General features: G+C 71.6%; 386 protein-coding genes, 8 tRNA genes, 1 other RNA gene, 5 pseudogenes and 3 riboswitches (2 of these 403 running past the window's edge). Of the genes and pseudogenes, 212 read left to right on the top strand and 188 right to left on the bottom strand.

Translation table 11 applies throughout. From position 1 onward, the window contains the following. Positions 1-252: the 5' portion of a pyridoxamine 5'-phosphate oxidase family protein gene (locus tag ACRAKF_RS16405; protein WP_447037921.1), read on the bottom strand. 231 nt of this gene lie to the left of the window's left edge; 252 of the gene's 483 nt are visible here — the first part of the coding sequence; it begins with the start codon at positions 250-252; its stop codon lies beyond the left edge, outside the window. 295 nt (positions 253-547) lie between these two features. Between ACRAKF_RS16405 and ACRAKF_RS16400 the strand changes: the two genes are divergently transcribed. From ACRAKF_RS16400 to ACRAKF_RS16390, 3 genes are all read left to right on the top strand, one after another. Beyond that, positions 548-1,333: a class II aldolase/adducin family protein gene (locus tag ACRAKF_RS16400; RefSeq protein ID WP_447037920.1), complete on the top strand. Its 786-nt coding sequence runs from the start codon at positions 548-550 to the stop codon at positions 1,331-1,333. Positions 1,334-1,505: 172 nt separating this feature from the next. Further along, positions 1,506-2,771 (top strand): hypothetical protein, encoded by a 1,266-nt coding sequence (locus tag ACRAKF_RS16395; protein ID WP_447042014.1) that lies wholly within the window; start codon positions 1,506-1,508, stop codon positions 2,769-2,771. Between the two features lie 279 nt (positions 2,772-3,050). Next, a complete protein-coding gene (locus ACRAKF_RS16390) occupies positions 3,051-3,575 on the top strand; it encodes a DoxX family protein (RefSeq protein WP_447037918.1) in 525 nt (174 codons plus the stop codon). A gap of 13 nt (positions 3,576-3,588) precedes the next feature. Here ACRAKF_RS16390 and ACRAKF_RS16385 read toward each other — a convergent pair whose 3' ends face one another. Both ACRAKF_RS16385 and ACRAKF_RS16380 read right to left on the bottom strand, forming a co-directional pair. After that, positions 3,589-3,828 (bottom strand): hypothetical protein, encoded by a 240-nt coding sequence (locus ACRAKF_RS16385; RefSeq protein ID WP_447037917.1) that lies wholly within the window; start codon positions 3,826-3,828, stop codon positions 3,589-3,591. Continuing rightward, entirely contained in the window at positions 3,815-5,179 is a 1,365-nt protein-coding gene (locus ACRAKF_RS16380; protein ID WP_447037916.1) for a PspC domain-containing protein, read from the bottom strand. The genes ACRAKF_RS16385 and ACRAKF_RS16380 overlap by 14 nt, the downstream gene beginning before the upstream one ends. A gap of 183 nt (positions 5,180-5,362) precedes the next feature. Between ACRAKF_RS16380 and ACRAKF_RS16375 the strand changes: the two genes are divergently transcribed. After that, positions 5,363-6,652 (top strand): PspC domain-containing protein, encoded by a 1,290-nt coding sequence (locus ACRAKF_RS16375; RefSeq protein WP_447037915.1) that lies wholly within the window; start codon positions 5,363-5,365, stop codon positions 6,650-6,652. Further along, positions 6,649-7,380, top strand: a complete 732-nt coding sequence (locus ACRAKF_RS16370; protein WP_447037914.1) for a LuxR C-terminal-related transcriptional regulator — start codon at positions 6,649-6,651, stop codon at positions 7,378-7,380. Before ACRAKF_RS16375 ends, ACRAKF_RS16370 begins: the two co-directional genes overlap by 4 nt. Positions 7,381-7,414: 34 nt before the next feature. On the opposite strand, the gene ACRAKF_RS16365 is transcribed toward ACRAKF_RS16370, so the two are convergent. Further along, positions 7,415-8,071 (bottom strand): hypothetical protein, encoded by a 657-nt coding sequence (locus ACRAKF_RS16365; RefSeq protein ID WP_447037913.1) that lies wholly within the window; start codon positions 8,069-8,071, stop codon positions 7,415-7,417. 151 nt (positions 8,072-8,222) lie between these two features. Next, positions 8,223-9,296, bottom strand: a complete 1,074-nt coding sequence (locus ACRAKF_RS16360; RefSeq protein WP_447037912.1) for an NlpC/P60 family protein — start codon at positions 9,294-9,296, stop codon at positions 8,223-8,225. Between the two features lie 348 nt (positions 9,297-9,644). Here ACRAKF_RS16360 and ACRAKF_RS16355 point away from each other — a divergent pair, with 348 nt between their 5' ends. Next, entirely contained in the window at positions 9,645-9,998 is a 354-nt protein-coding gene (locus tag ACRAKF_RS16355; protein ID WP_447037911.1) for a hypothetical protein, read from the top strand. Positions 9,999-10,099: 101 nt separating this feature from the next. Here ACRAKF_RS16355 and ACRAKF_RS16350 read toward each other — a convergent pair whose 3' ends face one another. Then, the gene (locus tag ACRAKF_RS16350) at positions 10,100-11,344 is read right to left on the bottom strand and encodes an NlpC/P60 family protein (protein WP_447037910.1); all 1,245 of its coding nucleotides are present in this window, start codon (positions 11,342-11,344) and stop codon (positions 10,100-10,102) included. 7 nt (positions 11,345-11,351) lie between these two features. Beyond that, a riboswitch (cyclic di-AMP (ydaO/yuaA leader) is annotated at positions 11,352-11,508 on the bottom strand. A 246-nt stretch (positions 11,509-11,754) separates the two neighbouring features. Here ACRAKF_RS16350 and ACRAKF_RS16345 point away from each other — a divergent pair. Beyond that, positions 11,755-14,352: an ATP-dependent DNA helicase gene (locus ACRAKF_RS16345; protein WP_447037909.1), complete on the top strand. Its 2,598-nt coding sequence runs from the start codon at positions 11,755-11,757 to the stop codon at positions 14,350-14,352. Positions 14,353-14,440: 88 nt separating this feature from the next. On the opposite strand, the gene ACRAKF_RS16340 is transcribed toward ACRAKF_RS16345, so the two are convergent. Both ACRAKF_RS16340 and ACRAKF_RS16335 read right to left on the bottom strand, forming a co-directional pair. After that, complete coding sequence (locus ACRAKF_RS16340) at positions 14,441-16,015, bottom strand: M23 family metallopeptidase (protein WP_447037908.1); 1,575 nt, start codon at positions 16,013-16,015, stop codon at positions 14,441-14,443. A 301-nt stretch (positions 16,016-16,316) separates the two neighbouring features. Beyond that, positions 16,317-17,324, bottom strand: coding sequence for an esterase/lipase family protein (locus ACRAKF_RS16335; protein ID WP_447037906.1), 1,008 nt, complete (start codon positions 17,322-17,324; stop codon positions 16,317-16,319). Between the two features lie 435 nt (positions 17,325-17,759). Between ACRAKF_RS16335 and ACRAKF_RS16330 the strand changes: the two genes are divergently transcribed. Further along, positions 17,760-18,176 (top strand): cobalamin B12-binding domain-containing protein, encoded by a 417-nt coding sequence (locus ACRAKF_RS16330; RefSeq protein ID WP_447042012.1) that lies wholly within the window; start codon positions 17,760-17,762, stop codon positions 18,174-18,176. A 105-nt stretch (positions 18,177-18,281) separates the two neighbouring features. On the opposite strand, the gene ACRAKF_RS16325 is transcribed toward ACRAKF_RS16330, so the two are convergent. Both ACRAKF_RS16325 and ACRAKF_RS16320 read right to left on the bottom strand, forming a co-directional pair. Next, positions 18,282-19,928: a DUF5691 domain-containing protein gene (locus ACRAKF_RS16325; RefSeq protein WP_447037905.1), complete on the bottom strand. Its 1,647-nt coding sequence runs from the start codon at positions 19,926-19,928 to the stop codon at positions 18,282-18,284. A 41-nt stretch (positions 19,929-19,969) separates the two neighbouring features. Next, a complete protein-coding gene (locus ACRAKF_RS16320; RefSeq protein ID WP_447037904.1) occupies positions 19,970-21,316 on the bottom strand; it encodes an SWIM zinc finger family protein in 1,347 nt (448 codons plus the stop codon). A 153-nt stretch (positions 21,317-21,469) separates the two neighbouring features. Between ACRAKF_RS16320 and ACRAKF_RS16315 the strand changes: the two genes are divergently transcribed. The 5 genes from ACRAKF_RS16315 (at position 21,470) to sucD (ending at position 29,166) form a co-directional block, all read left to right on the top strand. After that, complete coding sequence (locus ACRAKF_RS16315) at positions 21,470-22,594, top strand: ATP-binding protein (protein ID WP_447037903.1); 1,125 nt, start codon at positions 21,470-21,472, stop codon at positions 22,592-22,594. Further along, a complete protein-coding gene (locus tag ACRAKF_RS16310; protein WP_447037902.1) occupies positions 22,591-25,044 on the top strand; it encodes a DUF5682 family protein in 2,454 nt (817 codons plus the stop codon). Before ACRAKF_RS16315 ends, ACRAKF_RS16310 begins: the two co-directional genes overlap by 4 nt. Before the next feature lie 507 nt (positions 25,045-25,551). Beyond that, complete coding sequence (locus ACRAKF_RS16305; protein WP_447037901.1) at positions 25,552-26,769, top strand: VWA domain-containing protein; 1,218 nt, start codon at positions 25,552-25,554, stop codon at positions 26,767-26,769. Between the two features lie 312 nt (positions 26,770-27,081). Further along, entirely contained in the window at positions 27,082-28,260 is a 1,179-nt protein-coding gene (gene sucC / locus ACRAKF_RS16300) for an ADP-forming succinate--CoA ligase subunit beta (protein ID WP_447037900.1), read from the top strand. Positions 28,261-28,281: 21 nt separating this feature from the next. Beyond that, positions 28,282-29,166 (top strand): succinate--CoA ligase subunit alpha, encoded by an 885-nt coding sequence (gene sucD, locus ACRAKF_RS16295; RefSeq protein WP_447037899.1) that lies wholly within the window; start codon positions 28,282-28,284, stop codon positions 29,164-29,166. 125 nt (positions 29,167-29,291) lie between these two features. Here the strand turns inward: sucD and ACRAKF_RS16290 are convergent, their stop codons facing one another. Beyond that, a complete protein-coding gene (locus ACRAKF_RS16290; protein ID WP_447037898.1) occupies positions 29,292-30,467 on the bottom strand; it encodes a sigma factor-like helix-turn-helix DNA-binding protein in 1,176 nt (391 codons plus the stop codon). A 243-nt stretch (positions 30,468-30,710) separates the two neighbouring features. Between ACRAKF_RS16290 and ACRAKF_RS16285 the strand changes: the two genes are divergently transcribed. Beyond that, a complete protein-coding gene (locus ACRAKF_RS16285; protein ID WP_447037897.1) occupies positions 30,711-32,573 on the top strand; it encodes a cell division protein PerM in 1,863 nt (620 codons plus the stop codon). Between the two features lie 72 nt (positions 32,574-32,645). Here ACRAKF_RS16285 and ACRAKF_RS16280 read toward each other — a convergent pair whose 3' ends face one another. Further along, positions 32,646-33,455: a hypothetical protein gene (locus ACRAKF_RS16280; RefSeq protein ID WP_447037896.1), complete on the bottom strand. Its 810-nt coding sequence runs from the start codon at positions 33,453-33,455 to the stop codon at positions 32,646-32,648. Between the two features lie 440 nt (positions 33,456-33,895). Between ACRAKF_RS16280 and purN the strand changes: the two genes are divergently transcribed. Then, a complete protein-coding gene (gene purN, locus ACRAKF_RS16275) occupies positions 33,896-34,498 on the top strand; it encodes a phosphoribosylglycinamide formyltransferase (RefSeq protein ID WP_447042010.1) in 603 nt (200 codons plus the stop codon). 32 nt (positions 34,499-34,530) lie between these two features. Beyond that, positions 34,531-36,087, top strand: a complete 1,557-nt coding sequence (purH, locus tag ACRAKF_RS16270; RefSeq protein ID WP_447042009.1) for a bifunctional phosphoribosylaminoimidazolecarboxamide formyltransferase/IMP cyclohydrolase — start codon at positions 34,531-34,533, stop codon at positions 36,085-36,087. Positions 36,088-36,194: 107 nt separating this feature from the next. On the opposite strand, the gene ACRAKF_RS16265 is transcribed toward purH, so the two are convergent. Continuing rightward, positions 36,195-36,935, bottom strand: a complete 741-nt coding sequence (locus ACRAKF_RS16265) for an RDD family protein (RefSeq protein ID WP_447037894.1) — start codon at positions 36,933-36,935, stop codon at positions 36,195-36,197. 245 nt (positions 36,936-37,180) lie between these two features. On the opposite strand from ACRAKF_RS16265, the gene ACRAKF_RS16260 reads away from it, so the two are divergent. Together ACRAKF_RS16260 and ACRAKF_RS16255 are read left to right on the top strand one after the other, a co-directional pair. Next, positions 37,181-38,041, top strand: coding sequence for a bifunctional methylenetetrahydrofolate dehydrogenase/methenyltetrahydrofolate cyclohydrolase (locus ACRAKF_RS16260; protein WP_447037893.1), 861 nt, complete (start codon positions 37,181-37,183; stop codon positions 38,039-38,041). A 20-nt stretch (positions 38,042-38,061) separates the two neighbouring features. Continuing rightward, the gene (locus ACRAKF_RS16255) at positions 38,062-38,775 is read left to right on the top strand and encodes a DUF3017 domain-containing protein (protein WP_447037892.1); all 714 of its coding nucleotides are present in this window, start codon (positions 38,062-38,064) and stop codon (positions 38,773-38,775) included. Between the two features lie 145 nt (positions 38,776-38,920). On the opposite strand, the gene ACRAKF_RS16250 is transcribed toward ACRAKF_RS16255, so the two are convergent. Beyond that, positions 38,921-39,307 (bottom strand): peptidoglycan-binding domain-containing protein, encoded by a 387-nt coding sequence (locus ACRAKF_RS16250; protein WP_447037891.1) that lies wholly within the window; start codon positions 39,305-39,307, stop codon positions 38,921-38,923. Positions 39,308-39,559: 252 nt separating this feature from the next. Here ACRAKF_RS16250 and ACRAKF_RS16245 point away from each other — a divergent pair, with 252 nt between their 5' ends. From ACRAKF_RS16245 to ACRAKF_RS16225, 5 genes and pseudogenes are all read left to right on the top strand, one after another. Beyond that, positions 39,560-40,723, top strand: a complete 1,164-nt coding sequence (locus tag ACRAKF_RS16245; protein WP_447037890.1) for a sensor histidine kinase — start codon at positions 39,560-39,562, stop codon at positions 40,721-40,723. Then, positions 40,720-41,400, top strand: a pseudogene (locus ACRAKF_RS16240) (response regulator); the annotation flags it as partial. The gene ACRAKF_RS16245 and the pseudogene ACRAKF_RS16240, both read left to right, overlap by 4 nt. Beyond that, a tRNA-Gly gene (locus tag ACRAKF_RS16235) sits at positions 41,359-41,454 on the top strand. The pseudogene ACRAKF_RS16240 and the gene ACRAKF_RS16235, both read left to right, overlap by 42 nt. Positions 41,455-41,706: 252 nt before the next feature. Beyond that, the gene (locus tag ACRAKF_RS16230) at positions 41,707-41,949 is read left to right on the top strand and encodes a hypothetical protein (RefSeq protein WP_447037889.1); all 243 of its coding nucleotides are present in this window, start codon (positions 41,707-41,709) and stop codon (positions 41,947-41,949) included. Further along, positions 41,946-42,347 carry a DNA-binding protein gene (locus ACRAKF_RS16225; RefSeq protein ID WP_447037888.1) on the top strand — a complete coding sequence of 134 codons (402 nt, stop codon included), beginning with the start codon at positions 41,946-41,948 and terminating at the stop codon, positions 42,345-42,347. Before ACRAKF_RS16230 ends, ACRAKF_RS16225 begins: the two co-directional genes overlap by 4 nt. Positions 42,348-42,550: 203 nt before the next feature. On the opposite strand, the gene ACRAKF_RS16220 is transcribed toward ACRAKF_RS16225, so the two are convergent. Together ACRAKF_RS16220 and ACRAKF_RS16215 are read right to left on the bottom strand one after the other, a co-directional pair. Beyond that, positions 42,551-42,988, bottom strand: a complete 438-nt coding sequence (locus tag ACRAKF_RS16220) for an NUDIX hydrolase (protein WP_447037887.1) — start codon at positions 42,986-42,988, stop codon at positions 42,551-42,553. 30 nt (positions 42,989-43,018) lie between these two features. Further along, positions 43,019-43,642: pseudogene (locus ACRAKF_RS16215) on the bottom strand (SDR family NAD(P)-dependent oxidoreductase); the annotation flags it as partial. Between the two features lie 282 nt (positions 43,643-43,924). On the opposite strand from ACRAKF_RS16215, the gene ACRAKF_RS16210 reads away from it, so the two are divergent. Together ACRAKF_RS16210 and ACRAKF_RS16205 are read left to right on the top strand one after the other, a co-directional pair. Beyond that, positions 43,925-45,244: a tetratricopeptide repeat protein gene (locus tag ACRAKF_RS16210; RefSeq protein ID WP_447037886.1), complete on the top strand. Its 1,320-nt coding sequence runs from the start codon at positions 43,925-43,927 to the stop codon at positions 45,242-45,244. Between the two features lie 433 nt (positions 45,245-45,677). Continuing rightward, entirely contained in the window at positions 45,678-46,061 is a 384-nt protein-coding gene (locus ACRAKF_RS16205; RefSeq protein WP_447042008.1) for a tautomerase family protein, read from the top strand. Between the two features lie 191 nt (positions 46,062-46,252). Here ACRAKF_RS16205 and ACRAKF_RS16200 read toward each other — a convergent pair whose 3' ends face one another. Then, a complete protein-coding gene (locus ACRAKF_RS16200; protein ID WP_447037885.1) occupies positions 46,253-46,552 on the bottom strand; it encodes an alpha-amylase in 300 nt (99 codons plus the stop codon). A 509-nt stretch (positions 46,553-47,061) separates the two neighbouring features. Here ACRAKF_RS16200 and ACRAKF_RS16195 point away from each other — a divergent pair. The 12 genes from ACRAKF_RS16195 to ACRAKF_RS16140 all read left to right on the top strand — a co-directional run bounded on the left by ACRAKF_RS16195 (position 47,062) and on the right by ACRAKF_RS16140 (position 61,243). Then, on the top strand, positions 47,062-48,240 hold the full coding sequence (locus ACRAKF_RS16195; protein WP_447037884.1) for an XRE family transcriptional regulator: 1,179 nt from the start codon (positions 47,062-47,064) through the stop codon (positions 48,238-48,240). Between the two features lie 426 nt (positions 48,241-48,666). Then, entirely contained in the window at positions 48,667-49,656 is a 990-nt protein-coding gene (locus ACRAKF_RS16190) for a malate dehydrogenase (protein WP_447037883.1), read from the top strand. A gap of 211 nt (positions 49,657-49,867) precedes the next feature. Further along, a complete protein-coding gene (locus ACRAKF_RS16185) occupies positions 49,868-51,790 on the top strand; it encodes a hypothetical protein (RefSeq protein WP_447037882.1) in 1,923 nt (640 codons plus the stop codon). Further along, positions 51,787-52,158 carry a hypothetical protein gene (locus ACRAKF_RS16180; RefSeq protein WP_447037881.1) on the top strand — a complete coding sequence of 124 codons (372 nt, stop codon included), beginning with the start codon at positions 51,787-51,789 and terminating at the stop codon, positions 52,156-52,158. Before ACRAKF_RS16185 ends, ACRAKF_RS16180 begins: the two co-directional genes overlap by 4 nt. Before the next feature lie 3 nt (positions 52,159-52,161). Next, positions 52,162-52,977, top strand: a complete 816-nt coding sequence (locus ACRAKF_RS16175; protein WP_447037880.1) for a hypothetical protein — start codon at positions 52,162-52,164, stop codon at positions 52,975-52,977. 84 nt (positions 52,978-53,061) lie between these two features. Further along, positions 53,062-53,307: a helix-turn-helix transcriptional regulator gene (locus ACRAKF_RS16170; RefSeq protein ID WP_447037879.1), complete on the top strand. Its 246-nt coding sequence runs from the start codon at positions 53,062-53,064 to the stop codon at positions 53,305-53,307. Beyond that, the gene (locus ACRAKF_RS16165) at positions 53,307-53,909 is read left to right on the top strand and encodes a hypothetical protein (protein ID WP_447037878.1); all 603 of its coding nucleotides are present in this window, start codon (positions 53,307-53,309) and stop codon (positions 53,907-53,909) included. The genes ACRAKF_RS16170 and ACRAKF_RS16165 overlap by 1 nt, the downstream gene beginning before the upstream one ends. A 112-nt stretch (positions 53,910-54,021) precedes the next feature. Beyond that, a complete protein-coding gene (locus ACRAKF_RS16160) occupies positions 54,022-55,524 on the top strand; it encodes an aldehyde dehydrogenase family protein (protein ID WP_447037877.1) in 1,503 nt (500 codons plus the stop codon). Positions 55,525-55,604: 80 nt separating this feature from the next. Beyond that, positions 55,605-57,170: a GMC family oxidoreductase gene (locus tag ACRAKF_RS16155; protein ID WP_447037876.1), complete on the top strand. Its 1,566-nt coding sequence runs from the start codon at positions 55,605-55,607 to the stop codon at positions 57,168-57,170. Continuing rightward, positions 57,167-58,309, top strand: a complete 1,143-nt coding sequence (locus tag ACRAKF_RS16150; protein WP_447037875.1) for a quaternary amine ABC transporter ATP-binding protein — start codon at positions 57,167-57,169, stop codon at positions 58,307-58,309. Before ACRAKF_RS16155 ends, ACRAKF_RS16150 begins: the two co-directional genes overlap by 4 nt. Further along, complete coding sequence (locus ACRAKF_RS16145; RefSeq protein ID WP_447037874.1) at positions 58,309-60,276, top strand: ABC transporter permease; 1,968 nt, start codon at positions 58,309-58,311, stop codon at positions 60,274-60,276. The genes ACRAKF_RS16150 and ACRAKF_RS16145 overlap by 1 nt, the downstream gene beginning before the upstream one ends. A 1-nt stretch (position 60,277) precedes the next feature. Continuing rightward, positions 60,278-61,243: a glycine betaine ABC transporter substrate-binding protein gene (locus ACRAKF_RS16140; RefSeq protein WP_447037873.1), complete on the top strand. Its 966-nt coding sequence runs from the start codon at positions 60,278-60,280 to the stop codon at positions 61,241-61,243. 25 nt (positions 61,244-61,268) lie between these two features. Here ACRAKF_RS16140 and ACRAKF_RS16135 read toward each other — a convergent pair whose 3' ends face one another. Continuing rightward, positions 61,269-61,985: an isocitrate lyase/PEP mutase family protein gene (locus tag ACRAKF_RS16135; RefSeq protein ID WP_447037871.1), complete on the bottom strand. Its 717-nt coding sequence runs from the start codon at positions 61,983-61,985 to the stop codon at positions 61,269-61,271. Between the two features lie 62 nt (positions 61,986-62,047). Continuing rightward, positions 62,048-62,599: a carboxymuconolactone decarboxylase family protein gene (locus ACRAKF_RS16130; protein ID WP_447037870.1), complete on the bottom strand. Its 552-nt coding sequence runs from the start codon at positions 62,597-62,599 to the stop codon at positions 62,048-62,050. 47 nt (positions 62,600-62,646) lie between these two features. On the opposite strand from ACRAKF_RS16130, the gene pdxR (ACRAKF_RS16125) reads away from it, so the two are divergent. From pdxR (ACRAKF_RS16125) to ACRAKF_RS16115, 3 genes are all read left to right on the top strand, one after another. Continuing rightward, positions 62,647-64,098 (top strand): MocR-like pyridoxine biosynthesis transcription factor PdxR, encoded by a 1,452-nt coding sequence (gene pdxR / locus ACRAKF_RS16125; protein ID WP_447037869.1) that lies wholly within the window; start codon positions 62,647-62,649, stop codon positions 64,096-64,098. Positions 64,099-64,292: 194 nt separating this feature from the next. Next, positions 64,293-64,676 (top strand): hypothetical protein, encoded by a 384-nt coding sequence (locus ACRAKF_RS16120; protein WP_447037868.1) that lies wholly within the window; start codon positions 64,293-64,295, stop codon positions 64,674-64,676. A 23-nt stretch (positions 64,677-64,699) separates the two neighbouring features. Beyond that, positions 64,700-65,893, top strand: a complete 1,194-nt coding sequence (locus ACRAKF_RS16115; RefSeq protein WP_447037867.1) for a glutathionylspermidine synthase family protein — start codon at positions 64,700-64,702, stop codon at positions 65,891-65,893. A gap of 35 nt (positions 65,894-65,928) precedes the next feature. Here the strand turns inward: ACRAKF_RS16115 and rocD are convergent, their stop codons facing one another. Further along, entirely contained in the window at positions 65,929-67,161 is a 1,233-nt protein-coding gene (gene rocD / locus ACRAKF_RS16110; RefSeq protein WP_447042007.1) for an ornithine--oxo-acid transaminase, read from the bottom strand. A gap of 117 nt (positions 67,162-67,278) precedes the next feature. Next, a riboswitch (ZMP/ZTP riboswitch) is annotated at positions 67,279-67,369 on the top strand. Between the two features lie 40 nt (positions 67,370-67,409). Here rocD and ACRAKF_RS16105 point away from each other — a divergent pair. From ACRAKF_RS16105 to ACRAKF_RS16095, 3 genes are all read left to right on the top strand, one after another. Next, positions 67,410-68,687: a serine hydroxymethyltransferase gene (locus ACRAKF_RS16105; protein WP_447037866.1), complete on the top strand. Its 1,278-nt coding sequence runs from the start codon at positions 67,410-67,412 to the stop codon at positions 68,685-68,687. Positions 68,688-68,761: 74 nt separating this feature from the next. Continuing rightward, positions 68,762-69,775 (top strand): tryptophan--tRNA ligase, encoded by a 1,014-nt coding sequence (gene trpS, locus ACRAKF_RS16100; RefSeq protein WP_447037865.1) that lies wholly within the window; start codon positions 68,762-68,764, stop codon positions 69,773-69,775. Between the two features lie 93 nt (positions 69,776-69,868). Beyond that, complete coding sequence (locus tag ACRAKF_RS16095) at positions 69,869-70,450, top strand: 2'-5' RNA ligase family protein (RefSeq protein WP_447037864.1); 582 nt, start codon at positions 69,869-69,871, stop codon at positions 70,448-70,450. On the opposite strand, the gene ACRAKF_RS16090 is transcribed toward ACRAKF_RS16095, so the two are convergent. After that, a complete protein-coding gene (locus tag ACRAKF_RS16090; RefSeq protein WP_447037862.1) occupies positions 70,447-71,202 on the bottom strand; it encodes a decaprenylphospho-beta-D-erythro-pentofuranosid-2-ulose 2-reductase in 756 nt (251 codons plus the stop codon). The two genes, ACRAKF_RS16095 and ACRAKF_RS16090, sit on opposite strands and share 4 nt — an antisense overlap. A 30-nt stretch (positions 71,203-71,232) precedes the next feature. Next, a complete protein-coding gene (locus tag ACRAKF_RS16085) occupies positions 71,233-72,612 on the bottom strand; it encodes an FAD-binding protein (protein ID WP_447037861.1) in 1,380 nt (459 codons plus the stop codon). 192 nt (positions 72,613-72,804) lie between these two features. On the opposite strand from ACRAKF_RS16085, the gene ACRAKF_RS16080 reads away from it, so the two are divergent. The 4 genes from ACRAKF_RS16080 (at position 72,805) to ACRAKF_RS16065 (ending at position 75,716) form a co-directional block, all read left to right on the top strand. After that, the gene (locus ACRAKF_RS16080) at positions 72,805-73,326 is read left to right on the top strand and encodes a phosphatase PAP2 family protein (RefSeq protein ID WP_447037859.1); all 522 of its coding nucleotides are present in this window, start codon (positions 72,805-72,807) and stop codon (positions 73,324-73,326) included. 34 nt (positions 73,327-73,360) lie between these two features. Continuing rightward, positions 73,361-74,302 (top strand): decaprenyl-phosphate phosphoribosyltransferase, encoded by a 942-nt coding sequence (locus ACRAKF_RS16075; protein ID WP_447042005.1) that lies wholly within the window; start codon positions 73,361-73,363, stop codon positions 74,300-74,302. Between the two features lie 71 nt (positions 74,303-74,373). Further along, entirely contained in the window at positions 74,374-74,829 is a 456-nt protein-coding gene (locus ACRAKF_RS16070) for a GtrA family protein (RefSeq protein WP_447042003.1), read from the top strand. Beyond that, entirely contained in the window at positions 74,817-75,716 is a 900-nt protein-coding gene (locus ACRAKF_RS16065; RefSeq protein WP_447037858.1) for a YihY/virulence factor BrkB family protein, read from the top strand. Before ACRAKF_RS16070 ends, ACRAKF_RS16065 begins: the two co-directional genes overlap by 13 nt. On the opposite strand, the gene ACRAKF_RS16060 is transcribed toward ACRAKF_RS16065, so the two are convergent. Then, a complete protein-coding gene (locus ACRAKF_RS16060) occupies positions 75,661-77,025 on the bottom strand; it encodes a D-alanyl-D-alanine carboxypeptidase family protein (RefSeq protein WP_447037857.1) in 1,365 nt (454 codons plus the stop codon). The two genes, ACRAKF_RS16065 and ACRAKF_RS16060, sit on opposite strands and share 56 nt — an antisense overlap. On the opposite strand from ACRAKF_RS16060, the gene ACRAKF_RS16055 reads away from it, so the two are divergent. Further along, on the top strand, positions 77,024-77,266 hold the full coding sequence (locus tag ACRAKF_RS16055) for an SCO4848 family membrane protein (protein WP_447037856.1): 243 nt from the start codon (positions 77,024-77,026) through the stop codon (positions 77,264-77,266). The two genes, ACRAKF_RS16060 and ACRAKF_RS16055, sit on opposite strands and share 2 nt — an antisense overlap. Positions 77,267-77,268: 2 nt before the next feature. Beyond that, positions 77,269-78,603, top strand: a complete 1,335-nt coding sequence (locus tag ACRAKF_RS16050) for a metallophosphoesterase (protein WP_447037855.1) — start codon at positions 77,269-77,271, stop codon at positions 78,601-78,603. Between the two features lie 20 nt (positions 78,604-78,623). On the opposite strand, the gene ACRAKF_RS16045 is transcribed toward ACRAKF_RS16050, so the two are convergent. The 8 genes from ACRAKF_RS16045 to ACRAKF_RS16010 form a co-directional block, all read right to left on the bottom strand. Continuing rightward, the gene (locus ACRAKF_RS16045) at positions 78,624-79,070 is read right to left on the bottom strand and encodes a VOC family protein (protein WP_447037854.1); all 447 of its coding nucleotides are present in this window, start codon (positions 79,068-79,070) and stop codon (positions 78,624-78,626) included. A 112-nt stretch (positions 79,071-79,182) separates the two neighbouring features. Then, on the bottom strand, positions 79,183-80,247 hold the full coding sequence (locus ACRAKF_RS16040; protein ID WP_447037853.1) for a hypothetical protein: 1,065 nt from the start codon (positions 80,245-80,247) through the stop codon (positions 79,183-79,185). Next, complete coding sequence (locus tag ACRAKF_RS16035) at positions 80,244-80,897, bottom strand: hypothetical protein (RefSeq protein ID WP_447037852.1); 654 nt, start codon at positions 80,895-80,897, stop codon at positions 80,244-80,246. Before ACRAKF_RS16035 ends, ACRAKF_RS16040 begins: the two co-directional genes overlap by 4 nt. Before the next feature lie 151 nt (positions 80,898-81,048). Then, on the bottom strand, positions 81,049-81,819 hold the full coding sequence (locus tag ACRAKF_RS16030) for a succinate dehydrogenase iron-sulfur subunit (protein ID WP_447037851.1): 771 nt from the start codon (positions 81,817-81,819) through the stop codon (positions 81,049-81,051). Further along, positions 81,819-83,573 (bottom strand): succinate dehydrogenase flavoprotein subunit, encoded by a 1,755-nt coding sequence (gene sdhA / locus ACRAKF_RS16025; RefSeq protein ID WP_447037850.1) that lies wholly within the window; start codon positions 83,571-83,573, stop codon positions 81,819-81,821. Before sdhA ends, ACRAKF_RS16030 begins: the two co-directional genes overlap by 1 nt. 16 nt (positions 83,574-83,589) lie before the next feature. Next, positions 83,590-84,093 (bottom strand): succinate dehydrogenase hydrophobic membrane anchor subunit, encoded by a 504-nt coding sequence (locus ACRAKF_RS16020; protein WP_447037849.1) that lies wholly within the window; start codon positions 84,091-84,093, stop codon positions 83,590-83,592. Between the two features lie 8 nt (positions 84,094-84,101). Continuing rightward, positions 84,102-84,482, bottom strand: coding sequence for a succinate dehydrogenase, cytochrome b556 subunit (gene sdhC, locus ACRAKF_RS16015; protein ID WP_076684883.1), 381 nt, complete (start codon positions 84,480-84,482; stop codon positions 84,102-84,104). Positions 84,483-84,652: 170 nt separating this feature from the next. Beyond that, on the bottom strand, positions 84,653-85,294 hold the full coding sequence (locus tag ACRAKF_RS16010; RefSeq protein WP_447042001.1) for a 2-oxo-4-hydroxy-4-carboxy-5-ureidoimidazoline decarboxylase: 642 nt from the start codon (positions 85,292-85,294) through the stop codon (positions 84,653-84,655). A gap of 488 nt (positions 85,295-85,782) precedes the next feature. Between ACRAKF_RS16010 and ACRAKF_RS16005 the strand changes: the two genes are divergently transcribed. Together ACRAKF_RS16005 and ACRAKF_RS16000 are read left to right on the top strand one after the other, a co-directional pair. Then, entirely contained in the window at positions 85,783-87,399 is a 1,617-nt protein-coding gene (locus ACRAKF_RS16005; RefSeq protein ID WP_447037847.1) for a family 20 glycosylhydrolase, read from the top strand. A 105-nt stretch (positions 87,400-87,504) separates the two neighbouring features. Next, positions 87,505-88,011 carry a hypothetical protein gene (locus tag ACRAKF_RS16000; RefSeq protein WP_447037846.1) on the top strand — a complete coding sequence of 169 codons (507 nt, stop codon included), beginning with the start codon at positions 87,505-87,507 and terminating at the stop codon, positions 88,009-88,011. Between the two features lie 9 nt (positions 88,012-88,020). Here the strand turns inward: ACRAKF_RS16000 and ACRAKF_RS15995 are convergent, their stop codons facing one another. After that, positions 88,021-89,457 (bottom strand): FG-GAP-like repeat-containing protein, encoded by a 1,437-nt coding sequence (locus ACRAKF_RS15995; RefSeq protein ID WP_447037845.1) that lies wholly within the window; start codon positions 89,455-89,457, stop codon positions 88,021-88,023. A gap of 266 nt (positions 89,458-89,723) precedes the next feature. Here ACRAKF_RS15995 and ACRAKF_RS15990 point away from each other — a divergent pair, with 266 nt between their 5' ends. The 3 genes from ACRAKF_RS15990 (at position 89,724) to ACRAKF_RS15980 (ending at position 92,120) form a co-directional block, all read left to right on the top strand. Continuing rightward, positions 89,724-90,635, top strand: coding sequence for a hypothetical protein (locus ACRAKF_RS15990; RefSeq protein ID WP_447037844.1), 912 nt, complete (start codon positions 89,724-89,726; stop codon positions 90,633-90,635). Positions 90,636-90,765: 130 nt separating this feature from the next. Next, positions 90,766-91,392: an RNA polymerase sigma factor gene (locus ACRAKF_RS15985; protein ID WP_447037842.1), complete on the top strand. Its 627-nt coding sequence runs from the start codon at positions 90,766-90,768 to the stop codon at positions 91,390-91,392. 62 nt (positions 91,393-91,454) lie between these two features. Then, entirely contained in the window at positions 91,455-92,120 is a 666-nt protein-coding gene (locus tag ACRAKF_RS15980; RefSeq protein ID WP_447037841.1) for a hypothetical protein, read from the top strand. A 312-nt stretch (positions 92,121-92,432) separates the two neighbouring features. Here the strand turns inward: ACRAKF_RS15980 and ACRAKF_RS15975 are convergent, their stop codons facing one another. Next, positions 92,433-93,221, bottom strand: coding sequence for a hypothetical protein (locus ACRAKF_RS15975; RefSeq protein ID WP_447037839.1), 789 nt, complete (start codon positions 93,219-93,221; stop codon positions 92,433-92,435). A 640-nt stretch (positions 93,222-93,861) separates the two neighbouring features. Between ACRAKF_RS15975 and ACRAKF_RS15970 the strand changes: the two genes are divergently transcribed. Then, positions 93,862-94,635, top strand: a complete 774-nt coding sequence (locus ACRAKF_RS15970; RefSeq protein ID WP_447037837.1) for a thioesterase II family protein — start codon at positions 93,862-93,864, stop codon at positions 94,633-94,635. A gap of 239 nt (positions 94,636-94,874) precedes the next feature. On the opposite strand, the gene ACRAKF_RS15965 is transcribed toward ACRAKF_RS15970, so the two are convergent. The 5 genes from ACRAKF_RS15965 to ACRAKF_RS15945 form a co-directional block, all read right to left on the bottom strand. Next, positions 94,875-97,034, bottom strand: a complete 2,160-nt coding sequence (locus ACRAKF_RS15965; RefSeq protein WP_447037836.1) for a DEAD/DEAH box helicase — start codon at positions 97,032-97,034, stop codon at positions 94,875-94,877. Next, the gene (gene brxD / locus ACRAKF_RS15960) at positions 97,031-98,362 is read right to left on the bottom strand and encodes a BREX system ATP-binding protein BrxD (protein WP_447037834.1); all 1,332 of its coding nucleotides are present in this window, start codon (positions 98,360-98,362) and stop codon (positions 97,031-97,033) included. Before brxD ends, ACRAKF_RS15965 begins: the two co-directional genes overlap by 4 nt. Then, positions 98,359-101,124 carry a BREX-2 system phosphatase PglZ gene (pglZ, locus tag ACRAKF_RS15955; protein WP_447037833.1) on the bottom strand — a complete coding sequence of 922 codons (2,766 nt, stop codon included), beginning with the start codon at positions 101,122-101,124 and terminating at the stop codon, positions 98,359-98,361. The genes brxD and pglZ overlap by 4 nt, the downstream gene beginning before the upstream one ends. Then, entirely contained in the window at positions 101,121-105,035 is a 3,915-nt protein-coding gene (locus tag ACRAKF_RS15950) for a hypothetical protein (RefSeq protein ID WP_447037832.1), read from the bottom strand. The genes pglZ and ACRAKF_RS15950 overlap by 4 nt, the downstream gene beginning before the upstream one ends. A 140-nt stretch (positions 105,036-105,175) precedes the next feature. Beyond that, on the bottom strand, positions 105,176-105,628 hold the full coding sequence (locus ACRAKF_RS15945) for an ATP-binding protein (protein ID WP_447037831.1): 453 nt from the start codon (positions 105,626-105,628) through the stop codon (positions 105,176-105,178). Between the two features lie 230 nt (positions 105,629-105,858). Between ACRAKF_RS15945 and ACRAKF_RS15940 the strand changes: the two genes are divergently transcribed. Together ACRAKF_RS15940 and ACRAKF_RS15935 are read left to right on the top strand one after the other, a co-directional pair. Further along, positions 105,859-106,707: a helix-turn-helix domain-containing protein gene (locus ACRAKF_RS15940; RefSeq protein ID WP_447037830.1), complete on the top strand. Its 849-nt coding sequence runs from the start codon at positions 105,859-105,861 to the stop codon at positions 106,705-106,707. Further along, the gene (locus tag ACRAKF_RS15935) at positions 106,704-106,913 is read left to right on the top strand and encodes a DUF397 domain-containing protein (RefSeq protein WP_447037829.1); all 210 of its coding nucleotides are present in this window, start codon (positions 106,704-106,706) and stop codon (positions 106,911-106,913) included. Before ACRAKF_RS15940 ends, ACRAKF_RS15935 begins: the two co-directional genes overlap by 4 nt. A gap of 76 nt (positions 106,914-106,989) precedes the next feature. Here ACRAKF_RS15935 and pglX read toward each other — a convergent pair whose 3' ends face one another. The 5 genes from pglX to pglW form a co-directional block, all read right to left on the bottom strand. After that, complete coding sequence (gene pglX, locus ACRAKF_RS15930; RefSeq protein WP_447037828.1) at positions 106,990-110,817, bottom strand: BREX-2 system adenine-specific DNA-methyltransferase PglX; 3,828 nt, start codon at positions 110,815-110,817, stop codon at positions 106,990-106,992. Between the two features lie 96 nt (positions 110,818-110,913). Next, positions 110,914-112,401: a hypothetical protein gene (locus ACRAKF_RS15925; RefSeq protein ID WP_447037827.1), complete on the bottom strand. Its 1,488-nt coding sequence runs from the start codon at positions 112,399-112,401 to the stop codon at positions 110,914-110,916. Beyond that, entirely contained in the window at positions 112,398-113,804 is a 1,407-nt protein-coding gene (locus ACRAKF_RS15920) for a KGGVGR-motif variant AAA ATPase (protein WP_447037826.1), read from the bottom strand. The genes ACRAKF_RS15925 and ACRAKF_RS15920 overlap by 4 nt, the downstream gene beginning before the upstream one ends. Beyond that, positions 113,801-114,310 (bottom strand): hypothetical protein, encoded by a 510-nt coding sequence (locus ACRAKF_RS15915; RefSeq protein WP_447037825.1) that lies wholly within the window; start codon positions 114,308-114,310, stop codon positions 113,801-113,803. Before ACRAKF_RS15915 ends, ACRAKF_RS15920 begins: the two co-directional genes overlap by 4 nt. 41 nt (positions 114,311-114,351) lie before the next feature. After that, positions 114,352-118,773, bottom strand: coding sequence for a BREX system serine/threonine kinase PglW (pglW, locus tag ACRAKF_RS15910; RefSeq protein WP_447037824.1), 4,422 nt, complete (start codon positions 118,771-118,773; stop codon positions 114,352-114,354). Positions 118,774-119,317: 544 nt separating this feature from the next. Between pglW and ACRAKF_RS15905 the strand changes: the two genes are divergently transcribed. Both ACRAKF_RS15905 and ACRAKF_RS15900 read left to right on the top strand, forming a co-directional pair. Further along, a complete protein-coding gene (locus ACRAKF_RS15905; protein WP_447037822.1) occupies positions 119,318-119,983 on the top strand; it encodes an RNA polymerase sigma factor in 666 nt (221 codons plus the stop codon). Further along, a complete protein-coding gene (locus tag ACRAKF_RS15900; protein WP_447037821.1) occupies positions 119,983-121,068 on the top strand; it encodes a hypothetical protein in 1,086 nt (361 codons plus the stop codon). The genes ACRAKF_RS15905 and ACRAKF_RS15900 overlap by 1 nt, the downstream gene beginning before the upstream one ends. A 241-nt stretch (positions 121,069-121,309) precedes the next feature. Here ACRAKF_RS15900 and ACRAKF_RS15895 read toward each other — a convergent pair whose 3' ends face one another. Continuing rightward, on the bottom strand, positions 121,310-122,260 hold the full coding sequence (locus tag ACRAKF_RS15895) for a L,D-transpeptidase family protein (protein WP_447037820.1): 951 nt from the start codon (positions 122,258-122,260) through the stop codon (positions 121,310-121,312). A 240-nt stretch (positions 122,261-122,500) separates the two neighbouring features. Between ACRAKF_RS15895 and ACRAKF_RS15890 the strand changes: the two genes are divergently transcribed. Further along, positions 122,501-123,079: a Uma2 family endonuclease gene (locus ACRAKF_RS15890; RefSeq protein WP_447037819.1), complete on the top strand. Its 579-nt coding sequence runs from the start codon at positions 122,501-122,503 to the stop codon at positions 123,077-123,079. A gap of 87 nt (positions 123,080-123,166) precedes the next feature. Further along, positions 123,167-123,820 (top strand): leucine efflux protein LeuE, encoded by a 654-nt coding sequence (gene leuE / locus ACRAKF_RS15885; protein WP_447037818.1) that lies wholly within the window; start codon positions 123,167-123,169, stop codon positions 123,818-123,820. Between the two features lie 45 nt (positions 123,821-123,865). On the opposite strand, the gene ACRAKF_RS15880 is transcribed toward leuE, so the two are convergent. Beyond that, the gene (locus tag ACRAKF_RS15880) at positions 123,866-124,333 is read right to left on the bottom strand and encodes a MarR family winged helix-turn-helix transcriptional regulator (protein ID WP_447037816.1); all 468 of its coding nucleotides are present in this window, start codon (positions 124,331-124,333) and stop codon (positions 123,866-123,868) included. Between the two features lie 18 nt (positions 124,334-124,351). Then, a complete protein-coding gene (locus ACRAKF_RS15875) occupies positions 124,352-125,848 on the bottom strand; it encodes an FAD-dependent monooxygenase (protein WP_447037815.1) in 1,497 nt (498 codons plus the stop codon). A 38-nt stretch (positions 125,849-125,886) separates the two neighbouring features. Here ACRAKF_RS15875 and ACRAKF_RS15870 point away from each other — a divergent pair, with 38 nt between their 5' ends. Next, positions 125,887-126,531 carry a TetR/AcrR family transcriptional regulator C-terminal domain-containing protein gene (locus ACRAKF_RS15870; protein ID WP_447037814.1) on the top strand — a complete coding sequence of 215 codons (645 nt, stop codon included), beginning with the start codon at positions 125,887-125,889 and terminating at the stop codon, positions 126,529-126,531. On the opposite strand, the gene ACRAKF_RS15865 is transcribed toward ACRAKF_RS15870, so the two are convergent. Genes ACRAKF_RS15865 through ACRAKF_RS15855 form a run of 3 tightly spaced genes read right to left on the bottom strand, consistent with a single transcriptional unit; the run spans position 126,528 to position 130,011 of the window. Beyond that, positions 126,528-127,682 carry an acyltransferase family protein gene (locus ACRAKF_RS15865; protein ID WP_447037813.1) on the bottom strand — a complete coding sequence of 385 codons (1,155 nt, stop codon included), beginning with the start codon at positions 127,680-127,682 and terminating at the stop codon, positions 126,528-126,530. The genes ACRAKF_RS15870 and ACRAKF_RS15865 overlap by 4 nt on opposite strands. After that, complete coding sequence (locus ACRAKF_RS15860) at positions 127,679-129,034, bottom strand: polysialyltransferase family glycosyltransferase (RefSeq protein WP_447037811.1); 1,356 nt, start codon at positions 129,032-129,034, stop codon at positions 127,679-127,681. The genes ACRAKF_RS15865 and ACRAKF_RS15860 overlap by 4 nt, the downstream gene beginning before the upstream one ends. After that, on the bottom strand, positions 129,034-130,011 hold the full coding sequence (locus tag ACRAKF_RS15855; RefSeq protein WP_447037809.1) for a glycosyltransferase family 2 protein: 978 nt from the start codon (positions 130,009-130,011) through the stop codon (positions 129,034-129,036). Before ACRAKF_RS15855 ends, ACRAKF_RS15860 begins: the two co-directional genes overlap by 1 nt. A gap of 198 nt (positions 130,012-130,209) precedes the next feature. Here ACRAKF_RS15855 and ACRAKF_RS15850 point away from each other — a divergent pair, with 198 nt between their 5' ends. Genes ACRAKF_RS15850 through ACRAKF_RS15835 form a run of 4 tightly spaced genes read left to right on the top strand, consistent with a single transcriptional unit; the run spans position 130,210 to position 135,072 of the window. Continuing rightward, positions 130,210-131,592: a DUF6716 putative glycosyltransferase gene (locus ACRAKF_RS15850; protein WP_447037808.1), complete on the top strand. Its 1,383-nt coding sequence runs from the start codon at positions 130,210-130,212 to the stop codon at positions 131,590-131,592. A 44-nt stretch (positions 131,593-131,636) separates the two neighbouring features. After that, on the top strand, positions 131,637-132,953 hold the full coding sequence (locus ACRAKF_RS15845) for a cytidylyltransferase domain-containing protein (protein WP_447037807.1): 1,317 nt from the start codon (positions 131,637-131,639) through the stop codon (positions 132,951-132,953). 14 nt (positions 132,954-132,967) lie between these two features. Further along, the gene (locus ACRAKF_RS15840; protein ID WP_447037805.1) at positions 132,968-133,921 is read left to right on the top strand and encodes an N-acetylneuraminate synthase family protein; all 954 of its coding nucleotides are present in this window, start codon (positions 132,968-132,970) and stop codon (positions 133,919-133,921) included. Between the two features lie 38 nt (positions 133,922-133,959). After that, the gene (locus tag ACRAKF_RS15835; protein ID WP_447037804.1) at positions 133,960-135,072 is read left to right on the top strand and encodes a hypothetical protein; all 1,113 of its coding nucleotides are present in this window, start codon (positions 133,960-133,962) and stop codon (positions 135,070-135,072) included. A gap of 40 nt (positions 135,073-135,112) precedes the next feature. Here ACRAKF_RS15835 and ACRAKF_RS15830 read toward each other — a convergent pair whose 3' ends face one another. From ACRAKF_RS15830 to ACRAKF_RS15820, 3 genes are all read right to left on the bottom strand, one after another. Beyond that, positions 135,113-135,508, bottom strand: coding sequence for a protein-tyrosine phosphatase family protein (locus tag ACRAKF_RS15830; RefSeq protein WP_447041999.1), 396 nt, complete (start codon positions 135,506-135,508; stop codon positions 135,113-135,115). Positions 135,509-135,600: 92 nt separating this feature from the next. Beyond that, positions 135,601-135,813, bottom strand: coding sequence for a DUF397 domain-containing protein (locus tag ACRAKF_RS15825; RefSeq protein WP_447037803.1), 213 nt, complete (start codon positions 135,811-135,813; stop codon positions 135,601-135,603). Between the two features lie 18 nt (positions 135,814-135,831). Further along, entirely contained in the window at positions 135,832-136,680 is an 849-nt protein-coding gene (locus ACRAKF_RS15820; protein WP_447037801.1) for a helix-turn-helix domain-containing protein, read from the bottom strand. A 184-nt stretch (positions 136,681-136,864) separates the two neighbouring features. Between ACRAKF_RS15820 and ACRAKF_RS15815 the strand changes: the two genes are divergently transcribed. Then, positions 136,865-137,341, top strand: a complete 477-nt coding sequence (locus tag ACRAKF_RS15815; RefSeq protein WP_447037800.1) for an ATP-binding protein — start codon at positions 136,865-136,867, stop codon at positions 137,339-137,341. Positions 137,342-138,012: 671 nt separating this feature from the next. Here ACRAKF_RS15815 and galE read toward each other — a convergent pair. The 4 genes from galE to ACRAKF_RS15795 form a co-directional block, all read right to left on the bottom strand. Next, positions 138,013-139,002: a UDP-glucose 4-epimerase GalE gene (gene galE / locus ACRAKF_RS15810; protein WP_447037799.1), complete on the bottom strand. Its 990-nt coding sequence runs from the start codon at positions 139,000-139,002 to the stop codon at positions 138,013-138,015. Positions 139,003-139,087: 85 nt separating this feature from the next. Next, positions 139,088-140,665 carry a glycosyltransferase family 2 protein gene (locus tag ACRAKF_RS15805; protein WP_447041997.1) on the bottom strand — a complete coding sequence of 526 codons (1,578 nt, stop codon included), beginning with the start codon at positions 140,663-140,665 and terminating at the stop codon, positions 139,088-139,090. 196 nt (positions 140,666-140,861) lie between these two features. After that, positions 140,862-142,373 carry a hypothetical protein gene (locus ACRAKF_RS15800; RefSeq protein ID WP_447037798.1) on the bottom strand — a complete coding sequence of 504 codons (1,512 nt, stop codon included), beginning with the start codon at positions 142,371-142,373 and terminating at the stop codon, positions 140,862-140,864. Beyond that, the gene (locus tag ACRAKF_RS15795) at positions 142,370-145,837 is read right to left on the bottom strand and encodes a bifunctional glycosyltransferase/CDP-glycerol:glycerophosphate glycerophosphotransferase (RefSeq protein ID WP_447037797.1); all 3,468 of its coding nucleotides are present in this window, start codon (positions 145,835-145,837) and stop codon (positions 142,370-142,372) included. The genes ACRAKF_RS15800 and ACRAKF_RS15795 overlap by 4 nt, the downstream gene beginning before the upstream one ends. 148 nt (positions 145,838-145,985) lie before the next feature. Between ACRAKF_RS15795 and ACRAKF_RS15790 the strand changes: the two genes are divergently transcribed. Continuing rightward, positions 145,986-148,109, top strand: coding sequence for a bifunctional glycosyltransferase/CDP-glycerol:glycerophosphate glycerophosphotransferase (locus tag ACRAKF_RS15790; RefSeq protein ID WP_447037796.1), 2,124 nt, complete (start codon positions 145,986-145,988; stop codon positions 148,107-148,109). Here ACRAKF_RS15790 and ACRAKF_RS15785 read toward each other — a convergent pair. The 6 genes from ACRAKF_RS15785 to ACRAKF_RS15760 form a co-directional block, all read right to left on the bottom strand. Beyond that, positions 148,093-150,948: a stealth conserved region 3 domain-containing protein gene (locus ACRAKF_RS15785; protein ID WP_447037794.1), complete on the bottom strand. Its 2,856-nt coding sequence runs from the start codon at positions 150,946-150,948 to the stop codon at positions 148,093-148,095. The two genes, ACRAKF_RS15790 and ACRAKF_RS15785, sit on opposite strands and share 17 nt — an antisense overlap. After that, positions 150,945-152,015 (bottom strand): hypothetical protein, encoded by a 1,071-nt coding sequence (locus ACRAKF_RS15780; RefSeq protein WP_447037792.1) that lies wholly within the window; start codon positions 152,013-152,015, stop codon positions 150,945-150,947. Before ACRAKF_RS15780 ends, ACRAKF_RS15785 begins: the two co-directional genes overlap by 4 nt. A gap of 107 nt (positions 152,016-152,122) precedes the next feature. Then, a complete protein-coding gene (locus ACRAKF_RS15775; RefSeq protein ID WP_447037791.1) occupies positions 152,123-153,004 on the bottom strand; it encodes a carbohydrate ABC transporter permease in 882 nt (293 codons plus the stop codon). Beyond that, a complete protein-coding gene (locus ACRAKF_RS15770) occupies positions 153,001-154,281 on the bottom strand; it encodes a carbohydrate ABC transporter permease (protein WP_447041996.1) in 1,281 nt (426 codons plus the stop codon). Before ACRAKF_RS15770 ends, ACRAKF_RS15775 begins: the two co-directional genes overlap by 4 nt. Positions 154,282-154,351: 70 nt before the next feature. Further along, positions 154,352-155,740, bottom strand: coding sequence for an ABC transporter substrate-binding protein (locus ACRAKF_RS15765; RefSeq protein WP_447037790.1), 1,389 nt, complete (start codon positions 155,738-155,740; stop codon positions 154,352-154,354). Positions 155,741-155,884: 144 nt separating this feature from the next. Continuing rightward, positions 155,885-159,391, bottom strand: a complete 3,507-nt coding sequence (locus ACRAKF_RS15760) for an FHA domain-containing protein (protein ID WP_447037789.1) — start codon at positions 159,389-159,391, stop codon at positions 155,885-155,887. Between the two features lie 461 nt (positions 159,392-159,852). Here ACRAKF_RS15760 and ACRAKF_RS15755 point away from each other — a divergent pair, with 461 nt between their 5' ends. The 4 genes from ACRAKF_RS15755 (at position 159,853) to ACRAKF_RS15740 (ending at position 165,112) form a co-directional block, all read left to right on the top strand. Further along, complete coding sequence (locus tag ACRAKF_RS15755; RefSeq protein WP_447037788.1) at positions 159,853-161,487, top strand: serine/threonine-protein kinase; 1,635 nt, start codon at positions 159,853-159,855, stop codon at positions 161,485-161,487. Positions 161,488-161,661: 174 nt separating this feature from the next. Then, positions 161,662-162,897 carry a serine/threonine-protein kinase gene (locus ACRAKF_RS15750; protein ID WP_447037787.1) on the top strand — a complete coding sequence of 412 codons (1,236 nt, stop codon included), beginning with the start codon at positions 161,662-161,664 and terminating at the stop codon, positions 162,895-162,897. Between the two features lie 98 nt (positions 162,898-162,995). Continuing rightward, entirely contained in the window at positions 162,996-164,102 is a 1,107-nt protein-coding gene (prfB, locus tag ACRAKF_RS15745) for a peptide chain release factor 2 (protein WP_447037785.1), read from the top strand. 278 nt (positions 164,103-164,380) lie between these two features. Then, positions 164,381-165,112, top strand: coding sequence for a hypothetical protein (locus ACRAKF_RS15740; RefSeq protein WP_447037784.1), 732 nt, complete (start codon positions 164,381-164,383; stop codon positions 165,110-165,112). A gap of 148 nt (positions 165,113-165,260) precedes the next feature. Here ACRAKF_RS15740 and ACRAKF_RS15735 read toward each other — a convergent pair whose 3' ends face one another. Further along, a complete protein-coding gene (locus tag ACRAKF_RS15735; RefSeq protein WP_447037783.1) occupies positions 165,261-165,452 on the bottom strand; it encodes a hypothetical protein in 192 nt (63 codons plus the stop codon). Positions 165,453-165,727: 275 nt separating this feature from the next. Here ACRAKF_RS15735 and ftsE point away from each other — a divergent pair, with 275 nt between their 5' ends. The 6 genes from ftsE (at position 165,728) to dacB (ending at position 171,499) form a co-directional block, all read left to right on the top strand. Further along, positions 165,728-166,417 (top strand): cell division ATP-binding protein FtsE, encoded by a 690-nt coding sequence (gene ftsE, locus ACRAKF_RS15730; protein WP_030788113.1) that lies wholly within the window; start codon positions 165,728-165,730, stop codon positions 166,415-166,417. A gap of 104 nt (positions 166,418-166,521) precedes the next feature. After that, a complete protein-coding gene (gene ftsX, locus ACRAKF_RS15725) occupies positions 166,522-167,439 on the top strand; it encodes a permease-like cell division protein FtsX (protein WP_369214949.1) in 918 nt (305 codons plus the stop codon). Between the two features lie 78 nt (positions 167,440-167,517). After that, positions 167,518-168,705 carry a S41 family peptidase gene (locus ACRAKF_RS15720; protein WP_447037782.1) on the top strand — a complete coding sequence of 396 codons (1,188 nt, stop codon included), beginning with the start codon at positions 167,518-167,520 and terminating at the stop codon, positions 168,703-168,705. Between the two features lie 18 nt (positions 168,706-168,723). After that, positions 168,724-169,245, top strand: coding sequence for an SsrA-binding protein SmpB (smpB, locus tag ACRAKF_RS15715; RefSeq protein ID WP_447037780.1), 522 nt, complete (start codon positions 168,724-168,726; stop codon positions 169,243-169,245). A 169-nt stretch (positions 169,246-169,414) separates the two neighbouring features. Further along, positions 169,415-169,784: a transfer-messenger RNA gene (gene ssrA / locus ACRAKF_RS15710) on the top strand. A gap of 122 nt (positions 169,785-169,906) precedes the next feature. After that, the gene (gene dacB, locus ACRAKF_RS15705) at positions 169,907-171,499 is read left to right on the top strand and encodes a D-alanyl-D-alanine carboxypeptidase/D-alanyl-D-alanine endopeptidase (protein WP_447037779.1); all 1,593 of its coding nucleotides are present in this window, start codon (positions 169,907-169,909) and stop codon (positions 171,497-171,499) included. Here the strand turns inward: dacB and ACRAKF_RS15700 are convergent. Further along, complete coding sequence (locus ACRAKF_RS15700; RefSeq protein WP_447037778.1) at positions 171,423-172,718, bottom strand: MFS transporter; 1,296 nt, start codon at positions 172,716-172,718, stop codon at positions 171,423-171,425. The two genes, dacB and ACRAKF_RS15700, sit on opposite strands and share 77 nt — an antisense overlap. Before the next feature lie 84 nt (positions 172,719-172,802). On the opposite strand from ACRAKF_RS15700, the gene ACRAKF_RS15695 reads away from it, so the two are divergent. After that, positions 172,803-173,819 carry a LysR family transcriptional regulator gene (locus ACRAKF_RS15695; RefSeq protein WP_447037776.1) on the top strand — a complete coding sequence of 339 codons (1,017 nt, stop codon included), beginning with the start codon at positions 172,803-172,805 and terminating at the stop codon, positions 173,817-173,819. A 366-nt stretch (positions 173,820-174,185) separates the two neighbouring features. Beyond that, positions 174,186-174,809, top strand: a complete 624-nt coding sequence (locus tag ACRAKF_RS15690) for a hypothetical protein (protein ID WP_447037774.1) — start codon at positions 174,186-174,188, stop codon at positions 174,807-174,809. Between the two features lie 106 nt (positions 174,810-174,915). Here the strand turns inward: ACRAKF_RS15690 and ACRAKF_RS15685 are convergent, their stop codons facing one another. Beyond that, positions 174,916-175,866 (bottom strand): EamA family transporter, encoded by a 951-nt coding sequence (locus ACRAKF_RS15685; protein ID WP_447037773.1) that lies wholly within the window; start codon positions 175,864-175,866, stop codon positions 174,916-174,918. A gap of 109 nt (positions 175,867-175,975) precedes the next feature. Here ACRAKF_RS15685 and ACRAKF_RS15680 point away from each other — a divergent pair, with 109 nt between their 5' ends. From ACRAKF_RS15680 to ACRAKF_RS15640, 9 genes are all read left to right on the top strand, one after another. After that, entirely contained in the window at positions 175,976-176,512 is a 537-nt protein-coding gene (locus ACRAKF_RS15680) for a MarR family winged helix-turn-helix transcriptional regulator (protein WP_447037772.1), read from the top strand. A gap of 141 nt (positions 176,513-176,653) precedes the next feature. After that, complete coding sequence (locus ACRAKF_RS15675; RefSeq protein WP_447037771.1) at positions 176,654-178,006, top strand: nitrate/nitrite transporter; 1,353 nt, start codon at positions 176,654-176,656, stop codon at positions 178,004-178,006. A gap of 144 nt (positions 178,007-178,150) precedes the next feature. After that, on the top strand, positions 178,151-179,320 hold the full coding sequence (locus ACRAKF_RS15670) for a uroporphyrinogen-III synthase (RefSeq protein WP_447037770.1): 1,170 nt from the start codon (positions 178,151-178,153) through the stop codon (positions 179,318-179,320). Positions 179,321-179,447: 127 nt separating this feature from the next. Further along, a complete protein-coding gene (locus tag ACRAKF_RS15665; protein ID WP_447037769.1) occupies positions 179,448-180,035 on the top strand; it encodes a CGNR zinc finger domain-containing protein in 588 nt (195 codons plus the stop codon). A gap of 105 nt (positions 180,036-180,140) precedes the next feature. Next, on the top strand, positions 180,141-180,716 hold the full coding sequence (locus ACRAKF_RS15660) for a sigma-70 family RNA polymerase sigma factor (RefSeq protein ID WP_447037767.1): 576 nt from the start codon (positions 180,141-180,143) through the stop codon (positions 180,714-180,716). Further along, entirely contained in the window at positions 180,713-181,510 is a 798-nt protein-coding gene (locus ACRAKF_RS15655) for an anti-sigma factor family protein (protein ID WP_447037766.1), read from the top strand. The genes ACRAKF_RS15660 and ACRAKF_RS15655 overlap by 4 nt, the downstream gene beginning before the upstream one ends. A gap of 109 nt (positions 181,511-181,619) precedes the next feature. Then, positions 181,620-184,016, top strand: a complete 2,397-nt coding sequence (locus ACRAKF_RS15650) for a HelD family protein (protein WP_447041995.1) — start codon at positions 181,620-181,622, stop codon at positions 184,014-184,016. Between the two features lie 397 nt (positions 184,017-184,413). Continuing rightward, positions 184,414-185,844 carry a malic enzyme-like NAD(P)-binding protein gene (locus ACRAKF_RS15645; RefSeq protein ID WP_447037765.1) on the top strand — a complete coding sequence of 477 codons (1,431 nt, stop codon included), beginning with the start codon at positions 184,414-184,416 and terminating at the stop codon, positions 185,842-185,844. Positions 185,845-186,141: 297 nt separating this feature from the next. Next, positions 186,142-186,423 (top strand): HU family DNA-binding protein, encoded by a 282-nt coding sequence (locus tag ACRAKF_RS15640; RefSeq protein ID WP_016645140.1) that lies wholly within the window; start codon positions 186,142-186,144, stop codon positions 186,421-186,423. An 80-nt stretch (positions 186,424-186,503) separates the two neighbouring features. Here the strand turns inward: ACRAKF_RS15640 and murA are convergent, their stop codons facing one another. Continuing rightward, the gene (murA, locus tag ACRAKF_RS15635) at positions 186,504-187,844 is read right to left on the bottom strand and encodes a UDP-N-acetylglucosamine 1-carboxyvinyltransferase (protein ID WP_447037764.1); all 1,341 of its coding nucleotides are present in this window, start codon (positions 187,842-187,844) and stop codon (positions 186,504-186,506) included. Positions 187,845-188,088: 244 nt separating this feature from the next. Here murA and ACRAKF_RS15630 point away from each other — a divergent pair, with 244 nt between their 5' ends. After that, complete coding sequence (locus ACRAKF_RS15630) at positions 188,089-188,697, top strand: YqgE/AlgH family protein (protein WP_447037763.1); 609 nt, start codon at positions 188,089-188,091, stop codon at positions 188,695-188,697. On the opposite strand, the gene ACRAKF_RS15625 is transcribed toward ACRAKF_RS15630, so the two are convergent. Next, positions 188,670-189,659, bottom strand: a complete 990-nt coding sequence (locus ACRAKF_RS15625) for a LysR family transcriptional regulator (protein ID WP_447037762.1) — start codon at positions 189,657-189,659, stop codon at positions 188,670-188,672. The genes ACRAKF_RS15630 and ACRAKF_RS15625 overlap by 28 nt on opposite strands. Before the next feature lie 110 nt (positions 189,660-189,769). Here ACRAKF_RS15625 and ACRAKF_RS15620 point away from each other — a divergent pair, with 110 nt between their 5' ends. The 7 genes from ACRAKF_RS15620 to ACRAKF_RS15590 all read left to right on the top strand — a co-directional run bounded on the left by ACRAKF_RS15620 (position 189,770) and on the right by ACRAKF_RS15590 (position 199,321). Then, the gene (locus ACRAKF_RS15620; RefSeq protein WP_447037761.1) at positions 189,770-190,969 is read left to right on the top strand and encodes an MFS transporter; all 1,200 of its coding nucleotides are present in this window, start codon (positions 189,770-189,772) and stop codon (positions 190,967-190,969) included. Next, entirely contained in the window at positions 190,956-191,252 is a 297-nt protein-coding gene (locus ACRAKF_RS15615) for a DUF3039 domain-containing protein (protein ID WP_447037760.1), read from the top strand. The genes ACRAKF_RS15620 and ACRAKF_RS15615 overlap by 14 nt, the downstream gene beginning before the upstream one ends. A 130-nt stretch (positions 191,253-191,382) precedes the next feature. Continuing rightward, positions 191,383-193,035 (top strand): beta-N-acetylhexosaminidase, encoded by a 1,653-nt coding sequence (locus ACRAKF_RS15610; protein WP_447037759.1) that lies wholly within the window; start codon positions 191,383-191,385, stop codon positions 193,033-193,035. Positions 193,036-193,396: 361 nt separating this feature from the next. After that, on the top strand, positions 193,397-194,302 hold the full coding sequence (locus ACRAKF_RS15605) for an FAD binding domain-containing protein (RefSeq protein WP_447037757.1): 906 nt from the start codon (positions 193,397-193,399) through the stop codon (positions 194,300-194,302). Beyond that, positions 194,299-196,395 carry a 2Fe-2S iron-sulfur cluster-binding protein gene (locus ACRAKF_RS15600; RefSeq protein WP_447037756.1) on the top strand — a complete coding sequence of 699 codons (2,097 nt, stop codon included), beginning with the start codon at positions 194,299-194,301 and terminating at the stop codon, positions 196,393-196,395. Before ACRAKF_RS15605 ends, ACRAKF_RS15600 begins: the two co-directional genes overlap by 4 nt. After that, entirely contained in the window at positions 196,392-198,689 is a 2,298-nt protein-coding gene (locus ACRAKF_RS15595; RefSeq protein WP_447037754.1) for a xanthine dehydrogenase family protein molybdopterin-binding subunit, read from the top strand. The genes ACRAKF_RS15600 and ACRAKF_RS15595 overlap by 4 nt, the downstream gene beginning before the upstream one ends. 41 nt (positions 198,690-198,730) lie before the next feature. Continuing rightward, entirely contained in the window at positions 198,731-199,321 is a 591-nt protein-coding gene (locus tag ACRAKF_RS15590; RefSeq protein ID WP_447037753.1) for an AAA family ATPase, read from the top strand. Positions 199,322-199,359: 38 nt separating this feature from the next. Here the strand turns inward: ACRAKF_RS15590 and ACRAKF_RS15585 are convergent, their stop codons facing one another. Both ACRAKF_RS15585 and ACRAKF_RS15580 read right to left on the bottom strand, forming a co-directional pair. Beyond that, the gene (locus tag ACRAKF_RS15585) at positions 199,360-200,175 is read right to left on the bottom strand and encodes a hypothetical protein (protein WP_447037752.1); all 816 of its coding nucleotides are present in this window, start codon (positions 200,173-200,175) and stop codon (positions 199,360-199,362) included. Positions 200,176-200,338: 163 nt separating this feature from the next. Further along, positions 200,339-200,410, bottom strand: a tRNA-Cys gene (locus tag ACRAKF_RS15580). Between the two features lie 200 nt (positions 200,411-200,610). Between ACRAKF_RS15580 and ACRAKF_RS15575 the strand changes: the two genes are divergently transcribed. Then, positions 200,611-201,153, top strand: coding sequence for a DinB family protein (locus ACRAKF_RS15575; RefSeq protein ID WP_447037750.1), 543 nt, complete (start codon positions 200,611-200,613; stop codon positions 201,151-201,153). Between the two features lies 1 nt (position 201,154). Here the strand turns inward: ACRAKF_RS15575 and ACRAKF_RS15570 are convergent, their stop codons facing one another. Next, complete coding sequence (locus ACRAKF_RS15570; RefSeq protein WP_447037749.1) at positions 201,155-201,601, bottom strand: ATP-binding protein; 447 nt, start codon at positions 201,599-201,601, stop codon at positions 201,155-201,157. A 155-nt stretch (positions 201,602-201,756) separates the two neighbouring features. Here ACRAKF_RS15570 and ACRAKF_RS15565 point away from each other — a divergent pair, with 155 nt between their 5' ends. The 6 genes from ACRAKF_RS15565 (at position 201,757) to ACRAKF_RS15540 (ending at position 208,590) form a co-directional block, all read left to right on the top strand. Further along, complete coding sequence (locus ACRAKF_RS15565; protein ID WP_447037747.1) at positions 201,757-202,608, top strand: helix-turn-helix domain-containing protein; 852 nt, start codon at positions 201,757-201,759, stop codon at positions 202,606-202,608. After that, positions 202,605-203,129: a DUF397 domain-containing protein gene (locus ACRAKF_RS15560; protein ID WP_447037746.1), complete on the top strand. Its 525-nt coding sequence runs from the start codon at positions 202,605-202,607 to the stop codon at positions 203,127-203,129. The genes ACRAKF_RS15565 and ACRAKF_RS15560 overlap by 4 nt, the downstream gene beginning before the upstream one ends. Positions 203,130-203,219: 90 nt before the next feature. After that, entirely contained in the window at positions 203,220-204,683 is a 1,464-nt protein-coding gene (locus tag ACRAKF_RS15555) for an MFS transporter (protein ID WP_447037745.1), read from the top strand. 192 nt (positions 204,684-204,875) lie between these two features. Further along, the gene (locus ACRAKF_RS15550; protein WP_447037744.1) at positions 204,876-206,675 is read left to right on the top strand and encodes a DEAD/DEAH box helicase; all 1,800 of its coding nucleotides are present in this window, start codon (positions 204,876-204,878) and stop codon (positions 206,673-206,675) included. A gap of 290 nt (positions 206,676-206,965) precedes the next feature. Next, entirely contained in the window at positions 206,966-207,607 is a 642-nt protein-coding gene (locus ACRAKF_RS15545) for an IclR family transcriptional regulator (RefSeq protein ID WP_062776326.1), read from the top strand. Positions 207,608-207,780: 173 nt separating this feature from the next. Beyond that, a complete protein-coding gene (locus tag ACRAKF_RS15540; protein ID WP_447037743.1) occupies positions 207,781-208,590 on the top strand; it encodes a S16 family serine protease in 810 nt (269 codons plus the stop codon). 148 nt (positions 208,591-208,738) lie between these two features. Here the strand turns inward: ACRAKF_RS15540 and ACRAKF_RS15535 are convergent, their stop codons facing one another. The 6 genes from ACRAKF_RS15535 to ACRAKF_RS15510 form a co-directional block, all read right to left on the bottom strand. Next, positions 208,739-209,329: an ArsR/SmtB family transcription factor gene (locus ACRAKF_RS15535; RefSeq protein ID WP_447037742.1), complete on the bottom strand. Its 591-nt coding sequence runs from the start codon at positions 209,327-209,329 to the stop codon at positions 208,739-208,741. A gap of 105 nt (positions 209,330-209,434) precedes the next feature. Further along, positions 209,435-210,403 (bottom strand): glycine betaine ABC transporter substrate-binding protein, encoded by a 969-nt coding sequence (locus ACRAKF_RS15530; RefSeq protein WP_447037741.1) that lies wholly within the window; start codon positions 210,401-210,403, stop codon positions 209,435-209,437. Continuing rightward, positions 210,400-211,254, bottom strand: coding sequence for an ABC transporter permease (locus ACRAKF_RS15525; protein ID WP_447037739.1), 855 nt, complete (start codon positions 211,252-211,254; stop codon positions 210,400-210,402). Before ACRAKF_RS15525 ends, ACRAKF_RS15530 begins: the two co-directional genes overlap by 4 nt. After that, positions 211,251-212,558, bottom strand: a complete 1,308-nt coding sequence (locus ACRAKF_RS15520) for a betaine/proline/choline family ABC transporter ATP-binding protein (protein ID WP_447037738.1) — start codon at positions 212,556-212,558, stop codon at positions 211,251-211,253. The genes ACRAKF_RS15525 and ACRAKF_RS15520 overlap by 4 nt, the downstream gene beginning before the upstream one ends. Then, entirely contained in the window at positions 212,551-213,198 is a 648-nt protein-coding gene (locus ACRAKF_RS15515; protein WP_447041994.1) for an ABC transporter permease, read from the bottom strand. The genes ACRAKF_RS15520 and ACRAKF_RS15515 overlap by 8 nt, the downstream gene beginning before the upstream one ends. Positions 213,199-213,230: 32 nt before the next feature. Beyond that, positions 213,231-213,701, bottom strand: coding sequence for an Lrp/AsnC family transcriptional regulator (locus tag ACRAKF_RS15510; protein WP_355816871.1), 471 nt, complete (start codon positions 213,699-213,701; stop codon positions 213,231-213,233). A 121-nt stretch (positions 213,702-213,822) separates the two neighbouring features. Between ACRAKF_RS15510 and hppD the strand changes: the two genes are divergently transcribed. Further along, positions 213,823-214,971: a 4-hydroxyphenylpyruvate dioxygenase gene (gene hppD / locus ACRAKF_RS15505; protein ID WP_447037737.1), complete on the top strand. Its 1,149-nt coding sequence runs from the start codon at positions 213,823-213,825 to the stop codon at positions 214,969-214,971. Here the strand turns inward: hppD and ACRAKF_RS15500 are convergent, their stop codons facing one another. Then, the gene (locus tag ACRAKF_RS15500; protein WP_447037736.1) at positions 214,972-215,532 is read right to left on the bottom strand and encodes a quercetin 2,3-dioxygenase; all 561 of its coding nucleotides are present in this window, start codon (positions 215,530-215,532) and stop codon (positions 214,972-214,974) included. Between the two features lie 100 nt (positions 215,533-215,632). Between ACRAKF_RS15500 and ACRAKF_RS15495 the strand changes: the two genes are divergently transcribed. Continuing rightward, positions 215,633-216,064, top strand: coding sequence for a MarR family winged helix-turn-helix transcriptional regulator (locus ACRAKF_RS15495; RefSeq protein WP_447037735.1), 432 nt, complete (start codon positions 215,633-215,635; stop codon positions 216,062-216,064). A gap of 19 nt (positions 216,065-216,083) precedes the next feature. On the opposite strand, the gene ACRAKF_RS15490 is transcribed toward ACRAKF_RS15495, so the two are convergent. Continuing rightward, entirely contained in the window at positions 216,084-217,535 is a 1,452-nt protein-coding gene (locus ACRAKF_RS15490; RefSeq protein WP_447037734.1) for a tetratricopeptide repeat protein, read from the bottom strand. Positions 217,536-217,632: 97 nt separating this feature from the next. On the opposite strand from ACRAKF_RS15490, the gene ACRAKF_RS15485 reads away from it, so the two are divergent. Continuing rightward, positions 217,633-219,003 (top strand): FAD-binding oxidoreductase, encoded by a 1,371-nt coding sequence (locus ACRAKF_RS15485; RefSeq protein WP_447037733.1) that lies wholly within the window; start codon positions 217,633-217,635, stop codon positions 219,001-219,003. 57 nt (positions 219,004-219,060) lie between these two features. Here the strand turns inward: ACRAKF_RS15485 and ACRAKF_RS15480 are convergent, their stop codons facing one another. Next, positions 219,061-219,540 carry an SsgA family sporulation/cell division regulator gene (locus tag ACRAKF_RS15480; protein ID WP_447037732.1) on the bottom strand — a complete coding sequence of 160 codons (480 nt, stop codon included), beginning with the start codon at positions 219,538-219,540 and terminating at the stop codon, positions 219,061-219,063. A gap of 268 nt (positions 219,541-219,808) precedes the next feature. Here ACRAKF_RS15480 and ACRAKF_RS15475 point away from each other — a divergent pair, with 268 nt between their 5' ends. Then, the gene (locus tag ACRAKF_RS15475; protein WP_447037731.1) at positions 219,809-221,284 is read left to right on the top strand and encodes an RDD family protein; all 1,476 of its coding nucleotides are present in this window, start codon (positions 219,809-219,811) and stop codon (positions 221,282-221,284) included. Positions 221,285-221,381: 97 nt separating this feature from the next. Further along, complete coding sequence (locus ACRAKF_RS15470) at positions 221,382-222,068, top strand: RDD family protein (RefSeq protein WP_447037730.1); 687 nt, start codon at positions 221,382-221,384, stop codon at positions 222,066-222,068. Between the two features lie 42 nt (positions 222,069-222,110). On the opposite strand, the gene ACRAKF_RS15465 is transcribed toward ACRAKF_RS15470, so the two are convergent. Further along, positions 222,111-222,392, bottom strand: a complete 282-nt coding sequence (locus ACRAKF_RS15465; protein ID WP_447037729.1) for a hypothetical protein — start codon at positions 222,390-222,392, stop codon at positions 222,111-222,113. 536 nt (positions 222,393-222,928) lie between these two features. On the opposite strand from ACRAKF_RS15465, the gene ACRAKF_RS15460 reads away from it, so the two are divergent. Further along, positions 222,929-225,301: an immune inhibitor A domain-containing protein gene (locus ACRAKF_RS15460; protein ID WP_447041992.1), complete on the top strand. Its 2,373-nt coding sequence runs from the start codon at positions 222,929-222,931 to the stop codon at positions 225,299-225,301. A 147-nt stretch (positions 225,302-225,448) separates the two neighbouring features. Next, positions 225,449-225,778 (top strand): hypothetical protein, encoded by a 330-nt coding sequence (locus tag ACRAKF_RS15455; protein ID WP_447037728.1) that lies wholly within the window; start codon positions 225,449-225,451, stop codon positions 225,776-225,778. A gap of 54 nt (positions 225,779-225,832) precedes the next feature. On the opposite strand, the gene ACRAKF_RS15450 is transcribed toward ACRAKF_RS15455, so the two are convergent. Together ACRAKF_RS15450 and ACRAKF_RS15445 are read right to left on the bottom strand one after the other, a co-directional pair. Further along, positions 225,833-226,417: an isochorismatase family protein gene (locus tag ACRAKF_RS15450; protein ID WP_447037727.1), complete on the bottom strand. Its 585-nt coding sequence runs from the start codon at positions 226,415-226,417 to the stop codon at positions 225,833-225,835. A 66-nt stretch (positions 226,418-226,483) separates the two neighbouring features. Further along, complete coding sequence (locus ACRAKF_RS15445; RefSeq protein WP_447037725.1) at positions 226,484-227,812, bottom strand: nicotinate phosphoribosyltransferase; 1,329 nt, start codon at positions 227,810-227,812, stop codon at positions 226,484-226,486. A gap of 79 nt (positions 227,813-227,891) precedes the next feature. On the opposite strand from ACRAKF_RS15445, the gene clpS reads away from it, so the two are divergent. The 7 genes from clpS to ACRAKF_RS15410 all read left to right on the top strand — a co-directional run bounded on the left by clpS (position 227,892) and on the right by ACRAKF_RS15410 (position 232,869). After that, the gene (gene clpS, locus ACRAKF_RS15440) at positions 227,892-228,206 is read left to right on the top strand and encodes an ATP-dependent Clp protease adapter ClpS (RefSeq protein WP_447037724.1); all 315 of its coding nucleotides are present in this window, start codon (positions 227,892-227,894) and stop codon (positions 228,204-228,206) included. Between the two features lie 73 nt (positions 228,207-228,279). Beyond that, entirely contained in the window at positions 228,280-228,876 is a 597-nt protein-coding gene (locus ACRAKF_RS15435) for a DUF2017 domain-containing protein (RefSeq protein ID WP_447037723.1), read from the top strand. A 371-nt stretch (positions 228,877-229,247) separates the two neighbouring features. Further along, positions 229,248-230,747 carry an amino acid permease gene (locus tag ACRAKF_RS15430; RefSeq protein ID WP_447037721.1) on the top strand — a complete coding sequence of 500 codons (1,500 nt, stop codon included), beginning with the start codon at positions 229,248-229,250 and terminating at the stop codon, positions 230,745-230,747. Between the two features lie 89 nt (positions 230,748-230,836). Then, a complete protein-coding gene (locus ACRAKF_RS15425) occupies positions 230,837-231,259 on the top strand; it encodes a Mov34/MPN/PAD-1 family protein (protein WP_447037720.1) in 423 nt (140 codons plus the stop codon). Positions 231,260-231,392: 133 nt separating this feature from the next. Next, positions 231,393-231,497: a putative leader peptide gene (locus ACRAKF_RS15420; protein ID WP_363251067.1), complete on the top strand. Its 105-nt coding sequence runs from the start codon at positions 231,393-231,395 to the stop codon at positions 231,495-231,497. Positions 231,498-231,624: 127 nt separating this feature from the next. Beyond that, the gene (locus ACRAKF_RS15415) at positions 231,625-231,903 is read left to right on the top strand and encodes a MoaD/ThiS family protein (RefSeq protein WP_447037719.1); all 279 of its coding nucleotides are present in this window, start codon (positions 231,625-231,627) and stop codon (positions 231,901-231,903) included. 12 nt (positions 231,904-231,915) lie between these two features. Continuing rightward, positions 231,916-232,869 carry a PLP-dependent cysteine synthase family protein gene (locus tag ACRAKF_RS15410; RefSeq protein ID WP_447037718.1) on the top strand — a complete coding sequence of 318 codons (954 nt, stop codon included), beginning with the start codon at positions 231,916-231,918 and terminating at the stop codon, positions 232,867-232,869. A 108-nt stretch (positions 232,870-232,977) separates the two neighbouring features. Here the strand turns inward: ACRAKF_RS15410 and ACRAKF_RS15405 are convergent, their stop codons facing one another. Beyond that, a complete protein-coding gene (locus ACRAKF_RS15405) occupies positions 232,978-233,448 on the bottom strand; it encodes a type II toxin-antitoxin system PemK/MazF family toxin (protein WP_447037717.1) in 471 nt (156 codons plus the stop codon). Positions 233,449-233,716: 268 nt separating this feature from the next. Here ACRAKF_RS15405 and ACRAKF_RS15400 point away from each other — a divergent pair, with 268 nt between their 5' ends. Next, on the top strand, positions 233,717-234,469 hold the full coding sequence (locus ACRAKF_RS15400; RefSeq protein WP_447037716.1) for an MBL fold metallo-hydrolase: 753 nt from the start codon (positions 233,717-233,719) through the stop codon (positions 234,467-234,469). A 78-nt stretch (positions 234,470-234,547) separates the two neighbouring features. Here the strand turns inward: ACRAKF_RS15400 and ACRAKF_RS15395 are convergent, their stop codons facing one another. Beyond that, the gene (locus tag ACRAKF_RS15395; protein ID WP_447037715.1) at positions 234,548-235,795 is read right to left on the bottom strand and encodes a PTS transporter subunit EIIC; all 1,248 of its coding nucleotides are present in this window, start codon (positions 235,793-235,795) and stop codon (positions 234,548-234,550) included. A 168-nt stretch (positions 235,796-235,963) separates the two neighbouring features. Continuing rightward, positions 235,964-237,277 carry a PTS transporter subunit EIIC gene (locus tag ACRAKF_RS15390; RefSeq protein WP_447037714.1) on the bottom strand — a complete coding sequence of 438 codons (1,314 nt, stop codon included), beginning with the start codon at positions 237,275-237,277 and terminating at the stop codon, positions 235,964-235,966. A 206-nt stretch (positions 237,278-237,483) separates the two neighbouring features. Here ACRAKF_RS15390 and ACRAKF_RS15385 point away from each other — a divergent pair, with 206 nt between their 5' ends. The 4 genes from ACRAKF_RS15385 to rdgB all read left to right on the top strand — a co-directional run bounded on the left by ACRAKF_RS15385 (position 237,484) and on the right by rdgB (position 240,065). Further along, complete coding sequence (locus tag ACRAKF_RS15385) at positions 237,484-237,774, top strand: glucose PTS transporter subunit EIIB (protein ID WP_447041991.1); 291 nt, start codon at positions 237,484-237,486, stop codon at positions 237,772-237,774. 145 nt (positions 237,775-237,919) lie between these two features. After that, positions 237,920-238,657, top strand: coding sequence for a ribonuclease PH (rph, locus tag ACRAKF_RS15380; protein WP_447037713.1), 738 nt, complete (start codon positions 237,920-237,922; stop codon positions 238,655-238,657). 151 nt (positions 238,658-238,808) lie between these two features. Further along, entirely contained in the window at positions 238,809-239,204 is a 396-nt protein-coding gene (locus ACRAKF_RS15375; protein ID WP_447037712.1) for a hypothetical protein, read from the top strand. A 258-nt stretch (positions 239,205-239,462) separates the two neighbouring features. Next, positions 239,463-240,065, top strand: coding sequence for an RdgB/HAM1 family non-canonical purine NTP pyrophosphatase (rdgB, locus tag ACRAKF_RS15370; RefSeq protein ID WP_447037711.1), 603 nt, complete (start codon positions 239,463-239,465; stop codon positions 240,063-240,065). Positions 240,066-240,127: 62 nt separating this feature from the next. Here rdgB and ACRAKF_RS15365 read toward each other — a convergent pair. The 5 genes from ACRAKF_RS15365 to bcp form a co-directional block, all read right to left on the bottom strand. Then, positions 240,128-240,201 (bottom strand) — tRNA-Leu (locus ACRAKF_RS15365). 51 nt (positions 240,202-240,252) lie between these two features. Then, on the bottom strand, positions 240,253-240,915 hold the full coding sequence (locus ACRAKF_RS15360) for an HNH endonuclease (RefSeq protein ID WP_447037710.1): 663 nt from the start codon (positions 240,913-240,915) through the stop codon (positions 240,253-240,255). Next, positions 240,912-241,556 carry an HNH endonuclease signature motif containing protein gene (locus ACRAKF_RS15355; RefSeq protein WP_447037709.1) on the bottom strand — a complete coding sequence of 215 codons (645 nt, stop codon included), beginning with the start codon at positions 241,554-241,556 and terminating at the stop codon, positions 240,912-240,914. The genes ACRAKF_RS15360 and ACRAKF_RS15355 overlap by 4 nt, the downstream gene beginning before the upstream one ends. A gap of 147 nt (positions 241,557-241,703) precedes the next feature. Beyond that, positions 241,704-243,200, bottom strand: a complete 1,497-nt coding sequence (gene proP, locus ACRAKF_RS15350; protein WP_447037708.1) for a glycine betaine/L-proline transporter ProP — start codon at positions 243,198-243,200, stop codon at positions 241,704-241,706. A 132-nt stretch (positions 243,201-243,332) separates the two neighbouring features. After that, the gene (gene bcp, locus ACRAKF_RS15345; RefSeq protein WP_447037707.1) at positions 243,333-243,800 is read right to left on the bottom strand and encodes a thioredoxin-dependent thiol peroxidase; all 468 of its coding nucleotides are present in this window, start codon (positions 243,798-243,800) and stop codon (positions 243,333-243,335) included. A 214-nt stretch (positions 243,801-244,014) separates the two neighbouring features. Here bcp and ACRAKF_RS15340 point away from each other — a divergent pair, with 214 nt between their 5' ends. The 3 genes from ACRAKF_RS15340 (at position 244,015) to ACRAKF_RS15330 (ending at position 245,224) form a co-directional block, all read left to right on the top strand. Next, positions 244,015-244,335, top strand: coding sequence for a DUF3618 domain-containing protein (locus tag ACRAKF_RS15340; RefSeq protein ID WP_447037706.1), 321 nt, complete (start codon positions 244,015-244,017; stop codon positions 244,333-244,335). 53 nt (positions 244,336-244,388) lie between these two features. After that, complete coding sequence (locus tag ACRAKF_RS15335) at positions 244,389-244,733, top strand: GroES family chaperonin (RefSeq protein WP_062776278.1); 345 nt, start codon at positions 244,389-244,391, stop codon at positions 244,731-244,733. A 57-nt stretch (positions 244,734-244,790) separates the two neighbouring features. Next, positions 244,791-244,855, top strand: a riboswitch (guanidine-III (ykkC-III) riboswitch). Positions 244,856-244,903: 48 nt separating this feature from the next. Further along, positions 244,904-245,224: a DMT family transporter gene (locus ACRAKF_RS15330; RefSeq protein ID WP_447037705.1), complete on the top strand. Its 321-nt coding sequence runs from the start codon at positions 244,904-244,906 to the stop codon at positions 245,222-245,224. Between the two features lie 3 nt (positions 245,225-245,227). On the opposite strand, the gene ACRAKF_RS15325 is transcribed toward ACRAKF_RS15330, so the two are convergent. Next, positions 245,228-247,816, bottom strand: a complete 2,589-nt coding sequence (locus ACRAKF_RS15325; protein ID WP_447037704.1) for a transglycosylase domain-containing protein — start codon at positions 247,814-247,816, stop codon at positions 245,228-245,230. Positions 247,817-248,005: 189 nt separating this feature from the next. Between ACRAKF_RS15325 and ACRAKF_RS15320 the strand changes: the two genes are divergently transcribed. Genes ACRAKF_RS15320 through ACRAKF_RS15305 form a run of 4 tightly spaced genes read left to right on the top strand, consistent with a single transcriptional unit; the run spans position 248,006 to position 251,550 of the window. Further along, a complete protein-coding gene (locus ACRAKF_RS15320) occupies positions 248,006-248,827 on the top strand; it encodes an ABC transporter permease (protein ID WP_447037703.1) in 822 nt (273 codons plus the stop codon). Further along, the gene (locus tag ACRAKF_RS15315; protein WP_447037702.1) at positions 248,820-249,695 is read left to right on the top strand and encodes an ABC transporter permease; all 876 of its coding nucleotides are present in this window, start codon (positions 248,820-248,822) and stop codon (positions 249,693-249,695) included. Before ACRAKF_RS15320 ends, ACRAKF_RS15315 begins: the two co-directional genes overlap by 8 nt. 6 nt (positions 249,696-249,701) lie before the next feature. Beyond that, positions 249,702-250,685, top strand: coding sequence for an ABC transporter ATP-binding protein (locus tag ACRAKF_RS15310; RefSeq protein WP_447037701.1), 984 nt, complete (start codon positions 249,702-249,704; stop codon positions 250,683-250,685). A 10-nt stretch (positions 250,686-250,695) separates the two neighbouring features. After that, positions 250,696-251,550 (top strand): DUF1707 SHOCT-like domain-containing protein, encoded by an 855-nt coding sequence (locus tag ACRAKF_RS15305; protein ID WP_447037700.1) that lies wholly within the window; start codon positions 250,696-250,698, stop codon positions 251,548-251,550. A 48-nt stretch (positions 251,551-251,598) separates the two neighbouring features. Here the strand turns inward: ACRAKF_RS15305 and ACRAKF_RS15300 are convergent, their stop codons facing one another. Further along, a complete protein-coding gene (locus tag ACRAKF_RS15300) occupies positions 251,599-252,921 on the bottom strand; it encodes an SGNH/GDSL hydrolase family protein (RefSeq protein WP_447037699.1) in 1,323 nt (440 codons plus the stop codon). 240 nt (positions 252,922-253,161) lie between these two features. On the opposite strand from ACRAKF_RS15300, the gene ACRAKF_RS15295 reads away from it, so the two are divergent. Then, positions 253,162-254,520 (top strand): DUF445 domain-containing protein, encoded by a 1,359-nt coding sequence (locus ACRAKF_RS15295; RefSeq protein ID WP_447037698.1) that lies wholly within the window; start codon positions 253,162-253,164, stop codon positions 254,518-254,520. A 14-nt stretch (positions 254,521-254,534) separates the two neighbouring features. Here ACRAKF_RS15295 and ACRAKF_RS15290 read toward each other — a convergent pair whose 3' ends face one another. Beyond that, the gene (locus ACRAKF_RS15290; protein WP_447037697.1) at positions 254,535-255,797 is read right to left on the bottom strand and encodes an MFS transporter; all 1,263 of its coding nucleotides are present in this window, start codon (positions 255,795-255,797) and stop codon (positions 254,535-254,537) included. 191 nt (positions 255,798-255,988) lie between these two features. Here ACRAKF_RS15290 and ACRAKF_RS15285 point away from each other — a divergent pair, with 191 nt between their 5' ends. Next, positions 255,989-256,951, top strand: coding sequence for a GlxA family transcriptional regulator (locus ACRAKF_RS15285; RefSeq protein WP_447041990.1), 963 nt, complete (start codon positions 255,989-255,991; stop codon positions 256,949-256,951). A gap of 101 nt (positions 256,952-257,052) precedes the next feature. Here the strand turns inward: ACRAKF_RS15285 and ACRAKF_RS15280 are convergent, their stop codons facing one another. The 7 genes from ACRAKF_RS15280 to ACRAKF_RS15250 form a co-directional block, all read right to left on the bottom strand. Beyond that, positions 257,053-257,358, bottom strand: coding sequence for a hypothetical protein (locus tag ACRAKF_RS15280; protein WP_447037696.1), 306 nt, complete (start codon positions 257,356-257,358; stop codon positions 257,053-257,055). Positions 257,359-257,509: 151 nt separating this feature from the next. Continuing rightward, the gene (locus ACRAKF_RS15275; RefSeq protein WP_447037695.1) at positions 257,510-258,025 is read right to left on the bottom strand and encodes a nucleoside deaminase; all 516 of its coding nucleotides are present in this window, start codon (positions 258,023-258,025) and stop codon (positions 257,510-257,512) included. Between the two features lie 28 nt (positions 258,026-258,053). Then, positions 258,054-258,566, bottom strand: a complete 513-nt coding sequence (locus ACRAKF_RS15270; RefSeq protein ID WP_447037694.1) for a nucleoside deaminase — start codon at positions 258,564-258,566, stop codon at positions 258,054-258,056. Positions 258,567-258,626: 60 nt separating this feature from the next. Next, a complete protein-coding gene (locus tag ACRAKF_RS15265) occupies positions 258,627-259,157 on the bottom strand; it encodes a hypothetical protein (protein ID WP_447037692.1) in 531 nt (176 codons plus the stop codon). Continuing rightward, positions 259,154-260,878: a hypothetical protein gene (locus ACRAKF_RS15260; protein ID WP_447037690.1), complete on the bottom strand. Its 1,725-nt coding sequence runs from the start codon at positions 260,876-260,878 to the stop codon at positions 259,154-259,156. Before ACRAKF_RS15260 ends, ACRAKF_RS15265 begins: the two co-directional genes overlap by 4 nt. Before the next feature lie 84 nt (positions 260,879-260,962). After that, positions 260,963-261,160, bottom strand: a complete 198-nt coding sequence (locus ACRAKF_RS15255; protein ID WP_447037688.1) for a DUF397 domain-containing protein — start codon at positions 261,158-261,160, stop codon at positions 260,963-260,965. Continuing rightward, entirely contained in the window at positions 261,160-262,005 is an 846-nt protein-coding gene (locus tag ACRAKF_RS15250; protein WP_447037687.1) for a helix-turn-helix domain-containing protein, read from the bottom strand. Before ACRAKF_RS15250 ends, ACRAKF_RS15255 begins: the two co-directional genes overlap by 1 nt. Before the next feature lie 226 nt (positions 262,006-262,231). Here ACRAKF_RS15250 and ACRAKF_RS15245 point away from each other — a divergent pair, with 226 nt between their 5' ends. Then, positions 262,232-262,672 (top strand): ATP-binding protein, encoded by a 441-nt coding sequence (locus ACRAKF_RS15245; RefSeq protein WP_447037685.1) that lies wholly within the window; start codon positions 262,232-262,234, stop codon positions 262,670-262,672. A 176-nt stretch (positions 262,673-262,848) separates the two neighbouring features. Here the strand turns inward: ACRAKF_RS15245 and ACRAKF_RS15240 are convergent, their stop codons facing one another. Beyond that, positions 262,849-263,766 (bottom strand): restriction endonuclease, encoded by a 918-nt coding sequence (locus ACRAKF_RS15240; protein ID WP_447037684.1) that lies wholly within the window; start codon positions 263,764-263,766, stop codon positions 262,849-262,851. 118 nt (positions 263,767-263,884) lie between these two features. Continuing rightward, on the bottom strand, positions 263,885-264,919 hold the full coding sequence (locus ACRAKF_RS15235; RefSeq protein WP_447037683.1) for an SEC-C metal-binding domain-containing protein: 1,035 nt from the start codon (positions 264,917-264,919) through the stop codon (positions 263,885-263,887). A gap of 255 nt (positions 264,920-265,174) precedes the next feature. Here ACRAKF_RS15235 and ACRAKF_RS15230 point away from each other — a divergent pair, with 255 nt between their 5' ends. The 5 genes from ACRAKF_RS15230 (at position 265,175) to ACRAKF_RS15210 (ending at position 269,469) form a co-directional block, all read left to right on the top strand. Continuing rightward, positions 265,175-265,456: a DUF3311 domain-containing protein gene (locus tag ACRAKF_RS15230; RefSeq protein WP_447037682.1), complete on the top strand. Its 282-nt coding sequence runs from the start codon at positions 265,175-265,177 to the stop codon at positions 265,454-265,456. Then, a complete protein-coding gene (locus ACRAKF_RS15225) occupies positions 265,453-266,982 on the top strand; it encodes a sodium:solute symporter family protein (RefSeq protein WP_447037681.1) in 1,530 nt (509 codons plus the stop codon). The genes ACRAKF_RS15230 and ACRAKF_RS15225 overlap by 4 nt, the downstream gene beginning before the upstream one ends. Before the next feature lie 130 nt (positions 266,983-267,112). Continuing rightward, positions 267,113-267,433: a DUF6412 domain-containing protein gene (locus ACRAKF_RS15220; RefSeq protein WP_447037680.1), complete on the top strand. Its 321-nt coding sequence runs from the start codon at positions 267,113-267,115 to the stop codon at positions 267,431-267,433. A 223-nt stretch (positions 267,434-267,656) separates the two neighbouring features. Then, complete coding sequence (locus tag ACRAKF_RS15215; RefSeq protein WP_447041989.1) at positions 267,657-268,433, top strand: YidC/Oxa1 family membrane protein insertase; 777 nt, start codon at positions 267,657-267,659, stop codon at positions 268,431-268,433. A gap of 178 nt (positions 268,434-268,611) precedes the next feature. Continuing rightward, complete coding sequence (locus tag ACRAKF_RS15210) at positions 268,612-269,469, top strand: fumarylacetoacetate hydrolase family protein (RefSeq protein ID WP_447037679.1); 858 nt, start codon at positions 268,612-268,614, stop codon at positions 269,467-269,469. Between the two features lie 84 nt (positions 269,470-269,553). Here ACRAKF_RS15210 and ACRAKF_RS15205 read toward each other — a convergent pair whose 3' ends face one another. After that, the gene (locus ACRAKF_RS15205) at positions 269,554-270,039 is read right to left on the bottom strand and encodes a heme-degrading domain-containing protein (RefSeq protein ID WP_447037678.1); all 486 of its coding nucleotides are present in this window, start codon (positions 270,037-270,039) and stop codon (positions 269,554-269,556) included. After that, positions 270,036-271,115, bottom strand: a complete 1,080-nt coding sequence (locus tag ACRAKF_RS15200; protein WP_447037677.1) for a Gfo/Idh/MocA family oxidoreductase — start codon at positions 271,113-271,115, stop codon at positions 270,036-270,038. Before ACRAKF_RS15200 ends, ACRAKF_RS15205 begins: the two co-directional genes overlap by 4 nt. Positions 271,116-271,171: 56 nt before the next feature. Between ACRAKF_RS15200 and ACRAKF_RS15195 the strand changes: the two genes are divergently transcribed. The 13 genes from ACRAKF_RS15195 to ACRAKF_RS15135 all read left to right on the top strand — a co-directional run bounded on the left by ACRAKF_RS15195 (position 271,172) and on the right by ACRAKF_RS15135 (position 283,388). Further along, on the top strand, positions 271,172-272,356 hold the full coding sequence (locus ACRAKF_RS15195) for an ROK family transcriptional regulator (RefSeq protein WP_447037675.1): 1,185 nt from the start codon (positions 271,172-271,174) through the stop codon (positions 272,354-272,356). 236 nt (positions 272,357-272,592) lie between these two features. Beyond that, on the top strand, positions 272,593-273,381 hold the full coding sequence (locus ACRAKF_RS15190) for a hypothetical protein (RefSeq protein ID WP_447037673.1): 789 nt from the start codon (positions 272,593-272,595) through the stop codon (positions 273,379-273,381). Between the two features lie 35 nt (positions 273,382-273,416). Continuing rightward, positions 273,417-274,196, top strand: a complete 780-nt coding sequence (locus tag ACRAKF_RS15185) for a GntR family transcriptional regulator (RefSeq protein WP_447037672.1) — start codon at positions 273,417-273,419, stop codon at positions 274,194-274,196. A 99-nt stretch (positions 274,197-274,295) separates the two neighbouring features. Beyond that, positions 274,296-275,420, top strand: coding sequence for a TIGR03364 family FAD-dependent oxidoreductase (locus ACRAKF_RS15180; RefSeq protein ID WP_447037670.1), 1,125 nt, complete (start codon positions 274,296-274,298; stop codon positions 275,418-275,420). Between the two features lie 17 nt (positions 275,421-275,437). Continuing rightward, entirely contained in the window at positions 275,438-276,157 is a 720-nt protein-coding gene (locus tag ACRAKF_RS15175; protein ID WP_447037669.1) for a phosphonatase-like hydrolase, read from the top strand. After that, complete coding sequence (locus ACRAKF_RS15170) at positions 276,154-277,209, top strand: ABC transporter ATP-binding protein (protein WP_447037667.1); 1,056 nt, start codon at positions 276,154-276,156, stop codon at positions 277,207-277,209. Before ACRAKF_RS15175 ends, ACRAKF_RS15170 begins: the two co-directional genes overlap by 4 nt. After that, entirely contained in the window at positions 277,202-278,071 is an 870-nt protein-coding gene (locus tag ACRAKF_RS15165) for a 2-aminoethylphosphonate ABC transporter permease subunit (protein ID WP_447037665.1), read from the top strand. The genes ACRAKF_RS15170 and ACRAKF_RS15165 overlap by 8 nt, the downstream gene beginning before the upstream one ends. After that, positions 278,058-278,873, top strand: coding sequence for an ABC transporter permease (locus ACRAKF_RS15160; RefSeq protein WP_447037663.1), 816 nt, complete (start codon positions 278,058-278,060; stop codon positions 278,871-278,873). Before ACRAKF_RS15165 ends, ACRAKF_RS15160 begins: the two co-directional genes overlap by 14 nt. Before the next feature lie 35 nt (positions 278,874-278,908). Further along, the gene (locus ACRAKF_RS15155) at positions 278,909-279,979 is read left to right on the top strand and encodes a 2-aminoethylphosphonate ABC transporter substrate-binding protein (protein WP_447037662.1); all 1,071 of its coding nucleotides are present in this window, start codon (positions 278,909-278,911) and stop codon (positions 279,977-279,979) included. Between the two features lie 149 nt (positions 279,980-280,128). Further along, entirely contained in the window at positions 280,129-280,908 is a 780-nt protein-coding gene (locus ACRAKF_RS15150) for an HAD-IIA family hydrolase (RefSeq protein ID WP_447037660.1), read from the top strand. A 75-nt stretch (positions 280,909-280,983) separates the two neighbouring features. Then, positions 280,984-281,553, top strand: coding sequence for a hypothetical protein (locus tag ACRAKF_RS15145; protein ID WP_447037659.1), 570 nt, complete (start codon positions 280,984-280,986; stop codon positions 281,551-281,553). A gap of 15 nt (positions 281,554-281,568) precedes the next feature. Further along, positions 281,569-282,234: a class F sortase gene (locus ACRAKF_RS15140; RefSeq protein WP_447037658.1), complete on the top strand. Its 666-nt coding sequence runs from the start codon at positions 281,569-281,571 to the stop codon at positions 282,232-282,234. Between the two features lie 125 nt (positions 282,235-282,359). Beyond that, positions 282,360-283,388 carry a glycoside hydrolase family 6 protein gene (locus ACRAKF_RS15135; RefSeq protein ID WP_447041987.1) on the top strand — a complete coding sequence of 343 codons (1,029 nt, stop codon included), beginning with the start codon at positions 282,360-282,362 and terminating at the stop codon, positions 283,386-283,388. Between the two features lie 68 nt (positions 283,389-283,456). On the opposite strand, the gene ACRAKF_RS15130 is transcribed toward ACRAKF_RS15135, so the two are convergent. The 4 genes from ACRAKF_RS15130 to ACRAKF_RS15115 form a co-directional block, all read right to left on the bottom strand. Further along, entirely contained in the window at positions 283,457-285,394 is a 1,938-nt protein-coding gene (locus tag ACRAKF_RS15130; protein WP_447037657.1) for a galactose oxidase-like domain-containing protein, read from the bottom strand. Continuing rightward, positions 285,391-287,391 carry a glycosyltransferase family 2 protein gene (locus ACRAKF_RS15125; RefSeq protein WP_447037656.1) on the bottom strand — a complete coding sequence of 667 codons (2,001 nt, stop codon included), beginning with the start codon at positions 287,389-287,391 and terminating at the stop codon, positions 285,391-285,393. The genes ACRAKF_RS15130 and ACRAKF_RS15125 overlap by 4 nt, the downstream gene beginning before the upstream one ends. A gap of 301 nt (positions 287,392-287,692) precedes the next feature. Continuing rightward, positions 287,693-288,406: a FadR/GntR family transcriptional regulator gene (locus ACRAKF_RS15120; protein WP_447037655.1), complete on the bottom strand. Its 714-nt coding sequence runs from the start codon at positions 288,404-288,406 to the stop codon at positions 287,693-287,695. A gap of 66 nt (positions 288,407-288,472) precedes the next feature. Continuing rightward, positions 288,473-288,546, bottom strand: a tRNA-Lys gene (locus ACRAKF_RS15115). Between the two features lie 193 nt (positions 288,547-288,739). On the opposite strand from ACRAKF_RS15115, the gene ACRAKF_RS15110 reads away from it, so the two are divergent. The 5 genes from ACRAKF_RS15110 (at position 288,740) to ACRAKF_RS15090 (ending at position 293,536) form a co-directional block, all read left to right on the top strand. After that, the gene (locus ACRAKF_RS15110; protein WP_447037654.1) at positions 288,740-289,342 is read left to right on the top strand and encodes a lytic polysaccharide monooxygenase auxiliary activity family 9 protein; all 603 of its coding nucleotides are present in this window, start codon (positions 288,740-288,742) and stop codon (positions 289,340-289,342) included. Positions 289,343-289,559: 217 nt separating this feature from the next. After that, a complete protein-coding gene (locus ACRAKF_RS15105; protein WP_447037653.1) occupies positions 289,560-291,209 on the top strand; it encodes an AMP-binding protein in 1,650 nt (549 codons plus the stop codon). Between the two features lie 41 nt (positions 291,210-291,250). Beyond that, positions 291,251-292,537, top strand: a complete 1,287-nt coding sequence (locus ACRAKF_RS15100) for a sensor histidine kinase (protein WP_447037652.1) — start codon at positions 291,251-291,253, stop codon at positions 292,535-292,537. Continuing rightward, complete coding sequence (locus ACRAKF_RS15095; RefSeq protein ID WP_447037651.1) at positions 292,519-293,175, top strand: LuxR C-terminal-related transcriptional regulator; 657 nt, start codon at positions 292,519-292,521, stop codon at positions 293,173-293,175. The genes ACRAKF_RS15100 and ACRAKF_RS15095 overlap by 19 nt, the downstream gene beginning before the upstream one ends. 19 nt (positions 293,176-293,194) lie before the next feature. Further along, entirely contained in the window at positions 293,195-293,536 is a 342-nt protein-coding gene (locus ACRAKF_RS15090; protein ID WP_447037650.1) for a hypothetical protein, read from the top strand. On the opposite strand, the gene ACRAKF_RS15085 is transcribed toward ACRAKF_RS15090, so the two are convergent. The 12 genes from ACRAKF_RS15085 to ehuB form a co-directional block, all read right to left on the bottom strand. After that, positions 293,511-295,631, bottom strand: coding sequence for an MMPL family transporter (locus tag ACRAKF_RS15085; protein WP_447037649.1), 2,121 nt, complete (start codon positions 295,629-295,631; stop codon positions 293,511-293,513). The genes ACRAKF_RS15090 and ACRAKF_RS15085 overlap by 26 nt on opposite strands. Positions 295,632-295,819: 188 nt before the next feature. After that, positions 295,820-296,503, bottom strand: coding sequence for a response regulator (locus ACRAKF_RS15080; RefSeq protein WP_447037648.1), 684 nt, complete (start codon positions 296,501-296,503; stop codon positions 295,820-295,822). Further along, positions 296,397-297,716, bottom strand: a complete 1,320-nt coding sequence (locus ACRAKF_RS15075) for a sensor histidine kinase (protein WP_447037646.1) — start codon at positions 297,714-297,716, stop codon at positions 296,397-296,399. Before ACRAKF_RS15075 ends, ACRAKF_RS15080 begins: the two co-directional genes overlap by 107 nt. Positions 297,717-297,818: 102 nt before the next feature. Continuing rightward, entirely contained in the window at positions 297,819-298,463 is a 645-nt protein-coding gene (locus ACRAKF_RS15070) for a response regulator transcription factor (protein WP_447037645.1), read from the bottom strand. Continuing rightward, positions 298,454-299,596 carry a sensor histidine kinase gene (locus ACRAKF_RS15065; RefSeq protein ID WP_447037643.1) on the bottom strand — a complete coding sequence of 381 codons (1,143 nt, stop codon included), beginning with the start codon at positions 299,594-299,596 and terminating at the stop codon, positions 298,454-298,456. The genes ACRAKF_RS15070 and ACRAKF_RS15065 overlap by 10 nt, the downstream gene beginning before the upstream one ends. Before the next feature lie 21 nt (positions 299,597-299,617). Then, on the bottom strand, positions 299,618-300,307 hold the full coding sequence (locus ACRAKF_RS15060) for a DedA family protein (protein ID WP_447037641.1): 690 nt from the start codon (positions 300,305-300,307) through the stop codon (positions 299,618-299,620). Positions 300,308-300,458: 151 nt separating this feature from the next. Further along, a tRNA-Lys gene (locus ACRAKF_RS15055) sits at positions 300,459-300,532 on the bottom strand. Positions 300,533-300,591: 59 nt separating this feature from the next. After that, positions 300,592-301,359 (bottom strand): IclR family transcriptional regulator, encoded by a 768-nt coding sequence (locus tag ACRAKF_RS15050; protein WP_447037639.1) that lies wholly within the window; start codon positions 301,357-301,359, stop codon positions 300,592-300,594. Positions 301,360-301,493: 134 nt separating this feature from the next. Next, entirely contained in the window at positions 301,494-302,309 is an 816-nt protein-coding gene (gene ehuA / locus ACRAKF_RS15045; protein ID WP_447037637.1) for an ectoine/hydroxyectoine ABC transporter ATP-binding protein EhuA, read from the bottom strand. Beyond that, on the bottom strand, positions 302,299-302,946 hold the full coding sequence (gene ehuD, locus ACRAKF_RS15040) for an ectoine/hydroxyectoine ABC transporter permease subunit EhuD (RefSeq protein WP_447037635.1): 648 nt from the start codon (positions 302,944-302,946) through the stop codon (positions 302,299-302,301). The genes ehuA and ehuD overlap by 11 nt, the downstream gene beginning before the upstream one ends. Continuing rightward, the gene (ehuC, locus tag ACRAKF_RS15035; RefSeq protein ID WP_447041985.1) at positions 302,943-303,674 is read right to left on the bottom strand and encodes an ectoine/hydroxyectoine ABC transporter permease subunit EhuC; all 732 of its coding nucleotides are present in this window, start codon (positions 303,672-303,674) and stop codon (positions 302,943-302,945) included. The genes ehuD and ehuC overlap by 4 nt, the downstream gene beginning before the upstream one ends. Next, positions 303,674-304,606: an ectoine/hydroxyectoine ABC transporter substrate-binding protein EhuB gene (ehuB, locus tag ACRAKF_RS15030; RefSeq protein ID WP_447037633.1), complete on the bottom strand. Its 933-nt coding sequence runs from the start codon at positions 304,604-304,606 to the stop codon at positions 303,674-303,676. The genes ehuC and ehuB overlap by 1 nt, the downstream gene beginning before the upstream one ends. 98 nt (positions 304,607-304,704) lie before the next feature. Between ehuB and ACRAKF_RS15025 the strand changes: the two genes are divergently transcribed. Further along, the gene (locus ACRAKF_RS15025) at positions 304,705-305,208 is read left to right on the top strand and encodes a DUF3830 family protein (RefSeq protein WP_447037631.1); all 504 of its coding nucleotides are present in this window, start codon (positions 304,705-304,707) and stop codon (positions 305,206-305,208) included. A 55-nt stretch (positions 305,209-305,263) separates the two neighbouring features. Here ACRAKF_RS15025 and ACRAKF_RS15020 read toward each other — a convergent pair whose 3' ends face one another. Further along, positions 305,264-306,667, bottom strand: a complete 1,404-nt coding sequence (locus tag ACRAKF_RS15020) for an amidase (RefSeq protein WP_447037629.1) — start codon at positions 306,665-306,667, stop codon at positions 305,264-305,266. A gap of 50 nt (positions 306,668-306,717) precedes the next feature. Further along, the gene (locus ACRAKF_RS15015; RefSeq protein ID WP_447037627.1) at positions 306,718-307,698 is read right to left on the bottom strand and encodes a D-2-hydroxyacid dehydrogenase; all 981 of its coding nucleotides are present in this window, start codon (positions 307,696-307,698) and stop codon (positions 306,718-306,720) included. 293 nt (positions 307,699-307,991) lie between these two features. Between ACRAKF_RS15015 and ACRAKF_RS15010 the strand changes: the two genes are divergently transcribed. Further along, complete coding sequence (locus ACRAKF_RS15010) at positions 307,992-308,810, top strand: maleate cis-trans isomerase family protein (protein WP_447037626.1); 819 nt, start codon at positions 307,992-307,994, stop codon at positions 308,808-308,810. Continuing rightward, complete coding sequence (locus tag ACRAKF_RS15005; RefSeq protein WP_447037625.1) at positions 308,807-309,544, top strand: maleate cis-trans isomerase family protein; 738 nt, start codon at positions 308,807-308,809, stop codon at positions 309,542-309,544. The genes ACRAKF_RS15010 and ACRAKF_RS15005 overlap by 4 nt, the downstream gene beginning before the upstream one ends. Here the strand turns inward: ACRAKF_RS15005 and ACRAKF_RS15000 are convergent. Further along, the gene (locus ACRAKF_RS15000; protein WP_447041984.1) at positions 309,534-309,725 is read right to left on the bottom strand and encodes a hypothetical protein; all 192 of its coding nucleotides are present in this window, start codon (positions 309,723-309,725) and stop codon (positions 309,534-309,536) included. The genes ACRAKF_RS15005 and ACRAKF_RS15000 overlap by 11 nt on opposite strands. Before the next feature lie 65 nt (positions 309,726-309,790). Continuing rightward, a complete protein-coding gene (locus tag ACRAKF_RS14995; RefSeq protein ID WP_447037623.1) occupies positions 309,791-310,063 on the bottom strand; it encodes a hypothetical protein in 273 nt (90 codons plus the stop codon). A gap of 150 nt (positions 310,064-310,213) precedes the next feature. On the opposite strand from ACRAKF_RS14995, the gene ACRAKF_RS14990 reads away from it, so the two are divergent. After that, entirely contained in the window at positions 310,214-311,314 is a 1,101-nt protein-coding gene (locus ACRAKF_RS14990; RefSeq protein ID WP_447037622.1) for an LLM class flavin-dependent oxidoreductase, read from the top strand. 33 nt (positions 311,315-311,347) lie between these two features. Here ACRAKF_RS14990 and ACRAKF_RS14985 read toward each other — a convergent pair whose 3' ends face one another. Further along, the gene (locus ACRAKF_RS14985) at positions 311,348-313,189 is read right to left on the bottom strand and encodes a putative bifunctional diguanylate cyclase/phosphodiesterase (protein ID WP_447037621.1); all 1,842 of its coding nucleotides are present in this window, start codon (positions 313,187-313,189) and stop codon (positions 311,348-311,350) included. A 326-nt stretch (positions 313,190-313,515) separates the two neighbouring features. Here ACRAKF_RS14985 and ACRAKF_RS14980 point away from each other — a divergent pair, with 326 nt between their 5' ends. Continuing rightward, positions 313,516-314,799, top strand: coding sequence for a M6 family metalloprotease domain-containing protein (locus ACRAKF_RS14980; RefSeq protein ID WP_447037620.1), 1,284 nt, complete (start codon positions 313,516-313,518; stop codon positions 314,797-314,799). Between the two features lie 115 nt (positions 314,800-314,914). Here ACRAKF_RS14980 and ACRAKF_RS14975 read toward each other — a convergent pair. The 7 genes from ACRAKF_RS14975 to ACRAKF_RS14945 form a co-directional block, all read right to left on the bottom strand. Next, a tRNA-Lys gene (locus tag ACRAKF_RS14975) sits at positions 314,915-314,988 on the bottom strand. Continuing rightward, positions 314,979-315,641 (bottom strand): bifunctional DNA primase/polymerase, encoded by a 663-nt coding sequence (locus tag ACRAKF_RS14970; RefSeq protein ID WP_447037619.1) that lies wholly within the window; start codon positions 315,639-315,641, stop codon positions 314,979-314,981. The genes ACRAKF_RS14975 and ACRAKF_RS14970 overlap by 10 nt, the downstream gene beginning before the upstream one ends. A gap of 168 nt (positions 315,642-315,809) precedes the next feature. Then, positions 315,810-316,163 carry a hypothetical protein gene (locus ACRAKF_RS14965; protein WP_447037618.1) on the bottom strand — a complete coding sequence of 118 codons (354 nt, stop codon included), beginning with the start codon at positions 316,161-316,163 and terminating at the stop codon, positions 315,810-315,812. Positions 316,164-316,290: 127 nt separating this feature from the next. Beyond that, positions 316,291-317,652, bottom strand: a complete 1,362-nt coding sequence (locus ACRAKF_RS14960; RefSeq protein ID WP_447037617.1) for an AAA domain-containing protein — start codon at positions 317,650-317,652, stop codon at positions 316,291-316,293. A gap of 22 nt (positions 317,653-317,674) precedes the next feature. Then, on the bottom strand, positions 317,675-319,261 hold the full coding sequence (locus ACRAKF_RS14955; protein WP_447037616.1) for a hypothetical protein: 1,587 nt from the start codon (positions 319,259-319,261) through the stop codon (positions 317,675-317,677). Then, positions 319,252-320,382, bottom strand: a complete 1,131-nt coding sequence (locus tag ACRAKF_RS14950; RefSeq protein ID WP_447037615.1) for a hypothetical protein — start codon at positions 320,380-320,382, stop codon at positions 319,252-319,254. Before ACRAKF_RS14950 ends, ACRAKF_RS14955 begins: the two co-directional genes overlap by 10 nt. Continuing rightward, positions 320,333-321,286, bottom strand: a complete 954-nt coding sequence (locus tag ACRAKF_RS14945; protein ID WP_447041982.1) for a phosphatase PAP2 family protein — start codon at positions 321,284-321,286, stop codon at positions 320,333-320,335. The genes ACRAKF_RS14950 and ACRAKF_RS14945 overlap by 50 nt, the downstream gene beginning before the upstream one ends. A gap of 298 nt (positions 321,287-321,584) precedes the next feature. Between ACRAKF_RS14945 and ACRAKF_RS14940 the strand changes: the two genes are divergently transcribed. Continuing rightward, the gene (locus ACRAKF_RS14940) at positions 321,585-322,178 is read left to right on the top strand and encodes a histidine phosphatase family protein (protein ID WP_447037613.1); all 594 of its coding nucleotides are present in this window, start codon (positions 321,585-321,587) and stop codon (positions 322,176-322,178) included. A 13-nt stretch (positions 322,179-322,191) separates the two neighbouring features. Here the strand turns inward: ACRAKF_RS14940 and ACRAKF_RS14935 are convergent, their stop codons facing one another. Continuing rightward, complete coding sequence (locus ACRAKF_RS14935; protein WP_447037612.1) at positions 322,192-323,592, bottom strand: tetratricopeptide repeat protein; 1,401 nt, start codon at positions 323,590-323,592, stop codon at positions 322,192-322,194. A gap of 295 nt (positions 323,593-323,887) precedes the next feature. On the opposite strand from ACRAKF_RS14935, the gene ACRAKF_RS14930 reads away from it, so the two are divergent. Continuing rightward, positions 323,888-324,394 (top strand): hypothetical protein, encoded by a 507-nt coding sequence (locus tag ACRAKF_RS14930; protein WP_447041980.1) that lies wholly within the window; start codon positions 323,888-323,890, stop codon positions 324,392-324,394. A 67-nt stretch (positions 324,395-324,461) separates the two neighbouring features. Then, the gene (locus tag ACRAKF_RS14925) at positions 324,462-325,322 is read left to right on the top strand and encodes a spermidine synthase (protein WP_447037611.1); all 861 of its coding nucleotides are present in this window, start codon (positions 324,462-324,464) and stop codon (positions 325,320-325,322) included. A 13-nt stretch (positions 325,323-325,335) separates the two neighbouring features. On the opposite strand, the gene ACRAKF_RS14920 is transcribed toward ACRAKF_RS14925, so the two are convergent. Next, entirely contained in the window at positions 325,336-325,941 is a 606-nt protein-coding gene (locus tag ACRAKF_RS14920) for a hypothetical protein (RefSeq protein ID WP_447037610.1), read from the bottom strand. 88 nt (positions 325,942-326,029) lie between these two features. On the opposite strand from ACRAKF_RS14920, the gene ACRAKF_RS14915 reads away from it, so the two are divergent. Together ACRAKF_RS14915 and ACRAKF_RS14910 are read left to right on the top strand one after the other, a co-directional pair. Then, a complete protein-coding gene (locus ACRAKF_RS14915) occupies positions 326,030-326,734 on the top strand; it encodes a response regulator transcription factor (RefSeq protein WP_447037609.1) in 705 nt (234 codons plus the stop codon). Continuing rightward, the gene (locus tag ACRAKF_RS14910) at positions 326,731-328,122 is read left to right on the top strand and encodes a sensor histidine kinase (protein WP_447037608.1); all 1,392 of its coding nucleotides are present in this window, start codon (positions 326,731-326,733) and stop codon (positions 328,120-328,122) included. Before ACRAKF_RS14915 ends, ACRAKF_RS14910 begins: the two co-directional genes overlap by 4 nt. 38 nt (positions 328,123-328,160) lie before the next feature. Here ACRAKF_RS14910 and ACRAKF_RS14905 read toward each other — a convergent pair whose 3' ends face one another. The 4 genes from ACRAKF_RS14905 to ACRAKF_RS14890 all read right to left on the bottom strand — a co-directional run bounded on the left by ACRAKF_RS14905 (position 328,161) and on the right by ACRAKF_RS14890 (position 332,930). Beyond that, entirely contained in the window at positions 328,161-329,579 is a 1,419-nt protein-coding gene (locus ACRAKF_RS14905) for a GH1 family beta-glucosidase (protein ID WP_447037606.1), read from the bottom strand. A gap of 104 nt (positions 329,580-329,683) precedes the next feature. Further along, the gene (locus tag ACRAKF_RS14900; RefSeq protein ID WP_447037605.1) at positions 329,684-330,610 is read right to left on the bottom strand and encodes a carbohydrate ABC transporter permease; all 927 of its coding nucleotides are present in this window, start codon (positions 330,608-330,610) and stop codon (positions 329,684-329,686) included. Beyond that, on the bottom strand, positions 330,607-331,611 hold the full coding sequence (locus ACRAKF_RS14895; RefSeq protein ID WP_447037603.1) for a carbohydrate ABC transporter permease: 1,005 nt from the start codon (positions 331,609-331,611) through the stop codon (positions 330,607-330,609). The genes ACRAKF_RS14900 and ACRAKF_RS14895 overlap by 4 nt, the downstream gene beginning before the upstream one ends. Positions 331,612-331,616: 5 nt before the next feature. After that, positions 331,617-332,930, bottom strand: coding sequence for an ABC transporter substrate-binding protein (locus ACRAKF_RS14890; protein WP_447037601.1), 1,314 nt, complete (start codon positions 332,928-332,930; stop codon positions 331,617-331,619). Between the two features lie 301 nt (positions 332,931-333,231). Between ACRAKF_RS14890 and ACRAKF_RS14885 the strand changes: the two genes are divergently transcribed. Beyond that, a complete protein-coding gene (locus ACRAKF_RS14885; RefSeq protein WP_447037599.1) occupies positions 333,232-334,287 on the top strand; it encodes a LacI family DNA-binding transcriptional regulator in 1,056 nt (351 codons plus the stop codon). A 250-nt stretch (positions 334,288-334,537) separates the two neighbouring features. Here ACRAKF_RS14885 and ACRAKF_RS14880 read toward each other — a convergent pair whose 3' ends face one another. Beyond that, a complete protein-coding gene (locus ACRAKF_RS14880) occupies positions 334,538-335,026 on the bottom strand; it encodes a hypothetical protein (protein WP_447037597.1) in 489 nt (162 codons plus the stop codon). Positions 335,027-335,155: 129 nt separating this feature from the next. Between ACRAKF_RS14880 and ACRAKF_RS14875 the strand changes: the two genes are divergently transcribed. Continuing rightward, positions 335,156-336,487 (top strand): transcriptional regulator, encoded by a 1,332-nt coding sequence (locus ACRAKF_RS14875; RefSeq protein WP_447037596.1) that lies wholly within the window; start codon positions 335,156-335,158, stop codon positions 336,485-336,487. 4 nt (positions 336,488-336,491) lie between these two features. Beyond that, positions 336,492-337,067 carry an NUDIX hydrolase gene (locus ACRAKF_RS14870; RefSeq protein ID WP_447037595.1) on the top strand — a complete coding sequence of 192 codons (576 nt, stop codon included), beginning with the start codon at positions 336,492-336,494 and terminating at the stop codon, positions 337,065-337,067. A gap of 146 nt (positions 337,068-337,213) precedes the next feature. On the opposite strand, the gene ACRAKF_RS14865 is transcribed toward ACRAKF_RS14870, so the two are convergent. The 4 genes and pseudogenes from ACRAKF_RS14865 to ACRAKF_RS14850 form a co-directional block, all read right to left on the bottom strand. Next, positions 337,214-337,286: transfer RNA gene (locus tag ACRAKF_RS14865), tRNA-His, on the bottom strand. Between the two features lie 111 nt (positions 337,287-337,397). Further along, the gene (gene orn / locus ACRAKF_RS14860; protein ID WP_447037593.1) at positions 337,398-338,000 is read right to left on the bottom strand and encodes an oligoribonuclease; all 603 of its coding nucleotides are present in this window, start codon (positions 337,998-338,000) and stop codon (positions 337,398-337,400) included. 10 nt (positions 338,001-338,010) lie between these two features. Further along, a pseudogene (locus ACRAKF_RS14855) lies at positions 338,011-339,235 on the bottom strand (helix-turn-helix domain-containing protein). A gap of 396 nt (positions 339,236-339,631) precedes the next feature. Continuing rightward, a complete protein-coding gene (locus ACRAKF_RS14850) occupies positions 339,632-340,021 on the bottom strand; it encodes a hypothetical protein (protein WP_447037591.1) in 390 nt (129 codons plus the stop codon). Between the two features lie 364 nt (positions 340,022-340,385). Between ACRAKF_RS14850 and ACRAKF_RS14845 the strand changes: the two genes are divergently transcribed. After that, entirely contained in the window at positions 340,386-340,910 is a 525-nt protein-coding gene (locus tag ACRAKF_RS14845; RefSeq protein ID WP_447037589.1) for a universal stress protein, read from the top strand. 258 nt (positions 340,911-341,168) lie between these two features. Here the strand turns inward: ACRAKF_RS14845 and glmS are convergent, their stop codons facing one another. The 3 genes from glmS to ACRAKF_RS14830 all read right to left on the bottom strand — a co-directional run bounded on the left by glmS (position 341,169) and on the right by ACRAKF_RS14830 (position 344,231). Beyond that, positions 341,169-342,986, bottom strand: a complete 1,818-nt coding sequence (gene glmS / locus ACRAKF_RS14840) for a glutamine--fructose-6-phosphate transaminase (isomerizing) (protein WP_447037587.1) — start codon at positions 342,984-342,986, stop codon at positions 341,169-341,171. A 10-nt stretch (positions 342,987-342,996) separates the two neighbouring features. Beyond that, on the bottom strand, positions 342,997-343,254 hold the full coding sequence (locus ACRAKF_RS14835) for a hypothetical protein (RefSeq protein WP_447037585.1): 258 nt from the start codon (positions 343,252-343,254) through the stop codon (positions 342,997-342,999). Positions 343,255-343,340: 86 nt separating this feature from the next. Next, a complete protein-coding gene (locus tag ACRAKF_RS14830) occupies positions 343,341-344,231 on the bottom strand; it encodes a DUF4429 domain-containing protein (RefSeq protein WP_447037583.1) in 891 nt (296 codons plus the stop codon). A 145-nt stretch (positions 344,232-344,376) separates the two neighbouring features. Between ACRAKF_RS14830 and ACRAKF_RS14825 the strand changes: the two genes are divergently transcribed. Beyond that, positions 344,377-345,987: a beta-N-acetylhexosaminidase gene (locus ACRAKF_RS14825; RefSeq protein ID WP_447037581.1), complete on the top strand. Its 1,611-nt coding sequence runs from the start codon at positions 344,377-344,379 to the stop codon at positions 345,985-345,987. Positions 345,988-346,062: 75 nt separating this feature from the next. Here ACRAKF_RS14825 and ACRAKF_RS14820 read toward each other — a convergent pair whose 3' ends face one another. From ACRAKF_RS14820 to ACRAKF_RS14800, 5 genes are all read right to left on the bottom strand, one after another. Continuing rightward, on the bottom strand, positions 346,063-347,124 hold the full coding sequence (locus ACRAKF_RS14820) for an ABC transporter substrate-binding protein (RefSeq protein ID WP_447037579.1): 1,062 nt from the start codon (positions 347,122-347,124) through the stop codon (positions 346,063-346,065). Between the two features lie 151 nt (positions 347,125-347,275). Next, complete coding sequence (locus ACRAKF_RS14815) at positions 347,276-348,430, bottom strand: acyl-CoA dehydrogenase family protein (protein ID WP_447037577.1); 1,155 nt, start codon at positions 348,428-348,430, stop codon at positions 347,276-347,278. A 7-nt stretch (positions 348,431-348,437) separates the two neighbouring features. Next, on the bottom strand, positions 348,438-349,394 hold the full coding sequence (locus ACRAKF_RS14810) for a hydroxymethylglutaryl-CoA lyase (RefSeq protein WP_447037576.1): 957 nt from the start codon (positions 349,392-349,394) through the stop codon (positions 348,438-348,440). Continuing rightward, on the bottom strand, positions 349,391-351,349 hold the full coding sequence (locus tag ACRAKF_RS14805; RefSeq protein WP_447037574.1) for an ATP-binding protein: 1,959 nt from the start codon (positions 351,347-351,349) through the stop codon (positions 349,391-349,393). Before ACRAKF_RS14805 ends, ACRAKF_RS14810 begins: the two co-directional genes overlap by 4 nt. A 73-nt stretch (positions 351,350-351,422) precedes the next feature. After that, positions 351,423-353,039 (bottom strand): carboxyl transferase domain-containing protein, encoded by a 1,617-nt coding sequence (locus tag ACRAKF_RS14800; RefSeq protein ID WP_447037573.1) that lies wholly within the window; start codon positions 353,037-353,039, stop codon positions 351,423-351,425. 87 nt (positions 353,040-353,126) lie between these two features. On the opposite strand from ACRAKF_RS14800, the gene ACRAKF_RS14795 reads away from it, so the two are divergent. The 4 genes from ACRAKF_RS14795 (at position 353,127) to ACRAKF_RS14780 (ending at position 356,894) form a co-directional block, all read left to right on the top strand. Further along, entirely contained in the window at positions 353,127-353,717 is a 591-nt protein-coding gene (locus ACRAKF_RS14795; RefSeq protein WP_447037572.1) for an SACE_7040 family transcriptional regulator, read from the top strand. A 96-nt stretch (positions 353,718-353,813) separates the two neighbouring features. Next, positions 353,814-354,971: an acyl-CoA dehydrogenase family protein gene (locus ACRAKF_RS14790; RefSeq protein ID WP_447037571.1), complete on the top strand. Its 1,158-nt coding sequence runs from the start codon at positions 353,814-353,816 to the stop codon at positions 354,969-354,971. Between the two features lie 10 nt (positions 354,972-354,981). Next, the gene (locus ACRAKF_RS14785) at positions 354,982-355,881 is read left to right on the top strand and encodes an acyl-CoA thioesterase (protein ID WP_447037570.1); all 900 of its coding nucleotides are present in this window, start codon (positions 354,982-354,984) and stop codon (positions 355,879-355,881) included. 20 nt (positions 355,882-355,901) lie between these two features. Continuing rightward, the gene (locus tag ACRAKF_RS14780) at positions 355,902-356,894 is read left to right on the top strand and encodes a cation diffusion facilitator family transporter (RefSeq protein ID WP_447037569.1); all 993 of its coding nucleotides are present in this window, start codon (positions 355,902-355,904) and stop codon (positions 356,892-356,894) included. Here ACRAKF_RS14780 and ACRAKF_RS14775 read toward each other — a convergent pair. Together ACRAKF_RS14775 and ACRAKF_RS14770 are read right to left on the bottom strand one after the other, a co-directional pair. Continuing rightward, entirely contained in the window at positions 356,855-357,652 is a 798-nt protein-coding gene (locus ACRAKF_RS14775) for a phosphatase (RefSeq protein WP_447037568.1), read from the bottom strand. The genes ACRAKF_RS14780 and ACRAKF_RS14775 overlap by 40 nt on opposite strands. Before the next feature lie 89 nt (positions 357,653-357,741). Beyond that, on the bottom strand, positions 357,742-359,298 hold the full coding sequence (locus ACRAKF_RS14770) for a PucR family transcriptional regulator (RefSeq protein ID WP_447037567.1): 1,557 nt from the start codon (positions 359,296-359,298) through the stop codon (positions 357,742-357,744). Positions 359,299-359,456: 158 nt separating this feature from the next. On the opposite strand from ACRAKF_RS14770, the gene ACRAKF_RS14765 reads away from it, so the two are divergent. The 3 genes from ACRAKF_RS14765 (at position 359,457) to ACRAKF_RS14755 (ending at position 363,734) form a co-directional block, all read left to right on the top strand. Continuing rightward, positions 359,457-360,938, top strand: a complete 1,482-nt coding sequence (locus ACRAKF_RS14765) for a sodium:solute symporter (RefSeq protein ID WP_447037566.1) — start codon at positions 359,457-359,459, stop codon at positions 360,936-360,938. 112 nt (positions 360,939-361,050) lie between these two features. Further along, entirely contained in the window at positions 361,051-362,052 is a 1,002-nt protein-coding gene (gene speB / locus ACRAKF_RS14760; RefSeq protein ID WP_447037565.1) for an agmatinase, read from the top strand. After that, positions 362,049-363,734 carry a thiamine pyrophosphate-binding protein gene (locus ACRAKF_RS14755; RefSeq protein ID WP_447037563.1) on the top strand — a complete coding sequence of 562 codons (1,686 nt, stop codon included), beginning with the start codon at positions 362,049-362,051 and terminating at the stop codon, positions 363,732-363,734. Before speB ends, ACRAKF_RS14755 begins: the two co-directional genes overlap by 4 nt. Before the next feature lie 75 nt (positions 363,735-363,809). On the opposite strand, the gene ACRAKF_RS14750 is transcribed toward ACRAKF_RS14755, so the two are convergent. Genes ACRAKF_RS14750 through ACRAKF_RS14740 form a run of 3 tightly spaced genes read right to left on the bottom strand, consistent with a single transcriptional unit; the run spans position 363,810 to position 365,171 of the window. Further along, positions 363,810-364,118, bottom strand: a complete 309-nt coding sequence (locus tag ACRAKF_RS14750) for a DUF397 domain-containing protein (protein WP_447037562.1) — start codon at positions 364,116-364,118, stop codon at positions 363,810-363,812. 44 nt (positions 364,119-364,162) lie between these two features. After that, positions 364,163-364,384, bottom strand: coding sequence for a DUF397 domain-containing protein (locus ACRAKF_RS14745; RefSeq protein WP_447037561.1), 222 nt, complete (start codon positions 364,382-364,384; stop codon positions 364,163-364,165). Beyond that, positions 364,377-365,171, bottom strand: coding sequence for a helix-turn-helix domain-containing protein (locus ACRAKF_RS14740; RefSeq protein ID WP_447037560.1), 795 nt, complete (start codon positions 365,169-365,171; stop codon positions 364,377-364,379). The genes ACRAKF_RS14745 and ACRAKF_RS14740 overlap by 8 nt, the downstream gene beginning before the upstream one ends. Positions 365,172-365,318: 147 nt before the next feature. On the opposite strand from ACRAKF_RS14740, the gene ACRAKF_RS14735 reads away from it, so the two are divergent. The 5 genes from ACRAKF_RS14735 to ACRAKF_RS14715 all read left to right on the top strand — a co-directional run bounded on the left by ACRAKF_RS14735 (position 365,319) and on the right by ACRAKF_RS14715 (position 372,623). Further along, entirely contained in the window at positions 365,319-365,672 is a 354-nt protein-coding gene (locus ACRAKF_RS14735; protein WP_447037559.1) for a hypothetical protein, read from the top strand. Positions 365,673-365,794: 122 nt separating this feature from the next. Beyond that, positions 365,795-366,700: a serine hydrolase gene (locus tag ACRAKF_RS14730; protein WP_447037558.1), complete on the top strand. Its 906-nt coding sequence runs from the start codon at positions 365,795-365,797 to the stop codon at positions 366,698-366,700. 122 nt (positions 366,701-366,822) lie between these two features. Continuing rightward, positions 366,823-370,560, top strand: coding sequence for an ABC transporter ATP-binding protein (locus ACRAKF_RS14725; RefSeq protein WP_447037557.1), 3,738 nt, complete (start codon positions 366,823-366,825; stop codon positions 370,558-370,560). A gap of 109 nt (positions 370,561-370,669) precedes the next feature. Beyond that, positions 370,670-371,077, top strand: coding sequence for a hypothetical protein (locus tag ACRAKF_RS14720; RefSeq protein WP_447037556.1), 408 nt, complete (start codon positions 370,670-370,672; stop codon positions 371,075-371,077). 103 nt (positions 371,078-371,180) lie between these two features. Continuing rightward, on the top strand, positions 371,181-372,623 hold the full coding sequence (locus tag ACRAKF_RS14715) for an aminopeptidase (RefSeq protein WP_447037554.1): 1,443 nt from the start codon (positions 371,181-371,183) through the stop codon (positions 372,621-372,623). 16 nt (positions 372,624-372,639) lie between these two features. Here ACRAKF_RS14715 and ACRAKF_RS14710 read toward each other — a convergent pair whose 3' ends face one another. The 5 genes from ACRAKF_RS14710 to ACRAKF_RS14690 all read right to left on the bottom strand — a co-directional run bounded on the left by ACRAKF_RS14710 (position 372,640) and on the right by ACRAKF_RS14690 (position 378,042). Next, positions 372,640-373,281 carry a hypothetical protein gene (locus tag ACRAKF_RS14710; RefSeq protein ID WP_447037553.1) on the bottom strand — a complete coding sequence of 214 codons (642 nt, stop codon included), beginning with the start codon at positions 373,279-373,281 and terminating at the stop codon, positions 372,640-372,642. A 114-nt stretch (positions 373,282-373,395) separates the two neighbouring features. Beyond that, positions 373,396-375,162 (bottom strand): glycoside hydrolase family 3 protein, encoded by a 1,767-nt coding sequence (locus tag ACRAKF_RS14705; protein ID WP_447041979.1) that lies wholly within the window; start codon positions 375,160-375,162, stop codon positions 373,396-373,398. A 390-nt stretch (positions 375,163-375,552) separates the two neighbouring features. Continuing rightward, the gene (locus ACRAKF_RS14700; RefSeq protein ID WP_447037552.1) at positions 375,553-376,353 is read right to left on the bottom strand and encodes a sugar phosphate isomerase/epimerase family protein; all 801 of its coding nucleotides are present in this window, start codon (positions 376,351-376,353) and stop codon (positions 375,553-375,555) included. A gap of 43 nt (positions 376,354-376,396) precedes the next feature. Further along, positions 376,397-377,311 (bottom strand): bifunctional helix-turn-helix transcriptional regulator/GNAT family N-acetyltransferase, encoded by a 915-nt coding sequence (locus tag ACRAKF_RS14695; RefSeq protein ID WP_447041977.1) that lies wholly within the window; start codon positions 377,309-377,311, stop codon positions 376,397-376,399. A gap of 131 nt (positions 377,312-377,442) precedes the next feature. Continuing rightward, positions 377,443-378,042 (bottom strand): LysE family translocator, encoded by a 600-nt coding sequence (locus ACRAKF_RS14690; protein WP_447037551.1) that lies wholly within the window; start codon positions 378,040-378,042, stop codon positions 377,443-377,445. 28 nt (positions 378,043-378,070) lie between these two features. On the opposite strand from ACRAKF_RS14690, the gene pdxR (ACRAKF_RS14685) reads away from it, so the two are divergent. Further along, a complete protein-coding gene (gene pdxR / locus ACRAKF_RS14685; protein ID WP_447037550.1) occupies positions 378,071-379,660 on the top strand; it encodes a MocR-like pyridoxine biosynthesis transcription factor PdxR in 1,590 nt (529 codons plus the stop codon). Between the two features lie 66 nt (positions 379,661-379,726). On the opposite strand, the gene ACRAKF_RS14680 is transcribed toward pdxR (ACRAKF_RS14685), so the two are convergent. Then, positions 379,727-380,770 (bottom strand): LacI family DNA-binding transcriptional regulator, encoded by a 1,044-nt coding sequence (locus ACRAKF_RS14680; RefSeq protein WP_447037548.1) that lies wholly within the window; start codon positions 380,768-380,770, stop codon positions 379,727-379,729. Between the two features lie 172 nt (positions 380,771-380,942). On the opposite strand from ACRAKF_RS14680, the gene ACRAKF_RS14675 reads away from it, so the two are divergent. The 5 genes from ACRAKF_RS14675 (at position 380,943) to ACRAKF_RS14655 (ending at position 388,077) form a co-directional block, all read left to right on the top strand. Continuing rightward, complete coding sequence (locus ACRAKF_RS14675; RefSeq protein WP_447037547.1) at positions 380,943-382,094, top strand: Gfo/Idh/MocA family protein; 1,152 nt, start codon at positions 380,943-380,945, stop codon at positions 382,092-382,094. Positions 382,095-382,099: 5 nt separating this feature from the next. Continuing rightward, a complete protein-coding gene (locus tag ACRAKF_RS14670; protein WP_447041976.1) occupies positions 382,100-383,260 on the top strand; it encodes a dihydrodipicolinate synthase family protein in 1,161 nt (386 codons plus the stop codon). Then, positions 383,257-384,093 carry a sugar phosphate isomerase/epimerase family protein gene (locus ACRAKF_RS14665; protein ID WP_447037545.1) on the top strand — a complete coding sequence of 279 codons (837 nt, stop codon included), beginning with the start codon at positions 383,257-383,259 and terminating at the stop codon, positions 384,091-384,093. The genes ACRAKF_RS14670 and ACRAKF_RS14665 overlap by 4 nt, the downstream gene beginning before the upstream one ends. Positions 384,094-384,347: 254 nt before the next feature. Continuing rightward, the gene (recD2, locus tag ACRAKF_RS14660) at positions 384,348-386,582 is read left to right on the top strand and encodes an SF1B family DNA helicase RecD2 (protein WP_447037544.1); all 2,235 of its coding nucleotides are present in this window, start codon (positions 384,348-384,350) and stop codon (positions 386,580-386,582) included. A 205-nt stretch (positions 386,583-386,787) separates the two neighbouring features. After that, positions 386,788-388,077, top strand: a complete 1,290-nt coding sequence (locus ACRAKF_RS14655; protein ID WP_447037543.1) for a citrate synthase — start codon at positions 386,788-386,790, stop codon at positions 388,075-388,077. 459 nt (positions 388,078-388,536) lie between these two features. Here the strand turns inward: ACRAKF_RS14655 and ACRAKF_RS14650 are convergent, their stop codons facing one another. The 4 genes from ACRAKF_RS14650 to ACRAKF_RS14635 form a co-directional block, all read right to left on the bottom strand. Next, positions 388,537-390,747, bottom strand: coding sequence for a heavy metal translocating P-type ATPase (locus ACRAKF_RS14650; protein ID WP_447041975.1), 2,211 nt, complete (start codon positions 390,745-390,747; stop codon positions 388,537-388,539). Between the two features lie 180 nt (positions 390,748-390,927). Further along, positions 390,928-391,251, bottom strand: a complete 324-nt coding sequence (locus ACRAKF_RS14645; protein WP_447037541.1) for a heavy-metal-associated domain-containing protein — start codon at positions 391,249-391,251, stop codon at positions 390,928-390,930. Between the two features lie 146 nt (positions 391,252-391,397). Further along, positions 391,398-391,595 carry a MerR family transcriptional regulator gene (locus ACRAKF_RS14640; protein ID WP_447037539.1) on the bottom strand — a complete coding sequence of 66 codons (198 nt, stop codon included), beginning with the start codon at positions 391,593-391,595 and terminating at the stop codon, positions 391,398-391,400. A 247-nt stretch (positions 391,596-391,842) separates the two neighbouring features. Then, positions 391,843-392,742, bottom strand: coding sequence for a sugar phosphate isomerase/epimerase family protein (locus tag ACRAKF_RS14635; RefSeq protein ID WP_447037538.1), 900 nt, complete (start codon positions 392,740-392,742; stop codon positions 391,843-391,845). A 137-nt stretch (positions 392,743-392,879) separates the two neighbouring features. Between ACRAKF_RS14635 and iolC the strand changes: the two genes are divergently transcribed. The 6 genes from iolC to ACRAKF_RS14605 all read left to right on the top strand — a co-directional run bounded on the left by iolC (position 392,880) and on the right by ACRAKF_RS14605 (position 400,979). Further along, positions 392,880-393,833, top strand: coding sequence for a 5-dehydro-2-deoxygluconokinase (gene iolC, locus ACRAKF_RS14630; RefSeq protein ID WP_447037537.1), 954 nt, complete (start codon positions 392,880-392,882; stop codon positions 393,831-393,833). A 122-nt stretch (positions 393,834-393,955) separates the two neighbouring features. Beyond that, positions 393,956-394,858, top strand: a complete 903-nt coding sequence (locus ACRAKF_RS14625) for a Cgl0159 family (beta/alpha)8-fold protein (RefSeq protein WP_447037536.1) — start codon at positions 393,956-393,958, stop codon at positions 394,856-394,858. A 28-nt stretch (positions 394,859-394,886) separates the two neighbouring features. Then, entirely contained in the window at positions 394,887-395,699 is an 813-nt protein-coding gene (gene iolB / locus ACRAKF_RS14620; RefSeq protein WP_447037535.1) for a 5-deoxy-glucuronate isomerase, read from the top strand. After that, entirely contained in the window at positions 395,696-397,594 is a 1,899-nt protein-coding gene (iolD, locus tag ACRAKF_RS14615; RefSeq protein WP_447037534.1) for a 3D-(3,5/4)-trihydroxycyclohexane-1,2-dione acylhydrolase (decyclizing), read from the top strand. The genes iolB and iolD overlap by 4 nt, the downstream gene beginning before the upstream one ends. Before the next feature lie 17 nt (positions 397,595-397,611). Further along, a complete protein-coding gene (gene mmsA, locus ACRAKF_RS14610) occupies positions 397,612-399,123 on the top strand; it encodes a CoA-acylating methylmalonate-semialdehyde dehydrogenase (RefSeq protein WP_447037533.1) in 1,512 nt (503 codons plus the stop codon). A gap of 383 nt (positions 399,124-399,506) precedes the next feature. Further along, positions 399,507-400,979, top strand: coding sequence for an APC family permease (locus ACRAKF_RS14605; protein ID WP_447037531.1), 1,473 nt, complete (start codon positions 399,507-399,509; stop codon positions 400,977-400,979). A 12-nt stretch (positions 400,980-400,991) separates the two neighbouring features. Here ACRAKF_RS14605 and ACRAKF_RS14600 read toward each other — a convergent pair whose 3' ends face one another. Next, on the bottom strand, positions 400,992-402,221 hold the full coding sequence (locus ACRAKF_RS14600; RefSeq protein WP_447037530.1) for a threonine synthase: 1,230 nt from the start codon (positions 402,219-402,221) through the stop codon (positions 400,992-400,994). Positions 402,222-402,370: 149 nt separating this feature from the next. On the opposite strand from ACRAKF_RS14600, the gene ACRAKF_RS14595 reads away from it, so the two are divergent. From ACRAKF_RS14595 to ACRAKF_RS14585, 3 genes are all read left to right on the top strand, one after another. After that, positions 402,371-405,064 carry an alpha/beta fold hydrolase gene (locus ACRAKF_RS14595; RefSeq protein ID WP_447037528.1) on the top strand — a complete coding sequence of 898 codons (2,694 nt, stop codon included), beginning with the start codon at positions 402,371-402,373 and terminating at the stop codon, positions 405,062-405,064. After that, complete coding sequence (locus tag ACRAKF_RS14590; RefSeq protein WP_447037527.1) at positions 405,061-405,927, top strand: ABC transporter permease; 867 nt, start codon at positions 405,061-405,063, stop codon at positions 405,925-405,927. Before ACRAKF_RS14595 ends, ACRAKF_RS14590 begins: the two co-directional genes overlap by 4 nt. Positions 405,928-406,056: 129 nt before the next feature. Next, positions 406,057-407,709: a YfbK domain-containing protein gene (locus tag ACRAKF_RS14585; protein ID WP_447037526.1), complete on the top strand. Its 1,653-nt coding sequence runs from the start codon at positions 406,057-406,059 to the stop codon at positions 407,707-407,709. Positions 407,710-407,791: 82 nt separating this feature from the next. On the opposite strand, the gene ACRAKF_RS14580 is transcribed toward ACRAKF_RS14585, so the two are convergent. Next, positions 407,792-411,016 (bottom strand): glycoside hydrolase family 2 TIM barrel-domain containing protein, encoded by a 3,225-nt coding sequence (locus tag ACRAKF_RS14580; RefSeq protein ID WP_447037525.1) that lies wholly within the window; start codon positions 411,014-411,016, stop codon positions 407,792-407,794. A gap of 152 nt (positions 411,017-411,168) precedes the next feature. Continuing rightward, complete coding sequence (locus ACRAKF_RS14575) at positions 411,169-412,914, bottom strand: hypothetical protein (protein ID WP_447037524.1); 1,746 nt, start codon at positions 412,912-412,914, stop codon at positions 411,169-411,171. A 222-nt stretch (positions 412,915-413,136) separates the two neighbouring features. Between ACRAKF_RS14575 and ACRAKF_RS14570 the strand changes: the two genes are divergently transcribed. Beyond that, entirely contained in the window at positions 413,137-415,059 is a 1,923-nt protein-coding gene (locus ACRAKF_RS14570; protein WP_447037523.1) for an AMP-dependent synthetase/ligase, read from the top strand. A gap of 28 nt (positions 415,060-415,087) precedes the next feature. On the opposite strand, the gene ACRAKF_RS14565 is transcribed toward ACRAKF_RS14570, so the two are convergent. The 4 genes from ACRAKF_RS14565 to ACRAKF_RS14550 form a co-directional block, all read right to left on the bottom strand. After that, positions 415,088-416,965, bottom strand: coding sequence for a TerD family protein (locus ACRAKF_RS14565; protein WP_447037522.1), 1,878 nt, complete (start codon positions 416,963-416,965; stop codon positions 415,088-415,090). A gap of 125 nt (positions 416,966-417,090) precedes the next feature. Beyond that, the gene (locus ACRAKF_RS14560; protein ID WP_447037521.1) at positions 417,091-419,628 is read right to left on the bottom strand and encodes an NB-ARC domain-containing protein; all 2,538 of its coding nucleotides are present in this window, start codon (positions 419,626-419,628) and stop codon (positions 417,091-417,093) included. Between the two features lie 121 nt (positions 419,629-419,749). Beyond that, complete coding sequence (locus ACRAKF_RS14555; RefSeq protein ID WP_447037520.1) at positions 419,750-421,492, bottom strand: hypothetical protein; 1,743 nt, start codon at positions 421,490-421,492, stop codon at positions 419,750-419,752. 268 nt (positions 421,493-421,760) lie between these two features. Continuing rightward, complete coding sequence (locus ACRAKF_RS14550) at positions 421,761-422,189, bottom strand: VOC family protein (RefSeq protein WP_447037519.1); 429 nt, start codon at positions 422,187-422,189, stop codon at positions 421,761-421,763. A gap of 251 nt (positions 422,190-422,440) precedes the next feature. Here ACRAKF_RS14550 and ACRAKF_RS14545 point away from each other — a divergent pair, with 251 nt between their 5' ends. Then, a complete protein-coding gene (locus ACRAKF_RS14545; RefSeq protein ID WP_447037518.1) occupies positions 422,441-422,989 on the top strand; it encodes a hypothetical protein in 549 nt (182 codons plus the stop codon). Positions 422,990-423,498: 509 nt separating this feature from the next. Here ACRAKF_RS14545 and ACRAKF_RS14540 read toward each other — a convergent pair. Further along, the gene (locus tag ACRAKF_RS14540; RefSeq protein WP_447037517.1) at positions 423,499-424,017 is read right to left on the bottom strand and encodes a hypothetical protein; all 519 of its coding nucleotides are present in this window, start codon (positions 424,015-424,017) and stop codon (positions 423,499-423,501) included. A 702-nt stretch (positions 424,018-424,719) separates the two neighbouring features. On the opposite strand from ACRAKF_RS14540, the gene ACRAKF_RS14535 reads away from it, so the two are divergent. Together ACRAKF_RS14535 and ACRAKF_RS14530 are read left to right on the top strand one after the other, a co-directional pair. Continuing rightward, complete coding sequence (locus ACRAKF_RS14535) at positions 424,720-425,274, top strand: AAA family ATPase (protein WP_447037516.1); 555 nt, start codon at positions 424,720-424,722, stop codon at positions 425,272-425,274. A gap of 129 nt (positions 425,275-425,403) precedes the next feature. Beyond that, positions 425,404-425,753: pseudogene (locus ACRAKF_RS14530) on the top strand (transposase); the annotation flags it as partial. Between the two features lie 292 nt (positions 425,754-426,045). On the opposite strand, the gene ACRAKF_RS14525 reads toward ACRAKF_RS14530, so the two are convergent. After that, a complete protein-coding gene (locus ACRAKF_RS14525; protein ID WP_447037515.1) occupies positions 426,046-427,374 on the bottom strand; it encodes a 7-cyano-7-deazaguanine synthase in 1,329 nt (442 codons plus the stop codon). Next, positions 427,371-428,066 carry a hypothetical protein gene (locus ACRAKF_RS14520; RefSeq protein WP_447037514.1) on the bottom strand — a complete coding sequence of 232 codons (696 nt, stop codon included), beginning with the start codon at positions 428,064-428,066 and terminating at the stop codon, positions 427,371-427,373. The genes ACRAKF_RS14525 and ACRAKF_RS14520 overlap by 4 nt, the downstream gene beginning before the upstream one ends. Before the next feature lie 602 nt (positions 428,067-428,668). Between ACRAKF_RS14520 and ACRAKF_RS14515 the strand changes: the two genes are divergently transcribed. Then, positions 428,669-429,103, top strand: a complete 435-nt coding sequence (locus ACRAKF_RS14515) for a hypothetical protein (protein ID WP_447037513.1) — start codon at positions 428,669-428,671, stop codon at positions 429,101-429,103. Between the two features lie 4 nt (positions 429,104-429,107). Here ACRAKF_RS14515 and ACRAKF_RS14510 read toward each other — a convergent pair. Further along, positions 429,108-429,525 (bottom strand): annotated as a pseudogene (locus ACRAKF_RS14510) (IS5/IS1182 family transposase); the annotation flags it as partial. Positions 429,526-429,721: 196 nt separating this feature from the next. After that, positions 429,722-429,797, bottom strand: a tRNA-Arg gene (locus tag ACRAKF_RS14505). Positions 429,798-430,068: 271 nt separating this feature from the next. Between ACRAKF_RS14505 and ACRAKF_RS14500 the strand changes: the two genes are divergently transcribed. From ACRAKF_RS14500 to ACRAKF_RS14470, 7 genes are all read left to right on the top strand, one after another. Beyond that, positions 430,069-431,763 carry a dynamin family protein gene (locus ACRAKF_RS14500; protein WP_447037512.1) on the top strand — a complete coding sequence of 565 codons (1,695 nt, stop codon included), beginning with the start codon at positions 430,069-430,071 and terminating at the stop codon, positions 431,761-431,763. 109 nt (positions 431,764-431,872) lie between these two features. Then, positions 431,873-433,684, top strand: a complete 1,812-nt coding sequence (locus ACRAKF_RS14495; RefSeq protein ID WP_447037510.1) for a YfjP family GTPase — start codon at positions 431,873-431,875, stop codon at positions 433,682-433,684. A gap of 168 nt (positions 433,685-433,852) precedes the next feature. Then, on the top strand, positions 433,853-434,311 hold the full coding sequence (locus ACRAKF_RS14490; protein WP_447037509.1) for a single-stranded DNA-binding protein: 459 nt from the start codon (positions 433,853-433,855) through the stop codon (positions 434,309-434,311). Between the two features lie 327 nt (positions 434,312-434,638). Then, positions 434,639-436,102 (top strand): Cys-Gln thioester bond-forming surface protein, encoded by a 1,464-nt coding sequence (locus ACRAKF_RS14485; protein WP_447037507.1) that lies wholly within the window; start codon positions 434,639-434,641, stop codon positions 436,100-436,102. Between the two features lie 121 nt (positions 436,103-436,223). Then, positions 436,224-437,888, top strand: a complete 1,665-nt coding sequence (gene ettA / locus ACRAKF_RS14480) for an energy-dependent translational throttle protein EttA (protein WP_447037505.1) — start codon at positions 436,224-436,226, stop codon at positions 437,886-437,888. A 7-nt stretch (positions 437,889-437,895) separates the two neighbouring features. Further along, complete coding sequence (locus ACRAKF_RS14475; protein ID WP_447037503.1) at positions 437,896-438,336, top strand: acyl-CoA thioesterase; 441 nt, start codon at positions 437,896-437,898, stop codon at positions 438,334-438,336. Beyond that, on the top strand, positions 438,333-439,019 hold the full coding sequence (locus ACRAKF_RS14470; protein WP_447037501.1) for a hypothetical protein: 687 nt from the start codon (positions 438,333-438,335) through the stop codon (positions 439,017-439,019). Before ACRAKF_RS14475 ends, ACRAKF_RS14470 begins: the two co-directional genes overlap by 4 nt. Before the next feature lie 28 nt (positions 439,020-439,047). On the opposite strand, the gene ACRAKF_RS14465 is transcribed toward ACRAKF_RS14470, so the two are convergent. Further along, positions 439,048-439,461 (bottom strand): globin, encoded by a 414-nt coding sequence (locus ACRAKF_RS14465; protein WP_447037499.1) that lies wholly within the window; start codon positions 439,459-439,461, stop codon positions 439,048-439,050. 101 nt (positions 439,462-439,562) lie between these two features. Here ACRAKF_RS14465 and ACRAKF_RS14460 point away from each other — a divergent pair, with 101 nt between their 5' ends. Then, positions 439,563-440,528: a methyltransferase domain-containing protein gene (locus ACRAKF_RS14460; protein WP_447037497.1), complete on the top strand. Its 966-nt coding sequence runs from the start codon at positions 439,563-439,565 to the stop codon at positions 440,526-440,528. A gap of 15 nt (positions 440,529-440,543) precedes the next feature. On the opposite strand, the gene ACRAKF_RS14455 is transcribed toward ACRAKF_RS14460, so the two are convergent. The 4 genes from ACRAKF_RS14455 to ACRAKF_RS14440 all read right to left on the bottom strand — a co-directional run bounded on the left by ACRAKF_RS14455 (position 440,544) and on the right by ACRAKF_RS14440 (position 447,296). Further along, positions 440,544-442,085 (bottom strand): FHA domain-containing protein, encoded by a 1,542-nt coding sequence (locus tag ACRAKF_RS14455; RefSeq protein WP_447037496.1) that lies wholly within the window; start codon positions 442,083-442,085, stop codon positions 440,544-440,546. A 124-nt stretch (positions 442,086-442,209) separates the two neighbouring features. Then, positions 442,210-443,556, bottom strand: a complete 1,347-nt coding sequence (locus tag ACRAKF_RS14450) for a vWA domain-containing protein (protein ID WP_447037494.1) — start codon at positions 443,554-443,556, stop codon at positions 442,210-442,212. Between the two features lie 287 nt (positions 443,557-443,843). Beyond that, on the bottom strand, positions 443,844-445,145 hold the full coding sequence (locus tag ACRAKF_RS14445) for a PP2C family serine/threonine-protein phosphatase (protein WP_447037493.1): 1,302 nt from the start codon (positions 445,143-445,145) through the stop codon (positions 443,844-443,846). A 3-nt stretch (positions 445,146-445,148) separates the two neighbouring features. Then, positions 445,149-447,296, bottom strand: a complete 2,148-nt coding sequence (locus ACRAKF_RS14440; protein ID WP_447037492.1) for a tetratricopeptide repeat protein — start codon at positions 447,294-447,296, stop codon at positions 445,149-445,151. Between the two features lie 10 nt (positions 447,297-447,306). Between ACRAKF_RS14440 and ACRAKF_RS14435 the strand changes: the two genes are divergently transcribed. Beyond that, the gene (locus tag ACRAKF_RS14435) at positions 447,307-447,666 is read left to right on the top strand and encodes a hypothetical protein (RefSeq protein ID WP_447037491.1); all 360 of its coding nucleotides are present in this window, start codon (positions 447,307-447,309) and stop codon (positions 447,664-447,666) included. 13 nt (positions 447,667-447,679) lie between these two features. Here the strand turns inward: ACRAKF_RS14435 and ACRAKF_RS14430 are convergent, their stop codons facing one another. The 5 genes from ACRAKF_RS14430 to ACRAKF_RS14410 all read right to left on the bottom strand — a co-directional run. Continuing rightward, entirely contained in the window at positions 447,680-449,002 is a 1,323-nt protein-coding gene (locus ACRAKF_RS14430; protein ID WP_447037490.1) for a hypothetical protein, read from the bottom strand. A 106-nt stretch (positions 449,003-449,108) separates the two neighbouring features. Continuing rightward, a complete protein-coding gene (locus ACRAKF_RS14425) occupies positions 449,109-450,119 on the bottom strand; it encodes a glutamate ABC transporter substrate-binding protein (RefSeq protein WP_447037489.1) in 1,011 nt (336 codons plus the stop codon). Between the two features lie 32 nt (positions 450,120-450,151). After that, positions 450,152-451,693: a hypothetical protein gene (locus ACRAKF_RS14420; RefSeq protein WP_447037488.1), complete on the bottom strand. Its 1,542-nt coding sequence runs from the start codon at positions 451,691-451,693 to the stop codon at positions 450,152-450,154. Positions 451,694-451,927: 234 nt separating this feature from the next. Further along, the gene (locus tag ACRAKF_RS14415) at positions 451,928-452,917 is read right to left on the bottom strand and encodes an N-acetylglucosamine kinase (protein ID WP_447037486.1); all 990 of its coding nucleotides are present in this window, start codon (positions 452,915-452,917) and stop codon (positions 451,928-451,930) included. Next, on the bottom strand, positions 452,908-453,978 hold the 3' portion of the coding sequence (locus tag ACRAKF_RS14410) for a 6-phospho-beta-glucosidase (RefSeq protein ID WP_447037485.1). The gene runs 195 nt beyond the window's last position; the window shows 1,071 of its 1,266 coding nt (coding positions 196-1,266); its start codon lies beyond the right edge, outside the window — the gene reads right to left on this strand; its stop codon occupies positions 452,908-452,910. Before ACRAKF_RS14410 ends, ACRAKF_RS14415 begins: the two co-directional genes overlap by 10 nt.

The following is a 453,978-nucleotide window of genomic DNA, read 5'->3' as shown; positions in this document are numbered from 1 at the left end:
GTCGGAACCCAGGTTCGCCTGGAGCGCGAACCGCGGATCGCGGCGCAGGTCCAGCGCCTTGAGGGAGCCCGGCATCATGCCGAGCCACAACTCGCCGTGCAGAAAACGCACTTCGAGCCCCGTCGTGCGCGGCGAACCGTCCTTGCGGAGTGTGGCGAGGGTGTGATGGACGAACGCGCCGAAGCGACTCTCGACCGTCGCCGCGAACTCCGGCTCCGCCGCGACGAAGGCCCCCCAGTCGGCCGGCTCCACTGTGTGAGCTGTGTGCGCTGCGTCTGGTGTGTCTGGTGTGTGCGCCGTGTCCGGTGTGTGCGCTGCGGCGGCTTGCGGCTGCGGCTGCGGCTGTGTCGGCTGCGGCGGCTGTGTCGGCTGTGTCGGCGTCTTTCGCGTCGAGTCTTTCCGGTTGAACGACATACGCCGAGTCTCCCGCCGATACCCGACACCCTGCGTCGTCTTTGGACGCCGGGAATCCTTGCTCATCGCCGCTCTGTTCACCTGCACTTACCATCGGTACCTTCCGCCTCGTACAGCCAGAGACGGAGGACACATGCAGGCGCCCACACCCATACCCGTCGAGCGGTTGCAGTTCGCGATGCCGCCCGTGCACGACTCCGTCGAGGACGAACGGCGGCACCGCAAGGAGCGGCTCGCCGGGGCGCTGCGGATCTTCGGGCGGCTCGGGTACGAGGACGGGGTCTCCGGGCACATCACCGCCCGGGACCCGGAGCACAGGGACTGCTTTTGGGTGAACCCGTTCGGTATGCCCTTCAAGCACATCACCGTCGGCGACCTCGTCCTCGCCAACGCCGACGGGCAGGTCGTCGAGGGGCGCCACCACGTCAACCAGGCCGCCTTCACCGTGCATGCCCAGGCCCACCTCGCGCGGCCCGACATCGTCGCCGTCGCGCACTGCCACTCCCTGCACGGCCGCGCGCTCTCCACGCTCGGCGAACTCCTTGCCCCCATCACGCAGGAAGCCTGCGCCTTCTACGAGAGCCACGCGCTGTACGACGGCTACACGGGAGTCGTCGTGGACGCCGAGGAAGGGCGCAGCATCGCGACCGCGCTCGGCGGCCACAAGGCGGTGATCCTGCGCAACCACGGCTTGCTCACCGTGGGGGACTCCGTCGACGCCGCGGCCTGGTGGTTCATCTCTTTGGAGCGCTCCTGCCAGGTGCAGCTCAGTGCGCGGGCCGCGGGCCGCCCGGTGCTCATCGGCCACAAACGGGCGGTGCAGACCCGAGAGCAGCTCGGCAGCGATCTGGTCGCGTGGATCAACTACCAGTCCCTGTGGCAGGACATCAGCCGCAGTGAGCCCGACCTGCTGGCCTGACCCCGCGGCCGGCCGACCTGCCCCCGCCGTCAATGCCACGCTCGCCCCTTCACCCCCGCTGACCTGATCCGTGGGGTGCGGACACCCCTCAGTGCGGCACAATTCCCTTGTTTCGCGCAGAAGTTCATAAGCGGCCAGAAGGGCCGCGAGGGTGGGGAAGGCGGTGTACGCGGTGGCGGTGCAGGAAGCGAGACAGGGCGCGCACGGAGGCGGCTGCACGTGCGGCGGCTGCCCGCACGGAGCACGCGAGGGACACCGGCTGGCCGTGGCCGCGTTCCTCGCCAAGCGTGACGAACTGGCGGCCGGCGAAGGCCTGCCCGCGGCCGTCGCCCACTCGGCGGGCGCTTCCCGGCAGTGGGTGTCGGACGAGCTGACACAGTCCGCGCGGGACGTCACCGAACGCGGCAGGGCCGAGGGCGAGGCCTGGCTGCGGCGCCTGTGGACGCGCACCCTTGGCGTCGTCTGGGGAGCCTTCGCTGTCCTCCTCCTGGTCCAGACGCTCACCGCGATCGGCACAGGCTGGACCGCCGCGCGCACGGCCGGACTCATCGCCGCCCTGCTGGTGGGCGGGCTGCTCACCGGCGCGGCATACGTCCACCGGCAGCGCGGCGGCGTCCTCGCACCGGTGATCGGCGAGGACAACCGGCTCTCCACCTCGCGTGCGGTAGCCGCCTGCTGGGTGCTCCTCGTCGTCTTCGCGGTGCTTGTCCTCGCGGGCCGGCTGGCCGTGGCTTCGGGGCACGGTGAGCGGGACGAGGTGATCGCCGGGCTCGGGCTGGAAAGGGCCGCCGCGATGGTGGCCGTCCTCGCCGTGGTGTGCGGGGTCGCCGTCCTCGTACGCAGGGTCGTCGGCCTGCGGGTCCTCGGCCAGCGGCTGCAGAAGGTGCGCGCCGACCGGCCGCGGGCCGCCGATCCGCTCACCGACGACGCGGGCCGCGGCAGCTTCACCGATACGCAGTACGTCCTGGTCAGCGCCGTCGCCGTGGTCTTCGCCGCCGTACGCCTCGCGCGTCGGCCCGACCAGCTGCCCGATCTGCCCTGGGGGCTCGGGCTACTCGTCCTCGTGTCGGCCGCGACGTATCTGGCGGGGAAGTACTCCGAGGGCGGCCGTCCTGTGATCCTCTCCGTGGTGCGGTCCCGTGAGGCCGGTGACCTCGACGCCCCGATCCGCACGGGCGACGACATCGAGATCCGCGGCGCCGGCTTCGTGCCTCCCGGCGCGGGGGACGCGGACCGGCTGGCCCGCATGGTCGTCCGCATCGGCGCGGTCCACGTCCATGTGCCCCTCGTGCCCGTGTCGGGCGGCTTCACCAACCCGACGGACGCCACGCTGACCGTGCCCGTCCCCGTCGACGTCGAGCCCGGCCGCGTCGACGTCCAGGTCATCACGGCCGCGGGTATCGAGACGAACCGCGTCACGATCGACGTCACGGACTGAACCACCCGGCCCACTCGACCCACCCGGCCCACCCGGCCCGCGCGATCCGCGCGATTCGATCGGCCTGTTCGGCCTGTTCGGCCCGCCCGGCCCGCTCGACTCAGCCATCGGCCGACTCCCCTCGGCTGAAGCATCACAGGTCCCTCCCCTCAAGTTTTCGATAGATGTCGTGCAAGACTCCGCGCAAGATGTCGTGCGATCCGTCGCACACGGGTGAGCAACGGCTCCTTCTTCTCCGTATGGTCAGGTGACGGGTCGACGGGAGAGGCGGCGAGAGCCATGGCTCACGGCATGCGGACGGACAGCCACACCCACTACGCCAGGCGCGAAGACTGGCGGACGACCGCCTCCCGCTACGCCCTGGTCCCCCTGCGGATCTTCCTCGGCGTCACCTTCATCTACGCCGGTCTGGACAAGCTCACCGACGGCGCCTTCCTGCGGGCGAGCGGCGTGGGATCGATCGGGCAGATGATGACCGACCTCCGCGACATCTCCGCGATTCCCGCCTTGGTCGACCTCTCCCTGAAGAGCCCCGTCGGCTTCGGCTACGCCATCGCCGTCGGTGAACTGGCCGTCGGCATCGGCACCTTGATCGGCCTCTTCACCCGCATCGCCGCCCTGGGTGGTGCGCTGATCTCACTCAGCCTGTGGCTGACCGTCAGCTGGTCCACCGAGCCCTACTACTACGGCAACGACCTGGCGTACCTGATGGCATGGCTGCCGCTGGTGCTCGCCGGGGCCTCCGTCCTCTCCGTCGACGCCATGCTCGCCGGTCGCCGCAGGGACGGCCTTGGCCCTCGTTAGCGGCGACGCCCGCTCAGCCGCGCGGCTCCCGGCCGGATCGGGGGCGGTCGCTCGGGCGGGCCGCGCCGCGCGGGCGTATGCCATGGAGCGCCGCCGCCGCGCCCGCGAGGAGCAGCCCCGCCATCACCATGGGCAGTGCGACGAACCACGGCGCCTCCCAGGCACCTCCGGCATCACCCACGTACACGACAGCGACCGCCAGCAGGGAGAGGCCCGCCACCAGCTTGCCCGGGTGTGATTCATGACGTAGCACGGGTCACCTTCGCTTGTCCGATGCCTACTTCGAGCCGCAAATCGAGCGTGCCGCCGTCCTTGCCGCCCGAGGGCGGCTCCAGCGTCACCTTCTTCTCCCTGCCCGGAGCGACGTCCAGGTCCGTGCCCTTGTCACCCGGCAACATGATCTCGCCGACGCCCACTTTGGCGTCGAGCCGCACAGTGACGTCCTTCGGCACGATCACCCTCAGGTCGCCCATGCCGACATCGGCGCTGGTCTTCAGCGTCTGGCCCTTACCGAGGTCGATCTTGCGCAGGTCGAGCTTGCCCGCCCCGAGGCCCACCTCGTACTGAGGGCGGACGTCCGCCGCCGTGCTCGGTATCCAGTCCGTGCGGGCATAGTGCGTGGTGATGTTCTTCGGCAGAGCCGCCGTGGCCGCGAGGAGCCCGGCGGTGAGGACCGCGAGCACGATCGAGCCCGCCCCCGTGCGCCCCAGGAAGGCGCTGGCGGCGATGCCCAGGCCGAACACCGCGAGCGCACAGGCCAGACCGGTCTGCAAGGTCGTGCCGAGCGGATGGTTTTCCCAGGTCAGCCCGGTGCCGAGGCCGCCGGCCAGCAGCGCGAGCAGGAACACCCAGCCGCCGATCCAGCGCGGCCCGCGGGGCTTGGGCGGCCGAGTGGGTGCGGTCCCTGCTCTGGGCACGCCCTGGTGGTGTCCCGTCGGCTCATAGTGGATCTCCAGGCCTTGCGGGCCCCAGAAGTAGGCCGAGACCCCGTCGTGCGTGCCGTCCTTCACTATGGGGTCGCGCCACCATGAGGGGCCGTACGTGACCGGGGGTGCCTTGGCCTCGGGTGGGGCGTCCGCCGCGGCCTGCGCCGCCACCGGGTCGGGAGCGAGGGCCCCGCGCTGCTGCGACCAGTACCCCGCGCCCGCGAGAAGCAGGGCGAGGACGGCGGCGAACGTCAGCGCCCCGCCGTTGTTCAACAGGGTGAGGAAGACTCCGCAGCCCACGAGCGCGAACAGCACGGCGGTCAGCGCCTGGCCGTCGACCCGGCCGGAGAGGAGCCTGCGGGCCTCGTTCTCCTCCTCGTCCTCGTACGGGACGAAGAGCCACGCGAAGCCGTAGAAGACCAGACCGAGCCCGCTCGTGATCGCGAGGACCGCGAGACCGATGCGGAAGATCACCGGGTCCATGTCACAGTGCCGGCCGAGCCCCGCGCACACACCGCCGAACTTTTTGTGCCGGCGGTCGCGGCGGAACTTCCGCTCCTCCGCGGCCGGCCCCGGCACATGACCGCCCGCGGGGTCGCCCAGTGCGCCATACGCGTCGCGCAGGGCGTCGTGGATGGCGGCCTCGGTCTCCGTCTCGGCGGGCTGCTGATCTGTCATGTGTCCATGGTGACGGCCGTGGGCCCGCCGCGGCAGTCGGGACAACCCTGGCCGAACCCTGATATTGCCCCTGAGGCGTTTCGGCACGGTTCCTGACAGGCGCGGGTCGGGGGCCGAGATCAGGGAAGTCTCGGGGATCGACCCTGATGCCCCCACTCGCGCCCGCGTGTGAATATCGATGACATGCCGGAAACCGCCGCACCGCCCATCGACGCCGTCCGACCGCTGCGCAAGCTTTACCGCAGCGGCGACGGGCGCTGGCTCGGCGGTGTCGCACGCGGCCTCGCCGGGCATCTCGGGCTGCCGGTGATCTGGGTGCGGCTGGTCTTCGTCGGTCTGACCACGGCGGACGGGCTCGGCGCTCTGCTGTACGCGGCGTTCTGGTTCTTCGTGCCGCTCGGCATCGGTGGTGTCGACGCCGAGCGTCCGCCCGCGGCCGTCACGACCGAGACCTCGCCCGACGGCCGGCGAAGACTCGTGGCGCGCAAGCCGGACAAGGGGCAGATCGTCGCGCTCCTCGCGATGGTCATCGTCGCCATGGTCTTCGTCGGCAACGTGAATCTGGACGGCTCGACCAAGGCGTACGTCGTCCCCACCCTGCTCGTCGCCGCCGGTGTCGCCCTCGTCTGGCGGCAGGCCGACAACGCCCGCAGGGCCCGTTGGATGGCGGTCGGCCGCCGTCGGCACATGCTGACGCTCGCGCGGTCGGCGGCCGGAGTCCTCCTGGTCGGTGCCGGTGTCTCCGGCATCTTCGTGCTCCAGGGCTCGGCCGCGCACCTGGGCGCCGTGCTGCAGGCCGCGCTGGCCGTGCTCGTCGGCATCGCCCTCCTCGCGGGCCCCTATCTCGTCCGCATGACGCAGGACCTCTCGGAGGAGCGGCTGATGCGCATCCGCGCCCAGGAGAGGGCCGAGGTCGCCGCGCATGTGCACGACTCCGTGCTGCACACGCTGACCTTGATCCAACGCAACGCGGAGAGCGCGAGCGAGGTGCGCCGCCTCGCCCGTGCCCAGGAGCGCGACCTGCGGGCCTGGCTCTACAACCCCGAGGGCACCGGAAAGGACGAGGACGAGGAGCCCGACACCCTCGCTGAGGCGGTCCGCCGCAGCGCGGCGGAGGTCGAGGACAAGCACGGCGTTCCCATCGAGGTCGTCGTGGTCGGTGACTGCCCGCTCGATGAGCGGCTGACCGCGCAGATGCAGGCCGCGAGGGAAGCGATGGTGAACGCCGCCAAGTACGGTGGCGAGGGCGGCGCGGTGCAGGTCTTCGCCGAAGTCGAGGGGAAGACGGTGTTCGTGTCCGTCCGGGACCGCGGTCCCGGCTTCGATCTGGAATCCGTGCCCGACGACCGCATGGGCGTACGAGAATCGATCATCGGCCGCATGCAGCGCAACGGCGGTACGGCGCGGCTGCGCGCGGTGCCCGGCGGCGGCACGGAAGTCGAGCTTGAAATGGAGAGGACGGCGACGACATGAGCGACGCGACCGAGGTGAACGAGCCGGTGGAGCCGACCGGTTCGGACGAGGGCGGCGGTGCGGGCGGACGTCGCGTGCGGGTCGTCCTCGTCGACGACCACAGGATGTTCCGCACCGGGGTGCAGGCGGAGATCGGCCGGACCGACAGCACCGGGGTCGAGGTCGTCGGTGAGGCGGCCGATGTCGACCAGGCGGTCACGACCATCACGGCCACGCGGCCCGAGGTCGTCCTTCTCGACGTGCATCTCCCCGGCGGCGGAGGCGTCGAAGTGCTGCGCCGCTGTGCGCCGTTGATGGGGAACGCGGAGAATCCTGTGCGCTTCCTCGCGCTCTCGGTCTCCGACGCCGCCGAGGACGTCATCGGTGTCATCCGCGGCGGCGCCCGTGGGTATGTCACCAAGACCATCACCGGTACCGATCTGGTGGATTCGATCTTCCGGGTGCAGGACGGCGACGCGGTGTTCTCGCCGCGTCTGGCCGGCTTCGTCCTGGACGCCTTCGCCTCCACCGACGCGCCGCCGGTCGACGAGGACCTGGACCGTCTCACTCAGCGCGAGCGGGAGGTCCTGCGGCTCATCGCACGTGGGTACGCGTACAAGGAGATCGCCAAGCAGCTCTTCATCTCCGTGAAGACCGTCGAGTCGCATGTGTCGGCGGTCCTGCGGAAGCTCCAGCTCTCCAACCGCCATGAGCTGACGCGGTGGGCGACGGCGCGGCGGCTGGTCTGAGGGGCGCGGAGCCGGGGGAGGGCCGGGCGCCCGGCTAGCGGTGGGCTTCGGCGGCGGCTGCCACTGGGGCCGGGGTCGGGGCCGGGGTCAACTTCCGTACGGCCCAGCGGTAGTGGCTCGCGGCCTTCGCGGTGCCCAGGAGGCCCGTGAGCCAGATGGCGAGGCCTGTGCCCATGCCGAAGGCGACATCGGCGTACGTCTCGCGGCCGGGCTCGGCGTAGGCGGCTGCCGCGAAGGACGCCCACAGGCCCAGCGCGCAGACGGCCAGGGACGACAGGAGCCAGAGGAGGCTGAGGCCTGGGGAGCGCAGCCGGGCGTCGGTCGGCGGATGGCTGTCCAGGGCGAGCCAGCTCTCGGTCAGTTCGCGCAGCCGCCGGTCGCGGCGGATGCCGAGGACGACGCCGATCACCGCCGGGGCCAGCGCCGCGAGGCCGAGGATCGCGAGGACCGGGCCGAGGAGGAAGACCGAGGGGTCCTTGTCCTCGATGAGCTGGAGCGGCTGGGACAGCAGTGCCCAGCCGATGGCGCCGCCGAGCCCGCACAGCCAGAGGAACAGCAGCCGGTGCACTCCGAGGTGCCGCCTGTGCAGCTCGGCCAGGGCCAGGCCCCGGTCCGTGAGCAGCGTCTGCCGGTCCGGCCAGGTGCGCAGATACACGGGAGGCGGGGGCGGCGGCAGCGTACGGCTAGGCATGCACTCGACAATACGTCGGTGCTTCGGAGCGTCGGCCGCACACTGCCGCCTCGCAGCGCACTCCGCTCGCCGCGGCCGGTTCAAAGCCACCCGCTCAGGCCGCCGGAGCAAGTCACGGGGTCAGCCCGCCGGCAGCGCCCAGCCCAGCCGGTCAAGCCACCCGTGTCGCCCCCGCGAACGGCATCTGGTCGATCGGCGCGAGCCGCACCGGGGCGTTCGGGTTGGGGGCGTGGATCATCTGGCCGTTGCCCACGTAGATGCCGACGTGGCTGATGCCGGAGTAGAAGAACACCAGGTCACCGGGGCGGAGCTCGGAGCGGGGGACGCGCTTGCCCGCGGCGATCTGCGCGTACGTGGTGCGGGGCAGCGAGACGCCCGCCGCGCGGTACGCGGCCTGGGTGAGTCCTGAGCAGTCGAAGGCGCTGGGGCCCGTGGCACCCCACACGTAGGGGCTGCCGATCGCCTTGTACGCGTAGGAGACGGCGGATGCCGCTCGGGCGTTGGGGGTGTTGGACGCGGCGCCCGTCGCGTCCCGGGCCTCGGTGCGGGAGCCCCGGGGGGCGTTGGTGTCGCCCGTGACGTCGGCACGATGTCCGCCCGAAAGCTGCGCGCGCTGCTCGGCGGTGAGCCGGGAGAGGAGCCGTTTGGCCTCGCCGAGCTTCCCGGTGACCGTGGCCTTGTGTTTGCGCAGCTCCGCCTGGCGGGCGCGGAGGGTGGCCAGGCGGCCGTCGGCCTCGCCGTGCAGCTGGTCGATGTCCCGTAGCTGCTTCCGCACGTCGCTGACCGTGGCGGCCTGGTGGCTGCCGGCCCGGTCGGCGAGCGAGGCGCGCTCCAGGAACTGCTCGGGGGCCGAGGCGAGCGCGAGCTGCAGGGAGGGATCGATGCCGCCGGTGCGGTACTGGGCGGTCGCGTAGGAGCCGAGGCTTTGGCGGGCGGCGTTGAGCTTCTGCGTCCTGCGGGCCGCCTCGTCGCGCAGTTCGCCGAGAGACTTCTCCGCCTTCGCGGCCTTCTCCTTGGCGCCGTTGTACTTCTCGGTGGCGATCTCCGCCTCGTGGTGGAGCGCGTCGACCTTCGACTTCACCTCCGCGGGGCTGAGCCGCGGTTCCGCGTGCCCCGTGCCGTCGAAGGCGGTCGCGGTCGCGGCTCCCGCGAGGGCGAGGGTGGCGGCGGTGCGGGCCGTGCTGCCGCTGAACGAGCGGTGCCGGGGCTTGCGGTGCGCTGCCACGAAGAGTGCTCCTCACGTGCCCGGCGGCGGCCCGCACAGGGGGGCGCGGACCGCCGCCGGACCTTTCTCGGCGGGGGTGTCCGACTGCCGCCCGTGTGCCGGACGGCATTGGGGAGCCGGTCACCTGGGGAAGGACGCTAAGCGCGGCCGTTACGGCTTGGCAGCGGATTGTCCGCAACTGTCGGAAGTGGGCGATACGGCGACCAGGTCTGTCCGCGCCGGACTCCGGGCGGGGCGGCCTTCGCGTACGGCCCTGACCGATGCGGCGGATACAGCTGCCGGGTGCCCGTGGAGGTGCTATGGGGCCGCCTGTGAGTGGTGTGACTGGCGGGGGCTAGGCTCCGGCTCATGGACGTACTCATCCATCTCTTCGTCGCCCTGCACATCATCGGCATCGCCTGCCTCCTGGGCGGCTTCCTGACCCAGATGAAGCAGATGGGCCAGGGCACGGCCCGCTTCATCCCCGCGATGCTGCATGGTGCGCTGACCATGCTCGTCACCGGTGTGGTCCTGGTGGGGCTCAACCAGGCGGACGACAACGCGGTCAACAACCTCAAGATCGGCATCAAGATGGCCGTGCTGATCGTGATCCTCGCGTTGGTCTACGTGAAGCGTGACGAGGAAAAGATCGACAAGGGTGTGTTCGGCGCGGTGGGCCTGCTGACCACGGCGAACATCTTCATCGCCGTGCTGTGGACCTGATGGGTCGCATTGACCCCGCCTACGCGCGCGTGGCCCGCATCCTCTCGGGGATGCGGGCCACGCGCGCGTAGGCGGCGATTTCCGTAGTCACTCCGGGTAGGTCACGCCGGGCGCACCACGCTGTGGATCGGCATGTAGTAGATCGACTCGACGCGGACGTTCGCGCCCGGCTTCGGGGCGTGGATCATCTTGCCGCCGCCGATGTAGATCCCTACGTGGCTGATGTCGTCGTAGAAGAAGACCAGGTCACCCGGTTTCGCGTCCGCCGTCTTCACCGTCGTGCCGACCTTGACCTGGTCCCACGTGGTGCGCGGCAGTGAGATCCCGGCGGCCTTCCAGGCGTCCTGGGTGAGCCCGGAGCAGTCGTAGGAGTCGGGGCCCGTGGCGCCCCATACGTAGGGCTTGCCTATCTGGGCCTCGGCGAAGTCGATGACCTTCGCGGCCTTGGTGGCGTAGCTGCCGTCCGTGTTCCCGGAGCCGGAGCCGGAGCCCGAGCTCGAACCGGTGCCGGAACCCGCATCCGAGCCGGTGCCGGAACCCGTGCCCGAGCCCTGGTCGTCCTCCTGCTCCCGCTCCTGCTCTCGCTCCTTCTCCTTCCGCGCCGCCTCCTCGGCCTCGGCCTCGCGCTTGCGCTCCGCCTCGGCGGCCTGCTCGCGGGCCAGCTCCTCGGCCTTGCGCTTGGCCGCCTGCTCCTTCTTGCGCTCGATCGCCGCGAGCCGCGCCTTCTCCTCGGAGGTCAGCTCCGAGAGCAGCTCGCGTGCCTCGCCCAGCTTCTTCTGGACGGTCCGCTTGCTGGTCCGCAGGTCGTCCCGCGAGTCGGTCAGCGTCTCCAGGCCCTTCGCCGCCTTCGTGCGCTGCTTCGTCGCCGCGGCTCGCTGCGTCTCGTAGTCGTCGACGGCCTTCTTCTGCCGCGTGGTCAGCCGGTCCGCCAGGTGGTTCTGGTCGAAATAGCCCTGCGGGTCGTCGGCCAGCAGCATGGTGGCCGTCTCCGAGACGCCTCCGGTGCGGTACTGCGCGGCGGCGAAGGAGCCGAGCTCCTGACGCGCTTCGTTCAGCTCGTCCGTGCGCTTGGCCACATCGTCCAGGACGCGGTCGACCTTCTTGCGCTGCTTCTCGGTCTTCTCCTTGGCCGAGTTGTACTTCTGGGTGGCCACGCCCGCCTGGTGGTAGAGGTCGTCGACCTTCTTCTGGATCTCTTCCAGGCTGGGCCTCGCGGGCGCCGACGGCGCCGCCTGGGCACTCTGGGAGAGGAGCGCCACGGAGGTGAGGGCGGCCGTGGTGATGCCGACGGCGGGGGCGGTGCGAATTCCGGCTGACCGGGTCCGCGGCTTGCGGTGCGACGCCAAGGGAGGCGACTCCTTCCGTAGGCCGCCTACCGGGTTAGCTGTCGGGTTCGGGCGGGTGGTCCGGAAGGTTGCCCTACGGTTCCGTACTGCGTACGGGACCGATTCACCCCAAGTTCTCGGTGGGTCCCCGGCTCCGAACATGTCGGACTCGGCGGGGGCCGCGCGTTCCCGGCGGGGTTCGCCGGTGGGAATACGAGTGGCCCGGGCAGCACGCTAGCCAACTTGTGTGACGCCTGTGAAGGTTGATGTTCGATATGCCCGATACATTTTCGTGACTTTACGAGGCCCCGAGCGTGGCCTCGCGGTGCGATGGCAGACGGTGATCGGTCGTGGACGCGCTGCGAGCGGAGAGGGCGGGTCGGCGGAACCCGGCGCGGGTTGTCAGTGGGTCCGCCTAGACTCGGGAGGCGATGAGCAGCCTCTTTGACGACAGCTTCCTGGCGGACCTGCAGCCCTCCCGGGCCACGGACGAAGAACCCCCGCCCCCGCCCGAGGACAGCGCTCCGGAGCCCGTTCCGGACGACTTGTTCGACGGGAAGTTCGACGTGCCCATGACCCGGGACACGCACTACCGGGACGGTGCCCCGCGCCCGGTGATCGACCCGGCGGCGCTGCTCGAGGGGCTGAACGAGAACCAGCGCGCGGCCGTCGTGCACGCGGGTTCCCCGCTGCTCATCGTCGCCGGCGCCGGTTCCGGCAAGACCCGTGTGCTGACCCACCGCATCGCGTACCTCCTCGCCGCGCGCGGTGTGCACCCCGGCCAGATCCTCGCGATCACCTTCACGAACAAGGCCGCGGGCGAGATGAAGGAGCGCGTCGAGCAGCTCGTGGGGCCCCGGGCCAACGCGATGTGGGTGTCGACGTTCCACAGCGCCTGCGTCCGCATCCTGCGTCGCGAGTACAAGAAGCTGGGCTTCACGTCCTCCTTCTCGATCTACGACGCGGCGGACTCCAAGCGCTTGATGGCCCTGGTCTGCCGCGACCTCGACCTCGACCCCAAGAAGTTCCCGCCGAAGTCGTTCAGCGCCAAGATCTCCAACCTCAAGAACGAGCTGATCGACGAGGACGACTTCGCGAGCAAGGCCGCCGACGGCTTCGAGAAGACCCTCGCCCAGGCCTATGCCATGTACCAGTCACGTCTGCGCGAGGCGAACGCGCTGGACTTCGACGACCTGATCATGACGACGGTCAACCTCCTGCGCGCCTTCCCGGACGTCGCCGAGCACTACCGCCGCCGCTTCCGCCACGTCATGGTCGACGAGTACCAGGACACGAACCACGCGCAGTACGCCCTCGTGCGTGAGCTGGTCGGCCCCTCCGGTGGCGAGGGGGACGACCCGGCCGAGCTGTGCGTGGTGGGTGACGCGGACCAGTCGATCTACGCCTTCCGCGGCGCGACCATCCGCAACATCCTCCAGTTCGAGGAGGACTACACCGACGCGACGACGATCCTCCTGGAGCAGAACTACCGCTCCACGCAAACGATCCTGACCGCCGCCAACGCGGTCATCGAGCGGAACGAGAGCCGCCGCCCGAAGAACCTCTGGACCAACCAGGGCGCGGGCGCGCGCATCACCGGTTACGTGGCGGACACCGAGCACGACGAGGCGCAGTTCGTCGCCGACGAGATCGACCGCCTCACGGACGCGGGTGACGCGAAGGCCGGCGACGTCGCGATCTTCTACCGGACGAACGCGCAGTCCCGTGTCTTCGAAGAGATCTTCATCCGCGTCGGCCTGCCCTACAAGGTCGTCGGCGGCGTCCGCTTCTACGAGCGCAAGGAGGTCCGCGATGTGCTGGCCTACCTGCGCGTTCTCGCCAATCCCGAGGACGCAGTCCCGCTGCGGCGCATCCTCAACGTACCCAAGAGGGGCATCGGCGACCGCGCCGAGGCGATGATCGACGCGCTCTCGCAGCGCGAGAAGATCTCGTTCCCGCAGGCGCTGCGCCGCGTCGACGAGGCGTACGGAATGGCGGCCCGCTCCACGAACGCCGTCAAGCGGTTCAACACGCTCATGGAGGAGCTGCGGACCGTGGTCGAGTCGGGCGCGGGCCCGGCCGTCATCCTGGAGGCCGTGCTCGAACGCACGGGCTATCTCGCCGAGTTGCAGGCCTCGACGGACCCGCAGGACGAGACCCGCATCGAGAACCTCCAGGAGCTCGCCGCCGTGGCGTTGGAGTTCGAGCAGGAGAACGCCCAGCGGGAAGAGGTACGGGCCGCCGATGCCGAGGCGGCGGAAGCCGTGGCGGGAGAAGGCGCGGCGGCGGAAGGCGCGGCGGCGGAAGGCCAGGCCGGACAGGGCGATGCCGGAGAAAGCGCTGCGGGAGAGGACGAGGCGGGGGCCGCGCCGGCCGGATCGCTCTCCGACTTCCTGGAGCGTGTCGCGCTCGTCGCCGACTCGGACCAGATTCCGGATGAGGAGGACGACGGCTCCGGAGTCATCACCTTGATGACGCTCCACACCGCCAAGGGCCTGGAGTTCCCCGTGGTGTTCCTGACCGGCATGGAGGACGGCGTCTTCCCGCACATGCGCTCCCTCGGCCAGGTCAAGGAGCTGGAGGAGGAGCGCCGACTGGCCTACGTGGGCATCACACGCGCGCGGGAGCGGCTGTACCTCACGCGCTCTTCGTTGCGCAGCGCCTGGGGCCAGCCCTCCTACAACCCGCCTTCGCGCTTCCTCGAAGAGATTCCGGAAGCGCATCTGGACTGGAAGCGGAAGGGTTCCGTCGGCGCCCCGGCATCGTCAGGCCCGGCTGCCGGCATCGCCTCGTCGCTGTCCTCGTCGCGCTCGCGCACGGGCGGCGCGCAGGGCTTCGCGACGCGCCGCGCCTCGGAGAAGCCGGTGGTCGCGCTGGCCGTCGGGGACCGGGTCACGCACGACCAGTTCGGCCTCGGGACTGTGGTCGGAGTCAAGGGCACGGGGGCGAACGCGGAGGCGACGGTGGACTTCGGCGAGCCCAAGCCGAAGCGGCTCCTGCTGCGGTACGCGCCGGTCGAGAAGCTGTGACGCCCGGAAATCCCTGACGTCCTGGCCGCCCTGGAGGTTCTGATCTCGGCGCGGCTCTGACCTCGGGGCGGCGGGGCGAGGCCGGAGTTTACGTGGGGTCGAGGTCGTGGCTGCGCAGCCACGGCAGCGGGTCAATCGCGGAGCCGCCGCCGGGACGTACCTCGAAGTGCAGGTGCGGGCCGGTGGAGTTGCCGGAGTTGCCGGAGAAGGCGATGACCTCGCCCGCCTTCACGGACCCGCTGGAGATCTTGTGCGTGGAGAGGTGGCAGTACCACGTCTCCGTGCCGTCCTTGGCGGTCACGATCGCCATGTTGCCGTAGGCGCTGTTCCACTTCGTGGAGACGGTCCCGTCGGTCGCCGCCAGGATCTCCGTGCCGTACGACACCGGGAAGTCGATGCCGGAGTGCGCCGACATCCAGTTGACGCCCGCCTGGCCGTAGTAGGCGCTGAGTCCGTGCTGCTTCACCGGCAGGCTGAACTTGGGGCGGAGCCGCTCCTTGCGCGCCGCGTCCGCCGCCGCCTTCTTCTGGGCGGCCACCTTCTCGGCCTTGAGGTCGATGCGCTCCTGCGTGCGGCTGGCGCGGTCAGCGAAGTCGCCCGCGTCGGCGGAGAGGTTCGCGAGCTGCGTGTCCAGCTTGTTGTTGGCGGTCGCGGGCTTCACGGACGTGACGTCCGGGGCCGAGGCCGTCGTCTCCTTCTGGTCGTCCCCGCCGAAGTCTCCCACCGAGGCGGCGGCCACACCGGCGACACCCATCACGCAGGCGGAGGGCACCGCGACGGTGAACAGGGCGGAACGCTTCGCGGGCGTACGACGCCGTGTCCGCGAACGGCCCTGCCCGGCTCCGCCGTTCTTCGCGCGGGAGGCGCGGGGTGCGGGGACCGGGACCGCGGCGACCTGCTCGTGCTCCGAGGTCTCGTACGGGGCGTCGGCGGAGATCTCGTACTGCTCGGTGAGCTCGTACGGCTGCTCGTCCGCGAGGTCGGCGGGGTCCGCGGGGTCCGAGAGTTCCGCGAGGTCGGCGGGGTGCCCGGGGTCTGCGGGGTGCTCGCGGTGCTCGGGGTGCGTGGGTTCGTACGGCTCGTGAGCGCCCTGAGGGGCGTGCGTGTCGTGCGCGTCGTGTGGGTCACCGGCGGAGTTCCACGCCGTGGCGTCGTACGCGCCCGTGTCGAAGGCCTGCGTCTCCCACGGGCCGGCCTGCGGCGTCTGATTCCAGCCGGTGGTGTCCCACTGGCCCGTGCCGTCGTGGACCGGCTGCGACGGGATGCCCGCGGGATGCCGCACGTCGGCGAGGTGCTGATGGCCGCCGGTCGCCCACGCGGAGGTGGTGTCGAAACCGCCGGTGTCGTACGTGTCGGTGTCGTACGTGGCGGTGTGGTGCTGCCCGGCGTAGGCGTCGTAGCCGAGGGTCTGCTGGGGGCCCGTGGTGGTCGCCCACTGGCCGGTGTCGTATTCACTGCCGGGCATGTCGCCGAAGAGAGGATCCGCCGCGAAGGTGCCGGTCGTGTCGAGAGCGCCGGTGTCGAAACCGCCGGTGGAGTAGGCGTCGTAGGCGTGGCCACCGTGCTGGGCGCTGTGCGTGTCGTACGTCGCGTAGTGGGCGTAGTCGGCGCCGGGTGCCGAGGGCTGGGGAGTCGAGCTCCCCGACGGGTGACGGTCGTTCACCAACTTCTCTTTCGCCTCGGCAGCAGGGGCGGAGCAGTGCGGCGACTGTACCCGGCGGTATACGGGCGCGACAATCTTCGGCAGGTTTCATGCCCTCAGGAAACGGGCATTCGGCCGCCTTTCGGCGGACTGCGGGCACAGCTTTGGCTTTGCGTTCGAGAGGCGTTCGATGTTTTGCGCCGAGCTCGTTGTCGCGGAGCCGAGCATTTTGCGTCCCGATGTCCGCTAGTTGGTGGTCAGTTCCTACTTCAGGCACCTTGACGGCGCGGGGGCGTCTGATGGCGGATTGTGAGCCTCCGTTTCAGGCGACCGTGAGCCCGGTCGGCGCCTCCTCGGCGTCTTCTCCCGGCTCGGTCAGATCGAGAGCCTGGCGTATGCCGTTCGCGACCGCCGGATGGACGGGCAGCGCGAGATGGCCGATCCCGGTCACGCGGACGTTCCGCGCGACCAGGTCGGGGTGATCCACGCACGCCGTCTGCAGCGGGACCATGATCTGGTCGAGGTCGCTCCAGAAGCTCACGAACTGGGTGCGGCAGCCTGGCGCCGGTTCCTTCAGCTCCTCGATCACGGCGGAGCCGGGCCGCATCTGCCGGACGATGGGGTGTGCGTCCGCCAAGGGGGCGACGCGGGTGCCCCCGTGCGGCGTCCCGAGCGTGACCAGCGTGCGTATACGCGCGTCGCCCCCGAGGCGCTGGACGTAGTAACGCGCGATCAGTCCGCCGAGGCTGTGCCCGACGATGTCGATGCGGGGGCGGCCCGTGCGCTCGCAGAGTTCCTCGACATGGCGGCCCAACAGCTGGGCGGCGGTGGGGATGTCGCAGGTCAGCGGGGAGTAGTTGAGGGACTCCACGCGGCGTCCGCCGTGCTGGGCGAGGGCGCGGCGGAGCAGGACGAAGACGGATCGGTTGTCGATGAAGCCGTGCAGGAGAAGGACCGGGGGCTTCTCGTCCGCCGGGAGGCGGGGTGCGTCGACCGGCGGCCGCACGGGAGACGCCCGGCGTTCCTGGGTCATGCCCGAGGGGTAGAGGAGGAGGTGTCCCGCGAGGATCGCCAGTTCGAGCGCGGTGGACTTGAGGAGGGCCGCGGACAAGCCCGCCACCCTGGCCGAGAGCGCGGGCAGACCCGGCAGTGCGGTCAGACCCGGCAGCGCGGTCAGGCCCGGTAGTGCGGTCAGGCCCGGTAGTGCGGTCAGGCCCGGCAGCGCGGCCAGGCCCGGCAGCGCGGCCAGGCCCGGCAGCGCCGTCAGAAAGGGCGGCGCGGGCAGCGGAAGACCCAGAAGGCGAAAGGGGCGGACCCCTGTGACCGGCATCGTCGACCTCCCGACCGGCGCACGGGAAGACGGCTCTGTACCCCGTGTGCCCTAGGGGGAGTCGTGGGCAAGAAGTCGGCGAGCGGCGGCGATGTCCTCCACCGTGCGGCGGCCCCGTGCCCCCGTTGCGTCGCCGATGTACCGCACCACCAGCCGTGCCCTGCCGGTGGTGGCCCGGCGATCCCGTCGCGGCTCCCCTCGCGCCTGGCCCGGATGCGGGGGTGGACCGGTGAGTGGCCGGTGAGCCCCTGAGTAGCGGACGGGCGCGCAGCGAACGTGTCCCAATGTGTGATTTCCCCCTCCCTGTCCACCGTGAAACTGCCGCTTGCGCGATGCTGGAGATAACGTTCGTTCACTTCCCCGGCCGTGTGGCTCGGGGTATCTGTGCTGGGTCAGACGGATGTCGGTACGGATATTCGGTACATGGAGGCAGTGATGGGTGTGGCAGCCGGGCCTATCCGCGTGGTGGTCGCCAAGCCGGGGCTCGACGGGCACGATCGCGGGGCCAAGGTGATCGCGCGGGCGCTGCGCGACGCGGGCATGGAGGTCATCTACACCGGGCTGCACCAGACGCCCGAGCAGGTGGTGGACACCGCGATCCAGGAGGACGCCGACGCGATCGGTCTCTCCATCCTTTCCGGGGCGCACAACACGCTGTTCGCGCGGGTGCTCGAGCTCCTCAAGGAGCGGGAGGCCGAGGACATCCTGGTGTTCGGTGGCGGCATCATCCCCGAGGCGGACATCGCGCCGCTGAAGGAGAAGGGCGTCGCGGAGATCTTCACGCCGGGCGCCACGACCACCGCGATCGTCGATTGGGTCCGCGCCAACGTGCAGCAGCCTGCCGGCGCCTGACCCGTCCGGGCCTCGCGGCGGACTCCGCCCGACTCCGGAGCGGGCGGTGCGGTGCCCTGGCATTCCATGCCCGGGGCGGCGAGGCCTCGCCCCGGGCATCACGCCCTACGTCACCGGCGGCAGCTCGTCCCGTATCGCCGCGCGCAGCCGCAACGTCGTGACCAGGCGCTGGAACGCCTCCGCCCAGTAGCCGCCGGCGCCGGGTGAGGCGTTCTCCGGTTCGTCCGGTATCGCGGTCAGCGCCTCCAGGCGGACGGCCTCCGAGGGGTCGAGGCAGCGCTCCGCCAGGCCCATGACGCCGCTGAAGCTCCAGGGATAACTGCCCGCGTCGCGTGCGATGTTCAAGGCGTCCACGACCGCGCGGCCCAGCGGACCCGCCCAGGGGACCGCGCAGACGCCGAGCAACTGGAAGGCCTCCGAGAGGCCGTGCGCCGCGATGAACCCCGCCACCCACTCGCACCGCTCGGCGGCCGGGAGCGCGGCGAGCAGCTTGGAGCGTTCGGCGAGCGACACGGCCCCGGGGCCCGCCGCGTCGGGTGACGAGGGCGTGCCGAGCAGCGCCCTCGACCAGACCGCGTCCCGCTGGCGCACGGCGGCACGGCACCAGGCGGCGTGCAGCTCGTCCCGCCAGTCGTCGGCCACCGGAAGCGCCACTATCTCGGCGGGGGTGCGGTTGCCGAGCCGGGCCGGCCAGGCGGCGAGCGGCGCCGCCTCCACCAGCTGACCGAGCCACCAGGAACGCTCGCCCCGGCCGGTGGGCGGCTTCGGGACGACACCGTCCCGCTCCATGCCCGCGTCGCATTCGTGGGGTGCCTCGACCATGAGGGTCGGGACGCTCGACACGTGGTCCACCGCCACGTAGGAGGCGGCTCGGGACGCCATCCGTCCGGCCAGTGCCGACACGGGGAGCGCGGAAAGCAGCTCCGCCGCCGTGGCGCGGACATTGCGGCTGCGGTCGGTGAGGGCCCGCTCGAGGAACGGCTCGTCCTCGGCGGACAGACCGGTCCGCAGGGAATCGAGGAACATCAGCCGGTCCTCGGCGCGCTCCGTCGACCATGTCGTCCCGAGCAGCTCGCGGGCCGCGTGGGCATCGTGCGCGCGGAGTGCGGTGAGGAGCGCGACCCGCTCGGCGAAGAGGCCCTCCTCCCAGAGGTGCCGGACCTTCGCCGTCTCTTCCGGGGGCGGCAGCGCCATGCCGCCCCCGGGAGTGGAACGGAGAGCGAACTTCCAGTCGGGGTTGAGACGGGCCAGCCACAACGCCCTGGGGCCCGCGAAGGCGAGGGCCTGCGGACGCAGGTCCGTGCGGCCACGCGCGGCGTTCAGCAGGTCGGGCAGCAGCTCCGGCGGTGCTCCGTACCCCCGCGCGTTGGCCAGAGCGAGCCACTGGGGCAGCAGCTCCATGAGGTCCGGCGCCGCGCCCCGCCGGCCGCTGCCGCCCGTGCCCGCCTGGTCGGTGAGCAGCGTCGCGAGTCTGCGCCGGGCCGCGGGCGGCACCGGTGGCCTGGGGTCGTCGGCAGCGGGCTCGGGCAGGACGGCGGCCGGTGCCGGGCACAGTCCGGCCCTGCGGCGCACGGTCTGCTCCGCCGCCGCGCCGAGAAGGGCGACCGGCGCCTCCTCGCCGAGGGTGCGGAGTGCATCGGGCAGCGCGCGGCGGTCGGTGCCGAGCAGGGCCGTCGTGACCAGCTCGTCCCAGGGCACCTGCGGGGCCACGGGGGCCACGGGGGCCACGAGCTGCGAAGGTGTGCCGGGCATCTGCTCCTCCTCGTATGTCTGTCCCTCCTGGCGTACGTCCGTCAGCAAAGCGACACCACCTCTCCCGGGCCCTTCGGCCAAGCGGCCAAGGGGGTGAAGCCCTGGTGGCCGCACTCGCCGAACACCGTCAGCGGGGCGCCGCCGGACAGGGCGACCATCCGCCAGAGACCCGCGCCCGCCGCCCGCGGTGCCACGGGCAGCGCCGAGACGCCGTCCGTGTCCGCCAGCTGCCAGGAGTCGCCGTCCAGAGTCGGTATCACCGCGGCGAGTGTCACCGGCCACGAATCCAGCCAGGGATCGTCGCGCAGCGCCTCGCCGTAACGGGCGGCTGCCTCGTCCGTACGCACGCCAGGTGGGCGCCGCGCCGTGGGTGCCGGAGCCGTGAACTGCTCGCCCAGCTCCACCCGGAGCTGCCGCGCCCCCGGATATCCGGTCAGCTCGGCGTCGAGCACCAGGCCCACCGGCAGCGCGAGCGCGGGAGCCCGGCCCGCCGCTCCGTAGGCGAGCAGGAGCGCGGTGCGGCCGGAGTCCGTCCCGGACAGCCATATGCGGCGCGTGGTGAGCTTGCCGTCCGAGGTGTCGTACTGCGCGAGGACCTGCCAGTGGTCCCGCAGCGGCGGTCCCTCCGGCTGCGTGGGCAGCCCGATGCGGGAACGGACCGTGACGGCGAGATCGGCCGGCAGCCCATCACGGTGCAGCCAGCCCCGGACGAGGAGGTGGAGCAGCGCGCACTCCTCCAGGAGCCGCACGGGCCAGCCGGGTCCCGAGGCCGGGATGGCCCCCAACTCCCGCACGCGCGCCGCGAGGCCCGGCGCCTGGGCGTCGACCATGCGGGCCGCCGTCTCCTCCCACATGCCGTACCCCGCCTGCTCCGCGGTGGCCGTGCCCCCGCGCAGCAGGTCACAGAGGCGCTGCTCCAGCTCCACCGCCCCCGCCGTGATCCGCTCGGCCCGCTTCTCCGCTCTCCTGCGCGCGGCCTCGGGATCGGCCGGAGCAGCGGCGTCCGGGGCCGAACTCCGCCTCTCTGCCCCTCTCTTGCGGCGGCCGGCCAGCCACTCCCCGGCCCAGGCCGGCGGCTCGCCGTCCGGCACGGTGCCGTCCGCGCCCGCCCAGAGCAACAGCAGCCCCAGCGCGTGTTTGCACGGGAACTTCCGGCTCGGACAACTGCACTTGTACGCCGGACCCGCCGTGTCCGCGATGTCCACGACCGTCTGATACGGCTTGCTGCCGCTTCCCTTGCACAGCCCCCACACCGTCCCCTCGCTCGAACTGCCCGCCTCCGACCACGGGCCCGCGACACCGAGTTTGCTGCCCGCCTTGCGTGACGGAGCGTCAGGCGCCAGTGCCAGCACCTGATCCGCCGTCCAGCGCACCCCCTGCTGAGTCATGTCTCGAAGGTAGGCGCCGCCACTGACAATCGACCTTGCCGTCCGTATTTCCACAGGTCAGCGGCGTGCGAGGGTCGATTGTCAGTGGCGTGGTGCACGGTGGAACCACATCCGGGCCAGACGTGTCCGGACGAGCTGGAGGGGGATCGCTCCATGTCCGTATCCGTCGACTCGACGACGTCCGCGACCGCGAATCCGGCCGAGGCCCTGCGGCCCCATGCCGAGCACGCGTTCGCCGCCGAACTGACCGCGCTCGCCGCGCAGGACGACCGGCCGCGGCCGCGGCGGTGGAATCTGTCGCCGTGGGCCGTCGCCACGTATCTGCTCGGCGGCACGCTGCCCGACGGCACGGTGATCACGCCTAAGTACGTGGGCCCCCGCCGTATCGTCGAGGTCGCCGTCACCACCCTCGCGACCGACCGCGCCCTGCTCCTGCTCGGTGTGCCCGGCACCGCCAAGACCTGGGTGTCGGAGCACCTCGCCGCGGCGGTCAGCGGTGACTCGACGCTGCTCGTGCAGGGCACGGCGGGCACACCGGAGGAAGCCATCCGGTACGGGTGGAACTACGCGCAGCTCCTCGCCCACGGCCCCAGCCGCGACGCGCTCGTGCCCAGCCCCGTCATGCGCGCGATGTCCGAGGGCATGACGGCACGCGTCGAGGAGCTGACCCGCATCCCGGCCGATATGCAGGACACGCTGATCACGATCCTGTCCGAGAAGACCCTGCCCATCCCGGAGCTGGGCCAGGAGGTCCAGGCGGTACGGGGGTTCAACGTCATCGCCACCGCCAACAACCGCGACCGCGGGGTCAACGACCTGTCGAGCGCGCTGCGCCGCCGCTTCAACACGGTCGTCCTGCCGCTGCCGGCGACCGCCGACGCCGAGGTCGACATCGTCTCGCGCCGCGTCGACCAGATCGGGCGCTCGCTCGACCTGCCCACGGGACCCGAGGGCATCGACGAGATACGGCGTGTCGTCACCGTCTTCCGCGAGCTGCGCGACGGCGTGACCGCCGACGGGCGTACGAAGGTGAAGTCGCCCAGCGGCACGCTGTCGACCGCCGAGGCCATCTCAGTCGTCACCAACGGCCTCGCCCTGGCCACCCACTTCGGGGACGGTGTCCTGCGCCCCGGCGACGTCGCCGCCGGCATCCTCGGCGCCGTCGTGCGTGATCCGGCGGCGGACCGCGTGATCTGGCAGGAGTATCTGGAGGCGGTCGTGCGCGAGCGCGACGGCTGGAAGGACTTCTACCGCGCCTGCCGGGAGGTGAGCGTATGACCAGGGCGGGGGAAGGCGTGGAGGCCGGGGCGCTGCTGCTCGGGGTGCGGCACCACGGGCCCGGGTCTGCGCGTGCCGTGCGGGCGGCGCTCGACGCGGTACGGCCCGACGCCGTCCTCGTCGAGGGGCCGCCGGAGGCCGACCCGCTGGTCGGGCTCGCCGCGGACGAGGGGATGCGGCCGCCCGTCGCGCTGCTCGCGCACGTGGTGGACGAGCCGGGCCGCTCGGCGTTCTGGCCGCTCGCCGAGTTCTCCCCGGAGTGGGTGGCCATCCGGTGGGCCGTCGGGCGGGGCGTGCCGGTGCGCTTCATCGACCTGCCGGCCGCGCACTCGCTGGCGCGGACCGAGGAGCTTCCGGGCTCCGACGGGGGCGGCCAGGCGGGCTCCGACGGGGGCGGGGTGGCAGCCTCCGACAGGGGTGGTGAGGCAGCCTCCGACAGGGGTGGTGAGGCTCCGGCGGAGGAGGACGCCCTGCGTGTCGATCCGCTGGCCGTGCTCGCCGAGACCGCCGGGTACGACGACCCCGAGCGGTGGTGGGAGGACGTGGTCGAACACCGCGCGGCGGAGGGCGACGCGTTGGCGCCGTTCGAGGCGCTCGGCGACGCCATGGGGGCCCTCCGCGAGACCTACGGGGACGGTGGGGACGGCCGTGACCTGGTCCGCGAGGCCTACATGCGACTCCAGACGCGGGCCGCCGTGCGGGAGTTCGGGGAGGGGCGCGTGGCCGTGGTGTGCGGGGCCTGGCATGTGCCTGCCCTGCGGCGCAGGACCACCGTGGCCGCCGACCGGGCGCTGCTCAAGGGGCTGCCCAAGGTGAAGGCCGAGATGACGTGGGTGCCGTGGACCCACCGCAGGCTCTCCCGCGCCAGTGGGTACGGGGCGGGAATCGTGTCGCCAGGCTGGTACGGACACCTGTTCAACGCCCCCGACCGGCCCGTCGAGCGCTGGATGACCAAGGTCGCGAGGCTGCTGCGCGACGAGGACCGGCTCGTCTCGTCCGCGCACGTCATCGAGGCGGTCAGGCTCGCCGACACGCTCGCCGCGATGCGGGGGCGGCCGCTGGCCGGGCTCACCGAGACGACCGACGCCGTGCGGGCGGTGATGTGCGAGGGCTCGGACGTGCCGCTCGCCCTGGTGCACGACAAGCTGGTCGTCGGCGATGTCCTGGGCGAGGTCCCCGAGGCGGCGCCCGCGGTGCCGCTGCAGCGCGACCTCACGCGGTTGCAGCGCAGACTGCGGCTCAAACCGGAGGCCCTGGACCGGGAACTGGAGCTGGACCTGCGCAAGGAGACGGACTCGGCGCGCAGCACACTGCTGCACCGGCTGCGGCTCCTCGGGGTCGGCTGGGGGGAGCCGGCGCGGTCCCGCGGGAGCACGGGGACGTTTCGGGAGACGTGGCGGCTGCGGTGGGAACCGGAGCTTTCCGTTCGGGTCGCGGAGGCGGGCGTATGGGGGACCACGGTGCTGGGCGCGGCCACCGGCAAGGCCTCTGCCGACGCGGTCGGGGCGGTGGCGCTGGCTGACGTCACGGCACTCGCCGAGCGGTGCCTGCTGGCGGAGCTGCCGGACGCGCTGCCGGTGGCGATGCGGGTCCTCGCCGACCGTGCGGCACTGGACGCGGACGTCGGCCACCTCGCGCAGGCGCTGCCCGCGCTGGTGCGGTCGCTGCGGTACGGGAACGTGCGGGGCACGGACACGGCAGCGCTCGGCGAGGTGGCCCTCGGCCTTGCCGAGCGGGTCTTCGTGGGGCTGCCGGGTGCGTGCGCGGGCCTCGACACGGACGCGGCGCTGGAGATGCGGGGCCATGTCGACGCGGTGCATCAGGCCGTGGGACTGCTCGGCGAGTTCGGGGCGGGGGGTGCCGGGAGTGACGCAACGGGCTCTGGGCCCGCGAGCACGCCGGCCGTGCGCACCCGGTGGTGGTCCGTGCTGCGGCTGCTGGCGCAGCGGGACGCCGTGGCCGGGGTCGTCCGGGGACGGAGTGTGCGGCTGCTGCTGGACAGCGGGGAACTGGCGGACGAGGAGGCCGCCCGCCTCATGGGCCTGGCACTGTCACGCGGCAGCGAACCCGCCGAGGGGGCCGCCTGGATCGAGGGCTTCGTCGGCGGCGGCTCCGGGGGCGGCATGCTCCTCGTCCACGACCAGCGCCTGCTCGGCCTGGTGGACGCCTGGCTGAGCGGGGTGTCGGGCGACGCCTTCGTCGACGTACTGCCGCTGCTGCGGCGCACGTTCTCGGCGTATGAGCCCGGAGTGCGGAGGACTCTGGGGGAGTTGGTGCGCCGAGGACCCGCCACAGCCGCCCCCGCGCCGGCCGGCCACGGCATATCCGGCTTCGCCGAGAAACTCGACGCCGACCGCGCGGCCGCCGTGGTGCCGACGGTGCGGTTGCTGCTCGGGTTGGCGGGGGCGGATGCGGGGGCGGATGCGGGCCGAGTGGGGGTGGCGAGGTGACCGGAGGCGTGGCGATGGGCGCCGCCGGGCTGTTGGAGGCGGGGCGGTGAGAACCCCGCGGCGGGGCGTGGCGCCTCGGTGGGGCTCACCTTGGCGGGGCATGGCGCCTCGGCGGGAAGCTGCGGGGTCCCAGGACCCGGCGGTCGGTGGTCGGCCGCCGGTGGTCGGTGGCCGGAGGTCCGTGGTTGGTGTTCGGTGATCGGCCGCCGGTGGCAGGTGGTCCGTGGTCGGCCGTCGGCGCTCGGTGGCCAGTGATCGGCGCCCGGCGGTCCGTGGTTGGTGGTGGTGTTCGGCCGCCGGTGCTCGGCCGCCGGCCGCCGGTGCTCGGCCGCCGGCCGCCGGTGCTCGGCCGCCGGCCGCCGGTGCTCGGCCGCCGGCCGCCGGTGCTCGGACGCCGGCGCTCGGTGGCAGGTGGCAGGTGGCAGGTGGCAGGTGGCAGGTGGCCGGCGGTCGATGGCAGGTGGTCGGCGGTCGATGGTCGGCGCTCGTGGGTGGGAGGAGTTTGACGTGGCTGGTGTGGCGGGGCAGGGCGGTTCGGGAGGGGTGGACGGCGTGGGGGATGAGCGGCTGCGGCGGTGGCGGTTGGTGCTGGGCGGGGGCGGGGCCGATGGCACCGGGTGCGCGCTCGGGAGCCGGGATTCCGCGATGGACGGGGCGCTTCAGGCGCTCTACGGGGCCGGGAGCGAGAAGGGGGGCCGGAAGCGGGAGCAGGGACGGGAGCGGGCCGCGGGGCTCGGGGGGTCCGCGCCGGCCGTGGCGCGGTGGCTCGGGGACATCCGGACGTACTTCCCCTCCTCCGTCGTCCAGGTGATGCAGCGCGACGCCATCGACCGGCTCGGGCTCTCCGCGCTGCTCCTGGAGCCCGAGATGCTGGAGGCCGTCGAGGCGGACGTCCACCTGGTGGGCACGCTGCTGTCACTCAACAAGGCCATGCCGGAGACGACCAAGGAGACCGCGCGCGCTGTCGTACGCAAGGTCGTCGAGGACCTGGAGAAGCGGCTCGCGACGCGGGCCCGCTCCACCCTCACCGGAGCGCTGGACCGCAGCGCGCGCGTCAGCAGGCCGCGCCACCACGACATCGACTGGAACCGCACGATCGCGGCCAACCTGAAGAACTACCTGCCGGAGTACCGGACGGTCGTCCCCGAGCGGCTCATCGGGTACGGGCGGGCCTCGCAGTCCGTGAAGAAGGAGGTCATCCTCTGCATCGACCAGTCGGGTTCGATGGCGGCGTCCGTCGTGTACGCCTCGGTGTTCGGGGCGGTGCTGGGCTCCATGCGCGCGCTCAACACGCGGCTCGTCGTCTTCGACACCAACGTCGTCGATCTGACCGAGCAGCTCGACGATCCGGTGGACGTCCTCTTCGGGACGCAGTTGGGTGGCGGTACCGACATCAACCGTGCCCTCGCCTACTGCCAGTCACAGATCAGCCGCCCCGCCGACACCGTCGTCGTGCTCATCAGCGACCTCTACGAAGGAGGCATCCGTGACGAGATGCTGAAGCGGGTCGCGGCCATGAAGGCGTCCGGAGTGCAGTTCGTGACGCTGCTCGCGCTCTCCGACGAGGGGACACCCGCGTACGACCGTGAGCACGCGGCGGCGCTCGCCGCGCTGGACGCGCCGGCCTTCGCCTGCACACCCGACCTCTTCCCGGAGGTGATGGCCGCCGCGATAGAGAAGCGCCCCCTCCCCATACCCGACACGGCCGCGGCCGTGGGAGCGTGACGTACGTCTCGTACAGCGGTCGATTGCCGGAGCAACGGGAGCAAACGGGCGGGCCTGGGCCGCGATCCGAGGCGTCCAGGTGCCCGGTGGCACACGATCTGTGACCGTCATCACCGCCCAAATGTGATCTGCGATTTAGGGAGGCACGGCCCACGGCGATAACCTGCGAGACGGACATGCCGCGTACTGGACTCCGTCCTACGCCTCCCTTGTGACAGCGCAGTCACGTTGCCCTCCGCGGCACGCCCACGCAGACAGCTGACACCAAAGCAGCGAGATCGCAGCGAGATCACGGATTAGGGACGGACGCGCGTGGACCTGTTCGAGTACCAGGCGAGGGACCTCTTCGCCAAGCACGGTGTACCGGTGCTGGCCGGTGAAGTCATCGACACGCCTGAGGCGGCGCGCGAGGCCACCGAGCGACTGGGCGGCAAGTCGGTCGTCAAGGCGCAGGTGAAGGTCGGCGGCCGCGGCAAGGCCGGCGGCGTGAAGCTGGCGGCGACGCCGGACGAGGCCGTCGCTCGCGCGACGGACATCCTCGGGATGGACATCAAGGGCCACACGGTCCACAAGGTGATGATCGCCGAGCTGTCCCCGGAGATCGAGGCGGAGTACTACGTCTCGTACCTCCTCGACCGCACCAACCGCACGTTCCTCGCCATGGCGTCGGTGCAGGGCGGCATGGACATCGAGGAGGTCGCGGAGAAGACCCCCGAGGCCCTCGCGAAGGTCCCGGTCAACGCCGTCGAGGGCGTGGACATCGAGAAGGCCCGCGAGATCGTGGCCCAGGCGAAGTTCCCGGCCGAGGTGGCCGAGGGTGTCGCCGAGGCCATGGTGACCCTGTGGGACACCTTCGTCGCCGAGGACGCGCTCCTCGTCGAGGTCAACCCGCTGGTGAAGACCAAGGACGGTCGCATCCTGGCCCTGGACGGCAAGGTCTCGCTCGACGAGAACGCCGACTTCCGCCAGCCCGACCACGAGGCGCTCGAGGACAAGGCCGCAGCCAACCCGCTCGAGGCTGCCGCCAAGGCCAAGAACCTCAACTACGTGAAGCTCGACGGCGAGGTCGGCATCATCGGCAACGGCGCGGGTCTCGTCATGAGCACCCTCGACGTCGTCGCGTACGCCGGTGAGGCGCACGGCGGCGTGAAGCCCGCCAACTTCCTCGACATCGGTGGTGGCGCCTCCGCCGAGGTCATGGCGAACGGCCTGGAGATCATCCTCGGCGACTCGGACGTCAAGTCCGTCTTCGTCAACGTGTTCGGTGGCATCACCGCGTGCGACGAGGTCGCCAACGGCATCGTGCAGGCCCTGGAGCTGCTCGCCTCCAAGGGCGAGAAGGTCGAGAAGCCGCTGGTCGTGCGCCTCGACGGCAACAACGCGGAGCTGGGTCGCAAGATCCTGAGCGACGCCAACCACCCGCTCGTGCAGCGCGTGGACACCATGGACGGCGCGGCCGACAAGGCCGCCGAGCTCGCGGCCGCGAAGTAAGGACGAGGGACAAAAACAGCCATGGCTATCTTCCTCAACAAGGACAGCAAGGTCATCGTCCAGGGCATGACCGGTGCCACGGGCATGAAGCACACCAAGCTCATGCTGGGTGACGGCACCAACATCGTCGGCGGCGTGAACCCGCGCAAGGCCGGCACCGAGGTCGACTTCGACGGCACGTCCGTCCCGGTCTTCGGCACGGTCAAGGAGGCCATGGAGAAGACGGGCGCCAACGTCTCCGTCCTCTTCGTGCCCCCGGCCTTCTCCAAGGCCGCCGTCGTCGAGGCGATCGACGCGGAGATCCCCCTCGCGGTCGTCATCACCGAGGGCATCGCCGTCCACGACTCCGCCGCCTTCTGGGCGTACGCGAAGTCGAAGGGCAACAAGACCCGCATCATCGGCCCGAACTGCCCCGGTCTCATCACCCCGGGCCAGTCCAACGCCGGCATCATCCCGGGCGACATCACGAAGCCGGGCCGCATCGGCCTGGTCTCGAAGTCCGGCACGCTGACGTACCAGATGATGTACGAGCTCCGTGACATCGGCTTCTCGTCGGCCGTCGGCATCGGTGGCGACCCGGTCATCGGCACGACGCACATCGACGCCCTCGAGGCGTTCGAGGCCGACCCCGAGACCGACCTGATCGTCATGATCGGTGAGATCGGCGGCGACGCCGAGGAGCGCGCGGCGGACTTCATCAAGGCCAACGTGACGAAGCCGGTCGTCGGCTACGTCGCGGGCTTCACGGCCCCCGAGGGCAAGACGATGGGCCACGCGGGCGCCATCGTCTCCGGCTCCTCCGGCACGGCCGCCGCGAAGAAGGAGGCCCTTGAGGCCGCCGGCGTCAAGGTCGGCAAGACGCCGACCGAGACCGCCAAGCTCGCGCGCGAGATCCTCGCCGGCTGAGCAGTTCCCTGGCCTCTGGCCCAGCGGTTCTTGGAGCGGGCCCGCATCTCACATGAGATGCGGGCCCGCTCTCGTCGTTCCCGCGCCGCTGCCGGGGGCGCGTCCGGGTGGGTGTGGGATGGGTGCTACCTGAGGTCCGGGGTCAGGTGGCCCGGGCCCTTCGAGAGCTGGGCGTCGAGGTAGGTGTGCAGGGCTCGGGACCTGTCCGTCAGGGGGGAGGGGCCCATGTGCGGGGGGACGCCGTTGATCGCCCTGCCGGGGGAGAGGGGGGCCTCGTAGTGGGTCGGGGCCGTGTGCAGCGTCAGGGTCGTCGCGCCGACGATCAGTGCCGTGAAGGCGATCGCCGTGCGGGTCCCGACGCGGGTGCGGTGCTCGCTGCGCACGCGGAGGCTCTCGGCCCCGGGGGGCCGGAGGCGCTCGGTGGCGCCCAGTTCGGCGAGGCGGCGGTGGAGCTCCTCGGGGTCCGCCAGTTCGGGCAGGGCCGCGGCCACCGCCTCGCGCGCGTGCGTCAGGCGGTACGCGGTGGCCGGAGTGCTTGCCTCCATCTCGGCGGCGGTGTCCGGCAGGTCGAGGCCCACGCCGTCGTAGAGCAGCAGGGCGCGGCGCTGGACGGGCGGCAGGCTCAGGAGCACGTGGAAGAGGGCGCGGTCGGCCGAGTCGGCGGGCGGGGCATCCGGGTGACGCAGGCCGGGGCGGAAGCGGTGCCAGGGGGACATCGCGTACTCGTGCACGGCGGCGCGTACCCAGCCCGCGGGGTCGCGGTCCACGGCCACCTCGGGCCACCGCTGCCACGCCTGCTGAAAGGCGCGCTCCACCGACTCCTGGGCCAGGCTCCGCCTGCCGGTGAGCAGAAACGCCTGGCGGACCAGGGTGGGAGCGGCGCGGTCACAGAGGGCGTCGAAGGCCTTGGAGGCTTCGGAGGCCTCGGAGGTCTCGGAGGTCTCGGAGGTCCTGGAGGGGCGGACGGGGGCGGTGGAGCCGGCGGGGTTGCTGTGGCCACCGGCGTAATGGGGACTGCTGGGGCCCAGGTGGGTACGCAGCTCCGACCTTGGCCCGGCTCGCTCGGCTCGCTCGGTAGGGCGGGCCGGTCTCTTCGGGGTGGTGGCCAAGGCGGTCAGGAGCTTTGCGTATGTTCTGCCTTCGTGGCCCTGGGGGTGCATGCGGCCGGACTCCCAGAGGCGGACCGTCTCGGGGGAGACGCCGAGCGTCGCGGCGAGCTCCGCCCGGGTCAGCGACTTCGCCTCGCGCAGCCTGCGACGTTCCTTGGGGGACGGCAGAGACGTGGCAGGGCTCTGGGTCATGTCGGACTCTCCGCAGCGTGGGCCGACGCACCACGGACTGCCGGGCGCGGCCGTCCGCAGTACGAATAGTTACATAAACGTATATTGGGCGACACATCCGATATTCGCCTGTTACGCAGAGAAAGCGCGTGTCGTTGGCAGCATGGCGGGGTGACCCTAACGACCGATCACAGCGCAGCGCCGCCGCCCGTGAAACCGTCGCGCGAACGGTTGCGCGACTGTCCCCCCGGCCTGGTCGCCTGCATGGCGCTGGGGGCCATCGCCGCATGCCTCGGTCTCGGCGCGCTCGCCGTCCTCGTGGTGATGCCGTGGATCGCTTCGCCCTACCCGGACAGCGGGCCCGGCGGGGTGCTGCGGGTCGTGGCGAGCCTCTGGTTCCTCGCGCACGGCACCGATCTGATCAGGGCGGACACCATCTCGGGCGTGCCGGCGCCGGTCGGGATCACGCCGCTGCTCCTCGTCGCCCTGCCGGGCTGGCTCGCGCACCGGGCGGCGTGGGGCGCGGCGGCTCGCGAGGCGCGCGGTCATCCCGTACGGACGGCGTGGTACGGGGTGGTGTCGGGGTATCTGCTGGTCGCCCTGTGCGCACTGCTGTACGCGTCGGGCGGCGAGCCGAGGCCCGACTGGTTCGGTGCGGTGGTGCACGTGCCGCTGCTGGTGGCGGTGGCCGCCGGGTTCGGGGTGTGGGCCGCGCACGGGCACCCCCGAGGTCCTGTGCCGGTGTCGATGTGGCCCGCCCTGAACACGCTGCCCGTCTGGGTACGGTCCTGTGTCATGCGGAGGCTCTTCGTGCGCCGCAGTGTGCTGGCCGTGGCGCGGGCGGGGCTGGCGGGCGCGCTGGCACTCGTCGGCGGCGGTGCGCTGCTCGTCGCGGTGGCCCTCGTACTGAACCTAGGGCCGGTCCAGGCGTCGTTCGGCGAGATCACGAGCGTGTGGTCGGGCAGCTTCGCGGTGGCCCTGCTGGCCTTGGCCCTGGTGCCGAATGCCGCGGTGTGGGGCGCGGCCTACGCCCTCGGTCCCGGCTTCGCCCTCGGCACGGGCACCCTGGTGGCCCCCGAGGCGGTGGAAGGGGGGCCGCGGTTGCCGCCGTTCCCCCTGCTCGAGGCGGTGCCCGCGGCGGGGCTCGGGGGGCTGCTCGGCACGGTGGTCCTCGTGGTGCCGGTGGCGGCGGGGTGCGTGGTGGCGTGGCTGGTCGTCCAGGCGGCGGCGCCCGCCTTCGGGGAGCGGACCGAGGTCTGGTCGGCGGTGCGTACCGCTGCGGGCGCGGCGGCGTCCGCGGTGCTGTGCGGGGTGTCCATGGCGGTGCTCGCGGCGCTGGCGGGCGGGCCGATGGGCGTGGCGGTCCTGGCCGACTTCGGTCCGGCGTGGTGGCTGGTGGGGACGGCGGCGCTGGGGTGGACGGCGGTGGTCGCGGTACCCGTGGCCCTCGCCGTACGGGCCTGGCGTCTGCTGGTGGCGGCCGGCAGGCGCCCCCAGTGGGCCACGCGGCTCGGCCTGCCGTTCTCCGGAGCCCTGCCGCGCCCCCGGCTGCCACGTCCGCCGCTGCCGCGCCCCCGCCTGTCCCTGTCCCGGCTGTGGCTCGCACGGGCAGGGCAGCCGACCCCACCGCTCCAGGACACCCCCGACCCGGCGACCACGGCTTCGCCTACGGCCGTGCCCTCGGGTTCGCCCCAGGCGGGCCAAGCGGGCCAGGCGGGCCAGGCGGGGGAGACCACGGCTTTGCCCCAGGCGGGTTCGGCAGCCGAGCCTTCACCCCAGGCGGGCACGGCGATCACGGTCTCGCCCCAGGCCGGGCCCGCGACCTCGGCTTCGCCACCGATCATGGCCATGGCTGGGGCCACGCCCATGGCTGCGGATTCCCCCGAGGCCACCATGCCTGCGCCTGCGGATTCCCCTGAGACCACCATGCCTGCGTCCGCGGAATCCCCCGAGGCCACGATGCCTGCGCCCACGGCTTCGCCGGAGGCCGGCCCTTCAGCCGCGGCCCCGGCGTCGCTCCACGAGCCCGAGCCCGAGCCCGAATCCGAGCCCGAGCCGGACCAGGCCGACCGGCGGTCCAAGCCAGGCCGAACCCGATCCCGATCCAGGCCCGGCCGACGCGGTTGACCCGAGCCCGGCCAACAGCCCGACGACTCCGAGCTCACCGAAGCGAGCCGCCGAACCGGCCAGGCCCGGGCCTTAGTCCTGCTCCCCCAGAAGCGGCCGTAGCTGCTCGGGCAGCAGGTCCTCGCAGGCCTGCTGCGACGTGTTCGTGAGGGCGTCGTCCACGCACGTGTAGTAGTCCTGGTAGACGAGCTGTGCCGTGAACGTTCCCGCCACCATGAGCAGCGCGAGCGCCCCCGTCACCAGGCCGCTGATCGCGGCCGTCGTCTGCGGCCTGGTCGTCGGGGCCGCGGCCCGCTGCCCCGCACCGCCCTGCGCGGGAGCCGGGGCCGTCGGGTCCGGTGTGCGCGGCTTCGCGCGCAGGGACTGGATGGCCCAGCTCGCGGCCAGCGCGCCGAGCAGCAGCGCGACGTACCGCCAGCCGAACAGCGCGAAGAAGAAGGCCCACATGCCGGAGAGCAGGGCGTAGCGTGCTCGCCGCTGCGCGGGGTCCGTCGGGTCCCAGCGCGGTCCGCCGCCGCTGCCGGACTTGGCGGCGTCGTCCTGCCCGGAATTGTCCCGTCGGCCGGGACGCTCGCCGAAGCCGCCCTGGGAGCGGCCCGGCTGGCGGTCGCTCCACTGACTGCCCCACGGCGAGTTCCGCCCGGAGCCGTCGGAGCCGTGGGAGCGGTCGGAATCGTCCCCTGCGGAGTTCCCCGAGGAGTCGCCCGACGAGTCTCCCGAGGGGCGGCGCGGCTGCCACGGCCGGTCCGGAGTCCCCTCCGGCGGCGGCGCGAAGGGGTTGTCGTCGTCCTTGCCCGTTCCCCGGGCACCCGCGTCCTGGGACTCCGGTCCCTGGGAGTCGGGGTCCTGCGGTGGAGACGAAGGGCGGCTACGGTCCGGCATCTGGTGTGCGTCTTCCCTTTGGTAGGGCCGCGGTGGAGCCCATGTGCGGCTCGGCAACTCGGCGTTCGTCGGTGTTGGGGCGCTTTCCCGCAGACGCTACCCTCCGCCCGCGCCCCCGTCCCGTGAGGGGCGGTTCCGTGTGCCGGTATCGTTGCTGGCGGTCGGCCGCTTCGTAGGGTTCCCCGTATCGAGGGAGGCGAAGCCTTCGTACGACCGTACAAAGCCGCGCGCGCCGAGTCGCACGTACCAAGACACGTAAGACACGCACGCCGGACGCACGACGCAAGCACAACGCACGACGCACGCACGACGCGCCTCCCGAGACGCACCTCCCGAGAAAGGGCCCCGCTGTGGCCGAGAACGCTGTGGCCGAGCGCGCCGAACCAGCCGGGGGCGCCGAACCTGCCGAGCGCCCCGAACCAGCCCAGCGCCCCAAGCGGATCGTCGTGCTGGTGTCCGGTTCGGGCACGAACCTCCAGGCCCTGCTCGACACGATCCGCGCCGAGGGTGCCGAGGGCTACGGCGCCGAGATCGTCGCCGTGGGCGCCGACCGCGACGGCATCGCGGGCCTGGAGCGCGCGGAGCGTGCCGGGATCCCGACCTTCGTCTGCCGGGTGAGGGACCACGAGACCCGCGAGGCGTGGGACGCGGCCCTGGCCGGGGCGACGGCCGCGTACGGCCCCGACCTGGTGGTCTCCGCCGGGTTCATGAAGATCGTGGGGAAGGAGTTCCTCGCGCGCTTCGGCGGGCGGTTCGTGAACACGCACCCCGCGCTGCTGCCCAGTTTTCCGGGGGCCCACGGTGCGCGCGACGCGCTCGCGTACGGCGTGAAGGTCACCGGTTGCACCGTCCACTTCGTCGACGACGGCGTCGACACCGGCCCGATCATCGCCCAGGGCGTGGTCGAGGTCCGGGACGAGGACGACGAGAGCGCTCTGCACGAGCGCATCAAGGAAGTCGAGCGCACGCTGCTCGTCGATGTCGTGGGGCGTCTGGCCCGGCACGGCTACCGCATTGAGGGACGAAAGGTTCTTATCCCGTGACCGCCGAACCCAAGAACGCCGCGAGCGCATCCGTGGACGCCGCGCAGCGCCCGATCAAGCGCGCGCTCGTCAGCGTCTACGACAAGACCGGCCTGGAAGAGCTCGCGCGCGGGCTGCACGAGGCGGGCGTCGAGCTGGTCTCCACCGGCTCGACCGCGGCAAAGATCGCCGCCGCCGGGGTGCCCGTCACCAAGGTCGAGGAGCTGACCGGCTTCCCCGAGTGCCTGGACGGCCGCGTCAAGACGCTGCACCCGAAGGTCCACGCGGGCATCCTCGCCGACCTGCGCCTGGAGGACCACCGCAACCAGCTCGCCGAGCTGGGCGTCGAGCCCTTCCAGCTCGTGGTCGTGAACCTCTACCCGTTCAAGGAGACCGTCGCCTCGGGCGCGTCGCCCGACGAGTGCGTCGAGCAGATCGACATCGGCGGCCCCTCGATGGTCCGCGCCGCCGCCAAGAACCACCCCTCGGTCGCGGTCGTCACCGACCCCGAGCGGTACGCCGACGTGCTCGCGGCCGTCCAGGCCGGCGGCTTCGACCTGCCCGCGCGCAAGCGGCTCGCGGGCGAGGCCTTCCAGCACACGGCCGCGTACGACGTGGCGGTCGCCGGCTGGTTCGCGGAGGGCTACGCGGCGGCCGACGAGTCCGGCTTCCCCGAGTTCATCGGCGCGACCTACGAGCGCAAGAACGTGCTCCGCTACGGCGAGAACCCCCACCAGGGCGCCGCTCTCTACGTCGACGGCACGGGCGGCCTCGCCGAGGCCGAGCAGCTCCACGGCAAGGAGATGTCGTACAACAACTTCACGGACACGGACGCCGCGCGCCGTGCCGCGTACGACCACGACGAGCCCTGCGTCGCGATCATCAAGCACGCCAACCCGTGCGGCATCGCGGTCGGCGCGGACGTCGCCGAGGCGCACCGCAAGGCACACGCCTGCGACCCGCTGTCCGCGTTCGGCGGTGTGATCGCGGTCAACCGCCCGGTCTCCAAGGAGATGGCCGAGCAGGTCGCCGAGATCTTCACCGAGGTCATCGTCGCGCCGGACTACGAGGACGGCGCCCTCGAAGCCCTCACCAAGAAGAAGAACATCCGCGTGCTGCGCGCCGACGGGGCGCCGTCCACCGCGGTCGAGGTCAAGCAGATCGACGGCGGCGCGCTGCTCCAGGTCACCGACCGTCTCCAGGCCGAGGGCGACGACCCCGCCCACTGGACGCTCGCCACGGGTGACGCCCTGAGCGAGAGCGAACTCGCCGAGCTGGCGTTCGCGTGGAAGGCGTCCCGCGCGGTGAAGTCCAACGCGATCCTGCTCGCCAAGGACGGCGCCTCGGTCGGCGTCGGCATGGGCCAGGTCAACCGCGTCGACTCCGCGAAGCTCGCCGTCGAGCGGGCGGGCGAGGAGCGGGCCCGAGGCTCGTACGCGGCCTCCGACGCGTTCTTCCCCTTCCCCGACGGTCTGGAGATCCTGACCGCGGCGGGCGTCAAGGCCGTGGTCCAGCCGGGCGGTTCGGTCCGCGACGAGCTGGTCGTGGAGGCGGCGAAGAAGGCAGGCGTCACGATGTACTTCACGGGGACGCGTCACTTCTTCCACTGAGCGCCGAGCGGTTGAGACCCCCAGCAGTCGGACATGCCGAAGGCCGCGCCTTTCCTTCCGGAAAGGCGCGGCCTTCGCGCGTACCGCTGCCGCGGTGCGGCGGCGCGCTAGTTGTTGGAGCGCTGGACCACCATCGTCTTGGCGGCCTTGTCGTGCCAGCCCTGCTGACGCCCGGTCTTGTCCCAGAAGGGGGACAGGTAGACGAGGAGCGCGCCGATGCCACAGGCCAGGGAGCCGACCATCGGGATGATGTAGCGGATGAAGGCCGCGCCGATGCCGGGCTTGCGGCCGGTCTCGGCGTCGATGACGCGGACGCCGACGGCGAGCTTGCCGAGCGTGCCGCCGACGAGGGCCGTCATCAGCCACTCGTAGAGCAGGCCGACGACCGCGAAGACGGCGATCGCGGCACCCATGCTGGACGCGATGTCGGAACCGGCGTCGTCCATGCAGCTCTGGTAGGTGGTCGAGCCGGGGTCGCAGTCCGAGGCCGCCCCCGCGATGCCGGCGATGCCTATGACGCCGAGGATGCCGTAGATGATGCCGAACGCCACGCCATCGATCACGCGGGCGCCGAAGCGGCGGCCCATGGACGCCACGGTGGGACCGCCGCCCGGGTAGCCGTAACCGCCGCCGGGCTGCTGCGGGTACGCGCCGTACGGGGACGCCGGGGGCTGCTGCTGGTAGCCGTAGCCCTGCTGCGGTACGCCCTGCGGGGCCTGCTGGGGGTAGCCGTAGCCGGGCTGGCCCGGCGCCTGGCCGTAACCGGGCTGCCCCTGGGGCTGCTGGCCGTAACCGGGCTGCCCCTGCGGCTGCTGGCCGTAGGGGTTGTTGGGGTCGCCGTAACTCATGGCGGTCTTCCTCCGTCGGGATGGTGCGGGGACGACGCGGCACATCACGGAGGAAGGCGTTACAGATGCGGTCCGTCCCCCCGACACTGCCCGCGGCACTGTGCCGCACATGGTTCTTTAGCCATGGCTTATTTGTCCAGCCGCGCAACGCATGTGTTGTGCAAGTGCAACCTCGCTGATCAGCGGGCGAGACGCGGTGGCGCCCTGATTGGAACCGGGCGGCCCTCATCCGGGAAGATGGGGTCATGACCGCCCAGATTCTCGATGGCAAGGCCACCGCAGCCGCGATCAAGTCCGAACTGACCGCCCGCGTGGCGGCTCTGAAGGAGAAGGGCGTTACGCCCGGACTCGGTACCGTCCTGGTCGGTGACGACCCGGGCAGCCAGAAGTACGTCGCGGGCAAGCACCGCGACTGCGCGCAGGTCGGCATCGCCTCCATCCAGCGCGAACTGCCCGCCACGGCCTCCCAGGAGGAGATCGAGGCGGTCGTGCGCGAACTCAACGACGACCCCGCCTGCACCGGCTACATCGTCCAACTCCCGCTGCCCAAGGGCATCGACGAGAACCGCGTCCTGGAGCTCATGGACCCGGACAAGGACGCCGACGGCCTGCACCCGATGAACCTCGGCCGCCTCGTCCTGAACGAGCCGGCCCCGCTGCCCTGCACCCCGTACGGCATCATCCGGCTGCTGCGGCAGCACGGCGTGGAGATCAAGGGTGCCGAGGTCGTGGTCGTCGGGCGCGGTGTCACCATCGGCCGGCCGATGCCGCTGCTGCTCACCCGCAAGTCCGAGAACGCCACGGTCACGCAGTGCCACACCGGCACCCGTGACCTCGCCGCGCACCTGAAGCGGGCCGACATCATCGTGGCCGCCGCGGGCGTCCCGCACCTCATCAAGCCCGAGGACGTGAAGCCGGGCGCCGCGATCCTGGACGTCGGCGTCTCGCGCGACGAGAGCGGCAAGATCGTCGGGGACGTCCACCCGGGCGTTGCCGAGGTCGCCGGGTGGATCTCCCCGAACCCGGGCGGTGTCGGCCCGATGACCCGCGCCCAGCTCCTGGTGAACGTGGTCGAGGCCGCCGAGCGCATCGCCGCCGCGAGCTGACCCGGGGAAGGGGCGCGCTCATGAACGCAGAATCCGAGCGGAAATCCGCGGGAGCCGCGCGGGCCGCGGGGTCCGCGCGGGCCGCGGGGTCCGCGGGGTCCGCGGGAGCAGCGGAGTCCGCCGAGGCGGAGCCGTCCGGGGCCTCCGGCGCGCACCCGGCCGGTGAGGCACAGGCACAGGCACCGGCACCGACGCCGACATCCGAGCCGGCACCGACGCCGGCATCCGAGCCGGCACCGACGCCGGCATCCGAGCCGGAAACGGAGCCGGAGCTGGAGCTGGAGCCGGAGAACGTCGAGGCCAAGGGCGCCGTCAGCGCGCCGGGGCCCGACGGCGAACCGCGGAAGGTCTCGCGCCGCTTCCCGCTGTTCACCCGTGACACCGCCCGCCCCGAGGGCGGCGGCCGCGCGGCCCCCGGCGACGCCCCCGCTCCCGCCCGCCAGTGGCCGCTGCTCGGCGTCATCGGCCTGGTCGGACTCGGACTGCTGCTCACCGCGCTCGACGTGTTCCGGATCGGCACGGTGCTGGTCGGCCTGGCGCTCATCGGCGGAGCCGTGCTGCGGTGGGCGCTGCCGGACGTCGGCATGCTGGCGGTGCGCTCGCGGTTCACGGACATGGTGACGTACGGGGTGCTCGGCGGGGCCATCGTCCTGCTGGCCCTGATGGCGCAGCCGAAGCCGGTCCTGGAGATCCCGTTCCTGGACGACACGCTGCACTTCACGATCGACAGCTGACCCGGCGCCGACGCCCGGCACCCGCACCCGGGCCCGCCGGCGCCCCGAGCAGAGCGTGACGGTGGCCCGTCCTCCCCCGGAGGGACGGGCCACCGTCGTTCTTGTCGGCTTCAGGAGCGGACTACTTGTCGGCTTCAGGCGCGGACTACCACCAGACGCCGCCGCGCAGCTTGGCCCAGGTGTTCTTGCCGACCTGACCGTCGACGGAGATCCTGGCCTTCTTCTGGACGGTCTTCACCGCGTTGTACGTCTTGGTGCCGAACTGCCCGTCCACGCCGAGGATCGTCGGGTAGCTGGTGTTCCGGTTGATCAGGCACTGCACTTCCTTGATCCGCTTCTTCGCGGCGGCGCCCGTCTGACCGGACTTGGTCAGCGCGGTCCCGGAGTAGTAGCCGCAGGAGTAGGCGGCGCGCGAGTCCTGGGCCGCCGGGGCGGTGGCCGACGGTGCGGCGGTGGCAGCCGGTGCGATGGCCAGGCCCGAACCGAGGGCGGCCGTCGCGACGGCCAGCCCGATGCGCTTGCGAGTGATCATGTCTCCCTTTCGTGGCCGCGGGCCGGGTCCCCCCGTTGGGTCCCCCGACAGCCCGCGGTCCGAGTCGGTACCGGTGGTCGGCCGGTGCCGTGCTGCTGGTGCAAAAAGCTACGGCGGAGCCCCCGGGGGCGTCGTCACACGCCGGGTTGACGTTCGGGCACGCCGAACGCGGTAGCCGCGCGGTTCCTCCAACTACCGCGGTACCGCAGGAGGTTGACGTGCCACCGCCCGGACGGGGGTTACGCTGCGGCGATGCGCATCCGCCCCGTCGTCGTCGACGCGCTCATCGCGGCAGCCCTGACCACGGTGGCCGTGCTGCTCGGCCAGGAGTCCGCACGGCAGGGCTGGCCGGAACTCGACCCCCTCGGTTATGCGCTCGTGGCCCTCGTCAACCTGCCCGCGGTCCTGCGCGGCAAGGCACCGCTCACCGTGCTCCTCTTCGTGCACGCGGTGTGGATCGTGTACGTCACCGCCGGGTACTGGCCCGTCCTGAACACCTTCGCGCCCATGCTCGCCGTCTACACCGTGGCGTCCGCGCGGCCCGCCCGCGTCTCCCTGCCCTGCGCGGCCCTCATGGGCACCGTATGGATCTACGCGGGCCTGTTCGCCGAGGGTGCGGCAATGCCCGCGGTCGTCGCCCAGGCGATCGGCTTCCCCCTGGTGATCTGGCGCTTCGGCAACGCCGCGCGCCGTACGGCCGAACTGGCCCGGCAGCTCAAACGGGAGCAGGACGAGCGGGCCAGGCGCGAGGTCCAGCAGGAGCGGGGACGCATCGCGCGGGAGCTGCACGACGTCGTGGCGCACCACATGTCGGTCATATCCGTGCAGGCGGGCCTCGCGACCTTCGTCTTCGGCTCGGACCCGCCCACGGCGCGCGCTGCGCTCGGCACCATCGCGGGCACCAGCGGTGAGGCGCTCGAAGAGCTGCGCCGCATGCTGCGGGTGCTGCGCGCCGAGGACGGCGACGACGAGGACGGCGCACCGGAGGCGCCCATGCCGGGCCTCGCCCGTCTCGACGAGATGGTCGACCGGGTACGGGCCGGGGGAATCCCGGTCGAGCTGCGCGTGACGGGAACCCCGCGGCCGCTCGCGCCCGGCGTGGAGCTGTGCGCGTACCGCGTGGTGCAGGAGGCGCTGACCAACGTACTGAAGCACGCGGGCGGCGCGGGCACCGCCGTGGAACTCGCCTACCGGCACCGCCACATCGAGGTCTCCGTCATCAACGACGGTGAGGGGGTGATTCCGGACAAGGTACGGACAGGCGCGGGGCACGGCTTGATTGGTATGCGGGAGCGGGCCAAGCTCTACGGCGGGACGATCAGCATCGGCCCGCTGAGCGAGGGGGGATTCGCCGTGCGCCTCACCCTGCCGACCTCGGCCCGGGCCGCGGCGCAGGGGGACGACACCACGGGATGACCGGCTCCGTCAAAGTACTTGTCGTGGACGACCAGTTCCTCATCCGCGCGGGACTGGTCGGACTGCTGCGTGCCGCGCCCGGCATGGAGGTCGTGGGCGAGGCGGGCGACGGCGACGAGGCCGTGGCGCTCGCCGCCCGGACGCGGCCCGACGTCATCCTCATGGACATCCGGATGCCCGGCATGAACGGCATCACGGCCACCGCGAAAATCCTCGCCCAGGCGTCCGAACCCGCGCCGCGGGTCCTGGTCCTGACCACGTTCGACCTCGACGAGTACGTGTACGGGGCGCTGCGCGCCGGGGCCTCGGGTTTCCTGCTCAAGGACTCGGGGCCGGAGCGGCTGCTCGCCGCGGTGGCGGCGGTCGGCGGCGGCGACGCGCTCTTCGCGCCCAGCGTGACGCGCCGCCTCGTCGAGGCGTTCGCGCGGCAGACGGCGGGGCCGGCCGGCGGCGACAAGGGCGACCCGCCACCCGACCTGGCGGCGCTGACCGGGCGCGAGGTGGAGGTCCTGAAGCTGATCGCGCGCGGCCTGACCAACGCGGACATCGCCGAGCGCCTCTACATCAGCGAGGCCACCGTCAAGACGCACCTCAACCGCACCATGAGCAAGCTCGACCTGGACAGCAGAGCCCAAGCGGTGGTCGTGGCCTACGAGTCGGGCCTCGTCACACCGGGAACACCGTGAGCTTCCCGAGCCCAGAGCGCGAGTTCGATCCTCGTCACCGTGCCACTCGCGTGCCATGACGTCCCTCGGATACGTCAGGCTGGATGCCAGGCAACACAGGACAGGGGGAGCCGGCCGAGGAGTAAGCCGGGAAGCCTCCTCTCCTGCTCACCCGCCCGGGCCGTACGTTCACCGATCACCTGATGAGCGGTGTTCAGTCGGGGGACGCGAAGGCCGGCTCGGTGCGCGCTATGACCCCTGCGATTCGTGCTGCCAGGCGTAAGGTCGACCTGGGTCCGGCGCCCTGGCAGACCCTCGATGTTCTGGTACCGGCGGTCCGGTGCTCCCAGCGACCAGGTGGCGGAGCTCCGCAAGCTCACGGACAACGTTTCCGGCTACGTGGCGGAAGCCGTGGCCCGCCAGATTCGGCACCAGCTGCTGGGCGATGACCTTCGCCGTCACGAGGAAGAACACGGACGCTTCAGTGACGAGGAACTCGCCGAGGCCCGTTCGAAGATCTTCGGTGCCGCCGGCTCCTCCAAGGACGCGGACGCCGCGTGAGCGAGCGCATCGAAACCGTTGTCCTGGACGCGGAGGGACTCTCCGCCTGGATCGCGCAGGACCGCAAGCTCCTCGCGATGTTGCAGGTCTTCCACGACATGGGAGCCGACCTGGTGATCGGGGCCAATACCGTCGTGGAAGCCAGCCACTCCCGCACCAACATGCCTCGCCTGAACTGGGCCCTCTCCCGCGTCAAAGTGGAGCCGGTCACCGAACAAGCGGCGAAAGCGGCAGCGGCACTGCTCAAGGGCGCTGGGCTGCACGGCCACAAGTACGCCATCGACGCCACGGTCGCCGAGGTCGCCCTACGTCAGCCGAAACCCGTCGCCATCCTGACCTCCGACGGCGACGGCATGACCAAGCTCTGTGGCAACCAGGTCCGCATCATCCCTCTCTGACCCTCCAGCCCACCCGGAGCATGAACCTCAGCAGCTTCTGGTGCACTGCCGCCACCCGTGCCCCATCCGCGCCCAGCGGAGCGGACAACAGCGGTCATGTCAGGGCGGAATCGATTCCCGGCACCCGCTCTTTTCGTACGGACGCGATCAGGGCCGAGTCATCTCAGAGTCGGCCCTGATCGCGTGCTGGCGCACTCGAAGGCTCAGAGCGATGCCTTGACTTCGAGGCTTCCGGCCCTGATGGCTCCCCGTAGGGCGTGGGCGATCTCCTCGGGCTTCAGGTCGATGCCGTCGAGCCCCTCCATGGTCAGCGGAATTTCCTCCAGCGCGTATTCACCGCGGCCTTCGGCGCTGAATTCGGGACCGGTGCGGTCATCGAAGGACCACGTCGCGATACGGGCGAAGTAGAAGAGCTGCCGCTCGTCGTCGGACTCCATCGTGTGGAGGAGGCGGATGATGTCGGCCTTCCCTGCGATCTCCTCGTGGATCTCGCGGTGGAGGGCCGCCTCCCGGGACTCGTCGCTGGGTTCGACGCCGCCGCCGGGCAGGACCCAGTATTCGGGGGTGCCGGGCCGGGTGCGGCGGATGACCAGCATCGTGTCGTCTGCGGTGACGAGGACGGCGCGGACTCGTTCCATCATTTCGGTTTGTCTCCTTGCTTGTCGGTGGTCTCAGTGCAGTAGCCAGCCGCCGTCGACGTGGACGGACTGCCCCGTGATGAACGAGGCTGAGGGGCCCGCGAGAAACGCCACCAGGGCCGCGACATCCTCGGGCCGACCACGGCGCGGGACACACTGGCGCTTGATCTGGTCCTCCGGCCGCGCGCGGTGCTGGGCGGGGAGGGTGTTCTCGGCCTCGACCTGGATGGCACCGGGCATGACCGTGTTGACGCAGATCCCGTACGGACCAAGTTCGCGGGCGAGGGAGCGGGTCAGTCCCAGCAGCCCTGCCTTCGCGGTGCTGTACGCGACGAGGTTCGTCCGGCCGGCGCGGGCGTTGACACTGCCGATGTTCACGATCCGGCCCCAGCGGCGTTCGATCATGCCGGGGGTGAGCACGTGGCAGGCGCGGTAGTGAGCGGTGAGGTTCACGTCGAGGGAGTAGGCCCAAGCAGTCTCGTCGGTGTCCTGCCAGGCGACGCGGGGGTAGGAGCCCGCGTTGTTCACCAGGATGTCGACGGGTCCGATTTCAGCGTGGACGAGGTCGGCCATGGTGTGGACGGAGCATGGATCGGTCAGGTCGGCGTTCACCGCGATCCCGGGGCTGCCCGCGCGTTCGAAGGCGGTGAGGAGGGCGTGGGCGTCGGGGTCCTGGCCGAGGTGACGGTGGAGCCTTGTGCCGCACTGGGCCGGTGCGAGAGCGGAATCGTGCGGGTCCGTGCGTTGTCAGTGGGCATCGCCGCCGTCGGCTCCTCTCAACGTGTCCAGGCAGGCTCCAACAGGCCCTGAACAGGGCCGATTCGAGCGATTCTGGGTTCTGCGGAGTGATGTTCAGTCAACGACGGGCCGCACTCCCGGGACAGGGCCCAGGATGTAGTCCCGCGTAACCCCGCGTAATCCAGGTGGGGAGGGGTGACGGTGCCGAAGAACCCGGCCATCGCTGAACTGATCAAGCGGGCCTGCCAGGAACGCGGCTGGGGACCCTCGGAGTTGGCGCGCGCCCTCGGCCTCGCTGAATGCGGTGACCCGCGTCGCCTGCAGCGCCAGCACGCCCGGCGGTGGATAGAAGGCGAACGAACCCCCGGCCACTGGTGGCCCTACATCGCGCAGGTGCTGGCCCTGGATCCCGAGGCGATCAACCTCCCGGAGCCCACGCCTGCGGCACCCCACACAGATACCGTTGCATCAGTCCTGCACCTGGGAAGGAGCGACGTGGAACGCCGGGAGTTCATCCTCGCCTCCAGCGGATACGCGCTGTCCGCACTCGGCCTGCCCGACATGGACAGCATCACCCGCCGAACCAAGACCGCCCTTCCCGGAGCGGTCCGCGTCGGCCAGGGCGAAGTGGCCGCCGTACGGCACATGGTCAAGGCCCTCGGCGACTCCGCCTCCGAACTCGGTGGCGGGCACGCCCGTCACCTGGCTGTCCGCTACCTCACCCAAGACGTCGCCCCCTGGCTGGAGGGCCACTTCACTGAAGCCACCGGCCGCGACCTGTTCGCCGCAACCTCCCAGCTCGTCCACCTCGCCGGCTGGATGGCGCAGGACGAAGGTGACACCCCCGAACTGCGCGGGCTCGCCCAGCGCTACTACGCGCATTCCTTCCGCCTGGCCGCCGAAGCCTGCGATCCCGAGCTGTCCGCCACGGCTCTTCGCGGCCTCGCCGTCCAGTGCGTCGACCTCGGCTACCGGGCCGAAGCCGTCCAGCTCGGCGAAGCCTGCGTGGAGTACGGCCGCCACCTCGACAACCCGCGTGCGGTCGCCTATTACGAGGCCACCCTCGCCAACGCCGCCGCCCAGGACGATGACCCCCGCATGGCGACCAGGCACCTCGCCCTGTCCGAGGCCGCCATCGGCAAGCCGACCGCCGCAGCCGGCGACTCCTGGGCCGCCCATTACTCCCCCGGCCGCTGGGCCCACGAGTCCGGCATGATCCTCTCCCGTCTCGGCGACCTCGACGCCGCCGAGGAACACCTCCACCTCGCCCTCGACATCCACGGTCTCGACCGCCGCCGCACCCGCGCCATCGTCCTCGCCGACCTCGGCGGCGTGCGCCTGCGCCAAGGCGACGTCGACGGCGCCATGGCCACCTGGAGCGAGTTCCTGGACTGCGCCGACGGCATCCGCTCGGTGAAGGTCCAGGCCGCCCTTCAGGACATGCGCGTCCGCTTGCGCCGGTACGGCGGCCTCCCGGAGGCGCAGGAGCTCGGAGAGCGGGCGGCCCGCGTCACGGGCTGAGGGCTGTCCCTCAAACGATCGCCTGGGCCAGGACCTGGGCTGCGGTCGCTCCTGGCGATCGAGCCCGCGGGAAGAGCTGGGGGAGGACCCGCTCAGCCAGGTCGGTGTTCGCCGCGAGAGGGCAGGGGGTCAGCCCTTGGCATGGCGATCAGTGTTCAGTTCCGGAGCGGCCTCCGTGACCCGCACGGCGAGCGGGTCGAGGGTGGCCGAGGCACGGTGCATATCCGCCGCGGAGTCTCCCGGACCTCGTGCCACAACGTGCCAGTAGGGGCAGTAAACAGCGGTCGACAAGGGGTCCGGAGAAGCAGTCACGACGCCGGGGCCCGAGACGGCCAACGCAGTTGCCTCAGGCGGGGCACTCGCACCTCGCGTGGATCTGTACCTACTGGTATGTACGCTCGGTGTGACGTTGCCGTTCTCCCTTGGAGGCTCCATGCCGCTCGTTCGCATTGATGTTCTGGGCTGTGACGGCCGGCGATTGAAGGCATTGGGGCGGGCCGTCCAGGAGGCGCTGGGCGAGACGATGGGAATCCCGGACGACGATCATTTCCAGATCCTGACCGGACACGACGGAGAGCGCGGCGTTGTACGTCACGGCACCTACCTCGGGGTGCGGCGGGACGACGGCATCGTGTACGTGGCGATCACCTTGCGGGGTGGACGGTCGGCCGCGCAGAAGCAGGCGCTGTACCGACGTATCGCCGAGCTCGCCCAGGAATACGCAGGGACGGAACCCCGCAACATGTTCGTCGTGCTGACTGAGAACACCAATGCTGACTGGTCGCTCGGCAATGGGGAGGCTCAGTACCTCGACTAGGACGGTGATGGGTTTGAGGGGGCAGGTGCTCGTCGGATCCGGAAGGTCGGACTGGGCCGTCCAAGGCAAGGAGCCGCAGCCCCCGCCACCACGCCCCGGGCGTCGCGAGGGCCCGGCTCCCCGGGATGCCGCTGGACGAAGTCACGAGCAGCCGCGCCGGCACAAGGCGGACTGCCCCCGGCGGTCGTCGTTCAGCAGGTGACGACCTTTCCGTAGGAGCCGCGGCCCCAGTTCCACTCCCACTGCTGGCCAGGCTGGTACGTGAGGCAGGGCGAGTCGTTGCCCCAGTCGATGACGACCTTCAGGTGCATGGTCTCGCGGCAGTTGTTCGTGACCTTGACGTACTTCCGGTGCTTGATCACGTCCCGCTTCACACAGGCCGGCGCGGTGCCCCGCACCGTGGCCTCGGCCGCGGGGGCCGTGGCGAGACAGGTGCCGAGGAGGGCGGAGGCGGCGACGAGGCCGCCCGCGAGACGCTTGCCGTACTTCATGTGCGGGTCCCTTCGTGAGTGCGTGTGTTGCCCCTGCACTCTGCCGATCTCCGGGGGGCCGGGGCCGCAGAATTGGCCGAAGTACGCCCTTTCGGGTCAATCCCCACCCGTACTCGTGGAACGCGATGAAGACGGTGCCCGTCCTCTCCCCCGTGGGAGGACGGGCACCGTCGTCGGGAGGAATGATTCCCGCGGGAATCACCCGATGTAAGCGGTGTGTTCCGCTCGTGATCCAGAGTCATGGACGCGCCAACATCGTTCAAGGCCTGCCTGGCCCCTGTGGCACGGAGGTGACCATTCCGCAATCGTGTTCGAAGGCGTGCAACGACCCTGGTCCGATGTACGTGACCGGCCGTCGCGCGGCGGTGGGACACTGTTGGGCGAACCGTGGGAACTGACATCCTGGCTCCGCGCATCCCTCTCGGTAGGGCGGCGGCCCGGCAGGCGCGGGCGCAGGACAGGTACGTACGGGGGCACGACAGGCACGTACGGGGGGAATAGGGGGAGTAATGCCTCGTTGGAAGGCGCTGCCGGATGAGCTCGACCCTGAGGTCAGGGAGTTCGCCGACCAGCTCCGCAGGCTCGTGGACCGCAGTGGTCTGAGCATCGCGGCGGTCTCGGACCGGACCGGCTACAGCAAGACGTCGTGGGAGCGCTATCTGAACGGGCGGCTGCTCGCGCCCAAGGGCGCGATCGTCGCGCTGGCCGAGGTGACGGGCACACCGCCCGTGCACCTCATCACCATGTGGGAGCTCGCGGAGCGCGCCTGGAGCCGCTCCGAGATGCGCCACGACATGACCATGCAGGCGATACGCATATCCCAGGCGCGGGCCGCGCTGAAGGAGGCGGAACAGCGCCAGGCGTCCTCCCCCGCCAAATCCAGGCCGAAGCCGGGCAAGTCGCCCGCCAAGGACGACGCGGCTCCGGCGCGCAACGGCTCCGCGGGCGTCGGCGGCATGACGGGCGTGGCGGGTCCCGCGGGCGTGTCGCCCACGGTGCCGCCGCGCACCCCGGCCTCCCACCCCGCCCCGGGCGCCCCGGGCCCCGACTCCTCGTACGGGGCCCCCTCCTCGTACGGCGACGCCTCCGCGTCGGCCTTCGGCGCGGGCGCCGTGGCCGGGGGAGAGGGACAGCCGCCGGGCGGCCCGCGGGCGGCCGGGCCGGGCGGTGACCCGTCCGACGGGCAGCAGCGCAAGCGGAAGCTGACGATGTTCCTCGCGGGGGTGGTCGGAGCCCTCGTCGTGATCGCGGCGGCGGTCTTCCTGACCGACCTCGGCGGCGGCGACAAGAAGAACGACAAGGCGGAGCCGTCCAAGTCCCCCACCTCCAGCGAGGCGAAGCTGCCCGCGGGCGTCAAGTGCAGCGGCGCGGACTGTGCGGGCAAGGACCCCGAGAACATGGGCTGCGGCGGCGAGCTGGCGAAGACCACCTCGCGGGCCACGGTCGGCAAGACGCTGGTCGAGGTGCGCTACAGCAAGACGTGCGGGGCGGCGTGGGCGCGGATCACCCAGGCCACGCCGGGCGACAAGGTCACGGTCACCGGCTCGGGCAAGGGCGCCGACGCCAAGCAGAACAGCACGGTCAACGCGGACTTCGACGCGTACACGCCGATGGTCGCGGTCAAGGCGGGCACCTCCGCGGAGGCCTGCGCGACACTGGCCTCGGGGCAGACGGGCTGCACGCAGTAGGGCCGGCCCGGGGCTGCATGCAGTAGGACCCTTTGGCTGCGCGCGGGAGGACCCGCGGAGCGGGCCGCGAAAAGAATTTCCCGCAATTTCCGATGGGACGTGCATGAGCCGTTCATCGCGGGGCAGGCGGACGGTACCCCCACGGGAGTGGTTCACACCCCCACAGCGGCCGCCACCCTCCCCCCCCCCGGTGGCGGCCGCCCCCTTTTCCCGGCATCACGGTGACGCTGTGGGCCGGGCCACAGGGGCCCGGGGGCCGGGGGTGGCCGGGGCGCGATAGCCTGGCGGCGGATCTCTCTTGATGCCAAGAGATCGATCATCGAGAGGCGATCGAGGACTCGAAGAGGCGTCGGCGGGGATCCAGGAATCAGGGGATCCAGTAGAGGGACACGGGACCCCACCGCCAGCTGTCTTACGGAGATCGCCATGACCCGCACTCCCGTGAATGTCACCGTCACCGGCGCGGCCGGCCAGATCGGCTACGCGCTGCTCTTCCGCATCGCCTCGGGCCACCTGCTCGGCGCGGACGTGCCGGTCAACCTGCGCCTTCTGGAGATCACGCCGGCCCTGAAGGCCGCCGAGGGCACCGCCATGGAGCTCGACGACTGTGCCTTCCCGCTGCTGAACTCGATCGAGATCAGCGACGACCCGAACGTCGCCTTCGACGGCGCCAACGTCGCCCTCCTCGTCGGCGCCCGCCCCCGCACCAAGGGCATGGAGCGCGGCGACCTGCTCTCCGCCAACGGCGGCATCTTCAAGCCGCAGGGCAAGGCCATCAACGACAACGCCGCGGACGACATCAAGGTCCTCGTCGTCGGCAACCCGGCCAACACCAACGCGCTCATCGCGCAGGCCGCCGCCCCGGACGTACCGGCCGAGCGCTTCACCGCGATGACCCGCCTCGACCACAACCGCGCGCTGTCGCAGCTGTCGAAGAAGACCGGCGCCCCGGTCTCCGACATCAAGCGCCTCACCATCTGGGGCAACCACTCGGCCACCCAGTACCCGGACATCTTCCACGCGGAGATCGCCGGCAAGAACGCCGCCGACGTCGTGAGCGACCAGGCCTGGCTCGCCGACGAGTTCATCCCGACCGTCGCCAAGCGCGGCGCCGCGATCATCGAGGCCCGCGGCGCGTCCTCGGCCGCCTCCGCCGCCAACGCCGCCATCGACCACGTCCACACGTGGGTCAACGGCACGGCCGCCGGTGACTGGACCTCCATGGGTGTCCCGTCCGACGGTTCGTACGGCGTTCCGGAGGGCCTCATCTCCTCCTTCCCCGTCACCACCCAGGACGGCAAGTACGAGATCGTCCAGGGCCTGGACATCAACGAGTTCTCGCGCACGCGCATCGACGCGTCCGTGCAGGAGCTCACCGAGGAGCGCGAGGCCGTCCGCGGTCTCGGCCTCATCTGAGCGACAGCGCATCTGAGCGACACCGCATCTGAACGACAGCGCACCTGAACGACACCGCCGGGCGCCCGCGCCCGTGAGGTGACCCGCCCCCGGCAGCCGCTCCCCGCGGCCGCCGGGGGCGGTTTCGTTCGTCCCTCCACTGTTCACCGGTTCGGGGGACCGGGGCACCCTTTGCCCGTCAGGGGCCCGCGCCCTGCCATAACTTGCCCGCATGCACGACGACCCGCCGCGGCGGCAGTACGCGAACACCGAGGCCACCCGGCTGCTCTGCGCAGGCGTATGGCTGAACCCGCCGTTCGGCAGGCGCGTGGTCGATGAACTCGTCGGGCACGCCGAGCGCCCCGTCGCCCCGGCCCTCGGCGCCGACGTCCTCCCGGTGCTCGCCCACGCGCTGCGCGCCCGCCGCGCCGAGGTGCGCACCGCCCTGCTGCTGCTCGCCGCCTGGGCCGGGTTCCTCGCCAGCGACTCGCTGATGATCTGGGACACCCTGGAGGACCGGGCGGGCGGCGAGACCGGACTCTCCGGCACAGACATCGCGCTGCTCGCCGTCGAACCCGGTGACTACGGCGAGCGCTCCGGGCCCTGGGACGAGTTCGGCGCCCTGCTGCCGGGCGGCTGGGCCGTCTCGTACGCCGTGGTCGTGCTGCTGCTCTGGCTGGCCAGGGTCGTCTCCGGGCGCCCCACGGACGGCGCACCGCCCCGGGAGCCGCGGCTCCCGCCCGTCCTCGCCTGGCTGCGGCGCCGCGTCGCCCTGCTGCTGAACCTGTTCGCCTGGTCGACGGCGGCCGCGTACGGGATCGAGGCGCTGGCCGGGATCGACGGCAGCCCCTACCCCGTGATCTTCCCGCTGCTCATGGGGGCCGTGGTGTGGCGGCACCAGTTCTCCGCCAGGCGGACGCTGCGCGCCGAGCTCGCCCGGCGGAACTTCGACGGGGCCGCCCAGTCGCGCCTGCCGCGCCGGTACGCGCGGATCGCCGAGTGCCTGCGCCGCGAGCAGGAAGCCCCGCTCACCCTGTACGACGCCAACCGCCCCTTCATCGGCTCAGGCACCCCCCGCAAGCCGTGGTCCGTCGTCCTGGAGCTGCGCCGCCGCGAGAGCGAGGAGCGGGAGAGCGAGGAGCGGGCGGGCGAGAAGCGCGGGAGCGAGGGCCCGGAGCAGCCGGGCGGCGGCGTGCCCCGGCAGGGTGCGCACCCGCGGGTACCGCTCGCCGCGCGTGACGTCATCGAGATGATCCGGCCTCGCCTGGAGGCCCTGCGCACGTCCGCCGCGGCCACCGGCAGGGACCGGCTGCGCGACCTGGAGATCGAGGAGTTCGTCTGCCTCCCCGCGGGCCCCGGCCGCGACGAGCCGCTGCACGCGGGGCCCGGCGAGGAGCCCGCGGCGGTCTACGACCCCGTCCAGGCCGGGCGCCACATCGCCGACGCGGCGGGCGAGGGCGGCGAGGCCAGGCGGCACTTCCTGCGCATCCGGGTCGGCGCCTGGGACGAACAGGTCGTCGTCTCGCTGCTTGTCAGGGTGCACACGCAGGGCGGCATGCTGGTCCTCGAAGTGGTGCCGCACGTGCTCGGGCCGATCATCCAGGAGTTCCGCGCGGTCGACCGGATCGTGGCGGGTGAACCGGGGGGCCCGCTGCGCGACGCCCTGCGCGCCTGCGTCGACGCCCCCGCGTCCGGCTTCGCGATCGGCGTGGCCGCGCTGCGCACGCTGCCGTCCCTCGGGGCCTCGCTCCGGTTCTGGCTGGCCGCCGACGACGCGGTCGCCCCCACGTGGCTGCGGCCGCGGGCCGCGGCCGCCCTGCGCGTGCTGCGGCGGCGCTGCTCGGCGCGCTGGCCCGCGCTGCCCGACGGCGTGCCGGCCGACGCCCCGCTCGTCTCGCTGCGCGAACTGGCCGCCACCGACAGCCTCTCCCTCTTCCAGGAGATGGACGTGGCGCGCTACACGAAGACCCTCCAGGACCGCATCGGCGAGGGCGTCCGCGAGGCGCTGCGCCTCGGCGGATACCGCACGGACCGCCTGGAGCAGCACATCACGCAGATCAACAACAGCGGGGTCTACATCGGGGAGATGTCCGGCGGCGCCCTCGCCACCGGCGACCACGGCCGGGCCGCGCACAACGAGAGGAGCACGGCATGAGCGGGGAGACGGGCACCGGCGGCGGGGCGCACGTGCAGATCGGGTCCATCAGCGGGGGCTCCCAGGCCTTCGGCGACCACGGCAGGGCCGAGTCCACCAACCAGACGATCGTGACCGGGCCGGGGTACGCACGCCTGCTCGCCTCGGTCCGCGCCCTGAGCGGCGAGCTGGAGCGGGCCGAGGGGCGCACGCCCGAGGACGAGGAGCTCGGCGCCGAACTCGCCGCCGTGGAGCGGGAGATCGGCCGCACCGGCCGCAGCGGGCCCCTCGCGAAGCTGCGCACCCTCCTTGAGCGGTACGGCGCCGCCACCGCGACGGCCGCCTCGGTGACGGCCGTCCTCCAGGCGATCGCCCAGATCCCGGGGTGAGCGGTGCCATCCACCGATCCGACGCGATCCACCGATCCGGCCCGCGCCTGCCGTGAGGTCCGCGCCTTCGACCCGGTCCGCCAGGAGTGGAACGACCCCGGGGAGGAGCGGCGGATCGCCGGGCTGCACGAGCGGGACGCCGCCCGCCAGCGCACGGCGCTGCACGGCGCCCTGGCCGTCCTCGCGGTCTGCTCGCTCTCCTTCGGCGTCTGGGCGCTCGGCTGGAAGGACGAACCGGAGCCCGTGGCCCATCGGGGCGACTGGGGGTCCTCGCGGAACGGGGACACGGGCGGCGGCTCCACCGCGTCCCCCGCTCCGACGGGCGCCCTGCCCGCCGCGTACGAGGAGGTGACGGACGAGCAGGGCTACCGGCTCGCCGTGCCGCGCGGCTGGGAGCGTGAGCAGATCTCCCCCGCAGGGGGCTACGACGTGGTCAACTACCGCAGCCCCGACAGGGCCCGGCGGCTCCAGGTGTACCGGGTGGGGGAGGCGACCCCGTACGACTCGCTGCGGCAGTATCTGAAGATCTCGACCGTGCGGGACGCCGAGGAGTACGAGCAGATCTCCCTGGAGCGCCTCGAACGCGACGGTCTGCCCGCCGCCCGCCTCGAACACGTCACCGACCGGATTCCCGGGGAGCCGGAGAACGGCCTCTGGCACGTCATCGACTACCGCTTCCAGGCCTTCGACGGCCGTCTGTACGCGGTGGCCGCCTACGGCGCGGACGCCGACGGCAGGGCCGACGAGGAGGAGCTCCTCACGACTGCCCTGACCTGGTTCTGCCCGCCGTTCCAGGAGTGCCCGACGCCGGGGACGTAGCCCCCCCCCGCCGCCGCGTGTGTCGTGGCGGACCTTCTGGCGGAACTGTTGCCTCCCTGCTCTCGAATGTAGTACTTCTTATACATGAGCGAGCAAGTGCACAACAGGTTGGCGATGGTGCGCGCCGAGCGGAAGGTGTCGCGTCAGCGCCTGGCCGAGGCGGTGGGGGTCCACTACCAGACCATCGGCTACATCGAGCGGGGGCAGTACAACCCGAGCCTCGACCTCGCACTGAAGGTCGCCAAGTTCTTCGAGCTGCCGGTCGAGGCGCTGTTCTCCCTCGAACCGTTCCGGCCGCTCACGGATCAGGTCTACGGGAGGAACCACTGATGACGGCCACCGAAGAGCGCCCCATGACCGGCTACGACCGGCGGATGTACCGGTTGATGAACCGCCGCGAGGCGGCCCCCTTCCACGCCACCGCCGCCCGCAGGCGTGCCGTGGTCGTGGCCCACGCCGCGCTGACCTGCGTGGCCGTCGCCGCGTGGCTGTTCGCCGTCGTCGGCGACCAGCGCTGGGCGATGTTCACGATGCTCGGCCTGCTGCTGCCCTGGTGCTTCGCGACCGGCGTGATCAACAGCTCGACCCGTGGCCTGCTCGAACTGCGGGTCCGCGCGCTGGACGAGCGCCAGCGGGTGGAGAGGCTCCGGGTGGCGGCCCGCTCCCGGGGCGTGATGCTGTGGCTGCTGCTCGCCGTGACCGTCGGAGCGGGGGCGGCCGAGCTGCGCGGCGCGGACACCGAGGGGTATCTCTTCCCCGTCCTGTTCGCCGTCTTCGTCGTCCACTGGATCATGCCGCTGTGGGTGGCCGGTCTCTCCGCCGCTGACGAGCCGGGCATTGACGACGACATCGACGACGACATCGGCGACGACATCGATGACGACATCGACGTCACCGCCGACGCGGTGGGGGGCCGTCGCCCCGCTCAGTGATACAGCGCACTTTCGGCCAGGCCAGGCATGCTTTCTTGCCCCAGGGGAAGGTGCTCCCGGCTGCCGTGAGTGACAGGCGGGGCATTTGACAGGAACGGAAGGCATACGGGACGTGTCCGCACAACAGACCATCCATGTGGGCGGAGAGTGGCTGAGCGCCGCCTCCGGTGCCACCCGCGAGATCCTCGACCCGGCGGATGCCAAGCCGTTCGCGCTGATCGCCGAGGGCGGCACCGAGGACGCCGACGCGGCCATCGCCGCCGCGCGCAGGGCCTTCGACGAGGGCCCGTGGCCGGCCACGCCCGTCGCCGAGCGTGCCGCGCTGCTGCGCAGGGTCGCCGACCTCCTCGTACGCGACCGCGAGGAGATAGGCCTCCTGGAGAGCCGGGACGCGGGCAAGACCCTCGAAGAGGGCCGAGTCGACGTCGACTGCGTCGCCGACGCCTTCCGGTACTTCGCCGACCTGGTGATCGGTGAGGGTGGGGGACGCGTCGTGGACGCCGGCTCCGACGACGTCCACAGCGTCGTCGTGCACGAGCCCATCGGCGTCTGCTCGATGATCACGCCCTGGAACTACCCGCTCCTCCAGGCGAGCTGGAAGATCGCGCCCGCGCTCGCGGCGGGCAACACGTTCGTCATCAAGCCGAGCGAGATCACCCCGTTGACGACCGTCGCGCTCATCGAGCTGCTCGTCGAGGCCGGTCTGCCCGCCGGTGTCGCCAACATCGTGACAGGACCCGGTCACACCGTCGGCGCCCGCCTCGCCGACCACCCCGACGTCGACATGGTCTCCTTCACCGGCGGCCTCATCTCCGGCACCAAGGTCGCCCAGGCCGCCGCCGTCGGCGTGAAGAAGGTCGCCCTCGAACTCGGCGGCAAGAACCCCAATGTCGTCTTCGCCGACGCCTGCGCCACCGACGACGACTTCGACACCGCCGTCGACCAGGCGCTGAACGCCGCCTTCATCCACAGCGGGCAGGTCTGCTCCGCCGGCGGCCGCCTGATCATCGAGGAGTCCGTCCGCGAGCGCTTCGTGGCCGAACTCGCCCGCAGGGCCACGAAGATCAAGCTCGGCCGCGGCACCGAGGACGGCGTCGAGTGCGGCCCCCTCGTCTCGGCGCAGCAGCGCGAGAAGACCGAGATGTACGTGGCCTCCGCCCTTCAGGAGGGCGCGGTGCTCCGCTCCGGCGGCAAGCGCCCCGAGCCGAGCGAAGTGCGGCCCGCCGAGGGCTACTTCTACGAGCCGACCGTGCTCGACCAGTGCCACCGCGAGATGAAGGTCGTACGCGAAGAGGTCTTCGGGCCCGTCCTGAGCGTCGAGACCTTCCGCACCGAGGACGAGGCCGTGGCCCTCGCCAACGACACCGAGTACGGTCTCGCGGGCGCCGTGTGGACCAGCGACTCGGGACGCGCCCGCCGCATGGCCCGCCGCATGCGCCACGGCACCATCTGGATCAACGACTTCCACCCCTACCTGCCGCAGGCGGAGTGGGGCGGCTTCGGCAAGAGCGGTGTCGGGCGCGAGCTGGGCCCCGCCGGACTCGCCGAGTACCGCGAGTCCAAGCACATCTACGAGAACCTGGCGCCGCGGCCGGTCCGCTGGTTCGCGGGCTGAGGCCCGCCCCGCTCGTAGGCCCTCCGCTCTTACGCGCAAGCACCTTGCACGACCTCGCAGGAAGAGGAGTAGCTACCCCCATGGCTGAAACCCCCCAGGCAGTAACCGAGTCCGGCGCCGTGACCGAGTACGACTACGTCATCGTCGGCGGCGGCACCGCGGGATCGGTGATCGCCTCCCGGCTCACCGAGAACCCCGACGTCACCGTCGCCGTCATCGAGGGCGGGCCCAGCGACATCGACCGTGAGGACGTCCTCACGCTCCGCCGCTGGCTCGGCCTGCTCGGCGGTGACCTCGACTACGGCTACACGACCACGGAGCAGCCGCGCGGCAACTCCCACATCCTGCACAGCCGTGCCAAGGTGCTCGGCGGGTGCTCGTCGCACAACACCCTGATCTCCTTCAAGCCGCTGCCGTCCGACTGGGACGAGTGGGAGGAGGCCGGGGCCACCGGCTGGAACGCCAAGGCGATGGACCCCTACTTCGGCAAGCTGCGCAACAACATCGTGCGCGTCGCCAAGAAGGACCAGAACCAGATCGCCACCGACTGGGTCGAGGCGACGAAGACCGCCCTCGGCGTCCCGGAGGTCGTCGGCTTCAACGACAAGCCCTTCGACGAGGGCGTCGGCTTCTTCGACCTCTCGTACCACCCGGAGAACAACAAGCGCTCCTCCGCCTCGGTCGCCTACCTCCACCCGCACATGGAGGCCGGTGACCGGCCGAACCTCCACCTGTTCCTGGAGACCTGGGCCACCCGCCTCGAACTGGCCGGCAAGACCGCCCGCGGCGTGCACGTCCGCACCGGGGACGGCGCCGAGAAGCTGCTCACCGCCCGCCGCGAGGTGCTCGTCTGCGCGGGCGCCGTCGACACGCCCCGGCTGCTCATGCACTCGGGCATCGGCCCGAGGAAGGACCTCGAAGCGCTCGGCATCCCGGTCGCCCACGACCTGCCGGGCGTCGGCGAGAACCTCATCGACCACCCGGAGTCGGTCATCGTCTGGGAGACCGACGGGCCGATCCCCGGCAACTCCGCGATGGACTCCGACGCGGGCCTGTTCGTGAAGCGGGACCCGGACCACAAGGGTCCCGACCTGATGTTCCACTTCTACCAGATCCCCTTCACGGACAACCCGGAGCGCCTGGGCTACGAACGCCCCGAGCACGGCGTCTCGATGACCCCGAACATCCCCAAGTCCCGCGCCCGCGGCCGGCTCTACCTCACGTCGGCGGACCCCGAGGTCAAGCCCGCCCTCGACTTCAGGTACTTCGAGGACGAGGACGACTACGACGGGCGGACCCTCGTGGACGGCATCAAGCTCGCCCGCAAGGTCGCGCAGGCCGAGCCGTTCAAGAAGTGGCTCAAGCGCGAGGTCTTCCCCGGTCCCGACGTCACCGACGACGCCGAGATCAGCGAACTGGTGCGCAAGGCCGCGCACACGGTCTACCACCCGGCCGGAACCTGCCGAATGGGCGCTTCCACTGATGAACTCGCCGTGGTGGACCCGGAGCTGAGGATCCGGGGCATGCAAGGAATCCGTATCGCGGACGCATCCGTCTTCCCGACGATGCCCGCCGTGAATCCGATGATCGGAGTGCTCATGGTCGGGGAGAAATGTGCCGAGATGCTGGGTGGTGACGGCCGATGAGCGAGGCCCTCGTGACGACCAAGGACGAGACGGTGGCCCCCGACGGACCCGTCTTCGCCGTCGAGAACCTCTGGAAGGTCTTTGGCCCGAAGGCGGAGCGCATACCGGACGACACCGCTCTCCACGACCTCACCCCCGCCGAACTGCGCGAACGCACCGGCTGCACCGCGGCCGTGCGTGATGTGTCCTTCGAGGTCAACAAGGGTGAGGTCTTCGTCGTCATGGGCCTCTCCGGCTCGGGCAAGTCGACACTCGTGCGCTGCCTGACCCGGCTCATCGAGCCCACGTCGGGACGGCTCGCCATCGACGGCGAGGACGTCCTCGCCATGGACAAGGCGCGCCTGCGCGAACTGCGCCGCCGCCGCGCCGCCATGGTCTTCCAGCACTTCGGCCTCCTGCCGCACCGCTCGGTCATCGACAACGTCGCGTACGGCCTGGAGATCCAGGGCGTCGGCAAGGCCGAGCGGCGCGCGAAGGCCCTTGAGGTCATCGCGAAGGTCGGCCTCGACGGCCTCGAACAGCGCAAGCCGGGCCAGCTCTCCGGCGGGCAGCAGCAGCGCGTGGGCCTGGCCCGCGCCCTCGCCGTCGACCCCGAGGTCCTGCTCTTCGACGAGCCGTTCAGCGCGCTCGACCCGCTGATCCGCCGCGACATGCAGGAGGAGGTCGTCCGCCTGCACCGTGAAGAGGGCCGCACCATGGTCTTCATCACCCACGACCTCAGCGAGGCCCTCAAGCTCGGCGACCGCATCGCCCTGATGCGCGACGGCCGCGTGGTCCAGCTCGGCACGCCCGAGGAGATCGTCGGCTCCCCGGCCGACGACTACGTCCGTGACTTCGTCCGCGACGTGGCGCGCGCCGACGTGATGAGCGTGCGCACCGCCATGCGCCCCGCCGAAACCGACGAGGAGAGCAGCGGCACGGCCCTCGCGCCCGACGCCAAGGTCTCCGAGGCCATCGAGGCCGTCGCACGCACCGGCCTCCCGGTGCGCGTGATGGACGGCAAGCGCTGCCTCGGCGTGGTCGACCACGCGGGGCTGCTCGCCGTGGTCGCGGGCACCGAGGCGCCCGTGACGGTGCCCGCGCAGGCTCCCGCGAAGGACCCCGCGAAGGTCCCCGGCAAGGGCGAGGCGGTCGCCTGATGGCCACCGCCACCGCATCGAGCCCCGTACGAGATACGGGCGTCGGCGCGCTCCTTCGCCACCGCGCCCTCGGCAAGCTCCTGCTGCTCGCCGTCGCCGCGGCGGTCCTCGTGCCGATCGTCAGCGCCAAGTGGTCCTCCGGCGCCTGGCCGGACGCGCTCACCGTCGACCTGACCGAGCCGCTGGGCAGGACCAGCGACTGGATCATCGACAACCGCGACAGCCACCCGCTCTTCACCTACTTCTTCGGGCACGTCAGCAACGCCATCGTGCTCTCCGTGCGCGGCGTCTACCTCGTGCTGCTCGCCGCGGGCTGGGCCGGCGTGACCGCCGCCGCCGGGCTCATCGCCTGGCGCGTGGCGGGCGTGCGGCTCGCCGTCACCGCCTCCGCCGCGTTCGCCGTCTGCGGCCTGCTCGGCATGTGGGTGCCGACGATGCAGACGCTCGCCCTGATGATCGTGGCGGTCCTCGCCTCGATCGTGATCGGCGCGCTGCTCGGCCTCGCGGGCGGCCTCAACGACCGCGTCTTCCGCGTGCTGCGGCCCGTCCTCGACACCATGCAGGTGCTGCCCGCGTACGCGTATCTGCTGCCGTTCGCCCTCATCTTCGGCATGGGCGTCCCCGCCGCCGTCATCGCGACGGTCGTGTACGCGGCCCCGCCCATGGCCCGGCTCACCGCGCTCGGCCTGCGCGGCGCCGACGGCGGCGTCCTCGAAGCGGTGACGTCGCTCGGCGCGACCAGCCGCCAGAGGCTGTTCTCCGCCCGGCTGCCCCTGGCCGCCAAGCAGCTCCTGCTCGGCGTCAACCAGACGATCATGATGGCGCTCTCCATGGCCGTCATCGCCTCCGTGATCGGCGCCGGCGGCCTCGGCGACCGCGTCTACCAGGCGCTCTCCACCGTCGACGTCGGCCAGGCACTCGCCGGCGGCATCCCCATCGTGCTGCTCGCCGTGGTCCTCGACCGCGTCACCGGCGCCGCGGGCGAGAAGGCCGGCGCCCACCGCGAGGACACCTCCGCCCTGCGCGGCGGGCGCGGCTGGGCCGTCGCCGCCGTCGTGACCGTCGCGGCGGCGCTCGCCGCCCGCTTCGCGGACCGCCTGGAGTGGCCCACCGGCTGGGTCGTCAACATCGCCCCTTCGGTGAACACCGCCAAGGAGTGGATGGTCGACCACCTCTACACCGGCGTGCCCGTCGTCGGCGGCACCGCCGACTGGGCGTCCCACTTCACCACGTGGGTCCTCAACCCCGTCCGCGACGGCCTTCAGGGCCTGCCCTGGTGGTCCGCGCTGCTGATCGTCGCCGCGCTCGCCTGGCTGATCGGCACCTGGCAGACCGCGCTCACCGCGGTCGCCGCCATGGCCGCCATCGGCGTGTTCGGCGTCTGGGACAAGTCCCTCGACACGCTCGCCCAGGTCCTCGCGGGCGTCGCGGTGACGCTCGTCCTCGGCTTCGCGACCGGCATCGCGGCCTCCCGCAGCCAGCGGTTCGAACGCCTGCTGCGCCCGGTCCTCGACGTCTTCCAGACCCTGCCGCAGTTCGTGTACCTCATCCCGGTCGTCGCCCTCTTCGGCATCGGCCGCGCCCCGGCGGTCGCCGCGGCCGTGGTCTACGCGCTGCCGGCCGTCGTCCGCATCACCACGCAGGGCCTGCGCGAGGTCGACGCCGCCGCGATGGAGTCCTCGCGCTCGCTCGGCGCCACGAGCTGGCAGCAACTGCGCAAGGTCCAGCTCCCGCTGGCCCGCCCCGCGCTGCTGCTCGCCCTCAACCAGGGCGTCGTCCTGGTCCTCGCCGTGGTCGTCATCGGCGGCCTGGTCGGCGGTGGCGCGCTCGGCTACGACGTGGTGTTCGGCATCGCGCAGGGCGACCTCGCGACGGGCCTGGTGGCCGGTGTGGCCATCGTCTGCCTCGGCCTGATGCTCGACCGCGTCACGCAGCCCACCGAACGCCGCGTCAAGAAGGGAGCGTGACATGCGCACACGTACGCGTGTCATGAGTGCCGTCACGGCCGGCGGGGCGCTTCTCGCGCTCTCCGGCTGCGGCGCGGCCGACATGACCAAGCAGGCGTCCCCGTACGCGAACGCCGCGGGCGCCAAGACCGTGACCCTCTCGGTCCAGTCCTGGGTCGGCGCGCAGGCGGACGTCGCCGTCGCCGAGTACCTGCTCAAGAACGAGCTGGGCTACCGCGTCGACAAGGTCCAGATCGACGAGGTCCCCGCCTGGGACGCCCTCAGCCAGGGCCGCGTCGACGCGATCCTGGAGGACTGGGGCCACCCCGAGCAGGAACAGCGGTACGTCAAGGACAAGAAGACGATCGTCCCCGGCGGCGACGTCGGCGTGACCGGGCACATCGGCTGGTACGTGCCCACGTACTTCGCGAAGAAGCACCCGGACGTCACCGACTGGAAGAACCTCAACAAGTACGCGGACCAGTTCAAGACGTCCGAGAGCGGCAGCAAGGGCCAGCTCATGGACGGCTCCCCGTCGTACGTGACGAACGACAAGGCCCTGGTGCAGAACCTGGACCTGGACTACGAGGTCGTCTTCGCCGGCTCCGAGGCCGCCCAGATCACCCAGATCGAGCAGTTCGCCAAGCAGAAGAAGCCGTTCCTCACGTACTGGTACAAGCCGCAGTGGCTGTTCGAGAAGGTGCCGATGACGGAGGTGAAGCTGCCCGAGTACAAGGAGGGCTGCGACGCCGACCCCGCCAAGATCAAGTGCGCCTACCCGCACACGCCGCTCCAGAAGTACTTCAACGCGGACTTCGCGAAGAAGGGCGGAAAGGCCGCGGAGTTCCTGAAGAACTTCCAGTGGTCGGAGGAGGACCAGAACGAGGTCTCCCTGATGATCGCGGACAAGAAGATGTCGCCGGACGCCGCGGCGAAGTCCTGGATCAAGAAGAACGAGTCCAAGTGGCGGGCCTGGCTGCCGAAGTGACCCTCCGGATGGGTGGGCCGCCCGTCTAGACCAGGTCCGCCATGATCCCCTCCAGGGCGGACAGCGTCCGGTGCAGCAGACCCGGCCCGAACGTGATCCTCGTGGCACCCAGTTCGCCCAGCTCCCGCAGGGTGGGGCCCTTGGGTGTCGCGACCACGTTGAGCGGCCCCTCGATGCCCGCCCGCAGCGCGGGGATCGCCTCGGTGGGCGCCAGGATCGGGTAGACGCAGTCCGCGCCGGCGGCCACGTAGAGCCGGGCCCGTTCGATCGCGGGGCCGGGCTCGGGGACGCCCCGCAGGAACGTGTCGACCCGGGCGTTCACGAAGATCCGGCCGCCCGCGGCCTCCCGTACCGCCGCGAGGAAGTCGGCCTGCTCGGCGGGGTCCTTGAGGGTGTCGCCGCGGGAGTCCTCCAGGTTGCAGCCGACCGCTCCGGCCGTCAGGAGCCGCTCGACCAGTTCCTCGGGCGCGAGGCCGTAGCCGTCCTCGATGTCCGCGCTCACGGGCACGGAGACGGACCGCGTGATCCGCGCGACCGCCGCGAACATCTCGTCGGGCGGCACCTGTCCGTCCTCGTACCCGAGGGAGAGCGCGATCCCCGCGCTGGGCGTCGCGAGCGCGGGGCTGCCCGCCGCCTCGAACGTACGGGCGCTCGCCGCGTCCCATGGACCCGGCAGGATCAGCGGGTCGCCGGGCGCCCGTCCGTGGTGCAGGGCGCGCAGTGTCTCGACGGGACTCACCATGCCGGGCCTCCGGGTTCGATGCGGCGGCTGACCATCAGCCGGTTCGAGCTGTTCGCGTGCGGTCACTTGTGGTCGCCCGGCCGGTAGTGGCCCGGCGCCAGGCGCGCCGTCACGCCGAAGCGGTTCCAGGCGTTGATGACCGTGATCGCGGCGATGAGCTGCGTCAGCTCGGCCTCGTCGAAGTGCTTCGCGGCCTTCTCGTAGACCTCGTCCGGCACGAAACCGTCGGTGAGGACCGTGACCGCCTCGGTCAGTTCGAGCGCGGCGAGCTCCTTGGCCGTGTAGAAGTGCTGCGACTCCTCCCACGCGCTGAGCTGGACGATCCGCTCGACGCTCTCGCCCGCCGCGAGCGCGTCCTTGCTGTGCATGTCGAGGCAGAGCGCGCAGTGGTTGATCTGCGAGGCGCGGATCTTGACCAGCTCGTAGATCACCGGGTCGAGGCCCTTACGGGCCGCCGCGTCGAGCCTGACCATGGCCTTGTAGACCTCGGGGGCGTGGGTGGTCCAGGCGAGGCGCGGGGAGCGCTCGGGGGCGTATTCCTCGCCAGTGCCGGTGCCGGTGCCGGTTTCGGTGCTGTTCGTGTTCGTGTTCGCGTTCGTGTTCGTGTCCGTCATGCGGTCGAGCCTAGGAGCGAGGCAGCCCAGCGGTATGGTCCATTTCCATGGGAGAACCTTGGGCCAATCTGGGCGTCGACCTGCACCTGGACACGGGTGGCGGCGCGTCCCGCCACGGGATCCGCAAGGGCCTCACGGACGCGCTGCGGGAGGCGGTGCGCGGCGGCAGGCTCGCGCCGGGCACGCGGCTGCCGTCCTCCCGCTCCCTCGCCCTCGACCTCGGCATCGCCCGGAACACCGTCGCCGACGCGTACGCGGACCTGGTCGCCGAGGGCTGGCTCACGGCCCGGCAGGGCTCGGGGACCCGGGTGGCGACAGGGGTCTCCCCCGCCGGGGCGGAGCCGAGGGCGCGGGGGAGGGCCGACGTGCCGCCGGGGCGGGCCGCCGCGCCCCGCAGGAAGGACGGGGCGCCGACGTACGACCTCACCCCCGGCAGGCCCGACCTCTCCGCCTTCCCGCGCGCGGAGTGGCTCAAGGCGGCCCGGCGCGCGCTGGCGAAGGCGCCGAGCGACGCCCTCGGATACGGCGATCCGCGGGGCCGGGTGGAGCTGCGCGAGGCCCTCGCCGGGTACCTCGCGCGGGCCCGCGGCGTGCACGCGGACCCCGGTCGTGTCGTGGTGACCGCCGGGTTCGCGCACGCCCTTTCGATCCTCGGCCGGGTGCTGCGGAGCCGGGGGCAGCGGCAGGTGACCGTCGAGTCGTACGGCCTGGACGTCCACTGGAAGCTGCTGCGCAAGGCGGGCCTGCGGACGGTGCCGCTCGGCTTCGACGGGCTCGGCACGGTGGTCTCCGGCCTCGGCGGCGGGCCGGGGGCGTCCAAGGCGGTGCTGCTCACCCCGGCGCACCAGTTCCCGATGGGGGTGCCGCTGCACCCCGACCGGCGGGCGGCGGCCGTCGACTGGGCCCGGCGCGAGGACGGGCTGATCCTGGAGGACGACTACGACGGGGAGTTCCGCTACGACCGCCAGCCGGTCGGCGCGCTCCAGGGCCTCGACCCCGAGCGCGTCGTCTACCTCGGCACGGCCAGCAAGTCCCTGGCGCCGGGGCTGCGCATCGGGTGGATGGTGCTGCCGGCCGGGGTGCGCGACGAGGCGCTCGGCGAGAAGGACGCGGCGGGCTGGTCCTGCGGGGTGCTCGACCAGCTCACGCTGGCGGAGTTCCTCACCTCGGGCGCGTACGACCGCCATGTGCGCGCCGCGAGGCTCCGCTACCGGCGCCGCAGGGACCAGCTCGTGGCCGCCCTCGCCGAGCGGGCCCCCGAGACCCGCGCCACGGGCATCGCGGCGGGCCTCCACGCGGTCCTTGAACTCCCCCCGGGCACGGAGAACTCCGTGGTCGAGGCGGCCAACTGGGAGCGCCTCGCGGTCCAGGGCCTCTCCCGCTTCCGCCACCCCCTCGCGACGGCACGGCAGGGCGACGCGCTGGTCCTGGGCTACGGGACGCCCGCGGAGCACGCCTGGAACGGTGCGCTGGCCGCCCTGTGCCGAGTCCTGCCATGACGGCCTGCGCCGGGTCTTCCGTGACGGCCGATACGAGCCAAAGGCGGCTCAACGGGCACACGGCGGACATCGGGGGTGGGCGGCCGGCGCGGAGCGCGCCGCCTTCCCTACGCTGATCGTCGGCCGCGTACGAATTCAGGCCACCGTCCGGCCGCGCGCGGGGCGGAGACATCGACAACGGGGGAGTGGCACAGATGGCGGAGAAACAACCACGGCGGCTGCGGTCCAGCACGGTCGTGCTCGGCGGCATGGGCGTCCTCGCGGCGGCCCTGACCTCCTGCGGCTCGGACCCGGACCGCCGGTGCGTGGACCGGGACAGCTACGACACGTTCCTCGGCTACAAGATCGTCGGCGACAAGAACTGCCGCTCCACGTCCAGCGGTCACTCCTCGGGCAAGGGCCGCACGGACGGCTCCGGTTCCTACGGCACCGGCAGGACCACGGGACGCACCGACGCCGCCTGGTACTACGACGCGGACGTCGAAGGACGCTATGCCGACAACGGCACGTTCAGCCGCAGCGAGGCCGTGGACCGCGACGGCTTCGGCTGCTCGGACAGCGGCAGCGGCGGCGGCTGACGGAAGGCACGGACCCGTAGGCCATGGAACGCCGCACCATCGACCCCCGCCCCGGCTGGCAGCAGACCGTCGAGGACCAGGGGCTCATCTACCCGCTCACCCGCTACCCCGACGGCACCCTGCGCCCCTACTGGGACGAGAGCGCGTACTACGTCTTCTCGCTCCCCGAGGTGGAGGCGCTCGAGGACGTCGTCGAGGAGCTCCACGCGATGTGCCTGGCCGCCGCCGCGCACATCGTCGACCACGACCGCCTCGCCGACCTCGGCATCACGGACCCGGGGGTGGCCGCCGCCGTCACCGAGGCCTGGCACCGCCGCGCCGAGCTCCCCTCGCTCTACGGCCGCTTCGACCTGCGCCACGACGGCACGGGCCCGGCCAAGATGCTGGAGTACAACGCCGACACGCCCACCTCGCTGGTCGAGGCCGCGAGCCCGCAGTGGTTCTGGATGGAGGAGCGCTTCCCCGGCGCCGACCAGTGGAACTCCCTGCACGAACGCCTCGTCGACGCCTGGCGCAAGCAGGCCGCGCTCCTGCCGCCCGGCGGCCCGCTGTACTTCGCCCACTCCGCCGCCGACGAGCTCGGCGAGGACCTGATGACGGTCGCGTACCTCCGCGAGACGGCCGAGCAGGCGGGCCTCGCCACCGAGTCCATCTCCATGGAGGACATCGGCTGGGACCGCCTCTCGCGCCGCTTCGTCGACAAGAAGCTCCGCTTCATGCGCGGCTGCTTCAAGCTGTACCCGTGGGAGTGGCTGACCACGGACCGCTTCGCCCCGCACGTCCTGGAGACGCTCGACAACGGCGGCGGCACCGGATCGACGCTCTGGATCGAGCCGGCCTGGAAGATGCTGCTCTCCAACAAGGCGCTGCTCGCCATCCTCTGGGAGCTGTATCCCGGCCACCCGAACCTGCTCCCCGCCTACCTGGACGGCCCGCGGGAGCTGGCCGGACGCGGCTACGTCGCCAAGCCCCTCCTCGGCCGCGAGGGAGCCGGCGTCACGGTGCACGAGCCCGGCGCCCCCGCGGCCGTCCGCGACGAGCCCTGCTGCTACCAGGAGCTGGCGCCGCTGCCCGACTTCGACGGCAACCGCGTCGTCCTCGGCGCGTGGGTCGTCGAGGGCGAGGCGGCCGGGCTCGGCATCAGGGAGTCGTCGGGGCTGGTCACGGACGAGTACGCGCGGTTCGTCCCGCACGTGATCCTGCCGGACCAGCGGTAAGGCCGGGCGCCGGGCGGTAAGGCCGGGCGGTACGGCTAGGCCAGCACGGCCCGGAGCTGGTCGAGCCCCCAGTCCAGGTCCTCCTTGCTGATCACCAGCGGGGGAGCGATGCGGATCGTCGCGCCGTGCGTGTCCTTGACCAGCACCCCGCGGTCCATCAGCTTCTCGGAGACATCGCGGCCCGTGCCGTGCGAGGGAGCGATGTCGACGCCCGCCCACAGGCCGCGCCCGCGCACCTCGGTCACCACGCCGGAACCGGCGAGGAGCTGGAGCTCGGCGTGCAGATGCTCGCCCAGCTCCGTGGCGCGGGCCTGGAACTCGCCCGTGGACAGCATCTCGACCACCTCCAGGCCCACGGCGCACGCGAGGGGGTTGCCGCCGAACGTCGACCCGTGCTCGCCCGGCTGGAAGACCCCGAGCACATCGGCGTCGGCGACCACCGCCGACACGGGCACGACCCCGCCGCCCAGCGCCTTGCCCAGCAGGTACACGTCCGGCACCACGCCCTCGTGCTCACACGCGAACGTACGGCCCGTCCTGCCGAGCCCCGACTGGATCTCGTCCGCGATGAAGAGGACGTTCCGCTCCCGGGTCAGCTCCCTGACCCCCGCCAGATAGCCGGCCGGCGGCACGAGCACCCCGGCCTCGCCCTGGATCGGTTCGAGCAGCACGGCCACCGTGTCGTCGGTGACCGCGGCCCGCAGCGCCGCCAGGTCGCCGTACGGCACGATCTCGAAGCCCGGCGTGTACGGACCGAAGTCGGCCCGCGCTTCCTCGTCCGTGGAGAAGCTGACGATGGTCGTCGTCCTGCCGTGGAAGTTCTCGGCGGCCACGATGATCTTCGCCCGGCCGTCCGGCACCCCCTTGACCCGGTAGCCCCACTTCCGCGCGGTCTTCACGGCCGTCTCCACGGCCTCCGCGCCGGTGTTCATCGGCAGGACCATGTCCTTGCCGCACAGCTCGGCCAGGCGCGTGCAGAAGTCGGCGAAGCGGTCGTGGTGGAAGGCCCGCGACGTCAGCGTCACCCGCTCCAGCTGGGCCTTGGCCGCGTCGATCAGCCGGCGGTTGCCGTGCCCGAAGTTGAGCGCGGAGTACCCGGCGAGCATGTCGAGGTAGCGGCGCCCCTCCACATCGGTCATCCACGCGCCCTCGGCGGAGGCGACCACGATCGGCAGCGGATGGTAGTTGTGCGCGCTGTGCGCCTCGGCCGACGCGATGAACTGCTCGCTGGTCGTCAGGGAGCCGTTCCTGAGGGGAGATGGCGTAATCGACACGGGGTCTCCGTTCGTCCTGCGGCGTGGGGCGTGTGTGACGCCCAGTCTCCATCGTCGCTCGCATCATGGACGAGGAAACCTGCCGAACCGGCGTGCCCGCTACGCTGGCCCCGACAGCACGGTGACTGGCGTACGGGGAATCGACCTCGATGGAGCCGTGCTCGGCCAGACCTTCGAGGTGCCGACTGCCTGGGCACCCCGGGACCACGACCGGACACCACCGCTCGCCCCCGGAGGACGCCATGACCCTTCCTTCCGCCCAGCGCCACCCGGCCCTCACCGCCGAGGACCCGGAGCTCGCCGCCCTCGTCGGCGCCGAGGAGCAGCTCCAGGCCGACACGCTCCGCATGATCCCCAGCGAGAACTACGTCTCCCGTGCCGTGCTCGAAGCCTCGGGCACCGTGCTGCAGAACAAGTACAGCGAGGGCTACCCGGGCCGCCGGTACTACGAGGGCCAGCAGAACATCGACCCCGTCGAGCGCCTGGCCATCGCCCGCGCCAAGGCCGTCTTCGGCGTCGAGCACGCCAACGTCCAGCCCTACTCCGGCTCACCCGCCAACCTCGCCGTCTACCTCGCCTTCGCCGAGCCCGGCGACACCGTGATGGGCATGGCCCTGCCCATGGGCGGCCACCTCACCCACGGCTGGGGCGTCTCCGCCACGGGCAAGTGGTTCCGGGGCGTGCAGTACGGCGTGCGCCGGGACACGGGCCGCGTCGACTTCGACGAGGTCCGTGACCTCGCCCTCAGGGAACGCCCGAAGCTGATCTTCTGCGGCGGCACCGCCCTGCCCCGCACCATCGACTTCGCCGCCTTCGCCGAGATCGCCCGCGAGGCGGGCTCCGTCCTGGTCGCCGACATCGCGCACATCGCCGGGCTGATCGCGGGCGGCGCCCACCCCTCGCCCGTCCCGCACGCCGACGTGATCTCCACGACCACCCACAAGACCCTGCGCGGCCCGCGCGGGGCGATGCTGATGTCCCGCGAGGAGCACGCCAAGGCCATCGACAAGGCGGTCTTCCCCGGCCTCCAGGGCGGCCCGCACAACCACACCACCGCCGCCATCGCGGTCGCCCTCCACGAGGCGTCCGGGGACTCCTTCCGTGACTACGCCCACGCGGTCGTCGCCAACGCCGGGGCCCTCGCCGAAGCCCTGCTCACCCGCGGTTTCGACCTGGTCTCGGGCGGCACCGACAACCATCTGATCCTGATGGACCTCACCCCCAAGGACGTCCCAGGCAAGATCGCCGCGAAGGCCCTCGACCGGGCCGGGATCGTCGTCAACCACAACACCGTGCCGTTCGACCCGCGCAAGCCCTTCGACCCCTCGGGCATCCGCATCGGCACCCCCTCCCTCACCTCCCGCGGGCTCGGCACGGCACACATGGAGACCGTCGCCGACTGGATCGACCGCGGCGTCGCCGCGGGCCGGACCGGGGACGAGGAGGCGCTGACGAAGATCAGGGCCGAGGTCGCCGACCTGATGTCCGCCCACCCCGCGCCGGGCCTGCCGACGGACTGACGTCCGCCGCCGTCCTCGCCACCCGCCGCACACCTGTTTCCGAGTTATGAGAGTCACCTGAGAGAATGGGCCTCATGGCCTCTGAACGTCCTCGTGTGCTCTCCGGGATCCAGCCCACCGCCGGCTCGTTCCACCTCGGCAACTACCTCGGCGCCGTACGCCAGTGGGTCGCGTTGCAGGAGACCCACGACGCCTTCTACATGGTGGTGGACCTGCACGCGATCACGGTCCCGCAGGACCCCGCGGAGCTGCGCGCCAACACCCGGCTCGCCGTGGCCCAGCTGCTCGCCGCGGGGCTCGACCCCGAGCGCTGCACGCTCTTCGTCCAGAGCCACGTCCCGGAGCACGCCCAGCTCGCCTGGGTCATGAACTGCCTCACCGGCTTCGGCGAGGCCTCCCGAATGACGCAGTTCAAGGACAAGTCGGCCAAGCAGGGCGCCGACCGGGCCTCGGTGGGCCTCTTCACGTACCCGGTCCTCCAGGTCGCGGACATCCTGCTCTACCAGGCGAACGAGGTCCCGGTCGGCGAGGACCAGCGCCAGCACATCGAACTGACCCGCGACCTGGCCGAGCGTTTCAACGGTCGCCTCGGTCAGACGTTCACCGTGCCGTCGCCGTACATCCTCAAGGAGACGGCGAAGATCTACGACCTCCAGGACCCGTCGATCAAGATGAGCAAGTCGGCGTCCACGCCGAAGGGCCTGATCAACCTCCTGGACGAGCCCAAGGCGACCGCCAAGAAGGTCAAGAGCGCCGTCACCGATACGGACACCGTCATCCGCTACGACGTGGTCGAGAAGCCCGGCATCAGCAACCTCCTCAGCGTCTACTCCACGCTCACCGGCGCCGGTATCGCGGAACTTGAGCAGAAGTACGCCGGCAAGGGCTACGGTGCGCTGAAGACCGACCTCGCCGAGGTCATGGTCGAGTTCGTGACCCCGTTCCGGAACCGCACCCAGGAGTACCTTGGCGACCCGGAGACGCTCGACTCGATCCTGGCCAAGGGAGCGGAGAAGGCCCGTGCCGTCGCCGCCGAGACTCTCGCGCAGGCGTACGACCGGGTAGGTTTCCTGCCCGCCAAGCACTGAGTCCCGACAGACTCCGAGCACGCACGACAACCGCACCCGCGCTGCACGGCGAGCAGCGCCCCCCGCCCATCGACACGACGACAGGAGTACGACGTGGGGACCGTAACGATCGGTGTTTCGATCGCGGTCCCGGAGCCACACGGCAGCCTGCTCCAGGAGCGGCGCGCGGGCTTCGGGGACCCCGCGGCGCACGGCATTCCCACGCATGTGACCCTGTTGCCTCCCACCGAGGTGGACGCGTCCGCGCTGCCCGCGGTTGAGTCGCATCTGATGTCGGTCGCCGCGGCCGGGCGGCCCTTCCCGATGCGCCTGTCGGGGACGGGCACGTTCCGGCCGCTGTCGCCCGTCGTCTTCGTGCAGGTGGTGGAGGGCGGCTCGGCCTGTTCCTGGCTCCAGAAGCGGGTGCGGGACGCGTCGGGGCCGATGGCCCGCGAACTGCAGTTCCCGTACCACCCGCACGTCACCGTGGCCCACGGCATCTCCGAGGAGGCCATGGACCGGGCCTACGAGGAGCTCTCGGAGTACGAGGCGTCCTGGCCCTGCACCGGCTTCGCGCTCTACGAACAGGGCCAGGACGGCATCTGGCGCAAGCTGCGCGAGTTCGACTTCGGCGGCCCCCTGGTGCCCCACCAGACCCCGCCCCCGGCGGCCAGGGACACGCTGCCCACCCGCTAGATCGGCAGCCGCCGGAACAGCGGCCTCGGCAGGTGCCGGAGCGCCGACATGACCACCCGCAGCATGCCGGGCACCCACACCGTCTCCGAACGCCGTCGCAGCCCCGTCTCGATGGCCGCCGCGACCGCGTCCGGCGTGGTCGACAGGGGGGCCTCCTCCAGGCCCGCCGTCATCTTCGAGCGGACGAAGCCGGGGCGCACCACCATCACGTGCACCCCTGTGCCGTGCAGCGCGTCGCCGAGGCCCTGGGTGAAGGCGTCGAGGCCGGCCTTGCTGGAGCCGTAGATGAAGTTGGAGCGGCGTGCCCGCTCGCCCGCCACCGAGGAGAGCACCACCAGGGAGCCGTGGCCCTGGGACTGGAGGGCCCGGGCGCAGACCAGGCCCGAGGAGACGGCTCCGGTGTAGTTGGTCCGGGCGACGCGCACCGCCGAGAGGGGCTCGTCCTCGTCGCGCGCCTGGTCGCCGAGGACGCCGAAGGCGAGCAGCACCATGTCGATGTCGCCCTCGGCGAAGACCTTGCCGAGGGTCTCCTCGTGGGACTCGGGGTCGAGCGCGTCGAAGGCGACGGTACGCACGTCCGCGCCCAGGTCGCGCAGCCCGGCGGCGGCCTCCTCCAGGGCCGGTGACGGGCGTCCCGCGAGCCAGACGGTGCGGGTGCGGCGGACGACGAGGCGCCGCGCGGTGGCGAGGCCGATCTCGGAGGTGCCACCGAGGACGAGCAGGGACTGGGGGGTGCCGAAGGCGTCTTTCATGAGTACCGATCTCCTAGCGGGCGAGGTCTCCTAGAGGGCGAGGCGGCGGGAGAGGTCCGAGCGGAACACGCCGCGTGGGTCGAGCTCGGCCCGCAGGGCACGGAAGTCGTCGAGCCGTGGATACATCGCGGCGAGCATCTCGGGCCGCAGCCGTGCGTCCTTGGCGAGGTAGACGCGTCCGCCGGCGGCTGCCACCTCCTCGTCCAGCTCGTCGAGGAAGGCGCCGAGCCCCGGCAGGTTCGCCGGGATGTCGAGCGCGAGCGTCCAGCCGGGCACCGGGAAGGACAGCCACCCCGGGTCGCTCTCGCCGAAGCGCTTCAGGACGGCGAGGAAGGACGGGCAGCCGCGCTCGGAGATGCGGCGCGCGATGCGGCGCAGGGCCTCTTCCTGGCCGTGTCCGACGACGAACTGGTACTGCACGAAGCCGCCGCGGCCGTAGACGCGGTTCCAGTGCGGGACGCCGTCCAGGGGGTGGAAGAAGGTGGAGATCTTCATCAGCTCTCCGGTGCGCCAGCGGGGCGCCTTGCGGTACCAGAGCTCGTTGAAGAGGCCCACCGACGTCCTGCCGAGGAGCCCTTCGGGGACGAAGGAGGGCGCGGCGGGGAGCCGCCCGGGGCGGAACGCGAGGGGTGCCCTGCGCGCGCGTGCCCGTGCCGGGAGGGCGTCAAGGGGGGCGTGGTCGCCGCGGGTGAGGACCGCGCGGCCCATGGCCGCGCCGCGGGCGAGGAGGTCGATCCAGGCCACCGAGTAGCGGTAGCGGTCGTCGGTGGCGGTGAGACGGGCCATCAGGTCGTCGAGGTCCGTCGCGCGTTCGGTGTCGACGCTCATCAGGGACGTCTCGACCGGCTGGAGCCGCACGGTCGCCGACAGGATCACACCGGTCAGGCCCATGCCGCCCGCCGTCGCGTCGAAGAGGGGCGTGCCGGGCGTGACGGTGCGGACCGTGCCGTCGGCCGTGAGCAGGTCCATCGCGAGGACATGGCGGGCGAAGGCGCCGGAGACGTGGTGGTTCTTGCCGTGGATGTCGGCGCCGATGGCCCCGCCGACCGTGACGTAGCGCGTCCCGGGCGTCACGGGCACGAACCAGCCGAGGGGGAGCAGGACTTCCATCAGGCGGTGCAGCGAGACGCCCGCGTCGCAGACGACGGTGCCCGCGTCGGCGTCGATGGTGTGGACCCGGTCGAGGCCCGTCATGTCGAAGACGTCGCCGCCCGCGTTCTGCGCGGCGTCCCCATAGGCCCGGCCCAGGCCCCTGGCGATGCCGCCGCGCTCCCCGCAGTCGCGCACGGCGGCCGCCGCCTCCTCCTGCGTACGGGGTCTCACCAGCCGCGCGGTGGTCGGGGCCGTACGCCCCCAGCCGGAGACGGAGACGGCTTCGAAGGGCGCCAGGGCGGGGGAGTCGGCAGGCATGACCACGACGGTAGCGCCCGACTGGAGGGGATTTGCCAAGAATCGTCCATGCTCTCACCGAAATGGGTGATTAGGGGAGTGTCACCCTGTATTGACCTCATAATCGGGCTGACGCCTTGGAGAGTTGAGCAGCCCAGATGAAGAGATGCCCAGCCATCGAACGTCGTCGAACGTCTTCGAAAATGAGGCCACATGCACGACATGGACCACCGGTTGCTGTCGGCCCTGCGCGACTGCGGCACCGACCCGCGCGTGGCGGCGGCCGCACGCGCCCTGTCCCGGGGCGGTGAACACGGCGCCCTGTGGATCGCCGCCGGGCTCCTGGGCGCCGCCGTGGACGGCGAGCGGCGCGGCGCCTGGCTGCGCGGCACGGCGCTGACCGCCGCCGCGCATGTGGCGAGCATGGGCCTCAAGAGGATCGTCCGCAGGCCGCGCCCGGACAGCCCGGACGGCGTGCCGCCCCTCGTGCGCACCGCTGGCCGGCACTCCTTCCCCAGCTCCCACGCCACGTCCTCGGCCGCCGCCGTCGTCGCGTACGGCGCGCTGCGCCCCGCGGGGGCCCGGCTCGTGCCGCCGCTCGCCGCCGCCGTGTGCGTCTCCCGTCTTGTCGCCGGCGTCCACTACCCCTCGGACGTGGCCGCGGGCGCGGCCCTCGGCGCGCTCACCGCCCGCCTGGGAGCCACCTGGATGAACGGAGGCCGCACCCGTGCCTGAGCGTTCCGCAGCCGTACCCGAGCGTTCCGCGGGCATGCCCGGACCGGACGTCATCGAGGGGCCGGGCCCGCCCCAGCCGGGCGCCAGCAGCTTGCCGCTGGGGCTCCTGAGGACCGCGCGGCCCCGCCAGTGGGTGAAGAACGTCCTGGTCGTCGCCGCCCCCGCGGCGGCGGGCGAGCTGTTCTCGCGCCACGCGGCCGCCCAACTCGTCATCGTCTTCACGCTGTTCACGGCCGCCGCGTCCGCCGTCTACCTGATCAACGACGCCCGGGACGCGGAAGCCGACCGCGCCCACCCCACCAAGTGCCGCAGACCGGTGGCCGCCGGACAGGTGCCGGTGCCCGTCGCGTACGCGGCCGGCGGGCTCCTCGCCGTCCTCGCGCCCACCGCCGCCGCCGTCCTGTGCACCCCGCTGACCGCGGCGCTCCTGGCCGCGTACGTCGTCATGCAGCTCGCCTACTGCGTCAGCCTCAAGCACGTCCTCGTCGTCGACCTCACGATCGTCACCACGGGCTTCCTGATGCGCGCCATGATCGGCGGCCTCGCGCTCGACATCCCGCTCTCGCGGTGGTTCATGATCACCACCGGCTTCGGCGCGCTCTTCATGGTCTCCGCCAAGCGCTACTCCGAAGCCGTCCAGATGTCGGCGGCCTCCGGGAAACCGGGCGCCACGCGCGCGTTGCTCACCGAATACACCACCGGCTACCTGCGCTTCGTATGGCAGCTCGCCGCCGGGGTCGCCGTCCTCGCGTACTGCCTGTGGGCCATGGAGGAGGGCGGCACCGCCGACGGCGGCACGCTGCCCTGGCGTCAGCTCTCCGTGACGGCCTTCATCCTCGCGGTCCTGCGCTACGCCGTCTTCGCCGACCGGGGCACCGCGGGCGAACCGGAGGACGTCGTCCTGCGCGACCGGGCCCTGGCCGTGATCGGCCTCGTGTGGGCGGCCATGTACGGCCTCGCGGTCGCGGACTGGTGACACCGCCCACCCGGCCGCCGGAACCCGGCCAGAAGCGGGCCGGGCCCTCCCGGCGCGAGCGGCTGCGGGCGATGGGTCCCGAGCTCCTCGGCTTCGCCGCCGCCGGTGTCTGCGCCTACGCGGCCGACCTCGGCCTCTTCATCTGGCTGCGCGGACCCGTGGGCCTCGACCCGCTGACCGCCAAGGCCCTCTCCTTCGTCGCGGGCTGCTCCGTGGCGTACGCGGGCAACGCACTCGGCACCTACCGGCGCAAGGCCGCCCGGGCGTCACGGCTGCGCCAGTACGTCGTCTTCTTCGCCGTCAACATCGCGGGCGCCCTCGTCCAACTGCTCTGCATCGCCGTGTCGCACTACGGCCTCGGCCTCACCTCGCAGCGCGCCGACACCGTCTCCGGGGCGGGTATCGGCATGGTCCTCGCCACCGTCCTGCGATTCTGGGGTACACGAACCCTGGTCTTCCGGGTCCCCGACGAGACGGCGGGGCCGCCGGGCGCGAAAGCAGGCAGGGAGGCGTCATGGACTGGCTGAAGAGACTGCCCGGCATCGGGCCGCTGGTGGCGAAGGGCATGCGCACGCACGCGTGGCACGCCTACGAACGGCTCGACGAGGTCCACTGGACACGCCTCGCCGCCGCGATGACCTTCATCAGCTTCCTGGCGCTCTTCCCGCTGCTCACCGTCGCCGCGGCCGTCGCCGCGGCGACCCTCTCCGCGCAGCAGCAGGACACCCTCAAGGACAAGCTCGCCGAGCAGGTGCCCGGCATCTCCGACCAGCTGGACCTGGACGCCCTCGTCGCCAACGCGGGCACGGTCGGTCTCATCGCGGGCGCCCTGCTGCTCTTCACCGGCATCGGCTGGGTCGGCTCCATGCGGGAGTGCCTGCGCGCCGTCTGGGAGTGCGAGGACGACGAGGAGAACCCCGTCCTGCGCAAGGCCAAGGACGCCGTGGTGCTCATCGGGCTCGGCGGCGCGGGCCTCGCCTCGTTCGCCGCGTCCGGCCTCGCCTCCGTCGCCGTCGGCTGGACGGCCCGCCTCATCGGCATCGACGAGACCGGCTGGGGAGCCGTGCTGCTCCAGGTCATCGCGTTCGCGATCGCCATCCTCGCGGACTTCCTGCTGCTGCTCTACGTCCTGACGCTGCTGCCCGGAGTACAGCCGCACCGCCGCGACCTCGTCACCGCCGCCCTGATCGGCGCCGTCGGCTTCGAACTGCTCAAGCTGCTCCTGGGCGGCTACATGAAGGGCGTCGCCTCGAAGAGCATGTACGGGGCCTTCGGCGTGCCCGTCGCGCTCCTCCTGTGGATCAGCTTCACGGCGAAGCTGCTGCTGTTCTGCGCCGCCTGGACGGCGACGCGCTCCGTCAGTCCTGCGGAGTCCGCCGGCCGGCCTGCCCCGGGAGCGGCATCCGGCGCCTGAGCACGAAGGCGCCCGCACCGAGCACCAGGACCACGCCGCCCGTCACCGCGAGGGCGACCCCCATGCCGCCGCCGCCCTTGTCCGAGGCGTGCGCCATGTTCGCCGCGGCACCGCCGCTCTTGCCGCCGGGAGCGCCCTTGCCCGAACCGGTCGCCCCCTTCGGCGCGACGAGCTCACCCACGGGCTCGACCTTGTCCGCGGCCGCGAAGCCCCAGTCGAAGAGGCGCGCGGTCTCCGCGTAGAGCGCGTGAGGCTCCCCGGAGGAGGGGTTCATGACGGTCACGAGGAGGACCTTGCCGTCGCGCTCGGCGACCCCGGTGAACGTGTTGCCCGCGTTCGTGGTGGTGCCGTTCTTGACGCCGGCGATGCCCTTGTACGGGCTGACTCCGTCGGCACCGGTGAGCAGCCGGTTGGTGTTCTGTATCCCGAAGGACCCGCGCTTGGTCTTGCCCTTGTCCTTGCCCTTGGTGATCTTCTTCGTCTCACCGGGGAACTGGGCGGTGGCCGTCGCGCAGTACTCGCGGAAGTCCTTCTTCTGGAGCCCCGACCGGGCGAACAGCGTCAGGTCGTACGCGGAGGAGACCTGCCCCTTCTCGTCGTAGCCGTCGGGCGAGACGACGTGCGTGTCGAGCGCCTGGAGCTCCTCGGCGTGCTCCTGCATGTCCTTGACGGTCTGCTCGACGCCGTCGTTCATCGCGGCCAGGACGCGCACCGCGTCGTTGCCCGAGCGGAGGAAGACGCCGAGCCACAGGTCGTGGACGCTGTATGTCTCGTTCTCCTTGATGCCGACCAGGCTGCTGCCCGCGCCGATCCCGGCCAGGTCGGAGAGCGCGACCTTGTGCTTCTGGCTCTTGGGGAACTTCGGCAGGACCGTGTCCGCGAACAGCATCTTCAGGGTGCTCGCCGGAGGCAGCCGCCAGTGCGCGTTGTGCGCGGCGAGGACCTCGCCCGACTCCGCGTCCGACACCATCCAGGAGCGCCCGGAGAGCTCCTTGGGCAGCACGGGGGCGCCCGGCTTGAGCTGAACCTGGGTGCCTGGCTTGCCGAGCTTCGCCCCGCCGACCGTCGACATGGAGGAGGGCGGCTTCGGCTGCCCGTTGTCGTCCGGCTTGTCGTCCGCGAAGGCGGGGGCCGTGGTCGACAGGGTCAGCAAGGTCGCGGAAGCGAGCAGCAAGGCGGCTTTTTTGGAGGCAGACACGGATGTGAACGTACAGGGCCCCGCTGTGGAGACCCGCGCCGAGGTGCGCTCCGTCGTGACGTCCCCACCCCGGCGGTTGTTCGACAGGACGGATCGCGATACTGAGGCCATGAAGCTCAGCCGCCCTGTCTCATGGTTCCTGCTCGCCTTCGGGGTGTGGAGCTGGTTCATCTGGATCACTTTCGTCAAGAACCTGTGGAAGGACGGCAGCGGGCTCGCCTTCGACGACGCGGACAACCCGACCGGATACTTCTGGGTGCACCTGACGCTTGCCGTTGTCTCCTTTGTCTTGGGGACGGCGGTAGGGACCATCGGGTTCCGTGGAGTCCGTGCTCTGCGGAGAACGTCATAGCCATGATCATCGTCACGGTCCTCGTGGGCCTTCTCGTCCTCGCCGCCTTCGCGGCCCTCCACTGGTACGCGTGGCGCCGCCTGGTGCGGGACACCACCGCGGGGCCCGGGCTCGCCCGCCGGTCCGGCACGGTGCTGTTCGTCGTCGCCCCGGTGCTGACGCTCGCCGCCCTGATGGCCGGGCGGGCCGGAGCGCCCTTCCTGCTGCAACGGGTGGTGGCCTGGCCCGGCTTCCTGTGGCTGGCCCTGTCGCTGTACCTGCTGCTCGCGCTGCTCGTGGGTGAGTTGGTGCGTCCGTTGCTGCGCCGCTGGATGGAGCGGGCGGCTCACGGGAACAGCGAGGCGCCACCCGAGCGGGAGCCTGCCGCCGCGCAGGAGCCCATAGCCGCGGGGGCTGCTTCCGCTTCCCTGAAGCCGCCCTCAGGGGAGCGCGCTGCCGGGGAGCCCGTACCGGAGGAACCGGCGTCCGAGCGATCCGCGCCCGAGCGACCGGTGTCGTCCGCCCCGTCCGCCCCCTCCCGCCGTCTCTTCGTCTCCCGGATCGTCGGGGGCGCGGCGGCAGCGGCCGCCGTGGGGACCGTCGGGTACGGGGCGTACAACGTGCTCAGCGGCCCCAAGGTGAAGCGGATCACCGTCCCGCTGGCCAAACTGCCGCGGGCCGCGCACGGGTTCCGGATCGCCGTGGTCAGCGACATCCACCTGGGCCCGATCCTCGGCCGCGGATTCACGCAGCGCGTGGTCGACACGATCAACGCCACGCAGCCCGATCTGATCGCCGTGGTCGGCGACCTGGTGGACGGCAGCGTCGAGAACCTCGGCCCGGCCGCGGCGCCGCTCGCAGGCCTGCGGGCGCGCCACGGCTCGTACTTCGTCACCGGCAACCACGAGTACTTCTCCGGGGCCGAGGACTGGGTCGACCACGTACGCGAACTGGGCCTGCGCCCGCTGCGCAACGCCCGTACCGAACTGCCCGGCTTCGACCTCGCGGGCGTCGACGACGTGGCCGGGGAGGACGAGGGCGCGGGCCCCGACTTCGCCGCGGCGCTCGGCGACCGGGACCGCGAGCGGGCCTCGGTGCTGCTGGCACACCAGCCCATCGTGATCCACGACGCCGTCGAGCACGGCGTGGACCTCCAGCTCTCGGGCCACACCCACGGCGGCCAGCTCTGGCCGGGCAACCTCATCGCGGACCTCGCGAACCCGACGCTCGCGGGCCTGGAACGGTACGGCGACACACAGCTCTACGTGAGCCGCGGCGCGGGCGCGTGGGGCCCGCCGGTACGGGTCGGGGCCCCCTCGGACATCACGGTCGTCGAACTGGCCTCACGGCACGCCTGACGGGGTGATGACACGGGCTCTCAGGAGGTGCGGGCCAGCTCGGGCCGCTTGAGGTAGTCCGTGAAGCCGACGACGTTGCCCCACGGGTCGGCGATCTCCACGGTCCACCCGGTGGCCACGGAGAACGGTTCGGCGAGGAGCACGATGCCCGCGTCCGCGAGGGCCCGCCCCTTCGCGCGGGCGTCCGGGACCTCCAGCCAGAGCCGGGGCGAGGGCCACAGCGGCGTACGGGGGACGATCCCGTCCTCCAGGCGGAGCAGCACGCCGGGCGTCTCCTTGCCCACCTTCAGGATCGCGAGCCCGAGGTCGTCGAGCCGGAAGGCGACGGGGAAGCCGGCCCGCTCGTAGAACCCGACGGCCTCACCGAGGTCGCCGACGGGGAACAGGACGTTGTCGAAGCCGAGCAGTGCGGTGGACGGCTCCGCGGACCGGTCAACGGACAGGCCGACGGACTGGTTGTCTGACATTCCGTCAGCGTAGGGCGGCGAGCGGCGCGCGGACGCAGGCGCGCGAGAGCCGTGCCGCCGGGCGGCGTCATCTTCGGCCGTCCGGCGGCACGGGCGCCGTCCGGCGCGGCCGTCACCGGTTGATGGACTGGATCTCCTGGACGCCGATGTCCTGGGTCCCCTCGAAGGTGCCGTCCGGCAGGTCGCCGCCCGCGTTGCCGGTGCCTTCCCAGGTGATCTCCCAGGTGATGGACGCCTTGAGCCGGTACGGCTCACCGCCGGTGGCCCGCAGGTACGTGACGCCGCACGGCGGATCCTCCTTCGAGGAGCCCTTCGTGTACGGGGTGCCGATGCTGCCGTCCTCGTTGACCGCGCATTCGCCGTCGGCGGGAAACGTCTCGGCGTCCGCCGTGCCGGGGTCCAGGTGGAGGCTCACGGGTTTGGCGGTGGTCTCTGCCCAGAGGTTCGTGTGGGGCAGTTCGGCACGTACCTTGACCGGCTCGAACTTGCCCTTGTCCAGCCAGATCCAGGTGGGCAGGTTCACGGTCGACTTGCCCTGCGGCTTGATCTCGACCTTGGTGTCGGGGACCTTGATCTTGTTGTACGCGTAACCGGCCAGGATCTCCGGCGTCGGGGCGTTCTTGATGTTCGGGATGGTGTCGGCGTCCTGCCAGAAGAGGTTCGTCTCGCACTGGCGTGCCTCGATGGTGTCCTTGACGTCGGGGTTCATGACTCCGCGCCAGAACTTCCCGTCCTTGCCGATGTTGAAGTTCTTGTAGCCCTCGGCGCCGTCGGACTGGGTCTTGCCCTTCTCATAGTGGTTCACCATGAGGTCCTCGCCCCAGCTGAGCGACGGCGTGACATGCACCAGTTCGCCGCCCTTCTTGAGGCTCTCCACGCTGTTCTTGAGCTGCTCGGGAGTGGCCACGGGCTCGTACCAGCACGACGGCGGCTTCCAGTTCGGGTCCACCGCCACGACGGGCTTGGTCGAGGAGCCGCCCTTGTTGCCGCTGACCTGCTCGACCTTGACGTTGGTACCGACTCCGGCGGTGAGCGTGTTGCCGGAGGCGTTGCCGGACGGGCCCGTCGGCGGGTGGTCCTCGTCCTCGCCGAAAGCGTGTGCCGCGGTGGGGCAGGCGCCGAGGGCGAGAAGCATCGTGGCCAGCACGGGAAGCGACCTCTTCAGCGACTTCCTCACTTGTCGCACCCTCCGCGCTCCGTCTCGAGCGAAACGGTGCTCCAGACACCCTTGGAGTTCCTCTTCAGGGTGGTGCGGTACTGGAGGACCGGGTTCACGTCGTCAGGGGTGCCGGTCTTCTCCTTGGTCTTGCGGTCCTCGGTGTAGCCCTTGCTCTCGTCAACGCAGTAGAAGAGCACGCCGCCGCCGGAGTCGGACGTGCTCACCTGCGGGCTGAACACCCTGGCCTCGCCGACCAGTGTGTGGTTGTTGTCCACGTACCCCTTGATGTACGTCCGGGACGACGTCAGCGCCTGCTGCGAGGTGTAGAAGCCGACCGCGTCGGCCTGCGGGTCTGCCGCGATGACGGCCGCGTACTCCGCCCGCAGACGCTCCCTGCCGTCGTCCAGGATCTGCTGCAACTTCGGATCACTGTTCGTCCAGCCGACGAAGTCGGCCTTGAACGTGGCCGGCAGCTTGATCTCCGGTCGGTCGGAGTCGCCCGGCTTCTTGCCGGGGGAAGGCGAGGCGGAAGCCTTGGCACCCCCCTCGTCCGCCCCCTTGATCCCGTCGGAGGCGTCGTCGTCGCCGCCCCCCGAGCCGCACGAGGTCAACAGCAGGGCCGCGGAAACGGTCAGCGCGGCCGTCATGAGGCGGAGAGGGTGCTTCACTCGGGACTCCAGAGAGGTAAGAACGTGGGGGGACGGACAGCCCGTGGGAGGGACGTGAGCGGATCAAAGCTATAACCGCGGGCGTCGCGCACGCACATGGGCCCCGCTCCAAGAGGAGCGGGGCCCATGGGACGTACGGGAGGAAGCAGGATCAGTAGCGGCGGGTGATCAGCGCGCGCTTCACTTCCTGGATCGCCTTCGTGACCTCGATGCCACGCGGGCACGCGTCCGTGCAGTTGAACGTCGTGCGGCAACGCCACACGCCGTCCTTGTCGTTCAGGATCTCCAGGCGCTGCTCGCCCGCCTCGTCACGGCTGTCGAAGATGAAGCGGTGCGCGTTCACGATCGCGGCCGGGCCGAAGTACTGGCCGTCGTTCCAGAACACCGGGCACGACGACGTGCACGCCGCGCACAGGATGCACTTGGTGGTGTCGTCGAAGCGCTCGCGGTCCTCGGCGGACTGGAGGCGCTCGCGCGTCGGCTCGTTGCCCGTCGTCACCAGGAACGGCATGACGTCGCGGTAGGCCTGGAAGAACGGGTCCATGTCGACGACCAGGTCCTTCAGGACCGTCAGCCCCTTGATGGGCTCGACCGTGATCGGCTTGGACGGGTTGATGTCCTTGATCAGGGTCTTGCAGGCCAGCCGGTTCTTGCCGTTGATCCGCATGGCGTCGGAACCGCAGATGCCGTGCGCGCAGGAGCGGCGGAACGTGAGCGTGCCGTCCTGCTCCCACTTGATCTTGTGGAGGCCGTCGAGGACGCGCTCCTTGGGGTCGATCTCCATCTGGAAGTCTTCCCAGACCGCGTCCGCCGAGACCTCGGGGTTGAAGCGGCGGATGCGGAAGGTGACCGTGATGTACGGGGAGTCGGCGAAGCCCGCCTCGGGCTTGGCGTCTTCCTTCGTGAGGGTCGGGGTAGCCATCAGTACTTACGCTCCATCGGCTGGTAGCGGGTCTGGACGACCGGCTTGTAGTCGAGACGGATCGTCTCTGTGCCGTCGTCGCCGACCTCGCGGTACGCCATGGTGTGGCGCATGAAATTGACGTCGTCGCGGGTGGGGAAGTCCTCGCGGTAGTGACCGCCGCGCGACTCCTTGCGGGCGAGCGCCGACTGCGCCATGACCTCGGCCAGGTCGAGCAGGTTGCCCAGCTCGACGGCCTCGAGGAGGTCGGTGTTGAAGCGCTTGCCCTTGTCCTGGATCGAGACGTTCTTGTAGCGGGCGCGGAGTTCGGCGATCTTCTCCACGGCCGTCTTGATCGTCTGCTCCGTGCGGAACACCATGACGTTGGCGTCCATGGTCTCCTGGAGCTCGGTGCGGAGCACGGAGACCCGCTCGTTGCCCTTGGCGTCGCGCAGCTGCTCGACGAGGGAGACGACGAGGCTCTCGGGGTTCTCCGGCAGCTCGACGAAGTCGTTCTTCGCGGAGTACTCGGCGGCGGCGATGCCCGCGCGCTTGCCGAAGACGTTGATGTCCAGGAGCGAGTTGGTGCCCAGGCGGTTGGCGCCGTGCACCGAGACACAGGCCACCTCGCCCGCCGCGTACAGGCCCGGGACGACGGTGGTGTTGTCCGCGAGGACCTCACCCTCGACGTTGGTCGGGATGCCGCCCATGGCGTAGTGCGCGGTCGGCTGGATCGGGATCGGGTCCGTGTAGGGCTCGATGCCGAGGTAGGTGCGCGCGAACTCCGTGATGTCCGGGAGCTTGGCGTCGAGCTGCTCCGGCGGGAGGTGCGTGAGGTCGAGGTAGACGTGGTCGCCCTCGGGACCGCAGCCGCGGCCCTCACGGATCTCCGTGTAGATGGAGCGCGAGACGACGTCACGGGACGCGAGGTCCTTCATGACCGGCGCGTACTTCTCCATGAAGCGCTCGCCGTCCTTGTTGCGGAGGATGCCGCCCTCACCGCGGGCGCCCTCCGTCAGTAGGATGCCCATGCGCCAGATGCCGGTCGGGTGGAACTGGAAGAACTCCATGTCCTCCAGCGGCAGCCCGCGCCGGTAGCAGGCCGCCTGGCCGTCACCGGTGAGCGTGTGCGCGTTGGACGTCACCTTGAAGAACTTGCCGGTGCCGCCGGACGCGTAGATCACGGCCTTGGCCTGGAAGATGTGGATCTCGCCGGTCGCCAGCTCGTACGCGACGACGCCCGCGCTCTTCTTGACCCCGTCGACCTCGACGATGAGCTGGTCGAGGACGTAGAACTCGTTGAAGAACTCCACGCCCTCCTTGACGCAGTTCTGGTAGAGCGTCTGGAGGATCATGTGGCCGGTGCGGTCGGCCGCGTAGCAGGACCGGCGCACGGCGGCCTCGCCGTGGTTACGGGTGTGACCGCCGAAGCGGCGCTGGTCGATCGTCCCGTCCGGCGTGCGGTTGAACGGGAGGCCCATCTTCTCCAGGTCGAGGACCGCGTCGATGGCCTCCTTCGCCAGGATCTCGGCGGCGTCCTGGTCGACCAGGTAGTCGCCGCCCTTGACCGTGTCGAAGGTGTGCCACTCCCAGTTGTCCTCCTCCACGTTGGCGAGCGCGGCGGCCATGCCGCCCTGCGCGGCGCCCGTGTGGGAGCGGGTGGGGTACAGCTTGGTGAGCACGGCGGTGCGGCTGCGCTTCGTCGCCTCGATGGCGGCGCGCATGCCGGCGCCGCCCGCGCCGACGATGACGGTGTCGTACTTGTGAATCTTCACTGGGGTCGCCTCGGCTTTAGCGGATGTTCGGGTCGAAGGTGAAGATCACCAGCGTGCCCAGAAGGATGGTGAACACCGTGGCGGTGTACAGCAGGCCCTTGAGCCACAGACGCGTGTTCGGCCGCTCGGCGTAGTCGTTGATGACCGTGCGCAGGCCGTTGGCGCCGTGCAGCATCGCGAGCCACAGCATCAGCAGGTCCCAGACCTGCCAGAACGGGGACGCCCAGCGGCCCGCGACGAACGCGAAGCCGATCTTGGAGACGCCGCCGTCCAGCACGAGCTGGATCAGCAGGTGGCCGAGGACGAGGACGACCAGGACGACACCGGAGAGGCGCATGAAGAGCCATGCGGCCATCTCGAAGTTGCCACGGGTCGAGCGCGGGGTCTTGGTCGTGCGCTTGCGGGGCGGCTCGATGACCGGGGCCGGGTTGTCGACGTCGTAGAGCGAGGCTCCTTCGACGGGGCCGACTCCGGACGTACCGGACGAGCCGGACTTCTCAAGCGTGGTGTCAGAAGACATGTCTGGCCTCAGCTCCCGAAGACTTCGCGGACGGCGTGGCCCAGGACGGGGTAGAGCGCCCCGACCATCAGGACGACCCAGATGCCGACAACGGTCCAGAGCATCTGCTTCTGGTAGCGGGGACCCTTCGACCAGAAGTCGACGGCGATGACGCGCAGGCCGTTGAGGGCGTGGAAGAGGATGGCGGCGACCAGGCCGTACTCGAGGAGTGCGACGAGGGGCGTCTTGTAGGTGCTGACGACATCGTCGTACGCCTCAGGGGAGACGCGGACGAGAGCGGTGTCGAGCACATGCACGAACAGGAAGAAGAAGATGAGGACGCCGGTGACTCGATGAGCCACCCAGGACCACATTCCTTCCCTGCCGCGATACAGCGTTCCAGCCGGCACGGCAGAACCCTCCGGGAGCGGGGATTGGGGCCGGCCGCCAACTTTTTGCCGATTAGACACACAGTTTGTCGGTCGAGCCCGGCCGGGTACGGTCCACCGGCCGCTCGTCATCGTATCGACGAGTTGTCGGCGACCTTGCCCCGGGTCCACAGGTGTGATCAAACAGGCAGTCAAACAGGCACGTACGGGCTATCAGGCCGCGATTGCGGGCAGGCCGGGCGTTGGGCGTGTCCTGTGGCCCCGGGCCCCGTGTTTCCGGCGTCGTCGCAGGTTGTGGTGGCCGTGGAGCGCACGAGGCGGGTGAGCCGGCCCCGGATGAGGCGGCGCAGCTCGTCCGCGGCCACGACGCGCTCCTCCTCCGGATCGTTGCCGAGGCGTGACCGGATGCCGGAGAGCAGGTGGTCGAGGGCCTCGCCGGGGGCGACGTCGTCGAGACAGATGACGAACGCGTGTCCGAATCGACTCTCGTACGCGGCGTGGGCGGCGCGCAGGGCGGTGTCCGCGGCACCGTACGTGCCGTGCGGCGCGCTCTGCCCGGGAACGCCCGGATCGAGGGGCTCGCAGGTCAGCGCCTCCACGAGATGGGAGGGCGGCAGGTCGTACGACGCTTCGTCGGAGGCGGCGAGCAGCGCGTCGAGGTCGGGGTAGGGCCGGTGGGCGGCGACACGACGCGCCCAGCGGCGGCTGCCGCAGCAGGTCAGGAGGGCGGCTTCCGCGACGTCCGGGTCGGCGGAGTTGAGCTGATCCGGCGTGACGACAGGGGCGACGTGGGATACGTCACCGGGGAGTCGAGGAGGACGGTACGGGGACAGCGGGCGCTCCTGGGCAGGGGGCGGTCGGGGACGGGGTGCGGGAGTCGGTGGTCACGCTAGCGAGCGTGGGCTGAAGGTGTCGGACTGCCCAGTGAATTTCACCTGAATGGGGGAGTTTCGTCTTGTGGTTTGGACGTTGGGTGGTCGGGGTGGCGTGGAGGGGGCGTCGGAATCTCGGGGTCTCGGGGCCCGCGGGGGCCCCGGACCCCTCGGGTGGTTTCCCGGTGGGACGGGTGAGCCGCGCCGACGCGCCGTAGCGTGGTTGGCATGTCTGTGACTTCTGGTGCGATGTCTGTGACTTCTGGTGCCTGCGATGCCGCTCAGCGGCGAGGCGGCGCGCGACGGGCCCGCGTCCGGCAGGACGAGGGCGAGTACATATCCGAGTACATGCCCGAGTACATGTCCGAGTACATGTCCGAGTACATGTCCGAGTACATATCCCCGCCCCCGCGGGGACGGCCCCGCCCCGGCGCCCCCGGGAGTGAGCGGTGAGCCCCGGCCCGCGGCGCGGCCCCCTCGTGGCCGGGGGTGTCACGGCCGCCGGAGTCGCCGCCGCGCTGACCGTCGCCCTGTGGCCCGGCGGTGCCTCCGCCCCGGAGAACCGGCCCTCGGCGGGCAAGTCCGCGGCGGCGCCGAGCCCGAAGGAGACCCCGGGGCCCGGCAAGAGCCACGCGCTCTCCGAGGCCCCGGCCACCATCCCCGCCGTACGGGAGCACACCCCGGCCCGCGGCCCCGGCTGGCGCCCCGACGGCAAGGGCCGCGTGGTCACGGGCGACGACGGCCTGGCGGACGAGGGCCGCCTGCTCGCCGGTGAGCTGAAGCTCCGGTACGCGGGGGACGAGAAGCCCCGCGAGGGCGACGTGGAACTACGGATCGACAAGGACGCGAAGGATTCGCGGAGCGCAGGCCGCGAGTCGTACACCCTGTCCGTCGAGGGACGGACGGTACGGATCACCGCCCCGGACCAGGCAGGCGTGTTCTACGGCACCCGCACCCTCAAGCAAGCGGTGAAGGGCGGCGGGACGGCCCCCGAGGGTGTCGTGCGCGACCGGCCCGCCAAGCCGCAGCGGGGCTTCATGATCGACATCGCCCGCAAGCACTTCGACGCCTCGTGGATCGAGGACCGGATCCGCGAGCTCGGCGACCTCAAGTACAACCAGCTCGGTCTGCACTTCTCCGACGACCAGGCCTTCCGCATCGAGTCGGACTCGCACCCCGAGATCGTGTCGTCCGACCACCTCACCAAGGACCAGGTCCGCCGCATCCTGAAGCTGGCCGAGAGCCGGCACATCACCGTCGTGCCGGAGATCGACTCGCCGGGCCACCTCGGCGCCGTCATCCGTGCCCACCCCTCCCTCCAGCTCAAGAACGTCCAGGGCACCGCCACCAAGGGAGCCGTCGACATATCGAAGCCGGAGGCCGGGCGCATCGTCGACGACCTGCTCAAGGAGTACGGCAAGCTCTTCCCCGGCGCCTACTGGCATCTCGGCGCCGACGAGTACCTCGCCCTGACGGTCCGGGACCCCGAGGCCTCGTTCCCGCAGCTCGCCGCCGCCGCCCGCGAGCGGTACGGGCCGAACGCCCGCGTGCAGGACCTCACGACGGGCTGGCTCAACGACCGCGCGGACGCGGTGCGCCCGCTCGACAAGAAGCTCAAGGCCTGGAACGACGGCTTCTTCCGGGGCGGCGAGACCCAGGCGGCCGACGACCTGGAGGTCGCGTACTGGACCGGCAAGGAGATCGGCGCGCGCGAGCCCGACGAATACCTGCGGGCCGGCCGCAAGCTCACCAACTACAACGACGAGTACCTGTACTACGTGCTCGGCCAGCCCAACGACTTCCGCTATCCGACCGGGCAGCGGATATACGAGAGCTGGACCCCGCGGGTGATCCGCGGCACGAGCCCGGTGAGCGAGAAGTACGACGACCAGATCCTCGGCGCTTCGTTCGCGGTCTGGTGCGACCTGGCCGGATCGCAGACGCAGGAACAGGTCGCGCAGGGCATCCGCATGCCGCTCGCGGCGACCGTCCAGAAGCTGTGGGACCCCAGAAAACCCGCGCTGTCCTGGAACGACTTCGCGAAACTCGCCGGTACGGTCCGGTAACCGCCGCCGCCCCGGCCCGCAGTTTCCCGCTACCAGTAGCGAGATCGCGTACGTCTGTGGTGTATTCGGCCCAGAACGGCACGGAGCACTGCGGGGGGACGCGACATGGGTTACTGGGGTTACTACGTCGTGGGCAAGAGCGAGCGGCCGCTCGTGGAGTTCGCGGCGATGGAGGGCGTACGGGACGAACTGGCCCTCCTGGTCCAGCGGCCCGACGGCTGGCAGGTCTGGGAGGTGCCGGGCGGCGAGGACGGGCGCGACGTGGGCAACATGAACGCCCTCGCCCTGGAGACCGGCGCGCCCGCCCTCTTCGGCTACGTGATGGACAGCGACTGCGTGGTCGTCGAGGCCGCGGCACCGGAGAGCGGGGCATGGACCACGTGCCTGGCCCGCGACGCCATGGCGGGCTACCTCGCCGACAGCGGCCTGACCGTGGAGGACTACTTCCTCGAACCGCGCGACGCCGCCCAGCGCGCGGTCGCGTGGGCCGCCGAGTCGGGCAGGACGGTACGGGCGACCCCGCTCCTCGACGTACTGAACGCCGACGCCGAGCCGTCGGCGGAGGAACTCTTCTTCCGCTTCCTCGACCGGCTCGGCGTCGTGCCGCAGTAACGCCCGCGGCTACGGCGTCAGGGCCTGGCCGAGCTTCGCCCCGGCCGGGGTTCCCAGCGACGTACGTCCGTAGTAGACGCCGCTCGAACCCGGGACGCCCGAGCTGGTGCTGTCCAGTTGGAGGATCGTGCCGTCGGCCGAGTCCTCGCCCTCGACGCCGATCGCGAGGTCCGCGCGGCCGTCGCCCGTGAGGTCCGCCAGGGTGGCCGAGGTGCCGAGCCGGTCGCCCGACTCCGTGGAGCCGGGGACGCCGGGCTCGTCCTGCGAGAAGGCCTTCGCGCCGGTACCGGTGAGGCCGGAGGCGGTGCCCTTCAGGAGGAGGGAAGTGCCCGCGTCCTTGCGGTCCTTGTCGGAGCGGGTGATGTCCTCGTTCGGGGCGCCGGTCAGGACGTCCGCGTAACCGTCGTTGTTGTAGTCGCCCGCCGCGACCGACCAGCCCATCGCGTCGCCCGCCTCCGCGGCGCCCGGCACACCGGACGTCGCCTGGTGGACCGTCTTCATGCCCGTCGTGGTGAAGCCCGTCGACGTGCCGGGGACCACCGTCACCTGGCCGCCCGCGTGCGCGCCGGACTCGGCGGTGTACGGCTGGCCGATGACCAGGTCGTCGTAGCCGTTGCCGTTGACGTCGCCCACGGCGACCGAGCGGCCGCCCGGCACGGAGATCACGCCGGCCCGGCTCAGCCCGGAGCGGCCGCCCCGGAACCAGGCGACCTTGCCCTTGCCCGCCTGGTCGCGGTAGGTCAGCGCGACGTCCGCGTAGCCGTCGCGGTTGAAGTCGCCGGACGCGGCGTCGGGATACGCGATCGCCGTGTCGCCCGGGGTGAGGCTGCCGCCCGACTCGTGGTCGGGGTCGAGCCGCGCGGCCCACGAGCCGCCCGTGCCGGTCGCCACCGAGAAGACGTCGTCCTTGCCGTCGGCGTTGAAGTCGCCGGACGCGACCGCCGAGCCGAACCTGGCGCCGGGGTAGTGGAAGTCTGCCGAGAGCTGCATGTCCGTGCCCGTCCGGAACGTCGGGCCGTACAGCATGGTGACCGCGCCGCGGTCCTTGTGCGAGGAGTCGTCCTCGCCGGGGGCGCCGATGACGAGGTCCGCGTGGCCGTCGCCGTTCAGGTCGCCCCAGGCGGTCGCGGCGCCCCACTCGTCCCCGGCCTCGGAGACGCCGGGGACACCGGTGCTGGTCTGCGTCAGGGAGATCTTCGAACCGCCCACCGGGCCGTCGAGGCCGCCGGGGACGACCGTGACGCGGCCGCGGCTGCTCGAAGCCTTCGGGGTGGCGGCGATCAGGTCGGTGATGCCGTCGCCGTTGTAGTCACCGTCGCCGGCCTCGGGGGCCTCCTCCTCGGCCGCGAAGGCGACGGGAACCATGGCCGTCGTGCACGGCACCGCGCCCGCGCCCCCGAGCACGACGGCACCGATCGTCAGCCACGTCCTGCGCCGCAGACTCAACGGCCTGTACGCATGCGCGCTATGCGCCTTTTCACGCGGTTTGCGCGGGCTCAAGTACCCCACCCCTTAGTGAATAACAGGTAAAAACCAAGCGAGATCGTACGACTGACCGAGGGGGCAAAGGGTTGTACTCGCGGCGGACTTTTGTCGAGTGACGTATCCCGCACGCCGCAGGTGTGACGGCGCGTCCGGCCCCCACGCTGAGTCATGTGACAGTTGTGCCGCGGCACGACGGGTGGAATCCGGGGATTCGGGCGGGGGATCAGGTGGCACAGCGTGTGAACGGCCGGTCGGCTGCGATGCGTGGGCGGTGGCCGCGCGCGGTCGCGCTCACCCTCGCCCTGGGAGCGGCGGCGACCACGCTCACGGCGTGCGGCGCGGACGGCAAGGTGACGTACTCCGGCGGCACGCTGGACGAAGCCACGCCCGCCACCACGGCGGAGGCCACGTCCGCCGACGAGGTGCGCGGCAAGGAACTCGCCGCGGAGGGCATGGAGTTGCTCCGCACCGCGGACACCGTGCGCATCGGCGTCGACATGGTGACCCCGAAGGGCCACCAGAAGGTCACGCTGCACATGGACCGCGACAGCAACTGCACGGGCACCTTCGACGCGGGCCCCATGCAGCGCGGCGAACTCATCGTGGTCGCGGGGGAGGCCGCGTACGTACGTTTCTCCGACGCCTCGCTCGACGCGATCCGGGAGCTGGCCGAGCGGCGGAGGCCCAACGGGGCGGCCATCATCAGGGAGCGGACGGAGCTCGCGCGCGGCAAGTACCTGAAGATGCCCGCGGAAGCGAGTGAGGGAGCGGGCGGGGGAGCGGCCGTACCGGGGATGAAGTGCGACCTCGACAAGCTGACCGACACGATCGTCGGTGGCCCCGAGGCGGACGACGTCATCCGGGCCATGCCCGAGACCCGGCGCTACGGCCGCGGCGTCACGCCCCTCGTGGAGACCGAGGACGACGCGGGCGACGGGCGCGGCGAGGAGACGACGGTCTACGTGGCCGCGTCCGGCAAGCCGTACATCCTCGGCGTCGAGGGGATGGAGGAAGGCGGCCGGAGCATGAAGCTGCGGATGTCCGCGTACGACGAGCCGGTCGCCGCGCAGGCCCCGGCGGCGGCGCTGACCATCGACATCTCCCAGATCCGCGGCGACGGCGGGCTCTTCGAGGTCTGACTCATCGAGGTCTGATGCTTTGGGCGCCCCGGGCGTGCGCCCTCCTGTGACATTTCCACCCCTACTGACGCTGGTGAGCGTGAGGGCACGTGCGCGGCAGGGCGTGCCTCGTCGGCCGGATGGGAGAACGTTGGGCCAGGGTGGGGAGCACCGTCGCGCGCGGGCGCACGACGAGAAGCTTGGCGAGGCCGTCGCGGCCGCGCAGGCCGGCGACGAGGCGGCCTTCGCGGTCGTGTACCGCATCGTCCAGCCGGGGCTCGTCGGCTACATACGGGGCCTGGTCGGCGCGGACGGCGAGGCCGCGGAGGATGTCGCGGCCGAGGCCTGGCTACAGATCGCCAGGGACCTCGGGCGGTTCCGCGGCGACGGGGCGGGATTCCGCGGCTGGACCGCGACGATCGCGCGCCACCGGGCCTTCGATCATCTGCGCAGCCAGAAGGCACGGCCGCGCCCCGTCACCCTCGAACAGGACGTGCTCGAACTCCCGGGTTCGCACAGCACGTCGGCGGCGGCCCTGGAGGCGGTCTCGACGGAACAGGTCCTGGCCCTGGTGGCCACCCTGCCTCGCGACCAGGCGGAGGCCGTGCTGCTGAGGGTGGTGGTGGGTCTGGACGGCCCGGCGGCCGCCCGGGTCCTGGGCAAACGCCCCGGAGCGGTACGCACGGCGGCCCACCGGGGCCTGAAGAAGCTGGGCGAACGCCTGCGCCTGGCCGGCGTGGCGGACGAGGGCCCCGGGGCGCTTGGGGGATCACGATGAACACGGACGGCCCGATGAGCCCTGGCGGCGACCGGGAACTCACCTCGGCCGAGGGGCCTGGCGTGGCCAACGGGTCTGGCGTGGCCGAGGGGTCCGGCGTGGCCGAGCCGGAGGGCGGGGACGGGCTGCGGGCTGCCGTTGAGGCGTTTCGGGTGGCGCGGGACTCGGGGGCGCATCGGGCGCGTACTCGCCGCCGGGACGACTGGCGCCCCCGCGAGCGCCGCCGCGGCAGGCTTCCGCTGCGGGCCGCCGGGGGCGTGGTCCTGGCCGGAGGCCTCCTGGGCGGCGTGGCCCTGGCCACGGGCTCCCCCCTCGAACTCCCCGGCGAAGGCCCCCGCCCGGCGCCTTCGTCCCCCCGCCTCACCCCCGACCGCACGGCCACTCCGCCCCACCCGCTGTCATCACCGCCCCGAAGCCGGCAGACGGACGAGACACTCAAGGACGAGGGCAAGGGCGAGGGCGAGGGCGAGGGCGAGGGCGAGGGCGAGGGCAGGGACGAGGCCAAGGCCAAGGCGAGGGACAAGGACCGGGACGAGACCAACCCCAAGCCCGAGAAGGCGAAGCCCGGAAAGGCGAAGCCAGGCCAGGCGAAGCCCGGCGAGGCGAAGCCCCAGAAGCCCAAGCCCGCGAGGGCCGAGCCGGCTAAGCCCAGGCCGGCTCACCCGAAGCCGGTGAAGGCCAAGCCCGCGAAGGCCAAACCGCAGAAGCCGAAGCAGAAGAAACCCTGAGGCCGAGAGCGCGCCCGAGCCACAGGGCGGAGTCGGCGGGGTCCGGCGGCGCGTGAGGCGCCGGGATCCAGGTACGCGGCGGTGCTTGCGAGGCCGACGCCCGACGCCTGATGGCCGATGGCCGGGTGCGGCCGGCCTCGGCTTCGCCGGCCCCCGGTCGGCGGACCGATCGGCGGACCGGTCGGCCCCCGTCCGGGGTGTGCGGTGGCCGACCGGAGTGGAACGCTCCGCGAGGGTTCGGTCAGTGAGGTGACCGGCGTGTCGCGATTCCGTGCTCATTCTGGGCGGCCCGGCTCCGCCAACCCAGCCTCCTTACAGGAAGCTGCCAGTAGGCCCCAGCGGCGTACCCGGACCCGGGTGGCTCTCCGGCGGCGCCGCTCGCGGGACCGGGGTGGGCAGCAGCCCGAGTTCGGCCGCGCGCAGGCCCGCCTGGAACCGGGAGTTCGCGCCGAGGGCCGCCGTGATCTCGGCCACGTAGCGCCGGTACGTGCGTACGGACACCGACAGTTCGTCGGCCGCCTGCTTGTCCGTCATCCCGGAATGCAGACAGCCGAGGACCCACTGCACGAACTCCGCGCGGGCGTGACCGCCCCAGTCGATCCTGGCGGGCACCGGCACGGCGCCGCGCCACACGGCGAGGAACAGGGCGTGCAGAGCCCCGACCACGCCGCCGGCCCGGGCGAGGGACACCTGTGGCCCGATGGCCGAGTCGGCGATCAGCAGAGCGCTCCGGCCGTCCATGACGACGCAGTCCATCAGCGGTACGCGGGCGATCCGTACCTCCACGCGCTCGCTCGCCGCGAGCTCCTCCCAGGGCTCCGGGGCCCTGTTCTGGCCGTGCTCGTGCTCGGAGCGGTCGAAGAGCAGCCGGACCTGAACCGATTCGTGCCGTTCCCCGAGGAGTTCGAGGGACCACGGGGCACGGCGGGTGTACTGGGCGAAGCAGATGTCCACCGACCGCCGCGCCTGGCCGATCTGTTCCGCGATGGCCGCCGTGACCGACGCCTCGTCAGGACCCACCGGTATCACCGACGGCTGAGACCCGGCGGCCTCGTCCCCCTTGGCCAGGGGGCCCGTACGGCTCCCCTCCCACCCATGCACCGCACGCACTTCCGATCCCCCCGTCTCCATGAACCTCACCGCCCGCAAAAGGGCGTGGGCAGGGACTCCAGCTGAGGGCCCAGAGGGCCCAGAGGGCCCAGAGAGCCCAGAGGGACCAGAGGGGCTAGGGGGGGCCAGAGTGGCCGGTGCGACCGTGGTGACGGTCCAGGCCACGGTGGTCAGCCAAGGCCGGTCGACGGAGAACCGTCCTATCCGTCCGAACATGACGCTCCTTTGGAAAGGGATGGTGGTGCGTGGCCGTAGGTCCGCGGCAGGGCAGCACCTGTGGCCGCCCGTTGTCCGGGCGGCGGCGACACAACGCGGGTGGGAGGCAGCGCACGGTCCCGGCGGCACGAGGGCATGCCACTTCGAGCCGCGGCCGGGTTCCGAGCGCTGCCCGCCAAGTCTCCCGCCCCACCTCGGGGTCACAGGCATCGAACACGCTGGTCGGCACGTTGCTGACAGCCGGAGCGGCACATCCGGCGGAATGTCGCCCGAACCGATGGCCGTGCGTCCCCGGACGTTTCCGCGCTGTCCTCTTGCGGACGGTCCAGGTGGATTCCCTGTCCCGGGCTCCGCTCCTGCCCTCAGGATCGACGCGACCCGGAGCTGGTCGCCGGACAGATGAGATGGGGACGAAGTGAGTGACAGCGTGCGGACGGCCGTCGACAGCGGTCGCTGGTTCCGCAGGTACGGGGAGTTCGGGGAAGCGGCGCCGCGCCGCCGTCTGGTGGTCCTTCCGCACGCGGGCGGCTCCGCGAGCTTCTACCACGCCTGGGGCACCGCCTTCGACGAGGACACGGAGGTCCTGGTGGCGCGGTACCCGGGGCGGCACGACCGGCTGACCGACCCGTGCGTCGACAGCATGGACGAGCTCGCCGGCCAGGTCACCGCCGCGCTGCTGCCGTTCGTGGACGTACCGGTGACGCTCTTCGGCCACAGCATGGGCGCCTCGCTCGCCTACGAGGTGGCGCTGCGGCTGTGGAGCGAGCACGCCGTGCGGCCCGCCGCCCTCCACGTCTCCAGCCGCGAGGCCCCGCACCGGCTGACCCCGCGGCGCCTCCACGAGCAGGGGGACGAGGCGCTGATCGCCGAAGTGACCCGGCTCGGCGGAACCGACACCGCGCTGCTCGACGACCCGGACCTGCGGGACCTCGTCCTGCCCGCGATCAGGGCGGACTTCACCGTCGTCGGCACCTACGGACCACGCGACGCCGCCCCGGTCGGCTGCCCGGTCCACGCGCACGTGGGTGACGCGGACCCGTCCATGTCCGCCCACGACATGACGTCCTGGGCCGACGTGGCCTCGCGGGGATTCCGGCTACAGGTGCGCCCCGGCGGCCACTTCTACCTGGTGGACCAGCACGAAGCCCTGGTGAGCGCGGTCAGGGAGCAGATGACGGCCACCGGCTGACGGCGGCGGAGCGGCCCGGGGTGGGCGGCGGTGCACCGGATGACCGGCCGGGGCCGCCACCCCTGGCCCGTCCGGGACATGGCGGGCCACTGCTCAGGCATTTCGCCGTCTGAGCGGAGGCTCTCGTTTGCCGGCTCGGCCACTGGGAGCTGTCATGCCAGTAGTGGATCACTAGAAGGGCGGCCCGCCCGATGCCAAGTGTGCTGGCCTTCCGCTTCAACGTGTAGGCGTGCAATGCATCACCTGGCGAACCGGACCGGTTCTGCGAGGATGGAGCGGGCACCTGCCTCGTCCGCAGTTCGTGCGGCCAGTGTTGCCTCCGCGAGCCTGGCGGGCAGGGCCTCGGCGAATTTCAGGCCCCGCACAGCACGCCCGTCGATCTCGGGCAGGCTCAGGCTTGCTGGCGCCTGGGTCATGGCGTCCGCCCATTCCTCGCGAGTGAGGTCGTCCCGCAGCCGGATCCAGTGGGCGTGGGCGCGCCTGTGGGGTGATACGACGGGCATCAGCGTGGCGGCGAGTGTGGCGTTGGCACGGTGGCCGGCCCAGGTCCACCATCGGACGTCCCCGTCGGGGCGGCAAGTGATGAGAGTGCCACCGGGGTGCACTGTGTCCAGATGCGCCTCCCTGGCCTGGGCGAGATGTGCCGAGGCTCGCCCAGTCAGGCGTACAGGCGGGTTCTCTCCGAGAAGTACGTCGCGTGCGGCGCGGGTCAGCTCGAAGGAGAGGGTCCGCTCGGCGCCGAAGCCGCTCCACCGGGCCCGCCCTCCCCCGTCGGTGGGGGTGACGAAGCAGCGGCGTCGGCTGAAGTCGATATGGGTGACCTGCCAACTGCGTCCGGCGAGCAGGAGCCTGCGGGGCCCCTGGACCTCCTCGGTCAGCAGGTCGGGGTCGGTGCGACCGATCTCGTTGCGGCCGTTGAGGACGGTGAACTCGGGCGGCGCGGTGAAAACTGCCGTCAGGTTCATGAAGTGGCGGTGACCGTAGCGGTGTTCCGCCTGCGGGCCGATGAAGAGCAGGCCGGAGTCCTGGTCGAGGTAGCCCTGTTCGATCAGGTGCCGGACGACTGGTGCGGCACCAGGGCCGAAGGGGCCGATGCCACCCCACCACTCCTGCCACAGGTTCTCTCCGACCTGGTGTTCCTGAAGGCACAGGGCCAGCAGTTGCTGGGCGACGAGATGACGGGGCTCGGGGGGCGGGATGACGGGTTCCACCCAGTTGCGCGACCACTGGAGCAGCAGGGCGGCCGAGGCGAGGAGCCCTTCGTGGTCCAGCGCGAGGAAGAGACAGTTGCGGCTGGTGCCGGAACGGCGTCCGGTGCGGCCAAGGCGCTGGAGGAAGGCGGCGACGGTGCGGGGTGCGTCGAGCTGGATGACTCGGTCCAGGTCACCCACGTCGATGCCGAGTTCCAGCGTGCTGGTCGAGACGATCACGCAGTCCCGTGCCTCGGCGAAGGCCGCCTCGGCCCGTCTGCGTTCGTCCACGGAGAGCGAGGCGTGGGAGAGGAAGGTTGTGACGCCGCGCAGGCGCAGCTGCTCGCCCAGCTTCTCCACGGTGCGCCGACTCTCGCAGAAGACGAGGCGCTTCTCGCCGCGGTGGAGAGCGGCGATGACGATGGCGGCGTTGGGAACGGAGCCGACGTAGTCGAGTTCGATCTCTCCGGCCGTTTGCGTGGTCCCTGCCGGGGGAGACTCCGGCCGCAAGTCGGGGGCGATGACGCGGGCGGGACGTCGGCCGTGTCCGGAGCCCTGGAGCCAGTCCAGCAACTCGGCGGGATTGCCGATGGTCGCGGACAAGCCGACACGCTGGAGTGGGCGAGCGGCGATGCGACCCAGGCGTTCGAGTACGGCAAGCAGATGCCAGCCACGGTCGTCACCGGCGAACGCGTGCACCTCGTCGATCACGACCGAATGCAAGCCGCTGAAGAACGAGTGATGGTCGACATGCGTGCTGACCAGCATCGACTCCAGGGACTCGGGTGTGGTCAGCAGGAGGTCCGGGCGCTCGACGAGGAGTCGGCGGCGGCGCGAGGTGGTGACGTCGCCGTGCCACAGGCCCGTGCTCCGGCCCAGCCAGCCCGTGTACGTCTCCAGGCGCGGATGCAGGTTGTTGAGGAGCGCCTTGAGCGGACACACGTAGAGCACGCTGGTGCCCTTCCAGCCGCGCCGGTTCATCCGGGTCAGCAGGGGGAAGACGGCCGCTTCGGTCTTGCCGCCCGCGGTGGGGGCCAGCAGTACGGCGTCTTCACCGGCGAGGAGCGGGGCGACGGCCTCGGTCTGGAGGGGGTGTAGCGCGTGCCAGCCGAGGGCGTTGACGATGTTGTGTCCGAGGACGGGGTCCAGCAGGTCGAAGGCGTCGGGGGCATGCCACTCGCCGCCACGACCGGACGTCCGGTGGCTCACGGCAAGTCCAGAGGGACGTCCGCCGCACCGCTCGCCGCGTTGCGCTCCGTGTCGCTGAGTTCGGTCGAGCGCAGGGTGAGGGAGTAGTGCCGGCGCGGGTCGAAGTCCTTGAACTCGTCGACGCGATCCAGGACGTCGGCGACCAGCTTGCGCAGATACAGGCGTGGTGCGATGCCGACCTTGCCGCCGAGCGCCCCGGTGATGGCGCGGGCCAGCTCGTCGAGATAGGCGTCGTCCGCGCACGCTGCCAGCCGCTCCGGGTTACGGGCGTCGGCCGCGTAGATGTCGCGCACCTTACGGCCCAGGTCACCGAGAGAGGTGAGGTCGAAGCCCGGCAGCCGTAGCTGCACCGCCCGCGGGGAGTCGAAGCGCGGGTCGGTGGTGAAATCGGTGGCGAGCCGCTGGGCGAGGGGTGCGAGGCGCTGTACGCCCTGCTGGCCGTCGTAGAAGGCAGGGGTGCCGGTGATGACGAGGAACAGGCCGGGGAAGCGCCCGGTGTCGATCTCGTCGAGGAGCTGACGCAGCGCGTTGAGGGATTTCTCCCGGACGTCACCGCGCACCCGTTGCAGGGTCTCCACCTCGTCGAGGACGAGCAGGAGCCCGGGGTGCCCGCAGTCCCGCAACACGGTGAGCAGGCCCTGGAGGAAGCCGAGGGCGGCGAAGTGGTCGAGGTCGCCGCGGATTCCGGCGGCGCGCTTCGCGGCGGCGGCCACCGATTTCTGGCCTCCGAGCCAGGCGATCAGGGCTTCGGCCAGAGCACCGTCGCCGGCCGCCACAGCCCGCCGGTAGCCGCGCAGAGCCGCGGAGAAGGCGGGGGTGGTGCGGGCGACGGCGGTCAGCCGCTGTTCCAGGAGCATGTCGACGGCGGCAGCCAGCGCTTCCTCGTCGTCGTCCGCGACGTCGCCCCCGGCCAGCGCCTCCTCCTCCAAGGCGTAGAACCAGGAGTCCACGACGGCACGCAGCGCGGACGGCTGGTGGGTGGCGGTGGTGAGCCGTTCGGTGAGCCTGCGGTAGACGGTCTCCAGCCGGTGCAGCGGGGTCTCGGTCTCGGAGATCTGCACCTCGCTGACGGCGAGCCCGCGCCGTTTGGCCCGCTCGGTGAGCCATCGGGCGAAGAACGTCTTGCCGGAGCCGTACTCACCGCGCAGGGCGTGGAAGGCGGCTCCGCCACGGGCGACGGTGGTCAGGTCGTCGTCGAGTGCGCTCTCGAAGCGTTCCAGGCCTACGGCGAACAGGCCGAGCCCCGCCTGCGGGACGGTGCCGCGCCGCAGTGCGTCGACGACGTCGCGGCGGCGCGCGACGCTGATGTCGAGGGCGGGGCGGGTCATGTGGTGCCTTCCGGGGCCGGGAACTGCTGGCTGAGCAAGGCACGGTCGAGCTGCACGGTGCGGCCCGACTCGACCAGCTGGAGCACGGGGTAACCGTCGATGTTGAGCAGCCGCTCCAGCATCGTGGCGAAGCGTGCAGGGTTGCGCTGCGACTTGCCGGTCGCGGTCTGGGCGGCTGCGGCGACCGCTCCGGGCGACAGTTTGCCGCCCGCCGCGTCCAGGGCGTCGAGCACCGCCTCCACGGCCCTGTCGGAGGGTGCGGCGCGAACGAACTCGCGCTGCGCCCGGTACGGGGCACTGCGCACGGTCCGCTGCCCGAGAGTGAACCGACCAGACGCCGTGGAGCGACGGACCGGCCGAGCCTCGGGGTCGGGCTTGGGCTCGGCAGGGTCGGCGGGCGGTTCCGGCGCCTCCTGGGGCACGGCCTCGGATTCGGCCGTGGTGTCGGACTTCTTCCACCACGCGGGCTCGGTCGACTCGGGAGGCAGCAGACTCCAGCCCGACGGCACGGCGCCTCCGGACGGTACGAGGGTGATCACGGGGACGGTGACCTCGGCGAGTGAGGCACCGCCGTGGTACCCGGCCTGCCGCGCGGTGTAGCGCAGATCGTCGCGCCAGGCGGCGGTGATGCGCCGGCCGTCCGTCAGCACGCGTGGGCCGGACAGAGCGACTTCCCCGGCGCTGGGATCCCCGGTGCGCCAGCGGGCCCCGCGCACCCCGGTCACCTCGGCGGGCGGGTGTCCGCGCTCGGTGCGGTCGATGATGTGGCCGTGATCGGATACGAGTATGACCGGACGCCCGTAGTCGCGGGCGGCGTTGAGCAGGTCGGGCAGTTTTCCGATGTCCGCCAGGCCCCAGTGACCGCTGGTTCCCTCCCGGCCGTCGGCCAGAGCATCGTCGATGGTGTTCACGACGACGGCGACGATGTCGTCGGAGGCCAGGGCCTGGACGAGCTCAGGAGCGAGCCGGTGGCCGGGCGGTCCCTCGTACCCGCCCTTGTGGAAGAGGTGCGCGCCACGATGCCGCTTGCGCCAGAAGGCGGTGAAGCCGGTGCGCTCGGCGGTCTGGCCGCCTTCGGAGGGCCGGCCGCTCAGCAGTGAGGCCCGGCTGACACGGGTGACCGAGGGCAGCATGGACACTGCTGCCTGCCGGAGCGGGAGGGAGCTCTTCGCGGCGGCGGGCACGATCTCGGTCCACGCCCTGCCGTCCAGTTCCCCTGCGATCCGGACGGCGACGTCCGCGCTCATCCCGTCCAGGACGAGGACCAGAGGCCGACCGCCGCCCTGCGCGAGCGGGGCCGCCGTTCGGGCGAGGACGTCCTCGATGAGCAGTGCACCACCGTTCGCCTGCTGGCAGGCGGTTTCTGACCAGGAGGCGAGGAGGCCGACGAACTGGGCGTCGAGAGCGGCGCGGCGCTCCCGCGCTGCTCCTATCAGTCGCCGGTACGCCTCGCCGACGGCGGCGTCACGGGACGCGTCTCCCTCCGCGAGCACACCGATGGCGAGGTCGGCCCAGCCGGAAGAGGCCAAATGTTCCTGCACGGCACGGCCGACGGTCGCGGGAGGCGCGGGCTCGGTGGCGAGCCAGCGCATCAGGCGGACAGCGGTACGGGCGGTCTCGGTGGACTCGGAGTAGAGCGTGGCGAGCTGATGTGCCTCCAGGTCGCGCAGGGCGGACTCGGCGAGTGCCGTCGCGCCCTCTCCACGGCTGGCGAGGCAGGTGGCCAGGGTCCTTAGCCGGCCCAGGTAACCCGACGGAAGCAACCGGTCACCGCGGACGAGATCGGTGAGACGCGCGTCGGCGGCGAGCCGGTCGGCACGTTCGAGGACGGCCATCACCTTCGAGCGTGCGCCGTCGGCCGGCGCGGTGGGGACCTCAGCCTGTGCGACCCACCGGGTGAGCACTCCCGTTGCGGCGTCGGCGAAGGGCCGCAGCGTGTCGAAGGAGGCGAGGGCCGGTCCGAACAGGGTGCCCAGGGCGAAGCCCGCGGCCTCCGCGGACCGTGAACTCAGGGCGGCGGAGGCGAGCACGCCCAGCGGCAGGGCGTCACCGCCGCGCCCTTCGGCGGCGAGTGTGAGCAGCGTGGTGGCGGCGGGTCCGACGGTTCGGGCCAGCCACGTCTCCAGACCGCGTTGCTCATCCGCGGCGAGGGCGGCATAGAGCGAGGGCCCGGCCAAGGTGCGGGTCCATGCGAACAGTGCGTCGGCGTCCAGGTCCAGGGTCTCTGACGCGGGGTCGCCGAGCCCGAGACGCGCGCCGAGCAGCGCGCGCACAGCCCGGTCGCGGGTGAGGACGGTTCCGATGCGGGGCCAGCCGTCGAGGGGCTCGGCCTGGAGCAGCGCGTCGAGCAGCCAGTGCTCGCCCAGCATCCGCGGATCCAGGTCAGCGGCTGCGAAGAGCTGGGCGACGATCTCGGCGCGGTCGACGGGCAGCGGATGTCTGCGCACCGCGTGGGCACGCAGGTCAAGGCCGAGCTGGTCGGGCGGGACGGTGCCGGTGACGACGAGGACGCTGTCGTCCTGCCCCGTACCTCCCGTGAGGTGGCGGTGCCATGCCTCGGTCGCGCCGAGCGGGGAGTGCTGGTCGGTGACGACGACGCGGCGCTGCTCGCCGCCGATCTCGACGGTGAACTCGGTGTCCAGCTCCTCCGCATCCCACACCGCGTCGACCAGGACGAGCCGGCTGTCGGGAGTGTTCTTCAGCTCGGTCTTCAGCAGCACTTCGACGGCGCGCCTACCGGCGACGGGCCGGGTGGCCGTCACCGGCCCTCACCGTCCGGCTCCGCACGCCAGTAGATCTCCACCGGGGTGTCAGGGTGCAGCGCGCGGAACGCCTCGATCTCGTCGCGTACGGCGGTGAGGTCGGAGTGGAGAGCCGCGGGGCCGGCGGCGATGACCCGGCGGGCAGCCCGCAAGGGGCCGGTCTCTCCCGCGTCGGCATCGGCTTCCTCGGGGTCCCAGGACAGCGGCTCCTGCTCACCCCGCCCGCGTCCCGCGGTGCCCGAGAAGACCGGCGGGGTCCCGTGCTCGGACAGTGTGACCTGTTCGGGGTCCGTCACCGGTTTCGCACTGTCTGAGGGCGCGGCGGAGTCGTCGGCGGGGGTGGGCCGCTCCAGCCGCAGGGCGGCGTCCAGCAGGGCATGTCCGGTCTCACGGACCTCACCGAGCAGGGGGATCAGGGACCGCTCGCGCTCGGGAGCGCGTGCGGCCTCGGCGATCCGCTCCATGAGCCGCTGCGCGCGGTCACCGATGCTGTCGTCACGGCCGGTGAGCCCGTGCACGCTGGACAGCAGCCGCCAGTTGGTGCCGTCCAGCGCCGCTAGCACGTCGGCGGCGCTGTCCATGGCGTGGGACAGCTCCCGCGCGGGCGTCTCGTACGAGACGGAGGCCAGCTCGCACACGAGACCGGTGGCGTCGTCGGTGTGGCGCACGAGGCGGGCCAGCAGGGCGGCGGCCTCGCGCAGGACCCGGCTGCGCTCGGCCGTGCCCTCCCCGTCGAGTCCGAGCAGCGTGGCGTGCCGCTTGAGTACGGTGCGTACGTCGCCGACGCTCTTCTCGTACGCGGTCGCCTTGGCGAGGACGTCGGAGGCGAGCCGGTTGACGTTGCGCGCGAACAGGCCGGGCTTGGCGGTGACGCCGAACAACCGCCCGGCGTGGTCCCGGGCGGTGGCGTACTCCTGCTCGGTGGGCAGCCGCTGGGCACGCAGCTTCCAGCCCAGGCTGATCTCGGCCAGCGAGGGAGGCGTAGTTTCGGTGCCGGAGTAGAGCACCCAGGAGCGGTCGTCGAACAGGGCGTAGGCGGCGATGAGCAGGTTGGACACGTGCTTCTCCAAGCCGCGCACGCCGAGGTCGTCCCTGATCCAGATACGGATGTCCTCCACCGCGAGTTCGCCGTGCTCACCGTGTGCGGAGGCGGCCTGGTTGATCCGCGCGCGCAGCTGGTCGCCGCGCACGACGAGCGGACCGTCGTGAACGGTGCCGAGCTCAAGCGCCTCGACGACGCGCTTGACGGTCCGTAGATCTCTCGGTTCGACCTCGGCCCGGCCACCCTCGTCCATGGCCTGGGCGAGCCACTTCAGGGCCGTGGTGAGTTCGGCCGGTGTGACGGCCCGTGGCGTGGTGCCCGGCCCCGGCCCGAAGTCCGGATGCTTGTCGTAGATGGACGAGAACAGCCCGTCGGCGAGTTGTGTCACCGCTTGGTCGAACGGCTTGCTGCCTTCCGGTTGCGGGCGGGGGAACTCGGGCTGGAGGGACAGCACGTGCCGCCCGTCGGGCACCTCGGCGCCCCGCGTGTCCTCCTTGGCCTCGGCGAGCCCGTACACCTCGCGCAGCGAGTCGACCAGGGTGCGGGTGAGGTTGTCGCGGGCGTGCTCCAGGCTGCGGCGGGCCTTGAGGCGGTCGTCCGGCGGGAAGTTGCGGGTGTAGTCGGACAGCCGGTCGCGTTCCAGCAGGAAGTTGATGCGCATCAGGCGGCCGAGCTGTGCCTTGCGCTGCTCGGAGAAGTGGTCGCACAGCCAGACCAGCACGGGCGCCCCGGGGTGCGACTTACGCAGATCGGTGACGCGCCGGTAGGCGTCGTCGGGGGAGCGCCCCGTCTCCTCGTCGAAGGGGCAGTCGAGGATGATCCGCATGTTGCCCGCGGTGGCAGGTTCGAAGGCTTCGTCCGTGACACTGCGCGGGTCCCGGACCGTACCGAACACGAATTCCACCGTGCGCTCGGAGCCGCGCCACACGACCTTCTTCTCGTCGAAGAGCTGACCCTGCCGACCGGTGAGACCCAGCTCCTCCCAGAGCCGCTCGTGCAGCCAGGTGCGCCGTACACCGCCTTTGTCCTCGCCGACGACGGCGTCGAGGATCGGCTCGATGTCCAGATCGGACAGGTGCAGCGAGAAGACCGGGTCGTCATTGCCTTCGGAGCGCAGCTCACCCGGGAACTCGCCCTGGAGAGCCCGCAACCGCTCGATGACCTTGTCGCGTACGGGTACGGCTCGCGAGCGCACCGAGCCGTGGTTGAGGGCGGCGAGCCGGCCGGCGGTCAGGCGACGCAGTGCGGGCACGTCGGGTGCCACGGCGGCGAGCAGCAGAGTCTTGATGAAACGCTCGTCGGCGAGGAGATCGGGGTGGTCGGGACGCCCGTACCGGTTCAGCAGGAAGCGGTGGGCCTTGGCGAGGAAGCGGCGGGCGGTGTCCGACTCCTGCTGGAGCTTGGCGGTGAACGCGGTGCTTGTGGCGTCGACGAGGACGTCCCACAGATCGCCGAGCGGGATCAGCCGGCCTACCTCGGCGTCGGCGTTCCGCTCCAGGAGCTGCTGGACCAGCTTCAGACCGGTGCGTTCGCGCTGGAGCGCCCCGGACAGCGCCACGAGCACGTTCAGCAGGGCGGGGGAGAGCGGGTATACGGCCCGGAAGTCGTCCCAGTCGGCACCGGTCGCGCCCTCCCCGTCGAGGAGCACGTCCTTGACGAGCTGGCCCGCCTTGTCGACCCCGGCGAACGCGGCGTCCAGCGTCCGCTCCTGCCCGGGGAGCGGCCTGAGGACCCGCTCCTTGATGATCTCGGGAAGGTTGCGGTCCTCCAGATCGATGACGGTGACGCGTTCCTTGAGGTACTCCAGGGCCTGCTGGAGGTTCTCCACGTCCGAGCCGAGGATGTCCGATCCCATGAGCTGCGAGAGATCGCGCTGGCGGGAGATGAAGGAGATGATCGGCACCGGCCGGTCGGGGTTGCTGGACTCGATCAGCTTGACGAGCTTCTGGATCTCGTCGTTGATGAACGTCCGGTTGGACATCCGGGCCTGCAGCCACAGCACCAGCTCGTCCAGGAACAGCACCACGCCGTCGTAGCCGAGCAGCCGGGCGTGCTTGCTCATCTCGCTGAGTCCGTCGTCCAGCGTCACATACGCGGTCGCGTCACCACTGACCGTGTCCGCGTAGTGCTTGTTCGGCCCGTTGAACAGGGCGGTCAGGAGCTGGTCGCGCTGCGGGTCTCCGGCGGGCGCGCGGAAGGCCGCGTCGAGGGCCGCGCCGGTCCAGCCGACGGCCGGGGCGGCGCCGATGGGCTTCAGCTCGCCGTCCTCGTCGTCCTCCGCGTCCTCAGCGGCGGCCTGCGGGGCGACGGGCGCGGGCAGCAGCCCGATGAACGCCTCGTCGCCGATCTTCGCGCGCAGCTCACGTGCGTCGGCGAGCAGCGAGTCGGCCCGGAACACCAGCGGCGTGGGCGCTTCGGGCCGCTCCCGGCGCACGGTCTTCACATAGCCGCCGAACAGCGCCGACTCCAGGCTGGCGGCGCCGACCAGGTGGTACGGCACCATCAGGAAGTTCTTGCCGGGCAGCCAGTCGGCGTGCTCGGTGACGACCTCCCGCAGCCGCGTCTTCTCCTCGACGGCCGGGTCCCCGTTGAGCACGGCGTGCAGCACGGTCAGGAAGTGGCTCTTACCGGCGCCGAAGGAACCGTGCAGGTAGGCGGCCTGCGAGGCGTTCTTGCGCAGGGCGCTGCCGATCAGCTTCAAGGCCTTGCGGAACTCGCCCTGAAGCTGCGTCGTGACGACGTACTCGCCGATCGACCCGGCCGCCTCGCCCGTGAACCCCTCGGACAGGGCGATCTTGAAGTCTCCGGAGTGAAGGTCCTCCTTGATGTCGAGGACATTTCTCAGTACGACCCCGCTGCCTCTGGCCATCAGCCGCTCCCGCTCCCCACAGCCTCGTCACGCCCGGCTGCCGCGGCCGGGCTCCCGGCGGGCCCCGGGCCCGCGGACACCACGTTTGTCTGTCCTGCCCAGGGTACGGGTGTCGGTGGGACGGGGCGGGAAGATCGGCGTCAGAACGAATATCCCGGGCCGCTCGCGCGCAGCACCGCCCAGACGGTCCTGCCGGGAGCACCTGTGCGGGGCGTCACACCCCAGGTTTCGGTGAGCGCACCAACGATCAGCAGACCACGGCCCGCCTCCTCGCCTTCCAGAGCCGATCTGAACACGGGGTGGCTCTCGTCACGGGAGTCGCTGACCTCGATGCGCAACCGCCCGTCGCCCCGGCTCAGCCGGAGCAGGACGTCACGGCCGGGCACGCGCCCGTGGGTGACGGCGTTCGAGGCGAGCTCGGCGACGACGAGACTCGCATGCTCGTTGACCTCCGAGTCGTACGGGCAGCCCCAGTGGTCGAGGCAGTATCCGGTGAGCCGGCGGGCGAGGCGGGCACCGCGCGGGGTGGAGGTGAAGCGCAGCTCGAAGGCGGTGTCGGTGGGCTGCGAGGTGGCGTGAGCGGGGGGTGTCATGGCTCGACGGTCGCGCGAGCGGAGTGGCTGTGACCAGGGGCTGCGGTGGTACGAGTGCCAACTGTCGGGGTGAGCGGGATGACTGTCAGGGGTGTACGGCTCACCCGTATGGGAGAACGCGGGGTGAAGGGCCGCGTGGGCAGTCGGGCCGTTCCTACGCTGTCGAGACTGACGGTACGTGGGTGCGGTCGCGGGCTGGGTCCGCGAAGAGGCGGTGGGTGGCGGTGGGTATGGACCTGGTGGGCGAGGCCGACGCGGTGGGTTCCTCCGACGGCGTGGACCCAGGTAACGGGTTCCTGCGCTGTTTCGGCCGTCAGATGAAGCTGTTGCGCGAGGCGGCGGGCCTTACTCAGGCGGAGCTGGGGGCGTTGGTCGGCTACGGGGAGGCGCTGATCGCGTCGGTGGAACAGGGGCGGAGGATCCCCAAGCCCGAGCTGGTGGATGCGGTGGATCGGGCGGTGGGCGCGGGTGGGGTGCTGTCGGCCATGAAGGGGGAGTTGGGGAGGGCGCGGTATCCGGGGTTCTTCCGCCAGTACGCCCAGCTTGAGGCACAGGCAACTAAGTTGAACGCCTACGACAGCCACGTGGTCAAAGGTCTGTTGCAGACTGAGGACTACGCGCGGGCGGTCTTCGAGATGTGGCGCCCGTTCCTCGACGCAGAGATCGTCGAGCAGCGCATCGCCGCTCGCATGGACCGGCAAAAGTTGTTCGCGAAGCGTCCGGCGCCGCTCATGAGCTTCGTCGTCGAGGAAGTGGTGTTGCACCGACCACTGGGTGGGCGACAGGTGATGCAGGGGCAGTTGGAGCGGCTCTTGCTTCTAGGGCGTGAGCGGAACATCGAGATTCAGGTCATGCCGACCGAGCGTGAAGAGCATGCCGGGTTGGCAGGGGCGTTCACGTTGCTCCAGATCGGAGACCAGCGCAGGATGGCCTACATGGAGGTGCAGGACGAGAGCGCCCTGCACTCGGACCCCAAGAAGGTCGGGGTGCTCGAATCGACCTATGGCACCCTGCGGGCACAGGCACTCACCCCGAGGGAGTCGCTGGCCTTCATCGAGCAGTTGTTGGGAGAGCAATGAGCACGCGGGATTCGGCACCGTATGTACACGGGCTGGCCTGGGCTAAGAGCAGTTACAGCGCGGGTAATGGTGGGGATTGCGTCGAGGTTGCCCGAGCGACGGGAGCCGTCCACGTGCGGGACTCCAAGCGGAGCGGGGGCTCAGTCCTCACGGTCACTCCCACGGAGTGGACCGCGTTCCTGCGGATGGTGGCGGTTAGCGGCTGAACGGAGATGTATACATCTGAGGGGCGAGGACATGAAGTCCTCGCCCCTCAGGCGCACACGGAGTCGGCCGGGGCTACTAGCCTGCCCTGCCCCGCTTCTTCTCGGGACGCCAGGCGGCGAGATCGTCCTGGGAGAGCTGGCGGCCGAACATACCGGCGACGAGGGCGCTGTTGAATTCCTCGGCGGGGTTGCCCTCCCACTCGTCGTCGTACTCGTCGTGCCACTGCTTCACCCAGGGCATGACCTCCGCGAGCCCGGCGAGCAGGGGGATGAAGCGCGGGTCTTCCTTGCGCCAACCGTCGATGTTCAGACGGTCGTTGAGAAGGTTGACGAGGGCCTCGGCCTGATAGCGGTGGTTCCAGCCGGCCCAGCCGATGAGGAGGGACGGGTCGTTGTCGGGGGAGGAGCCGGGGTAGGAGACGAACCGCTCCTTGGGGACGTCCAACTTACCCCGGTTCGACCAATAACTGTGCTTGAGGAAGTCGGCGGACGTGTACTTGGGCGGGACCTTGATGTCCCGCCGCTCGCTGTCTTCGTCCTCCTTGCGCTGCTCTTCCCAGACCCTTTCCCACTGTGCGCGCTTGCGCAGGCCGGACTCCTTGTAGCGGAGGGCGGCGAGGTGGGGGACGTGCTCGGGCTCGACGACAGCGGCCAGGACGGTGGACAGCGGGACGTCGCGCTTGTCGAGGTGACGGTCGGCGTAGAGCGCGGCGACGTCCTGTACGTCCTTGTCGTGGCGGAGGGCGTCGGCGAGCTGGAAGATCGTGAGCGGGCGCGGGGAGTCGATCCCGTCGCGCTCCTCGAACCACAGATCCTCGCGCTCCATGGCGTCCAACAGCCAGGACCGCAGGGCGGCGGCCTCGCGCTTCTTCCAGGGCTCGGTGGACCAGCGGCGCTTGAACTCGGGCCGCTCGATCAGGCGGATGTCCTTGTTGTCGGCGATGAGGTCGAGCCGCGCCTGGACGATCCGGCGGTACGACTCTGGCCACGCGGCAGGGATTTCGGTGGTCCGGTTCTCGCTGGAGCCGTGCCGCTCGAACCATGCGGTTTCGGCACCGCTGCGGGCGAGCGCAATCTCGAACGCGCGCTGACCGAGCGGGAGGACCGGCACGTCAGCGTCGGTGAGGTCGGCTGGATCACCGGGCAGGGTGGTGCGTGCGACCTCGGCGGGCGTGAGTAGCCCGTACAACCCGTACACGGTCCAGTCCAGCTCCTCCTGGAGGAGGATCATGCGCGCCCGGATTCGCTTCTGTTCGGCTTGAGCGGCTTCGAGGGCTTCGGAGTTGGGGGGGGTGGTGGAGGAGGCGGTGAGAGCGGCGGGCTCGTGGGTAGCCAGCTCTTGGGCGAGGGTGTCTAGCTGACGGACCAACGAGAGGGGGAGTTCTGAGGGGAGAGGGAACTCTTGGAGCCGTGTCGCGTTGAACGCATAACGGTTTTCCCAAGCTTCGTCCTGAACTCCGCGCCCGATACCGCTGCCGCCCTTGACGTGACTGACCTGCTTCATCCAAAAGCAGCCGGTCGACGAGTTCAGTACCCCGAGCAGCTCAATATGGTGCTCTTCGCTCGCAGTTTCAGGCAGCTTGATCACCGGAGCGGTCTGTTTGAACACTTTCCCACCCCGGTCCAGCACGAAGTGGTTGTGCGTGGCGACCTCGCCGTAAGCGATCGAAAACGCCGTACGGAATCGTCTCGGGAAGAACATGCTGTGATCGAACCAACGAAACCCCCGTTCCTCTGGCGTCTCGCCGAAATCCAAACGCTGACGGAGAGGTTCCCGTGTGCCCCAGAGATACCGCTCCTCGGCTGCCGTGATCTCCCTCGCTGCTCCGCGTACGCTGGCTGGAGCGATTGTCGTGTACGGAAAGAAAGTGCATGTACCCGGCGAAATCTGGTAGTCACGCACTTCTTCACCCAGAATGACCGGTACCGTCCCCGATCTCAGTTGACGCGTCGAGGCTGCGGCGAGCGTCATATAGTACGCCTCGTCGAGTCCGGTATGCGTGGTCCGTCCGGCTTCTGAGATTAGGTCCTTGAGGCGCCCCTCCACCTGCTCCAGTTCGGCCATAAGCCCAGACGCGCCACCCCCCGAAAGGCTCCACGGGAACTTGGCCAGATCCGCCCGAGGCCGGTCCTCAACGCTCACCCACTCTTCGGGCCCCACCCCCGGCTTCCGCCACTGCGAAACAATGGCCTGCCACACCTCCCCCCGCGCCGGATCCTTCGGCTGACTAGGCTCCCCCCGAACCCCCAGAACCGCCCGAATCGGCAGCGACTGCCGCGGCCCCTGATTACGCCCCACCAAAATCACCGTCGGCGTACCGTGCCCCGGAATGAACGCCCCCGACGTGTCCAGCACATGCGTCAGCTCCACACCCGGGTAGTCACGCCTGCGACGCGTCTGCGGGTCCTTGTACGGCCCCCCGTGGAAGAACGACTCGATCAGCGTCGCCCCGAACTCCCGCTTCATGAACGAGTTCGCAGTGATCTGCCCGGTGAAACCGCCATTCCGATTGTCACCGCCAGCCCTTACCGCCAATTCAAAGATCCGTTGCGCAAACGGCACCGACAGCGCGTACTTTCCGGAACAGGCCCAGTAGATCTTGCGGTAGTTCTCGTTCTCAGCCTTGTCCTTGACCGTGATGTACGGCGGATTGGCGACGACCACGTGGTACGAACCGCGTCCCAACAGGTCCGCCTCCTTCACGTACCGCGCCACATCCTCCGTGCGGTACGTGAACGTCTCGCCCCGCTCGACGTCGTCGAACGTCGGGTCGGTCTCACGGCCGGCCTCCCGCCCGTGCAGCAGGGAGTCGGCGACCGCGATGCGGATAGGCATCGACGGAGCCGCCGAGAGGCGGTCGACCCCGCACTCCTTCACCATCTCGACGAGGAGCCGGAAGCGGGCAATGGAGACGGCGAAGGGGTTCTTGTCGGCGCCGTGGACAGACTCCAGGGCGCGGCGCACCAGCTTCCAGTTCTCCGCACCCGGCTCCGCCTCGCGCCAGGCGGTGAGGACACGGCGGAAGAGGCCGAGGAGGAAGTGGCCGGAGCCGCAGGCGGGGTCGATGCAGCGCAGTCCGCGGACGACGGTGGCGACATCACCGTTCTCGTCGATCTCCTCGGACGTCTCGCCCCGCCAGTCCTCAGGGACGTTCCTCCACACCGGGTCCAGGCCGAATTCCTCCAGAGCCGGGTCCAGAGTGAGGTCGAGGATGAACTTCTCGACGAACTCCGGGGTCTGGAGCAGCGCGTACGTCTTGCGGGCGTGTTCGGACAAGTGCTGGTAGAGGTCGCCCAGGAAACGGGTGTTCAGAGTTCGGTCGGTGAAATTGTGACGGATGCGGCCGTCAGGCCCGCGCTCGCGCCAGAAGGAGAGCAGGCGGGCCGCCGCATCGTAGGAGGGGTCGAGTTCCCACAGCGGATTGTGGGCGGGATCGAATAGACCCTCGGCGATCACGTGCTCGCGCCCGAGAGCGAGGAAGGACTCCTTGAGCCAGTCGCGGTCGTTCAGTTCGGGGCTCACCCGGAAGAACGCGTCGTGGTTGTCCTGCGCCTCGGCGAGCCGCTCACCGGGCCCGGACAGGCGGGCGTCCGGCACGAGCCCGTTGTCCTCGCAGAAGCGGACGAAGACACAGGCGAGCACCCAGGCGGCCGAGATCTGCACCACCCGCTCCTCCAGCCACGACTCGTACATGACAGAGGTGCGGTCGGACAGGAGGGCCTGCTCGTACTCGGCCTTCAGGGCCGCGGCCTGCTCGCTGTCGCCGTGTGCACGCTCACGCAGGTCCGCCTCCAGGAGCGCGACCTGCTTCTGGAGGTCCTTGAGCAGCGCAGCGTGGTCCAGCGGCGCGGCGGCCGGTGTGTCCGTCGCTTCGGCGGTGGTACGGGCTTCCTGGGAGTGCACCGGGGTGTTCCTCTGCTTCGTGGTTCGGCGCGTGCTCTCGCGCCGGTTCGTCCATCCTGCCAGCCCGGACGCCACGGCGGCCCCATCAGGTCGGGCCTACCGCCCGGCGAGCGAGATGCCCCCGAGGCGCCCCAGGCCGAAGGCCAGACGGTAGATGTCGGGCAGGTCGAGCAACGAATAATCGTCGATGCTCTGGTCGCGGCGGCGCAGGACGCCGAGGTCGATCAGCTCCTGGACCAGGCGCGGCAGGTCGTCGGGGTGGCGGGGGCCGGTGCGGACCAGCTCGGGGCGGTCGGCCTGGGCGTAGCGGGCCGATTCCTCGCGCAGGAGCCGCGGAAGGTCGCGCTCCTTCCAGATGGCGATGATCTTCCCCTGGGCGATCGGAACCTGGCAGCCGGCGAGCGGCTTTATGGCCAGCTCGACCCACGGGGTGTCCTCGCAGATCTGGTCGACGCGGACCGCGGACGCCTCGCGGACTCCGTTCCGGATGGCGTCGTGGTGCAGGGCGCGGGTGTGCGAGGGGTAGGAGGCGCGTGTCGTCTCAGCGGCCACGTCCAGGACCTTGAGGAAGCTGCGGGGGCTGATCCGGCCCGCGCTGTCCATCAGGTGATTCGGCAACCAGGTGTAGGGGCGGCCCTGGCGGACGTTCGTGCCCATGAACGGGTCGGCAATCCGCTCGAAGAGCCGCTGCTGGGCCTTCTCGTCGTTGCGCAGGTCCGGCGGGGGCGCGTACCGCACGGGTGCGCCGGGCTCCGAGGGCTGCCAGCCACCGGTGAGGCGGCGGAACTGCTCGGCCGTCTCCTCTTCCTCGTTGCCCAGGTGGTGGAAGAGCAGCCCGTACAGGTCGGTGCGGGACCACTCCAGACGGGCCGCATTTCCCGACAGCTTGGAGGCGTCGGGGAAGAGCTGCTTGGCCGCGTCGAACATGTCGGGGCGCAGGAACACCTTCAGGCGGATGTTGCGGGTGCCGAAGCGCATCCGCATCGCCAGGCGGAGCAGTTCGGCGATCAGCCCGTTGCGGGTGTCCCAGTCGGTGTGCAGGTGCTCCAGGCCGTCGAAGACCAGCAGATGGACCGTGCCCTCGGCGGCGGCCTCCGCGTCGGCCCGCGCGAGGGTGGCCTCGGCCGGTCCGGCGTTGGCGCGCACCCAGGCGACCCGCTCGGCCCAGTCCGCCGTCTTCCGCAGCTCCGGCTGTTTCAGGGCCGTGAGCAGGACGGCGTGCCAGATCTCCTCCGGCATCGCGCCGCCCGCGAGGAGCGAGGGCAGGACGAGCGGTCCCGGGTAGTCCGACACGATGTCCATGCCGTAGCCGGGTGTGACGTGCAGGCGGCTCAGCCGGTTGATGCGGTACTCGCGGGCCGCCGCCGCGCGCAGCTCGGGATCGAGCAGGGAGCGCGCCCAGAACGTCTTGCCGACGCCGCGGTCACCCTGCACCACGGTGCTGTCCACGTAGAGCGCGGTGCGGTGCGCGTCCGGCATGTACAGGGTCTGCGGCTCGGGGCGCCGGGTGTCCGCGTCCACGGTGCCCTCCAGCGCGCGCGACAGCAGGTCGCGGTACGCACCGGGGGTCAGCGACTCGGTCATGGGCGGTCGTCCTCGGGCTCGGTGGACTCGGTATCGGATGCCGTGGCCCGGGACGCCAGGATCAGCGGGACGGCCGTCTTCAGGAAGTCACGGTACGCGGCCTCGACGAAGGCACGCTCCTGCCAGTCCGGGGCATTGGGTACGTTCATGCCGACCAGCCCGGGCTCGAACAGGATCGGGATCGGGGAATGGGGCGCGGGGTCGGTACCCACATCCCATGAACCGTTCGTGCCGTCAGCGATCTCGCCCGGCGCGAGTGGCTCGTAGAGGACGCTGAACGTTTCGTAGGCGTTCTGGCGGAAGGACGCGAGATGGGTGTCCTTCGAGTAGTGCACGGAGTCCGGGACCATCGACGCCACCATGCGGAGCTTCTGCCGGATCGGCGCGGCCTGCCCGGAATCCCTCCACGCCTCGAACAGGTCCCGGTAACCCGACCACGTCTGGTCGTTGTCCGCGCCGAACAGCAGCGCGTAGTCGCAGAGGTGCGAGATGGTCACGGCGGCCACGTCGTGGATGCCCGCCCGGCTGTCGAGCAGCACCACATCAGGCGGGTAGCCGCTGTCGCTCCGTTCCACCGCCTCCTCGCAGGCGCGGACCGTGGCGGCCAAGCGGTCGGCGAAACGGGCGCCCTCCGCGTCGGCGTAGACGCGGTTCAGCTTGTCCACGTACCCGTTGGGGATGCCGTCGGTGCCCGCACCACGCGCCGGGGCGATCCACAGCTCGCCCTTCTTGAGTGGGTTGTACCCGGAGCGAGTGACGATCTCCAGGCCGTCCGCGTTGCCGAGCGCCGACTCGACCAGGTGGTCCACGACACCGTGCCGGCACAGATTGCCGTCCCCGAGCAGGAGCGGGCCCACGCCGGGCGACTCCAGGTCGAGGTCGACGACCAGCACGATCTTCCCCTCGTCGGCGAGCCGACGGGCGAGAACGGCGGTCGCCGTCGTACGGCCCACACCGCCCTTAAACCCGTACAGGGCGGTACGGCGGGTGCGGACCGTTTCGCCGCCCGCGTCGGCGGAGGGAGAGGTGACGTGGGACCAGTCCTCACCGACGACCGTGTTGTCGAGGAGGCGGACAGCGCCCGTGGTGCCGGTGGCCGCAGCGACCTCCTGGGCGCGAGGCGAGGCCGTAAGCGTCTTCGGCAGCCGTGTGACCGACGTCAGCACCAGTGGACGTTCCCCGCTGTAGCGGCCCATCCGGCCGGTGAACGACTCACGCCAGCGTTCGGCCTGCTCGACGCTCGCCCCGGCTGCCTCTTCGCTGTCGTCCACCACCAGGGAGAACCGGCCGAGGACGTCCCGTACGAGCAGGACGTCGAAGCCCTCCGCGGCGACCTCGCGGGCGAGGGCGAGAGCGGTCGGGCGGGACTCGTCGAAGCGGACCGGTTCGGCGTAGAGGGTCATGGCAACTTTCCGGTCAGCTCGACGTGCATATACGTGTCGTAGGCGAGCGTCGCCGCTCCCTGGCGGCGGGTCAGCAGCTCCGGGCCGAGGTGTGTTCCATCGGTGTAGCGTTCCTCGGCGCGCCACTCCTCGAAGTCTGCGGAGACTCTCTGCAGGGCTTCGGTGAGAGACGGTCCAGGACGGCCGTCGAGCAGCAAGGGGAGAGCTTGGCGCATCTCGTCTATATGCCCCAGCATCTTGCGCTTCTTGTTCGGGTTCTTGGCTTCGGGATCGTCCCACCAGAGCCGGTCGCTCTCGGAGCCCCCGCTGCTCCTCATGGACACCCCGTGCTGCCCGGCGAACCTCTTCAGCAGCGCCTTCATCAGGCACTCCACTGAGAGCCCGAACAAGTGATCCGCGTTCAACAGGCGTCCATCGCCGTGCAGATAGAAGGCATCCTTGTAATGCCGTTCCCCTGCGCAGGCGTAGTCCGTCGTCGTCTTCTTGCTTCCCTCGTCGTCCCCCACGACGCAGATCATAGGGTCTTGGGCTGATCCGGCGTCAGCAGTTACCCCGCTTGCAGGAGTCCCTCCAACTCCTTCATGAACAAGCCTTCCAGGACCACCCACTCGCTCGCCCGGTCCACCACGTCCACCGTCCGGCCGTCCAGCGCCGGGGTTGCCTGCGGATCATCCATGGGAGTCAGCAGCCACAGGCCGTGCGGTACGGCGGCCGGGCGGCGGGCCGCTTCCTGCAAGGTCACCAGCATCTCGCGGCCACCCACCTCCCAGTACCGGGCCACCAGGGAGGCCCGGTGGGCGAGGAGCACCGTGCGAGGGCCCGCCTGCTCGGCGAGTGTTGTGCAGCGGGCGGCGACGCGCTCGGCGGCGAGCCGCGTATAGGAAGCAAGCGCGGACCCGATCCGGCCGGTGGCGGTGAACTTGGCGTCCGCCTTGAGCAGGGCCTGCCACCGCACCTGCTGCTCGTCGGCCAGCGCACGCAGTGCGGCAAGGAACAGCTCGTCCACGTCGACGGGCACCACATCGAACCGGGTGGCCAAACGCTGCGCTGTGCCGGGCAGCTGAAGGCCCCGGACGGTCAGGGCGAGGAACCCTCCACGGCGCAGCGCGTCCTGAAGTTTCGCCTCGGTCACCCGGCGTGGGTCGCGGCCCTCCGCCAGCTGGCCCTGAGCGGCGTCGTACAGCGCGCCGGTGCTCGTCAGCACCGAGCCGGTGAAGGCCGGACGGCTCTGCTCCGCGTCCCGCTCGGGCGGGAAGAAACGCCGTCTGTCCCGGTCGTACTCCAGCGGGAAGTTCGCCTCGGCCAGTGCCTCCTCCCACTCCACGTACGTGACGTTGGCGAGCGCGGTGAGGCCGGGAAAGCGGGACCTCACCCGGCTCAGCAGGTCGTCGGCGCTGATCCCGATGCCGTTACGCACCCCGGCCGCGGCCTGCGAAATCCTCAGTGCACGGTCCAGGCCCAGGTCCAGGGGGAACAGCTCGAAGCGCGGAGTGACGCCGACACGGCCCGCCATCGCGGAGGCCAGGGTCAGCAGACGGGTGTCGGCCAGCGGTGCCATCCCCTCCGGCGCAGGCACCGCGCGCAGCTCGCGCAGCACGGTGCCGCCTCCGGGCAGCGGATCTCGGGCTGCCACGTCCTCGGCGGCCCGGCCGAGCAGAGTCGCGTACTCGGCCAGTTCCACCGGGGTGGGGTCGTCGCTGCCCGGCAGGTCCACCAACGCCAGCAGCACCGTGTTGCCGCGGCGTAGCACGGCGAACCGGGAGGCGTCGACCGCGTCGCCGTCTCCCGCGGCGGCGGCATCGTCGCGACGCGACTCGATCTCGGCGGCGGCCCGTACCACGGCCAGGGCCCGCGTCTGGAGGTCCGCACGGTCGTCCGTACCGTCCTCGTCGTGCGGTGTGTGCCGTACCCGCAGTTCGGTGGCGAGTTCCTGCGCCGTCATGACCCTGCCCTGCTCGGACAGTACGGTCACCAGCTCGTCCCGGATCCTCTCCAGCCAGGTGAACGCCGTCCACTGCTCGATCGCGGCGGTCACATTTCCCGAGACGGTCGGCTGGCTGACACCGAGGGCCGTGGCGATCGCCGACTGGGCGGGCCACGGCGGCAGCTCACCGGCCCGCTCGACACCCGGCAGACCCAAGGTTGCGAGGACGATGTCGCGTCGGGGACGGGTGCGAAGGTTCGTCGGGACCAGCCGGGCGGCGAGTGTCTCGACGGACTCCACTGCCTCGACGGGCGCATCGGACGGCACCTGTACGGGCTGCTTCACCGTGGCACGCTTGCGGAGCTGCTGGGTCCACTGGCGGTGGCGCCGGTTCAACTCCTTGCGGATCACGTTGCCCGCGCCCCGCGCGCGTGAGATCGAGTGCGGCGGGACGTCCAGGAGCTGGCCCACCGTCTCGGCTCCGAGGCCGGCTGCCACGGACACCGCCCGCGGTGACAGCCCGGCGGCGTGCAGGGGGGTCTTCAGATCCGCGGCAGCGGCAGCCTGCTCGCGTGCGTCCTCGACGTCCGTCGCCTGAGCGTCGACCGTGGCGGGCGTGGTGGGCGGCCGGGTCGAGTCCGCGCGACGGAAGACCTGGCGCCAGGCATCCTGCATCTGACGGAGGCTGTCGAAGCGCTGCTCGACGTCACGGTGCAGGGCCCGTGCGAAGAAGTCGGTCAGCCCCTCCGCCAGCGCTGGTTCGAACAACTCACGGGCGACGTAGAGCTCCGCCTTGGGGACGGTCAGCGGATCTCCCTGGCCGTCACCCCACACCGGCCGCTCACCCGAGGCCATCTCGTGCAGTGTCACCGCCGCCGCGTACCACTCCGCGTGGTCGTCGTAGCGGGCGCGGCGACTGCCGCCCAGGAAGGGATCGAGGTAGCCGCGGGTACCCGCATGGAGGTCCTGGTCGGGGGCGTCGGCCAGGGAGAAGTCGAACAGCATCAGTTGCCAGGAGCCGTCACTGCGCTTGAACAGGCCCAGGTTGTCCGGCTTGATGTCGCGGTGGCGCACCCCGCGGGCGGCCAGACTGTCCAGGGCCTCGAAGAGATCGTTGCCGAACCGCTCCAGCTGGGCGTATCCCAGTCGGCCCTCGCCGCGCAACCGCGACCCGAGGCTGACCGGCTCGCGGTCGTCCTCCGACCGGAACCCGCCCGCGTATTCGATCTCCAGGGCGGTGTGCCCACCCAGTTCACGAGGGGCGGCGAGCACCTTCACGATGCGGTTGCCGCCCACCTCGCGCAGGGCCTCCGCTTCCGCGAAGAGCCGCGCGTCCTTCTCCCGGTCGAGCGCCACCTTGAAGACCCGTGGAGACGCCGGGTCCGGCACCCCGTCCTCGACACGGCGCACCAGCAGAGCGCGGGCCGTCGCACCGGTGCCCAGAACCCGTACCACCTCCCACTCGGTGTCGAGGCGGGACCCTGCCTTGGCCGTGAGCGGGTCCGCGACCTCGATGGCCCCGCGCCGGGCCGCGGCATCGCCCGCCTCCGCGGCGTCGAGCAGCGCCAGATACTCCTCGGCGGACGACAGCCTGTTCTGCACGTCGGAGGCGGTGGCTCGGAAGACCAGGTCGTCCAGCGCCGCGGAGACGCTGTCGGACACCGCGTACGGATGGAGCCCGCCGTCCGCGGCGAGCCGGTCCACCAAGGCGCCCCGGACATCGGCCGGCGGCATGCCGGTCAGCAGCAGATAGGAGAGCGCCCCGATGCCGAAGACGTCGAGGTCCACCGGGTCGGCGAACTCGCTGCCGGTCTCCGGGGCGAGGTACACCTGGGCGATGTCGGCGACGAGCCCCGTATCCAGCGGTGTTTGCCCGAGGCTGAGGTGCGAGGTGGTGTCGAAGTCCCTGGCGGCGGTCTGCCAATCGGCGATCCGCAGCACCGGTTCGGCGCCGTCCTCGCCCACGGAGACGTACACCGAGCGCGCCGACAGCGCCCGGTGGTACAGCGATCGGTTGTGGGCGTAGCGGACGGCTTCGGCGAGCTGGCGCACCAGATCCAGGCGTACGGCGGGCGCGAGCCGGTCGCCGTACGCATCCAGATAGGCGTCGAGCCGCAAGTCCGACTCCCGGTGCCGGAAGAGGATCGCCGGGCCGCCCTGGTGCTCGCGGATCTGGACGGCCTGGACGATGCCGCGGTGGTTGATGCCCTGCAGTACCTGGTACTCGCGCAGAGCCGCCCGGTCCACCCGGCCGCGCTGCTCCGCCGAAGCGGCCTGTCCCGACAGATAGATCCGGACCCTGCCGCTCTCCTTGACCAGGTTGTCGTCGCGTACGGCGACCCTGTCCTCCCAGCCGGGGCCCGCGTCCAGCGCGCGCGGTTCGAGACGCCAGTCGTCCCCGAAGCGCAGATGGCTGGTGGAGTGGCTGACGCCGATGCGCTTCATCAGCATTTCGAGCCGCTGGCTGTCCTGCGGTGTGACGCGCCAGCTCTCCCGCTCCGGCGGTAGTCCGAGCAGACCGTCCCAGATACCCGGGAGACCGCTGGCTCCGCCATTGCGCCCGTAGACCGACGCGCGCTGGAACTCGTCCAGTTCGCTCACCAGGTCGGGGTCGTGCAGGAAGACCGCCGGCTTGATGAAGGGGATTTTCGCCTCAGGGACTCCCGCCGCGCGCGCGGCACGTTGGAGCTGTGCCTTCAGCTCCTTGGCCTTGAGGTCGGTGAGGTGCAGGGGGTTGCGCAACGTCCGTACCCGGTCACCGTGGAACTGCCAGGTGTCCCCGTGGTTCACCACCCGGCCCGGATGCCCCTTGAGTTCCAGCAGGTAGATGCCGCCGGGTACGGCGATCAGTAGATCGCACTCGTTGACCCGGCCCGTGACACCGGTGAACCGGAACGTCGCCCACGCCCGGTACGGCTCGGCGTTCGGCATCAGCTGTCGTACGTGCTCCAGGCCCTCCTGCTCCCACCGGAAACCGGACCGGCGTGGCTGGAACCAGTGCTCACGCCGCGCGGAAGGACCGGGCTTCGCAGCGGTCGGCGTCACGGGGAGTCCTCCGGTTATGGGCATAGTCGTAGCGGGGTAAGCCTAGCGACGTCGTGGGGAGGGCTCGCGGGCGTCCGCGGTTGCGGGCCGGCTCGTCGACGGAGGCCGGAGCGTGGTGCCTGGAGGCAAGCCGGGCAAGGTGGTGGGGGAGTGTGAGCTGTCTTGTGAGGCACACGGAGGCGAGGAAGGCTGGGTGGGGGGTCACGTGACCACCGGCGAAGCCGGAAGCGAGGCGCGGGCCGGGAGCACCACTCCGAGGCGAGAAAACCCCCAGCGCCGGGGCACCGTAGAAGCGCGTGCCCGCGATGACCGGCCGGGGCCGCCACCCCCCACAGGAGAGGCCCCGGCCGGCACACGGTGCGGACCGCGAACGGTCCGTACTACCTTCAGCGCCGCGCGTGCGTTTTGTGTCACACCGCGGGGCAACGCGATGTGACACCCGCTAGTTGCACGTTGTACAAACATGGACGTGGCCCCCGGCGAACCCGTAGCGTGCTGCTCGCGCCGGGGCCGGGCGCACACCTCCGAGTGGGCAGGATTGAAAGTGCTGGGGGACGACGCGGAGCTGACCGCCGCGGTGTTTGCGGCACAGGACGGGGACGAGACCGCGTTCCGGACTGTGTACCGCGCTGTGCACCCGCGGCTGTTGGGATACGTACGCACGCTGGTGGGAGACCCGGACGCCGAGGACGTGGCCTCCGAGGCCTGGCTGCAGATCGCGCGGGACCTGGAAAGGTTCAGCGGGGACGCGGACCGTTTCCGGGGCTGGGCCGCCCGCATCGCCCGTAACCGCGCCCTCGACCACATACGCATGCGGGGCCGCCGCCCGGCGATAGGCGGCGACGAGACCGAACTGGCCGGCAAGCCCGCCGACGCGGACACCGCGGACGAGGCGATGGAGTCCCTCGCCACCGGCGAGGCCATGGCGCTGATAGCGAAGCTGCCGCAGGACCAGGCGGAGGCCGTGGTGCTCAGGGTCGTCATGGGACTCGACGCCAAGAGCGCGGCCCTGACCCTCGGCAAGCGCCCCGGAGCCGTCCGTACGGCGGCCCACCGCGGTCTCAAGCGGCTCGCCGAACTGCTCGGCGCGGACCCCGCGGAACCCGACGGCGCACTGGGCGCCGTACCCCCGCAGAGAGAGCCGCGCGGACGCACGGCGACATCCGTCTGTGTGACGCAAACGCGTGCGCGGACGCAGAAGGACATGTGATGGCCGACGAGCAGGAGAAGTGGCTGGACCGCGACGCGGCGGAGCGTTTGCTGCGCGGGGAGCCCCTCGACGACGTCGACCCTCACGCACGCGTGCAGGCCGACCGGCTCGCACAGGCGCTCGGCGCGCTGGCGGCCGACGACCGTGGAAACGCTCCCGCGGAGGCGGAACTTCCGGGTGAGGCCGCCGCGCTGGCCGCCTTCCGTGCCGCCCACGCGGATTCCGCGAAGGCCGGGGCGCGCGCTCCCTTCGCGACGGCCGCCCATGAGACCGCCGCCGCCGAGACCGTACGGCTCGGACGTGCCACCGGCCGGCCAAGACCGAGCCGCTGGGGCCGGCCGGTGCGCCTCGGGCTGGCCGCGGCGCTCGCGGGCTGCATGATCGGCGGCGTCGCCGTGGCCGCGGGTACGGGTGTGCTGCCCTCGCCGTTCGGGCAGCACCACGAGCCGGGTCCCGCCGCTTCGGCATCGCCCGTCGCCAGTCCGGAGGCGGTGGAGGCGTCCCCGTCGGAGGACGCGGGCGAGCCCTCCGAGGGCGCGACCCCGGACGGCAGCGCGGCGCCGGAGGGCGACGAGACCACGCGCGAGCCGGAGACGGCGCGGACCCCGGAGGCGGAGGCCGGCGGCGCGCCCACCACCAAGCCGACGCGGCGCCCCGGCGGCGGCGAGGCGAAGCCGCCGCCCACCGACAGCACCAAGGACTGGTACCGCAAGGTCGTCATCGCCTGCCGCGACTACCGCAGCGGCGGGCTCCGGGGCGAGAAGCGCCGCCGCCTGGAGGAGTTCGCCAAGGGGTCGGCCCGCATCGAGGAGTTCTGCGGCCGGATACTCGCAGGCGGCCACCAGGGCGGCGGCCAGCCGACCGGCGGTCAGCAGGGCGGCGGCAGCGGTGATGGTGGCGATGGCGGCGGGGAAGGCCGCGGCGAGGACGGCGACGGCGACAGCGACCAGGCGCCGGGCGGGGACGGCGGCGCGGAGGGCGGCTCCGGCGGCGACACGGGCCACCTCCCCGCCCCGCCTCCACCGAGCTCACCGGTGACACCCGCGGCGAGCCACAGCTCCCCGGCCCCCGCACACACGGCGTAGCCCCGGCGCCGGAACGGCTCCGGACCAGGTGTGACGTTTTCTGAACGGCTGGCGCAGTAAGAAGTGAGCCGACTGGTCATCGGCCCGCGCACGAGCCGGGGGTTCCCCCCGTACCTTCGGCTCCGTGCCATTGGCGTGGGCGGGATACGTTCCCCCGATCCCGCCCACGCCGCTTTCTTGTCCCACCTTCTCGTCTCACTTGGAGACGCCGGCTCGTCTCACTCGTAGACGCTTGCTTGTCTCACTTGTAGACGACGACCCGGTCCCCGTTCCGCACCTGGGCGAAGAGCCTCGCGATCTTGCCCTTGTCGCGGATGTTCACGCAGCCGTGCGAGCCGCCGGCGTAGCCCCTGGCCGCGAAGTCCGCCGAGTAGTGCACCGCCTGGCCGCCGCTGAAGAACATCGCGTACGGCATGGCCGTGTCGTAGAGCGTCGAGACGTGGTGGCGGGACTTCCAGTAGACCTCGAAGGTGCCCTCGCGCGTCGGCGTGTACTGGGAGCCGAAGCGGACGTCCATCGTGGACATGACCTTGCCGTCGACCATCCACGTCAGCGTGCGGCTGCTCTTGGCGAGGCACAGGACACGGCCCGTCATGCACCGCGGGTCCGGCTTCGCGGCCGGCATGCCGCCGCCCGAGTACAGCTCCTGCCGCGTCGGCTCCCGCGTCATCGCGAGCAGCCGCTGCCAGGTGACGGTGTCCGTCCTGCCGGTGACGGGCAGCCCGCGCTTGGCCTGGAACCCCCTGACCGCCGCGGCCGTGACCGGGCCGTAGTTCTCCGAGGGGTGGGTGTGGAACCAGGCGATCTGCCGCAGCCTGGCCTGGAGCTCCCGTACCTGTTTGCCCTGGGCGCCCGGTGCCATGAGGGTCCTGGGGGCGGGCGTGACCCGGGGCGCCGAAGTCTCGGGAGCGGCCGCCGCCGCCTCGGGCTGCCTCTCCCTGGCCGCCGCGGCCTCGGGCCCCCTCTCCCCGGATGCCGCGGCCTCGTGCTCCCTCTCCCCGGGCGCCGTCGCCCCGGGCTTCCCGCCGCCGGGCTTCCCGTCCCCGGACGCCGTCGCCCCCGGCCGCGCACCCTCCGTCCCTCCGCCTTCCGTATCGACGGCCACCGCCTTGCAGCCCCCGACCAGCGCCAACACCGCCACGGCAGCCGCAGCCCTGCCGACCGCACCCCTACCGACCGTTCCCTCGCCCATCACGCCCCCCCGGATCACCGGACAACTACCTCTGGAAGTGTTTCCCGCTCTGCCGGGGGTGACGCTTCCACACAGCGGGCGCGAGCTGAAGGCATCCCGCGCGAGCCGGGCGGGAGCCGAGCGGGCGCCGAGCCGAGAGGCGCGCTTGACCTGCGGATATACCCGTTCGGGTGACCATGGGGAGAAGAAGCGCGCAGCCGGTTATTCTCGTGAAGAGTGAGCCCCGAAAAGGAGGATGCCGTGGCTGTAATGCAACACGAGCTGACGTTGGGCGAAGCCGCCGACCTGCTCTCCCGTGCAATGCCTGGGCACCGCGTGGAGATTCTCCAAGGGAGGCTCACTGTGACACCACCGCCGGACGGCTCGCATGCGCTGTCGCTGACGAAGCTGGGCAGGGCATTCGACCGGGCCGGGCTGGAGGAGGCCGGGCTTGAATACGTCCAAGGTATCGGCCTCTGGCTCCCCAATCTGCCCGACGACTTCGCCATCCCCGACTTCTCCGTCGTCGACGAGGATTTCCGGGACGCTCTGGTCCGGAAGAGCTGCTACGCCCCGAACGTCTTCCGTCTCGTACTCGAAGTGACGTCGTCGAACTGGTCCGACGACCTCGGCCAGAAGGTCGAGAGCTACGCGCAGGCGGGCGTCCCCGTCTATGTCGTCGCCGACCGCAAGCACGGCGAGGTGCTGGTCCACGAGAGCCCCAAGAAGGGCGAGTACGTGACGTGCTCGCGCTACGGGCGGGGCGAGAGCTTCGAGGTCCCGCCCTGCGTCGGTGTGCGCCTCGACCTCTCCGTGGACACGCTCCTGGACGGCGACTGAGGGGCCGACCCGTAGCGGCAGGCGGCTCCCTGTCCGCCGTCCGGACGTCCCGCGCCCCGCGGTGTTCGGTCGTGCGAGACTCCCGCCATGCTGGGTGTCACCGATCTTCCGACCTATCTCGCGGGCCTCGTCCTCATCGTTCTGCTGCCGGGGCCGAACTCGCTGTACGTGCTCTCCGTCGCCGCGCGGAGAGGCATACGCACCGGCTATACCGCCGCCGCCGGCGTCTGGTGCGGTGACACCGTGTTGATGACGCTCTCCGCCGCCGGTGTGGCCTCGCTGCTTCAGGCCAACGCCGTGCTCTTCGGGATCGTGAAGTACGCGGGCGCCGGTTATCTGACCTGGCTGGCGTTCGGGATGCTGCGGGCCGCCGTCGCGATGTGGCGGTCGCGGCACGAGCGCGCGGCGGGTGCGGAGGCGGCCGGCAGTGAGCAGGCCGCCGAGCGGCCGTTCCGCAGGGCCCTGGTGATCAGTCTGCTCAACCCGAAGGCCATCCTCTTCTTCATCGCCTTCTTCGTGCAGTTCGTCGATCCGGGGTACGCCTATCCCGCCCTCTCCTTCGTCGTGCTCGGCGCCTTCGCGCAGGCCGCCAGCTTCCTCTACCTCACCGCCCTGATCTTCAGCGGCACCCGCCTCGCCGCGGCCTTCCGCCGCCGCAAGCGGCTCTCGGCGGGGGCCACGTCGGCGGCGGGGGCGCTGTTCCTCGGGTTCGCGGTGAAGCTGTCGCTCAGCAGTGTCTGAGCGGCCCCGGCAGTGGAGTTCAGTGGTCGGTCCCGGCAGTGGAGTTCAGTGGTGCCAGGCCGTGCCGCCCACGTTGTGGATCATGCGCTGAAGGACCTTGAGGGTGCGCGTGTACTCCTCGTCCGTGATGCCCTCGTGGATCTCCGCGCGCACCCCCGCCTGACGCTCGGCCGTGCGGGCCCACAGCGCGCGCCCCTCCTCGGTGAGCGCGACGCGGCCCGCCGCGTCCTCGGTGATCAGGCCGCGGTCGTGCAGGGCGCTGATGTCATGCAGCAGGGCGCCGTCGCCGGTGTCGAGGTAGCCCCGCAGGACCGTCACCACCTCCTCGCGGGCACGGCCCTCCGGCGCGTCGGTGAGCTGGTTCAGGATCCACCACTGCGGCTGGGTGAGGCCCATCTCGGCCAGCATGGTGCGGATGTGGTGCACCACGGCGGAGCCCGCGGCCGAACTCCAGTAGCCGATGGGCTGCTTGACGAGGTCGGTGTCGGAGTGGGAGTACGTGAAGGTCGTCATGGGGACGAACGTAGGACCTCAAGCCGACTTCAGGTCAAGGGGTGGAAGCAGGGCGCCGAGCCACGCCCCCACGTACTCCCGCAGGCCCTTGGCGTCCTCGCCCGCCCAGCCCACGTACCCGTCAGGACGGACCAGGAAGAAGCCCCTGCCGTACGGCTCGTAAGCGGGCAGTCGGTGTACGTGGACCAGGTCGCCGCCGGCCGGTCGCGGAAGCTCCCCGTCCACGTCCACCGCGAGGAGCGTGAAGTGCGGCCCCCGGAACGCGTCGAACAGCGTCCCTGAGCCGTACGGCCCGTCCGGCGCGCGGTCGCCCGCCCGCAGCGCCTCCTCCGGGAGCCCTTCGCGGGCGTCCACCGCGAGGGACGAGTCGCGGTAGCCGATGCCGAGCTGCCGGGTGGCGGCTCCCCGCTGGGCCTCGCCGCGGTGGATGCGGGTGGACAGGCCCAGCATCTGGGCGGCGTTGGGCAGCCGCTCCTCCTCGTAGGTGTCGAGCAGGGCCTTTGGCGCGCCGTGCCGCAGGACCGCGCCGAGCTTCCAGCCGAGGTTGTACGCGTCCTGGATGCTCGTGTTCAGGCCCTGCCCGCCCGCGGGGGAGTGGACGTGCGCCGCGTCCCCGGCCAGGAAGACGCGTCCCTCGCGGAAGCGGTCCGCGAGCGCCGCGCGCGGCCGGAAGGCGGAGACCCAGCGCACCTCGGTCACGTCCTCGGGGGCAAGATGGGTGCGGGCGGCGACAGCGGCGCGTACGCCGTCGAGTGACGTGTCGGTGGCCGTCGTCGCCCCGTCGGGGAGCTGGGCGGCGAGCTGGAAGACGTCCGTGCCCGGCAGCGGGCAGAGCGCCGCGAACAGGCCGCCCTCGTCGGCGGGCGGGAACATGTGCCAGTTGTCGCGGTCCAGCGCGGGCACGCACACGTCGGCCACCAGGACCGGCTTCGGGTCGACCGTCTCGCCCGTCATGGTGATGCCGAGCGCCTGCCGCAGGGCGGAGCGGCCGCCGTCCGCCGCCACCGCGTACGCCGCGCGGACCGTGCCGCCCGTCGACAGCGCGGCGGTGACCCCGTCCGCGTCCTGCGTCAGCTCCGTCACGGCCGTGCCGAAGGTGACGTCACCGCCGAGCTCCCGCAGCCGGGCGAGCAGCAGTTGCTGCGTGAGCCACTGGGGGACGACCCGGCCGGTGTAGGGGGCGGTGGGCGTCACCGCGGGGATGTCGGACATGCGGTGCTCGCCCTGCCGCTCGCCGTTCCGCCAGACCATCCCGACCGGGACGTCCCCGCCCACCGCGAGGAACGCGTCGATCACGCCGAGGTCGTCGAGGACCTCCATGGTGCGCGGCTGGACGCCCTTGCCGCGGGAGCCGGGGAGGGCGGGGGACGGCGGCCCCGACCGTTCGACGACCAGGGCGCGCACGCCGTGCCGCGTGAGGTCGCAGGCGAGGGCCAGGCCGGTCGGCCCGGCGCCCACGACGAGTACGTCGGCGGTCAGGGCCGCCGCTGCCTTAACGCTGTTAAGTAGTGTCATGGCTCAGAGGGTGCGCTTATCGGTGTTAAATTGTCAAGGTGGCCACGACACGACTCGACCGGACCAAAGTCGCCCGCACCGCGCTCGAGCTGCTGAACAGGAACGGGCTCGAAGGGCTCACCCTGCGCGCGATCGCCAAGGAGCTGGACGTCAAGGCGCCCGCCCTGTACTGGCACTTCAAGGACAAGCAGGCGCTGCTCGACGAGATGGCGACCGAGATGATGCGCCACATGAACGCCGACTTCATGGCCGCGCCCGACCCCGACTGGCGCACGGCGCTCGCCGACTCGATGCGGGGGCTGCGCGAGCACCTGCTGCGCTACCGAGACGGCGCCAGGGTCTACAGCGGCACCCGCTTCACGGACCTGTCCCACGCGGCCCCGATGGAGGCCCGCCTCCGCACGCTCACCGAGGCGGGGTTCACGCCCTCGGCCGCGGCGCGCGCGTGGTCCACCGCGTACAGCTTCACCATCGGGCACGTCATCGAGGAGCAGGCCATGGGCCCCGACGACGGCGAGGCCACCCGCGACCTGGCGGCGCGCGCCGAACGGCTCGCCGCGTACCCGCTCGCCGCGGCCGCGGGCGAGGAACTCTTCCGCGCCCACGACCGCGGCTTCGAAGCGGGCCTGGCAGCCGTCGTCGCCGGCATCGGAGCGACGCTGGCCGCTCCCGAGTCCTCTTAGGGACGGCTCCGTGCCGTCAGGAGCCCCTTGCGGATCGCCGGGGTCAGCCACTCCTCCACGTAACGGTTCAGGAGCCACGCCAGGACCAGCATCGCGGTCACCGTCAGGCCGAGCGTCGCGTACGAGGGCAGGCCGACGCCCTGGTGCAGCGCCTCCACCGTCACCCAGCCCAGGTGCTCGTGCACCAGGTAGAAGGGGTACGTGAGGGCGCCCGCGACGGTCAGCCAGCGCCAGTTGACGCGGTCCAGGTATCCGAGCGCGATCAGGAGCACGGCGGCGAAGCCCGCCGTCACGACCGCGATGATCACCGTCGACGACCGGTACGAGAAGAAGTCCGGGTTCGGCGCGTGCCACAGCCCGTCGACCGCGTAGTGCTGGCCGATCAGCCAGCTCACGCCCACGATGCCCCACGCCGTGAGGTCGCGGCGGTCGCGGTGCAGGAGGTAGATGCCGATGCCGCCGATGAAGAAGGGCGCGTACTCCGGCATGAGGACCAGTTCGAGCAGCGGCTGGTCCGCGGCCTCCGTGAGTGCCGCGGCCAGGGTCCACACCGCGCAGAACAGCACCACCCGCGCGCGGCTCGCGCCCGGCAGGACCACGCAGAGCGCGAACAGCGCGTAGAAGCGCAGCTCGGCCCAGAGCGTCCAGCAGACCCCGAGCACGCGGTCCGCGCCCAGCGGCTGCTGGAGCATGGTGAGGTTCACCAGCGCGTCGCTGGGCGAGACCGCCTCGTACGCGACGACGGGCAGCGCGAAGACCGCCGTGACCAGCAGGATCGCCGCCCAGTAGGAGGGCAGCAGCCGGGACGCGCGGGAGGCGAAGAACGAGCGCAGGGGCCTGCCCCAGCCGCTCATGCAGATGACGAAGCCGCTGATCACGAAGAAGATCTGTACGCCGAGGCAGCCGTACGCGAACCACTCGGACGCGGTGGGGAACTGGAGCTTGGGCGAGCTGCCCCAGGCCTCTGATATCTCGCCGTCACGGCCGCCGTAGTGGTAGGCCGCCACCATGAGGGCGGCGACCAGACGCAGCCCGTCGAGCGCGCGGAGCCGTGGCTTCGCGCGCGCGGGCACCGCGGCGGCCGGGGGTATGCCGGGGGAGTCGCCCGCTACCGGGCGTGACTCCGGGAGCGTGGACGCGGGGGCGGTCATCCGAGCGCGGTCCGCTTGAGCGAGCGCTGCACCGAACGCGCCCGGCGGGCCACCCGCCGCACCGCCGCGTTGCGCGGGATGAACGCGAGCTGCGAGGGCACCGCACCCGGCAGGGCGAGCGCGGTGAGGCGCCGCCGCTTGAAGTAGCGCCACGTGCGGGTGGTGAGGTTGCGCGAGAGATAGCGCTCGGCGTCGGCCCGCAGCCCCGGGTAGATCTGCGGCTGCATCGCGAAGCCGACGGCCTTGAGGAGGTCCGTCAGCTCGCCCGTGCCCATGTCGGCGCGGGCCTCCCCGACCGCCGCGTGGTCGGAGAGCTCCGGCAGCAGCGCGTCGACGATCGTGACCGGGACGCGGTTGCTGTTCTGGTAGGGCGCGAGGCGCTCCAGGAGGAGGTCCGTGCCGGTGCGGGCGACGGGCAGGCCGTAGAGCGCGGACGCCGTGAGCAGGGCCGTGGAGAAGCAGCCGATGACGAGCGCGGGCCGCATCCGCTGGTAGAGCACCTCGGCGAGTACGGGGCTGTCGAGCACCGTCAGCTCGACGCCGATCGCCCGCGCCTCCTTCTCCAGGGTGCGCGACCAGCGGGCGGGGGCCGTGGGGTGGGGCTTGAACACCACCTGGGTGTGGCCGAGTTCGGCGGCCCCCCGCACCATGCGGACGTGCAGCGCCTCCTCCTCCTCGGGGGTGAGGATGGAGAGGGCGGACAGGTACTGGCCAAGGACGAGCGCCGGTGCGTCGAGCGCGGGCAGCTCCACCGCGTCCGCGTCGTGTTCGCCCAGCTCGGCCAGGACCTTCAGGAACGTTTCCGTCGGCACGATCTCCGGCTCGACGCCGAACTCGGTGAGGAGCAGCGGCGTGAGGCCCGGCACCAGGTCCAGGTGGAGCAGGCGCCGCACCCGGGTGCCGACCAAGGGGTCGATCTTGTTGCGGGTGGGGCCGTAGCTCATCAGGCCGTCGGCGTAGACGTCCACGGGCGCGCCGGTGAAGATCTGCGCCAGCGCGAGGGCCGGGTTGACCTGGATCGACTCCACGGCCAGCTCGATGTCGTCGTCACCGAGCTCCCACAGCATGCGGACGTAGCGCTCCCAGAGCGTCACGTCGTCGCCGCGCGGCGACCAGCCGCCGGGGTGGAACGGGAAGATGGCCTCGTTCCAGGACCGCACCTCGTCGAAGCGGCCGCGCAGCAGCTCGAAGCCGGGCATCGCGTCGAGCGGTGTCGCCGTCTCCGGGGTCGCCGCGTTGTTGCTGACCAGCAGGATGCGCCGGTCGGCGGGGCCGAAGCGGTCGGCGTCCAGGGCCGCGGCGAGCGTCGCCGCTCCGTACAGCGTGGACGCCAGGAAGATCTGCGTCGGCATTACGCGGCCACCTCCGCGGAGACCGGGCGGCGGCGCAGCCTGCGCAGCCGGGTCGCCCGCTGGACGTCCATGGAGTCGAGCGCCTGCTCAAGAACGTCCTGCGGCATCCGCTTCAGCGCGGCCGCACTCATCGACTTCAATTTGCGGGCCACGGATGGCTCGAACCTTTCGATGGAACCCAAATGATGGGAGATGATCGCGCAGTAGGTGCGCACGGCTTTCGGCAGCAGTTCCGCCGCGTCCCTGTCCGCGGCGGTTTCTCGTACCACCTGGTCGAATGCCTTGATGAAATCCAGCTGGCGCACGTCACCGATCTGGGTGAGCGAGGAGGCGACCCCGCGCCGGTAGAACACGCCGAGCAGGCTCACCGCGGCGAACGATTCGGCCTCCCGGTGCAGCCGCCAGATCCACGGCCGGTCCTCCGCCGTGCGCAGACCGTCGGTGAAATGCAGCAGGCCCTTGTCGGCGAGACGCCGGTGGTAGACGCCGGCCCAGGCGTACGCGTAGTCGACGGACGTCGAGCGGTCCGCGGGGAGGATCACCTCCCGCGGGCTCATCACGGCGCCGCGCCTGCCGTGCGGCACCCGGTGCACGGTGCGGGCCCGGGCGGTGCACTGCACATGATCGGTCCGGATGAAATCGCACCCCAGACCCTCGATGGCGGCCAGGAGCCGCTCGTAATAGCCGGGCGCGAGCCAGTCGTCACCGTCCAGGAAGGTGAGGTACTCGCCCCGCGCCGCGTCGAGCCCGGTGTTGCGGGCCGTCGCGAGCCCGCCGTTCTGCTCATGTCTGAGCAGCACGGCACCGGGGAGTTCGCGCTCGGCGCGCTCCAGGATGTCCGGGGTCTCGTCGCGCGAACAGTCGTCGACGAGAATGAATTCGAAGTCGTCCCGCGCGTTCGCACGCAGACTCTTCAAGGTGTCGGGCGCGTATTGCTGCACGTTGTAGAACGGCACGATGACGGAGAGCTTAACCACGCGGGTGACGTTAGGTGTCGGCCCGGCATTCGTGTCGACCCGTGGTGGGCCGGAAGGTGAACGACGCGTGGCGGAATGGTTAACCGGATCGCCCCACCGGCATTCCCGGGGTCGATTCGCCATTCGTCGGCGTGCTGTTAACCGTTTGTTGCACCTGAGTTGGGCCGCGAATCGCAATGCCTTCCTAGCGTCTGTGACGTGCCAGCAAGTAACCGAAACCCGCTCAGGGTGGCCGTGCTCGCCGATTCCGACACGCGATGGAAATGGGGCGCCCTCACGGCGGACCGCATCGTCACCGGGAACCGGACCGACGGCCACCGCCTCAGTGGGTTCCTGCTCCGAGGCCGGGCCACCCCCACCCCCCGGCAGCTCGAAGAGGTCGGTGTCCGCGCGGACTCCCTCCGCGAGGTCACCGCCGTCGAGTTCCTTCGGGAGATGGAACGGGACGCGCCCGATGTGATCGTCCTCGCCCTCGTGGGCGGCGCGGTCCAGGCGATGCTGCACGGACTCGCCCGCGTCACGGCCGACGCCCGCCTCACCGGCGCCCCCACCAAGCGCCCCGTCGTCATCACCGGCTACGTCGGCGTCGTCTACGAGAAGCTCGCCGACGGCCTCCTCCTGCGGCACGGCGCGGACATCGTCCTCGCCAACTCCCGCCAGGACGCCGAACGCTTCCGCGCCGTGTACGAGGGTGTCGGCGCCGACGCCTCGTCGGTCACGGAGGCCGCACTGCCCTTCCTCGGCGGCGCGCCCTACGCGAAGAGCGACCTCCGCGCCAAGGACGTCCCCTACACCGTCGTCTTCGCCGCCCAGCCCTCCGTGCCGGAGACCGCCGCGCACCGCACCTACCTGCTGCGCCGCCTCGCCGAGCACGCCCGGCGCCACCCCGAGCGCGAGGTCCTGCTCAAGCTGCGCAGCAAGCCCGGCGAACACACCACGCACATCGAGGAACTGCCCTACCAGAAGCTGACGCAGCGCCTGGACGGCGGGCTGCCGGACAACCTCCGCCTCGTCTACGGACACATGGGGGAGGTCCTGGACCGCACGGACCTCCTGGTCACCGTCAGCTCCACCGCGGCCCTCGAAGCCCTGCACCGGCGCATCCCCACCGCGATCCTCACCGACCTCGGGGTGCGCGAGGCGCTCGGCAACCACCACTTCACCGGGTCCGGCTGCCTCGCCTCCTTCGACCAGCTCGACGCGGGGCACCTGCCCGAGCCCGACGAGCGCTGGCTCTCCCGGCAGGGCGTCGCCGCTGGGGGCACCCCCTCCGGGGGAGAGACATACGAGCGGGCGTTCGACTCGGCGCGGCAGCGCGTCGCCGACCTCCTCGGCGAAGCCGCCGCCGGCCGCCTCGCGCCCATCGACCCCTACTACAGCCTCACCACCGCCCGCGGCTACCTGCCCGCCATCCTGGCCCGTCACCACCTCGGCCCCGACGGCACACCGCTGCCGGGCGCCCCCGCGGCCGACCGCGACCCCGGCCCCGTACGGCAGATCGTGCGCCGTGCCGCCCGCGGCGCCTACCGCCACGGCGTGCAGCGCGTGGCCCCCGTCATACGACGGATGGGCGAGCTGTGAACACCGGACGAGCCCAGATCCCCCACTCCGACCGAGGAGCCCCCATGCCCGACCCCGGCCGAGCGAGCACGCCGGACCACCGCGTCCTCGCCGTCATCCCCGCCCGCGGTGGCTCCAAGGGCATACCCGCCAAGAACCTCGCCCCGGTCGGCGGCGTGCCCCTGGTGGGCCGCGCCATCCGCGAGTGCCTCGCCGCGCGGCTCGTCACCGACGTCGTCGTCTCCACCGACGACCACGTCATCGCCGAGGCCGCCCGCACCGCGGGAGCCGAGGTCGTCCTGCGCCCCGCCGCCATCGCCGGCGACACCGCCACCAGCGAAGCCGCGGTCCTGCACGCCATGGACGCCCACGAGGCGCTGCACGGCGCCCGCATGGACGCCGTCCTCCTCGTGCAGTGCACCAGCCCCTTCCTGACCCGCGAGGACATCGACGGGGTGGCCGCGGCCGTCGTGGAGAACGGCGCCGACACCGCCGTCACCGTCGCGCCCTTCCACGGCTTCATCTGGCGTGACGCGGCCGACGACGCCACCGGGGGCACCGAGGTCCCCGCCCAGCGCACCGACACCGCCGGCGGCACCGCGACCCTCGCCGCCTCCTCCACCCGCACCCGCGGCGGCTACGGCGTCAACCACGACAAGTCCTTCCGCCCGCGCCGCCAGGACCGCCCCCAGGACCTCCTGGAGACCGGCGCGGCCTACGCGATGGACGCGGCGGGCTTCCGTACCCACAAGCACCGCTTCTTCGGACACACCGAGCCGGTCCGCACCGACCCCGCCCGTGTCCTGGAGGTCGACGACCCGCACGACCTGGCCCGCGCCCGCGCGCTCGCCCCGCTCTTCGACGCGGCCGGCCCGCACAGCGCCGCCGCCCTCCCGACCGCCGCCGACATCGACGCGGTCATCCTCGACTTCGACGGCACCCAGACCGACGACAGGGTGCTGATCGACTCCGAAGGACGCGAATACGTCTCCGTGCACCGCGGAGACGGACTCGGCATCGCCGCCCTGCGTGACGCGGGCATCCCGCTGCTGATCCTGTCCACGGAACAGAACCCGGTCGTCGCCGCACGCGCCAGGAAGCTCCGGCTCCCCGTGCTGCACGGCATCGACCGGAAAGACCTCGCACTGAAGCAGTGGTGCGAGGAACAGGGCATCGCGCCCGAGCGCGTGCTCTACGTCGGCAACGACGTCAACGACCTCCCCTGCCTGGCCCTCGTCGGCTGGCCGGTGGCGGTCGCCAGCGCCCACGACGTCGTACGCGGCGCGGCCCGCGCGGTCACCACCACCCCCGGCGGTGAAGGCGCGATCCGAGAGATCGCCACCTGGATCCTCGGCCCCTCTCTCGATTCCCTCCACAGTTAAGGACTGTTCCTGCCATGAGCAACATCACCCCCATCGGCGCCAACTCCCGTCTGCGCCAGTTCGGTTCGAAGACGGCCGGTCCCGGTCAGCCCGTGTACATCACCGGCGAGATCGGCATCAACCACAACGGTGACCTGGAGAACGCGTTCGCGCTGATCGACGTGGCCGCCGACGCCGGCTGCGACGCGGTGAAGTTCCAGAAGCGCACCCCGGAGATCTGCACCCCGCGCGACCAGTGGGACATCGAGCGCGACACCCCCTGGGGCCGCATGACGTACATCGACTACCGCCACCGCGTGGAGTTCGGCGAGTCCGAGTACCAGGCCATCAGCGAGCACTGCGCCAAGCGCGGCATCGACTGGTTCGCCTCCCCGTGGGACACCGAGGCCGTCGCCTTCCTGGAGAAGTTCGACCTGCCCGCCCACAAGGTCGCCTCCGCGTCCCTCACGGACGACGAGCTGCTCCGCGCCCTGCGCGCCACGGGCCGCACGGTCATCCTCTCCACCGGCATGTCGACCCCGAAGCAGATCCGCCACGCGGTCGAGGTCCTCGGCAGCGACAACATCCTGATGTGCCACGCCACGTCGACGTACCCGGCGCAGGCCGAGGAGCTCAACCTCCGCGTCATCAACACCCTCCAGGCCGAGTACCCCAACGTCCCGATCGGCTACTCCGGCCACGAGACGGGCCTCCAGACCACGCTGGCCGCGGTCGCCCTCGGCGCCACGTTCGTCGAGCGCCACATCACCCTCGACCGCGCCATGTGGGGCTCGGACCAGGCGGCGTCGGTGGAGCCCCAGGGCCTCACGCGCCTCGTCCGCGACATCCGCACCATCGAGGCCTCCCTCGGTGACGGCGTCAAGAAGGTCTACGAGTCGGAGCTCGGCCCGATGAAGAAGCTGCGCCGCGTCGCGGGCGTCGTGGCCGAGTCGGAGTCCTCGTCCGCCGCCGAGCCGGTCGCGGTCTGAGCGCCCGGCCCGCCTTACCGGGAAACGGACATACGACGATGAGCCCCCGAGCCGGCCGCACCGCGAACTCCTCGGACACCGCGGCAGCAGCACCCCCGCTCACCACACTCGCCTTCGTGGAGAGCCCCGTCCAGCTGCTCAACGTCCTGGAGTGGGCGCACACCGCGGCCGCGACCGGACCGGCCGGGGGCCTCACCGTCGTCGTCCTCTCGCCCAACGACCCCATGACCCGGGGTCAGTTGCGCCGCATGTCACAGCTCGCCCGCGACGAGGGCGTCGAGGTCCGCTGGGAGGAGGCGCGCGGCGGCGCGACTGCTCCCTTCCACACCATCGGCGGCCTCGCGGGCGCGCTGCGCAGGGCCGGCCGGATCGTCATCGGCGACCCGTTCTCCCGCTACGTACAGCTTCTCCTCACCATCACCAGGGCCCGCTCCCTGGTCGTGGTCGACGACGGCACGGCCACCATGGAGTTCATCTCCCAGCTCGCCCGCGGCGAGCGCCTGGTGCGCTGGCACCGCAAGGGCGGCCGCCCGGGCCCCCGCGACCTCCTGTTCGCCCCGGTCTCGGCCTCGGCGAGACGCCGCCTCACGCCGGGCGGCGCGCGGCAGGTGGAGGTCTTCTCCTCCATGCCGATCGACTCGGCACCGGACGGCGTGACGATCTCCGTCAACACCTTCGCCTGGACCCGCGAACGCTTCGGGCCGCCCCGCATCACGCGCGGCGCCGACCTGGTCGGCACGTCCCTGGTCGAGACGGGCGTGGTCGACCCGGACCGTTACGTGGAAGCGGTCCGGGCTCTGTCTCGTTCACATGGCGCGACCCGCTACTTCGCCCACCGCCGCGAGAGCTCCGAGAAGCTCCACCGGCTGGCGGTCGAGACGGGCCTCCAGGTCGTACGCCCCGACCTCCCCCTGGAACTCATCGCCCGCCGCGGCCCCATCGGCCGCACGGTCCTCAGCTTCCCCTCGACGGTGGTCCACACCCTGCCGCTCGCCCTCGCGGGCACGGAGGTCAAGGTGGCGGTCTGCGACATCGACCCGTCCTGGCTCACGGACACGGCGTCGCCCCGGGCGCAGGGATTCCTGTCGGGCGTGACGGGCACGGCGCGTGACGTCCACCGGCTGACCTCGGTGATCACGGCCACCGGGTGAGCCGTAGTCAGCCGTAACTAGCCGTAACTGGCCGTAGCGGTCAGCCGTGGCTCGCGAACCGGGCCACGTACCGCCGCTGCCAGGGTGTCTCCACCGCGCGCCGGTCGTAGTTCCGGCGTACGTAGGCCACGGCTTCCGCCGCCGGAACGCCGTCCAGTACGGCGATGCAGGCGAGGGCGGTCCCGGTCCGCCCGCGTCCGCCGCCGCAGGCGATCTCGACGCGCTCGCTCTCCGCCCGTGACCAGGCGTCGCGCAACACGTCCCTGGCGCGCTCGTGATCCCTGGGCAGCCGGAAGTCCGGCCAACGCAGCGAGACGTGCTCCCAGGGGAGCGGGGCGGGCTCCTTGCCGAGGAGGTAGACGCCGAAGCGCGGCGTGGGCCCGTCGGGAAGGGGACGGCGAAGCCCACGCCCCCGCAGCAGCCGCCCGGAGGGCAGCCGGAGAACACCGCCCGCCGAGGCCTCCCAGGCCGCTGGGGTGCCGACGGTGCCGGCGGTACTGGCGGTACTGGCGGTACTGGCGGTACTGGTCACGAGGCGGCTCCTTTGAGGGCGGAGATCAGGGCGGCGAGGGGGGCGGGGGTGGTGGTGAGGATGGTCTGGGGGGCGTCGCTCTCGCGTAGGTGGATGGGGGGTTGGGCGGGGGGGTGGGGGGTGGTGGCGGCTGTGGCTATGTAGATGCAGGAGGAGGCCTGGGAGCTGTACGAGGACTTCTGCCAGGTGAGGTCTTGCGGCGCGGGCATGTACGGGTACTCCTCAGGTCAGGCTCGGGCGGCGCGAAGGATGAGGCCGCGGGATTCTTCGGCGGGGAGAGCGAGCTTCTGGATGCGGTCCAGAACCATTGCGTAGCGCTCCAGCTGTGCGACGGCGTCGAGGAATTCACTCCCGTGTTCGGTGTCGAGCTGCACGGTATCGAGCTGAGGGATCGGCCCGTGGGCGTAGTCGAAACCCACGCCCGAACCTGGAAAGGCCCCCCTGCCGAAGGGGACGACGAGGACATCGACGTGGTCCATCTCGCTCATCTCAGCCAGGTGTCTCAGCTGTTCGGCGGCGACTGCCGGACCTCCGACCTGCATGCGGAGGGCGGCCTCGTGGATGAGGGCGGTGTAGCGCGGCGGTGATTCCCGGTGGAGCACCGCTTGGCGCCTGATCCGATAGGCGACGCGCTGCTCGACCTCATGGGGCAGCATCGACGGTACGGCCTCGCTGAAGAGCGCGCGGGCGTGCTGGAGCGTCTGCAACAACCCGGGGATGTGCAGGGCCTGTCCTACGCGGATCGCGGTGGCGTGGTGCTCAAGTTCGGCGAGGTCGAGTGCGGCGTGCGGGAGCTGCCCCCGGTACTCCTCCCACCAGCCACGGGTGCGTCCTCCGGTCATTTCGACCAGCGCCTTGATCAACGCTTCGTCCGCGCACGCGTAATTGCGGGCGATGATCCGGACGCGGTCGGGCCCCACGGCGTACCGGCCTGCCTCGATATTGCTGATGCGCGACTGGTTGACGCCTAGCAGGGCCGCGGCCTTCACGGTCGTCAGCCCTGCGCGGTCACGCAGTTTCCGCAGCTCCGCGCCGAGCCGTTGCTGGCGCAGTGTGGGCGACTTGCTGTCGGGCATCGCTTTCCCCTCGGGCGGGCTGGAGGCAGTGCGTCACTCACACGAGTGGCTATGGCCTCCAATCCCTCCTGTTAATGGAATATAGGCCATTCGCGGCCCTACGGTGAGGGGGTCCCGCTCGGCCCGTTCCCGCAACGCGGAAGAGCGGATGAACCCCTCAGTACCTCAACACCAAGGAGGCATCATGGTCACCGTAGCCCCGCCCGGGGTCTGGTCGTACGCGCTTCACCTGCCCCACGATCCCCGCGCGCCCCGGGTCGCCCGTAAGACCCTGCGGGCCGTACTCGCCGGATACGGCATGGCGGAACTGACGGACGTGGCGGAGCTGTTGGCATCGGAGATGGTGACCAACGCGTACAGCCACACGAAGGGCCCCGCGGCGTTGCGGCTGCGTGGCCTGGACGGAGGGCGCGGCGTACGGGTCGGCGTATGGGACACCGACCCGCACATCCCCCCGCCCTTCGACAAGCCACCGGCACGGCACGTACCGCTGCGGCCCGTGCCGGTGGACGGCGAGGGAGGGCGGGGTCTGCGCATGGTGCGGGAGTGGGCGGATGCGTGGGGTGGGTTCCCGCTGGGGGATGACCTGTTCGGGAGGGGAGGAAAGGTGCTGTGGGTCGAACTCGGCGTCCCCGGAGCCTTGCTGGGCCGGGGGCGTTGATTGCTTGCCGGGGCCGCCCGGTTCTCCGGAGTGTGGCGGTTCCGCCCCGCCAGTAAAGGGCGCTCCGCGTCGGCTCCGCCGATTCCGCTGCGCTCCACCCTTGACTGCCGTGGCTCCACCGCAGGGGATTTGTTGGCCGGGCGGCCACGGGGTGGGGCGACGGGGACGGTTGGGTGGGCAGTGCGGGTTGGGTGCCGGGTGCGGACTGGTCCTTCCGGGGCGGACGCCAAGGGGCATGGCGGGCGGGGGCAGACCGGCTACTCCGCTCGGGCCATCGGGTTTCGCTGCCGGGTGCGGACTGGTTCGTCGCAGCCTCGCCGAGGCCGGGGGCCCTCGGCCGGGCGGGGCGGCTGCGCTCCGGTGGCGGTGCCGGGCCTCGCGGCCGGGTGCGGACCGGCGGGCGCGTAGGCGGTATGCCGTTCGCGGGTGTGCTGGCCAGGCAATGCAGGAAAGTCCCACTGCCCGGCTTGGGGGCCTGCCTTTGACTTGCGGTTTCTCTGGCGCGGGTGGGGACTTTTCTGCAATCCCTGCGTGTCGCATCCGAGGGGCGGCCGGATGTCCTCGGGGAGCCTCACGGGCAGGGGCAGGGGCAACGCCACTGGCCCGCCGTCAGCGTGTGCGGCGTGGGCGGCATGACGTGGCCGCGTCGCGGCCCCTGGCCCCGCACCGTCCTAGCCCCGCCCGGTCTCCGGGGGTCTCCGCTGCCAGCCCTCCCACGCCGACGTCACCATCTCCCGTACGTCCCGCTTCGCCGCCCAGCCCAGTTCTGTCTCGATGCGCTTCGCCGAGGCCACCACCCTCGCGGGGTCGCCGGGGCGGCGGGACGTGACGGTGGGTGGGGTGTCGTGGGCGGTCACCTCGTTGATCAGGTCCGTCATCTCGCGGACGGACACGCCCTCGCCCCGGCCGACGTTGAGCGTCAGGTCGGTGCCGGGTGCCGAGGAGGCGAGGGCTCGGGCCGTCGCCACGTGGGCTTCGGCGACATCCGCTACGTGGATGTAGTCCCGTACGCAGGTGCCGTCGGGCGTGGCGTAGTCCGCTCCGAAGATGCGCGGCGCATCGCCGGCCGTGAGCTTCTCGAAGACCATTGGAACGAGGTTGAAGACACCGGTGTCCGCCAGCTCCGGCGAGGCCGCCCCCGCCACGTTGAAGTACCGCAGCGAAGCCGTCGCCAGGCCGTGCGCGCGGCCCGTGGCGCGCACCAGCCACTCGCCGGCCAGCTTCGTCTCGCCGTACGGGCTCATCGGCAGGCACGGCGTCTCCTCGGTCACCAGGTCGACGTCGGGCATGCCGTACACCGAGGCGGAGGAGGAGAAGACGAAGTGGCGCACGCCCGACGACGGCGAGCACGCGGCGTCAAGCAGGGCCCGCAGGCCCTCCACGTTCTCGTGGTAGTAGTGCAGCGGCCGCTGCACCGACTCCGCGACCTGCTTCTTCCCCGCCAAGTGGACGACGCCGGTCACCGCGTGGTCCGCGAACGTGCGCCGCAGCAGGTCGCCGTCGAGGACCGAGCCGACCACCAGCGGTACTCCCTCGGGGACACGGCCCGCGATGCCCGTGGACAGGTCGTCGTAGACCACGGTCCGCTCGCCCGCCTCCGTCATGGCACGGACCACATGCGCTCCGATGTATCCGGCACCGCCGGTGATCAGCCAGGTCATGGGCGTTTTGTCCTGTCCCGTCGTCGTCAGTCGTCAGCTTGTTTCGTTGGGGGTGCAGTTTTCCAGAGAGCGTGTACGGGGTGCGTCAGCGGTCCGTGCGGGTCAGGCGGGTCAGGCGGCGCTTCGCGACCTCCGCTACGCCCCGCATGCCCGGGGCGAGCCGTAGCGAGAGGTTGCCCGCCTGGGTGGCGTAGGGCTGGACGAGGAGGATTCCGCGCCGTCCGCCCGGGACCACCGTGCGGCGCAGCAGACCCGGCCCCGCGACGGCCCGCGCGGTCGCCTCGCGTGCCGTTCCGTCCGCGAAGTGCAGCCGCAGCCGGACATCCCAGACGCCGCCCTCCAGCGCCCCGAGGTCAAGGAGGACGGTGGCGGTCCAGGTGCCGTCGGGGCGGGCCGCGCCGAACGCGGCCGTGCGGCGCTGCCCGGGGAGACCGCTCTCCCGGTCGATCAGCTCGACGTCGACCGTGGCGGGGCCCGCGTCCGCCACCCGCCCGTACAGTTCGCGCAGCCGCAGCGTCAGCCGGGTGCTGCCCGCGCGGGGGCGCAGCTCGCCGTCCACGGCCAGGGGCAGCAGGCGCATCGGGCGTGCGAGCAGGTGCTCCAACGTGACCTGGGGGAGGTCGTCCGCCCAGATGGGCGTGGCGTCGGCCGCCCTCGGGTACGGCGGCGGGAGCCGGGCCGGGCGCGCCGCCACCTCCTTCAGGCGCGTCAGGTCGCGCGGCCGCTCCGAGGCGAGGATGACGCGCGCGATGACGCGGCCGGGGGCGGGCGCCGCGTCGAGGTCGGCGGCGTCGAACGCCGCCAGGTACGCGCGCGTGAGGGACCACCACTCGCGCCGGTACTCGGCGCCCCGCGCGGTCAGTTCGCGGACGTACATCCGCAGCTCGTGGTCGATGAACTTGGCGCGGGCCGCCTGCGCGAGCCGCTTGCCGCCGGCGCCCGGCGCGTCCCGCAGGATCTCCACGGACCGCCGGTGGGCCTCCATGCGGGCCTGCCAGTTGGCGACCCCGGACCGGTCGAGGGAGATGGAGAGCTTGGAGGCGGCGCGGCGCACGTGCCACACGTACACCGTGTCGGGGATCAGCGCGATGCGCGGGGCCGCGGCGAGCACGCGCGCGGCGAAGACGAAATCCTCGTAGATGAAGCGGCCTTCGGGGAAGCGGACGCCGTGCTCGCGGAGGAAGTCCGTGCGGTACAGCTTGTCGACGCAGAGCGTGTCGTGGACCAGGCGGGTGCGCAGATCGGGGCGGGGGACGAGGCGCGCCTCGGCGTAGAGCTCGGGCTGCCAGGGCACCTCGCGCCCCGAGGGCAGCTCGCGGCGCACGCACAGCCCGGCGCTGACCTCGGCGCCTTGCGCGCGTGCCGCGGTGTGCAGCGCGCCGGCCGCGCCAGGCGGCAGCACGTCGTCGCTGTCGAGGAACATCACGTACGGGCAGGCCGCGGCGTCGATGCCGTCGTTGCGGGGGGTGCCGCAGCCGCCGCTGTTGGTGGCGCGGCGGATCACCCGTACGCGGCTGTCGCGCTCGGCGAGGGCGGCAAGGAGCTCACCGCTGCCGTCCGTCGAGCAGTCGTCGACGGCGATCACCTCGCCGACCACCGGGCCCTGGGCGAGCGCGGAACGCACCGCGTGGGTGATGTGTGCCGCGTCGTTGTAGCCGATCACGACGACGGAGACCTGCGTGTGGGGGGCGTGCGCGGTGTGGGGGTTGTGGGACGGGCTGTTCTGGGCAAGTGGCTGAGACAGGGTGCGGTCCACGGTGGGGATTTTAGTGGGTATTGGTAATTATCCTATTAGGTGAGCATTCGTGGCTTCCGCGTACCCGTACCCGATACGGGCGTGATGAATCCCCCCGTCCCCACTACCCCCGCCCGCCGACCCTCGCCAGCACCTCGCCCGTTCCCCTGCTCCAGTCCACGACCACCGCCTCCGGCGGCACCTTCTGGTCCCGCGTCAGGAGCAGCCACCGCACGTCGTACTTGCGTACGATCGCGGCCCGCTCCGCGCGGGTGGAGCCGGGGGCCAGGTAGGCGCGCACGGCGTCGAGGCGGTGGCCGCGCACCCGCTCGTCGAGTGAGGCGTCCGGCCAGGCGGGCGCGACGAGGTTGGCCCCGTAGCCGGGGACGGACCGCGTGGGCCGGTAGCCGTCGGTCAGGACGACGTCGCCGTGGTGCATGTGGCCGACCGCCCAGCCGTAGTCCGGCCAGCGCGGCGGCTGGTCGAAACCGATGGGGTCGAGCGCGCGCGGCACGACCGCACCGGCCTGGATCTGGAGGAACCCGACGCCCGCCCCGAGCGCCGCCGCTCCGGCGAGCGCCCCGCGCCGCCACCCCCAGGGGCGCGGCGCCGCGAGCTCGATGGCGAGGGCGAACTGAAGCGGTACCAGCGTGAGGCCGAGGATGCGCCCGTAGGTGTAGTGGCCGCTGAACCAGCCGTACGCGACGACCAGGCACTCCATGGCGAACATCAGTACCAGCGGATCGCGCCGGTCCCTGCGGAAGCGCAGCCACAGGGCGGGGAGGCCGAGCAGCGCGAGCCAGAAGCGCTGCGGCATATCGGTGTAGAGCTGGCGGTGGATCCAGTCGACGGACTCGTCACCGACCAGGGAGAACACGCTGTAGTACGGCCACGTCGAGGCGACCGCCACCGCCGTCAGCGCGGTCACCGCCCAGCGGAGATTCACCGCTGGGGCCGCGAACGCGGCCACGCCGATCACCGCCGCCACCGAGGAGATCGGGTGGATGAGCAGGATCAGTCCGCACAGGGCGCCCAGCCCCACGTACGGCCAGGGCTTGTGGCGTGGCTTCCGGGCCAGTGTGCCCGCCCACGCCCAGGCCCAGAAGGCGAGGCCGATCGCGAACGTCGACGGGTAGCCGAGGTTGCCCGTCATCGACATCAGGCCCAGGTAGCCGCTCCACCACGCCATCCGCGTGCCCCAGAGCAGCACCATCGCGGCCAGCGCGAGGACCGGCGCCCAGGGGCGGGGGGTGAGGACGCGCACGAAGCGGCCGATGCCGGTCAGGAGGACGAGCAGGTTGACCGGGCCGCTCAGCTTCACGACCTGCCGGCCCGCCGTTCCCGTCAGCTCGGCGAACAGGCCCTGGGCCACCGCGTACGGCGAGTAGTACGGGCTGCCCTCGCCCGGCAGGTCCGCCATCGGGTGGGCGGGGTGCAGGAGGTCGTCCTTGAGGCGCTCGACCACCGCGGCGTGCTGCCCGAAGTCGCAGCACATCGGGACCCGCCAGAAGGCCAGCGACATCACCAGCCAGAAGAGACCGCCGAAGACGGCGTACGGGGAGGGGCGCCACCGGCGGCCGCCGTGCAGCGCCGTGGAGCCGTGGGGGGTCCTGCGGGTGACGAGCGTGCCGGTCACCGCATGAGCCTCTCCGCCACGCGGGCCGCCGCACCGCCGTCGTCGAGGTCGCAGTAGGCCTCGCGGAACGCCGCGTACGCCTCGGCGTGCCGGGCCGCGATGGCGTCCAGGTCGCTCAGTGCCTCGACGACCTCGCCGGTGGAGGTGAGCAGCGGCCCCGGCGCGCTGGTCTCGAAGTCGAGGTAGAAGCCGCGCACGGTGTCGCGGTAGTGCTCCAGGTCGTACGCGTGGAAGAGCATCGGGCGCCCGGTGTGCGCGAAGTCGAACATCAGGGAGGAGTAGTCCGTGACCAGGACGTCCGCGATCAGCAGGAGTTCCGCGGCCCTCGGGTGCGCCGACACGTCGTGCACGAAGGGCGGCCGGGCGCCCGGCAGCCGGCCCGCCGTCAGCGGGTGCTTGCGGACGAGCAGGACGTGGTCGTCGCCGAGCGCGGACTCGGCCGCGCCGAAGTCGAGCGCGGGCTCGTAGCGGAACCGGCCGGGGCGGTACGCGAGGTGGTCCCGGTACGTCGGCGCGTAGAGCACGACCCGCTTGTCCGGCAGGATGCCGAGCTCGCGGCGGACCCGGTCGGCGACCTTGCCGCGGTCGTCGCCGAACAGCACGTCGTTGCGGGGCGAGCCCGCTTCGAGCACCTCGCCGTCGTAGGCGAGGGCGCGGCCCAGATGCGGGGTGGAGAAGCGGTTGGGCGAGACGAGGACGTCCCACTGGCGGGACAGCCTCGGCAGGGCGTCGAGGTGGCCGTGGTCGGCGTAGAGCGTGTCGGTGAGGTCGGTGCCGATGCGCTTGAGCGGGGCGCCGTTCCAGGTCTGTACGACGGTCTGGCCCTCGCGGCGCTCGAAGAAGTCCGGCAGATGGCCCGAGGTGACGATGCGGCGGCTGCGGGCCAGCGCCTCGTACCAGGCGGCGCTGTGCTCCTCCACGCCCTCGGCGCCGGCGGGGACGCGGGTCTGCTGGTCGTGCGTGACCCAGAGGTGCCTGACGTCGGCGCCGCGCCGCACCAGCTCCTCGTGGACGGCGCGCGGGGAGTCCCCGTCGAGGTACAGGACGGCGTCGGTCAGGGGCCGTTCGCGGCAGCTCGGGTAGTGGGCGGTGCGGAGCCTGTGCTGCCGGTACGCGCCGCGTTCGGAGCGTGCGAGCACGGACCCCGCCTCGACGAGCAGCCGGTCACCGAACCGCCGGTCGGCGGCGAAGTCCCGCCCCTGGACGGCCTGGTGCAGGGGCATCCCCGCGGAGACGGAGGCGAGCAGCCGCACGGGCATCCCGTCGCGGACGTGAGCCGCCGCCCCGGGGCCGGAAGAGCCCGTCTCCCGCAGGAACGCGTACCACCGCCCCTCACGCAGCGCCCCGCCGCCCGGCGCGAGCACCGCGCGGAAGCGGTCGCCGGTGCGCTCGGCGGGGACCGTCAGCTCCTCGTCGCGGCCGCTGTGCCGCAGGACGAGTTCGGCCTCGGGCCAGCAGGCGGCCGTGGCCACGCCCTCGACGGTCAGCGTGCCGTCCGCGCCCCACTCGACGCGGTCGGCGACCGGCTGCCGGGTCAGCTCGACGACCAGGGCGCCCTGGTCGTTGGCGGTGGCGCACAGGTCCCGGCCGGGGCCCGCGGGGTAGCGTCCCGGCGCCAGGCCGAGCGTGGCGGCGAGGGACTTCAGGGTGCCGTCGGGCAGCACGAGGTTGGCCTGCCAGCGGTCGCCGTGCGGCGGTTCGACCTCCTTGGGCGCGCGGTGCGGCACGGGTGCCACCCCCGTCAGGTCCGCGAGGCGTACGCGGACCTCGAAGCGGCTCCCCGTGAGGTCCAGGGGGTAGTCGAAGTGGGCCCCGGAGTGCTTGTGGGTGAGGCGCAGCGACGTGGGGCGCGGATCGCCGGGCAGGCTGCCGCTCAGGACCACGTCGTCCCCGTCGAGCCGGTGGGCGTCCACGCGCGCCGCGTACTCCTGGACGCGCAGCACGAGACGCCCCTTGCTGTAGCCGACGGCCAGGCGCAGCCCGTCGCCGAGTTCGCGCACCAGGTTCTGCGCGGCGGGCCCGTCGGCGGCGCGGACGGCCGCGCGCCGCACCGAGCCGTGGCCCGCGACGACCACGCCGAGCAGCCAGTTGCCGGGCCGCCAGCACCCACCGGTCTTGAGCTGCTCGGGGTCGACGGTCATCTCGAAGCCGGAGAGGTCGTAGCAGTGCAGTTGCTGCCGTGACTGCTCGGTGGCCTGCGGCGCGGTGACGGTCCGGGTCGCCACCCTGCGGAGCTGCCGCCTGCCGCCCGTCGATCTGAGCAGGCCCGTCTTGACGGAGTGACCTGGCCGCGTGGCCTCCAGGTTGCGCACGTAGGCGTAGCCGCTGATGCGCAGCTTGCCGTCGTCGCCCCACCGGGTCTCGCCGACGCGGGCCACCACCGGCAGCTCGTTCCTGCCGAGCCGCACCAGCTTCTCCGGGATACGGCCGACGCCCGGCAGGACGGCGCGGCGCCGCACCGTGCCGCGCACGTGGAAGGCGGTGCCGTTGGCCCGCTCGAAGGTGAGCAGGTCGATGAGTTCGGCGGTGCGCGTCTCCCGTACGAGGTGCCACTTGACGCGCAGGTCGACGGGGAGCCCCGCGAGGACGGACGGGTCGGCGCGGCGCAGGAAGGCGGCCGTGTCCGTCATGAAGGCGGCGCGGTACTCGGGGCCGCCCATCGGCAGCCCCTCCAGGAAGTACACGAAGTCGTCGCGCAGGCAGGACGCGTCGTACGTCTTCTTCAGCCGGGGCGCGTGCGTGGCGAGGAAGCCGCTGACGTGCGCGCACGCGGCGATGCGGTCGCGCACGCCCTTGACGTCGGTGCGCCGCCGGGTGATGGAGCCCTCGCGCACTCGCCAGTAGTAGACGTGGTCGCTGAGCACGTCCACGGACCCGGCGAGGAAGTGCGCCGGGATCATCACGGGGGTGTCCTCGTAGAGCTTGCCCTCGGGGAAGGCGAGGCGGTGGCGGTCCCAGAAGGAGCGCCGGAAGACCTTGTTCCAGGCCACGCGGTCCGCGAGGAGGTCCAGGTCGCGCGTGATGTGCGTACGGGTGCGCGGCTCGGTCAGCCACTTGTACTGCCAGGCCTGGGAGCGTCCGCGCTCGGTGAGCCGCCAGACGTTGCCGGCGGCGAAGTCGGACCCCGTGGCGTCGAGGCTCGCGATCATCCGCTTGTACGCGTCGTGCGGCACGACGTCGTCGCTGTCGACGAAGGTGAGGAACTCCGCGGTGGCGGACGCCTCGCGCACGCCGGTGTTGCGGGCGGCGCTCAGCCCGGCGTTGCGCTGGCGGACGTAGACGAAGCGGGGGTCCTTCGCGGCGAACTCGCGGGCGATGCGCGGGCTGCCGTCCGTCGAGCCGTCGTCGACGAGGATGCATTCGAGGCGGCCGTCGATGGTCTGCCCGGCGATCGACTCAAGGCACTCCTCCAGGAACTCCTCGACGTTGTAGATGGGCACGACGACGCTGAGACGGGGCTGCACGGCGACCGGCCTTTCGTAAGAGTACGGGCATATTTATCCCCTTTGCCCGCTACTCGCTCGCGCTGGTCAGCCACTTCGCCGCCTTCCACCCGGACGAGTGACGCCAGGTCTTCGACAGGCGGTGTCCGGCTGGCTACGGTCAGTGGTCATGTCGCGCTTCTCGGTCGTCGTCCCCGCCCACCGTGTCCAGGGCTACCTGCGGGGATGCCTCGACTCCGTGCTCGGACAGTCCTTCTCCGACGTCGAGCTGATCGTCGTCGACGACGCCTCGCCGGACGCCTGTGCGGCGATCGCCGGGGAGTATGCGGAGCGCGATCCGCGCCTGCAACTCGTGCGGCTGGCCGAGCGGTTGGGGCCGGGCGCCGCCCGCAACATCGGCGCCGGGCGCGCCACCGGCGAACACCTGCTCTTCCTCGACGGCGACGACCTGCTCCTGCCGGGCGCCCTCGACGCCCTGCACAGCGCCGCCGCCGAGCACGGCGAGCCGGACGTCCTGCTCTTCGCGCACGACCGCGTCGACTGGTGGGAACACGTGCGCCCCGGCGGCGACCGCCTCACCGGCGACCCGCTGGCCCACACCCCGGCCGCCTGGAACCGCCTCTTCCGGCGCGCCTTCTGGCACGAGCAGAAGCTCGCGTTCTCCGAAGGGCCCTACGAGGACGTGGTGCCCGTCCACACCGCGACCCTGCGGGCCGGGGGCCGCGTCGCCGTCCTCGACCGGCCGTGCGTGCGCTGGCGCGAGCGGCGCGGCGGCAGCTTCTCCAAGACGCCGGGCGGGCAGCACTTCGCCGTCGTCGAGCGGTACGAGGAGCTGCTCGACGCCGCGGGTCCCGCCGACCGCGCCCGGCTCCTGCCGCACGCCGCCGCGCACCTCGTCGCCGTCCTCGACGACCCGGGGCGCATCCGCGCGGCCGACCGGCGGGACTTCTTCCGCGAGGCGGCGCGGGTGTACCGGACGTACGCGGTCCAAGAGCCCCAGGAGACTCAAGAACCTCCAGAGCCTCAAGGGCCCCGGAGCCCCGAGGAGAAGGCGCTCGCCGCCGGCTCCTACGCCGCGTACGCGGGCCTCCGCGAGGCCGGCACCCGGCGGCTGCGCCTCACCAGGGAGCTCAAGCAGCGCAAGAAGAAGCTGCGCGCCCTCGCCATGCGCGCCGTCTACCGCGCCGACCTGCACCGCTCCCTCGACCCCCACCTCGCGGTCTACGGGGCCTACTGGAACCGCGGGGTCTCCTGCAACCCGGCCGCCATCCACGCCAAGGCCCGTGAACTCGCCCCGCACATCCGGGGCGTGTGGGTGGTCTCCAGCCGCAACAAGCACAAGGTGCCCGCGGGCGTGGAGTACGTCATCGAGGGCTCCCGCGGCTACTGGGAGGCGATGGCGAGGGCGACGTACCTCGTCAACAACTCCAGCTTCCCCGGCGGCTTCACCAAGCGCCCGGGCCAGGTCTACCTCCAGACCCACCACGGCACGCCGCTGAAGACGATGGGCCTGGACCAGCGGCGCTACCCCGCGGGCACGCACGGCATCAGCTTCCAGAAGGTCCTGGACCACACCGACCAGTGGGACCTCAGCCTCTCCGCCAACCCGCACTCCACGGAGGTCTGGGAGCGGGTCTACCCCTCCGCCGCCTACCGGCCCCTCGAAGCGGGCTACCCCCGCAACGACGTGTACTTCACGACGGGCGACGAGGAGATCGCCCGCGTCCGCGCCGGGCTCGGCGTCGGCGACGGGCGGACCGTGCTGCTCTACGCGCCCACCCACCGCGACTACCAGAAGGGCTTCCAGCCCCGCCTGGACCTCGCGCGCTTCGCCGAGCGGCTCGGACCCTCGTACGTCGTGCTCGTGCGCGCCCACTACTTCTACGGCGCCGCCGCCGGGCTCGACCGGCACCCGCAGCTCGTCGACGTCACCGGCCACGCGCGCGTGGAGGACCTCTGCCTGGCCGCCGACGCCCTCGTCACGGACTACTCCTCGCTGATGTTCGACTACGCCTGCCTGGACCGCCCGATCGTGACGTACGCCCCGGACTGGCAGGCCTACCGCCTGGCCCGCGGCACCTACTTCGACGTGCTCTCCGGGCGCCCCGGCGAGACCCCCGGCGCGACGGCCACCACCGAGGACGCCCTGGTGGACCTGTTCAGGGACGGGAGCTGGGACTCCCCGGAGGCGGCGGCGCTGCGGACCGCCTTCCGGGCCCGCTTCTGTCCCTACGACGACGGGGGAGCCGCCGAGCGGGTGGTCCGCGAACTGTTCCTCACGGCGCGTCCGTGACGGCTCCCGGCCGTTCGTAGGGCGAGCGCACCGGGAAGTACGCCGTCAGGAAGGACCGGACGGCGAGCGCCATCTCCTCGTCCGCCATGCCGCTGTCGTGCGACTCGCCGATGCAGAACGCCGTCCGGTCCCGGTTCTGCAGCAGCCGCCCGAGCCGGGCGTGGTCCTTGCGGTCCCCGATGTCCACGAAGTCGTACGAGATGCCGCCGGGCACGGCCCGCCCGGTGAGGTACGCGTAATGGTGGTGCAGGGACGAGACGACGGAGAGGTCGGCGGTCGAGCGGAAGCGGCTGCGGGACGTGGCCCGCCACTCGTCGGGGAACCGCTCGGCGATCTCCGCGAGGATGCTGCGGCGCAGCGCGTACGGCACGTGGAAGAAGCTGTGCGTCGTCGTCCTGCCGAACGCGCGGCGCAGCAGTTCGCGGTTGTTCTTCGCCGCCCCCAGATAGCCCTCGTCGTCCGCGGAGACCGGCAGGTCGGGCACGGACGCCGACGACCAGAAGAAACGGGTGAGGCCGTTGCTGTGGAAGAACGTGTCGGGGTTGGTGGGGCGGCCGAGGAACATGTCGTCGTTGAAGTAGAGGAAGTGCTCCGACAGGCCCTCGATGCGGTGGAGCTGGGACTCGATGGAGTGCGAGTTGAAGGTCGGCAGGCACGCCCCGGGGTCGGCGAACAGGTCGCGGTGGTCCACGACCGTCAGGCCCGGATGGTCCTCGTCGAGCCAGTCGGGGCGCTGGCCCGCCGTGACGAGGTGGACGTGGCGGATCCACGGCGCGTACATCGCGAGGGAGCGCAGCGAGTACCGCAGCTCGTCGCGGTTGCGGAAGCGCACCGCGCCGTCGTCCGCGGTCTCCCCCGCCCCGCCCCGCGCCGCGTCGCGCAGGGCCCGCCACTCGGGGTCGGAGTCGTCGACCCAGGTGTAGACGGCGTCGATGGGGAAGTCGATGTCCTTGACGAGGAGTTCGGTGAACACGTCCACGGTGGGGTGGTCGCGCTCCGCCACGCGCAGGGTCGCCGTCGGCGTGAGCGAGGGCAGCTCCGCCCCGGCGAGGGTCGCGCCGAACGGCGCCCGGAAGCCCTCCGTGCCCAGCGGGCCGCCCTCCGTCCGCGGCCAGAACGCCACCGTGCAGGCCTGGGCCGTGCCGTGCCGCAGTGACAGCGTGGTCGTCGTCACCGGCTTGAAGACCCGGACGCCCGCCACCTCGCCGATGGCGTCGAGGCGTTCGGCGAGGACCGCGCCCGGCGCCGCGTCGCGCGGGTTGACCAGCTCGGCGTAGACGGGCTGCCCGGCGAGCGCCCCGGCCAGGGCCTTGAGCGCCTGGTCCCGGTGTTCGGCGGCCACGGCAAGGGTGTGGGCCGTGCCGTCGGTGGTGCGGACCTTGATGTAGGGGACGTCGTGCGAGGCGAGGGCGTCCGCGGTGAGTTCGAGGTTCAGGTCCGCCATGCGGGGGGCGAGGACGTCGTCGCGGCGTTCGGCGAGGCGGCCCACCGAGCGGATGACGCGGCCCGTGGTGTCCGCGGCGATGATCTCGTCCTCGCGGGAGTGTTCGCCGGCCGCCGCCGCGGCGTCGAAGGTGTGCGGGGCCGTGGGCCGGAACCCGCAGCCGCCGGACGCGACGCCGAGCGCCACGCGGTCGGCGCGCTCCCGCAGCCGCTCGGGACGGCCGCGCCCCGCCACGAGCCGCCGGTACAGCTCCTCCCAGCGGGCGGTGACCGCGGCCGAGGAGAAGCGGGCGTAGACGCCCTCGCGCGCGGCACGGGCGTAGGCGCGCCGCTTCGCCGCGTCGCCCATCAGCTCGTCCATGGCCACGGCCAGCTCGGTGATCTGCCCCGGCGGCACCAGGAGCCCGTCGACGCGGTGCCGCACGATCTCCGCGGGCCCGGTCAGCACGTCGTACGCGACCACCGGCACCCCGGCGGCCAGCGCCTCCAGGAGGACCAGCGGGAACGCCTCGTTGTGCCCCGCGGTCATCAGGCTGAGCCCGGCCTTCGCCCACTCGGCGGCCATGTCCTGGCAGGGGCCGAGCAGTTCGACGCGGTCGTGCAGGCCGAAGCCGTCGACCAGGCGCCGCAGATGCTGCTCGCGGTGGCCGCCGCCGAAGATCCGCAGGGTCCACTCCGGGTGCGCGTCGGCGACCTCGGCGAAGGCCCGCACGGCGTGGTCGACGCGCTTCTCGCCGGTCAGCCGCGCCGCCATCACGATGACCTTGCCCTCGCCGTCGGCGCGCGGCCTGAAGCCGTCCGGCACGGCGTTCGGGATGACGGCGAGCTCGGGCGCGGTGGGCCCGAGGGACTCCGCGATCCAGTCCCGGGTGCGGCCGGTCAGCGTGACGAGGGCGTCCAGGCGCGGCGCGTGCAGGAGCAGCGGCTCGCCGGAGGTGCCGCGCCGCTGGGTGGGGCGGTGTTCCTGGTGGACGGTGACGACCCGCGCGGGGACGAGCGTCACGGCGGCGGCGAGCAGCGCGGGCGTGGTGGTGACCAGGACGTCGGTGTCCAGGCCCGCGAAGGCGTCGGCCATCTCGATGTCCGAGAGCCGGTCGAAGGCGTCCTCCCAGGCGGGCCTGATCAGCTCGCTGGGGAGCGCGGCCAGCGTGCGGCACGCTCCGTCGTCGAGCCGCGAGTCGCGCACCGGGCGCTCCGGGGTGAGCGTGCGGTCCACGAGGTAGCGGACGGGCAGGGCGCGCGCCTCGGCGAAGAACGGCTCGTCGCGGGTGCGGAAGACCGAGATGACCTCGACCTCGACGTCCGGGCGCTCGGCGAGGTGCGTGGCCTGGGTGTACGTGGCGAGCTCGGTGCCGCCCATCTCGTCGCCCCAGCCGAGCAGGTACGTGATCTTCATGAGGTCTCCTTGGTGCGCTCCCGGGTGGTGGTCCGCGGCGTGCGGGGGCGCTCCGCCTGCTCCCGCGTGAGGTCGGTGATGTCCCAGCACGTCACCGCGAAGGCGCCGGTCCCGGTGAAGTGGGCGTGCGCCCGCACCAGCGCCCCGTCCGGCAGCGCGAAGACGCGGAAGGGCGTGGGGCAGGCCGCGGAGGGGTCCCGCACGTCGGACAGCCAGCGCCCGAGCGGCAGACCGCCCACGTGGAAGTCCCACACCCACTGGCCCGCCCCGGCCCCGGTCATCGCGGCGAGCGGCACCCGCAGCGTGAACTCCGCGCCCGACCACTCCACGTCGACGGGGACGGCCACCTTGTCCCTGCGCCGCACGGCCTGCCCGTACCGCTCCGCGGGCGCCGCGCCCACCAGCCGTCCGCGCACGGTGATCCCGTCCCCGCGCGGCTCGAACCGCACCAGTTCCGCGCGCGGCAGCGACCGCGTGGCCTGGAGCGCGGCCCGCCCGCCGCGGCATCTGACGATCCGCACGAGGGTGCCGGTCAGCGGGTCGGGGGCGTGCGGCAGGGTCGGCGTGGCGAGGGGGGCGGCGTCACCGGCGGGCGCAAGGCCCCTGCGGCGTACGCGGCCGTCGGCGCCCCGCGTCTCGACGGCCAGCCGCCACACCCCGTCCCGCATGTCCCGCAGGGTGACCGTGGCGGTGAGCAGCGGCGTGCCCGCGGTGTCCGGTTCATGGGCGAGGGGGACGGCGAGCCTGCGCGGGCCGCGGGTGATGAGCAGCCGCGCGCGGTCCGTGGACTCGGCGGCCGACGCGTCGAGGGCGAGGTTGAGCGTCCTGCTGTCCCGGAGCGAGAGGTGCACGGGCGTGAGCAGGGGCTCGGGCCGCAGGGACCGGCCGCGCGTCCGCCCGGCGGCGGCCCGCTCAAGACGGAACCGCGTGCCGCGCGTGGCGGCGCGCAGCCGGCGCCCGAGCGGCGGCGGAGACCCGGGGAGGCGCGAGGGACCCGGGAGGCGCGAGGGACCCGGGAGGCGCGAGGGACCCGGGAGGCGCGGGGGCGTGAACCCAATGCGGTGCATTTGCCCACTTTGCCCCGCGCCTGCCGGTCGCCCCCTCGCTCACCGGGCGTGTTGTAGGAAAAGAGGAACAGCAAGGCTCCGTTCGGACGAATGTCCCGCCGCGGTGACTACTTCACCGCGCCCGCCATCACACCGGACACGAACTGCCGCTGGAAGGCGAAGAACACGGCCAGCGGGATCACCATCGAGATGAACGCGCCGGGCGCCAGGACCTGGACGTTGTCGCCGAAGAACCGCACCTGCTGCTGGAGCGCGACCGTGATCGGCGGGTTCTTGGAGTCGGCGAAGATCAGCGCGATCAGCATGTCGTTCCAGACCCAGAGGAACTGGAAGATGCCGAGCGAGGCGATCGCCGGCGCCCCCAGCGGCATCACGACCCGGAAGAACAGCCGCAGTTCCCCCGCGCCGTCCAGACGCGCCGCCTCCAGGAGCTCGCGCGGGATCTCCGCGAAGAAGTTCCGCAGGAGGAAGATCGCGAACGGCAGACCGAACGCCACATGGAAGGTGATGACGCCGACCGTGGTCTCGAAGATGCCGACCTTGCCGAAGAGGTCGGCGATCGGCACCAGCGCCACCTGCACGGGCACCACGAGCAGACTGACGACCCCGAGGAACCACCAGTCACGGCCCGGGAACTCCATCCACGCGAAGGCGTAGCCGGCGAGCGAGCCGATGATCACCACGAGCAGCGTCGCCGGAACGGTGATCATGACGCTGGACAGGATCGAGTCGGTGATCGTCTCGTCCTTGAGGAGGTTGCTGTAGTTCTCCAGCGTCATCTTCGACGGCGCGGAGAACACCTTCCACCAGCCGCTCTCGCTCATGTCCGACGGCGTGCGGAACGAGCCGATCAGCAGGCCGAACGTCGGCACCAGCCAGAAGAGGCCCACGAGCACCAGGAACACCCGCAGCGCCGTGCTGCCCAGAACGGACGCCACGCGCCCGCCCAGGGACTGCTTGGCCTTGACTGTCTCGGTCTGGGCGGTCATCGCCTGGCCTCCCGCCGCATACGCCGGATGTTGAACAGCATCACCGGGATGACCAGGAGGAACAGCAGCATCGCGATGGCGCTCGCCACCCCCGAGTCCTTGTCGAGGAACGCCGAGTTGTAGAGCTGCACCGCCAGCACGTTCGCCTCGTCCTTCGAGGAGCCCGGCGGGATCACGAAGACCAGGTCGAAGATCTTCAGTACGTTGATCATGAGCGTGACCAGCACCACGGCGAGGACCGGGGCGAGCAGCGGCACCGTCACCCGGCGGAACACCTGCCACTCGTTGGCGCCGTCCACGCGTGCCGCCTCCAGGAGTTCACGCGGCACGCTCGCCAGGCCCGCCGCGATCAACACCATCGCGAAGCCCGCCCACATCCACAGGTAGGAGCCGATGATCGAGGGCGTGATCAGCGTCGGGCCGAGCCACTCGATGCCGTTGTACGGCTCGCGGAAGTTGGCCGCCGGATAGCGCAGTTGCGCCCCGTCCGCCGCCTTGGGCAGGGCGAACGTGCCGTCGGCGTTCGCCTCGGTGGAGGCGACGACCTCGCCGTTCTTGACCGCCTCGATCGTGATGCCGGCGTAGCCGAGTTCGGCGGTGTCGGGGGCGTTGATCTCCCCCCGGCCCTTGCCGCGCGTGAAGTCCTGCCAGGCCGTCCCGGTGACCTGGTCGGGGTCGGCCTGCGCGGCCTTCGCCGGCTGCGCGCCGTCCGGCATGGTCCCCGGGGCCACGCCGACCAGCGGAAGCACCACCGGGGTGCCCGCCCGTACCGGCTCGCGGGTGATGAAGGCGCCGCCGTCGGCGTTCTTCATGGGCGACTTCATGCTGGGGTGCGCCTGGGGGAACGCCGACGACTCGGCGAACGTGTCGTGCACGCTCACCGCCACCGCGTTGGCGACGCCCCGGTCGGGGTCCGACTCGTACACGAGCCGGAAGATGATGCCCGCCGCGAGCATGGAGATCGCCATCGGCATGAAGATGACGAGCTTGAACGCCGTGCCCCAGCGCACCCGTTCGGTCAACACGGCGAAGATCAGGCCGAGCGCGGTCGCGACGGTGGGCGCCACGACCACCCAGATCGCGTTGTTCTTGATGGCGGTCCGGATGCTGTCGTCCGTGAACAGCGTCTCGTAGTTGTCGAACGCCGTGAAGTCGCCCGAGTCGTCGAAGAAACTGCGGAACAGCGAGTACCCGATGGGGTAGAGGACGAGCGCGCCGAGCAGCACCAGGGCCGGCAGCAGGAACAGCAGTGCCATCGACTTGCGGGTGCCGGTCACGCTCTTGCGCGGGGTCGGGGCCGGTGGCGCCACCTCGGGGCCGCCACCGGCCTTCGCGGTCGTCACCGCGTCAGTCCTTGTAGGCCTTGGCGGCGGCGGTCTCCAGGACCTTCTGGGTGCCCGCGACGTCCTTCGGGTCCTTCAGGAAGTCCTGAAGCGCCTTCCACTCGCCCTTGCCCGGCGTGCCGCCGAAGGCCTGCGGGGTCTGGTCGGACATGTCGAAGCGGATGTCGTCACCGGCCGCGATCAGGTTCTCGGCGATGTTGCGCTGCACGTCGTTCGGGTACGCCGCCGTGTCCAGGCTCTTGTTCGGCGAGAGGAAACCGCCCGCCTCGGCCCAGATCTTCGCCGACTCGGGCGAGGCCAGGAACGTGAGCAGCGCCTGCGCGCCCTTGCTGTCCTTCAGCGCCACGGCCGCGTCACCGGCGACCACGGCGGGCGACTCGTCGCCGACCGCGGGGAAGGGGAACACCTTGGCGTCCGTCCCCACCTTCGCCTTGGTCTCCGAGATCGCCAGCGAGACCATGTCGCCCTCGAAGACCATGCCCGCGTCGGGCTGGTCGCCGCTCTTGAAGGTCTGCTTCACGGACGCCGGGAACTCGGTCTGCAGCGCACCGGTCGCACCGCCCGCGACGAAGCCCTTCTTGCCGAACAGCTCACCCAGTGTGGTCAGCGCGTCCTTGACCGACGGGTCCGTCCACTTGATCTCGTGCTGGGCGAGCTGGTCGTACTTCTCGGGGCCCGCCTGCGAGAGGTAGATGTTCTCGAACCAGTCGGTGAGGGTCCACGCGTCGGCGCCCGCCACCGATACCGGCGGCACACCCGAGTCGTAGATCATCTGGGCCGTCTTCATGAAGTCGTCCCAGGTCTTGGGCACGCTGACGCCCGCGTTCTCGAAGACCTTCGTGTTGTACCAGACGAGCGACTTGTTGGCGGCCTTGAAGTACACGCCGTACTGCTTGCCGTCGACCGCGCCGAGGTCCTGCCAGCCCTTCGCGTAGTTCTTCTCCAGTTGCTTCTGCGCCTCGGGTCCGACCGGCTTGGCCCACTTGTTCGCCACGGCCTGCTCGATCGCGCCGACCTGCGGCAGCATCGCGACGTCCGGCGGCTGCCCGCCCGCCACCTTGGACTCCAGGAAGCTGATGATGGGGTCCTGCGCGGGCACGAAGGAGACGTTGGCGCCCGTCCTCTTCTCGAACTCGTCGAGGACCTTGAGGAAGACCTTGCGTTCCGTGCCGCCCCACACGGCTGCCACGGAGACGTTCTCCCCGTCCAGCTTCGGCAGTTTCAGCGCCGTGCCGGTGTCCTTGTCCCCGCTCTTGTCCCCGTCGTCGCCCTTGTCGTCGCCACCGCACGCGGTGACGGTCAGCGCGAGGGCGCCCGCGACGACGGCCGCGGCGATCCTGGCGGTGGTACGCCGATGTTGCGAAGCCCTGCGTGTACGAAGAGTGCTGCGCATTACTGCCCCGTTCTCTTCCCTGGCGAGTCCCGTCGCGGTCTGTCTACGCCCGCGCGGGGAGGGGCGGCAAGATGGCCTGCGCTGTCAACTCGTTGATCGTGATGGCGTTGTGACGTGGCGTCATGCCAGGAGAGGCGGTCCTTCTCACAGTAAGGACGGCACCTGCTCCGCCGATACGGAACGCGCGGCGCGCTCCAGGGCGCTCGCGAGCAGGGCGAGGTCGGTGGGGCCGTTGCCCAGCTCGCGCACGGGCCGCCTGGCCGGCGGATCGCCCATCCGCTCCCACTCCAGCGGCACGACCGTGGGCCGCAGCGTCGCCGTACGGGGAATGCGTCCCGTGACCCGCCCCGCCTGGAAGGGCGTGGCCCGGCCGTCCGGGGAGCGCAGCTCACCCCGCCCGGGGGCCGGCTCTTCGGGACCCGCGGTCACCGCGTCGAGGGCCACGCGCAACGAGGCCCGCTGTCCGAGCTCGGTCTCCGGCATCCGCTCGCTGCGGCCGGTGGACGCCACGAGATGCACCCCGAGCCGCTCCCCGTCGCGTGCCACGGCCTCCAGCGCGCGGACGACGGACCCGGCCGCGGGCCGCCCGGGCGAACCCAGGGCGGGCGAGAGCAGCGCGTCGAAGTCGTCGACGAGCACGACCAGCCGGGGCAGCGGCGGCCCCGGCTCCACACGCCGCTGCGCGGCGGCGGGCCGCAGCCGCATCGTGGCACTGGGCGGTGTGTCTATCTCGCCGCCGGTCATCTGGGGCGGTACGGAGGGGGCGTCGGCCGTGCCGGACGGCGACTGCGCGCCGGGCGAGGCGTCGGCGGGCGCTCCGGGAGCCCCGGCGCCGGGCGCCGCGGAAGCCCCGGCCGGGCCCGCCGAGCCGGAGGCGTCGTACGCGCCCGGCACCCCAGCGGTCCCGGAGGTCCCAGCGGTCCCGGTCGGCCCCGAGCCGTTGGCCGCACCGGACACCCTGGCCGCGGACGTCCTGAAGGCTCCGGTGCCGGAGGACGACTGCGACCGCTGGGCCACCATCCGCCCCGACACCTCCCGCTGCGTGTGCCACTCGGCGAAGCCGAGCCTGCCGAGGAGCTCCGAGCGCCGCTTCAGCTCGGCGGCGAGGGACTGGGCGAACTCCCGCATCCGTACGGGGTCGTTGGCCACCACATGCGTCGTGACGTGCGGCAGGTCGGTGCAGACCCCGAGGCCCGCGCCCTGCCGTCCGGCGGTCCCGCCCGAGCCGCCGCTGTCCCGTCCGTCGACGAGGACGATGCCGAGCCGGTCGGGCCGCTCGGCGGCGGCGAGGGACGCGGCGAGCGAGCGCAGCAGCTCGGTGCGCCCGCTGCCCGGCGGGCCCTCGGCGAGCAGATGCGGCCCGTCGGCGGCGAGGTCGGCGACGACGGGGCCGCGCGGCCCCGCCCCGAGCACCGCGAGGGCACGGCCGCCGAGCGCCTCGGGATCGTCGGCGGCCGCCGCCCAGCGCGCCATCAGCGAGGCGGGTGTGGCCCGTGCGAGCCCCAGCTCGTCGAGGAGCCGCGCGGCCTGGGGCAGGGGCGCGGACACGCGCGTGTGCCCCTCGCCGGGAGTGCCGTCCGAGCGCAGCGGCGCCAGGGCCCTCGCGAACCGCTCGGCCCAGGCGGCCGACACCGCGTCCACCGCGGCGACGGTGCCGTGCCCCGCGGGGCTGCCGCCCACCGTCCGCATCAGCCGCAGCGCGGTCGCCACGTCCCCGCTGAGGAGCGCCACGGCTCCGCACGCGCGAAAGGCCGGTGAGACCGCGCAGGCCGCCTCGTACGTCTCCAGGACCGGTGACGCGGGCGAGGCGGCCTCGGTCTCGGCGAGGCAGACCACGTGTATCCCGGCGCGGGCGCCCTCCCCGGCGAGGCGGGTGGTGGCCTCCCGCAGCCCGGCGGCTCCCGGGTCGCCGTCGACGATGACGACCGTGAGCGATTCGGGCGCCCCCGCACCGGCCCCGTCCTCCACCCCGGCCCCGGCCTCGTCGGCGAGGCGGTCGTCGAGGCGGCGCAGGAGCTCGTCCGTGCGGGCCGCGGCCTGCTCGCGGTCGTAGGCGAGGAGGAGCCGGCAGTCCTGGCCGTGCGTGGGGCGCAGATGGGGGAGCCAACCGAGCCAGGCCCACTCGGCGGTGCGCCGCGCGGTGGGGCGGCCCCGGTCCGTGCTGATCAGCACGATCTCCAGGGTGTCGGGGGAGTGCAGCGCGCCGAGCTGTGCGACGACGGCCCTGGCCAGGCCGCTCAGCCGCTCGCGGGGCCCGGCGAGGCCGAGCGCGCCCGCCTCGCGCAGGCTGACCGTGACGGGCACGGCGGGCAGCGGCCCCCGGTCGCCGGGGCCGATCCGGTCGACCGTGCCGAGCCGCACCGCCAGGGCCTCCGGGTGGCCGGGGCCGCGCTCCCAGAGGCGGGGGCCCGGGCCGAGCGCCGTGAGCAGCAGGGCCGCGGGATCGGGCCAGGACTCCGGGGTCCGGGCGGCGGCGGCCACCGCGAGCTCCTCCGGGGTGGGCTCGGCAACCGCGGCGTACTCCTCGTCGGCGAAGCCGTCGTAGCCCCCGTCCTCGTACAGACGCTGTTCATACCTGCCGGCGGCCGCGGCGTCGGTCCGGTCCTGCTCGCCGTCCCTGGCCCCGGTCAGACGCCGGGCCCAGGCGGAGAGGCCGCCGCGCCTGCGCAGGGAGCGCGGCACCGTCGTCCCGCGCGGGGGTGTCCCCGTACGGGAACGGTCGGCGCCGGGCATGCCGCCCTGCGCCGGCACGGCGGCCGGGTCCTGCCCCGCCGGGCCGTACGCACCGCTTCCGTACGGCTCCGGGGGGCCGTATGGCTGGTGGGTGCCGGGCTGCCCCGGTCCGTCGTGCGCCCCCATGGCCGCGCCACCGTCGCCGGCGGCTCCCCAGCTCGCCGAGCCGTACGCGTGGTGGCTGGCGCCCTCCGGGGTCCGGGACGGCGCCCGGAAGGCGGGCTGCGGGTGCTCGGGCGGCCGCACGCGCACGTGCCCCTCGCCGTCGGGGGCCGTCGTGGGGGCCACGCCCGTCCCGGCGGCCGGGCCGAGGGCGCCGTCCGCGAGGCGCAGCGCCGACTCGCCGATCCGGAGCAGGGAGCCGGGGGAGACCGGCACGGGGCGGTCGGTGACCTCCCTGCCGTCCACCGATGTGCCGTTCGTCGAGCCGAGGTCCGCGACGGTGACGCGGCCGTCCGCGGTGAGGGTGACCGCGCAGTGCAGCCGGGAGACGTCGGGGTCGTCCAGCGGGACGTCCGCCTCCGCCGACCGGCCGACGCGGATCTGGCCGCCGTGCAGCAGATGGACACCGCCGGCGTCGGGGCCCGCCACCACGTGTAGCTGGGCCGCGGCCTCGGCCAGCTCGGGTCCCGGCTCGCCGGGGGCGCCCAGGGAGAGCACCGCGCCGTCGATCAGGGGAGGCTCGCCGAGCGTGCACCGCTGGCCGTCGAGGCGCTCGGGGCCCGCGTACAGCACGAGGGGGGTCTCGGCGCCCGCGACGGCCGTGGCGAGGCCCGAGGCCACCGCGGCGAGCGCGGTCCCCGCGGGCGCGGTGACCAGGACGTCGCAGGCGCCCTGCGCCCCGGTCGCCGCCGTGGGGCGGCCTTGCTGCTCGGTCTGGCCGCTGCGCGGCCCGAGGACGGTCAGCCGGATCTGCATCGCCGTCAGCGGTCCCTTCTGCGCTGGGCGCCCGGCACGGGGGCTCGCGCTGTGATTCCCCCCACCGCACACGGGCACGTCGGCCAGTACTGGGGGCATCCTGTCACCTGCCACTGACAACACGCCCGGCGGCCACACGTTTGTGATCTTGAATGGTCGGCTCTGCTCGGAAAAGTGCCTGCTTGGACCGTTGCGGTTATCTCCGGTCGTTCTCGGATGCAGGCCGAACCGGGACCACTCGGCAACCAATGGCCACGGGCAGGCGTCTATCCACCGGACGACGATCAGGAACGCCGCTCACGACGGCTCCGGAACGCCGCGGAAAGAAGAAGCCGGGTGGAATCCGACCGGCCGGTGCCCTGTTCGACGGCACTACAGTGGGTCGGAACACCTTCGGACAGACCCCCCGGGCGGCACCCCCGCCCGGACGGGACCAGCCAGACCAGCAGGGAGCGCATGACGTGCGGCCGGTAGGCAGCAAGTACCTGCTCGAGGAGCCGCTCGGGCGCGGCGCCACGGGCACCGTCTGGCGAGCCCGCCAGCGGGAGACGGCGGGTGCCGAGGCGGCCGTTCCCGGCCAGCCCGGCGAAACCGTCGCGATCAAGGTCCTCAAGGAAGAGCTCGCCAACGACGCGGACGTCGTGATGCGCTTCCTGAGGGAGCGCTCCGTCCTGCTCAGGCTCACGCACCAGAACATCGTCAGGACGCGTGACCTGGTCGTCGAGGGAGACCTCCTCGCCCTGGTCATGGACCTCGTCGAGGGCCCGGACCTGCACCGCTACCTGCGGGACAACGGACCGTTCACGCCCGTCGCCGCGGCCCTCCTGACCGCCCAGATCGCCGACGCGCTCGCCGCCAGCCACGCCGACGGCGTCGTGCACCGGGACCTTAAGCCGGCCAACGTCCTGCTTAAGTGGGACTCCGACGACACAGCGGGCATGCACCCGATGCTCACGGACTTCGGCATCGCGCGCCTCGCGGACTCTCCCGGCCTGACCCGGACCCACGAGTTCGTCGGCACGCCCGCGTACGTGGCTCCCGAGTCCGCCGAGGGCCGCCCGCAGACCAGCGCCGTCGACGTCTACGGCGCGGGCATCCTGCTGTACGAGCTGGTGACGGGCCGCCCGCCGTTCAGCGGCGACTCGGCGCTCGAAGTCCTGCACCAGCACCTCAGCGCCGAGCCGCGCCGCCCCTCCACCGTGCCCGACCCGCTGTGGACGGTCATCGAGCGCTGCCTGGACAAGAACCCCGACGGCCGCCCCAGCGCGGAGAACCTCGCCCGCGGCCTGCGTACGGTCGCCGAGGGCATCGGCGTGCACTCCACCCCGGCGCAGATCGCCGCCGCGGAGGGCGTGGGCGCCCTGCTGATGCCGGACCCGGCACCCGCGGCCGTCCCCGACGCCCCCGGCGCGGCCGACCCCACGCAGGTGCTGCCGAGCAACGCGGGCTCGTACGACCCGAACGCGGCGACCAGCGTCATGCAGAGCACCGGCCACGGACCGGGCCCCGGCGACGCCGACCCGACCTCGGTCATGCCGCCCGTACCGCCGAACGACCCCGGGGCGGACCCGAACGACCCGCACCCCTGGCAGAGCCAGATGCGCGCGGCCCGGGACCGCAACGAACAGACGCAGGTCCAGTCGTACCTCGACCCCAGCCAGGACCCGCTGCGCCGCCGCCCCCAGCGTCAGGTGGCCAGGCCCCAGCAGCAGCCGCCGCAGCAGCGCCCCCAGCAGTACGCGCCGCAGCAGCCCCGTGGGCAGCGCCCGCAGCCGTACGCCGCCGCGCCGCAGCAGCACCAGCCCCAGCAGTACGCGGCGCCCCCGCAGGCTCCGCCGCCCCAGCAGCCCGCCCCGCGCCCCGCGCCCGAGCCGCGCCAGCCCAGGCAGCGCAGCTCCAGCCCGATGAAGATCCCGGGCCTCGGCTGCCTCAAGGGCTGCCTGTTCACCCTCCTCATCCTCTTCGTCGTGAGCTGGCTGGTCTGGGAGTTCAGCCCGCTCCAGGACTGGATCGGGACGACGAAGGGCTACTGGGAGCAGCTCACGGACTGGTACGACACGGTCAGCGGCTGGGCCGGGGATCTCGGCGGCAAGTAGCGGGCGGGCCCGGCACATGGCGGGCGGGTGCCGGAGCGACAGACCCCGGCCGGCGCAATTCCTGGCCGACTCTGGGGATTTGTCGACATCCGCAGAGTGATTTCTGCTCCCGGAGTGAAGGTTGGCGGCAAGGCCGCGTAGTTTTGTCGCCAACACGCATCCGTAGGAGCAGTCTTGACGCGCAAGATCGGCAGCCGGTACACCGCCCACCAGATCCTGGGCCGTGGCAGTGCCGGCACGGTGTGGCTCGGCGAGGGGCCCGAAGGCCCCGTCGCCATCAAGCTGCTGCGCGAGGACCTGGCCTCCGACCAGGAACTCGTCGGCCGCTTCGTCCAGGAGCGCACGGCCCTGCTCAGCCTCGACCACGCGCGCGTGGTGGGCGTCCACGACCTCGTGGTCGACGGAAACGACCTGGCCCTCGTCATGGACCTCGTACGCGGCACGGACCTGCGCACCCGCCTCGACCGCGAGCGGCGCATGGCCCCCGAGGCGGCCGTGGCCATCGTCGCGGACGTCGCCGACGGGCTCGCCGCCGCCCACGCCGCGGGCATCGTGCACCGGGACGTCAAGCCCGAGAACGTCCTCCTGGACATGCAGGGCCCGCTGGGACCCGGCGGTTCGCACCCCGCCCTGCTCACCGACTTCGGCGTCGCCAAGCTGATCGACTCCCCCCGCAGGACCCGCGCCACGAAGATCATCGGCACCCCGGACTATCTCGCCCCGGAGATCATCGAGGGCCTGCCGCCGCGTGCCGCCGTCGACATCTACGCCCTGGCCACAGTCCTCTACGAGCTCCTCGCCGGCTTCACCCCCTTCGGCGGCGGTCACCCCGGGGCGATCCTGCGGCGCCACGTCACCGAGACGGTCGTCCCGCTCCCGGGCATCCCCGAGGAGCTCTGGCAGCTCCTCGTCCAGTGCCTCGCCAAGGCCCCCGCCTCGCGGCTGCGCGCCTCCGAGCTGGCCACGCGCCTGCGGGAGCTGCTGCCGCTGGTCGCGGGGATGCCGCCGCTGGACGTCGACGAGCCGGACACGGAGGACTCCCCGGCCGAGGAGGCGTACGAGGAGTCCGACCCGGAGCCGCGCAAGGCCGCTCCCCGGCGGGGCGCGGTCCCCCTGGTGCCGGGGGCGGCGCCCGCCGACTCCAACCGCGACACGCACACCTCCATGCGGGTGCCGGGGCCCGACGAGCTGGCCGGCGGCGCCCGCGGCACGGCACGCGCCCCGCGGGCCTCGGGGGCGGCACGGCCGGGCTCGGCGAAGCACCGGGCGTCGGCACGGCGCCGGCGGATCACGCTCGGCGTGGCGGGGGCGGTGCTGGTCGCCGCGGCGGCCGTGGGCACGTGGGCGGCCACGTCCGACGGCGAGTCCGCACCCCCGGACACCAGCACCTCGGGCCCTCCGGCCCCCTAGCGGGGCCCCGGGCGGCGCCTTGCCCGTGCCGGGCGGCGAGGCGGTGACCGCTGAGTACCCCGGAGGGAAACGGTTGCAGCAGCCGTTACGCTGGAGTCGTGGCAGTCGTCGATGTATCCGAAGAGCTCAAGTCCCTCTCCTCGACCATGGAGTCGATCGAGGCCGTCCTGGACCTCGACAAGATGAGGGCCGATATCGCCGTGCTCGAGGAGCAGGCGGCCGCTCCGTCCCTCTGGGACGACCCCGAGGCGGCGCAGAAGATCACCAGCAAGCTGAGCCACCTCCAGGCGGAGGTCCGTAAGGCGGAGACGCTGCGCGGTCGCATCGACGACCTCAGCGTGCTCTTCGAGATGGCCGAGGAGGAGGACGACCCGGACACCCGCGCCGAGGCCGAGTCCGAGCTCACGGCCGTCAAGAAGGCGCTGGACGAGATGGAGGTCAGGACCCTCCTCTCCGGTGAGTACGACTCCCGTGAGGCCGTCGTCACCATCCGTGCCGAGGCCGGCGGCGTCGACGCCTCCGACTTCGCCGAGAAGCTCCAGCGCATGTACCTGCGCTGGGCCGAGCGCCACGGCTACCGGACGGAGCTCTACGAGACGTCGTACGCGGAAGAGGCCGGCATCAAGTCGACCACCTTCGCCGTCAACGTCCCGTACGCCTACGGCACGCTCTCCGTGGAGCAGGGCACCCACCGCCTCGTGCGCATCTCGCCCTTCGACAACCAGGGCCGCCGCCAGACCTCCTTCGCCGGCGTCGAGATCCTCCCCGTGGTGGAGCAGACCGACCACATCGAGATCGACGAGAGCGAGCTGCGCGTCGACGTGTACCGCTCGTCGGGCCCCGGCGGCCAGGGCGTCAACACGACCGACTCCGCGGTCCGCCTGACGCACATCCCCACCGGCATCGTCGTCTCCTGTCAGAACGAGCGCTCGCAGATCCAGAACAAGGCGACCGCGATGAACGTCCTCCAGGCGAAGCTCCTCGAACGCCGCCGCCAGGAGGAGCAGGCGAAGATGAACGCCCTCAAGGGCGACGGCGGCAACTCCTGGGGCAACCAGATGCGTTCGTACGTCCTGCACCCGTACCAGATGGTCAAGGACCTCCGTACGGACTGCGAGGTCGGCAACCCCGAGTCCGTGTTCAACGGCGAGATCGACGGTTTCCTCGAAGCCGGAATTCGCTGGCGCAAGCAGCAGGAGAAGTAGCAACCGCCCCGAGCGGCTTTATCGACAAGGCAACTGCCGCCACAAAGGCGGCAGTTGCCTTTTGCGTCACAGTCGTATCTCCGTACGACGGTCAACTGCCTCGATATCGGACATCGCGCCCGCAACGACCTTGACGCTGCTGGGAAAAGTGGAAAGGCTGGCGCGCGGCATGCGTATTCGTGGGGCGTGTGGGATCTGTGGGGGCCGATCGAGCGCCCCGGCGGTCGCCGCCCCGGACGCTGCCTCACTGACGATTAGCTACTGGGGGTAGCAGCCAGATGACGAAGAAGACGCGGATTCGTGTCGCGCGGATAGCCGCCGGTGCAGTGATCGCCGCCGGTGCCTCGCTGACCGCCGCGGGTGCCGCCTCAGCACTCGACGTCGGCGTCGACCTCGGCGGTGTGGGCGCGGGCGCCCACGCGGACGAGAGCGGCGTCGGTGTGGACGTGGACCTGCCGGGCCCGGACGACGAGGGGCCGACGGACCCGCCCACCACGATCCCGACCCCGCCCACGGAGAACCCGACGGTTCCGCCCACGGAGAACCCGACGGTCCCGCCCACGGAGAACCCCACGGTCCCGCCCACCAGCGAGCCGACGAACCCGGACCCCACCGCCCCGCCCACCTCCGACCCGACCGCCCCGGGTGACGGGAACGGCACCGGCGGTGGCAACGGCACCGGTGGCGGCAATGGCGGCAACACCGGCGGCGGCAACGGCGGCGGCAACGACAACGGTGGCGGCACCGGCGGTGGCGGCAACGACACCGACCCCGACGGCGGCTCCAACCCCGTCGAGCAGGGCCAGGGCAAGGACAGCCTGACCGACACCGGCTCCAAGCCGGTCGAGCAGGGCGGCAGCAACGCCGACCAGGGTGAGAAGGGCGAGCTGGCCGAGACCGGCGCCGCCGAGATCACCTTCCTGCTGATCGGTTCCGCGACGATGATCGCCGGCGGCATCGGCTTCCGCCTCCTGCCGCGCCTCGTCGGCAACCGCGGCGCCACCGCCTGACGGTGACGGCTTGACCACGTACGGCGACTGAGCCGGGTGCGGCGACACGCGCGACGTGCGGACATGGAGAAGGGCCCGGAACTCGCGAGAGTTCCGGGCCCTTCCTCGTGCGCCTTGTCTCTGTCTCTGTGCCTCGTGCGGCCTGTCGCTACGCGGACTGGTGCGCCAGCAGCGCGACCGCCGCGATCAGCACCACGAGCAGCGCTATCAGGGCCGCGGGATTGAGCCCCGCGAAGGGCCCGTCCTGCTCCAGTCGCTCGCGACTGGCCCGGCACACAGGGCAGCGGCCTTCGCTCACGGGCGCTGCGCAGTTCGCGCATACCAACCGATCCAGGGTCATGCGCTTCTCCTCCCGCACAGTCTCAGCCTGCCCAACGCTACGGGGAACCCGATCGTTCCCCCTACCACTGTGCCAGCTTCCGCGGATTTCGGCGCGGCCCGTCGCATTCCGACGGTTTCCGACCGATCGACGCGTCACCGTCCCGCCAGGGCATTACCCCATTTGTTCCCCGACTGTGCCGTGACAAATCGTGCAACTCAGGACGCCGACTGCGCTCGCCCACCGGCTTCGCGTATGGTCACGCTCACCTACCCCCGGCAACCCGTGGTGCATCCGTGATCCGATTCGACAACGTCTCCAAGGCCTATCCGAAGCAGACCCGCCCCGCACTGAGGGACGTCTCCCTCGAGATCGAGAAGGGCGAGTTCGTCTTCCTGGTCGGGTCCTCCGGCTCCGGAAAGTCCACCTTCCTGCGGCTCGTCCTGCGCGAGGAGCGCACCAGCCACGGCCAGGTGCACGTCCTCGGCAAGGACCTCGCGCGCCTGTCCAACTTCAAGGTGCCGCACATGCGCCGCCAGCTGGGCACCGTCTTCCAGGACTTCCGCCTCCTGCCCAACAAGACCGTCGGCGAGAACGTGGCCTTCGCGCAGGAGGTCATCGGCAAGTCCCGCGGCGAGATCCGCAAGTCCGTGCCCCAGGTGCTCGATCTCGTGGGCCTCGGCGGCAAGGAGGACCGGATGCCCGGCGAGCTCTCCGGAGGTGAGCAGCAACGAGTGGCGATCGCGCGCGCGTTCGTCAACCGACCCAAGCTGCTGATCGCCGACGAGCCGACCGGCAACCTCGACCCGCAGACCTCCGTCGGCATCATGAAGCTGCTCGACCGGATCAACCGGACCGGCACCACCGTCGTGATGGCCACCCACGACCAGCAGATCGTGGACCAGATGCGCAAGCGTGTCATCGAGCTGGAGAAGGGCCGTCTCGTCCGCGACCAGTCGCGCGGCGTGTACGGATACCAGCACTAGCCGCGAGCTGCGGACACGGGCATCCGACGCCCGTGTCCGCCCGTGTCTCTGATGCACTTGACGCACCTGATCACTCGATGCACCTGATCCACTGAAAGGCGGCCATGCGCGCCCAGTTCGTCCTGTCGGAGATCGGCGTCGGTCTCCGCCGGAATCTCACGATGACCTTCGCGGTGATCGTCTCCGTAGCGCTCTCGCTCGCCCTGTTCGGCGGTTCGCTGCTCATGCGTGACCAGGTGAGCACGATGAAGGGCTACTGGTACGACAAGGTCAACGTCTCGATCTACCTCTGCAACAAGGCGGACGCCGAGCAGGACCCCAAGTGCGCCAAGGGCGCCGTCACGAACGAGCAGAAGGACCAGATCCTCGGTGATCTGAAGAAGATGCCGGTCGTGGACACCGTCCAGCACGAGTCGGCGGACGAGGCGTACAAGCACTACAAGGAGCAGTTCGGCGACTCCCCGCTGGCCAGCTCGCTGACGCCGGACCAGATGCAGGAGTCGTTCCGCGTCAAGCTGAAGGACCCGGAGAAGTACCAGGTGGTCGCCACCGCCTTCTCCGGCCGTGACGGCGTGCAGTCCGTGCAGGACCAGAAGGATTATCTGGACAACCTCTTCGAGCTGCTCAACGGCATGAACTGGGCGGCGGTCGCCGTGATGGCGCTCATGCTCGTCGTGGCGCTGATGCTGATCGTCAACACGGTGCGCGTGTCGGCGTTCAGCCGCAGACGGGAGACGGGCATCATGCGTCTCGTCGGCGCGTCCAGCTTCTACATCCAGATGCCGTTCATCATGGAGGCCGCGGTCGCCGGTCTCATCGGCGGCGGTCTCGCCTGCGGAATGCTGGTCGTGGGCCGCTACTTCATGATCGACCACGGTCTCGCGCTCTCCGAGAAGATCAACCTCATCAACTTCATCGGCTGGGACGCGGTCCTCGCGAAGCTGCCGCTGGTGCTGGCGATCGGCCTGCTGATGCCCGCGCTCGCCGCGTTCTTCGCGCTGCGCAAGTACCTCAAGGTGTGACGGACACGCACAGCGAAACGGGGCGCCGCACGGTTCAACCAACCGTGCGGCGCTTCTGGTTGTCCTAGACTCACCGGCATGTCAGGCCTCGACCGGTTCGTGGACCGGTTCTCACCGCCCCGCCGTGTCCGCCGCGGGGCGACCCTGACGTTGGTGTTCGCGAGTGTCCTCGTCACGGGGGCCGCCACCGGGTCCTGGAGCGACGAGGCCGACGAGGGCCGGAAAGCACCCTCTCCTTCGGTACGTTCGGACGCCGCGGCCCCGCTCGACGGCACCGCCGACGACGCGGCGGACGCCGCCGCCGAGGCCATGGCCGACGGCGAGTCCGCGAAGGAGGCCGCCGAGGAGGCCGTCAGCCGCAGCGGGGACCGCTGGGGTTCGGTGTACTCGCACGGGGAGTTCCAGAAGTTCGAGCAGGCCCTCGACGGTGCCTACACCGGCGTCGGCCTGTGGGCGCGCCGCGCGGCCGACGGGCACATCGAGGTCTCCCGGGTGCGCGAGGGCGGGCCCGCGGCCCTGGCCGGCATCCGCCCGGGCGACCGGCTGCGCTCCGTCGACGGCCGCCGCGTCACGGGCCGCCCCGTCACGGAGACCGTCTCCCTGCTGCGCGGCGACCGCGCGGGCACACCGGTGGAGCTCGGCCTGGAGCGGGGCACGCGCGCGTGGAACGAGACGCTGCGCAGGGCCCGGCTCTCCACGGACTCCGTCACGGTCACCGAGCTGTCCGGCGGCGCGACGCTGATCAAGGTCGACGCGTTCACCAAGGGCTCGGGCGAGGCCGTGCGGGACGCGGTGCGCGAGGCGCCCGACGGCGCGGGCATCCTCCTTGACCTGCGCGGGAACTCGGGCGGCCTGGTGGCGGAGGCGGTCACCGCCGCGTCCGCCCTGGTCGACGGAGGTCTCGTGGCGACGTACGACGTACGGGGCGAGCAGAAGGCCCTGCACGCCGAGCGCGGCGGCGACACCGGCAGACCGGTGGTCGCGCTCGTCGACGGCGGCACGATGAGCGCGGCCGAGCTGCTCACGGGCGCCTTGCAGGACCGGGGGCGCGCGGTCGTGGTGGGCACGCGGACCTTCGGCAAAGGCTCGGTCCAGATGCCGAGCCGCCTCCCTGACGGCTCCGTGGCCGAGCTGACCGTCGGGGAGTACCGCACTCCGTCGGGGCGGGCGGTGGACGGCAGGGGCATCACGCCGGACCTGGAGGCCGAGCACGGGGCCGAAGCGCGGGCCGAGACAGTATTGACTGGCCTCGGACCCCCCTCGTAGTGCGAAAATAGCCGGACTATGGCGAAGGAAAAGGTAAAGCGCAAGGCCGCGAAGGCCGCTGAGAAGGCACCCGCCCGCAAGATGGTCGCGCAGAACAAGAAGGCGCGGCACGACTATCACATCCTGGACACCTACGAGTGCGGCCTGGTCCTGATGGGGACCGAGGTCAAGTCGCTGCGGATGGGCAGGGCCTCCCTCGTGGACGGCTTCGTGCACATCGACCGCGGTGAGGCGTGGCTGCACAACATCCACGTACCGGAGTACGTGCAGGGCACCTGGACCAACCACTCCGCCACGCGCAAGCGCAAGCTCCTGCTGCACCGCGTGGAGATCGACAAGCTGGAGTCGAAGTCGAAGGAGACGGGGCACACGATCGTGCCGCTCGCCCTGTACTTCAAGGACAGCCGGGTCAAGGTGGAGATCGCCCTGGCCAAGGGCAAGAAGGAGTACGACAAGCGGCAGACGCTCCGCGAGAAGCAGGACACGCGCGAGACGAACCGCGAGGTCTCGGCCGTGCGCCGACGCCAGGGCATCGCCTAGCGGCCGTCCGCGGGCCCGTCGGGGCCGCCGGTCCGACGTCCGCGGGAATAGGCTGGCACCGTCGTGCGTTGGTCACGTACGATGGGGCTTGCTCCGCTGGTGACGGGGCGAGCCGGATCGAAGGTCCACTGCGAAGCGGGCCGGAAGATCCACCTTGAAAAATCAACATGGGGATGATCGGTTTCGACAGCGGATGTCGAAGCAGGGGAAGCGTGTCGAGGAAGCGGCAATGATCTCGTAAACCATATGTCGCAAAAAATAATCGCCAACACCAAGCGCGATTCCTTCGCCCTCGCTGCCTAAGTAGCGACTTGCGAAGTGTCAGCCCGGGGGTGTTCCCGACCCGGATCCTGGCATCAGCTAGGGAACTAAACTTCTAGGCCCGGTCACGGGACCTGGAAGGAAATCAAACAGTGACTGGGCCCGTCGGCGACTTGTTCGCGTGATCGCCGGGGCCGAGAAAATCGCAGCGAACTGCACACGGAGAAGCCCTGATTCTGCACCGTTGGACGCGGGTTCGATTCCCGCCATCTCCACAATTCCCATGTGAGGAAGAAGCCCCCTGGTCTCCGGACCAGGGGGCTTCTTCCGTTCTCCGTTCTCCGTTCCGTACGGAGCGGGGTCTGTCGCGATGCGGCCGGGTCGGGGATGCTCCAGGGTCATGAGTAGACCCGTGAGACGCGTCAGCAACCGCATGCGCCACTGGATCTGGCCCGCCGTGCTCGCCGTCGCGGCGGCCGGCCTCTCGTTCGGCCCGCCGGCCGGGGCGGACTCCGACAGGTCCGGGCTCCCCGAAGCCATCGACACCATCCTCGGCGACCCCCGCATGGAGGGCGGCACGGCCAGTGTCGTGGTCGCCGACGCCGCGTCCGGCGACACCCTCTACCAGCACCTGCCCAGCGGGCGCCTGATGCCCGCCTCCAACACCAAGCTGCTCACCTCGGCCGCCGCCATGGAGCTGCTCGGGCCCGACCACCGCTTCACCACCGACGTCCTCTCCGACGGCCCGCGGCGCGGGAACGTACTCCACGGAGACCTGTATCTGCGCGGCACAGGCGATCCGACGACGCTCGCCAAGGACTACGACGGCCTCGCCGCGAAGATCGCGGACTCCGGGGTCAGGCGGGTCTCGGGGCGCCTGGTCGCCGACGACACCCGCTTCGATGCCCACCGCGTCGGCGACACCTGGGGCGGCGACGACGAGTCCGCGTACTACGCGGCGCAGATCAGCGCCCTCAGCGTCGCCCCCGACACGGACTACGACACCGGGACCGTCATCGTCGAGGTCTCGCCGGGCGCGAAGGCGGGGGCGAAACCGCGCGTGAGCGTCACGCCGAAGACGGACTACGTGGACATCGACCTGCGGGCGGCCACCGTCGCCGCGGGCGGCGACGACACCATCGCCGTGGAGCGGCGGCACGGCGAGAACACCATCACCGTCAGCGGCACGGTGCCGGTCGGCGGGGCCACCACCAAGGAGTGGGTGACCGTCTGGGAGCCGACCGGGTACGCCGCCGCCGTCTTCCGCGACGCGCTCGCCGCGCACGGCGTGAAGGTGAGCGGCCCGACCAGGACCGGGACCGCCGCGCCCAAGGGCGCCAAGAGGCTCGCCTCGCACGACTCCATGCCGGTCAAGGACCTCATGGTCCCCTTCATGAAGCTGTCCAACAACATGCACGCGGAGTCCCTGACCAAGGCGATGGGGTACGAGGCGACCGGGCGGCCGGGCAGCTGGGGCGACGGGATCGCCGCGATCCGCGGCTATCTGAAGACGGCCGGTGTCGACCCCGCCAAGATCCGCCAGGTGGACGGCTCCGGGCTCTCGCGCAAGGACAACGTCGCGGCCGAGCAGTACATCGGGCTGCTGCGTTCGGTGAAGGGCGAGCCCTGGTTCGACGACTGGTACAAGTCCCTGCCGGTGGCGTGCGCGCCCGGCAAGTCCGACGGCGGCACGCTGCGCTCGCGGATGTGCGGGACCCCGGCGGCCCTCAACGTCCACGCCAAGACCGGCTCGCTGACGGGGGCGTCCGCGCTGTCCGGCTACGTGAAGGACAAGGACGGGCGCGAACTGGTCTTCAGCATCATCCTCAACAACTACCTTCCCTCCTCGGTGAAGGCCCTGGAGGACGCGATCGTGGTGACCCTGGCCTCCTCGACCGCGGACAGGGCCGAGCCGGTCAGACCCCGCTCGGTACGCGCGGCCGATCAGAACGGCGACGTGGAGTGCTCGTGGCGCAAGCCTGCGCGCTGCTGAGCAGCAGGGCGGTGCAGGCGGCGGCGACCGGCACCCAGTAGCCCGCGGCGGGGCCGAACCGCTCCACGGCCCAGCCGCCGCCCGCGGCACCGCACGCGATGCCCCCGAGGATGCCGGTCACGGCGAGGGTCATGCCTTCGTTGAGCCGCCCCTCGGGGGTGCGGCGCTGGACCAGGGTCATGCCGGTGACCATCGTGGGGGCCGTGGCCATGCCGGCGACGAGCAGGGCCAGGGAGAGGACGATCAGCGAGTCCGTGACGGTCGCCGCGAGCAGCGGCAGCGTCATCAGGGCCGCCATCGCCGCGCCGCACAGCAGGTGCCTGCGCACCAGCGGGCCACGCGGTTTCGCGGCACCGTAGACGAGCCCAGCCGCGCAGGAGCCCGCGGCCTGGAGGGCGAGGACGACACCCGCGGCGGCCTTGTTCCCCTGGGCGTCGGCGAAGGCGATGGTGACGACCTCCAGGGAGCCGAACACGGCACCGGTGGCGAGGAAGACGACAAGCAGGGCGGGCATCCCGCGCGCGCGAAGGGGCGATCGGGTGCCGTCGGCGGCGTCCGTACGCCCTCGCGGCGGAGGTTCCGTCGCCCGCTGGGCGGCGAAGACGAGCACCCCTGTCACCAGCAGGACCACGCCGATCAAGGTGCCCGCCTGCGGAAAGAGCGCACCGCAGAGGAAGGCGGCGAGGACGGGGCCGAGCATGAAGCAGAGCTCGTCGGCGGCCTGCTCGAAGGAGTTGGCGGTGTGCGTGGCCCCGGCGTCGCCCTTGAGGAGGTGGGCCCAGCGCGCCCGGGACATGCCGCCCGTGTTCGGGGTGGTGGCCGTGGCCGCGTACGAGGCGAAGAGCGTCCAGTCGGGCGCTCCGTAGCGCACGCAGAGCAGCAGCGAGAGCGAGCCGAGCGCGGCGATCACGGTGGCGGGCACGGCGACGCGCGCCTGTCCGTACCGGTCGACGAGCCGCGCCGTCCAGGGCGCGACCACGGCGGTCGCCGCGAGGCCGGTCGCGGTGACGGCACCGGCCAGGGCGTACGAACCGCGGGCCCCGGAGATCATGATGACGGCGCTCACGCTGAACATGCCCATGGGCAGCCGGGCGATGAGGTTGCCCGCGGTGAAGGCGGTGGCCCCGGGTATCGCGAAGAGGGCGGCGTAGGGGTTGCGGGGGCCGCGGGGCGGGCCGCCCGCGGGCACGCCTCTTCGGCGGGAGAGAAGATTCGGCATGGGTCTCACCCTGGCCGGGGGCCCGTGCCGGGGTCCAACACCTTCTCCGTACCGATTCACGCACCGGCGTTGTAAGTTCCTCCGGTGATCGAGGTTCCGGTGATACGACCATCAGGCCCCCGGCGGGGCGACATCGACCCCCGGCTGTTGCGCGCCTTTCTCGCCGTGGCGGAGGAGCTGCACTTCACGCGGGCCGCCGCCCGGCTGTACGTGGCGCAGCAGGCGCTGAGCCGTGATGTGCGCCGCCTCGAACGGGAGCTGGGCGCGGAGCTCTTCTCGCGCACGACCCGGCAGGTCACGCTGACCGCCGACGGGGAGCGGCTCCTGCCGCACGCGCGGCGTGTCCTCGCGGCGCAGGACGAGCTGGTCGCCGCGTTCACCGGGGCCGAGCGCCCGCTGCTCGTCGATCTGAACAGCCCGGGCCTCGTCTGCGGACGGATCCTGGAGCGGGCCCGCGAGCTCGCCCCGGAGTGCGAACTGATGGCCCGTTACGAGAGCGGCCTCACCGGCGCCGCCGCCGACATCATCGCCGGGCGCCTCGACGTCTCCTTCGGGAGGTACGCGGGACTGGACCCCGCGCTGCGCTCCGCCCTCGCCCACCAGCCCGTGCGGTACGAACCGATGGCGGTGCTGCTGCCGGAGGGCCATCCGCTGGCGGGGCTCGACGCGGTGCCGCTGGCGGCGCTCGCGGGGGAGACCGTGTACGCGGGGGCCGGAAACCCGCGGACGCCGGAGTGGACCGATCTCGCGCGCCGGCTCTTCGAGGGGCGTGACATCGGCGTCGCCGAACCGGCGCCGCTCGCCGTGGGGCCGGAAGAGTTCGGTCGGGTCATGGCGAAGAAGCGGAATCCAGTCTTGGCGGTGGTGGACTTTCCGGCCATGCCGGGCGCCGAACTGCGGCCGCTGGTCGAACCCGTTCCGCTGTCACCGCTGTCCCTGGTGTGGCGGAAGGGGCTGAGTCATCCGGGTCTGACGGCGCTCCGGACCGCCGCCGCGGAGCTGTCGGCCGCCGAAGGGTGGCTGCGGAAACCCGCGGACGGCTGGGTTCCGGCCTTGGACGCACGCGCCATGACGGAGCCGCCGGGCGAGCAGGCGAGGTGAGTTGTGCAACCGTTATCGGCGCAACAGGTGTCGGCGGGCTCGCGAGGGGCGTGGAAATATCCCCGCATGGCGGGGTAGTTCGGGTGCCCGTGCCCGGCGCCCGGCCGACCGCACCCGCCGCGCGGACGGCGGAACTTCGCTCGGGCGAACGACTGTGTGCCGTGTGCGCGAATGGATGTGGGCATGACAGTTGGCAGGTGCTAACGAACCGTGTGCTGGGTTCCGTAACCGACTCGACGCGATACGTGACCACCTCCTAGGGTGGATTCCTCAACCGGCCGCAACACGCGTGCTGATCACGCGCGTTGCAAGTGCGGACGGATCACGCGTCAGGCGGCGGGGCCCCACACCTGCCGGGAGTTCGTTTTGCTTCGCAAGAAGACCGCGCTGCGTTTCGCCGCGCCCGTCGCTGTACTCGCCCTCGCCCTGACCGCCTGTGGCGGCGGTGACGACAAGAAGTCCGAGGACAAGAAGGCGGACGCGCCCAAGTCCGACTCGGCCAACTCGGACTCGGCCAACTCCGAGCCCAAGCAGCCCTCCGCGCTGAAGCCCGGCGAGAGCACCACGGGCAAGAGCAAGGAGGGCGACGACATGGTCACGTACGACATCGCCGCCCAGAAGGTCGACCTCAGCACGGAGGCGGAGACCGCGAAGCTGGTCTCCGACCCGAAGAAGGCCAAGGGCCTGGTCGCCGCCGTCGCCCACGTGAAGTACACGCACAAGGCGGGCGCCGCGCTCGCGGACGTCCCGGACGTCGGCGACGGCGCGGAGGTCTACGCCGACGGCGCCCGCGGCGGCCTCCTGATCGGCGCCTCCGAGGACGCCGCGGGCTGCGAGGACGAGCTGGAGCTGGAGGGCTGGAAGAAGGGCGAGAGCCACGTGCTCTGCCAGACCTACCTGGTCCCCACCGGCACCAAGGCCCTTGAGGTCCACTGGACGCCGGAGGACAGCGAGAACGAGCCGCTGATCTGGAAGTTCCCCGCGAAGTAACCGCGCCCCGCCGCGGGCCGGCGGGTGCACGGGGCGGATGGCCGCGCATCGGGTGGTGACGATGCGCGGCCGTTTCCCGTCGTCCGCCGCGTGTCGGTGGGCGGGGTCACGCGCGCCGCGCCGTGCGGCGGCTCTGGCCGAGGACGACGCTGCCGATCACCAGGACCAGGCCGCCGAGCTGCCAGGCGGTGAGGGTCTGCCCGAGGAGCAGCAGGCCCGCCAGCGTGGCGACGACCGGGTTGGTCAGGCCGAGGAAGGAGACCGAGGAGGCGGGGAGGCGTTCGATGCCCCGGAACCAGAGGGCGTACGCGAGGGCCGTGCCGATGACGCCGAGGTAGACGTACCCGGCGACGTTGGCGCCGGTGAAGTGGTCCGGCAGCCCCTCGGCGGTGAGCGCGACGGGGGCGAGGACCAGGCCGCCCGCGGTCAGCTGCCAGCCCGTGAGGGCGAGCAGGGAGACGCCTTCGGGGCGCCCCCAGCGCTTGCTGAGGACCACGGCGAGGGCCATCAGCGTCGTGGCCGTCAGCATCGCGACGAGGCCGGCGAGGTCCACCGTGGCGCTGCCGCGCAGGACCAGGAGGGCGACGCCCGCGACACCGACGAGGCCCGCGAGCAGCGTACGGCGGGTGGGCCGCACCTTCAGGACGCCGACCCCGAAGCCCGCGACGAGCAGCGGCATGACGGCGCTGACGGTGGAGGCGACGCCGCCGGGCAGGTGGTAGGCGCCGAAGAAGAGGAGCGGGAAGAACGCCCCGAAGTTGAGCAGCCCCAGCACGCCCGCCTTCCACCACCACTCGCCGCTCGGCAGCCGCCGGGTGAGGGCGAGCAGGATCAGCCCGGCGGGCAGCGCGCGCAGGGCGGCGGCGAGCAACGGCCGGTCGGCGGGCAGCAGTTCGGTGGTCGTGACGTAGGTGGTGCCCCAGGTCGCGGGGCCGATGGCGGCGAGCACGGCGGTCCCGGCGGCTCCGGCGAAGGCGCGGGGCGCTGTCGCGGGACCGGGGGTCGCCGGGCGGCTCGGGGCGGAGACCGGCCGGGCCTTGCTGGTGTGGATGGACATGACGTTCCCCCTCGGAAACCCTCAACGCTGGTATTCTCAACGTTGAGATAAATATGGAGCGCTGGTCTGCGAACGTCAAGTATCTGAACGTTGAGAGATTGGATTTCGGGTGAGCGGCAGCCAGGAGAACGCCGGAACGGCGGACGCGATTGACGAGCTGCGCGGTCAGTGGCGCCGGGAGCGCCCGGACCTCGACCTCGCGCAACTGGACGCGATGGCGCTGGTGGGCCGCATCAAACGGGCCGACCACCTGCTGAGCAAGGGCATGAAGAAGGTGTTCGCCGAGTACGGTCTTGAGTTCGCCGAGTTCGACGTCCTCGCCACGCTGCGCAGGGTCGGCGCCCCGCACGAACTGACCGCCGGCGGCCTCCTGAAGACCGCGATGGTCACGTCCGGCGCCATCACCAACCGCCTCGACAAGCTGGAGCGCAAGGGGCTCATCGAACGCCGCCCCGACCCCGCGGACCGCAGGGCCATCCGCGTCCGCCTCACGGACACGGGCCTGGACCTCGTCGACCGGGCGGTCGCCGATCACATCGCCAACGAGGAGCGGATGCTGGCGGCTCTGACGCCGGAGGACCGCGCGGCCGTCGACGGGGTGCTGCGCAGGCTCCTTGTGTCCCTGGGCGACACGCACCTGGGCTGAGGCACTCGGCGGATCACCCTCACCACCCCGCCCCACCCCGAGTGAGAGCAACGTTCCCCCGTGGTCACTGGAGGCCACAGCGTGGAAACGGGGGCTTCCTACCGTCGGGAACCGGCGTTGGTCGACGGTGTGGAGGCTGGGATGTGGATCGAGCGGTGGGAGCCCGAGGACGAGAGGTTCTGGAAGGAGGAGGGCGGGGAGCGGGTCGCCCGGCGGAACCTGGCGTTCTCCGTGCTGTCCGAGCACATCGGCTTCTCCGTGTGGAGCCTGTGGTCCGTGATGGTGCTGTTCATGGGGCCGGAGTACGGGATCGACGCCGCGGGGAAGTTCTTCCTGGTGTCGATGGCGACGCTCGTCGGGGGCGTCGTGCGCGTCCCCTACACCTTCGCCGTGGCCCGCTTCGGCGGACGTGCCTGGACGGTCATCGCCGCCTCGCTGCTGCTCGTGCCCACCGTCGCCGCCTTCGTGGTGATGGAGCCCGGCACCTCCTACACCACCTTCATGGTGTGCGCGCTGCTCACCGGCGTCGGCGGCGGCAACTTCGCGTCCAGCATGACCAACATCAACTCCTTCTTCCCGCTGCGGAAGAAGGGGTGGGCGCTCGGGCTGAACGCCGGGGGCGGCAACATCGGCGTACCCGTCGTGCAGCTCGTCGGACTCGCCGTCATCGGGGCGAGCGGCGGCCCGCGTGTGGTCCTTGGGATCTACATCCCCTTCATCCTGCTGTCCGTGCTGTGCGCCGCGCGCTACATGGACAGCATCTCCTCCGTACGCAATGACACCGGCGCCGCCAAGGCCGCCGTGCGGGAGCCGCACACGTGGGTCATGGCGCTTCTGTACATCGGGACGTTCGGGTCGTTCATCGGATACAGCTTCGCCTTCGGGCTCGTCCTCCAGACCCAGTTCGGGCGTACGCCGCTGGAGGCCGCCCAGCTCACCTTCATCGGACCGCTGCTCGGCTCGCTGATCCGGCCCGTGGGCGGGCGGCTCGCCGACCGGTTCGGCGGGGCCCGCATCACCCTCGGGAACTTCCTCGCCATGGGGGCCGCGACCGGCGTCGTCGTCATCGCCTCCATGCGGGAGTCGCTGCCGCTGTTCGTCGGCGCCTTCATCGCCCTGTTCGTGCTCACCGGGCTCGGCAACGGCTCCACGTACAAGATGATCCCGGGCATCTTCCAGGCCAAGGGTGAGGCGCTCGGGCTGACGGGGGAGGCGGCGGCGGCCTACGGACGGCGGCTCTCCGGGGCCTCCATGGGGCTCATCGGCGCGGTCGGCGCGCTCGGCGGGCTCGGCATCAACCTCGCCCTGCGGCAGTCCTTCCGGACAGTGGGGTCCGGGACCGGGGCGTACGTCGCCTTCCTCGCCTTCTACGGGGTGTGCGCGGTCGTCACCTGGGCCGTGTACCTTCGCCGGCGGCCCACGGCCGGCCGTAGGGTTCCCGGTACGGACACGGACACGGAGGCGAAGCCGCGGCTCAGCTACGCCGAGGTGTGACGTAACACGGCGGACATCACCGTGAACCGGGCCCGTCACGCGCCGTTGGCACGCTCGGCGCGGACGACGGCCCTGTCCGCCGCCCAGAAGCCGAACCTCCCCCTCCAGCCACCAGCCCCGCGGGATTCAGACGAGACGGACCCCATGCACGCCACTCCATCGAACGACCCGAGCCCGGCCGCGAAGGCGGCGCACGGGCCCCTCGCCGGGTTCACCGTCGGCGTGACCGCGGCCCGGCGCGCCGACGAACTCGGCACGCTCCTCCAGCGGCGCGGCGCCACCGTGCTGCACGCGCCCGCGCTGCGCATCGTGCCGCTCGCCGACGACAGCGAGCTGCTCTCGGCGACGAAGGGGCTGATCGACCACGCCCCGGACATCGTCATCGCCACCACCGCGATCGGCTTCCGCGGCTGGATCGAGGCCGCCGAGGGATGGGGATACGGGGAGGCGCTCCTGCGCTGCCTGCGGGGCGTCGAACTGCTGGCCCGCGGCCCGAAGGTGAAGGGTGCCGTACGGGCCGCCGGGCTCACCGAGGAGTGGTCACCCTCGTCGGAGTCCATGGCGGAGGTGCTCGACCGGCTGCTCGGCGAGGGCGTCGCCGGGCGGCGCATCGCGTTGCAGTTGCACGGGGAGCCGCTGCCCGGCTTCGTCGAGTCGCTGCGGGCCGGGGGAGCGGAGGTCGTCGGGGTGCCCGTCTACCGGTGGCTGCCGCCGGAGGACCTCGGGCCCGTGGACCGTCTCCTCGACGCGACGGTCGGGCGGGGCGTCGACGCCCTGGCGTTCACCAGCGCGCCCGCCGCCGCGTCGCTGCTCTCGCGGGCGGAGGAGCGGGGCATGGTGGACGAGTTCCTCGCCGCCCTCGGCCATGACGTGCTTGCCGCGTGCGTGGGGCCGGTGACCGCGCTGCCGCTCCAGTCGCGGGGCGTGGACACCGTGCGGCCCGAACGCTTCCGGCTCGGCCCCCTCGTCCAGCTCCTCTGCCAGGAACTGCCCTCCCGCGCGCGGGTGTTGCCCGTCGCCGGGCACCGCGTGGAGATCCGGGGGCACGCGGTCGTCGTCGACGAGGAGCTGCGGGCCGTGCCGCCCGCCGGCATGGCCCTGCTGCGGGCCCTCGCCCGCAGGCCCGGCTGGGTGGTGGCCCGCGCGGAACTGCTGCGGGCGCTGCCGGGAACGGGCCGCGACGAGCACGCGGTGGAGACGGCGATGGCCCGCCTGCGCACGGCACTGGGCACCCCGAAGCTGATCCAGACGGTCGTCAAACGGGGCTACCGCCTCGCCGTCGACCCGGCGGCGGACTCCAAGTACGCCGACTGACCGGCCCCCGGGGGCCATCAGCCGGCGTCTCGCCCGGTGGCAGGGGTTCCGGACCCGGCGGGGGAGAGGCACTGTAGGGGTACACAACGGCATTCCTCACCGGTGACCCCAAGGCGGTGACAGACGCATGGCGTTGGGCATGGCCCCGGCTCCGTACGAGCTGCGATTCGACTCAGGGCGTAGCTGCCTCGATCTGGTGGCGACGGACCACCCCGTGGAACGGCTCGACTCGGTGACGGCGCTGCGCGCCTGGCTCGCGGGCGCGGGCCTCGTACCGCCGGATACGCGGCCGGCCGCGGTGGGTCCCCCATGGCTCGACCGCTTCCGGGAGTTGCGCGCGCGGATCGCGGAGCTGGTCGGCGGGGAGATCGACCGGCTGCCGGCGCCCGGCGCGCTGGAGCGCGTCAACGCGCTGGCCGCCGCAGCGCCCCCGGTCCCGTACGCCGTACGCGCCGCCGACGGCACCCTGGTGCGCGCCCTGCGCGAGGAACCGGGCTGCGCCGCGCTCGTCGCCGCCGTGGCCAGGGACGCCGTCGACCTGCTCACCGACCCCGCGGTCCGCGTCCTGCTCCGCCGCTGCGAGGGCGACAACTGCCCGCTCGTGTACCTGGACACCTCCCGGGGCCACCGCCGCCGCTGGTGCTCCAGCGAGGTCTGCGGCAACCGCGAACGCGTCGCGAGGCACCGCCGCAGGGCCGCGCTCGCCCGTACGTGAGCGACCCCGGGCCCGCCACGCGCCGCACACGGCGTTGAACACCATCCGCCCCATCTACGTACCTCCGTCGTGAGACCGCCCGAACCGCGGACACCGGAGGCAGCCGTGCGCAAGGATTCCGCCGTGGCCGATGAACGCCCGCCGTCGCCCCGGCACCGCTCGCGCCAGCCACCGGGACCCGACGAGGAGTTGATGCGCGCGCTCTACCGCGAGCACGCGGGAGCGCTCCTCGCCTTCGTGCTCCGCCTCGTGGCGGGCGACCGGCAGCGCGCCGAGGATGTCGTGCAGGAGACGCTCATCCGTGCCTGGAAGAACGCCGGTCAGCTCAACCGGGCCACCGGTTCGGTACGCCCCTGGCTGGTGACGGTCGCACGGCGCATCGTCATCGACGGCCACCGCAGCCGGCAGGCCCGGCCGCAGGAGGTCGATCCGTCGCCGCTGGAGGTCATCCCCGCGGAGGACGAGATCGATAAGGCGCTGTGGCTGATGACACTGTCCGACGCGCTGGAGGACCTGACTCCCGCGCACCGTGAGGTACTTGTCGAGACCTACTTCAAAGGGCGTACGGTCAATGAGGCGGCACAGACCCTGGGCATACCCAGCGGGACGGTCCGCTCGCGGGTCTTCTACGCGCTCCGCTCGATGAAGCTGGCGCTCGAGGAGCGGGGGGTGACGGTATGACCGGGTCCTACGGCCACCACGGCGGGTGGCAGGAGGAGAACATCCACGAGACCGTCGGCGCCTACGCCCTCGGCGTCCTCGACGCGGCCGAGGCGACCCGGTTCGAGACGCACCTCGCCGGATGCGAGTACTGCGCACACCAGTTGGAGGAGTTCTCCGGCATGGCGCCCATGCTGGCGGCGCTCGCCGACTTCCCCGCCGGGCGCGGCGCACCGGAGATCGGCGAGCGGCTCGCCGCGCGCCCCGGGCCGCGCCTGGCCGAGCGCCTGGCCGGCGAGGTCTCCGCCGAGCGGGAGCGCGGGCGCCGCAGGACCCTGCTGCTCGTCGCGGCGGCGGCCGTGCTGATCATCGGCGGGCCGCTCGCGGTCCTCGCGGTGAGAGGTGACGACGGCGGTTCGCGCGACGCCGTGGCCGACCCGCACCCCACCAGCCCCGCCGAGGACGCCTTCTTCCACCACATGACGGAGAAGTCGCGGGGCACGGACGCGTCGACCGAGGTCAGCGCCACGGTCGGCACGGAGGAGAAGGCCTGGGGCACGCACGCCGTCCTGGAGCTGAAGAACGTCAAGGGCCCGCTGAAATGCTCCCTGGTCGCGGTCGGCAAGAACGGCGAGAAGGAGACGGTCACCACCTGGTCGGTGCCGAAGTGGGGCTACGGAATCAAGGACAGCCCGAACAAATGGGCGCGCGGCCCGCTGTACGTGCACGGGGGCGCCGCCATGGACCGCAACGACATCGACCACTTCGAGGTGACCACGCTGGACGGCGAACGCCTGGTCAAGGTCGACGTGTAAGCGCTTCCCGGTGCACAAGCAGGGCCCCTTTCGCGTACGGTGGACGGCTGCTCGGTTCGGTGAGCAGCATGTCTTGAAAGGGGCCCCGGTGGCCGACGTCAACGCAGTAATGCCGTCAGGCACACGCGACCGTGAGATCGGGGTCGAGCAGGACCATCTCGACCAGGTCTACCGGCGCCTTGAGGAGAAGATCCACGAGGCCGAGTTCCTGATGAACGACGCGGCCCAGCGCGGTCAGGTCGGCACGCCGGGCGCGCTCGCCGAGCGCGACGCCCAGGTCTTCAGGGCCGGAGTGCACCTGAACCGGCTCAACAACGAGTTCGAGGACTTCCTCTTCGGCCGCATCGACCTGCTCCGGGGCAAGGACGGCCAGAAGGGCCCCGACGGCGCCTACACGGCGGTCGAGCCGGCGGAGGGCACGATCAGGGAGGACGAGACCGGCAAGCACGCGGACATCGCGGAGACCCTGCACATCGGCCGCATCGGCGTCCTGGACTCCGACTACTCGCCGCTGGTCATCGACTGGCGCGCGCCCGCCGCCGCGCCCTTCTACCGCTCGACCCCGGTCGACCCGGGCCGGGTCGTGCGCCGCCGCGTCATCCGCTCCAAGGGCCGCAGGGTCCTCGGCGTCGAGGACGACCTGATGCGCCCGGAGATCACCGCCCGCCTCGACGGCGAGGAGCTCGCGGTGATCGGCGACGGCGCGCTGATGGCCGCGCTCGGCCAGGCCCGCAGCCACTCGATGCGGGACATCGTGGCGTCGATCCAGGCCGAGCAGGACATGGTCATCCGGGCGCCCGCCGCCTCGGTGACGTACGTGGAGGGCGGCCCGGGCACCGGCAAGACGGCCGTGGCGCTGCACCGCGCGGCCTTCCTGCTCTACCAGGACCGCCGCCGGTACGCGGGCGGCATCCTCATCGTCTCGCCGACCCCGCTCCTGGTCGCCTACACCGAGGGCGTGCTGCCCTCCCTGGGCGAGGAGGGCCAGGTGGCGATCCGCGCGGTCGGCTCGCTGGTCGACGGCGCCGAGGCCACGGTCTACGACTCGCCCGCGGTGGCCCGCGTCAAGGGCTCGTCGCGCATGCTGAAGGTGCTGCGGAAGGCGGCGCGGGGGGCGCTTGAGCAGGGGACGGGGACCGCCGGCGCCGGAGCCCGTGTGCCGTACGGCACCACCGCCTCGAAGGCGACCGGTGAGCAGCTCGCCTTCGGCGAGGAGGAGCACGACGCCGAAGGGGAGGCGAGAACGGACGTCCAAGGCGCCCCCACCCGCCTGCGCGTCGTCGCCTTCGGGCGCCGCCTCGAACTCGAAGCCGACCAGCTCAACCGCATCCGCCACAACGCCCTGGGCGGCACCGCCCCGGTCAACCTGCTGCGCCCCCGCGCCCGCAAGCTGCTCCTGGACGCCCTGTGGTCGCAGTCGGGGGCCGCGGGGCGCCACAGCGATCCCGAGCTCACCGCCGAGCTGCGCTCCTCCTTCGACGACGACGTCACCTCCGAGGACGACTTCATCTCGTTCCTGGACGCCTGGTGGCCGGAGCTGACGCCCCGCGGCGTCCTGGCCGCCATGGGCGACGAGCGGCGCCTCGGCCGCTGGGCCCGCCGGGTCCTGAACTCCGGCGAGGTCCGCAAGGTCGCCCGCTCGCTGCGGCGCGAGGGCCTGTCCGTGCACGACGTCGCGCTGCTCGACGAGCTCCAGGCGATCCTCGGCACGCCGAACCGGCCCAGGAAGAAGCGGGAGCTGGACCCCCTCGACCTGCTCACCGGCCTCGAAGAGCTGATGCCGCAGCGCGAGGAGACCCAGCGTGAGCGCGCCGAACGCCTGGCGGCGGAGCGCACCGAGTACGCCCACGTCATCGTCGACGAGGCGCAGGACCTCACGCCCATGCAGTGGCGCATGGTCGGCCGCCGCGGGCGGCACGCCACCTGGACGGTGGTGGGCGACCCGGCGCAGTCCTCCTGGTCCGACCCGGACGAGGCCGCCGAAGCCCGTGACGAGGCCCTGGGCACCCGCCCGCGCCGGCGCTTCACGCTCACGGTCAACTACCGCAACCCCGCCGAGATCGCCGAGCTCGCCGCCAAGGTCCTGGCCCTGGCGATGCCGGGCGCCATGTCGCCGTCGGCGGTCCGCTCCACCGGCGTGGAGCCCCGCTTCGCCGTCGTACGGGGCGGTGACCTCGCCGCCTCGGTGCGCGAGGAGGCCGCGCGGCTCCTGGACCGGGTCGACGGCACGGTCGGCGTGGTCGTGGCGATGAACCGCCGCGAGCAGGCCGCCCGCTGGCTCGCCGGGCTCGGCGACCGCGTGGTGGCGCTCGGCAGCCTGGAGGCCAAGGGCCTGGAGTACGACGCGACGCTCGTCGTCTCGCCCGCGGAGATCGCCGACGAGTCCCCGGCGGGCCTGCGTGTCCTGTACGTGGCGCTGACGCGCGCGACCCAGCAGCTGACGGTCCTCTCGGGCGAGCGCGACGACCCGGACACGGAGGGCGTGCCGGATCTGCTGCGGGACTGAGGGCCGCCCCACAGGGGCTGGATTCGTCTCCCGGGCACGAGGGGGGCCTGAGGGTCTTCCCTCCGGGGGGTGCGGTGTTACCTTGGATGTGGCACCGGCTCGATCCAAGCCCCCGGGCCCAACCATCGTCGCTACGAGCGACCACTTGCCGCGAGGCGAGCATGGCGGGTCGGTGTCATGAACGTAGAGAGGCCCACGTCACTTGGTGGCGTGGGCCTCTTTCTGTTTCCGGCCACTTCTCGTATGGTGGAAACAAGTTTCCGAAAAAGAAACCCCCACGGAACCCCAGCGGCCGATGAACAAAACGTTCTCAATCCGGGGCGACTACCACGTACTCAGCGGTAGGTGCGACCATCGGACGGCAAGAGCTACAAGGTGAAAGCAGAGGAAGTCGGCCATGGCAACGGCGCCCAGCGTCTCCTACTCGATGACGGTCCGGCTGGAGGTGCCCGCGAGCGGAACAGCGGTCTCCCAGCTCACCACGGCCGTCGAGTCATCCGGGGGCTCGGTCACCGGCCTCGACGTCACGGCCTCCGGCCACGAGATGCTGCGGATCGACGTGACGATCGCGGCGTCCTCCACCACGCACGCCGACGAGATCGTCGAGCAGCTCAGGACCATCGAGGGCGTCACCCTCGGCAAGGTCTCCGACCGTACGTTCCTGATGCACCTCGGCGGCAAGATCGAGATGGCGTCCAAGCACCCCATCCGGAACCGTGACGACCTCTCGATGATCTACACCCCGGGCGTCGCCCGGGTCTGCATGGCCATCGCGGAGAACCCCGAGGACGCCCGCCGCCTCACCATCAAGCGGAACTCCGTCGCGGTCGTCACGGACGGCTCCGCGGTGCTCGGCCTCGGCAATATCGGCCCGAAGGCCGCGCTGCCGGTCATGGAGGGCAAGGCGGCCCTCTTCAAGCGCTTCGCGGGCATCGACGCCTGGCCGCTCTGCCTGGACACCCAGGACACCGACGCCATCGTCGAGATCGTCAAGGCCATCGCCCCCGGCTTCGCGGGCATCAACCTGGAGGACATCTCCGCGCCCCGCTGCTTCGAGATCGAGGCCAGGCTGCGCGAGGCCCTCGACATCCCCGTCTTCCACGACGACCAGCACGGCACGGCCATCGTGGTCCTCGCGGCCCTCACCAACGCCCTGCGCGTGGTCAACAAGAACGTCGGCGACGTGCGCGTGGTCATGTCCGGCGCGGGCGCGGCGGGCACGGCCATCCTGAAGCTGCTCCTCGCCGCGGGCGTCAAGAACGCCGTCGTGGCCGACATCCACGGCGTCGTGCACGCCGGCCGCGAGGACCTGGTCGGCACCGAGGTCGACTCGCCGCTGCGCTGGATCGCCGACAACACCAACCCCGAGGGGCTCACCGGCACCCTCAAGGAGGCCGTCGTCGGCGCCGACGTCTTCATCGGCGTGTCGGCCCCGAACGTCCTGAACGGCGACGACGTCGCCGCCATGGCCGACGATGCCATCGTGTTCGCGCTCGCGAATCCCGACCCCGAGGTCGACCCGGCGATCGCGCGCCAGACGGCGGCGGTTGTGGCCACGGGACGCTCGGACTTCCCGAACCAGATCAACAACGTCCTGGTCTTCCCGGGCGTCTTCCGCGGCCTGCTCGACGCCCAGTCGCGTACGGTCAACACGGAGATGATGCTGGCCGCCGCGGGCGCCCTCGCCGACGTCGTCGCCGAGGACGAGCTGAACCGGAACTACATCATCCCCAGCGTCTTCAACGACAAGGTCGCGGGCGCGGTGGCCGGAGCGGTGCGCACCGCCGCCAAGGCCGCGGGCGCGTCTGTGACGGGGCCCACGGTCTAGTCCAACGGCGCGTCGCGGGACCCTGCCCCTGCGGGGCCCCTCTAGGGTGGCTTGGCAGCAGGCCTCCCACGCCCCACTTCCGGGGACGGCGGACGCTTTCCGTGTGACCCCTGAGGGCGCCGGATTGGCTTTACCGCCGCAGGTGGGGGCAGGATGCGTAATCGGGCGCGAGGGTCTGACGTCAGACCCGGGTCCGGGGACTGTCCGAGGACCCTGGCAGCATCGTCTTCGCTGTGCCCATCATGCGGCCCTGCCGCGTGGCACGCCTCAACGGCAAAAGAACACGGGAGTACAAACATGAACCGCAGTGAGCTGGTGGCCGCGCTGGCCGACCGCGCAGAGGTGACCCGCAAGGACGCCGACGCCGTGCTGGCCGCGTTCGCCGAGACCGTCGGCGAGATCGTTGCCAAGGGCGACGAGAAGGTCACCATCCCCGGCTTCCTGACCTTCGAGCGCACCCACCGTGCCGCTCGCACCGCCCGGAACCCGCAGACCGGCGAGCCGATCAACATCCCGGCCGGCTACAGCGTCAAGGTTTCGGCTGGTTCCAAGCTGAAGGAAGCCGCTAAGGGCAAGTAGCCTTCAGTAGCTGAAAAAAGGGGCGGCCACCCGGTAACGGGTGGCCGCCCCTTTGGCGTGCCGTCCAAGGCTGGACGCCGCTACAGCGCCGCCTTGCCCGGGAGCTCGACCTTCGCGCCCAGCTCCACCAGCTTGTCCATGAAGTTCTCGTAGCCCCGGTTGATCAGGTCGATGCCGTGGACGCGGGACGTGCCCTGCGCCGCGAGGGCCGCGATGAGGTACGAGAAGCCGCCGCGCAGGTCGGGAATGACCAGATCGGCGCCCTGGAGCTTTGTGGGGCCGCTGACGACCGCCGAGTGCAGGAAGTTGCGCTGGCCGAAGCGGCAGTGGGAGCCGCCGAGGCACTCGCGGTAGAGCTGGATGTGCGCGCCCATCTGGTTGAGCGCGGAGGTGAAGCCGAGCCGCGACTCGTAGACCGTCTCGTGGACGATCGAGAGCCCCGCGGCCTGCGTCAGGGCGACGACGAGCGGCTGCTGCCAGTCCGTCTGGAAGCCCGGGTGGACGTCCGTCTCCAGGGCGATCGCGTTGAGCGAGCCGCCCGGATGCCAGAAGCGGATGCCCGCGTCGTCGATCTCGAAGGCACCGCCCACCTTCCGGTAGGTGTTCAGGAACGTCATCATCGAGCGCTGCTGGGCGCCGCGGACGTAGATGTTGCCTTCGGTCGCCAGGGCCGCGGAAGCCCAGGAGGCGGCCTCCAGGCGGTCCGAGAGGGCGTGGTGGTTGTAGCCGCCGAGGCTGTCGACACCGGTGATCCGGATGGTCCGGTCGGTGTCCATGGCGATGATCGCGCCCATTTTCTGAAGGACGCAGATGAGGTCCTCGATCTCGGGCTCGACCGCGGCGTTCGAGAGCTCGGTCACGCCCTCCGCGAGCACGGCGGTGAGCAGGACCTGCTCGGTGGCGCCCACGGACGGGTACGGCAGCTTGATCTTCGTGCCGCGCAGCCGCTGCGGGGCCTCCAGGTACTGGCCGCCCTCACGCTTCTCGATGGTCGCGCCGAACTGGCGGAGCACCTCGAAGTGGAAGTCGATCGGCCGGCCGCCGATGTCGCAGCCGCCGAGGCCGGGGATGAAGGCGTGCCCGAGGCGGTGCAGGAGCGGGCCGCAGAAGAGGATCGGAATCCGCGACGAGCCCGCGTGGGCGTCGATGTCGGCGACATTCGCGCTTTCCACGTGCGACGGGTCCATGATGAGCTCGCCCGGCTCCTCGCCTGGGCGGACCGTCACGCCGTGCAGCTGCAGCAGGCCGCGTACGACACGGACGTCGCGGATGTCGGGGACATTGCGCAGCCGGCTCGGCGCGCTGCCGAGCAGCGCGGCGACCATGGCCTTGGGCACGAGGTTCTTCGCGCCGCGGACACGGATCTCGCCCTCAAGCGGGGTTCCGCCGTGGACAAGCAGGACATCGTCGGTGACGGTCATGAATCTCGCGTTCCGATTGGATGGACGGGGGGACCAAAGGGCAAGCGTAATGGCCGCGTACCCCCATTCCGTAAGGGTGAGGGCGGCCAGAACAAGTCAGGAGTCCGTGACAACACGAACCGTACGTATCCGGACGCTCTGGGTCACTGCCCGTCGTGTGCGCTCCGTCCGCCTCCTTGCGCCCTGAGCTGCATTCACTCACGTACGCCCATAGCCTCCCCGTCCGGGGGGAAGATGCGGGATCATGTCGTTCATGACCGAGGTGTCCTCCCTCACAGGGCGGCTGCTCGTGGCCACACCGGCCCTGGCGGACCCGAACTTCGACCGCGCGGTGGTGCTGCTTCTCGACCACGACGAGGAGGGCTCGCTCGGCGTGGTCCTGAACCGCCCGACACCGGTCGACGTCTCCGACATCCTGGAGGGCTGGGGAGACCTGGCGGGAGCCCCGGGCGTCGTCTTCCAGGGCGGCCCCGTCTCGCTGGACTCGGCGCTGGGCATCGCCGTGGTCCCCGGCGACGAGGCGTCCGCCGCGGGCTCCCGGCTCCGTGGGGGCGGCGGTGATCCCGTGGGCTTCCGCCGAGTGCACGGCGCGATCGGCCTGGTCGACCTGGAGGCCCCGCCCGAGCTGCTCTCCCCGGCCCTGGGCAGCCTGCGGATCTTCGCCGGGTACTCGGGGTGGGGCCCCGGCCAGTTGGAGATCGAACTGGCGGACGGCGCCTGGTACGTGGTCGAGTCCGAGCCCGGCGACGTCTCGTCCCCGGACCCGGAGCGGCTGTGGCGCGCGGTCCTCAGACGCCAGCGCAGCGAACTGGCGATGGTGGCGACCTATCCGGACGACGCCTCGCTGAACTGAGCGAGATAGCGCTCGGCCAGGGGGTGCGCGTCCCGTGCCGGGACCGCCAGGTGCACGGCGACGGGCGGGGCGTTCTTCAGGCGTACGTAGCGCAGCGCGGGGTGGGAGTGCCTGCGGGCCACCGGCTCGGGGGCCACGCCGACTCCGTGGCCCGCGGCGACCGCTTCCAGCCACTCGTCGAAGTTGTCGGCGGTGCAGGCGAGGCGCGGGCGGCGGTGCTCGGGCCACAGGTCGGGCCGGGTCGTGCCGGTGACCGTGTTCACGACCAGGGGCAGCTCCGCGAGCTCCGTCCAGTCCACCACGCGGCGGCCCGCGAGCTCGGCCGCGCCGCGGGCGACGACCGCGACGCGGGGTTCGTGCAGCAGTACGCGCGTGCGCACCGGGGCGCCGGGCGCGATGTCGCCCCGTACGACCGCGACGTCGCACGCACCCGACGCCAGGCCCGCGAGCGGCGCGTCGCGCCGGACCAGGCGGACGCCCGCGCCGGTGGCCGCCTCGAACGCGGCGTTGAGGCCGGCGCAGGCCTCGGGCAGCAGCGAGGTGAAGCCGAGCCGCAGGAGCGGCGGCTCGGCGCCCGCGGCGGTGCGCAGGGTGGCGTCCAGGCGGCCGAGCAGGGGACCGAGGCCGTCGCGCAGCCGCTGTCCCGCCCCGGTGAGCGCGACGCGCCGCGTGGTCCGGTCGAGCAGCCGCGTCCCGAGGCTCTCCTCCAGGGCCCGCACGGTCCGGGTGAGCGCGGGCTGTCCGACGTGGAGCCGGTCGGCGGCGTGCGTGAAGCTCAGCTCGTCGGCCACGGCGAGAAATCCACGCAGATGCCGCAGCTCAACCCCCTGAAGAACCCCCGCCCCGTCGTGCCCGGCGCCCTCATGCCCGGCCCGCTCGTGCCCGGCCCGCTCGTGCCCCGCCCCCTCGCGCCCCGCGTCCGCGTCCGTCTCCCGCGCGCACTCATCCCGTACGTGATCCATGCCGCCCCAGCATAAATGGGCCCCGTCGGCATTTCCCCCGGGATGTGGAGGCTGCCTACGTTTCCCTTCCGCCGCGGGTAGCGGCCCGGAGGAGAGGGAGTTGATACGCCGTGCGCAAGGTATGGCTGCTGATGCTGGGGGCCTTCACGCTGGGGCTCGACGCCTATGTGATGGCCGGGCTGCTGCCGGTCGTCGCCGGGGACCTGGGGACCACCGTCTCGCTCGCGGGGCAGATGGTCACCGTCTTCACCCTCGCCTACGCGGTGAGCGCGCCCCTGGTCGCGGGAGCGGCCGCCGGGCCGCGCCCCCGCGCCCTCATCATCGGCGCGCTCGGCGTCTTCACCCTGGGCAACGCCCTGACCGCCCTGGCGCCGGGGCTCGCGGTGCTGCTCCTGTCCCGGGCCGTGGCGGGCGCCGGGGCCGGGGTCTACTCCGCGCTCTCCACCGCGGCCGCGGCCGCGCTCGTACCCAAGGAGCGGCGCGGCAGGGCGCTCGCCCTGGTGATGGGCGGCATGAGTTCGGGCACGGTCCTCGGCGTGCCGCTGGGCGTGCTGCTCGCCGAGCACGCCGGGTGGCGCGCCACCATGGGGGCGGTGACCGTGCTCGGGGCGCTCGCCCTCGCGGGGCTCGCGGTGTGGCTGCCCGCCGTGCCCGCCGACCCCCCGGTGCCCGCCCGGACGCGGCTCGCGGCCCTCACCGACCGGGGTGTCGTCCCCGTCGTCGGCGTCTCCTTCCTCGCCGCGGTCGCGAGCCTCGGCCTCTACACCTACCTCGCCCCGGTCCTCGGCTCGGCGGGCGGCGTGGCCGAGAGCGACCTCGCCCCCCACCTCTGGGCCTGGGGGATCGGCGGGGTCCTCGGCAGCGTGGTCGCGGGGCCGCTGGTGGACCGTACGGGCAGGGCGGCCGTGCTGGTGGGCGGGATCATGGCGGCCCTCGCCGTCGCCGTGGGCGTCCTCCCGTCGCTCGGCGCCGCCGCGTACCCCGCGCTGGTCCTGTGGGGCGCCGCAGGCTGGGCGCTCCAGGTCCCGCAGCAGCACCGGCTGCTCGCCCTGCGCGCCGAACGCGGCACGGTCGCCCTCGCGCTCAACAACTCCGCGCTCTACCTGGGCAGCGCGGTCGGCTCAGGCCTGGCGGGAGTCGCCCTCGCCGCGGGGCTCGCGCCGCGCCATCTGCCGTGGGCGGCGGCCGTGGTGGCGGGGGCGGGGCTCGTGCTGCACCTCGTGACGGCGCCTTCGCGGAGGGCTCCGGGAGCCGGTCGCTGCCAGGAGGCCGCGCGCGTGAGTACCCTTGGCAACCATGAGCACTCTTGAGCCCGAGCCCGAGCGCGGGGCAGGTACGGGGACCCTCGTAGAGCCGGCACCCCAGGTGTCGCACGGTGACGGCGACCACGAGCGCTATGCGCACTATGTCCAGAAGGACAAGATCATGGCGAGCGCGCTCGACGGCACCCCCGTCGTCGCGCTCTGCGGCAAGGTGTGGGTCCCCGGCCGCGACCCGAAGAAGTATCCCGTCTGCCCCATGTGCAAGGAGATCTACGAGTCCATGAACGCCGGCGGTGACAAGGACAAGGGCGGCAAGGACGGCAAGAAGTAGTCGTTCGTCGTCCTTCCGGGGGCTTGTTCTCCGCTGTTCCTCCGCTGTACTTCGCTCTGAACGGAAGGGGCGTTGCGCCTGCCGCAACGCCTCTTTTGCGTTGTGCAATCGCGTGACAGCCTTCCGTGGCATGACCTTTGAGCAGCTGATCCCGGCGCCGAACAGCGCCCGCTGGGTGGCTTCCACCCCAGGTTCCCTCCCGCTCGACGACGACACCGTGCTCGGTGCCGGGCCCGGCACCGAGGGCGTCGCGCGGTGGCTGCGCGCCACGGTCGGCGCCGCGACAGGACTGCGCCTCCCCGACGCCCCGAAGGACGGGGAGGCGGAGGGTGGCGCGGGCCGCGGCGGCATCGTGCTGCGGATCGACGGAAGCCTCGCGGCCGAGGCGTACTGCGTCACCGTGGAGGACGGCACGGTCCGCATCGAGGGCGGCGCGGCCGCGGGCGTCTTCTGGGGCGCCCAGACCTTCCGCCAGCTCCTGGGGCCCGACGCCTTCCGGCGCGCACCGCTCGACCCCACGCGCGCGTGGTCGGTCCCGACGGTGGCCATCGAGGACGCCCCGCGGTTCCGCTGGCGCGGCATGATGCTCGACGTCTCCCGGCACTTCATGCCGAAGGACGGCGTCCTGCGCTACCTCGACCTGCTCGCCGCCCACAAGCTCAATGTCTTCCACTTCCACCTCACCGACGACCAGGGCTGGCGCGTCGAGATCAAGCGCCACCCGAAGCTGACCGAGACCGGCTCCTGGCGGGCCCGCTCCAAGTGGGGACACCGCGCCTCCCCCCTCTGGGAGGAGCGCCCGCACGGCGGCTACTACACGCAGGACGACATCCGCGAGATCGTCGCCTACGCCGACGCCCTGCACATCGCCGTCGTCCCCGAGATCGAGATCCCCGGCCACTCGCAGGCGGCCATCAGCGCCTACCCGCACCTGGGCAACACGGACGTCGTCGACACCGGCGCGCTGACCGTCTGGGACACCTGGGGCGTCAACCCCAACGTGCTCGCCCCCACCGAAGAAGTGATCCGCTTCTACGAGGGCGTCTTCGAGGAGGTCCTCGACCTCTTCCCGTCCACCTACATCCACGTCGGCGGCGACGAGTGCCCCAAGGACCAGTGGAAGGCATCGGCCACCGCCCAGGCCCGCATCAAGGAGCTCGGGGTCGACGGCGAGGACGGCCTCCAGAGCTGGTTCATCCGCCACTTCGACCGGTGGCTCACGGCACGCGGGCGGCGGCTCGTCGGCTGGGACGAGATCCTGGAGGGCGGCCTCGCCGAAGGCGCCACCGTCTCCTCCTGGCGCGGCTACCGGGGCGGCATCGCCGCGGCCCGCTCGGGCCACGACGTCATCATGTGCCCCGAGCAGCAGGTGTACTTGGACCACCGGCAGCACGGCGGCCCGGACGAGCCGATGCCCATCGGCTTCGTTCGCACCCTTGAGGACGTCTACCGCTTCGAACCCGTTCCCGCCGAACTCACCGAGGAGGAGGCCGCGCACGTCATCGGTGCCCAGGCCAATGTCTGGACCGAGGTGATGGAGAACCAGGGCCGCGTCGACTACCAGGTGTTCCCGCGCCTCGCCGCCTTCAGCGAGGTCGCCTGGGGCAGGCTGCCCGCGCCCGCCGAGCGCGACTTCGCCGGCTTCGAGCGGCGGATGACGGCCCATTACGCGCGACTTGACGCACTCGGCGTCGACTACCGCCCGCCGAACGGACCGCTGCCGCACCAGCAGCGTCCCGGTGTGCTCGGCCGCCCGATCGAGGGGCCGCCCCCGAACGTGTGAGGTGGTCGCCGCACGCCCGTTCCCGGCGGCTCGCGCACGCGCGCGACCGCCGGGACCCCCGGCAGGGGCCCCGTGGCGGCGGTCGGCGCAAGGCTCCCAAGTGCCACCGGAGAGGGGCGAATACCCCCGACCGTCAACGGAGTACGAAAACGGCATATCCCCCTGGTCTACGGACGAATGCCTCCTAGCGGACCCCCGCGTCGGGCCCCGGTGAAGATGTGCCAGAGTTGCCACGTCCGGGTTGTGAGCACGTACCGTACGGCGGAGCAGGCGTAACGGTGACACGTCGCGAACGGCGAGCACTTCACGTACGTGTCGTACGTGAGGGACGCGGCCGGGCATCGGGAAGGGGCAGCCGGTTTTGACCACGCACGCACCGCGGGCGGCACAGGCACCGCAGTCGGTGAAGCTGCCCGCCACGCTCGATGAGGCAGTGGCGGCGCTCGCCGCCATGCCCGCCGCCGTGCCCGTCGCCGGCGGCACCGACCTGATGGCCTCGGTCAACTCCGGGCAGCTCCGCCCCGCCGCCCTCGTCGGCCTGGGGCGCATCAGCGAGATCCGCGGCTGGCAGTACCAGGACGGCCACGCGCTCCTCGGCGCCGGGCTCACCCACGCCCGCATGGGCCGTCCCGACTTCGCCGCCCTGATCCCCGCCCTCGCCGCCGCCGCGCGCGCCGCGGGGCCGCCCCAGATCCGCAACGCGGGCACCCTCGGCGGCAACATCGCCTCGGCCGCGCCCACGGGCGACGCGCTGCCCGTGCTGGCCGCGCTCGAAGCCGTCCTGATCATCGCGGGGCCCGGCGGCGACCGCCGTGAGATCCCCGTGTCGCACCTGCTCGCGGGCGTGGAGATGCTCCGCCCCGGCGAGCTCATCGGCTTCGTGCGCGTGCCGCTGCTGCACGCCCCCCAGGTCTTCCTCAAGGCGACCGGACGCACCGGACCCGGCCGCGCGACGGCCTCCGTGGCGCTGGTCCTCGACCCGGCGCGGCGCGGCGTGCGGTGCGCGGTGGGCGCCATCGCGCCGATGCCGCTGCGGCCCCTGGAGGCCGAGGAGTGGGTCGCCTCCCTGATCGACTGGGACGGCGGGCGCGGCAGCCTCGTGCCCGAGGCGGTCACCGCCTTCGGTGAGTACGTGGCATCCGCCTGTATCCCGGACCAGCCACCGGCGGCCGACGGCACCGAACAGCCGCTGTCGCCCGCCGTACTGCACCTGCGGCGCACCGTCGCCGCGCTGGCCCGACGAGCACTGGGGAGGGCACTGTCGTGAGCGACGACCGGAGCACCGAGGGCGGCGGCTGGCAGCCGCATCCGCAGGGCGAGTACGACTCGGACGCCACGGCGTTCGTACAGCTCCCCGAGGGAATGCTGGACGTGCCGCTCGCCGCGCCCGGGCACGGCTATGTACCCCCGCCGATAACGGTCACCCCCGCCACCGCGGACGCCACCGACCCGGCGGCCACGGGCACGTGGGTCATGCCGCCCGAGGTCACGGGAGCGGCCGGTGCGGTGCGCTGGCCGGAGGCGGGCACGGCCCAGGAGCCCGAACCGCTCCACCCGGAGCACCACGGCTACGACCCCCGGGCCACCGGCCAGTGGAGCTTCACCGAGCAGGAAGCGGCCGAACAGCAGCCGTACGGACAGGACTACGGGCACCACCAGGGTCACCACCAGGGCCACGAGGGCCACCAGGGCTACGCCCAGGGTTACGAGCAGCAGCAGTACGGGCAGGTCGGCACCGGACACAACGGCACCGGACACGACGGCACCGGACACGACGTCACGGGGCAGTGGTCGATCCCCGTCGCGGGCGGTGACCTGCCGGACGAGTCCGGGGAGTACTCCGCATCGGCGCTGACGGCGGACGAAGCCGCCCCGGCGGCGACGCGGTTCAACGCCTGGACGGGCGGCGGCACGCCTCCCGCGACCCTGCCGGGCGGCGCGCCCGCGCCGTGGGCGACGGGCGCGGGGGCCGGTGCGCCGTGGGGCGCTCAGGCACAGGCGCAGGCACAGACGCAGGACGCCGGCCAGCAGCTTCAGGAGGCCCCGGAACAGGCGGCTCCGGCGGGCGCGGGACACCCGGACGGTGAGAACCCGTTCGAGCGGACGACGCTGCTGCGGGCGATCAGCGTGCCCGAGGTCGACCGGCCGGCCTCCGACCGGGACTCCGGTCAGCCCGTCCGGGCGCCGGGGCACCCGGAGGCGGCCGAACCGGGCGCCGACGCCATGGCGCCCTTCGACGCGCGCCCTGAGCCGGACGCGACCGCCGAGCCCGCCGAGCCCTTCGAGGACATCGACCCGGACGAGCCCGTCGAGCCCGTCGAGCAGTTCGAGCAGGTCGAGCCGGCAGGCCCCGAGGAGCCGACCGACTCCACGGAGACCGACCGGACGGAACAGGCCGAGCGGTCCGAGCACGCCGAGCGGGCCGCGGGCGTACAGGGCGACTCCGCCGAGCCGGAGGCCGCCGCCCCGGCTCCTGCTCCGGCCCCCGCCCCGGAGCAGGAGCAGGAGCGGGACGAAGCCGCCGACGACGCGGGCCCCGAGGCCGCCGCGGGCCCCGAGGCCGCCGCGGGCCCCGAAGAGGCGGGCGAGGCGGGCGATGCGGACGAATCCGCCGAGCCCCCGGCCGCCCCCCTCCACGACGACCACCCCCTCCTCTCCTACGTCCTGCGCGTGAACGGCACCGACCGTCCCGTCACCGACGCCTGGATCGGCGAGTCCCTGCTCTACGTCCTGAGGGAGCGGCTCGGCCTCGCGGGCGCCAAGGACGGCTGCTCGCAGGGCGAGTGCGGCGCGTGCAACGTCCAGGTCGACGGGCGGCTCGTCGCCTCCTGCCTGGTACCCGCCGCGACCACCGCGGGCAGCGAGGTCCGTACCGTCGAGGGCCTGGCCGTCGACGGGCAGCCCTCCGACGTGCAGCGCGCCCTCGGGGCCTGCGGCGCGGTCCAGTGCGGCTTCTGCGTACCGGGCATGGCCATGACCGTGCACGACCTCCTTGAGGGCAACCCCGCCCCCACCGACCTGGAGACCCGCCGCGCCCTCTGCGGCAACCTCTGCCGCTGCTCGGGCTACCGCGGTGTGCTCGACGCCGTGCGCGAGGTCGTCGCCGAGCGCCGGGCCTCCGCCGCTGCCGAGCAGGCCCCGGCGCCCGATGAGCACACCGCGGAGGCCCGCATCCCGCACCAGGCGGGACCCGGTGCGGGCGGCATCCACCACCAGCACGAGGGCTCGTACGAGAGCGGGTACGACGCGACGTACGGCGGCGCCCCCGGCGGCCCCTACGAGGCGCCCCACCCGTACGAAGGACCCGAAGGACCCGAAGGACCACAGGGGCCGTACGGCCGGGACGGAGGCCGGGCGTGAGCGGCGAGACCATCACCACGGCCGACCCCGCCGACGGGCGGGACGCCGAGCCGACGCAGGGCATCGGCGCGTCCCTGGCGTCGGCGGAGAGCCGCGCCAAGACGGAGGGCACCTTCCCCTACGCCGCCGACCTGTGGGCCGAGGGCCTGCTGTGGGCGGCGGTCCTGCGCTCCCCGCACGCGCACGCGCGCATCGTCTCCATCGACACCAGCCACGCCCTGGAGATGCCGGGCGTGCACTCCGTCATCACGCACGAGGACGTGCCGGGCGAGGCGCTGCACGGCCGCAGGACGGCGGACCGGCCGGTCTTCGCCTCCGACGTCGTGCGCCACCACGGCGAGGCCATCGCCGCGGTCGCCGCCGACCACCCCGACACCGCGCGGATGGCCGCCGCCGCCGTCATCGTCGAGTACGAGGTGCTCGAACCGGTCACGGACCCGGAGAAGGCGTTCGAGGCCGAGCCGCTGCACCCCGACGGCAACCTGATCCGGCACATCCCGCTGCGCCACGGCGACCCGGAGGCCGCGGGCGAAGTCGTCGTCGAGGGGCTGTACCGCATCGGCCGCCAGGACCCGGCGCCGATCGGCGCCGAGGCGGGCCTCGCGGTGCCGCGTCCGGACGGGGGAGTGGAGCTCTACATCGCCTCCACCGACCCGCACGCCGACCGCGACCGCGCCGCGGCCTGCTACGGTATTCCGCCCGAGCGCGTGAAGGTCGTCGTCACCGGCGTGCCCGGCGCGACCGCCGACCGCGAGGACGCGAGCTTCCAGCTTCCCCTCGGACTGCTCGCGCTGCGCACGGGCTGCCCCGTCAAGCTGACGGCGACCCGCGAGGAGTCCTTCCTCGGCCACGCCCACCGCCACCCCACGCTCCTGCGCTACCGCCACCACGCGGACGCCGAGGGCCGCCTCGTCAAGGTCGAGGCGCAGATCCTGCTCGACGCCGGGGCCTACGCGGACACCTCGTCGGACGCCCTCGCCGCGGCCGTCTCGTTCGCCTGCGGCCCCTACGTGGTGCCGAACGCCTTCATCGAGGGCTGGGCCGTCCGTACGAACAACCCGCCCTCCGGGCACGTCCGTGGCGAGGGCGCCATGCAGGTGTGCGCCGCGTACGAGGCCCAGATGGACAAGATCGCCAAGAAGCTGGGGGCCGACCCGGCCGAGCTGCGGTTGCGCAACGCCATGGCGACCGGCGACATCCTGCCCACCGGACAGACGGTGACCTGCCCCGCCCCGGTCGCCGAACTCCTCGGCGCGGTCCGGGACTTCCCGCTGCCCGACCTGCCCAAGGACAGCCCCGAGAACGAATGGCTGCTGCCCGGCGGCCCCGAGGGCGCGGGCGAACCGGCCGCCGTCCGGCGGGGCGTCGGCTACGGCCTCGGCATGGTCCAGCTCCTCGGCGCCGAGGGCACGGACGAGGTCTCCACCGCCACGGTGAAGGTCCACGACGGCGCGGCGACCGTGATCTGCGCGGCCGTCGAGACCGGCCAGGGCTTCACCACGCTCGCCCGGCAGATCGTCCAGGAGACGCTCGGCATCGACGACGTCCGCGTCGCCCCCGTGGACACCGACCAGCCGCCCGCGGGCCCGAGCTGCCGCGGCCGTCACACGTGGGTGTCGGGCGGTGCGGTGGAGCGCGCGGCGAAGATGGTCCGCACCCAGCTCCTCCAGCCGCTGGCCCACAAGTTCGGGATGTCCACCGAGCTGCTCCAGATCACCGACGGCAAGATCACCTCGTACGACGGCGTGCTGTCCACGACGGTCACGGAGGCCCTTGAGGGCAAGGAGCTCTGGGCCACCGCCCAGTGCCGCCCGCATCCGACCGAGCCGCTCGACGAGTCCGGGCAGGGCGACGCCTTCGTCGGCATGGCGTTCTGCGCGATCCGCGCGGTCGTGGACGTCGACGTCGAGATGGGGACCGTACGGGTGGTGGAGCTCGCCGTCGCCCAGGACGTCGGCCGCATCCTCAACCCCACCCAGCTCAGGACCCGCATCGAGGCGGGCGTCACGCAGGGCGTGGGCGCGGCGCTCACGGAGAACCTCCGCACCCCGCGGGGCATCGTCCGCCACCCCGATCTGACCGGTTACGCCCTGCCCACCGCCCTGGACACGCCTGACATCCGCATCGTGAAACTGGTGGAGGAGCGGGACGTCGTCGCCCCCTTCGGCGCGAAGGCGGCGAGCGCGGTCCCGGTCGTGACGTCCCCGGCCGCGATCGCCTCGGCGGTCCGCGCCGCGACGGGCCGCCCGGTCAACCGCCTCCCGATCCGCCCGCAGGCGGCCGTCGCCCAATAAGCAGGGGCCCGGCGCGGGCGGCCGGTGGCACCATGGGCCACATGACCACCTCGGACCCCGCCTTCGCCTCGGACCCCGTCTCCGCCTCCGCGCCCGTGCCCGCCCTCTCCGGTGTCGTCGTCGTCACCGGGATCATGGCCTCCGGCAAGTCCACGGTGGCGCAGGCACTCGCCGAGCGCCTGCCGAAGGCCGCGCATGTGCGGGGTGACGTCTACCGGCGGATGATCGTCTCCGGCGGCCTGGACTACGAGCCGGGTGCGGGCGCCGAGGCCGAGGCCCAACTGCGCCTGCGGTACGGCCTCTCGGCGTCGACGGCCGACGCGTACGCGGACGCCGGTTTCACGGCCGTCGTCCAGGACGTCATCCTGGGCGAGGAGTTGGCGACGTACGCGAAGCTGATCCGCACCCGCCCCCTGTACGTCGTCGTGCTCGCCCCGCGCCCCGACGTGGTCGCCGCCCGCGAGGCGGGCCGCGGCAAGACCGGCTACGGCGCGTGGACGGTGGAGGACCTCGACACCGGCATGCGCGAGACCACGCCCCGGATCGGGCTGTGGCTGGACAGCTCGGAGATGTCGGTCCAGGAGACGGTCGACGCGATCCTCGCGCAGCGGGAGGCGGCGCGGGTGGCGTGACCCTGGCGCCGGTGCGTGCGGGCTCAGCCGTCGTCGGCTCAGGTGCGCCGGCCGGCGGTACTCGTCAGGACCGGGGTCACGGCCAGCAGGCCGACGTCCTCGGGGTGGACGAGGGTCGGGAGGAGAACCTCGGGCGCGGGGAGCCGGCCGGCGCGGTCGGCCACGAGGGGCAGGGCGGCCCGCCAGTGCATCATGGGCGGCTCTTCCCGTCGGCCGGGCGTCGTCGCGACGGCCGGGCGGCGCGGGGCGGCGGCCGGGCTCGCGGGAGCCGGCGCGGCCGCTGGGACCGGACGGGGCGGTGGGACCGGCGGGGGCGGTGGCGGCTCGGGAGCCGCCTCGTCGAGGATCTGCTCCCACTCGATGCTCGGATAGCCGAAGACACGGCACGCCCACGTCCGTCCGCCGCCCGCCTCGCGGCACACGAGATCGGCGCGGATCTCCAGGATTCCGCGGTGTCCGTCCGGCGCCGGGAGGCGCAGGCGCCTCATCGCGGTGGGGCCGGTGTGCGGCCAGAGCAGGGTGCCGTCGTCGGCGCCCCCGATGATGGGGGCGGGCCGGTGGTTCAGATGGACGGTGACCTTGGCCTCGTCGAGGTCGGAACCGGCGGTCTGCTGGATGACGGCGACGACCTCGGCGGCGGCGTCACCACCCCCGTGGGCGTCGGACTCCACCAGGATGAACCGCGGGCAGTCGGCCCTGTCCCGCTCGTCCCTGGCCCGCGCCGTCTGCTCGCGCAACTGTTCCATCTGGGCCATGGCCGACAGCCTCGACACCCGGACCTGCCACCACGCGACGGCCACGGCGCCTCCGGCGACGGCGGAGTTCGCCGCCGTGATGTAGTCCCCAGCCTCCACCCGGTACCTCTCGCCCGTGCTCGCTCGCGTTCCCCGACGCCATTGTGGCGTCGGGAGGGCGCGGGGGCGGAGGTAACCGGCGAGATGACGCACGGAAGTTGGACCCGGCGGCGCGGCCCGCCGCGAAACGGGGTGCTGGGCCATCGCACTGTCGCTCTGTCAGAGGCCGTGGCGGGAATCGAACCCGCGTTACTGGATTTGCAGTCCAGCCCCTCAGCCACTCGGGCACACGGCCAAGTCGTCACCTTGACTCCTCGAACGTAGCGGCGGCCGGGCGGCACGCTCAAGGAATCACCGCGTGCCGCAACGGGACCGCCATACGCCGTTCACGAAGGAAGACCGCGTACGTGGGCGCCAACTAGGCCAATCCTTGACCTAGTTGGCTTCTAACGTGCTGCTTGTCCGAAGGAGCGGTACCAACGGAAGGCGGCCACCATGCCCGACACCACGAACCTCGACCGGCCGACGATCACCGGCGAGCGTGCCGACCTGCTGGAGACGCTGGCCCAGCACCGGACCATGCTGCGCCACACGGCCCGTGACCTCACCGACGAGCAGGCCGGCCTGCGCACCACCGCGAGCGAACTGTGTGTGGGCGGCATCATCAAGCACGTCACCTCGGTCGAGAGGGTGTGGACCGCGTTCATCCAGGAGGGTCTGCCGGCCCTCGGCGCCGTCACCGACATGACCGACGACGACTGGGCCCAGCGGGCGGACGAGTTCCGGATGCAGCCCGGCGAGACGCTCGCGGGCGTACTCGACGCCTACGAGGAGGTCGCCGCCCGCACGGATGACGTGGTGCGCGGCCTGCCCCACCTGGACGTGTCCCACCCCCTCCCGGAGGCCCCCTGGTGGGAGCCCGGCGGGTCGTGGACGGCCCGCAGGACGCTGCTGCACATCATCGGTGAGACCGCGCAGCACGCGGGGCACGCCGACATCATCCGCGAGTCCCTGGACGGCGCCCTCAGCATGGGCTGAGTCACGTACCTCCCGGCGGGTCGAGCTCTGCCCAGATCGTTTTGCAGGGGTTGAGCGGGAGCGGGCCCAGGTCCGTGCCCCAGCGGTCGGCGAGCGCCTCGATCAGGAGCAGGCCCCTGCCGGACTCCGCCTCGGGGGAGGGGCGCCGGGGGTGCAGCGGCGGGCTCCGGTCGGCGCGGGCGTCCGTCACTTCGATACGGAGCGTGTTCTTCTCGCCGAGGGTCAGCGCCAGACGGAAGCTTCTGCCGGGTACGTGGCCGTGCAGCGCGGCGTTGTTCGCCAGCTCGGCGACGATGAGCTCGGCGTCTTCGCTCGTCCGTTCCCAACTGCGCAGTTGTTCCCTCGCGAGGAGCCGGGCCAGCCTCGCGCCTCGTCGCGTCGCGGAGAGGAGGACCGTGAACTGGCGTGCGGGGACCAGGGTTTGAGCCCGGGTGGTTTCTTGGTTCACGTCACTCAGAGTGGCCTTCCGTGCGTACGGTGGACAGCGGTGCGGGGTGCGCGTACCGCGTTTGTCCGGCGCTTGTCCTGACCTGTCCGCGCTGTATCGGTAGCGGTTCGGGTACGTGAGCGCGTTGGAGCGGGACGGGACGGTGGAGGTGGCGCGTGGAGGGCAACGACGGCGTGGACGAGCCCGGGTGGGACGTCGACCCCGAGGACGAGATCAGCTCGGCCGTGGAGATGGTCGGCCAGCAGCTCAGACTGCGGAGGGAGGTGGCGGGCCTCCGCGTCGCGGAGTTCGCGGAGCTGATCGGCTACGGGGAGGACCTGGTCCGGAAGATCGAGCGGGGGGCGCGGATTCCTCGGCCGGAGTATCTGGACAAGGTGGATGAGGTGGTGGGGGCGGGGGGTTTCGTCTCGGCGCTGAAGAAGCCTATGCGGGAGGCGCGGTACCCGAAGCGGGCCCGTGACTTGGCGAAGTTGGAGGCGCAGGCGGTTGAGATCGGCCTGTACAACAACCACAACATCCACGGACTGCTCCAGACGGAGGAGCACATGCGGGCTCTGTTTGAGATGCGGCAGCCGTCGTACTCACAGGACCAAGTGGAGCGTGACGTGGCTGCACGCATGGCGCGGCATGTGGTCTTCGACCGCACACCCGCACCAGCCCTCAGTTTCGTCCAGGAAGAGGCGACGTTGCGACGCACCATCGGAGGGACAATGGTGCTGCGGCGACAACTCGAACATCTGGTGGAGATGGCGCAGTTGCGGAACGTCACCTTTCAGGTGATGCCTCTTGACTGCGAGAGCCATGCCGGAATGGGAGGGCTGATTGAGGTGCTGAAGTTCCAAGACGGCACGGCGGTTGGGCGTTCTGAAGGGGCGTTCCATAGCCGCCCTGTCTCTGACCCGAAACAGCTAAGGATCTTGGAGTTGCGCTATGGGATGATCCGGGCTCAGGCTCTCACGCCTCGGGAGTCACTGGCTTTCATCGAGCGAGTGTTGGGAGAGACATGATCGGCAAGGCCCCGGCCGGTGACAACACCGAGCTGAAATGGTTCAAGAGCAGCTATAGCAGCAGCAACGAGTCGGGCGATTGCTTGGAGATTGCCCTGGATTGGCAGAAGAGCAGCTACAGCAGCAGCAGTAACGGCGAGGACTGCCTAGAGGTCGCCCAAGGGTGGCAGAAGAGCACCTACAGCAGCAGCAGTGATCCCAGCGACTGCGTCGAGGTCGCTCAAGGCTGGCAAAAGAGCAGCCACAGCAGCAGCGGCGACGGCAATGACTGCCTAGAGGTCGCCCACGGCTGGCAAAAGAGTAGCCACAGCGACAGCAACGAGTCAGGTGACTGCGTCGAGGTCGCCCAAGGCTGGCAGAAGAGCACCCACAGCGACAGCAGCAACGGCGAGGACTGCGTAGAGATAGCCGCCACCCCCCGCACCATCCACGTCCGTGACTCCAAGGCCGCCGAGGGGCCCTGCGTCACCCTCACGCCCACCGCCTGGTCCGACTTCCTCACGTACGCCTCTCGCGACTGAGGGACCGGGTTTGGCCTAGGACCAAAGGACCCCCGAGGGCCCGCCCCCCGACAGGGGTGAACAACTCGGACGCCACTTACCCTGGCGGTCATGACCGACACTGCCCCCGACACCGGCGTCACCGCCGAACCCGAGGCCCCGCCGAGCCAAGAGAACACCGGCATCCTGCGCAAGCCCTACCGTGCCCTCAGCATCGGCATCGTCTCCGTGGTTCTCCTCATCGCCTTCGAGGCGACCGCCGTGGGGACCGCGATGCCGATTGCCGCCCGGGAGCTGGACGGCGTCTCGCTGTACGCCTTCGCGTTCTCCGGGTACTTCACCACCAGCCTCTTCGGCATGGTGTTCAGCGGGCAGTGGGCCGACCGGAGCGGGCCGCTGGGGCCGCTCGCGGCGGGGATCTCGATGTTCGGGGCGGGGCTGCTGCTGAGCGGGACCGCCGGGACGATGTGGCTGTTCATCGCGGGCCGCGCCGTGCAGGGGCTCGGCGGCGGGCTCGTCATCGTCGCGCTGTACGTGGTCGTCAGCCGCGCCTACCCCGAACACCTGCGGCCCTCGATCATGGCGGCGTTCGCGGCGAGCTGGGTCGTGCCGTCCGTGGTCGGCCCGCTCATCGCGGGGACCGTCACCGAACACCTCGGGTGGCGCTGGGTCTTCGTCGGCATCCCCGTCCTCGTCGTCGTGCCGCTCGCCCTCGCGCTGCCCGCGATCCGGCGGACCGCCGCCGGGCCGGTCGACCCGTCGGCGCCCGTCGCCCCCTTCGACCGCAAGCGGATCCGCCTGGCACTCGGGATCTCGCTGGGCGCGGCCCTCCTCCAGTACGCCGCCCAGGACCTGCACTGGTTCTCGGTGCTGCCCGCCGTCCTCGGGGCGGTCGTCCTCGTGCCCGCCGTGCTGGGACTGCTGCCCCGCGGCACCTACCGGGCCGCCCGCGGGCTGCCCTCCGTGGTGCTGCTGCGCGGCGTCGCCGCCGGGTCCTTCATCGCCGCCGAGTCCTTCGTGCCGCTGATGCTCGTCACGCAGCGGGGGCTCAGCCCGACCATGGCCGGACTCTCGCTGGCGGTGGGCGGGGCGACGTGGGCGCTCGGATCGTACGTACAGTCGCGGCCCCGCATGGAGCCGCACCGCGCGCGGCTCATGGTCGCCGGCATGCTCCTGGTGGCCGCCTCGATCCTCGCCGCGCCGACCGTCCTCATCGAGGGCGTGCCGGTGGGGGTCGTCGCCGTCGCGTGGGCGTTCGGCTGCTTCGGCATGGGCATGGTCATCGCCTCCACGAGCGTGCTGCTGCTCAAGCTCTCGCCCCCGAAGGACGCGGGCGCGAACTCGGCGGCCCTCCAGATCTCCGACGGCCTCTCCAACGTCCTGCTGCTGGCCGCGGGCGGCGCCGCGTTCGCCGCGCTCGGCGGTGGCACGGTCGGCGCGGGCCACGGGGCGGACGGCGTCGCGGGCTCCCACCCGGGCGCGTTCGTGGCGGTCTTCCTGCCGATGGCGGCGGTCGCGCTGGTGGGCGCGTGGGTGGGTACGCGGCTGCGGGAGCGGACTCCGCGGACACCCTGACACCCTGGCACCGCGGACCCCGCGGACACCCTGAGAGACCTGGCGTGACGCTCCGGCGCGGCAGCCGGGCCGGGCGATGTGACCCCCGTCGCACCCTGGCCGGAGGCCGCCGTCGGAGCGGCGGTGCGTCAACTCCGCACCGGTAGGGTGGCCCGGTTGTCGTACGTACCCGAGCAGTCAAACGCGGAGACCGTGACTACCACCAGCGCCGCCGCCAACTCCTCCCACCACCTCTCGCCCGCCTTCCCCGGCCGCGCCCCCTGGGGCACCGCCAACAAGCTGCGTGCCTGGCAGCAGGGCGCGATGGAGCGGTACCTCCAGGAGCAGCCGCGAGACTTCCTCGCCGTCGCCACCCCCGGCGCCGGCAAGACGACGTTCGCGCTCACCCTCGCGTCCTGGCTGCTGCACCACCACGTCGTGCAGCAGGTCACCGTGGTCGCGCCCACCGAGCACCTGAAGAAGCAGTGGGCGGAGGCCGCCGCCCGCATCGGCATCAAACTGGACCCGGAGTACAGCGCGGGCCCGCTCAGCAAGGAGTACCACGGGGTCGCCGTCACGTACGCCGGTGTGGGCGTGCGCCCGATGCTGCACCGCAACCGCTCCGAGCAGCGCAAGACGCTCGTCATCCTCGACGAGATCCACCACGCGGGCGACAGCAAGTCCTGGGGCGAGGCCTGCCTCGAAGCGTTCGAGCCGGCGACGCGGCGGCTCGCGCTGACCGGTACGCCGTTCCGGTCCGACACCAACCCGATCCCCTTCGTCACGTACGAGGAGGGGAACGACGGCATCCGGCGCTCCTCCGCCGACTACACCTACGGCTACGGCAGCGCCCTCGGCGACGGCGTCGTGCGGCCCGTCATCTTCCTCTCGTACTCCGGCAACATGCGCTGGCGCACCAAGGCCGGTGACGAGATCGCCGCGCGGCTCGGCGAGCCGATGACCAAGGACGCCGTCAGCCAGGCCTGGCGCACCGCCCTCGACCCCCGCGGCGACTGGATGCCGAACGTCCTCAAGGCCGCCGACAAGCGGCTCACCGAGGTCAGGAAGGCCATCCCCGACGCCGGTGGCCTCGTCATCGCCTCCGACCAGGACTCCGCGCGCGCCTACGCCAAGCTGATCCGGGAGATCACCGGGGCGAAGGCGACCGTCGTCCTGTCCGACGACACGGGCGCCTCAAGCCGCATCGACGACTTCAGCGCGAGCAACGACCGGTGGATGGTCGCGGTCCGCATGGTCTCCGAGGGCGTCGACGTGCCGCGCCTCGCGGTCGGCGTGTACGCCACCACCATCTCCACGCCGCTCTTCTTCGCGCAGGCCGTCGGCCGTTTCGTACGGTCCAGGCGGCGCGGCGAGACCGCCTCCGTCTTCCTGCCGACCGTCCCCGACCTCCTCACCTTCGCCAACGAGATGGAGGTCGAGCGCGACCACGCCCTCGACAAGCCGAAGAAGGAGGGGGAGGAGGACCCCTACGCCGAGTCCGAGAAGGAGATGGACGAGGCGAACAAGGAGCAGGACGAGGACACCGGCGAGCAGGAGCAGTTCTCCTTCGAGGCCCTTGAGTCCGAGGCCGTCTTCGACCGCGTGCTCTTCGACGGCGCGGAGTTCGGCATGCAGGCGCACCCGGGCAGCGAGGAGGAGCAGGACTACCTCGGCATCCCCGGGCTCCTCGAACCCGACCAGGTGCAGATGCTGCTCCAGAAGCGGCAGGCCCGGCAGATCGCGCACAGCAGGAAGAAGCCGGACGAGGAGGCCGACCTCCTCGAAATGCCCGCCGAGCGGCGCCCGGTGGTCTCCCACAAGGAACTCCTCGGGCTGCGGAAGCAGCTCAACACGATGGTCGGCGCGTACGTACACCAGAGCGGCAAGCCGCACGGCGTGATCCATACGGAGCTGCGGCGCACCTGCGGCGGGCCGCCGAGCGCCGAGGCCACGGCCGGGCAGCTCCGGCAGCGCATCGAGAAGGTACAGGAGTGGGCTACGCGCATGAAGTGAAGCTTGGGAAAGCTGTGCGTGAAGTGGGGCGTGGTGTTTTTGTTGTGCCCCCCGCGTAACGGGGCAATGGGGGGCGCTAGGGGCGTCTCCATGCCCGGATTCTGGACGGAGTCTTCCGCTGAGCGGGACGGCCTCGCTAATGTCCCGAGCTACGCACACGCCCCGTGGCAGCGCCGCCGCGGAGCGCAGCCGGTGTTCCGACCGGCGGCCTCTGACGCGCGTCGCCCACGGGACCGGCGGCGCAACCGCCGCGTAAGGAGGTCGCCGTCCTCACTTAAGGAGTGGGCGTCGTGACCGCGGAGACTTCCCAGACGCTCGACAGAGGACTGCGTGTCCTCAAGCTGCTGGCCGACACCGACCATGGACTCACGGTCACCGAGCTTTCCAACAAGCTCGGCGTGAACCGCACCGTGGTGTACCGCCTGCTCGCCACGCTCGAACAGCACGCCCTGGTCCGCCGTGACCTGGGCGGCCGTGCCCGCGTCGGGCTCGGCGTGCTGAGGCTCGGCCGCCAGGTGCATCCGCTGGTGCGCGAGGCCGCGCTGCCGGCGCTGCGCTCGCTCGCGGAGGACATAGGGGCGACGGCTCACCTGACCCTCGTGGACGGTTCGGAGGCCCTCGCGGTCGCCGTGGTCGAGCCGACGTGGACGGACTACCACGTCGCCTACCGCACGGGGTTCCGTCACCCGCTGGACCGCGGCGCCGCCGGACGCGCCATCCTCGCCGCCCGGCAGAACCTGGTCACCGACCCGGGGTACGCGCTCACCCACGGCGAACTGGAGGCCGGCGCGAGCGGGGCCGCGGCGCCGCTGGTCGGCGTGACGGGGATAGAGGGCAGCGTGGGCGTGGTGATGCTGGCGGACTCCGTGCCGGAGCGGGTGGGGCCGCGGGTGGTGGACGCGGCGCGGGAGGTCGCCGACGCGCTGCGCTGACCGCGCGGTTTGAGCGGCCTCCGTCGCCGGCTGCGCCTGGCTCGTCCTCAAACGCCGGACGGGCTTGATCTTCGCCGGCTGCGCCTGGCTCGTCCTCAATCGCCGGACGGGCTCAATCTTCGTCGGACGGGCTCGATCGTCGGGGGTGTGGGGGGGCGCGTTAGATTGATCCCGTGCTGTTCTCCCTCTCTCGTCTCACGCGTCCCCAGGTTCTCGCCGTGTGCGCGCTGCCCGTGGTGGCTCTGCTCGCTGTCGCGGGGCTTGCGCCGTTGCCGTTCGCCGTGGCCCAGCCCGGGGGGACCACGAACGTCCTGGGCAAGCACGAGGGGAAGCCGGTGCTCACCATCACCGGGGTGCCCACCCGTGAGACCGAGGGCGCGCTGCGCATGACGACGATCGTGGCCACGGGGCCGCAGATGGACGTGCGGCTCGGCGACGTGATCGACGGATGGTTCCGCACGGACCGCGCGGTGATGCCGAAGGACTCGGTCTACCCGACCGGGGACAACGTGAAGGAAGTCGAGAAGCACAACCTCGGCGACATGAAGAAGTCGCAGGACGACGCCACGGAGGCGGCGCTCGCCTACCTCAAGGCGAACGGCGTGGACAACACCGGCAAGGCGAAGGTCGAGGCCGACCTCGGCAAGATCGGCGGCCCCAGCGCGGGCCTGTTCCTCTCGCTCGGCATCATCGACAAGCTGGACGGCGACGGCAGCGGCAGCGACCTGACGGGCGGCCGCACCATCGCGGGCACCGGCACGATCACCGCCTCCGGCAAGGTGGGCGCGGTCGGCGGCGTGGCGCTGAAGACCCAGGCGGCCCACCGCGACGGGGCCACGGTCTTCCTGGTCCCGAAGGACGAGTGCGCGGACGCCGAGGCGGAGAAGCCGAAGGGCCTGCGCCTGATCCCGATCACCACGCTGAAGGGGACGGTCGACGCACTGCGAGCCCTGAAGAACGACGGCGACGTCCCGAGCTGCTGACCAGCCGCAGCCCCAGTTCGACCATGGCCCAGCCCAGCCGCGTACGGAGCCGGGGGCGCCGCGTCCGTAAGGGCGCCGCTCGTCGCAGCTCGGCGGAGCGGGCGTGGTGCAGGAGCAGGTGTATGTCGGGGTGCATGGCTGGGTCCTCTCACTCGGTGGAACGGGTCGGGAAGACGTGGGTGTGCAGCCGGACCCGGGCGGAGTCCGGGGTGTCCGGGTCCACCGCCAGCGGGCGGTAGCTCTCGATGAGCGCACTCAGCTTCTGGTTCAGCTCGGCGGTGAGCTCCGGCGTCAGCCGCAGGCTGTAGTCGCTCATGTCCGCGCTCTCGGTCCACTCCTTCGGCCATTCGCGCATCGTGCCGAGCCAGGTGGACAGCTCCTGGGCGTGCAGCGTCGCGTTCTCGTGGAGGTAGAAGTCGGCGGCGCCGCGGACGGTGGGGTCCGGGTCGTGGCGCAGCGACTCGTCGAAGTACGTGCCCTGGTGGCTGGAGCGCCACCAGCGTTCGCGTCCCTTGCCGCGCTCGGTGTCGTCCTCGACGAAGCCGTACGCGGCCAGTTGGCGCAGGTGGTAACTGGTGGACCCGCTGGACTCGCCCAGGCGCTCGGCCAGTTGTGACGCGGTCGCGGGGCCGTCGAGCCGCAGGGAGGCGAGCAGCCGCACCCGCAGCGGATGGGCGAGCCCGCGCAGCGTACGGGGGTTGAGCGTGTGGAGCTTCCGGGGCTCGGGCTGTTCCGTCATGACGATGAGCCTAGAGATGCAAAGACTTAGTTGCAACAGGTTCTTTGCAAGTGAGTCTTTGTAACTCTGGCCCCACCCACGGGATTTGGTCGTCGTCCGGTCGTCCTACTCCTCCACGAAACCCTCCTCGACCAGCCAGTCCTTCGCCACCTCGTGCGGGTCCCGGCCGTCCACGTCCACCTTCGAGTTGAGGTCACGGGCCACCGTGTTGTTCAGCTTCGCCGTGATGGGGGCCAGGATGTCCGCGATCTGGGGGTGCTTCTCCAGGGACTTGCTGTTGATCTCCGGGGCCGCGTTGTAGTTGGGGAAGAAGTGCTTGTCGTCCTCCATCGTCGTCAGGTTCATCGCCTTGATGCGGCCGTCCGTGGTGAAGACCTCGCCGTAGACGCACTTCCCCTTCGACGCCTGGGTGTAGATGATCCCGGTGTCCATCTTGGTGATGTGGGAGGAGGGGATGCTCATCCCGTACTCCTTCTGCATGCCCGGCAGACCGTCGTCGCGGGACGCGAACTCGCTCTCCACGCAGAGCGTCACCGCCCCCGGGTCCTTCTTCGACAGTGCCGTCACGTCCGAGAGGGTCTTCGTGTCGTACTTCTCCGCGTTCTCCGCGTTCATCGCCAGCGCGTAGGTGTTGTTCAGGGTCGCCGGGGCCAGCCATGTGACGCCGTTCTTCAGGTCCGCGTCCCGTACGGCCTGCCACTGCTTGTGCGGGTCCGTGATCGGGTCCGTGTTGCCCTGGTACGTGATCCACGCCGTGCCCGTGTACTCGTACATGGCGTCCGCGTCCCCGCTCTTCACCGCCTCGCGCGCGCCGATCGAGCCCTGGATGCCCGTGCGGTCGAGCACGTCCGCTCCGGCCGCCTTGAAGGCGATGCCCATGATCGCGCCGAGGACGAGCTGCTCGGTGAACTCCTTCGACGTGACCGTGAGATCGACGCCCTTCAGGGGCAGACCCTTGCCGACGGAGCCGGGCCGCACGTCGTCCACCATCGGGCTGCCGCTGGTGAGCCCGCAGCTCACGAGCAGGGCGCCCGCCACCACGGCGAGCGCCGTCGTACGCGTCGTGACCCTCATGTCCGCACCTCCAGACCGCGCGGGCGCAGGAACAGTTCGGCCAGGGAGGCCAGCCAGTCCACCAGCAGCGCCAGCGCGATCGTCAGGATCGAGCCGAGCATCAGGACCGGCATGCGCTGGTTCGTCATCCCGGTGGTGATCAGGTCACCGAGGCCGCCGCCACCGCCGAAGGTGGCGAGGGTGGCCGTGCCCACGTTGAGGACGAGCGCCGTCCGTACGCCGGCCAGGATCAGCGGTACCGCCAGGGGGAGTTCCACCTTGGTCAGGACGCCCACCTGCGACATGCCGATGCCGCGCGCCGCCTCCAGGAGCGTGGGGTCGTTCGCCTTCAGGCCCGCGATGGTGTTGGACAGGACCGGCAGGACCGCGTAGATGATGATGCCGATCAGCGCCGCCCGCTTGCCGATGCCGATCCAGATGACGAGCAGCGCGAGCAGGCCGATCGCCGGGGTCGCCTGGCCCATGTTGGCCAGGGCCATCGCCCCCGGGGCCGCCTTCCGCAGCTTCTTGCGGGTCAGCAGGATGCCGAGCGGGATGGCGATGATCAGGACGAAGAAGGTGGAGATCACCGTCAGTTCGATGTGCTGGCGCAGGCGGAGCCACACGTTGCCGTTCGCCAGCGCGTTCCGCGAGATCGAGTCCAGGTCCGCCTGCTGGAACCACACCCAGGTCAGCAGCAGGACCACCGCGATCACCGCGGGCAGGAACGTGAGCTTCTGCCAGCCGACCCGCCGCGGCTGCCGCGGCGGTGCCGGTGGCGGCGGGGCCTCCTGTTCGCCCTCGCCGATGTCGCGGAAGGCGAGGCCCTTGACCTCGTGCTCGCCCTCGGGGCGGTGTTCGTGGGGCCTCATGCCTTCGACTCCCCCGGGGTGCCCTCCTGGGCCTGGTGCGTCACCTGGGCCCGCTGTTCCTCCAGGTCGTGCTGGTGCTCGATGGCGTCGAAGCGGTCGGCCTCCAGCATCTCGTGCACGGAGTTCATCAGGGTCTCCATGTCGACCACGCCCGTGTACTCACCGCGCCGCCCGGTCACCGCGACCCGCCCCGCGTTGTCCGTGAGGACCGCCTCAAGGGCGTCGCGCAGCGTGGCGTCACGGGTCACCGTGTCGTGCACGAGGGTGCCCGCGCGGGCCAGCGAACCCCTGGCGCGCATCAGGTCGCCGCGCCGCAGCCACTTGTAGGGGCGGCGCCGCTTGTCGAGCAGGAGCAGTTCGTTGGTGCCGTGCGCGCGCAGGGCGTCGAAGATGTCCTGGAGCGGGGTGTCGACGGTCACCGTCGGGATGTCGGCGATCTCCACGTCGCGTACGCGGGTCAGGTTCAGCCGCTTGAGCGCCGCGCCCGCGCCGACGAAGCCGGAGACGAAGTCGTCCGCGGGGTTGGTGAGAATCGCCTCGGGGGTGTCGAACTGCGCGATGTGCGAGTGCTCCCGCAGGACGGCGATGCGGTCGCCCAGCTTGATCGCCTCGTCGAAGTCGTGCGTGACGAAGACGATGGTCTTGTGCAGCTCCCGCTGGAGCCGGATCAGCTCGTCCTGGAGGTGGTCGCGGGTGATCGGGTCGACGGCGCCGAACGGCTCGTCCATGAGGAGGACGGGCGGGTCGGCCGCCAGGGCGCGGGCCACGCCGACCCGCTGCTGCTGGCCGCCGGAGAGCTGGCGGGGGTAGCGGCCGTGGAACTCGGCCGGGTCGAGGCCGACCAGGTCGAGCATCTCCTCCACCCGCTGCCTGACCCGCGTCTTGCCCCAGCCGATCATCTTCGGTACGAGCGCGATGTTCTGGGCGACCGTCATGTGAGGGAAGAGGCCGGACGACTGGATCGCGTACCCGACCTTGCGGCGCAGCTTCACCGGGTCGATGTCGGTGACGTCCTCGCCGTTGATGCGGATGCGCCCGCCGGTCGGCTCGATCAGGCGGTTGATCATCTTCAGCGTCGTCGACTTGCCGCAGCCGGACGGGCCCACGAAGATGACCGTCTCGCCCGCCTTGATCTCCATGCTGACGCTGTCGACGGCCGGTTCGGCGCTGCCTGGATAGCGCTTGGTGAGGTTCTCCAGCTCGATCGTCGCCCCGGAAGTGGCGGAGACGGAGGAAGCGCGCCCGGCGGCATCGTCCGCCGTGGCGCCGGAGCCGTCGGCGGTGGTCTCGGACGTCTCAGACACGGATACCCCTCGGGATGGTCAGCCGGCCGATCAGGACGTACACGGCGTCGAAGAGCAGCGCCAGGATGACGATCCCGAGCGTGCCCGCGAGCACTTGGTTGAGCGCGTTCTTGCTGCCGAGCGAGCCGATGCCGCGGAAGATCTCGTTGCCGAGGCCGGGCCCCGACGCGTACGCGGCGATGGCGGCGATACCCATCAGCATCTGCGTGGAGACCCGGATGCCGGTCAGGATCGGCGGCCAGGCGATCGGCAGCTCCACCCGGACGAGCCGGGCGAAGCGCGACATCCCGATGCCCTTCGCGGCGTCGACGAGCGTCGGGTCGACGCCCCGCAGCCCCACGATGGCGTTGCGCACGATCGGCAGCAGGCCGTACAGCGTGAGGGCGACGACGGTCGGCGCCACGCCGAGCCCGACGACCGGGATGAGCAGGCCGATCATGGCGAGCGAGGGCACGGTGAGGATGGTGGAGGTGACGGTCGTGGCCACGTTGCCCGCCCACTCGCTGCGGTAGGTGAGGACGCCGATCACCACGCCGATGACGGTGGCGACGACCATGCACTGGAAGACGGCGCTGGCGTGCTGGTACGCGTCGATCAGCAGTTGCTGGTGGCGGCTGCCGAGGTAGTCCCAGAAGTTCACTGAAGTGCTCACCTCGTTCTTCCGGAGGGGACTCAGGGGTCTTCGGACGCCTGCTCCACCAGCGGGATGATCCGCAGCGGAACGGGGTTCTCCATGACGATCGCGGTGGAGGCCCGGACGATGCCATCAAAACCCACGACCCGGTCGATCACACGTTGGAGATCGGCGTTCGAACGGGCCACGAGACGGCAGAGCATGTCGCCGTGGCCGGTGATGGTGTGCAGTTCGAGGACCTCGGCGACGCCCGCCAAATGGGCGCGCACATCCGCCCCCTGGCCTTGTTTGATCTCCAGCGTCGCGAAGGCCGTGACCGGGTAGCCGAGCGCCGCGGGGTCGACCTCGGGGCCGAAGCCCCGGATGACTCCATTGGACTGAAGGCGGTCCATGCGCGCCTGCACCGTGCCGCGCGCGACGCCGAGCCTGCGCGAGGCCTCCAGGACCCCGATCCGGGGCTCTCGCGCGAGGAGCACGATGAGCCTGCCGTCCAGATGATCGATCGCCATGCGGCCTCCGGGGTGGTCATCATGTACAGATAGCCCGGCCATCCTGGTCCGTCACTGAGCAGTTTGACCACTGAAAACTCAAACTATTGCGCACCTTGTAAATCGGCGGGAGTCTCGGGCCATGACTGAGACAACCACTCACACCACCCCCGTGACCGCGCGCGAGGCCGATCCCTTCCCGGTCAAGGGAATGGACGCGGTCGTCTTCGCCGTGGGCAACGCCAAGCAGGCCGCGCACTACTACTCCACGGCCTTCGGCATGAAGCTCGTCGCCTACTCCGGACCGGAGAACGGCAGCCGCGAGACGGCCAGTTACGTGCTCGCGAACGGCGGCGCCCGTTTCGTCCTCACCTCCGTCATCAAGCCCTCCAGCGACTGGGGTCACTTCCTCGCCTCCCACGTGGCCGAGCACGGCGACGGCGTCATCGACCTCGCCATCGAGGTGCCGGACGCCCGCGCCGCGTACGCCTACGCCGTCGAGCACGGCGCGCGCGGCATCACCGAGCCGTACGAGGTGAAGGACGACAACGGCACGGTCGTGCTCGCCGCCATCGCCACGTACGGCAAGACCCGGCACACGCTGGTGCAGCGCACCGACTACGACGGTCCATACCTGCCCGGTTTCGTCTCCGCGAAGCCGATCGTCGAGCCGCCGGCCAAGCGGACCTTCCAGGCGATCGACCACTGCGTCGGCAACGTCGAGCTCGGCAGGATGAACGAGTGGGTCGCCTTCTACAACAAGGTCATGGGCTTCACGAACATGAAGGAGTTCGTGGGCGACGACATCGCGACCGAGTACAGCGCGCTGATGTCGAAGGTGGTCGCGGACGGCACCCTCAAGGTGAAGTTCCCCATCAATGAGCCGGCCATCGCCAAGAAGAAGTCGCAGATCGACGAGTACCTGGAGTTCTACGGCGGCGCCGGCGTACAGCACATCGCGCTCGCCACGAACGACATCGTGGAGTCCGTGCGCACGATGCGCGCGGCCGGTGTCCAGTTCCTCGACACCCCCGACTCGTACTACGACACGCTCGGCGAGTGGGCCGGTGAGACCCGCGTGCCCGTCGAGACGCTGCGCGAGCTGAAGATCCTCGTCGACCGCGACGAGGACGGGTACCTGCTCCAGATCTTCACCAAGCCGGTCCAGGACCGCCCGACCGTCTTCTTCGAGATGATCGAGCGGCACGGCTCGATGGGCTTCGGCAAGGGCAACTTCAAGGCGCTCTTCGAAGCGATCGAGCGGGAGCAGGAGCGCCGCGGCAACCTGTAGTCACCCCCGGGTGCGCCACTGGTGGTCGGGGAGGAAGCTCACGTCGTACTGCTCGGGGACGCTGCGGAACTTGGCGGGCTCCGGGACGAGCGGCCGGTGCGGCAGGCCGTGCTGCTCCGCGGGGGCGCCGAGGTTCTCGAAGAACCGCTCGAAGGTGCCGCCGGGACCCGCGGCGACGCCGACGACCTGGCTGTGGTGGCGCTCCATGCGGTAGGCGTGGCGGCAGTTCTTCGGTACGAAGCCGAAGTCGCCGGGGGTGAGCAGCTTCTCCTGCTGTACGCCCTCGGTGTCCTCGACGAAGAGCCGGACCGCGCCCTGGGTGACGTAGAAGACCTCGTGCGTGTCGGCGTGCACGTGGGCGGGGATGAGGTCGCCCTTGGGGCCCTCGACGGTGAAGAAGTTGAAGGTGTTCTCGGTCTGCTCGCCGCCCGCGTAGACGGTGATCAGGTCGCCGAACAGATGGGCGCGGTCGCCCTCGCCCTTCTCGATGAAGTAGGGCTTTCCGGGTTCCGCGGGGATGCGGGAGGTGGTGCGGTAGCGGGTGGCGTACTCGATGGTCATCGCTGCTCCTGGATCGGCGGACGTCAGGGAGGAACGTCAGGTAGCCTGACATTCATGAGGCCGATCGGGCAACTGTCGGCGCAGCAGTCAGTGAGGAAACATGCCGGCCACCCGCCACAACCTCCCCCAGCTTCTCGGCGACGCGCGCCGCTGGTTCGACGAAGGCCTGCTCGCCGCCATGGAGGCCGACGGCTCGGCCCCCGTGTCGCCCACGCAGGTGCAGCTCTTCGCCGTGCTCGACGACGAGGGCACCACCGTCTCCGAGCTGGCGCGCCGCATGGGCGTCACCCGGCAGACCGCGCACCAGGCCGTGCACGGCCTCGTCGCCGCCGGGCTCCTGGAGCAGGTCCCCGACCCCGCGTCCGCCAGGCAGCGGCTCATCAGGCGCACCGCGGACGGCGAGCGCGCGCACCGCACGGCCCACGCCGTCCTGGACCGGATGGAGGACACGCTCGCCGAACGCATCGGCAAGGACCTCGCCGACACCCTGCGCGCGGCACTCGAAGCCCCGTGGGGCCCGCCCGCCCCCTGAACCGAGCCGAGAGCCCGAGTCAGGCGGAGTCGTCCGAAGCCGCCCGGCGCTTCGACGGCTTGGGCTTCGGCTTCGGCATGGGGTCGGGCTTCTCGCCGGGCGGGGCGTAGACCTGGTCGGGCCCGCCCGTCGACGGCTCGCCGAGGCGCTTCAGGGCCGCCTTCGCGGCGGGCGCGGCCAGCGGCGAGAAGTGGGGGTTGATCAGCAGCGCCTCGCGCAGGTGGCGGCGCGCCGCCCCGGACTCGCCGAGCTGCCGCTCGATCTCGCCCCGGTGGTAGGCGAAGAGGGCGCTGCGCGGGCCCTTCTTGATCGCCTTGGTGACGTACTTCAGACCCGCCTCGCTGTCCCCGGAGCGGTGCAGCGCCCAGCCGAGCGCGTCCGCCGTCTCCGGGTTGCGGTGCACCGCGTACTCCGCCGTGAGCCGCTGCACCGCGATCTCCGCGTCCCCGTGGTCCGCCTCGTAGAGGCCCAGCACGCGCTGCTCGTTGACGCCGCCCGCGCTCACCTGCCGCACCCGCTCCCGCAGCATGGAGTACTGCGCCCGCGCCGCACCCCGCAGCTCCAGCGACTCGTACAGCTCGCCGAGCTCCAGGGCGTACTCGGGCAGCGGCTGCCTGGTCAGCGCCGAGCGGTAGGCGTGCAGCGCCTGTGAGGTACGGCCGAGCGCCGCGAGCGCGCGGCCCTTGCCCGCGAGCGAGGGGTGGTGGTCCGCGTCGGCGTCGAGCGCGGCCTCGTAGTGCCGCAGGGCCACGCGCGGCTCGCCCCGCTCCCACGCCATCTGCCCGACGCGGAACGAGGCCGCCGCCCGCTCCGCGGGGGTGCCGGCGAGCGCCGCGGCCGAGGAGAGGGCGGAGTTCGCGTCCTCGCGCCAGCCGCGGTCGCGGTAGAACCACCCGGCGCGCACCTTGACGGCGGAGCGCGGACCCAGGGCCTTCAGCTTGTCCAGGGCCTTGTCGGCGGCCTTGACGTCGCCGAGCCCGCTGTAGGCGTCGATCAGCGCCGGGTACACCGTCCACCGCTTCGGCGCCTGCCGCGCCGCCCGCTCGCCGAAGTCACGCGCGGTACGGAAGTCGTGCCGGACGTTGGCGAGCGTGGCGAGGCCCGTCAGCGCCTCCGGGTTCTTCTTGGGGCCCGACTCCAGCGAGGTCCGCAGCGCCTTCTCGGCCTTCGGGTAGTACCGGAAGTCAGCGGTCCGCTCACCCCGCGCCACATAGGCCGAGCCGAGCACCGCCCACGAGTGCACATCGCCGGGATGCGCCCGCAGATGCGTCTCGCGCTCCCGGATCAGCGCCGCCAGATCCCGCAGCGCGGCGGGGCTGCCCGCCCCCACGGCCTCCATCGCGCGCCCCGAGGGGCCGAGCGCGGGCCGGGCCGGATCGCCGCCGTCGGGCCACGAGAGCACCAGGACGCCGCCGAGCACGAGACTCCCCGCGACGGAGGCCACGAGCACATGCTTCATCGAGAGCTTCATGACGTCACTGTGCGTCAATACGAAGAGCACATTCCGGCAGGCGGATCGGCGTCGCACACGGGTTCACACCGATGGCCCCGAGTGCGAGGCTGTGATCATGAGCCGCACCCTCATCGAACTCCTCCAGGAGGGCCTGCCCGCCGAGGCGGTCCTCACGGACCCGGACGTCACGTCCGCGTACTCCCACGACATGGCGAGCTTCTGCGAGGCGGGCGTGCCCGCCGCCGTGGTGCTGCCGCGCACTGTCGAACAGGTGCAGCACGTCATGCGCACCGCCACCGAGCTGCGCGTCCCCGTCGTGCCGCAGGGCGCCCGCACCGGCCTGTCCGGCGCGGCCAACGCCTCCGAGGGCTGCATCGTGCTGTCCCTCGTCAAGATGGACCGCATCCTGGAGATCAGCCCCGTCGACCGCATCGCGGTCGTCGAGCCCGGCGTCGTCAACGCCACGCTCTCCCGCGCGGTCGGCGAGCACGGCCTCTCTTACCCGCCGGACCCCTCAAGCTGGGAGACGTGCACCATCGGCGGGAACATCGGCACCGCCTCCGGCGGCCTGTGCTGCGTCAAGTACGGCGTCACGGCCGAGTACGTCCTCGGGCTCGACGTCGTCCTCGCCGACGGGCGGCTCATGAGCACCGGACGGCGTACCGCCAAGGGCGTCGCGGGCTACGACCTCACGCGCCTCTTCGTCGGCTCCGAGGGCAGCCTCGGCATCGTCGTCCGCGCGGTCCTCGCGCTGAAGCCGCAGCCGCCGCGGCAGCTCGTCCTCGCGGCGGAGTTCGGCTCGGCCAAGGCCGCCTGCGACGCGGTCTGCAAGATCATGGAGGGCGGCCACGTGCCCTCCCTGCTCGAACTCATGGACCGCACGACCGTCAAGGCCGTGAACGCCCTGGCCGGCATGGGCCTGCCCGAGACCACCGAGGCGCTCCTGCTCGCCGCCTTCGACACCCCCGACCCCACGGCCGACCTCGCCGCCGTCGGCGCGCTCTGCGAGGCCGCGGGCGCCACCCAGGTGGTCCCCGCGGAGGACGCCGCCGAGTCGGAGATGCTGCTCCAGGCGCGGCGGCTCTCGCTCACGGCACTCGAAGCCGTCAAGGGCACCACGATGATCGACGACGTGTGCGTGCCGCGCTCGAAGCTCGCCGAGATGCTCGACGGCGTCGAACGCATCGGCGAGAAGTACGGCCTGACCATAGGGGTCTGCGCGCACGCGGGGGACGGCAACACCCACCCCACCGTCTGCTTCGACGCGGCCGACCCCGACGAGGGCAGGCGCGCACGGGAGTCCTTCGACGAGATCATGGCCCTCGGCCTGGAACTCGGCGGCACCATCACCGGCGAGCACGGCGTCGGGGTGCTGAAGAAGGAGTGGCTGGCGCGCGAGATCGGCCCGGTGGGAGTGGAGATGCAGCGCGCCGTCAAGGCGGCCTTCGATCCCCACTCGCTCCTCAACCCCGGCAAGTTGTTCTGAGCCCCTCCTCCGGAGCAGGCGTCCCGGCCGTCCCCGCCGCCCCCGCGGCGGCGGGGCTCACTCGCCGTCCGCGGACTCGTCCGAGGGCCACGGGTCCCGCGGCCACATCTCGTCGTAGCGGCCCGAGGTAGGTGCGAGCAGCTCGGCGAGGCCGTCGTCGATGCAGAGCCGCTCGCCCTCGGAGTCGGGAGGGACCACCCGCAGGGTGCGCTCCAGCCAGGCGGCCACCGGGGCCGCCGGAGCCTCCAGGAGGGCGTCGCCGTCCGGCGAGCTCAGCGCCATCATGACGACACCGCGGCCGTCCGCCTTCGTCGGCCAGACCCGCACGTCACCGTGGCCGCACGGCCTGAACACCCCCTCGATGAGCAGCTCACGGGCGAACGTCCAGTGCACGGGGCGCTCGGAGCCGATGTGGAAGGTGATGTGGACGGCGTAGGGATCGTCGGTGCGGTAGGCGAGCCGGGCCGGGACGGGCATGGCCCGTTCCGGCGACACGACCAGTTTGAGTTCGAGTTCGCGTTCCACCACGGAGTGCATGTCGGTGCGCTTCCTTCCCGGTACGGGGTCCTCGGGCGGACCCGTAAGAGTGGAGAGCGCGGAATCGCCGAAGCGTTACGCGGGTTCGGGGAAATTTCTCCGAACGAGCCCGAGAAGGCGACGGGTTGGCGGGCGCGGGGCTCGCGGGGGTTGTGTGGGGAGCGTGTCCGGAAAGCGGTCCGTAGGGCGGGAGGCGCCCGTGGGGACAGCGGGGTCTGATAGATGTGGACCCCTCAACAGACCCCCGAGCAGATACGGGACGACGGACATGAGCGCCCCAACTCCGGCCCCAGGCGACGACAGGCCCCGCGAAGGCTACTACCCCGACCCATCCATTCCCGGATATGTCCGGTACTGGAACGGTGCCGCCTGGGTGCCCGGTACGAGCCGTCCCGCGCCGTCCGACGGTGAACCCCTGCCGGCCCCGCCCGGCGCGGCGGCCACGGTGGCGCCCCCCGTCGAGGAGACGGGACCGCACTTCTTCGACGAGGACCCCGCGGTGGCCCCCGGCCGGCAGGACCCGCCCCCTCGGGCCGGCACCGAGGCCGGCCGGCACGGCGCGCGGCCCGAGCCCGCGTCCGCCTGGCAGGCCGACGCCACCCGGCAGGCGGGCCTCGGCGCCGAGCAGGAGCCCCGCCTCGCGTGGGGCGCCCAGGGACAGGCCGACCCGCGCGTGCCGAGCGAACCCGCGCCCGCCGCGGAGCCGGAGCCGCGCCAGGAACCGAAGCCGCGCGAGGACGAGAGCAACCCCGGGACCGTCACCATCCGTGCCGTGAAGCCGGGCGACGCGGCGCCCGGCGCCCCGACGCCGCCCACCGGCGAAGGCACAGTGACGTTCCGCCGCCCCTCGGGACCGGTGCGGCCGGCCGCCGGGCCCACGCCCGCCCCCTCGCCGGGCACCGAGGGCACCATGGCGATCCGCGCCCTCCGCCCGGGCTCGGCACAGCCGGGCGCGCAACCGGACGCGCAGCCGGGCGCGCGGGCGGAGATCCCGCGGGCGGAGGCACCGCGGGCCCCCGTACCGCCCCAGGCGTCGGCCCCGCAGCCGCCCCCCGTCACCCCGCAGCCGCACGTCCCCCAGCAGGGCGGTGCGCCGGCGCCCGTCACCTCGGGGCCCGGCGGCGGATCGGCCTCCTGGGCGCAGCAGGTGCACCAGCTCGCCGCGTCGGGGCCGGCGGCCGCACCGGGCGAGGCGCAGCCGGTCCTGCCGTGGAAGCCCGTGACCGAGGACCCGTTCCTCGCGGCGGCGCGGGCCCAGGCGTCGGCCAGGCCCGCCGGGCTCGGCAGGCGCTTCGCGGCGCGGCTCATCGACACCGTCGTCCTCGCCGCGGTCACCGGAGCGGCGGCGCTGCCGCTCGGCGCCGAGGCGGTGGACCACGTCGACGGCAAGATCGACGCGGCGAAGCTCTCGGGGGAGAAGACCACGGTCTGGCTGCTCGACGGCACCACCGCGGGCTACCTCGGCATCGTCCTCGCCGTCCTGCTGCTCTTCGGCGTGGTGTACGAGGCGCTGCCCACCGCCAAGTGGGGCCGCACCCTGGGCAAGAAGGTGTGCGGCATCGAGGTGCGGGACATCGAGGAGCTAGAGGTGCCGACGTTCGGGGCGGCGCTCCGGCGCTGGCTGGTGTACAGCGTGCCCGGCGTTCTGGTCATCGGCGTCGTGGGCGTCCTGTGGTGCCTCTTCGACCGCCCGTGGCGGCAGTGCTGGCACGACAAGGCGGCAGGAACGTTCGTGGCGGGATGACCCGGACGGCGCGCCCGACCGGGGTTATGGCACAGGTTCTAACCCGGTCAGCCGCTCGCCGGATGCGGAGTAGGGAGCGAAGCGGTCGACTCGGGCCATGAGCACCGAACCGCCGCGGTACCCGCCACCGGACGACGACAGCGACCCGTTCAGGAAACAGCCACCGCCCGGCGGCGGCTCTCCCTATGACACTCCGCCACCCTCCGGCGGCGGCTCCCCGTACGACACCCCTCCACCGGGCGGCGGCGCGCCTTACGGAGGGATGCCCCCGGGTGCGGGCGGCGGTGGGCCCTACGGCGGAGGGCCGGGCGGCTACGGCGGTCAGGATCCCCTCGCCGGAATGCCGCCCCTGGCCGACAGCGGAAAGCGTGTGCTCGCCCGCATCCTCGACATGATTCTGGTGGGCATCGTCGTCGGCCTGCTGTCCTGGGCGTTCGGCACGTCCGAGTACGACATCGACCCGGACAGCGTGAACACGGGTCGCTCGTTCGGCCAGTCGCTGCTGGCCGCCGTGCTCTACATCGCGTACGACACTTATATGACCGCCAAGACCGGGCAGACGCTCGGCAAGAAGCTGCTCGGGATGCGCGTCGCGAACCTCAACGACGGCGCGACCCCGAGCATGCAGACCGCGCTGGCCAGGGCGGCGGTCCTCTGGCTGCCGTTCGCCTTCTGCTGTGCCTGCGTCTGGACGGCGATCTGCGGCGGCTGGAGCTTCTTCGACAAGCCCTACAAACAGGGCCTGCACGACAAGGCCGCGAAGACGGTGGTGGTCAGCACGTAGGTCCGCTTCGGCGGTGGCACTCCCGGCCGGCGGGTCCGTGGACTACGGGCCCGCCGGTTCGCGTACGGATTCGGCGAGGACGGCGTGCTGGGCGGGCACGCGCCGCTCGGCGGGGGAGACCCCGGGCACGGCGCGCGCGGCGGGCGCCGCCGGACCGGGCTGCGGAACCGTCACCGCCACCAGCAGGCCGAGGCCGAGCGCGGCCACGGCTATCACCGCGACACCGACGCCCGACGCGGTCCGGGAGAGCAGCAGCATGGCGAGGGTGGAGAAGATGACGGTCAGCGAACCGTAGGCGATCTGTGCGGTGGTCGGACGTGGCATGGGACGAGGCATGACGTGATCCGTCCTCGGCAGGAATCCCCCCAGGCTTTTGACCAGGGGAGCGGATGCGGATGTGTGTACGGCTGTATACGAATCAAAGGGGGCCCGACGGTGGCGACTTGGGATGTGCCGCCGAGCGCTGTAGCGCACCGTCGATTGACTCTATGACGCTCCATGCCCGACAGGAACGGGCGGTAAGCGTGACCTAACCCACGGTGCCGGAGCATGGGGGGCGCACGGGTTCATGACGTCCATCAGGTGGACAGTGGACGCGCCCGTTGACCTTGCCTGAACAGGGCATGGCCTGTCCGGATACCGGATGTGCGGGCCTGCATAGTGCACTTGGCCTGCACAAGTCAAGGTCTGTCTTTTCTCCCGTACTTCCGGTCGAATGTCGTCACTTGTGACGCGTACATCGCGCGCGGACCTCCTCCGACCGGAATCACGGTCCGCCATTCGCGCGGGCGCGTGGGGAGGAACCGAATCAAGTGACAGCCAGAACACGGACGTTCAGAGCCACGGCGGTGGCCGTGGCGATGGCCGCTGCCGCCGCCACGTACTCGGCGGCCACGGCCTCGGCCTCGGCCGGGGACGGATCCCCGGGCGGGGCGCCGGCCATCGACCGGCAGGACCCGTCGCGGGCCAAGGCCGAGGTCGACCACGACCTCGAAGGCCCGTTCAGCAAGCAGCAGGCCCAGCAGCGCAAGGCGGCCCTCCAGCAGGTCGTCGAGGGCGACGCCAAGGTCCAGAAGCGGGGCGGCTCGCAGGTCGTCAAGCTCGACGACAAGAAGTACGTCGAGCTCGGCCGCGAGAAGACCGACAAGATCTTCACGATCCTGGTGGAGTTCGGGGACAAGGTCGACGACACGACCATGTACGACCCGGACGGCCCCGAGGGCCCCCAGGCGCCGGTCAAGAAGTACGGCGGCAAGCCCGGCCCGCTGCACAACAAGATAGCCAAGCCGGACCGCGAGAAGGACAACAGCACGGCCTGGCAGAAGGACTACAACAAGAAGCACTTCCAGGACCTGTACTTCGGCGAGGGCAAGGACAGCAAGGGCAAGGCCAAGCACTCGCTGAAGACCTACTACGAGAAGACCTCGTCCGGCCGTTACTCGGTCGACGGCGAGGTCTCCGACTGGGTCAAGGTCGACTACAACGAGGCCCGTTACGGCTCGAACTACTGCGGCGACACCAACTGCCCGAACGTCTGGGACGCGGTCAAGGACGGCGTGACCGCCTGGGTCAAGGATCAGAAGGCCCGTGGCCGTACGGACGCGCAGATCAAGGCCGACCTGGCCAAGTACGACCTCTGGGACCGCTACGACTTCGACAACGACGGCGACTTCAACGAGTCCGACGGCTACATCGACCACTTCCAGGTCGTGCACGCGGGCGAGGACGAGTCGGCCGGCGGCGGCGCCGAGGGCGAGAACGCCCTGTGGGCGCACCGCTGGTACGCCTACGGCAACGACGCGGGCAGCACCGGCCCCGGCAAGAACAAGGCCGGCGGCACCCAGATCGGTGACTCCGGCATCTGGGTCGGCGACTACACCATGCAGCCGGAGAACGGCGGCCTCGGCGTCTTCGCCCACGAGTACGGCCACGACCTCGGTCTGCCCGACCTGTACGACACCTCGGGCAAGGGCGAGAACTCGGTCGGCTTCTGGTCGCTGATGTCGGCCGGTTCCTGGCTCGGCACCGGCAAGGACGCCATCGGTGACATGCCGGGCGACATGACCGCCTGGGACAAGTTCCAGCTGGGCTGGCTCGACTACGCCAAGGCGAAGGCCGCGACGGAGTCCGAGCACAAGCTGGGCGTCTCGGCGTACAACACGCGCCACCGTCAGGCGCTCGTCGTCGACCTGCCCAAGAAGGCCGTCACCACCACGGTCACCAAGCCCGCCGAGGGCTCCAAGCAGTGGTGGAGCGACCAGGGCGACGACCTCAAGAACACCCTGACGCGCTCCGTCGACCTGACCGGCAAGGCCAAGGCCGATCTGTCGCTCCAGGGCTGGTGGGACATCGAGGCCAACTACGACTACCTCTACACCGAGGTCTCGACGGACAACGGCGCCAACTGGACGCCGGTGGACGGCACCGCCGACGGCAAGCCGATCACCCGCGACGCCGGTGACAAGCCCGCGCTGACCGGTGCCTCGGGCGCGTACAAGAAGCTGGTCTTCCCGCTCGACGCCTACGCGGGCAAGAAGATCGACGTCCGCTTCCGCTACTCCACGGACGGCGGCGCGGGCGGCAAGGGCTTCACGGCCGACGCCCTCGCGGTCACCGCGGACGGCACGAAGCTCTTCGAGGACGGCGCCGAGGGCGACGACAACGGCTGGACGGCGAAGGGCTTCTCGCGCATCGGCGAGTCCTTCACCAAGAAGTACGACCAGTACTACCTGGCCGAGAACCGCCAGTACGTCTCGTACGACAAGACCCTTGAGGTCGGCCCGTACAACTTCGGCTTCTCCAAGTCCCGTCCGGACTGGGTCGAGCACTACCCGTACCAGACCGGCCTGATGGTCTGGCAGTGGGACACCTCGCAGAAGGACAACAACACCAGCGCCCACCCGGGCCAGGGTCTGATCCTTCCGGTGGACGCCCACGCCAAGCCGATGAAGTGGAAGGACGGCACGCTCCTCCGCAACAAGATCCAGCCGTACGACGCGCCGTTCAGCAAGTACAGCACCGACTCGTTCACGCTCCACAACGCGGACGTGCCGCTGAAGCTGCTCAAGCGCAAGGGTGTCTCGGTCTTCGACGACCACAAGGGCACCTACTGGTACAAGGAGAACCCCACGGGAAGTGTCAAGGTCACTGACACCAACACTCAGATCAAGATCATCGAGCAGCCCAAGGACGGCTCGACGATCACGGTCCAGGTGGGCCCCTCCAAGAAGTAAGTAGCGTTTCCGCAGGTCAGACCATGATCGGCCGTCGCCCTCTAGCGGGCGGCGGCCGATCGTGTTTAGGTGCGTCGTGTGGTTCTCTTATTGACGCGGGGCCCGGCAGGGGCTCCCGCACGATGTCTCACCGGGGTGTGACGAAGCATGTCCGCAGGAGGTTTCTGCAAGCTGCCGAACGGCAGCGTGGTGGTGGCGCTGACCCTGCCGGGCCCGGCGCCGCGCGGCGGCGCGGTCCGGGTGATCGTCCACGCCGTCAACCGCGCAAGGGCCCTGACCAGGGTCCGCAACCTGGGCCTGCGAGCGGTCTACCTCCGGGGCAACGCCGAGCCCCCCACGCCGGACGAGGTCACGGCGGTCCTGCACCACCCGGACGGCCTGATATGGCGGACGGCGCCGGACGACGTACGGGAGCTGTGGCATCCGGTGCGGGCGCTGAAGAGACGGCAGGGCCTGGGCAGCCCGACGGGGGTATAAAATCAGCCCCTCCGGCGTTTGAGGAGCGGGGTCCGGGGCGGAGCCCCGAGGCGGTCAGACGACCGGCTTCCCGGTCAGCTCTACCCCGGCGGACCGAAGCTCCGCCAAGGCCGCTTCCGTGGTCGCCGCGGCGACCCCCGCGGTCAGGTCAAGCAGGACGGTCGTCCTGAACCCTTCCCTGGCCGCGTCCACGGCGGTGGCGCGCACGCAGTGGTCCGTGGCGACGCCCACCACGTCCACCTCGGTGATCTCCCTGGTCCGCAGCCACTCCGCCAGAAAGACCCCGTTCTCGTCGACCCCCTCGAACCCGCTGTAGGCGGCGGAGTACGCGCCCTTGTCGAAGACGGCGTCGATGGCGCCGGAGGCGACGGCGGGAGCGAAGTTCGGGTGGAAGCCGACGCCCTCCGTCCCCGCCACGCAGTGCGGCGGCCAGGAGTCGACGTAGTCCGGGTTGTCCGAGAAGTGCGCCCCGGGGTCGATGTGGTGGTCCCGCGTCGCCACCACGTGCCGGTAGCAGGCCGGGGCCTGGCCGATCAGCTCGGTGACGGCGGCGGCCACGTCGGACCCACCGGCCACCGCGAGGCTGCCGCCTTCACAGAAGTCGTTCTGTACGTCTACGACGATCAGTGCGCGGCGCATGGCGGATTCCCATCGGTGGAGTGACTACGAGCGTAGAGACTGCGGGTGCCCCGCGGGAAGAGGGGCTCAGACGTACTCGGTGGGGATGACCGCCTCGCCCCGCGAGAGCTGCGTCGCCGAGAGGGGCAGCCTGCCGCGCGCGGCGGCGTGCCGGTCGCGGACGGCGTCCAGCGGCTCACGGGCGATGACCTCACCGCCCTTGACCAGCTCGACGAGGAGCTGGTGGTCGGCGAGCTCGGCCGGCACGGCTCCGGTGCCGAGCACCTCGGCCTCGGCGACCCCGTACGCGTCGTTGCGCCGCGCGGCCCACTTCCGGCCGCCCATGGAGCTCTTGGCGCCCAGCGACTTCTTCGCCACGGGTTCGAGCGGGGCCCGGGGGTCGGCCGAGTGGGCGCGGGCCACCAGCTTGTAGACCATCGAGGCGGTGGGGTGCCCGGAGCCCGTGACGAGCTGCGTGCCCACGCCGTACGCGTCCACGGGCGCCGCCGCGAGCGAGGCGATGGCGTACTCGTCGAGGTCGGACGTCACGACGATCTTCGTCTCGGTCGCCCCGAGGTCGTCGAGCTGCTGGCGCACCCGGTGGGCGACGAGGAGCAGGTCCCCGGAGTCGATGCGCACGGCGCCGAGCTCGGGCCCGGCGACCTCGACGGCCATCCGGACGGCCTCGGTCACGTCGTAGGTGTCCACGAGCAGGGTCGTGCCGCGGCCCAGCGAGTCGACCTGGGCCCGGAAGGCGTCCCGTTCGTTGTCGTGCAGCAGGGTGAAGGCGTGGGCGCTGGTGCCGACGGTCGGGATGCCGTAGCGGAACCCGGCGGCCAGGTCGGAGGTGGTCGCGAAGCCGCCGACGTAGGCGGCGCGGGAGGCGGCCACGGCGGCCAGCTCGTGGGTGCGGCGGGCGCCCATCTCGATCAGCGGGCGGTCCCCGGCGGCCGAGGACATCCGCGAGGCCGCGGCAGCGATCGCCGAGTCGTGGTTGAGGATGGAGAGGATCACGGTCTCCAGGAGCACGCACTCCGCGAAGGACCCCTCGACCCGCAGGATCGGCGAGCCCGGGAAGTAGACCTCGCCCTCGGGGTAGCCCCAGATGTCGCCCGTGAAGCGGTAGCCGGAGAGCCATGCGAGCGTCGCCTCGTCGACGATGCCGCGCTCGCGCAGGAAGCCGAGCACGGCGGGGTCGAAGCGGAAGTTCTCGACGGCGTCGAGCACCCGGCCCGTTCCGGCCACCACGCCGTAGCGGCGTCCCTCGGGGAGTCTGCGGCTGAAGACCTCGAAGACGGAGCGCCGGTCGCCCGTACCGGCCTTCAGCGCCGCTTGCAGCATCGTCAGCTCGTACTGGTCCGTGAAGAGCGCCGTCGACGGAACATCCACCGGCAGCCCAAGGTCCGCTGTGTTCATGTGAAGGATGCTACCCCGCATCTCGTCACACTGACGATTTCCTGGCCCGTTTGTGCGGGGCCCCGTCAAGGGTGGCAGCATGGGGCAGGTGAGTACGGCTCCCGCAGAGATCACCCGCCCGGAATCGGACCAAGAGGCGCATGTCGTCCCCGAACCGGACGTTCCCTGGATCACGCTCGTGCACAACGACCCGGTCAACCTGATGAGCTACGTGTCGTACGTCTTCCAGACGTATTTCGGGTACTCGAAGGGCAAGGCCGACAAGCTGATGATGGATGTGCACCACAAGGGCAGGGCCGTCGTCTCCAGCGGTACGCGCGAGGAGATGGAGCGCGACGTGCAGGCCATGCACGGGTACGGCCTGTGGGCCACCCTTCAGCAGGACCGCAAGTGAGGGCCGCAAGGGCGGGGACCGCGGACCGGCGGGCCCGCCGGCGGCGGACGGACCGGAAGCAGCGACGCATCTGATGCCAGGACACTTCGAACCGATCCCCGGGGGCGGCGCGACCGTCGCGCTCGACGAGGTCGAGATCTCGATCATCCGCTCCCTCGCCGTGCAGCTCCTGGAGCTGATCGGCCCCGGGCCGGGCGGGGAGCCCTCGGACGACCCGCTCGCGGAGCTCTTCGCGGAGGGCCCGAGCGAGCCGCCCGCCGATCCGGTGATGCGGCGCCTGCTCCCCGACGGCTACGGCGGTCCCGGCAGCGAGCGGGGGGACGAGGACGAACTGCGGGCCTACTCCTCGGAGTTCCGCCGCTTCACGGAGAACGACCTGCGGGCGAAGAAGCGTGACGACGCCCTCGTGGTGATCCGCTCGCTCGACGCGGCGGCGTCGTCGGGCGAGGGCGAAACTGTCCTGAAACTGACGGTCGAGGAGTCCCGGCACTGGCTCGGCGCCCTCAACGACCTCCGGCTCGCGATCGGCACGCGGCTCGAAGTCGCCGACGAGGACGACGCCGAGCTGCTGTACCGGCTCCCCGATTCCGATGCCCGCAAGCCGATGGTGATGGCCTACCTCTGGCTGGGCGGACTTCAGGAGACGCTGGTCGGGACGTTGATGGGTTAGGTTCGGCGCAGAATTCGATGCAGCATGCAGCGAAATTTGTTGTAGTCGACAGCTTCTGTTCACACAGGGGGCTGTTCGCTCAGTGGATGCTCAAATCCGAATAACGATCGCGTCAAATCATTGCCCGCTTTTGCTGGCTATCCATGCTATTTGTCCGCTTTTCTTTGTGGCCGCCGCCACACGTGGCTGATTCCCTCACTCCTGCCACCGTGATAAATCTTCACGACCGCTCGGCGACGCCACCCATGTCGCCGCGGGCGCTCGGCCCGGCAGACCGTCGGCAGCACTCCATCCATATCCGGGGGGATCAGGACCTGATCCGCGGCACACCGCAGTACGCGGCGCGGATCAGCATGGAGAAAGGCGTCACCATGACCTCAGTGCAGGTCGAAGAGCACCACGACGAGCACGGCGGCAATGGTGTCGTGCAGGGCGCGGGACCCGCCGGCGAGGGCGAGGGTTACCAGCGCGGCCTCGGGGCCCGGCAGATTCAGATGATCGCCATCGGCGGAGCCATCGGCACCGGCCTCTTCCTCGGCGCGGGCAAGGCCATCCACAAGGCCGGGCCCAGCCTCATCCTCGCGTACGCCATCGCGGGCCTCGTCATCTTCTTCATCATGCGGGCGCTCGGCGAGCTCCTCATGTACCGCCCGGTCTCGGGCTCCTTCTCCGAGTACGCGCGCGAGTTCCTCGGCCCGTTCTTCGGCTTCGTCACCGGCTGGACGTACTGGCTCTTCTGGGTCGTCACCGGCATCACGGAAGTCACGGCCGCGGCCCAGTACATGCAGTACTGGACACACGACTCATTCCCGCAATGGGCGTACGCGCTGATCTTCACCGTCATCCTGTACGGCGCGAACCTCATCTCCGTGAAGCTCTTCGGCGAGCTGGAGTTCTGGTTCTCGATGGTCAAGGTGACCGCCATCATCGGCATGATCCTGATCTGCGTCGGCATCCTCACCATCGGCTTCTCCGACGCCGGTGACACCGCGTCCGTCGCCCACCTGTGGGACGAGGGCGGGTTCTTCCCCAACGGCATCGGCTCCACGCTGATGACGCTCCAGATCGTGATGTTCGCCTTCCTCGCCGTCGAGCTGGTCGGCGTCACCGCGGGCGAGTCCAAGGACCCCAAGACCGTCCTGCCCAAGGCCATCAACACCGTGCCGTGGCGCATCGCCGTCTTCTACGTCGGCGCGCTCATCATGATCCTCTCGGTCGTCCCGTGGACCACGTTCAAGCCCGACGTCTCGCCGTTCGTCGCCGCCTTCGAGGAGATGGGCCTCGGCGTCGGCGCCGCGATCGTGAACTTCGTGGTCCTCACCGCCGCGCTCTCCTCCTGCAACTCCGGCATGTACTCCACCGGCCGCATGCTGCGCGACCTGGCGCTCAACGGCCAGGGCCCGAAGTTCTTCACCAAGCTCACGAAGAACGGCCTGCCGCTGATCGGCACCACGGCCTCCGCCGCCTTCATGCTGGTCGGCGTCTGGATCAACTACCAGTGGCCGGGCAAGGCGTTCAACTACGTCGTCTCCTTCGCCACGATCTCCGGCATGTGGGCCTGGATCATGATCCTGTGCAGCCAGATCCGCTACCGCCGCAAGGCCGACCGCGGCGAGCTGCCGCAGTCCACCTTCAAGGCGCCCGGAGCCCCGTACACGAGCTGGTTCGCCCTGCTCTTCATCGGCATGGTCATCGTGATGATGGGCGTCGACAAGGACGCGCGGATCTCGCTGTACGCCGCGCCGGTCTGGGCCGCGATCCTGGTGATCGCCTACCGCGTCCTGAAGAAGCGCAATCCGAAGGCCGCCGCGTTCAACAAGCGCAAGACCGCCGCCGTCGCCTCCGGTGACGAGCCGGTCGGCAAGGTCTGACGAGCGGCTCCCCGGAGCCACTGTCCAGCATTCGGGCCCGTACGTACCACATACCGGTACGTACGGGCTCTCTGCTTATCCTGGCTCCCATGCTGACCATCACACAGGCCCTCCACGACCAGATCGTCGCGCACGCGCGCCAGGACCACCCCGACGAGGCGTGCGGCGTGGTCGCGGGCCCGGCGGGCACCGGCAGGCCCGAGCGGTTCATCCCGATGCTGAACGCCGCGCGGTCGCCCACGTTCTACGAGTTCGACTCGGGCGACCTGCTCAAGCTGTACCGCGAGATGGACGACCGGGACGAGGAGCCGGTGATCGTCTACCACTCGCACACCGCGACCGAGGCGTACCCCTCCCGCACCGACGTCACGTACGCCAACGAGCCCGGCGCGCACTACGTCCTCGTCTCCACGGCGGACACCGACGGCTCGGGCCCCTTCCAGTTCCGCTCGTACCGCATCGTGGACGGCACGATCACCGAGGAGGACGTGCGGGTCGTCGAGGCGTACTGAGAGGCGTACCGAGAGGCGTACCGAACGGCGTACGAGGGGCTTCCGAGCCCCTCCGTCCGCATTCTGAACGCAATCCGTCCAGCATGCGATATCACATTCCGGATCCCGGACCGGGAATCGATACGATGACCGCATGGTTCCCCATGACGTGAGCGAAGAGACGCCGAGCGCCCTGCTGCTCGTGGCGCGGCTGCACGTCGACCTGTGCCGCCTCGCCAGCGCGATCTGTTCCCGCTGAACCGTTCCGCCGCACGGCCCCGGGCCGCGCCGCCGCACGCCGCACCACGCGTGCACCCTGACTGATCAGCGCCGCACGCGCGCGTCCCGTCACCCGTACTTCTCGACTCCCGACAGGAGCCCTCAGCATGGCCATCGAGGTCCGCATCCCGACCATCCTCCGCACCTACACCGACGGCGAGAAGGCCGTGCAGGGGAGCGGGGACACCCTCGCCGAGCTGCTCACCGACCTCGACTCACGGCACGAGGGCATCGCCGCGCGCATCGTCGACGACGGCAAGCTCCGCCGCTTCGTGAACGTGTACCTCAACGACGAGGACGTCCGCTTCCTCGACGGCATCTCCACGAAGCTGTCCGACGGCGACAGCGTCACGATCCTGCCGGCCGTCGCCGGCGGCATGGTCTAGGCCCGATCCCGGATGCCTCGATACGACTCCCCGCTCGCCGCGGTCGGCAACACGCCGCTCGTACGCCTGCCGCGGCTCTCCCCATCGGACGACGTCCGCATCTGGGCCAAGCTGGAGGACCGCAACCCGACCGGCTCCATCAAGGACCGGCCGGCCCTGCACATGGTCGAACAGGCCGAGAAGGACGGCCGGTTGACGCCCGGCTGCACGATCCTGGAGCCGACCTCCGGCAACACCGGCATCTCGCTCGCCATGGCGGCCAAGCTCAAGGGCTACCGCATCGTGTGCGTCATGCCGGAGAACACCTCCCAGGAGCGGCGCGACCTGCTCGCCATGTGGGGCGCCGAGATCATCTCGTCCCCCGCGGCGGGCGGCTCCAACACCGCGGTCCGCGTGGCCAAGGAGCTGTCCGCCGAGCACCCGGACTGGGTGATGCTCTACCAGTACGGCAACCCGGACAACGCGGGCGCCCACTATGCGACGACGGGCCCGGAGATCTTCGCGGACCTCCCCTCCATCACCCACTTCGTCGCGGGCCTCGGCACCACCGGCACGCTCATGGGCGTCGGCAGGTACCTGCGCGAGCAGAACCCCGACATCAAGATCGTCGCCGCCGAGCCGCGCTACGACGACCTCGTCTACGGCCTGCGCAACCTCGACGAGGGCTTCGTCCCCGAGCTGTACGACGCCTCGGTCCTCACCACCCGCTTCTCCGTGGGCTCGGCCGACGCGGTCACCCGCACCCGCGAACTCCTCAAGCAGGAGGGCATCTTCGCGGGCGTCTCCACGGGCGCGGCACTGCACGCGGCGATCGGCGTCGGCCAGAAGGCGGTCAAGGCGGGGGAGACGGCGGACATCGCCTTCGTCGTCGCCGACGGCGGCTGGAAGTACCTCTCGACGGGCGTCTACACCGCCGAGACGACGGAGGCCGCCATCGAAACGCTTCAGGGCCAGCTCTGGGCCTGACGGCCCGGGGCAGGGGAGCCGGTGCGCCGCCTCGGGCCCAGTCGAACGCCGAACGCCGGACGGGCTGATCTCCCTCACCCGTCCGGCGTTCGGCGTTCGGCGTCCGGCTCAGCGCACCAGGTACTTCACCTGGTCCCAGAGCGCCGGATCCACCGCCCCGGCCCTGCGGCGGAAGTCCGGGAGCGGTACGTCCCTCAGCTCGTCGGTCTCCAGGAAGCTCGGCCGGCCCTGCGCGTCGCCCACGGAGCCCGGCGGCAGCGGGATCACGCCGGCCCGCTCCTCGTGGTACCGGCTGGTGATCTTCGCGACGCGAGCGCGCCGGCCACGGACCGACAGCACCAGGCAGGGCCGGTCCTTCCCGCCGGGCCCGTCCTCGTAAGGCACCCGCGCCCACCAGATCTCCGCCGGCTTCGGCGCGGGCGACGGCAGACGCGGCCCCCTGGGCCCACGCGGCGGCCGCGAGGACCCCGGCCGCCGGACATTCCGCTTCCGCGCTCCGCGCCCCCAGCCGTCCACCACCGTGGCGACCAGGGCGAGCACCACCACCGCCGCCAGCGCGAGCCACCAAGACGTGTCCATGGCACCGACGGTACCGGCGCGTTCCACGCACCGCCCACCACCCCCGCCACCGGCCCGCACACCCGCCCGACCACCCCCACAGCCGCCTGCGCGCTTCACGCCGCCCCACTGCGTCCGTACGCCCGCCGAACCGGTGACACCGCAGGTGAGTTCGCCCACAACGGCCCGCGACGGAGGAGCGACCAGGCCTTTTGCGCCTTACGCTCGACGGACCGCCCACCCCCCGGCTCCCCTTGTCAGTCCACGCCAGCGCGGAGGTCCCAGCTTCATGAAGCTCACCGTCGTCGGCTGCTCGGGGTCGTTTCCGTCCGCGGACTCGGCCTGCTCGAGCTACCTCGTCGAGGCCGACGGCTTCCGGTTGCTGCTCGACATGGGCAATGGAGCCCTCGGCGAGCTGCAACGCCACATCGGTCTCTACGACCTTGACGCGATCTTCCTCAGCCATCTGCACGCCGACCACTGCATCGACATGTGCGCGTACTTCGTGGCCCGCTACTACCGGCACGAGGGCGGCCGCTGCGCCCCCATCCCGGTCTACGGCCCCGAAGGCACCGAGCAGCGGCTCACCACGGCGTACGCCGACACGCCCTCGGCGTCCTCGATGAGCGAGGTCTTCGACTTCCACACGGTCAAGCCGGCCGCGTTCGACCTCGGCCCGTTCGCGGTGCGCACCGAGAGGGTGCACCACCCCGTCGAGGCGTACGCCATCCGCGTCGAGCACGGCGGCAGGTCCCTCACGTACTCCGGGGACACCGGCACCTGCGAAGGCCTGGACGAACTGGCCACGGGCACCGACCTGTTCCTGTGCGAGGCGGCGTTCACCGACGGCAAGGAGAACATCCCCGACCTGCACCTGAACGGCCGCGAAGCGGGCGAGTGCGCCCAGCGCGCCGGTGCGGGCCGCCTCCTGCTCACCCACATCCCCCCGTGGACGGACCCCCAGGTGAACCTGGCGGACGCCCGGGCGGCCTACGGCGGCCCTGTGGCACTCGCGGCGCCGGGCGCGACGTACGAGATCTGAGCCATGGGGAAGGCCCCGGAACCGAGCCGGTTCCGGGGCCTTCCCCATGCGATGTCATGCGATGCGACGCCGTGAGGGCTACGCCTTCGTGAGGTCCTCGATCTCCTCCTCGGGCTCGCGGCCCGGGGTCATGAGGTTGAACTTGAGGATCGCGAACCGGAAGACGAAGTAGTACAGCGCCGCGAAGACGAGACCGATCGGGATGATCAGCCATGGCTTGGTCGCCAGACTCCAGTTGAGCGCGTAGTCGATGAAGCCGGCCGAGAAGTTGAAGCCGGCGTGCACCCCGAGCGCCCAGGTCACCGCCATGGATATGGCCGTCAGCACGATGTGCAGGGCGTACAGGACCGGGGCGATGAACATGAAGGTGAACTCGATCGGCTCGGTCACACCGGTCACGAACGAGGTCAGCGCCAGCGAGACCATCATGCCCATCACGACCTTGCGGCGCTCGGGGCGGGCGCAGTGCGCGATGGCGATCGCGGCGGCCGGGAGGCCGAACATCATGATCGGGAAGAAGCCCGACATGTACATACCGGCGGAGGGGTCACCGGCCAGGAAGCGGGCGATGTCGCCGTGGACCATCTCGCCGCCGTCGTTGAACGAACCGAGCTGGAACCAGGCGATGGTGTTGACGAACTGGTGCATGCCGATCGGGATCAGCGCGCGGTTGATGCCGCCGAAGAGCGCGGAGCCACCGGCACCGAGGCCGGTCATCCACTCGGCGAAGTTCTCGATGCCGTGGCCGATGGGCTCCCAGACGACGCCGAAGAAGACGCCCACGAGGATGCCGACGAAGGCCATGATGATCGGCACGAGACGGCGGCCGTTGAAGAAGCCGAGCCAGTCGACCAGCTTGGTGCGGTGGTACTTCTGCCACAGCACCGCGGCGAGCAGACCCATGATGATGCCGCCGAGGACACCGGGGTTGTTGTAGACCGCCGGATCGTCCGCACCCTTCTTGACCACCGCTTCGGTGACCGGGAAGGCTTCGAGCACCTTGCTGTAGACGAGGAAGCCGACGACGGCGGCGAGCGCGGTGGAGCCGTCGGACTTCTTGGCGAAGCCGATGGCCACGCCGATGCAGAAGAGGAGCGGCAGGGAGCCGGTGATCGCGCCGCCGGCGTTGTTGAAGACCGCGGCGACCTTGTCCCAGCCGAGGCCGTCCTTGCCGAAGACATCGTCCTGCCCGAGCCTGACCATGATGCCGGCGGCGGGCAGGACGGCGATGGGCAGCTGTAGGCTGCGGCCCACCTTCTGCAGGCCCTGGAACAGGCCGGAGCCCCGCTTCTTCGCGGGCGCCGCCTTGGCGGTGGCCGTACTCATGACTTCCTCCATGTGCGGGTGCTGTCGGGGACAGTTGGGGGTGGACAGCACGCCGTGGTCTACACCACTAAGTGGTGTAGACCTGTTGTAGCACGGTGAAGGTGACGTAAGGAACCCGCGATTCCTGTGGGCTCGGCCATATACGGATATGGCAGGCCAAAGGCCGGATCAGGCCTTGGTCTGCTCCCTGTCCTGGGCCTCCGTTTCCTCCTCCGGTTCGCGGCCCGGAGTGTGCAGGTCGAACTTGATGATCACCAGCCGGAAGAGGAAGTAGTAGACGACCGCGAAGACGAGGCCGATCGGGATGATCAGCCATGGCTTGGTCGCCAGACTCCAGTTGATGACGTAGTCGATCAGTCCCGCGGAGAAGCTGAATCCGTCCTTCACGCCCAGCGCCCACGTCACCGCCATCGAGGCGCCGGTCAGCACCGCGTGGATCGCGTACAGGAGGGGAGCGATGAAGAGGAACGAGTACTCGATCGGCTCGGTGATGCCCGTGACGAACGACGTCAGGCCGACCGAGAGCATCAGGCCGCCGACCACCTTGCGCCGCTCCGGGCGCGCGCAGTGCGTGATCGCGAGGGCCGCGGCGGGCAGCGCGAACATCATGATCGGGAAGAAGCCCGAGGTGAACTGGCCCGCGGTCGGATCGCCCGCGAGGAACCGGTTGATGTCACCGTGCACGACGGTGCCGTCCGGCTTCGTGTAGTCCCCGAACTGGAACCACACGAACGTATTCAGGAACTGGTGCAGCCCGACGGTCAGCAGCGCGCGGTTGGCGACACCGAAGATGCCCGAGCCCAGCCACCCCAGATCCACCAGCCACTTCGAGAAGCTGGTCAGCGCGTCACCGATCGGCGGCCAGATCCAGACGCAGAGCCCCGCGAAGACGAGGCCGACGAAGGCCATGATGATCGGCACGAGGCGGCGGCCGTTGAAGAAGCCGAGCCAGTCCACCAGCTTCACCCGGTGGTAGCGCTGCCAGAACCAGGAGGCGAGCAGCCCCATCACGATGCCGCCGAACACCCCCGGATTCTGGTACGCCGCCTGCGCGACCGTGCCGTCCTCCGCGATACAGACCCCGCCCCACATCCCGGCGGCGCCGAACGTCGTGTCCGTGGGGCAGTCGTCGGGGAAGGCGCGGAGAACGGCGAAGTACACGAGGAACCCGGTGACGGCCGCCAGCGCCGTCGAACCGTCCGACTTCTTCGCCATACCGATCGCGACGCCGATGCAGAACAGCAGCGGCAGCCCGAGCGAGGAGTCGAGCAGTGAGCCGCCCGCCGCGGCGAAGACCTTGGCGACGTTCGTCCAGCCGAGGCCGTCCTCGCCGAAGACGTCCGGCTGGCCGAGCCGGTTCAGGATGCCGGCGGCCGGCAGCACCGCGATGGGCAGCTGCAAGCTCCGGCCCATCTTCTGCAGCCCCTGGAACAAGCCGTTCCACCACTTCTTCTGGGGCAGCGCGGCGGCGTCGGAAGTCATCGGCGTCCTCCCGGACGGGCCAAGGTCGGCGGTCATGGCAGACTGGTGTAGACCAGTTGGGGCGGTGAGGGCTGGTGCGGTGCCGTGAGGCGGACACCCTGTCCGTCATCATTGGGCACGGCCGCCGCGACCGCCCGCGAAGATGGTCCAACCGTGCGTTACCGTGACATCGCGGACCTACGGTGCGTCGAGGCCGCGTCCTATGGCTGCGCTCCCCGGGGCGACCCCGGGCCCAAGCCACAAGCAACTCAGGGAGAAACACCATGGCCACCAAGGCTGAGAAGATCGTTGCCGGGCTCGGCGGCATCGACAACATCGAAGAGGTCGAGGGCTGCATCACCCGCCTCCGCACCGAGGTCAAGGACGCGGGCCTGGTCGACGACGCCGCCCTGAAGGCCGCCGGCGCCCACGGCGTGGTCAAGATGGGCACCGCGATCCAGGTCGTCATCGGCACGGACGCCGACCCGATCGCCGCGGACATCGAAGACATGATGTAACCACCCCACCGCTACACCCCCGAGAGGCCCCCACCGCAAGCCGCGGCGGGGGCCTCTCGCGTAGACCGACCCGGGCCCCCGGGGGCCAGGGGTGAAGCCACGGGGGACGGCACCCCGTGGACCACCGAAACGCTAGGCTCACCGCATGTCTCGATTTGACGGCCGCACCCCCGAACAACTCCGCCCGATCACCATCGAACGCGGCTGGAGCAAGCACGCCGAGGGCTCCGTCCTCATCTCCTTCGGCGACACCAAGGTCTTCTGCACCGCCTCCGTCACCGAAGGCGTCCCCCGCTGGCGCAAGGGCAGCGGCGAGGGCTGGGTCACCGCGGAGTACTCGATGCTGCCCCGCTCCACCAACACCCGCGGCGACCGCGAGGCCGTCCGCGGCAGGATCGGCGGCCGCACCCACGAGATCAGCCGGCTCATCGGCCGCTCGCTGCGCGCCGTCATCGACTACAAGGCCCTCGGCGAGAACACCATCGTCCTGGACTGCGACGTCCTCCAGGCCGACGGCGGCACCCGCACCGCCGCCATCACCGGCGCCTACGTGGCCCTCGCCGACGCCGTCACCTGGGCCCAGGGCAAGAAGCTCATCAAGCACGGCCGCAAGCCCCTCACCGGCACCGTCAGCGCCGTCTCCGTCGGCATCGTCGGCGGCGAACCGCTCCTCGACCTCTGCTACGAGGAGGACGTGAAGGCCGACACCGACATGAACGTCGTCTGCACGGGCGACGGCCGCTTCGTCGAGGTCCAGGGCACCGCCGAGGCCGAGCCCTTCGACCGCAAGGAGCTGAACGCGCTCCTCGACCTCGCCGTGGCCGGCTGCGACGACCTCGCCGCCCACCAGCGAGCGGCCCTGGAAGCCACGCTTCAGCTCTGACATCCGGGTGACATGTCCGGCGGCTTCGGGGGGAGTCGGGCGACGTCGGCCACGTGAGGCAACCAACACCCCCTCGACAGACGTTCTTACGGGTACGGGCGCGCGGGCAGAACCGGGCGCCCGTCCGTACCCCCTGGGGAGGGACCGAACCATGGCCGCGCGCCACCGTCGTATCGCCACCGCTGTCGCCACAGCTCTCATCGTCGTACCGGCCGGCGTCGGCCTCGTCGGCTGTGACGCCGTCTCGAAGGCCCTCGACTGCGTCCAGACCGCAGACACGATCGCCGACAGCGTCACCGACCTCCAGCAGGCCGCCGAGAACGCGGCCGACAACCCCGCCGAGGCGGACCGCGCCCTCGACGACATCGGCAAGAACCTCGAGAAGATCGGCGACAAGACCGATGACACGGACGTCAACAAGGCCGTCGACGATCTCGACAAGGCCATCGGCAACGTCCGTGAGGCCATCAAGGACGGCGACTCCACGCCGGACATCAGCCCCGTCACGGACGCGGCGGGCGAACTGACCAAGGTCTGCACGCCGTAGCGGCAGGGGGCCCCGCACTCGGCGGGGCCCTTCCCATCGCCACCGCAGGACAGCGCCCGACGGACGAGCCCCACCCTCCAGGACGGGACACCGCACGGGGCCCGGCCCGTACCGGGCCTGGGGTTGGCCCGTACCGGGCCTGGGGTCGGCCCGCACCGGACCCGGGACCGGCCCGCACCGGACCCGGGACCGGCCCGCGCGCCGCAGTGAGCCCCCGTGCCGAGCTCGGACCACCCCCGCGCGGGGATACTGGTCGGCATGACCCGCCTCATCCTCGCCACCCGTAACGCCGGCAAGATCACCGAGCTGCGGGCGATCCTCGCCGACGCGGGGCTCCCGCACGAGCTCGTCGGCGCCGACGCCTACCCCGAGATTCCCGACGTCAAGGAAACCGGCGTCACCTTCGCCGAGAACGCCCTGCTCAAGGCGCACGCCCTCGCCCAGGCCACCGGGCTGCCGGCCGTCGCCGACGACTCCGGGCTCTGCGTGGACGTCCTCGGCGGAGCCCCTGGCATCTTCTCCGCCCGCTGGGCAGGCCGCCACGGCGACGACCAGGCCAACCTGGATCTGCTCCTCGCCCAGCTCGGCGACATCGCCGCCCCCCACCGCGCGGCCCACTTCGCCTGCGCGGCGGCCCTCGCTCTCCCCGACGGCACGGAACGCGTGGTCGAGGGCCAACTCCGAGGCACCCTCCGCACGACCCCCGCGGGCTCCGGCGGCTTCGGCTACGACCCGATCCTCCAGCCGGACGACGAGACCCGCACGTGCGCGGAGCTCTCAGCCGCCGAAAAGAACGCGATCAGCCACCGCGGAAAGGCGTTCCGGGCGCTGGTTCCCGTGGTGCGGGAGCTGCTGGGCTGAGGGCCCCATACACATGGTGAAGGCCCGCCCCGCGGGGTTCTCGGGCCGGGCCTTTCCGTCGGTGCGCCCGGTCGGATTCGAACCGACAACAGCTGGTTCCTAGGACCAGTCTCTCTGCCAGTTGGAGTACAGGCGCGTGTGGCATCCCCTACCTTACTGGGCGAAGTCTGCTGTCCGGCAAGAGGCGTCAAGCGACTCGACGCCGACCGCCTCTGCACCACGTACTGGTGATCGCGTGGCAGTTGGGGCAGAGCAGCCGCAAGTTCTCACGCTGGTCGTCGCTCCAGTCCCCGTTGATGTGGTCGATCTCCAGCGTCATGGTTTTCCCGTTCCACCTAGGTGAGGTACCGCACCTGTCACAGCGCTCGGGGACGCCGACCTCACGCAATGCTCGGCGCAGCAGGACGGTTTTCGTGCGGTGGGGCCTGTCTTGCTTGATGAAAATGTCAGCAGGGCTCTTGCGAGGCGTCGGTCCCGGTTTGCCCCGCAGGTGGGCTTGGCCGAGGAAGTGGGCGGTGTCGATCCCGTCCTCCGCGATCCACTGCCGTAGAAGAGATCGCGACCTGCTGGTCTCTTGTCTTTGCAAGGCGCGCAGCGCTCCAGCGATCGATGAGCTGACGGCCACCGCCTGCCGCAGTTCTCCGGTTGCGGGCTTGAGAATGGGCCCGCCGCGAATGCGACGAGGGATATGAGATACATCGATCCCGTAGTCATCGAAGCGCTTGAACAAGTGGCGGCGTAGGTTTCGGTAGGGGCGTGCCCCGACGAAGGCGATGACCTCCTCCATGCTTGAGCAGTTCTTCGCAGCTTCCCTCAGAAGTTCTCGTGTGTAGCGTCGTGATTCGCTCATGTCTGCCGCCCCTTGCCGCGGCCCCGGTAGGTATCGGTGGTCGAGTGGCAGTTGGGGCAGAGCAACCGAAGGTTCTCGGCTCGGTTGTTGCGCCAATTGCCGTCAATGTGGTCGACCTCCAGCGGTAGCGGTTCGCCTTGCCAGACTGGACCGATCCCGCACATCGCACACAGCTCGGCGATGCCCAGCTCCTTCATGGCCCGCTTGAGCCGTTCGCTGGGTACTCGCCTGTCAGCGCCCGAGACCAGGATGTCCGTGGGTGTTCTTCTCCGGCGGTTCTCCCGCATGGTGGCCCCGCTGGGTACCGGTTGAGCGAAGTGCGCCGTATCGATCCCATACGCCTTGATGCGGCGGGCGATGTTCGTGTGGTGACCTCCGACCAGCTCGATGCCGAGATGGCGTAGGACGCCGTTGACGCTTGTCGACACGTTTACCGCTGCTTCAAGAATTTCCTTGGTCCACCGGGTCCCCTCCCGCTGAAAGTGCGACGTCTCTACCCCCAGCTTCCGCATCCGCTCGCGCAGGTACGCCCTCGTAACGCTTTTCGGATCCACTCCCAATTTCCCCAGCGCCTCGGACAACGTCCGCGACGAGCGGGCCGCCTCCTCGAGACGCTCCCTGGTGTACGGACTGACCGCCATCGTGCCCCTTCGCATCCGGCCGCCCGTTCGCGGCTCAAATGGAGTAACGACCCGACAATCGGACCGTTACGCCCGATATGCGGAACGGCCCGCCCCACTTCGCGAGCGGGGGCGGGCCGTGAGGGAAAGGCCAGGTGAGGGGAGGAGTCAGAACTTGGGAGCCGGGGTCTGGGACTCGACCATTTCCGCCGCCTCCTCCTTCGTCTCCACCGACGGCGGCGAGCCGGACAGCGGCTTCTGGGCCGTCTCCTTCATGCAGGCCACCGCGATGATGCCGACCAGCGCCGCCGCCATCGAGTAGTACGCCGGGACCATGTCCGTCCCCGTGACGCTGATCAGGGACGTGATCACCAGGGGGGCCGTGCCGCCGAAGAGGGAGGCGGAGAGGTTGTAGCCGACGGAGAGGGAGCCGTAGCGGACCGAGGTGGGGAAGAGGGCCGGGAGCGTCGCCGACATCGTGCCGAGGAGGCAGACCAGGGAGAGGCCGAGCAGGAGCATGCCTCCGGAGACCGCGAGCAGGCTGCCCTGCTTGATCAGGAGGAACGCCGGGATGGAGAGGACCAGGAAGCTCACCATGCCCGTCATCAGGAGCGGCTTGCGCCCGAAGCGGTCCGACAGCTTGCCCACCTGGCTGATGATCAGCATCAGGATGATCATCGTGCCGATGAGGATCAGCAGCCCGTGCGAGTCGTCATAGCCGAGCTCGTCCGAGAGGTACGTCGGCATGTACGACAGGAGCATGTAGTCCGTGACGTTGTACGCGCCGACCAGCGCGACGCAGAGGATCAGGGTCGGCCAGTACTGGGTGAAGATCTTCGCGAGGTCGCCCTTGGCCGTGGTCTCCACGGTGGACGCGCCCTCGGACGCCGAGTGGAAGGTCTGGTCCTCCATCTTCTGGAAGGCCGGCGTCTCGTCGAGCTTCAGCCGCAGGTAGAGGCCGACGAGGCCGAGCGGGCCCGCGACCAGGAACGGCAGGCGCCAGCCCCATGACTCCATGGTGTCGGAGCCGAGCGCGGAGTTGAGGATCAGGACCAGGCCGGCCGCGCCGGTGTAGCCCGCCAGTGTGCCGAGCTCCAGGAAGCTGCCGAAGTAGCCGCGCCGCTTGTCCGGGGCGTACTCGGCGATGAACGTGGAGGCGCCGCCGTACTCGCCGCCCGTCGAGAAGCCCTGCACCAGGCGGAAGAAGATCAGCAGTACGGGGGCCCAGAAGCCGATCGTGGAGTAGGACGGGATCAGGCCGATGGCGAGTGTGCCGATGGCCATCATGATCATCGTCAGGGCGAGGACCTTCTTGCGGCCGATCTTGTCGCCCATCGGTCCGAAGACCATGCCGCCGAGGGGGCGGACGAGGAAGGACACCGCGAAGGTCGCGAAGGACGAGATCAGCTGGACCGTGTCGTTCCCGGACGGGAAGAAGACGTGGCCGATGGTGACGGCGAGGTAGCTGTAGATGCCGAAGTCGAACCACTCCATGGCATTGCCGAGCGAGGCCGCCTTGACCGCTCGCTTGACCGCGGCTTCGTCCGTGACCGTGATGTCGGTGCGCCGGAGCGGCGGGTTCCTGCGGCGTTTCACGGCCCGGAACAGCGTGCGGTGGCGTCTGAACGCCTCGTGATCGGCCTCGGTGGCTTCTTGGGCCGTCATGGAGTGGTTCCTTTCGTTCTTCGGGCAAGCTCCCCCATGGATCACTTGCTCGAACATCGCCGACGCAAACGAAAGCCCCCCGTGAGGGGGGCCTTTGTCACAGTCCGGCGGGCATGCGCGCCCGGAGCCGCCTCAGACGCCGAGGTCCTTGATGATCTTCGCCACGTGTCCGGTGGCCTTCACGTTGTAGAAGGCGTGCTCGACCTTGCCCTCCTCGTCGACCACCACGGTGGAGCGGATGACGCCGGTCACCGTCTTGCCGTACAGCTTCTTCTCGCCGAAGGCGCCGTATGCCTCCAGGGTCTCCTTGGAGGGGTCGCCGACCAGTGTGACCTTGAGGTTCTCCTGCTCGCGGAACTTCGCGAGCTTCTCCGGCTTGTCCGGCGACACGCCGATGACGTCGTAGCCGGCGGCGGCCAGCACGTCGAGGTTGTCGGTGAAGTCGCAGGCCTGCTTGGTGCAGCCGGGGGTGAGCGCGGCCGGGTAGAAGTAGACGATGACCTTGCGGCCCTTGTGGTCGGCCAGGGAGACGTCCTTGCCGTCCGCGTCGGGCAGGGTGAAGGCGGGGGCGGTGTCGCCGGCCTTGAGTCGCTCGCTCATCTTCGGTCTCCTCGCGGGGGTGCTGCGCAACGGGGTGCTTCGCAACAGGTGGGGTGAACGGAGTCGAGCGTAATAGGGGTGCCGTGGGGTGTGGTGGGCCCGGAGCTGACAGACTGGAGGTCAGACGTTCATCGTTTCTCGAACGCGGCGCGAACGCGACGCAAACGCGAATGAAACGACCGAAACGACCGATACGACCCACGGAGGCAGCGCGGTGTCGGATGCCAGGACCCCTGCGCAGATCGAGGCGGACATCAAGCGCCGGCGCGACCAGCTCGCCGATACGCTCGACGAGATCGGGGTGCGTGTCCACCCGAAGACGATCGTCGGCGACGCGAAGGCGAAGGTCGCGGCGCGCGTGGACAACTCACTCGGCCGGGCGTACGTGGGGGCGAACCGATTCGTCACCGACGTGCGGGGCCAGCTCGTCTCGGCGGACGGTTCGCCCCGTGTCGAGCGGATCGTCCCGGTGGCCCTGGTGGCCGTGGGCCTGGTGGGGCTCATCGTCGTGACATCGCGACGGCGCAGCAGCTGATGTCCCGGCCACCCGGGGGCCACGGAGGCCGCGGGGGCAGGTAGGTTCGGGGCGTGAGCGCAAAGACCCATCACGACGACAAGCTGCCCATCCGCATGCTGCACGACCGCGTGCTCGTGCGGCAGGACACCAGCGAGGGCGAGCGCCGTTCCGGCGGCGGCATCCTGATTCCCGCGACGGCGGCCGTGGGCCGGCGGCTCGCGTGGGCCGAGGTGGTCGCGGTCGGGCAGAACGTACGCACGGTCGAGCCGGGCGACCGCGTCCTGTATGACCCGGAGGACCGCGCCGAGGTCGAGGTGCGGGGCGTCGCGTACGTCCTGATGCGCGAGCGCGACCTGCACGCGGTGGCCGCGGACCGGTTCGAGGGCTCCGAGGACACGACGGGCCTCTACCTGTAGAGCCTTACCTTCGGCGGGGCCGGCCGGTGACCATGGTCACCGGCCCCTTTCACGTGCGGTTTGCTACCTTGGGAAGCACCCGACGAGACGCGCCGTACCGGGCTACGCAAAGACGACGCACCCCCATCAGTGGACGCCGAGCGGCGTCCGTACTCGTCGGAGGTGCCGTCATGGCCTGGGTTCTGTTGATCATCGCCGGTCTGCTCGAAGTGGGCTGGTCCATCGGGATGAAGTACACCGAGGGGTTCACCCGGCTCTGGCCGAGCCTCGGCACCGGCGCGGGCATCGTCGTGAGCATGCTGCTGCTGTCGCAGGCGGCGAAGACGCTGCCCATCGGTACCGCGTACGGCGTGTGGGTGGGCATCGGCGCGGCCGGTGCGGCGGTGCTCGGCATGGTGATACTCGGTGAGCCCGTCACCGCCGCCCGGATCTTCTTCGTCTGTCTGCTGCTCGTCGCCGTGGTCGGCCTGAAGGCCACCTCGGGGCACTAGGCGCTAAGGGTCCATGCCGCCGATGGGGCCGCCGTCGACCGTGCCGCCGTCGGTCGCCGTTCCTCCTGGGCCGGTGGTGCCGCCGTTGACCGGGCCGCCCTGTGCGGTGCCGCCGTCGACCGTGCCGCCGTCGGTCGCCGTCCCTCCGGGGCCCGTGACGCCGCCGTCCGTCGGTTCGCCCGTCGGGCCGCCGGTCTGGCCGCCGTCGGTGGTGCCGCCGTCCGTGGGGCCGCCGTCGGTGGTGCCGCCGTCCGTCGTGGGCCCGCCGTCGGTCGTGCCGCCGTCCGTGGTGCCGCCGTCGGTGGTGCCCCCGTCGGTGGTGCCGCCGTCGGTTTCCGGTTCGCCGGTGGCGCCCGTGGCCGTCGGGTCGGGCAGCGGCAGGTCCGCGCCGTCCTCCAGCTCCAGGTCGAAGTCCTTGACCGGCTCGCCCTCCAGGGCGTCCCTGGTGAACTGCGCCCAGACGCGGGCCGGGTAGGCGCCGCCGTTGATGCGGGACTCGCCGAGCGCCCCGTACAGCGGGGTGTGCGCGCCCGTGTCGGGGTTCTGGCCCATGACGGCGACGACGGTGGCGAGGTCGGGGGTGTAGCCGGCGAACCACGCCGCGGTGTCGTTCTCGGCGGTGCCCGTCTTGCCCGCGGCGGGTCGGCCCGCGCCCTGGGCGGCGGTACCGGTGCCGCCCTCGACGACGCTCTGGAGGATGGAGGTGGTGGTGTCGGCGGCCTCGCGGGAGACGGCCTGTTCGGTGGCGTCCTGGTCCGGCAGCTCTATCCGCTGCCCGTCCTTGGTGATCGACTCGACGATCGTGTACGTGCCGTGCTTGCCGTGGTTGGCGAGCGTCGCGTACGCCTCGGTCATGTCCAGGACGCTCGCGGTGGACGGGCCGAGCGCGATGGACGGGGACTCGGTGAGGTCGGGGGTGTTCTCCGGGACGCCGAGGGCGACGGCGGTCTTCTTGACCTTGTCGGAGCCGACGTCGACGGCCATCTGGGCGTACACCGAGTTCACGGACTTGTCGGTGGCCTCGCGGACGGTGGTCTCGCCGTAGGAGACCTGGTCCTCGTTCTCGGGGGCGTACGCGCCGCCGCTCCAGCCCTGCACCGGGCGCTTGTTGGTGCCGTCGTAGACGGTGTTGGGCGTGATGGGGCGGCCGTCCTGGGTCACCGAGCCGTTCTCCACCGCGGAGGTGAAGACGAACGGCTTGAAGGTGGAGCCGACCTGGTAGTCGCGGCGCGTGGCGTTGTTGACGTACTGCTTGGTGTAGTCGATGCCGCCGTACATCGCGACGACCTTGCCGGTGGCCGGGTCGATGGAGGCGCCGCCCGCGCGGACGTTGCGGTCGACCTTGCGGGCGTCCTTGTCGACCTTGGACATCACCTGCTCGTCGACGGCCTTCTTGAAGGCGTCCTGACGGTCCTTCTGGAGGGTCGTGGTGATGCGGTAGCCGCCCTTGGCGAGCCGGTCCTCGTCGATGATCTTGTTGTTGGTGAGGTAGTCCTCGACGGCCTTGACGACGTAGCCGCGCTGCCCGGAGAGGCCCGCGGTGCCCTTCGCCTCGTCCGGCACCGGGAACTTCATGCCCGCCCGCTCGGACTTGCTCAGCCAGCCCTGCTTGACCATGCCGTCCAGGACGTAGTTCCAGCGTCCGGCCGCGCGCGGCTTGTTCTCGGGGTGCGTGGCGACGTCGTAGGCGTTGGGGGAGTTGAGGAGCGTGGCGAGGTAGGCGCCCTGGGCGGTGGTGAGTTTCTTGACGTCCTTGCCGTAGTACGCCTGGGCCGCGGCCTGGATGCCGTACGCGTTGCGGCCGAAGTAGCTGGTGTTGAGGTAGCCGGAGAGGATGTCGTCCTTGCTCACCTCGCGGTCCAGCTTGATGGAGATGAAGAACTCCTTGGCCTTGCGGGTGATCGTCTGCTCCTGGCCCAGGTAGTAGTTCTTGACGTACTGCTGGGTGATCGTGGAGCCGGACTGCTTGCCCTTGCCGGTGACGGTGTTGAAGGCGGCGCGGATCATCGCCTTGGGGTCGACCGCGGACTCGCTGTAGAAGTCGCGGTCCTCGGCGGCGAGCACGGCGTGCTGGACGGTCAGCGGGACGTGCTGGAGCCGCACGTTCTCGCGGTTGACCTTGCCGTCGCGGGCGATCTCGGTGCCGTCGGCGTAGAGGTAGACGTTGCTCTGTTTGGTGGCGGCGGCGTTGGCCGGGGGGATCTCGACGAGGAAGTAGCCGGCCATGAAGGCGCCCACGAGCAGCAGGACGGCGATGATGAAGCCGCCGAGGACCATGCGCCAGGTGGGGAAGATCCGCCGCCAGCCCTTGCGCTTGGGCCGCTTGGGCTTCTTGCCCTTCTTGCCGTCACCGCCGGCAGCACCAGCGCCGCCCGCGCCGCCCGCGCCGCCCGCTTCGGCCTGGGCGGACTCGTCCTGGGAGGCCTGGGAGGCCTGGGCGGACTCGGCCTTGGACTCGGACCCGGCCCCGGGTTCGGTCCCGGGGTCGGTCCCGGTTTCGGCCGCGGCCTTGGCCGACAGGTCGTCCTCGGGCTCCCTGGGCGCCCAGCCCTGGTGCCCGTCGGGGCCCTGCCGCTGCGGCTCGTCGCTCATGTCTCGCGGAACTCCCGGTTAGCGTCGTACGTCCAGTACGCCTCGTACACCCATTGCACACTGTCGCCCCGTCCGCGGATGACCAAGGCACGCACCCCGGTGCCGAAAAATGCCTGGCACGGGTGGCCCTCCTCACACTACGATCCAGCGCTTTGGCCCATTTCGGGGGCGAGGCTCACGGTGGAAGGGATGCACGTGCGTACAGGACGGTTCCGTTTGTACGCGGCCGTCGCGCAATCGGCCTTCCGTAGATACGCCACGTATCGGATCGCGACCGCGGCGGGGGTGTTCACCAACACGGTCTTCGGGCTGATCCTGGCGTACACCTACATCGCGCTCTGGGACGAGCGGCCGGGGCTCGGCGGGTACGACCAGGCGCAGGCGGTCACGTACGTCTGGCTGGGGCAGGCGTTGCTGACGGTGATGGCGCTGATGGGCGGCGGCTTCGAGGCGGAGCTCATCGAGCGGATCCGCACCGGGGACATCGCCGTCGACCTGTACCGCCCCGCCGACCTCCAGGCCTGGTGGCTGGCGACCGACGCGGGCCGGGGGCTGTTCCAGCTCCTGGGGCGCGGCGTGGCGCCGATGGCGGTCGGGGCGCTGGTCTTCGACCTCGCGCTGCCCACGGAGCCGCTGCGCTGGCTGGCGTTCGCGGTGGCGGTCGTGCTCGGCGTGCTGGTCAGCTTCGCGATCCGCTTCCTGGTGGCGCTCTCCGCGTTCTGGCTGATGGACGGGGCGGGGGTGACGCAGGTGGCGATGCTGGCGGGCACCTTCTTCTCCGGGATGCTGCTGCCGCTGAACGTCTTCCCCGGGGTGCTCGGCGAGGTCGCCCGCGCGCTGCCCTGGTCGGCGCTGCTCCAGCTCCCCGCCGACGTCTTCCTCGGCAGGAGCAGCGGCATGGACCTCCTCGGCACGTACGCCTTCCAGCTCGGCTGGGCGGTGGCGCTGCTCGCGGCCGGGCGGCTGCTCCAGGCGGTCGCGACACGCCGGGTGGTGGTCCAGGGTGGCTGAACCGGCACGAACGTCCGAGGCGGCTGGACCGGCACGATCGTTCGAGGCGGCTGAACCGTCGCGGCTGCGTGAGGGGCTGCGGGCCTACCTGCTGATCTCCGCCATGTGGATCCGCTCCCTGATGGCCTACCGCGTGTCCTTCGCGATGACCGCGTTCGGCAACTTCGCGGTGACGGCCTTCGACTTCGCGGCGATCCTGCTGATGTTCTCCCAGGTGGACCGGCTCGGCGGCTACTCACTGTCCGAGATCGCCTTCCTGTACGGCATCTCGTGCACCGCGTTCGGCTTCGCGGACCTCGTCATCGGGTCCATGGACCGGCTCGGCAGGCGGGTGCGTGACGGCACGCTCGACACGCTGCTCGTGCGGCCGGCCCCGGTGCTCGCCCAGGTCGCCGCGGACCGCTTCGGGCTGCACAGGATCGGGCGCCTGACGCAGGGCGCGCTCGTCCTCGCGTACGCCCTCGTGGTCGTGGACGTCGACTGGACGCCGCTGAAGGTGGCGATGGTCCCGCTGATGCTGGTCTGCGGCGCCGGGATCTTCGCGTCCGTGTTCGTGGCGGGCGGGGCCTTCCAGTTCCTCGCGCAGGACGCGGCCGAGGTGCAGAACGCCTTCACCTACGGGGGCACCACGCTGCTCCAGTACCCGCCGACCGTCTTCGCCAAGGACCTGGTGCGCGGCGTCACCTTCGTCCTGCCGCTGGCCTTCGTGAACTGGCTGCCCGCGCTGTACGTGCTGGGGCGGCCGTATCCGCTGGACCTGCCGGAGTGGGTGGCGTTCATGCCGCCGCCGGTGGCCGTGGGCTGTCTGGCGCTCGCCGGACTCGCCTGGCGCACGGGCCTTCGTTCGTACCGCAGCACAGGGAGCTGAACCACAGTGGCCAAAGACCCGACCGAGGCGGAGAGCCTGATCGAGCTGGACGGCGTCGAGAAGGTCTTCGACGTACGCAAGAAGACCGGCTTCCTGCGGCGCGAGCGGCACCAGGTGCGGGCCGTCGACGGGATCTCCTTCACCGTGCGGCGCGGGGAGATGGTCGGCTACATCGGGCCGAACGGCGCGGGGAAGTCGACGACGATCAAGATGCTGACCGGCATCCTCACCCCGAGCGGCGGCCGCCTGAGGGTCGCCGGCATCGACCCGTCACGAGAGCGGACCCGCCTCGCCCGGCGGATCGGCGTGGTCTTCGGCCAGCGCACCACGCTCTGGTGGGACCTGCCGCTGATCGACTCCTACCGCCTGATGCACCGCATGTACCGCATCCCCGACGCCCGCTTCCGCGAGAACCTCGACCGGTGCGTGGAACTGCTCGCACTGGGCGCCCTCCTGGACGTCCCCGTGCGGCAGCTCTCGCTCGGGCAGCGGATGCGCGGCGACATCGCGGCGGCGCTCCTGCACGACCCCGAGGTGCTCTATCTGGACGAGCCTACGATCGGCCTCGACGTCGTCAGTAAGGCGAAGGTGCGGGGGTTCCTGCGGGACCTGAACACCGAGGCGGGCACGACGGTGCTGCTCACCACGCACGACCTCACCGACATCGAGCAGCTCTGCCGGCGGGTGATGGTCATCGACCACGGGCGTCTGATGTACGACGGGGCGCTCGCGGGGCTGCACGAGGTGGGCGAGAGCGAGCGCACGCTCGTGGTGGACCTGGAGCGTGAACTTCCGCCCATCGACGTCGGTTCGGCGCGCGTGGTGAAGGTGGAGGGCCCGCGGCAGTGGCTGGCGTTCCCCGCCGCGGAGTCGGCGGCTCCGCTCGTGGCGCGGATCGCGGCGGAGTACCCGCTGGCCGACCTCTCGGTCAGGGAGCCGGACATCGAAGCGGTCATCGCCAAGATGTACGCGGAGAAGGCGACCTCGTAGGCTGCACGTCATGAGTGACGCTGCATCCTCCGGGGGCACGCCCCGCGAGCCCTCAGGGCCCCAACTGCCCGATCTGCGGGCCTCCGACGCCGACCGCGAGCGGGTCGCCGAGCAACTCCGGGACGCGATGGCCGAGGGCCGTCTGGACATGACGGAGTTCGAGGAGCGGCTCGACGCCGCGTACAAGGCGCGTACGTACGGTGAGCTGGAGCCGATCACCAGCGACCTGCCCTCGCACGGCGCCAAGGTGTCCATGGTGAAGCGGCAGGTGAGCGAGGACGACCCGACCGGAGTCGACTGGTCGCTGCGGATGGTGGACGGCGCGCCCACGTCGACGGGCGGCTTCGCGTTCTGGAGCGCGTTCAGCCGCAAGGGCGGCTGGACGATCGGGCGGCGGTTCACGGCGTTCGCGATGTGGGGCGGCGGCGAGATCGACCTGCGGGAGGCCTACTTCGCCGACCGTGACGTGGAGATCCGCTGTTTCACGATCATGGGCGGTCTCCAGGTCACCGTGCCGCCCGAACTGAACGTCACCGTCAAGGGCTTCGGCATCATGGGCGGCGTCGACGACGAGGCGACCGGCCTCGGCACCTTCGGCTCGCCGCGCGTGGTCGTCAAGGGCTACGCGCTGATGGGCGGCATCGGCGTCGAGCGGAAGCTGCGCAGGGCCGAGAAGCTGCGCATGAAGGAGGAGCGCCGCCTGGAGCGGCTCGCACGCCGTGAGGAGCGCCGCGCGGCCCACTGGGAGCGCTCCGAGCAGCACCGGCTCAAGCACGAGAAGCGCCACGAGCTCCAGATGCGCCGGCACGAGGACATCCTGGACGCGCACCGGGAGCGTCGCGAGGAGCGCAGGGAGCGCGACTGAGGCCGCCGCCCGGAGCGCCGCCGCCGGGGGCGCCGGCGGCGGTGCGGGCTACAGCTCCGCCGCGGTCGAGCCCTTCAGGAGCGAGAGGTCGAACGTCTGCGCCATCTTGCGGTAGCCCGCGTCGGACGGGTGCAGGTGGTCGCCCGAGTCGTACTGGGCGCGCAGGCTGCGCGGGTCGTACGGGTCGCGCAGGGCGCGGTCGAAGTCGACGAAGTCGTCGAAGACCTCGCCGGAGCGGATCTGTTCGTTCACCGCCTGGCGCACCGCTTCGAGGCCCGGTTCGTACCCGCGGTGGCCGCCGAAGGGCATCAGCGTCGCGCCGACGACGCGCAGGCCGCGGGTGTGCGCCTGGCGGGTCAGCTCGCGCAGGCCGCCGACGATGCGGTCCGGGTCGGTCTCGTGCGGGTTGCGCAGGATGTCGTTGACGCCGAGGGCTATGACGACGGCCTTGACGCCCGTGCGGTCGAGGACGTCACGGTCGAAGCGGGAGAGACCGCTCGGGTTCACCGCGGGCCGTCCGTTGCCGTCGGACAGGACGCGGTTGCCGCTGATGCCCTGGTTGACGACGCCGTAGCGGGGCGTGTCCGTCTCGTCGCGCATGCGGTCGGCCAGGACGTCGGTCCAGCGGCGGTTGGCGCCCATCGTGGAGGAGATGCCGTCGGTGATGGAGTCGCCGAGGACGACGACGGTGCCGTCGGTCTCGTTGCTCAGCACGTCCACCGCGGCGAGGTAGCGCCAGTACGGGCTCTGCTCGGTGTACGCGTCGGCGTTCGGGTCCTCGGTGCGGTCGCCCGCCGCCACGTAGCTGATCTGGCGTGCGTGGGGGTGGTAGGTGACCGGGCCCGAGGGCGTGGGTGAGTACGTGGTGACGAGCAGGTCGGCGTCGTGCGGGACGCGGAGCCTGGCCGCGTCGCTCATCACCTGGGCGCCCGGCGGGATGACCACCGAGGTGTCGCCGTTGAAGGTCAGGCGGCGCAGCGTGCCCGGCGCGGCCGCCGGGTCGTTCGTCGCGGAGGCCACCGCGATGGAGGCGTGCGTGATGCTGAGCGGCGTGGCCCCGTACAGGTTCGAGAGGGTGATGCGGGCGCTGGCCCCGCCGACGCTGGTGTGCACGACGTTACGGATGGAGCGGCCTGCGAATCCCTTCTGCGCCGTGCCCGGTTCGGCGCCGGCGGGGGAGGCGGACCAGGAGCCGACCCAGGTGCCCGAAGAGGCGGGTGCGGCCGAGTTGCGCGGGCTGCGCCCACCGGCGTTGATGGTGTCCCGTGAGTCGTCGTCGGTGCCCGTGACACCGACGTATATGGCGGCGGAGACCACCACTATGACCGCGAGGACCGCGGCGAGAAGGGCATAACCGTGTCGCTTGGTCATGCGGGATCTTTCTCCTCGGGCAGGGGGAGCCCCGAGGCTCCGATGTGATCACCCCATGATGCGGCATGGGCCGTGAGCGGGCCGGCACTGCCCCCCTCCGCAATATCAGACGCCGGGAACTTGTCGTTCGTTCCAGGAGTAGGTCAGGAGGGACGAAGAACACATGGCTCGATACAGGGCTCGATACAGGGCGTGGAGACAATGCGGATGAGCACGAGGCGGACGGGTCGGGTGGTGTGAGTGAACCGTACGAACACGGAGAAAGCGACGGAACCGGACAAGGGGGACGACGGCCCCGATGGCGTAACCGGCCCGGGCGCTCCGCTGACCCCCGGCGGCTTCTCCTACAGCGCCGCCGAGGAGGAGAAGCGGCGCGGGGTGCGCAGGATGAAGACGATGGCCACCGGGCTGCTCGTCTTCGTGGCGGTCGTCTATGTGCTGGCGAAGTGGGCGCAGAACTCCGGGGCGGGGAGCTGGGCGGGGTATGTCGCGGCGGCGGCCGAGGCGGGCATGGTCGGTGCGCTCGCCGACTGGTTCGCGGTGACCGCGCTCTTCAGGCACCCGCTCGGCGTGCCCATCCCGCACACCGCGATCATCCCGAACAAGAAGGACCAACTGGGCGCGTCGCTGGGTGACTTCGTGGGGGAGAACTTCCTCTCCGGCGACGTCGTGCGCGACCGTCTGCACTCGGTCGGCATCGGCAGCCGCCTCGGCACCTGGCTCGCCGAGCCCGCGCACGCCGACCGTGTCACCGCCGAGCTCGCGACGGCGCTGCGCGGCGCCCTCACCGTCCTGCGCGACTCCGATGTGCAGGCGGTGGTCGGCGAGGCCATCACGCGCCGCGCCGACGCGCGGGAGATCGCGCCCGGCATCGGCAAGACGCTGGAGAAGGTCGTCGCCGACGGCGGCCACAAGCGGGTCGTGGACCTCGTCTGCGTACGGGCCCACGACTGGCTGGTCGAGCACGGCGACTCGGTGATGGACGCCGTTCAGGGCGGCGCCCCCGGCTGGACCCCGCGGTTCGTCGACAAGAGGGTCGGCGAGCGGGTCTACAAGGAACTGCTGCGCTTCGTCACCGAGATGCGCGACATGCCCGAGCATCCCGCGCGCGGCGCCGTCGACCGCTTCCTCGCGGACTTCGCCGCCGACCTCCAGTCCGACTCCGACACCCGCGCGCGCGTGGAGCGCCTCAAGCGGGAGATCCTGGCGCGCGGCGAGGTGCAGGACCTGATCGCCTCGGCCTGGTCGTCCGTACGCGCGATGATCGTGGCCGCCGCCGAGGACGAGCGCAGTGAACTGCGGCTGAGGGTGCGGGCCTCGCTGCTCTCGCTCGGCGCGCGGATGGCCGAGGACGGGCGGCTCCAGCGGAAGGTCGACGGCTGGGTGGAGGGCGCCGCGGTGTACGTGGTGACGACGTACCGCGACGAGATCACCTCGATCATCACCGACACGGTGGCGGGCTGGGACGCGGAGCACACCTCGAAGAAGATCGAGGCGCACATCGGCCGTGACCTCCAGTTCATCCGGATCAACGGCACGGTGGTCGGCTCCCTGGCGGGACTCGCGATCTACGCGGTGTCGCGGCTGGCGGGGGCGTAGGCGGGGGCGGCCCCTCAGGTACGGACGGCTGCCGAGCCCGTACGAGCCCCCGGCGGCGCACCAGCCGCACCAGCCGCACCAGCCGCCCCCACCTCACCCCGCCGCACGGTGAGGACGGTCAGCGAGGCGACAGCGCACAAGACACCCACCCCCACCCACATCACGTCGTACGAGCCGAACGCGTCCCGCGCGAGCCCCCCGGCGAACGCCACCGCCCCGGCCCCCACCTGGTGCGCGGTGCTGACCCAGCCGAAGACGACGGGGGCATCGGCGCCGAAGTGCGCGCGGCACAGGGCGACGGTCGGCGGCACGGTCGCCACATCGAGCAGCCCGAACAGCACGGCGAACGCGACGATCGGCACATCGACCGTGGCCGTCAGGAGCAGCGGCAGCGCGAAGAGGGAGAGCCCGCGCAGGGCGTAGTACGCGGTGAGCAGCCGCCGAGGGTCGAACCGGTCGGTGGCCCACCCGGACCCCACGGTCCCCGCGACGTTGCAGAGCCCGATGACCGACAGCAGCGAGGCGGCGACGGTCACCGGCATGCCGTGGTCGTGCGCGGCGGGCGCGAAGTGCGTCCACATCACGCCGTTGGTGGAGGCCCCGCACACCGCGAAGGTCCCAGCGAGCAGCCAGAAGGGGCCGGTGCGGGCGACTCGGGCGAGCACCGGCAGGGCGGCTGCCGCCCTGTGGGGCGCCCGGGCTTCGGGGTCACGCACGGAGGCCCATACCGCGGGGAGGGCCAGCGTGACGGCGCCGGCGAGCACGTAGGCGGCGACGCGCCACTCGTACGACTCGACGATCCACGACAGCAAGGGCAGGAAGGCGAACTGTCCGACCACGCTCGCCGCCGTGAGCAGCCCGGTCACGAGGCCGCGCCGCGCGGTGAACCAGCGCTCGCTGACGGTGGCGGCGAAGGTGGCGGCGGTGGCCCCGGTCCCGAGCCCGACGAGCACCCCCCAATAGAGCACGAACTGCCAGGGCGAGGTCATCGTCGTCGTGAGCAGGGCCCCCGCCCCCACGAGAAGCAGCGCCCCCGTCGCCACGCGCCGCATCCCGAGCCGGTCCATGAGCGCCGCGGCGAAGGGCGCGGTCGCCCCGTACACGACCATGTTGACGAGTGACCCGAGCCCGACGGACGACCGTGACCAGCCCAGATCGTCGTGCAGTGGCCCGACGAGCAACCCGGCGAGCGTGCTGAACGCCCCGGCGACGACGATGGCGAGGGCGGCTCCCGCGGCGACGGCCCAGGCCCGGCTCTTGACGTTGACGATCTCCATGCCCACGAGCCTGCGCGCACGACGCGGACGCCACGACTGGCCGGATGGCCGACATATGAAAGGATCTGGCCATGGAACTGGCCTTGGACGCCTCGGATACGGATGCGGATGCGGATGCTGGCGTACGGACGGGCGGGCGCGCGGCGGTGCCGAGGTCCCAGGTGGTGGCGCCCCACGTGGCGGCGCCCCACGTGGTGGCGCCCCAGGTGGTGGCGGTCCTAATCAGGGACGGCGTGCTGCCGATGGAGCTGGGCCTGGTCCACCAACTGCTGGGCACGGCGCGTTCGGCCGACGGGGACCCGCTCTACTCCGTACGCACCTGCGCGCCCCGCCCCGGCATGATCCGCACGGACGCCGACTTCCCCGTCTACGCCGAACACGGCCTGGACGTGGTCGCGGCGGCGGACACGGTGATCGTCCCGGCGTCACACGAGAGCGACGAGGCGCTGGAGCCGGGTGGCCTCGACCCCCGGGTGGCCCGCGCCCTGGCCGGCCGCGGCCGGGTGGCCTCGATCTGCACCGGCTCCTTCGTCCTGGCGGCGGCCGGCCTCCTGGACGGCCGCAGGGCGACGACGCACTGGATGTCGGCGGACCGCTTCGCGGCGGCCTTTCCGCGGGTGACGGTGGACGCGGACGTCCTGTACGTGGACGAGGGCGAGGTGCTCACCTCGGCGGGCGAGGCGGCGGGCATCGACCTCTGCCTGCATGTGATCCGCGAGGACCACGGCGCGGCGGTGGCCGCGGAGGTGGCCCGCCGCACGGTGGTGCCCCCGCACCGGGAGGGCGGCCAGGCCCAGTACGTCCGACGCCCGCTGACCGAACCGGGGCTGACGTCGACGGGCCGGGCCCGCGCCTACGCGCTGAAGCGCCTGGCGGACCCGCTGACGCTGGCCGAACTGGCGGGGGTGGAGTCGATGAGCGTACGCACGTTCAGCCGCCGCTTCCGCGAGGAGACGGCGTTGACGCCGATGCAGTGGCTGACGCAGCGCAGGCTGGACAGGGCCAGGCAGCTCCTGGAGACGACGGACCACACGGTGGACCGCATCGCCGCGGAAGCGGGCTTCGGCACGGGGGCGTCCCTGCGGCAGCACTTCGCGCTGGGGGTGGGGGTGCCACCGGGCGCGTACCGGGCGACGTTCCGGGGCGGAGGCTAGGCGGGGCCGGGGCCGCTGGGGGGGGCCGGTTGCAGAAAAGTACCGGCGACACGCCGTGTGGGGCGGCGTGTCGGCGGTACTTTTCTGCAATGCGGGGGTGGCTACGCCTGGTGGCGGTCGGCCAGGGCCCACGAGGCGAGGGCCACGCCGCCGGCGACGCCGAGGACGGCGGGCCAGGCGCCGACCTTCTTGGCGAGGGGGTGCGAGGCGCCGAACCCGGCGACGTACGCGGCGCTGAGCGCGGCGGCGGCCCCGGCCCCGGCGCTCTCCCGCCACTGCCGTGCGGCGACGACCCCGGCGGCGGCGAGCACCAACCCGCCGAGGGGCCGCTTCTTGGTGTACCGAGCGACGGCGTACCCGCCGACGAGCCCACCGGCGGCTACGACTGCTCCGGGAATCCTCGCCATGGGTTGGCCCCGCCTCTCGCTGATACGTCTACGTCTACGTCTACGTCTACGTCGACGCCTACGCCTACGTCTGCTGTCCGTGATGTCCTCTGGTGAGAGGTTAACGCGGGGCGACGGGGCGATCGGGGGGCGGGGGGTGGCCCCGGCGCACTCAGAGCTTGGGCTCCAGCGGGCCGGGCTGTGCGGCGGCCCAGGTGGCGAGAACCTCCACGGCGGCGGAGCGCGGCACCCCTTCGACGGCCACCTCGTCCACCATCCGCCGCGCGGCGTTGGGCAGGGCCACGTCGCGGTAGAACCGCAGATCCTCGTGCCCGTGGACGGCGGCGTCGCGACTGGTGGCCCCGTACACGACCCGCGGAACCCCGGCCCAGTAACAGGCGACGAGACACATGGGACAGGGTTCGCTGCTGGAGTACAGGACCGCGTCCCCCAGGGAATACCGCCCGAGCCGCCGCCCCGCCTCCCGCAGGGCCATGACCTCGGCATGCGCGGTCGGATCATTCGCGGCAACGACGGAATTGACCCCGTCCCCCACGACTTCCCCACCCACGACGACGACGGCCCCGAAGGGCTTGGCGGTACTGCCGGGACGGAGGGAACGGCGGGAGTTGGCGATGGCCAGGCCGAGGAACTCGCGGTCTTGGTCATTCTCGGGGGCGTAGGACAAGGGGGCTCCTCTCCTCGCGAAGCGTGGCTCAATACTTAGGTTCCACCGGAAAGGGAAGTGCCGCAGACCATTCACCGAGGGCGCCCGCTGCGGTGGAGCGCAGGTCGCCTTCGACGGCCACCTCGGCCATCAGATGACGCTCCGCGTTGGGCAGTGCCAACTCGCGATAGAACTGCAGGTCCTCGAATCCGTTGACGGCGACGTCGTGACTGTTTGCGGCGTAGACGAGGCGAGGGACTCGGGCCCAGTAGCACGCGGTGAGACACATGGGGCACGGTTCGCTGCTCGAATACATCACGCCGTCTTCCATGAGATGGCGCCCGAGGTTGTGTCCTGCGTCGCGCAGGGCCATCACCTCGGCGTGAGCAGTCGGGTCATGCAACTCGACGACTGAGCTCGTGCCAGTGCCCACCACCTGCCCACCCACGACGATGACGGCGCCGAACGGTGTCTTTCCCTCGTCCTCGAGCGCATGCCGGGAGATGGCGATGGCTTGTTCGAGGAATTTGCGGTCCTGCTCGTTTTCCGGCGCGTAAGGCAACGGGTACACCCTTTCCTCGTACGTATCGCGGACCGTAGGCGACTCATGTTCCCACCGGTCTCACATGTGAACCGAGGGGTCCACATCGCTGAACGGCCCGTCCAGGTCGACGTCGTAAATGGTCAGCGGCGTCGTCGCGCCGGGGCTTTCGACGATGCGGAGAACCCGATCTCGGAGCTCCGTATCGCTCCATTGGCCGTGCTCCAGAACGCTGACCATATCCGGAACGGAAGCGCCAGATTCGGCTCCGTCGATGATGAGCCTCTCCACGCGCGGGGAGGGCGCGGACAGCAGGGCGGCAGAAGCGGCGAGCCGGTGGTTCCATTCGGCGAAAGACCTTGCCATGGCCGTCCCTTCTGGACGTTCGAGTGCGCCGGTTGGAAGGTTGTGAAGCAGTACGCGGGTGATATGAGGAGCATCGGCGGAACAGCTGGCTTTGATGAGTTCCTCGTCGATGGCGTTGCGTAGGGCGAGTCGATGAGGTTCGAGCCAGTCGAGCCCGCACTGGACGATGAAGATGGCTTCCACGCTCGGTCGCGCAAAGCAGGAAAGGGCGGCGGCCCAGTCCTGCGCTTGGCCCTCGCCGCTCATGTGGTCGTCCTTGTGTGGGCACCGACGAGCCGCAGCACCCTCAGGCCGATGACGACAGCCTCCCGAGGGTCGTCGGCTTCCGCCGCACCCGGGAGGACGCGCGCGGCGAGCCGAGCGGTGGCCGCAAGCGCCGAAGGGGAGAGGCCGGACAAGAACGCGCGGAGTTCGTGGTCGGGTTCGCCGGGTGCAAGGGGAGCGAGCCGCGCGGCGACAGCGAGAACCATGGCAGCAGGCCGGTCCTGTGGTTCGCTGCGTGGAGCAGGGGTGCGAATGACGGAACGCGCGGTTCGGGCGCGGGCCTGAGCCCAGGGCGATTCGGGGCTGTCCGTGTGTGCCATGAGGGACAGCAGGGCGGTATTCGCTTGGGCGGCATTGCTGAACCAGCGGTGGCTTGCGAACGTCCGCAGGTATGCACCGAGCAGTTGCGGATCCGGCGTGAACTCGGGCCGAATGAGCTCGGCAGGGTGTTCGGCGCGTACGTCACGTAACGTCGCGAGGGCATTGACCGAAACCAGAGCCCAGAAGCGGTCGAACTCCGCGAGGCCGCCGAAGAGCTCCCGTGAGGCGCGGGCCTCCGGTGTGTCGACGGGCCTGTCCTCCGCGCTGCCGTACAACGTCGCTCGCGTCGCGCTCAGCACGGAAGCTCCATCCCAGTAGTTCCCCATGAACTTCTGCCCGGTGAGGAACTGGTGCACTCCATAGAACGCACCAGCCTGGTCCGACCCATGGAACTCGGTGAAGTCCCGGGCCCACACCAGCATGGCCGCCGGACTGTCGCACACGGACCCCATGTCGGCCGAGCCGCTGGCAGCCACCGGGTCAGGATCGACTTGCCGAAGAATGAGGCGTCGGCTCTCGACGGACACGGCGACAAGTTCACGGGCGGCACGCTTGGAAGCGATGCCCCGCTGAGACATCAGAGTCGCGGTACTGCCGAGCCAAGCCAGGTAGCGACTGGCCTCACCGAGCGCAACCGCCGAGTCGGGAAGCGTTCGCACCTGACGTATCAGGGAGCCGATGATCAAGTCCGCGCACCCCACTACGACGACAGGGTCTGTTCCCCGAACAAGAGCGGCCCGACAGAGTCGGTGCAGTACTTCGAGGTGGAGGGCAGCGGCGTCCTCGTTGGCCGGCGGGGGTACGTTCACGTCGGTGAGCTGGGCGACGATGTTACGAATGCCGTTGGGGTCGTTGCCGCTGATGACTTGGTCGAGCGCACCTAGGTAGGCAGCAACGACGGGGTCGTCACTGAGCTCTTCTTCAAGGCTCGCGTCCCGCGCCCGGAGTTCGCACAGCCCTCGCGCCAGGGTCCGGCGCAACAGGCGGTTACGTCCACCGACACTGGCTAGGCCGAAGAGCCGCGCGAAGGAGAAAACCCCGAAACAGTTGGCGAGCAGGAACAGCAGGGCTCCATAGGTCGTACTCCGTTCGCTCTGCCCCAGCAGCCCGCCCGCGGTGAACATTGCGGCAACCCATCCGGCGAGCACCCACTCCCGGAAGGCGATGTGGCTGTCAATCGCACGTAAGGAAGGCCATGAGCTGGCAGAAGAGAAGGACAGCGCGAAAATCACGGCTTCACCGGTGAGGAGAGTGGCGAAGAAGGCGATAGTGAACTGAGTGGCGTCAACGGCATCGTCCTGCCCTACCGGCCACTCCCACGCCGCGACGACGAGCCCCAGAGCGCCCACCGCGAGTGCCGCCCGTCGACGCGTGTGCCCCATACCTCTATGTGCCCCTGCTCCCCGAGTCTGCGATGTGGGAACAACTGTTGCAGGAGCAGCAGCAGTTGCCAACCGAGCGCGGAGTCAGTGCCGGGACGTTCCGGGCAGCGCGGTCACGAACTCGGCCCAGGCGGCGGCTCCGAAGCGAAGCCGGCCATCGGCAGGGCACTTCGTGTCGCGGATCAGCACCTCCGGCGTCATCACCGCCACCTCGACGCACTCGGTTCCGGAACCGCCGCTGTAGGACGACTTGAACCAGCGGACGGGGTGGCGGGGGTCCATCACAACTCCCTGAGGCTTCGACGAATGGCTTCAGTGGATGATTTCAGATCCAGGGCCTGCGCACGCAGATAATCGAACGCCAACTTGTAGCGCTCGAGCTCGGGTGGCTTCTCCATGAACAGCCCGCCGCCCAGGAGATCTACGTAGACGACGTCCAGGGCCGGGCTCTGCCCTCGGAGGAGGACGAAGCTGCCCACGGCGGCGGCATGGGCTCCGGCGGAGAACGGCAGTATCTGCACCGTCACTTGCGGGCCCTCCGACAGGGTCAAGAGGTGCTCAAGCTGTTCCCGCATGACATCGGCTCCACCGACGATGCGATGTACGGCGGCTTCGTCGATGATGGCGCAGATACGAGGTGGTTCAGCTCGCTGGAGGAGCTCCTGCCGTTTCATGCGGATCTCCACCATGTGCTGCACCTCGCGTTCAGTGCAGCCCACCTCGGAAGCGCGATGCACGGCTTCCGCGTACCCCCGGGTCTGGAACAGGCCGGGGATGTACATGCACGCGTAGTGGTCCTCGCGGACGACCTCGTCCTCAAGGGTCAGCATGAGATTCATCGATTCGGGGATGGGGTCGGCCAGCGAGCGCCACCAGCCCTGAATGCGAGCCCCCTTTGCGAGCTCGACCATGGCTTCCCGCACGTCGTCGGCCGCTTCGTACTCACGGCAGAGCGCATCCACGGCCGGCCACTTGACCACACCCTCCTTGGTCTCATACCGACTCAAGGTGGCTTTGGAGATGCCTACGCGCGCACCGGCCTCCTCCAGGGTGAGTCCCTTGAGTTCGCGTAGACGGCGAAGATCGGCGCCCAGTTGACGACGCCGCGTGGTCGGCCCGACTGCCATGTTTCGTACCCCTTCTTATGGATCGGTCCGAGAGTGCCTAAGGCTTGCTGGCGCTACAAGGGCGTACGCGCGGGGCGCGCGTCGGGCGGGCGCACTTCCATGGGCGCTAGATGAGAGTTCCATTCTGAGAGTTTCACTGCCACGCTAAGTGAGTGAATGGGCGCGGAGGGTGCCTGTCGTAGGGAAGCGTAGGAGCTGGTCGGTGGTGTCGGAGTGCTGTTGCTTGATGTCCCGAGAGGGCCTTGAACTGTCGTTTCTGGCAGAGTCGGAAGAAGTTGCGATGCTCAGGCGCCGCGTCCGGTTACACCTTGATCGGTGGGGGCTCGCCGAGGTCGCCGATGAGGTACAGCTCTGCGTCAGTGAGCTGGTGGCGAACGTCATCACTCACGTGGGCGAGCAGACCCCGACGGCGCTTCGACTCACTAAGAGCGACACTCATGTACGTATTGAGGTCCGCGACCCCGACGCGCGGGCGCTCCCCACGCTGCTCGCGCCCACCGATGAGGCGGAGAGCGGGCGTGGCATGGCTTTGCTCGATGCGGTCACCGATCGATGGGGTGTGACCCTGTGCGGTGACTCCAAGGTGACGTGGTGTGAATTGGCCACGCAGGTGTGCGTTTCGTCCAGGTGTACGGGTGGCCTGCAAGCCGATGCGCAGAGTCGCTGATGTGTTTCTACGGGGTGGATGGGGCGTCTTGAGCGAGATGAGGCCCAGCTTGGAGTGCCGCCCTGGCAGAGGAGGTCGTGGTCGAGGCGACCGCTGGCCTCCTCCGCTGGTTCGGTTTCACGTTGACGCCGCAGCAGTTTGAGCGATCTCGTAGTCGTGCGGGCGTTGGTAGCGGCTTAAGGAGACGCTGGAAGCGGAGGTTCGCAGTGGTATTCGTCGCGTTCTTCGTCAGGCCAAATGGTGTGTATGGCCAGTGACGCGCAGAGGTCGCGAAGATCCTCGCGAGGGCGAGAGGGCACTAGGACGGCTAGCTGTGGGTGCGGCTCGATAAAGCGCCGGTAGTCGAGGAGTTGCCCTATGGCCATACGGATCGACTCGCGAGTCGCTTGCCCTTTCGCCTCGATAAGGAGGTTCTCCGTGAGATCGAAGAGGTCTGTGTACAGGCTGTCCCGCTCGCCGTGAGGTCTGATCCTCTTACGGGACACCTCGTGCCCTCGATCTGACAAGTGGCGGCTGAACTTCGTCAGGAGCTCACTTTCCCTGCGATAGGCGAAGGTGGGTTTCTGGTTGGGAGTGAGGGGAGTCCGCGTGGTGAGGAAGCTTTCCGGGGCGACGTCGCTGACCGTTGTTGCGGTGGCGGGTGTGTAAGAGATGGTTGGCTCTTCGCCAGTGGGCACAGCGGTGCGCGGCTTTAGCTTGAAGATGATGACCGAGCGAGTGTCCCCCTCGCGATCCAGCGCTTCGGCTCTGTACCACGCCTGCGGGTCCGGCAGATCGTATTGACCGCGGTAGCGAACGACGCCCGACCGGACGCCCTCGAAGACATGCAACTCCCGCTGATCATCGACATGGTTGCGGATGGCCTTGTTCCCCTTCACCATCCGCTGATCGCCGACTTGCCCCTCACCGGTGTAGTGAAAGAGGCCGTCCGGCCCCCATCCATCGCGGTACCCGTAGAGGGCACCTTTCTTCGGGTCGGTGAAGCACATCACGACCGGTGCCCTACTGGAGTGGCTTATGCCACTTTGGCGGCTACCTCCGTACGTGTCGTGCAGCTCCTGCCGGCGTATCTCCGCTCCGACCGCAACGTCCACCCGTGCCTCCCAAGTCGCCTAGTAACGGGAGGCTATCGCGAGCGTGTATGAGTGCCGAGCGCTATGCACCTACCACTAGACGCCTTATGCACCCCGCGAGATGCAACTCGGTGAGCGGTTACTGCGCTCCGTGGCACTGCCCGTACGTCGCGCCGGACCCGCACCAGCATTCCGCCCCCGCCTCCGGCGGCCAAGACGCCGCTCGGCCTCGGGCCGCGAGTGTCGTTGCGTACTGGGGGAGCAGGTCCGGCTGGGCCGGGGTCGTGCCCTCTGAGGCTGCGAAGGCCTCGTAGGAGGGGACCGTGCCCGTCACGATGCCCAGGTTGGGGGTGCCCGAGGCGGAGAGTTCGCGCAGGGAGGACTCTATGGTCGCCAAGTGGGCCTCGTACGAAGGGTATTCCGAGGTCAGGGACGGGTACGCCGTCAGGAGTTCCGCGAGCTCCTCGGACGGCCAGCGTAGGACCGCCACCGGGAAGGGGCGGGACAGCGCCTGGCGGTAGGAGCCCAGCTCCGCCTGGATGCGGGCGATCTCCGCGCGCAGCTCCGCCGGGTTCTCCGAGCCGAGGGACCACACCCGCTTCGGGTCGTGCAGCTCGTCCAGCGGGATCTGGGCCGTGGACACCCGGTCCGCCAACGCGTCCCACGCGTCGTGCTCCGCGCCGAGCAGCCGGCGTACGCGGTGGCGGCCGAAGAGCAGCGGGTGCGTCGCGTACGGGGGGTCCTGCGTCTCCGCGGGGAGGAGCAGCGCCGCGGCCTCCGTGAACGTCTCGTGCGCCTGTTCCAGCTCGTCGTGCGACTCCAGGGACTCCGCCACGATCACCCATGGCGCCGGGTCCCTCGGGGCCGCCGCGCGCACTCCCGTGATGATCGCGCGGGCCTCCGCCTCGTGCCCGTACTCCCAGAGGTTCGACGCCTTCAGGGCGCGGATCAGGAGGGGCGCGGAAGCGGGGCGGGGCGCGGTGGGCGACAGCAGGCGGTCGTAGAGCGTCGTCGCGTCGTCGCGGGCGCCGGCCAGTTCGAGGTGGGCCGCGGCCTGGATGAGGAGGTGCTCGGCGTCCTCCGGGTACAGACCGGCCGTGCGCTCCAGGCGCGCGGCTTCGGCGATGTGGTCGGTGTCGACGTGCTCGGCGGCAGCAGGCTTCTCGGGGCGCATACGGGACACGGTACTGCCGAGCGGGCCCCTTGCAGGAGGCCCGGGATGCCTCGGCTCCCTCCCGGGATCACCCAGCTCCCCTCGCCGAGTCATCCCTCCCCGCTCCCGCGCCGAGCCACCCCGCTTCCTCGCCGGGATCGCTCGGCTTTCCTCGGCCGTCAGGGCTTGCCTGTCGGGCACCGCCGTCGCCTCGGACCGCCAGGACCGCCCCGGCAGCCGCCGCCCCGCGCCGCCGCCCCGCTAGGCTCGCCTCCCGTGATCGTCAGAAGTCCCCGCCCGCGTCCGAGCGCCCGCGCCCGCTCCCGCCCCCACCTGCTGTGGCTGCTCGTCCCCTTCGTGCTCTATCTGGGAGCGTTGCCCCTCGTCAATCGGGTGCGGCCCGTCGTGTTCGGGGTGCCGTTCCTCTTCCTCTGGCTGCTCGCGGCCACCGTGCTCACGCCCGTGTGCGTCTGGCTCGCCCACCGCGGTGACCGCCGGATCGAGGAGCGGGAGACGCGAAAAGACGCAGAAGACGCGGGAGACGGGGGCCGGGCATGAGTGACGGGGCCGTTGCCACCACCATCTTCGCCGTGTTCATGGTCGGCACCGTCGCCCTCGGGCTCGCCGCCGTCCGCGGGCGCGGCAAGCAGGGCGGGCTCGCCGAGTGGTCCGTGGGCGGGCGCAGCCTCGGGGCCGTGTTCATCTGGGTGCTGATGGCGGGGGAGGGATACACCAGCTTCAGCTATCTGGGCGCCGCGGGCTGGGGGTACAACTACGGGGCGCCCGTCCTGTACGTCGTCGCGTACATGAGCTGCGGCTACGCCGTCGGGTACGTCGTCGGCCCCATGCTCTGGGCCTACGCCCGGCGGCACGGGCTCGTCAGCATCTCCGACATGGTCGCCCACCGGTACGGACGGCCGTGGCTCGGCGCCGGTGTCGCGCTGCTCGTGACCGTCTTCCTGCTGCCCTACATCCAGTTGCAGATCACCGGCATGGGCGTCGTCGTCTCCACCATTTCCTACGGCGCCATCAGCCTCAACTGGGCCTACTTCATCGGCTTCGCCGTCACCACCGGATTCGTGGTGGTGAGCGGGCTGCGTGGGAGCGCCTGGGTCTCCGTGCTCAAGGACGTGCTCGTCATCGGGACCCTCGCCTTCCTCGCCGTCTACGTACCCCTCCACTACTTCGACGGGTACGGGGACTTCCTCGACCGGGTGGTGAGGGAGAAGAGCGACTGGCTGACGTTGCCCGGGAGCGGCGGCAGCCCCTACGGGGAGGCCTGGTTCGCCACGACCTCGCTGCTCAACGCCCTGACCGTCGTCATCTTCCCCACCACCGTCGCCGGGTACCTCGGTGCCCGCAGCGCGGACGGGCTGCGGCGCAACGCCATCTGGCTGCCCGCCTACAACGTGCTGCTCTTCGTCCCCATGCTCCTCGGCATGGCCGCGCTCTTCGTCGTGCCGGGTCTCGTCGGCGCGGAGTCCAACCTCGCCCTCTTCAAGCTGGTGGTCGACTCGCTGCCCGCGTGGGGCGTCGGCGTCATCGGGGTCGCCGCCGCCCTCTCCTCCATCGTGCCGATGGCGGTGTTCATGCTGGTCATCGGCACGATGTGGGGCAGCAGCGTGCTGTCCCTGCTGCCCCGGTGGCGCGGTCCGCGGCGCCAGAAGCTGGCCTCGCAGGGTGTGGTCGTCGTCGCGGGCGCGCTCGCCCTCGTCCTCACCTACGCGGCGCCCAACACCCTCGTACGGCTCTCCCTCATCTCCTACGAGGGCATGGCCCAGCTCGTCCCCATGCTGCTCATCGGCCTCGTCTGGCGAAAGCTCACCCTCGCGGGGGCGCTGAGCGGGCTCGTCGTCGGGGTCGGGATCGTGTGCGCGCTCGTCTTCAGCGAGCACGATCCCGTGTTCGGGGTGAACGCCGGGATCGTCGCGCTCGGCGTGAACCTCGCCGTGGCGCTCGTCGTGTCGTACGTGGGTCCGGCGGGGCGGGCCGACGAGCGGCCGGACGAGGAGGTCCTGGCGAGTGATCCGCTGGGGGCGCCGCCTGCCGAGAGCGAGCGTGATGTCCGCGCCGCCGCCTCCTGACGGGGCCGGCCGTCCCGAGTACCGCCGAGGCCGCCGGCTCCTTCGGCCCGGCGACACCGATCCTGTATAACGGGGGGAGTAGGACCCAGGACCGTAGGCCAGAGACCGTAGGCCAGAGAGGAGAGTGACGGTGCGCGATCTGATCCGCGGCGGCAGAGCCGCCCTGCGCCCCGCCCTGCTCCTCCTGTTCCTCCTCGTCGAGGTCGTCCTCGTAGACACCGGCAGCCTCACGGCCGCCGTCGCGCTCGCCGCGACCGCCGCCGTCGGCACCGCGCTCACCGTCTGCTCCGTGATCGCCGCGCGCTGCGCGCCCGCCGTGCCCCGCACCAGAGTGCGCACGGCCATCCGCGACCGGGAGCGGCGCACCGCCTTCCTGCCGCAGCGCGACCCCGACGCCAGGGGCCGCAGGCGCCCCCGAGCACCCGGCCGTCCCCTCCTGACGGCCGCGTAGGGGAACGCCACCTCCCGTAGAGCGCAAGCTGGAGCGCAAGCCCCTCGCGGATCGTCATGCCGAGCTGATCAGCACTCAGCCGATCACCGCTCAGCCGACCACTGCCCAGTTGTCCACTGCCCAGTTCTTCACTGCCCAGTTGACCTCTGCTCAGTCGATCGGCACTCCCGGCACGACGACATCCCCGGAGGGCTTCTCCATGTCCGACCTCTTCTCCTCTTTCATGTCCGTGTTCGCCGGTCTGGTCGAGCACATCGCCGACGCCGTCGAACCGCTCTTCCACGGTTCGGCGACCGCCGCCGCGATCGTGCTCTTCACCGCCTGCGTACGTCTGCTCGTCCATCCGTTGTCCCGGGCGTCGGCCCGTGGCCAGAAGGCGCGTGCCAAGCTGTCGCCGCAGATCGCGGAGTTGCGCAAGAAGCACGCCAAGAATCCTGAGCGGTTGCAGGAGGCGGTCATGGAGCTGCACCGGAAGGAGAAGGTGTCGCCGCTCTCCGGGTGCCTGCCGAGCCTCTTCCAGTTGCCGGCGTTCTTCCTGCTCTACCACCTGTTCTCCAGCTCCCGCATCGGCGGCGAGGCGAACGCGCTGCTCGGGCACACCCTCGGCACCGCGCCGCTGGGTGACCGGTGGACCGACGCGCTGGCCGAGGGCGGCGTCTTCGGGGCGCAGGGTCTCGTCTACCTGGTGCTGTTCGCGATCGTCACGGCCGTGGCGACCTTCAACTACCGGCGCACCAAGCAGCAGATGGCGTCCACGCAGCAGACGGCGTCCACGCAGCAGCCGCAGGCCGGCGGGAACGGGGACCCGCAGATGCCCGGCATGGGCGCGATGATGAAGGTGATGCCGCTGATGTCGTTCATGACTCTGTTCACCGTGGCCGTGGTGCCGCTGGCCGCCGCGCTGTACGTGGTGACGAGCATGACCTGGGCCGCGGTGGAGCGGGCGTTCCTGTACCGCGATGTGCCCGCCGGGGCGGCGGCCCTGGCGACCGCCGTCTGAGCCGCCGCTGCCGGGCCGTGTCCGAGCCGTGGCTACCGGGCCGTAAAGGTCCAGTACGTGAACGGGGTATTGCGGAGCGGACGCCGACCTTGGACGATCGACCAAACCTCCGATGGCCGCACCCCATCGGCCTGGCCACGTGATCACGTAGGTCACGCTCGACCAAGGGAGTCAGACGATGAAGCTGCTGCGAGTCGGTACGGCCGGAGCGGAGCGCCCCGCGCTGCTCGACGCCGAAGGAACCCTGCGGGACCTGTCGGGGGTCGTCGCCGACATCGACGGGAGCGTGCTCGCCGACACGGCGGCCCTCGACCGGATCAGGGCCGCCGCCAACGCCGGTGACCTGCCGGTTCTCGATGCGCGGGGGCTCCGGGTCGGGCCGCCGGTGGCGCGCGTGGGCAAGGTCGTGTGCATCGGCCTGAACTACCACGACCACGCCCGCGAGACCGGTGCCGAGCCGCCCGCCGAGCCCGTCGTCTTCTTCAAGGCGGCGGACACGGTGGTCGGTCCGGACGACACCGTGCTGGTGCCGCGCCGCTCGGTGAAGACCGACTGGGAGGTGGAGCTGGCGGTGGTCATCGGACGTACGGCCCGCTATCTGGAGTCGCACGAGGCCGCGCTGGCGCACGTGGCGGGGTACGCGGTGGCGCACGACGTGTCGGAGCGGGAGTTCCAGATCGAGCGCGGCGGCACCTGGGACAAGGGCAAGAACTGTGAGACGTTCAATCCGCTGGGCCCCTGGCTGGTCACCGCCGACGACGTGCCCGACCCGCAGGCGCTGTCCCTGAAACTCTGGGTCAACGGCGAGCTGAAGCAGGACGGCACGACCGCCGACCAGATCTTCCCGGTGGCGGAGGTCGTGCGGTACGTCAGCCAGTTCATGACGCTGTACCCCGGTGACGTCATCAACACCGGTACGCCGGCGGGCGTCGCGATGGGCCACCCCGAGCCGAAGCCGTACCTGCGGGCGGGCGACGTGGTGGAGCTGGAGATCGAGGGCCTCGGGCGACAGCGGCAGCAACTGAAGGACGCGTAGCCTGCGGCAGCGACTGCGGCTGAAGGGCGCCGCGTAGCCTGCGGCAGCGGCTGAGGGGGCCCCAGCCCCGGCCGCCCCCGCCGCCTACGCCGCGGCGAACCTCCCCAGCGCCTCCACCACCAGCGCGTGGTCCTCCACCTGCGGCAGGCCCGAGACCGCCACCACGCCGATCACGCCTGCGCCCTCGACCGTGATCGGGAAGGCTCCGCCGTGGGCCGCGTAGACGTCCGGGTCCAGGCGGGAGGAGGCCTCGAACGTCGTGCCCTTGGCGCGGAAGCGGGAGCCGACCAGATAGGACGAGCAGCCGTAGCGTTCGACGACGCGGCGCTTGCGGGCGAGCCAGGCGTCGTTGTCCGGGGTCGAGCCGGGCAGTGCCGCGTGGAAGAGCTGCTGGCCGCCGCGGGTGATGTCGATGGCCACCGGGGCGCCGCGCTCGCGGGCCAGCTCCACCAGGAGCGAGCCGAGCGTCCACGCGTCGTCGTGCGTGAAGCGGGGGAGGGTCAGGCGGGTCTCCTGGGCCTCCAGTTCTTCGATCGAGGGGGCCGGGCTCTTCTCGGGGGTCGCCGTCACAGCGTCACCGTCACACCGTCGCGGGCCGAGCGGCGGGCCGCCTCAAGGACGTCGAGGGCCGCGGCGGCCTCGTGCGCGGTCACGGGGTTCTCGCCGGTGCCGCGCAGGGCGGCGGCGACCGCCTCGTAGTACGCGGGGTAGTCGCCCGGCAGTGTCGGCAGCGGGCTGCCGCCGCCGGTCGCCGGCGACTCGCCGGAGCCGACCGTGCCCCACATCGACTCGGGCTCCACGCCCCAGGGGGCCTCCGTCCCCGGGCGGCGGCCCTCGCGCAGGGCGGCCTCCTGGGGGTCGAGGCCGTACTTCACGTAACCGGCCCGGGAACCGAGGACGCGGAAGCGCGGGCCGAGCTGGGCCGTGGTGGCGCTCACGTACAGGTGCGAGCGGACGCCGCCGGCGTGCGTCACCGCGATGAACGTGTCGTCGTCCGCCTCGGCACCGGCGCGGCGCACGTCCGACTCGGCGTACACGCTCACCGCCGGGCCGAACAGCGTCAGGGCCTGGTCGACGACGTGGCTGCCCAGGTCGTAGAGGAGGCCGCCGATCTCCTGCGGGTCGCCGGACTCGCGCCAGCCGCCCTTGGGGCGCGGGCGCCAGCGCTCGAAGCGGGACTCGAAGCGCCATACGTCGCCGAGGCCGCCGTCGGCGAGCAGGTGGCGCAGCGTGCGGAAGTCGTTGTCCCAGCGGCGGTTCTGGAAGACGGACAGGAGCAGTCCGCGCTCGTCCGCGAGGGAGGCGAGCTCGCGCGCCTCGGCGGCCGTGCCCGCGACGGGCTTGTCGACGACGACCGGCAGCCCCGCCTTGAGGGCGGCGGTGGCGAGCGGCACGTGGGTCTTGTTCGGGGACGCGATGACGATCAGGTCGAGCTCGTCCGCGCGGTCCCACAGCTCGTCGGGCGAGGCCGCGAGGCGCAGGGCGTCGCCGAACTCGGCGCGGGCCTGCGCCTGCCGGTCGGGGTTCGACGTCACGACCGTGTCGAGCGCGAGGCCCTCGGTGGCGGCGATCAGCGGGGCGTGGAAGACCGAGCCGGCGAGGCCGTACCCGATGAGGCCTACGCGCAAGGTACCTGTACCAGTCATGTCCTCCACTTAAGCAACGGTGTTGCCAAAGTGCAAGCGGGCGGGACAATGGCCTGGTGAAGTCCTTGAAGCCCTTGCAGCCCTACGGAAGCCGGATAAGCCCCGGGGTGAACCTGCCGGCGCTGCGCGGCCACAACGCCGCGCTGGTGCTCGACCTCCTTCGCTCGGCGGGCGAGGCGGGCATCAGCCGTCTCGAACTCGCCGAGCGCACCGGGCTCACCCCGCAGGCGGTCAGCAAGATCACCGCGCGGCTGCGGGCCGAGGGGTTCGCCGCGGAGGCGGGGCGGCGGGCGTCGACGGGCGGCAAGCCGCGCACCGTGCTGCGCCTGGTGCCGGAGGCCGGTCACGCGGTGGGCCTGCACCTGGACCGTGACGAGCTGACGGCGGTCCTGGTCGACCTCACCGGGGCGGTGGTGGCCGAACGCCGCGCCCCGCTGGCCTTCGCGGCGGGCGTGGACGCCGTGGTCGAGGCGGCGGCGCGGGCGGTGCGAAGCCTCCTCGCGGACGGGAGCGCGGTGGCCGCGGGGCAGGGAGGCGTGCCCGTGCCGGGCGTCGGGGTCGCCCTGCCCGGTCCGCTCGACCACGCCGGCGGGGTGCTGCGGCGGGTGACGGGGTTCCCCGAGTGGGACGGGTTTCCGCTGCGGGACGCGCTGGCGGCGCGGCTCGGGCTGCCGGTGGCCCTGGACAAGGACACCAACGCCGCCGCCCTCGGCATGGCCCCGGCGGGCGCCGCGGACTCCTTCGCGTACCTGCATCTGGGCACCGGGCTCGGCGCCGGTCTCGTGCTCGGCGGCTCCCTGCACCGCGGGGCGCGCACCGAGGCGGGGGAGTTCGGCCACCAGGTGCTGCGGCTCGACGGGCCGCCCTGTGAGTGCGGGGACCGCGGCTGCGTCGAGGCGCTCTGCCTGGCGGCCGTCGCGGCGGGCGACCTCGCCGAGGCCGCGCGGGTGCTCGGCACGGCCGCGGCGAACCTGGTCGGGCTGCTGGACATCGACCGCGTCCTGCTCGGCGGCCGCACGGTGTTCGCCGCCGGAGACCTCTTCGTACGGGATGTGGGCACCGTCGTGACCGAACGAGTCCGCCGCGGCGGAGGCGGGGCGGAAGTCTCCGTCGCCCTGGCACCCGGCGGCGAACGCGCGGTGGCGGAAGGAGCCGCCCAACTGATCCTGGCCCCCCTCTTCGGCCGGGCGGCGGAGCCGTTCAGCGCGCCCCGCGACGGAAAGGTCCAGCCCCGCGACTGAAAGGCCCCGCCCCGCCCCGGCCACCCCGCACTCGACCGATCGGGCGCAAACGGGCCCCGGGGCGCGGCGGGAGGGCGCCGCCGGGGCAGGTATCCGAGAGGGCGCTGCCCCCGCCACCGCACAAGCCCGGCCTCGTCCGCGCCGGGCCGGCGGTGGCCCGTACGAACGCCGTCCGCGGCGCCGCTCCCGTACACCCGGCGTGAGGCGCCCGGCGGTCCGTCCCGCAAAGGTCCTCCATGCGCCTGTGCAGTTCCCCCGCCTCCGGCGTGGCCACCGTCGTCGCCCTGGCCCTCGCTCTCGCCCTGGCCCTCACCCTCGCGTTCGCCGTCGCGGGGGCGCCCGCCCGGGCGGGGGAGGACGTGGCCCCGGCGCCGGCGCGCCCCGCCCCGCTCGCCGCGTACGAACCCACCTGTGCCCCTGACGACCGCGCCGGATTCCCCATCGACGCCCGCATCCACGAGGGCCCCCGCACCTACCGGCCGGGCGGCGGCGCACACGAGTGGTCGATCGATCTCACCAACGCCACCAGCGAGCCCTGCGGCCGTGTCCACCCGCTCGTCGTCCTGGTCGGCAAGGCGCGGTCGCTGCGCCCCGAGCACATCCGGCTGGAGTTCCACGACGGCTCCCGCTGGCACCCCGTGGCGTTCCACAGGACCGACCAGAACGAGAACGTCGGCGTCTTCGACGACGGGTTCGGCGGTTTCACGGTCGGGCCCGGCAAGACCGTCACGGCCAAGGTGCGGATGGGCTTCACCGGTGAGGCCGCGGCCGACGGCGTCACCGCCACCGCCGCCCTCGTCCAGCGCAAGAAGAACGACGGGGACTGGGTCGGCGAGTCCAACCCCTACGCCTTCGGCATCGCGCCCGACGCCCCCGCGGCGCTCTCCGCCGACCAGCTCGCGCAGACGGGCGAGCGGTTCCTGATCGCCCTCGGCGCCGCCGCCGGAATCCTCGTGCTCGGCGGCGCCGCCGTGATCGCGGGCGCCCGCCGCATCCGCGGCGGAACCGGCACCAGAAACCGCTGAGTCCGCCGTTCACGTACGTCTGCGAACATCCCCGGGTGGACCAACCGAACCCCGCCCGCCCGCTCGGCCACGCGCCGGGCGCCCCCGTCCGCTCCGGCATCCCCGAGCACGGGCGCATCCCGAAGTACTACGCCGTCAAGGCCAGGATCTCCGCCCTCGTGGACGAACTGGGCGAGGGCCAGGCCCTGCCCACCGAGCGGGACCTCGCCGTGCGGTACGAGGTGGCACGCGAGACCGTGCGCCAGGCGCTGCGCGAACTGCTCCTGGAGGGGCGGCTGCGCAGACAGGGGCGCGGCACGGTCGCCGCGGGGCCCAAGCTGGAGCAGCCGCTGTCGCTCGCGAGCTACACCGAGGGCGTACGGCGGCAGGGGCGGACGCCGGGCCGCGCTCTCGTCTCGCTCGACCGCTTCCCGTGCCCGCCCCCGCTCGCCGCCGAGATCGGGGCCGGGCCCGGCGAACCGGCCTGGCACATGGAGCGTGTGCTGCTCGCGGACGAGGAACGGGTCGGCCTGGAGAGCACGTACGTCTCCGTGGCCCGCGTGCCGCGCCTCGACGCCGACTTCGCACCGGACTCCTCCTTCTACGCCTACCTCCGCGACGAACTCGGCATCGCCTTCGGTGACGCCGACGAGCGGATCGAGACGGTCCTCGCCACCCCGCGCGAGGCCCTGCTCATCGGGACGCCGCCCGCGCTGCCCATGCTGCTCATCCACCGGTTCTCCCGCGACACGGCGGGCCGCCCCCTGGAGCGGGTCCGCACCCTCTACCGGGGCGACCGGTTCTCCTTCACGACGCGGCTCGGCGGCGGCAGGTAACGGGAACATAACGGGTCTAGTCCAAGCTTGATGGCCCGTTAACCGTCCCGTTGCCGCTCGGCCCCGCCCGCGCCACCCGGCGGCAGGAGCGTTGCCGCCGTGAGAGTCATCGTCGTAGGAGCCGGCGTGGTGGGAACCATGCACGCCTGGCACGCAGTGGAACGCGGCCACGAGGTCGTACAGATCGAGCGCGAGAGCGAGGCCCGGGGGGCGTCGCTGCGCAACTTCGGACAGATATGGGTGAGCGGCCGCGCGGGCGGCGAAGAGCTCGACACCGCGCTGCGCGCCCGCGAGCTGTGGGAGGGCATCGGCGAGCGCGTGCCGGGGCTCGGCTTCCGGGCCAACGGGTCGCTGACCCTCGTACGCGACGAGCGGGAGCGCGCGGTCGCCGAGGCCGCGCTCGCCAGGCCCGACGCGGCGGCCCGTGGGTACGAACTGCTCACCGCCGACGAGGCACGCGCCCTCAACCCGGCCCTGCGCGGCGACTTCCTCGCGGCCCTGCGGTGCGAGCGGGACGCCGCCGTGGAGCCCCGCACCGCCCAGCTCCGGCTGCGGGAGGCGCTGCTGAAGTCGCCCCGCTACACGTTCGTGCCGAACCGCGAGGTCCGCGAGGTCGTCGGCGCGGGCGCGGTACGGGACGACCACGGGGAGGTGCACGGGGGCGACGTCGTCGTGCTCGCCACCGGCGCCTGGCTCGGCGGCCTCGTGCGCGAACTGGCGGGCCCCGATCTGCCCGTGCGCCGCGTCCGGTTGCAGATGATGCAGACCGAGCCGCTCGGCGAGGCGCTCACGACGTCCGTGGCGGACGCGGACAGCTTCCGCTACTACCCGGCGTACGCCTCGCCCGCGCTCGACCGGCTCAACGCCGAGCAGGCGCAGACGCCGACCGCCGCCGCGCACAAGATGCAGCTCCTGATGGTGCAGCGCGCGGACGGCGGGCTGACCATCGGCGACACGCACGAGTACGAGCACCCCTTCGCCTTCGACACCCTCGAAGAGCCCTACGACCACCTCACCGAGGTCGTCGAGGGCTTCCTCGGGCGCCCGCTGCCGAAGATCAGGCGGCGCTGGGCCGGGGTGTACGCGCAGTGCGTCGACACCAGCCGCGTCGTCCACCGCCAGGAGCTGCGCGAGGGCGTGTGGCTGGTCACCGGGCCCGGCGGGCGCGGCATGACGTGTTCGCCGGCCATCGCCGAGCGGACCGCGGACGAGTTGGGCTGGTGAGGGAGATGACCACGCGAATGACCACAAATCAGCGGCGCGTCGGGCTCGTCGTGCTCGACATGGCGGGGACCACCGTCGCCGACGGGGGCCTCGTCGAACAGGCCTTCTCCGCCGCCGCCGGAGAGCTCGGCGTCGAGCCGGGCTCCGCGGACCACGCCGAGAAGCTGGCCTACGTACGCGCCACGATGGGCGAGTCCAAGATCTCCGTGTTCCGGCACCTGTTCGGCGAGGAGACGCTCGCGCGGCGGGCCAACACCGCCTTCGAGAAGGCGTATGGAGAGCTGGTCGACGGCGGCCGGATCGCTCCGGTCCCCGGGGCCCGGGAAGCCGTCGAGGCGTTGCGGGCGGACGGCCTGACGGTGGTCCTGACCACCGGCTTCGCCCGCGTCACGCAGGACGCCATCCTGGACGCGCTCGGCTGGCGCGGCCTCGTCGAGCTGACCCTGTGCCCCGCCGACGCGGGCGGCCGCGGCAGGCCCTACCCGGACATGGTGCTCAGCGCCTTCCTGCGGACCGGGGCCGTGGCGGACGTGCGGGAGGTCGCCGTCGTGGGCGACACCGCGTACGACATGACGAGCGGGGTACGGGCCGGGGCCGGTGTCGTCGCGGGCGTGCTGACCGGCGCCCACGCCGAGCCCGTGCTGCGGGAGCACGGCGCCACCCACGTCCTCGCCTCGGTCGCCGAACTGCCCGCGCTGCTCGCGCCGTCCGCGCCGCGGTCCCGGGGGCGGACATGAACAGCGGCATCCGCTTCGACCGGGTCTCCGTCGCCTACGACGGCAGCACCGTCCTCGACTCGCTCGACCTGACCGTCGAACCCGGCGAGGTCATGGCCCTGCTCGGGCCCTCCGGGTCCGGCAAGACGACCGCGCTGCGGGCCGTGGCGGGGTTCGTGCGGCCCGCCTCCGGGCGGGTGTTCATCGGCGGGCAGGACGTCACCGGGCTGCCGCCGCACCGGCGGGGCATCGGCATGGTCGTCCAGCAGTACGCCCTCTTCCCGCACCTGCGCGTCAAGGACAACGTGGCCTTCGGCCTGCGGGCGCAGAAGGCCGCCAAGGACGGGATCCCGGGGCGGGTCGCCGAGGCCCTGGAGATGACGGGCATGGGCGCGTACGCCGAGCGGTATCCGCGGGAGCTGTCCGGCGGCCAGCAGCAGCGCGTCGCCATCGCACGGGCCCTGGCCATCCGGCCCGGCGTGCTCCTGCTCGACGAGCCGCTGTCCGCGCTCGACGCGCAGCTCCGCTCGGGCATGCTGGCCGAACTCGCCCGGCTGCACCGCGAACTGCCGGACGTCTCCATCCTGTACGTCACCCATGACCAGGTCGAGGCGCTGACCCTGGCGGACCGCATCGCCGTCATGGACCGGGCCAGGCTCCAGGACTGCGGCACCCCGCAGGAGCTCTACCGGACGCCCCGCACCGAGTTCACGGCCTCGTTCGTCGGCAACGCGAACCTCCTCCCGGTGACCGTGGGCGCGGGCACCGTCTCCCTCGGCGGTGCCGAGCTGAAGGTCGACACGGGCGGGGCCGCTCCCGGCGCGACCGCCACGCTCTGCGTCCGCCCGCACCTCGTCGGCCTCGGGGACGGGCCCAACGCGCTCACCGGCCGGGTGAGCGAGGTCCAGTGGCGGGGCGCCACGCACCGGCTTTACGTCGACGTGGGCGGGGAGCGGATCAAGGCGGACGTCCGCGAACTGCGCACCCCGCCCGCCCTCGGCGACCAGGCCACCGTGCACTTCGCCGCCGAGGACGCGGTGCTGCTCACCGCGGGGGTGGTCACCGATGGCTAGCGCCGCGATGGCCGGCGCCGCGCCCGCCGTGCGACCGCCCCGCGCCGTGCCCGGCTGGGTGTGGGCCCTGCCGCCCGTGGCCGTGCTCGGGCTCGTCTTCCTCTACCCGCTCGCCCTCGTCGTCCAGCAGTCCGCGCGGCCGGACACCGGAGGGACCTCCCTCCAGCCCTACGCGGACGTCTTCGCCTCCGAGGCCTTCCGCGAGGCCCTCGCCACCACCGTGTGGCTCGCGCTCGGGTCGACCCTCGGGTGCCTCGTGCTCGGGTTCGCGCTCGCGCTGGTCATCGCCTTCGTGCCGTTCCCCGGCGCCAGGGCCGTCTCCCGGTTCATCGACGTCTTCCTCTCCTTCCCGTCCTTCCTGATCACCCTCGCCCTGCTCTTCGTCTACGGCACCAAGGGCATGGCCAATGGGATCTGGACGGACGCGACCGGGGCCGCCGAGGGGCCCTTCCAGTTCCTGACGACGCCGTGGGGCGTGCTGCTCGCGGAGATCACGTACTTCACGCCGTTCGTGCTGCGGCCGCTGCTCGCCGCGTTCTCGCAACTCGACACGGCCCAGCTCGAAGTGGCATCGAGCCTCGGCGCGAAGCCCGCCAGGATCGTGCGCCGCGTCATCCTGCCCGAGGCGCTGCCCGCGCTCGCCGCCGGCGGCAGCCTCGTCCTCGTCATGTGCCTGAACGAGTTCGGCATCGTGCTCTTCACCGGCGCCAAGGGGGTCACCACGCTGCCGACGCTCGTCTACGGCAAGGCCATCCTGGAGTCCGACTACCCGGCGGCCTGCGTCGTCGCCGTCGTCAACATCGCGATCTCCGTCGGCCTCTACGGCCTCTACCGGGTGGTGAGCCGACGTGCTGGTGCATAGCCGCGGCGGCAGGTGGGCCGCCTGGGTCCTCTTCGCCGTCCTCTTCCTGCCCCTCTTCGCGCTGCCGCTCCTGGTGATCCTCGCGGCCTCCTTCTCCGCCCACTGGTCGGGCGCCTTCCCGTCCGGCCTCACCACCGGGCACTACGCGGCGGCCACCCGAGGGGAGTCCCTCCAGGCCCTCACCACCAGCCTGGTCACCGCCGTCACCGCCAGTCTCCTCGCGCTCGCCGCCGGGTCCTGGGCCGCGCTCGCCGCCGCCTCGCTGAAGAAGGGGCCACGGCTCTCCCGGCTCGCGGGCAGGGTGCTCGACACGCTCTTCGTGCTGCCGGTCGCCGTGCCCTCGGTCGTCGTCGGGCTCGCGGTCCTCGTGGCGTTCAGCGAACCGCCGATGCTCCTCAACGGCACCCGGTGGATCGTCGTCCTCGCCCACGCCGTCCTCGTCACGGCCTTCGCCCACCAGTCGGTCTCGGCCGCCCTCGCGCGGCTCGACCCGGCGTACGAACAGGCCGCCGCCTCACTCGGGGCCCGGCCCTCGTACGTCCTGTGGAAGGTGAAACTGCCGCTGCTCCTGCCCTCCCTGAGCGCCGCGGCCGGGCTCTGCTTCGCGCTCTCCATGGGCGAGCTGAGCGCCACGATGATGCTCTACCCGCCCGACTGGACGCCGCTCCCCGTGCGGATCTACGCGGCCACCGACCGCGGCTCGACCTTCACCGGAGCCGCCCTCGCCGTCGTCCTGATGGCGACGACGCTGCTGGTGCTCCTCGCCGTCTCCCGCGTCCGCACCCGCGCCTCCTACCGCTGACCCGTATCCCACCCTCGCAAGGAGTACCCCGCGTCATGTCCCGCGCCACGCAGATCAGAACGCTCGCCGCCGTCACCGGCTGTCTCGTGCTCGCCGGCTCCCTCACCGCGTGCGGTTCCGGCTCGGCCGCGTCCGACGACGACGTCGTCACCGTCTACAGCGCCGACGGCCTCAAGGGCGAGAACGGCGACGGCTGGTACGACCAGGTCTTCAAGGACTTCGAGAAGAAGACCGGCATCAAGGTGAACTACGTCGAGGGCGGTTCGGGGGAGATGGTGCAGCGCGCCGTCCGCGAGAAGTCCAACACCCAGGCCGACGTCCTGATCACGCTGCCCCCCTTCATCCAGCAGGCCGACGACAAGGGCCTCCTCCAGGCCTACGAGCCCAAGGGCTCCGAGGAGGTCGACGGCTCCGCCAAGGACGCCGACGGCAAGTGGACCGCCGTCGTGAACAACTACTTCGGCTTCATCCACAACAAGAAGGAGCTGCCGGGCGGCAAGGCCCCCAAGACGTGGGAGGACCTCACCGAGGACACGTACAAGAACAAGGTGCAGTACTCCACGCCCGGCGTCGCGGGCGACGGCACGGCCGTGCTCATCAAGGCCATGCACGACTTCGGCGGCAGGAAGCCGGCGATGGCGTACCTGAAGAAGCTCCAGCGCAACAACGTCGGCCCGTCCGCCTCCACGGGCAAGCTCGCGCCGAAGGTCGACAAGGGCGAACTGCTCGCCGCCAACGGCGACGTACAGATGAACTACGCGCAGTCCAAGGACATGCCGAACCTCGGCATCTGGTTCCCCGCCAAGGAAGGCGGCAGCCGGACGACGTTCGCGCTGCCGTACGCGGCGGGCCTGGTCACCAAGGCCCCTCACAACGCCAATGCGAAGAAGTTCCTCGATCACCTCCTCAGCCAGAAGGCACAGTCCCAGGTCAGCTCGGTCGGCGGCGGCTTCGCGGCCCGCAAGGACATCAAGGCCACCGACGCCGACGCGATCGCCCTGGACCGGATCGTCGAGGGCGTCGAGGTCTTCGAGCCGGACTGGACGGACATCTCCGAGAACCTCACCTCGTACGTGGAGGACTGGAAGGCGGCGACGGGAAGCTGACAGACCCGGCGCGTGACCAAGTCCGAGGAGATCGGCGAGATCGGCGAGATCGGCGGGGTCAAGATCACGGCTTCGTGTTTAGTCTTGGGGCGTCGGCACAGCGCTGTCCCGGCGCCCCGCAGAACTCGCAGACCGCAGGAGTGCACCTCATGGCAGAGCGCAAGCCCATCGAATCGTGGCTCACCGACATGGACGGCGTGCTGATCCACGAGGGAGTCCCGATCCCGGGTGCCGACGCCTTCATCAAGAAGCTGCGTGAGTCGGGCAAGCCGTTCCTCGTCCTGACCAACAACTCCATCTACACCGCGCGCGACCTCCAGGCCCGGCTGAACCGCATGGGCCTGGACGTGCCCGTCGAGAACATCTGGACCTCCGCGCTCGCCACCGCGAAGTTCCTGGACGACCAGCGCCCCGGCGGCACCGCCTACGTCATCGGCGAGGCGGGCCTGACCACCGCGCTGCACGACATCGGGTACATCCTCACCGACCACGACCCGGACTACGTGGTCCTCGGCGAGACCCGCACCTATTCCTTCGAGTCGATGACCAAGGCCGTGCGCCTCATCAACGGCGGGGCCCGCTTCATCTGCACCAACCCCGACGAGACCGGGCCCTCCGCCGAGGGACCGCTGCCGGCCACGGGCGCCGTCGCCGCGCTGATCACCAAGGCGACCGGCAAGAACCCGTACTTCGCGGGCAAGCCGAACCCGCTGATGATGCGGACCGGGCTCAACGCCATCGGGGCGCACTCCGAGACCAGCGCCATGATCGGCGACCGCATGGACACCGACGTCCTGGCCGGTCTTGAGGCCGGGATGGAGACGTTCCTCGTCCTCACCGGACTGACGTCCCGCGACGGCATCGACCAGTACCCGTTCCGGCCCTCCACCATCGTGGACTCCATCGCCGACCTGGTCGACCGCGTCTAGCCACCGCACCCGTTTGCCACACTCCGGTGGGCGGTGAACCGCACCGCGCGTGAACCTCGGATCAGGAGGTTCACGATGTGCATAGGTCCCCTAGCCCTGCGCGCCGCCCCGGCCGCCGTGGCCCTGGCCATGGTCCTGCCGGGCGGCGCGGCCCAGGCCCACGACCAGGAGTCCGTACGGGCCGAAGTCACCCCGGCGACCACCGCGCCCGGCAGCGCCGTGGAGGTGCGCGTCTCGGGCTGCGAGGGCACGACGGGGTCGGCCGGAGCCGGAGCCTTCGAGAAGGACGCCGAGCTCACCGGCCGCGGCGGCGACTCCCCCACGCTCACCGGCAGTGCCAGGATCAAAGAGGGCCTGACCGGTACGTACGACCTCACCGTCACCTGTGACGGCCACCCCCACCAGGGCGTGGGCAAGGTCGTCGTGGAACGCCACGACCCGGCGCCCGACGCCCCGGTCAAGGCCGGTGGCGGCGGCACCACCGATCTCGCGGCGGACGCCACCGACGCGGCGGTGGACGACGGGGCGGACGACGCCTCCGAGGCGGGACCCGGCACCCGACACGCCGTGGTCGGCTTGGTCCTCGCCGGAGCGGCGGCCGTCGCCGTGGCCTTCCGCAGCGTCCGACGGCGCCGCCCCGAGTGACGGGCGGACGTGAGCATGTCCGGTGATGAACACTCACCCGGGCCCGGGCGCCTCCTCACCGGGCTCGCCTGGGCGATCCTCCTTGCGGGCCTCGGGCTGTGGGGCAGCGGCCTCTCCGACCTGCGAGGCAGCCTCGCCGCACCCGCGACCGGCGACGTGGCGGCGGTCGGCCGCCCCCTCGGCGTCGAAATGCCCCGCGGCCACGAGCCGCTGGCCCCCGCACGACCGCACCGCGTCGACGTGCCGGCCCTCGGCATCAGGGCCCCGGTGAGCGCCCGCGGCCTCGACCCCGACGGCGCCATCGACCCCCCGCCCTTCGAGCAGTCCGACACCGTCGGCTGGTACGGCGGCGGCACCCGCCCGGGGGCCTCCGGAGTGGCCCTCTTCGTCGGCCACGTCGACACCAGGACCCGGCCCGCGGTCTTCTACGACCTCAGCGCGGTGCGCCCCGGCCAGAAGGTCCGGGTGGCCCGCGACGACGGGACGACCGCCGAGTTCACCGTCGACGACGTCCAGGTCGTCACCCGCGAACGCTTCGACGCCGCGAAGGCGTACGGTCCGCACGAGGAGGACCGCGCGGAGCTGCGCCTGATCACCTGCGGCGGCGCCTTCGACAGGGCAGCCCACACGTATACGGCCAACGTGATCGTCTCGGCGTACCTCACGGGAGTCCGCCGCTAGGACGGACCGGACCGGGCCGGGGTAACAGCTCTTCCACAGCTCTTGCCGCAGGACGGTCGGGCCTCGTGGGCAGGGGAGGCGTATGTCAGGATTGAATGACCGACAGTGCACCCAAGGGGGAGTGGATGTACCGCAAAGGCACCGGCCGCGGACTTGTTTTCGCGGCCAGGGGGGTGAGGACGGGAGCGGCGCTGGTGGGGGCCGCGCTGCTTCTTTCCGCATGCTCCTCCGGTGACGACCCGGGCAGCGACTCGGGTTCGCCGGTGAAACAGCAGCCGAAGGGCAAGGACCCGTACTGGGTCAACCCGCAGGGGAACGCGGCGAAGCAGGTCGCCGCCTACGAGAAGGACGGCAAGAAGGACGACGCCGAGCTGATAAGGAAGATCGCCGAGCAGCCCGTCGCCGAGTGGATCGTCCCGGAGAACGCGGAGGAACAGGCGCGGGGCTTCACCGAGGCCGCCACCAAGGCCGACCGCGACGCCCTGCTCGTCCTCTACAACATCCCGCACCGCGACTGCGGCCAGTACTCGGGCGGCGGCGCGGCCGACGGCAACGCGTACCGGGCCTTCGTCGACCAGGTGGCCAAGGGCATCGGCGACCGCCGCGCCACGGTCATCCTGGAGCCGGACGCCGTGCTCCACCTGGTCGACAACTGCACGCCCGAGCAGTTCCACGAGGAGCGCTACGACCTCCTGAAGGGGGCCATCGGCAAGCTCAAGTCCCTGAAGAACACCAAGGTGTATCTGGACGCGGGCAACGCGGGCTGGAAGAACCCCGACTCGCTCTGGGAGCCCCTGAAGCGGTCCGGCGTCGAGCAGGCCGACGGCTTCTCGGTGAACGTCTCCAACTTCCAGACGACCGAGGCGAGCGCCGACTTCGGCAAGAAGCTGTCCGCGAAGATCGGCGGCAAGCCGTTCGTCATCGACACCGCCCGCAATGGCAACGGGTCCTACACCAAGGGCAAGGACCCCTGGTGCAACCCGCCGGGCCGCGCGCTGGGCGAGGTGCCCACCACGAAGACCTCCGACCCGCTCATCGACGCCTACCTGTGGATCAAGCGGCCCGGCGAGTCCGACGGCACGTGCAGGGGCGGGCCGAAGGCCGGGGAGTGGTGGCCGGAGTACGCGAGGGACCTCGCCAAGGCCTCGGATTAGGGGCGCGGGGAACTGCGGCTTTTCTGTGGTTGCTCGCGCAGTTCCCCGCGCCCCTAACGGGGCGGTACTCAAGGCACGTGGACCCACTGGGCCTTGCTGGGTGTGCCCTGGTCGTCCGTCACGAAGAGCATGTACCAGCCCGTCTCGACCAGGCTGCGGTTCTTCGGGACGGTGACCGTGACCTTGCCGGGTGACTTCTTCAGGCCGAGCGCGATCGACGTCTGGTCGATGTCCGTCACATGCGTGGAAGCGCTCGGCTTGATGAGGCGCGCCGACTTGATGGCGGAGGAGTGCTTCGTCGGGAACGTCCCGCTGCCGCCCCGCTCGATGTTCTTCGGGCCCTTGCCGAGCGAGGGCTGCGAGCCGTGGTACAGGTACGGCGGCGTGTAGATCTCGATGCGCTGCTCGAACACGCCGGGCTTCGTGTTCGCCGCGTCGGCGTAGAGCGAGTCGGAGCCGAAGAACATCACGCGCCCGTCGGGCAGCAGGACCGACCCCGAGTGGTAGTTGCGGCCCACCTCCGGGTCGGCGACCTTCCGCATCTCGCCGGTCTTGGCGTCGTAGATGCGGGCCTGGTGGATGTTGGAGTCGCTGCGCCCGCGGTAGTCCTCGGAGCCGCCGGAGATCAGCACGGTGTCGTCCGGCAGCGTCGATATCTGCGGGTAGCGCGTGCCCTTCTCCAGCTCGGGGCCGTCCACGAACTTCGGGTCGTCCGCCTTCAGGTCGACGATCCGGGTCTTGTTGCTCGACTCCTTGGACTCGCCGACACCGCCGCCGCCGACCACCATGTACTTCTGGTCCTGGGCGGGCGGCAGCTCCACCGTGCCGGAGGTCTCCAGGAGCTTGTCGTCGCTCAGGCCCGGGATGCCCTGCCACTTGTTGGTCTTCAGGTCCCAGATGCCGGGCTTGCGGCCGACGTCGTCGGGGCCGTAGCCCGCGTTCGACCCGGAGTAGAAGAGCTTGCCGTCGGCCATCTGGAAGATCGCCGGGTACGTCGGGAACTGCCGGATGCCCTTGGTGTACGTCCACTTCTTGGTCTTCGGGTCGTACACCTCGTTCTTGCCGGGAACGAGCTGGCCGATCTCGTCGAGGCCGGAGGTGGAGAGGACCTTGCCGTCGCTGAGCGTGGTCAGCGTGGGGTACCAGCGCGCCTCGTTCATCGGGTCGACCTTGATGTACCGCTCGGCCACCGGGTCGAACTCGAAGGAGTCCTTGATCCCCTGGAAGTCCTTCTTGTCCAGGGCGAGCTTCTGCGCCATGCCGTAGACGTTGCGGGTGTCGGAGCCCTTCAGGCCCTGGATGCGGTAGTTGTCCTGGGTGCCCGTCTCGTGCTTGGTGCCGCTCTTGGCCGCCTCGACGTAGACCCGGCCGAGGCCCGGCTCGGTGCGCAGGAACCTGCCGGTCTGCTTGTCGAAGACCTTCTTGGCCTTCTCGACGAGGATGTTGTCCGCGGAGACGAAGGTCTTGCCGTTCTTCTTGCCGGTGAACTTCGTGCCCGCCGGGATCGTCTTCGGCTCGTCCGGGTCCTCGTTGTGGACGATCATCAGGCCGCCGGCCTTGGTGATGTCGCCCTTCAGCTTCTCGTAGCGCTGCGTGCCGCCCGCGATCAGCAGGTTTCCGTTGCCGAGCTGGGTGTGGCCCGTGCAGAACAGGTCGGTGGGCGTCGGGATCTTCTTGATGGTGCCCTTGACCGGGTCCCAGAGCCGGGTGTCGAACTTCTTGTCGTCGAAGTTCTTCTGGTTGTTGCCCGACCCCGCGACGAGAAGCACCTTGCCGGTGTGCAGCAGGGCCGCGTGGATCGTGTTCTGGCGGTACTCCTCGGGGAAGTCCACGACCTCCCAGTGGCCGTTGTCCGCCTTGTACTCCGGCTTGTTGATCTTGTAGTCGTGGTACTTCTCCGAGCCCACGCGCCACAGCCACGGGCCGTTCATCCCCGCCAGCGCGAGGACGACCGCCGCGCCTATCGCGATGCGGCGGGCGCGGCGGCGGCTGGAACGGTCTGTCATTTCTTACGTCCCCCAAGGGAAATCTGCATGGTCTGGTCGGGCGATGCCCAACTGGGCTTCTGCTGTGGCGCGTGCGGGGCGGCGGGCCGTCCGTGCGGGGGGACCGGCGGCTGGGCCTGCGGCAGGGGCGCCGTGGCGTCGCGCGGCAGCGGGACCCGCGGGTCCGTCTCCGGCGGCGGTCCCGAGGCCCCCGGTCCCGCGTCGGACCTGGGCTTCTTCTTGTCCTGCCGCATGCCCCAGCGCCACGCGAAGATCGGCGCCGCCGTGATCAGGAGGGCGAACGTGGCCCAGGTGATCATCGCGGGGTGCGCGTGCCCGTACACGAACGCGGCGGCCATCGAGGCGCCGAAGACCAGGATGAAGAACAGGTGGATGCGGAACGTGCCGAACAGGGTGTCCGGGCTCGCCGAGTCGCCCTTGGGAGTCACCACGAACTTGCTCTTGCGGCGCAGGGCCGCGTCGAGGAGTGAGCGCGCGTAGACCGGCGCCGAGAGGGCCGACATCACCATGCCCGCCACACCGCCGGAGCCCTCGGGCTCGTGCGGGGAGACGTTGTGCCTGCGGTTCCAGATGTAGAGGCCGATCTGAAGCGCGGAGGCATTGCCGTACAGCATCAGCCAGATGGTCGGGTCGATGTTCACGCCGGACGCGCCGAGACCCAGGAACAGGGCGCAGCTCAGCGCGGCCAGGATCCAGTTCATGGCGGACATCGGGTAGAAGATGACCATCATCGTGTAGTTGAAGAGGCGGCCCGGGGGCAGCGAGAACGGTGCCTTCCAGAACTGCTTGAGGATCGTCTCGTACGTCCCTCGCGACCAGCGGAGCTGCTGGGTGAAGAAGTCCGTCCAGGCGTTGGGGCCCTCGCCGACCGCGAGCACGTCCGGGGTGTAGACCGACTTCCACTTCTTGCCGGTCGCCGGGTTGGTGGCGCGGTGGATCTCGAAGCCCGTCGCCATGTCCTCGGTGATCGAGTCGTACAGGCCGCCGATCTGCTTCAGGGCCCTGATGCGCACCGCGTTGGACGTGCCGACGAACATCGGGGCGCCGTAGGCGTTGCCGGCCCGCTGGATCAGCGCGTGGAAGAGGAACTGCTGCGACTCGGCGGCCTTGGTGACGAAGTTGTCGTAGTTGCCGTAGACCTGCGGGCCGATGACGAAGCCGACGTTCTCGTCCCGGAAGAAGCCGAGCATCCGCTCCAGGTAGTTCGGCATCGGGACGTGGTCGGTGTCCACCGACGCGAAGTAGTCGTAGTCGTCGCCGTGCGCGTCGAGCCAGGCGTTGTAGTTGCCGTGTTTCGTCTTGGCGCGGTGCGGGCCCTTCGCCATGTTCCACTTCGCCACGCCCTTGCGGGAGAAGTGGTGCACGCCGAGCCGCAGGCAGACCTCCTTGACCTCAGGGTCGTCACCCTCGTCGAGGAGCCAGACGTGCATCGTTCCGCGGTGCCGGATCTTGACCGCGGCCTCCAGTGTCTTCGTCACCATCTCGATCGGCTCCTTGCCGGGCACGAACGAGGTGAGGAAGGCGACTCTGGTGCCCGTCTCGGGCACCACGGGTATCGGGTCGCGGGCGACGAGCGTGGCGTGCGCGTTGGAGAGGACGTTCATGCAGCGGAAGAACTCGATCAGGCCGATCGATATGAGCATGACGATGTCGAGGACCGGCAGCCAGTCGTTGGCGACGTAGTCCCGCTTCGTCCAGTGCTCGGGCTGGAGCAGCCAGCCGAGCAGCACGAGTGAGAGCAGTGGGGCCGCGCCCAGCATCAGCGCGGCCCGTACCTTGTGCGGCTCCTGCGAGAGCAGCGAGCGGTACTTCACCTTGTACGGCTTGCTCGGATCGGGCTGGGTCAGCGGCCCGGCGAGCCGGCTGTAGTGCTCGTAGTCGTAGCGCGGCAGGCTCTTCTTGATCCTGCGGAACCCGCCTGTCCGATGTGACACGGCTCTGAGCTGTGTCGTTTCTGACGGGTCGTTCTGCCGCGCGCCCGTCGGCGTCGACGTCATGAGTCATCCCCCCGCACGCGGTCGCCCGCGCGGTCGTTGGTCCTTCCGTCGGTCCGGATCCCCTCCGACCCTCGCCGACGCATCAGTGGCAGGCCACCGTTCCCCAAGACACGGGACGGCTACCTTCCGGTTGCATGATGCCCCCCTAGGCATCGCGACACGAACGGGACCCCCATCCCTGCCTTGTCGCCGCGGACCGGCGAGCCCCCAAGTGCCCCGCACCGTCCGCCTCATGAAAGCCAGTGGCTCCCGAACAGGGTTCTACGCCCCAAGGCATGATCGCAAGAGCGATACAAGGGGTTTACCGGTCATACGAGCGATTTGAGTGCTCTCGTGGGACAGGTGTGCCAAGGCGGGCACGAATGTTACCGAAGTGCTCCCTTATGGCCTGCTCTGCCCGCTGGGCGTCCCCCGAGCGGACGGCCTCCAGGATCTCCCGGTGCTGCCGGCAGGTGACCCTCGGATCCAGCGGCACGTCCACCAGATCCGTGCGGACCTTGTGGAACGCGTCCCAGAAGGCCTCCAGGACCTCACCGAGCAGCAGATTCCCCAGACCGCGGTAGAGCGTGGCGTGAAATGCGCGGTCGGTCTCGGCGCGTACGCCGCCCTCCGCGGCGTCGGCCTCGGCCTCCATGCGCTCCACCAGGGAGTCGAGCTCGGCGAGGTCGGCGTCCGGGACCCGGCCCGCGAGCCGCGCGATCAGGCCGGTCTCGACGGCCTCGCGCAGCTCCAGGAGCTGGAGCAGGCTGTCCTCGCCGCGGTAGTGGCCCGCGACCGTGCGGAAGGCGAGCCCCTCGATCATCGGCGCGACCGACATGGGGCCGACATAGGTGCCGAAACCGTGACGAATCTCCACGATGCCCATCGCCTGGAGCGCCTTGAGCGCCTCCCGTACGGAGTTCCTGCTGACTCCCAGGCGCTCCATCAGCTCCGGCTCGGTGGGCAGTGAGGCCCCGGAGGGCAGCCTGGAATCGATGATGAGCTTTTTGATCCGCTCCTGGATGTCGCGCGCCATGGCGCAACGGTAGCGGTAGGCGCACGACGAAGGCCCCCCGCGTGAACGGGGGGCCTTCGCTGTCTGTGCGCCGCCAGGGACTCGAACCCCGGACCCGCTGATTAAGAGTCAGCTGCTCTAACCAACTGAGCTAGCGGCGCCCGCTTGACCTGGAGAACTCTACCGGATGCGCGGGGGTGCCACGGACCGCGTCCGTCATTGGTATGGACATGTTCAACTACCGGCAATAATCTGAGCTTGGTCTAGACCGCAGCGCGCGCACGTCCCAAGGAACGTTTTACGGAACTTCGTACGGAACGTCCCCGGAACTCCCCACGTTCGGTCAGGAGCGACATGCGTAACAAGAAGATGTACGCGGCGATGGTGGGCCTCGGCACGGTGGGCGCGTTCGCGCTCTCCGCCGGTGGCGCCAGCAGCCACGGCTACTCGGATCTGCCGGCCAGCCGGCAGATCAACTGCGCCAAGGGCGTGGTGGCCAACTGCGGCAACATCCAGTGGGAACCGCAGAGCGTCGAGGGCCTCAAGGGCTTCCCCGCGGCGGGACCCGCCGACGGCAAGATCTGTTCGGCGGGCGTGGGCGGCTTCAGCCAGCTCGACGCGGCCAAGGCGCCGAACGGCAGCGCCTGGCCCACCACGCAGGTGAGCGGCGGGCAGAACTACACCTTCCGCTGGCAGTTCACCGCACGGCACCGCACCACGGACTTCAAGTACTACATCACCAAGCAGGGCTGGGACGAGAGCAAGCCGGTGACCAGGGCCGCCCTGAACACCACGCCGTTCCTCACCGTCCCGTACAACAGCCAGCAGCCGCCCGCGACCCTCTCGCACAGCGGCACCATCCCCGGTGGTCGCAGCGGTCACCACGTGATCGTCGCGGTCTGGACGGTCGCGGACACGGCGAACGCGTTCTACGCCTGCTCCGACGTCCGCTTCTAGGCGACCTCCGGCAAGGCCCTGACAGGCCAGAAGCCGGAGGTCACAGGGTCAGCGAGGCCTTGGGGTGCCCCTCCGTACCCCTGCCCTCGCGCGAGTGCCGCGCACGCCGTGCCTTCCCCTCGCACGCGGCGTGCGCGGCACCATCCACCCCATCCACCCCGGACGGCCGCCGTCAGACCCTCCACATCTGACGGCCGGCCCTTTACCGTGCGCGGCCATGGAGACTGTCGCGGAACTCGTCCAGGCGCGGTGGGGCGACCACCGCACCGGCCTGCGCTTCGCGGGCGGGAAGCTGACCCACCACGAGGTGGCGGCGGGCGCGGCGGCCAGAGCCGCGCTCCTCGGTGACCTGCTGCCCCGGCCGGGCGAACCGCACGTCGGGGTCCTGCTCGACAACACGCCCGAGTACCCCCAGTGGCTCGGCGCGGCGGCGCTGGCGGGCGCGGCCGTGGCGGGCATCAACCCCACGCGGCGCGGCGCCGAACTGGCCCGCGACATCCTGCACACCGAGTGCCGCGTCCTGGTGACCGAGCGGGCACACCTGCCGCTGCTCGACGGCCTGGACCTGCCGGGCGTACGGGTCCTCGTGACCGGCACGGACGCCTACGCGCGGCTCCTCGCCCCCTACGCCGACGCCGCCCCGGAGACCGCGCGGACCGTCACCCCCGCCACCCGCATGCTGCTCTACTTCACCTCGGGGTCCACGGGCGCCCCCAAGGCGGCGCTCTGCACCCAGGGGCGGCTCGCGGCGGCGGGGCGTTCGCTGGTGACCCACTTCGGGGTCAGGGCATCGGACACCCACTACATCTGCATGCCGATGTTCCACGGCAACGCGGTGATCGCCGACTGGGCGCCCGCGCTGGCGGCGGGTGCGGGGGTGGCGCTGCGGTCCCGCTTCTCCGCCTCGCGGTTCCTCCCCGACGTACGGGAGTTCGGCGCGACGTACTTCACCTACGTGGGCCGGGCCGTGAGTTACGTCCTCGCCACGCCCGAACGGCCCGACGACCGGGAGAACCCGCTGCGGGTCGGCTTCGGGACCGAGGCGGGGGCGGTGGACGCGGCGCGCTTCGAGGAGCGGTTCGGCGTACGGCTCGTGGAGGGGTACGGGTCCTCGGAGGGCGGGGCGGCGATACAGCGGACCCCCGGCACACCCGCCGGGGCGATCGGCCGCGCGGCGCCCCGGGACGACCTCGCGGTCGTCGACCCCGTGACGCTGGCCGAGTGCGAGAGCGCGCGGTTCGGCCCCGACGGGCGGCTGCTGAACGGGCGGGAGGCCATCGGGGAGCTGGTGAACCGGGGGCCGCACCCCTTCGAGGGCTACTGGCGCAACGCGGCGGCGCAGGCCGAGCGGGTGCGGGGCGGGTGGTACTGGACGGGGGACCTCTTCTACCGGGACGCCGCCGGGTTCCTCTACTTCGCGGGGCGTACGGACGACCGGCTGCGCGTCGACAGCGAGAACCTCGCGGCGGCGGTGGTCGAAGGCATCCTCGCGCGGTACTCCGGGGCGGCGGCCGTGGCGGTCTACGCGGTGCCCGACCCGGTGGCCGGGGACCAGGTCATGACGGCACTCGCTCCGCCGCCGGGTCTCCCGTTCGACCCGGGGGAGTTCGCCGCGTTCCTCGGGGCACAGCCGGATCTGAGCCCGAAGGCCGTGCCCCGGTTCGTGCGGGTGGTTCCGCGGATGCCGGTCACGGCCACGCATAAAGTGGCCCGCTCTCTGCTCCGCCGGGAGGGCTTCCGCTGTGGCGACGCCGTCTACTGGCGCCCCTCGGCGGGGGAAACGGCCTACCGCCGGTTCACGTCCGCCGATCTCGGGCGGGAGCTCGCCCGGTACGACGCCCAAGGCAGGCGGCATCTGCTCGACTGACGAGGCCGCCGCCGGGCCGGCCGCCGCCTACCGTAGGCGTCATGCCAAGTGACAGCGTCTGGGCGCGGCTTCGGGGGCGGGGGTACTTGCGGGGCAGTGCTCCCTGGCGCAGTGCCGGGTATCTGGGGAGCGGGGTGCTCCTCGGGGCCCTCGTGCTGCTCGTCGGGGTCGCCCTCACCGCCGTCGGGGCCGCCCTCACCCTCGTGCTCGTCGGGATTCCCCTCCTCGGCGCGCTCGCCTTCTGCGGCGTGCCCCTCGCCGCCCTGGAGCGCCGCCGCCTCCGCGCCGTCGACCCGGCACCGGCCCCCGGCCCGCACCGCACCCCCGACGCCCCCGGCATCAACGCCTGGTTCAGGATCCGCGTCAAGGAGCAGGCCACCTGGCGCGAGCTCGCCTACGCCGTGCTGCTCGGCCTCGTCCTGTGGCCGCTGGACCTCACCGTCCTGGCCTGCACGGTCGCCCTCCCCGGCCTGCTGCTCGCCGCCCCCGCCCACCTGGCGGCCGTCGGCGGCCCCGGCAGCGGCATCCGCCCCGCCAAGCTGTGGCTCGTCGACTCCTACCCGGCGGCCTGCGGCACCGCCCTGCTCGGACTGGTCGCCCTGCTGGCGCTCGCGTACCCGCTGGGCGCGTACGCCGCGGGGAGGGCCGCGTTCGCCCGGCTGCTCCTTGCCCCCCGCGACACGGAACTCGCCGCGAGCCTCGCCGAGGTCACCCGCTCACGGGCCCGCCTGGTCGACGCCTTCGAGGCGGAGCGGCGGCGCATCGAGCGTGACCTGCACGACGGGGCCCAGCAACGCCTCGTCGCGCTCACCATGAGCCTGGGGCTCGCCCGGCTCGACACGGCCCCGGGCACCCCGCTGGCCGAGCGGCTCGCCACCGCCCACGACGAGGCGGGCCACGTCCTGACCGAGCTGCGCGAGCTGATCCGCGGCATCCACCCGCAGGTCCTCACCGACTACGGCCTGGCCACCGCCATCGAGGACGCGGCGGACCGGTCCGCGGTGCCCGTGGACACGGCCGGCGTCGAGCTGCCCCGCCTCCCCGAAGCCGTCGAGTCCGCCGGGTACTTCGCGGTCCGTGAGGCGCTCGCCAACGTGGGCAGGCACAGCGGCGCCGACAGAGCCATGGTCACCGCCGCGCACACCGGCGCGGCCCTGCGCATCGACGTGCGGGACGACGGCCGCGGCGGCGCCGACCCCGCGCACGGCACGGGCCTCACCGGGCTCGCCGACCGCCTCGCCGTCCTCGATGGCACACTGACGCTCACCAGCCCGCCCGGCGGCCCGACCGTCCTGTCCGTGGAGATACCGTGCCGAGCCGAAGCCTGAGAGTCGTACTCGCCGAGGACGGCGTGCTGTTGCGGGAAGGGCTCATCGGCGTGCTGGGCCGCTTCGGGCACGAGACGGTGGCCGCGGTCGGCGACGCGCAGGCGTTGCGGGACGCCGTGGCGGCGTACGAACCGGACATCGTGGTGACCGACGTGCGGATGCCGCCGGGGTTCAAGGACGAGGGGCTGCGCGCGGCCGTCGCGATCAGGGCGGAGCGTCCGGCGCTGCCGGTGCTCGTGCTGAGCCAGTACGTGCAGCGGACGTACGCGGCGGAGCTCCTGGACACGGGGGACGGTACGGGCGTCGGCTATCTGCTCAAGGACCGCGTGGGCCAGGTCGAGGAGTTCATCGAGGGGCTGACGCGGGTCGCGGAGGGCGGGACGGTCGTCGACCCGGAGGTCGTACGGCAGTTGCTGCGCCGCAGACGCGATCCGCTGGCCCGGCTCACCCCGCGCGAGCGCGAGGTGCTCGGCCTGGTCGCCGAGGGGCGGTCGAACGCGGCGATAGCCGCCGCGCTCGTCGTCTCCGAGGCCGCGGTGGGCAAGCACATCGGCAACATCCTCGCCAAGCTCGACCTGCCGCCGGGCGACGGCACCCACCGCAGGGTGCTCGCGGTACTGGCGTATCTGCGCGCGTGAGCGATTACGCTCCTGCCCCATGAGCACGTCCGACCAGACCGAACTGCCGTACGACGACGAGGGCGCGCCGGAGAGTGACGCGAGCCCCGAGGCCCCGCCTTCCGGCCCCACCCCGGCCGCCCGCGCCCGCCGCGCCCGTATCGCCGCGGCCTCGCTGCTGATGGCCGCGGCGGCGGTCGTCCTCGCGCTGCGCCTGGCGAGCCGCTCCTCGGTCCTGGTCGTCGGGGTCTACGGACTGCTGCTCATCCTCTGCGGCGGAGTGATCGAACTGAGCCGCCGCGGCCGGACCAGGCTCGCCACCTGGCTCCTTGCCGCGGGGCTCATGGCGGCGCTGCTCATGGACGGGGTCGTCCTGTCGTAGCCGCTTCTGGCGGCGTGAACTCCCGTACGCCGTACCGCTGGTGCAGGCGCCGCAGCGGTCCTGGCGCCCACCAGGCGCGGCGGCCGAGCAGGGCCATCGTCGCCGGTACGAGGAACATCCGGACCACGGTGGCGTCGATGAGGACGGCCAGCGTCAGGCCAAGACCGATCTGAAGGATCGGCGAGAAGCCGCCCGTCATGAACCCGGCGAAGACGATGGTGAGCAGCAGCGCCGCACAGCTCACCACGCGCCCGGAGCGGCGCAGCCCCTCGACGACGGCGGTGCGGTGGTCGCCGGTCTCCGTCCAGCTCTCCCGCATCCGGGAGAGGATGAACAGCTCGTAGTCCATGGCAAGGCCGAAGGCGATGGCGATGATCAGCGGCGGCGCCGTCAGGCTCAGCGCCCCGAGCCCCTCGCCGCCGAGCAGCGAGGCCCCGTGCCCGTGCTGGAACACCCAGGTGACGACGCCGAGCGCGGCGGCGAGGCTGAGCAGGGTGGTGGCGAGGGTGCGCAGCGGGATCAGCACGGAGCCGGTGAAGGCGAAGAGGAGGCCGAAAAGGCCCACGAGGACGGTCAGTACGGCCCAGGGGGCGCGCTCGGCGAGCATGGCGCGGAAGTCGACGAGGCGGGCGGCGTTACCGGTGACCTGGACGGGTTCCGCGCCCCGCAGGTCGCGGACGCGCTCGACGAGCCGGGTGGCGGCGGGTCCGTCGGCAGGGCCCCTGGGGGTCAGTTCGAGGAGGACCGTGCCGTCGGGGAGCCGCTGGCGCTCGGCGGCGGCGACGCCCGGCAGGGCCCGGATCCTCCGCTCGCAGTCGGCCTCGGCGCCCGGCCTGATGAGGACCTCCACGGGACTGGTGCCGGTACCGGCCGGATAGTGCTCGCGCACGGTGTCGTAGAGCTGCCGGGCCTCGGTCCCGTGCGGCAACTGCCGGGCGTCACCGATGGTGATCCGCATCCCGAGGACGGGTACGGCGAGGACGGTCAGCGCGGCGACGACGAGGGTGAGCACGGCGACCGGCCGGGCCACGGAGAACGTCGCGAGCCGGGCGAAGAACGCACCTCCGCGCGGACCGCCCGAGGCCGGCGCGGGGGCGGCGATCTTCCCGCCGAACCGGGCGAGGAGAGCAGGCAGCAGCGTCAGCGCCGCCAGCATGTCCACGACCACCACGGCCCCGGCCGCCAGGCCCATGCTGCGCAGGAACGGGCTGGGGAACCAGATCAGGCCCGACAGGCTGATGGCCACCGTCACGCCGGAGAAGAGGACCGTGCGTCCCGCGCGGGCCACCGTGGCGTGGACGGCCTCCGGCACGGCCAGGCCGCGCGAGCGCTCCTCGCGGAAGCGGACCACCATGAGCAGCGCGTAGTCCACGGCGAGCCCGAGCCCCAGCATGGTGACGATCTGCACGGCGTACACGGAGATGTCCGTGAACAGGCTGAAGCCGAACAGGATGAGGAACGACCCGGCGACCCCGCTCACCGTGACCAGCAGCGGAAGCCCCGCCGCACGGAGGCCACCGAAGATCAGCAGCAGCGCGAGCAGAACGGCCGGCATAGTGATCAACTCCGCCCTCGCCACGTCCTCCTGCGCCCGCGTCCCCATCTGCTCGCCGAGCAGCGGTCCGCCGCTCACGGCCACGTCGGCGCCTTCGACACCCCGGATGACGTCGGCCGCGTCGCCGACCGCGTCCTCCTCCGCGTCGTCGTCCAGGCCGCCCTTGAGCGTCACGGGGACCAGCAGGGCCCGCGAGTCCCCGGCGACCAGGCCGCGCGTGGCGTAGGGGTCGGGGACCTCCGCGACGCCGGGCAGGGCGCGCACCTCGGTGACGGCGGCGGCCACCTCGGCGCGCAGCTCCGGGCGGTCGACCCGGCCGCCGCCGGAGACGACCGCGGTGAAGGACGCGCCGGTCGGGTCGAGGTCGTCCAGGAGTTCGTCCGTGACCACGGACTCACTGCCGGGAACGTCCTCCACCGTCGACGTCAGGTCCCCGAAGACGCGGGTGCCGAAGCCGAGGCCGAGGACGAGCAGAAGGACCCAGAGGGCGATGACGGTGAGCGGGCGGCGGGTCACGGTCCGGGCGAACGTGGCGAGCATGACGGCTCCTTGACGGCTCCGGGAAGCGTGCGGACACGCGTCCCAGAGTCGTGCCGGGCCGCCGGCCGCGGATCGCCGCCCGGAGCGGTCTTCCCGCCTCCCTCCGCCGGGGGACGCCTCACCCGCCGGAGTGAGCCGGGCCGCACGGCCGGGGGCCGGGGTCGCCCGGCCGGGGGCCCGGGGGGGGCTCAGCCCTCCTCGGTCTCCCCGGCGACGACGAGACCCGTCTCGTACGCGCAGATCACCGCCTGCACCCGGTCCCGCAGCGCCAGCTTCGACAGGACGTTGCTGACGTGGGTCTTCACGGTGTGCTCGCTCACCACGAAGGCCGCCGCGATCTCCGCGTTGGTCAGGCCGCGGGCCAGGAGCAGCAGCGTCTCCTCCTCGCGGGCGGTGAGCGCGGCGAGCCGCTCGGCGGGCGGCGCGCCGTCCGTGGCCCGCGCGGTGCGGCGGCGGCCCACGATGTCCGCGACCAGGCGACGCGTCACCGAGGGCGCGAGCAGCGAGTCACCGGCGGCGACGACCCGCACCGCGTGCACCAGATCGTCCCTGCGGACGTCCTTGAGCAGGAAGCCGCTGGCCCCCGCGTACAGCGCCTCGTACACGTATGTGTCGAGGTCGAAGGTGGTCAGCATGATCACCCGGCAGCCGGACGACGCGCAGACCCGGCGGGCCGCCTCGATGCCGTCCATGCCGGGCATACGGATGTCGAGCAGGAGGATGTCCGGGGCGTGCAGGCGCACCGCGGCGACCGCCTCCGCGCCGTCACCGGCCTCCGCGATCACCTCGATGTCCGGCTGGGCGGCCAGGATCATCGAGAAGCCGCTGCGGACCAGCTCCTGGTCGTCGGCGACCACCACCCGGATGCTCATCCCGCCATGATGCCGTGGGCAGCCGCGCGAGGACACGGAAACCCCCGTCCGGTCCGGGGCCGGTCTCCGCCCGCCCGCCACAGGCGCTCGCCCGCTCGTGCACGCCGATGAGCCCGTGCCCGCCACCGCCGTCACCGCCGCCGCCCTTGTCCTCGTTCTCCTCCTCGGGCGAGCCGCCGCCGCGGCCGTCGTCGGTGACGGTGAGCCTCAACTCGGCGATGTGCCACTCCAGTCGCACGAGCACCCGGTCCGCCCGGGCGTGCTTGACCGTGTTCGTCAGCGCCTCCTGGACGATGCGGTACGCCGCGACCTCGGCGTCCGCCGACAAGGGGCGGGGCGGCCCGTGTGTCTCCAACCGGGCCTCCAGGCCCGCGCGCCGGACCCGGGCCAGCAGCGCGGGCAGTGCGTCGAGGGTGGGCTGCGGGCCGCGTTCGCCCGTGGGCCGCTCCTCCTTGAGGACGCCCAGGATGCGGCGGAGCTGCACCATGGCGTCGCGGCCGGCCGCGGCGATCGCGTCGAAGGCGGCCTCCGCGCGCGGCGGATCGCTGTGCACCACCACGGGCCCGGCCTCCGCCTGCACCACCATGAGGCTCACCGCGTGGGCGAGGATGTCGTGCATGTCCCGGGCGGTGGTGGCGCGTTCGAGGGCCACGGCACGCGCGGTGTCGCTCGCCCGCTCCCGCTCAAGGCGCCTGGCCCGGTCCTCCAGGGCGGCGGTGTACGCGCGCCGGACGCGGCCGAGTGCCCCGAGTACGTACGCGCTGACGAGGCTCAGCAGGTGGAAGGGGTACTCGTAGGGCTCCGCGTGCTCGTGGAACGCCATGGTGACCGTCGTGCCGACCAGCCACCCCGCGAGCATGAGGCGCCGCTGCCAGGGCCGGGCGACGGCGGCCACGGTGTACAGCACGACGAGCCCGCCGTACGTGACGTCGGGCGGAGGACGGTGGTGGAGAGCCATCGCGGGCGTGAAGAAGGTGACGGCGCACGCGACGGGGAACGGCGCACGCCGCCGCCACACCAGCGGCACGGCCGTCCCCGCGCCGAGCAGGAACCCCGTCGCAGACAGCGCGTCCCCGCCCTCGTCGGGGAAGAGGAATTGCAGGGACACGGCGAACAGCACGGCGGCCGCGAGCGCCGAGTCGACCACGTACGGGTGGGCGGCACGGAGCCGGACGGCGCGAAGCCGGGCGGCGGGCCATGAAAGCGCGGGCATACGGCGGCTCCTGGCAGCGGGAAGCCGTGCCAGTATCCCGGCGGCCGCACGACGCCGTCCTCACCGGTGCGGGGGATATCCGCGCCCGGGGGACGACAGGCCCTAGGACTCCAGGTACCGCAGCACCGCGAGTACCCGGCGGCTGTAGCCGGTCGTGCGGGACAGGCCGAGCTTGTCGAAGATCGCGTTGAGGTTCTTCTCGACCGCGCTCAGGGAGATGTGCAGCTTCTCCCCGATGGCCGCGTTGGTGTGCCCCTCGGCGAGTGCTTCGAGGACGGTGCGCTCGCGCGGGGTCAGCCGGGTCAGCGGGTCGCTGTGCGTGGTGCGGATCAGCAACCGCCGTACGACCTCGGGGTCGATGGCGGCGCCGCCCGCGTGCACCCGTTCGAGCGCGTCGAGGAACTCCTCGACCTGGGCGACCCGGTCCTTGAGGAGATAGCCGACCCGTTCGGCGCTGGAGGTGAGCAACTGCGTCGCGTAGTTGCGCTCGACGTACTGCGACAGGACGAGCACGCCCACCTCGGGCCGCAGCTCGCGGATGCGGACGGCGGCGCGCAGACCCTCGTCGGTGTGGTCCGGCGGCATGCGGATGTCGGTGACGACGACGTCGGGAACGTCCTCCTCGACCGCGCGCAGCAGCGCGTCGGCGTCGCCCACGGCGGCGAGGACCTCATGGCCCTCCTCGGCGAGCAGCCGCACGAGGCCCTCCCGCAGCAGGGTCGAGTCCTCGGCCAGGATTACGCGCACGGCAGCTCCGCGGTGATGGTGGTGGGCCCCCCGAGGGGGCTGTCGACGTACAGGGTGCCGTCGAGGGCGGCGACCCGGCTGCGCAGCCCGGTCAGACCGCTGCCCCCGGCGTCGGCGCCCCCGGTCCCGCTGTCGCGGACGGCGACGGCAAGGACCGTGCCCCGCTGCCGCACGGTCACGGAGACCTCCTCGGCGGACGAGTGCTTGGCGGCGTTGTTCACCGCCTCCGACACGACGAAGTAGGCGGCGGTCTCGACGGCGGCCGGCAGCGGTCCCGGCACGTCGTACTCCATGCGTACGGGGAGCGCGCACCGCTCCGAGACCCCGCCGAGCGCTTCGTGCAGGCCGAGGCTGTCCAGGGCGCTGGGGTAGACCCGCCAGGCCACCTCGCGCAGCTCGGTCAGGACCTCCCGGGCCTCCTTGTGGGCCTGGGCGAGGAGCGCGTCGGCCCGCTCGGGGGTGCGCCCGCGGCGGGCCCGGCCGAGCAGCATGGCGAGCGCGACGAGCCGCTGCTGGACGCCGTCGTGCAGATCGCGCTCGACCCGGCGCCGCTCGGCGTCGACCGCGTGGACCACGGCGGCCCTGCTGGTGGCCAGCTCGTCGATGCGCCGCTGGAGCAGCTCGCGCTCGGAGGGGCCGAAGCACTCGCGGGCGAGGCGGGCGTCCTGGTCGGTGAGCGCGCGCAGCCCCTGCACGGCGAGGAAGAGCAGGGTGCCGCCGAGGACGAACTGGCTGAGCAGGTCCACCCAGCTCATCGAGGTCCGCACCAGCGACACCGCGAAGATCCCCGCGAGGACCGCGCCGAAGTCGACCATGGCGACGACGACGCCGCAGAGCAGCCCGGAGTACGTGCGGGCGGCGAGGTAGCGCAGGATCCGCTGGTCGGAGGCGCGGTGCTCGGGGAACGCGTCGTGGAAGAAGACGGAGCGGCGCCCGCGCTCCAGGGCGGCGAGCCTGCGGGCGCCGGAGGCGAGCAGCGCGTGGGCGCGCAGGCGGGTGCGCGGCCAGAGCAGGAACGCGCCGAGGGCGGTCCCGGCGACGACGAAGTAGACCAGGCCGAGCAGGGCGGTGAGGCAGCCGATGAGCACACCGAGCCCCCTGAGCAAGAACGGCGCGGCCAGGGGCTCCCTCACGTCGTCCGACACTAGTCGCCCCTAGCCGGCGCGGCGGTGGCGGGGCCGGTGGGGATCGGCGGCATCCACGGGCCGCTTCCGCGAGCGGACGCGTACGGCGACGTAGGCGGCGAGGGCGACGACGACCAGGACGAGGACGGCCTTGGAGAGCAGGCCCACGTACGTCTCGACCGCGTGCCACTGGTCGCCGAGCCAGTACCCGGCCATGACGAGCACGGAGTTCCAGACCAGGCTGCCCAGCGTGGTCAGGGCGAGGAAGACCGGCAGCCGCATGCGCTCCACACCGGCGGGCACGGAGATCAGGCTGCGGAAGATCGGCACCATCCGGCCGAGGAAGACGGCCTTGGTGCCGTGCCGCGCGAACCACGCCTCGGTGCGCTCCAGGTCGGCGGGCTTGACCAGCGGCAGCTTCGCCCACAGGGCGTGCATGCGCTCGCGGCCGAACAGCACACCGATCCAGTACAGGGCCGCCGCGCCGACCACCGAGCCGAGCGTGGTCCAGAAGAGCGCGGAGAACAGGCTGATCACCCCCTGCCCCGCGGCGAAGCCGGTCAGCGGCAGGATCACCTCGCTGGGCAGCGGCGGGAAGAGGTTCTCCAGGGCGATGGCGAGCCCGGCGCCGGGGCCGCCCATGACGTCCACCAGGTCGGCGGCCCAGCCCGCGATGCCGCCCGCGGGCTCCTCGGGGAGGGCGAGAGTCGTGAATTCCATGTGCACCACGCTAGAAACCGCAGGTCATCCGCGGTATGGGGGTTGCCGTCGAGTGAGGGTGCGGAAAACCGCACCCCGCGCGGCCCGGAGGGCGTACGTACGCGAAAGGGCGTCCCCGGAAGACCGGGAACGCCCTTTCGGCATTCGCAAGTGCGCCGCCAGGGACTCGAACCCCGGACCCGCTGATTAAGAGTCAGCTGCTCTAACCAACTGAGCTAGCGGCGCCTGCTGACTCATAAATAGTACCTGGTCCGACAGGGTGCTCCGCACACCCGGCCGGGGTCCTAGATCGCCATGGAGAGCAGTACCGGCGCCGCCCCGCGGTTCAGGGTGTCCGCGGCCTCGCGCAGCCGGTGGGCGTGCTCGAACGGCAGGGACAGGGCGAGGCAGCCGACCGCGGAGCCCGCCGTGATGGGGACCGCGGCGCAGACGGTGCCGACCGCGTACTCCTGGAGGTCGAGGACCGGGACCGTGGCGGGCTGGGCGGCCAGCCGGTTGAGCAGCGCCCGTTCGTTCGTGATCGTCCGGGAGGTGAGGCGGGCCATCTTGTGGCGGGAGAGGTGGTCGCGGCGGCCGTTCACGTCGAGCTGGGTGAGCAGGCTCTTGCCGATGGCGCTGGCGTGGGCCGAGGAGCGGAAGTCCACCCATTCGTTGACCGCGGGGGTGCGGGGGCCCGCCGCGAAGCCGGTGACGCTGACCTCGCCGTCGACGTAGCGGCTGATGTAGACGGCGGCGCCGATGGAGTCGCGCAGGCCGTCCAGGGTGCGCTGGAGCTTCGCGCGCAGCGCCTGCTCGTGGTGGCCGGCCGAGCCGAGGCGGTTGAGGGTCTCCCCGGTCACATAGGCGCCGACCGGGCTGTCGGTGAGCTGCTCCACATACCCCTCGCGGCGCAGCATGCGGAGCAGGGGCGCGAGGCGGGTGGCGGGCAGCCGGGTCTCGCGGGCGAGCTCGACGGTGGTCACGCCGGTGTCGTGCCTGGCGACGATTTCGAGCACCCGCAGGGCGCTCTGGACGGAGTCGTGCGGCGCGGCCGCCTCGTGCTGCAACGCCACGGCTTCCCCCAGCGTGGAACGGATCCGGACAGTCGAGCTGTTCCCACGATAGTCGTCAAGTGGCTCAGGGGGAGCGTCTGTCGTCGAGATTCGTGGCGCGCTCCGGCTCCGTCAGCAGGAACGCGCCACGACGGTCACAGCACCGCGCTGAGGAACTCGCGGGTGCGCTCGTGCTCGGGCTCGGTGAAGATCTTCTCCGGCGTACCCGACTCGATGACGTGACCCGAGTCGAACATCAGCACCTGGTCCGAGATGTCCCGTGCGAAGTTCATCTCGTGGGTGACGCAGAGCATCGTGATGTCCGTGGTGTTCGCGATGTCGCGCAGCACGTCGAGGACGCCCGCCACCAGCTCCGGGTCGAGCGCGGACGTCACCTCGTCCAGGAGCAGCACCTGCGGGCGCATCGCCAGGGCGCGCGCGATGGCCACCCGCTGCTGCTGGCCGCCGGAGAGCTGCGTCGGATAGGCGTCGCAGCGGTCGCCGAGGCCGACCAGGTCGAGCAGCTCGCGGGCGCGCTGCTCGGCCTCGTCCTTGGAGAGCCCGAGGACGGTGACCGGCGCCTCCATGAGGTTGCGCAGGACCTTCATGTTCGGGAAGAGGTTGAACTGCTGGAACACCATCCCGATGTTCTTGCGGACCTCCCGCACGTGCTTCTCGCCCGCGGGGACGAGCTTGCCGTTCTTCTCCTCGTGGGTCAGGTACTGGCCGCCCACCTTGATCGTGCCCTCGTCCGGTCTCACCAGCGTCATCAGCAGGCGCAGGATCGTGGTCTTGCCGGAACCGGAAGGACCGATCAGCGTCACGTGCTTGCCGGAGGCGACGGAGAAGTCGAGCTGGTCGAGGACGGTGTTCGAGCCGTACCGCTTGACCACCTTGTCGAAGCGGATCAGCTCGCTGCCGTCGACGGCGGGGTTGGGGATTTCCTGGGAAGTGCTGCTGTCAGCGGACAAGACGACGCTCCAAAACTCGCAGAAGAAGAGAGGCCGGGTAGGCGATGACGATGAAGGCGACGCCGACGACGCTGATCGCCTCGTACGTGAAGGTCGCCTGGCTGTAGCCCTGTGCCTGGCCCAGCATGTCGAGCGCGCCGATGGCGGCCATCTGCGGCGACTCCTTCAGCATGACGATCACGTAGTTGCCGAGCGCGGGGATCACCCGGCGCACGGCCTGCGGCAGGATCACCGACGTCCAGGTCCGGCGCTTGGAGAGGCTGAGCGCGGTCGCCGCCTCCCACTGGCCGGCCGGCACGCCCTCGATGCCCGCCCGGTAGACCTCCGAGGTGTACGTCGAGTAGTGCAGTCCGAGGCCGACGATGCCGGTGGTGAGCGGGGACATCGACGGGCCCCACTCCGGCACCACGTAGAACAGGAAGAACAGCTGCACCAGGAGCGGGGTGTTGCGGATGAACTCGGTCACCACCGTGACCGGCCACCGGATCCACTTCTTCTCCGAGCGCTGCGCGATCGCCCAGACCAGACCGAGCGAGAAGGCGATCAGGGTGCCGAAGAGCAGCGCCTTGAGCGTGAGCTCCAAGCCGTCCCAGAAGAGCGGCATGAAGTCGTCGACATTCGACCAGTCCCAGTTCACTTGGCACCCCCCGTACCGGTCATGACGTCGATCGACGACTTCGAGCGGATCCCGCCGAAGAGGCTCGTCTTCTCGGGTTCCTGCCCGACGCGTTTCTTGGCGTGCCGCTCCAGGAGCCGCATGCCGCGCGTCAGGAGGAACGCCAGCACGAAGTACAGGCCGAGCAGCAGCGTGTAGATCGGCGCGCTGTCGTTGGTGACGAGCCGCAGCAGGTCACCGGCGAAAGTCATGTCGGCCACCGCGATGAGCGACACCAGGGACGTGCCCTTGAGCAGCTCGATGAGCAGGTTGTTGAACGGCGGAAGCATCTCCGGCCAGGCCTGCGGCAGCTCGATGCGGCGCAGCCGCTGCGCCGGGGTGAAGTTCAGGGCGATGCCCGCCTCGCGCTGGGCCGGCGGCACCGCGGCGAGCGCGCCACGCACGATCTCCGACGCGTAGGCGCCGTAGGTGATGCCGAGGGCGAGCACGCCCGCGAACATCGGCTGGAAGCTGATGTTGAAGACCGGCGGCACGGTGAACGCGATCCAGAACATGAAGACCAGCGACGACGTGCTGCGGAAGATCTCGAAGTAGGCCCCGGCGAGGAACCGCACGATCCAGAGGCGGGACGTGCGCAGCACGCCGATCGGGAAGGCGATCACGAAGGCGAGGGCCGCGCTGAAGAAGGTCACCTGAATGGTGATCCAGATCCCGGGAAGGAACCAGTTCTGGAAGAACTCCGACGACATCATGAGGAGGCGCCCTTCGCAGGCGGGCACAGCTTCTGGAGGGTGAGGTCGGTCATCTCGTCCTCGGTGAAGCCGAACGGCTTGACGATGCGCAGGAGCTCGCCGCTCTTCTTGAGCTTGTGCAGCTCCTTGTTGAAGGCGTCGCGCAGGTTCTTCTCGGACAGCCGGAAGGCGAAGCCTCCCGCGCCGTAGGCGGGCTTGCCGTCGACCTCCGGCTGGAAGGGCTCCGTCGCCTCGGCGCGCGCGTTGCCCTTGATCACGGTGCGCACGGTGACGTTGGTGCCGGCGAAGGCGTCCACGCGGCCCTGGGCCACGGCGTCGAGCCCGGCGACCTGGTCGGGCAGGATGAGCACGTCCTTCACGCCCGCGGCCTCGGCGTAGGCGATCTCCGCGTAGGCGGTGCCGCTCGCCAGCTTCAGGCCCTTCTTGGCGATGTCCTCGTACGTCTTGATCCCGTGCGGGTTCCCCTTCTTGACGATGAAGGAGTCGAGCATGAGGTAGTCGGGGTCGGAGAAGAGGACCTGCTCGCAGCGCGTCGGGTTGATGTACATGCCCGCCGAGACCACGTCGAACTGCCGCGCCTGGGTGAGGCCGGGGATCAGGGCGCCGAACTTGGTGGGCACCGCCTTGACCTTGGGCACGCCGAGGCGCGGGAAGATGACCTTGGCGATCTCCGGTGCCTCACCGGTGACCTCGCCGTTCTCGTCGATGTAGCCGAACGGGACCTCGCCCGCGACACCGATCCTGACCGTGCCGCTGTCGCGCAGCCGGTCCAGCAGATCGCCCCCCTCAACCTTCCCTTCGTCTGGCACCCGGCTGCATGCCGAGGCACCGAACGCGGCCAGCGCCGCCCCTCCCGCTCCGGTGAGCAGGGCGCGGCGGCGGACCGCTCTGCCTATGAATCCCTCGTTGTTCCCAAGTGGTGGAGCCATGGGCGCGCGGCTACCCGACCCGACGCGGAATATGCCGCTCAATTTCAGCCCATGGTGCAATCGTTGTGGTCTTGACTCCAGAGAGGAGCATGGGACACATGGCAGACCGATTCATCGAAGTCTCCCTCGCCAAGCGGGGAGTTCAGTGCACGGCGAAGCTGCTCGACGACCGGGCTCCGGTGACCTGCGCGGCGGTGTGGGAGGCACTTCCGCTCGGCTCGGACGTCTACCACGCGAAGTACGCGCGCAACGAGATCTACGCCCTCTTCCCGGCGTTCGCGGACCGCGAGCCGCCCCTGGAGAACCCGACGGTCACTCCTATCCCGGGAGATCTCTGTTATTTCTCCTTCTCCGGTACGGAGCTGGGGACCCAGGCGTACGGATATGAGCCGGAGGCCGACGTCCGGGCCGGCAGTACCGTCGTCGACCTCGCCCTCTTCTACGAACGGAACAACCTGCTCCTGAACGGTGACGTCGGCTGGGTGCCCGGCATCGTCTGGGGCCAGATCGTCGAGGGCCTCGACCGCATGGCCGAGGCCTGCAACGACCTGTGGCGGGCGGGCGCGCAGGGCGAGACGCTGACCTTCCGGCGTCGCGACTGATCAAGCCCGTCCGGCGATTGAGGACTGGGGGCCCGGGGGCGAAGCCCCCGAACCCTCAGCCGAGACGGGGCGCCGCGATCCCCCCGACCCCCGCCGAGTAAAGGGCCTGCGCCGCACGAAGCACGAGAGGGTCCGCATGCCGCGCGCCCACGATCTGTACTCCGATGGGCAGCCCCTCCGCGTCCACCCCGCACGGGACCGTGCACGCGGGCTGCTGCGTGAGGTTGAAGGGGTAGGTGAACGGCGTCCACCCCGTCCACCTCCGGTGCCCCGCCCCCGGGGGCACCTCCACCCCCGCGGCGAACGCGGTGATCGGCAGCGTGGGCGTGACCAGCAGGTCGTACGTGGAGTGGAAGGCGCCCATGCGCCGCCCGAGGTCCATGCGGACGTCGACCGCCGCGAGGTAGTCGAGCGCGCTGTACCGCGCCCCCTGCCCGCAGATCTCCCGCAGCCCCGGGTCGAGCAGCTCGCGCTGGGCCGGTGTCATGTGCTGCACGACGCGGGCGGCGCCGCTGAACCACAGGGTCTCGAAGGCCGCCACCGGCTCCGAGAAGTCGGGGTCGGCCTCCTCCACGTACGCCCCCAGCGCCGCCAGGGACTCCACCGCGCGCCGCACGGCCGCGGCCACCGCGGGCCGCACGGCGACCTGACCGCCGAGCGAGGGGGAGTAGGCGACACGCAGTCCCCGTACGCCCTCGTGGAGCCCGTCGCGAAAGCTCCCCGGCGCCGCCGCGAGCTGTGACCAGTCCCGGGCGTCGGGCCCCGTGATGACGTCCATCATCAGCGCCGCGTCCGCCGCGTCCCGCGTCATCGGCCCCACGTGGGCCAGCGTGCCGAACGGGCTCGCCGGGTACAGCGGAACCCGGCCGTATGTCGGCTTCAGCGCGAAGATCCCGCAGAACGCGGCCGGGATGCGCACCGAGCCGCCGCCGTCCGTGCCGAGCGACAGCGGGCCCGCGCCGGCCGCCACGGCCGCCGCGCTGCCCCCGCTGGAGCCGCCGCAGGTGCGGGAGGTGTCGTACGGATTGCGCGTGATGCCGCTGCGCGGGCTGTCCGTCACGCCCTTCCAGCCGAACTCGGGGGTCGTCGTGCGGCCGACGAAAACCGCGCCGTGCTCCCGCAGCCGCGCCACCGAGGGGGCGTCCTCGTCCCATGCCCGGTCCGCGCTGATGGTCTTCGAGCCGCGCAGGGTCGGCCCGCCGCGCATCAGCAGGAGGTCCTTCACCGACACGGGCACGCCGTCCACCAGGCCCTCCGGCTCGCCCCGCCGCCACCGTTCGGCGCTGGCCCCTGCCTGTTCGATGGCCCGCTCCGCCTCGACGCTCACGAACGCGTTCAGGGTTGGCTGGGTGTCCTCGGCCCGCCGCAGCACGGCACGGACCGCGTCGACCGGGCTGAATTCACCCTTCCGGTAGCCGTCGACGAGTTGTACGGCGGTGAGATCCGTGAGCTCGGTCATGCACGCTCCTCAGCGATGAGTGGGGCGGTGCCGGGTGGCCGGGGCGCGGGTCACGGCCCCGGGACGTACCCGCGTTCCTTGTCGACCACGTTCCGCAGCGGCCTGCCCGCCGCCCAGTCCTCGTACAGCTCCATGAACTGGGCGCCCAGGTCGTCGCGCCAGCCGACCGTGTCACCGCTCATGTGCGGGGAGACGATCAGCCCCGGAGCGGTCCACAGAGGGCTGTCGGCGGGCAGCGGCTCGTGCTCGAAGACGTCCAGGGCCGCGCCCGCGATCCACCGCTTCGACAGGGCGGCCAGCAGGTCGTCCTCGACGACGAGCGGGCCGCGCCCGATGTTGATGAAGCGGGCCGACGGCTGCATGAGGCCGAAGCGCCGCGCGTCGAACATGCCGCGTGTGTCGTCCGTGAGCGGCGCCGCGCAGACCACCCAGTCCGCGCGGGTGAGCAGCCGGTCGAGCTCGGCGGTCCCGTGCACGCCGGGGCGCGGCGCCCGCCCCACCAGGGCGGTGGTGATCCCGAGCCCCTTCAGCGTCTCCGCGACGGCCCGGCCGATCGGGCCGGAACCCACCACGCACGCGCGCGTGCCGGCGATCCGTCCGCTCTCGCGGTGGCGCCAGGCGCGCTCCCGCTGGAGCTCCAGGGTGCGCGGCAGATCTTTGGCCATGGCCAGGACGAGCGCGGCGACGTACTCCGCGATCGGCTGGTCGAAGACGCCGCGGGCGTTCGTCACCACCGTGTCGGACGCGGCGAGTTCAGGACACATGAGGTGGTCGACCCCGGCGCTCGCGGTGTGCACCCAGCGCGGTCGCCGGCCCCCGCCCGGCCAGGCGCGGCGCACCGCGTCCGAGGTGAAGTCCCACACCAACAGGGCGTCCGCGTAAGGGAGTTGCTCGGCCAGCGTGGTCTCGTCCGCGTGCAGCACGCGGGCCCGACCCGTGAGGCCGCCGAGGCGCGGCGGCGGGGTGGGAGGCGTGGTGCCGAGGACCAGAACGGTTGTTCCTGGCCGTGTCGAGGGTGACGGTTCGGACATCGAGGGGAAACCGTTTCGCAAAGAGGTACCGCTTCCCTGAAGAGGTACGGCTGAGCCGTCTGAGATGTGCGGATTGACCACGCTGGCACCCGAACCTACCTTCGTCAACAGAGGCACTGGCGCGTCGGCACTCCGTCAACCGAGTACTCTCCGTGCGCGCGCTCGCACCCTCCGTCCGCGCGGTCGGCCGCGCGGAGCTCCCCGTCCCGACGTCCCGGCGCGTCGCCGGCTCCCCCGCTCCTCCCCGGCCCCCGGCCGGTCCCTGACACCACGTAAGAACATGGGGCCTGCTCATGGACGTCTCTTTCCTCGGTGGCCCGCACCCTCAGCGCGGTGTGGGCGTCGTAGCCCCTTTCGACTTCGTCCTCGACCGTGAACTCTGGCGCTGGGTTCCGGACGAGGTCTCCCTCCATCTGACCCGGACCCCGTACGTGCCGGTCGAGGTCAGCCTCGACCTGGCACGCCTGGTGAGCGAGCACGAGACGCTCGCCGACGCCGTCCGCGCGCTGAGCGCCGCCGAGCCCGAGGTCCTCGCGTACGCCTGTACGTCGGGCAGTTTCGTCGGCGGCATCGCGGGTGAGCGCGCGATGTGCGCGGCCATGACCCGCGAGGGCGCGGTCGCCTCCGTGACCACGTCGGGCGCGCTCATCGAGGCGCTCGACGAACTGGGCGCGCGGCGGGTCGCGATCGTCACGCCCTACACCTGGTCGGTGACCGAGGTCCTGGAGGAGTACCTGGCCGAGTCCGGCGTCTCGGTCACCGCCCGCGCCTACCTCGGTCTCACGCGGCACATCTGGAAGGTCTCCTACCGGGACGTGGCCGAGATGGCGCGCCAGGCGGTACGGGGCAGCGCCGACGCCCTCTTCATCAGCTGCACGAACCTCCCCACGTACGACGTCATCCCGCAGCTGGAGGCGGAGCTGCGGGTGCCGGTGATCTCGGCGAACCAGGTGACGATGTGGTCCGCCCTGCGCCGGCTGGGTACGCGTGCGGTAGGGCCCTACCAGGCGCTCATCGACCTGGGGGCACGGCCGGGCGCCAGACCGCTGGCCCCGCCGCCCCCGCAGGGCCTGCCCGAAGGACCACCCGCAGAAGGAGGAGGCTGGACGTGACGGCACTCGGATTTCTCTACCCGGGGCACTCGGCCGAGGACGACTACCCCCGCATGGAGCAGATGCTCGGCAGTGATGTCCGGCTGACGGTCGTCCACACGGACATCGGCGAGGACGCCCACCGGGTCGACGCGCTCGTGGAGATGGGCTCGCCCGCGCGGCTCGCCGCGGGCGTCGAGGAGCTGCGGCTCTCCGGCGCCGAGGCGGTGGTCTGGGCGTGCACCAGCGGCAGCTTCGTCCGCGGCTGGGACGGCGCCCACGCGCAGGTGCGGGAACTGGCCGTCGCGGCGGGCCTGCCGGCCTCGTCGACGTCGTTCGCCTTCGCCCACGCCGTACGGGAGCTGGGCGCGGGCCGCGTCGCGGTCGCCGCGACGTACCCGCAGGACGTGGCCGCGCACTTCTCGGCGTTCCTGGAGTCGGCGGGCGTGGAGGTCGTCTCCGTACGCGGGAGCGGCATCATCACCGCGGCGGAGGTCGGCACCTGGGGCCGCGACGAGGTCCTCGCGCTGGCCCGCGGGGGCGACCACCCGGACGCCCGGGCGGTGCTCCTGCCGGACACCGCGCTGCACACGGCGGCGCATGTGCGCGACCTGGAGGCGGCCCTCGGCAAACCGGTCCTGACCGCGAACCAGGTCACCGTCTGGGAGGCCCTGCGGCTCGCCGACCGCCGGATCAACGCGCCGGAGCTCGGCGCGCTGTTCACGAGGGAGCCGCTGGTGCAGGTCACGGGCTGAGGATCAGCCTGACCACGGTCAGTGTGTGGACCGAGGCGGACACGTAGTAGAGAACGATGGCGTTGCGGACCGTCGCCTCCCTGCGGTCGGGGTCGTCCCGTACGGGCGTCGAGCCGTGGTCGTACGGGGCACGGCCGAGGGTCCGCACGAGCTCGGCGCGGAAGGCCTCGGCGTCGCCCATCTTGGTGAGGGTGTCGTCGGCGGGCGGCGCGTAGGTGACGCGGTGGACGCGGCGGTGGCGAGGGCTCAACGCGACCCCTGCCCCTCCGGGCCGTCGGTGCCGCGCCGCTGCGCCTCGTCGGAGGCCAGCCGGGCGAGGCGCGCCTCGGCGTCGGGGTCGGGCACCGCCTCCAGCATCCAGTGCCGCATCACGGCGTGGATCTCGTCGATCCCCGCGGCGTTGATGGCCCGGTCGAACTCCGCGCGCCGCTCCTCGGGCAGGGCGGCGCGGATGTCCGGGATGGTGTTGGGCACCTCGACCTCGACTCCGTCGACCAGGGTCTTCAGCGGATCAGCCATGACGATCACGGTAGCGAGGTGGCGCGACGCGCGGGAGGGGAATGCGCGCGAGGGGAATAAGCGGAGTGAGCCTCCTGTTGGCCCACCCGTACCCATGGAACGCGAGACGCACGTACGCAGTGCACACGTACGCAGTGCAGGAGGCCCCCAGTGACAGTGGACCCGACCGACGAAGGCATCCGCGGCGAGCGGCACGGCACCGCGCCCGTACCCCTGTCCGTCCTGGACCTCGTCACCGTCGGCGCAGGCCGCACGGCCACCGACGCGCTGCGCACCAGCGTCGAGATCGCCAAGCTGACCGAGGCCCGCGGCTACCACCGGTACTGGGTGGCCGAGCACCACTCGATGCCCGGCGTCGCGTCCTCGTCGCCCGCGGTGATCCTGGCCCACCTCGCCGCCCACACCGGCCGCATCCGGCTGGGCTCCGGCGGCGTCATGCTGCCCAACCACGCCCCGCTGGTCATCGCCGAGCAGTTCGGCACGCTGGAGGCCATGGCCCCGGGCCGCGTCGACCTCGGCCTCGGCCGCGCTCCCGGCACCGACGGTGCCACGGCCGCGGCCCTGCGCCGCACCGAGCGGCTGGGCGAAGGCGCCGACGAGTTCCCCCAGCAGCTCGCCGAGCTGACGCGCTTCCTCGACGACGACTTCCCCGACGGCCACCCCTACCGCCGCATCCACGCCGTGCCGGGCCCCGTCCAGGCGACCTCGCCCGGCGGCGTGCAGTCCCCGCACCGGCCGCCGCTGTGGCTGCTCGGCTCCTCCGGGTTCAGCGCCCGCCTCGCCGGCGTCCTCGGCCTGCCGTTCGCCTTCGCGCACCACTTCTCCGCGCAGAACACGATTCCGGCGCTCGACCTCTACCGCGAGTCGTTCAAGCCCTCCGCGGTCCTCGACGCCCCGTACGCCCTCATCGGCGTCTCCGCGCTCGCGACCGACGACGAGAACGAGGCGCGCCGCCAGGTCCTCGCCGCCGCCCTGAACATGGTCCGCCTGCGCACGGGCCGCCCCGGCCTCGTCCCCACCCCCGAGGAGGCGGAGGCGTACGCGTTCAGCGAGATGGAGCGCGAGTTCGTCGAGAGCTGGAACGCCAACGTCATCCACGGCACCGCGGACCAGGTCCGCACCGGTCTCGACGACCTCGCCAAGCGCACCGGCGCCGACGAACTGATGATCACGGGCAACGCCCACAGCGGCGAGGCCCGCCTGCGCTCGTACGACCTGATCGCCGACGCGTACGGCCTGCCGAAGGCGTAGCCCTGAAGGCGGCGTGAGAGGACGCGCCCCGGCTCACGCGCCGGGGCGCATCTCGCCCAGTAGTACGGAGATACGATCCGCCGCGACCGGTCGGGAGTAGAGCCACCCCTGGCCCGTGTCGCAGCCGATCCGCCGGAGCCGGGTCGCCTGTGCCGCGGTTTCCACGCACTCCGCGGTGACCGTGAGGCCGAGGCGGTGGGCCAGTCGCACCATGGCCTCGACGATGACCTCGTCGGCGGGGTTTCCGTGCGCCTCGCCCTCCGCGTACTGGAAGCCCCGTACGAAGGTGCCGTCCAGTTTGAGGGCGGAGACGGGCAGCCGGCTCAGGTACGCCAGGTTCGAGTAGCCCGTGCCGAAGTCGTCGATGGCGATGCGCACGCCCATGTCGCTGAGCATCTGGAGGGCCTGGAGCGGGCGGCCCGCGGACCCCATGACGGCCGACTCGGTGAGCTCCAGTTGCAGCAGCCGCGCCGGGAGACCGGTCTCGGCGAGGATCGCGGCCACGTCCGCGACGAGGTCGGAGTCCCACACCTGCCGCACCGCCACGTTGACGCTGACGAAGACCGGCTCCCGCTCGGGATGGGCGAGCTGCCAGCGGCGCGCCTGACAGCAGGCCGTGCGCAGCACCCAGCGGCCGAGCTGCACGATCGACCCGTCCTCCTCGGCGAGGCCGATGAACCGATTCGGCGTCAGGAGCCCGAACTGCGGGTGCCGCCACCGCACCAGCGCCTCGACGCCGAGCACGTCCTCGTCGTGGAGGCCCACCAGCGGCTGGTAGTCGAGGACGAACTCGCCCCGGTCGACGGCGGGCCGCAGCGAGCTGGAGAGCGTCTGGCGGGTCATCCGGTGGGCGTTGCGCTCGGGGTCGAAGAGCGTCCAGCGGGCCTTGCCGTCGGTCTTCGCCCAGTACAGCGTGGTGTCGGCGGCCTGCATGAGCGCCGTCGTGCTGGTGCCGCGGGCGCGCCGCTCCACCACGCCGATGGACGCGGAGACGGAGAGCCGCTGCCCTGACAGGTCGAACGGCTCCTGGAGCGCCGTCAGCGTCGCCTCGGCGAGGTTCGCCAGCTCCTCGGTGCCGGTCGACTCCTCCACGAGCAGCGCGAACTCGTCCCCGCCGAGCCGCGCCACCAGCGGCGGCAGGTTCCTGCCGTGACCGGCGCGGTCGGCGCAGCGCGTGAGCCGCTCCGCGACGGCGGCCAGCAGCCGGTCGCCGACCCGGTGGCCGAGGGCGTCGTTGACCGCCTTGAACCCGTCGAGGTCCAGATAGCAGAGGCCCACCCGGCCGGTGCTCGCATCGTCGTACGCGCCCGCTTCGAGTGCGGTCGCGAGGCGTTCGAAGAAGAGGTTGCGGTTGGGCAGCCGGGTCACCGGGTCGTGCATCTCCATGTGGCGCAGCCTGGCCTGGAGCTCGCGCCGCGCGCTGATGTCGGCGGCGGCGAGCAGCACGGTCCCGCCGCCCCGGTCGGCGGACTCCGGCATCGGCGAGACGGTGATCCGCGCCCAGAGGGAGTGCCCGTCGGGGTGTTTCAGGCGCCGCGTGCAGCGCAGCTCGGCCTGCCGGCCGCGGAGCACCTCGCGGTAGGTGTGCCAGGTGCGGGCCTCGGACGCCAGGTCGACCAGGTCGGCGGCGATGCGCCCGGCGAGCTCCTCGGGTGGCGCGCCGAGGAGGGCGGCGAAGGCGTCGTTGGCGTCGACGACGAGGCCTTCGCCGTCGACCACGGCGAGGGGGAGGGGGGCGTGCGCGAAGGCGCCGCGGTAGTCGGCGCGCTCCGGCTCGCCGGTGCGCTTCGGTTCACCACGTTCCGTCACCGCGTGACGGCACCGGACGGACGGTGTGGCGGTCATGGGGGCGGGCCCTTCGGACGTTCCGTTCACCGCTTGCTCCCACAGTGCAGTCGTTCTCGAACAGGTCTCGTCGGGCGTCGTAGAGCCGACGGAGCCCATGTGGGGGACGGGCCCGCGCCGGAAAGTGTGCCGATCATAGAGGCCGACCGGAGACCCCATCCAGCCATGCCGCCGCCCCGGGCGCGGCCCGCCGCCCACGACAGATCGTTTCTGCTCGGCGCTGGACCGGTTCCTTATCCGGACGATTATTTGTGACGTTCCGTGATCGCTCGGGGTGTCGGCCCTCTGTCCGGTGCTCACCCGGAAGGGCCAGGCAAACAGGGCGTAACGCTTGAAAGCGTCACAAGGTGGGTGGGGTGTCCCGCATTCCGCACCCGGAGGTCGACGTGCCGCGTCAGCACCCCTCTTGGGGACTCACCCCTGGAGGGGGAAATCCCCGGTTGCGCAGCACCGCGGCGATCCTCACCTCGCTGACCGCCCTGGCCGCCACCTCGCTGGTCGCGGGGCCCGCGATCGCCGAGTCCGTCGCGGGGCCGTGCGCCCTGCGCCGCACCGCCGCGCACCACTCGGAGGGGCTCGACACCTGGAACACCGGCTATCCGCGCCCGGTCAGGACCCTGGACGCGGTCATGGTCTTCCTGTCCTTCCCCGACTCGCCGCCGCTGACGACGCCGCAGGAGCTGGCCGCCGACCACTTCCCCGCCACCAGCCGGTTCTTCGAACAGGCCTCGTACGGCAAGTTCAGCCTGCGGGCGCATCCGGGGCGCGAGTGGGTGGAGATGCCGCGGACCTCCACGGAGTACGCCATAGAGCGTGACTGGAACGCCCAGCGCCGGGCCTCCTATCTGCGCGACGCGCTGGCCGCCGCCGATCCGCACGTGGACTTCTCCCGCTTCGACGTCGTCTACTTCGTCGCCGACCCGGACGCGCCCGGCGTCGACTCCGACGCCACCAAGGTCGTGAACTTCGACCGGCCGATGCGGGCCGACGGCGCCGACATCCGGCGCATCGTCACGGTCTTCGAGCGGCACCCGCCGGACCGCAACGTCCTGGCCCACGAGACCGGCCACGTCTTCGACCTGCCCGACCTCTACCACCGGCCGACCGACGGCAAGGGCGACTGGGACACGCACGTGGGGGACTGGGACGTCATGGGCAGCCAGTTCGGCCTGGCGCCGGATCTCTTCGGCTGGCACAAGTGGAAGCTGGGCTGGCTGGAGCCCCGCCAGGTGCACTGCGTGACCACGGGCGCCGAGCGGTTGACCCTGGAGCCCCTGGCGGCCGACCCCGTGCACGGCGCCCTCGGCGGCACCCGGCTGGCGGTGGTCCGCACGGGCCGGGACACGGCCCTGGCCCTGGAGGCCCGCGGCCGGGCGGGCAACGACCACGCGACGTGCACGGAGGGCGTTCTCGTCTACGAGGTCCAGAACGGGACGGCCTCCGGCAGCGGCCCCGTCAAGGTCATCGACGCCCACCCGACGTCGGAGTCCTGCTGGGGCGACTCGGTCTACCCCCAGCTCGCGGACGCCCCGGTGCGAGCGGGTGAAAGCTTCTCGGTCCCCGGGGAGGACGTCCGAGTGGAGGTGGAGGCGAGGACGCCCTCGGGGGCATGGACGCTGAAGATCACGACCGTGGAATGAGGGGTTCCGGGGCCGGGCGGGAGGCCGGGCGGGGGGCCGGGCGCGCCGCGCACGCGAGAAGCCCCTCGCCCATGCAAGAAGCCCCCCGCTTTCGCGAGGGGCTTCTTGCTGTCTGTGCGCCGCCAGGGACTCGAACCCCGGACCCGCTGATTAAGAGTCAGCTGCTCTAACCAACTGAGCTAGCGGCGCCTGCCGACGTCGTAGACCTTAGCATCCTGATCGGCGCCAGGAAAAATCGATATGTGTGCCCCGGAGGGTGTCGCCGGGACCGCGTCCCCGCGGGCCGCCGTGCCCGTTCCGCGGGCCGCCCGTACGCAGGCCCAGAGCAGCACCTCGGGCCCCGGCAGCCAGGGGCGACGCGTGCCGGGGGCCACCAGCCAGCGCGTCTCGGCAGGGACGGGCGAGGCGTCGGCGGGGGCCGTGAGCGGCGGCACGGTGACCGCGTCGCCCGTGCCGTGACAGAGCACGGAGGGGACGGAGGGGCCCCACTCCTCCCAGCCGAGGAGCGAGGGCAGGCGCTGGGCGGTGCGCGGGGCGGCGAACAGCAGCGTGCGGCCGCGGTGCACGGCCACCGGCCCCGAGCCCGGGCCCTCGTCCCATAAGTGGTCCAGCATCCGCCGGCCGAATACCGAGGGGACGCTCACGACGTCGAAGACGGAGCCGCAGGGCAGTACGGCGGGGGCGGCGGGCCTGGCCCGCCAGTGGGCCAGCGCGCTGCGCGGATACGCCTCGGCGGAGGCGAGCCAGGCGGCTCCCTCCGCGGTGACGTCGCAGGCCGCGTCGTGGGCGGGGCCGAGGGGGGAGGCTGCGGTCTGTCCGTACGGAGGGGCGCTGGTTCTCATGGCAGGTACGTCTACCGTTGGTGAGCGCGCGGTTTCACAGAGTTGCCGAATCCAGGGACGGCGACGGGTGGAATGCGGTACCTTGCCCCGTGGCATATGCCGGACATATGTTCGCCCTGTTCGCTTCGGGCGGCGCGCTTCGGGCGGCGCACGGCGCACGGTGCGCGGCTAGGTCCGCTTCTCGGCACCGCCGCGCAGCAGGTCACGGCCGAACTCCACCATCTTCTTGGCGTAGTCCTCCGTCCACTGCGCGCGCTCCGCGATCAGCGCGGGCGTCAGCCGGTCGAAGCGGCGCGGGTCGGCGAGCTGGGCCGCGGCCATGGCCTGGAACTCGACGGACCGGTCCGTCGCGGCGCGGAACGCGTGGGTCAGCTCCGTCGCGCGGTCGAGCAGCCGCCGGGGGTCCTCGATCGACTCCAGGTCGAAGAAGTGCTCGGTGTCGGCCACCGCCTCCGCGGGCTCGAAGAGCAGAGGCGCGGGTCGCATGCGCTGTTCGGTCCGGGGCCGCTCGGGCTCCGCCATGGTGGATCCTCCTCGTACGGTGCGCGCCGCCCGTGCGGCGTTCAGGCCATCTACCATTGTCCCTTGCCGCACAAGTGGGCCACGGGGCTCGCTCCGACGCCACCCGCGCCCCCGGCTCCACCGAGGCTCACCCGGCCCACCGCACCCGATGCTCCGCAAGCCGCGCCAGCACCGCGTGGTTCGCCTCCCAGCCATCGGGGAATTTCACGGTGACCCCCAGTTGGACCGGTTCCGTGGAGGGGTGGTCGTCCAGGAGGGTGTCCACGCCCGCCCGGCAGACCACGATGCAGGCGTGGCGGTGGCGGGAGGCCAGGACGCAGAGGCGGCCCGTCTCCAGGTGGAACGCCGTGGCGTCCGGGCGGCCGGAGAGCGGATGCAGGACGACCGTCACGTCGTACTCACGGCCTTGCAGACGGTTCGCCGTGTCCACCGTGACGTCCTTGATGCCGAGGTCGGCGAGGGCCGCGCGGACCGCCGCCGCCTGGTCGCGGTGGGCCGTGCCGACGGCGATGCGGTCCGCCGTGAGCGGTGCGGGCCCGGGACCGCGCTCCGACGTGGCCGCGCCACCCCGGTCGAGGAGCCGCCGGACCACCTGGGCCAGCGCGCCGACCGCCTCGGGGTCCGTGCGCGGAGTGTTCCGCGCGGGCAGCTCCAGGAGACCCCAGCCCGCCTCGGCCGCCTCGTCGATCACCCGGTCCGCGGCCGAACCGTCCGACGCCACCGCGAAGCTCAGCGTGCGGTCGCCGTGGGCCGTGCCGCTGCGGAAGGGCGTGTACGGATAGAAGGCGCCCGAGACCAGCGGCGCCGCCGACGCGGGCAGCCGCCAGGAGACCGGGAGGCGGTGCTGCGGCAGCTCCGGGTTGTGGGCGAGCAGCGTCGTCACGGCGGAGGCCGAAGGGTCGTACGCGAGGCCGGCCCACTGCTCGGCGCCCACGATCGAGAACGGGTCGAGCTGGCCCGGGTCGCCCACGAACAGCGCCCGCTCGAAGAGCCCCGCCACGGCGAGCAGCGCGTCCGACCGCATCTGGTACGCCTCGTCGACGATCGCGTGGCCCCACGGCGCGTCGAGCTGGCCGACCTGGACGTGCGCCCACTTCGCGGCCGTGGAGATGACCACGTCGAGCCCCGCGAGATCCCCCGCCTTGGTCGACTTGCGGACGTTCGGCAGATCGTCGAGCGCCTTGTCGTACGGGTCGGGGTCGCTGCTGTGCAGGCGGCCCACCGGCAGCTCGGGGTCCTTCTCGGCGAGCCGCAGGACCAGGTCGTCCACCTGCGCGTTCGTCTGCGCGATCACCATCAGGGGGCGGCCCGCCGCGGCCAGTTCGAGGGCGGCGCGGACCACCAGCGTCGACTTGCCCGCGCCGGGCGGCGAGTCGACCACGACACCGCGGTGCGTGCCGTGCAGCGTGTCGTGGAGGATCGCCTCCGTGGCGCGCGCGGCCTCGGCGCCGGGATCGAAGGCGCCACCGGCGGGCGGCGCGAGCTGCATCACAGGATTTCCTCCGCGTGCGTCACAGGGTGTCCTCCGTGGTCACCGGATCGGGGCGCTCCGCCGTGTCCGACGGCGGGCCGCCGTGGGTCCACGGGGTCTCCTCGGGGTCCGGGAGCTTGGGGCCGCCGCGCTGCTCGTGCTCGAAGAGCGTCCAGCAGATCCGGTCGCCCTTCTCGGGGACCGACCCCGCGTCGGGCTCCTTGCCGCGGCCCATCTTGTCGGTCAGACGCAGCACGACGACGCCCTCGCCCTCGTACGCCACGAACTCGGCCGCCTGCGGTTTGCCACCCAGCGAGCGGTACACCTTCGTGCGCTCGCCGAGGTGCGGGCGGTCGTCGGTGCGCACGGTGAGCAGCGGGCGCGGCCGCGGGCTCTTGGCCTCGCTGTACGCCATGACGACCTCCGTCACCTCGCCCGCGAACGCCTCGCCCGCGAGCCGGCGGCCCGCCATCACCAGGGGGTCGTCGAGGGCCTCCTGGGCTTCGAGGCGGGACTGCTCGCGCTCGCGCGTGGCCAGCTTGTTCGCCGCGGTGACCGCGTCGTCGACGCGCGGCTGCGGCGGCTCGCCCGCGGCCACCCGGTCCCGGTGGCCCGTGAACGACCAGCGGTCCCGCGTCCACCGGTCGGCGTCGTGCGCCGCCACGGGCAGCGTGCACAGGGCGTCGAGGCCCCGCCACACGGCGTCCCAGGTGGGGCGGGTCCTGCTGTCGATCAGGGCGTGGATCTCCCGCTCCGCCGCCGTGAGCGCGGCGAGGCGGACGTCCGCCTCGATGCCGTCCTCGGCGGCGGCCAGGGCGGTGCGGGCGCGGTCGTAGCGCTCGATGGCCGGGGCCAGGAGGGTGTTGTCGAACGCCGGGTCCGTGGCCGGGCCCGCCGGCGGGCACAGCAACTGGCCGTCCTTGTCCCGCCCGAGCTCGGCGCGGAGGGCGGCCTCGGCGCCCGATGTGCCCTCCGGGGCCTCGATCCAGGCGAGCAGGGCGCCCAGATGCTGGTCCTCCAGGCTGGACTGGCCCGTGGCCCAGTGCCGGGAGAGCAGCTCGGTCATGGCGAGCAGCAGGGACGAGCCCGGGACACGGGCCCGCTCCCCGAAGTGCGTCAGCCAGCGGCCGAGGAGGGGCACGCGGGGCGGCGCGGGGTAGGGCGCGTCGGGGTCCTGCTCGGCGGTGCGGCGAAAGCGCATGGAGCGGCCGAGCAGCCGCACGAACTCGACGCCGGCCCGGCTGGGGACGATGAGCTGCGGGGCGTCCGCGCAGAGCTCGACCTCGACCTTGACGCGCTTGCCGGTCTCGGGGTCCGTGTCGTTGCGCTCGGCCGCCTCGACGTCCTCGGCGAACGAGTCGATGTACGGCAGGACGATCTCGGCGAGCTGCGAGAGGAACGTGAAGCGCAGGTCGCGGTCGCGCGGCTGGGGCACGACGAGGAGCCGCGGCGAGGTCCGCTCCGTCCCCACGAGTGCGCCGAGGGGCGCGCCCGCCTCGCCCGCGGTGGTGAGCGGCACGAGGACGAGCGGCCGCTGCGACAGATGCCGGTGGCGCACGGTGGCCCGCGGCTGCGCCCGCCCCGTGGAAACAGCTTCGAGCCGCGCAAGCCCATCGATCAGCGACATCCCGCCCCCTCCCCGGCCAGGGCCTCGGTCCGTAGTTCTGCGGCTCTGCGCAGGGTCGCCACCGCCGGGTCGTTCGGGTCGCCCGTGGTGCCGGACGCCGCCGACAGGACGTCGTCGATCGAGGTCAGGCCGCCGAGCTCGCCCCGGATCGAGCGGCCGAGCGCCGTCACCTCGCCGTCCTCGCGGGCCCGGGACCGGCAGTGGAAGGCCAGCTCACAGGCGGACAGGCACTCGGGGGCATACGTCGCGGGGACCGCCTCCACCGCCGCCGACAGCTCGGCCGCCGGGCGGCGCACGTCGAACGTCGTGCCTTCGGGCAGCTCCGCCGCGATGTCCTCGACGCGCGTGAGGCGGGCGAGCTGGCGCCGGGTCACCGAGAGCTTCTTGCGGACGTCGATCGCCGACGCCGTCGGCAGGTTGGAGAAGTCCTTGGGGCAGACGAGGAGGATGTGGTGGCGGATCACCGCCGGGGGATCGGTCCGCGCGGCCACCTGCTCCAGGGCCAGTGCGTACACCGCGGACTGACGGGCCGCCGCCCCCACCTTCGCCGCGTCCGCCGAACCGTCGATCATCGGGAAGGACTTGATCTCGACGACCGTCCAGCCGCCGTCGGGGTGGACGACGACCGCGTCCGGCTCCAGGAAGGCGGGCGTCCCCGCCACGTCGAGGGCCAGCATGGGGTGGTCGAGGAGCGTCCAGCCGCCGGACGCCGTGGCCTCCCGCAGGGCCAGCGCCGTGCGGGCGGCGCGGCCCTCGGGGCCCGCCGCGGCCAGGTCGGGGACGGCGCTCCCGCCGGGCACGGGCTCGGGCCCGCCACCGAGGAGCTGGTGCGTCAGGCGCAGCAGCTCCGCGCCGCCGTCGGCCTTGACCCGCGCCTCGAAGGCATTGCCGCGCATGAACGCGAACTGGGACTGGCCGAAGCCGGAGGGCGCGCCGAGCGAGAGGGCGAGCGCCGTCTTGTCCACGCCCGCGCCGTCCAGCAGCGAACGCCGTCTGCACCCGGGGTTGGCCGCGAGCGCGGCGAGCGCCCTGGCGTCCAGCGGCTGCGCGGGGACGTCGGGGCCGCGCAGCTCAGCGAGCCGGTGCCGCAGCGCCGTCCTCGGCCTGGGCGGGGTCGGCACTCGGCTCGGCGCCGAGGCCGGCACTCTGCTTGCGCTGTCGGGGAAGTCGCTCACCCGCCGAAGTCTGGCACCCGGCACCGACAATCGAGGACTCCGTGGCGGACGTGACCCCGTCGGGACGGATGAAGCGGCTCCGCAGCCGGGCCATCACGGGGTCGCTGAGCCGCCGCACGGGCCGTACGAGGAGCAGTCCGACGCCCATCACGGCGGCGCCCGCGACCGCGTCGAAGAAGTAGTGGTTGGCGGTGCCCATCACGACGAGCGTGGTGATCAGCGGGTAGGCCACACCGGCGGCCCGCACCAGCGGTGTGCGCCCGTGCCGCCACAGCATCACGCCGCACCACAGCGCCCATCCCACGTGCAGGCTGGGCATCGCCGCGTACTGGTTGGTCATGCCGCCGAGCCCGCGCGGCGCGCTCGCCTCGCCGCCCCACCAGCCGTAGTCGCTGTACTGCGCCATGGTGTCGACGAAGCCGTGGCCCGCGCTCAGCAGCCGCGGCGGACACGTCGGCAGGAGCGTGAAGCCGACCAGGCCGATCATCGTGGAAATCATCAGCCACGCGCGTGCGGCACGGTAGTGGACCGTGCGGCTGCGGAAGAGCCAGATGAGGACGGCCGGCGTGACCAGGTAGTGCAGGGAGGCGTACCAGAAGTCGGCGGGGACGCCGATCCAGGCCTGCGAGGTGAAGAGACGGTTCAGTGGGCTCTCGGCGTTCAGCCCCAGGAACTGCTCGGCGCGCAGGATGCCGATGCCGTGGTCGACGGCGGCGGCGACGTCGCCCCGGACCACCAGCCGCCCGGCCGAGTACGCGGCGTACACCAGCACGATCAGCGGCAGCTCCGTCCACCAGCGCAGCCGCTGTCCGGACGGGCCGCCCGTGCCTGGCGCCTCGGTCTTGGGCAGCATCCGGTCGGTCCCCCATCATCTCTGTTCACTCGGCGCTCGCCGCTCGGGTCACCCGGCGTTGGCCGCCGCATCACCTTACGGGCTGCGCGGGGGACGCCACGGCGTCCCCCGGTACCAGACGCAGAGATCGAGCGCCGGGTTGCCGACCCGGGCGAAGGTCCTGTCACGGGTGGGTGATGATGGAGAGAACGGGCACCCACCTGTCCGTAAAAAGCTGTAAAAGTCCCTCGGCGAAAAGCTGCCGGAGTCCCTCCGCGCCCGCGCCCGAGGCCGCGTACGACTTGGAGAGACACCCATGGCACCGCGCATCCTGCTGGCCCGGCACGGACAGACCGAATGGTCGCTGTCCGGGAAGCACACCGGCAGGACGGACATCCCGCTCCTGGCCGAGGGCCGCCTCGGCGCGAAGCTCCTCGGCGAGCGGCTGCACCGCGCGCCCCACGACGGCCTGCCGGACGTCGAGGTGCGCACGAGCCCGCTCTCCCGGGCGCGGGAGACCTGCGAGATCGCCGGTTTCGGGCACCGCGCCCGCACCTGGGACGCGCTCATGGAGTTCGACTACGGCTCCTACGACGGCATGACCCCCGCCGACATCCAGGCCGTCCGCCCCGGCTGGTTCATCTGGCGCGACGGCGTCCCGAGGGGCGAGACGCTGGCCCAGGTCTCCGCGCGCGCGGACGAGGTGGTCGAGTGGGCCAGGAGCGCCGACCGCGACGTGCTGGTCTTCGCGCACGGCCACATCCTGCGGGTCATCGGCGCGCGCTGGCTGGGCGAGGACATCACGTTCGCGTCCCGCATCCGCCTCAACCCCACGTCCCTCTCGGTCCTCGGCTGGGCCTACGGAGAGCCCGCCATCGAATCGTGGAACGAGACGGGCCACCTGTCGTAGCCGCGGGCAGTGCCTACACGGCACGCGGCAGCGCCGCGTGCCGCTCCAGGAAGCCGCCGACCCCCGACGCCCTGCGGTGCGGCAGCAGCACCCGCGCGGTCGTGGCGAGCATCGACTGGACGCGCGAGGACTGCACCTCGTCGAGGAGCGACAGCACCCGAAGCCCCGCCGTCGCCGCCTCGTCGGGCCGTCCGGCGCGCGCCAGGTCGTCGGCCAGCTCGGCGGTGTACAGCGCGATGTTCCTGGTGAAGTGCGGGGTATCGGACGCGGCCGTGACCGCGGCGCGCCGCGCGTACGTGGCGGCCCGCGACCAGTCGCCGAGCGCCGACCAGCACTGCGCCTCCAGGCCGTTCAGCTCGGCCTCGCCGTAGAAGCTCATCCACTCCGGGTCCTCGGACGTGGCCCCGCGGTCGAAGAGGGCGTGCGCCCGGGTCAGGGCGTGCTCGCAGCCCGCGCGGTCGCCGAGCCCCGCCCAGCCACCGGCCTCGCGCAGCGCGAGGAGCGAGAGCAGCCGGGGGGAGCCGTGCCGCCGGGCGGCGCGGGTGGCCGCCTGGGCCGCCCGGACCGCCTCGCGCGGGCGCCCGGTGTCGCGGGCGAGGAAGGCCGTGTTGCAGAAGGCGTGCGCCTCCAGGGCGTCGTCGTCGGCGACCCGGGCGGTCGCGAGGGCCTCGGCGTAGTAGGAGCGGGCGTCGTCGAAGCGGCCCGAGTCGTGCGCGAGCCAGCCCACGGAGATGGCGAGTTCGCCCGCGCCCGCGTGCAGCCGGTCCGCGGTGGACTGCCGGGTGGTGCCCGCGTCGAGGAGGGCGTAGGCGGTCTTCAGGGGCGCGGCCGCCCGGCGGTAGAGGCCGTCGGCGCCGTGCCGGTCGTCGAGCAGCCTGATCTGGCGCACGGCCTCTTCGACCGCGGCCGCCTCGGCGTCGCCGGCCCTGCGGCCGGGCCGGACGGCGGCCTCGGCCGGGTGGCCGAGAGGGAGCCCGACGGGCCCCAGGGACGCGGCGGCCACGGCGGCCGTCGAGCCGGTCATGAATGCGCGACGTCGCACGTCGCTCTCCTGGTGGTTCGTGACGATGGTGGGCGGGGGTTCGGTGGAGCCCGGCGGAGGTGGTGCGCCGGGGCCGGGGCGCGCGCCTCTGCCACGCACCAGTGACCGGGGCGCGAACCCCAGGTCGGTCAGGTTCCGGCCGGGGAACATGTGCAGGAACACGCGCTCGTAGGCATAGTTGGGGCAGCGGATCTCGCCGGCCTCCACCCGGCCGATGTACCGCGCGTCGCAGCTCACCCGCTCGCCGATCTCACGAGCGGCCCGGCGGACCGCCGCCGCGAACTCGCCGGGCGAGCGCTGTCCGCGCAGGCGCCGGAAGGTGAGGTTCGGTCGTGGGGACTGAGTTGACGATGCCATTGGTGAGGTCGCCATGGCCGGACCCTCTCGTGCGGATCGTGCCGGACCGCGCACCTGACTCGCGCGCAGTGGTCACACCCGCGCACGGGATCTCGCGGGGCGCCCCTGTTCCGGCGGAGCACGAACGTACCCGCTGTGATGGTGCGGATACACGGAGTTCGTCTACAAACCGGTCATCTCACCCACGATCTGCCATGAACTGCCATCCTTTGTGGCGGCGTGCCGCAGTGCCCGTTGACGCGGGTCCGCGTTGAACCATGCGGAGAGGGAGACCGCAACAGCTCTCGTACTCGCGAGGAGGGTCCCCTTGTTGGAGATCGGCATGGAGAACGGCGACTCCCGTACGGAGAGCGGCGCGGCACCGGCGTCCCTCACGACGGCCCGGCACTGGCCCACGCAGGACGGAAGCTCGTCGCCGCCGGGCCGGGCCGTGTGCGAGGACGAGTGCTGTGATCTGGTCACGGTCCCGGCGCGGCAGGGGCTCGAAGCGGTGGACATCCTGCGCCGCGGGACGGGCGACACCATCGGCCCCGTCCTGCACGACGGTGACTGCGACACCCTCGGCTTCCTGGTGCCGCCCGGCACCGCCGACGGCTGGGACCTGCCGGGCAGCGCCTGCACGCAGACCTTCGGGCGCGGCATGAGCGTGTACGCGGAGCCGGACCCCGGCCCCGCCGTCCCCGAGCCGCCGGTCGCGGGCACCGGCTGGCTCCTGCCGCCGGGCGGCGAGACCGACCCCGTCACGGACCCCGCCGTCCTGCGGGAGGCGCTCGGCCGGGCGGCGCGCACGATCGAGGCCGCCGACAACTGCCGCTGACACCGGCCGCGGGCGGGCCGGGGCACCTCGCCGGGCCCGCGCCGCACCGGGCGCCGATAATGGTCCGATGGCAAGGAACAGGCGGTCCCGCGAAGAGTCCGAGGCGGTCGTCGAGCAGGTGGACGGCGGCCTCGCCGAGCTGCGGCCGGACCGGGACAGGCCGCGCGCGTGGACGCTGCTCCTGGACGGCGCCCCGCAGTCCCACGTGGACCTCGACGACCCCGGGTACCTCGACTTCGCATACCAGCGCAGGCTCGGCCACGTGGCCGACCTCGTCGCGCCCCCGGGCAAGCCGATACAGGCCCTGCACCTGGGCGGCGGCGCCTTCACCCTCGCCCGCTACATAGCGGCGACCCGCCCCCGCTCCACCCAGCAGGTCGTCGAGCGCGACACCGCCCTCATCGCGCTCGTCCGCCGTGCTCTGCCGCTCGACCCGCAGGCCCGCATACGGGTGCGCGGCACCGACGCCCGCGACGGCCTCGCGAAGATCGCCGACGGCTGGGCGGACCTCGTCATCGCCGACGTCTTCAGCGGCGCCCGCACCCCCGCGCACCTCACCAGCACGGAGTTCCTCACCGACGTACGCAGAGTGCTGCGCCCCGGCGGGTTCTACGCCGCCAACCTCGCCGACGGGCCGCCGCTCGCACACCTGCGCGGCCAGCTCGCCACCGCCGCCGCGCTCTTCCCCGAACTCGCCCTCGTCGCCGACCCCGCCGTGCTGCGCGGCAAGCGGTTCGGCAACGCCGTGCTGCTCGCCGGTGACCAGGCACTGCCCGTCGCGGAGCTGACCCGGCGCAGCGCGAGCGATCCGCACGCGGCCCGGGTCGAACACGGGCGCGGCCTGCGGGACTTCAGCGGGGGAGCGGCCGCGGTGACGGACGCGAACGCCGTCGCCTCGCCCGCGCCGCCACCCTCGGTCTTCCGCTGAGCCAAAGCCGCCGTCACGACTTGGTGATCTCCACGCGCGGCGCGGAGTCGTGCCAGGTGCAGAACACCGAGACCGTGGCCGCGCCGCCCGTGAAGTCCACGCGGACCCACTTCTCCTGCGTCCACGTCCGCACCGACCAGCCCGCCGCCGGGGTCGCCGAGACCAGCGTCGCGGACTCCTCGCCGAGGTCGAGGACGACCCGGCCGCCGTCCGTGTTGTAGCTCTTCACGGTGCCCGTGCCGCCGGAGTCCCCGCCGGCAGGGGCGGGTGACGGCGGGGCGGGGCTCTTGGGGCGGGTCTTCGACGGCTCGGGCGGGGCTGCCGTCCTGCGCGGATTCCCGGCCCTGTCCGGCCCCTTGCCCTTGTCCTTGTCCTTGGCCCTGTCCGGGTCCCTGTCCGGGTTCTCGGCCTTGTCCGGCTTGTCGGCGGGGTCCTCCTCGGCGCGGTGCGTCGAGGAGGACAGCGGCTCGGTCCGGTCGCCGCCGTCCGCGAGGGGCAGGGCGAGCGGCGGGTCGTAGACGGTCCCCGCCAGCACCGTGTGGACGCCCCACCAGGAGAGCGTGACGGCCGCGCCCGTGGCGAGCGACCACGCGACGGTGTGTACGAGTCCTCTGCGCATCGCGGGCCATACTGCACCACGTCACGGGCGCGTGTCCCGGGGCGGCCGGGGAGGACCGCGTTCCTCCGTATGGCGTACGGTGCCGCCCATGGCAAGTGTGCTCGTCGTGGAGGACGACCAGTTCGTACGCTCGGCCCTCATCCGGCACCTGACCGAGGCGACGCACGCCGTGCGCAGCGTCGGCACGGCCCTGGAGGCGCTGCGGGAAGTCGCCCACCACCGCTTCGACCTGGTGATCCTCGATCTCGGCCTGCCCGACCTCGACGGGGCCGAGGCGCTGAAGATGCTGCGCGGCATCACCGACGTACCCGTGATCATCGCCACCGCGCGGGACGACGAGGCCGAGATCGTCCGGCTCCTGAACGACGGCGCCGACGACTACCTCACCAAGCCGTTCTCCGTCGAGCACCTGTCGGCGCGCATGGCTGCCGTGCTGCGCCGCTCCCGCGCCACGTCGGGCGAGGCGCCGGCCGGTAACGTCCTGCGGGTCGGCGGGCTCGCCATCGATCCGCTGCGGCGCCAGGCCGAGCTGGACGGGGCGCGGCTCGACCTGACCCGGCGCGAGTTCGACCTGCTGGCCTTCCTCGCCGGGCGGCCCGGCGTCGTCGTACCCCGCAGGGAACTGCTCGCCGAGGTGTGGCAGCAGAGCTACGGGGACGACCAGACCATCGACGTCCACCTCTCCTGGCTGCGGCGGAAGTTGGGCGAGACGGCCGCCAAGCCGCACTACCTGCACACCTTTCGCGGGGTCGGCGTGAAGCTGGAGCCACCACCGGCGAGGCCGCCGCGGTGAGATGGGCGCTCGTCAAGGTGTGCCTGGCCGTCACGACGATGGTCGTGGTGGCCTTCGCGGTGCCGCTCGGCCTCGTCGTCAAGGAGATGGCCCGCGACCGTGCCCTCTCCAACGCGGAGCGGCACGGGGCGGGCATGGGCCCCACGCTCTCCATCACCACCGACCGCGCGGAACTGACCCGGGCCGTCGCCACGTCCGCGGCGGGCGGCGACGGGCGGATGGCCGTGTACGTACCGGCCGCCGGTGGCGCCGGCGCCTTCGAGGTCGGCGACCCGAGGGCCGGGGCGCGGGCCGTGGCGGCCACCCGCGAGGAGGGCCGGGCCAGGACCGCCGAGGTGCCCGGCGGCTTCGTGGTCCTTCAGCCGACCGCGCTGAGCTCGGGCACGGCGGTCGTGGAGATCTACGTGCCCGAGGCCGAGATCAGCAACGGCGTGACCACGGCGTGGCTGGTGCTCGCGGGCGTCGGCGTCGCGCTCGTCATCGGTTCGGTGGCGGTCGCGGACCGGTTGGGCGTACGGATGGTCCTGCCCGCCAAGCGGCTCGTGGGCGCCGCGCACGACCTCGGGGAGGGGAAGCTGGGGGCGCGGGTGCCGGAGGAGGGGCCCAAGGAGCTGCGCCTCGCGGCGGTGGCCTTCAACTCCATGGCCGACCAGGTGGTGCGGCTCCTCGCCAACGAGCGGGAGCTCGCGGCGGATCTCTCGCACCGGTTGCGGACGCCGCTGACCGTGCTGCGGCTGAACGCGGCCTCGCTCGGCGACGGCCCCGCGGCGGAGCAGACCCGTACGGCCGTCGAGACGCTGGAGCGCGAGGTCGACACGATCATCCGCACCGCGCGGGACGCGAAGCCGCAGACGGCGGTGGTCGGGGCCGGGGCGGGGTGCGACGCCGCCGAGGTGATCAGGGACCGCATGGCGTTCTGGTCGGCCCTGGCGGAGGACGAGGGGCGGGAGGTCCGCGTGGCGGGGGTGGAGCGGCCCGTCCGCGTACCCGTGGCCCGCGCCGAACTGGCCGCCGCGCTCGACGCGTTGCTCGGCAACGTCTTCCGGCACACGGGCGAGGGCACGGGCTTCTCGGTGGACGTCCACAGCGCAGAGGACGCGGTGATCGTCCTGGTCTCCGACGCGGGGCGGGGCATCGCCGACCCCGAGGCCGCGTTGGCGCGGGGCGCCGGGTCGGGGGCGGACGGGTCCACGGGGCTCGGCCTCGACATCGTCCGCCGCCTCGCGGAGTCGACGGGCGGCGACGTACGGGTGGGCCGCTCGGTCCTCGGCGGCACGGAGGTGCGCCTCTGGCTCCAGCGGGCCGACCGCCGGGGCCGCCGCGGAACGGAGGACGGCCGCCGGGGCCACCGGGGCACGGTCCGGCGGCGACGGCTCTCCGCACGGTGACGGGGGGCGCGACGCCACCCCCCGTCGTCGGGTACGGGTCAGTCGAGCGCGAGCTCCGGCAGCTCACCCGCGCGGGCGACCTTCGCGTACCAGTGGGCGCTGGACTTCGGGATGCGGACCTGGGTCTCGTAGTCGACGTACACCGTGCCGAAGCGCTTGCTGTAGCCGTAGGACCATTCGAAGTTGTCCAGGAGCGACCAGAGGTAGTAGCCGCGGACGTCGGCCCCGTCCGTGATGGCCTGCCGGACCGCGGCCAGATGGCCGTGGAGGTACGCGATGCGCTCGGGGTCGTGGACGCGGCCCTCCGCGTCGGGCTTGTCGTCGTAGGCCGCGCCGTTCTCGGTGATGTACAGCGGCAGCCCCGGTGCCTCCCGCGTGTACCGCATGATCAGCTCGTGCAGCCCGGTCGGGTCGATGGACCAGCCCATCTCGGTGCGCTCGCCGGGCGTCTGGTGGAAGGCGACGTCCTCGGCCCCCGGCCACGGGGAGTGCTCGCTCGCGCCGTGCCCGTCGTTGCTCGCGGACCCCGAACCGTCCTCGGCGGCCGACACCAGGGCCGGCGTGTAGTAGTTGAGGCCGAGCGCGTCCAGCGGCTGGTGGATGGCGGCCAGGTCGCCGTCCTGCACGCAGGACCAGTCGGTGATCCGTGCCGTGTCCGCGAAGAGGTCCTTCGGGTAGGCGCCGTGCAGCATCGGCCCGTGGAAGATGCCGTTGGCGAGGTTGTCGATGCGCCGCCGCGCGTCGAGGTCCCCCGGGGCCTCGGAGACCGGCCTGACCACGGAGGAGTTGAGGCTCACCGCGACGCGGGCGCGGGCGGGCAGCACGGTGCGCAGGGCCTGCGTGCCCAGGCCGTGCGCGAGGTTGAGGTGGTGCGCGGCGTGCAGGGCGGCCGCCGGGTCGGTGCGGCCGGGGGCGTGGACGCCGGAGCCGTAACCGAGGAAGGCGCTGCACCACGGCTCGTTGAGCGTGATCCAGGAGTTGACGCGGTCTCCGAGGGCCTCGCCGACGATGCCCGCGTACTCCGCGAACCGGTACGCGGTCTCCCGCACCGGCCAGCCCCCGGCGTCCTCCAGCTCCTGCGGCAGGTCCCAGTGGTAGAGGGTCACGGCGGGCTCGATGCCCTGGGCGAGCAGGTCGTCGACCAGGCGCCGGTAGAAGTCGAGGCCGCGCTGGACGGCGGGGCCGCGTCCGGTGGGCTGCACGCGTGACCAGGAGACGGAGAAGCGGTAGGCGCTCAGGCCGAGGCCGGCCATGAGCGCGACGTCGTCGCGGTAGCGGTGGTAGTGCTCGACGGCGACGTCACCGGTGTCACCGCCGTCCGTCCGGCCCGGGGTGTGGCTGAAGGTGTCCCAGATGGAGGGCGTACGGCCGTCCTCGCGTACGGCGCCCTCGATCTGGTACGCGGAAGTGGCGGTGCCCCAGAGGAAACCGGCCGGAAAGGTAAGGGGTTCAGGCATGGAAGCGCTCCCATGAAGCGTAGGGGAAGAGAGGTACAGAGGGAGAGGGACGGGGGAGGGGCAGGAAGGGGCAGTTCCGGGAGCCTGGACGGGCTCCCGGAGAATCAGCCCTTCACCGCGCCCTGCATGATCCCGCTCACGATCTGCTTGCCGAACAGGATGAACGCGAACAGCAGCGGAAGCGTGCCGAGGAGGGCTCCCGCCATGATCACCGCCCGGTCGGGGATGTACCCCGTACCGAGGGAGTTGAGCGCCACCTGCACGGTCGGGTTCGACTGGTTGAGCGCGATGATCGGCCACAGGAAGTCGTTCCAGGCCATGACGAACGTCAGCAGTCCGAGCACGGCCATCGCGGGCCGCGCCGCAGGGAACACCACGTGCCAGATGATCCGCAGGCTGCTCGCCCCGTCCATCCGCGCCGCCTCGATCAGTTCGCTGGGCAGCGCCTGGAGCAGGTACTGCCGCATGAAGAACACCCCGAAGGCGCTCACGAACGTCGGCAGGATCACCGCCTGGAGCTGGTTGGTCCACTGGAGGTCCGCGACCCACAGGTACAGCGGTACGACGCTGAGCTGCGGCGGCACCATCATCGTGCCGATGGTCAGCAGGAGCAGCGCCCCGCTGAACCTGAACTTCAGTTTGGCGAAGGCGAATCCGGCGATCGTGGAGAACAGGACGGTGCCGATGGTGATGCTGCCCGCCACGATCGTGGTGTTCAGCATCGCGTCGCCCAGGCTCGCCTCCGTCCACGCCCTCTCCAGGTTCTTGAAGAGGTTGCCGCCGAACCACAGGGGCGGCGGCGTCTGCGCGAGCCGCCCGCTGGTGCGCGAGGCCGCGATCGCCGTCCAGATCAGCGGCGCGAGCGAGACGGCCGTGAACAGCGTCAGGATGACGTAGGTGAGGGGGCCCGCGTGCATCGTCCGGCCGGCCTTCTGGCCGAGCGGGCGCACCTTGCTCCGCGGCGCCGGGACGCGGTCGGTCGGCGGGGCCTCGGGGAGGTCGGCCTTCGGGTCCACCGTGCGGGCCTTCATCGGTCCTTCCTCATGCGTCGGACGATCAGCAAGTTGACCGCGGCGATGATCAGCAGGATCGCGAGCATCAGCCAGGCGACCGCCGAGGCCCGCCCCAGGTGACCGTTGATCCAGCCCTGGTCGTACAGATAGAGCCCCAGCGTCTGGAACTGGTGGTCCGCGCCGCCCTTGGACCCGGCCGTGCCGCCGAACAGCAGCGGCTCACCGAAGAGCTGGGTGGCCCCGATGGTGGAGACGACCACGGTGAACAGGATCGTCGGCCGCAGCATCGGGATCGTCACGTGCCGGAACTGCTGCCAGCGAGACGCGCCGTCCAGCGCCGCCGACTCGTACAGGTCGTGCGGCACGGCCTGCATCGCCGCGAGGTAGATCAGCGCGTTGTAGCCGGTCCACCGCCAGATGACGATCGACGACACGGCGAACTGCGAACCCCACGACGACTCGCGCCAGTTGACCGGGTCGAAGCCGATGGACCCGATCATCCAGTTGACCATGCCGCCGTCCCACGCGAACAGCAGCGTGAAGACCAGCGACGCGCTCGCCACCGAGGTGGCGTACGGAGCGAGCATCGCCACGCGCCACAGGGTGGAGCCGCGCAGCTTGTAGTTCAGCAGGTGCGCGATGCCGAGCGCGATGGCGAGCTGGGGGACGGTGGCGATGACGCCGATGGTGAAGGTGTTGCCGAGCGCGTTCCAGAAGTAGTCGCTCTGCAACAGGTTGGTGTAGTTCTCCAGGCCCAGCCAGGTGCTGTCGTCGAGGTTGGTCAGCTCCAGGCGGTGCAGCGAGGCCCAGCCCGTGTAGAGCAGCGGGAACAGGCCGAAGGCGCCGAAGAAGAGGAAGAACGGCGCGACGAAGACGTAAGGCGACGCCTTGATGTCCCAGCGGTACAGACGCCTGCGCCAGGGGGGCGGCGTGCGGGAGGACTTGCTCCCGGTCGCGGCCGGGGCCGCGCCCCCCTTTCCGGGGGGCGCGGTCTCGGCGTACTCAGCGGTCTCGGACATGGGGGTCACTGTCCCAGAACGTCCTTGATCTCATTCTGGGCCGCCTCCCAGCCCTCCGCGGGAGACTTGCCCTGCTGCTCCACCTGGAGCACACCGATGTCCGTGATGGACTGGCCGATCTGGGCGTCCTTGAGGCCGTAGATGACCGAGGGGATGTTCTTGGCGATGTCGCCGTAGATCTTCGTGATGGGCGCGTTGTTGAAGTACGCCTTGGTCGCGGGCGAGGGCTTCAGCGAGTCGTACGCCGACGGGGTGGAGGGGAAGCTGGCCTGCTTGGCGAAGACCTTCGAGAGCTGCTCGGGCTGCGTCAGCCACACGGCGAGCTCGGTCGCCTCCTTCTTGTGCTTGCCGGCGCTCGGCACACCGAGGAACGTTCCGCCCCAGTTGCCCTCCTTGGGCGCCTTGGCCATGTCCCACTGGCCCTTGCCCTCCGGACCCGTCTTCTCCTGGATGTACCCGGCCATCCAGGCGGGGCACGCCACGGAGGCGAACTTGGCGTTGGCGAAGCCCTGGTCCCACGTCGGGTCGAACTGCTTGAGCTTGGCCGACATGTCGCCCTTGGCGACCTTCATCGCCGCGTCCCAGGCGTCCTTGCGGCCCTGGCTCTTCTCGTAGATCTCCTCGCCGCTCTTGTCGTAATACCGCTCGGTGGCACCGGCGAAGACGGCGTTGTAGACACTGGAGGCGGAGTCGACGAACTTCGTGCCGTCGGGCGCCTTCTTCATGTACTTCTCGCCGAGCTCGACGTACTTGTCCCAGTCGCCGGACCACGCCTTGGCGAGCTCCTCGCGGTCGGTGGGCAGACCGGCCTTCTTGAAGAGGTCCTTGCGGTAGCAGAGGGCGGTCGGGCCGATGTCGACGCCGAGGCCGATCGTCTTGCCGTCCTCGGTGGTGCCCTGGTCCCACTTCCAGTCCAGGTACGTCGACTTGTCGACGCCCTTGGCCTTGCTCAGGTCCTCGAACTTGGCGCCCTGGGTCTTCACCACCTCGGTGATGTTGCTGACCTCGATGGCCGCCACGTCGTTGACGCCGGCGCCGGACTGGAGCTGGGTGAGCAGCTTCGGGTAGTAGGCGTCGTTCCGCTCGATCACGTTCTCTTTGATCGTGATGTTCGGGTGCGCCTTCTCGTACTCCTCGTAGAGCCCGGCCTGCTTCAGGCCCAGCACGCCGAACGTGCCGACGTTCAGCGTGATCTTGCCGTCGCTGCCCGCTGAACCGCCTTCGTCATCACTGGAACAAGCGGCGAGCAGGCTCGTGGCCAGCGCGGTCACGGCCGCGTAGGCCACCAGCCGCCGGGACCGGCGGAAATTGCTGAGCATTACGTCCTCCTGTTGCCTGACGTGCCGACCCCCCGGCCAACTGGACTGCTGAGCCCGTCGGTTCACGCTGCGGCTCGGGCGGGGAACGTGCGGGTTATTTACGTGTCAGGTAGTGTGGGAGCGCTCCCACAGGTGATGAGTTGAAGACTCGTGGCTTCGGACGGGGGTGTCAAGAGACCGGACGCGGAGATATGCCTTCGGTTATCGGGCCGTTACAGGAAGCGCGCGATTTCGGCGCGGCGGCCCGGTGGAGATCCGGCTGTTACATTCCTGGCCGGGGGAATGGCGACGGGAGGCGGAAATGGCAGCTCACGCAGCGCGTGGCCGTAGCGGCGGACGGCCCACTCTGGAAGAGGTCGCCGCGCGGGCGGGCGTCGGCCGTGGGACGGTCTCCCGCGTGATCAACGGCTCGCCGCGGGTGAGCGAGGCGACCCGCAGCGCCGTGGAGGCCGCGGTGGCCGAGCTGGGCTACGTACCGAACACCGCCGCCCGCGCCCTCGCCGCCAACCGCACGGACGCCATCGCCCTGGTCGTGCCCGAGCCCGAGACCCGCTTCTTCGCCGAGCCGTACTTCTCCGACGTCCTGCGCGGGGTCGGCGCCGAGCTCAGCGAGACCGAGATGCAGCTCCTGCTGATCTTCGCGGGCAGCGACCAGCGGCGCCAGCGCCTGGCCCAGTATTTGGCGGCCCACCGCGTCGACGGGGTGCTCCTGGTCTCCGTGCACGCCGACGACCCGCTGCCCGACCTCCTCTCCCAGCTGGAGATCCCCGCCGTGATCAGCGGCCGCAGGTCGGCCGACGAGCCGCTGCCCTCGGTCGACTCCGACAACTTCGCCGGGGCGTGCTCGGCCGTGGAGCACCTGCTCTCCCGGGGGCGTACGTCCATAGCGACGATCACCGGCCGCCTCGACGTGTACGGCGCCCAGCGCCGCCTCGACGGCTACCGCGCCGCGCTCCTTGACGCCGGCCGCCCGGTGGACGAGCGGCTGGTCGCGCCGGGCGACTTCACGGAGGAGGGCGGCCGGCGCGCGATGGCGGAGCTCCTCGAAGCCCACCCCGGCATCGACGCGGTCTTCGCGGGCTCCGACGTGATGGCCGCGGGCGCCCGGCAGGCGCTGCGGGACGCGGGCCGCCGCATACCCGACGACGTGGCGCTCGTCGGCTTCGACGACTCGGCGATCGCCCGCCACATGGACCCGCCGCTGACGAGCGTGCGCCAGCCGATCGAGGAGATGGGGCGGGCCATGATCGACCTGCTGCTCGCCGAGATCGCGGACAGCCGCCCGTTCGCCGCCCGCCGCCTCGAACGGCGCCAGCTCGTCCTCCCGACCCAGCTGGTGGAACGGGCCTCTTCCTGACTTTGCCGGGGGGCGGCGCTAGGGGCGCGAGCCGCCAGGTCGCGGGCCTGCGCCTGGTCACCCGCCCACCCCCACAGGTACGGGAGCTCCAGGCGGGGAAGCGTCCTGCGCAGGCCGGCCGTTGCGGGGCAGCGCGGAGAGTGCCGCTCGTACGACGGTCTGCACAGCTCGGAACGCGCGACGCATGCGAGCACCCTCCTGACAGTCCCCGGTCGCGCAGGCGGTGCAGTCGAGGCTCCGCTGAACGGCATCACAGCCCGGCTCCCTCACCGGCGTCCCGAGCGGCGGCGATGAACGCGGCCACCCATCTCGGGGAGCAGAGGTCGCCCTCGAACGCCGGCGGCACCACCCAGTGCGTGCCGGGTGGCTCCGTGCGATCGAGTCGGGGCACCCCGAGGAACGTGCCGTCACTCAACAGGGGTGCCTGCTCCTGGTGCTTCCAGCCTCGCGCCAAGCGGGGCCGCATGAGGGCGTAGTAAGTGCCGCCCATGGTGCGGCCGTCGTAGATCACCGGTCCGCCGAGGTGCTGTGCGAGCAGCGCGGCGACCTCCCTAGGGGCGGTGGCGCCCAGGGCCGCGTGCACGAGTGCCTCGGGAATGCGGACGGTGTCGAACCGGCGGCCGAGCGGGAGCAGCGCGACCCCGTTCGCCTCCCACTCATCCCAGGCGTGCGCCGGGTTGCCCTGCGTATGCGCCAGCCAGTTGCTGATCACGTCGGTGTCTGCCTGTGTGGTGCCCATGCGGTAACAGTTGCCGCTGCTCAGCGCGCCGGGAAGTGTGCGCGCCCGGGCACCGGCATTGGTCGGTCCACACAGTGTGTGAACCGTATGGCGCTACTCTCTGTGCACTACCAGTGACGAAGGTGGGCCATGGAGCCAAACAGTTTGCTCGATGCGCTCCTGCATGAATCCGGCATGTCTCGCGTGGGACTGGCCACGCGGGTCAACGAGGCCGGAGCGGCACGAGGGAAGCGAATGCATTACGACCACAGCTCGGTGATCCGCTGGCTCCGGGGCGAACGACCGCGCGGGACAGTGCCCGATCTCATCGCCGACGTGCTCGGTCGACGCGTGGAGCGCACCCTGACACTCGACGACATCGGCATGGGCGCGGGGCCCGCGGCGCCCGGAATTCCGCTCGACGGATTCATCGGGAAGGCCACGGCCCTCTGGCGGGGTGATCATCAGCAGCGCGAGGAGCTGCAGCAGGTCCCCGTCCTCACCGGTCTGCCCGCGGTGGGTCCTGTGTGGGAGTGGGAGAACCCGCCTGACGACGTAGACGTCTCCAGCCGGGGCACGGTCCGCGTCGGGTTGCCCGACGTGCAGCAGTTGCGCACGGCTCGCGCGCACTATGAGCAGATGTACCGCAAGGCGGGTGGGGTCGCCGTACGCGGTCGTGTGGTGCGCTACTTGGTGCAGGACGCCGCGCCTCTGCTGCGCGGCACGTACTCCGACGGCACCGGCCGCGAGTTGCATCGGGCGGTCGGGGGTCTCGCGGCGATCGCCGGGATCTGCGCGTACGACTCGAACGCACAGGGTCTCGCGCAACGCTACTACCACCAGGCGCTCCGTCTGGCGAAGGCGAGCGGTGACCGGGCCTTCGGCGGATACGTGATCGCGCTGCTGGTCAATCACGCGATCTACCTCGGCGACCACCGGCAGGCGGTCGCGTTCGCCGAGGCGGGGCTGCGGACCGCCGGGCGGGCCATTAGTCCGGCTCTCACCTGCGATCTGCACTCGATGCAGGCGAAGGCATTCGCGCGGATGGGAGACCAGGCGGGTGCGCACCGGGCCATGCAGGCGGCGGAGACCGCGGCCGGGCTGATCCGCCCCGACGAGGAGCCCGCGGAGACCGGGTACGTGCAACCGGGGCTGCTGGAAACCTCGCTCGCCGACACCCTCATGCGCCTCGGTGACACCGGCCCCGCGCAGCAGTACGCCGCGGAGGCTGTCGCCATCCAGGCGCACGAGCGCGGCCGGGTGCACCGGCTGGCCACGCTTGCCGACTGTGAGCTGAGAGCGGGCGAGATCGACCGGGCCGCAGGCACCTCAGAGCAGATGCTCGACACCGTGCGGGGCATGGAGTCCCACCGCCTGTACGACCGTCTCGCCGGCGTCCGGCGTAACCTCGCCGCCACGCGCAGCCGCACGGCGCGCGAAATCGTCAGGCGTCTCGACGACACTCTTCGCATTCCCCTGTAGGTGCATGTGGTCGGATGGTGCAGTCCCCGGCGGAAGGAGCAGCGTGTCAGTGTGGCGGAACCTCGGCGAACGCACCGTGTACGAGAACCGGTGGGCACAGGTGAACATGGCCGACGTTGAACTGCCCGATGGCCGACACCTTGATCACACCGTGATCCGCCTACGTCCCGTGGCCGTGGCCACCGTCGTCAACGACGAGAACGAGGCGCTGCTGCTGTGGCGCCACCGTTTCATCACGGGCGCGTGGGGGTGGGAACTCCCGTCGGGCGGTACCGGCGCGGGCGAGGATCCGGCGGTGGCCGCGGCGCGGGAGTTCGAGGAGGAGACCGGGTGGCGGCCGGGCCCGATGCGGCCACTCCTCGCCGTCGATCCGATGCCGGGGATCTCGACCTCGCATCACCGGGTGTACTGGTCTGACTCGGCCGAGCAGGTCCGGGACCTGCCCGTCGATCATTTCGAGTCGGCGCGGCGCGAGTGGGTACCGCTCGCCGAGGTGCCCGAGTTGATCGCGCGCGGCGAGGTGCGCTCGGCGAACGCGGTCGCCGCGCTGCTCATGCTTGCGCGGTTGCGTGGCGTGTAGCCGCCGCGTCACGACATGACGAAAGCGCCCTGCCCGGCCGTAGCCGAGCTGCTCGACCTGGTCGCCGCGGCGCTCGTCGGGTGCTCAAGGATTTGGGCAAGAAGAAGGGCTGACCTGTTTTCACAGATCAGCCCTTGATTCTTCAGGGTGAGTGACGGGACTTGAACCCGCGGCCACCTGGACCACAACCAGGTGCTCTACCAACTGAGCTACACCCACCATGTCCGGTCTTTGTTGCTCTTCCGACCGGCCGAGAAAAAGTGTACAGGGTCCGAAGGGGTGCTCGCGCACACGTTTCCCGGACCCCGTACACAGGGCTTTCGCGGGCGGCTACTCCGCGGGCATGACGTACTTCGCCGCGATCGTCCTCGCGGTCTCCGAGTCCGGTCCCGGCTGCGGGACGAAGACCGCCTCGCGGTAGTAGCGGAGCTCGGCGATGGACTCGCGGATGTCGGCGAGCGCGCGGTGGTTGCCGCTCTTGTCCGGGCTGTTGTAGTACGCCCGGGGGTACCAGCGCCGGGCCAGCTCCTTGATGGAGGAGACGTCGACGATGCGGTAGTGGAGATACTCCTCCAGCGTCCGCATGTCCCGCGCGAGGAAACCGCGGTCGGTGCCGACCGAGTTCCCGCACAGCGGAGCCTTCCGCGGCTCCTTGACGTGCTCACGTACATACGCCAAGACCTGCTCCTCGGCGTCGGCCGGCGTCGTGCCGCCGGCCAGCTCGTCGAGGAGCCCCGAGGCGGTGTGCATGGTGCGCACCACCTCGGGCATGGTCTCCAGCGCCGCGTCCGGCGGGCGGATCACGATGTCCACCCCTTCGCCGAGCACGTTCAGTTCCGAGTCGGTGACCAGTGCGGCCACCTCGATAAGTGCGTCGTCCGTCAACGAGAGCCCGGTCATCTCGCAGTCGATCCACACCATGCGGTCGTTCATGCGTCTTACCCTACGGCGCACTCCTCTGGCCGGGCAGTGGCGTGCGACCTGGAGCGTAGACGTCCGAGCCCGGCCTGCCGATCTCGGTGGGCACCGAGGCCGAGGGGCCGAGCGCGCTCGCGGCGGCCGTGCGCCGGGACTGGGAGGGCACGGGGCCCGCCTCCACCAGCGTCGGCACCGCCTGCGCCGCCGAGGCGGCCTCCAGGGCCCGCTCGCCCTGCGGCCTGCGGGCGCGGTAGGCGGCACGGTAGGCGGCGGGTGACGAGCCGAGCTGGCGCCGGAAGTGACCCCGCAGCGCCACCGGCGAGCGGAAGCCGCAGCGGCCCGCGACCTCGTCGACGGAGTAGTCCGAGGTCTCCAGGAGCCGCTGCGCCTGAAGCACCCGCTGGGTGATCAGCCACTGCAACGGCGCGCTTCCGGTGAGCGAGCGGAACCTGCGGTCGAAGGTCCGCCTGCTCATGTACGCGCGCGGCGAGCGTCTCCACGTCGAACTGCTCGTGGAGGTGCTCCAGGGCCCAGGCGACGACCTCGGCGAGCGGGTCGGCGCCGATCTCCTCGGGTAAAGACCTGTCGAGGTAGCGCTCCTGACCGCCGGCCCTGCGCGGCGGCACCACGAGCCTGCGGGCGAGCGCGCCCGCCGCCTCGTTGCCGTGATCCGTGCGCACGATGTGCAGACAGAGATCGATTCCGGCCGCGGTCCCGGCGCTCGTCAGGACGTCCCCGTCGTCGACGAACAGCTCCCGCGGGTCCACGTGGACGGACGGGTAGCGCTTCGCGAGCGTCGGCGCGTACATCCAGTGGGTGGTCGCCGGGCGGCCGTCGAGCAGCCCTGCCGCGGCGAGCACGAACGCGCCGGTGCAGAGCCCGACGATGCGGGCTCCCTCCTCGTGCGCGCGGCGCAGCGCGTCGAGCGCCTCCGGCGGCGGCGGTGACGTGATCGACCGCCAGGCCGGTACGACGACGGTGCCCGCCCGTCCGATCGCCTCCAGGCCGTGCGGCGCGGTGAGTTCGAGCCCGCCGGTGGTCCGCAGCGGGCCGTCCTCGCCGGCGCACACGAGCAGCCGGTAGCGGGGCACGCCTGCGTCCTGCCGGTCGATGCCGAAGACGGAGAGCGGTATGGAACTCTCGAAGATGGGTCCACCGCTGAAGAGCAGCACCGCTACGATCTCCCGGCGGCGACGCCCGGACAGCTTCCGAGCCGTGGTCTCCGGCGCGGCAGTGGAGTCGTGACTCATGCTGCTAAACCCCCCTCGGTCGTCGCGGCTCCCTGTTCTTGACGTGCTTGCTTGGCCTGTCGCTGCTGCACGTTTCCCCTCGGTCCTCCACCAGTCCCCCGCCGTAATACAGTCAAGATCGAATCTACTGCGTCCCGTGCCACCGGGGTGACCAGTTCAGCACCCGGCAGAATGTCGACATGGCAACTTGGCGTGAAGCATTCGATCACGAAGCGTTGCACTCGTTGGCCGTACTGGGAAGTGCGCCTCCGCTCCATGGCCGGTCCCCGTAGGGTGCGCACGCCCTCGGGGCTCCTTTCAGCCCTGGTCAACGGGGGGTTGGAGACCCCTTTCGGCAAGGTACGCGGGACCCCGGGAAGTTGGCTGAAAAGCTACGGGATCGTGTGTGCGAATACGTCAGTCGACGGGTACGTTGCCGACGCCGTGACGCATGCCCCGGTGTGCTCCCGAGGCCGTTCTCCCGTGCCGTCCGCGATGTGCGGTGTTCTGTTCTGCAAGCAGTCGCGCGGCACACCGCTCGGACTGCCGGAGCAGCACCCGGCAGACTCCGGTGACGGCCGCGAGGCCGAGCGCGGCGCCGCCCGCCCCGGCCATCGAGATCCCGTACCCCACGAGGACGACGGGAACCAGGACGCAGCTGAACGCGGCCCAGCGGACCACGTCGCTCGCCGAGTCCTGCTGCGGCGCGCCGCTCGGCCGCCGGGCGCGCGAGCCGCGCGGCGCGGCTTGCTCGGGTGAAGACGGGGCGCGGGAGGAGAGTGCGGACGCGGACGAGGATCCAGGCACGGCGTGCTCCCTCTGGCGGTGGCGGACAGGGGTACAACGCGCGGTCGGGCGGGTGGTCACTGGTGAGCCATCCGGGCGGACTCCGGACGGGTGGGCAAACCGCCTGTACGTGGCAGCAACCATTGCCATACGGGCGAGGCTCATGCATGCTCCGGTGAACGCCGGGAGGGCCCTGTGCACGGCCCGGCAAAGGGCCTTTACCGGCCCTTCGCGGGCTCTGGGCAGGAGAGGAGTGCCGCCGTACCCTTGGGGGTATGGCATTGGGAAGATGATTCCCGGACGACCTCCAGGTCCTGATCCTCGCACCACCTCGCACCACCCGAAAGCCGACCCTCCCACAGAGGACTCCTTCGCCGAGACACCCATGGCCGGTCACGAATTCTCCGAACCAGCGGACCGCAAGCGGCAGGTCGCCGATCCCACGGCGACCCCCCAGGCGGCGGAAGAACCACGTCATCCCTGCGATCCGGCCTTCCGGCACGGTGTCGTCGTCGGCTTCGACGGCTCGACCTCCAGTGAGCGGGCCCTCGCCTACGCGGTCGGGATGGCCCACCGCTCCGGCTCGGGCCTGATCATCGTCCACGTCGCCAACCGGCTGCCCACCACGGTGTGGGCCGGCTGTGAGCCCCCGGTCTTCGTGGACGTGCCCGACCACCGCACCGAGGTGCTCGGCCTGGAGCTGGCCTGCGCGGACTATCTCGCCGAGGTGCCCTGGATCCTCGTCGAGCGCGGCGGCGACATCTGCCACGAGCTGGAGGAGGTCGGCCACGAGTACAGCGCGGACGCGATCGTCGTCGGCTCCACGCACGGCATCGTCGGGCGCATCTTCGGCTCCGTCGCGGGCCGCCTCGCGCGGCGTGCGCAGCGGCCGGTCATCGTCATCCCGTAGCGGCGGGCCGCCGTCGGGGGACGGCCGCTTCGGAGCAGATAAATCTACTTGTGCGTAGAGGTGCCGGACGGGCCGCTGAAGGGTACATAAAGGTCGCCGGCACACCGCCCTGCCGGCCGGGGGTGACGGCTACCGGTCGATGCGGGCGCGGGTCGGGGTAATGGGCGACCTCGGCCCTTGAGGAACGGCTCCCCGCGTGCTGGTGGCACGCGCGGGGAGCCGTTCATTTCGTGGGAGCCGTTCGTTTCGTGGGGGCGACTACTCCACGGTCACGGACTTCGCCAGGTTGCGCGGCTTGTCGATGTCCCGGCCGAGCGCCAGGGCCGTGTGGTAGGCGAGGAGTTGCAGCGGGATGCCCATCAGGATCGGGTCCAGCTCGTTCTCGTTCTTCGGCACGACGATCGTCTGGTCGGCCTTCTCCTGCTCCTGGTGCGCGACCGCGAGGATCTTGCCGCTGCGGGCCTTGATCTCCTCCAGGGCGGCGCGGTTCTTCTCCAGGAGGTCGTCGTCCGGGACGATCGCGACGGTCGGCAGGGCGGGCTCGATGAGGGCGAGCGGGCCGTGCTTCAGCTCGGACGCGGGGTAGGCCTCGGCGTGGATGTAGGAGACCTCCTTGAGCTTGAGGGAGGCCTCACGGGCCACGGGGTAGCCGCGCACGCGCCCGATGAAGAGCATCGAGCGGGCCTCGGCGTAGCTCTTGGCGATCTCCTTGATCTCGTCCTCGCGCTTGAGGATCTCCGAGATCTGACCGGGCAGCTTGCGCAGCCCCTCGATGATCCGCTTGCCGTCGGCGGCCGACAGGTCACGGATGCGGCCCAGGTGCAGGGCGAGCAGGGCGAAGGCGACGGTCGTGTTGGTGAAGCACTTGGTGGAGACCACGCAGACCTCCGGGCCCGCGTGGACGTACACGCCCGCGTCCGCCTCGCGCGCGATGGCGGAGCCGACGACGTTGACCACGCCGAGGACGCGGGCGCCCTTGCGCTTGAGCTCCTGGACGGCGGCGAGGACGTCGTAGGTCTCGCCGGACTGCGAGACGGCGACGTAGAGGGTGTCGGGGTCCACGACCGCGTTGCGGTAGCGGAACTCGCTCGCCGGCTCCGCGTCGGCGGGGATGCGGGCCAGCTCCTCGATCATCTGGGCGCCGATCATGCCCGCGTGGTACGAGGTGCCGCAGCCGAGGATCTTGACGCGGCGCACCTTGCGGGTGTCGTGCGCGTCGAGGTTGAGGCCGCCGAGGTGCACGGTGGAGAAGCGGTCGTCGATGCGGCCGCGCAGGACGCGGTCCACCGCGTCGGGCTGCTCGAAGATCTCCTTGTGCATGTACGTGTCGTGGCCGCCCATGTCGTACGACTCGGCCTCCCACTCCACGGTGGTCGGCGAGGCCGTCGTGCGCGAGCCCTCGGTGGTGTACGTGCGGTAGTCGTCCGCCTTGATGGTGGCCATCTCGCCGTCGTCGAGGGTGATGACCTGGCGGGTGTGGGAGACGAGCGCGGCGACGTCCGAGGCGACGAACATCTCCTTCTCGCCGATGCCGAGGACGACCGGGGAGCCGTTGCGGGCGACGACGATGCGGTCGTTGAAGTCGGCGTGCAGGACGGCGATGCCGTACGTGCCCTCGATGTGCCGCAGGGCCTCGCGGACCTTCTCCTCCAGGGTGTCCGCCTGGGAGCGGGCGATGAGGTGGGTGAGGACCTCGGTGTCCGTCTCGGAGAGGAACTCGACGCCGTCGGCGGTGAGCTTGGCGCGCAGCTCGGAGGCGTTGTCGATGATGCCGTTGTGGACGACGGCGACCTTGTCGTCCTGGGACAGGTGCGGGTGGGCGTTCTCGTCGGAGGGGGCGCCATGGGTGGCCCAGCGGGTGTGGGCGATGCCGGTCGTGCCCTTGAAGCGCGCCGGGACCCGGGCCTCCAGGTCACGCACGCGGCCCTTGGCCTTCACCATTTTCAGGCCGGAGGCCTTGGGGCTGGTGACGGCGATGCCCGCGGAGTCGTAGCCGCGGTACTCCAGGCGCTGGAGGCCTTCGAGGAGGAGCGGGGCGACGTCACGCTTGCCGATGTATCCGACGATTCCGCACATAGAGGGTTTCCTAGCCGTAGATGATGCGGCGCAACTGCCTGAGCGTGAGCTCGGGCGGCGCGACCGCGCGGTATCCGAGATCCGCCGAGATCCGTTCGAAGATCGCCGCGTTCAGCAGGCCCTGACTCTGAAGTTCGCGGTGGCGGCGACGGACGAACTCTTCGGTCGTCTCGTCGAAGTAGGCGAGCACGTCCTGGATGACCCGCAGCGCTTCACCCCGCTGGAGCGGGGTGCTGCGGGTGAGGTGGTCCACCAGTTCGTCGTGCATTCGATGATCCTGGGGGATCTCCACGGCTTTCGCAAGAATCCTGCCCGGAATCGGGCACGCGGGCGCCGGAATGGGCCATGGGAGGCTCACATACGGCGGAGGACGGCCTGCTTGGCCGTGGCGAACTCCTCGTCGGTCAAGATCCCCGACTGGTGCAGCTCGCCCAGCTCACGCAGGCGGCGCAGCAGGGCGTCGTGGTCGTCGGCCGGGGGCGCGGGGGCGAGGGCCTTGGCGGTGACGGGCGAGGTGTTCTCCGGGGCCGCCGGGGGAGCGGGGGCCAGGGGGTGCGGGAGGCGGGCCTGGACGGCGGCGGCGACCAGGGCCATCAGCGGGTCCTTCTTGAAGCCCCAGAGCTCCACCGCGTTCGGGTCGTACTTCGGCGGGGCCTTGGTAGGGGCGTTCCTCACGATGAAGCGGAGGCAGCCGTTCTCCAGGCCGACCGAGGGCTGCCACTCCACCGCCGCGATGTCGGCGAGCGCCAGGGACCTGGTGCCGGCCGCCGACTTCGCCTCGTCGGTCTTCCAGTTCCACTCCAGGCGCACCTGGTCCCCGTCGAAGCTCGCGGTGCCGTCCCCGGCCGAGACGGAGAGCGGTACGGACGGGCTCGCCATGAGGTAGGCCTCGCAGGGGGTGGCCGGCACCTGTTCGATCAGATGGGCGTTGCGCACCTCGTCGACCAGGTACTCCGCGACCCCGTACCGGTCCGGCTCCACGGTGAGCTGATACGGGTCCGAGGCGTCCGGGAGCTGCCCGCCCGTCGCCTGGAGAAGCGGGTCGGCGCCGTCCCGCAGGCGCAGCCGCAACCGCCCCGCCTTCTTGCCCTGTTCGAAGGCGATGCCCGCCAACGCCTCCAGCGGTACGGCCAGTTCGCCGAGGGTCTTGCGCAGCAGCGACACGTTCTTGTCGTGGCCGGGCACGAGGCGCAGCATCTCTCCGTCGAAGGTCCAGGTCCCGTCACGCTGGATGATTTCCGCCATGCCGGGATTCTCGCACCGACTCCTCGGACACATGGTCTATACCCCTTGACCCCTTGTGGACCCGGGGTTACCAATGGGGACCGTTCGATTGCGATGCACCACAGTTGCGACACCTTCACTGACACTTCGTCGAAGGGACCCGCTGGTGAGAACGCACCACAAATCGACCCGCCTGCTCGGCTCGCTGCTGCTCGTGGCGGCCGTCGGGATCTCCTCCTTCGCCGCCGCTCCCGCCCCCGAGGCGGCCCGGCCCTCCGTCACCCCGCTCGGCGAGGTGGTGCCCGCCCCCCTGAAGGCGGAGGCGGGCGGCGCCGGATACGAGATCACCGCCAAGACGCGCATCCGCGTCGGCGGCAACCCCGAGGAGCGCCGCGTCGGCGAGTACCTCGCCAAGGTGCTGCGGCCCTCCACCGGCTACAAGCTGCCCGTCACCAGCGGCGAGGGCGGCGACGGCATCCGGCTGCGCATCAGCGCCGATCCGGCGAACAAGGCCCTCGGCAACGAGGGGTACCGGGTCATCTCGGCGCGCGGCTCCCTCACCATCACCTCCTGGTCCGGCGCCGGTCTCTTCCACGGCGTCCAGACGATCCGGCAGCAACTGCCCGCCGCCGTGGAGAAGAAGACGAAGCAGCGCGGCCCCTGGCGGATCGCGGGCGGCACCATCAAGGACACGCCGCGCTACGGCTACCGCTCCACGATGCTCGACGTCTCGCGGCACTTCTTCACCGTCGACCAGGTCAAGCGCTACATCGACCAGGCGTCCCTGTACAAGATGAACAAGCTGCACCTGCACCTCAGCGACGACCAGGGCTGGCGCATCGCCATCGACTCCTGGCCGCGCCTCGCGACGTACGGCGGCTCCACGCAGGTCGGCGGCGGCAAGGGCGGCTACTACACGAAGGCCCAGTACAAGGAGATCGTGGCCTACGCCTCCTCGCGGTACATGGAGGTCGTGCCCGAGATAGACATGCCGGGGCACACCAACGCCGCGCTCGCCTCGTACGCCGAGCTGAACTGCGACGGCGTGGCCCCGCCGCTCTACACCGGCACCGCGGTCGGCTTCAGCTCGCTGTGCGTGAAGAAGGACGTCACGTACGACTTCGTGGACGACGTGATCCGTGAGCTGGCCGCCATGACGCCCGGCGAGTACCTCCACATCGGCGGCGACGAGGCGCACTCCACCAGCCACGAGGACTTCGTCGCGTTCATGGACAAGGTGCAGCCGGTGGTCGCCAAGTACGGCAAGAAGGTGATGGGCTGGCACCAGCTCACGGGGGCCGAACCCGCCGAGGGTGCCGTCGCCCAGTACTGGGGTTACGACAGGACCGGCGCCGCCGAGCGCGAGCAGGTCGTGAACGCCGCGAAGAACGGCACCAAGCTGGTCCTCTCGCCGGCCGACCGCTCCTACCTCGACCACAAGTACACCAAGGACACGCCGCTCGGCCTCTCCTGGGCGGGCCTCGTCGAGGTTCAGCGCTCCTACGACTGGGACCCGGGCACCTACCTCCAGGGCGCGCCCGCGGACGCGGTCCTCGGTGTCGAGGCGCCGCTGTGGACGGAGACGCTGTCGACCTCCGCGCACCTCGACTACATGGCGTTCCCGCGGCTGCCCGGGATCGCCGAGCTCGGCTGGTCGCCCGCGGCCACGCACGACTGGGACGCGTACAGGACGCGGCTCGCCGCGCAGGCCCCGCGCTGGGACGCGCTCGGCATCGACTACTACAAGTCACCGCAGGTGCCGTGGCCCGCCAAGTAGGCGGGACATAGGGATCGTTCGGTCAGGAGCGGGGCTCCCGAGGACCGTCTCGGGAGCCCCGCGGCTCGCGAAGGGCTACGTCAGCTTCTTGGCCTTCTCGATCGCGTCCGCGAGGTCCTCCAGGATCGGCGCGCACTTGTCGTACGAGAAGATCGGCTCGGTGACGCGCGGGACGACCTGCCCGGCCCTGACCGCGGGCAGCTTCCGCCAGGTCGGCTTGGACTTGTCGAGGTCGGCCGGCTGGAGCGCGGAGGTGCGGTTGTCCATCATGATGATGTCCGCGTCGTACGTGTCGACGTTCTCCCAGCTCAGGTTCTCGAACCAGCCGCCGGAGTCCTTCTTGGCCCGCTCCGGCGGCTCGATGATGTGCACACCGAGGGCCTTGAAGTACTCCAGGTCGACGGAGAGGTTCGAGCCCGAGACGTAGAACAGCTCCTGGCTCGCGGAGCCGACCAGGACCTTGATGTCCTTGTGCGCCTTGGCCACCTCGCGCAACCGCCCGGACGCCTCCTCGAAGCGCTTCTTCGCCTTGACGACCTTGTCCGCCTTCACGTCCGCGCCAAGGGACTCGGCGAGGGCCTGGATGCGCTGGAGGGGGTGGGTCAACTGGCGGTCGTAGACGCTGATGCCGACGCTGGGGGCCAGCTCCACGATCTTGTCCTTGCTCTCCTCGGGGACGTACCAGAGGGTGCCACGGTCGTCGAACATCGTGGAGATCAGCACGTCGGGGGCGAGGCTCGCGTACTTCTCGATGCTGAACCGGCCCCATGCGTTGCCGAGGACCGTCAGCTTGTCGACGTCCATGTCGCCGGCCTGGACGTCGGCCTTGCCGTCCTTGGTCTTCGTCGGGCCGAAGACGCCCTTGACCTCGATGCCGTAGTCGAACAGGGCCGCGGCGACACCCGTGAACGCCACGATGCTCTTCGGGGTCGCGTCGCGCTTCGCCGTCGTCCCGCGGTCGTCCTTGAAGCTCCAGGGGCCGCCCTTGCCCGCACCGCCCCCGCTCTTGCCGGCGCCGTCGGCCTTCTTCTCGTCGCCGCAGGCCGCCAGGACGGCGGTGAGGCCGAGGGCGCCACCGGCGGCGAGCACGCCGCGGCGGGACGGAGCGGACGGTCGGGGACGGCGGGAGTGGGGCATGGGGCGTCTCTGCTTTCGTGACGGTGCGGTGGCGGGACCACTGGCCGGAAGTGAAGCTTAGGTTAGCCTAAGCTCACTTGGTCAAGTGGCCCTCGCATCCCGCGTCACGTCCTGCTGGGCCCGGCGACGCCCTGCCCCGCCTTGCCGGTGCTCAGCCCGCGAAACCCAGCTCCCTCGCGATCAGCATCCGCTGCACCTCGCTGGTGCCCTCGCCGATCTCCAGGATCTTGGAGTCGCGCCACATCCTGGCCACGGGGTACTCGTTCATGAAGCCGTATCCGCCGTGGATCTGCGTGGCCTCTCGCGCGTTGTCCACGGCCACCGTCGAGGAGTAGAGCTTGGCGATCGCCGCCTCCTTCTTGAACGGCTCCCCGGCGACCATGCGCGAAGCCGCGTCGTACCACCCGACGCGGGCCATGTGCGCCCGCATCTCCATGTCGGCGAGCTTGAACTGGATGGCCTGGTTCGCCCCGATCGGCCGGCCGAAGGCGTGCCGCTCCCTGGCGTACTTCACGGACTCGTCCACGCAGCCCTGGGCGAGCCCGGTGGCGAGCGCGGAGATCGCGACGCGGCCCTCGTCGAGGATGCGCAGGAACTGCGCGTACCCGCGGCCCTCCTCGCCGAGCAGGTTCGCGGCGGGGACGCGGACGTCGGAGAAGGACAGCTCACGCGTGTCCGAGGCGTTCCACCCGACCTTCGAGTACGGCGCGGCGACCGTGAAGCCCGGTGTCCCGGACGGCACGATGATCGAGGAGATCAGGGGGCGGCCGTCGTCCTTGCGGCCGGTGACGGCGGTGACCGTGACCAGGCCCGTGATGTCCGTACCGGAGTTGGTGATGAAGCACTTCGAGCCGTTGATCACCCAGTCGTCGCCGTCCCGCACGGCCGTCGTGCGGGTGCCGCCGGCGTCCGAGCCGCCGTCCGGCTCGGTGAGGCCGAAGGCGCCGAGGATCTCGCCCGAGCACATGCGCGGCAGCCACTGCCGCTTCTGCTCCTCCGTGCCGAACAGATGCAGTGGCATGGCGCCGAGCGAGACGCCCGCCTCCAGGGTGATCGCGACGGAGGAGTCGACGCGGGCGAGCTCCTCCAGGGCGACGCCGAGCGCGAAATAGTCCCCGCCCATCCCGCCGTACTCCTCGGGGAAGGGCAGGCCGAACAGGCCCATGCGGCCCATCTCGCGGACGATCTCGTAGGGGAACTCGTGCCGTTCGTAGAAGTCGCCGATCTTGGGGGCGACGACGTCGTGGGCGAACGCCTCGACGGTGCGGCGGAGTTCTTCGAGCTCAGGGCTCAGACGGTGGTCCATCGTTTACTCACTGCTCCTGGGGGGTCAGGGCGCGGACGGTACGTGACGGGCTCGGCCGGCCCAGCCGGCCGGCCATCCAGGCGCTGGTGGCGCTGAGACGGCCCAGGTCGACGCCGGTCTCGATGCCGAGTCCTCGCAGCATCCAGACGAGGTCTTCGGTGGCGAGGTTTCCGGTGGCGCTCTTCGCGTACGGGCAGCCGCCGAGGCCGCCGGCGGAGGCGTCCACCGTGGTCACGCCGTGGCGCAGCGCCGTCAGGGTGTTGGCGAGCGCCTGGCCGTACGTGTCGTGGAAGTGGACGCCGACGCGGTCCGTGGGGACCTGTGCCTCGTTCAACGCGGTGAGCAGGGCGGTGACATGGCCCGGCGTGGCCACGCCGATGGTGTCGCCGAGGCTCAGTTCGTCGCAGCCCAGGTCGAGCAGGGCCCGGCAGACCCGGACGACCTGGCCGACCTCGACCGGCCCCTCCCAGGGGTCGCCGAAGCACATCGAGAGATAGCCGCGGACGTGCATGTCCCGCTCCTTGGCGCGGGAGACCACCGGGGCGAACATCGCGAGGGCCTCGTCCACCGTGCGGTTGAGGTTGGCCTTGGCGAAGGACTCGGTGGCGCTGGCGAAGACGGCCACGCGGTCCGCGCCGAGGGCGGTGGCGCGCTCCAGGCCGCGTTCGTTCGGCACGAGGACCGGCAGGTGGATGCCCCGGGGGTCACCCCGGAGGTCGTCCAGGAGCGGGAACAAGCGCTCCGCGTCGGCCAGTTGGGGCACCCACTTGGGGTGGACGAAGCTGGTCGCCTCGATGGTGGTCAGGCCCGCGTCGGCCAGGCGGTGCACGAACTCCGCCTTGACCTCCGTGGGGACGACCGACTGCTCGTTCTGAAGGCCGTCGCGCGCGCCGACCTCGTGGATGCGCACCCGGGCCGGCAGCCCGTCGGCCGGAACGGTCATGGGCAGCCCTGCGGCGCTCATCGTGCCTCCTCCGGGGTGGTGGCGGGTGCCTCGTCCGGCTCGACCACGGCGAGGACCTGGTCCATGGCGACCGTCGAACCCGGGGTGACGTCCAGCTCGGTGACGGTGCCCGCGTGCGGGGCGGAGATGACGTGCTCCATCTTCATCGCCTCGACCACGAGGAGGCTCTGGCCGGCGCTCACCCGGTCGCCGGCGGTCACCTTCACGACCGTGACGGTGCCCGGCATGGGTGCGGTGAGCGCGTCGGCCCCCGCGTGCGCGGCGCCGGTCAGGCTCGCCTCGACGGGGTCGTGGTCCCGCACCTGCCAGGCGTCCCCTTCCCGGCCGAGCCAGTCGCCCGCGCGGTGGAACGTGTGCCGGGTGCCGTCCACGGTGACCGAGACGCGGTCCGGTGTGACGGTGCGGGCGCCGCTGCCGAGCCGGTGAGTGACGGGTTCGTGTCCCGCTGCCTTGAACCAGTACGTCACGGGTTTCGGGGTGCCGCCGAGGCGCCAGCCGCTGGGCACCGAGAAGGGGTCCGTCCAGCCGTCGCCCGAAGGCGCCAGTGCCGCTTCGCGCACGGCGGCCGCCGCCTCGTACACCTCCTCGGGCACGCCCTGCGGGACCAGGGAGTCCGCTTCGCGCTCGACGAGGCCGGTGTCGAGGTCGCCCGCGGCCACCGCGGGGTGGGCGAGGAGTCTGCGCAGGAAGCCCGCGTTGGTCGGGACGCCGAGGGTGACCGTCTCGGCGAGGGCGGCGCGCAGCTTGCGCAGGGCCGTCGCGCGGTCGGGGGCGTAGGCGATGACCTTGGAGAGCATCGGGTCGTAGAGGCTGCCGACCTCGGTGCCCTCGCTCAGCCCGGAGTCGGTGCGCACGCCCTCGCCCTGCGGCTCGTGCAGGGAGAGGACCGTGCCGCCCGAGGGCAGGAACCCGCGGGCCGGGTCCTCCGCGCAGACACGGGCCTCCACGGCATGCCCGATGAGGGTGATGTCGCCCTGCTCGAACGGCAGTCGCTCGCCCGCGGCCACCCGGAGCTGCCACTCCACCAGGTCGACCCCGGCGATCAGCTCGGTGACGGGGTGCTCCACCTGGAGGCGGGTGTTCATCTCCATGAAGTAGTACGAGGACGGGTCCTTGCCGGGGACGATGAACTCCACCGTGCCCGCGCCCGAGTACCCGCAGGAGCGGGCGGCCTGGACCGCCGCCTCGCCCATCGCCGCGCGCGTGGCCTCGTCCAGGAGGACGCTGGGCGCCTCCTCGATGATCTTCTGGTGGCGGCGCTGCAGCGAGCACTCGCGCTCGGCCAGGTGGATCACGTTCCCCCGGCCGTCCGCGAGGACCTGGATTTCGATGTGCCGGGGGCGGTCGATCCACCGCTCCACCAGGAGTGTGTCGTCGCCGAAGGAGGCGCGGGCCTCGCGCCGGGCCGCCGCGATCTCCTCGGCGAGCAGGGCCTCGTCCCGCACCAGGCGCATGCCCTTGCCGCCGCCGCCCGCGCTCGGCTTGAGCAGCACCGGGGTGCCGATCTCGCGGGCCGACGCGGCCAGTTCGGCATCGGTCAGGCCGCTCCCTGAGGAGCCGGGGACGACAGGCACACCGGCCGCCCGCACCGTCTCCTTGGCGCGGATCTTGTCGCCCATCAGCTCGATCGCCGAGGCGGGCGGGCCGATGAAGGTGAGCCCGGCGTCGGCGCACGCCCGCGCGAACGCGGCGTTCTCCGCGAGGAATCCATAGCCCGGGTGCACCGCCTGGGCGCCGGAGCCGGCCGCGGCCTCCAGGATGCGCTCGATCGACAGATAGCTCTCGGCCGCCGGGGCCGGGCCGATCCGTACGGCCGTGTCCGCCTCGCGCACATGGCGGGCGTCCGCGTCCGCGTCGCTGAAGACGGCGACCGAGCGGACGCCGAGCGTCCGCAGGGTGCGGATGACGCGGACCGCGATCTCGCCGCGGTTGGCGACGAGCACCGTGTCGAACATGTTCCCTCTCCCCGAGGTGGTCCCCTGCAAGACCGTGCTGGTCTTCGGCCGGAAGTCGCTCATCGTCCGCCCCTCACATCCGGAAGACGCCGAAGCCGGGCTCGCCGAGCGGTGCCCCGGCGCACGCGGTCAGCGCGAGGCCGAGGACCTGCCGGGTCTCCAGCGGGTCGATCACGCCGTCGTCCCAGAGCCTGGCCGTGGCGTAGTAGGCATTGCCCTGCTGTTCGTACTGCGTGCGGATCGGGTCCTTGAAGGCCTCTTCGTCCTCGGCCGCCCACTGCTCGCCGCGGGCCTCCAGCTGGTCGCGCTTGACCGTGGCGAGGACGGACGCGGCCTGCTCGCCGCCCATCACGGAGATCTTGGCGTTCGGCCACATCCACAGGAAGCGGGGGCTGTAGGCCCGGCCGCACATGGAGTAGTTGCCCGCGCCGTACGAACCGCCGACCACGACCGTCAGCTTCGGCACGCGCGTGCAGGCCACGGCGGTCACCATCTTCGCGCCGTGCTTGGCGATGCCGCCCGCCTCATAGTCCCTGCCGACCATGAAGCCGGAGATGTTCTGGAGGAAGACCAGGGGGATGCCGCGCTGGTCGCAGAGCTCGATGAAGTGGGCGCCCTTCTGGGCGGACTCCGAGAACAGGATGCCGTTGTTCGCGACGATGCCGACCGGGTGGCCGTGGATGTGCGCGAAGCCGGTGATCAGCGTCGTGCCGTACTCCGCCTTGAACTCGGCGAAGCGGGAGCCGTCGACCACGCGCGCGATGACTTCGCGGACGTCATAGGGGGTGCGGGAGTCCGTCGGCACCGCGCCGTACAACCCCAGGGGGTCGACCTTGGGCTCCTCCACCGGCCGCACCGGCCACGGCGGCGCGCCGCGCTCGGGGAGGGTCGAGACGATGGTGCGCACGATCCGCAGGGCGTGCGCGTCGTCCTCGGCGAGGTGGTCGGTCACCCCGGAGGTGCGCGAGTGGACCGCGCCGCCGCCCAGCTCCTCGGCCGTCACGACCTCGCCGGTGGCCGCCTTCACCAGCGGCGGGCCGCCGAGGAAGATCGTGCCCTGCTCGCGCACGATCACCGCCTCGTCGCTCATCGCCGGGACATACGCCCCGCCCGCCGTGCAGGAGCCGAGGACCGCGGCGATCTGCGGGATGCCGGCGCCCGACATGCGCGCCTGGTTGTAGAAGATCCGGCCGAAGTGCTCGCGGTCGGGGAATACGTCGTCCTGCATGGGCAGGAAGGCGCCGCCCGAGTCGACAAGGTAGAGGCAGGGGAGGCGGTTCTCCAGCGCCACTTCCTGGGCGCGCAGGTGCTTCTTGACCGTCATGGGGTAATACGTGCCGCCCTTGACGGTGGCGTCATTGGCGACGATCACGCACTCGCGGCCCGAGACCCTGCCGATCCCCGCGATGACACCGGCCGCCGGGGCGTCCCCGCCGTACAACCCCTCCGCCGCCAGGGGCGCCAGCTCAAGGAAGGGGGAGCCCGGGTCGAGGAGCGTGTCCACGCGGTCCCTGGGCAGCAGTTTTCCGCGCGCCACATGCCGGGCCCGCGCCCGCTCGCCGCCGCCGAGCCTGGCCGTCGCGAGCCTGGCCCGCAGCTCGTCGACGAGGGCGGTGTGCGCCGCCTCGTTCGCCCGCCATGCCTCCGACGCGGGATCAGCCGCGGTGGTCAGCACTGGTGCCTGCCGCATCAGTCGAGCCCCCTTGCCCGGTTAATGAGCGTTAACGCGTTCGCTTCAGGTTAACGAGCGCTAACCGCCGTGTCTAGAATCAATTCCATGGCCACGAGAACCGACGCCCCCACCCGGCGCGAGCAGATCCTCAAGGAGGCCGCCCGGCTCTTCGCCGAGCGCGGCTTCCACGGCGTCGGCGTCGACGAGATAGGCGCCGCCGTCGGCATCAGCGGCCCCGGCCTCTACCGGCACTTCGCGGGCAAGGACGCGATGCTCGCCGAGCTGCTCGTCGGCATCAGCGGGCAGCTCCTGACGGGCGGCAAGCGGTGCGTGAGCGACACGGAAGGCTCCTCGGAGCGGGTCCTCGACGCGCTGATCGCGGGGCACATCGACTTCGCCCTCGACGACCGCTCCCTGATCACGCTGCACGACCGCGAGCTCGACCGCCTGCGCGAGAGCGACCGCAAGCTGGTCCGCCAGCTCCAGCGGCAGTACGTGGAGATCTGGGTCGACGTGGTGCGCAAGGTCTATCCGGGCCTCGCCGAGAACGCCGCCCGGGTCTCCGTGCACGCCGTCTTCGGGCTGCTGAACTCCACCCCGCACCTGAGCCGCCGCGACGCGCTGCCGAGCCGCGAGGGCATGGCGGGGCTGCTGCATCGCCTGGCGCGCGGGGCGTTCGAGGCCGCGGCCGAGTGACGTGCGTCTCTGGACGCTCTGGTGACCGCCGGGTAACCTGCTTCTGAGCAAGCGCTTAGTCGATGTAGGCAGAGATGCAGGCAGAGGGAGTACTCCGTGCGCCGTACCGTTTTCGATGAGGACCACGAGGCGTTCCGGGAGACCCTGCGCGCCTTCATCGAGGCCGAGGTCGTCCCGGTCCACGAGGAGTGGTTCGCCGCGGGCCAGGTGCCGCGCGAGTTCTACTACAAGCTCGCCGAGCTGGGCCTCTTCGGGATCAACGTCCCCGAGGAGTTCGGCGGCGCCGGCCTGGACACCCACAAGTTCGAGGCCATCCAGTACGAGGAGACCGCCCGCGCGGGTGTCTCCTTCGGCGGCTCCGGCGTGCACGTGCTGCTCGCCCTGCCCTACATCAAGGCGCTCGCCACCGACGAGCAGAAGAAGCGCTACCTGGAGAAGTTCGTCTCCGCCGAGGAGATGTGGGCCCTGGCGATGACCGAGCCGGGCACCGGCTCCGACCTCGCGGGCATGAAGAGCACCGCCAAGCTCTCCGAGGACGGCACGCACTACGTCCTGAACGGCTCCAAGACCTTCATCACCGGCGGCGTCCACGCCGACCGCGTGATCGTCTGCGCCCGCACCTCCGCGCCCACCGCCGAGGACCGCCGCTTCGGCATCTCCCTCTTCGCCGTCGACACCAAGTCCGAGGGCTACTCCATCGGCCGCAAGCTCGACAAGCTCGGCCTGAAGACCTCCGACACCGCCGAGCTGGCCTTCGTCGACGTCAAGGTCCCCGTCGAGGACCTCCTCGGCGAGGAGAACAAGGGCTTCTACTACCTCGGCAGCAACCTGCCCTCCGAGCGCTGGGGCATCGCCTACGGCGCCTACGCGCAGGCCAAGGCCGCCGTCCGGTTCGCCAAGGAGTACGTCCAGGACCGCACGGTCTTCGGCAAGACGGTCGCCTCCTTCCAGAACACCAAGTTCGAGCTGGCCGCCTGCCAGGCCGAGGTGGACGCCGCCGAGGCCGTCGTCGACCGCGCCCTCGAAGCCCTGGACGCGGGTGAGCTGACCGCCGCCGAGGCCGCCTCCGCGAAGCTGTTCACCACCGAGGTCGCCCACCGCGTCATCGACAAGTGCCTCCAGCTCCACGGCGGCTACGGCTTCATGAACGAGTACCCCATCGCCCGCCTGTACGCGGACAACCGCGTCAACCGCATCTACGGCGGCACCAGCGAGGTCATGAAGATGATCATCGCCAAGAACATGGGGCTGTAGAACCACCTTCATGAACCAGGCACTTGAGGACCTCCTCGCTCTGCTCGACCTGGAGCAGATCGAGGAGGACATCTTCCGGGGCATGAGCCGCTCGGCGCTCGTGCCCCGCGTCTTCGGCGGCCAGGTCGCCGCACAGGCCCTCGTCGCCGCCGGACGCACCGTCCCGGGCGACCGTTCCCCGAGCTCTCGGCCTCGCTCCAGCGGGGGAGGCCCTCATGCCCACTCCCTGCACGCGTACTTCCTGCGCCCCGGAGACCCGGGCGCGCCCATCGTCTACACCGTCGACCGCATCCGCGACGGCCGCTCCTTCACCACGCGCCGCGTCGTCGCCGTCCAGCACGGGCAGCCGATCTTCCACCTCTCCGCGTCCTTCCAGACGTACGAGGAGGGCCTGGAGCACCAGGCGGTGATGCCGGACGCGCCGGACCCGGAGACGCTGCCCACGGCCGCCGAGATGCTGCCGCGCCACCTGCCGCCGCACGTCGCCGAGCGGCTCGTCGAGGCCCGCGCGGCCGTCGACCTGCGCTACGCCGACGTGCCGCCCTGGGGCACCGTCGGACAGCCGCGCGAGCCGCGCTCCCAGGTGTGGTTCAGGGCCGACGGCAAACTCGACGACGACTCCCTGCTGCACGTCTGTCTCGCCACGTACGTCTCCGACATGACGCTGCTCGACTCCGTGCTCCTCGCGCACGGCCGGGGCGGCTGGGCGGTCGGTGACGTCGTCGGCGCCTCGCTCGACCACGCCATGTGGTTCCACCGCCCCTTCCGCGCCGACGAATGGCTCCTGTACGACCAGGAGTCGCCGTCGGCCTCCGGCGGGCGCGGCCTCGGCCAGGCGCGGATCTGGACGCGGGACGGACGGCTCGCCGTGACGGTCATCCAGGAGGGCGTCGTTCGCGTTCCCCGCTGATCGGACATACCGTCCGATACATGTCGGAGCAAGTGGAACAGCAGGACAACGGCGAGAGCGGCGGGGGCGGCGAGAGCACCACCACGGTCGTCGTCGCCGCCGTCGCCAACCTGGGAATCGCGCTCGCCAAGGCCGTGGCGGGCGTCATCAGCGGCTCCAGCGCCATGCTCTCCGAAGCGGCGCACTCCGTCGCCGACACCGTCACGGAGCTGATGCTGCTGGTCTCCCTGAAGGCGAGCGACCGGCCCGCCGACGAGGAGCACCCCCTCGGCTACGGAGGGGCCCGCTACATCTGGGCGCTGCTCGCCTCCGTCGCCACCTTCGTGGGCGGCGGCGTCTTCGCCGTGTACGACGGCGTCCACACCCTGACGCACCGCGAGGACCCGGGCGACCCGCTCATCTCGTACCTCGTGCTCGCCGTCGCCTTCGTCCTGGAGGGCTACTCCCTGCGGACCGGCCTCAAGCAGGCCCGCGGTGAGGCCGACCGCCTCGGGGTGCGGCTCAAGCGCTATCTGCGCCACACGCCCGACACCGCGGTCAAGGCCGTCGTGATGGAGGACTCGGCGGCGCTCGCGGGCCTCCTGCTCGCCGCGGCCGGGCTTTTCGCCGGGCAGCTCACCGGGTCCGGTGTCTGGGACGGCGTCGCCTCGCTCTGCATCGGCGTCCTGCTCGTGTACGTGGCCTGGGTCCTCGGCCACGCCAACTCCGAGCTGCTCATCGGGCGACCGCTGCCCGCGGAGATGCGGGCGGCGATCCGCGCGGAACTCCTCGCCGACCCGCACGTGGTGGACGTCATCGAGCTGACCACGCTGCTCCAGGGCCCCGAGGAGGCCCTGGTCGCCGCCAAGGTCGACTTCCGGGACACGTACTCGGCCGCGGACGTCGAGCGGGCCTGCGACTCCATGGCGCGCCGCGTCCGGGAGCGCTTCCCCGCGGTCCGGCGCGTGTACCTGGACCCGACGCCGGGCTCTGCTCAGGAGCCGCCGGAGAGCCCCGCCGCGTCGAGCAGGTAGGCCGTCATCGGGTCGTAGTGCCGGGGGCTCGTCACGTGGTCGTCCAGCGGGACCGTGACCTGCACCGTGCCCTCGGCCTCGCCGATGAACAGCGCGGGGTCGTTGCAGTCCGCGTAGCCGACGGAGTCCAGGCCGCGCTGGCCCGCCCGGCCCGCCCAGCCGTGGTCGGCGACGACCAGGCCGGGCTGCGGGCGGCCCTCGCGCTCCAGGCCGTCCAGGATCGCGTTCATCGGCTCGGGGGAGTGGGTGTGCCACAGCGTCGCGCCGCGCTCCAGGACCGCGACGTCCGCGAACTGGAAGACCATGCCCTCGTCGGCCATGAGGCCCTCGGGGATCACCACGATCTCGCAGCCCGCCGCGCGCAGGGCGGCGGCCGTGGCGCGGTGCACGTCGAGCAGGCCGCCGGGGTGGCCGGTGGCGAAGAGGACGCTCTCCTTGGCCTCGGCGGCCTTGCGCAGGCGGGCGGCCATGCGCTCCAGGGCGGCGACCGTCAGCTCCGGGTCGATGGTGTCCTGGCCGAACCGGTACTCCGGGTCGTCGATGACCCCGCAGCGCTCGGCCATCACCGCGAGGACGTCCTGCTCGTCGGTCCAGCGCTCGCCGAGTTCCAGACCGAGCCAGTAGTGGCGGTCGCCGTTCGCGAGCTTCCTGTAATGGCTGAGGTTGTTCTCGCGTGGCGTGGCGACGTCTCCCGCGATGCGGGTGCGGACGAGGTGCTCTATAAGCGCGGCGCGGCTGGGTATCGGCATGCCCTCCATTGTGCGGGACGAGTGCTCCGCGCTTGGGAGGGATTCGGGGCGTGGGGGCGGCGTGGCTCGCGGGTTTCCCGTGCCCCTGACGGGGCCCCTCACGCGTCCCTGGTCAGCGCGAACCACAGCTCCATACGGACGTCGGGGTCGTCCAGGTCCGCCTCCAGAAGTGCCGCGCAGCGGCTGATCCGCTGCCGGACCGTGTTCCTGTGCACCTCCAGCGCCACCGCCGTGCGGTCCCAGTTGCCGTGCAGGGAGAGCCAGGTGCGCAGGGTCAGGGGCAGGGACGCGTTGCCGGCGATCGGGGCGAGCAGCACGCGCGCGTGGGCGTCGGCCTCCGCGGGGGCGACCAGGGCGGCGATGCCGTTCGCGTGGTGGCGTACGAGGGGGCGGCGGGTGGCCTCCGCGCGGCGCAGGGCGCGGGCGGCCTGGGCGTCGGCGGCGCCGAGTCCGGCGGGCTGGGCCGCGGCGGAGACGCCGAGCACCCAGCCGTCGGCGGGCGCGGGCTCGCGGTCGGCGGGGACGAGCAGGCGCACCGCCCCTTCGGGGCCGTCCGGATCGACGAGAGCGGTGCCGAGCGCCGCGGCGAGCGCGGAGGCGCCAAGAGAGAGACGCCCGGCCCCGGCTCCCGTCCCGGCCCCGGCTCCAGCGGCCCCGCCGTGCGCCACGCGCGCGTGGACCACGGTCCAGGGGCCGCCGTCCAGGAGCGGTGCCACCTCCTCCGGTGCCGTCCCGAGCAGCAGCCGTACGAGGGCCGCCGAGCGGGAGGCCTCGGATGCCCCCTGGTGCTCCCCGGTGAGCAGCGAGAGCAGGACGACCGCCGCCCCCGCGATGGTGTGGTCCCCGGGCTCGCGGCGCTCCGTGGCGGTGGCGAGGGCGAAGCCGCGGCCGCCCCCGAGCGCGTAGGCGGCGAGGTGGACGCCCCCGGCCGTGTCGGCGGCGGACGCGGGGGCCGCCGGAGCGCCCCGCCGCACGACCCCGGTCAGCTCCCGCAGCGCCTCGTGCGCCGCGTCCGGCGTCCGCCCCGCCGCCTGGAGCTCGGCGCCGTCGGGCCCGTACAGCGCGGCGAGCCCGCCGAGCCGTGCCGCGAGCTGGCGCAGGACCGCGGAGACCGGGTCGGGCCGCGCAGCCGCCGTCGCGAGGCCCTGCTGCGCCTGGGTGACCCGGCGCAGCTCGGCGTGGCGGGCCTCGGCCATCAGGCGCCACACCGCGCGCGCGACGCCGCTGAACGTGGTGCGCTGCGGCACCTCGACGAGCGGCAGCCCGTGCCGTTCGCAGGCCTCCACCAGGGCGCGCGGCACCGTGTCGTGGACCGGCGCCACGCCGAAGCCGAGGGCCGCGCCGCCCGCGGCGACGATGCGGGACACGTAGGCGTCGAGGGAGCCGTCGGGGGCCGCGGGGTCGGCGATGTGCACGCCCGCGGTCAGGAGCAGCTCGCCCCCGAGCAGGTACGGGTAGGGGTCCGGCATCTCCGAGGTGTGCACCCACTGCACGGCCGTGGCCGCCGCCCGCGCGTCGGGGCCCGCGATCTGCCGCAGCCCCAGGTCGGCGTGGGCCAGGAGGGCGGCGAGCGGGACCGGCGGGGTCGGGGGAGCGGCGGGGGCCGCCGGGGTGGCGTGCGCTGCGGGGTCGGCCATGGTGGACGTTCCATCCATCTCGATCGCGAGGAGTGGAGGAAACGTACACTTCAGCGTTGCTTTCCGGCCACCTAGGGTCGTGCCGACCACAGCCGCGGGTACGGGCGGATGTCCCCGCGGCGGTCCTCACCCCCATCTGCACGACACGCCACCGAGGTGCGCGAAGGAGGCCCCATATGGCCGTCGACTACACAGTGATCGTCGTCTATCTCGCCGGGATGCTGGCCATGGGCTGGTGGGGCATGCGCCGCGCCAAGTCCAAGAGCGAGTTCCTCGTCGCCGGGCGCCGCCTCGGGCCGTGGATGTACTCCGGCACCATGGCCGCCATCGTCCTCGGCGGCGCCTCCACCATCGGCGGCGTCGGCCTCGGCTACCAGTACGGCCTCTCCGGCGCCTGGATGGTCTTCACCATCGGCCTGGGGCTGCTCGCGCTGAGCGTCTTCTTCTCGGCCCGCATCGCCCGCCTGAAGGTCTACACCGTCTCCGAGATGCTCGACCTGCGCTACGGAGGGCGCGCGGGCGTCATCTCCGGAGTGGTCATGTGGGCGTACACGCTGATGCTCGCGGTCACGTCGACCATCGCGTACGCCACGATCTTCGACGTCCTGTTCGACATGAACCGCACGGTCGCGATCATCCTCGGCGGCTCGATCGTCGTCGCGTACTCCACGCTCGGCGGCATGTGGTCCATCACGCTCACCGACATGGTGCAGTTCGTGGTGAAGACCATCGGCGTGCTGCTCCTGCTGCTGCCCATCGCCGTCGTCAAGGCCGGCGGCTTCAGCGAGATGAAGGCGAAGCTGCCCACCGAGTACTTCGACCCGCTGGGCATCGGCGGCGAGACGATCTTCACGTACGTGCTGATCTACACCTTCGGGATGCTCATCGGGCAGGACATCTGGCAGCGCGTCTTCACCGCGCGCAGTGACAGGGTCGCCCGCTACGGAGGGACCGTCGCCGGCACCTACTGCCTGGTCTACGCCGTCGCGGGCGCCGTCATCGGTACGGCGGCCAAGGTCATGTACCCGAAGCTGCCGAGCGCCGACGCCGCGTTCGCGACCATCGTCAAGGACGAACTGCCCATGGGCGTACGGGGCCTCGTCCTCGCCGCCGCGCTCGCCGCCGTGATGTCGACGTCCTCCGGCGCCCTCATCGCCTGCGCGACCGTCGCCAACAACGACATCTGGTCGCGGCTGCGGGGCGTCGTGAAGCCCGGCGCGGGCACGGGAGAAGGGGCGCACGACGAGGCGCGTGACGAGGTCAGGGGCAACCGTGTCTTCATCCTCGCCATGGGCGTCGCCGTGATCCTCATCGCCATCGCGCTCAACGACGTCGTCCAGGCCCTGACCGTCGCCTACAACCTGCTCGTCGCCGGCCTGCTCGTGCCGATCCTCGGCGGACTGCTGTGGCGGCGCGGCACGGCGGCGGGCGCGCTCGCGGCTGTGACCACCGGCGGTCTGTCCGTCATCGCCCTCATGTGGGGGTACGGCATCCTCGCCAACGAGCCCGTCTACTACGGCCTTTTGATCTCCCTCGCCGTGTACGTCGCGGTCTCCCTCGCCACCAGGCCCACCGACGCCGCGGTCCTCGCCGCCTGGCGCGAACGCCTGGCCGGGCGGGGCGCGGAGCCGGAGGCGGATGCTCCGGTGACCGTCTAGATCTTCGCGCGGCCCGATGTCAGTGGGCCGCGCGACACTCGAAACGCAGTACCCGCGGCGTGCCTGCACAGCACCGCGCGCCGCACTCGCACCAGCAGGAGGAAAACCGACCATGATCAGCGCCGAGACCCCGACGACCCCCCGCGGCCCCGTCGACTCGTCCCGCATCCCCCGGTACGCGGGACCGGCGACGTACGCGCGGCTGCCCCGCCTCGACGAGGTCGGCGGCAGGACGGACATCGCGGTGGTCGGCGTGCCCTTCGACTCCGGCGTCTCCTACCGCCCGGGCGCCCGCTTCGGCGGCAACGCGATCCGCGAGGCCTCCCGCCTCCTGCGGCCCTACAACCCCGCGCAGGACGCCTCGCCCTTCGCGCTCGCCCAGGTCGCCGACGCGGGCGACATAGCCGCGAACCCGTTCAACATCAACGAAGCGGTGGAGACGATCGAGGCCGCCGCCGACGACCTGCTCGGCTCCGGCGCCCGCATGATGACCCTCGGCGGCGACCACACCATCGCCCTGCCGCTGCTCCGCTCGGTCGCCAAGAAGCACGGCCCGGTCGCCCTGCTGCACTTCGACGCCCACCTGGACACCTGGGACACCTACTTCGGCGCGGAGTACACCCACGGCACGCCGTTCCGCAGGGCCGTCGAGGAGGGCATCCTCGACACCGAGGCGCTCTCCCACGTCGGCACGCGCGGCCCGCTGTACGGCAAGAAGGACCTCACCGACGACGAGAAGATGGGCTTCGGCATCGTCACCTCGGCGGACGTCTACCGCCGCGGCGCGGACGAGGTCGCCGACCAGCTCCGCCGGCGCATAGGCGACCGCCCGCTGTACATCTCGATCGACATCGACTGCCTGGACCCGGCCCACGCCCCCGGCACCGGCACCCCCGAGGCGGGCGGCATGACCTCCCGCGAGCTCCTGGAGATCCTGCGCGGCCTCGCCTCCTGCAACCTCGTCTCGGCCGACGTCGTCGAGGTCGCCCCGGCCTACGACCACGCGGAGATCACGGCGGTCGCCGCCTCCCACACCGCGTATGAACTGACGACGATCATGTCCCGCCAGATCGCGGAGGCCCGCCGGACCACCGAGGGGAGCGCGGCCAAGTGACGCACGACCACGACGTCGTCCTGCGGCCCACCGCCGCGCAGACGCAGGCGGCCCTGAACCCGCCCGCGGGGCGCAACGGCGGCGACCTCGTCGTGGAGACCCTCCACGGCCTCGGCGCGACGACGGTCTTCGGCCTGCCGGGCCAGCACGCCCTCGGCATGTTCGACGCCCTGCGCCGCTCCTCGCTGTCGTACGTGGGGCTGCGCGTCGAGAACAACACGGGGTTCGCGGCGGACGCGTACGGCAGGATCACGGGCGAGGTCGCCCCGCTGCTCCTGTCCACCGGGCCCGGCGCGCTGACCTCGCTCGCCGCGCTCCAGGAGGCGGCGGCGGGCTCCTCGCCGGTCCTCGCGATCGGCAGCCAGGTCCCGGTGGCCGGGCTCGGCGGCGGCCGCCACGGTTACCTCCACGAGCTCCGCGATCAGCAGGCGTCCTTCCGGGACATCGTGAAGTCCGTCCACACGGTCCGGACGGCCTCGCAGATCCCCTCCGCGATCGCCGCGGCCTGGGAATCGGCGCTGACCGCGCCGCACGGCCCGGTCTGGGTGGAGATCCCGCAGGACGTGCTGCTCGCTCCGACCTCGCTCCCCGTGGTCACGGCCATGGACGCCACGCCCGATGAGGTCGTGCCACGCCCCGAGCTGACCGCGGTCGCGGCCGACCTGCTGTCCCGGGCCGAGCGCCCGGCGATCATCGCGGGCGGCGGCGTGGTGCGCTCCGACGCGAGCGGCAAGCTCCTCGCCCTCGCGGAGCTGGTGAACGCGCCCGTCGTCACGACCTTCGGCGGCAAGGGTGCCTTCCCCTGGGAGCACCCGCTGTCGCTCCAGTCCTGGCTGGAGGACCGCCACACCACGGACTTCCTGGAGGAGGCGGACGTCCTGCTTGTGGTCGGTTCGGGCCTCGGCGAGCTGTCGTCGAACTACCACACGTTCGCCCCGCGCGGCCGGGTCATCCAGATCGAGGCGGACGCGGGCAAGCTGGAGTCCAACCACCCGGCGCTCGGTATCCACGCGGACGCCAGGCTCGCCCTGTCCGCGCTCCTGGAGACCATCGAGGCGCCGAGGGAGGATCCCGGGGCCCCCGAGCGGGTCACGACGGTCCTGTCGAAGGTCCGCGAGCGGATCGCCGCCCAGGACCTCACCCTGGAGCAGCAGGTCCTCGCCGCCGTCCGCGAGGCCCTCCCCGACGCGTCGCCGTCCTTCTGGGACATGACGATCCTCGCCTACTGGGCCTGGTCCGCCTTCGACGCGCGGCGCCCCAACACCATGCACTCGGCGCAGGGCGCGGGCGGCCTGGGCTACGGCTTCCCCGCCGCCCTCGGCGCGGCGGTCGCGGACCCCTCCCACCCGGTCCTCGCGGTCTCGGGCGACGGCGGGGCGATGTACTCGATAGCGGAACTGGCGACGGCCAGGCAGTACGGGCTGAACGTCACCTGGCTGATCGTCGACGACGGGGGCTACGGCATCCTGCGCGAGTACATGTCCGACGCGTTCGGCGAGGCGAGCGCCACGGAACTGACGCGGCCCGACTTCGTCGCCCTCGCGGAATCCTTCGGGGTGCCCGGCGTGCGGTCCTCCCCGGAAACGCTCCGGGCCGACCTGACGAAGGCACTGGCCGAGCCGGGCCCTTCGGTGGTGGTGCTCCCGGCGGTGCTGCGGATGTTCGCGCCGACGCATGTGTAGGGGTTGCAGAAAAATCCCAGTCCGCCATAGCGAAAGCCCAGGTCAGGGCGCGAGGGCATGGGATTTTTCTGCAATTCAGCCTCGGCTCGGCCAGTCGGTCTTGAGCGCCGTCACGAACGCGGACCAGCCCGCCGGGGCGAAGACCAGGGCGGGACCGTGCGGCGCCTTGGAGTCGCGGACGGGGACGGCTGCCGGGTAGTTGTCCAGGACCTCGACGCAGCTGCCGCCTTCGCTGCCGCTGTGCGTCGACTTGCGCCAGCCGACGGGGACGGCTGCCGGGTAGTTGTCGAGTACCTCGACGCAGCTGCCGGCCTGGTCGTTGCTGTACGTCGACTTGCGCCAGCCGGTCAGTGTGGAGGCGTTCGGGATGATGCGTTCAGTCATGGTGGTCGTAGTCCTTTGCTGTCGCCCGCATCAGGCAGCTCACCTCAGCCGGTGAGCTGTCCGGCCTTGATTGCCCTCACGAACGAGGACCAGCCCGCCGGGGCGAAGACCAGGGCGGGACCGTGCGGTGCCTTGGAGTCACGTACGGGTATGCCCGCGGGGTAGCTGTCCAGTACCTCGACGCAGCTGCCGCCTTCGTTGCCGCTGTACGTCGACTTCCGCCAGTCGGCCAGTATGGAAGCGTCCGGGATGATGCGTTCAGTCACGGTGTTCGTAGTCCTTTGCTGTCGCCCTCAGTAGAGCCAGTGACTCCTTGAGCGGCATCGCGTCGCCCAGCGCGAGATCGTAGGCCCCTTCGAGCCTGTCGACCACGGCGGGGGAGTCGTGAACCTTGCCTACGTGGATGCCTTCGGAGTAGGCCACCGGAGGCTGGTCTTCAAACTTCATCAGGGTGAGCATGCTCTGCATCAGTGGATGTGCACCGAGCCCGCAGGGCAATACGTACGCCCGGATTCGCTGGGCCTCCATCAAGTGGATGACATGCCGTAGCTGCTCCGCCATTACGCCGGGGCCACCAACAACCCGACGCAGCACCGCCTCATCGAGCAACACCCACACTACGGGCGTCACGGGATTCTCAAGGACCGTCGCGCGGTCGAGGCGTGTGACAACGAGTCGGTCGCATTCCTCTGCACCCACTGGAGGGAACGACGTGCCCAGAACCGCGCGTGCGTACCTTTCCGTCTGGAGGATGCCGGGGATGAACGACAACGCGAACTCCCGGATCATCGTCGCCTGTTGTTCGAGTTGCAGCGCCGTCTCGAAGTACTCCGCCACTGCCATGTCGTCGTTCGGCAGGAAGCTGCTCAGTACATTGCCCGTGCCCAGCGCCATGTCCAGCCGCCGGGCGTCCTCCTTGGAGGGAATGCGGCGGCCCGCCTCGATGTGCGCGATGTGCGAACGGGTCATGAGCGCCATGTCGGCCAGCTCCTGCTGCGTGAGCCCGGCCGCTTCCCGCTGGGCCCTCAGCCATTCCCCATAGATGTTACTCAACGTCAACTCCCCTGTGACCGGCGCTTCGTCACGCGCCACCCCCTGGTGACAGTAGTCCGAGTCGTCTCACTCTGTGAGTGGATCGCTACACAGAGGTGCGTAGGCGAGGCCGCGCATCCCCACCACGAACCCTCGGGAGTCGAAGAAATGTCGTGCCACATCACCGGTCTCGGCGCGCATGGCGTCGAGGCGGCCCCCCGGCTGCTCCCCTGGGTCACCCCCGACGGCAACCCCTGCTACCTCATCGGCGACGGAACCGGCCTCGTTTCCCGTGTCGCCGACAACATGGAAACCGTCCAGCTCGGTATGGCCGACGACATCCTCGGGCACGCCGACGCCCTGACCGGCGACCCGAAGGCCACCGCGCCCCAACTCCGCTACCTGGCCGCCCGCCTGGCCGAGTCCCTGCGGGATGTGACCCGTATCGCACGCAGCCGTGGGGCCCGCCTGCCCGTACCCGCTCACGACGGCGACGGTGACCGCGAGGAGGATTTGGGATAGCCTTCCCCCTTTCGTGCAACCCTCACCGGCACCCGTGAGTCATGCGTGGCGAGCGTGCCGGGGGGCGCGCTTGTACGGACCTGGGGGGGTCCAGTACGGACCCGAGGGAACGGAAAGCTTTCATGACTCACCCGGCATCCGGGATATCCAGGCGTGCCCGCGTGCTCTCGGCGGGCCTCGCCGCCGGAGTGCTCGTGCCGCTCGGCGCGGCCGCCGCCGTCACGCCCGCCGCAGCCGCCGCAAGGCCCACAGCCGCCCCAAGGCCCGCAGCCGCCACCGCACCCAAGGCGGCCTGCGCCTCCGCGCAGGCCGGTCTCTCCGCCAAGCTGACCAAGGACATCACGGCCGCCCTGAAGAACCGCAAGGGGACCGTCGCGGTCGGCCTCCACGACCGGGCCACACACACCACCTGCACCCTGCGGGCGACCGCCTCGTTCGACTCGGCCAGCGTCGTCAAGGCGACCGTCCTCGCCACGCTCCTGTGGGATGCCCAGAAGAGTGGCCGGACGCTGTCGTCCCGCGAGAAGAACCTCGCCACCGCCATGATCACCAAGTCCGACAACGCGGCCACCACCACGCTCTGGCGTCAGCTCGGCGCGGCCAAGGTGAAGGGCTTCCTCGGGGCCGCCGAGATGACCCGGACGGCGCCCGGCGCGGGCGGCACCTGGGGGCTCACCCGAATAAACGCCACGGATGAGGAGAAGCTCCTCGCCCTCTTCACCGGCGAGAACACCGTCCTGACCAGCGCCTCCCGCTCGTACGTCCTGAAGCTGATGGGCAAGGTGATTCCCTCGCAGCGCTGGGGCACCCCCGCCGGCGCGCCGTCCGGCGTCTCGACGCACGTCAAGAACGGCTGGCTCAAGCGGTCGACGCACGGCTGGCGCGTGCACAGCATCGGCACGTTCAAGGGCGGCGGCCACGACTACACGATGTCCGTGCTCAGTCACGGCAACAGCACCATGAACTACGGCGTCGCCACCATCCAGGGCGTGGCCAAGGTCATCCACAAGGACCTGGCGACGACCTAGGTCCCAGGGCCCGGCGCCACGCCTCCGGCATCTGACACCGGCACCGATTTGTTGCGGCGGGATGAAATCCGCACCCTGCCGCGTTGGGCCTCTCGGCAGGTCAGGTCTACGGGAGGCAGCACGTGGCGGAGGAACGGGGCGGGTCCGGCCCGGAGGCGAAGGGCTGGGCCAAGAGGCTCACCGGGTATGCGTGGCGGTACCCGAAGGACGTCGTGCTCGCGCTCGGCTCCTCGCTCGTCGGCATGGCCGTCATGGCCCTCGTACCGCTGATCACCAAGGTGATCATCGATGATGTGATCGGGGAGGACGGGCAGGGCGGCGGCCGTTCCATGGGCCCATGGGCCGGCGCGCTGATCGGCGCGGCCGTCCTCGTGTACATAGCCACCTACGTCCGCCGCTACTACGGCGGCCGGCTAGCCCTCGACGTCCAGCACGACCTGCGCACCGAGATGTACGGGACGATCACCAGGCTCGACGGGCGGCGGCAGGACGAGCTGTCCACCGGGCAGGTCGTCGGCCGCGCGACCAGCGACCTCCAGCTCATCCAGGGCCTGCTCTTCATGCTGCCGATGACCATCGGCAACATCCTGCTCTTCGTGATCTCCCTCGCGATCATGGCGTGGCTCTCGCTGCCGCTCACCCTCGTCGCCCTCGCCGTCGCCCCCGCCCTCTGGTTCATCGCCCGCCGCTCCCGCTCCCGCCTGCACCCCGCCACCTGGTACGCGCAGGCCCAGGCCGCCGCCGTCGCCGGAGTGGTCGACGGCTCCGTCAGCGGCGTACGCGTGGTGAAGGGCTTCGGCCAGGAGGACCAGGAGACCGGCAAGCTGCGGGAAGTGAGCCGCAAGCTCTTCGCGGGGCGGCTGCGGACCGTCAAACTCAACTCCCGGTACACCCCCGCCCTCCAGGCCGTCCCCATGCTCGGCCAGGTCGCCATGCTGGCCCTCGGCGGCTGGCTCGCCGTGCGCGGGGAGATCACGCTCGGCACGTTCGTCGCCTTCTCCACCTACCTCGCGCAGCTCGTCGGACCCGTACGGATGCTCGCCATGGTCCTCACCGTCGGCCAGCAGGCCCGCGCGGGCGTCGAGCGCGTCCTGGAGCTCATCGACACCGAGCCGAGCATGAGTGACGGGACCAAGGAACTGCCCGCCGACGCTCCCGCCACCGTCGAGTTCGACGACGTCGGCTTCGGCTACGAGGACGACAGGCCCGTCCTCGACGGCCTCTCCTTCCAGATCGCCCCCGGCGAGACGCTCGCCGTCGTCGGCTCCTCCGGCAGCGGCAAGTCGACCGTCTCGCTGCTCCTGCCGCGCTTCTACGACGTGACCCACGGCGCCGTCCTCATCGGCGGCCACGACGTGCGTGAGCTGACCCTCGGCTCCCTGCGCGCGGCCATCGGGCTCGTGCCCGAGGACTCCTTCCTCTTCTCCGACACCGTCGGCACGAACATCGCCTACGGCCACCCCGAGGCCACCCGGGAGCAGATCGAGACCGCGGCCAGGGCCGCCCAGGCCCACCGGTTCATCTCCGAGCTGCCCGAGGGCTACGACACCAAGGTCGGCGAGCAGGGGCTCACCCTCTCCGGCGGCCAGCGCCAGCGCATCGCGCTCGCCCGCGCCATCCTCACCGACCCCCGCCTCCTCGTCCTCGACGACGCCACCTCCGCCGTCGACGCCCGCGTCGAGCACGAGATCCACGAGGCGCTGCGCGGCGTCATGGCGGGGCGTACGACCCTGCTCATCGCCCACCGCCGCTCCACCCTCAACCTCGCCGACCGCATCGCCGTCCTGGACGACGGGCGCCTCGCCGACCTCGGCACCCACGCGGAGCTGGAGGAGCGCTCGCCCCTCTACCGGCGGCTGCTCACCGACCCCGACGAGCTGGGCGGCGTCTCGCCCGGCCACGCGCTCCCCGCCGACCTGCCCGAGGACACCTCCGTACGCGACGAGCTCGACGCCGAGTTCGACGCCGAGCGCGGCATCACGCCCGCCCTGTGGACCGGTGACAGGGAGCCGAAGGACACCGCGCTCTCCGGCATGCCGTCCACGCCCGAGCTGCTCGCCCAGGTCGACGCGCTGCCCCCGGCCGACGACAAGCCCGGCATCGACGAGGCGCGGGCCGTCACGCCCGAGAAGTCCTACGGCCTGCGCAGGCTGCTCGCCGGGTTCGGCCGCCCCCTGCTGGTCAGCCTGCTGCTCGTCGCCGTCGACGCGGGCATGGGGCTGCTGCTGCCCGTCCTGATCCGGCACGGCATCGACGAGGGCGTCAACCAGCTCGCGCTGGGTGCCGTCTGGGCCGCGTCCGGTCTCGCGCTGGCCGCCGTCGTCGTGCAGTGGACGGCACAGACCGGCGAGATGCGGATGACGGGACGCACCGGCGAGCGGGTCCTGTACTCGCTGCGGCTGAAGATCTTCGCGCAGCTCCAGCGGCTCGGGCTCGACTACTACGAGCGGGAGCTGACCGGGCGCATCATGACCCGGATGACCACGGACGTGGACGCGCTGTCCACGTTCCTCCAGACCGGGCTCGTCACCGCCTTCGTCGCCGTCGTCACCTTCTTCGGCATCATGGTCGCCCTGCTCGTCATCGACGTGGAGCTCGCCCTCGTCGTCTTCGCGACGCTGCCGCTGCTGGTCATCGGCACGTACTTCTTCCGCAAGTCGAGCGTCAAGGCGTACGAACTGGCGCGGGAGCGCGTCTCCGTCGTCAACGCCGACCTCCAGGAGTCCGTGGCCGGGCTCCGCATCGTGCAGGCCTTCCGGCGCGAGCGCTCGGGAGCCCAGCGGTTCGCGGAGAGCAGCGACAGCTACCGCCAGGCCCGCATCCGCGGCCAGTGGCTGATCTCGGTGTACTTCCCGTTCGTGCAGTTCCTGTCGTCCGTCGCCGTCGTCGCCGTCCTCGTCGTGGGCGCGGGCCGCGTCGAGGCGGGCACGCTGACCACCGGCGCGCTCGTCGCGTACCTGCTCTACATCGACCTGTTCTTCGCGCCCGTCCAGCAGCTCTCCCAGGTCTTCGACGGCTACCAGCAGGCCACCGTCTCGCTCGGCCGCATCCAGGAGCTGCTCCAGGAGCCGACCTCGACCAAGGCCGCCGACGAGCCCCTCGGCGTGTCCTCGCTGCGCGGCGAGATCGCCTTCGACGACGTCAGCTTCGCCTACACCGGCGAGGAGGAGGCCCTCAGCGAGGTGCGGCTGCGGATACCCGCCGGGCAGACCGTCGCCTTCGTCGGCGAGACCGGCGCGGGCAAGTCCACGCTGGTCAAGCTGGTCGCCCGCTTCTACGACCCGACGAGCGGGCGGGTCACGGTCGACGGCACCGACCTGCGCTCCCTGGACCTCACCGCGTACCGCCACCGCCTCGGCGTCGTCCCGCAGGAGGCCTACCTCTTTGCGGGCACCGTCCGCGACGCCATCGCCTACGGGCGTCCCGACGCCACCGACGCCCAGGTCGAGGCCGCCGCCCGCGCGGTCGGCGCGCACGAGATGATCGCCACCCTGGACGGCGGCTACCTCCACGAGGTCACCGAGCGGGGCCGCAACCTCTCCGCCGGGCAGCGGCAGCTCATCGCGCTCGCCCGCGCCGAGCTGGTCGACCCCGACATCCTGCTCCTCGACGAGGCGACCGCCGCGCTCGACCTCGCCACGGAGGCGCAGGTCAACCAGGCCACCGACCGCATCGCGGGCAAGCGCACCACCCTGGTCGTCGCCCACCGGCTCACCACGGCCGCCCGCGCGGACCGCGTCGTCGTGATGGACGGCGGACGCGTCGCCGAGGACGGCACGCACGAGGAGCTGCTCGCCCTCGACGGGCGGTACGCGCGGCTGTGGCGCACGTTCGTGGGGGAGCCGGTCGAGGCCGTCTGAGCGGGGCCGGGGGGAAGTCGAGAAAAGCCGGGGGAGGCCGCAACCGCGAGGCGGCGGGCCGCGTCCGTACATCAGTACGTTGATGCCGCAGGGGCGGGGAGGGAACACCGTGAGCAGTGGTAGCGGGCGGAGTCGGATACGCCGGTGGCTGACGCTCGGCGCAGCCGGGCTCGCCGCCTCCCTTCTGCTGGCCCTCGTGGGCCCCGGCGCGGGTACGGCGCACGCCGCCGCCGGCGCCTGCGCGGGGCACAAGGTGCGCGTCCTGCCCTTCAGCAAGGGCAGGGTCGACGTCTTCAAGTCCCGCGGTTACGTCTGCGTCGTGCTGGTCGCCAAGCGTCCCGGCGCCCGCAAGACCATGTCCGTCAGCGTGCAGGCACGCGGCAGCCGTGCCGTGCGGGACAAGGGGCGCTTCACCCACCGCGCGGGGCCCGTGACGGTCCACGCGGGACACCGGTGCGTGCGCGTGACGGGGAAGATCAGCGGGCGTGGGGTCGCTTCGGGATGGATCCTCTGCTGAAGCTCCTCCGCTGACGCGCGTGAGCCGCGCCTGAATGCCTCTGGTGCGACACCAGTTGCTCCGTTAGGTTCCGGGGCACTGCTGTGTCGACAGGGGAGGGTGCATGGGCAAGGCGCTCAGATGGCTGGTGTCGCTCGTCGTGCTGATAGGTACGGTGAGCGCGGCCGGAGCGACGTCCGGAGCGGCCACCGCCGCCGAACGGACCACCACCGGGGAGCGGGCCACCACCGCACAACCGGACATCAAGGACAGGCTGCTCGCCATACCCGGCATGAGCCTCATCGAGGAGAAGCCCTATCCCGGCTACCGCTTCTTCGTCCTGAACTACACCCAGCCGGTGGATCACCGCCGCCCCTCCAAGGGCACCTTCAAGCAGCGCCTGACGGTCCTGCACAAGGACACGAGCCGCCCCACGGTCTACTACACCAGCGGCTACAGCGTCTCCACGAACCCCAGCCGCCGCGAGCCGACGCAGATCGTCGACGGCAACCAGATCTCCATGGAGTACCGCTTCTTCACGCCCTCGCGTCCGGCCCCGGCCGACTGGTCCAAGCTCGACATCTGGCAGGCCGCCACCGACCAGCACCGCATCTACCGGGCGCTGAAGCCCATCTACGGCAAGAAGTGGCTGGCCACCGGCATCTCCAAGGGCGGCATGACGGCGACGTACTACGAGCGCTTCTACCCCCGCGACATGGCCGGCATCGTCTCGTACGTGGCGCCCAACGACGTGGTGGACAAGGAGGACTCGGCGTACGACGAGTTCCTGGCGAACGTCGGCACCAAGGAGTGCCGCGACCGCATCCAGGCCGTGCAGCGCGAGGCGCTCATCCGCCGCGAGCCGCTGTCCAAGAAGCTCGCGGCCTACGCCGCCGCCGAGAACCGCACGTTCCACACCGTCGGCACCCTGGACAAGGCCTTCGAGGCGGTCGTCCTCGACCTGGCGTGGGGCTTCTGGCAGTACCAGCCCGCCGCCACCGCCTGCGGCGAGATCCCGGACGCGGCCACCATGTCCGACCAGGACCTCTTCGACTACGTCGACTCCGTGGGCGGCTGGTCCTCCTACACCGACCAGGGCCTGGAGCCGTACACGCCGTACTACTACCAGGCGGGCACGGAACTCGGCTCGCCCGACATCAGCCAGCCCTGGCTCGGCGACCTGAGCCGCTACGGCTACCAGCCGCCGCGGAACTTCGTGCCCCGCGACATCCCGATGAAGTTCAAGCCGACCGCCATGCGCGACATCGACCGCTGGGTGCGGCACAACGGGCACCGGATGATGTACGTCTACGGGGAGTACGACCCGTACGGCGCCGAGCAGTTCCGCCCCGCGCGGGGCGCCAAGCACGACTCGTACGTCTTCACGGCCCCGGGGGCGAACCACGGGGCGACGGTCTCGCAGCTCACCGCGGACGAGAAGGCGAAGGCCACGCAGCGGATCAAGGCGTGGGCCGGTGTGTCCACCGCGACGTCGAAGCCGCTGGCCGCGTACGACGCGCGCCTCGACCGCAGGGACGTGAAGAAGGAGATGACGCTGCGGCCGTGATGTAGCCCCGAGTCGGTCAGCGGGGCACCGGCTCGGCACATCCGACGGGCCGGGCCCCGCCCAGGTCGACGTAGAGCGCGGTCGCCGGGCCGCACCGGGCGCGGCTGCCGACCGCCGAGACCACCCGGTACTCGGGCCGCCGGTCCCCGCCACCGTCGCAGGCGGTCTCCCGGACCTCGCCCCGCCCGGCGGAGTACACGCAGTCGCCCACGACGGTCCTCGGGCCGCCGCCACCTCCGGGGTCACCGGGGTGCGGCGGTTCGAGGTTGCGCATACAGGCGTGGCCCCGCGGCACCGCCCCGTCGCCGTCCTCGTCCTGCGCGGGCCTGCTCTCGCTGATGTGCAGCACGAAGTCGGTGCGCGCCGGACAGGAGGGGCCCTGCCGCGCCTTGCCGTGGTGCCGCGCGAGGACCCGCGCCGCCGCCCGCTCGCTGGTGCACGGCACCTCCGTGAACGCGCCCCGCCCCCGCGAACTGCACTCGCCCACGGCGAGGAACACCTTCCCGAAACCCGAGGGGCGCGACGCCACCGACGTATGTCCTTCCATGCCCCCCTGGCCGCCGGAGCCCTGACAACCGGTCAGCGCGAGCGCGCCGGCGAGCAGCAGCGCGCGGAGCGTCCCCCTGGCCGCGCGCGGCCCGTCGTGGCAGGCAAGCATGGCGTTCCCCCCGATACGTGCGGTCCAGCGTGACCCGTGGCAGCGGGAGCGTGCCAGGCGCGCGGGGGGCTTTGCGGCGATCAGGGGTGCGGTGCCGACGGGCCGGCGTACGCGTCAGTACGTCAGCCCGTGGCCGACCGGGTACAGCACCTGCGCCGGATCGTCCGCCCGCCGCACCGGCACCGGCAGCCGCCCCCGAGGCGTGGCATGGCCCGCGATCACCCGCGCGGCGGCGCGCAGCTCGACGTCGGTCCAGGAGTACGAGGCGAGTGCCGCGTCGACCTCGGGGAGCCGGGCCACGTCGTAGGGGTTGCGGATCGCGAGCGCGATGACGGGCACACCGGTGGCCTTGAGCGCGGCCACCAGGGCGGCCTGCCCGTCCGCCGCCGTGCCCCCGGCGGGCAGCGCCGCGAACAACGCGGCGTTCGCGGCCTGGGTGTTGTCCCGCGCGGTGGCCGCGTGGGTCGCGACGTTGTACGTCGCCACCAGGACCGCGTCCGCGCCTTCCGCCGCCGCCACCGCCTTCTCGACCGTCGCCTCGTCCGGTGACGTGCCCGTCGGCAGGGCGGTGGCGGCGAAGCCGAGGCCGGTCAGGGTGTCCGCGAGGACCGACGTCGGCGGGCCCGTCGTGCCCGACGGCGAGCGCGGGTCGGCGCCGACCACCAGGATGTCGCGGTGCGTACGGGGCGACAGCGGCAGCGTGGCGTTCTCGTTGCTCAGCAGCGTCGTCGTCGCCTCCGCGATGCGGTCGGCCGCCGCCAGATGGGCGGCGCCGCCCACGGTGGCGTCCGTCTCGGCCACGAGTTCCGGGGCCGCCGTGCCGTCCTCGGTGAGGAGGCCGACGCTCGCCTTCAGGCGCAGGACGCGCAGGACCGACGCGTCGACGCGGTCCTCGGTCAGCTCCCCGTCGGCCACGGCCTTGAGCACCGCGTCCCACGCGACCTGCGGCCGCGGCGGATTCAGGAGCTGGTCCACGCCCGCCTTGAGCGCCAGCACGGCCACGCGGTCGTCCCCGTACTTCGTCCGCACGCCCCGCATCGCCAGCGAGTCGGTGGCGACCACCCCGTCGTAGCCCAGCTCCTCCCGCAGGACGCCCGTGATGATCGGGTGGGAGAGCGTCGCCGGGTCGCCCGACGGGTCCAGGGCGGGCACCACGATGTGGGCCGTCATCACGGAGTCCACGCCCGCGGCGACCGCCGCGCGGAAGGGCGGCGCGTCGTACCTGTCCCACTCCTCGCGGGTGTGGTGGATGTGCGGCAGCTCGGTGTGGCTGTCGTCCGTCGTGTCGCCGTGTCCGGGGAAGTGCTTGGCCGCGGTCGCCACGCCCGCGCTCCGGTAGCCCTCGATCTGCGCCGTCACGAAGCCGGCGACCGCCTCGGGGTCGGAGCCGAAGGAGCGTACGCCGATGACCGGGTTGGCCGGGTCGACGTTCACGTCGGCGTCCGGGGCGTGGTCCTGCCGGATGCCGAGGGCCCGCAGCTCGGTGCCCGAGATGCGGGCCGCCTCGCGGGCGTGCTCGTGCGAACCGGACGCTCCCAGCGCCATCGCGCCGGGCAGGAGCGTCGCCGGGGCGCCCACGCGGGCCACGGCGCCGTGCTCCTGGTCCACGGAGATCAGTACGGGGATGCCCGAGGGAAGTGCTTCTGCCGCCGCCCGCTGGATGCCCCGGGAGAGGGCGGCGATCTGGTGCGGGTCGCGGGTGTTGTGGGCCCAGCCGAAGTAGATGATGCCGCCGAGGTGGTAGCGGGCGATCAGCGCGGCCGCGTCGTCGACGCCGAGTTCCTCGCGGTTGGTGTCGATGTCCCGCTGGTCGGGGGCGGTGGCCGTGTGCCCGTACACGTGCATCACGAAGAGCTGGCCGACCTTCTCCTCCAGGCTCATCCTCGCGATGAGGGCACGGAGCGTGGGGTCGTCGGGCTGGGGCACGGGCGCTCCTGCTGGCCGAAGGAAACTTTCAGGAGTTACGGATATCCCGAAGATTTCTGCCGGTCAAGGGAGGACGGGCATGCGGGGGCCGTCACCGGCGCTGTGTGGAAGGGGGCGCGCCGGTGACGGCGGGCTGCCGGCCGCAGGCGGCGGAGAGGGTGGTCAGCGTTCGCAGCCAGCAGCGATGCCGACACCGCCCTGCGGAGACTCACCGGCAGCGTGCCGGTTGGACGACCGGGGGCGTGGCTGGGTTCCCGGTTTCCGGGAAGTGGTGCGGGGGGTGCGCCTGGGGTTTTCCTTGCGGGGGTGTCGGTGGTGGCGGTGGTGTCTGGAGCGTCCGGAGTGTCAGGGCCCGGGGGTCGTGAGGCGGGACAGGTGGGAGCGGCCCGGGCCGAGGAGCCGGGGCAGTGGCGCCGCCCCCTCGTACCAGCGCTTCTCGTACTCCCAGCACAGCCAGCCGTCCCAGCCCGCCGCGCCGAGCAGCGCCACGGTCTCGGCGAGCGGCAGCGTGCCGGCGCCGAGGGCCAGCGGGGTCGTGTCGTGTGCGGAGGCGATGTCCTTGACCTGGACGTAGCCGAGGTGGGGGGAGAGGGCGGCGAAGCTGTCGTCGACGGACTCGCCGCCGAGCAGGGTGTGCATGACGTCCCACAGCGCGCCGACCTGGCGGTGCCCGACCGCCCCCAGGACCCGGGCGACATCGGCTCCCGTGCGGTGCGAGTCGTGGGTCTCCAGGAGGACGCGTACGCCCGCGTCGGCGGCGTACCGCGCGGCGGTGCCGAGCCGCCTCGCGGCCGTCGCGTCGGCCTCCGCCGTGCTCTGCCCGGTGCCGCCGCCGGGGAAGACGCGTACGAAGGGGGCGCCGACGTCACGGGCGAGGGCCACGAGGGAACGCACCTCGTCGAGGACGGGTGCGTCATCGCCGGGCGCGGCCACGCGCGCGTACCCGGCGATGCCGAGGATGTCCACGCCCGCCGCCTTGAACCCGGCGGCGACGTCCGCCCGTTCGGCGAGGCCGATCCCGGGGTGCACCGGCTCCTCGGGGTGCGCGCGCAGCTCGACGCCCTGGTAGCCGTGGTCGGTGGCGAGCCGCAGCACGTCGGCGACGGGCAGGCCCGGCACGCCGAGGGTGGAGAAGGCGAATCTCATGGCCCCGACAGTAATGGCCCCGACAGCAGGGGACAGGAAGCGCTCAGGCGGGCCGCTCGTGCAGGGGCAGCCGCCAGTCCTGGCCGACGACGTCGGCGCCGAAGGAGTGCTGCGTCCTCTCGTCGGCGAGGACGAAGCCGTGGCGCTGGTAGATCGCGCGGGCGGCGGCGAGCACGTCGACGGTCCAGAGCACGATCTCCCGGTATCCGGCGTCGCGCGCGAAGCCGATGCAGGCGCTCACGAGTTGGTCCCCGATCCCGAGGCCCCGCGCGTCCGGCTCGACGAGCAGGAGGCGCAGCCGCGCCGTGCCGGGAGCCTCGTCGCGCACGCACATCACACTCCCCACCGGGCGCCCGTCCAGCTCGGCGATCCACACCCGCTCCAGGAGCGGGTCGTGGTCCTGGGCGAAGTCCGCGACGATGCGGGCGACCAGCCCCTCGTACTCGGTGTTCCACCCGTACTCGGCGGCGTACAGCGCGCCGTGGCGCTGCACGATCAGGCCGAGGTCGCCCGGCCGCGGCTCCCGGAGCCGGACGCTCGCGCGCCGCCGGTCGGTGCCTTCGAGGATGCCGCGGACGGTGCGCATGGCCGCGGCGAGGCGGGCCCGGTCGGCGGCGGGCACGTCGGCGACGAGCGCCCCGACGCTTTCCCGTGACCGCTCGTCGAGCAGGTCGGCGGCGTCCCGCCCTCGCGCGGTCAGCGTGATCCGCTGCCGCCGCGGATCGGGCACGGAGGGGGCACGCTCCACGAGACCGTCCCGCTCGAACTTGGCGAGCAGCCGGCTCAGGTATCCCGCGTCGAGGGAGAGCGTGCTCCGCAGGTCGGCCGCGTCGGTGTGCGGCGCCAGCGAGAGCTCGTACAGGACGCGTGACTCGGTGAGGGTGTACGGGACGTACAGGTGACGGCTGTAGTCGAGGACACCGATGAGGTTGGTGTAGAAGCGGTTGAAGGCCCGCATCTCCTGGATGGGTGCGCGCGGCACCGGCGGCGCCTGGGTCTTTCCGGGCGGTTTCGGCACGATGACCACCTGCCTACCTTTGACTGAGTCAACGGTAGAGCAAGGCAGGGCGCGGGGGAAGCCCACGGCTCTCAGAGAAACGCCAGGCGCAGGCCGAGCGCCGCGAACGCCGCCGCGAAGGTGCGGCGCATCCAGTCGACGACCCGGGGGCGGGCGATGACGTGGTGGCGCATCGCCGCGGCGAAGCGGCCGTAGGCCAGGAAGACCACGAACGTCATCAGCATGAAGTAGGCGCTGAGTTCGGTCATGCGCAGCATGGCGTACGGCTCGTCGGTGTCCACGAACTGCGGCAGGAACGCGAAGAAGAACAGGGTGAGCTTGGGGTTGAGGACGTTGATCAGTACGGCCGTCAGGATCGTGCGGCCCGCCGAGCGCGGTTCCGTCTCCCGCTCGGCGGTGAGCTCGCTCTTGTCGCGCAGCGTGCTCCACGCCATGTGGAGGAGATAGGCCACGCCGAGGTACTTCAGGGTCTCGAACGCGACCGCGCTGGCGTTCAGCAGCGCGGCGAGGCCCGTGATCGCGGCCACCATGTGCGGGATGACACCCAGCGTGCAGCCGATGGCCGCGACGGCCGCGGCCCGCGTGCCCCGCGACAGGCCCGCCGCGATCGTGAACAGGGCGCCGGTGCCGGGGGTCACGCAGACGACGAGGGAGGTGAGGAAGAATTCCATTCCTTGACCCTGACGCCACAATGGATCCATGAACAGGTCCAAAGGATCTCCAGCCGACAGGACCATAACGACGCCCGCCACCTCCGACTTCCTCCGGACCTCCGACTCCATCCAGACCTCCGACTTCCTCCAGCTCGATCCCCGTACCGCCCCCAGGGGCGGGCTCGCGGACTGGCTGGCGCGGGAGATCCGGTCCGCCATCGCGGACGGGCGGCTCGCCACCGGCAGCCGGCTGCCCGCCACCCGGACCCTCGCCGACGAACTCCGCGTCTCCCGCGGCGTCGTGACGGAGGCCTACCGGCGCCTCGGCGAGGACGGCCATGTCGCGGGGCGGGGACGCGGCGGCACGGTAGTCCTCGCCGTACCCCACCACCTGCCCCCCGCCTGTGGGCCCGCCACGTCACCCGCCCGGACGCCCGCCACGTCGCCCGCCATGTCACGCGCCCCGTTCGCCGCGGCCCCCGGCCTGGACGCCTTCGAGGCCCTGCGCGCCGCCCCCGCCCGCATCGACCTCACTCCCGGCCTGCCCGACCTCGGTGCCTTCCCCCGGGCGGCCTGGCTGCGCGCCGAACGCGCCGTCTTCGCGGACCTCACCCCGACCGCCTTCGGGTACGGGGACCCGCGCGGAACCCCGGCCCTGCGCACGGCCGTCGCGCGCTGGCTCTCCCGCAACCGGGGGATCAACGCCGACCCCGACGACGTGATGATCGTCAACGGCACGGCCCAGGCGCTGCGGCTCCTGGTCGACGTACTGGGCGCCGAGGGGATCGACCGCGTGGCCGTCGAGGAACCGGGATCACTCGGCGTCCGCCAGCACCTGCGTCCGCTCGGCACCCCGCCCGTCCCGGTCGACGCGCAGGGCGTCCGCGTCGACGCCCTGCGGGCCACCGGAGCCCCGGCCGTACTGCTCACGCCCGCCCACCAGTTCCCCACCGGCGTCGTGCTCGGCGGCGAGCGCCGCCGTGAGCTGATGGAGTGGGCCCGCGACGGCGGCCTCGTCATCGAGGACGACTACGACGCCGAGCACCGCTACGACCGCCCCGCGGTCCCCGCCCTCCGCGCCCAGCTCCCCGAGCGGGTCTGCTACACCGGCAGCGTCTCCAAGCTCCTCGCGCCCGCCCTGCGCCTCGGCTGGCTGCTCGCCCCGCGCGCGTACCGCTCCCAACTCGTCGACGCCAAGCGCCTGGTCGACCTCGGCAACGCCGCGCTCCCGCAACTGGCCCTGGCCCGCCTCATGGAAAGCGGCGACCTGGAACGCCACCTGCGGCTGGTCCGCAGGCACCACCGCCGCCGCAGGGACGCGATGATCGCGGCCATCCGCACGCACCTGCCGGGAGCGCTCACCCACGGCGCGGCGGCCGGCCTGCATCTGACGATCACGTGGGACACCGCGTACGCGGGCCCCGACGCCGCCTTCGCCGCCGCCGCCCTCGACCGTGGCGTCAAAACCCACCCGCTGTCCTGGCACACCCAGCGCCCCCACCCCCCGGGCCTGGTCCTCGGCTACGCGGCCACGCCCCCGACGGCCATCACGGAAGCGATGACGGAGCTGGGCCGACTGGTGGGCCGGGCCCGGTGGGTCGGGGCGTTGCAGAAAAGTCCCGGCGACACGCCGTAAATGTGGCGATATGGACGGGACTTTTCTGCAATGACCTGCCGCCGGACCTACCAGGGCGCCGTCGATCTACCGCGGCGCCGCCGTTGAGCCGCGCACCATCAGGTCGCCGTGCACCGTTGCCACGCCTCCCGGTGGCGGCTGCTCCTTGCCCATGGCGATCCGGCCCGCGCGTGCGCCCGCCTCGTGCAGCGGCAGGCGGACCGTCGTCAGCGCGGGGACGACGTCGACGCTGAACGGCAGGTCGTCGAAGCCCGCCACGGAGACGTCGTCCGGGATGCGCAGGCCCTTGTCGCGCAGGGCCGCGCAGGCGCCGAGCGCCACCGTGTCGTTGGCGGCGACCACGGCGGTCAACGAGGGGGCGCGGCGCAGGAGTTCCTCGGTGGCGTCGTAGCCGGAGCGGCGGTCGTACGGGCCGTGGACGGTGAGCGCCGGGTCGTCGCTGACGCCGTGCGCGGCGAGTGCCGCCCGGTGGCCCTCCAGGCGGTGCCGGGTGGTGGTGCGCTCTTCCGGGCCCGCGATGTAGCCGATGCGCACGTGGCCGAGGCCGATGAGGTGTTCGGTCAGCCGCCGGCCGCCGCCGCGGTTGTCGAAGGTGAGCGCCACGGCGTCGGTGTCGGGGGAGGGCGGCCGGCCGCAGAGCACCACCCGTGCGCCCGCCTCACCGAGGCGCCGCAGCTTTCCGGCCATCGCGGCGGCATGGCCGGCGTCCTCGACGGCGCCGCCGGTGATGACCACCGCGGCGGCGCGCTGGCGCTGGAGGAGCGTGAGGTAGGTCAGCTCCCGCTCGGGGGAGCCGCCGGTGTTGCAGACCACGGCCATCCGCTCGCCGCCCGCGCGCCCGCCGGGGCCGCCGATCTCGGACTGCACCGCGCCCGCCATGATCCCGAAGAAGGGGTCCGCGATGTCGTTGACCAGGATGCCGACCAGATCCGACGTGGCCGCGGCGAGGGCGCTCGCGGGCCCGTTCAGGACGTAGTCGAGGTCGTCGACGGCGCGCAGGACGCGCTCGCGCGTGGCGGCCGCCACGGGATAGTTGCCGTTCAGTACGCGGGAGACGGTGGCGGGGGAGACCTGCGCGCGGGCCGCCACGTCCGCCAGGGTCACGGTCATCTCGTCGTCCTTTGGTATCACTGCCGTGGCCCGAAGCCCTTGTCCGAACCTTGTGCGGCAGGCTAGCTTCTGTCTAGATAGAAAGCGCTTGCTATCCGGTCCTGACGGGCTGTGCAGTCTTAGCGAGCTATGCGGTCTTAGCGGGCTACGCAGCCTTGACGGAGGGACTTTCGTGACACGCAAGACGGTGCGCATCGCCATGAACGGCGTCACGGGACGCATGGGCCACCGCCAGCACCTCGTCCGCTCGATACTGGCCCTGCGCGAACAGGGCGGCCTCGACATCGGTGAGGGCACCGTGCTGTGGCCGGAGCCGGTCCTGGTGGGCCGCAGGGAGGACGCGCTGCGGTCGCTGGCCGGGCAGTACGGCCTGGAGCACTACTCGACGGACCTCGACGCCGTCCTGGCCGACCCGTCCGTCGACATCTACTTCGACGCGCAGGTCACCTCCGCCCGCGAGGACGCCATCAAGCGCGCCATCGCCGCGGGCAAGCACGTCTACACCGAGAAGCCGAGCGCCACCGGCCTCGCCGGAGCCCTCGACCTCGCCAGGCTCGCCAAGGACGCCGGCATCAAGCACGGCGTCGTCCAGGACAAGCTCTTCCTGCCGGGCCTGCTGAAGTTGAAGCGGCTCATCGACGGCGGCTTCTTCGGCCGGATCCTGTCCGTACGAGGTGAGTTCGGATACTGGGTCTTCGAAGGGGACTGGCAGCCCGCCCAGCGCCCGTCCTGGAACTACCGTGCCGAGGACGGCGGCGGCATCGTCGTCGACATGTTCCCGCACTGGGAGTACGTCCTGCACGAGCTGTTCGGCCGCGTGCGCACCGTCCAGGCGCTCACCGCCACGCACGTCCCGCAGCGCTGGGACGAGCGGGACAAGCCCTACGACGCCACGGCCGACGACGCCGCGTACGGCGTCTTCGAGCTGGACGGCGGAGCCATCGCGCAGATCAACTCCTCCTGGGCGGTGCGCGTCAACCGCGACGAGCTGGTGGAGTTCCAGGTGGACGGCACCGAGGGCTCCGCCGTCGCGGGCCTGCGCAACTGCCGGGTCCAGCACCGCAGCGCCACGCCGAAGCCCGTGTGGAACCCGGACCTGCCCGTCACCCACTCCTTCCGCGACCAGTGGCAGGAGGTGCCCGACAACGGCGAGTTCGACAACGGCTTCAAGGCCCAGTGGGAGCTCTTCCTCAAGCACGTCTACGCGGACGCCCCCTACCGCTGGGACCTCCTCGCGGGCGCGCGCGGCGTGCAGCTCGCCGAACTGGGCCTGCGCTCCTCGGCCGAGGGCCGCCGCATCGACGTACCGGAGATCGCGCTGTGAGCACTGTGAGCAGCCTCCTGCTTCCCGTCGCGGGCGGCGGCACGCGCGCGTACACCCCGCGCACCGAGCCGTCACGGATCACGGTGAGCGGCCCGCCGCCCACCTCCCGCACCGTCTTCTCCGCCGCGCACGTCGTCGCCGACCCGTTCGCCGACGTCTCCCCGGACGGCCCCGCCGCCGTCGACTGGGACGCCACACTCGCCTTCCGCCGCCACCTCTGGTCGCACGGCCTCGGCGTCGCGGAGGCCATGGACACCGCCCAGCGCGGCATGGGCCTGGACTGGGCGGGAGCGGCCGAGCTGATCCGCCGCTCGGCCGGAGAGGCCAAAGCGGCCGGTGGCCGCATCGCCTGCGGCGTCGGCACCGACCAGTTGACCGAGCCCGCCGCGCTGCCGCAGGTCGTCGAGGCGTACGAGGAGCAGCTCGCGCTCGTCGAGTCGGTCGGCGCCCAGGCGATCCTCATGGCGTCGCGCGCCCTCGTGGCGGCGGCCGGGTCGCCGGACGACTACCTGGAGACGTACGGCCACCTCCTGCGCCAGGCGAGCGAGCCGGTGATCCTGCACTGGCTCGGCCCCATGTTCGACCCCGCCCTGGAGGGCTACTGGGGCTCGACGGACCTGGACGCCGCGACGGAGACCTTCCTGGAGGTCATCGCCGCCCACCCCGACAAGGTCGACGGCATCAAGGTGTCGCTCCTGGACGCCGGGCGGGAGATCGCCCTGCGCCGCCGCCTGCCGCAGGGCGTGCGCTGCTACACCGGCGACGACTTCCACTACCCGGAACTGATCGCCGGGGACGACCACGGCTTCAGCCACGCGCTGCTCGGCATCTTCGACCCGCTGGGACCGCTCGCCGCCGAGGCGGTGCGGGTCCTGGACACGGGGGACGTGAAGGCGTTCCACGGCCTCCTCGACCCCACCGTCGAGCTGTCGCGGCACCTCTTCCGGGCGCCCACCCGCTACTACAAGACCGGCGTGGTGTTCCTCGCCTGGCTGGCCGGGCACCAGACACACTTCTCCATGGTGGGCGGCCTCCAGTCGGCCCGCTCCCTGCCGCACCTGGCCCACGCCTACGAACTCGCCGACGGCCTCGGCCTGTTCCCCGACCCGTCCCTGGCGGCGTCCCGGATGCGCTCGCTGCTGACCGTCCACGGAGTACCGCGATGAGCACCCCGCCCCCGCTGTCACGGCTGAGCGTCAACCAGGAGACCGTCAAGCAGCTCTCGCTGCCCGAACTCGCCGAAGGATGCGCCAAGGAGGGCATCACCGCCGTCGGCCTCTGGCGCGCCCCGGTCCAGGAGTACGGGGTCGAGCGCGCCGCCCGGCTCATGCGCGAGACGGGCCTCGCCGTCACCAGCCTGTGCCGGGGCGGCTTCCTCACGGACACCGGGGAAGCGGCACGCGCGCGTGCCCTCGACGACAACCGCGCGGCGATCGACGAGGCGGCGGCGCTCGGCACCGACACGCTGGTCCTGGTCTCCGGCGGCCTGCCGCCCGGCGGCAAGGACCTCGCGGGCGCGCGGGAGCGCGTCGCGGACGCCCTCGCGCTCCTCGGGCCCTACGCCGAGGAGCGGGGCGTGCGCCTCGCCATCGAGCCGCTGCACCCGATGTTCGCCGCGGACCGCTGCGTCGTCTCCACCCTCGGCCAGGCGCTCGACCTCGCGGAGCGCTTCCCCGCGCACCAGGTGGGCGTGGTCGTGGACACGTACCACGTCTGGTGGGACGACCGGGCGCCCGCGGAGATCGCCCGTGCGGGCGCCGGGGGGCGCCTGCACGCCTTCCAGCTCGCGGACTGGATCACGCCGCTGCCCGCGGGCGTCCTGCTCGGCCGCGGCCAACTGGGCGACGGCAGCGTCGACTTCAGGGCGTGGCGCGAACTGGTGGACGCCGCCGGGTACGACGGGCCGATCGAGGTCGAGATCTTCAACGAGGCCCTGTGGGCGCGGGACGGCGGCGAGGTGCTGCGGGAGACGGCCCAGCGCTTTCGCACGCACGCGTGAACCACGCCCACCAGGACCTCGGGACCCCTTCCGCCTGCGTCCGGAAAATTCTCCGCGACGGCGTGCAACCCTTTGGCCACCAAGCGTGTCGTACTCTGCGTCAGGACTTCCCGAGGGGGGATCTGGGGGGATCCAGGGGGAATCGCGGGGTTTCTGGCATTGGGGGGAGGGCGCGAAGGGGCCCGGTCGTGAGACCGGGCCCCTTCGTGGTTCCCGATGTTCCTGCTGTCAGTGCCGGGCGGTAGCGTCGGATCATGTCGAGTCCAACGGCGGCGGCCGCGGTGCTGGAGGGTGTCCTCGAGCGCATCACGTATGCCAACGAGGAGACGGGTTACACCGTGGCGCGCGTCGACACCGGGCGCGGTGGGAACGACCTGCTCACCGTCGTCGGCGCGCTCCTCGGCGCCCAGGCCGGCGAGTCCCTGCGGATGCAGGGCCGCTGGGGCTCCCACCCGCAGTACGGCAAGCAGTTCACCGTCGAGAACTACACGACGGTGCTCCCCGCCACCATCCAGGGCATCCGCCGCTATCTCGGCTCCGGACTCATCAAGGGCATCGGCCCCGTCATGGCCGACCGCATCACCACCCACTTCGGCGTCGACACCCTCGACATCATCGAGACCGAGCCGAAGCGGCTCGTGGAGGTGCCGGGCCTCGGCCCCAAGCGGACCAAGATGATCGCCGCCGCCTGGGAGGAGCAGAAGGCCATCAAGGAAGTCATGGTCTTCCTCCAGGGAGTGGGCGTCTCCACCTCCATCGCCGTGCGCATCTACAAGAAGTACGGCGACGCCTCCATCTCCGTGGTGAAGAACGAGCCGTACCGCCTCGCCGCCGACGTCTGGGGCATCGGCTTCCTGACCGCCGACCGCATCGCCCAGGCCGTCGGCATCCCGCACGACAGCCCCGAGCGCGTCAAGGCCGGTCTTCAGTACGCCCTTTCCCAGTCGACCGACCAGGGCAACTGCTACCTCCCCGAGGAGCGCCTCATCACCGACGCGGTGAAGCTCCTCCAGGTCGACACCGGCCTGGTCATCGACTGCCTCGCCGAGCTCGCGCAGGACGAGGAGGGCGTCGTGCGCGAGAAGCTCCCGGCCCCGGACGGGGGCGACGACGTCACCGCCGTCTATCTCGTCCCCTTCCACCGCGCCGAGCTGTCCCTCGCCGCCCAGCTCCTGCGCCTGCTCAAGACGTCCGACGACCGCATGCCCGCCTTCGGTGACGTCGACTGGGACAAGGCCCTGGTCTGGCTCGCGAAGCGCACGGGCGCCCAGCTCGCCGCCGAGCAGCAGGAGGCCGTCAAGCTGGCGCTGACCCGGAAGGTGGCCGTCCTGACCGGTGGGCCCGGCTGCGGCAAGTCCTTCACGGTGCGCTCCATCGTCGAGCTGGCCCGCGCCAAGAAGGCCAAGGTCGTCCTCGCCGCTCCCACCGGACGCGCCGCCAAGCGCCTCGCCGAGCTCACCGGCGCCGAGGCCTCCACCGTGCACCGCCTGCTCGAACTGAGGCCGGGGGGAGACGCGGCGTACGACAAGGAGCGCCCGCTCGACGCCGACCTCGTCGTGGTCGACGAGGCCTCGATGCTCGACCTGCTGCTCGCCAACAAGCTGGTCAAGGCCGTGCCGCCCGGCGCCCATCTGCTCTTCGTGGGCGATGTCGACCAGCTCCCGAGCGTCGGCGCCGGCGAGGTCCTGCGGGACATGCTCGCCGACGGCAGCCCCGTCCCCGCCGTCCGCCTGACCCGGATCTTCCGCCAGGCCCAGGAGTCCGGCGTCGTCACCAACGCCCACCGCATCAACTCCGGGGTGCCGCCGCTCACCCAGGGGATGAAGGACTTCTTCCTCTTCGTCGAGGACGAGACCGAGGACGCGGGCCGCGTCACGGTGGACGTCGCCGCGCACCGCATCCCGCGCAAGTTCGGCCTCGACCCCCGCAGGGACATCCAGGTCCTCGCGCCCATGCACCGCGGCCCCGCGGGCGCGGGCAGCCTCAACGGCCTCCTCCAGCAGGCCATCACCCCCGCGCGTCCCGGCCTGCCCGAGAAGCGGTTCGGCGGCCGGGTCTTCCGCGTCGGCGACAAGGTCACCCAGATCCGCAACAACTACGAGAAGGGGCAGAACGGCGTCTTCAACGGCACGGTGGGCGTCGTCACCGCCCTCGACCCCGACGAGCAGCGGCTCACCGTCCTCACCGACGAGGACGAGGAGGTTCCGTACGACTTCGACGAGCTGGACGAGCTGGCGCACGCGTACGCGGTCACGATCCACCGCTCCCAGGGCAGCGAGTATCCGGCGGTGGTGATCCCCGTCACCACGGGGGCGTGGATGATGCTCCAGCGCAATCTGCTCTACACCGCCGTGACACGTGCGAAAAAGCTGGTCGTCCTCGTCGGTTCGCGCAAGGCTCTCGGACAGGCCGTACGCACGGTCTCCGCGGGCAGGCGCTGCACGGCCCTGGATTTCCGGCTCGCGGGCCGCCGGAACCCGGCCCCGTGACGATTTGATCGATCAAACGAGTCGGAAACGTCACACAGCACTTTCGCAACCGGGGCGAAGGGGGCAGGATGAGTAGGTTGGCGGCACTGAGTGCCGCCAATAGGCCCAATGGTCGACCCCGAGTGCACTCTCCAGGGCCAAATGGGGGATGGTAGAGACAGTCAGGGCACCTCGAAGAAGAGGCACAACGTCGGTGAGGGATGACGTGAGCGACAACTCTGTAGTACTGCGGTACGGCGATGGCGAGTACACCTACCCGGTGATCGATTCGACCGTCGGCGACAAGGGCTTCGACATCGGGAAGCTCCGCGCCCAGACCGGTCTGGTGACCCTGGACAGCGGCTATGGCAACACCGCCGCCTATAAATCCGCCATTACCTATCTCGACGGCGAACAGGGCATCCTCCGGTACCGCGGCTACCCGATCGAGCAGCTGGCCGAGCGCTCCACCTTCACCGAGGTGGCGTATCTGCTGATCAACGGCGAACTGCCGAAGGTCGACGAGCTGGCTTCGTTCAAGAACGAGATCACGCAGCACACGCTGCTGCACGAGGACGTCAAGCGGTTCTACGACGGCTTCCCGCGTGACGCCCACCCGATGGCGATGCTGTCGTCCGTGGTCAGCGCGCTGTCGACGTTCTACCAGGACAGTCACAACCCGTTCGACGAGAAGCAGCGTCACCTCTCGACGATCCGCCTTCTCGCCAAGCTTCCGACGATCGCGGCCTACGCGTACAAGAAGTCGCAGGGCCACCCGGTCGTCTACCCGCGCAACGACCTCGGCTACGTCGAGAACTTCCTGCGCATGACGTTCTCGGTGCCCGCCGCCGAGTACGAGCTGGACCCGGTCGTGGTCAACGCGCTCGACAAGCTCCTGATCCTGCACGCGGACCACGAGCAGAACTGTTCGACCTCCACCGTGCGGCTGGTCGGCTCCTCGCAGGCGAACATGTTCGCCTCGATCTCGGCCGGCATCTCCGCGCTGTGGGGCCCGCTGCACGGCGGCGCCAACCAGTCGGTCCTGGAGATGCTGGAAGGCATCCAGGCTTCCGGCGGCGACGTCGACACCTTCATCCGCAAGGTGAAGAACAAGGAAGACGGCGTGAAGCTCATGGGCTTCGGGCACCGCGTCTACAAGAACTTCGACCCCCGGGCGAAGATCATCAAGGCGGCGGCGCACGATGTCCTCTCGGCGCTCGGCAAGTCCGACGAGCTGCTCGACATCGCGCTGAAGCTGGAAGAGCACGCGCTGGCCGACGACTACTTCGTCGAGCGCAAGCTGTACCCCAACGTGGACTTCTACACGGGGCTCATCTACCGCGCCATGGGCTTCCCGACCGAGATGTTCACGGTCCTCTTCGCGCTGGGCCGCCTGCCGGGCTGGATCGCCCAGTGGCACGAGATGATCAAGGAGCCCGGATCGCGCATCGGGCGTCCGCGCCAGATCTACACGGGTGAGGTTCTCCGGGACTTCGTCCCGGTCGAGGGTCGCTGACCCTCCTCAGGGCTTCCACAGGCTCTCAAGGCCTTATCAAGCGGAAAGCGCCCCGCCATCGATCCCCCCACGGGTCGACGGTCGGGGCGCTTCCCTTTTTCCCGGTGCGGATTCCCCCCACGGGATCCGGCCGGGCGTTTTGGTGGCCCTGCGGTCTGCCGGGACGCGCACTGACGGGAGGGCCGCTCAAAGCTCCCCGACGCACGTGCCCCGGCCAACAACACACTCCGAGAACATCCCCCAAGATGTCCTCCGATGTCGGAAGACGTCCCCCAAGACATCTTCTGGCATCGTCCCATTAGACTCGCGACCCCCCAAGATGGTTACGTCCAGATCAATGTGATCTGCGTCTCTTGCATATGTCCCGTCTATCCGCAAGAGCCCCGATATGTGGATAGCGGCAAGGGTGTGAAGGTGCTGAAACGGACATGTGAAGGGCCCATGAGAATGTCCGAAGGACTATGAGAACGTCCGCAGCCGCAGGCTGTTGGTGACGACGAAGACCGACGAGAACGCCATGGCGGCCCCCGCGATCATCGGATTGAGGAGTCCGGCCGCGGCGAGCGGCAGCGCGGCGACGTTGTAGCCGAAGGCCCAGAACAGGTTGCCCTTGATCGTGGCGAGGGTCTTCCGGGAGAGCCGGATGGCGTCCGCCGCCACCCGCAGGTCCCCGCGCGCCAGCGTCAGATCGCTCGCCTCGATCGCCGCGTCCGTGCCCGTGCCCATCGCGAGCCCCAGATCGGCGGTGGCGAGCGCCGCCGCGTCGTTCACGCCGTCGCCGACCATCGCCACGACCCGGCCCTCGCCCCGCAGCCGCCGTACGACGTCGACCTTGTCCTGCGGCAGCACCTCCGCGTACACCGCGTCGGGCGCGATGCCCACCCGCTGGGCCACCGCGTCGGCCACGGCCTTGTTGTCGCCGGTGAGCAGCACCGGCTCCAGGCCGAGGGCCCGCAGCTCGCGCACCGCCCGCGCGCTGGTCTCCCGGACGGCGTCGGCGACCGTGAGCACGCCGCGCGCCTCCCCGTCCCAGGCGACGAGCACGGCCGTGCGCCCGGCGGTCCGCGCCCGCTCCCTCGCGGGCGCCAGCGCCTCAAGACCCGTGACCCCGGCGTCCGCGAGGAGCCGCTCCCGTCCCGCCAGGACCTCGTGTCCCTCCACGGTGCCCCGCACCCCGAGCCCGGCGACGTTCTCGAAGCGCTCGGGGACTGGCAGCTCCCAGGCGCCGAGGCCGAGGCGGTCGGCCGCGCCCGCCGCGAGGGCGCGGGCCACCGGGTGCTCGGAGGCGTGCTCCAGGGCGCCCGTCAGGCGCAGGAGCCGCTTCTCGTCCGTGTCCCCAGCGGCGTACACGTCCTCCAGTTCCATCCGGCCCGTCGTCACCGTGCCCGTCTTGTCCAGGACGACGGTGTCGACGCGGCGCGTGGACTCCAGGACCTCCGGGCCCTTGATCAGGATGCCGAGCTGGGCGCCTCGCCCGGTGCCGACCATCAGGGCCGTCGGCGTGGCCAGGCCGAGCGCGCAGGGGCAGGCGATGATCAGGACGGCGACGGCGGCGGTGAAGGCGGCGGTCACGTCGCCCGTGGCGCCCAGCCAGCCGGCCAGCGTGCCGGCCGCGATGAGCAGCACCACCGGCACGAAGACCCCGGCGATCCGGTCGGCGAGGCGCTGCACCCGTGCCTTGCCGGTCTGGGCGTTCTCGACGAGCCGCGCGATACGGGCGAGCTGGGTGTCGGAGCCGACGCGGGTGGCCCGTACGACCAGGCGGCCCGACGCGTTCACGGTCGCCCCGGTGACGGCGTCGCCCACGCCCACGTCGACCGGTACGGATTCACCGGTCAGCATCGAGGCGTCGACCGCGGAGGCTCCTTCGACGACGGTGCCGTCGGTGGCGATGGTCTCGCCCGGCCGTACGAGGAAACGGTCGCCGACGGCCAGCCGGCCGACCGGGACGCGCTCCTCGGAGCCGGACCGCAGGACCGTCACGTCCTTGGCGCCGAGTTCGAGCAGGGCGCGCAGGGCGGCGCCCGCCTTCCGCTTGGAGCGTGCCTCCAGCCAGCGGCCGAGGAGGATGAAGGAGACGACGCCGGAGGCGACTTCGAGGTAGATCGTCGAGGCGCCGTCCCCCGGCCCGACCGTGAAGTCGAAGCCGTGCCGCATCCCCGGCATCCCGGCGTCCCCGACGAACAGCGCCCACAGCGACCAGCCGAAGGCGGCGAGCGTGCCCACGGAGACCAGCGTGTCCATGGTCGCCGCGCCGTGCCGGAGGTTGGTGGCCGCCGCCCGGTGGAAGGGCAGGCCGCCCCAGACGACGACCGGAGCGGCGAGGGTCAGCGAGAGCCACTGCCAGTTGTCGAACTGAAGGGCGGGGACCATCGCGAGCAGCACGACGGGCAGGGAGAGCAGCGCGGAGACCACCAGGCGCTGCCGCAGCGTGTCGGGCTCGGTGATGTCGGCGGTGGTCGGCAGCGGGGACACCGGCTCCGGCGGGGGCGGAAGGACCTCCTCCGCCGTGTAGCCCAGCTTCTCGACCAGGGCGATCAGGTCGGCGACCTCGACCCCTTCGGCGTACGCGACCCTGGCCTTCTCCGTGGCGAGGTTGACCGTGGCGGTCACGCCCTCCATGCGGTTCAGCTTCTTCTCGATGCGGGACGAGCAGGACGCGCAGGTCATCCCGCCGACGGCCAGCTCGACTTCGGAGGCTTCGGAGGCTTCGGAGGCTTCGGGCACTTCGGGCACTGACGGGGCTGCGGACGGTTCGGGCATGGCTCTCTCGTACTGCTCATCGTTACCGGGGTACGGCTGCGGGCCCTGTGGTGTCGAGGGTGACACCACAGGGCCGCCGGGCTGCGGTCAGGCCTTGACGCCGACGAGCTCGTAGCCCGCCTCGTCCACCGCGGCGCGGACCGCTTCCTCGTCCAGCGGGGCCGCGGAGACCACGGTCACCAGACCCGTGGCGGCCGAGGCCTCGACGGAACCGACGCCCGCGATCTCCGAGATCTCGGACCCGACGGCACCTTCGCAGTGGCCACAGGTCATCCCCTTCACCTCGTACACCGTGGTGACGGCGCCCTGCGGCGTCTCCGCGGCACCGTCGCCGTGGCAGGAACCGGTGGGGGAGCAGCAGGAGCCGGTCGTCTCGGACGCGGCCTGCGGGAGCTCGGTCTGGGCGCTCATGTCGTTCTCCTCGGATGGCGTGGGTACGTGTGCGACGTAACGTGCGAAAGGGGACCCCACAGTCCCGGGGACCTCCTGACACATCGAAGACTATACCCCTAGGGGGTATTTCTCAACGAGACGGGGGCGCCCCGCGGCGGGGCCCCTCAGGCCCCGCGCCCTCTGTTGCGGGGGCGGGCGGCGACCCAGGCGCGGACCGTGTCCGCGTACCAGTAGGGCTTGCCGCGCTCCACGTGGTCGGGGTCGGGCAGCAGCCCGTGCTTGCGGTAGGAGCGCACGGTGTCGGGCTGCACCTTGATGTGTGCGGCGATCTCCTTGTACGACCAGAGCCTGCGGTCCGTCATGGTGGCACCTCCCTGCGCGCGCCCAGGGGCGGCCGGGCGTGGCCGACGGGGGGCCGGGCGCGGCGCGCGGCGATCACTCAGCCTGTGCCCGGTGAGCCGTGGCGAATTACTCCGCGTGGGTCTCTGTTGACGTTCTGTGACGCAGGTTTCGCGTGGGTGAGACATGTGTGACAGGAGGGTGTTCTTTGTGACAGACCGGGCCCCCTGTGCCCCCTGTGTCCAGGCCCCGGTGTCCAGGCCCCGGTGTCTAGGCCCCGCAGGAGCGGAGGAAGGCGCGGGTGCGGCGGGCGATCGGCAGGGGCTTGTCCGGGGGGCACGGGTACATGTCCTGCTCCACGATCGCGAAGAGCTCGACGCCGAGCTTCTGGGCCGCGGCGAGCACGGGTTCCAGGGCGGGCACCCCGACGGGCGGCTCACACATCACCCCGCGCCCCACGGCGGGCCCGAACGGCACCTCCTCGGCGCGCACGCCGGCCAGGATCTCCGGGTCGACCTGCTTGAGGTGCAGATAGCCGATGCGCTCGCCGTAGGTCTCGATGAGCTCGACGCTGTCGCCGCCGCAGTACGCGTAGTGCCCGGTGTCCAGGCAGAGCGAGACGAGGTCCGGGTCGGTGGCGTCGAGGAAACGCGTGACGTTCTCCTCGGTGTCGATGTGCGTGTCCGCGTGCGGGTGGACCACGACGCGCAGGCCGTAGCGCTCGCGGACCTCGCGGGCCAGGCGCTCGGTCTGCGTGGTCAGTTCGCGCCATTGTCCGGGTGTCAGGACGCGGTCCTCCAGGACCACGCCGGTCTTGTCGTCGCGCCAGAAGGAAGGGATGACGACGAGGTGTTCGGCGCCCATCGCCTGGGCGAGCGCGGCGTTGTCCGCGACGTGCGCCCACGTCTTCTCCCAGACCGCGGGTCCGTGGTGCAGGCCGGTGAAGACCGTGCCCGCCGACACCTTGAGGCCGCGGCGGCCCGTCTCCTCGGCCAGCTCGGCGGGGTCGGTGGGCAGATAGCCGTACGGGCCGAGCTCGATCCACTCGTACCCGGAGTCGGCGACCTCGTCGAGGAAGCGGCGCCAGGGGACCTGTTGCGGGTCCTCGGGAAACCACACGCCCCACGAGTCGGGCGCCGAACCGATCCGGATGCGAGACAGCGTCGTCATGTCGGCCAGCCTCCAGGCGTCGTCGGAAGAGTGTCAAGGAGTGGTCCGAATGTAAGGACAAAATGTTGACAGGGCTCCCGGGCCGGGATTAGACCTGGGGGCACACGACCGACCGGCCCGGCGAAGGGACGCACAGGGTGAGTGATCCGTACGACGTCATCACCATGGGCCGGATCGGGGTCGACCTCTATCCACTTCAGGCGGGGGTGCCTCTCGACGAGGTCACCACGTTCGGGAAGTTCCTCGGCGGCTCGGCGAGCAACGTCGCGGTGGCGGCGGCGCGCCTGGGCCGCCGCGTCGCCGTCGTGACGCGCACCGGGCAGGACCCCTTCGGGACCTATCTGCACCGGGCGCTGCGGGAGTTCGGCGTCGACGACCGCTGGGTGAGCGCGGTTCCGGGGCTGCCGACGCCCGTGACGTTCTGCGAGGTCTTCCCGCCGGACGACTTCCCCTTGTACTTCTACCGGCTGCCCAAGGCCCCCGACCTCGAAATCTCCGAGGGGGAGCTCGACCTCGGGGCGATCGCCGCCGCGCGGATCTTCTGGATGACGGGTACGGGGCTGTGCGCGGAGCCCAGCAGGGCGGCCACGCTGGTGGCGCTCGGCGCGCGGTCCGCCGGGATCACGGTCTTCGACCTCGACTGGCGGCCCATGTTCTGGAGCGAGCCCGCCGAAGCCCGGCCGCACTACGCCGCCGCCCTCGCGCACGCCACGGTCGCCGTCGGCAACCTCGACGAGGTGGAGATCGCCACGGGGTGCCGGGAACCGGGCGCGGCGGCGCGGGCGCTGCTCGACGCCGGGGTCGAGCTCGCCGTGGTCAAGCAGGGGCCCAAGGGGGTGCTCGCGATGAACCGGGCGGGTGACGTCGCCGAGGTGCCGCCGCTTCCCGTGACGGTGCTGAACGGGCTCGGCGCCGGGGACGCGTTCGGCGGGGCGCTGTGCCATGGGCTGTTGAGCGGGTGGGGGCTGGAGCGGGCCATGCGGTACGCCAATGCCGCGGGCGCGATTGTGGCGTCCCGCCTTGAGTGCTCTTCGGCCATGCCTTTTGCTGGCGAGGTCGCCTCTGTTGTTGCTGCCGGGGCTGTGCTGTGACCGGCGCCTTCCGTGGCCGTGCTCGGGGCTCCGCCCCGGACCCCGCTCCTCAAACGCCGGAGGGGCTGAATCTGGGCGCCGCTGCCCCTGTGCCGGAGGGGCTGAATATCGCTGCCGCTGCCTTGGGAGGGGTTCAGGCCGTTGATGTCGGGGCGCTTGCTCGGGTTCGGGCGCGGGAGCCCGGGGTCATTGCCGAGGCCGCCGCTCGGCGGGTTCGGCGGCCGTTGGTCGGGGGGAGCGGGCGGCTGATGATCGTCGCCGCCGATCACCCCGCTCGGGGGTCCCTCGCCGTCGGGGGTGATCCGCTCGCCATGGCCAGTCGCGGCGATCTGCTCGCGCGGCTCTGCGTGGCCCTGGCCCGCCCCGGGGTCGACGGGGTGCTCGCCACCGCCGACATCCTGGACGACCTGCTGCTGCTCGGCGTGCTCGACGGCAAGGTCGTCATGGGGTCGATGAACCGCGGTGGGCTCGCGGGGGCCGCCTTCGAGATGGACGACCGGTTCACCGGGTACCGGCCGGAGGACCTGACGCGGCTCCGCTTCGACGCGGGCAAGCTGCTGCTCCGCGTCGACTACGACGACCCGGGGTCGCTGCGCACCCTGCACTCCGCCGCGCGCACGGTCGACGCGATGGCGGAACGGGAGCTGCCGGTCTTCGTCGAGCCGTTCCTCAGCCGGCGCGAGGGGCGCGGCCCCGTCCGCAACGACCTGAGCGCCGAGGCCGTGTCGCGGGCCATCGCCATCGCCTCGGGGCTCGGGGGCTCCTCCGCGTACACCTGGCTGAAGGTCCCCGTCACCGAGAACCCCGACGACATGGCCAGGGTCATGGAGACCTCGACCCTGCCGACGGTGCTGCTCGGCGGCGACGTGGGCAACGACGCCGGGGGCGCGGACGCCGCCTTCGAGAAGTGGCGCGGCGCGCTGCGGCTGCCCACCGTGCAGGGACTGGTCGTCGGCAGGGCGCTGCTCTACCCGCCCGACGGCGACGTGGCGGGGGCGGTCGACACCGCCGTAGGACTGTTGTAGCGGGCGAGAGAGGATCTGGAGGCCCCATATGACGTACGTGCCGAAAGGGAGTGCGAGCGACGGTCCGTACGCCCTCGACATCGACCCGAAGAGGGCAGGGTGGGCCTACTCCGCGCTGCGTGTCGTCGAGATTCCGCCCGGCGGCACGCACGCTTTCACCACCGGTGAGAGTGAATGGATCGTGTTGCCGCTGACCGGCGGCTGTACGGTGCACGCGGAAGACGGGATCATCGAACTCCTGGGCCGGGAGAGCGTGTTCAGCGGAGTCTCCGACTTCGCCTACGTGCCCCGCGACGCCCAGGTCCAGATCGCCTCCGGCGCGGGAGGCCGCTTCGCCCTGGCAGGAGCGAAGTGCGAGCGTCGACTCCCCGCCCGCTACGGCTCCGCGCCGGAGGTACCCATCGAGAGCCGGGGCTCCGGCACCTGCGCCCGGGAGGTCCGGGGCTTCGCGGCTGCGGACTCCTTCGCGTGCGACCGGCTCATCGCCGTGGAAGTGATCACGCCCGGCGGCAACTGGTCCTCGTACCCGCCGCACAAGCACGACGAGCACCGTCCGGGCGTCGAGGCCGAGCTCGAAGAGATCTACTACTTCGAGATCGAGGCCCACGCAGGGCGTGACGGATTCGGATATCAGCGGGTTTTTCCCTCCCGTGACGGTGGTACCGACGTCCTTGCCGAGGTCCGCACCGGCGACGCCGTACTGGTGCCGGACGGCTGGCACGGTCCGTCCGTGGCCCAGCCGGGGCACGCGATGTACTACCTGAACGTGATGGCCGGACCCGGCGACGAGAGGGAGTGGAGGATCTGCTTCCACCCCGACCACACGGAGGGATATCGATGACGAGGACTCCGGCGAACGCCGCGGGCAGCGTCCGGCTGACCACCGCGCAGGCACTCGTACGCTTCCTGACCAGGCAGTTCACCGAGCGGGACGGTGCCAGGCAGCGGCTCATCGGCGCGACCTGGGGCATCTTCGGGCACGGCAACGTGGCGGGGGTTGGCCAGGCTCTCGTGGAGTACGCCGAGGAGATGCCGTTCCACCAGGGCCGCAACGAGCAGGCCATGGTGCACGCCGCCGTCGGCTATGCCCGCCAGTCCGGCCGGCTCGCCACCCACGCGGTCACCACGTCCATCGGGCCCGGCGCCACCAACCTCGTCACCGGCGCCGCGCTCGCCACCGTCAACCGCCTGCCGGTGCTGCTGCTGCCCGGCGACACCTTCGCCGCCCGGCCCGCCGACCCGGTGCTCCAGCAGCTCGAAGTGCCGTACGCGGGCGACGTGTCCGTCAACGACTGCCTGCGGCCCGTGTCCCGGTACTTCGACCGCGTCACCCGGCCCGAGGCCTTGATCCCGGCCGCCCTCGCCGCGATGCGCGTGCTCACCGACCCCGCCGAGACCGGCGCCGTCACGCTCGCCCTGCCGCAGGACGTGCAGGCGGAGGCGTACGACTGGCCCGAGGAGTTCTTCGCCGAGCGGGTGTGGACCGTACGCAGGCAGGCCCCCGACCCGCGGGAACTCGCCGAAGCCGTGGACCTGGTGCGCGCGGCGCGGCGGCCCCTGATCGTCGCGGGCGGCGGCGTCCACCACAGCGCCGCCGAGGACGCCCTGCGCGGCCTCGCCGACGCCACCGGCATCCCCGTCGCCTCCACCCAGGCGGGCAAGGGCTCCCTGCGCTTCGACCACCCGGCGGACGTCGGCGGCATCGGGCACACCGGCACGGCCCCCGCGAACGAACTGGCCCGCGCCGCCGACCTGGTGATCGGCGTCGGCACCCGCTACAGCGACTTCACCACGGCCTCCGGCACCCTCTTCGAAGCGCCCGGGGTGCGCTTCCTGAACCTGAACGTCACCCCCTTCGACGGGCACAAGATGGCGGGCGCCACCCTGATCGCCGACGCCCGCGCCGGGCTCGAAGCGCTCACCGAGGCGCTGGAGGGGTACCGCGTCGAGCCCACCTTCTCCCTCGACTACCGCGGTGACAAGGCCCGCTGGGAGCAGCGCGTCGACGCCGCCTACCTCGCGGACGAGCCGGACGTGCGCCCCAGCCAGACCCAGGTCCTCGGGGTGCTCGACGAGGTGGTGACCGACGAGGACATCGTCATCAACGCCGCCGGGTCGCTCCCCGGTGACCTGCACAAACTGTGGCGGACCCGGTCGGCACGGCAGTACCACGTCGAGTACGGATACTCCTGCATGGGCTACGAGATCCCTGCGTCGATCGGCGTGGCGCTCGCGGCACCGGGGCGGCCGGTGTGGGCGCTGGTCGGCGACGGCACGTACCTGATGAACCCGACGGAGATCGTCACGGCCGTCCAGGAGAACATCCCGGTCAAGGTCGTCATCCTCCAGAACCACGGCTATGCCTCGATCAGCGGGCTCTCGGCCTCGGTGGGCGGCGAGCGGTTCGGCACGGCCTACCGCTTCCGGGCGGACGACGGCACGTACACCGAAGGGCCGCTGCCGGTCGACCTGGCGGCCAACGCGGCCTCGCTGGGCATGCGCGTGCTGCGCGCGAAAACCGTCCGTGAGCTGCGCGAGGCCCTGCGGGAGGCGCGCGGCGCAGACCGTCCCACATGTGTCTATGTGGAGACGGAAACGGCAGACATTGTGTCGGGCCCGCCTCCCGCGCAGGCGTGGTGGGATGTGCCCGTGGCCGAGACGGCGACCCGGGAGTCCGCGGTCAAGGCCAGGGAAGAGTACGACCGGCACGTCGCTGCCCGACGCCGCCACCTGTGAGAGTAGGGATGTTTGTCATGACGAAGACCGTCAATCACTGGATCGGTGGAAAGCCCTTCGAGAGGGCCGCGGGCGCGTCAGGATCGTACGGCCCGGTCACCGACCCGGCGACCGGCGTCGTCACGACGCAGGTCGCGTTCGCGTCGGTCGACGAGGTGGACGCCGCCGTGGCCGCGGCCCGCGAGGCCTTCGCGACCTGGGGCACGTCCTCGCTCGCCAAGCGCACCGCGATCCTCTTCGCGTTCCGCGCGCTCCTTGACGCCAACCGCGACGCGATCGCCGAGCTGATCGTCGCCGAACACGGCAAGGTGCACGCGGACGCGCTCGGCGAGGTCGCGCGCGGCCTGGAGATCGTAGACCTGGCCTGCGGCATCACCGTGCAGCTCAAGGGCGAGCTGTCGACGGAGGTGGCGAGCCGCGTGGACGTGGCGTCCATCCGCCAGCCGCTGGGCGTCGTCGCGGGCATCACGCCGTTCAACTTCCCGGCCATGGTGCCGATGTGGATGTTCCCGCTGGCCATCGCGTGCGGCAACACCTTCGTGCTCAAGCCGAGCGAGAAGGACCCGTCCGCTTCGATGAAGATCGCGGAGCTGCTGAGCGAGGCCGGGCTGCCCGACGGTGTCTTCAACGTCGTGCACGGCGACAAGGTGGCCGTGGACCGCCTCCTGGAGCACCCGGACGTGGCGGCCGTCTCCTTCGTGGGCTCCACTCCCATCGCCCGCCACATCCACGCCACCGCCTCCGCCAACGGCAAGCGCGTGCAGGCGCTCGGCGGCGCCAAGAACCACATGCTGGTCCTGCCCGACGCGGACCTGGACGCGGCGGCCGACGCCGCCGTCTCGGCGGCCTACGGCTCCGCGGGCGAGCGCTGCATGGCCATCTCGGCCGTCGTCGCGGTCGGTTCGGTCGCCGACGAGCTGGTGGGCAAGATCAAGGAGCGCGCCGAGAAGATCAAGATCGGGCCCGGCAACGACTCCACCTCCGAGATGGGCCCGCTGATCACCGCGGCCCACCGCGACAAGGTCGCCTCGTACGTCACGGGCGCCGCCGCCGAGGGCTGCGAGGTCGTCCTCGACGGCACCGGGTACACGGTCGAGGGACACGAGGACGGCCACTGGATCGGCCTCTCCCTGCTCGACCGCGTCCCGACGACCGCCAAGGCCTACCAGGACGAGATCTTCGGCCCGGTCCTGTGCGTGCTGCGCGTCGACACGTACGAGGAGGGCGTCGCCCTCATGAACGCCTCGCCGTTCGGCAACGGCACCGCGATCTTCACCCGCGACGGCGGCGCGGCCCGCCGCTTCCAGCTGGAGATCGAGGCGGGCATGGTCGGCGTGAACGTGCCGATCCCGGTGCCGGTGGGCTACCACTCCTTCGGCGGCTGGAAGGACTCCCTCTTCGGGGACCACCACATCTACGGCAACGACGGCACGCACTTCTACACGCGCGGCAAGGTCATCACCACCCGCTGGCCCGACCCGTCGGACGCGCCGGCCGGGGTCGACCTGGGCTTCCCGCGCAACCACTGAGTCACCGGCGCGTGACAGCGCGTGGAGAGAGGTCGTCCGGTATCCGGACGACCTCTTTTCTTTTTTAACGCCGTCTTTGCGGTTCCCGTGCACACGGTGCAATCCGGGCAGCGAAGGTGCTCGCATGGATATGCCTGTGAAGACAAGGTCAACAGTGAGAGCCGACTACTCATTGCCACCCATGGGCGCAAACTCTTGGGAAAGCCAGGCGACTTGGGTCGGCAGAGCGCTGCGGATTCCGTAGGTAAATGACCGTTGACGTTCCGGTTATCGCCGGGGTTCGATGACGCGCCGGGAGCCACTGACAGACGCTCGACTGCCTTCGGAGGCGATAGGGCTCCCGCCGCAGCACCCGCCGCACGAGTCGATCGGAACCGCGCCGTATGAGCGATACGCTTCGCCCGCCCACGCCCGCCACCACGGCCGACGCCCCTCCGGCCGGCAACCTTCCGGTCGACACCCCTGCGGTCGACACCCCTTCGGCGCCGGTGGCCGTGCCGGGTGACCCGCAGAAGCTCAAGCGCTCCATCGGCGTCGTGGGAGGCACCCTCCTGACGCTGTCCTGCGTGACGCCCGCCTCCACGCTCTTCGTGGTCGTCCCCGACCTCTTCTCCTCGCTCGGCACCGCGACCGCGCTCACCATCGCGATCGGCTCCCTGCTCTGCGTGGGCGTGGCGTTCTGCTACTCCGAGCTCGGCACGCTCATCCCCAGCGCGGGCGGCGAGTACGCGATGGTCTCCACGATGGCGGGACGCCTGGCCGGCTGGCTGGTCTTCGTCCTGTCCCTCCTGGTCGTGATGATCGTGGCGCCCGTGATCGCCATGGGCACGGCCGACTACCTGGCACCGGTCCTCGACCTCGACCCGTCCTACGCGGGCGCCGGCGTCATGATCCTCGCCACCCTCGCGGGCCTGCTCGACCTGCGCGCCAACGCCTGGATCACCGGCGTCTTCCTCGTCCTCGAAGTGATCGCCGCGGGCGTCGTGGCCGTCCTCGGCTTCGCGCACGCCGAGCGGGGCGCGGGCAGCCTGGTGGACCTGTCGGTGGCGGGCTCCGGGCCCGGCGGCGTCGACACCGTCACGGCCATGCTGATCGTCTCCGGCCTCGCGATCGCCCTCTTCATCACGCAGGGCTTCTCCACGGCCGTCTACCTCTCCGAGGAGCTGGAGAACCCGCGCCGCAACGTCGCGCGCACCGTCCTCGCCACCCTCGCCATCTCCTCCGTCATCATCCTGGTGCCGGTCGTCGCGATCACCATGGGCGCCCAGAGCCTGACGGCCCTCACCGAGGGCGACATCAGCGCCATGGTGACGGCCTGGTCCAACTCGGCCGTCGGTACGTTCGTCAGCCTCTGCGTGGCCCTCGCGATCATCAACGCGGGCATCGTCATGGTCATCCAGAACTCCCGCGTCCTGTTCGCCTCCGCCCGCGACAAGGCATGGCCCTCGCCGGTGAACAAGGCCCTGTCGAAGCTCGGCGCCTCCGGCGCGCCGTGGGTGGCCACGCTGCTCGTGGGCGTCCCCGGAGCGCTCCTGTGCTTCGTCAACCTCGACACGCTGTACGGGGTGACCGGAGTCTCCGTGACCGGCATGTACCTGCTGGTGGCGGTGGCCGCGCTGCTGGCCAGGCGGGGCGGCCACGGCCACCGGGCGGCCTGGCGGATGCCGCTGTGGCCCGCGGTGCCGGTGGTGCTGATCGTGGTCCTCGCCTACGTGCTGAGCCAACAGGAGCTCGGGTACCTCGTGTGGACCGGCGGGATCGTGGCGGCGGCGACGCTGTACTTCGCCCTGTACCTGCGGCCGCGGCGGGAGACGCGCTGGCTGGTGAGCGTGCCGGAGGACGACGGGCAGGGGTGACCTCCCAGGCTCTCAGCGCCGGGCCGAGACGCGCCGCTCCACCTCCGCCCAGTCCTCCGGGTCGACCTCGGCGGAGCCGCCCGGGGACAGCAGGTCACGGTCCTTGAACCCGCTGGACGTGGACACGCACACCACGGGCCCCTCGACGGCGGGGCCGAGCCGCCGGTACCCCGCGAGCCCGGCGGCGGCGGACAGCTCGGCCCACAGCCCGGCCCCGGCGAGCTCCGAACGCGCCGCGGCCATCTCCGCGTCGGAGACCAGCAGGGCCCGCCCCCCGCTCTCCCGGACCGCCACGACCCCGCGGTACCCGCCGACCGGCGAGCTGATCGCGTAGGCGGCGGTCTCCCCGACGGGGACCCGGGTGGCGGGCACCCCGTCCCGCAGCGCGGCGGCGAGCGGACCCCCGGCCGCGGGCTCACAGGAGTACAGCCGCGGCACCCGGTCGGCGTGCCCCAGGGCGACCAGCTCCGCGAACCCCTTCCAGACGCCGAAGAGCAGCTCCCCGTACCCCGTGGGCAGGAACACGGCACCGGGCACGCCGAGCTCCGTGAAGATCTCGTAGGCGAGCGTCTTGTACCCCTCGGGCCCGAAGGCGTGCCCGGTGTGCGTGGGCGTCATGTTGCTGACGGGGTGGTAGCCGAACCGCTCCACGATCCTCCGCAGCAGCGGCCACCGCGCCTCCACGGGCACGGAAAGCACCACGGCCCCGTACGCCCGCAGGAACGCCTCGACCGCGGGCGGTGTCCCCGTCGTGCCGATCACCACGCAGCGCAGCCCGGCCCGCGCCGCGTACGCCGCCGCCGAGGCCCCGTGATTGCCCGACGAGGCGACGACGACGCCCTCCGCGCCCGCGCCGACGGCGGCGCCGACCGTGACGCGGTTGATGCGGTCCTTGTGGCTCCAGGTCGGATTGCGGGACTCGTCCTTGATCCAGAGGCCGTCGCCGAGGGGGACGAGGGGCGTGCCGCCCTCCCCGAGCCCCGGCGCGAGCAGCGGCGGCAGGAGCGGGGCCCACCGGTCGTGGCCGCGCGGCTGCCCGGAGGCGGTGGCGAAGAGGCCGGCCGGGACCTTGTCGTAGGCGTAGTCGACCTCTACGGGGTACGAGACGCTCTCCGTGCTGGTCACCGGGCAGCCGGCGGTGAGCGGCGGCCACAGCGGGAAACGGACGGAGGGGTCGCCGAGCGAGCGCTGGCCGGTGGCGAGGGATTCCCGGGATGTCATGGGTGCGGACGGGGACGTCATGGGTGCAGACTCTATTCACCCCTGACGGGCCCTGGCCTCGCGTACCACGACGGCGGTATGCCGGGCGCGGAGCGTACTCCCGCGGGAGGGCGCACAGTTCAGTCCGCCGGTTGCCCCGGCTGTCAGTCCTCACCCGTACGGTTGACGTCATGGATCTACGACTGCCCAGGCCCAGGACGGGGACGGGGACGGGGCCCGAGAGCGGCCCCGGACGCACAAGGGTCGGCCCGCGCCGGCTGATCGCCGCCGCGGCCGCCGTCGTGCTGCTCGCGGGCGCGGGCACCTGGACGGCCGTCGCCTCGGACGAGGGGCCCGCGGTGCACCGGGCCGACGGCACGCTCGACACCGGCGGCGCGAAAATCGACACCTCGTACTTCACGGCGGGCGACCCCGAGGACAAGCGCCCGGCGGTCCTCATCGGCCACGGCTTCGGCGGCAGCAAGAACGACGTGCGGGAGCAGGCGGAGAGCCTGGCCGAGGACGGGTACGCGGTCCTGACCTGGTCGGCGCGCGGCTTCGGGAAGTCCACCGGCAAGATCGGCCTCAATGACCCCAAGGGCGAGGTCGCCGACGTCTCGAAGATGATCGACTGGCTGGCGAAGCGCCCCGAGGTGCGGCTCGACAAGGACGGCGACCCGCGCGTGGGCGTCACCGGCTCCTCGTACGGAGGAGCGGTGTCGCTGCTCGCGGCCGGACATGACCGCCGGGTCGACGCGATCGCCCCCCAGATCACGTACTGGAACCTCGCGGACGCCCTCTTCCCCCAAGGCGTCTTCAAGAAGCTCTGGGCGGGCACGTTCATCAACGCCGGAGGCGGCTGCGACCGGTTCGAGAAGCGGCTGTGCGCCATGTACGACCGGGTCGCGGTCGCCGGGAAGCCGGACGACGCGGCGCGGAAGCTGCTCGCCGAGCGCAGCCCGGCCGCCGTCGGCGACCGCATCGAGGTGCCGACGCTGCTCGTCCAGGGACAGACCGACTCCCTCTTCCCGCTGGGCCAGGGCGACGCCATCGCCAACGCGGTCCGCGCCAACCACGCGCCCGTGAAGGTGGACTGGATCGCGGGCGGCCACGACGGGGGCGACCGCGAGAGCGACCGGGTGGAGCAGCGCGTCACCACGTGGTTCGACCGCTACCTGAAGGACGACAAGGGCGCGGACACCGGCCCCGCGTTCCGGGTCACCCGCACCGGAGGCATGGACTCCACCGACGGGGCCGCGCGGCTGCGCGGCGCGAGCTCCGACCGCTACCCGGGCCTGGAGAGCAACCCGCGCGCCGTGCCGCTCGGCGGACGCGAGCAGGCCTTCGACAACCCGGCGGGCGCCAGCCCGCCCGCCATCTCCGGCCTGCCCGGCATCGGCGCGGGCAACCTCTCCCAGATGTCCTCGCTCGGCGTCGGCGTCTCCCTCGACGTCCCCGGGCAGTACGCGAAGTTCGACTCCCGGCCGCTGAAGGAAGACCTGCGGATCACCGGGGCGCCGACCGCGCGCGTGCACGTGAAGTCCTCCGGCGAGGACGCCGTGCTCTTCGCGAAGGTCTACGACGTCGGACCCGGCGGCAAGCAGCGCGTCCTGCCCTCCCAACTGGTCGCGCCGATACGGGTCGAGGGCGCCAAGGCCGGCAAGGACGTCGAGCTGCGGCTGCCCGCCGTCGACCACGAGGTGCGAAAGGGCCACCGCCTGCGCCTCGTCGTCGCCTCGACCGACCTCGGCTATGCCTCGCCCGCCGAGCCCGCCAAGTACACCGTCTCCCTCAAGGGCGACCTGACGGTGCCGACGGCGTCCGGCGTGCGGACCGCCGCCGCGCCGATGCCCGCCTGGGTGTGGTGGCTGCCGGCCGCCGGAGCCGTGATCGCCCTCGCGCTGCTCGTCACCGGGCGGCGCCGCACGACGGCGCCCGCACCCGACCCGGCGCTCGCCGAAGTCCCCCTCCAGATCACGGACCTGAGCAAGCGGTACGCGAAGTCCAGCGACCGGTATGCCGTACGGGACGTCTCCTTCCGCGTGGAGAAGGGCCAGGTCCTCGGCCTGCTCGGACCGAACGGCGCGGGCAAGACGACGACCCTGCGCATGCTCATGGGCCTGATCCGGCCCGACGCGGGCGAGATCCACGTCTTCGGGCAGGCCATCAGGCCGGGCGCGCCGGTCCTCTCCCGGGTCGGCGCGTTCGTCGAGGGCGCCGGTTTCCTGCCGCACCTCTCCGGCCGGGAGAACCTGGAGCTGTACTGGAAGGCCACCGGGCGCCCCGCCGAGGACGCCCACCTGGAAGAGGCGCTCGAAATCGCCGGGCTCGGCACCGCGCTGGCCCGCGCCGTACGGACGTACTCCCAGGGCATGCGGCAGCGCCTGGCCATCGCCCAGGCCATGCTCGGCATGCCCGACCTGCTGATCCTCGACGAGCCGACCAACGGCCTCGACCCACCGCAGATCCGCGAGATGCGCGAGGTCATGATCCGGTACGCGCGCGGCGGGCGCACCGTCATCGTCTCCAGCCACCTCCTCGCCGAGGTCGAGCAGTCCTGCACGCACCTCGTCGTCATGGACCGCGGCCGCCTCGTCCAGGCCGGTCCCGTCGCCGAGATCATCGGCTCCGGGGACACACTCCTGGTCGGCCTCGCGCAGGACGTCTCCGACCCGCTCGTCGAGAAGGTGGCCGCACTGCCCGGCGTGGCCTCGGCGGTCCGCGCCGACGACGGTCTGCTGGTCCGGCTCGACGGCACCGGGGCCGGGACCGCCGCACGGCTCCTGCCCGAACTGGTGCGCCTCGATGTGCCGGTGGAGTCCGTGGGCCCGCACCGCCGCCTGGAAGACGCGTTCCTGACCCTGATCGGAGGAGGCGCCGCATGACCGCCACCGCAACCCCGGAGCGCGCCACGGCCCCCGGCTACCGCGCGGGCCGCACCCTGCCCCTGCGCGTCGAGGCCGTCCGCCAGCTCAAGCGGCGCCGCACCCTCGTCATGGGCGCCCTCATGGCGCTCCTGCCCGTGGTGCTCGTCATCGCCTTCGCCGTCGGCGGCTCACCCGAGTCCGGCAGCGGCCGGGTGACGCTGATGGACACGGCCACGGCGTCGGCCGCCAACTTCACGGCGACCGCGCTGTTCGTGTCGGCGGGCTTCCTCCTCGTCATCCCCGTGGCCCTGTTCTGCGGGGACACCGTCGCCTCCGAGGCGAGCTGGTCGTCCCTGCGCTATCTCCTCGCGGCGCCCGTGCCGCGGTCCCGGCTGCTCTGGTCCAAGCTCACCGTCGCGCTCGGCCTGAGCGCCGCGGCGATGGTGCTGCTGCCGCTGGTCGCGCTGGCGATCGGCACGGTGGCGTACGGCTGGGGCCCGCTGGAGATACCCACCGGCGGCGCGCTGCCCGCGGGCACGGCGGTGCAGCGCCTGCTGGTCGTCGTCGCGTTCATCTTCGTCTCCCAACTGGTCACCGCGGGCCTCGCGTTCTGGCTGTCGACGCGGACCGACGCCCCGCTGGGCGCGGTCGGCGGCGCGGTCGGCCTGACCATCGTCGGCAATGTCCTGGACGCCGTCACGGCACTCGGCCACTGGCGGGACTTCCTCCCGGCCCACTGGCAGTTCGCCTGGGCCGACGCCATCCAGCCGACCCCCGAATGGGGCGGCATGATCCAGGGCTCGGCGATCTCGGTGACGTACGCGCTGGTGCTGTTCGCGCTGGCGTTCCGGGGGTTCGCGCGAAAGGACGTGGTGTCGTAGCGGCCGGAAGAGCGACGGAGCCGGGCCGGCCCCGTAGCCGCATCGAGACCCATCCGCAACGTCCCCGTTCGATCGTTCGGGGGGGCTTCCGCGTCACAGTCGGGAAGACCGACGACGCGAGGGGGAGAGATGCGGACCCGGAAGATACGGCAGGGGCTGCTCGCCGCGGCAGTGGCGGGCGGGCTCCTGCTGACCGGCTGCAACAGCGGCGGCTCCGGCGGGCTCGACCGCACGGCCGACGGCAAGGGCAGGCAGCGTGCCGACGGCACGGCACCGCTCCCCGCCCCGGCCCCCGACTCGCCCGACGGCGGCAAGGGCGACGGCGGGAAGGGCGACGCCGCCACCCCCGGCGGCCCTGACGACCCCCCGGCCACCCCCGACCACCTGTCCACCTTCGCCCTCGACGTGGACACCGCCTCGTACGGCTACGCGCGCCGCACCCTGGCCGAGGGGCGGCTGCCCGACCCGGCGACGGTCCGCCCCGAGGAGTTCGTCAACAGCTTCCGCCAGGACTACCCCCGGCCGGACGGCGACGGCTTCTCGGTCAGCGTGGACGGCGCCCGTACCGGCGACGACGGCTGGTCACTGCTGCGCGTCGGCCTCGCCACCAGGAGTGATGACGACGGGGAGGCCGAACGGCCGCCCGCCGCCCTGACCTTCGTCATCGACGTCTCCGGGTCCATGGCCGAACCCGGCCGCCTCGACCTCGTCAAGGAGTCGCTCGGCATCATGACCGACCGGCTGCGCCCCGACGACTCCGTCGCCCTCGTCACCTTCAGCGACACCGCGCGGACGGTCCTGCCGATGACCCGCCTCGGCGACGCCGGGACCGGCCGCGGCCGCGTCCACACGGCGATCAGCGGCCTGGAGCCCCTGCGGTCCACCAACCTCGAAGCGGGCGTCACCACCGGCTACGACACCGCCGTACGCGGCAGGGAGCGCGGCGCGACCAACCGCGTCGTGCTGCTCTCCGACGCCCTCGCCAACACCGGCGACACCAGCGCAGACGGCATCCTCGACCGCATCTCCGACGCCCGCCGCGAGCACGGCATCACCCTCTTCGGCGTCGGCGTCGGCAGCGACTACGGCGACGCCCTCATGGAGCGGCTCGCCGACAAGGGCGACGGCCACACCACGTACGTGTCGGACGCGGAGGAGGCCCGCGAGGTCTTCTGCGAGCAGCTTCCGGCCCACGTCGAGCTGCGGGCGCGGGACGCGAAGGCGCAGGTCGCCTTCGACCGGGAGAACGTGGAGCAGTTCCGCCTCATCGGCTACGAGAACCGTGCCGTCGCCGACGAGGACTTCCGCGACGACTCCGTGGACGGCGGTGAGATCGGCCCCGGCCACACGGTGACCGCGCTGTACGCGGTGCGTGCGAAGCAGGGGGCCGAGGGGCCTCTCGCGACGGCACGCGTGCGCTGGCTCGACCCGGAGAGCCGGGCCCCGCGGGAAGCGTCCGGGCGGATCGGGGCGGCCGACCTGGAGGGGACGCTGTGGCAGGCCGACGGCGGCCTCCGGGTGGCCGCCGTCGCCGCGTACTTCGCGGACGCGCTGCGGGGCCGCGGCGGCGGTGGGTACGAGGCGCCCGAGGACGCCGCCCCGCTGCCGGGGGCGCCGTCCCTGCCCGAACTGGCGCGCCGCGCGGACGCGTTGCCCGGCCGGGGGAAGCAGGTGCGGGACCTCGCCACGGCCGTCGACCATGCCGTGCGGCTCACCGGCCGGGCGCCGAGCGCCGACTCGCCCCGGGGGGAGATCCCACCCGGGGCGGGCCTTGCCGGATGACCGCCTTCGCCGGTTCTACCGCCGCGGCGCCGTCGTGGCTGGTCGCGCAGTTCCCCGCGCCCCTCACGGGGCCCGGTCGCCCCTAACGGGTCCCGGCCCCCCGCAGCCGGTAGGCGTACGTGTACGTGCGGCCCGCGTGGAGCAGGTACTTCTCCTCCGGGGGCGCGCCCCATGAGTCGTTGCCGCCCACTCCCATCTGGCGGTGGTTGACGGCCAGGAAGGTCTCCGCGCGGCGCGTCACGTCGTGCGGGTGGCGCGGGCCCTCCAGGTCGGCCGGCGTGTGGTGCAGGGCGCTGAACTCCAGGAACGGCTCCCCTTCCGCGGGGTCGGCGCGGACGACGAGGCCGTCCCCGGAGCGGTCGGTGAGCGCGACGCGCCGTACGTCGGTCTTGTTGCCGGTCTCCTGCGGCCGCAGGTAGGGGGCGACCTGCTCGGCGACGGTAGAGCGGTAACGGCCGACCAGCGCACCGGACTTGCGGTCCTGGTAGTTCTCGTGCGGCCCGCGCCCGAGCCAGTCGAGGCGCTCGAACCCCGCGGGCAGCGTGAGCAGCGCCCCCACCACCGGCAGGTCGGGCAGCCCGTCGGCGGCCTCCAGGGTGTGCCTGACCCGCACCTCGCCGTCGCCGCGGACGGTGAACACCGTGCGCCAGGTGGACGCCTTCGGCGAGGTCGGCAGCGTGGCGTTCACCTCGATGGTGACCTCGCCGGGCGACGGCTGCGCGGCGTCGACCCCGGTGATCTCCGCCTTGGCGCCCGCCTCACGCCAGGTGGCGGCCTGCTCGGGGTACTTGCGGCCGATGTCGTTGTCGATGGGTGCGCGCCAGAGATGGGGCACGGGCCCGCCCGCGACGAGCAGCCGCCCTTCGACCTTGTACGAGGAGAGGGTCCCGGTGGCCTTGGACAGGACCAGTTCGAGGGCGCGGCCGGTGACCCGTACCTCCTTGTCGTCCTCGTGCAGGTCCAGGCGGGGCAGCGTGCCCGGCTCCGGATCGGCGGGGGCGGGCGAGTGCCAGGCCAGGGCGTATTGCCCCACGGCCACGGTGTGCCCGGCCGGGGCCCAGTCGGTCTTCTTCCGCAGCACGAAGGCGAGGTTCAGCCAGTACTCGGCGCCGGGCTCCGGGCGCGCGGGCTTCTCGTACGGCACGCGGACCGTGCCGGTGGCGCCGGGTGCCACGTCGGGCGCGGCCAGGGTTCCGTGCTGGATCTCCTCGCCGTCACGCGTGACGGTCCAGCGCAGCTCGTACGCGTCCAGAGCGGTGAAGAGGTGCTTGTTGGTGACGCGGACCGAGCCGGTGGTGAGGTCGTCCGCGGCGAAGGAGACCGGCTGGTAGACCTTCTTGATCTCCATGATGCCCGGGTGGAGCTCGCGGGTGGAGGCGACGAGACCGTTGCCGCTGAAGTTGCCGTCGGTGGGGTAGCCGGGCTTCCAGTCCCCGCCGTAGGACAGGTACGTGTGCTTGCGGTCGCCCGGTATGGGCAGCCGGATGTTCTGGTCGCACCAGTCCCAGACGAACGCGCCGTGCAGGTTCGGGTACTTCTCGAAGATCTCCCAGTACTCGGGGAGGTTGCCGCTGCTGTTGCCCATGGAGTGGCAGTACTCGCAGAGCATGTACGGCTTGGGGTTGCCGGACTTCCCGTACTTCTCGACGCCCGCGGGCTTGGTGTACATCTCGCTGTGGACGTCGGCGACGGAGTTCATGCCCTCGTAGTGCACGGGCCGCGAGTCGTCGCGGGCGCGCACCCAGTCGGCCATGGCCTTGAAGTTGCCGCCCTGACCGGCCTCGTTGCCGAGCGACCAGATGACGACGCTCGGGTGGTTCTTGTCCCGCTCGACCATGGACCGGATGCGGTCCACGCAGTTGTCCGTCCACTCGGGCAGCGAGCCGGGGAGCCGGTCGCGCACGCCGTGCGTCTCCAGGTTGGTCTCGTCGATGACGTACAGGCCGTACTCGTCGCAGAGCTCCAGCCAGCGCGGGTGGTTGGGGTAGTGCGAGGTGCGTACGGCGTTGATGTTGTGCCGCTTCATGAGCAGCACGTCCTCAAGCATCACGGACTCCGGGACGGCCTGCCCGTGGTCGGGGTGGGACTCGTGCCGGTTGGTGCCGCGGAACATCACGGGGCGGCCGTTGACCGTCAGCTTGCCGGGGCCGAAGTCCACCTGCCGGAAGCCGACGCGGGTCCGCTGCACGTCGACGGCCTTGCCGGAGCCGTCCCGCAGGGTGACGACGAGGGTGTAAAGGTGGGGCTGCTCGGCCGACCAGAGCGCCGGTTCGCTGATGTCGGCCGTGAGGCGGAGGGGTTCACCGGGCACGGCGTCGCCGCCCAGCCGCCCGCCCGGCACCACCCGCCCCTCGGCGTCGTGCAGCACGGCGTCGACCCGGTGGGCCCGCCGCTCCTTGCCCCTGTCCCCGCCCCGGTCCCGCACGGTGACGGCGACGGACAGCTCCGCGTCGCGGAACGCCCCGTCGAGGCCGGTCCGCACCTCCAGGTCCTGCACGTGCACCTCCGGTACGGAGTACACGTACACGTCACGGAAGATCCCGGACAGGTCGATCATGTCCTGGTCCTCGAGCCAGCTTCCGTCGGACCATCGGTAGACCTCGACCGCCAGGGAGTTGGTGCCGGGGCGCAGGTGCTCGGTGACGTCGAACTCGGCCGGGGTGTAGCTGTCCTCGCTGTAGCCGACCTTCTTGCCGTTGACCCAGACGAAGAACGCGGACTTCACGCCCTGGAAGGAGAGCAGCGTGCGGCGCCCGCGCCAGGCGCGCGGCACGATGAAGGTGCGGCGGTAGGAGCCGACGGGGTTGAAGTCCTTGGGCACGTCGGGGAAGTCGGGCTTCTCGTAGCCCTCCCACGGGTACTTGATGTTCAGGTAGATCGGGTGCGGGTAGCCCTCGATCTCCCAGTTCGACGGGACGGTGATCCGGTCCCAGTCGCTCACGTCGTAGCCGTCGGCCTCGAAGCCGACCGGCCGCTTCTCCGGGTTCTTGGCCCAGTGGAACGCCCACCGGCCGTTCAGCGAGCGGTAGTAGGGCGACTTCGTCGACTCGCCGCGCAGGGCGTCGGCGGTGGAGGCGTACGGGATGAGGCGGGCGCGGGCGGGTTCTCTGTTGACCTGGAACACGCGGGGGTTCGCGTTCCACTCGGGCTTCTCGGCCCCCGCGGCGGCTGCTGCTGCGGCGGTGGCCGCGCCGGTGGCTCTCCCGTGGGCGGCGAAGGCCTGCTTCTGCGAGGCGAAGGCGGCCCAGCCCGCCAGGGCGGTACCGGTGGCGAGGAGGGAACGGCGGCTCGGACGGTGAGCGCTCATGCGGCAACTCCGAACGTAAGACAACAAGAACCGTCAGCTTCAGACGTAATCGCGCACAACACAAGACCCATGCACGCCATGGCCCCCGTCCTGCGCGGGGCTCCGCCGACCGCGGCCTGACCCCTTGTCGGCCGAGCCCCGACAGGCTCCCGTCAGCCCCGCGGCCCGCACACCTGCCGCTCCGCCCGCACCGGATCGTTGGAGAACCGGAAGGAGGTGCGCTCCACGGCACCCGTCAGATTCCGCCAGAACCGCCCCGCCGTCAGCGGCGCCCGCGTGGCCGCCCGCAGCTCCGCGAACGGCCCGCACCGCAGGGCCCGCCGGGCGGCGTCGACGCGGGCGGGGTCCAGGCCGGCGGGCAGCGCGCCGGGCAGGCCGCGCTCGGCGACGATCCACTCGTCCGGAAGCCGCTTGTCGTGCCCCACCCGGCCGTTGAAGCTCTCGGAGTGGGCGGCCAGGGGATAGGCGAGCCCGATCGGGTCGAGTGCCGCCCCGGAGAGCGGGATGACGGTGCCGCTGAAGCCGAGGGTGTTGTAGACGCCGGTCACGCCGGGCCGCGCGGCCGGCAGCGCGGTATGGGCGAGCAGCAGCGTGCGCTCGCCCAGGAGCTCGCCCTCGCGCACGCTCTCGCGGACCAGCCGGGCGTACGCCCTGTTGCCGGACTGCCCGGCGAAGCCGTGGTGCACGGGGTGGGCCGCGGCGTTCTGGCGTACGTACACGCCGCGCTCGTCCGCGATCCCCTGCGGGCCGATCCGCCCCTCGTACGGCATCCGCAGGACCGCCGCGCAGGCCACGGCCCAGACCGCGACCCCGGCGGCCGCGATCGTCCACGCGCGCGCGAGGGGCACGAGGAAGACGGGCAGCAGCATCAGGAGCAGCCCCGGCAGGAACATCCGCCCGTGCATGAAGTCGCCGCCCACCCTGATGACGTACAGCCAGCACAGGGCGCCCGCGACCAGCGGGGCGGCCACGGGGACCAGCCGCCGAACGCTCGCGGCGGCCAAGGGGACGGCCCGCCCGCGCGGGGGCAGGCACGCCAGGGCGGCGGCGACGATGATCAGCAGCGGCAGCCACAGCACGTAGGGCCCGGCGAAGTCCCTGAGGTAGTCGAGACCTCGCCCCCACAGACTCCGCGAGGCCTCCTTGGTGACGCCCGGCAGCGGCATCAGATGCCCGTAGTAGCCCATGCGGAAGACCTCGTACGCGAGGGGGAGTGCGCCCGCGGCCCCGGCGCCCGCGAGTACGCCGCGCCACGAGGGCCGCGCGGTCACCCACTGCCCCGCCAGGAAGACCGCGGAGACCAGCGCCAGATCGGGCCGTACGAGCGGCCCGAGGCCCAGCACCGCGCACGTCACCAGGGAGCGCGGACGCGCGACGAGCGCGAGCCAGGCCCCGGCGATCCAGCAGGTGGCGAGCCCGGTCTCCAGGCCGGAGGTGGCGAAGTCCCAGGCCGGCGGCAGCGGGAGCAGCACCAGGGCTCCGCAGGGCAGCAGCAGGCGGTCCCCGCCGTACAGCCGGAGCGCCGCGAGACCGGCGAGCGCGAAGCCCGCGGCGGTGAGCAGCAGCCCGCCGTACACGGCTGCCGTGGCGACGTCGAGGCCGGGCGCGCCGGCCGCCACGAGCAGCCACTGCCACAGCGTCCCGGTGGACGACTCGGCGCGCTCCCCGGCGTTGAAGACGGGCCCGTTGCCGGCGAGCACCTGGCGGACCGTACGCACGTAGATGTGTCCGTCGTCCGACATCCACCGCCGCTGGAAGCCGGCCACGGCGACGGCGAGGGCGGGCAGCAGGCAGAGCCCGATGCGCAGGGGCCCGCGCCATCGCCCGAGCCGCGCGCCGACGGAGCGCTCGGCGGCGGGCCGCGCCGCACGGACACCGGAGGAGTACGTAGACGTCATGCACGGTACATCGGCGCAGGTCAGTTGAGGCTTGAGTACTGGGTGAGCCCGGCGGCCAGGGCGACGTCACCGGGCCAGGTCCTTACAAGTTTCCTTACGCGTAGGTAAGTTGACCCGAAAGTAAGCAAGCAAGCCAGTAAGCAAGCAAGCCAGTAAGCAAGCAAGGCAAGTAGGGGAAGTCAGCCGGAAGCCGAGAACCGAGACCGAGAGCCGGGAGCCGTCATGGGCGTACGCAAGGATCTGCGCAGGGCACAACGGCAGGGCGGCCTCGCCGAGCGCGCCCGGGTCGAACTGGTCAAGGACGAGCACGGCACCGTGCGCGAGGCCCGCACCCCCGCCCTCGCGGCGCGACCGGCGACGGGCAGCATCGCGGACATCCCGTTCATCAACGCGGCCGAGGCCCCCGAAGCCGTGGTGATCCGCCGCAAGCAGGGCGGCCAGTGGCGCCCGGTGACGGCGGCGGCCTTCGCGCGCGAGGTGACCGAGGCGGCGAAGGGCCTGGTGGCGGCGGGCCTCGAACCGGGCGGCAGGGTCGCGCTGATGTCGCGTACGCGGTACGAGTGGGCGGTCCTCGACTTCGCGATATGGGCGGCGGGCGGCCAGACCGTACCCATCTACGCGACGTCGTCGGCGGAGCAGATCGAGTGGATCGTCCGTGACTCGGGCGCCCGCGTGCTCATCGCGGAGACCGCGGAGAACGCGGCCACGGCCGAGAAGGCCTGCGGCACCCTGGACGACCCCCCGCGCATCCGCTCCCTCGACGACGGCGCGATGACGGAACTGACCGGGGCGGGCAGGGAGATCCCCGACGGGGAGATGACCGAACGCCGCTCCGCGCTCACTCCCGACTCCGTGGCGACGCTCTGCTACACCTCGGGGACCACGGGCCGTCCCAAGGGCTGCGTCCTCACCCACGGCAACCTGCACGCGGAGGCCGCGAACACGGTCGAGCTGATGTACCCCGTCTTCAAGGAGATCACCGGCCAGGCCGCGTCCACGCTCCTCTTCCTGCCGCTGGCCCACATCCTGGGCCGTTCGATCCAGATCGCCTGCATGCTCGCCCGCATAGAGCTGGGCCACTGCCCGAGCATCAAGCCGGACGAGCTGCGCCCGGAGCTGCGCGCGTTCAGGCCGACGTTCGTGGTCGGCGTCCCGTACCTCTTCGAGAAGATCCACGACACCGGCCGGGCCACCGCGGAGAAGATCGGCCGGGGCGCGTCCTTCGACCGGGCCGAACGGGTGGCGGTGCGGTTCGGCGAGGCGTACCTGAACCGGTTCCTGTCCAAGGACGCTCCCGGCCCGTCCGTCGGCATCCGCCTCGGCTGGGCGCTGTACGAACTCCTGGTCTACCGCCGCATCCGCAAGGAGGTCGGCGGCCGGATGCGCTACGCGATCAGCGGCGGCTCGCCCCTCGACCGCGACCTGAACCTCTTCTTCTACGCCGCCGGGATCGTCATCTATGAGGGCTACGGCCTCACGGAGACGTCAGCGGCCGCGACGATCACGCCACCGCTGAGGCCACGCCCCGGCACGGTCGGCCTGCCGGTGCCGGGCACGGCGGTGCGCATCGCGGACGACGGCGAGGTGCTGATCAAGGGCGGCATCGTCTTCACCTCCTACTGGAACAACCCGGCGGCGACGGACGCCGTCCTGCGGGACGAGTGGTTGGCCACCGGGGACATCGGCGCCCTGGACGCCGACGGCTACCTCACCATCACCGGCCGCAAGAAGGACATCATCGTCACCTCGGGCGGCAAGAACGTGGCCCCCGCGATCCTGGAGGACCGGCTGCGCAGCCGGGCTCCCGTGGGCCAGTGCATCGTGGTGGGGGACAACCGTTCGTACGTGGCCGCGCTCGTCACCCTGGACCCCGAGGCTGTCGAACACTGGCTGACGGTACGCAAACGCCCCAGGGACACCTCGCCGACGGAGCTCGCGCGGGACCCGGAGATGCGGGCGGAGATCCAGAAGGCGGTGGACCACGCGAACGCGGCGGTCTCGCGGGCCGAGTCCATCCGCGCCTTCGCCATCGTCGAGGGCGACTTCACCGAGGCCAACGGCCTCCTGACCCCGTCCCTGAAGATCAAACGCCAAGCGGTGACGGCGGCGTACGCGCGGCAGATCGAGGAGCTGTACGGGAAGTGAGTTCGGTTCCTTGTGGGGCGGGGACGGCTCACCCGGTGGCGTCGACGTCGCCATCGACGTCGACGCCGTAGCCGCGGGCGAGGTCGGCGAGTCCGTGGTCGTAGCCCTGCCCGACGGCTCGGCAGCGCCAGACGGGGCCGCGCCGGTAGAGCTCGGCGAGGAGCAGGGTCCGTTCGGTGGTGGCGGCGTCGAGGGTCGACCGCGCCAGGGGGGCGGCACCGCTGCCGGACGCGATGGCCGTCTGGACCGCGCCGACGTCGCCGAAGGTCACGTCCTCGTCGATGGCGGCCGCGACGACGACCTTGCGTGAGGAGGGCGGGAGCGAGGCGAGGTCGACGGCGATGCTCTGCTCGGCCGGGCCGTCGGTGAAGAGACGGACCGTGCCCGCGGGGTTCTCCGGGGCGCCGTAGAACACGAAGTCCTCGTCGAAGTTGACCTGCTCGTCCTCGTCGAGCACGAAGGCGACGAGGTCGATCTCGGCGTCGCTCTGCGGGGCCCAGGACGCGGTGAGGTGCCACGGGGTCGCGGGGGTGCCGGACGGCGGCGCGGGCAGGTCGACGACGCCACCGCGCGGCAGCACGTGCGGTGCGGGCGGGCGGTTCCCGCTCTCCGTGCTGTGCGCGCCGGGGGTGGAGGACGCGGTGGGGTCGGAGACGGTCGCGGTCGGGTTGCTGAGCCAGTGCGCGTCATGGCGGGGGAGTTCCAGGTCCGCGATGCGGCGCATCCGGCGGTCGTACTCGCCACCGGCCAGGATGACGACGTCGGTGACGCTACAGGAGAGGTTCACGGCGGCGGAGCCACCCAGTTCGACGACGCGGGTCCTGGCGGCGACGGCCTCGGCGTGCGTGCCGCCCAGCACGAGGACGCGATGCTTGGCCAGGGGCTTGGCGGGGTCCGTGGTCCCGGTGGCCTGGTGAGGCTCCGCTCGGCGGGGAGCGGGAACTGTCGGCTCCGGCCCGGCCGACGTGGACGCCGGCGCCCCGTGGAGCTCGCCGAGCCGCACGTCGTCCAGCAGCTTCAGGAAGTCGGACTCGTCGACGACCGGCACGCCCTCGGCGACGGCGCGCCGGGCCTTGCCCGACCCGGACGAGAGGTCATTGGTGACCAGAGCGCTGGTGTGCCGGCTGACGGAGGACACCATGTTCAGCCCGGCGGCGACCGAGCGCGCCATCAGCTCGGTCCGCGAGGTGGCGGTCTCCCCGGTGATGGCTATCTTCATGCCCTGGACGAGCGGGCCGCCCGGCTCCAGGCGCCCCGGACTGCGGTACGCGCAGGGCGTCTTCGACGGCTTGGGGGCGAACCGCGGATCCTGCCGGGGCGGGCAGGACACCAGCGGCAACGGCAACCCGAGCAGAGCCGCCTCGCGCAACGTGGCCCGGAAGATCCCGGCGAGCACCCGGGTGTCGTCCAGCGCGTCATGGGCCTGGGTCTGCGGTACGCCGTAGTGGACGGCGAGCGTCCCCAGCTTCATGTCGGCGACCGGCAGATCGACCTGCCGGTTGAGCGCCAGAGTGCAGAGCCGCCGGGACACCGGGAGCTCGGTGCGGGCCCGGGCGAACTCGTGCGCGAGGAAGTCGTAGTCGAACTGCGCGTTGTGCGCCACGAAGACCCGGCCCCGCAGCAGTTCCGCGATCTCCCCGGCGACGTCCTGGTAACAGGGCGCCCCACGCAGCCGCTCGGCGGTCAGCCCGTGCACGTGAACGGGCCCGGGGTCGCACCCGGGATCCAGCAGCGTCGAGAACTCCCCGGTCTGCTCCCCGTCACGCCCGATGGTCACCACGGCGATGGACAACACGCGGTCCCGCCGGGCGACGAGCCCGGAGGTCTCCACGTCCACCAGCGCCCACTCGAACGCGTAATCGGGCAGGTCGGAGAGGTCGAGGACGGGGGAGGGGGCAGCGGTCATGCCCGAAAGGATGGTCCGGAATCATCCGCTCCAGCAACCTGAATGGCGATTTGCCCCAATAGACGCCTCCCGCCGAAGCGCTCCGGGGCCCTGTTCTCCGGTTCTCCGGTTCTACCCAACGGCCGTCAGGCCCTGCCCGGTCCTTCCGCCGTGCGCAGCCGCTCGCCCAGTTGCCCGGTGAGGGGGCTGCCCATCTCCTCGTGGATGGCCAGAGCCCTGGCCAAGTCGTCCCGCAGCCGGGAGCGGTCGGCGCCGGGGCGTTCGGCGATGGACGCGAGGTCGAGCAGGGCCTCGGCCTCGTAGGCATACGCCTCGCGCTCCCGCAGCGCCTGCGCGGCTTCCCGCAGGACGGGCACCGCCTCGGTGGTCCGGCCCAGGCGGTCCAGGACCCGGCCGAGCGCGGCGGCGGCCCGGTCCGCCATGCGGTGATCGGGATCGGGCAGGGACAGCAGGCTCGTGCGGGCCCGCCGGAGGGTGGTGAGCGCGAGCGCGGTCTCGCCGTGCGCGTCCTGGGCGCGCCCGAGGAAGAAGGCGGCGATGGCCGCTCCGCGCGCTTCGCCGGCCTGCGCGTTCAGCTCCATGGAGCGCTGGTACGCGGCGATCGCGCGGGCCGGGGCGAACCGGTCCCAGTAGCGGCCGGAGAACTCCAGCGCCGACGCTTGCAGGACCGTGTCGCCGGAGACCTCCGCGCAGGCGAGGGCCGCCGTCAGTTCCTGGTGCGCCCGGTCGTGTTCGCCGAGGTCCATCAGCGGGCGGGAGAGCAGGGTGCGCAGTCGTGCCTCGGCGGCAGGGGCGACGGCGGCCTGCGCGTACCGGGCCCCCAGCTCCAGAGACTCCTGCCAGTCGCCGAGGTGCCGGTGGTGCAGGAACAGCACGGTGAAGCACTCCGCGAGTTGCCACCCCGGCGTGTACAGCCGGTGCGCACCCGCGGCACGCAGCACCGCCATGACGTTGGCCCGCTCGGCTTCCAGCCAGTCCAGTGGGCGGGGGCCGCCGTGCGCCGTGAACGGGTCCGGCCGCTCGCCGAGGAGGAGACGGAGGTCGGCGACGCGCGTGCGGTCCGCGCGCACCGAGCGGTCGGCGAAGGCCGTGAGCGTCAGATAGTGCGTCAGCACGTCTCGTACGACGGCAGCTTCCGTACCCGGTGGCTCTTCGGCCGTCGCACGCTCACGCGCGTGGGCGCGCACGAGACCGTGGAACCTGTGACGGCGGTCGTCCGTGACCTCCAGCAGGCTCATGTCCTCAAGAACGTCAAGGAGCACCTGGGCGGCCTCCGTGTCGGAGCCGAGCGCCGCCGCGGCCGTCGCCACGTCGAAGCAATGGCCGGGGACCCAGCCGAGCAGCCGGTAGCCGTGTGCCAGCTCGGGTGACAGCTGCCCGTAGGCGGCGTTCAGTACGGCGGACACAGGGGATTCGCCTCCCACATCAAGAGCGGACAACCGGCGCGTCTCGTCCTCCAGTTCGGCGGCGAGCGCGGCCAGGCCGAGACGGCGGTCGTTCACCAGGCGGGCTGCGGCCACATGGAGGGCGACGGGGAGCCCGGAGCACAGATCGGCCACGCGGCGTGCCGCGTCCGGGTCGGCGGCGATCCGGTCCTCGCCGCACCGGTCGGCAAGCAGGAGCAGCGAGGCGTCCGCGCCGAGCGGCTTCAGGGGCAGCGGCCGGGCGCCGTCGAGGGAGAGTTCACCGAGCTTCGCGGTGCTCGTGGCGAGTACGGCACTGCCGGGCCCTTGCGGGATCAGGGCCCGTACCTGCGCGGGTGACGTCACGCCGTCCAGTACGAGCAGTACGCGGAGTGCGGACGTCCGGCTGCGGAACAGCGCGGTCCGTTCGGCCAGGGACGGCGGCAGGAGCGTGTCGTCGACGCCCAGGGACCGCAGACAGTGACCGACGGCTTCCGTCACGTCCGCACCGGCGCCCGCGCGGTTGCGCAGCGCGGCGAAGTCGACGTAGAGGCGCCCTCCGGGAAAGCGCTCGGGCGTCGTGTGCGCCCAGTGCCTGGCCAGGGCGGACTTGCCGACTCCGGGAGGCCCGGCGAGTACACGCACATCGACGTGCGAGGCGGCGGCAGTGGCGTCCGCCGACGAACCGCCCAGGGCGGCGAGTTCCGCTTGCCGGTTGATGAACCGGGTGCGCAGGGCGGGGACTTCCGAGGGCGGCCCTGCGGGGCGCAGGGCAGGAGGAACGTCGTAGGAGACGGCGGCCGGCGCGTCCGGGGATCGGGCTGCCGCGGATCGGGCGGCCTCGGATCGGGCGGCCTCGGATCGGGCTGCCGCGGATCGGGCCGTCGCGGACCGGGCCGTCGCGGCGCTGCCGTCGTGCTCGTCGCGCTGGTCGCGCTGGTCGCGCTCGTCGTCCAACTCGTTGAGCAGCGCGACCAATTCCTGCGCCGCCTGCGACTCCTCGCGCAGCGAGTGGCGCAGTCTGCGCCGCAGCCGGTCGGTGGCGTCCCCCAGGGCATGCTGATCCTCCGACCGGAGCGCCGCCGCCAACTGCTCCACGGCGGCCTGGAGCTCCTGGTCCCCCGCGGCGGTCGCGTCCTGCCGCCGGCTGAACAGCCGGGCGACGAGGGTCCGTGTACGTGTCCACGCCTCGGTGACCGCGAGCCCGACCAGCGTGCTCGTCGCCCCCGACGCGGCGATCGCCACCACCTCGACCGCCACCGCGCCCCCTTCACGTACCGCCGAGCTGCCGGACCAGCTCCAGCCTGCGTGTCGACGACAACCGTAGTGTGATCAACCGAGGCTGTGTAGTGGGCTCATGGAGGCGGCTCATGGGGGCAGCTCATGGAGGCGCGGGCGACCACGGAGGCAGACGGATGACCTCGTACGTGTCGCCGACGCGCAACGTCATCGAGCCGCCGGCCGGAGGGTGACCGGCCCGGAGGCTCGTATAGACGGCCGCGGCGACCAGCCCGGGGTCGGCGTTCCCGGTGTCGGCCGACGCCGACGCGGTTCGGCCGTCCCGCAGGCCGATCAGGCAGCCACCGGAGGCGAGCGCGGTCGCCGCCAGCAGACTTCCGGGCCACTTGGCGAGCGCGTCACGCACCCAGCGGCGGGCCGCGGTCGCCGTCGGCGCAGGTGCGGAGGCCAGCAGGACCGAGGCGCTCTCGGTCAGGCGCCGGTCGCGTTCCTCGTCGGGGCGGACAGAGAGATGCGAGAAGTGCCGGACGGCGTCGGCGTCGGCGTCGGCGTCGGCGACCGCGCCGTTGGCGGCGACGGCGGCGGGGATGCGGCGGACGGACACCGTGGTCCCGCAGGTGGCGTCGGTGCCGATCTGGGTGCCGACCACCCAGGAGGTGACCGGCGCCGCGGGGTTGTCCGGCTCCGTGAGCATGAGCGGGGACGGCGGTGCGGCCGGTGGCGGCTCCAGACGGAGCAGGTCGTAGAGGGTGGTGCGCAGCCGGGCGAGCGCCGTGCCCGGCTTGTCGAAGGCACGGGCGGCCACCGAGGCGTACGGCTCCGCTCGGCCCGCGTGAGCTCGCAGGACCTCTTCGATCTGCCGCCGCGGACTGCCCTCGGGATCGAACCGAGGCGCGAGCCGTGCCAGGTCGGTGCCGGCGGTGCCGGGTACCGCGTCCTTCCCGTACGTGGCCAGGGCCAAGGGTTTGCCCAGGGCGGCACCGTAGAGCGTCACGGACCCGTGGTCCCCGACGACGGCATCGGCGGCGACGAGCGCGGGTCGCCAGTCGTGCACCGGCGGGATCAGCAGCAGACCGGCGTCGAGAGCGTCGGCCAGGAGCGTGCGGATGTACCAGGCGCCGTGGGCCGACCAGACGTTGGGGTGCAGGACGAGCGCGACGCGATACTCGTCCCAGGGCAGACCGGCGAGGAGCCGCGCGGGCAGGCCGGGGCTGCGGCCGATGAGGGAGCTGGGCCCCCACGTCGAACTCACCAGAACCAGGCGCTGATCGTCCGTGACACCGAGGGCCCGCCGGTAGTCGTCACGGCGGTCCATGCTGACGAGCAGTTCGTCGAGGCACGGATCACCGATGAGCAGGGTGCGTCCGGCGCATGCGGGATGCGCGGCGATCAGCTGCCGCTCCTGTTCCGGATGCGATACGGCCGTCCAGGCCCGGCCCGCTTCGATGAGCGCGTCGGGCGCCACTCCCGACAGCCGGTTGCGGGAGGACCGTGAGTCCGGCACGTACTTCTGGAAGCCGACGCCGTGCGGGAGGACGAGGACGGGGCAGTCCCCCTCCGGTACGTCGATGTTCTCGCTCGCGCTGAGGATCAGGTCGGGGTCGGCATACGGCAACTGATCCCACGGCATGACGCGACAGCCCGAGTCGTGGAGCAGGTCGAGCGAGCCGTCGCCGAAGGCGGAGGTCGGATCATGGGTGAAGACCACCGTGACCCGGGGGTCACCGCGGAGTACGGGTGGCAGTGTCTCCAGGATGCGGATCGTCGAGGTGAGGGTACGGGTCGCCACGACCAGCTTTCGCTCGCCGTGGAACGTGCTCCAGCGGCCGGCGTCGTGCCCGACGGGGACCCTCAGGAACGGAATGTCAGCGGAAGACGCGGCCATCCCGAGCCCCCTCGCACTCAGCGCAGGGTTCGCGGTTCGCGGTTCGCGGTTCGCGGTTCGCGGTTCGCGGTTCGCGGGAGTGTGGCTGCTAGCGCAGTTCAAGCTTTTCCGCAACCTCTCTGGTCTGCGCCGGGCCACGAGAGGAAACGCCTCCGGAACAGGCTGGGACAGCTGGGACGGCAAGGAACCCCCGGGCCCATCGACCGGGGGTTTCATTGTAGGGAGCGGTCCTGACCCCTTGGCAGGGCGAGGACACGCGCGCGGCGTCTCAGTCGATGCAGAACTCGTTGCCCTCGATGTCCAGCATCGGGATGCACGAATCGTTGCCGTCATACAGCGTCTGCACGTGTATCGCGCCGAGCGGCTCCAGTCGCGCCCGTTCGGCCTCGAGCGCGGCGAGGCGCTCTTCGCCCACGAGCCCGGTGCCGACCCGCACGTCGAGATGCACCCGGTTCTTGGCGGCCTTCCCCTCGGGGACGCGCTGGAAGTACAACCGCGGGCCCACGCCGGAGGGGTCACCGCAGGCGAACCACGCGTCCCGCTGCTCGGGTGGCTGCGCGTTCTTGAAGTCGTCCCACGTGGCGAACCCCTCCGGGGGCGGGGGCACGACGTACCCGAGCACCTCGCACCAGAAACGCGCGAGGCGCTCGGGTTCCGCGCAGTCGAAGGTGACTTGGAACTTCTTGATCGACGTCATCGGCACAAAATAGCGGCGCATGCTGCTCACCAGCACTCTCTTTCCGGCAGCACCCCGCCCGATGCCGACTTAACGGCCCGGCCACTGTCATGTCACGAACGTGTCCTGAACACGATCATGGTGAAACTCAGGCAACCACAGCGACCGTCTGGGAGGACAGAAAGCCACACGGACGAACAGCCGTGCCGGCTCTCACCCGACCGCCCGCTCCCCACGAGCGGCAGCCCCACACAGAGGACAGAGACATCAGCATGCGCACTCGGAAGATCTCGGTACTGACCATGACCGCGGTGGCCCTCAGCCTGGCGCTGACGGCATGCAACAACGACAGCTCCGACACCTCCTCCTCTCCCTCTGCGAGCAGTTCATCGGCGGCGGCCCCGAGTACCCCGAAGTCCGACACCGCGAAGGGCAAGTCGACGGGCGCGCCCGCCAAGTCCGACACGAAGTGCACGGACCAGCTCGACTACGCGGGCGACCCCCGCTCCAACGCCGAGATCAACTCCATCGGCGACGACACGGGCACGTGCCCGCCGGTCCAGAAGACGCCGTCCGACACGAAGTGCACGGACCAGCTCGACTACGCCGGCGACTCGCGCTCCAACGCCGAGATCAACTCCATCGGCGAGGACACCGGCACGTGCCCGCCGGTCCAGAAGTCCGGCGAGGCGTCGGGCACGCCGAAGGACCCCGACACGAAGTGCACGGACCAGCTCGACTACGCGGGCGACTCGCGCCCCAACGCCGAGATCAACTCGATCGGCGAGGACACCGGCACCTGCCCGCCGGTCAAGAAGTGACGCCGTGCTGCCGTGCTGCCGTGCTGCCGTGCTGAGCCCAGCGGCTGGAGACCCGCATCGAGCCGACGCAGAGCCTTCGGCGCTGGGAGCCTCGGTGGCGTAGGGCGACTCGGATACGTCCGGAGCGCGCAGGGCCATGGGTGCGTGCCCACGCCGAGGTAGGTCCGAGCGATGCTCGCCACGTGATCTGCGCAAGGACCGGCTCCGCCGGTCTGGTCCGGCCGTACGCCGTACGCCGTACGCCGTACCCGTCGCCCGGGTCGGTGGTGAAGAGAGGAAGCTCCTCGGCGGCTGCGATGGCGGCGATCACCAGGGCGGCGACGCGGCCACATGGTGACGCGGCTCTCGGCCTGCCGAGGACGATGGCGGCACAGCGGCCTCCACTGCCATAACGCTTCCACCCACCCCCTTCGCCACTTGTTCGAGGACGGCGGTACGGCCGGTCGGCGTGCTTGTGCATGCCGGCAGGAGGCCGGGACTCGGCCGTGAGACTGACCCGCGCCGGATCGCTACAACGTATCCGCAGTCGACAGACAGTGGTGAGCACCCATGCTCTTCAGGCTGCGATTGTTGCCGTCATTCTTTTGATTGTACGAATCCACCAGTACGCCGAAGCTGTCGACTGTCTCCTGCGGATCCTCAACGTTCACATGCCGCAATTTTTCCGCCGCCTGGTAAAGCGTACGGTTGGCTGCCCGCATGTCATCGACTATCGAGCCCGTCTCGCCGGATTTCGAGCTGGGTGAACGAATGCCACCGAGATCCCCCGCCTGCCTGTTCTGGAGGCCGGCCATCTTGTACAACAGGTTGCCGACGTAGACGAAATCCTCCGGCATTGCGGTTCCTTCCGCATACCCGGCATCCAACGCGGCAACGGCATCATTGGCATCCCTTGCCACGTCATCCACTTCTCCCATTGTTTGAGCACAGGTCGTGTTTGCCTCCTTAGCCCAATCTTTGAGCGTGAAAGGAGGATCCGGCCAAACTTGAACCACTCCGATGATCACGCCGGCGACCGCTGCCCCCACCCCGAGAAGTTCCCATAGACGCCTACGGGGGATCCCCCCGTCGCCGCCTCCTGCTGGCGTTCCGTTACCCGAGCCATCAGCCATCTTTCCCCCGTTACAGCCCTCCCTGATCACCCATTTGCAAGTGGTGGATCTTATTCGACTCAGGAGGGCTCCTTCTGGCGACAGTGAAGCACTCGGCATGAGCCGGAATGAGAACGTCACGCTCTCCTCATCATTACCCGAGGCATGTCAGATGGGTGGCATCTACTGCAAGGGTTGTACTTGATCTAGGACACCTGCGCCTGGACTCGCCTGACGGGGATATTTACCCTTCGAGTGTCCTGCTCGCCGGCAGTATCGACGATCAGCGGTGCGTGCGATATCTCCTCGTCACTCTCGTCTCTCTCAGGTGGCCCAGATATTCACGCACAGCGGCATTTCGCCCGTGGCGTCGGCGAGGTGTGATGCCGCCTCGAAGGGGTGAGTCCGGATGCGCCCTGGCAAAACGGGCTCGCAGGCAACGAGGAAGCCCCCCGCGAGCGACGCGAAGGGCTGAAAGCGGGCTTTGCCCTGTATGAAGTGCGCCCCCGGCAGGACTCGAACCTGCGGCCAAGCGCTTAGCACTCCAGCCGTAGATCGTGATCTTGTGGGCGGGCTGAGATCAGGCGGCCGGATCGATATCGGATCGCGTGAGGTGGTTGCCCGCTGCACGCTGCCCCCATGGATCACGCAGAAGTACTGCTCATCGGGGGACGGGCTGGTGTCGGCAAGACGACGGTGGGGTGGGAGGTTTCGGCGCTGCTGCGCACCGAAGTGGTCTCTCACGCGATCATCGATGGTGACTTCATGGGGCAGGTGCATCCGGCACCCGAGGGGGACCCACACCGCGCGGAGATCACCGAGAGCAATCTGACTGCCGTGTGGGCGAACTTCGCCCAGCGTGGCTACCGACGCCTGATCTATACGAACACCATGAGTGTGATGCCTGAGGCAACAGGCATGTTCGAACGTGCCATGGGGGCCGGAGTGGGGATCATACGAGTCCTGCTCACCGCCTCCGACGCCACCGCCCGCGAGAGGCTGGTGGGCCGGGAACTCGGCTCAGAGCTGGAGCAGGAGCTGGAAGGAAGTGTCCGCAAGGCACGGCTCCTGGACCAGCGGGCCCCCGCAGAGACCGTGCGAGTGGCGACGGACGGACGGCTCGTCGTGGACATCGCGCGGGAGGTAGTGGCCGCCACCGGTTGGGCCGGGCCCCACGTCGCCTGCAGATCATGATCGTGTGGGCGAGCTGGTCCGGGAACGGGCACGGCCACCGGTGAATCAGTGTGTGAAGACAGAAGAACAGTCGGGGCCGCAGGTCACAGCATAGATCCTGCCCGTTGGCAGGACGTGTTCGAGGCCATGATGGGCCGCATCGCGCCACGGTTCGCGCGGGCGGAACCGCGGCGCCGGGCACGGGAGCCCGTCCTTGGCCTGTGGTCGGACCTTCCGCGCAAGAACTGCTGGCGGTCCGCGACGACCTCCATGGCTTCGTCATCGAGCAACTGCAGGACGACGACGCGGTGCTGGTCGTGGATGAGACCGGCGATCACAAGAAGGGCACCGCCACGGTCGGGGCCCAGCGCCAGTACACCGGCACCGCCGGACGGAGCAACCCGCACCTGCGGGCCGCCCTGGAGCAACGGCAGCTCGGCTACGTCCTCGCCGTCGCCTGCGACCACCGGAACGTCTGGCACGTCACGCGGTTCGCAGCAGCGACCCGGTAGGCCGAGCACGACGGGAGCGCGATGCCCGGATGTTCACGGCGTATGTACAGGAAGGGCTCGGCGGCTACTGCGCAGCCGCTGATGCGCATGCTGCGGGTGATGGCGCCGACCCCGAGGTTCGTGCTCGCTGCGCTGGCGGTGTTGTTCACCTGGGCGGGAGTGTCTGGAGAGTTCGTTTCCCCGGTCTTGGCCGCGCTCAGTGGCACTGTCGTCGTGCTGCTGCCACAGGCGCGGTGGCCCGAGTAACACAGGCGCCTGATCGTCAGTCAACTACCCGTGGTCAGGCGGTACGCCGCCCACGCCGTCCCGATGACGAGGCGACCAGCGCCCGCAGCTCTGCCCGCCCCCGCTCCACGACCTTCAGTAGTCTTGCCGGATGAGTGTCGGGCGGCAGAGGGGCGTCGGCCACCAGGTCGAGCACTGTGCACGGTCTGTCCAGCCAACGCTGCAGAGCCCGCCAGTGCTGGGCTTGGTCCGGGGACAGGGACGGGTCCCAAGGATCGGCGAAGTAGGGGGTACGGTCCTCGCCGTACGCGTGCAGCAGCCCGGAGCGGCGGACAAGACACGGGAAGCAGAGCCCGCAGTGGGCGAGGGATGATTGGTTGGGCTGGTGGGCAGGGGGTGCGCCGCAGCTCAGCGTGGCCTCCAGGGCTTCCTGGGGCAGGCCGGTGTCCCGCGCCGCCGCGCATACCTCGCCCTTCGTGAGCGTGGCGAAGGGGTTCACGACCCGAACCGCAAGTTCCGGCGTCTGGGCTATCTCCTCGATGATTTGGTTGAGGTGGTGCAGCGTCCATGGGTGCACCGAGCGAGTGGAGCAGGCGCCGGCGCGGGCAGCGGACAGCGGCGGATTGAGGGCGAGTTGCCCGTTCTCGGGAATGTGGACGACGGGGACATGCTCGGCCGCGGCGGCATGGACGGCTGTGGCCGCGTACAGCAGACCGCGTGAACGGGTGGAGCGTTCCAGCTTGAACTTGGCCCCGTTCGGCTTGCGTACCGTCTGACTCTGTTCAAGTCGGCGCAGCGGGCGCTCGCGTTGCTGGTGCACCGCTTTGTACACCGCGTCTTGCACGGACTCGAAGTTCCGTTCCTCGAAGGTGACCAGGAGCATGGCGTGCGGGCTGTGGACGGTGGCGCGCTGGGCCGCCCAGCCCAGGGAATCGAGGCCTCCGGAGAAGAGGGCCACTTCGCGCGCGTAGTCCTCGGGGCCGAAGGGCAGGGGGCGGGGTCGTGCCGACCCGGTGGCGTCGAAGGGCCGGAATTCGATGTCCCAGCGATCACCTGTCACCGTCGCGAGCAGTGCGGTGAGGTGCTGGAGTGCACGGTTCCAGGCAGTGGGATTGGTTACCGGCAGAGAGAGACGAATATGGCGGGTCCAGCGGTCGAACGCTGCTTCCCTGGAAGTGCAGCGATCCGCGGCGAAGACAGCACGGGCCACTCGCTGGAGGTCGTCCGCCCAGTCCGGGGCGGGGGCGAGGAGCTGGCGATGGTCGGGGGCGCGTACCGGGGATTCCCAGTAGAGGGCATCGGTCAGCGGCTGCCAGGGAGTCTCTGGCGGATCGACGCCCGGGTGGGGGAGCCAGGAGTAGTGGACCGGTGCTGGGGACATCATGCGGCGGGTGCCTCCTCACTGCTGTCCGGCCCGGCGTCCGTGCCGGGAAGGAGACCGAGCGCCACGCCGACCGCTCGCGGGACCAGGCCACGCGCGACCTGCACCAGGGCGCCGATTGTCGGGTCTTCCAGGGCCGTGACCATGCCCTCGGCTTGCTGTGCCGCGTCAGTGAGGCGCTGGGCCTCCGCGCATGGGTTGGGCAGCAGGTGTAGTACCCGTTCGGAGACCCAGCCCGCGATGTGGTCCTCCGGGTCGGCCAGGGGTAGCACCGGAACGATGAGCTTGACCTTCTCGGCGATGACGGCACGCAGGAACTCGGCCACGACGTCCGCGAAGAACCACTGGTAGAGCAGACAGAGCAGGTCGCCGGACCATCCGGAGCCACCGGGGGCGACAGCCTCTGGGTGTAACTTGCTGATGCGGTCTGCGGTTGCCGCGGCCGCTCGTCGTACGGTTGCGTCGGCAATCGTGCCGCCCTCACCGCCCACGGCCGCCGTGAAGCGGGCCACGAAGCCTTCAGGGCCACCCCCGTCCTCGGGGTAGTCCCACGGAACGTCGCCGTCGCCGGTCGGATCGGTGTCCGGGGCGAGTGGCAGGGCGTCCATGATGGAGGTCAGCCGTTCGCCTGCCGCGAAGGCCGCGTCGTGCAGACCAAAGGCCGAAGGGTCCTCGCGCAAGGTCCGGTGTAGCACCGCCAGGTAGTCTTCGGAGATCCCGTCCAGCTTCTCCGGGGCGTCAGTCCAATCGGAACGCCAAGACGACAGTCGCCTGCTGACCCGGCTCCAATCACCTGCCGTAGTCCCAGGGCTTCCCCCAGGCCCCAGCCATCGTGATGACGTACCCACCAGGCATCCCCCCTGACGGATCGGCATGGCTGTCCCCAGCGCGCAGCCGCCGACTCCTTGACCCAGGGGAGCAGGAGGGGACTTGGCGACGGTAGGGCGCGACTCGGCCAAACTTGCTTGCTGTCGACAGTCCATTGCTGGCCGAGCACGGGTTCAGGGCCTCGAAGGCCGGAAGCTGCCTGTGTCGGGCGCCCGGGAAGAACGTCCTGAGTGACTGCCCCCTCAATCCGTGGCGATGGTGCCACCGAGGCCGGCTAGACGTAGCAGCACCTGTTGGAGCAGGGCTGCCTGGGCCGCCGTACCGCCTTGGATGTAGCCGAGTGAGTTACTCCGGTCGCGCCATGGCTTGGCGGGTACGGGCTGGTGGCTGTGCATCTGCTTCCCTTCGCGGCGGTACTCGTAGCTCTCCTGGGACTTGTCCGGCCGATCATGGCTGTCATGATGCCCGGGTGAGCATCATCGTGAAGTTCTTCGTGGCGCCGGACGACACGTCAGCGAGCCTGGCCCTCCAGTCTGGGCCGGGACCGGCATTCGAGTCGCTCTCCTTCGGCAACTTCGATCCCGAAGAAGCCGTGCTGGAGTGGGAATGCCTTTTGGCCGGCGGCAGCTTCGAGGAACTGGTAGAAGCCGGTGAGCCTCGCGTCGTCGCCGGCCAGGACAATGACGGGTGCGTCGTCTTCGCGCTCTCACCTGGCCTGTCCGCAGCGCTCGCGGACGCCGAGCACGCCAGATTGCGCGACGTCGCCGCCTCGTGGACCCTGCTGCGTGCGGAGGACGGCGAGGTCATCGGCACGGAGATCGCCGACGAGATCGTGGGCGATCTCGCTGCTCTCGTCAGCAGCGCCCGGCGCCAGAACCAGGGCGTCTACTGCTGGGTCGCGTAGCAGTTCATGCCCGAAGCCGGACCGCGACGGCCGCCGCGGTGGCGGTGCCGAGGAAGACGTAACCGCGCTTGTCGTAGCGAGTGGCCGACCGCCCGGGACTGCTTCAGGCGATTGATCGCCCGCTCGACGGTGTTGCGCTTCTTGTAGCGGTCCTCGTCGAAGCCGGGCGGCCGTCCACCGCGGGCGCCTTTGCGCAGGCGGGCCGCCTGGCTGTCGGTCTTCCCCGGGATGGTGTGGCGGATTCCCCGCCGTCGCAGGTACTCGCGAACGGGGCCGTTGCTGTAGGCCCTGTAGGCCCTGTAGGCCCTGTAGGCCCTGTAGGCCCTGTCGGCCGCGAGGCTGTCGGGCTTCTTGCGTGGTCGTCCCAGGCCCGGCCTGGGCACTCGGATCTTCTCCAGGACCGGCTTGGACTGGGTACAGTCTCGGCTCCGTCGGTCCGGCTGTGCGTCACGTCCGTCGGCACGACTGGCGGCAACCGTGAGCGAACAACTGTGCGAGCGAACAACCGTGGGCGGAGGCGAGTTCGCGCGGACCAGGCGCTGCCCTCACGGACTCGTCCTGCGGAGGGGCGGGTACCGACTTGCGACGGCTAGAAGTAGCGTTTGACCTGCGAAAACGTGGCGCCCCCGGCAGGACTCGAACCTGCGGCCAAGCGCTTAGAAGGCGCCTGCTCTATCCACTGAGCTACGGGGGCCGGATGTGGCCGGGTGGCGAAGGGGCGGATGTGGGGGGCATCCGTGACCTTGCCGGGGACAAGGATAGGGGTTGTGGGTCCGTGTCCCTGGTGCTCCGCCTCCGCGCCACGATGTGGAGGTTCAGTGAAGCGGTCCTGATAATCGCAGGCGAGTGCGAATCTCGCACCGCTTTTGGCGTCTCGCGTCACGGGTGTTGTGCACTCGTTATGCCTCCGTCCCGGCCGCCGCTTCCCTCTCTCGTGTCCGATCGGCGCGCGCAGAGCGACCCATATGCTTCAGAAAGCTGCCAAAATTGGGCATTCTTCACATGTGGTGACTTTGGACGTACGGCCTCAATTGCTTGACGCACTCTCCGCCCTGCGCGAGCGTGTCGCCGCCGCACGCTTTCCGCTCCCCCTTCCGGGGGCGCCACGCGCGCGTGCCAACCGGGACGAGCTGCTCGCGCAGCTCGATGACTATCTGGTGCCCCGGCTCAAGGCACCCGAAGCGCCCCTGCTCGCCGTCATCGGCGGTTCCACCGGTGCCGGTAAGTCCACACTGGTGAACTCCCTGGTCGGACGGCGGGTCAGCGAGGCGGGCGTGCTGCGGCCCACGACACGTACACCGGTGCTGGTCTGTCATCCGGACGACCACCTCTGGTTCGCGGGGATGCGCGTCCTGCCCGACCTCGCGCGCGTGTGGATGCCCCAGCCGGACCCCATGGAAAGCGGGGACAACGGTGACGAGGGGGACGACGAGGACGACCCCGTGCTGGCCCTGGGGACCGAGGGCGAGCGCGCTCTGCGCATCGAGACGGCGCAGAGCCTGCCGCGCGGGCTCGCCCTCCTTGACGCACCCGACATCGACTCCCTCCTCGCGAACAACCGCGTACTGGCCGCCGAGCTGATCTCCGCCGCCGACGTATGGGTGATGGTGACCACCGCGTCGCGCTACGCCGACGCGGTGCCCTGGCACCTGCTCCGCACCGCCAAGGAGCACGACGCCACCCTGGTCACGGTCCTGGACCGCGTGCCCCACCAGGTGGTGACCGAGGTGTCACGGCAGTACGCGGCGCTCCTGACCAAGGCGGGCCTCGGCGACGTGCCGCGCTTCACGGTGCCCGAGCTGCCCGAGTCCGCCGGCGGCGGCGGACTCCTCCCCGCCACCGCCGTCGCACCCCTGCGCGCCTGGCTCACGCACCGGGTCCAGGACCCCGACGCCCGCGCCCAGGCCATCACCCGTACGGCATCCGGGGTCCTGCGCTCGCTTGACACCCGTATGCCGGAACTCGCGGGCGCGGTGGCCGCCCAGCACGCCGCCGCGCTACGGCTCACCGCCGCCGTCGACGAGGCGTACGACAACGAGCACGCGCGCGTGCACGGCCGATTGCGGGCCGGGGGCGTGCTCGCTGGAGGTGCCCTGAAGCGGTGGCGCAGTTACCCGCTGGACTGCCGGGCGGACGAACTGCTCGACGCCATCTGCGAGAGCCTGGAGGCGCTCCTGCTCTGCGCGGTGACCGCCGCCGACGAGCGCATCGACGAGGCCTGGCGGCGAGAGCCCGCCGCGGGCGTCCCCGGCCTCGCCGACCGCGACCCGTCGATGGAGAGCGCCGAGCACCGCATCGGGATGGCCGTCCGCAGATGGCGGCGCGTCCTGGAGGAGTACGCGGAGGACGAGGTCCGCGGGCTCCAGGGCCTGGAGAGGAACGCGCTCCCCGACCCCGAGGCCGTCGCCGCGCTGCTCGCCACCACCCTCCTCGGCGGGCACCGGGCCCGCGTGGCCGGTGAGGTGCTCGCCGAGCGCATCGGCGCCCAGAGCGCGGTCAGGCTGCGCGACCGGGGCGCGCACCTGCTCGTCGGCTACCTGCGACGGGTCCTCGCCACCGAGCGGGAGCGCCGGCTGGCCCCCCTGGACGCCCTCGAAGTGCGCCCCGAACCCCAGTCCGCACTGATCGCCGCCCTGTCCGTACTGCAGAAGGAAAGGTGACGCGGTGACCACCGTCACTGATCACACAGAGCACGAAGAGCGGGGCGAGCGTTCCGGGAACTCCGGGAACTCCGGGAACTCCGGGAACTCCAGGAACCCGGGGAGTTCGGTGAGTTTCGTTAGCTCCGGGAGTCCGGTGGGCTCCGGGGGTTCCGGGGGTTCCGGCCGGTTCGCCGACGGCTCCGGCGACGCCTGGGGCGACGGCCTCATCGCACGGCGTGTCACCGACGAGCAGCAGCAGCGGCCCGCGGAGACCGGGGCACGCGCGTACACCCCCTCCAAGCAGCCCCCGGCCCCGCAGCCCCCCGCCTCGTACGAGGCACCGCTGCGCGAGCGGCTCGACGCCCTGCGGGAACTCGTCGTGCTCTCCCGCACCCGCCTCGACACCAGCACGCTCGCCGAGGCGGGCCGTGTCCTCGACGAGTCCGACGCCCGGCGCAAACTCTCCGGACGGCACACCGTCGTCGCCATCGCGGGCGCCACCGGCAGCGGCAAGTCGACGCTCTTCAACGCCCTCGCCGGAGTGATGATCTCCGACACCGGCGTACGGAGGCCGACGACCGCCGCGCCCCTGGGGTGCAGCTGGACGGACGGCGCCGCGGGCCTCCTGGACCGGCTCGGCATCCCGGGGCGGCTGCGCCGCCGCCCGCTCCAGGGGCCCGGCGCCGACGAGCTCAAGGGGCTCGTGCTGATCGACCTGCCGGACCACGACTCGGCGGCCGCCGAGCACCGCGAGCACGTCGACCGCATCCTGGGGCTCGTCGACGCCGTCATCTGGGTCGTCGACCCGGAGAAGTACGCCGACGCGATGCTCCACGAGCGCTATCTCCGCCCCATGGCAGGCCACGCCGAGGTCACCTTCGTGGTGCTCAACCAGATCGACCGGCTCCCCGGCGACGCCGCCGACCAGGTCCTCGACGACCTGCGACGGCTCCTGGACGAGGACGGCCTGGCGCTCGGCGAGCACGGCGAACCGGGTGCCACGGTCCTCGCGCTCTCCGCGCTCACCGGCCAGGGCATGGAGGAACTGCGCGAGTCGCTCGGCCAGTTCATCCGGCAGCGGTCCGCCGCGGCCCGGCGTATCGCGGCGGACCTGGACGCCGCGGCGGAACGACTGCGTCCGGTGTACGTGGCCGGGGCGTCCGCGGGACGTAACCGGGGGCGTATCGGGCTCAGCGAGGAGGCGCGCGAGGAGTTCACCGACCGCCTCGCGGAGGCCGTGGGCGCCGCCACCGCGGGCGAGGCGGCGGAACGGGCCTGGGCCAGGAACGCGGGCAAGGCGTGCGGCGACCCCTGGCTGCGGCTGTGGCGGTGGTACGAGGCGCGGCGCTCGGCCGAGGGCTCGGCGGCCCCCATCGCTCCGGGCCCCGTGGTCGAGGAGGTGACGGCCCGCCAGCGCGTGGAGCACGCGGTGCGCGCGGTGGCCGACGAGGCGGCGTCAGGGCTGCCGCAACCCTGGGGACAGGCCGTACGGGAGGCCGCGGTGCGCGGCGCCGAAGGGCTGCCCGAGGCGCTTGACCTCCTGGCGGTACGGGCGGGCGTGCCCGCGGGCCGGCCGCCGAGGCCCAACTGGTGGCCCGCCGCGGTGCTCACCCAGGCGGCGATGAGCCTTCTCCAGGTGATCGGCGGCCTCTGGCTCCTCGCCCAGGTCATCGGCATCGCCACGCCGAACCTGGGCGTGCCGGTGCTCCTGATGCTGACCGGCATCCTGGGCGGCCCCTGCGTGGAGTGGACGAGCCGCTTCGCGGCGCGCGGACCCGCCAGGCGGTACGGGCACGAGGCGGAGTGGCGGCTGCGGGAGGCGGCCGCCGGGTGCGGCCGGGCCCGCGTCCTCGATCCGGTGGCGGCCGAGCTGTTGCGGTACCGGGAGGTCCGGGAGCAGTACGTGCGGGTGACGGGGACGCGGGCGCCACTCTGGTGACCCGTGACCCGTGACCCTGGCCGCGTGTGAGACCTCAAGGGTGACGGAGTTGTCCACAACCTGCGGGTAGCCCACAGGCCTCAGCGGGGTCGGCCCGGCCGGTGCAGTCTGAGAACGCAGCCGCGGACGGCGCGGCGGAGACAGCAGCGGACGCACGGGGAGGCTCGCATGAACGAGACGACGGTCACGGTGGTGGGGAACGTGGCGACGACGCCGGTGTACCGGGAGTTGCCGTCGGGACCGGTGGCACGGTTCCGGCTCGCGGTGACGGCCCGGTACTTCGACGCGGTGAAGAACACCTGGAACGACGGACACACGAACTTCTTCACGGTGTGGGCCAGGCGCACGCTCGGCGCCAACGTGCAGGGCTCGCTCACGGTCGGCGAACCGGTCATCGTGCAGGGCCGGTTGAAGGTCCGCGACGAGGAGCGGGGCGGCCAGCACTGGACGTCGGCGGACATCGACGCGCAGACCATCGGCCACGATCTGTCGCGCGGCACGGCGGCCTTCCGGCGGGTGCTCAAGGGCGACGGGTCACTGACGGGGCTCGCGTCGGCGAGGGAGCGTCCGGAGCCGGAGCCGGAGCCGGAGCCGGAGCGGGAGCCAGAGCGGGAGCCAGTGGGGTGACGACCAGTCAGCCGGACGTCCGGTACCGGCGGCCGATGTGCGGCTCATCGGTATTCCGCTTGCCATTGATTTGTCGATAAGCCCAGCTCGCAGGGGGTGTTGCGAGGGAAGTCGCGAGGGGAGTCGCGATAACGATTCCGAGTCGGATCGGTTATCCGACGGTATGACGGGGGGTCACGGTGGGCTGTTTCCTTAGGATGCCGAACGTAACTCACGGGGCAGTTGGCAGGAGAAGCCACGCAGGTGGCAGGTGTTCCTGCCTCTTTCGATCTGCTGGCGGGACCATCCCCCACCGTCCTGAACGGGTCCCGCACGGAGGAGAATTCAGTGTTTTCTGCGTGGTCCATACGGAGCGCCCTGGGCGGCGTCGTGCGCGGCGCCCTACGTGGCAGAGGCGCCGCCCGCCTCGCCGCGGTGGCCGCGGCGTCCGGGCTCGTCGCCACGGGTGCGTTGGTCACCGCCGGCCCGGCCGCCGCGGAAGAGGCACCGCAGCACCGGGGCGGGGCGACCGCCACGCTGGGCGGACTGCAGACCTACGACCAGGCCGTCATCCGTGAGAACGGCAGCTCCCGGCAGGTGCCCGCTGGCCTCTTCGAGATGTCCGTCGAGAACGGCGGCACCCTCCAGACGTACTGCGTGGACATCCACAACCCCACGCGCAAGGACGCCGAGTACCAGGAGACGCCGTGGAGCGGCACCTCGCTGCACGGCAACCGCGACGCGGGGAAGATCCGCTGGATCCTGCAGCACTCCTACCCCCAGGTGAACGACCTCGCGGCGCTCGCCGAGAAGGCCGGCGCGAGGTCCCTCACCGAGCAGACCGCCGCGGCGGGCACCCAGGTGGCGATCTGGCGGTACTCGGACGGGGCGAAGGTCGAAGCCGTCGACCCGCAGGCCGAGAAGCTCGCCGACTACCTGGAGCGGAGCGCGCGCCGCAGCGCCGAGCCGAAGGCCTCGCTGACGCTAGAGCCGCCGGCCGTCTCCGGGCACGCGGGGGAGCGGCTCGGCCCCGTCACCGTGCGGACCGACGCGGAGGCGGTGACCGTGACACCGCCCGCGGACTCCGTGGCGAGCGGCGTGAAGATCGTCGGCAAGGACGGCAAGCCCGTGAAGTCCGCGGGCGACGGCACCCGGCTCTACTTCGAGGTGCCGAAGGACGCCCCGGACGGCACGGCCGCGCTCTCCGTCCAGGCGTCGACCACCGTGCCGGTCGGCCGGGCGTTCACCTCCGGGACCCGGAGCCAGGCGCAGATCCTCGCGGGCTCCAGCGAGTCGACCGTGTCGGCCACGGCGACGGCCGACTGGGCCACCGAGGGCGCGATACCCGCGCTCTCGGCGGAGAAGAACTGCGCCAAGGGTGGCGTGGACATCACGGCGAGCAACAAGGGCGACAAGCCCTTCACGTTCCGCCTCATGGGCTTCAAGCACACGATCGAGGCGGGCACGTCGCGGACCGTGACGATCCCGCTCCAGGAGGACCAGGCCTACGACTTCACGATCGAGGGCCCCAGCGGCTTCGAGAAGCGCTTCAAGGGCGTGCTCGACTGCAAGACCGAGGGCACCGCGATCGACAGCAAGTCCCATCCGGTCAACGAGCCGAGCCCCGCGTCGGCGGGCGGCACCACGGGCGGCGGCGACCTGGCCGAGACCGGCAGCTCCAGCAGCACGCCGCTGATCGCCGGCATCGCGGTGGTCTTCGTCGTCTTCGGCGGCGCGGCGGTCTTCTTCCTCCGCAAGAAGAAGGACCCGACCGAGCGGACCCCCACCGAGCGCACCCCCACCGAGCGGTAGACGGCAGTACGGAAGAACGCCCAGGTCACGGCCCCCGGAAACATACTGGTTTCCCCCGGTAGGTAGCCGTCAGGCAAGATGGGGTGTATCTGCCCACTCACTGATTGCCGGACGGTTTCTCTTGGCTGAGTACATCTACACCATGCGCAAGACGCGCAAGGCGCACGGCGACAAGGTGATTCTTGATGACGTCACCCTGAGCTTCCTGCCTGGCGCCAAGATCGGTGTCGTGGGTCCCAACGGCGCCGGTAAGTCCACGGTGCTGAAGATCATGGCGGGCCTTGAGCAGCCGTCCAACGGTGACGCGTTCCTCTCGCCGGGGTACAGCGTCGGCATCCTCATGCAGGAGCCGCAGCTCGACGAGTCGAAGACCGTCCTGGAGAACGTCCAGGACGGCGCCGCCGAGATCATGGGCAAGCTCCGGCGCTTCAACGAGGTCGCCGAGCTCATGGCGACCGACTACTCCGACGCGCTGATGGAGGAGATGGGCAAGCTCCAGGAGGACCTGGACCACGCCAACGCCTGGGACCTCGACGCCCAGCTCGAGCAGGCCATGGACGCGCTGGGCTGCCCGCCCGGCGACTGGCCCGTCACCACCCTCTCCGGCGGTGAGAAGCGCCGCGTCGCGCTCTGCAAGCTCCTCATCGAGGCGCCCGACCTGCTCCTCCTCGACGAGCCCACCAACCACCTCGACGCTGAGTCGGTGAACTGGCTGGAGCAGCACCTCTCCCAGTACGCCGGCGCCGTCGTGGCGGTCACTCACGACCGGTACTTCCTGGACAACGTCGCCCAGTGGATCCTGGAGCTCGACCGCGGTCGCGCCCACCCCTACGAGGGCAACTACTCCACGTACCTGGAGAAGAAGCAGACCCGCCTCAAGGTCGAGGGCCGCAAGGACGAGAAGCGCGCCAAGCGGCTCAAGGAAGAGCTGGAGTGGGTGCGGTCCAACGCCAAGGGGCGGCAGGCCAAGTCCAAGGCGCGTCTGGCGCGCTACGAGGAGATGGCCGCCGAGGCCGACAAGATGCGGAAGCTGGACTTCGAGGAGATCCAGATTCCGCCGGGCCCGCGGCTCGGTTCCATCGTCGTCGAGGTCGAGAACCTGTCGAAGGCCTTCGGTGACAAGGTTCTGGTCGACGACCTCAGCTTCTCGCTGCCGCGCAACGGCATCGTCGGCATCATCGGTCCGAACGGCGCGGGCAAGACCACGCTGTTCAAGATGATCCAGGGCCTGGAGGAGCCGGACTCCGGCAAGATCAAGATCGGCGAGACGGTCAAGGTCTCCTACGTCGACCAGGGCCGCGCCAACATCGACCCGAAGAAGACGCTGTGGGCCGTCGTGAGCGACGAGCTCGACTACATCAATGTCGGTCAGGTCGAGATGCCCTCGCGGGCGTACGTCTCCGCCTTCGGGTTCAAGGGGCCGGACCAGCAGAAGCCGGCCGGGGTGCTCTCCGGTGGTGAGCGCAACCGCCTCAACCTGGCGCTGACCCTCAAGGAGGGCGGCAACCTGCTCCTCCTCGACGAACCGACGAACGACCTGGACGTCGAGACCCTGTCCTCCCTGGAGAACGCGCTCCTGGAGTTCCCGGGCGCCGCAGTCGTGATCTCCCACGACCGGTGGTTCCTCGACAGGGTCGCCACGCACATCCTGGCGTACGAGGGCGACTCGAAGTGGTACTGGTTCGAGGGCAACTTCGAGTCGTACGAGAAGAACAAGATCGAGCGCCTCGGTGCCGACGCGACCCGTCCGCACCGCGCCACCTACAAGAAGCTCACGCGAGGCTGAGGCGACTGTGGCTCGACACATATACCAGTGCCCGCTGCGCTGGTCGGACATGGACGCCTTCGGGCACGTCAACAACGTCGTCTTCCTGCGGTATCTGGAAGAGGCGCGCATCGACTTCATGTTCCGGCTCGCACCCGGTGACGGCTCCCCGTCGTTCTCCGGCGGGTCCGTCGTGGCCCGCCACGAGATCGACTACGTACGGCCGCTGGTGCACCGGCACGAGCCGGTCACCATCGAGTCGTGGGTGACGAAGATGGGCGCGGCGTCCCTGACCATCGCGTACGAGATCAAGGACGCGGAACAGGTGTATGTGCGGGCCTCGACCGTGGTCGTGCCCTACGACCTGGAGGCGCAGCGGCCCCGGCGGATCTCCGCCGAGGAGAGGTCGTTCCTGGAGCAGTACGTGGACGACAGCGCCGACAGCGGTTCGGGGGCGCTCGCCGCATGACCGGGCGGCTGCGCTTCGCCGATGCCGGGGAGGCGGCGGACCTCGCCGCCTTCCTGGCCCGGCTGATCCACTACGACAAGGCGGCCGCGGTGCGGCTACAGGCCGCCGGGGACACGCTCGCCGTGTTCGGGCGGCCGCCGTCGTTCGAGGTGCTCGCCATCCGTACGGCACGGCTCGCCGAGCCGTACGAGGACGGGCTCGCCACCGCGCTGGACGTCACCGTCTCGGCGGGGGAGTTCCTGGAGTCCGTGGGCGACGCCGCCCAGTCGGTCCCTGCGGCGGGCGACGCCACCGTGCCCGAAGCCGTCACCGGGCCGCCGTGGGCGGGCATCCTGCCGCCCCGCGGCGGCTGGCGGCAGGAGCCGGGGCTGCCGGCCCCCGAGGCGGTGCGGGACCTGGTGCGGGTCGCCGTGACCGAATTCCGCACCCGCGTCGACGAGTTGCCCGCCGAGCTGCGGGTGCGCGCCGAGCTGGACCGGGTGGGCCGGGAGATCTGGTCCAGGACCATCGGGACCACCGGCCTGCCGGTACGGGCCGCGCACGCCGCGCAGTCCCTCGGCTTCCTGCGCGGCGACGCGCTGACCCTGCTGGCGTCGGGGGCGTGGCTCCGGCTGCGTACGCCCTACGGGTCCGTCGCCGTCCGCCGGGCGGGCGCCCCGGGCCTCTCCGTCACACCCGCCTAGCCTCTCCCCCGAAGCGCGGCAGCGGCGGTCAGCCCTCGGAGTTGACCATGGACGCCGCCGCGTACGTCAGGTAGTTCCACAGGGTCCGCTCGTGCTCCTCGGAGAGCCCGAGCTGGTCGACGGCCGCCCGCATGTGCTTCAGCCACGCGTCGTGCGCCGCCCGGTCCACCGTGAACGGGGCGTGCCGCATGCGCAGGCGCGGGTGGCCGCGGTTGTCGCTGTACGTGCGCGGACCGCCCCAGTACTGCATGAGGAAGAGCGCGAAGCGCTCCTCGGCCGGACCGAGGTCCCCCTCGGGATACATGGGCCGCAGCAGCGGGTCCTCCGCCACCCCCTGGTAGAAGAGGTGCACCAGGCGCCGGAAGGTCTCCTCGCCGCCGACCTGCTCGTAGTAGGTCTGCTCCTGAACCGTGCCGTGCGGGATCTCTTTCACGCTGTCCATGGTCTCAGACGGTGCGACCGAGTACGGAAGACCTAGGTCTGTCGTTCGGATCAGCCCTCCGGCCGCTCGCATCGGCGGCTTCCTGGCAGCACAGTGGACTCATGGAACCCGATCCAGCACGTGTCGCCGAGGCCGGCGCCGGCCTCGTACGCGAGCTTGAGGCGAGCGGGGCCTGGGCGGGGGACCCCGCCTGGCGGGAGGCGTTCGAGGCCGTGCCGCGGCACCTGTTCGTGCCGTACTACTACCTCGGGGTGCCGGGCGGGTACGAGCGGCTCTGGTGCGAGGACCCCGACGCCGGGCGCCGCGCCCGCTGGCTGGACGGGGCCTACGCCGACGCCCCGCTCGCCACCCGCGTACGCGACGGACAGCTGATCTCCTCCAGCAGCCAGCCGTCCCTCATGGCGCAGATGCTCGCCTGGCTGGAGGTGAGGGACGGGGTCGACTGCGACGTCCTGGAGATCGGCGCGGGCACCGGCTACAACGCGGCGCTGCTCGCCCACCGGCTCGGCGACGACCACGTCACCACCGTCGATCTCGACCCGGAGATCACGGAGTCCGCGCGCAGGCATCTGGCGGCCGCCGGGTACCACCCGGCCGTGGTGACCGGTGACGGGGCCGCGGGCTGCCGGGAGCGCGCACCGTACGACCGGATCATCGCCACCTGCTCCCTCAGCGCGGTGCCCAGGGCCTGGCTCGGCCAGTGCCGGCCGGGCGCCCGCATCCTGACCCCGCTGGCCACCGGCCTGGTCGCGCTGACGGTGCGGGACGCGAAGCACGCCGAGGGGCGCTTCCTGCACACGCCCGCCTACTTCGTGCCGCTGCGCGGCGGCGAGGCGCGGAGCTCCCCCGAGCGGCACACCGGCGGACTGCCGCGCGAAGCCCTCCAGAACGAACTCTTCCGGTTCCTTCTGGAGCTGACCGCGGGCAGCCTCGACCCGCACGAGGCGCTCGCGCTGTGGCAGCGCGAACGGCGGCCGGTGCGCGAGCGCTTCGGGGTGACCGTGCGCGGGCCGTACGAGTGGGCCTGGCTCGACGACCCCGAAGGGCCGTACGTCTGGCCGCTGTGACGGCCCGCGGACGGTTCAGTCGCGGCGGACGGTGATGGTGGTCCAGGCGCCCACGTGCACGCGGTCGCCGTCCTGGAGCGGGATCGGGACGAACGGCTGGATGGGCTCCTCGCCGTTGTTGACCGTGGTGCCGTTCGTGGAGTTCTGGTCGACGACCGCCCAGCTCCCGTCCGGCTGCTGGACCAGGACCGCGTGCTGGTGCGAGACGCCCGGGTCCTCCGGCGGCACCGACAGGTCGATGTCCGGGGTGTCGCCCGTGGAGTGGCGGCGGCGGCCGATGGTGAGCTGGTTGCCGGACAGCGGACGCTGCTGCTCCGGCGAGTACGCGGGCAGGTTCAGCCCCGAGGCCTCGGGGCCGCTGCGCTGCATCATCGCCATGAAGTACTCGCGGTCGGGACCGATGGTCGCCGTCCACGTGCCGGGTCCCTGCGGGGCCTGCGGGGCCTGTGGCGCCTGCGGTGCCTGTGGCTGCGGGGGGCCCTGCTGGAAGGGTTCCTGCTGCTGCGGCGGGGTCTGCTGCTGCGGGGCGCTCTGCCGCGGGGACGGGCTCTGGAACACGTCCTGCCGCTGGAAGGGCTCCTGCTGCCGGGGCTGCCCCGAGGGGAACTGCTCCTGCTGCGGAGGCGGGCCCGGCCGGAACGGCTCCGCCTGGGCGGGAGGCGCGGACGCGGACGCGGACGACGGCGGGGACAGCACCCAGTCGTCGCCACCGCCGAAGGAGGGGCCTTCGGAGCCGGGCGGCGGCGGGGGCGGGCCCTGCGGGCCGCCGGTCTGCTGCGGGAAGGCGGGCGCGGGCGGCGCGGGCGGACCCGGCTGCTGGAACGCCTGCGGGGCGCCGGGCCCCTGCTGACCGTGCTGCCCCGGCCCACCGTGCTGACCCGGCCCACCCTGCGGTCCCGGCCCACCGTGCTGCCCCGGTCCACCCTGCGGACCCGGGCCGCCGTGCTGCCCCGGGCCGCCGTGCTGTCCGGGAGGACCGGGCTGCCCCGGCCTGCCGTCGCCGTTGCCACCGCCGCCGTTGCCATTGCCGTTCCCGAAGGGCGGGATCGGCTCGGCGGGGCGGTTCATCTGCGAGGGGCGCGAGCCCTGGTACTCGTACGAGTCCTGACCCTGACCCGGGCGGCCGTGCGGCCCACCGGGGCCGGGCGGCGGCTGCTGCTGCGGGAACTGCTGGCCCGGACGCGGCGGCGGCATGCCGGGACCGCCGTGCGTGGCCGGCAGCGGCGGGTTCGGCGCGGCCGGGGTGTACGACGTGGCGGTGTTCGTGAGGAAGTTCCAGCGGCACTCCTCGCAGAACGGCGCGTTCGCCTCGCGGGGCGTGCGGCACTGCGGGCAGAGCTCCGCCTCGGGGCCCGGGTCCGGCACGGCGGCCGGATGCGGGCGCCCGGGCGCGGGCTGCGAGAAGTTCGGGTCCTGGCCGGGCGGCGGCGGGGGATAGCCGTATCCGGCCGCGGGCGGCGGCGGGGGAGGCGGCGGTACGGCACCGGCCATGCGGTGACCGCAGACCTCGCACCAGTCATCGGAACCCGACTGGTGTCCGTTCGGGCAGGTCGGCATGTCGGCGCTTCCCCCTCTCCTACTCCGGCCCGAGGGCCGTACGACTCAACGTCTGCACTGTCCGCGGCGCCGGGCGCCGCGCTTGCTGCTCTTCGGGCGAATCTCTCGAAGCTCCCGGGTGAAGCTACTGCCTCTTCACCCGCACAGTCTTCGTCGACCGGGTCTCGAGTGTCATCTCGTCGGCCTCGGCGACCTTCGCCTTCAATCGAACAGTACCTTCCGCGGCATCCACGACGTCCACCACCTTCGAAAGCAGTTTCGCCGTATCCGCGTTGCCGGAGGCGGCCGCGAGCTGGACGGCCCGGCCGAGTTTGGCGGTCGCCCCGTCGAGATCTCCCGTTTTGCGGGCGTCGAGTCCCTGCTGGATGACCTGGGCCAGCTCGGCCTGGCCCGTGTAGTGCGCGACCTGCGGATTGATGCTGGTGGACGCCGTCATGTCGTCCGTCCACACCGCCCGCACGAGGCCCTGCGACAGCGTCTGCGCGCTCCCGTCGTCCTGCGGCACGACCAGCGAGACACGGGCGGCGAGCATCTCCCGGCCGAGGTCGGCGCCGGGGACCTGCACGCAAATGTGGTAGTCGCGGGACTCGTCGCCCCAGGACCCGGTGGGATAGTCCCCGGCCCGCGGCCCGGCCTCCGTACGGCGGTCGGTCAGCTCCTCGACCGAGGGCGCCACCTGCTTCACGAACTTGATCTCCACGCCCACCGGCGTCCACAGCCGCAGGCTGACGTCGGCGACCTCCTTGCCCATGGCCGTCTCCATCATCGAGGTGAAGTCGGCGGCGAGCCCGGCCGGGTCGGCGACGATGTCGGCGGTGCCGAGCAGCGCGGAGGCGATCCCTGTGACCTCTTTCACCTCCCAGTCGGTGCCGACGCCGCGGGCGTCGCAGGTGAAGCGGCCCGCGCAGGAGTCGAGCGCGGCCTTGAGGTCCTCCGGTGACTCGTGTTCATTGCGGCCGTCGGTGAGCAGGATGCCGTGCCGGATGGCGACGTCGGCCGAGGCGAGGATGCGGTCGGCCAGGCGCAGCCAGGTGCCGATCGCCGTGCCGCCGCCCGCGCTCAGCCTGCGCAGGGCCTGCTTGGCCTGCGCGCGGGTGGCCGCGTCCGCCACCGCGAGGCGGCCGTTGCCGGGGTAGACCTCCGTGGCGACGTGGGTGCCGCCGATCACCGCGAAGTGCACGCCGTCGCGCAGGGCGTCGATCGCGGCGGCCGTGGCGTCCCGCGCGCCGCGCATCTTCGTCGGCGGGTAGTCCATGGAGCCCGAGCAGTCCACCATGATCGCCACGGCGGCGTCCGGGCTCTGCCCCGCGGAGTACAGGTGCGGCGCGCTGACGGCCGTGCCGACCGTGCCGCCGCCGGTCGAGCTGACCGTGGCGATGGCGTTGACCTCGCGGCCGCCTTCGGGCAGGTACTCGTTCTGGTAGACGTCGACCGAGAACTGCGGCACGTTCGACTTCGAGAAATTGGCCATGGATGCTGCTCCCCCTCAGATCCTCATGCGTTCCGGCCTCCCCCGGCCGGTGAAGTACGTGCGGCGGACGCGTCGGTGGTGCGCGGCGCGTACGTCGGCTCTAGGGTCTGTCGTTTGGATCAGCCCGGTGTCGCGGGCCCTGGCACGCACATCTGCGGCGTTGTCGTCAGTTGCCAACGCTCCGCGTTGTCGCCCTCCTCCGCCTTGCAGCTGCACGCACCAGACCCCGCTCAGGCAGGGCTCAAATGCACCGCCCCTTACAGCCGACCTGATCCAAACGACAGACCCTAGGCCGATCCTGCCCCTTGCGGCACGAAGGGGAACGGGACGACGGCCACTGTTACGTTGTCGTGGCCGCCGCCGTCCAGCGCGTGGCCGACCAGGACCTGGGCGCTGTGCAGCGGCCGGTCCGCCGCGTCGGCGGGAACGGCACGGGCCATCTCCTCGACCGCCTCGGCGTAGTTCCACAGTCCGTCCGTGCACACCACCACTACACCCGGGCGGTCGGGCTTGAAGGAAGCGGTGTGCGGCTCCAGTTCGTAGGCGTCCGCGCCGAGCCAGCCCGTGATGGCGTGCGCGCGCTCGTCCGCGTACGCCTCGGCCTCGTTCATGAGACCCGCGGCGACCATCTGCGCGGCCCACGAGTCGTCCTCGGTGAGGCGGACGGTCGGGCCGCCGCGGTCGTCGGGGACCCAGTAGGCGCGGCTGTCGCCGACCCAGCCGATCACGAGCAGACCGCCGGCGACGACGGCGCCGACCAGCGTGCAGGCGGGCGCGTTCTGGTGCGGGCTGTGCTCGCGGGCCGAAGTGGGCTCCGTGGCCAGGGCGTTGACGGCGTCGGCCGCCGAGAGAATGGCGTCGTGCATGGCCTGCTGCGGGTGCGTGCCGCGGGGCAGCGCCTCGCGCAGCGTCTTGTCGGCGGCGCGGGAGGCGGCGAGGGAGGCCTCGTCGGGGCGGGTCGCGGAGGAGACGCCGTCACAGACGATGGCGACGACGGCGGAGGAGCCGTCGGGCAGGGCGGCCGCCGAGATCGCGAACGCGTCCTCGTTGCGGTGGTGGCGCAGCCCCCGGTCGCTGACCGCGGCGACCGTGTCGAGCTCCTGCTCCATGTGGTCGCGCTCGCGCGGCTGGGCGTGCCCGCAGTTCTCGCAGTACCCGTCGGGGTCGACGCGCCCCGACCGGCAGGCCACGCAGACCTTGGCGGCCGCGGCCGCGGGGGCCTCGGCGGGAGGCGGCGGAGCGCTGCCCGGCGCGGGCAGCGGGTACTCGTCGGGCTCCGCCGGCTCACTGCCCGCCGAGCCCGTGCCCGTGCCTACCGTGCCCGTGCCTGCCGAGCCCGTGCCCGCCGAGTCCGTGCCCGGCACGTCGGTGGCCAGATGGGTGGGCACCGGAGTGTCGGAGCTGTCCACCTCGGGGGCGACCGGCCAGGGCGCTTCCGGTGCGGGGTGCCCGGCGGACCCGTTGGGGGAGACGGCGGGACGGGCCGGCACGGCCGACAGGTCGTACCCGCACGCACCACAGAACAGGTCACCCGACTCCAGCGGCTCCTCGCAGCTGGGACAGGCAGACAGTTGGGGCATCTGCGACATCACTCACACCCACGTCCGGGGGCGGAAACGGTTGGCCCGCTCCACCAGTTCGATCCTCTCCTCGCCACCCTGTGCGAGCCGGGCAAGTGTCCGGTACGAACGCTCCAGTCCGAACCGGAGACCGCGCTCGTCCAGTTCACTGCCGAGCAGTACGGTCCGCGAACCGGTGGTGGCCGGTGGCGCGGAAACGTGACCAGAGTGCCTACCGGAGAGTACCCAGTCGAGCGCCGTCCCCAGAACCTCGGTCGACAGGCGCTCCCTGCGCACCGCGTCGAGACCGAAGCCGGCGAGGGCCTCGATCTGCCCGGCGGCGGCCGTCAGATCGTCCAGGAAGGCGGCGCCGGGTGACACCGCCTGCCCGTCGAGGCGCTGCCGGAGCCGCGCCCGCACCGCCGCGACGCGGGCCGCGGTGTAGTGGATCGACGACTCCGGCACCGACTCCAGGGTCTGGACGGCGCCGGTCCTGTCGTCGGCGGCGAGCCGCACCCGGGCCAGGCCGAACGCGGCGCTCACATAGCTCGGATCGGTGGTCCATACGAGGCGGTAGTACTCGGCGGCGTTGTCGAGCTGGCCGAGCACCTCCGCGCAGACGCCCAGCGCCAGCTTCGGCGCGGCCTCGCCGGGAAACGCGTCGTAGACCGCGTCGAAGGAGAGCGCCGCGTTCTCGAAGTCGCCGGTGGCCAGGGCCGCCACCCCCCGGTACCAGACCACCCGCCAGTCGTCCGGATGCTGCCGCTCCAGGTCGACCAGGGCCTGCGAGGCGGACGCCAGTTCGCCCATGGCGAGCCGGGCGCGCAGCCCGCGCAGCTGGAGCTCCACCGAGTCGGTGGGCGCCGCCCCGAGCGCGGTGATCAGCTCGGCGGGCGCGGACGCCATGAGCCCGGCGAGGAAGCCCGCGTTCGGGTCGTTCGGGTCGACGCGCGGCACGGGCAGCGCCAGCGAGGTCGCCGCCGACTCCAGCGGCCGCACGATCGTGGACGTCGGGGGCGCGGGCGGCAGCGCCCGGTGGCCGTTGCCGCCCGCCGGGACGTAGGGACGCACCCCGAGCCGCGACACGTCGCCCGAGAGCTCCGCGAACAGCTCGGTGTCGGTGACCTTCACCTCGGGCCCGAACAGGGTGGACAGGGACGGGCGCGGCTTGCCCGTCTGGAGCGCGACGACCTCCCGCAGGACACCCGTGAGCTGCTCGGCCATCTCCTGCGCCGAGGCGAAGCGGCGCGCCGGGTCGGGGTCGGTGGCGCGCACCAGGAGCCGGTAGAAGGACTCGTAGGTGCGGAAGACCTCGATGTTGTCGGGGTCGGGCAGGGAGTCCACGAAGACGTTCGTGTAGCCCTGGAAGTCGAAGGTCAGGACGGCGAGCGTGCGCGCGACCGTGTAGAGGTCGGAGGCGACCGAGGGGCCGACCTCGGCGACCTCGGGCGCCTGGTAGCCGACCGTGCCGTAGATCGCGGACTCGTCGTCGTCCATCCTGCGGACCGCGCCCATGTCGATGACCTTGAGCTGGTCCTCGGTCTGGATGGCGTTGTCGACCTTGAAGTCGCAGTACAGAAGATTGCGGCTGTGCAGGTGGCCGAGGGCCTCCAGCGCCTCGATGCCGTACGCGCACGCCTGCTCGACCGGGAGCGGGTCACGCTTGCCGTCCGCCGCGCGGCGGCCGTTGGCGATCTCCTTCAGGGACTTGCCGCCGACGTACTCCATGACGATATAGCCGTCCATGGAGCCGGTGCGCTGGTCCAGGTGCTCGACGAAGTTGTAGATGCGGACGATGTTGGAGTGCTCGATCTCGGCGAGGAAGCGGCGCTCGGAGATCGCGGCGGCCATCGCGTCCTGGTCGCCCGTGTCCAGCAGGCCCTTGAGGACCACCCAGCGGTCGGACACCGCGCGGTCGATCGCGAGATACACCCAGCCGAGGCCGCCGTGCGCCAGGCAGCCCACGACCTCGTACTGCCCGTGCACGATGTCACCGGCGTTCAGCTTCGGCACGAAGGAGTACGGGTGGCCGCACTTGGTGCAGAACCCCTCGGTGCGGCCTGGCCGCTCCCCCCGCGCCCGCCCCACCGGCGCCCCGCAGTCCGAGCGCGAGCAGAACCGCTTCCGCTCGGGCACCTCCGGATTCTCCTGCACCGCGCCGCGCGGGTCGGGACGCGGCACGTCCGGCACGGTGACCAGGCCGACGCCGAGCCGCCCGCGCCCCGAGGACGGGGCCGCCGAGCCCGAGCTGCGCACCGACACCGAACGCGAGGTCGAGCTGCCGGAGAGGGAGCGCGAGAGCCGCCCCGACACCGATCTCCGTGAGGACTGCGACCGGGCGGAACGGGACGACGACCGCGAGGACGACCGAGAGGACGAACGCGAACCGGAACTGCTGGAGCCCCGCGCGCCCTTGCCGCCGCCCGTGATGCCGGTCGGCGGCGAACCCACCATGCCGGTCGGTGAGACGACCGGCGCGAGACCGCACGTGTCGCAGTACAGCTCGCCGCCGCCCATGTCCTCGTACGACCCCGCACATCCGGGCCGCTGACACTGCCGCTGGCTCACGCTTCCCCCCTCCGGTCGGCGGTCCCGCCCTGCTGCGGGACCCTGGGCGCGAACAGCTCGGCGGCCGCCCGCTGATAGCGCAGCACCGCGTCCTCGGCCACGCGCAGGTCACAGGGCGCGCTCCACAGCATCCGGCGCGCCGCGTCGTACCGCTCGATCAGGAGCGGGTCCTCGGCGTGGCCGTGCCGCGCCACCTTCGCCTTGTACGCGTCCAGGCGGCCCCGCAGCTCCGCGCGGACCGCGAGCGGCGTCGTGACGGCGGTCAGCGACTCACGGGCCCGCAGCAGCTCCTCCTCGGCCTTCTGCTCCAGGGACTCCAGGAGCGGTGAGAGGCGGTGCCACTGGGCGTTCCTGCGGTAGTCGGAGGCCATCGCGAGCTGTTCCTGGAGCGCGGTCGGCGGTCCGCTGACCGCGGGCACCTCGGAGGCGGCGATCTTCGCGAGGACCTCGCCGCGGGCGTTCCTCGCCTCCGCGAGCGTGCGGTCCGCGCGGGAGAGCACGTCCCGCAGCCGGCCGAGCCTGACCTCCGCGTCCTGGCGGACGGTGAGCACCGCCTCGATCTCGCGGCGCACCTCCTCCAGGGCGCGCGCCTCGCGGTCGTAGCGGTCGGTGTGCGCACGGCCGCCGCCCGGCGCCGAACTGCCCTCGGCGCGCTGCCAGAAGGCGAGCGGGTCACTGATCACCTGCTCGCGCAGAGCGGTCAGGGCGCGCGTGATGCGCTCCAGGTCGTCGCCCGAGGGGTGCTCCCCGGGGCGCACGCCCACGGAGTGCGCGAGCTGACGGGTGCGGGACAGCTCGGCGGCGAGCAGGTCGATGCGGGCGGGCAGCGCCGACCACACCGCGTCGGCGGCCACCACCATGTCCAGCGAGTGCGCGTACAGGTCGTTCATACGAGTGACCAGCTCTTCGAGCGTGAAGCGCTCGGTCAGCTTCGCGGGGCCGCCCGTGATCGAGGGGGAGGTGCCGGACGCGGAGCCGCCCGCCAGGGTCACGGACTCGCCGCGCAACAGCTCCGTCAGCTCCGCCAGGTCGTCGCGGCTGGGCCAGCGGCGGCGGGCGCGCAGCTCACGCGCGGCGTGCAGGGCGCCGGCGTAGGCGTCGAAGTAGGCCCAGAGCAGGGTGATCCGGCTCTCCGTGGCCGCCCAGCGCTCCTGGGTGACGCCGGTCAGCCGCGCGCCCTCCAGGAGGCGGCGCCCCGCGTGGTCCTGGAGGGCGAGGAGCGAGGTCTCGATCGCCTCGTGCTCGGCGTCGAGCCGCGCCAGCGCACGGTCCACCTCGTCCCGGTCCATCAGCGGGCCGGGGGGTCCCGTGACGCTCATCGATCACCTCTCCGCTCTGCGTTGCCGTAACTCCGCGTTGGTCACAAGCCTGTTGTACGCCCTCATGCATAACGTCCGCGTCTGACAGTCATCACGTCCGTGTCCGTCAGTCGCGGTACTCGGCCTTCGGCGGTATCGCGTCCTCGCCGATCGGGCCCTTGAGCCAGTGGTCGTAGGACTTCTGCCAGCCGTCCTTGTCCGCGCGGTAGTCGGCGAGGACCTTGTTGACCCGGCGGACCAGGTCGTCCGAGCCCTTCTTCATCGCCACGCCGTAGTGCTCGGTGGTGAACGGCTCCTTGCCCTTGAGCTCGACCGTCGGGTCCTGTGCCGCCTGGCCCGCGGCGAGCGCGCTGTCGGTCACCACCGCGTCCACCTCACCCAGTTGCAGCCGCACCAGGCAGTCCAGCTGGTTGGGCACCGTGGTGGAGATGTCGGCACCGTAGCTCTTCTTCTTGAGCTCGTCCTCGGCGATGGAGCCCGCGGCCGAGCAGATCTTCTTGCCCTTGAGCGACTTGTCGTAGCCCGTGATGTCGGTGGACTTCCTGGGCGCGAGCACCTGCTGGCCGGTCTTGAAGTACCCGCTGGAGAAGTCGACGTCCTTCAGTCGCTCGCAGTTGACGGTCATGGTGCGTACGACCATGTCGACCTGGCCGCTCTTGAGCGCCGCGATGCGCTGGTTGGTGGGGATGGCACGGAACACGACCGCGTCGCGGTCGCCGAAGATCTCCTCGGCGATCTCCCGCGCGAGGTCGATGTCGAAGCCCTCCAGGCGGCCGCCCTTCTTGTTCGGGTCGCGGTAGCCCCAGCGGTAGCTGTTCTGGTCGACGCCGACGACGATCTTCTTGACCTCGCGGTTCTTGATGGCCTCGATCGTCGGGCCGTCGTCGTCGGCCGGGGGAAGGCTCTGGTCGTTGCAGTCGTCGGCCTCGGCCCGCGCGGGTGCCGCGACCGTGACGGCCTCGCCGCCGCGGCCCGCGCCGTCCCCGCCGCCGTCGCCGTGGGGCAGGGCCACGAGAGTCGCCGTGAGGGCCGTCGTGAGGGCGCAGGCGAGGCCCAGCGCGCCGAGGCCCGCCCGGCGCCCGCCGCTCGGCCCGGCCATGCCGCGTCGTGTCCGCATCGTCCGCTCGCTCCCTTCCGCCGCTGCCCCTGTCATCGGTACTCCGAGAGCCTGCGGCCGATGCCGAGCACGGCACCCGCCGCGGCGATCACCGCGAGGACCGCGGCACCGACGGGCAGCCTGCGCATGGCGCCCCTGCCGTCCTCGGCCGCCTCCTTGAACTGGCGCTGCTCGTGCGCCAGGGCCCGGTCCAGGGCCGCGTCCACGTTGTCGAAGCACTCACCGGTCGCGCCCTTGGCGCCGATGACCTTGTCGAGCGCCCCCTGATAGTCACCGGAGTCGTCGCTGGAGCGGGCCACCTTGTGGCGGTCCTTCCAGACACCCACGTTCTCCGCGGCCTCGGCCACCGGGTTCGCGCCGCGCGCGTCACCCCTGGCGAGGTCGGCCGCCTCGCCGAGGAGGCCGCTGTCCTTGTCGCCGAGCCGCTTCATCAGCGCGCGGTAGGAGACGTCGAACTTGTCCTTGCTCTCGCCGTTCACCTCGGTGGTCTCCGCGCCGCGGCTGACCAGCGTCAGGTTCTCGTTGCCCCGGGCCTTCAGGGAGCCGATGCGGGCGTCGTTGAGGACGTTCAGGGACCGCACGCCGTCGTCGTACGACTCGTTGAGCCCCGAGCGGGCGACGGTGTGCCCGATGGCGAGCCACAGCAGCACGACCGTGCCGGCGGCCGTCGCCGCGAGCATGCCGGGGTTGAACACCCTGTTCGTGCGCCGGTAGTTACGGCGCTGCGCCCAGGCGAGGGCGGCGAGCGCGACGACGCCGAGGGCGATGGCGAACCACGGATAAGGCTTGGCCTTGTCGTAGTCGGAGGCCAGGCGGGCGTTCTCCGCCTTGTAGAGCTTCTCGGCGGCCGGGAGCATCTGCGTCTGCATCTTGTCGTTCGCGTACCGCAGATAGGCGCCGCCCAGGGGCAGGCCCTGGCGGTTGTTGGCGCGGGCGCGCTCGATGAGCCCCGTGTACTCCGGGAGCAGTTCGTTCAGCTTGCCGACGGCGGCGGCCGACGACGAGTCCGAGCCCGCGTTCGACGCGGCCGTGGTGAGCTTCTCCGACGCCCGCTCGATGTCCCGGTCGTACCGGTCGCGGACGGCCTCGGGCTCCTGGCCGCCGGCGAGGAAGCCGCTGGACGCCGCGGTGTTGGCGTCGGCCAGCGAGCGGTAGATGGCGGCGGCGTCGGCGCTCAGCGGCTGGCTGCGGTACAGCACGTCGTGCGCGGCGGCCGAGCGGTCCGACATCTGCCAGGTGGTGACCGCGCCGAACGCGATGATCAGCGCGGCGAGGAGGGCGCCGATGATCCGCAGCCTGCCCGGCTCGGTGGTCGCCGCGGCGCGCAGCCGGTCCGTGCCCTCGGCCCAGGCGGTGCGCCGGCCGGTGGCCGTCCCCGGATCGGGAGCCCGGCGCGCGGGCGGGACACCCGGGGGCTGCGACGGGGCGGCGGGCGGCGTCGGGGCGAGCGGACCCGGAGCGTGGCCCGAAGGCCCGGCCTGCGCGGGCGGCCCCGGTGGCCCGGGCGGGCCCGACGGCACCGCGCTGCCGTTCGGCGGATGTGACACCTCGACCTCGACCTCCCCCTTGGTCATCGGACTGCGGCTCCCGCCCCGGCACACCGGCACGAGAAGTCCACGGCCGCAAGTATTGCCGCAGGGACTGACATCCGCACAGGTCTTGACTCGATCTTGTTCGGATCCCTGCCCTGGAACACGAGATTCGAAGGCGTTCGGTTCCGTGTTCGGGTCCCCGTTCCCCCGAACGAACCGAGCCGCGCCGGGCGTTGGCCCGACGCGGCTCGAAGGTCACGCCCACTGCGAGGACGGTCAGGCGTCGCCGCTCTCGTACTGCTCCCGCACGCGCGCGTGCACCCCGGCCGGCGCGCCCACCTGGTCGAGGCCGAGCAGCGCGGCGCCGAGCACCGGCCGCGCGGCGACCACCCGTGGCTCCGCCTTCGGGGCCCGCTCGGCGAGCAACGCCCTGACGCGGTCGTCCAGTTGCGGGTGGCGGGCCGCGAGGACGCTGCCGCCGAGCAGGACCGGGACCCTCTCGGTGAGCAGCCCGAGGCGGTCGAGCGCCACGGTCGACATGGCGACGACCTCGTCGGCCATCCGGTCCACCAGCGAGCGCGCCACGGCGTCGCCCGCCGCCGCGGTGGCGAAGAGCACCGGCGTCAGCTCGTGCCGCCGGGCCGCCGCGATGCGGCCCAGGTGCAGCGCCTCGATCAGCGCGTACATCGACGGCAGACCGAAGTGAGCGGGCAGCGCCCCGCGCAGCGCGGTCGGCCCGCCACGGCCGTCCTCGGCCCGCGCCGCGTGCCACAGCGCCTCCTCGGCGAGGCTGCCGCCCCCGCCCCAGTCGCCGGAGATCCGGCCGATCGCGGGAAAGCGCGCGGTGCGCCCGTCGGGCAGCATGCCGACGCAGTTGATGCCCGCCCCGCACACCACGGCGACGCCCCGCGGCTCGGCGTCCTCCAGGAGCCCGGCGCGCAGGACGGCGAAGGTGTCGTTGCGCACGTCCACCGAGGGCGCCCACGCGCGCCGGCGCAGGGCGTCGGCCAGCTCCCGCTCCTCGACGGGCAGATCGGCGTTGGCCAGGCAGGCCGACACATGACCCACGGAGTCGACCCCCGCCTCGGCGAACGCCCGCGTCACCGCGTCCGCGAGGACGTCCACCGCCGGCTCGACGCCGACCCGAGGGGGCTGGAACCCGCCGCCGCGGGCCGCGCCGACGACAGTGCCGTCGGCCGCGACCACCGCGACGTCGGTCTTGCTGTTGCCCGCGTCGATCGCGAGCACGCTCGTGCCTACGCCCACGCCAGGTGCTCCCGGTTGTGCGCGATCAGGCTGCCGGTGAGCTGCTCGGCGTACGCGTACTGCCCGACCAGGGGGTGGGCGAGCAGTGCCTTGAAGACGCGGTCGCGGCCGCCGTGCAGGGCGGCCTTCAGCGCGAGGTCCTCATAAGCGGTGACGTTGGCGATCAGCCCCGCGTACAGCGGGTCGAGCGCGGGGACCGCGAGCGGCGTGGCGCCCGTGCCGTCCACCGACGCCTGCACCTCGATGACCGCGTCGTCGGGCAGGAACGGCAGCGTGCCGTTGTTGACGGTGTTGACCACCTGGTGGGGGCTGCCGCCGTTGCCGAGCAGCGAGGCCGCCAGGTCCACGGCCGCCTCGGAGTAGAACGCTCCGCCGCGCTTGCCGAGCAGCGCGGGCTTCTCGTCGAGCGTCGGATCGCCGTACATCTCCAGCAACTCCCGCTCCATCGCGGCCACTTCGGCGGCACGCGACGGCTTGGTCCTCAGCTCCTCCACCACCGCGTCGTGCTGGTAGAAGTAGCGCAGATAGTACGAGGGCACGACACCGAGCCGGTCGACGATCTCGCGCGGCATGCGCAGGTCGGCGGCGACCGCGTCCCCGTGCTCGGCGAGCAGCTTGGGCAGCACGTCCTCGCCGCCGGGACCCCCGAGACGTACGCCCGTCTCCCACGTCAGGTGGTTGAGCCCCACGTGATCCAGGTGCACCTCGCCCGGCGCGACGTCGAGCAGCTTGGCGAACTTCCGCTGGAAGCCGATCGCCACGTTGCACAGGCCGACCGCCTTGTGCCCGGCCTGGAGCAACGCGCGCGTGACGATGCCCACGGGGTTGGTGAAGTCGATGATCCAGGCGTTCGGGTTGGTCCGCCGTACGCGCTCGGCGATGTCGAGGACGACGGGGACCGTGCGCAGCGCCTTGGCGAGGCCGCCCGCGCCGGTGGTCTCCTGGCCGACACAGCCGCACTCCAGGGGCCATGTCTCGTCCTGGTTGCGGGCCGCCTGCCCGCCGACGCGCAGTTGCAGCAGCACGGCGTCGGCGTCCGCGACACCCGCGTCCACGTCGGA

This window comes from Streptomyces sp. DSM 118878 (genome assembly GCF_052936595.1).
This window is presented reverse-complemented; position numbering and strand designations above follow the sequence as displayed.

What these genes read in the sequence shown, in the direction of transcription:
- ACRAKF_RS15320 (WP_447037703.1), top strand. Translation starts at nt 248,006, where the DNA reads ATGCACGTGCGTACAGGACGGTTCCGTTTGTACGCGGCCGTCGCGCAA.
- ACRAKF_RS14570 (WP_447037523.1), top strand. Translation starts at nt 413,137, where the DNA reads ATGGGCGTACGCAAGGATCTGCGCAGGGCACAACGGCAGGGCGGCCTC.
- bcp (WP_447037707.1), bottom strand. Translation starts at nt 243,800, where the DNA reads ATGAGCGAGCGACTCAAGGCCGGCGACACCGCCCCCGCCTTCACCCTG.
- ACRAKF_RS15375 (WP_447037712.1), top strand. Translation starts at nt 238,809, where the DNA reads ATGGCCGCGCGCCACCGTCGTATCGCCACCGCTGTCGCCACAGCTCTC.
- ACRAKF_RS15470 (WP_447037730.1), top strand. Translation starts at nt 221,382, where the DNA reads ATGAGCACCGAACCGCCGCGGTACCCGCCACCGGACGACGACAGCGAC.
- ACRAKF_RS15020 (WP_447037629.1), bottom strand. Translation starts at nt 306,667, where the DNA reads ATGACCGAGCTCACGGATCTCACCGCCGTACAACTCGTCGACGGCTAC.
- ACRAKF_RS14795 (WP_447037572.1), top strand. Translation starts at nt 353,127, where the DNA reads ATGGCCACGAGAACCGACGCCCCCACCCGGCGCGAGCAGATCCTCAAG.
- ACRAKF_RS15410 (WP_447037718.1), top strand. Translation starts at nt 231,916, where the DNA reads ATGCCTCGATACGACTCCCCGCTCGCCGCGGTCGGCAACACGCCGCTC.
- ACRAKF_RS15190 (WP_447037673.1), top strand. Translation starts at nt 272,593, where the DNA reads ATGCGCCTGTGCAGTTCCCCCGCCTCCGGCGTGGCCACCGTCGTCGCC.
- ACRAKF_RS15025 (WP_447037631.1), top strand. Translation starts at nt 304,705, where the DNA reads ATGGCAGACCGATTCATCGAAGTCTCCCTCGCCAAGCGGGGAGTTCAG.
- ACRAKF_RS16365 (WP_447037913.1), bottom strand. Translation starts at nt 8,071, where the DNA reads ATGCCTAGCCGTACGCTGCCGCCGCCCCCGCCTCCCGTGTATCTGCGC.
- ACRAKF_RS14535 (WP_447037516.1), top strand. Translation starts at nt 424,720, where the DNA reads ATGGATCACGCAGAAGTACTGCTCATCGGGGGACGGGCTGGTGTCGGC.
- ACRAKF_RS16245 (WP_447037890.1), top strand. Translation starts at nt 39,560, where the DNA reads ATGCGCATCCGCCCCGTCGTCGTCGACGCGCTCATCGCGGCAGCCCTG.
- ACRAKF_RS14750 (WP_447037562.1), bottom strand. Translation starts at nt 364,118, where the DNA reads ATGACTGAACGCATCATCCCGAACGCCTCCACACTGACCGGCTGGCGC.
- ACRAKF_RS15260 (WP_447037690.1), bottom strand. Translation starts at nt 260,878, where the DNA reads ATGGGGCACACGCGTCGACGGGCGGCACTCGCGGTGGGCGCTCTGGGG.
- ACRAKF_RS14895 (WP_447037603.1), bottom strand. Translation starts at nt 331,611, where the DNA reads ATGTCCGAGACCGCTGAGTACGCCGAGACCGCGCCCCCCGGAAAGGGG.
- ACRAKF_RS15610 (WP_447037759.1), top strand. Translation starts at nt 191,383, where the DNA reads ATGACCTTTGAGCAGCTGATCCCGGCGCCGAACAGCGCCCGCTGGGTG.
- ACRAKF_RS15110 (WP_447037654.1), top strand. Translation starts at nt 288,740, where the DNA reads ATGCGTAACAAGAAGATGTACGCGGCGATGGTGGGCCTCGGCACGGTG.
- ACRAKF_RS16330 (WP_447042012.1), top strand. Translation starts at nt 17,760, where the DNA reads ATGGGTGTGGCAGCCGGGCCTATCCGCGTGGTGGTCGCCAAGCCGGGG.
- ACRAKF_RS15495 (WP_447037735.1), top strand. Translation starts at nt 215,633, where the DNA reads ATGCCGGCCACCCGCCACAACCTCCCCCAGCTTCTCGGCGACGCGCGC.
- ehuB (WP_447037633.1), bottom strand. Translation starts at nt 304,606, where the DNA reads ATGGCTCCACCACTTGGGAACAACGAGGGATTCATAGGCAGAGCGGTC.
- ACRAKF_RS14735 (WP_447037559.1), top strand. Translation starts at nt 365,319, where the DNA reads ATGTCGTGCCACATCACCGGTCTCGGCGCGCATGGCGTCGAGGCGGCC.
- ACRAKF_RS14845 (WP_447037589.1), top strand. Translation starts at nt 340,386, where the DNA reads ATGGCCGGTCACGAATTCTCCGAACCAGCGGACCGCAAGCGGCAGGTC.
- ACRAKF_RS14710 (WP_447037553.1), bottom strand. Translation starts at nt 373,281, where the DNA reads ATGCTTGCCTGCCACGACGGGCCGCGCGCGGCCAGGGGGACGCTCCGC.
- ACRAKF_RS16130 (WP_447037870.1), bottom strand. Translation starts at nt 62,599, where the DNA reads ATGACGGACACGAACACGAACGCGAACACGAACACGAACAGCACCGAA.
- ACRAKF_RS15210 (WP_447037679.1), top strand. Translation starts at nt 268,612, where the DNA reads ATGAAGCTGCTGCGAGTCGGTACGGCCGGAGCGGAGCGCCCCGCGCTG.
- ACRAKF_RS14600 (WP_447037530.1), bottom strand. Translation starts at nt 402,221, where the DNA reads ATGACGTCCCCGTCCGCACCCATGACATCCCGGGAATCCCTCGCCACC.
- ACRAKF_RS15165 (WP_447037665.1), top strand. Translation starts at nt 277,202, where the DNA reads ATGGCTAGCGCCGCGATGGCCGGCGCCGCGCCCGCCGTGCGACCGCCC.
- rdgB (WP_447037711.1), top strand. Translation starts at nt 239,463, where the DNA reads ATGACCCGCCTCATCCTCGCCACCCGTAACGCCGGCAAGATCACCGAG.
- ACRAKF_RS15130 (WP_447037657.1), bottom strand. Translation starts at nt 285,394, where the DNA reads ATGACAGACCGTTCCAGCCGCCGCCGCGCCCGCCGCATCGCGATAGGC.
- leuE (WP_447037818.1), top strand. Translation starts at nt 123,167, where the DNA reads ATGCTGGGTGTCACCGATCTTCCGACCTATCTCGCGGGCCTCGTCCTC.
- ACRAKF_RS15390 (WP_447037714.1), bottom strand. Translation starts at nt 237,277, where the DNA reads ATGACTTCCGACGCCGCCGCGCTGCCCCAGAAGAAGTGGTGGAACGGC.
- ACRAKF_RS14450 (WP_447037494.1), bottom strand. Translation starts at nt 443,556, where the DNA reads ATGGCCAATTTCTCGAAGTCGAACGTGCCGCAGTTCTCGGTCGACGTC.
- ACRAKF_RS15445 (WP_447037725.1), bottom strand. Translation starts at nt 227,812, where the DNA reads ATGAACACAGCGGACCTTGGGCTGCCGGTGGATGTTCCGTCGACGGCG.
- ACRAKF_RS15785 (WP_447037794.1), bottom strand. Translation starts at nt 150,948, where the DNA reads ATGAAGATCACGTACCTGCTCGGCTGGGGCGACGAGATGGGCGGCACC.
- ACRAKF_RS14970 (WP_447037619.1), bottom strand. Translation starts at nt 315,641, where the DNA reads ATGAGAACCAGCGCCCCTCCGTACGGACAGACCGCAGCCTCCCCCCTC.
- ACRAKF_RS15360 (WP_447037710.1), bottom strand. Translation starts at nt 240,915, where the DNA reads ATGAGCGAATCACGACGCTACACACGAGAACTTCTGAGGGAAGCTGCG.
- ACRAKF_RS15430 (WP_447037721.1), top strand. Translation starts at nt 229,248, where the DNA reads ATGACCTCAGTGCAGGTCGAAGAGCACCACGACGAGCACGGCGGCAAT.
- ACRAKF_RS16070 (WP_447042003.1), top strand. Translation starts at nt 74,374, where the DNA reads ATGGGTCCCGAGCTCCTCGGCTTCGCCGCCGCCGGTGTCTGCGCCTAC.
- ACRAKF_RS15290 (WP_447037697.1), bottom strand. Translation starts at nt 255,797, where the DNA reads ATGGAGATCGTCAACGTCAAGAGCCGGGCCTGGGCCGTCGCCGCGGGA.
- ACRAKF_RS15615 (WP_447037760.1), top strand. Translation starts at nt 190,956, where the DNA reads ATGAGCACTCTTGAGCCCGAGCCCGAGCGCGGGGCAGGTACGGGGACC.
- ACRAKF_RS15845 (WP_447037807.1), top strand. Translation starts at nt 131,637, where the DNA reads ATGCCCGACCCCGGCCGAGCGAGCACGCCGGACCACCGCGTCCTCGCC.
- ACRAKF_RS15450 (WP_447037727.1), bottom strand. Translation starts at nt 226,417, where the DNA reads ATGCGCCGCGCACTGATCGTCGTAGACGTACAGAACGACTTCTGTGAA.
- ACRAKF_RS16190 (WP_447037883.1), top strand. Translation starts at nt 48,667, where the DNA reads ATGACCCGCACTCCCGTGAATGTCACCGTCACCGGCGCGGCCGGCCAG.
- ACRAKF_RS14430 (WP_447037490.1), bottom strand. Translation starts at nt 449,002, where the DNA reads ATGAGCGTCACGGGACCCCCCGGCCCGCTGATGGACCGGGACGAGGTG.
- trpS (WP_447037865.1), top strand. Translation starts at nt 68,762, where the DNA reads ATGGCCTCTGAACGTCCTCGTGTGCTCTCCGGGATCCAGCCCACCGCC.
- ACRAKF_RS16165 (WP_447037878.1), top strand. Translation starts at nt 53,307, where the DNA reads ATGACGGCCACCGAAGAGCGCCCCATGACCGGCTACGACCGGCGGATG.
- ACRAKF_RS15880 (WP_447037816.1), bottom strand. Translation starts at nt 124,333, where the DNA reads ATGACGACCTTCACGTACTCCCACTCCGACACCGACCTCGTCAAGCAG.
- ACRAKF_RS16320 (WP_447037904.1), bottom strand. Translation starts at nt 21,316, where the DNA reads ATGACTCAGCAGGGGGTGCGCTGGACGGCGGATCAGGTGCTGGCACTG.
- ACRAKF_RS16400 (WP_447037920.1), top strand. Translation starts at nt 548, where the DNA reads ATGCAGGCGCCCACACCCATACCCGTCGAGCGGTTGCAGTTCGCGATG.
- ACRAKF_RS14605 (WP_447037531.1), top strand. Translation starts at nt 399,507, where the DNA reads ATGAGCGATACGCTTCGCCCGCCCACGCCCGCCACCACGGCCGACGCC.
- ACRAKF_RS15480 (WP_447037732.1), bottom strand. Translation starts at nt 219,540, where the DNA reads ATGCACTCCGTGGTGGAACGCGAACTCGAACTCAAACTGGTCGTGTCG.
- ACRAKF_RS15920 (WP_447037826.1), bottom strand. Translation starts at nt 113,804, where the DNA reads ATGACCCTCTACGCCGAACCGGTCCGCTTCGACGAGTCCCGCCCGACC.
- murA (WP_447037764.1), bottom strand. Translation starts at nt 187,844, where the DNA reads ATGACCGTCACCGACGATGTCCTGCTTGTCCACGGCGGAACCCCGCTT.
- ACRAKF_RS16355 (WP_447037911.1), top strand. Translation starts at nt 9,645, where the DNA reads ATGGACGTACTCATCCATCTCTTCGTCGCCCTGCACATCATCGGCATC.
- ACRAKF_RS15140 (WP_447037658.1), top strand. Translation starts at nt 281,569, where the DNA reads ATGTCCGGTGATGAACACTCACCCGGGCCCGGGCGCCTCCTCACCGGG.
- ACRAKF_RS15840 (WP_447037805.1), top strand. Translation starts at nt 132,968, where the DNA reads ATGAGCAACATCACCCCCATCGGCGCCAACTCCCGTCTGCGCCAGTTC.
- ACRAKF_RS15675 (WP_447037771.1), top strand. Translation starts at nt 176,654, where the DNA reads ATGTGGATCGAGCGGTGGGAGCCCGAGGACGAGAGGTTCTGGAAGGAG.
- ACRAKF_RS16140 (WP_447037873.1), top strand. Translation starts at nt 60,278, where the DNA reads ATGCGCACACGTACGCGTGTCATGAGTGCCGTCACGGCCGGCGGGGCG.
- ACRAKF_RS15250 (WP_447037687.1), bottom strand. Translation starts at nt 262,005, where the DNA reads ATGGCAGTCGGGCCGACCACGCGGCGTCGTCAACTGGGCGCCGATCTT.
- ACRAKF_RS16150 (WP_447037875.1), top strand. Translation starts at nt 57,167, where the DNA reads ATGAGCGAGGCCCTCGTGACGACCAAGGACGAGACGGTGGCCCCCGAC.
- ACRAKF_RS15255 (WP_447037688.1), bottom strand. Translation starts at nt 261,160, where the DNA reads ATGGACCCCCGCCACCCCGTCCGCTGGTTCAAGTCGTCCTACAGCGGC.
- ACRAKF_RS15175 (WP_447037669.1), top strand. Translation starts at nt 275,438, where the DNA reads ATGACCACAAATCAGCGGCGCGTCGGGCTCGTCGTGCTCGACATGGCG.
- ACRAKF_RS14445 (WP_447037493.1), bottom strand. Translation starts at nt 445,145, where the DNA reads ATGTCGCAGATGCCCCAACTGTCTGCCTGTCCCAGCTGCGAGGAGCCG.
- ACRAKF_RS14550 (WP_447037519.1), bottom strand. Translation starts at nt 422,189, where the DNA reads ATGACGTCGATCAAGAAGTTCCAAGTCACCTTCGACTGCGCGGAACCC.
- ACRAKF_RS15400 (WP_447037716.1), top strand. Translation starts at nt 233,717, where the DNA reads ATGAAGCTCACCGTCGTCGGCTGCTCGGGGTCGTTTCCGTCCGCGGAC.
- ACRAKF_RS15655 (WP_447037766.1), top strand. Translation starts at nt 180,713, where the DNA reads ATGACCGGGTCCTACGGCCACCACGGCGGGTGGCAGGAGGAGAACATC.
- ACRAKF_RS16075 (WP_447042005.1), top strand. Translation starts at nt 73,361, where the DNA reads ATGCCCGGACCGGACGTCATCGAGGGGCCGGGCCCGCCCCAGCCGGGC.
- ACRAKF_RS15010 (WP_447037626.1), top strand. Translation starts at nt 307,992, where the DNA reads ATGGACGTCTCTTTCCTCGGTGGCCCGCACCCTCAGCGCGGTGTGGGC.
- ACRAKF_RS14640 (WP_447037539.1), bottom strand. Translation starts at nt 391,595, where the DNA reads ATGACGGACCGCAGGCTCTGGTCGTACAAGGAGATCGCCGCACACATC.
- ACRAKF_RS14940 (WP_447037613.1), top strand. Translation starts at nt 321,585, where the DNA reads ATGGCACCGCGCATCCTGCTGGCCCGGCACGGACAGACCGAATGGTCG.
- ACRAKF_RS15075 (WP_447037646.1), bottom strand. Translation starts at nt 297,716, where the DNA reads ATGCCCGCGCTTTCATGGCCCGCCGCCCGGCTTCGCGCCGTCCGGCTC.
- ACRAKF_RS16045 (WP_447037854.1), bottom strand. Translation starts at nt 79,070, where the DNA reads ATGTCAGACAACCAGTCCGTCGGCCTGTCCGTTGACCGGTCCGCGGAG.
- ACRAKF_RS15535 (WP_447037742.1), bottom strand. Translation starts at nt 209,329, where the DNA reads ATGACGGAACAGCCCGAGCCCCGGAAGCTCCACACGCTCAACCCCCGT.
- ACRAKF_RS14925 (WP_447037611.1), top strand. Translation starts at nt 324,462, where the DNA reads ATGGCAAGGAACAGGCGGTCCCGCGAAGAGTCCGAGGCGGTCGTCGAG.
- ACRAKF_RS16205 (WP_447042008.1), top strand. Translation starts at nt 45,678, where the DNA reads ATGCCGCTCGTTCGCATTGATGTTCTGGGCTGTGACGGCCGGCGATTG.
- ACRAKF_RS15860 (WP_447037811.1), bottom strand. Translation starts at nt 129,034, where the DNA reads ATGCCGACGCAGATCTTCCTGGCGTCCACGCTGTACGGAGCGGCGACG.
- ACRAKF_RS16195 (WP_447037884.1), top strand. Translation starts at nt 47,062, where the DNA reads ATGCCTCGTTGGAAGGCGCTGCCGGATGAGCTCGACCCTGAGGTCAGG.
- ACRAKF_RS16250 (WP_447037891.1), bottom strand. Translation starts at nt 39,307, where the DNA reads ATGATCACTCGCAAGCGCATCGGGCTGGCCGTCGCGACGGCCGCCCTC.
- ACRAKF_RS16065 (WP_447037858.1), top strand. Translation starts at nt 74,817, where the DNA reads ATGGACTGGCTGAAGAGACTGCCCGGCATCGGGCCGCTGGTGGCGAAG.
- ACRAKF_RS15820 (WP_447037801.1), bottom strand. Translation starts at nt 136,680, where the DNA reads ATGCCCGACAGCAAGTCGCCCACACTGCGCCAGCAACGGCTCGGCGCG.
- ACRAKF_RS15645 (WP_447037765.1), top strand. Translation starts at nt 184,414, where the DNA reads ATGGCAACGGCGCCCAGCGTCTCCTACTCGATGACGGTCCGGCTGGAG.
- ACRAKF_RS15825 (WP_447037803.1), bottom strand. Translation starts at nt 135,813, where the DNA reads ATGCCCGCGCCGCAAGACCTCACCTGGCAGAAGTCCTCGTACAGCTCC.
- ACRAKF_RS16220 (WP_447037887.1), bottom strand. Translation starts at nt 42,988, where the DNA reads ATGATGGAACGAGTCCGCGCCGTCCTCGTCACCGCAGACGACACGATG.
- ACRAKF_RS16115 (WP_447037867.1), top strand. Translation starts at nt 64,700, where the DNA reads ATGGAACGCCGCACCATCGACCCCCGCCCCGGCTGGCAGCAGACCGTC.
- ACRAKF_RS15765 (WP_447037790.1), bottom strand. Translation starts at nt 155,740, where the DNA reads ATGCGCAGCACTCTTCGTACACGCAGGGCTTCGCAACATCGGCGTACC.
- ACRAKF_RS14525 (WP_447037515.1), bottom strand. Translation starts at nt 427,374, where the DNA reads ATGATGTCCCCAGCACCGGTCCACTACTCCTGGCTCCCCCACCCGGGC.
- ACRAKF_RS14665 (WP_447037545.1), top strand. Translation starts at nt 383,257, where the DNA reads ATGAGCACCCCGCCCCCGCTGTCACGGCTGAGCGTCAACCAGGAGACC.
- ACRAKF_RS16380 (WP_447037916.1), bottom strand. Translation starts at nt 5,179, where the DNA reads ATGACAGATCAGCAGCCCGCCGAGACGGAGACCGAGGCCGCCATCCAC.
- iolD (WP_447037534.1), top strand. Translation starts at nt 395,696, where the DNA reads ATGACGAGGACTCCGGCGAACGCCGCGGGCAGCGTCCGGCTGACCACC.
- ACRAKF_RS15875 (WP_447037815.1), bottom strand. Translation starts at nt 125,848, where the DNA reads ATGACACTACTTAACAGCGTTAAGGCAGCGGCGGCCCTGACCGCCGAC.
- ACRAKF_RS14885 (WP_447037599.1), top strand. Translation starts at nt 333,232, where the DNA reads ATGGCAGCTCACGCAGCGCGTGGCCGTAGCGGCGGACGGCCCACTCTG.
- ACRAKF_RS14555 (WP_447037520.1), bottom strand. Translation starts at nt 421,492, where the DNA reads ATGGCCGCGTCTTCCGCTGACATTCCGTTCCTGAGGGTCCCCGTCGGG.
- ACRAKF_RS16155 (WP_447037876.1), top strand. Translation starts at nt 55,605, where the DNA reads ATGGCTGAAACCCCCCAGGCAGTAACCGAGTCCGGCGCCGTGACCGAG.
- hppD (WP_447037737.1), top strand. Translation starts at nt 213,823, where the DNA reads ATGACTGAGACAACCACTCACACCACCCCCGTGACCGCGCGCGAGGCC.
- ACRAKF_RS15925 (WP_447037827.1), bottom strand. Translation starts at nt 112,401, where the DNA reads ATGACCGAGTCGCTGACCCCCGGTGCGTACCGCGACCTGCTGTCGCGC.
- ACRAKF_RS16370 (WP_447037914.1), top strand. Translation starts at nt 6,649, where the DNA reads ATGAGCGACGCGACCGAGGTGAACGAGCCGGTGGAGCCGACCGGTTCG.
- ACRAKF_RS15090 (WP_447037650.1), top strand. Translation starts at nt 293,195, where the DNA reads ATGAGCACGTCCGACCAGACCGAACTGCCGTACGACGACGAGGGCGCG.
- ACRAKF_RS14820 (WP_447037579.1), bottom strand. Translation starts at nt 347,124, where the DNA reads ATGCCCCACTCCCGCCGTCCCCGACCGTCCGCTCCGTCCCGCCGCGGC.
- ACRAKF_RS15895 (WP_447037820.1), bottom strand. Translation starts at nt 122,260, where the DNA reads ATGGGCGAGGGAACGGTCGGTAGGGGTGCGGTCGGCAGGGCTGCGGCT.
- ACRAKF_RS15455 (WP_447037728.1), top strand. Translation starts at nt 225,449, where the DNA reads ATGTCCGCAGGAGGTTTCTGCAAGCTGCCGAACGGCAGCGTGGTGGTG.
- ACRAKF_RS15940 (WP_447037830.1), top strand. Translation starts at nt 105,859, where the DNA reads ATGGACCTGGTGGGCGAGGCCGACGCGGTGGGTTCCTCCGACGGCGTG.
- clpS (WP_447037724.1), top strand. Translation starts at nt 227,892, where the DNA reads ATGGGGCAGGTGAGTACGGCTCCCGCAGAGATCACCCGCCCGGAATCG.
- ACRAKF_RS15085 (WP_447037649.1), bottom strand. Translation starts at nt 295,631, where the DNA reads ATGCTCGCCACGTTCGCCCGGACCGTGACCCGCCGCCCGCTCACCGTC.
- speB (WP_447037565.1), top strand. Translation starts at nt 361,051, where the DNA reads ATGATCAGCGCCGAGACCCCGACGACCCCCCGCGGCCCCGTCGACTCG.
- ACRAKF_RS14455 (WP_447037496.1), bottom strand. Translation starts at nt 442,085, where the DNA reads ATGCCGACCTGCCCGAACGGACACCAGTCGGGTTCCGATGACTGGTGC.
- ACRAKF_RS16120 (WP_447037868.1), top strand. Translation starts at nt 64,293, where the DNA reads ATGGCGGAGAAACAACCACGGCGGCTGCGGTCCAGCACGGTCGTGCTC.
- ACRAKF_RS15530 (WP_447037741.1), bottom strand. Translation starts at nt 210,403, where the DNA reads ATGAGGGTCACGACGCGTACGACGGCGCTCGCCGTGGTGGCGGGCGCC.
- ACRAKF_RS14955 (WP_447037616.1), bottom strand. Translation starts at nt 319,261, where the DNA reads ATGTCGCTGATCGATGGGCTTGCGCGGCTCGAAGCTGTTTCCACGGGG.
- dacB (WP_447037779.1), top strand. Translation starts at nt 169,907, where the DNA reads ATGAGTAGACCCGTGAGACGCGTCAGCAACCGCATGCGCCACTGGATC.
- ACRAKF_RS15575 (WP_447037750.1), top strand. Translation starts at nt 200,611, where the DNA reads ATGCCCGACACCACGAACCTCGACCGGCCGACGATCACCGGCGAGCGT.
- ACRAKF_RS15625 (WP_447037762.1), bottom strand. Translation starts at nt 189,659, where the DNA reads ATGGATCACGTACGGGATGAGTGCGCGCGGGAGACGGACGCGGACGCG.
- ACRAKF_RS16200 (WP_447037885.1), bottom strand. Translation starts at nt 46,552, where the DNA reads ATGAAGTACGGCAAGCGTCTCGCGGGCGGCCTCGTCGCCGCCTCCGCC.
- ACRAKF_RS16260 (WP_447037893.1), top strand. Translation starts at nt 37,181, where the DNA reads ATGACCGCCCAGATTCTCGATGGCAAGGCCACCGCAGCCGCGATCAAG.
- ACRAKF_RS15835 (WP_447037804.1), top strand. Translation starts at nt 133,960, where the DNA reads ATGAGCCCCCGAGCCGGCCGCACCGCGAACTCCTCGGACACCGCGGCA.
- ACRAKF_RS16090 (WP_447037862.1), bottom strand. Translation starts at nt 71,202, where the DNA reads ATGAAAGACGCCTTCGGCACCCCCCAGTCCCTGCTCGTCCTCGGTGGC.
- ACRAKF_RS14680 (WP_447037548.1), bottom strand. Translation starts at nt 380,770, where the DNA reads ATGACCGTGACCCTGGCGGACGTGGCGGCCCGCGCGCAGGTCTCCCCC.
- ACRAKF_RS15280 (WP_447037696.1), bottom strand. Translation starts at nt 257,358, where the DNA reads ATGGCGAGGATTCCCGGAGCAGTCGTAGCCGCCGGTGGGCTCGTCGGC.
- ACRAKF_RS15150 (WP_447037660.1), top strand. Translation starts at nt 280,129, where the DNA reads ATGGCAGAGCGCAAGCCCATCGAATCGTGGCTCACCGACATGGACGGC.
- recD2 (WP_447037544.1), top strand. Translation starts at nt 384,348, where the DNA reads ATGTCGAGTCCAACGGCGGCGGCCGCGGTGCTGGAGGGTGTCCTCGAG.
- ACRAKF_RS15135 (WP_447041987.1), top strand. Translation starts at nt 282,360, where the DNA reads ATGTACCGCAAAGGCACCGGCCGCGGACTTGTTTTCGCGGCCAGGGGG.
- ACRAKF_RS15420 (WP_363251067.1), top strand. Translation starts at nt 231,393, where the DNA reads ATGGTTCCCCATGACGTGAGCGAAGAGACGCCGAGCGCCCTGCTGCTC.
- ACRAKF_RS14460 (WP_447037497.1), top strand. Translation starts at nt 439,563, where the DNA reads ATGGAACCCGATCCAGCACGTGTCGCCGAGGCCGGCGCCGGCCTCGTA.
- ACRAKF_RS16055 (WP_447037856.1), top strand. Translation starts at nt 77,024, where the DNA reads ATGAAGCTCAGCCGCCCTGTCTCATGGTTCCTGCTCGCCTTCGGGGTG.
- ACRAKF_RS14775 (WP_447037568.1), bottom strand. Translation starts at nt 357,652, where the DNA reads ATGGAGGGCATGCCGATACCCAGCCGCGCCGCGCTTATAGAGCACCTC.
- sucD (WP_447037899.1), top strand. Translation starts at nt 28,282, where the DNA reads ATGGCTATCTTCCTCAACAAGGACAGCAAGGTCATCGTCCAGGGCATG.
- ACRAKF_RS15780 (WP_447037792.1), bottom strand. Translation starts at nt 152,015, where the DNA reads ATGCACCGCATTGGGTTCACGCCCCCGCGCCTCCCGGGTCCCTCGCGC.
- ACRAKF_RS14470 (WP_447037501.1), top strand. Translation starts at nt 438,333, where the DNA reads ATGACCGGGCGGCTGCGCTTCGCCGATGCCGGGGAGGCGGCGGACCTC.
- ACRAKF_RS16085 (WP_447037861.1), bottom strand. Translation starts at nt 72,612, where the DNA reads ATGCCTGCCGACTCCCCCGCCCTGGCGCCCTTCGAAGCCGTCTCCGTC.
- ACRAKF_RS15225 (WP_447037681.1), top strand. Translation starts at nt 265,453, where the DNA reads ATGAGTGACGGGGCCGTTGCCACCACCATCTTCGCCGTGTTCATGGTC.
- ACRAKF_RS15155 (WP_447037662.1), top strand. Translation starts at nt 278,909, where the DNA reads ATGTCCCGCGCCACGCAGATCAGAACGCTCGCCGCCGTCACCGGCTGT.
- ACRAKF_RS16030 (WP_447037851.1), bottom strand. Translation starts at nt 81,819, where the DNA reads ATGGCTACCCCGACCCTCACGAAGGAAGACGCCAAGCCCGAGGCGGGC.
- ACRAKF_RS16105 (WP_447037866.1), top strand. Translation starts at nt 67,410, where the DNA reads ATGACCCTTCCTTCCGCCCAGCGCCACCCGGCCCTCACCGCCGAGGAC.
- ACRAKF_RS15740 (WP_447037784.1), top strand. Translation starts at nt 164,381, where the DNA reads ATGACGAAGAAGACGCGGATTCGTGTCGCGCGGATAGCCGCCGGTGCA.
- ACRAKF_RS15405 (WP_447037717.1), bottom strand. Translation starts at nt 233,448, where the DNA reads ATGGACACGTCTTGGTGGCTCGCGCTGGCGGCGGTGGTGGTGCTCGCC.
- pdxR (WP_447037550.1), top strand. Translation starts at nt 378,071, where the DNA reads ATGAACAGGTCCAAAGGATCTCCAGCCGACAGGACCATAACGACGCCC.
- ACRAKF_RS14815 (WP_447037577.1), bottom strand. Translation starts at nt 348,430, where the DNA reads ATGGACCACCGTCTGAGCCCTGAGCTCGAAGAACTCCGCCGCACCGTC.
- ACRAKF_RS14425 (WP_447037489.1), bottom strand. Translation starts at nt 450,119, where the DNA reads ATGCGGACACGACGCGGCATGGCCGGGCCGAGCGGCGGGCGCCGGGCG.
- ACRAKF_RS15720 (WP_447037782.1), top strand. Translation starts at nt 167,518, where the DNA reads ATGTCAGGCCTCGACCGGTTCGTGGACCGGTTCTCACCGCCCCGCCGT.
- ACRAKF_RS14800 (WP_447037573.1), bottom strand. Translation starts at nt 353,039, where the DNA reads ATGCGGCAGGCACCAGTGCTGACCACCGCGGCTGATCCCGCGTCGGAG.
- ACRAKF_RS16265 (WP_447037894.1), bottom strand. Translation starts at nt 36,935, where the DNA reads ATGAGTTACGGCGACCCCAACAACCCCTACGGCCAGCAGCCGCAGGGG.
- ACRAKF_RS15640 (WP_016645140.1), top strand. Translation starts at nt 186,142, where the DNA reads ATGAACCGCAGTGAGCTGGTGGCCGCGCTGGCCGACCGCGCAGAGGTG.
- ACRAKF_RS14700 (WP_447037552.1), bottom strand. Translation starts at nt 376,353, where the DNA reads ATGAGATTCGCCTTCTCCACCCTCGGCGTGCCGGGCCTGCCCGTCGCC.
- ACRAKF_RS15235 (WP_447037683.1), bottom strand. Translation starts at nt 264,919, where the DNA reads ATGCGCCCCGAGAAGCCTGCTGCCGCCGAGCACGTCGACACCGACCAC.
- ACRAKF_RS14875 (WP_447037596.1), top strand. Translation starts at nt 335,156, where the DNA reads ATGGAGCCAAACAGTTTGCTCGATGCGCTCCTGCATGAATCCGGCATG.
- ACRAKF_RS16230 (WP_447037889.1), top strand. Translation starts at nt 41,707, where the DNA reads ATGTTCTGGTACCGGCGGTCCGGTGCTCCCAGCGACCAGGTGGCGGAG.
- ACRAKF_RS14565 (WP_447037522.1), bottom strand. Translation starts at nt 416,965, where the DNA reads ATGACCGCTGCCCCCTCCCCCGTCCTCGACCTCTCCGACCTGCCCGAT.
- ACRAKF_RS14490 (WP_447037509.1), top strand. Translation starts at nt 433,853, where the DNA reads ATGAACGAGACGACGGTCACGGTGGTGGGGAACGTGGCGACGACGCCG.
- ACRAKF_RS15665 (WP_447037769.1), top strand. Translation starts at nt 179,448, where the DNA reads ATGGCGTTGGGCATGGCCCCGGCTCCGTACGAGCTGCGATTCGACTCA.
- ACRAKF_RS15475 (WP_447037731.1), top strand. Translation starts at nt 219,809, where the DNA reads ATGAGCGCCCCAACTCCGGCCCCAGGCGACGACAGGCCCCGCGAAGGC.
- ACRAKF_RS15735 (WP_447037783.1), bottom strand. Translation starts at nt 165,452, where the DNA reads ATGACCCTGGATCGGTTGGTATGCGCGAACTGCGCAGCGCCCGTGAGC.
- ACRAKF_RS14575 (WP_447037524.1), bottom strand. Translation starts at nt 412,914, where the DNA reads ATGACGTCTACGTACTCCTCCGGTGTCCGTGCGGCGCGGCCCGCCGCC.
- iolB (WP_447037535.1), top strand. Translation starts at nt 394,887, where the DNA reads ATGACGTACGTGCCGAAAGGGAGTGCGAGCGACGGTCCGTACGCCCTC.
- ACRAKF_RS14960 (WP_447037617.1), bottom strand. Translation starts at nt 317,652, where the DNA reads ATGCAGCTCGCGCCGCCCGCCGGTGGCGCCTTCGATCCCGGCGCCGAG.
- ACRAKF_RS15265 (WP_447037692.1), bottom strand. Translation starts at nt 259,157, where the DNA reads ATGAGCGGCGAGGGCCAAGCGCAGGACTGGGCCGCCGCCCTTTCCTGC.
- ACRAKF_RS14705 (WP_447041979.1), bottom strand. Translation starts at nt 375,162, where the DNA reads ATGAGCCTGGAGGAGAAGGTCGGCCAGCTCTTCGTGATGCACGTGTAC.
- ACRAKF_RS15510 (WP_355816871.1), bottom strand. Translation starts at nt 213,701, where the DNA reads ATGGCGATCGATCATCTGGACGGCAGGCTCATCGTGCTCCTCGCGCGA.
- ACRAKF_RS15015 (WP_447037627.1), bottom strand. Translation starts at nt 307,698, where the DNA reads ATGTCCGAACCGTCACCCTCGACACGGCCAGGAACAACCGTTCTGGTC.
- ACRAKF_RS14695 (WP_447041977.1), bottom strand. Translation starts at nt 377,311, where the DNA reads ATGCGGGCCTTCAACCGCTTCTACACCAACCTCATCGGTGTCCTCGAC.
- ACRAKF_RS15125 (WP_447037656.1), bottom strand. Translation starts at nt 287,391, where the DNA reads ATGACGTCGACGCCGACGGGCGCGCGGCAGAACGACCCGTCAGAAACG.
- ACRAKF_RS15775 (WP_447037791.1), bottom strand. Translation starts at nt 153,004, where the DNA reads ATGACCGCCCAGACCGAGACAGTCAAGGCCAAGCAGTCCCTGGGCGGG.
- smpB (WP_447037780.1), top strand. Translation starts at nt 168,724, where the DNA reads ATGGCGAAGGAAAAGGTAAAGCGCAAGGCCGCGAAGGCCGCTGAGAAG.
- ftsX (WP_369214949.1), top strand. Translation starts at nt 166,522, where the DNA reads ATGCGCGCCCAGTTCGTCCTGTCGGAGATCGGCGTCGGTCTCCGCCGG.
- ACRAKF_RS14785 (WP_447037570.1), top strand. Translation starts at nt 354,982, where the DNA reads ATGAACCAGGCACTTGAGGACCTCCTCGCTCTGCTCGACCTGGAGCAG.
- ACRAKF_RS16315 (WP_447037903.1), top strand. Translation starts at nt 21,470, where the DNA reads ATGTCCGTATCCGTCGACTCGACGACGTCCGCGACCGCGAATCCGGCC.
- ACRAKF_RS16050 (WP_447037855.1), top strand. Translation starts at nt 77,269, where the DNA reads ATGATCATCGTCACGGTCCTCGTGGGCCTTCTCGTCCTCGCCGCCTTC.
- ACRAKF_RS15395 (WP_447037715.1), bottom strand. Translation starts at nt 235,795, where the DNA reads ATGAGTACGGCCACCGCCAAGGCGGCGCCCGCGAAGAAGCGGGGCTCC.
- ACRAKF_RS14900 (WP_447037605.1), bottom strand. Translation starts at nt 330,610, where the DNA reads ATGAAGGCCCGCACGGTGGACCCGAAGGCCGACCTCCCCGAGGCCCCG.
- ACRAKF_RS14770 (WP_447037567.1), bottom strand. Translation starts at nt 359,298, where the DNA reads ATGGATGGAACGTCCACCATGGCCGACCCCGCAGCGCACGCCACCCCG.
- ACRAKF_RS15080 (WP_447037648.1), bottom strand. Translation starts at nt 296,503, where the DNA reads ATGAGCATCCGGGTGGTGGTCGCCGACGACCAGGAGCTGGTCCGCAGC.
- ACRAKF_RS15935 (WP_447037829.1), top strand. Translation starts at nt 106,704, where the DNA reads ATGAGCACGCGGGATTCGGCACCGTATGTACACGGGCTGGCCTGGGCT.
- ACRAKF_RS16310 (WP_447037902.1), top strand. Translation starts at nt 22,591, where the DNA reads ATGACCAGGGCGGGGGAAGGCGTGGAGGCCGGGGCGCTGCTGCTCGGG.
- ACRAKF_RS16375 (WP_447037915.1), top strand. Translation starts at nt 5,363, where the DNA reads ATGCCGGAAACCGCCGCACCGCCCATCGACGCCGTCCGACCGCTGCGC.
- ACRAKF_RS15485 (WP_447037733.1), top strand. Translation starts at nt 217,633, where the DNA reads ATGAGCCGCACCCTCATCGAACTCCTCCAGGAGGGCCTGCCCGCCGAG.
- ACRAKF_RS14905 (WP_447037606.1), bottom strand. Translation starts at nt 329,579, where the DNA reads ATGCCTGAACCCCTTACCTTTCCGGCCGGTTTCCTCTGGGGCACCGCC.
- ACRAKF_RS15500 (WP_447037736.1), bottom strand. Translation starts at nt 215,532, where the DNA reads ATGACCATCGAGTACGCCACCCGCTACCGCACCACCTCCCGCATCCCC.
- ACRAKF_RS14635 (WP_447037538.1), bottom strand. Translation starts at nt 392,742, where the DNA reads ATGACGACGCTGTCTCGCATCCGGATCGGTTCGGCGCCCGACTCGTGG.
- ACRAKF_RS14465 (WP_447037499.1), bottom strand. Translation starts at nt 439,461, where the DNA reads ATGGACAGCGTGAAAGAGATCCCGCACGGCACGGTTCAGGAGCAGACC.
- ACRAKF_RS16285 (WP_447037897.1), top strand. Translation starts at nt 30,711, where the DNA reads ATGGCGCTGGGGGCCATCGCCGCATGCCTCGGTCTCGGCGCGCTCGCC.
- ACRAKF_RS15245 (WP_447037685.1), top strand. Translation starts at nt 262,232, where the DNA reads ATGTCCCGAGAGGGCCTTGAACTGTCGTTTCTGGCAGAGTCGGAAGAA.
- ACRAKF_RS14580 (WP_447037525.1), bottom strand. Translation starts at nt 411,016, where the DNA reads ATGAGCGCTCACCGTCCGAGCCGCCGTTCCCTCCTCGCCACCGGTACC.
- galE (WP_447037799.1), bottom strand. Translation starts at nt 139,002, where the DNA reads ATGACCTGGCTGATCACCGGCGGTGCCGGATACATCGGAGCGCATGTG.
- ACRAKF_RS14690 (WP_447037551.1), bottom strand. Translation starts at nt 378,042, where the DNA reads ATGGAATTCTTCCTCACCTCCCTCGTCGTCTGCGTGACCCCCGGCACC.
- ACRAKF_RS14835 (WP_447037585.1), bottom strand. Translation starts at nt 343,254, where the DNA reads ATGCACGACGAACTGGTGGACCACCTCACCCGCAGCACCCCGCTCCAG.
- mmsA (WP_447037533.1), top strand. Translation starts at nt 397,612, where the DNA reads ATGACGAAGACCGTCAATCACTGGATCGGTGGAAAGCCCTTCGAGAGG.
- ACRAKF_RS15465 (WP_447037729.1), bottom strand. Translation starts at nt 222,392, where the DNA reads ATGCCACGTCCGACCACCGCACAGATCGCCTACGGTTCGCTGACCGTC.
- ACRAKF_RS14810 (WP_447037576.1), bottom strand. Translation starts at nt 349,394, where the DNA reads ATGAGCGCCGCAGGGCTGCCCATGACCGTTCCGGCCGACGGGCTGCCG.
- ACRAKF_RS14715 (WP_447037554.1), top strand. Translation starts at nt 371,181, where the DNA reads ATGGGCAAGGCGCTCAGATGGCTGGTGTCGCTCGTCGTGCTGATAGGT.
- ACRAKF_RS14545 (WP_447037518.1), top strand. Translation starts at nt 422,441, where the DNA reads ATGCGCACTCGGAAGATCTCGGTACTGACCATGACCGCGGTGGCCCTC.
- ACRAKF_RS15945 (WP_447037831.1), bottom strand. Translation starts at nt 105,628, where the DNA reads ATGACACCCCCCGCTCACGCCACCTCGCAGCCCACCGACACCGCCTTC.
- ACRAKF_RS15900 (WP_447037821.1), top strand. Translation starts at nt 119,983, where the DNA reads ATGGCCGACGAGCAGGAGAAGTGGCTGGACCGCGACGCGGCGGAGCGT.
- ACRAKF_RS15650 (WP_447041995.1), top strand. Translation starts at nt 181,620, where the DNA reads ATGCCGTCAGGCACACGCGACCGTGAGATCGGGGTCGAGCAGGACCAT.
- ACRAKF_RS15300 (WP_447037699.1), bottom strand. Translation starts at nt 252,921, where the DNA reads ATGACCAAGCGACACGGTTATGCCCTTCTCGCCGCGGTCCTCGCGGTC.
- rph (WP_447037713.1), top strand. Translation starts at nt 237,920, where the DNA reads ATGTCTCGATTTGACGGCCGCACCCCCGAACAACTCCGCCCGATCACC.
- ACRAKF_RS15435 (WP_447037723.1), top strand. Translation starts at nt 228,280, where the DNA reads ATGCCAGGACACTTCGAACCGATCCCCGGGGGCGGCGCGACCGTCGCG.
- ACRAKF_RS14995 (WP_447037623.1), bottom strand. Translation starts at nt 310,063, where the DNA reads ATGGCTGATCCGCTGAAGACCCTGGTCGACGGAGTCGAGGTCGAGGTG.
- ehuC (WP_447041985.1), bottom strand. Translation starts at nt 303,674, where the DNA reads ATGTCGTCGGAGTTCTTCCAGAACTGGTTCCTTCCCGGGATCTGGATC.
- ACRAKF_RS15355 (WP_447037709.1), bottom strand. Translation starts at nt 241,556, where the DNA reads ATGGCGGTCAGTCCGTACACCAGGGAGCGTCTCGAGGAGGCGGCCCGC.
- ACRAKF_RS15170 (WP_447037667.1), top strand. Translation starts at nt 276,154, where the DNA reads ATGAACAGCGGCATCCGCTTCGACCGGGTCTCCGTCGCCTACGACGGC.
- ACRAKF_RS16135 (WP_447037871.1), bottom strand. Translation starts at nt 61,985, where the DNA reads ATGGTGAGTCCCGTCGAGACACTGCGCGCCCTGCACCACGGACGGGCG.
- ACRAKF_RS15200 (WP_447037677.1), bottom strand. Translation starts at nt 271,115, where the DNA reads ATGACTGGTACAGGTACCTTGCGCGTAGGCCTCATCGGGTACGGCCTC.
- ACRAKF_RS15060 (WP_447037641.1), bottom strand. Translation starts at nt 300,307, where the DNA reads ATGGAATTCACGACTCTCGCCCTCCCCGAGGAGCCCGCGGGCGGCATC.
- ACRAKF_RS15325 (WP_447037704.1), bottom strand. Translation starts at nt 247,816, where the DNA reads ATGAGCGACGAGCCGCAGCGGCAGGGCCCCGACGGGCACCAGGGCTGG.
- ACRAKF_RS14420 (WP_447037488.1), bottom strand. Translation starts at nt 451,693, where the DNA reads ATGACCAAGGGGGAGGTCGAGGTCGAGGTGTCACATCCGCCGAACGGC.
- ACRAKF_RS16145 (WP_447037874.1), top strand. Translation starts at nt 58,309, where the DNA reads ATGGCCACCGCCACCGCATCGAGCCCCGTACGAGATACGGGCGTCGGC.
- brxD (WP_447037834.1), bottom strand. Translation starts at nt 98,362, where the DNA reads ATGACCCGCCCCGCCCTCGACATCAGCGTCGCGCGCCGCCGCGACGTC.
- ACRAKF_RS15490 (WP_447037734.1), bottom strand. Translation starts at nt 217,535, where the DNA reads ATGAAGCTCTCGATGAAGCATGTGCTCGTGGCCTCCGTCGCGGGGAGT.
- ACRAKF_RS15790 (WP_447037796.1), top strand. Translation starts at nt 145,986, where the DNA reads ATGTCGCGCTTCTCGGTCGTCGTCCCCGCCCACCGTGTCCAGGGCTAC.
- ACRAKF_RS14915 (WP_447037609.1), top strand. Translation starts at nt 326,030, where the DNA reads ATGGCAAGTGTGCTCGTCGTGGAGGACGACCAGTTCGTACGCTCGGCC.
- ACRAKF_RS14645 (WP_447037541.1), bottom strand. Translation starts at nt 391,251, where the DNA reads ATGAGCGCCCAGACCGAGCTCCCGCAGGCCGCGTCCGAGACGACCGGC.
- ACRAKF_RS15215 (WP_447041989.1), top strand. Translation starts at nt 267,657, where the DNA reads ATGTCCGTGTTCGCCGGTCTGGTCGAGCACATCGCCGACGCCGTCGAA.
- ACRAKF_RS15145 (WP_447037659.1), top strand. Translation starts at nt 280,984, where the DNA reads ATGTGCATAGGTCCCCTAGCCCTGCGCGCCGCCCCGGCCGCCGTGGCC.
- ACRAKF_RS14965 (WP_447037618.1), bottom strand. Translation starts at nt 316,163, where the DNA reads ATGGCGGAGCCCGAGCGGCCCCGGACCGAACAGCGCATGCGACCCGCG.
- ACRAKF_RS14765 (WP_447037566.1), top strand. Translation starts at nt 359,457, where the DNA reads ATGGCCGTCGACTACACAGTGATCGTCGTCTATCTCGCCGGGATGCTG.
- ACRAKF_RS14500 (WP_447037512.1), top strand. Translation starts at nt 430,069, where the DNA reads ATGCTTCAGAAAGCTGCCAAAATTGGGCATTCTTCACATGTGGTGACT.
- orn (WP_447037593.1), bottom strand. Translation starts at nt 338,000, where the DNA reads ATGAACGACCGCATGGTGTGGATCGACTGCGAGATGACCGGGCTCTCG.
- ACRAKF_RS16345 (WP_447037909.1), top strand. Translation starts at nt 11,755, where the DNA reads ATGAGCAGCCTCTTTGACGACAGCTTCCTGGCGGACCTGCAGCCCTCC.
- ACRAKF_RS16390 (WP_447037918.1), top strand. Translation starts at nt 3,051, where the DNA reads ATGGCTCACGGCATGCGGACGGACAGCCACACCCACTACGCCAGGCGC.
- ACRAKF_RS14780 (WP_447037569.1), top strand. Translation starts at nt 355,902, where the DNA reads ATGTCGGAGCAAGTGGAACAGCAGGACAACGGCGAGAGCGGCGGGGGC.
- pdxR (WP_447037869.1), top strand. Translation starts at nt 62,647, where the DNA reads ATGGGAGAACCTTGGGCCAATCTGGGCGTCGACCTGCACCTGGACACG.
- ACRAKF_RS14595 (WP_447037528.1), top strand. Translation starts at nt 402,371, where the DNA reads ATGGATCTACGACTGCCCAGGCCCAGGACGGGGACGGGGACGGGGCCC.
- ACRAKF_RS14585 (WP_447037526.1), top strand. Translation starts at nt 406,057, where the DNA reads ATGCGGACCCGGAAGATACGGCAGGGGCTGCTCGCCGCGGCAGTGGCG.
- ACRAKF_RS16180 (WP_447037881.1), top strand. Translation starts at nt 51,787, where the DNA reads ATGAGCGGGGAGACGGGCACCGGCGGCGGGGCGCACGTGCAGATCGGG.
- ACRAKF_RS14890 (WP_447037601.1), bottom strand. Translation starts at nt 332,930, where the DNA reads ATGCTCAGCAATTTCCGCCGGTCCCGGCGGCTGGTGGCCTACGCGGCC.
- ACRAKF_RS16185 (WP_447037882.1), top strand. Translation starts at nt 49,868, where the DNA reads ATGCACGACGACCCGCCGCGGCGGCAGTACGCGAACACCGAGGCCACC.
- ACRAKF_RS14805 (WP_447037574.1), bottom strand. Translation starts at nt 351,349, where the DNA reads ATGTTCGACACGGTGCTCGTCGCCAACCGCGGCGAGATCGCGGTCCGC.
- ACRAKF_RS14935 (WP_447037612.1), bottom strand. Translation starts at nt 323,592, where the DNA reads ATGGCGACCTCACCAATGGCATCGTCAACTCAGTCCCCACGACCGAAC.
- ACRAKF_RS15700 (WP_447037778.1), bottom strand. Translation starts at nt 172,718, where the DNA reads ATGCCGAATCTTCTCTCCCGCCGAAGAGGCGTGCCCGCGGGCGGCCCG.
- ACRAKF_RS14730 (WP_447037558.1), top strand. Translation starts at nt 365,795, where the DNA reads ATGACTCACCCGGCATCCGGGATATCCAGGCGTGCCCGCGTGCTCTCG.
- ACRAKF_RS16325 (WP_447037905.1), bottom strand. Translation starts at nt 19,928, where the DNA reads ATGCCCGGCACACCTTCGCAGCTCGTGGCCCCCGTGGCCCCCGTGGCC.
- ACRAKF_RS15460 (WP_447041992.1), top strand. Translation starts at nt 222,929, where the DNA reads ATGGCCGCTGCCGCCGCCACGTACTCGGCGGCCACGGCCTCGGCCTCG.
- ACRAKF_RS15105 (WP_447037653.1), top strand. Translation starts at nt 289,560, where the DNA reads ATGGAGACTGTCGCGGAACTCGTCCAGGCGCGGTGGGGCGACCACCGC.
- ACRAKF_RS14650 (WP_447041975.1), bottom strand. Translation starts at nt 390,747, where the DNA reads ATGACCTGCGCGTCCTGCTCGTCCCGCATCGAGAAGAAGCTGAACCGC.
- ACRAKF_RS16000 (WP_447037846.1), top strand. Translation starts at nt 87,505, where the DNA reads ATGGGTTACTGGGGTTACTACGTCGTGGGCAAGAGCGAGCGGCCGCTC.
- ACRAKF_RS15425 (WP_447037720.1), top strand. Translation starts at nt 230,837, where the DNA reads ATGCTGACCATCACACAGGCCCTCCACGACCAGATCGTCGCGCACGCG.
- ACRAKF_RS15685 (WP_447037773.1), bottom strand. Translation starts at nt 175,866, where the DNA reads ATGTCCATCCACACCAGCAAGGCCCGGCCGGTCTCCGCCCCGAGCCGC.
- ACRAKF_RS14920 (WP_447037610.1), bottom strand. Translation starts at nt 325,941, where the DNA reads ATGCGCAGAGGACTCGTACACACCGTCGCGTGGTCGCTCGCCACGGGC.
- ACRAKF_RS16290 (WP_447037898.1), bottom strand. Translation starts at nt 30,467, where the DNA reads ATGACCCAGAGCCCTGCCACGTCTCTGCCGTCCCCCAAGGAACGTCGC.
- ACRAKF_RS15560 (WP_447037746.1), top strand. Translation starts at nt 202,605, where the DNA reads ATGATCGGCAAGGCCCCGGCCGGTGACAACACCGAGCTGAAATGGTTC.
- ACRAKF_RS15630 (WP_447037763.1), top strand. Translation starts at nt 188,089, where the DNA reads ATGTCGTTCATGACCGAGGTGTCCTCCCTCACAGGGCGGCTGCTCGTG.
- ACRAKF_RS15950 (WP_447037832.1), bottom strand. Translation starts at nt 105,035, where the DNA reads ATGGCCAGAGGCAGCGGGGTCGTACTGAGAAATGTCCTCGACATCAAG.
- ACRAKF_RS16170 (WP_447037879.1), top strand. Translation starts at nt 53,062, where the DNA reads ATGAGCGAGCAAGTGCACAACAGGTTGGCGATGGTGCGCGCCGAGCGG.
- ACRAKF_RS15305 (WP_447037700.1), top strand. Translation starts at nt 250,696, where the DNA reads ATGAGTGACGCTGCATCCTCCGGGGGCACGCCCCGCGAGCCCTCAGGG.
- ACRAKF_RS15865 (WP_447037813.1), bottom strand. Translation starts at nt 127,682, where the DNA reads ATGACCGCCCCCGCGTCCACGCTCCCGGAGTCACGCCCGGTAGCGGGC.
- ACRAKF_RS14870 (WP_447037595.1), top strand. Translation starts at nt 336,492, where the DNA reads ATGTGGTCGGATGGTGCAGTCCCCGGCGGAAGGAGCAGCGTGTCAGTG.
- ACRAKF_RS16020 (WP_447037849.1), bottom strand. Translation starts at nt 84,093, where the DNA reads ATGTCTTCTGACACCACGCTTGAGAAGTCCGGCTCGTCCGGTACGTCC.
- proP (WP_447037708.1), bottom strand. Translation starts at nt 243,200, where the DNA reads ATGACGGCCCAAGAAGCCACCGAGGCCGATCACGAGGCGTTCAGACGC.
- ACRAKF_RS15670 (WP_447037770.1), top strand. Translation starts at nt 178,151, where the DNA reads ATGCACGCCACTCCATCGAACGACCCGAGCCCGGCCGCGAAGGCGGCG.
- glmS (WP_447037587.1), bottom strand. Translation starts at nt 342,986, where the DNA reads ATGTGCGGAATCGTCGGATACATCGGCAAGCGTGACGTCGCCCCGCTC.
- ACRAKF_RS15330 (WP_447037705.1), top strand. Translation starts at nt 244,904, where the DNA reads ATGGCCTGGGTTCTGTTGATCATCGCCGGTCTGCTCGAAGTGGGCTGG.
- ACRAKF_RS16255 (WP_447037892.1), top strand. Translation starts at nt 38,062, where the DNA reads ATGAACGCAGAATCCGAGCGGAAATCCGCGGGAGCCGCGCGGGCCGCG.
- ACRAKF_RS14590 (WP_447037527.1), top strand. Translation starts at nt 405,061, where the DNA reads ATGACCGCCACCGCAACCCCGGAGCGCGCCACGGCCCCCGGCTACCGC.
- ACRAKF_RS16280 (WP_447037896.1), bottom strand. Translation starts at nt 33,455, where the DNA reads ATGCCGGACCGTAGCCGCCCTTCGTCTCCACCGCAGGACCCCGACTCC.
- ACRAKF_RS15100 (WP_447037652.1), top strand. Translation starts at nt 291,251, where the DNA reads ATGCCAAGTGACAGCGTCTGGGCGCGGCTTCGGGGGCGGGGGTACTTG.
- ACRAKF_RS15120 (WP_447037655.1), bottom strand. Translation starts at nt 288,406, where the DNA reads ATGGCGCGCGACATCCAGGAGCGGATCAAAAAGCTCATCATCGATTCC.
- ACRAKF_RS15555 (WP_447037745.1), top strand. Translation starts at nt 203,220, where the DNA reads ATGACCGACACTGCCCCCGACACCGGCGTCACCGCCGAACCCGAGGCC.
- ACRAKF_RS15590 (WP_447037753.1), top strand. Translation starts at nt 198,731, where the DNA reads ATGACCACCTCGGACCCCGCCTTCGCCTCGGACCCCGTCTCCGCCTCC.
- ACRAKF_RS14880 (WP_447037597.1), bottom strand. Translation starts at nt 335,026, where the DNA reads ATGGGCACCACACAGGCAGACACCGACGTGATCAGCAACTGGCTGGCG.
- ACRAKF_RS15815 (WP_447037800.1), top strand. Translation starts at nt 136,865, where the DNA reads ATGGTCACCGTAGCCCCGCCCGGGGTCTGGTCGTACGCGCTTCACCTG.
- ACRAKF_RS16060 (WP_447037857.1), bottom strand. Translation starts at nt 77,025, where the DNA reads ATGGCCTCAGTATCGCGATCCGTCCTGTCGAACAACCGCCGGGGTGGG.
- ACRAKF_RS16080 (WP_447037859.1), top strand. Translation starts at nt 72,805, where the DNA reads ATGCACGACATGGACCACCGGTTGCTGTCGGCCCTGCGCGACTGCGGC.
- ACRAKF_RS15415 (WP_447037719.1), top strand. Translation starts at nt 231,625, where the DNA reads ATGGCCATCGAGGTCCGCATCCCGACCATCCTCCGCACCTACACCGAC.
- ACRAKF_RS15525 (WP_447037739.1), bottom strand. Translation starts at nt 211,254, where the DNA reads ATGAGGCCCCACGAACACCGCCCCGAGGGCGAGCACGAGGTCAAGGGC.
- ACRAKF_RS15000 (WP_447041984.1), bottom strand. Translation starts at nt 309,725, where the DNA reads ATGGGCGACGCCGAGGCCTTCCGCGCCGAGCTCGTGCGGACCCTCGGC.
- ACRAKF_RS16335 (WP_447037906.1), bottom strand. Translation starts at nt 17,324, where the DNA reads ATGCCGGTCACAGGGGTCCGCCCCTTTCGCCTTCTGGGTCTTCCGCTG.
- ACRAKF_RS15760 (WP_447037789.1), bottom strand. Translation starts at nt 159,391, where the DNA reads ATGCAGATCCGGCTGACCGTCCTCGGGCCGCGCAGCGGCCAGACCGAG.
- ACRAKF_RS14830 (WP_447037583.1), bottom strand. Translation starts at nt 344,231, where the DNA reads ATGGCGGAAATCATCCAGCGTGACGGGACCTGGACCTTCGACGGAGAG.